374 protein-coding genes, 4 tRNA genes and 14 pseudogenes (1 of these 392 cut by a window edge) are annotated in these 461373 nt (G+C 41.9%); 180 read left to right on the forward strand and 212 right to left on the reverse strand.

The genetic code is table 11. The features are described 5' to 3' along the window. The 4 genes from FD724_RS14085 to FD724_RS14100 all read right to left on the reverse strand — a co-directional run. Positions 1–712: the 5' portion of a hypothetical protein gene (locus tag FD724_RS14085; protein ID WP_179073047.1), read on the reverse strand. Its footprint begins 95 nt before the window's first position; the window shows 712 of its 807 coding nt (coding positions 1–712); it begins with the start codon at positions 710–712; its stop codon lies off the left edge, out of view. A gap of 624 nt (positions 713–1336) precedes the next feature. Continuing rightward, a complete protein-coding gene (locus FD724_RS14090) occupies positions 1337–1996 on the reverse strand; it encodes a KilA-N domain-containing protein (protein WP_179073048.1) in 660 nt (219 codons plus the stop codon). A 91-nt stretch (positions 1997–2087) separates the two neighbouring features. Further along, complete coding sequence (locus FD724_RS14095) at positions 2088–2741, reverse strand: hypothetical protein (protein ID WP_179073049.1); 654 nt, start codon at positions 2739–2741, stop codon at positions 2088–2090. 99 nt (positions 2742–2840) lie between these two features. After that, positions 2841–4388 (reverse strand): hypothetical protein, encoded by a 1548-nt coding sequence (locus FD724_RS14100; protein WP_179073050.1) that lies wholly within the window; start codon positions 4386–4388, stop codon positions 2841–2843. 134 nt (positions 4389–4522) lie between these two features. Between FD724_RS14100 and FD724_RS14105 the strand changes: the two genes are divergently transcribed. The 5 genes and pseudogenes from FD724_RS14105 to FD724_RS14125 all read left to right on the forward strand — a co-directional run. Next, positions 4523–5863, forward strand: a complete 1341-nt coding sequence (locus FD724_RS14105; RefSeq protein WP_179071337.1) for a transposase — start codon at positions 4523–4525, stop codon at positions 5861–5863. Between the two features lie 13 nt (positions 5864–5876). Continuing rightward, a complete protein-coding gene (locus FD724_RS42075; RefSeq protein WP_372726525.1) occupies positions 5877–6227 on the forward strand; it encodes a WD40 repeat domain-containing protein in 351 nt (116 codons plus the stop codon). Between the two features lie 242 nt (positions 6228–6469). Beyond that, positions 6470–7459, forward strand: a complete 990-nt coding sequence (locus FD724_RS14115; protein WP_179073052.1) for a tRNA-dependent cyclodipeptide synthase — start codon at positions 6470–6472, stop codon at positions 7457–7459. A gap of 111 nt (positions 7460–7570) precedes the next feature. Beyond that, complete coding sequence (locus FD724_RS14120; RefSeq protein WP_256874558.1) at positions 7571–8248, forward strand: transposase; 678 nt, start codon at positions 7571–7573, stop codon at positions 8246–8248. 102 nt (positions 8249–8350) lie between these two features. After that, positions 8351–8833: pseudogene (locus FD724_RS14125) on the forward strand (ISAzo13 family transposase); the annotation flags it as partial. 47 nt (positions 8834–8880) lie between these two features. On the opposite strand, the pseudogene FD724_RS14130 reads toward FD724_RS14125, so the two are convergent. Continuing rightward, positions 8881–9633 (reverse strand): annotated as a pseudogene (locus tag FD724_RS14130) (transposase); the annotation flags it as partial. A 679-nt stretch (positions 9634–10312) separates the two neighbouring features. Here FD724_RS14130 and FD724_RS14135 point away from each other — a divergent pair. After that, positions 10313–11040, forward strand: a pseudogene (locus FD724_RS14135) (ISAs1 family transposase). 217 nt (positions 11041–11257) lie between these two features. Here FD724_RS14135 and FD724_RS14140 read toward each other — a convergent pair. The 3 genes from FD724_RS14140 to FD724_RS14150 all read right to left on the reverse strand — a co-directional run bounded on the left by FD724_RS14140 (position 11258) and on the right by FD724_RS14150 (position 14914). Continuing rightward, positions 11258–11881 carry an HD family hydrolase gene (locus tag FD724_RS14140; RefSeq protein WP_179075512.1) on the reverse strand — a complete coding sequence of 208 codons (624 nt, stop codon included), beginning with the start codon at positions 11879–11881 and terminating at the stop codon, positions 11258–11260. Positions 11882–12451: 570 nt separating this feature from the next. After that, positions 12452–13972 carry a bifunctional phosphoribosylaminoimidazolecarboxamide formyltransferase/IMP cyclohydrolase gene (gene purH, locus FD724_RS14145; protein WP_179073054.1) on the reverse strand — a complete coding sequence of 507 codons (1521 nt, stop codon included), beginning with the start codon at positions 13970–13972 and terminating at the stop codon, positions 12452–12454. A gap of 675 nt (positions 13973–14647) precedes the next feature. Beyond that, positions 14648–14914: a hypothetical protein gene (locus tag FD724_RS14150; RefSeq protein ID WP_179073055.1), complete on the reverse strand. Its 267-nt coding sequence runs from the start codon at positions 14912–14914 to the stop codon at positions 14648–14650. Between the two features lie 346 nt (positions 14915–15260). On the opposite strand from FD724_RS14150, the gene rpaB reads away from it, so the two are divergent. The 5 genes and pseudogenes from rpaB to FD724_RS14175 all read left to right on the forward strand — a co-directional run bounded on the left by rpaB (position 15261) and on the right by FD724_RS14175 (position 20909). Beyond that, complete coding sequence (gene rpaB, locus FD724_RS14155) at positions 15261–15986, forward strand: response regulator transcription factor RpaB (RefSeq protein ID WP_012412533.1); 726 nt, start codon at positions 15261–15263, stop codon at positions 15984–15986. A gap of 73 nt (positions 15987–16059) precedes the next feature. Beyond that, positions 16060–16276: pseudogene (locus tag FD724_RS14160) on the forward strand (IS630 family transposase); the annotation flags it as partial. A 540-nt stretch (positions 16277–16816) separates the two neighbouring features. Further along, complete coding sequence (locus FD724_RS14165) at positions 16817–17737, forward strand: bestrophin family protein (protein WP_179073057.1); 921 nt, start codon at positions 16817–16819, stop codon at positions 17735–17737. A gap of 121 nt (positions 17738–17858) precedes the next feature. After that, positions 17859–18695: an alpha/beta fold hydrolase gene (locus FD724_RS14170; protein WP_179075513.1), complete on the forward strand. Its 837-nt coding sequence runs from the start codon at positions 17859–17861 to the stop codon at positions 18693–18695. A gap of 327 nt (positions 18696–19022) precedes the next feature. After that, entirely contained in the window at positions 19023–20909 is a 1887-nt protein-coding gene (locus tag FD724_RS14175) for a serine/threonine-protein kinase (RefSeq protein ID WP_179073058.1), read from the forward strand. Positions 20910–20982: 73 nt separating this feature from the next. Here the strand turns inward: FD724_RS14175 and FD724_RS14180 are convergent, their stop codons facing one another. From FD724_RS14180 to FD724_RS14200, 5 genes are all read right to left on the reverse strand, one after another. Next, positions 20983–21771 (reverse strand): ABC-2 family transporter protein, encoded by a 789-nt coding sequence (locus tag FD724_RS14180; protein ID WP_179073059.1) that lies wholly within the window; start codon positions 21769–21771, stop codon positions 20983–20985. Between the two features lie 47 nt (positions 21772–21818). Then, positions 21819–22799 carry an ATP-binding cassette domain-containing protein gene (locus FD724_RS14185; protein WP_179073060.1) on the reverse strand — a complete coding sequence of 327 codons (981 nt, stop codon included), beginning with the start codon at positions 22797–22799 and terminating at the stop codon, positions 21819–21821. Between the two features lie 482 nt (positions 22800–23281). Further along, the gene (locus tag FD724_RS14190) at positions 23282–24928 is read right to left on the reverse strand and encodes an AarF/ABC1/UbiB kinase family protein (protein ID WP_179073061.1); all 1647 of its coding nucleotides are present in this window, start codon (positions 24926–24928) and stop codon (positions 23282–23284) included. 30 nt (positions 24929–24958) lie between these two features. Further along, complete coding sequence (gene yidD, locus FD724_RS14195) at positions 24959–25246, reverse strand: membrane protein insertion efficiency factor YidD (protein WP_179073062.1); 288 nt, start codon at positions 25244–25246, stop codon at positions 24959–24961. An 82-nt stretch (positions 25247–25328) separates the two neighbouring features. After that, positions 25329–26393, reverse strand: coding sequence for a mannose-1-phosphate guanylyltransferase (locus tag FD724_RS14200; protein WP_179073063.1), 1065 nt, complete (start codon positions 26391–26393; stop codon positions 25329–25331). 115 nt (positions 26394–26508) lie between these two features. Between FD724_RS14200 and FD724_RS14205 the strand changes: the two genes are divergently transcribed. Together FD724_RS14205 and FD724_RS14210 are read left to right on the forward strand one after the other, a co-directional pair. Further along, the gene (locus FD724_RS14205) at positions 26509–28029 is read left to right on the forward strand and encodes an LCP family protein (RefSeq protein ID WP_179073064.1); all 1521 of its coding nucleotides are present in this window, start codon (positions 26509–26511) and stop codon (positions 28027–28029) included. An 85-nt stretch (positions 28030–28114) separates the two neighbouring features. Then, positions 28115–28621 carry a pentapeptide repeat-containing protein gene (locus tag FD724_RS14210; protein ID WP_179073065.1) on the forward strand — a complete coding sequence of 169 codons (507 nt, stop codon included), beginning with the start codon at positions 28115–28117 and terminating at the stop codon, positions 28619–28621. A gap of 73 nt (positions 28622–28694) precedes the next feature. On the opposite strand, the gene FD724_RS14215 is transcribed toward FD724_RS14210, so the two are convergent. After that, positions 28695–31712 (reverse strand): GAF domain-containing protein, encoded by a 3018-nt coding sequence (locus tag FD724_RS14215; protein ID WP_179073066.1) that lies wholly within the window; start codon positions 31710–31712, stop codon positions 28695–28697. A 388-nt stretch (positions 31713–32100) separates the two neighbouring features. Between FD724_RS14215 and murJ the strand changes: the two genes are divergently transcribed. The 3 genes from murJ to FD724_RS14230 all read left to right on the forward strand — a co-directional run bounded on the left by murJ (position 32101) and on the right by FD724_RS14230 (position 35069). Further along, positions 32101–33705, forward strand: a complete 1605-nt coding sequence (gene murJ, locus FD724_RS14220; protein ID WP_179073067.1) for a murein biosynthesis integral membrane protein MurJ — start codon at positions 32101–32103, stop codon at positions 33703–33705. Between the two features lie 356 nt (positions 33706–34061). Beyond that, entirely contained in the window at positions 34062–34574 is a 513-nt protein-coding gene (locus FD724_RS14225) for a hypothetical protein (RefSeq protein WP_179073068.1), read from the forward strand. A gap of 219 nt (positions 34575–34793) precedes the next feature. Further along, on the forward strand, positions 34794–35069 hold the full coding sequence (locus tag FD724_RS14230; RefSeq protein WP_179073069.1) for a hypothetical protein: 276 nt from the start codon (positions 34794–34796) through the stop codon (positions 35067–35069). A gap of 107 nt (positions 35070–35176) precedes the next feature. Here the strand turns inward: FD724_RS14230 and FD724_RS14235 are convergent, their stop codons facing one another. From FD724_RS14235 to FD724_RS14250, 4 genes are all read right to left on the reverse strand, one after another. After that, the gene (locus FD724_RS14235; RefSeq protein ID WP_179073070.1) at positions 35177–38038 is read right to left on the reverse strand and encodes a DUF3769 domain-containing protein; all 2862 of its coding nucleotides are present in this window, start codon (positions 38036–38038) and stop codon (positions 35177–35179) included. Between the two features lie 195 nt (positions 38039–38233). Further along, a complete protein-coding gene (locus FD724_RS14240; RefSeq protein ID WP_041566417.1) occupies positions 38234–38350 on the reverse strand; it encodes a photosystem II reaction center protein I in 117 nt (38 codons plus the stop codon). 485 nt (positions 38351–38835) lie between these two features. Further along, the gene (locus FD724_RS14245) at positions 38836–39537 is read right to left on the reverse strand and encodes a DapH/DapD/GlmU-related protein (protein ID WP_179073071.1); all 702 of its coding nucleotides are present in this window, start codon (positions 39535–39537) and stop codon (positions 38836–38838) included. A 650-nt stretch (positions 39538–40187) separates the two neighbouring features. Next, the gene (locus FD724_RS14250; protein WP_159402498.1) at positions 40188–40352 is read right to left on the reverse strand and encodes a hypothetical protein; all 165 of its coding nucleotides are present in this window, start codon (positions 40350–40352) and stop codon (positions 40188–40190) included. 542 nt (positions 40353–40894) lie between these two features. Between FD724_RS14250 and FD724_RS14255 the strand changes: the two genes are divergently transcribed. Beyond that, positions 40895–41218: a hypothetical protein gene (locus FD724_RS14255; RefSeq protein WP_114083509.1), complete on the forward strand. Its 324-nt coding sequence runs from the start codon at positions 40895–40897 to the stop codon at positions 41216–41218. 570 nt (positions 41219–41788) lie between these two features. After that, positions 41789–44353 (forward strand): alpha-glucan family phosphorylase, encoded by a 2565-nt coding sequence (gene glgP / locus FD724_RS14260; protein ID WP_179073072.1) that lies wholly within the window; start codon positions 41789–41791, stop codon positions 44351–44353. A gap of 68 nt (positions 44354–44421) precedes the next feature. Here glgP and FD724_RS14265 read toward each other — a convergent pair whose 3' ends face one another. The 5 genes from FD724_RS14265 to FD724_RS14280 form a co-directional block, all read right to left on the reverse strand. Beyond that, the gene (locus tag FD724_RS14265; protein ID WP_256874559.1) at positions 44422–44685 is read right to left on the reverse strand and encodes a DUF29 family protein; all 264 of its coding nucleotides are present in this window, start codon (positions 44683–44685) and stop codon (positions 44422–44424) included. Positions 44686–44725: 40 nt separating this feature from the next. Beyond that, on the reverse strand, positions 44726–45265 hold the full coding sequence (locus FD724_RS40870; protein ID WP_256874344.1) for an IS630 family transposase: 540 nt from the start codon (positions 45263–45265) through the stop codon (positions 44726–44728). A 37-nt stretch (positions 45266–45302) separates the two neighbouring features. Further along, positions 45303–45683 (reverse strand): transposase, encoded by a 381-nt coding sequence (locus tag FD724_RS40875; RefSeq protein ID WP_256874500.1) that lies wholly within the window; start codon positions 45681–45683, stop codon positions 45303–45305. Positions 45684–45695: 12 nt separating this feature from the next. Further along, positions 45696–45920 carry a DUF29 family protein gene (locus FD724_RS14275; protein WP_256874560.1) on the reverse strand — a complete coding sequence of 75 codons (225 nt, stop codon included), beginning with the start codon at positions 45918–45920 and terminating at the stop codon, positions 45696–45698. Positions 45921–46098: 178 nt separating this feature from the next. Continuing rightward, positions 46099–46839 (reverse strand): DUF429 domain-containing protein, encoded by a 741-nt coding sequence (locus FD724_RS14280; RefSeq protein WP_179075515.1) that lies wholly within the window; start codon positions 46837–46839, stop codon positions 46099–46101. A 151-nt stretch (positions 46840–46990) separates the two neighbouring features. Between FD724_RS14280 and FD724_RS14285 the strand changes: the two genes are divergently transcribed. Beyond that, a complete protein-coding gene (locus FD724_RS14285; RefSeq protein ID WP_179073073.1) occupies positions 46991–48256 on the forward strand; it encodes a glycosyltransferase family 4 protein in 1266 nt (421 codons plus the stop codon). Between the two features lie 180 nt (positions 48257–48436). Continuing rightward, complete coding sequence (locus FD724_RS14290; protein WP_199346372.1) at positions 48437–49201, forward strand: ABC transporter ATP-binding protein; 765 nt, start codon at positions 48437–48439, stop codon at positions 49199–49201. Positions 49202–49326: 125 nt separating this feature from the next. Here FD724_RS14290 and FD724_RS14295 read toward each other — a convergent pair whose 3' ends face one another. Further along, positions 49327–49857, reverse strand: a complete 531-nt coding sequence (locus FD724_RS14295) for an orange carotenoid protein N-terminal domain-containing protein (RefSeq protein ID WP_012411415.1) — start codon at positions 49855–49857, stop codon at positions 49327–49329. A gap of 222 nt (positions 49858–50079) precedes the next feature. Between FD724_RS14295 and FD724_RS14300 the strand changes: the two genes are divergently transcribed. Further along, positions 50080–50454, forward strand: a complete 375-nt coding sequence (locus FD724_RS14300; protein ID WP_114083544.1) for a hypothetical protein — start codon at positions 50080–50082, stop codon at positions 50452–50454. A gap of 115 nt (positions 50455–50569) precedes the next feature. On the opposite strand, the gene FD724_RS40880 is transcribed toward FD724_RS14300, so the two are convergent. Then, positions 50570–51205, reverse strand: a complete 636-nt coding sequence (locus FD724_RS40880; RefSeq protein ID WP_228058295.1) for an HAD-IA family hydrolase — start codon at positions 51203–51205, stop codon at positions 50570–50572. Further along, a pseudogene (queG, locus tag FD724_RS40885) lies at positions 51180–52177 on the reverse strand (tRNA epoxyqueuosine(34) reductase QueG). The gene FD724_RS40880 and the pseudogene queG overlap by 26 nt, the downstream one beginning before the upstream one ends. 315 nt (positions 52178–52492) lie before the next feature. Here queG and FD724_RS14310 point away from each other — a divergent pair. After that, complete coding sequence (locus tag FD724_RS14310) at positions 52493–52924, forward strand: ketosteroid isomerase family protein (RefSeq protein ID WP_179073075.1); 432 nt, start codon at positions 52493–52495, stop codon at positions 52922–52924. Positions 52925–53008: 84 nt separating this feature from the next. On the opposite strand, the gene FD724_RS14315 is transcribed toward FD724_RS14310, so the two are convergent. The 3 genes from FD724_RS14315 to FD724_RS14325 form a co-directional block, all read right to left on the reverse strand. After that, the gene (locus FD724_RS14315; RefSeq protein WP_012411419.1) at positions 53009–53434 is read right to left on the reverse strand and encodes an anti-sigma regulatory factor; all 426 of its coding nucleotides are present in this window, start codon (positions 53432–53434) and stop codon (positions 53009–53011) included. A 3-nt stretch (positions 53435–53437) separates the two neighbouring features. Continuing rightward, positions 53438–55111, reverse strand: coding sequence for a SpoIIE family protein phosphatase (locus tag FD724_RS14320; RefSeq protein ID WP_179073076.1), 1674 nt, complete (start codon positions 55109–55111; stop codon positions 53438–53440). 164 nt (positions 55112–55275) lie between these two features. Continuing rightward, positions 55276–55995, reverse strand: a complete 720-nt coding sequence (locus FD724_RS14325; RefSeq protein WP_012411421.1) for a response regulator transcription factor — start codon at positions 55993–55995, stop codon at positions 55276–55278. A gap of 347 nt (positions 55996–56342) precedes the next feature. On the opposite strand from FD724_RS14325, the gene FD724_RS14330 reads away from it, so the two are divergent. Together FD724_RS14330 and ftsE are read left to right on the forward strand one after the other, a co-directional pair. Then, entirely contained in the window at positions 56343–57098 is a 756-nt protein-coding gene (locus FD724_RS14330) for a WecB/TagA/CpsF family glycosyltransferase (RefSeq protein ID WP_179073077.1), read from the forward strand. Between the two features lie 317 nt (positions 57099–57415). Then, positions 57416–58162 (forward strand): cell division ATP-binding protein FtsE, encoded by a 747-nt coding sequence (gene ftsE, locus FD724_RS14335; RefSeq protein WP_179073078.1) that lies wholly within the window; start codon positions 57416–57418, stop codon positions 58160–58162. A gap of 49 nt (positions 58163–58211) precedes the next feature. Here the strand turns inward: ftsE and FD724_RS14340 are convergent, their stop codons facing one another. Both FD724_RS14340 and FD724_RS14345 read right to left on the reverse strand, forming a co-directional pair. Further along, positions 58212–59009, reverse strand: coding sequence for an armadillo-type fold-containing protein (locus tag FD724_RS14340; RefSeq protein ID WP_179073079.1), 798 nt, complete (start codon positions 59007–59009; stop codon positions 58212–58214). Positions 59010–59188: 179 nt separating this feature from the next. After that, positions 59189–59773 (reverse strand): hypothetical protein, encoded by a 585-nt coding sequence (locus FD724_RS14345; RefSeq protein WP_179073080.1) that lies wholly within the window; start codon positions 59771–59773, stop codon positions 59189–59191. Positions 59774–60278: 505 nt separating this feature from the next. On the opposite strand from FD724_RS14345, the gene FD724_RS14350 reads away from it, so the two are divergent. Beyond that, positions 60279–61175 carry an alpha/beta fold hydrolase gene (locus FD724_RS14350; protein WP_179073081.1) on the forward strand — a complete coding sequence of 299 codons (897 nt, stop codon included), beginning with the start codon at positions 60279–60281 and terminating at the stop codon, positions 61173–61175. A 531-nt stretch (positions 61176–61706) separates the two neighbouring features. Next, entirely contained in the window at positions 61707–62189 is a 483-nt protein-coding gene (locus FD724_RS14355; RefSeq protein ID WP_179073082.1) for a hypothetical protein, read from the forward strand. A 2-nt stretch (positions 62190–62191) separates the two neighbouring features. Here FD724_RS14355 and FD724_RS14360 read toward each other — a convergent pair whose 3' ends face one another. From FD724_RS14360 to FD724_RS14370, 3 genes are all read right to left on the reverse strand, one after another. Then, a complete protein-coding gene (locus tag FD724_RS14360) occupies positions 62192–62779 on the reverse strand; it encodes a Uma2 family endonuclease (RefSeq protein WP_179073083.1) in 588 nt (195 codons plus the stop codon). Between the two features lie 415 nt (positions 62780–63194). Next, complete coding sequence (locus tag FD724_RS14365; protein ID WP_179073084.1) at positions 63195–63815, reverse strand: pentapeptide repeat-containing protein; 621 nt, start codon at positions 63813–63815, stop codon at positions 63195–63197. A gap of 230 nt (positions 63816–64045) precedes the next feature. Beyond that, entirely contained in the window at positions 64046–65008 is a 963-nt protein-coding gene (locus tag FD724_RS14370; protein ID WP_179073085.1) for an orange carotenoid protein N-terminal domain-containing protein, read from the reverse strand. 627 nt (positions 65009–65635) lie between these two features. Here FD724_RS14370 and FD724_RS14375 point away from each other — a divergent pair. Together FD724_RS14375 and FD724_RS14380 are read left to right on the forward strand one after the other, a co-directional pair. After that, the gene (locus FD724_RS14375) at positions 65636–65848 is read left to right on the forward strand and encodes a high light inducible protein (RefSeq protein ID WP_163929691.1); all 213 of its coding nucleotides are present in this window, start codon (positions 65636–65638) and stop codon (positions 65846–65848) included. Positions 65849–65912: 64 nt separating this feature from the next. After that, a complete protein-coding gene (locus FD724_RS14380; RefSeq protein ID WP_179073086.1) occupies positions 65913–66152 on the forward strand; it encodes a hypothetical protein in 240 nt (79 codons plus the stop codon). Between the two features lie 620 nt (positions 66153–66772). Here FD724_RS14380 and trpE read toward each other — a convergent pair. From trpE to FD724_RS14400, 4 genes are all read right to left on the reverse strand, one after another. Continuing rightward, positions 66773–68299 carry an anthranilate synthase component I gene (trpE, locus tag FD724_RS14385; RefSeq protein WP_179073087.1) on the reverse strand — a complete coding sequence of 509 codons (1527 nt, stop codon included), beginning with the start codon at positions 68297–68299 and terminating at the stop codon, positions 66773–66775. A 152-nt stretch (positions 68300–68451) separates the two neighbouring features. Then, the gene (locus FD724_RS14390; protein ID WP_114081529.1) at positions 68452–68874 is read right to left on the reverse strand and encodes a photosystem I reaction center subunit II PsaD; all 423 of its coding nucleotides are present in this window, start codon (positions 68872–68874) and stop codon (positions 68452–68454) included. A gap of 142 nt (positions 68875–69016) precedes the next feature. Beyond that, positions 69017–69244, reverse strand: coding sequence for a hypothetical protein (locus tag FD724_RS14395; protein ID WP_179073088.1), 228 nt, complete (start codon positions 69242–69244; stop codon positions 69017–69019). A gap of 160 nt (positions 69245–69404) precedes the next feature. Further along, positions 69405–71414, reverse strand: a complete 2010-nt coding sequence (locus FD724_RS14400; protein WP_179073089.1) for a DICT sensory domain-containing protein — start codon at positions 71412–71414, stop codon at positions 69405–69407. An 831-nt stretch (positions 71415–72245) separates the two neighbouring features. Between FD724_RS14400 and FD724_RS14405 the strand changes: the two genes are divergently transcribed. Then, positions 72246–74528 carry an amylo-alpha-1,6-glucosidase gene (locus FD724_RS14405; protein ID WP_179073090.1) on the forward strand — a complete coding sequence of 761 codons (2283 nt, stop codon included), beginning with the start codon at positions 72246–72248 and terminating at the stop codon, positions 74526–74528. 49 nt (positions 74529–74577) lie between these two features. Here FD724_RS14405 and FD724_RS40340 read toward each other — a convergent pair whose 3' ends face one another. The 8 genes and pseudogenes from FD724_RS40340 to FD724_RS14440 all read right to left on the reverse strand — a co-directional run bounded on the left by FD724_RS40340 (position 74578) and on the right by FD724_RS14440 (position 79780). Next, the gene (locus FD724_RS40340) at positions 74578–74721 is read right to left on the reverse strand and encodes a hypothetical protein (RefSeq protein ID WP_218651523.1); all 144 of its coding nucleotides are present in this window, start codon (positions 74719–74721) and stop codon (positions 74578–74580) included. Further along, positions 74700–75110 carry a hypothetical protein gene (locus tag FD724_RS14410; RefSeq protein ID WP_218651524.1) on the reverse strand — a complete coding sequence of 137 codons (411 nt, stop codon included), beginning with the start codon at positions 75108–75110 and terminating at the stop codon, positions 74700–74702. The genes FD724_RS40340 and FD724_RS14410 overlap by 22 nt, the downstream gene beginning before the upstream one ends. 701 nt (positions 75111–75811) lie before the next feature. Then, complete coding sequence (locus FD724_RS14415) at positions 75812–76123, reverse strand: chaperone modulator CbpM (protein ID WP_094352384.1); 312 nt, start codon at positions 76121–76123, stop codon at positions 75812–75814. Continuing rightward, positions 76120–77085, reverse strand: a pseudogene (locus FD724_RS14420) (DnaJ C-terminal domain-containing protein). The gene FD724_RS14415 and the pseudogene FD724_RS14420 overlap by 4 nt, the downstream one beginning before the upstream one ends. A gap of 150 nt (positions 77086–77235) precedes the next feature. After that, complete coding sequence (locus tag FD724_RS14425) at positions 77236–77913, reverse strand: transposase (RefSeq protein ID WP_256874558.1); 678 nt, start codon at positions 77911–77913, stop codon at positions 77236–77238. Positions 77914–78069: 156 nt separating this feature from the next. Next, positions 78070–78576 (reverse strand): hypothetical protein, encoded by a 507-nt coding sequence (locus tag FD724_RS14430; RefSeq protein WP_179073091.1) that lies wholly within the window; start codon positions 78574–78576, stop codon positions 78070–78072. Positions 78577–78604: 28 nt separating this feature from the next. Further along, positions 78605–78943: a hypothetical protein gene (locus FD724_RS14435; RefSeq protein WP_256874561.1), complete on the reverse strand. Its 339-nt coding sequence runs from the start codon at positions 78941–78943 to the stop codon at positions 78605–78607. 87 nt (positions 78944–79030) lie between these two features. Then, the gene (locus FD724_RS14440) at positions 79031–79780 is read right to left on the reverse strand and encodes a DUF6544 family protein (RefSeq protein WP_256874562.1); all 750 of its coding nucleotides are present in this window, start codon (positions 79778–79780) and stop codon (positions 79031–79033) included. A gap of 500 nt (positions 79781–80280) precedes the next feature. Here FD724_RS14440 and FD724_RS14445 point away from each other — a divergent pair. From FD724_RS14445 to FD724_RS14460, 4 genes and pseudogenes are all read left to right on the forward strand, one after another. Continuing rightward, positions 80281–80430 (forward strand): annotated as a pseudogene (locus tag FD724_RS14445) (Uma2 family endonuclease); the annotation flags it as partial. A gap of 76 nt (positions 80431–80506) precedes the next feature. Then, positions 80507–80890, forward strand: a complete 384-nt coding sequence (locus FD724_RS14450; RefSeq protein WP_179073092.1) for a hypothetical protein — start codon at positions 80507–80509, stop codon at positions 80888–80890. Continuing rightward, positions 80887–81348 (forward strand): hypothetical protein, encoded by a 462-nt coding sequence (locus tag FD724_RS14455; protein ID WP_179073093.1) that lies wholly within the window; start codon positions 80887–80889, stop codon positions 81346–81348. Before FD724_RS14450 ends, FD724_RS14455 begins: the two co-directional genes overlap by 4 nt. Before the next feature lie 138 nt (positions 81349–81486). After that, positions 81487–82008, forward strand: coding sequence for a hypothetical protein (locus tag FD724_RS14460; RefSeq protein WP_179073094.1), 522 nt, complete (start codon positions 81487–81489; stop codon positions 82006–82008). A gap of 457 nt (positions 82009–82465) precedes the next feature. Here FD724_RS14460 and FD724_RS14465 read toward each other — a convergent pair whose 3' ends face one another. The 4 genes from FD724_RS14465 to FD724_RS14480 form a co-directional block, all read right to left on the reverse strand. Beyond that, a complete protein-coding gene (locus tag FD724_RS14465; protein ID WP_179073095.1) occupies positions 82466–83599 on the reverse strand; it encodes a ferrochelatase in 1134 nt (377 codons plus the stop codon). Further along, a complete protein-coding gene (locus tag FD724_RS14470) occupies positions 83592–83918 on the reverse strand; it encodes a hypothetical protein (RefSeq protein WP_179073096.1) in 327 nt (108 codons plus the stop codon). The genes FD724_RS14465 and FD724_RS14470 overlap by 8 nt, the downstream gene beginning before the upstream one ends. A gap of 378 nt (positions 83919–84296) precedes the next feature. Then, a complete protein-coding gene (locus tag FD724_RS14475; RefSeq protein ID WP_179073097.1) occupies positions 84297–86942 on the reverse strand; it encodes a cation-translocating P-type ATPase in 2646 nt (881 codons plus the stop codon). A gap of 100 nt (positions 86943–87042) precedes the next feature. Next, positions 87043–87492: a pyridoxamine 5'-phosphate oxidase family protein gene (locus FD724_RS14480; RefSeq protein WP_179073098.1), complete on the reverse strand. Its 450-nt coding sequence runs from the start codon at positions 87490–87492 to the stop codon at positions 87043–87045. Between the two features lie 374 nt (positions 87493–87866). Here FD724_RS14480 and FD724_RS14485 point away from each other — a divergent pair, with 374 nt between their 5' ends. Beyond that, complete coding sequence (locus FD724_RS14485; protein WP_179073099.1) at positions 87867–88067, forward strand: hypothetical protein; 201 nt, start codon at positions 87867–87869, stop codon at positions 88065–88067. A 14-nt stretch (positions 88068–88081) separates the two neighbouring features. Here the strand turns inward: FD724_RS14485 and FD724_RS14490 are convergent, their stop codons facing one another. Further along, a complete protein-coding gene (locus FD724_RS14490; RefSeq protein ID WP_179073100.1) occupies positions 88082–88567 on the reverse strand; it encodes an allophycocyanin in 486 nt (161 codons plus the stop codon). 760 nt (positions 88568–89327) lie between these two features. Here FD724_RS14490 and mgtA point away from each other — a divergent pair. Next, positions 89328–91847, forward strand: a complete 2520-nt coding sequence (gene mgtA, locus FD724_RS14495; protein WP_179073101.1) for a magnesium-translocating P-type ATPase — start codon at positions 89328–89330, stop codon at positions 91845–91847. An 87-nt stretch (positions 91848–91934) separates the two neighbouring features. Here the strand turns inward: mgtA and FD724_RS14500 are convergent. Together FD724_RS14500 and FD724_RS14505 are read right to left on the reverse strand one after the other, a co-directional pair. After that, positions 91935–92007, reverse strand: a tRNA-Arg gene (locus FD724_RS14500). Positions 92008–92186: 179 nt separating this feature from the next. Then, positions 92187–93389 carry a murein hydrolase activator EnvC gene (locus FD724_RS14505; protein WP_179073102.1) on the reverse strand — a complete coding sequence of 401 codons (1203 nt, stop codon included), beginning with the start codon at positions 93387–93389 and terminating at the stop codon, positions 92187–92189. 155 nt (positions 93390–93544) lie between these two features. Here FD724_RS14505 and FD724_RS14510 point away from each other — a divergent pair, with 155 nt between their 5' ends. From FD724_RS14510 to ylqF, 4 genes are all read left to right on the forward strand, one after another. Then, the gene (locus FD724_RS14510) at positions 93545–93886 is read left to right on the forward strand and encodes a hypothetical protein (RefSeq protein ID WP_179073103.1); all 342 of its coding nucleotides are present in this window, start codon (positions 93545–93547) and stop codon (positions 93884–93886) included. A 150-nt stretch (positions 93887–94036) separates the two neighbouring features. Then, the gene (locus tag FD724_RS14515; RefSeq protein WP_372726514.1) at positions 94037–95617 is read left to right on the forward strand and encodes an NAD(P)H-hydrate dehydratase; all 1581 of its coding nucleotides are present in this window, start codon (positions 94037–94039) and stop codon (positions 95615–95617) included. A 71-nt stretch (positions 95618–95688) separates the two neighbouring features. Then, the gene (locus FD724_RS14520; RefSeq protein WP_179073104.1) at positions 95689–96102 is read left to right on the forward strand and encodes a VOC family protein; all 414 of its coding nucleotides are present in this window, start codon (positions 95689–95691) and stop codon (positions 96100–96102) included. 74 nt (positions 96103–96176) lie between these two features. Next, positions 96177–97058 carry a ribosome biogenesis GTPase YlqF gene (gene ylqF, locus FD724_RS14525; RefSeq protein ID WP_114081538.1) on the forward strand — a complete coding sequence of 294 codons (882 nt, stop codon included), beginning with the start codon at positions 96177–96179 and terminating at the stop codon, positions 97056–97058. Positions 97059–97093: 35 nt separating this feature from the next. Here ylqF and FD724_RS14530 read toward each other — a convergent pair whose 3' ends face one another. Next, positions 97094–97339, reverse strand: a complete 246-nt coding sequence (locus tag FD724_RS14530; protein WP_256874563.1) for a hypothetical protein — start codon at positions 97337–97339, stop codon at positions 97094–97096. 49 nt (positions 97340–97388) lie between these two features. Here FD724_RS14530 and FD724_RS14535 point away from each other — a divergent pair, with 49 nt between their 5' ends. After that, complete coding sequence (locus FD724_RS14535; RefSeq protein WP_179073105.1) at positions 97389–98018, forward strand: TenA family protein; 630 nt, start codon at positions 97389–97391, stop codon at positions 98016–98018. Positions 98019–98567: 549 nt separating this feature from the next. Here FD724_RS14535 and FD724_RS14540 read toward each other — a convergent pair. Then, on the reverse strand, positions 98568–98768 hold the full coding sequence (locus FD724_RS14540; RefSeq protein WP_179073106.1) for a hypothetical protein: 201 nt from the start codon (positions 98766–98768) through the stop codon (positions 98568–98570). 56 nt (positions 98769–98824) lie between these two features. On the opposite strand from FD724_RS14540, the gene FD724_RS14545 reads away from it, so the two are divergent. Both FD724_RS14545 and FD724_RS14550 read left to right on the forward strand, forming a co-directional pair. Further along, positions 98825–99736: a S1C family serine protease gene (locus FD724_RS14545; RefSeq protein ID WP_179073107.1), complete on the forward strand. Its 912-nt coding sequence runs from the start codon at positions 98825–98827 to the stop codon at positions 99734–99736. A gap of 281 nt (positions 99737–100017) precedes the next feature. Then, positions 100018–101312: pseudogene (locus FD724_RS14550) on the forward strand (IS4 family transposase); the annotation flags it as partial. A gap of 184 nt (positions 101313–101496) precedes the next feature. Here FD724_RS14550 and FD724_RS14555 read toward each other — a convergent pair. Beyond that, positions 101497–101817, reverse strand: coding sequence for a hypothetical protein (locus tag FD724_RS14555; protein ID WP_179073108.1), 321 nt, complete (start codon positions 101815–101817; stop codon positions 101497–101499). Positions 101818–101894: 77 nt separating this feature from the next. On the opposite strand from FD724_RS14555, the gene FD724_RS14560 reads away from it, so the two are divergent. The 3 genes from FD724_RS14560 (at position 101895) to FD724_RS14570 (ending at position 105228) form a co-directional block, all read left to right on the forward strand. Next, positions 101895–102731, forward strand: a complete 837-nt coding sequence (locus tag FD724_RS14560) for a S1C family serine protease (RefSeq protein ID WP_179073109.1) — start codon at positions 101895–101897, stop codon at positions 102729–102731. Beyond that, complete coding sequence (locus FD724_RS14565) at positions 102728–103360, forward strand: response regulator transcription factor (RefSeq protein WP_179073110.1); 633 nt, start codon at positions 102728–102730, stop codon at positions 103358–103360. Before FD724_RS14560 ends, FD724_RS14565 begins: the two co-directional genes overlap by 4 nt. Positions 103361–103593: 233 nt before the next feature. Then, entirely contained in the window at positions 103594–105228 is a 1635-nt protein-coding gene (locus tag FD724_RS14570) for an alpha-D-glucose phosphate-specific phosphoglucomutase (protein ID WP_179073111.1), read from the forward strand. A 122-nt stretch (positions 105229–105350) separates the two neighbouring features. On the opposite strand, the gene zwf is transcribed toward FD724_RS14570, so the two are convergent. Then, the gene (gene zwf / locus FD724_RS14575; RefSeq protein WP_179073112.1) at positions 105351–106730 is read right to left on the reverse strand and encodes a glucose-6-phosphate dehydrogenase; all 1380 of its coding nucleotides are present in this window, start codon (positions 106728–106730) and stop codon (positions 105351–105353) included. 537 nt (positions 106731–107267) lie between these two features. On the opposite strand from zwf, the gene FD724_RS14580 reads away from it, so the two are divergent. Beyond that, positions 107268–107687: a hypothetical protein gene (locus FD724_RS14580; RefSeq protein ID WP_179073113.1), complete on the forward strand. Its 420-nt coding sequence runs from the start codon at positions 107268–107270 to the stop codon at positions 107685–107687. 323 nt (positions 107688–108010) lie between these two features. Further along, complete coding sequence (locus FD724_RS40890; protein WP_256874564.1) at positions 108011–108145, forward strand: hypothetical protein; 135 nt, start codon at positions 108011–108013, stop codon at positions 108143–108145. Positions 108146–108500: 355 nt separating this feature from the next. Here the strand turns inward: FD724_RS40890 and FD724_RS14585 are convergent, their stop codons facing one another. Next, entirely contained in the window at positions 108501–109076 is a 576-nt protein-coding gene (locus tag FD724_RS14585) for a hypothetical protein (RefSeq protein WP_179073114.1), read from the reverse strand. Positions 109077–109415: 339 nt separating this feature from the next. Here FD724_RS14585 and FD724_RS14590 point away from each other — a divergent pair, with 339 nt between their 5' ends. Beyond that, positions 109416–109568 (forward strand): hypothetical protein, encoded by a 153-nt coding sequence (locus tag FD724_RS14590; RefSeq protein ID WP_179073115.1) that lies wholly within the window; start codon positions 109416–109418, stop codon positions 109566–109568. 176 nt (positions 109569–109744) lie between these two features. Continuing rightward, positions 109745–109978 (forward strand): EF-hand domain-containing protein, encoded by a 234-nt coding sequence (locus tag FD724_RS14595; RefSeq protein WP_179073116.1) that lies wholly within the window; start codon positions 109745–109747, stop codon positions 109976–109978. A 391-nt stretch (positions 109979–110369) separates the two neighbouring features. Here the strand turns inward: FD724_RS14595 and FD724_RS14600 are convergent, their stop codons facing one another. Beyond that, the gene (locus tag FD724_RS14600) at positions 110370–110567 is read right to left on the reverse strand and encodes an NblA/ycf18 family protein (protein ID WP_163929712.1); all 198 of its coding nucleotides are present in this window, start codon (positions 110565–110567) and stop codon (positions 110370–110372) included. A gap of 290 nt (positions 110568–110857) precedes the next feature. Between FD724_RS14600 and FD724_RS40895 the strand changes: the two genes are divergently transcribed. Together FD724_RS40895 and FD724_RS14605 are read left to right on the forward strand one after the other, a co-directional pair. Then, positions 110858–110986, forward strand: a complete 129-nt coding sequence (locus FD724_RS40895) for a hypothetical protein (protein WP_256874565.1) — start codon at positions 110858–110860, stop codon at positions 110984–110986. A 174-nt stretch (positions 110987–111160) separates the two neighbouring features. Next, positions 111161–111667 (forward strand): DUF1993 family protein, encoded by a 507-nt coding sequence (locus FD724_RS14605; protein ID WP_163939579.1) that lies wholly within the window; start codon positions 111161–111163, stop codon positions 111665–111667. Between the two features lie 324 nt (positions 111668–111991). Here FD724_RS14605 and FD724_RS14610 read toward each other — a convergent pair whose 3' ends face one another. The 3 genes from FD724_RS14610 to ilvD form a co-directional block, all read right to left on the reverse strand. Next, complete coding sequence (locus tag FD724_RS14610; protein ID WP_179073117.1) at positions 111992–112984, reverse strand: phosphonate dehydrogenase; 993 nt, start codon at positions 112982–112984, stop codon at positions 111992–111994. A gap of 202 nt (positions 112985–113186) precedes the next feature. After that, positions 113187–113636, reverse strand: a complete 450-nt coding sequence (locus FD724_RS14615; RefSeq protein WP_179073118.1) for a glyoxalase/bleomycin resistance/extradiol dioxygenase family protein — start codon at positions 113634–113636, stop codon at positions 113187–113189. Between the two features lie 98 nt (positions 113637–113734). Next, positions 113735–115423 (reverse strand): dihydroxy-acid dehydratase, encoded by a 1689-nt coding sequence (gene ilvD / locus FD724_RS14620; RefSeq protein ID WP_179073119.1) that lies wholly within the window; start codon positions 115421–115423, stop codon positions 113735–113737. A gap of 105 nt (positions 115424–115528) precedes the next feature. Between ilvD and FD724_RS14625 the strand changes: the two genes are divergently transcribed. Continuing rightward, positions 115529–116446, forward strand: a complete 918-nt coding sequence (locus tag FD724_RS14625; RefSeq protein ID WP_179073120.1) for a LysR family transcriptional regulator — start codon at positions 115529–115531, stop codon at positions 116444–116446. 87 nt (positions 116447–116533) lie between these two features. Here the strand turns inward: FD724_RS14625 and FD724_RS14630 are convergent, their stop codons facing one another. Next, the gene (locus tag FD724_RS14630; protein WP_179073121.1) at positions 116534–116905 is read right to left on the reverse strand and encodes a hypothetical protein; all 372 of its coding nucleotides are present in this window, start codon (positions 116903–116905) and stop codon (positions 116534–116536) included. A 553-nt stretch (positions 116906–117458) separates the two neighbouring features. Between FD724_RS14630 and FD724_RS14635 the strand changes: the two genes are divergently transcribed. The 9 genes from FD724_RS14635 (at position 117459) to FD724_RS14675 (ending at position 127939) form a co-directional block, all read left to right on the forward strand. Further along, positions 117459–118592, forward strand: a complete 1134-nt coding sequence (locus FD724_RS14635) for a substrate-binding domain-containing protein (protein WP_179073122.1) — start codon at positions 117459–117461, stop codon at positions 118590–118592. Between the two features lie 629 nt (positions 118593–119221). Further along, positions 119222–120187, forward strand: coding sequence for a nitrogenase iron protein (gene nifH, locus FD724_RS14640; RefSeq protein ID WP_179073123.1), 966 nt, complete (start codon positions 119222–119224; stop codon positions 120185–120187). Between the two features lie 371 nt (positions 120188–120558). Next, the gene (nifE, locus tag FD724_RS14645; protein ID WP_179073124.1) at positions 120559–121953 is read left to right on the forward strand and encodes a nitrogenase iron-molybdenum cofactor biosynthesis protein NifE; all 1395 of its coding nucleotides are present in this window, start codon (positions 120559–120561) and stop codon (positions 121951–121953) included. After that, the gene (nifN, locus tag FD724_RS14650) at positions 121953–123263 is read left to right on the forward strand and encodes a nitrogenase iron-molybdenum cofactor biosynthesis protein NifN (RefSeq protein ID WP_179073125.1); all 1311 of its coding nucleotides are present in this window, start codon (positions 121953–121955) and stop codon (positions 123261–123263) included. Before nifE ends, nifN begins: the two co-directional genes overlap by 1 nt. A 554-nt stretch (positions 123264–123817) precedes the next feature. Continuing rightward, on the forward strand, positions 123818–124159 hold the full coding sequence (locus FD724_RS14655; RefSeq protein ID WP_114081563.1) for a hypothetical protein: 342 nt from the start codon (positions 123818–123820) through the stop codon (positions 124157–124159). A gap of 143 nt (positions 124160–124302) precedes the next feature. Then, entirely contained in the window at positions 124303–124473 is a 171-nt protein-coding gene (locus FD724_RS14660) for a YetF domain-containing protein (protein ID WP_179073126.1), read from the forward strand. A gap of 209 nt (positions 124474–124682) precedes the next feature. Further along, positions 124683–126572, forward strand: a complete 1890-nt coding sequence (gene dnaK, locus FD724_RS14665) for a molecular chaperone DnaK (protein ID WP_179073127.1) — start codon at positions 124683–124685, stop codon at positions 126570–126572. A gap of 105 nt (positions 126573–126677) precedes the next feature. Next, entirely contained in the window at positions 126678–127643 is a 966-nt protein-coding gene (locus tag FD724_RS14670; protein WP_179073128.1) for a DnaJ C-terminal domain-containing protein, read from the forward strand. Beyond that, a complete protein-coding gene (locus tag FD724_RS14675; RefSeq protein ID WP_114081567.1) occupies positions 127640–127939 on the forward strand; it encodes a chaperone modulator CbpM in 300 nt (99 codons plus the stop codon). Before FD724_RS14670 ends, FD724_RS14675 begins: the two co-directional genes overlap by 4 nt. A 295-nt stretch (positions 127940–128234) precedes the next feature. On the opposite strand, the gene FD724_RS14680 is transcribed toward FD724_RS14675, so the two are convergent. From FD724_RS14680 to FD724_RS14705, 6 genes are all read right to left on the reverse strand, one after another. After that, the gene (locus FD724_RS14680; RefSeq protein ID WP_179073129.1) at positions 128235–129440 is read right to left on the reverse strand and encodes a glutathione S-transferase family protein; all 1206 of its coding nucleotides are present in this window, start codon (positions 129438–129440) and stop codon (positions 128235–128237) included. Positions 129441–129527: 87 nt separating this feature from the next. Next, on the reverse strand, positions 129528–129776 hold the full coding sequence (locus tag FD724_RS14685) for a hypothetical protein (protein ID WP_179073130.1): 249 nt from the start codon (positions 129774–129776) through the stop codon (positions 129528–129530). Further along, complete coding sequence (locus FD724_RS14690) at positions 129751–129927, reverse strand: hypothetical protein (RefSeq protein ID WP_179073131.1); 177 nt, start codon at positions 129925–129927, stop codon at positions 129751–129753. The genes FD724_RS14685 and FD724_RS14690 overlap by 26 nt, the downstream gene beginning before the upstream one ends. Before the next feature lie 83 nt (positions 129928–130010). Beyond that, positions 130011–131207, reverse strand: coding sequence for an acyl-CoA dehydrogenase family protein (locus tag FD724_RS14695; protein WP_179073132.1), 1197 nt, complete (start codon positions 131205–131207; stop codon positions 130011–130013). Positions 131208–131507: 300 nt separating this feature from the next. Beyond that, positions 131508–131581, reverse strand: a tRNA-Val gene (locus FD724_RS14700). Positions 131582–132059: 478 nt separating this feature from the next. Beyond that, complete coding sequence (locus FD724_RS14705; protein WP_179073133.1) at positions 132060–132665, reverse strand: TetR/AcrR family transcriptional regulator; 606 nt, start codon at positions 132663–132665, stop codon at positions 132060–132062. Between the two features lie 122 nt (positions 132666–132787). On the opposite strand from FD724_RS14705, the gene FD724_RS14710 reads away from it, so the two are divergent. Together FD724_RS14710 and FD724_RS14715 are read left to right on the forward strand one after the other, a co-directional pair. Continuing rightward, on the forward strand, positions 132788–133231 hold the full coding sequence (locus FD724_RS14710) for a YdhR family protein (protein ID WP_179073134.1): 444 nt from the start codon (positions 132788–132790) through the stop codon (positions 133229–133231). Positions 133232–133280: 49 nt separating this feature from the next. Further along, positions 133281–133730 carry an SRPBCC family protein gene (locus FD724_RS14715; protein ID WP_179073135.1) on the forward strand — a complete coding sequence of 150 codons (450 nt, stop codon included), beginning with the start codon at positions 133281–133283 and terminating at the stop codon, positions 133728–133730. A 67-nt stretch (positions 133731–133797) separates the two neighbouring features. Here the strand turns inward: FD724_RS14715 and devC (FD724_RS14720) are convergent, their stop codons facing one another. From devC (FD724_RS14720) to FD724_RS14835, 23 genes are all read right to left on the reverse strand, one after another. Then, on the reverse strand, positions 133798–134973 hold the full coding sequence (gene devC / locus FD724_RS14720) for an ABC transporter permease DevC (protein WP_179073136.1): 1176 nt from the start codon (positions 134971–134973) through the stop codon (positions 133798–133800). Positions 134974–135063: 90 nt separating this feature from the next. Further along, complete coding sequence (locus FD724_RS14725) at positions 135064–136380, reverse strand: ABC exporter membrane fusion protein (RefSeq protein WP_179073137.1); 1317 nt, start codon at positions 136378–136380, stop codon at positions 135064–135066. Positions 136381–136490: 110 nt separating this feature from the next. Continuing rightward, positions 136491–137165: an isoprenylcysteine carboxylmethyltransferase family protein gene (locus FD724_RS14730; RefSeq protein WP_256874598.1), complete on the reverse strand. Its 675-nt coding sequence runs from the start codon at positions 137163–137165 to the stop codon at positions 136491–136493. Positions 137166–137303: 138 nt separating this feature from the next. Then, entirely contained in the window at positions 137304–141497 is a 4194-nt protein-coding gene (locus FD724_RS14735; RefSeq protein WP_179073139.1) for a non-ribosomal peptide synthetase, read from the reverse strand. Next, positions 141494–147067 carry a type I polyketide synthase gene (locus FD724_RS14740; protein ID WP_179073140.1) on the reverse strand — a complete coding sequence of 1858 codons (5574 nt, stop codon included), beginning with the start codon at positions 147065–147067 and terminating at the stop codon, positions 141494–141496. The genes FD724_RS14735 and FD724_RS14740 overlap by 4 nt, the downstream gene beginning before the upstream one ends. A 1-nt stretch (position 147068) precedes the next feature. Then, entirely contained in the window at positions 147069–152831 is a 5763-nt protein-coding gene (locus FD724_RS14745; protein ID WP_306297091.1) for a type I polyketide synthase, read from the reverse strand. Positions 152832–152914: 83 nt separating this feature from the next. Next, on the reverse strand, positions 152915–157597 hold the full coding sequence (locus tag FD724_RS14755; RefSeq protein WP_179073141.1) for a type I polyketide synthase: 4683 nt from the start codon (positions 157595–157597) through the stop codon (positions 152915–152917). 38 nt (positions 157598–157635) lie between these two features. Then, entirely contained in the window at positions 157636–165009 is a 7374-nt protein-coding gene (locus FD724_RS14760; protein ID WP_218651525.1) for a type I polyketide synthase, read from the reverse strand. Positions 165010–165022: 13 nt separating this feature from the next. Then, complete coding sequence (locus tag FD724_RS14765; protein ID WP_179073143.1) at positions 165023–166510, reverse strand: type I polyketide synthase; 1488 nt, start codon at positions 166508–166510, stop codon at positions 165023–165025. 263 nt (positions 166511–166773) lie between these two features. Then, a complete protein-coding gene (locus FD724_RS14770; RefSeq protein ID WP_179073144.1) occupies positions 166774–167037 on the reverse strand; it encodes a phosphopantetheine-binding protein in 264 nt (87 codons plus the stop codon). Positions 167038–167096: 59 nt separating this feature from the next. Next, on the reverse strand, positions 167097–167843 hold the full coding sequence (locus FD724_RS14775) for a polyketide synthase (RefSeq protein ID WP_179073145.1): 747 nt from the start codon (positions 167841–167843) through the stop codon (positions 167097–167099). A 192-nt stretch (positions 167844–168035) separates the two neighbouring features. Next, entirely contained in the window at positions 168036–168845 is an 810-nt protein-coding gene (locus tag FD724_RS14780) for an enoyl-CoA hydratase/isomerase family protein (protein ID WP_179073146.1), read from the reverse strand. Next, entirely contained in the window at positions 168836–170062 is a 1227-nt protein-coding gene (locus FD724_RS14785) for a hydroxymethylglutaryl-CoA synthase family protein (RefSeq protein ID WP_179073147.1), read from the reverse strand. Before FD724_RS14785 ends, FD724_RS14780 begins: the two co-directional genes overlap by 10 nt. Further along, positions 170050–177045 carry a type I polyketide synthase gene (locus FD724_RS14790; RefSeq protein WP_179073148.1) on the reverse strand — a complete coding sequence of 2332 codons (6996 nt, stop codon included), beginning with the start codon at positions 177043–177045 and terminating at the stop codon, positions 170050–170052. The genes FD724_RS14785 and FD724_RS14790 overlap by 13 nt, the downstream gene beginning before the upstream one ends. After that, positions 177042–182723 carry a type I polyketide synthase gene (locus FD724_RS14795; protein ID WP_179073149.1) on the reverse strand — a complete coding sequence of 1894 codons (5682 nt, stop codon included), beginning with the start codon at positions 182721–182723 and terminating at the stop codon, positions 177042–177044. The genes FD724_RS14790 and FD724_RS14795 overlap by 4 nt, the downstream gene beginning before the upstream one ends. Positions 182724–182800: 77 nt before the next feature. After that, positions 182801–183904, reverse strand: coding sequence for a 2-oxo acid dehydrogenase subunit E2 (locus FD724_RS14800; protein ID WP_179073150.1), 1104 nt, complete (start codon positions 183902–183904; stop codon positions 182801–182803). Further along, positions 183897–184928 (reverse strand): alpha-ketoacid dehydrogenase subunit beta, encoded by a 1032-nt coding sequence (locus FD724_RS14805; RefSeq protein WP_179073151.1) that lies wholly within the window; start codon positions 184926–184928, stop codon positions 183897–183899. Before FD724_RS14805 ends, FD724_RS14800 begins: the two co-directional genes overlap by 8 nt. After that, on the reverse strand, positions 184913–185848 hold the full coding sequence (locus FD724_RS14810; RefSeq protein WP_179073152.1) for a thiamine pyrophosphate-dependent dehydrogenase E1 component subunit alpha: 936 nt from the start codon (positions 185846–185848) through the stop codon (positions 184913–184915). Before FD724_RS14810 ends, FD724_RS14805 begins: the two co-directional genes overlap by 16 nt. A 50-nt stretch (positions 185849–185898) precedes the next feature. Further along, the gene (locus FD724_RS14815; protein WP_073644287.1) at positions 185899–186129 is read right to left on the reverse strand and encodes an acyl carrier protein; all 231 of its coding nucleotides are present in this window, start codon (positions 186127–186129) and stop codon (positions 185899–185901) included. Positions 186130–186144: 15 nt separating this feature from the next. After that, on the reverse strand, positions 186145–186912 hold the full coding sequence (locus FD724_RS14820) for a thioesterase II family protein (RefSeq protein ID WP_179073153.1): 768 nt from the start codon (positions 186910–186912) through the stop codon (positions 186145–186147). A gap of 222 nt (positions 186913–187134) precedes the next feature. Beyond that, the gene (locus FD724_RS14825; RefSeq protein ID WP_179073154.1) at positions 187135–187386 is read right to left on the reverse strand and encodes a hypothetical protein; all 252 of its coding nucleotides are present in this window, start codon (positions 187384–187386) and stop codon (positions 187135–187137) included. A gap of 19 nt (positions 187387–187405) precedes the next feature. Further along, positions 187406–192088 carry a type I polyketide synthase gene (locus FD724_RS14830; protein WP_179073155.1) on the reverse strand — a complete coding sequence of 1561 codons (4683 nt, stop codon included), beginning with the start codon at positions 192086–192088 and terminating at the stop codon, positions 187406–187408. A 77-nt stretch (positions 192089–192165) separates the two neighbouring features. Further along, entirely contained in the window at positions 192166–193941 is a 1776-nt protein-coding gene (locus tag FD724_RS14835) for a class I SAM-dependent methyltransferase (RefSeq protein WP_179073156.1), read from the reverse strand. A 1025-nt stretch (positions 193942–194966) separates the two neighbouring features. On the opposite strand from FD724_RS14835, the gene FD724_RS14840 reads away from it, so the two are divergent. From FD724_RS14840 to FD724_RS14850, 3 genes are all read left to right on the forward strand, one after another. Then, on the forward strand, positions 194967–196295 hold the full coding sequence (locus FD724_RS14840) for a calcium-binding protein (protein ID WP_179073157.1): 1329 nt from the start codon (positions 194967–194969) through the stop codon (positions 196293–196295). Positions 196296–196441: 146 nt separating this feature from the next. Further along, positions 196442–197146: a DevA family ABC transporter ATP-binding protein gene (locus FD724_RS14845; RefSeq protein WP_179073158.1), complete on the forward strand. Its 705-nt coding sequence runs from the start codon at positions 196442–196444 to the stop codon at positions 197144–197146. A gap of 114 nt (positions 197147–197260) precedes the next feature. Further along, positions 197261–198832: a metallophosphoesterase gene (locus FD724_RS14850; protein WP_179073159.1), complete on the forward strand. Its 1572-nt coding sequence runs from the start codon at positions 197261–197263 to the stop codon at positions 198830–198832. Positions 198833–199138: 306 nt separating this feature from the next. Here the strand turns inward: FD724_RS14850 and FD724_RS14855 are convergent, their stop codons facing one another. Further along, on the reverse strand, positions 199139–200485 hold the full coding sequence (locus tag FD724_RS14855) for an ABC transporter substrate-binding protein (RefSeq protein WP_372726515.1): 1347 nt from the start codon (positions 200483–200485) through the stop codon (positions 199139–199141). Between the two features lie 146 nt (positions 200486–200631). Here FD724_RS14855 and FD724_RS14860 point away from each other — a divergent pair, with 146 nt between their 5' ends. From FD724_RS14860 to FD724_RS14870, 3 genes are all read left to right on the forward strand, one after another. Next, the gene (locus tag FD724_RS14860; protein ID WP_179073161.1) at positions 200632–201390 is read left to right on the forward strand and encodes a YebC/PmpR family DNA-binding transcriptional regulator; all 759 of its coding nucleotides are present in this window, start codon (positions 200632–200634) and stop codon (positions 201388–201390) included. 202 nt (positions 201391–201592) lie between these two features. Further along, positions 201593–201781: a hypothetical protein gene (locus tag FD724_RS14865; protein ID WP_179073162.1), complete on the forward strand. Its 189-nt coding sequence runs from the start codon at positions 201593–201595 to the stop codon at positions 201779–201781. Positions 201782–201971: 190 nt separating this feature from the next. Beyond that, positions 201972–203252 (forward strand): FAD-dependent hydroxylase, encoded by a 1281-nt coding sequence (locus FD724_RS14870; protein WP_179073163.1) that lies wholly within the window; start codon positions 201972–201974, stop codon positions 203250–203252. On the opposite strand, the pseudogene FD724_RS14875 reads toward FD724_RS14870, so the two are convergent. After that, positions 203234–203878: pseudogene (locus tag FD724_RS14875) on the reverse strand (Uma2 family endonuclease). The gene FD724_RS14870 and the pseudogene FD724_RS14875 sit on opposite strands and share 19 nt — an antisense overlap. A gap of 426 nt (positions 203879–204304) precedes the next feature. Between FD724_RS14875 and FD724_RS14880 the strand changes: the two are divergent. After that, complete coding sequence (locus FD724_RS14880) at positions 204305–204439, forward strand: type II toxin-antitoxin system VapB family antitoxin (protein ID WP_256874566.1); 135 nt, start codon at positions 204305–204307, stop codon at positions 204437–204439. Positions 204440–204753: 314 nt separating this feature from the next. Beyond that, positions 204754–206949, forward strand: a complete 2196-nt coding sequence (locus FD724_RS14885; protein WP_179073164.1) for a transglycosylase SLT domain-containing protein — start codon at positions 204754–204756, stop codon at positions 206947–206949. 140 nt (positions 206950–207089) lie between these two features. Here the strand turns inward: FD724_RS14885 and FD724_RS14890 are convergent, their stop codons facing one another. Together FD724_RS14890 and FD724_RS14895 are read right to left on the reverse strand one after the other, a co-directional pair. Further along, positions 207090–207461, reverse strand: a complete 372-nt coding sequence (locus FD724_RS14890) for a hypothetical protein (RefSeq protein WP_179073165.1) — start codon at positions 207459–207461, stop codon at positions 207090–207092. A 90-nt stretch (positions 207462–207551) separates the two neighbouring features. Beyond that, positions 207552–207788, reverse strand: a complete 237-nt coding sequence (locus tag FD724_RS14895) for a hypothetical protein (RefSeq protein WP_179073166.1) — start codon at positions 207786–207788, stop codon at positions 207552–207554. A gap of 577 nt (positions 207789–208365) precedes the next feature. Between FD724_RS14895 and FD724_RS14900 the strand changes: the two genes are divergently transcribed. Beyond that, positions 208366–208650, forward strand: coding sequence for a DUF427 domain-containing protein (locus FD724_RS14900; protein WP_179073167.1), 285 nt, complete (start codon positions 208366–208368; stop codon positions 208648–208650). A 211-nt stretch (positions 208651–208861) separates the two neighbouring features. Here FD724_RS14900 and FD724_RS14905 read toward each other — a convergent pair whose 3' ends face one another. Next, complete coding sequence (locus FD724_RS14905) at positions 208862–209617, reverse strand: PEP-CTERM sorting domain-containing protein (RefSeq protein WP_179073168.1); 756 nt, start codon at positions 209615–209617, stop codon at positions 208862–208864. 155 nt (positions 209618–209772) lie between these two features. Then, positions 209773–211079, reverse strand: a pseudogene (locus FD724_RS14910) (NF041680 family putative transposase). 439 nt (positions 211080–211518) lie between these two features. Between FD724_RS14910 and FD724_RS14915 the strand changes: the two are divergent. Next, positions 211519–211686 (forward strand): hypothetical protein, encoded by a 168-nt coding sequence (locus tag FD724_RS14915; RefSeq protein WP_179073169.1) that lies wholly within the window; start codon positions 211519–211521, stop codon positions 211684–211686. Here the strand turns inward: FD724_RS14915 and FD724_RS14920 are convergent. From FD724_RS14920 to FD724_RS14965, 10 genes are all read right to left on the reverse strand, one after another. Next, positions 211674–212039 carry a type II toxin-antitoxin system RelE/ParE family toxin gene (locus FD724_RS14920; RefSeq protein WP_179073170.1) on the reverse strand — a complete coding sequence of 122 codons (366 nt, stop codon included), beginning with the start codon at positions 212037–212039 and terminating at the stop codon, positions 211674–211676. The two genes, FD724_RS14915 and FD724_RS14920, sit on opposite strands and share 13 nt — an antisense overlap. After that, positions 212029–212268: a hypothetical protein gene (locus tag FD724_RS14925; RefSeq protein WP_179073171.1), complete on the reverse strand. Its 240-nt coding sequence runs from the start codon at positions 212266–212268 to the stop codon at positions 212029–212031. Before FD724_RS14925 ends, FD724_RS14920 begins: the two co-directional genes overlap by 11 nt. 576 nt (positions 212269–212844) lie before the next feature. After that, on the reverse strand, positions 212845–215649 hold the full coding sequence (locus FD724_RS14930) for a HEAT repeat domain-containing protein (RefSeq protein ID WP_256874568.1): 2805 nt from the start codon (positions 215647–215649) through the stop codon (positions 212845–212847). Positions 215650–215721: 72 nt separating this feature from the next. Then, a complete protein-coding gene (locus FD724_RS14935) occupies positions 215722–216168 on the reverse strand; it encodes a hypothetical protein (RefSeq protein WP_179073172.1) in 447 nt (148 codons plus the stop codon). A 266-nt stretch (positions 216169–216434) separates the two neighbouring features. Further along, positions 216435–219479, reverse strand: coding sequence for a hybrid sensor histidine kinase/response regulator (locus FD724_RS14940; RefSeq protein WP_179073173.1), 3045 nt, complete (start codon positions 219477–219479; stop codon positions 216435–216437). A 161-nt stretch (positions 219480–219640) separates the two neighbouring features. Then, positions 219641–222463, reverse strand: a complete 2823-nt coding sequence (locus FD724_RS14945; protein ID WP_179073174.1) for a methyl-accepting chemotaxis protein — start codon at positions 222461–222463, stop codon at positions 219641–219643. Between the two features lie 60 nt (positions 222464–222523). Further along, positions 222524–223021 (reverse strand): chemotaxis protein CheW, encoded by a 498-nt coding sequence (locus tag FD724_RS14950; protein WP_012411884.1) that lies wholly within the window; start codon positions 223019–223021, stop codon positions 222524–222526. A gap of 4 nt (positions 223022–223025) precedes the next feature. Then, complete coding sequence (locus FD724_RS14955) at positions 223026–223403, reverse strand: response regulator transcription factor (RefSeq protein WP_012411883.1); 378 nt, start codon at positions 223401–223403, stop codon at positions 223026–223028. Positions 223404–223463: 60 nt separating this feature from the next. After that, entirely contained in the window at positions 223464–223829 is a 366-nt protein-coding gene (locus tag FD724_RS14960) for a four helix bundle protein (RefSeq protein ID WP_179073175.1), read from the reverse strand. A 46-nt stretch (positions 223830–223875) separates the two neighbouring features. Then, entirely contained in the window at positions 223876–224943 is a 1068-nt protein-coding gene (locus FD724_RS14965; protein ID WP_179073176.1) for a response regulator, read from the reverse strand. Between the two features lie 890 nt (positions 224944–225833). On the opposite strand from FD724_RS14965, the gene FD724_RS14970 reads away from it, so the two are divergent. Beyond that, a complete protein-coding gene (locus FD724_RS14970; RefSeq protein WP_179073177.1) occupies positions 225834–226517 on the forward strand; it encodes an HAD family hydrolase in 684 nt (227 codons plus the stop codon). Between the two features lie 77 nt (positions 226518–226594). Here FD724_RS14970 and FD724_RS14975 read toward each other — a convergent pair whose 3' ends face one another. The 3 genes from FD724_RS14975 to alr form a co-directional block, all read right to left on the reverse strand. Next, positions 226595–226915, reverse strand: coding sequence for a hypothetical protein (locus FD724_RS14975; protein ID WP_179073178.1), 321 nt, complete (start codon positions 226913–226915; stop codon positions 226595–226597). 1159 nt (positions 226916–228074) lie between these two features. Then, positions 228075–228156: transfer RNA gene (locus FD724_RS14980), tRNA-Leu, on the reverse strand. A gap of 179 nt (positions 228157–228335) precedes the next feature. Continuing rightward, positions 228336–229523 (reverse strand): alanine racemase, encoded by a 1188-nt coding sequence (alr, locus tag FD724_RS14985; RefSeq protein WP_114083490.1) that lies wholly within the window; start codon positions 229521–229523, stop codon positions 228336–228338. 393 nt (positions 229524–229916) lie between these two features. Here alr and FD724_RS14990 point away from each other — a divergent pair, with 393 nt between their 5' ends. The 7 genes from FD724_RS14990 to FD724_RS15020 all read left to right on the forward strand — a co-directional run bounded on the left by FD724_RS14990 (position 229917) and on the right by FD724_RS15020 (position 235362). Continuing rightward, positions 229917–230414, forward strand: a complete 498-nt coding sequence (locus tag FD724_RS14990) for an HNH endonuclease (protein WP_069070622.1) — start codon at positions 229917–229919, stop codon at positions 230412–230414. 666 nt (positions 230415–231080) lie between these two features. After that, entirely contained in the window at positions 231081–232367 is a 1287-nt protein-coding gene (locus FD724_RS14995; protein WP_114083488.1) for a bifunctional oligoribonuclease/PAP phosphatase NrnA, read from the forward strand. 175 nt (positions 232368–232542) lie between these two features. Further along, positions 232543–233013: a DUF29 domain-containing protein gene (locus tag FD724_RS15000; protein ID WP_179073179.1), complete on the forward strand. Its 471-nt coding sequence runs from the start codon at positions 232543–232545 to the stop codon at positions 233011–233013. A gap of 100 nt (positions 233014–233113) precedes the next feature. Then, positions 233114–233314, forward strand: coding sequence for a hypothetical protein (locus FD724_RS15005; protein WP_114083486.1), 201 nt, complete (start codon positions 233114–233116; stop codon positions 233312–233314). After that, positions 233311–233571, forward strand: coding sequence for a hypothetical protein (locus FD724_RS15010; RefSeq protein ID WP_114083485.1), 261 nt, complete (start codon positions 233311–233313; stop codon positions 233569–233571). The genes FD724_RS15005 and FD724_RS15010 overlap by 4 nt, the downstream gene beginning before the upstream one ends. A 51-nt stretch (positions 233572–233622) precedes the next feature. Next, complete coding sequence (gene sixA / locus FD724_RS15015; RefSeq protein WP_179073180.1) at positions 233623–234117, forward strand: phosphohistidine phosphatase SixA; 495 nt, start codon at positions 233623–233625, stop codon at positions 234115–234117. Between the two features lie 108 nt (positions 234118–234225). Then, a complete protein-coding gene (locus tag FD724_RS15020; protein WP_114083483.1) occupies positions 234226–235362 on the forward strand; it encodes a citrate synthase in 1137 nt (378 codons plus the stop codon). Positions 235363–235452: 90 nt separating this feature from the next. On the opposite strand, the gene FD724_RS15025 is transcribed toward FD724_RS15020, so the two are convergent. Then, entirely contained in the window at positions 235453–235617 is a 165-nt protein-coding gene (locus FD724_RS15025; protein WP_159402507.1) for a hypothetical protein, read from the reverse strand. 126 nt (positions 235618–235743) lie between these two features. On the opposite strand from FD724_RS15025, the gene nuoH reads away from it, so the two are divergent. The 8 genes from nuoH (at position 235744) to FD724_RS15065 (ending at position 243569) form a co-directional block, all read left to right on the forward strand. After that, positions 235744–236862, forward strand: coding sequence for an NADH-quinone oxidoreductase subunit NuoH (gene nuoH, locus FD724_RS15030; protein WP_114083481.1), 1119 nt, complete (start codon positions 235744–235746; stop codon positions 236860–236862). Positions 236863–236969: 107 nt separating this feature from the next. Continuing rightward, on the forward strand, positions 236970–237554 hold the full coding sequence (gene ndhI, locus FD724_RS15035) for an NAD(P)H-quinone oxidoreductase subunit I (RefSeq protein ID WP_114083496.1): 585 nt from the start codon (positions 236970–236972) through the stop codon (positions 237552–237554). A 139-nt stretch (positions 237555–237693) separates the two neighbouring features. Beyond that, positions 237694–238308, forward strand: coding sequence for an NADH-quinone oxidoreductase subunit J (locus FD724_RS15040; RefSeq protein ID WP_114083480.1), 615 nt, complete (start codon positions 237694–237696; stop codon positions 238306–238308). A 59-nt stretch (positions 238309–238367) separates the two neighbouring features. Next, complete coding sequence (nuoK, locus tag FD724_RS15045; protein WP_006199065.1) at positions 238368–238673, forward strand: NADH-quinone oxidoreductase subunit NuoK; 306 nt, start codon at positions 238368–238370, stop codon at positions 238671–238673. Between the two features lie 6 nt (positions 238674–238679). Continuing rightward, positions 238680–239600 (forward strand): NAD(+) kinase, encoded by a 921-nt coding sequence (locus tag FD724_RS15050; protein ID WP_012411870.1) that lies wholly within the window; start codon positions 238680–238682, stop codon positions 239598–239600. A 400-nt stretch (positions 239601–240000) separates the two neighbouring features. Next, positions 240001–240795, forward strand: a complete 795-nt coding sequence (locus tag FD724_RS15055; RefSeq protein ID WP_179073181.1) for a GNAT family N-acetyltransferase — start codon at positions 240001–240003, stop codon at positions 240793–240795. A 177-nt stretch (positions 240796–240972) separates the two neighbouring features. Next, a complete protein-coding gene (locus FD724_RS15060; RefSeq protein WP_179073182.1) occupies positions 240973–242652 on the forward strand; it encodes a glycosyltransferase family 39 protein in 1680 nt (559 codons plus the stop codon). A 197-nt stretch (positions 242653–242849) separates the two neighbouring features. After that, positions 242850–243569 carry a DUF4079 domain-containing protein gene (locus FD724_RS15065; protein WP_179073183.1) on the forward strand — a complete coding sequence of 240 codons (720 nt, stop codon included), beginning with the start codon at positions 242850–242852 and terminating at the stop codon, positions 243567–243569. 334 nt (positions 243570–243903) lie between these two features. On the opposite strand, the gene FD724_RS15070 is transcribed toward FD724_RS15065, so the two are convergent. Together FD724_RS15070 and cobU are read right to left on the reverse strand one after the other, a co-directional pair. Beyond that, positions 243904–244323 (reverse strand): hypothetical protein, encoded by a 420-nt coding sequence (locus tag FD724_RS15070; protein WP_179073184.1) that lies wholly within the window; start codon positions 244321–244323, stop codon positions 243904–243906. Between the two features lie 45 nt (positions 244324–244368). After that, positions 244369–244944: a bifunctional adenosylcobinamide kinase/adenosylcobinamide-phosphate guanylyltransferase gene (gene cobU, locus FD724_RS15075; protein ID WP_179073185.1), complete on the reverse strand. Its 576-nt coding sequence runs from the start codon at positions 244942–244944 to the stop codon at positions 244369–244371. Positions 244945–245484: 540 nt separating this feature from the next. Between cobU and FD724_RS15080 the strand changes: the two genes are divergently transcribed. The 6 genes from FD724_RS15080 to FD724_RS15105 all read left to right on the forward strand — a co-directional run bounded on the left by FD724_RS15080 (position 245485) and on the right by FD724_RS15105 (position 252792). Further along, positions 245485–246294, forward strand: coding sequence for a hypothetical protein (locus FD724_RS15080; protein ID WP_179073186.1), 810 nt, complete (start codon positions 245485–245487; stop codon positions 246292–246294). A 134-nt stretch (positions 246295–246428) separates the two neighbouring features. Further along, positions 246429–247361, forward strand: a complete 933-nt coding sequence (locus tag FD724_RS15085; protein ID WP_179073187.1) for a glycosyltransferase family 2 protein — start codon at positions 246429–246431, stop codon at positions 247359–247361. 23 nt (positions 247362–247384) lie between these two features. Then, the gene (locus FD724_RS15090; protein ID WP_179073188.1) at positions 247385–248341 is read left to right on the forward strand and encodes a glycosyltransferase family 2 protein; all 957 of its coding nucleotides are present in this window, start codon (positions 247385–247387) and stop codon (positions 248339–248341) included. Positions 248342–248379: 38 nt separating this feature from the next. Continuing rightward, a complete protein-coding gene (hpsU, locus tag FD724_RS15095; protein WP_179073189.1) occupies positions 248380–248961 on the forward strand; it encodes a hormogonium polysaccharide biosynthesis acetyltransferase HpsU in 582 nt (193 codons plus the stop codon). Between the two features lie 861 nt (positions 248962–249822). After that, positions 249823–252216 (forward strand): response regulator, encoded by a 2394-nt coding sequence (locus tag FD724_RS15100; protein ID WP_179073190.1) that lies wholly within the window; start codon positions 249823–249825, stop codon positions 252214–252216. 99 nt (positions 252217–252315) lie between these two features. After that, positions 252316–252792, forward strand: a complete 477-nt coding sequence (locus tag FD724_RS15105; RefSeq protein WP_179073191.1) for a hypothetical protein — start codon at positions 252316–252318, stop codon at positions 252790–252792. A gap of 66 nt (positions 252793–252858) precedes the next feature. Here FD724_RS15105 and FD724_RS15110 read toward each other — a convergent pair whose 3' ends face one another. From FD724_RS15110 to FD724_RS15120, 3 genes are all read right to left on the reverse strand, one after another. Continuing rightward, positions 252859–253257: a nuclear transport factor 2 family protein gene (locus FD724_RS15110; RefSeq protein WP_114083467.1), complete on the reverse strand. Its 399-nt coding sequence runs from the start codon at positions 253255–253257 to the stop codon at positions 252859–252861. A gap of 41 nt (positions 253258–253298) precedes the next feature. After that, positions 253299–254306, reverse strand: coding sequence for a zinc-binding dehydrogenase (locus FD724_RS15115; protein WP_179073192.1), 1008 nt, complete (start codon positions 254304–254306; stop codon positions 253299–253301). A gap of 110 nt (positions 254307–254416) precedes the next feature. Further along, positions 254417–255211, reverse strand: coding sequence for an aspartyl/asparaginyl beta-hydroxylase domain-containing protein (locus FD724_RS15120; RefSeq protein ID WP_179075520.1), 795 nt, complete (start codon positions 255209–255211; stop codon positions 254417–254419). Positions 255212–255330: 119 nt separating this feature from the next. Between FD724_RS15120 and FD724_RS15125 the strand changes: the two genes are divergently transcribed. Continuing rightward, a complete protein-coding gene (locus FD724_RS15125) occupies positions 255331–256806 on the forward strand; it encodes an amidohydrolase family protein (protein WP_179073193.1) in 1476 nt (491 codons plus the stop codon). Between the two features lie 68 nt (positions 256807–256874). Here FD724_RS15125 and FD724_RS15130 read toward each other — a convergent pair whose 3' ends face one another. The 5 genes from FD724_RS15130 to FD724_RS15150 all read right to left on the reverse strand — a co-directional run bounded on the left by FD724_RS15130 (position 256875) and on the right by FD724_RS15150 (position 261270). Continuing rightward, on the reverse strand, positions 256875–257648 hold the full coding sequence (locus FD724_RS15130) for a DUF4437 domain-containing protein (protein ID WP_179073194.1): 774 nt from the start codon (positions 257646–257648) through the stop codon (positions 256875–256877). Positions 257649–257678: 30 nt separating this feature from the next. Then, positions 257679–258503 (reverse strand): alpha/beta fold hydrolase, encoded by an 825-nt coding sequence (locus FD724_RS15135; protein WP_179073195.1) that lies wholly within the window; start codon positions 258501–258503, stop codon positions 257679–257681. An 80-nt stretch (positions 258504–258583) separates the two neighbouring features. Continuing rightward, complete coding sequence (locus FD724_RS15140) at positions 258584–258883, reverse strand: protealysin inhibitor emfourin (RefSeq protein ID WP_179073196.1); 300 nt, start codon at positions 258881–258883, stop codon at positions 258584–258586. Between the two features lie 175 nt (positions 258884–259058). Next, positions 259059–260138, reverse strand: a complete 1080-nt coding sequence (locus tag FD724_RS15145; protein WP_179073197.1) for a M4 family metallopeptidase — start codon at positions 260136–260138, stop codon at positions 259059–259061. A 415-nt stretch (positions 260139–260553) separates the two neighbouring features. Beyond that, positions 260554–261270: a trans-aconitate 2-methyltransferase gene (locus tag FD724_RS15150; RefSeq protein ID WP_179073198.1), complete on the reverse strand. Its 717-nt coding sequence runs from the start codon at positions 261268–261270 to the stop codon at positions 260554–260556. Positions 261271–262196: 926 nt separating this feature from the next. Here FD724_RS15150 and FD724_RS15155 point away from each other — a divergent pair. From FD724_RS15155 to FD724_RS15165, 3 genes are all read left to right on the forward strand, one after another. Further along, complete coding sequence (locus tag FD724_RS15155) at positions 262197–263429, forward strand: sedoheptulose 7-phosphate cyclase (protein ID WP_179073199.1); 1233 nt, start codon at positions 262197–262199, stop codon at positions 263427–263429. A 4-nt stretch (positions 263430–263433) separates the two neighbouring features. Then, positions 263434–264267, forward strand: a complete 834-nt coding sequence (locus FD724_RS15160) for an O-methyltransferase (RefSeq protein WP_179073200.1) — start codon at positions 263434–263436, stop codon at positions 264265–264267. A 123-nt stretch (positions 264268–264390) separates the two neighbouring features. After that, positions 264391–265776 (forward strand): ATP-grasp domain-containing protein, encoded by a 1386-nt coding sequence (locus tag FD724_RS15165; protein WP_179073201.1) that lies wholly within the window; start codon positions 264391–264393, stop codon positions 265774–265776. Positions 265777–265927: 151 nt separating this feature from the next. Here the strand turns inward: FD724_RS15165 and FD724_RS15170 are convergent, their stop codons facing one another. Next, complete coding sequence (locus FD724_RS15170) at positions 265928–266953, reverse strand: D-alanine--D-alanine ligase (RefSeq protein ID WP_179073202.1); 1026 nt, start codon at positions 266951–266953, stop codon at positions 265928–265930. Between the two features lie 685 nt (positions 266954–267638). Here FD724_RS15170 and FD724_RS15175 point away from each other — a divergent pair. After that, positions 267639–268679, forward strand: a complete 1041-nt coding sequence (locus FD724_RS15175) for a hemolysin family protein (protein ID WP_179073203.1) — start codon at positions 267639–267641, stop codon at positions 268677–268679. A gap of 138 nt (positions 268680–268817) precedes the next feature. Here FD724_RS15175 and FD724_RS15180 read toward each other — a convergent pair whose 3' ends face one another. After that, the gene (locus tag FD724_RS15180) at positions 268818–271091 is read right to left on the reverse strand and encodes a bifunctional (p)ppGpp synthetase/guanosine-3',5'-bis(diphosphate) 3'-pyrophosphohydrolase (RefSeq protein WP_179073204.1); all 2274 of its coding nucleotides are present in this window, start codon (positions 271089–271091) and stop codon (positions 268818–268820) included. 218 nt (positions 271092–271309) lie between these two features. Between FD724_RS15180 and patD the strand changes: the two genes are divergently transcribed. Then, positions 271310–271663 carry a heterocyst frequency control protein PatD gene (gene patD, locus FD724_RS15185; RefSeq protein ID WP_114083453.1) on the forward strand — a complete coding sequence of 118 codons (354 nt, stop codon included), beginning with the start codon at positions 271310–271312 and terminating at the stop codon, positions 271661–271663. A 137-nt stretch (positions 271664–271800) separates the two neighbouring features. On the opposite strand, the gene FD724_RS15190 is transcribed toward patD, so the two are convergent. Further along, positions 271801–272406 carry a TetR/AcrR family transcriptional regulator gene (locus tag FD724_RS15190; protein ID WP_179073205.1) on the reverse strand — a complete coding sequence of 202 codons (606 nt, stop codon included), beginning with the start codon at positions 272404–272406 and terminating at the stop codon, positions 271801–271803. A 386-nt stretch (positions 272407–272792) separates the two neighbouring features. Between FD724_RS15190 and FD724_RS15195 the strand changes: the two genes are divergently transcribed. From FD724_RS15195 to trxA, 6 genes are all read left to right on the forward strand, one after another. Beyond that, complete coding sequence (locus tag FD724_RS15195; RefSeq protein ID WP_179073206.1) at positions 272793–274382, forward strand: DHA2 family efflux MFS transporter permease subunit; 1590 nt, start codon at positions 272793–272795, stop codon at positions 274380–274382. Positions 274383–274975: 593 nt separating this feature from the next. After that, entirely contained in the window at positions 274976–275701 is a 726-nt protein-coding gene (gene cysH, locus FD724_RS15200) for a phosphoadenosine phosphosulfate reductase (RefSeq protein WP_174708557.1), read from the forward strand. A 75-nt stretch (positions 275702–275776) separates the two neighbouring features. Next, the gene (sbcD, locus tag FD724_RS15205; protein ID WP_179073207.1) at positions 275777–277030 is read left to right on the forward strand and encodes an exonuclease subunit SbcD; all 1254 of its coding nucleotides are present in this window, start codon (positions 275777–275779) and stop codon (positions 277028–277030) included. Positions 277031–277455: 425 nt separating this feature from the next. Beyond that, entirely contained in the window at positions 277456–277986 is a 531-nt protein-coding gene (locus tag FD724_RS15210) for a YdcF family protein (protein WP_012411838.1), read from the forward strand. A 337-nt stretch (positions 277987–278323) separates the two neighbouring features. Then, entirely contained in the window at positions 278324–279487 is a 1164-nt protein-coding gene (locus FD724_RS15215; RefSeq protein WP_179073208.1) for a GuaB3 family IMP dehydrogenase-related protein, read from the forward strand. A 341-nt stretch (positions 279488–279828) separates the two neighbouring features. After that, complete coding sequence (trxA, locus tag FD724_RS15220) at positions 279829–280152, forward strand: thioredoxin (protein WP_012411836.1); 324 nt, start codon at positions 279829–279831, stop codon at positions 280150–280152. Positions 280153–280450: 298 nt separating this feature from the next. Here the strand turns inward: trxA and FD724_RS15225 are convergent, their stop codons facing one another. After that, positions 280451–281032 carry a MarC family protein gene (locus tag FD724_RS15225; RefSeq protein ID WP_179073209.1) on the reverse strand — a complete coding sequence of 194 codons (582 nt, stop codon included), beginning with the start codon at positions 281030–281032 and terminating at the stop codon, positions 280451–280453. A 211-nt stretch (positions 281033–281243) separates the two neighbouring features. Here FD724_RS15225 and FD724_RS15230 point away from each other — a divergent pair, with 211 nt between their 5' ends. Continuing rightward, on the forward strand, positions 281244–282056 hold the full coding sequence (locus FD724_RS15230; RefSeq protein ID WP_179073210.1) for a carbon-nitrogen hydrolase family protein: 813 nt from the start codon (positions 281244–281246) through the stop codon (positions 282054–282056). Between the two features lie 187 nt (positions 282057–282243). On the opposite strand, the gene FD724_RS15235 is transcribed toward FD724_RS15230, so the two are convergent. Both FD724_RS15235 and fba read right to left on the reverse strand, forming a co-directional pair. Next, positions 282244–283401 (reverse strand): transposase, encoded by a 1158-nt coding sequence (locus FD724_RS15235; protein ID WP_179075521.1) that lies wholly within the window; start codon positions 283399–283401, stop codon positions 282244–282246. 245 nt (positions 283402–283646) lie between these two features. Beyond that, entirely contained in the window at positions 283647–284726 is a 1080-nt protein-coding gene (gene fba / locus FD724_RS15240; protein ID WP_100898838.1) for a class II fructose-bisphosphate aldolase, read from the reverse strand. A gap of 571 nt (positions 284727–285297) precedes the next feature. On the opposite strand from fba, the gene FD724_RS15250 reads away from it, so the two are divergent. After that, positions 285298–285870: a TetR/AcrR family transcriptional regulator gene (locus FD724_RS15250; RefSeq protein ID WP_179073212.1), complete on the forward strand. Its 573-nt coding sequence runs from the start codon at positions 285298–285300 to the stop codon at positions 285868–285870. Between the two features lie 58 nt (positions 285871–285928). Continuing rightward, positions 285929–286864: an SDR family NAD(P)-dependent oxidoreductase gene (locus FD724_RS15255; RefSeq protein ID WP_179073213.1), complete on the forward strand. Its 936-nt coding sequence runs from the start codon at positions 285929–285931 to the stop codon at positions 286862–286864. A gap of 311 nt (positions 286865–287175) precedes the next feature. Here the strand turns inward: FD724_RS15255 and FD724_RS15260 are convergent. The 3 genes from FD724_RS15260 to pdhA all read right to left on the reverse strand — a co-directional run bounded on the left by FD724_RS15260 (position 287176) and on the right by pdhA (position 289313). Then, positions 287176–287247 (reverse strand) — tRNA-Lys (locus tag FD724_RS15260). Positions 287248–287308: 61 nt separating this feature from the next. Beyond that, positions 287309–288178, reverse strand: a complete 870-nt coding sequence (locus FD724_RS15265) for an aldose epimerase (protein WP_179073214.1) — start codon at positions 288176–288178, stop codon at positions 287309–287311. A gap of 100 nt (positions 288179–288278) precedes the next feature. Then, positions 288279–289313, reverse strand: coding sequence for a pyruvate dehydrogenase (acetyl-transferring) E1 component subunit alpha (gene pdhA / locus FD724_RS15270; protein ID WP_114080372.1), 1035 nt, complete (start codon positions 289311–289313; stop codon positions 288279–288281). A 767-nt stretch (positions 289314–290080) separates the two neighbouring features. Here pdhA and FD724_RS15275 point away from each other — a divergent pair. Beyond that, positions 290081–292387, forward strand: coding sequence for an IMS domain-containing protein (locus tag FD724_RS15275; RefSeq protein WP_179073215.1), 2307 nt, complete (start codon positions 290081–290083; stop codon positions 292385–292387). Positions 292388–292974: 587 nt separating this feature from the next. Here the strand turns inward: FD724_RS15275 and FD724_RS15280 are convergent. After that, positions 292975–293184, reverse strand: coding sequence for a hypothetical protein (locus FD724_RS15280; RefSeq protein WP_179073216.1), 210 nt, complete (start codon positions 293182–293184; stop codon positions 292975–292977). A gap of 201 nt (positions 293185–293385) precedes the next feature. On the opposite strand from FD724_RS15280, the gene FD724_RS15285 reads away from it, so the two are divergent. The 4 genes from FD724_RS15285 (at position 293386) to FD724_RS15300 (ending at position 298756) form a co-directional block, all read left to right on the forward strand. Then, entirely contained in the window at positions 293386–294123 is a 738-nt protein-coding gene (locus tag FD724_RS15285) for a phycocyanobilin:ferredoxin oxidoreductase (protein WP_179073217.1), read from the forward strand. Between the two features lie 994 nt (positions 294124–295117). Beyond that, complete coding sequence (locus tag FD724_RS15290; RefSeq protein WP_163934252.1) at positions 295118–296542, forward strand: HlyD family efflux transporter periplasmic adaptor subunit; 1425 nt, start codon at positions 295118–295120, stop codon at positions 296540–296542. Positions 296543–296791: 249 nt separating this feature from the next. Next, positions 296792–297946 carry an ABC transporter permease DevC gene (gene devC / locus FD724_RS15295; protein ID WP_179073218.1) on the forward strand — a complete coding sequence of 385 codons (1155 nt, stop codon included), beginning with the start codon at positions 296792–296794 and terminating at the stop codon, positions 297944–297946. A 105-nt stretch (positions 297947–298051) separates the two neighbouring features. Further along, the gene (locus FD724_RS15300) at positions 298052–298756 is read left to right on the forward strand and encodes a DevA family ABC transporter ATP-binding protein (protein WP_012411823.1); all 705 of its coding nucleotides are present in this window, start codon (positions 298052–298054) and stop codon (positions 298754–298756) included. 38 nt (positions 298757–298794) lie between these two features. Here FD724_RS15300 and FD724_RS15305 read toward each other — a convergent pair whose 3' ends face one another. Further along, a complete protein-coding gene (locus tag FD724_RS15305; RefSeq protein ID WP_179075522.1) occupies positions 298795–299616 on the reverse strand; it encodes a hypothetical protein in 822 nt (273 codons plus the stop codon). 104 nt (positions 299617–299720) lie between these two features. Between FD724_RS15305 and FD724_RS15310 the strand changes: the two genes are divergently transcribed. The 7 genes from FD724_RS15310 (at position 299721) to recG (ending at position 307957) form a co-directional block, all read left to right on the forward strand. Then, entirely contained in the window at positions 299721–300518 is a 798-nt protein-coding gene (locus FD724_RS15310; protein WP_179073219.1) for an HAD-IIB family hydrolase, read from the forward strand. A gap of 50 nt (positions 300519–300568) precedes the next feature. Further along, a complete protein-coding gene (locus FD724_RS15315) occupies positions 300569–301309 on the forward strand; it encodes a Uma2 family endonuclease (RefSeq protein WP_179073220.1) in 741 nt (246 codons plus the stop codon). 585 nt (positions 301310–301894) lie between these two features. Further along, the gene (locus tag FD724_RS15320; RefSeq protein ID WP_179073221.1) at positions 301895–302059 is read left to right on the forward strand and encodes a hypothetical protein; all 165 of its coding nucleotides are present in this window, start codon (positions 301895–301897) and stop codon (positions 302057–302059) included. A gap of 232 nt (positions 302060–302291) precedes the next feature. Then, entirely contained in the window at positions 302292–303086 is a 795-nt protein-coding gene (gene rpsB, locus FD724_RS15325; protein WP_114080498.1) for a 30S ribosomal protein S2, read from the forward strand. 249 nt (positions 303087–303335) lie between these two features. Next, positions 303336–304280 (forward strand): translation elongation factor Ts, encoded by a 945-nt coding sequence (gene tsf / locus FD724_RS15330; protein ID WP_179073222.1) that lies wholly within the window; start codon positions 303336–303338, stop codon positions 304278–304280. A 215-nt stretch (positions 304281–304495) separates the two neighbouring features. Then, positions 304496–305332: a hypothetical protein gene (locus FD724_RS15335; RefSeq protein ID WP_179073223.1), complete on the forward strand. Its 837-nt coding sequence runs from the start codon at positions 304496–304498 to the stop codon at positions 305330–305332. A 102-nt stretch (positions 305333–305434) separates the two neighbouring features. Next, positions 305435–307957, forward strand: coding sequence for an ATP-dependent DNA helicase RecG (gene recG / locus FD724_RS15340; protein ID WP_179073224.1), 2523 nt, complete (start codon positions 305435–305437; stop codon positions 307955–307957). A gap of 37 nt (positions 307958–307994) precedes the next feature. Here the strand turns inward: recG and FD724_RS15345 are convergent, their stop codons facing one another. Then, on the reverse strand, positions 307995–308948 hold the full coding sequence (locus FD724_RS15345) for a glycosyltransferase family 2 protein (RefSeq protein WP_256874569.1): 954 nt from the start codon (positions 308946–308948) through the stop codon (positions 307995–307997). Between the two features lie 451 nt (positions 308949–309399). Between FD724_RS15345 and FD724_RS15350 the strand changes: the two genes are divergently transcribed. Then, a complete protein-coding gene (locus tag FD724_RS15350) occupies positions 309400–311760 on the forward strand; it encodes a PhoX family phosphatase (protein WP_179073225.1) in 2361 nt (786 codons plus the stop codon). Positions 311761–311820: 60 nt separating this feature from the next. On the opposite strand, the gene FD724_RS15355 is transcribed toward FD724_RS15350, so the two are convergent. Then, the gene (locus FD724_RS15355; protein ID WP_179073226.1) at positions 311821–312378 is read right to left on the reverse strand and encodes a PEP-CTERM sorting domain-containing protein; all 558 of its coding nucleotides are present in this window, start codon (positions 312376–312378) and stop codon (positions 311821–311823) included. Between the two features lie 443 nt (positions 312379–312821). Between FD724_RS15355 and FD724_RS15360 the strand changes: the two genes are divergently transcribed. Beyond that, the gene (locus FD724_RS15360) at positions 312822–314024 is read left to right on the forward strand and encodes an argininosuccinate synthase (protein ID WP_179073227.1); all 1203 of its coding nucleotides are present in this window, start codon (positions 312822–312824) and stop codon (positions 314022–314024) included. Between the two features lie 129 nt (positions 314025–314153). On the opposite strand, the gene FD724_RS15365 is transcribed toward FD724_RS15360, so the two are convergent. After that, a complete protein-coding gene (locus FD724_RS15365; protein WP_114080386.1) occupies positions 314154–314786 on the reverse strand; it encodes a DedA family protein in 633 nt (210 codons plus the stop codon). A 488-nt stretch (positions 314787–315274) separates the two neighbouring features. On the opposite strand from FD724_RS15365, the gene FD724_RS15370 reads away from it, so the two are divergent. Then, positions 315275–315607, forward strand: coding sequence for an STAS domain-containing protein (locus FD724_RS15370; protein ID WP_114080387.1), 333 nt, complete (start codon positions 315275–315277; stop codon positions 315605–315607). A gap of 469 nt (positions 315608–316076) precedes the next feature. Here FD724_RS15370 and FD724_RS15375 read toward each other — a convergent pair whose 3' ends face one another. Both FD724_RS15375 and rpsF read right to left on the reverse strand, forming a co-directional pair. Beyond that, the gene (locus FD724_RS15375; protein WP_114080388.1) at positions 316077–316637 is read right to left on the reverse strand and encodes an Npun_F5560 family protein; all 561 of its coding nucleotides are present in this window, start codon (positions 316635–316637) and stop codon (positions 316077–316079) included. A 228-nt stretch (positions 316638–316865) separates the two neighbouring features. Further along, entirely contained in the window at positions 316866–317216 is a 351-nt protein-coding gene (gene rpsF, locus FD724_RS15380) for a 30S ribosomal protein S6 (RefSeq protein WP_114080389.1), read from the reverse strand. Positions 317217–317590: 374 nt separating this feature from the next. On the opposite strand from rpsF, the gene FD724_RS15385 reads away from it, so the two are divergent. After that, positions 317591–318364, forward strand: a complete 774-nt coding sequence (locus FD724_RS15385) for a fumarylacetoacetate hydrolase family protein (RefSeq protein ID WP_114080390.1) — start codon at positions 317591–317593, stop codon at positions 318362–318364. Positions 318365–318367: 3 nt separating this feature from the next. Here the strand turns inward: FD724_RS15385 and FD724_RS15390 are convergent, their stop codons facing one another. Beyond that, complete coding sequence (locus FD724_RS15390; protein ID WP_012411806.1) at positions 318368–318844, reverse strand: Tic20 family protein; 477 nt, start codon at positions 318842–318844, stop codon at positions 318368–318370. An 81-nt stretch (positions 318845–318925) separates the two neighbouring features. Continuing rightward, positions 318926–319123, reverse strand: a complete 198-nt coding sequence (locus tag FD724_RS15395) for a hypothetical protein (protein ID WP_114080391.1) — start codon at positions 319121–319123, stop codon at positions 318926–318928. 89 nt (positions 319124–319212) lie between these two features. On the opposite strand from FD724_RS15395, the gene FD724_RS15400 reads away from it, so the two are divergent. From FD724_RS15400 to FD724_RS15410, 3 genes are all read left to right on the forward strand, one after another. Beyond that, complete coding sequence (locus FD724_RS15400) at positions 319213–319470, forward strand: hypothetical protein (protein ID WP_179073228.1); 258 nt, start codon at positions 319213–319215, stop codon at positions 319468–319470. Between the two features lie 375 nt (positions 319471–319845). Then, positions 319846–322917, forward strand: coding sequence for a hypothetical protein (locus FD724_RS40910; RefSeq protein ID WP_256874570.1), 3072 nt, complete (start codon positions 319846–319848; stop codon positions 322915–322917). 204 nt (positions 322918–323121) lie between these two features. Beyond that, positions 323122–323232, forward strand: a complete 111-nt coding sequence (locus FD724_RS15410; RefSeq protein WP_084227157.1) for a photosystem I reaction center subunit VIII — start codon at positions 323122–323124, stop codon at positions 323230–323232. 185 nt (positions 323233–323417) lie between these two features. On the opposite strand, the gene FD724_RS15415 is transcribed toward FD724_RS15410, so the two are convergent. The 6 genes from FD724_RS15415 to FD724_RS15440 all read right to left on the reverse strand — a co-directional run bounded on the left by FD724_RS15415 (position 323418) and on the right by FD724_RS15440 (position 325913). Then, positions 323418–323537: a photosystem II reaction center protein J gene (locus FD724_RS15415; protein ID WP_012411803.1), complete on the reverse strand. Its 120-nt coding sequence runs from the start codon at positions 323535–323537 to the stop codon at positions 323418–323420. A 70-nt stretch (positions 323538–323607) separates the two neighbouring features. Next, complete coding sequence (locus FD724_RS15420; RefSeq protein WP_012411802.1) at positions 323608–323730, reverse strand: photosystem II reaction center protein L; 123 nt, start codon at positions 323728–323730, stop codon at positions 323608–323610. Between the two features lie 8 nt (positions 323731–323738). Beyond that, positions 323739–323876, reverse strand: coding sequence for a cytochrome b559 subunit beta (gene psbF / locus FD724_RS15425; protein WP_012411801.1), 138 nt, complete (start codon positions 323874–323876; stop codon positions 323739–323741). Between the two features lie 9 nt (positions 323877–323885). Next, on the reverse strand, positions 323886–324134 hold the full coding sequence (psbE, locus tag FD724_RS15430; protein ID WP_012411800.1) for a cytochrome b559 subunit alpha: 249 nt from the start codon (positions 324132–324134) through the stop codon (positions 323886–323888). 191 nt (positions 324135–324325) lie between these two features. After that, complete coding sequence (locus FD724_RS15435; RefSeq protein ID WP_179073229.1) at positions 324326–325345, reverse strand: photosynthesis system II assembly factor Ycf48; 1020 nt, start codon at positions 325343–325345, stop codon at positions 324326–324328. A 232-nt stretch (positions 325346–325577) separates the two neighbouring features. After that, on the reverse strand, positions 325578–325913 hold the full coding sequence (locus tag FD724_RS15440) for a rubredoxin (RefSeq protein ID WP_114080394.1): 336 nt from the start codon (positions 325911–325913) through the stop codon (positions 325578–325580). 305 nt (positions 325914–326218) lie between these two features. Between FD724_RS15440 and ndhC the strand changes: the two genes are divergently transcribed. The 5 genes from ndhC (at position 326219) to FD724_RS15465 (ending at position 330384) form a co-directional block, all read left to right on the forward strand. Next, positions 326219–326581, forward strand: a complete 363-nt coding sequence (ndhC, locus tag FD724_RS15445) for a photosynthetic/respiratory NAD(P)H-quinone oxidoreductase subunit C (RefSeq protein WP_104908259.1) — start codon at positions 326219–326221, stop codon at positions 326579–326581. Continuing rightward, positions 326572–327309 carry a photosynthetic/respiratory NAD(P)H-quinone oxidoreductase subunit K gene (gene ndhK / locus FD724_RS15450; RefSeq protein ID WP_179073230.1) on the forward strand — a complete coding sequence of 246 codons (738 nt, stop codon included), beginning with the start codon at positions 326572–326574 and terminating at the stop codon, positions 327307–327309. The genes ndhC and ndhK overlap by 10 nt, the downstream gene beginning before the upstream one ends. Then, positions 327302–327832: an NAD(P)H-quinone oxidoreductase subunit J gene (locus FD724_RS15455; RefSeq protein WP_179073231.1), complete on the forward strand. Its 531-nt coding sequence runs from the start codon at positions 327302–327304 to the stop codon at positions 327830–327832. The genes ndhK and FD724_RS15455 overlap by 8 nt, the downstream gene beginning before the upstream one ends. A 352-nt stretch (positions 327833–328184) precedes the next feature. Continuing rightward, positions 328185–328580: a hypothetical protein gene (locus FD724_RS15460; RefSeq protein WP_179073232.1), complete on the forward strand. Its 396-nt coding sequence runs from the start codon at positions 328185–328187 to the stop codon at positions 328578–328580. Position 328581: 1 nt separating this feature from the next. Continuing rightward, complete coding sequence (locus tag FD724_RS15465) at positions 328582–330384, forward strand: SUMF1/EgtB/PvdO family nonheme iron enzyme (protein ID WP_179073233.1); 1803 nt, start codon at positions 328582–328584, stop codon at positions 330382–330384. A 172-nt stretch (positions 330385–330556) separates the two neighbouring features. Here the strand turns inward: FD724_RS15465 and FD724_RS15470 are convergent, their stop codons facing one another. From FD724_RS15470 to FD724_RS15475, 3 genes are all read right to left on the reverse strand, one after another. Beyond that, positions 330557–330769: a hypothetical protein gene (locus tag FD724_RS15470; RefSeq protein ID WP_179073234.1), complete on the reverse strand. Its 213-nt coding sequence runs from the start codon at positions 330767–330769 to the stop codon at positions 330557–330559. Beyond that, on the reverse strand, positions 330766–330939 hold the full coding sequence (locus FD724_RS42080; RefSeq protein WP_322705137.1) for a hypothetical protein: 174 nt from the start codon (positions 330937–330939) through the stop codon (positions 330766–330768). The genes FD724_RS15470 and FD724_RS42080 overlap by 4 nt, the downstream gene beginning before the upstream one ends. 147 nt (positions 330940–331086) lie before the next feature. Beyond that, positions 331087–331452 carry a hypothetical protein gene (locus tag FD724_RS15475; protein ID WP_179073235.1) on the reverse strand — a complete coding sequence of 122 codons (366 nt, stop codon included), beginning with the start codon at positions 331450–331452 and terminating at the stop codon, positions 331087–331089. A 177-nt stretch (positions 331453–331629) separates the two neighbouring features. On the opposite strand from FD724_RS15475, the gene FD724_RS15480 reads away from it, so the two are divergent. From FD724_RS15480 to FD724_RS15505, 6 genes and pseudogenes are all read left to right on the forward strand, one after another. Beyond that, the gene (locus FD724_RS15480) at positions 331630–331842 is read left to right on the forward strand and encodes a hypothetical protein (protein WP_179073236.1); all 213 of its coding nucleotides are present in this window, start codon (positions 331630–331632) and stop codon (positions 331840–331842) included. Between the two features lie 123 nt (positions 331843–331965). After that, positions 331966–332834, forward strand: a pseudogene (locus tag FD724_RS15485) (transposase); the annotation flags it as partial. A 754-nt stretch (positions 332835–333588) separates the two neighbouring features. Further along, positions 333589–334881, forward strand: a complete 1293-nt coding sequence (locus FD724_RS15490; protein ID WP_179073237.1) for an ATP-binding protein — start codon at positions 333589–333591, stop codon at positions 334879–334881. After that, a complete protein-coding gene (locus FD724_RS15495) occupies positions 334871–336700 on the forward strand; it encodes a tetratricopeptide repeat protein (RefSeq protein WP_179073238.1) in 1830 nt (609 codons plus the stop codon). Before FD724_RS15490 ends, FD724_RS15495 begins: the two co-directional genes overlap by 11 nt. Before the next feature lie 21 nt (positions 336701–336721). Then, positions 336722–336937 (forward strand): XisH family protein, encoded by a 216-nt coding sequence (locus FD724_RS15500; RefSeq protein WP_245246185.1) that lies wholly within the window; start codon positions 336722–336724, stop codon positions 336935–336937. Further along, positions 336925–337260 (forward strand): XisI protein, encoded by a 336-nt coding sequence (locus FD724_RS15505; protein WP_114080404.1) that lies wholly within the window; start codon positions 336925–336927, stop codon positions 337258–337260. The genes FD724_RS15500 and FD724_RS15505 overlap by 13 nt, the downstream gene beginning before the upstream one ends. 97 nt (positions 337261–337357) lie before the next feature. Here the strand turns inward: FD724_RS15505 and FD724_RS15510 are convergent, their stop codons facing one another. The 5 genes from FD724_RS15510 to FD724_RS15530 all read right to left on the reverse strand — a co-directional run bounded on the left by FD724_RS15510 (position 337358) and on the right by FD724_RS15530 (position 344232). Further along, on the reverse strand, positions 337358–338434 hold the full coding sequence (locus FD724_RS15510) for a PstS family phosphate ABC transporter substrate-binding protein (protein ID WP_114080405.1): 1077 nt from the start codon (positions 338432–338434) through the stop codon (positions 337358–337360). A 254-nt stretch (positions 338435–338688) separates the two neighbouring features. Beyond that, positions 338689–339972, reverse strand: coding sequence for a serine/threonine-protein kinase (locus FD724_RS15515; RefSeq protein WP_242060686.1), 1284 nt, complete (start codon positions 339970–339972; stop codon positions 338689–338691). A gap of 655 nt (positions 339973–340627) precedes the next feature. Beyond that, positions 340628–341254 (reverse strand): heme-copper oxidase subunit III, encoded by a 627-nt coding sequence (locus FD724_RS15520; protein WP_114080407.1) that lies wholly within the window; start codon positions 341252–341254, stop codon positions 340628–340630. Positions 341255–341345: 91 nt separating this feature from the next. Then, complete coding sequence (gene ctaD, locus FD724_RS15525) at positions 341346–343082, reverse strand: cytochrome c oxidase subunit I (RefSeq protein WP_179075524.1); 1737 nt, start codon at positions 343080–343082, stop codon at positions 341346–341348. A 67-nt stretch (positions 343083–343149) separates the two neighbouring features. Next, positions 343150–344232 carry a cytochrome c oxidase subunit II gene (locus tag FD724_RS15530; protein WP_179073240.1) on the reverse strand — a complete coding sequence of 361 codons (1083 nt, stop codon included), beginning with the start codon at positions 344230–344232 and terminating at the stop codon, positions 343150–343152. A gap of 578 nt (positions 344233–344810) precedes the next feature. On the opposite strand from FD724_RS15530, the gene FD724_RS15535 reads away from it, so the two are divergent. Beyond that, positions 344811–345746 carry a heme A synthase gene (locus FD724_RS15535; protein WP_179073241.1) on the forward strand — a complete coding sequence of 312 codons (936 nt, stop codon included), beginning with the start codon at positions 344811–344813 and terminating at the stop codon, positions 345744–345746. A gap of 222 nt (positions 345747–345968) precedes the next feature. Next, the gene (locus FD724_RS15540) at positions 345969–346922 is read left to right on the forward strand and encodes a heme o synthase (protein ID WP_179073242.1); all 954 of its coding nucleotides are present in this window, start codon (positions 345969–345971) and stop codon (positions 346920–346922) included. A gap of 78 nt (positions 346923–347000) precedes the next feature. Here FD724_RS15540 and FD724_RS15545 read toward each other — a convergent pair whose 3' ends face one another. The 6 genes from FD724_RS15545 to FD724_RS15570 form a co-directional block, all read right to left on the reverse strand. After that, on the reverse strand, positions 347001–347144 hold the full coding sequence (locus FD724_RS15545) for a hypothetical protein (RefSeq protein ID WP_179073243.1): 144 nt from the start codon (positions 347142–347144) through the stop codon (positions 347001–347003). After that, entirely contained in the window at positions 347141–348517 is a 1377-nt protein-coding gene (locus FD724_RS15550; RefSeq protein WP_179075525.1) for an AAA family ATPase, read from the reverse strand. Before FD724_RS15550 ends, FD724_RS15545 begins: the two co-directional genes overlap by 4 nt. 728 nt (positions 348518–349245) lie before the next feature. Next, positions 349246–350376, reverse strand: a complete 1131-nt coding sequence (locus tag FD724_RS15555) for a hypothetical protein (RefSeq protein WP_179073244.1) — start codon at positions 350374–350376, stop codon at positions 349246–349248. Beyond that, positions 350373–351329: a MoxR family ATPase gene (locus FD724_RS15560; protein ID WP_179073245.1), complete on the reverse strand. Its 957-nt coding sequence runs from the start codon at positions 351327–351329 to the stop codon at positions 350373–350375. Before FD724_RS15560 ends, FD724_RS15555 begins: the two co-directional genes overlap by 4 nt. Then, positions 351314–352294 (reverse strand): hypothetical protein, encoded by a 981-nt coding sequence (locus FD724_RS15565; RefSeq protein WP_179073246.1) that lies wholly within the window; start codon positions 352292–352294, stop codon positions 351314–351316. The genes FD724_RS15560 and FD724_RS15565 overlap by 16 nt, the downstream gene beginning before the upstream one ends. 40 nt (positions 352295–352334) lie before the next feature. Next, positions 352335–353204, reverse strand: a complete 870-nt coding sequence (locus FD724_RS15570) for a CHAT domain-containing protein (RefSeq protein ID WP_179073247.1) — start codon at positions 353202–353204, stop codon at positions 352335–352337. Positions 353205–353617: 413 nt separating this feature from the next. Between FD724_RS15570 and FD724_RS15575 the strand changes: the two genes are divergently transcribed. After that, the gene (locus FD724_RS15575) at positions 353618–354493 is read left to right on the forward strand and encodes an MBL fold metallo-hydrolase (RefSeq protein WP_179073248.1); all 876 of its coding nucleotides are present in this window, start codon (positions 353618–353620) and stop codon (positions 354491–354493) included. Positions 354494–354591: 98 nt separating this feature from the next. Here the strand turns inward: FD724_RS15575 and FD724_RS15580 are convergent, their stop codons facing one another. Then, positions 354592–354741, reverse strand: coding sequence for a hypothetical protein (locus tag FD724_RS15580; protein ID WP_179071157.1), 150 nt, complete (start codon positions 354739–354741; stop codon positions 354592–354594). Between the two features lie 113 nt (positions 354742–354854). Here FD724_RS15580 and dhaK point away from each other — a divergent pair, with 113 nt between their 5' ends. Both dhaK and dhaL read left to right on the forward strand, forming a co-directional pair. Beyond that, positions 354855–355931: a dihydroxyacetone kinase subunit DhaK gene (gene dhaK / locus FD724_RS15585; protein WP_179073249.1), complete on the forward strand. Its 1077-nt coding sequence runs from the start codon at positions 354855–354857 to the stop codon at positions 355929–355931. A 44-nt stretch (positions 355932–355975) separates the two neighbouring features. Beyond that, entirely contained in the window at positions 355976–356623 is a 648-nt protein-coding gene (gene dhaL / locus FD724_RS15590) for a dihydroxyacetone kinase subunit DhaL (protein ID WP_179075526.1), read from the forward strand. Between the two features lie 22 nt (positions 356624–356645). Here the strand turns inward: dhaL and FD724_RS15595 are convergent, their stop codons facing one another. The 4 genes from FD724_RS15595 to FD724_RS15610 form a co-directional block, all read right to left on the reverse strand. Beyond that, positions 356646–357239, reverse strand: a complete 594-nt coding sequence (locus tag FD724_RS15595; RefSeq protein ID WP_179073250.1) for a nucleoside triphosphate pyrophosphatase — start codon at positions 357237–357239, stop codon at positions 356646–356648. 103 nt (positions 357240–357342) lie between these two features. After that, complete coding sequence (psbP, locus tag FD724_RS15600; protein ID WP_114080420.1) at positions 357343–357888, reverse strand: photosystem II reaction center PsbP; 546 nt, start codon at positions 357886–357888, stop codon at positions 357343–357345. 42 nt (positions 357889–357930) lie between these two features. Next, entirely contained in the window at positions 357931–358143 is a 213-nt protein-coding gene (locus FD724_RS15605; protein WP_147262433.1) for a hypothetical protein, read from the reverse strand. Positions 358144–358277: 134 nt separating this feature from the next. Continuing rightward, the gene (locus FD724_RS15610; protein WP_179073251.1) at positions 358278–359144 is read right to left on the reverse strand and encodes an aldo/keto reductase; all 867 of its coding nucleotides are present in this window, start codon (positions 359142–359144) and stop codon (positions 358278–358280) included. A 159-nt stretch (positions 359145–359303) separates the two neighbouring features. Here FD724_RS15610 and FD724_RS40920 point away from each other — a divergent pair, with 159 nt between their 5' ends. Together FD724_RS40920 and FD724_RS15620 are read left to right on the forward strand one after the other, a co-directional pair. Next, positions 359304–360065 (forward strand): hypothetical protein, encoded by a 762-nt coding sequence (locus tag FD724_RS40920; protein WP_256874571.1) that lies wholly within the window; start codon positions 359304–359306, stop codon positions 360063–360065. 305 nt (positions 360066–360370) lie between these two features. Beyond that, on the forward strand, positions 360371–360640 hold the full coding sequence (locus FD724_RS15620) for a DUF3146 family protein (protein WP_372726526.1): 270 nt from the start codon (positions 360371–360373) through the stop codon (positions 360638–360640). Between the two features lie 104 nt (positions 360641–360744). On the opposite strand, the gene FD724_RS15625 is transcribed toward FD724_RS15620, so the two are convergent. From FD724_RS15625 to ntcA, 3 genes are all read right to left on the reverse strand, one after another. Then, entirely contained in the window at positions 360745–361200 is a 456-nt protein-coding gene (locus FD724_RS15625; RefSeq protein ID WP_179073252.1) for a pre-16S rRNA-processing nuclease YqgF, read from the reverse strand. Between the two features lie 115 nt (positions 361201–361315). Further along, on the reverse strand, positions 361316–362806 hold the full coding sequence (locus FD724_RS15630; RefSeq protein ID WP_179073253.1) for a DUF3084 domain-containing protein: 1491 nt from the start codon (positions 362804–362806) through the stop codon (positions 361316–361318). A 168-nt stretch (positions 362807–362974) separates the two neighbouring features. Then, entirely contained in the window at positions 362975–363646 is a 672-nt protein-coding gene (gene ntcA / locus FD724_RS15635; protein ID WP_010998529.1) for a global nitrogen regulator NtcA, read from the reverse strand. A gap of 379 nt (positions 363647–364025) precedes the next feature. Here ntcA and fabI point away from each other — a divergent pair, with 379 nt between their 5' ends. The 5 genes from fabI to FD724_RS15660 all read left to right on the forward strand — a co-directional run bounded on the left by fabI (position 364026) and on the right by FD724_RS15660 (position 370995). Then, on the forward strand, positions 364026–364802 hold the full coding sequence (gene fabI, locus FD724_RS15640) for an enoyl-ACP reductase FabI (RefSeq protein WP_114080424.1): 777 nt from the start codon (positions 364026–364028) through the stop codon (positions 364800–364802). Positions 364803–364900: 98 nt separating this feature from the next. Next, positions 364901–365536, forward strand: coding sequence for an imidazoleglycerol-phosphate dehydratase HisB (hisB, locus tag FD724_RS15645; protein ID WP_179073254.1), 636 nt, complete (start codon positions 364901–364903; stop codon positions 365534–365536). A gap of 140 nt (positions 365537–365676) precedes the next feature. After that, the gene (locus FD724_RS15650; RefSeq protein WP_179073255.1) at positions 365677–366660 is read left to right on the forward strand and encodes an ABC transporter ATP-binding protein; all 984 of its coding nucleotides are present in this window, start codon (positions 365677–365679) and stop codon (positions 366658–366660) included. A 534-nt stretch (positions 366661–367194) separates the two neighbouring features. Then, the gene (locus FD724_RS15655) at positions 367195–368664 is read left to right on the forward strand and encodes an SLBB domain-containing protein (protein WP_179073256.1); all 1470 of its coding nucleotides are present in this window, start codon (positions 367195–367197) and stop codon (positions 368662–368664) included. A gap of 909 nt (positions 368665–369573) precedes the next feature. After that, complete coding sequence (locus FD724_RS15660; protein ID WP_242060687.1) at positions 369574–370995, forward strand: right-handed parallel beta-helix repeat-containing protein; 1422 nt, start codon at positions 369574–369576, stop codon at positions 370993–370995. A 289-nt stretch (positions 370996–371284) separates the two neighbouring features. Here FD724_RS15660 and FD724_RS15665 read toward each other — a convergent pair whose 3' ends face one another. The 7 genes from FD724_RS15665 to FD724_RS15695 form a co-directional block, all read right to left on the reverse strand. Then, on the reverse strand, positions 371285–373531 hold the full coding sequence (locus tag FD724_RS15665) for a polysaccharide biosynthesis tyrosine autokinase (RefSeq protein WP_179073257.1): 2247 nt from the start codon (positions 373529–373531) through the stop codon (positions 371285–371287). Between the two features lie 159 nt (positions 373532–373690). Further along, entirely contained in the window at positions 373691–374887 is a 1197-nt protein-coding gene (locus FD724_RS15670; RefSeq protein WP_179073258.1) for a glycosyltransferase family 4 protein, read from the reverse strand. 159 nt (positions 374888–375046) lie between these two features. Continuing rightward, positions 375047–376123: a glycosyltransferase family 4 protein gene (locus tag FD724_RS15675; RefSeq protein WP_179073259.1), complete on the reverse strand. Its 1077-nt coding sequence runs from the start codon at positions 376121–376123 to the stop codon at positions 375047–375049. Positions 376124–376266: 143 nt separating this feature from the next. Then, complete coding sequence (locus FD724_RS15680; protein ID WP_179073260.1) at positions 376267–377487, reverse strand: O-antigen ligase; 1221 nt, start codon at positions 377485–377487, stop codon at positions 376267–376269. 307 nt (positions 377488–377794) lie between these two features. After that, the gene (locus FD724_RS15685) at positions 377795–378826 is read right to left on the reverse strand and encodes a glycosyltransferase family 2 protein (protein ID WP_242060726.1); all 1032 of its coding nucleotides are present in this window, start codon (positions 378824–378826) and stop codon (positions 377795–377797) included. Positions 378827–378843: 17 nt separating this feature from the next. Beyond that, the gene (locus tag FD724_RS15690) at positions 378844–380238 is read right to left on the reverse strand and encodes an oligosaccharide flippase family protein (protein ID WP_242060727.1); all 1395 of its coding nucleotides are present in this window, start codon (positions 380236–380238) and stop codon (positions 378844–378846) included. A 512-nt stretch (positions 380239–380750) separates the two neighbouring features. Further along, a complete protein-coding gene (locus FD724_RS15695) occupies positions 380751–382193 on the reverse strand; it encodes a sugar transferase (protein WP_179073262.1) in 1443 nt (480 codons plus the stop codon). Between the two features lie 1696 nt (positions 382194–383889). Here FD724_RS15695 and FD724_RS15700 point away from each other — a divergent pair. Continuing rightward, entirely contained in the window at positions 383890–386508 is a 2619-nt protein-coding gene (locus FD724_RS15700) for an amino acid adenylation domain-containing protein (RefSeq protein ID WP_179075530.1), read from the forward strand. 510 nt (positions 386509–387018) lie between these two features. Then, on the forward strand, positions 387019–388200 hold the full coding sequence (locus FD724_RS15705) for an aldo/keto reductase (RefSeq protein WP_179073263.1): 1182 nt from the start codon (positions 387019–387021) through the stop codon (positions 388198–388200). Positions 388201–388299: 99 nt separating this feature from the next. Here FD724_RS15705 and FD724_RS15710 read toward each other — a convergent pair whose 3' ends face one another. Next, a complete protein-coding gene (locus tag FD724_RS15710) occupies positions 388300–389628 on the reverse strand; it encodes a hemolysin family protein (RefSeq protein WP_179073264.1) in 1329 nt (442 codons plus the stop codon). Positions 389629–389868: 240 nt separating this feature from the next. Here FD724_RS15710 and mfd point away from each other — a divergent pair, with 240 nt between their 5' ends. The 7 genes and pseudogenes from mfd (at position 389869) to FD724_RS15745 (ending at position 395589) form a co-directional block, all read left to right on the forward strand. Continuing rightward, positions 389869–393435: a transcription-repair coupling factor gene (gene mfd / locus FD724_RS15715; RefSeq protein ID WP_179073265.1), complete on the forward strand. Its 3567-nt coding sequence runs from the start codon at positions 389869–389871 to the stop codon at positions 393433–393435. A gap of 123 nt (positions 393436–393558) precedes the next feature. Then, entirely contained in the window at positions 393559–393822 is a 264-nt protein-coding gene (locus FD724_RS15720; protein ID WP_179073266.1) for a hypothetical protein, read from the forward strand. Continuing rightward, the gene (locus FD724_RS15725; protein ID WP_179073267.1) at positions 393806–394144 is read left to right on the forward strand and encodes a type II toxin-antitoxin system RelE/ParE family toxin; all 339 of its coding nucleotides are present in this window, start codon (positions 393806–393808) and stop codon (positions 394142–394144) included. Before FD724_RS15720 ends, FD724_RS15725 begins: the two co-directional genes overlap by 17 nt. An 11-nt stretch (positions 394145–394155) precedes the next feature. Then, a pseudogene (locus FD724_RS42085) lies at positions 394156–394308 on the forward strand (TRCF domain-containing protein); the annotation flags it as partial. Positions 394309–394417: 109 nt separating this feature from the next. Continuing rightward, complete coding sequence (locus FD724_RS15735; RefSeq protein ID WP_218651526.1) at positions 394418–394801, forward strand: hypothetical protein; 384 nt, start codon at positions 394418–394420, stop codon at positions 394799–394801. Between the two features lie 306 nt (positions 394802–395107). Beyond that, positions 395108–395326: a hypothetical protein gene (locus FD724_RS15740; RefSeq protein WP_179073270.1), complete on the forward strand. Its 219-nt coding sequence runs from the start codon at positions 395108–395110 to the stop codon at positions 395324–395326. Then, positions 395323–395589 (forward strand): annotated as a pseudogene (locus FD724_RS15745) (hypothetical protein). The gene FD724_RS15740 and the pseudogene FD724_RS15745 overlap by 4 nt, the downstream one beginning before the upstream one ends. A gap of 75 nt (positions 395590–395664) precedes the next feature. Here FD724_RS15745 and FD724_RS15750 read toward each other — a convergent pair. From FD724_RS15750 to FD724_RS15760, 3 genes are all read right to left on the reverse strand, one after another. Beyond that, positions 395665–396096, reverse strand: coding sequence for an NUDIX hydrolase (locus FD724_RS15750; RefSeq protein WP_179073271.1), 432 nt, complete (start codon positions 396094–396096; stop codon positions 395665–395667). An 8-nt stretch (positions 396097–396104) separates the two neighbouring features. Then, positions 396105–396557: a DUF3531 family protein gene (locus tag FD724_RS15755; protein ID WP_069070833.1), complete on the reverse strand. Its 453-nt coding sequence runs from the start codon at positions 396555–396557 to the stop codon at positions 396105–396107. Positions 396558–396638: 81 nt separating this feature from the next. Then, a complete protein-coding gene (locus FD724_RS15760) occupies positions 396639–397595 on the reverse strand; it encodes a Sll0314/Alr1548 family TPR repeat-containing protein (RefSeq protein WP_114080441.1) in 957 nt (318 codons plus the stop codon). Between the two features lie 435 nt (positions 397596–398030). On the opposite strand from FD724_RS15760, the gene FD724_RS15765 reads away from it, so the two are divergent. Continuing rightward, positions 398031–398705: an ABC transporter ATP-binding protein gene (locus FD724_RS15765; protein ID WP_114080442.1), complete on the forward strand. Its 675-nt coding sequence runs from the start codon at positions 398031–398033 to the stop codon at positions 398703–398705. An 84-nt stretch (positions 398706–398789) separates the two neighbouring features. After that, positions 398790–399524: a 16S rRNA (guanine(527)-N(7))-methyltransferase RsmG gene (gene rsmG, locus FD724_RS15770; RefSeq protein WP_179073272.1), complete on the forward strand. Its 735-nt coding sequence runs from the start codon at positions 398790–398792 to the stop codon at positions 399522–399524. Positions 399525–399618: 94 nt separating this feature from the next. On the opposite strand, the gene FD724_RS15775 is transcribed toward rsmG, so the two are convergent. The 4 genes from FD724_RS15775 to FD724_RS15790 form a co-directional block, all read right to left on the reverse strand. Beyond that, positions 399619–400398 carry a superoxide dismutase gene (locus FD724_RS15775; RefSeq protein WP_199346321.1) on the reverse strand — a complete coding sequence of 260 codons (780 nt, stop codon included), beginning with the start codon at positions 400396–400398 and terminating at the stop codon, positions 399619–399621. 110 nt (positions 400399–400508) lie between these two features. Next, on the reverse strand, positions 400509–401660 hold the full coding sequence (locus tag FD724_RS15780) for an ABC transporter ATP-binding protein (RefSeq protein WP_179073273.1): 1152 nt from the start codon (positions 401658–401660) through the stop codon (positions 400509–400511). A 292-nt stretch (positions 401661–401952) separates the two neighbouring features. Further along, positions 401953–402123 carry a type II toxin-antitoxin system HicB family antitoxin gene (locus FD724_RS15785; RefSeq protein WP_179073274.1) on the reverse strand — a complete coding sequence of 57 codons (171 nt, stop codon included), beginning with the start codon at positions 402121–402123 and terminating at the stop codon, positions 401953–401955. Between the two features lie 25 nt (positions 402124–402148). Further along, the gene (locus FD724_RS15790; RefSeq protein ID WP_114080449.1) at positions 402149–402877 is read right to left on the reverse strand and encodes a GUN4 domain-containing protein; all 729 of its coding nucleotides are present in this window, start codon (positions 402875–402877) and stop codon (positions 402149–402151) included. Between the two features lie 274 nt (positions 402878–403151). On the opposite strand from FD724_RS15790, the gene FD724_RS15795 reads away from it, so the two are divergent. Continuing rightward, the gene (locus FD724_RS15795; protein ID WP_179073275.1) at positions 403152–404573 is read left to right on the forward strand and encodes an NADP-dependent isocitrate dehydrogenase; all 1422 of its coding nucleotides are present in this window, start codon (positions 403152–403154) and stop codon (positions 404571–404573) included. A 216-nt stretch (positions 404574–404789) separates the two neighbouring features. On the opposite strand, the gene mtnA is transcribed toward FD724_RS15795, so the two are convergent. Next, complete coding sequence (mtnA, locus tag FD724_RS15800; RefSeq protein ID WP_179073276.1) at positions 404790–405863, reverse strand: S-methyl-5-thioribose-1-phosphate isomerase; 1074 nt, start codon at positions 405861–405863, stop codon at positions 404790–404792. Between the two features lie 538 nt (positions 405864–406401). Between mtnA and FD724_RS15805 the strand changes: the two genes are divergently transcribed. The 3 genes from FD724_RS15805 (at position 406402) to FD724_RS15815 (ending at position 410385) form a co-directional block, all read left to right on the forward strand. Then, entirely contained in the window at positions 406402–407409 is a 1008-nt protein-coding gene (locus FD724_RS15805) for a DUF2235 domain-containing protein (protein ID WP_179073277.1), read from the forward strand. 78 nt (positions 407410–407487) lie between these two features. Next, a complete protein-coding gene (locus tag FD724_RS15810) occupies positions 407488–409116 on the forward strand; it encodes a peroxidase family protein (RefSeq protein ID WP_179073278.1) in 1629 nt (542 codons plus the stop codon). Between the two features lie 87 nt (positions 409117–409203). After that, on the forward strand, positions 409204–410385 hold the full coding sequence (locus FD724_RS15815) for a catalase (protein WP_179073279.1): 1182 nt from the start codon (positions 409204–409206) through the stop codon (positions 410383–410385). Between the two features lie 131 nt (positions 410386–410516). Here the strand turns inward: FD724_RS15815 and dxs are convergent, their stop codons facing one another. The 8 genes from dxs to FD724_RS15855 form a co-directional block, all read right to left on the reverse strand. After that, positions 410517–412424, reverse strand: coding sequence for a 1-deoxy-D-xylulose-5-phosphate synthase (gene dxs, locus FD724_RS15820; RefSeq protein ID WP_114080455.1), 1908 nt, complete (start codon positions 412422–412424; stop codon positions 410517–410519). Between the two features lie 689 nt (positions 412425–413113). Then, positions 413114–413560 (reverse strand): hypothetical protein, encoded by a 447-nt coding sequence (locus FD724_RS15825; protein WP_114080456.1) that lies wholly within the window; start codon positions 413558–413560, stop codon positions 413114–413116. Between the two features lie 269 nt (positions 413561–413829). Further along, on the reverse strand, positions 413830–414792 hold the full coding sequence (locus FD724_RS15830) for an aldo/keto reductase (RefSeq protein WP_179073280.1): 963 nt from the start codon (positions 414790–414792) through the stop codon (positions 413830–413832). 597 nt (positions 414793–415389) lie between these two features. Further along, a complete protein-coding gene (locus FD724_RS15835) occupies positions 415390–416547 on the reverse strand; it encodes a hypothetical protein (RefSeq protein WP_179073281.1) in 1158 nt (385 codons plus the stop codon). Between the two features lie 217 nt (positions 416548–416764). Further along, complete coding sequence (locus tag FD724_RS15840; RefSeq protein WP_179073282.1) at positions 416765–417070, reverse strand: DUF4090 family protein; 306 nt, start codon at positions 417068–417070, stop codon at positions 416765–416767. A gap of 326 nt (positions 417071–417396) precedes the next feature. Then, positions 417397–417651 (reverse strand): hypothetical protein, encoded by a 255-nt coding sequence (locus FD724_RS15845; protein ID WP_114080459.1) that lies wholly within the window; start codon positions 417649–417651, stop codon positions 417397–417399. 167 nt (positions 417652–417818) lie between these two features. Then, positions 417819–420905 (reverse strand): phosphoenolpyruvate carboxylase, encoded by a 3087-nt coding sequence (ppc, locus tag FD724_RS15850; protein WP_179073283.1) that lies wholly within the window; start codon positions 420903–420905, stop codon positions 417819–417821. Between the two features lie 101 nt (positions 420906–421006). Next, on the reverse strand, positions 421007–421243 hold the full coding sequence (locus FD724_RS15855) for a hypothetical protein (RefSeq protein WP_163933134.1): 237 nt from the start codon (positions 421241–421243) through the stop codon (positions 421007–421009). Positions 421244–421791: 548 nt separating this feature from the next. On the opposite strand from FD724_RS15855, the gene FD724_RS15860 reads away from it, so the two are divergent. From FD724_RS15860 to psbA, 3 genes are all read left to right on the forward strand, one after another. Beyond that, positions 421792–424803: a DUF1574 family protein gene (locus FD724_RS15860; protein WP_179073284.1), complete on the forward strand. Its 3012-nt coding sequence runs from the start codon at positions 421792–421794 to the stop codon at positions 424801–424803. Between the two features lie 95 nt (positions 424804–424898). After that, positions 424899–426398 (forward strand): MBOAT family protein, encoded by a 1500-nt coding sequence (locus FD724_RS15865; RefSeq protein WP_114080463.1) that lies wholly within the window; start codon positions 424899–424901, stop codon positions 426396–426398. A gap of 328 nt (positions 426399–426726) precedes the next feature. Next, positions 426727–427809: a photosystem II q(b) protein gene (psbA, locus tag FD724_RS15870; RefSeq protein WP_012411708.1), complete on the forward strand. Its 1083-nt coding sequence runs from the start codon at positions 426727–426729 to the stop codon at positions 427807–427809. Positions 427810–428173: 364 nt separating this feature from the next. On the opposite strand, the gene FD724_RS15875 is transcribed toward psbA, so the two are convergent. From FD724_RS15875 to sat, 6 genes are all read right to left on the reverse strand, one after another. Then, positions 428174–429097, reverse strand: coding sequence for an ion channel (locus FD724_RS15875; protein WP_179073285.1), 924 nt, complete (start codon positions 429095–429097; stop codon positions 428174–428176). A 126-nt stretch (positions 429098–429223) separates the two neighbouring features. Beyond that, a complete protein-coding gene (locus FD724_RS15880) occupies positions 429224–430120 on the reverse strand; it encodes a YsnF/AvaK domain-containing protein (RefSeq protein WP_242060728.1) in 897 nt (298 codons plus the stop codon). A 173-nt stretch (positions 430121–430293) separates the two neighbouring features. Beyond that, positions 430294–431190, reverse strand: a complete 897-nt coding sequence (locus FD724_RS15885; RefSeq protein ID WP_179073287.1) for a DUF2382 domain-containing protein — start codon at positions 431188–431190, stop codon at positions 430294–430296. Positions 431191–431569: 379 nt separating this feature from the next. Further along, on the reverse strand, positions 431570–432412 hold the full coding sequence (locus FD724_RS15890; RefSeq protein WP_179073288.1) for a DUF2382 domain-containing protein: 843 nt from the start codon (positions 432410–432412) through the stop codon (positions 431570–431572). Between the two features lie 352 nt (positions 432413–432764). After that, positions 432765–434894 carry a caspase family protein gene (locus FD724_RS15895; RefSeq protein WP_179073289.1) on the reverse strand — a complete coding sequence of 710 codons (2130 nt, stop codon included), beginning with the start codon at positions 434892–434894 and terminating at the stop codon, positions 432765–432767. Between the two features lie 148 nt (positions 434895–435042). Then, entirely contained in the window at positions 435043–436221 is a 1179-nt protein-coding gene (gene sat / locus FD724_RS15900) for a sulfate adenylyltransferase (RefSeq protein ID WP_114080470.1), read from the reverse strand. Positions 436222–436417: 196 nt separating this feature from the next. Here sat and FD724_RS15905 point away from each other — a divergent pair, with 196 nt between their 5' ends. Then, positions 436418–437071: a Uma2 family endonuclease gene (locus tag FD724_RS15905; RefSeq protein ID WP_179073290.1), complete on the forward strand. Its 654-nt coding sequence runs from the start codon at positions 436418–436420 to the stop codon at positions 437069–437071. 405 nt (positions 437072–437476) lie between these two features. Here the strand turns inward: FD724_RS15905 and FD724_RS15910 are convergent, their stop codons facing one another. The 4 genes and pseudogenes from FD724_RS15910 to mnmA all read right to left on the reverse strand — a co-directional run bounded on the left by FD724_RS15910 (position 437477) and on the right by mnmA (position 441567). After that, a complete protein-coding gene (locus tag FD724_RS15910) occupies positions 437477–438181 on the reverse strand; it encodes a hemopexin repeat-containing protein (RefSeq protein WP_179073291.1) in 705 nt (234 codons plus the stop codon). A gap of 207 nt (positions 438182–438388) precedes the next feature. Then, positions 438389–439404 (reverse strand): annotated as a pseudogene (locus FD724_RS15915) (transposase). An 87-nt stretch (positions 439405–439491) separates the two neighbouring features. Further along, complete coding sequence (locus FD724_RS15920; protein ID WP_179073292.1) at positions 439492–439833, reverse strand: hypothetical protein; 342 nt, start codon at positions 439831–439833, stop codon at positions 439492–439494. A 678-nt stretch (positions 439834–440511) separates the two neighbouring features. Continuing rightward, complete coding sequence (gene mnmA / locus FD724_RS15925) at positions 440512–441567, reverse strand: tRNA 2-thiouridine(34) synthase MnmA (RefSeq protein ID WP_179073293.1); 1056 nt, start codon at positions 441565–441567, stop codon at positions 440512–440514. A 582-nt stretch (positions 441568–442149) separates the two neighbouring features. On the opposite strand from mnmA, the gene FD724_RS15930 reads away from it, so the two are divergent. Both FD724_RS15930 and FD724_RS15935 read left to right on the forward strand, forming a co-directional pair. Continuing rightward, positions 442150–443439 carry a vanadium-dependent haloperoxidase gene (locus FD724_RS15930; RefSeq protein ID WP_179073294.1) on the forward strand — a complete coding sequence of 430 codons (1290 nt, stop codon included), beginning with the start codon at positions 442150–442152 and terminating at the stop codon, positions 443437–443439. Positions 443440–443864: 425 nt separating this feature from the next. Beyond that, on the forward strand, positions 443865–444764 hold the full coding sequence (locus FD724_RS15935) for a hypothetical protein (protein WP_179073295.1): 900 nt from the start codon (positions 443865–443867) through the stop codon (positions 444762–444764). Positions 444765–444998: 234 nt separating this feature from the next. On the opposite strand, the gene FD724_RS15940 is transcribed toward FD724_RS15935, so the two are convergent. Together FD724_RS15940 and FD724_RS15945 are read right to left on the reverse strand one after the other, a co-directional pair. Then, a complete protein-coding gene (locus FD724_RS15940; protein ID WP_163933087.1) occupies positions 444999–445226 on the reverse strand; it encodes a hypothetical protein in 228 nt (75 codons plus the stop codon). Between the two features lie 111 nt (positions 445227–445337). Continuing rightward, on the reverse strand, positions 445338–445610 hold the full coding sequence (locus tag FD724_RS15945) for a hypothetical protein (RefSeq protein ID WP_179073296.1): 273 nt from the start codon (positions 445608–445610) through the stop codon (positions 445338–445340). A 376-nt stretch (positions 445611–445986) separates the two neighbouring features. Between FD724_RS15945 and FD724_RS40935 the strand changes: the two genes are divergently transcribed. From FD724_RS40935 to FD724_RS15955, 3 genes are all read left to right on the forward strand, one after another. Then, positions 445987–446127: a hypothetical protein gene (locus FD724_RS40935; protein ID WP_256874574.1), complete on the forward strand. Its 141-nt coding sequence runs from the start codon at positions 445987–445989 to the stop codon at positions 446125–446127. A gap of 131 nt (positions 446128–446258) precedes the next feature. Then, positions 446259–448139 (forward strand): tetratricopeptide repeat protein, encoded by a 1881-nt coding sequence (locus FD724_RS15950; RefSeq protein WP_256874575.1) that lies wholly within the window; start codon positions 446259–446261, stop codon positions 448137–448139. Positions 448140–448256: 117 nt separating this feature from the next. Further along, positions 448257–448799: a Uma2 family endonuclease gene (locus FD724_RS15955; RefSeq protein WP_179073297.1), complete on the forward strand. Its 543-nt coding sequence runs from the start codon at positions 448257–448259 to the stop codon at positions 448797–448799. Between the two features lie 46 nt (positions 448800–448845). Here the strand turns inward: FD724_RS15955 and FD724_RS15960 are convergent, their stop codons facing one another. Then, on the reverse strand, positions 448846–449652 hold the full coding sequence (locus FD724_RS15960) for a class I SAM-dependent methyltransferase (protein ID WP_179073298.1): 807 nt from the start codon (positions 449650–449652) through the stop codon (positions 448846–448848). A 254-nt stretch (positions 449653–449906) separates the two neighbouring features. Between FD724_RS15960 and FD724_RS15965 the strand changes: the two genes are divergently transcribed. Continuing rightward, positions 449907–450653, forward strand: coding sequence for a DUF561 domain-containing protein (locus FD724_RS15965; protein ID WP_179073299.1), 747 nt, complete (start codon positions 449907–449909; stop codon positions 450651–450653). Positions 450654–450804: 151 nt separating this feature from the next. Here the strand turns inward: FD724_RS15965 and FD724_RS15970 are convergent, their stop codons facing one another. Continuing rightward, complete coding sequence (locus FD724_RS15970; RefSeq protein ID WP_179073300.1) at positions 450805–451953, reverse strand: DegT/DnrJ/EryC1/StrS aminotransferase family protein; 1149 nt, start codon at positions 451951–451953, stop codon at positions 450805–450807. 328 nt (positions 451954–452281) lie between these two features. Between FD724_RS15970 and fetB the strand changes: the two genes are divergently transcribed. Then, positions 452282–453058 carry an iron export ABC transporter permease subunit FetB gene (fetB, locus tag FD724_RS15975; RefSeq protein ID WP_179073301.1) on the forward strand — a complete coding sequence of 259 codons (777 nt, stop codon included), beginning with the start codon at positions 452282–452284 and terminating at the stop codon, positions 453056–453058. Between the two features lie 457 nt (positions 453059–453515). After that, positions 453516–453956, forward strand: a complete 441-nt coding sequence (locus FD724_RS15980) for a pentapeptide repeat-containing protein (protein WP_179073302.1) — start codon at positions 453516–453518, stop codon at positions 453954–453956. A 70-nt stretch (positions 453957–454026) separates the two neighbouring features. Here the strand turns inward: FD724_RS15980 and FD724_RS15985 are convergent, their stop codons facing one another. The 6 genes from FD724_RS15985 to FD724_RS16010 all read right to left on the reverse strand — a co-directional run bounded on the left by FD724_RS15985 (position 454027) and on the right by FD724_RS16010 (position 460531). Further along, complete coding sequence (locus tag FD724_RS15985) at positions 454027–455367, reverse strand: TldD/PmbA family protein (protein ID WP_179073303.1); 1341 nt, start codon at positions 455365–455367, stop codon at positions 454027–454029. A gap of 255 nt (positions 455368–455622) precedes the next feature. Further along, positions 455623–457095: a TldD/PmbA family protein gene (locus FD724_RS15990; protein ID WP_163936289.1), complete on the reverse strand. Its 1473-nt coding sequence runs from the start codon at positions 457093–457095 to the stop codon at positions 455623–455625. Between the two features lie 390 nt (positions 457096–457485). Continuing rightward, complete coding sequence (locus FD724_RS15995; RefSeq protein ID WP_179073304.1) at positions 457486–458343, reverse strand: glycosyltransferase family 2 protein; 858 nt, start codon at positions 458341–458343, stop codon at positions 457486–457488. Between the two features lie 11 nt (positions 458344–458354). Continuing rightward, positions 458355–459659 (reverse strand): NAD(P)/FAD-dependent oxidoreductase, encoded by a 1305-nt coding sequence (locus FD724_RS16000; RefSeq protein ID WP_179073305.1) that lies wholly within the window; start codon positions 459657–459659, stop codon positions 458355–458357. Between the two features lie 94 nt (positions 459660–459753). Further along, on the reverse strand, positions 459754–460110 hold the full coding sequence (locus tag FD724_RS16005; RefSeq protein ID WP_114080487.1) for an EamA family transporter: 357 nt from the start codon (positions 460108–460110) through the stop codon (positions 459754–459756). Between the two features lie 37 nt (positions 460111–460147). Next, the gene (locus FD724_RS16010) at positions 460148–460531 is read right to left on the reverse strand and encodes an EamA family transporter (protein ID WP_114080488.1); all 384 of its coding nucleotides are present in this window, start codon (positions 460529–460531) and stop codon (positions 460148–460150) included. 163 nt (positions 460532–460694) lie between these two features. Between FD724_RS16010 and FD724_RS16015 the strand changes: the two genes are divergently transcribed. Then, on the forward strand, positions 460695–460913 hold the full coding sequence (locus FD724_RS16015; protein ID WP_179073306.1) for a hypothetical protein: 219 nt from the start codon (positions 460695–460697) through the stop codon (positions 460911–460913). The last annotated feature ends 460 nt before the right edge of the window (positions 460914–461373 follow it).

Below are 461373 nucleotides of genomic sequence, written 5' to 3' on the forward strand. Positions count from 1 at the left end.
GATTGTAGACATCCAAAGTTGTGTTAGGCATCACTAATGATCGCTCGTTAGCTGTCTGATATGCTTCTATAAAAGCTTCTAACACAATCACATTAGAGATCGGTTGATACCGTTGTTTCAATGTCTTTAGATCGTTGCCGTCGTTAATAGCAAGGTGAGAACGACGCTTCAGTGCAAGTAACAAGAGTATGCGATCATCATACGCTTGCAAGACTCTTGTTTTACCCTTACTATCTAGGTAAGTTTCTAGAAAGTTTATCTGTCCGTTATCTACCATGACTTCCATTAATCTAGCTAGCTGATAACGACGTTGTACTGTAGTGTACTCAACTAGATGTCCACCTTTAGGAAACAATAGATTACTATATGTTTCTACTGTCAAACTGAAGTCATACCCTAATGAGTAAACAATAGCGGGAACATAAGTTTCACTAGCAATTTTGATGTATTTACCGTCTGTATTCTTGGTTCTACTTTCAATCTTGCACGGTTGAGTAGTCATAAATGAGAACCGGATCGCTGTTTTCTCATCCGGGTTAACCTCAGTAAAGTACTTACAGCTAACAAACACTCGCTTTTGTCTAGCCTGTCCACTTTTTTTATCAATTGTTCCGTACTCAATGGCAGGAAATGTGATTTGTAAGTCTAACTTGGTTTCTAAAGAATGTCGCTCTGTGGTGTTAATTTGATTAATATCAATGTCAAATTCCATATTTAATTGACGCTAGTACTCATTATTATCAGACTAGCTACTATTACTTATAAAATGCCTGAGTAAAGCTACTTATAATACTTTTAATTGTGAATCCCACTTCCATGACTTTATGTAAAATCAAACACTACACTGTGTAAGTTTGATTCTAGTGTTGTAAGCCTTCTATTAGCTCTGTTATGTAGAGTGTGTACGATTTATAAAATTTAATGTTAGATAGAGTAAGTGGTGACAAGATGAATGAAAGTATTTACTATACATTTACAACAATACTACACCTTCCAGACTATACATTTATATATCAATTCATAGCTCTAGTATTACAATGTTGATACTCTAGGTAAACTTGCATGGTTACAATATATTCAACTAATCACAATTGAAGGTAGAAAAAATAAGTAGGGCGCAATCCAGGGCAAACGCATCTAAAGTATAAGAATCCTTTAATAGCAAGGGTTTTGGCGTTTTTTAATTTAGCCTATTTTTTCATCAAGATCCTTGCCCAGCAAGGGTTTCAGAAATCCCGTGCGTTCGCCCTGGGGCGCAATCAGAGCAACCTGTTATCCAACTACGCAAAATTCACCCAACACCACATAGAAAATAAACAGATATAAAAATAACAAGTCAACAGAATACTTTTGTTGACAAAACTTTACCATCGAACTCACAAATGATGACAATTGTTAGATCGTGAGCGCTGTAGACAAAATCAATTTTTACTACTTGTGGAGATAGAAAAATTAGTTTAACAGGACGATTGTAATGCTTCTGAAGAATGTGGAAGTATTGTTTGTAAGCGATCGTTTTACTGATATCTGATACCGTAACCTTATTTTTCTTCAACTCATACGCGACAACATTACGCGGATTACTTTGAATAAAATCAATCCGTCGCACCTCGTCTTCATTACCAAGAAGCGGTATCTCCATGTTGAAGCGGTTATTGTCTACACACAGATTAACCCAATTGTTGATCCGATATTGCAGGTCTGTTTCGTCAACTGGTGTAGTTGGTAGAAAAAGGGTGGTGCGACCTTTATTCTTGTATGCTGTAAACTTATCAAACTCTTTTTTGCTGACAATAAATTTACCATACAGAGTCAATTGGCGGATTTGATCAGATGCCCACAAAGCAAATCTGGCACTACACCATTGAGCGAATGCAACTGCTATCGTTCTGTGAATGTATGTGCCACGAAACTCATTTTGTCCATCAGTTTTGATGCGGATACAACCCCAGTAATTGTTCTCTTTGGCTAATTTTGTCTTTGCTCTGTTTGACAAATTCCCCCATTCGAGGTCAGACGGAATTCCAGTTGACCCTCTACTTGCTGCATATTCATAATGACACAATAGCAGCTACCGGATCGGGTAACTATGGTGTAACTTCAGTTAATTCATTAGTTTCTACTGTGTGTGCTACTGTGGTTTTTACTTGTGGTGTAACAACGGGTTCTAATGACTTGACAAAGTTTTCTAACGTTTTACGATGGCTTATATTCAGTCGATTACCTATTCTACTAGTATTCAGTAACCAACTACCAATCTCTAACTTTTGTTCTGGCAACAGGTAATTGCTGTTGATAGCATCCATCCAATCTTGTAGACTAGCCTTAACTACTTCGTATTCAGTGGCAGATATTCCCCTAGCGTATACTTTGCTGTAAACCTCAAAAGCTACGTGCAGCCAAGTCAAGCCCAGTGAAGTGTTAATCATGTGAGCATATCTGCTTATTTCACCTAGCAGCAACACTAGGTTGAATTGCAATTTACCATTCTTGTCTTTGGGGTCAAACTTTATTCCGTACTCTAGATCGATCGTTAATTCCTTAAGTAGTTTTTTCTCATTCTTGAAGTGAATGAGATCGCCTGACTTACTAGCGATAAAGTAAAATATCTCTTGTTTTGTATTGTTTTTAGTTGCAGTCTCACGAATGAGGATCGCTATCTCCTGATTGAGCCTTCCTACATTTTGGGCTACAGCGATCGCTTGCTCTGAGGATGGAGCTACAAAGTATGTGCTAGCCATTATATATTTAGTCTCCAAAAGTTTTGTAGGTGTCTGAGTGATTAACTCATTGATAACGGTAGTTCTGCCACCCTCAACCATTAGTTAATTAACGATCACCTATCCGTCAAATTTGCGTAACATGGTAGCAGATGCAGGGAATTTAAATCCCTTTTTGGTGCGGATCTGATACATATCGTGGTCTAATGCTTTGACCACCCAATATTTTGCTTTGTGTTTGGCGCTAGTCACTAACCAAACAGGTTCCCCTGCTGCATAATCTGATTTCTCAAACACAGATACACTGCTGTTTGACCGATGTAGGCGTTCGTAATCACCGGATGTCATATTGACAGGTACGGTGATTTTATCATTGTAGAATCGCAATATAGAGCGACCCTGCTTACTGTATTGCTGCTTGAGGCGTACTGGCGATCGCAGTTGTAACCCTACAAACCCAATAACGTCATTTATACTTTTGAAGAATGGTTCAATGATGTTATAGAAAAGATTTTTACCTAAGTCATCTATTTCGATGAACAGATACGACTTATTATTTTCTACTATCACATTATCTCCCATGTCGAACTCATGGGGATATGCTATATCTAAGATGGCATTGGAAAGCAAAAACGTAGATGGGATCAACCCGCTATCAACGTTGTGCTTGAAATCAGGCACAGCATTGATTTTCAATTGTTCTACTATGGTTTTAACAACTGATTGTTCTTTCCCGTAGCCTACAAATAGCGCATACCAGTTACGCTTGATAACTGATACTAGTTTTGATTCAAGTAACTGCGAAGTATTAATAGTTAACAATTGTGTGTTTTTAGTATTATTTATAACCTCTATCCAAGGGGTTAGCATAATTAATTTAGCTGTATATTGACAAATATTAGCTATATGTTTTGTCGTAATTTTTTGTTTAAATAACTTGTATTGTTTATGCTCGTACAGTTTGTACATACTATAATGCACCAAATACTGTAGCAACTGCAAGCTAGACTTGACACACAAGTAGTCAATCGCTTCCAAAGCTATTTGTTGTTGAAGTAAAGGTTGATCCTCTGTGAGATAAACACAGGATATCTCCATTTCTGTCTGATGAGTTAGAAAATATTCTATACAGTCTTTGCTAACCTTATTAATTGCTTGATTATTGTCACGTTTGATTGAATCAATCCAGTTGTGGAATTCTACATCCTCAACAATCTTTTCTTCCCCAACAGAAATCATACTTATGAAGTGCTGTTGAAATATCTCTAGCCTTTGTCCTCTATCCTGAATGAAACTACTAATTTCTGTTTTGTTACCATAAGATGAAGCTCTCAATTCACATTGTTCCACTTGTTTTGGGTCTGTACCTCGAAAATGAGCAAAATGAGGTTTTCTATACTCACCCTTTTTGAGACGAACAGGCAGGGCGAACGCACGGGATTTCTGAAACCCTTGCTGGGCAAGGATCTTGATGAAAAAATAGGCTAAATTAAAAAACGCCAAAACCCTTGCTATTAAAGGATTCTTATACTTTAGATGCGTTTGCCCTGGACGAACAGGCTCTCCGCATACATAACAACGCAACTTAAGATCGTCGTAGGAAGAAAAATTGCATTCATTTGCATGAATAATTTTGCCACCTAAACGCATTGACTTTGCGATATCCATATCTAATATATGCAGTATTTGATATTAATATCAGTTATCAATACCATTGCCAAAATAAGAGTATGAAGAGGTAGGGCATTTCGTAGTAGATTTATTGTCTCTCACAACGATAAATCAAACACTACAAGCAGCCCATGCCTGATATCTTATCACTGCTACAATGCCTGCTACCGCAGATCAACGCGACAACAATGCGGCAATTTAACCAAATAATCCTGGCTATGTTAACGATGAGCGGGCGAGTCACGATGTTGGGAATCTCGCGTTGGGCAGGCACTGGTGGTAGTTATCGGACGATATTAAGATTCTTTCAGACAGTAATACCTTGGGCGACGTTGTTTTGGCTATTTTTCCGTAAGCATTTATTCCGTGCAAATGAGGTGTATTTGCTTGCAGGAGATGAAGTTGTAGTGAGTAAATCAGGTAAAAAAACTTATGGTTTGGATAGATTCTTTTCCAGCCTAGTAAGTAAACCGATATTAGGACTGTCTTTCTTTACATTATCATTAGTAAGTGTTGAACAAAGGCACTCATTTCCCATTCAAATAGAACAGGTGATTAAGAGCGATGTAGAAAAAAGTAGTTCAACATTAGCCTCAGAAATAAAGCCTAAAGAAAAACGTAAGCGTGGACGACCAAAAGGAAGTAAGAATAAGAATAAAGCCGAGGTGATTTTAACATCTGAATTAGTGCGAATTCAAAAGATGATTAATTCGCTGTTCAAATTATTAGCTGGATTTGTGCCGCTTACTTACTTAGTGCTAGATGGGCATTTTGGTAACAATAATGCTTTGCAGATGGCACGTCTTGTTAACTTACACATAATTTCTAAGTTGCGCCACGATTCTGCATTGTATATCCCATATCAACATCCTGACTCCCATAAACGCTCTCGTCGTAAATACGGTGATAAGATTGACTACCATAACATACCTGATAAGTATTTGCGTAAAAGTAGCATAGAGGATGAAATTCAAACTGATGTTTATCAATGCACTCTCCTTCACAAGGAATTTGCCCAAGCACTAAATGTAGTTATTTTAGTTAAAATTAATCTTAAAACTCATGCTCGTAGTCATGTAATTCTATTTTCTAGTGACCTAAAGTTGTCCTACGAAAAAATAATAGATTACTACAAATTGCGCTTCCAAATCGAGTTTAATTTCCGTGATGCCAAGCAGTTTTGGGGACTGGAAGATTTCATGAACTTAAGCCAAACTGCTGTGACTAATGCTGTTAATTTAGCATTTTTCATGGTCAACTTGTCCCATCATCTTCTCTTGGATTTTCGTCTCCTTAATCCCGACTCTGGCATTATTGACCTGAAGACTCATTATCGTGGTTTTCGATATGTCCGTGAAATCTTAAAAATGCTTCCGGAAATGCCTGAGCCTATTTTATTAACCCAGATTTTTGCCAAGATTACTTCTTTGGGACGGATTCATAACGTTTCTACAGGCGTTGAACCCTCGTAAATTGGCAAAGGTATTGCATGAGGGAGCGGTTTATAGTGTCAGTTTTAGCCCCGATGGGCAAATGCTAGCCACAACTTCTGTAAATGGAACTGTTCGGCTATGGTCAATTGAAAGTTTTGAGCGTCTTTTGGCAAGAGGGTGTAACTCAGGGCAAACGCATCTAAAGTATAAGAATCCTTTAATAGCAAGGGTTTTGGCGTTTTTTAATTTAGCCTATTTTTTCATCAAGATCCTTGCCCAGCAAGGGTTTCAGAAATCCCGTGCGTTCGCCCTGGGGTGTAACTGGCTCAAGGGCTATTTTGCCAATTATTCTCATAATCGAAAAGATTTAAAGGTGTGTGACAACACAGATAGTTCTTCCTAGGTTAAATTTTGTTTTTGTTATATAAGTTGATATTTCAAAATTTATTTTCTTAATCAATCACCCTATTTTATTTATGTCTATTCAGCAACTTCAAGAATGCCTCGACTTTCACCAAATTAAATACAAAACAATTCATTATTCACCTGCTCATACATCGCAAGAACTTACGATATATCAACATAAGTTAGGGATGGATTTAATTGAGGCTCTATTAGTAGAAATTGACGAGAAAAAAAATAGCTGTGATTCTTTTACCAGAGAGTTTACAAGTCAATGTCGGCTCTCTCCAAGCAGCTTTAGATACAAACAAAGTTAGATTAATTAAGCAGGAAGAATTTGAGAATTTATTTCCCTATTGCAAATTTGGTACACTTCCTCCCTTCGGAGAACTTTACAATATGGAGGTTTTTTGGTGGCAAGATTTAGCTAAAAACCAAGAGGTTGCATTTTACGCTTATTCTTATGCTCATTTGGTCAGAATGAAGTACGCTGATTTTGAAAAAATAGTCAATCCTCAAAAGGGAATAATATTTTTGACTAGACCAAAATATCAGGTAGAGATTGCAGCAGTTATCCCACAAGTTGCTAGACATGAACTTGGCAGATATGAACATTGTTTTTTAGGGATAAGTTTAGAAAGTGAAAATTTTTCAATAGCAAAATTAGTAGGAATGACGGATTGGATTAGTAAACATTTTAAAAAATGCACTGTTTTGATTGGTGATAGCATACATAGAATTACTCTACAAATCAATCAAGATTTAAAAGAAAAACAAGCACTTAACAAGGCACTTATTCAAGGAAGACAGTACGTAGACAATGCAAGTTATGTTTTTGATAATTACATCGCCACCTGTATTTTTAATGTAATCTTTTGCTCAGAAATACAACAATCAGAAGATTATCTTAAGTATTATGAACAATTACAGAATCTCATTAGACAAGATGAGAAATTTGCCAATTCAGTTAAATCTTCTGTGAAGGAGTTTGTACTTCGTCATTTTAAACAAAATACTGAAAATTTTGATTTTTATGTAGAATTGTCATCTAGGTATTTACTCGAAGAATTAGCGGTTTTTACCTGTCTTATTAAATACGACTTATCAATAATGATGATTTATCCAGGCTCTTTATTAAAGATTTTTGAAGAAATTGCCGAAGGTCATTATCCTGGTGTTCCCGATAGCCTAAAAAAAATAGTCCATGTTTCTTTACATCTCAAACGTAGATAATGTTGCCAGCATAATAGGTTGACAATACCCGGATTTCTCACGAAGCTGGAGAAAAGAGGAGTTAAAAACTGCCAAAATATCTATTGCACATGAATTTCAGCAGTTTTAAGCATGACCCCTCAGAAAACAGATTGTATACCGGAACAGTTCAAATTTGAACAAGTAAAGTCATGTCCAGTCGTAGTTAATTTCAAGGCTGAGACTGTAACATCAGATGCAGGGTTAACTTTAATTGCGGAGCTAGACCGGAAAAGAGGAATTACATCGCGATTAGCAAGATGTTTCAAAGATTACCGAAATATGAATAGAGTTGATCATTCAGTAAAAAGTCTAATCGGGCAGAGAATATATGGTTTGATAATGGGTTATGAAGACTTAAATGACCACGAGGAACTACGTCACGACCCAATGTTTGCTCTGGCACTAGGAAAAATAGTTGGAAAGAAGAAAGAACTACCAGTTCTTGCAGGAAAAAGTACTTTGAATCGGATCGAACACTGTCCAGAAAATGTATCTTCAAGAGCTGATAGTCGATATCATCGAATTGAACATAATGCAGAGGCTATAGAAACACTATTGGTGGAAATATTTTTAGAATCATATTCTTCACCACCACGACAAATAACTATAGATTTAGATGTAACTGATGATCTGGTGCATGGTCATCAAGAAGAAGTATTATTTAACCCTTATTATCATGGGTACTGTTATGCTCCTCTGTGTTTTTACTTCAGTATTTTTCGTTTTATTTGTCTTTTATTTATCTTTAAAGACTCGGATAATACGTGATTATCTTCGGTTTCTGAATTGAATCCACTGATGTATAAAATATATTTTCCTAAATTTTACTCATCTCAATGATTTTTTCGTACTTGTGAGAAATCCGGGGGTCAACCGGCGATTTCAGTGGATACAAAAAAGAAGGAACTCATTGGTGAGTTTAAAAATCCTGGACAAGAATGGCAACCATCTGAACAACCAGTGGAAGTACGAATACATGATTTCGTTGACCCAAAATTAGGAAAAGCGATTCCTTATGGGATTTACGACCTCACGTTGAATAAAGGTTGGGTGAGTGTTGGCATTGACCACGATACATCTGAATTTGCCGTTGAATCTATCCGTCACTGGTGGTTTAAGATGGGTCAACCTTTGTACCCAGATAGTAAACATCTACTTCTCACCGCCGACTGTGGTGGCTCTAATGGCTATCGTACTAAACTGTGGAAATTGCGATTGCAAGATTTGGCTGATGAAACTGGTTTAACCATTCACGTAAGTCATTTTCCTCCTGGTACCAGCAAGTGGAACAAAATTGAACATCGGATGTTCTGTCACATTACGACCAACTGGCGGGGCAAACCTTTAACTAGCCTCATCAGTGAGAGGTTAGAGTGATTGCACTTTTGTCAAGAGGGTGCGGGAAAAGGCGATAAATCCAGCTTGGAGACTGGTTTTCGCAGGGCTTTAACTACTCCTAAATCTTGATTTTCTTTGGCAGCGAAGTACTGAATTGGGTCATCCGCCTTACCTTTGTCATAGGCGACGCTAAAATGATATAAACCACGAAAAATCATCTCTAAAGAAATGCGGTCAAATGGCAGAGATAATTCGTCTGCAACCGCATCTCCCAAGTCAACCAATACTGCATAAAAGAGCCAAGTTGCCCACACTTGTAACTTCACACCATTAATAGAACCAGTCCATAAATACGAAAGTCCCAATAAACGTTTGACCACATAGAAAGCTTCTTCAATCCTCCATCTTTTCCGATATAAGTCAGCAACAACGTAGGGAGGTAATATTTGCGGGTCTAGGACAGAAGTAATGTAAGAATAGCTAGTTTTACCGACTTTTATTTCAATTAGACGTAAAGTCAGTACTGGTGCGCCACGACGAATAGTACCAAGTTGAATTAATCGGTCTTTAAGCGAATGGTCATAGCTAAAAATCTTTAAGTATTTAATAGATGCTTTAACTTTTAAACGTGTAACAAAATGAACTTCTTGGTTAATAAGTTGTTGCAAAAATTGAAAATGATAAAAACCTCTGTCAAGTAAAATCAGAGTTTTAGCAGGCAGTAAATTTAGTAATGCCGCTTCAAAATTAGTGTCTGATGCTGCGGGATTAGTGTGAAACCAAACTTCGACAGGTAAGCGAGTTACCAAATCAATACAAATATAGGTGGGGGAGGAGGTGAGCGACGCTCACCTCCTCCCCTACCCTCAACACGATTATCATTCTTGTTTAAGATTTTTTGAGTATTTTAACTGATTGACAAAAAACACTTTGTTCTAACCTCTCACGGATGCTGCTAACCGTGATTTAATTTGCAGTTTTCTATCTATTTCAGCAATTAAGCAAAATTGGTGCATCAGATGTTACCTGTCCCCCATTCAAATTAACTACGGCTGGGACTTGACTTTGGCTGTTCAAATCTGAACTGTTTTGATATCGATCACCTTGGTGGTCGATTCATATTTAAAACTGTTGAAATGCTTGCTATATATATATCCTAACGGTTTTTAGCCCCGTTTTTTTTAGAGTTTGTGAGAAATCTCGGTTGTGAGTTCACCTCCGTAACCCAAAATCTATAGATGAAATGGTTGAAGAAACGATTTTAGAACCCATACACTTAGGCTTAGGAAAAAGCTAACAATTCTCAGCGCGAAAATCTTGAGTAATTAGGGCAGCATCCAGGGCAAACGCATCTAAATATAGTACATAGATACTAAAAAGGATAAAGGCAGCGATGCCTACGGCGGGCTTCGCCTACGCATGTGGTATGAAGAATAAGCAATGGGGCATTGATGATAAAGTCATTGTAAAAGTAACAATATTGACCCAGTTTGCGTGAAACTCAAGCCCAAAATTACAATTGCTGACCACTTTGCACAGATGTCAGATCCACGAATAGATCGCACGAAGCGACACAAGTTAATTGATATTTTGACTATTGCCATTTGTGCGGTGATATGTGGGGCGGACAGTTGGGTGGCGATTGAACTGTATGGCTGTACGCAGATTATGTAATCACATTAAAAAAGAACCAAGGTAATCTTTATGACTCAGTTGAAAAACTATTTAAAACAGGGATAAGCACGAGTTTTGAAGGAATTGAGCATAGCACATATAAAACAGAAGAAACAGGGCATGGTCGTCATGAAATTCGCAATTACGTAATGTTAACTGGAATTAGGTCACAACTTGATCCAGATTTAGTCTGGTCAAAATTTAGCAGTGTTGGGATGGTAGAATCCGTCCGTTCATTAAATGGTGAAACAACGGTTGAAATTCATTATTTTATCAGTAGCCTCGAGTCAAATGCTAGACAGTTCGGTAATTCTATTCGCAGTCATTGGGGAATTGAGAATTCATTACATTGGGTATTAGATGTCGCCTTGAGGGAAGATGACTGTCGGATTAGGAAAGATAATGCTCCACAGAATTTTGCAATTCTCAGACATATTGCAGTCAATCTTTTAAATCAAGAGAAGCGTATTAAACGTGGAATTAAAAATAAACAGTTTCTCGCTGCGATGGATAACAATTATTTAGCAAGAGTTTTAGCATTAGCTTAAACTCATATATCAAAAGTGGAATTTGAATTTTTAGGAGAAGTGTCTCTTCTTTGCTGATAAACATAGTTTTATAGACTCGAATTTTGAGCTATTTTAGTAATAATAAATAGCAATTCAGCTTCAGATAAGCTAATTCATGATTTTCTGAAATGCATCATTTGCTTTATTTATCATTTTACAATTATCTATATCATTTTGAAATTCCTCTTAGTTTTTATTAGTAAATAAGGTGCGTTTTCCCTAGGGCAGCATCATCTTTAAGATATCCTGCTGTCACACAATCATCAATCAATTGAAGGACAAAGGGCCACAGTTTTGGCGTACCTGTTTCTACTAGTGCAACCCGTTTCATCACCTGATTGCGGCTAATGCCATGAATACGCCAAGTCCCGCCCTGAGTTTGCTGATTATGCAGCAAAGGCTGTATACGGTCTAAGGCTGCGGCAAATTTGGCGGTGGGTGTTTCTCCTGCTTCAAACTCATCCCAGAGTAAACGCAACTCACTATCTTGGTCTGCTGGCAAAAGTCCGAATAAACGCAATGCTGCTTGTGCTTCTCTTACTGCTTTGCTGTCGTTACCCTGCACATCGTAACAAAAGGTGTCACCTGCATCAATTTCTACCAAATCGTGGATTAGCAGCATTTTGATGGCATGGAATATATCAACACCGTCTGGGGCATAATCTACTAAGGCGATCGCCATTACAGCTAAATGCCAAGAGTGTTCTGCACTATTTTCTCGGCGTGACCCATCCATAAGTAGGGTTTGCCGCATTACCTGCTTCAATCGATCAATTTCGATGATGAATTGAATTTGTTCAGTCAGCCGATTGATTTGCACCTGAATTTCTGATTGGGTGTGAGGTTTACTGGATTTTAGACTGTAGCTGATTATAATTCCAGAGGATCTGCAAGTGCTGGTTTTTACATACCAATTAAAAAACGCCTGGGAGTGTTGCCGTGTTTCCACCCCAGGCGCTCTTTATTTTTAACTTGCTCCTCACACAGCTAAATACTATCACTGGTTCAATGAAAAGGCGATTAAAGTCAGTGACACTTTTAAAACTGTACCAACAATCCAATTTTTATATACAAATTAAAAAATGCCCGGGAGTGTTGCCGTGTTTCCACCCCAGGCATTTTTTATTCTCAACTTGCTCCTCACACACAAATAAACCATATCACTACTTCTATTTAATGGCAAGTATATTGAGTGACATTTTTAAAACTGCACAAGCAATCCAATTTCTGACCAATTAAAAAGCGCTTGGGAGTGTTGCCGTGTTTCCACCCCAAACGCTTTTTATTTTTAACTTGCTCCTCACACACAAGTAAAAGATATCACGAATTCAATTATAAAGAAAGTATATTGTATGACACTTTCTCAACTGCACACCTGGTAAGCAATAATTTAGTGTAAAAAGTGACGTACACCAGTTAAAACCATCAGCAAACCCAGTTCGTTAGCAGCTTTGATTGAATCTTTATCGCGCAGACTTCCCCCTGGTTGAACAATGGCTGTAATTCCTGCGGCTGCGGCTGTTCTCACAGAATCATCGAAGGGGAAGAATCCATCGCTGGCGAGTATTGCACCTTTGGCTTTTTCTCCAGCTTGTTCTAGGGCAATTTTAACTGATCCGACGCGGTTCATTTGACCACCACCTACTCCTATTGTAGTGTGATCGCTAGTTATAACAATGGCATTAGATTTCACGTGTTTGCAAACTTTCCAAGCAAACAGTAATTCGGCTAATTCGCTGTCAGTGGCTTGACGTTCAGTGACTACTTGCCATTGGCTAGTATCAGCAATTACATCATCGCTAGCTTGAACGAGGAAACCACCTGCGATCGCTTTCACTGTATCCTTAGGGCCTCTGCTCAAATCAGCTAGAGTCAAAACCCGCACGTTAGATTTCTTTGCCAAGATTTCTTGGGCTTCCGCATCACAACTTGGTGCAACCACACATTCTAGAAATGTTTTAGTTAACTCGCTAGCCGTAGCCGCATCAATTGAACGGTTAAGTGCGACAATCCCACCAAAAGCAGAAGTAGAATCAGCATTAAAAGCTTTTTGATACGCTTCGAAAATAGTACTTCCCAATGCCGTACCACAGGGATTTGTATGTTTGATAATCGTTGCGGCTGGAGTATCTGTGAATTCAGCAATAATTCGGCGTGCGGCTTCTAAATCAACTAAGTTATTGTAACTAAGTTCTTTGCCTTGGAGTTTTGTCGCAGATGTCCATCCCGTTGGGGTAGTCCCAGTTTGATACCAGGTGGCGGGTTGATGGGGATTCTCACCGTAACGCAGAGATTGCAATTGTGTGCCGCTAAGGGTGTATTGTTGTGCATCTGCGAGATAAGATGCGATCGCTTGATCGTAACTAGCAGTATGCGAAAATCCTTTTAATGCTGCCTTTTGCCGAAACTCTAGGGATGCTACGCCGTTATTTTGGCGCAATTCCTCTAAATACTCGTCATACTGTGCCGGGTCGCATAATACAGCGAGATGGGCGAAGTTTTTCGATGATGCCCGCAGCATAGCAGGGCCACCGATATCAATTTGTTCAACAGCTTCTAATAATGTTACCCCTGGTTTAGCGATCGTTTCCTCAAAGGGATATAGATTCACCACCACTAAATCAATCGGGCGAATTTGGTTATTTTCTAAATCTGTAATATCTTGGGGAACATCTCGCCGTGCCAAAATTCCGCCATGAATCCGGGGATGTAGCGTTTTGACTCGACCACCTAAAATTTCTGGAGAACCTGTGTAATCTGCAACTTTGGTGACAGGGAGTCCTGCATCTTTGAGTGCTTGGGCTGTTCCCCCACTGCTGATTAAATCAAAGTCAAATTCTTCAACCAAGCTACGGGCTAGGTCAATTATACCAGTTTTGTTAGATACACTCAGCAGGGCTAGACGCGCCATTGATCAATTCCTTAAAAGTAGGCTAGAAGCGAAGGATCTCAAGTTTTGCATAAGCCTTGGTTCACTTCAAGACCATGAGGAATAATATTGACTCGTGTAATTTATATGGTTACATTCCTCAGAGTCAGCACTGTCGAAAATGCTGGAAATAAGGAATAAGTAGGCTTAGTCTCTAATATTTGCGATCGCCTAAACTAAAAGTAAGCATCTTTTACCCACATAACTATGGCTATCCTACGAATCTAGCCCCCACAGAAGCATTCATCGATTACGCGTGTATAAGCGGTTAGAAGGAAGTTGTAACGCTAGAGTGAGCTGTCACATCCAATAGTATTGAAAGTCGGGAGACGTATGCAATCCTTTATTTGGAATAGAACAAGTATAGGTATCTCGCCCGTCTTTTAACGGGCAAGATGCCCAAGCCATAATCTGTCTCAAAACAGTATTGAATGGATATTGTAAATAATTGCTAGTTTTGAGTCGGGCGATCCCACCAGAAATACAGTTAACTTGACTAAAAGATGGTTGAAAATTGTAAAACAATAAACCACCTATAGATCCAATCAATCCAAGTCAAAATCAAAGATAAATTCGGAATTACCTTAAAGTCTTGAGGTTGACAAATTACCGATACATTAAAAGCTTTATAGCAGTTTCAACAAGCACAGTTGACAGTTATCCAAAATTACAAAAATCATCTACGCGGATATCCCGCCAAATATCAGAAATTTGCCAGCCAGAATTGCCAACAGATTGGACTATGGGATTATCGCGCAATGGAATGTAGTCAGGTTCTCTCGGCTCTGGAATCGCTACTGGTTGCTCATCAACCACAGGGGGTGAAAAATTGACGGTATCAGCTTGAAGATTTTGGTCTTCAGCGTCTTGGATTTCCATCATTTTCTTCAGGGTCAGCGTTTCAGATTTTTTGATGATCTTCATATTTATTAATTAAAAGTTTTCATTCACTGAATATCAAAGCCATTAGCTGAAAAGTCAGATGACAACAGAGTTGTAAAAAGTCGTGGGTGAAATGAGTGTTAATAATTGCACGGAATAAACAAGATACACTAAATCTATGGAAAATACGAGTCCCCTGCTGAGGAATTTCTTAATCGAGTACAAATCTCTATTTGGGTACAGATGCCTTAGCATAATTTTGCACAAATGCTTTGAGGAATTTACACTACTGCTTTAGAGTAAGTCCAAGGCCGTTTTGTGTTTTAGACTCAATCAAGCCTGATAATAGAGGGTTAAGAGTTCTCGCTGTAAAGGAGCATTGAGAAACTTGTCAGGTCATAAAGGAAAAATCCTGGTAGTAGACGACGAAGCGAGCATACGTCGGATTTTAGAGACGCGTCTTTCCATGATTGGCTATGATGTCGTCACAGCTAGCGATGGTGAAGAAGCTTTGTCAACTTTTCGTGTATCCACTCCTGACTTAATAGTTTTGGATGTGATGATGCCAAAGCTCGATGGCTACGGTGTATGCCAAGAATTACGGAAAGAATCAGATGTACCAATTATTATGCTTACAGCCTTGGGAAACGTAGCCGATAGGATTACTGGGCTAGAATTAGGTGCTGATGACTACATGACAAAGCCTTTCTCTCCCAAGGAGTTAGAAGCTCGGATTGCCTGCATACTAAGGCGATGCTTCCACAAAACTAGTGTCAATACCACTCCTAATTCCACGATAATTCGTGTGGGCAATCTCAAAATTGATACAAATAAGCGGCAAGTCTATAAAAATGAGCAACGCATTCGCCTGACAGGTGTGGAATTTAGCTTGCTAGAGTTATTGGTAAACAATTCTGGAAAAGTTTTTTCCCGATTAGAAATGTTGCAGCTATTGTGGGGTTGCGTACCAGGACTTCATTTAGACACCCGTGTAGTAGATGTGCATATCTCCCGATTGCGGACAAAGGTAGAAGATGACCCCAACTTACCAGAGTTGATTATCACAGCAAGAGGTAGTGGTTATTTTTTCCCACGAATTATTGAATCACAGTAGTAGTCTGTCAATAAATAATTGAGTGATACACGGACAGGGTAATCTATAGATACCCTTTTTCAATTTAGATGTGATGCCGAAGAAAAAATACATAGTATCTCTAACATCTGAAGAGAAAGCATACTTAGAAAGATTGGTCACAACAGGTAAGAATTTTGCGTATAAAATAAATCATGCGCGTGTATTACTGCTGGCAGATACTAACCATGAAGAAGGGGGTTGGATAGATCAGGCGATCGCTTCGGTTTTAAATTATTAGTGTCTCAACAATTGAACGAGTCAGACAGCGACCTCATTGCTACTATGTAGAAGATAGAGACGTGAATACCAGTATCAATATTCTGAAACGTGGATTAACTACGGTGTGCCCCACCGGAAGCTACGCTTGGGGAGATTTGCCCTCTTGGGCGGTTGGCGCAAGCCTGCCCTCTAACGGCGAGTCAGGGAACCAAGAATCCCCGTCTCAATAGAAGCGGGGAGTGTCAAATAATGGTCGCTTAATCGCTGACAAAAACTCTTTACATTAGTCCTAATGATAAATATTTAACCGGACTCGATATTGTATAACAGAAGCTAGAATACAATCATTACAGCGCTTCCGGCTATTATGCAATATAGTTTTCTCCTTGCCCATCTCCTATCATTGCTTTCAGCTTTTAGGATGTACCTCATAGCTGCTAGAAGTGCTGTATCGCCAGCAGATCATGTTCTTTATCAAGATAACTTTTTAAAGTATCCTATTTGCCAATTTTGCTATTTATATAGTTATTATTTTTAAAGTATCGATATTTAATCTATCGATTTGCTAAATATTATCTTAGGGTGACTGCATGACAGCCGAAAAAATTACATGGCTACGTACAACATTGCAATTTAAAGGTTCGGTCATGAAAGCAATCTACAAACATATTTTATTCTGCGGAGCTTTCGGATTTTTGATTTCTCTTCTTTACCATTTTGAACTGCCTGTATCCCAACCGATTTTAGGAAGTGTTATTCCTAGTATTGTTTTAGGTTTATTACTGGTATTTCGCACCAATACTGCTTATGAGCGATTTTGGGAAGGGAGAAAATGCTGGGGTTCTTTAGTAAATAACATCCGAAATCTGGCCCGGCAAATTTGGGTATCTATTGACGAAATAGCTCCAGAAGATAAAGACAATAAAATTACAGCATTAAATTTATTGGTAGCTTTTGCTGTGACAACTAAATTACATTTGCGAGGAGAAGCAGTCAATAGCGAGTTAGAAGATTTAATGCCATCTACTAAGTATAGAAAATTGAAGATTATGAATAATCCCCCCATAGAAGTTGCATTTTGGATAGGAGATTATTTACAAGAGCAGTATCACCGCAATTGCCTTAATAGCTACCAGTTAACATCTATGCAAGAATTATTGAATAATCTTGTAGATAATTTAGGTGCTTGTGAACGGATTTTAAAAACACCTATGCCATTAGCTTACGCCATTCATCTTAAGCAATTATTGTTACTATATTGTTTCCTGCTACCATTTCAAATAGTGGAAAGTCTGGGTTGGTGGACAGGTTTAATTGCGGCTTTAGTTGGTTTTACAGTATTTGGGATTGAAGCAATCGGCTTGGAGATAGAAAACCCCTTTGGTTATGATCCTAACGACTTACCTCTAGATGCGATTTGTGCCACAATGAAACGCAATATAGACGATTTAACTACTCTGACTCCAAATACGCGATCGCATCCAGGAAAATTGACTTATGAAAAAAGTTGAGATTGGGAATAACTTACAAGCCTTGGTTATAGCTGTCAAGTCTCATCTCTCCCTACCCTCCATCATGTTTCGCAGTACTATATAAACGCGAAACTATCTCTTCATTGGTGGATGTGCAATGATGCCTGTACGTCAAACTTTATCAAAGCCTGATATCCAACTTTCTTACTTAGAGTGGAACCAAGGTCAAGAACCCTTGCTGCTGTTACATGGTTTAGGCGACCATGCTTTAGTGTGGTCTAGCTTAGGAGATGACTTAGCAGCAGACTACCACATAGTCGCACCAGATATGCGCGGACATGGCGAAAGTACTAAGCCTGAGAGAGATTATACTTTTGAAAGTGCGATCGCAGACCTCGAAGCACTTATGGATCATCTAGGATGGACATCTGCCCAGATTGTAAGTCATTCGTGGACAGGTAAATTAGCCGCTATCTGGGCAAGGCAAAACCCAAAGCGTTTGCGGAGTATAATTCTCGTCGATCCCATTTTCATCTGGAAAATGCCCAGCCTTCTCAGGCTAACTTTTCCGATGTTGTATCGCTTCTTACCTTTTCTCAAAAGCATGGGCCCCTTTGCCAGTCATGAAGAAGCCGAACAACAAGCACGGCAGTTAAAGCAATATCAAGGATGGAGTTCCTTGCAGCAGCAAGTTTTCCAAGCAGGAATAGAAGAAAAACCCGATGGTAATTGGGGTAGCAAATTTACTATCGCCGCCCGCGACGGGATTTTTGAAGCAGTTATGCAAGTGCCTGGTTTTACAATCCCCCTTGATATCCAAGCGCTCTTTGTCCAACCAGAACAAGGACTTAATCGCCAAGATTGGCAAATCCAGCCCTACAAAACCTATCTCAAAAAACTACGCATCTGCCAAGTTCCTGGCAATCACTGGCCGTTTTTGACACAACCAGAGGCATTTAACCAAACTGTTGCAGCTTTTTTGGCAGAACACAGATAGAAAATATCATTATTATTAGACGGGATTATCATCCGGCAACAGAAGAATGAATAGGAAGGATGTTTAGCGATAAGCGGCTACGCATCTGCGCTCCCCTTAAATCAGTTATTAGTTATCAGTCATCAGCGTTTAGTGATTATTGATAACTAATTAGGACTTACACCAAACTACAATGCTGTAGGGGTAATATCCTGCGGGTAATCCGTTGGAAAACTCGTAGATTAGCCGCTTTGCGTCTACATGAATTGCCCCTAGCTGAAAATAAGGGTTTTGGCTATTGTTTGCGTAAGTCCTGCTGATAACTGTTAAAGTACGGATAAGCCACTCATGAGCCTTTGTATCAATCCCGTTTGCCCTACACCAAATCATCCAAATAATGAACAAAACCGCTTTTGTCAAAGTTGTGGTTCCCATTTGGAATTGCTAGGACGTTATCGGGTGACGTGCCTGTTGAGTGACAAAACAGGGTTTAGTAAAGTTTATGAAGCATACGAACAAGATACTCCTAAAATCCTCAAAATACTCAAAGAGGATTTATCAGGTAACGCCAGAGCAGTAGAACTATTTCAGCAAGAAGTAACTGTGCTGGAACAACTCAACCATCCCGGCATTCCTAAAGAAGATAGTTACTTCCAGTATCAAACCCGACATGGTTTAGTGTTGCATTGCATTGCAATGGAAAAAATCGACGGGTACAACTTAGTACAGTGGCTAGAGCAGCAGCAGAATCGCCCCATTTCCGAAGACCAAGCTGTAGCTTGGCTAAAACAATTAGTGGAAATTTTGGATTTAGTGCATCGTAAACAATACCTGCATCGAGATATTAAGCCATCTAATATCATGATTAGATCCCCCCTTGAGAAGGATTGGGGGGACTTGGTACTGATTGATTTTGGCACAGCCACTGAAATTGACAGAACCGACCCAGACCAACTTAGCAATGGTGACGGGATGACAGCACTTATGTCATCTGGCTACAGCGCTCCAGAACAAATGAATGGTCAAGCAGTACCGCAATCAGATTTCTTTGCTTTGGGGCGCACTTTTATATTTTTGCTAACGGGACACCATCCCCTAGATATGTATGATGTCCAGCAAAATGTATTGCACTGGCAAAATCACGCCATCGATATCTCACCCTTACTATTAAATTTAATTGATTGGCTCACAGCAGCAGATATAAAAAAGCGTCCTGCTAATGCCCAAGAAATTTTGCAGCGCCTAGAACACATTGAAGAAAGCAAAAAGTTCTGCTCAGATGAGGATTCACCCCCACCTGTTGCGCCAGGTTCCCCCAGAGTAGAGGAGCCGCTTGCAGAAGTGGAGGATTCAGAGCCAATCTCGCTGTTGTCGGAGCAGGAACCAGAAAATAGTATTCCTCCTGCCTCTGTTGTTGAAACGCAGCTAACAGAAACTACTCCTGAAAATATTAATTTAGTAATTGATTTGAACACAGAAGAGTTGTCCCCGCCAATTCCTAAAACTTTATCATCCCCACAGAAAGAGCCAGAAGAAGTACCACTACTGAAATTTTTTGCAAGTTTGCTAGTGATATTAGGATTACTTAGTATAGTGGCTTTAGCAATGCGAAACTCAAAATTTCTTGTGAATTCAAATTCTGGGCAATCTCCCGAAAAGAGAGGTAATATTGATTATTTTTCTTATCAAGAAGGTAGAGATAGCCAGGGGAGGAGAGCCGATTTTAATATAGCTGTTTTATCACTAGAATATAAATGGCTTTTAGGTAGCAATTTTCAAATTAAATATAATGATGAAATTATTAGTATAGACCTTTTAAAGTTGAACTTAGAACAAGAAGGGATACAAAAGATAATGGATGAACCCAGGGAAATTATCTCTGTAGGTACAGTTGCTTGTAAGGGTAATATAGCAGTTCAACAGCGAATGGCTCTAGAACGTTCTAAACAAATTCAATTTTTAGTCAAAAAATTATTTATTAATACACTAAGTGTCAAAGGTTATAGAATATTAAATTTAGGACAATTTCAACGGAGTAATTGTCAGGCAAATCAGGATTTAACTACATATCAGAGAAGTATTATAATTATTGGTGTGAAAAATAAATCCGCAGGTGTAATTCTCGATGAAGCACTACGGGATAGGTTAGAAAATAAACCTTTTGCTGATTTTAAATTAGAAGATTATTCCTTGGGGACGGCAGAAAAGTTTAGGACGATACCAAGTAATTTATAAAATATAGCAAAGTATATCAGTGTATAGGTTTGGTCAATCATAATATATCGCCACTTTAGTAATTATGAATCGTTTATGCTCCCATCCCAGAATACCTCTTCAAACCCGCACGCCAAAGGAAGCGATTCAGTCCCAAAAACACTAATATCCAACCAAACATTGACCAAAATCCTCGCCCTATATCCACAGGTAGCCCTACCAAAAGACTCGCAGGAAAATCAATCAAATACGGAAAAGGCGTAAACATTACGATTGTCCGCACAGGCTCTGGAAAAACCTCTAAAGGTGCTATCAAACCAGATAAAAATAGATAAAATAACAACCAAAAATTTTCTAAAGCACTAGCCCGTTCTGTCCAAAAAGCGAACATGGCAAAGGTGTACTGAATTGTAAACCGCAAAGTAAAAGCTAGCACCACCGCCAATGTAAACAGCAAAAATCTACTCAAACTTGGTACCCAAAAAGCTTGGGGATAAAGAATAAAAAATAATGCCACTAATAAAAAAGCAAACGATAGCCTAGCAAATCTTTCAGAAATATGCCCTGCAACATGATGCCATACTGGGTCGAGTGGTTGTAGTAACTTGGGCGAAAGCTTGCCTTCCACGACCTCTTTTTCAAAGTCCCAAATTACCCAAACAACTGTTAATTGTCTAACGATGAAAACCGTGATAAAGTAACGGGCAAAATCTACAGGTGATAGCCCAAACTGCCCGCCTTGTGCTGCCTGTATCCAGATACCCATGAGGATAATCGGCAAAGACCCAGCCAAAACCCATAAAACTAGTTCTGCTCGATACTCAACCATATAGGCGTAGTATACTGACAGCAAAGTTAGGGCTTTTCTAATCATCTTTTTCATTGACAGTGCATTCTCCCCTCGGCAACTCTATATTCTGGCAGCGATCGCTACACAACACCTGCCTGAAAAACTCGTCCAATTACTTCTTCTACAGGCGGTTCAGTAACAGTTAAATCAATTACCTCCAAATCCGTCAAAATCTTAGATACCGTGCGGGTAAGCGCCTCTCTAGATACCATAAAATGCACCGATCGCCCTTCTAAGAGTTGCACATCCCCGTATGTCATAAGTTTTTCCATTGGTAGAGGTTGGGCTAATTCTATATGGACTTCTCGGTAAGGAGCAAAACGTTCTAGTAGTCCATCTAAACTACCGTCATACATCAGGCTTCCTTGGTGAATCAACAGCACTCGTTGACACAAAGCTGTAATATCAGCCATGTAGTGACTCGTCAACAGCACTGTAGCCTGATAACGCTGATTGTAGTCGTGCAAAAAATCGCGTACCGCCACCTGAGCATTTACATCTAGTCCCAAAGTCGGTTCATCTAGGAACAATACATGGGGACGATGCAAAAGTGCTGCTAGCAATTCTGCCTTCATCCGCTCACCCAAAGATAGCTTCCGTACCGGTTGGGTCAGTTTGCCTTCTAGGGAAAGCATCTCTGTTAATTCTCCTACCCGCCTTTGAAACTCTTTATCAGAGATGTTGTATACAGCAGCATTAATTCTCAAAGAATCCAGCGCTGGTAAGTCCCAAATTAGCTGCTGCTTTTGCCCCATCACCAAGGTAATTTTTTGCAAAAATGCTTCTTTACGCTGAAACGGAATTTGTCCAGCTACTGTGACTTTACCGCTAGAGGGATGAATCAGCCCCGTGAGCATTTTTAGTGTGGTGGTTTTTCCAGCACCATTTGGCCCCAAAAAACCCACTACCTCACCAGGGGCGATTTCAAAGGAAACATCCTGCACTGCTTTTATTGAGCGGTAGGTGCGGCGGAAAAGATGGGTGATTGTTCCTTTAATACCTGGGCTTTTAACTGCGACTGGATAAGATTTACTCAGATTTTTAGCAACGATGATTGACATATTTTTTATATTAGAACCACGGATGTATACAGACACACGTAAATCATCGGTGTTTAACTAAACAGAATTCAAGAGTCAGGAGTCAGAATGGACTAAACCCTAGCTATCCGCTAACAGAATTGAATTTTGACCAATAAAGTGGATAGCGAGTGAGAGTTTTTTTGATTCTGACTTCTGGATTCTTCTACTGTGGTTCCAAATAGGAAAGTAGGGATTTTCGGCAGTGACATATCATGATTGACTGTGATGAAGAAAGGGAAAGGGGAAAAGGGGAAAGGGGAAAGGGAACCCCATACTTAAAAGCAGGGGTTTCAAATATAGACACTGCTAAGTTATCGCACTACGTGCCTTAAAAATCTTGTTTTTTTATTCTCCATATTTAAAAATAGGGGCTTCATACCTTTTATTAGTGTATTGCCCTTTCCCCCTTTCCCCTTCCCCTTTTCCCCTTCTTGGTGGGCATTATGCACAACACATAGACTTTACCGCAAACGTCCCGATCGCAATGTACTGATAATTAACCACAAACCCAATAAGCTAGCAACGGCAAACAGGGTGGTGCTTAAAAAAGATAGCTGGCTTGTCTGCGCTCTGGTGGAAATAATTGCTGCACCCATAATCAGCGAACCCACTAGTATGCTAAAAGATAGTCGGTTAGCAGCATCGTCCATAGTGCGCCGCACGCCATCTAAACCCCGCAGCGAGAGATTCCACTGTAAGGTTTCTGAGGTAACTCGGTCTAATAGCAGTTCTATTTGGCGAGGAGATTGGAGAGAGAGACTTTTAATATCTAAGGCTGTCCGTAATAGCGATCGCACTGGATTATCGCCCAATAATTGCCGACGAAACAAGTCTGTAATTAATGGTTTAACTTCATCGAAAAAATTAAGCTCTGGGTTGAATGTCCGCGCTACACCCTCTAAATTTGCTAGGGTTTTGGCATACAAACCCATATTGCTAGGTAATCTAATTTTATTGTTACGCGCAACTTGTAAAACTTCATAAATTATCTGACTGAAGTTGATTTGCGTTAAACTGACATTGTGATACTTTCGCAACATGCGATCGTAATCATTTTCTAACCGCGACAAAATAACTGGTTGAGCAGAATCTGATAGCTGCAAAGTTAACTGAGCGCACCTTTGAGCATCTAAATCAACGATCGCTAATAACATCTCTGTTAATATTTGCTGTGTGCGGGGATCAAGCCTTCCCACCATGCCACAGTCTAAGAGAGCAACCCGCCCATCTGTGAGATAAAACAAGTTTCCTGGATGGGGATCGGCGTGAAAAAAGCCATCAATATATAGTTGCTGAAAAAATACCCGAAATAACAAAGTAGTTATTTCTTTACGCTCTACGGCAGGGTCTTTACCATTATTGTTATTGTTTAAATCTGCCGACAAGAATGGTACTCCATCTAACCATTCCATCACCAGTAATTTTTCTGTAGTCAATTCCCAGTTAATCTCTGCAACCACTATTTGCGTGGGATCAAACCAGCGACTTTTAGATAAGTTGCGCCGCAGTTGGTCTGTAAAACCCGCTTCCCGTGTAAAATCTAACTCGGCTTCTAGGGCTTTGGTGAATTCTTCAGCGATGGATTTGATTTCGTAGGTTTGCCCAAATTCAGTCCGCGCCACTAAATCGGCAATACCTTGAATTAAAGCAATATCTTGGGCAATAGTCAGATCAATTCCCGGACGTTGTACTTTCAAAGCAACTTCTCGACCATCTGCTAATGTAGCGCGATGTGTCTGGGCAATTGATCCCGCCGCTACGGGGATCGGGTTAACTATCTTGAAGGTTTCTGCTAGTGGACGTTTTAATTCTTTGCGAAGGATTATTTCTATTTCTGACCAAGGAACTGGTGGTACTTCGTCTTGTAAGGTTGATAGTTCCTCAATGTAGGAGGCGCTGAGTAAATCTGGACGGGTAGAAAGTAGCTGTCCAAGTTTAACGTAAACTGGCCCCAAGTCTACCAGGATATTTTTTAAAACCGCAGGTGTAGGTAACTGTGGTTCATCAGCTTTGCCACCAGTGAGTAACCTTCGCATATAGTCCCAACCATTGCGAAGGAATACTTCAAGAATTTCTCGTTGACGGGGAACAGTTTGGGTGAGGAACATTTTTGTAAATAACTGCAAAGACGCAGGGAGTTAAAGAGGTAAACAACAGGGGATGACAATACAACGGAAGTTGGCTTTAGCTTTTAAAGTTTTGCTAGCTGCGCCACAGTCTTGGAATCTTTTTATGGATGATTGTACGGCTTCGTGAAATTTCTGTTCACTCAGCATTCGTTTGACGTAATTAGAGCAGGAATCCCCACCGTGTAATAAGCGATGGGAACAACTAAATCCTTTGGAAGGAGAAATATATTTTTGATAGGCTGTAATAGACTCGATTGCCATTGTCTTGGCGAGAGGCTCAAAGCTAATAATGTTCATAACTGTCAGATAAAATAACAGACAGTCAAGTTATAATAGGAAAACAGACTTTTTAGCCTCTGCCAAGGGTTCTAACTTTCTTTTACAGCAGGTCAGTAAATCGAGAATCGCTTTGGAGAATTTTAAGGATCTGCTTAATTTCCTGGGTACGTTCTTTTTTAACAACGAGGGTGACATTGCGATCGCGCACAATCACCACGTCCTCTAAACCAATTGTAACAACTACATCCTCTGGATTTGAGGCATAAATAATCGCCCCCTGCGTATCTAGCCCTACGTGGGTAGCGAGTTCTACATTGGGATTCTCTTCTGTTTTGAGTAACCGCTCGATCGCATTCCAATCTCCTAAATCATCCCAACCAAAATCAACTGGCAAAACGTATGCTAAAGTTGTCTTTTCCATTAGGGCATAGTCTATACTCTTCTTAGGCAACTGGGGATAGATATCAGGACCCTGTTGTTCTAAAGGTTCGATAATTTCTGGAGCATGGGTATGTAGTTCCTTGAGAACAACCCCTGCCCGAAAAACGAACATTCCACTATTCCAGCTAAAACGTCCTGTAGATAAAAAAGTCTCTGCCGTTTCGCGGTTGGGCTTTTCAGTAAAGCGGTTGACGTGATAAGCTGGCAACTCATTAAAGCTACCTATCTTTTCACCTTGTTCGATGTAGCCGTAACCGGTTGATGGAAAAGTAGGCTTGATCCCCAGTGTAACGATCGCTGCTGTGCTTGCTGCCAGTTGCGTAGCCGCGCTTAATGTGTGTGCAAACGCTTCTTCGTTAGCAATCCAGTGGTCAGCAGGGAAAAAGCCAATAACAGCGTCTTCTCCATAGCGCTGTTTGATTTCTAAACTTGTCCAAGCAACGGCTGCGGCTGTGTCTCTGCCTTCCGACTCAATCAGTAAGTTTTCAACTGGTAGATCAGGTAATTGTTGTCGTACCCCTTCAGCTATCTGACTAGAAGTTACGACCCACAAGGAATCCCACCCGCCACCTAGTTTTATCAATCGATCGGCGGTTGCTTGTAATAAACTTCTAGAGCTACCATCAAGACTTAAAAATTGCTTGGGTCGGTCTTGGCGACTCAGGGGCCAAAAACGTTCACCTTTACCACCAGCAAGGATTACGGGGAACAATAAAGTATTCATGTTGTCATACACGCCTACCGAAGAACATTATAAGTTTACAGTGAGCCTTTCCACTGGCAATATCTGTAGCTTGGATTAACATACTTTTAGGGAGTGGTTGAGTGGGGAGATAATTGTGATAAAACAAGTCGAATGGTCGGAAAATCCGGTTACATCTCAGCAAGTAATAGAATTTGAAACTGAGGTGCGATCGCAGCAAATTCAACGCACGGAAAATCAGGTAACGACTGCACCAGTAGCCGACTCAGAGGAGGAGGATGTCGAACTAAACCAGCCAGCCAATCCGAATCGTAGCGTCGTCGAATCTGTGGGCGCGATTCCCAATCAGCTTTACGAGAGACTGGGCTTAACCATGCCTCGTTGGTTGTTGTGGATCATGACGGTTGTCATCGGCATCATCTTATCTGGGCTGCTAGTCTCGACGTTAGCGCTGTGGACTCCTTTGTGGAGCAATCTCGATCGAACAGATGAAGATTTAGGAACCAATATTAAAGACGAGTTAAAAATACCGCTACCAGGGGAGTTGTGGAGCAAACTTTCCCAGTATCAGCTTTCACGACCCATGAATATCTTAATTATGGGGATTGAACCAGTTAACGGTACTGTTGATGGTTCACCAGAAAGCTTTGCTGGCAAAAGCGACTCCATGCTGTTAGTACGGCTTAACCCTGGTGAAAAATCTGTAAGGGTGCTTTCCATTCCCAAAGATACAATGATTGCCATCCCCGAAAAGGGAGAAAAGGGATTAACCAAGGTATCTGATGCCAATGCTAAAGGCGGCCCAGTCTTGGCAGCACGGGTAGTTAGCCGTACCTTAAACAACGCCCCAATCGATCGCTACATCCGTATTTCTACTAGTGGCTTACGGCAGTTAGTCGATCAGTTAGGTGGGGTAGAGGTCTTTGTTCCCGAATCAATGACATATAAAGACTCCAGCAGTCGCCTGTCGATTAATTTAGTCAGTGGCTGGCAAACCCTCAACGGCGAACAAGCAGAACAGTTTGTGCGGTTCCGCGAACCAGGTTTGGGAGATTTGCCAAGAGTGCAACGTCAGCAAGCACTAACAGCAGCATTGCTGCAACGCTTAAATAGTCCTACCATCTTACCGAGGTTGCCTCAATTAACTCGCTTAATGCGAAAATACTTTGATACCAACCTGAAGATGGAAGAAATGATGGCGTTGGTCAACTTTGGCCTCAATCTAGATCGAGATAATTTCCAAATGACGGTGCTGCCTGGTACATTTAGCCGCTTTAGCAAAGATCCTGATAGCTATTGGCTAAATATGACTGGACAACAGAGCCTGTTGAATGATTATGTTGGGGTAAATGTACCTGGTCTAAAGCCAGATATGCGTCAGGTTCCTAACCTCAAAATTGCTATTCAAAATGCCTCCAATCAACCTCAGCTAACTGAAAAAGTTATTGCTTATCTGAAACAGAAAGGCTTTACTAATATTTACAAAGTACCTGATTGGCCAGATACCCAACGTCAAACTCAGATTATTGTCCAAAAAGGCAATCGGCGAGTTGGTGTTGATTTGCAAAAAGTCTTAGGCTTGGGTCAAATTGAGGTGTCAGCGATTGGTGATTTAGAATCTGACCTCACAATTCGGATTGGTAAAGATTGGAAATAGTCATTGGTCATTAGTCATTAGTCATTAGTCATTAGTTAAATGACAAAGGACTAATGACAAAGGACAAAGGACAAATAATAAAGTTATGAAAAAGATTTTACTACGCTTTTTGGGTTGGATTGTAATTTTGATACTAGCATTTTGCTGGATAATACTTAATCCCAAACCGGCTTTTGCTCAACTCAACACAATTAACTACAACAATATAAATTTAGAAAATCGTGACTTTTCTAATGCTGATTTGGCAGGTGTGACTTTTGTAGCAGCAGAAATGCGGGGGACAAATTTCCAAGGAGCGAATTTAACCAACGCAATTCTCACTAAAGGAGTTTTGTTAAAAGCAAATTTGGAAGGCGCGAACTTGAGCGGCGCTTTAGTCGATCGCGTCACTATGGATGGTGCTAACCTAAAAAATGCCATTTTTACAGAAGCAACTTTGACCCGCAGCCGTTTTTTCGATGCCGAAATTACAGGTGCTGATTTTACCGACGCTTTGATTGACCGTTATCAAGTGTCGCTAATGTGTGAAAGAGCTGATGGGGTAAATCCGGTTACGGGTATGTCAACGCGAGATAGTTTGGGTTGTAAGTAAAGAATCTCAGCGTTGAGCATAAAAAAAAGATATTTTACCGATTGACTGAAGAATTGTCAAAAACCAGTCGCCTCTAATTACTGCTAGGAATTTCAATCAAAAACTCTGTTCCTTCTCCCGGCTTAGAAGAACATTTAATTTGACCATGATGTTTTTCAACTACTATTTGATAGCTGATAGACAATCCTAACCCAGTACCTTTACCTGGTGCTTTAGTAGTGAAGAAGGGATCAAATATATGCGATCGCACTTCTTCTGGAATTCCCAGACCATTATCAGCTATTCTAATTACAATCTGGTTATTAATGGTTTGCGTACTAATCCAGATAGTCAAAGGTATTATCGGACACTTTTGAGATAGCTTCAAATACCTTTGCTGTATAGCTTTAAACTTTTCCTCTAATGCATCAATACTGTTACTCAACAGATTCATAAACACTTGATTTAATTGTGAGGGATAGCATTCGAGCAAAGGTAAAGTAGCATATTCTTTAACAATCTCAATAGCTGGGCGTTCATTATTGTTTTTGAGCCGATGCCCTAAAATCAGCAAAGTACTATCTAATCCCTCATGAATATCTACTGCCTTCAATTCAGCTTCATCTGTACGAGAGAAGTTTCGCAGTGATAGTACAATATCATGAATTCGCTCTGTTCCGATTTTCATTGAATCAAGAGTTTTGGGTAAATCTTCGATGATAAAATCCAAATCATTCTTGTCAATTTTTTCTTGAACAGTTGGCGGTAGAGAGGAGTTTTGACGATAAATTTTCACTGTATTCAGTAGTTCTTGAATATATTCATTTAAATGTATAAGATTTCCAAAAATAAAACTCACAGGATTGTTGATTTCATGAGCGACTCCCGCAAGTAGTTGTCCTAAACCTGCCATTTTTTCACCCTGAATTAACCTAGTCTGAGTTTGTTTTAATTCTTGCAGGGCTTGAGTCAGTTCTGAGGTTTGACGTTTGGTTTGTTCGAGTAATTCCGCTTGCTGAATTGCAATTCCAAATTGCACAGCTACTTGAGCTAGTAAATTTATTTCTTCCTCTTTCCAATAGCGCGGTTGCGAATTTTGATAAGCAACCAATAATCCCCATAATTTTTCGCCTTGTCGAATGGGAACAAAAGTTTCGTTGCGCGGCAGTTCATTATCATCGTCTGTACCCTCAAAGGTTTTTAGAATCATTGGTTGGGCTTGTGCAACAGGTTTCCAACCATCTTTAAAGGAATCTGCCACAAATTTACCGCTCCAATCTGCGTTGAAGCGGTAGATTGCAACTCGCTCGACTTCGAGCAATTCTCGCACTGCTTGAGTAGTGGTTCTAAAAATAGTTTTAATATCAAGTGACTGGCGGATTTTATCAATGGTTGCAGCCAGCAATTCTTGTCTTTCCATTGCTTTCTCGCGTTCAGTGGCTTCTGCTAACTGGACAACCTGCATTTGAACTTGCTTTAAATAAGAATCCTGTTTTAATGCGACTCCCAATTGCTCGGCTATTTGACTGGCAAATTCAATTTCAGAGGATTGCCAGTAACGAGAAGCGGTGCATTGATGAATACACAGCAATCCCCAAAGTTCACCTTTTTTCAATAGAGGTGCAACCATATTTGCCCGCACCTGAAATTTTTCTAGGATTTGGACGTAGCAACCTGGAAACTTTGCTTGATAAATATCAGCGATCGCATTTACTCGACCCTGTGTATAAAGGGGTACAAAATTTTCGCCGAAGCAATAATCATAAACTTTTTCTGCTATTACCGAGTTACACTCAGGTACAACATCCTCAGAAATAAATTCTCCTTCCCAATCTTTTTGTGGGTCAAACCGAAAGACTGCCACTCGGTCTGCTTGCAGCATTTTCCGTGCCTCGGTGACAGTTGTTTGGAAGATTGTATCTAAATCTAGGGACTCTCGAATTCGAGTAATCACACTAGTTAATGTCTTTTGTTGCTCTGCTTGGTACTGAGCGTGTTCCAGCAACTTATAGTGTCGCAGTGCCACACCAATTTGTGTGCCGATTTTGGTCAGTGATTCGACTTCATAAGATTGCCACTGTCTAGGTGAGACATTTTGGTAAGCAGCAATGACTCCCCAAAGTTTGTCTCCTTGGAGAATAGGGGCAGTTGCAAAAGCTTTTGCCTGAAATTGCTCCAACAGGGTTACATGACAGTCTGTTAATCCAGCTTGGTAAATGTCATTGACTGTAAATGTCTCGTTGTCAACATAACGTCCGCCTTGTGTCTGTTGTAAATAAGTATCAAAAATTGTTGGCTGAACGCCAACTAAGGGAGTCCATCCTTCAGCAAATGATTCAGCAACAAAGTTACCACTCCAATCGGCATTAAAGCTAAAGATGGCAACTCGGTCAGCTTGCAACAGCTTGCGTATTTCTTGAGTCGTGGTTTTAAAGATGGTTTCAATATCAAGGGGTGAGCGAATTTTATCGACAATCTGAGCAATTACTTGGTCGCGTTGAGCCGCTTGAGCCAATTTTGCAGCTTGTAATTGCACTTCGTGAAGATGCTTTGCTTGTTGAATCGCAACCGTCAGATGGTCAGCAATTTGACAAATAAATTCAATTTCCGATTCTTTCCAGTTACGAGCCTCACTGCACTGATGAATGCAAAGTAATCCCCACAGTTCTTTCTGGCGCGATAAAGGGACAACAAGATTGGCCTTGACCTGAAATTTACTCAAAATTGCGGCATGACAATCACTCAGTCCGGCATTGTAAATATCGGCTACTGCTTGGACTCGACCTTGTTGATAACTGGAAGCAAATTGTTCTCCAAAGCAATGGTCGTAAACTTTTACTTCTAACGCCGAATTCCAACCAGGCGCAACATCTTCAGAAACAAATTCTCCTTCCCAGTCTTTTTCTAGGTCAAACTGGAAGACTGCTACACGGTCAGCATTTAGCAGTAGACGCACTTCTGTAGCGGTAGTTTGAAAAATCGTTTCTAAGTCAAGAGACTCCCGAATTCGCACAATTACACTCGCCAGAGCCTTTTGTTGATCTAGTTGCTCTTGAAGTTGAGCGCTTGACAATAGAAGTTGATTTTCTGTGAAATTTGAATTGGGTTCCATTGCTCTGGATTTTGTTTATACAAGGGTTCCTAATACCAAACTTCATGAGTCCAAAATATGACAAACTGCAAATTTTTACAGTTTTCAACTATTTCCCAGAAGCTGGCTATTGTTATAGTTCCCCTTTCTCGATCTATCCTCGTAATGGGTTAAAAAATAATTTTGGCTTGTATACAACAAAAGACATGAATAATTCAAGGTTTGTAGTCAGTGGCTCTAGCCCTTACTAAGAACTAATTCGATTAATTTCGCTCTGCCCCCCGCAGGCATCGCACTTAAAATGACTATAAACTAATGACTGATTTGCCAAAATTTACCTGACAGACTGCGGAATTTCAGGTTAAATGTTTTAAACTATGCACTCTGTAAGAGTTGTCGGGTATTATTCGTGACACAACAAGACCAAAAACCCTCTCGTTCTTTCGCTGGAATTGCTGGCATTGTTGCCGCAGCCACATTAATTAGTAAAGTCTTCGGTTTAGTGCGGCAGCAAGCGATCGCTGCGGCTTTTGGTGTTGGTGCTGCTGCTACCGCCTATAGCTACGCCTATATTATTCCTGGCTTTCTATTGATCTTACTTGGTGGCGTAAATGGGCCATTACACAGTGCAGTTGTCAGCGTTTTAGCCAAACGACGGCGAGAAGAAGCGGCTCCTTTAGTGGAAACCGTGACAACACTGGTGGCTGGAGTACTGTTGCTGGTGACAGTGGCTCAAGTTTTATTTGCGGATGCGATCGTTGATCTAGTCGGTCATGGTTTGGAAGAGACAACCAGAGCGATCGCCATTCAACAACTCCGCATTATGGCACCAATGGCTTTATTTGCTGGTTTAATTGGCATCGGCTTCGGTACTCTGAATGCAGCCAATCAATATTGGTTGCTCTCAATTAGTCCCTTATTATCAAGTATTACCGTTGTTGCCGGTCTTGGTATCCTGGCGATGCAACTGGGCAAGGATATTATTAAGCCGGAGTACGCTTTAATTGGTGGAATGGTTTTAGCTTGGGGAACTTTGGCAGGAGCCATTCTCCAGTGGTTAGTGCAGCTAATTGTCCAGTGGCGGTTAGGGTTAGGTACATTACGCCTGCGGTTTGATTTTAAATCCCCAGGCGTTCAAGAAGTCATTAGAATCATGACTCCGGCAACAGTTTCCTCTGGAATGATGCCAATTAATGTTGCCACTGACCTTTATTTTGCTAGTCCTATCCCTGGTGCGGCGGCAGGATTTAACTATGCGAATCTATTAGTTCAAACTCCGTTAGGGATTATTTCTAATATCATTTTACTGCCCCTGTTACCGATATTTGCTAAACTTGCCGGCCCCGAAAATTGGCCAGATTTAAAATTACGCATTCGCCAAGGACTGTTACTTACTGCCTTCACCATGCTACCGCTAGGGGCGCTGATGGTGGCATTATCTGTACCTATTGTGCAGGTGGTATATGAACGCGGTGCTTTCAAACCAGAAGCCACAAAGCTAGTTTCATCCTTGCTAGTTGCTTATGGAATTGGGATGTTTGTCTATTTGGGACGTGATGTTTTGGTGCGGGTGTTCTACGCTTTAGGCGATGGACAGACACCATTTCGCATTAGTATTTTTAACATCTTGCTCAATATCTTATTAGATTGGTTTTTCGTTAAACCTTTTGGCGCTCCCGGTTTGGTGTTAGCAACAGTGGGTGTAAATTGTAGCTCAATGTTAATGCTGTTGTGGTTGCTCGATCGCAAACTCAATGGTTTACCTTGGCGTGAGTGGGGTTTGCCGATTTTGGGTTTGGCTGCTGGTAGCGTGGTAGCTGGGGTAGCAAGCTATGGGACATTGGTTGCTTCTCAGCAATTACTAGGTAAAACGGGTTTACTGATTCTGGTATTGCAATTGTGTGTATCTGGCTTTGTGGGGATTGCGGTGTTTACTGCGATCGCTTCCTGGATGAGAATACCAGAGGTGAATAGTTTTATATCTCGCCTACGTCAACGCTTTTTGAAAAAATAACTGTTATTTAAATAGAATTCAGGAGTCAGGAGTCAGAATAGGCTAAACCTTAGCTATCCGCTAACAGCATGAACTTGGAGTCAGAGAAAGCGGATAGCGCAACGTAAAGACAAGAGGGTGGTGGATCTGAATCTTCCACTTTCTTGTTCTGACTCCTAAATTATGACTCCTAAATTCTGAATTCTGAATTCTGACTCCTGAATTCTTCAATTAAATATTTCAGTTAGTACACCCAAGTGGGTGAGAAATAATTCAGCCATTAGGGTGAACCAGGTGTGCGAGGTTACATTTTGTAAAAAAAGAGATTCTAGTACTAGAGAACATTGATTTTACCTAACTCTAGTGAGAAGAATTCTATGAAACTTACAAAATTAGCTGCCTCTTTCCTTGCTGTTGCTTCCATTGTCCTCTCCGCAGGAATTGCTTCTGCTCAAACAGCCGGTACAAACGGTAATTATATTGGTGCTGGTGTTGCAGTTGGCGCAACCAGTGGCGGACAAGGAAACGATGAAGCACAAATTGGCGGTAATATTCAAGGACGTTACGCCGTTCCCAATGCACCTGTTTCACTGCGGGGTTCTGTGCTGTATGGCGGTGATGCTGCTGCAATTATGCCCATCGTGACTTACGATGCGGCGATCGCCAGAAACACTAACGTTTACTTCGGTGGTGGTTATTCTTTTGTAACTGACGAAGGTCAAAAAACCCCATTGGGCAATCAGAATGCACCTGTAGTCACCCTTGGTATTGAATCAGAAGTTAGCAATAATGTCATTGCTTATGGCGATACTAAATGGGGCATTGATGCCTACAGAAACAGTGATGCTGATGCTGTCAGCTTCCAAGCTGGATTAGGCTATCGCTTCTAGTGATTACGAGCTAGGAGACAGCCTATTCACAAGCTAAAGGAATGATGTTTACCAGCCGTAATAGAATTTATTCTGTCATATCTGAGCATCCATACTCAGATATGACATATTTTTAATCATTTTTATTTATGATTTTGATAACCAATTATATTGGCTATTATCAATAGTTTTTCTTAAAGTTAAATGGCCAATTTTAAATATGCATAAAAGATATTACTCATGGAAAACATTAATGCCATTCCAGAAATACTGGGTGAAACAACTGATGTAGAATCTTGGCTAATTCGCGCTGGGCTAAGATTTTCAGACTTAGGTAACGATGCCGCCAGTATTGCCATCCGTAAACAATGGCGAGAATATCAAGCCGCAGTTCAAAGATGCTGTGCAGTCCTACACCAACCACCTTCACGTGTTCAATTAAGTGGCGACTATGCCAACCTGAGAATACCTGGTGGTGCATCAACCTGTGCGATTCCTCATACCGATTCTATGTGAGGCTGCACTTTCAACCCGATACGGATTTATTCTTCCACAAACATAAATTTTAACAACTTGATGATGGTTATTCAGAATTCTGAATTCAGAATTCTGAATCCTTCTTATTAATAACTCTGTTGCACACCATTTACTACTGGCTTAACTTCAGAAAATGGATCAGTGCCGCCACCCCAGTTAAAATCACTAATTCGGATGCTAAAGCCGCCTAATTCCAAGACTGGATTGTAACGCAAGGTGATGCCATAGGTGCGACGGCTATATTCTAAAATATAATCAGTACTGGTTTCTCTACCAGTATCCAAGTTAACAGATGTTTGAAAGCCTAAGCGAAAAGGGCCGTAGATTTGCTGTGATATCCCAGCAGTCAAAACTTTGTTATCAACGGAGCGATCGAACAAAAAGGGTGATAATCCGTTATTTAAGCCTTGAGAGAAACTAATATTAAAGGCGGTATAGTCGAAAAAAGGGCGAGAAAAATGACCAACTTGTCCTTGTAAACCAATTCTCGCAGTTAGGGTGCTTTGGTTATCACCATTGCTGTAATAACTCGTAGTGCCAGTAAGCCCACCGATCGCTTGCAAGTAAGGAACTACAGGGTTAGCCGTGTATCGTAATCCCTCAGTGGCAGTGGGCGGTAATGGTTTTCCCTGCCACAGTAACACCCCAGTACTGAGGTCAGCACTAGCTTGGAAACGACCTAGTGAAATGCGATCGTTTTCCCGTATGGGTTCTAGTAAATCTTGGCGATCGGTATTGGCATCGATATACTGAGCGCTTCCCTGATAGGTGAGGTTGATGCCACTTTTTCCTAAAGGAATCACAGGAGAGGTAATAATGCCCCCAAAACTGCTCTGGACAGTTTGAAAGCCGAGAGTACCGTTGTAGAGGCGATCGCGGTAATTATATTGCACATTCAAGAGATGGGGAAGGGAAGTGCCTATTACCTGACGCAATCCCAAATTTATCCGCAAATTATCTTCCACCTTGTCAAAGTCAAAACTGGTTAACTCCCCAGTTCCTTCAATTACTGCTCGTGGACTCAAAACAGAATTTACCTTTGTCTTGACAGCAAACAATGAGCCTAAGTTACCTATACCTTCTTGCACACCTCTCTGTACTAGTAACTGAGGCGTGATTGTCCAGCTTGTCTTCTCTGTATCGATCACTGGAAAGCCACGCTCAATATACAAACCACCCCGCTTATCTCCATCATAGCCGGGAGAAACTATTGCAGGTGTAACGTCCCGCTCCCGGCGGTCAATCGTCTGCTGATTCACCGGAATTGGTAAGGAGATTCTTTGATCCAATACCAAACGCTGTCGCTGTGTTCTAATGCGGTCTACCAAGGGTGTTTCTCGTGTCAGAGTTACTGTATCTGCACGTAACTCTAGTTCTGGAGGCGAAAAAGGATCATTGGTGATACGGACATCCCTTGCTTGCCAGCCTTGCGGATAGAAGTCAATGTGTTCAGCTTCAAATCTGAGCCGATTGACTACACCTCCTGTTTTCGGGCGTGAGAGGTTGCTAGCATCAGTTTGACCCCCGACTGTAAAATCAATTCCTCCAGGGCTGCTTACACCAGAAAGGGGCTGATTAGCTCTAATGCGATCGCTAGGCGGACGTTTTGTTACTCCACCAGCAGTTGCATCTATGGGTGAGAAAGCAAAATCTGTTTGTGCTGAGGGCACATAAATTTCTCCTCTACCATTTAAGAGTTCTCCATTATCTTGAACAAAGTTATAGGTAAAGCGTTGTCCACGCAGTATCTGATCGCCCCTGGTTAAAGTTACGTTGCCTTCCCCCGCAGCAATTAAGTTGTCTAAATTAACTTGCAAGCGATCGGCATCCACCACCGCCCCATCAAATCGCACAACTACATTTCCAACAGCTGTAATAATTCGCCGTTGCTCGTCATACTCTTGCCGATCTGAAGTGACTTCTACAATTCTCGGTTTGGCTGGCGGTTTGCTAGCTGGTGCTTGTGGCTGATTGGTGGTATTTACTGGTGGTGTAGATGTTGGCGCTTGAGTTTGTTGTTGGACTTGGGAACTGAATTCTACAGTGATGGGCGTTGGGAGTTGCTTTGTCGGATTACGAGACTGGAATTTTATAAAATTTTGTACTGATTGAGAACTTGGTGCAAGATCGGCAGCAGATAGAGAGATATTGTCTTTTTGTGAAGACTGTGGCGCAGTAATGTCACTTAGCTGTTTTTGCTGGCCTAACTTCTTAGCTAAAATTTCCGCCTTGGATTCGACTAACTTATTGCTGGTTGTAACCCTAGGGACAACTGGAATAGAAGGCGGAGATTGGGCGACAAGGGGACTTGGAGAAACCCTATAGTTAAATCGTAGAGAGTCCAAAAAGGTTTGTTTTTCTCTACCAATAGAATTGGGATTTAGCGTAGACGCAAAGCGGCTTGTCGTTAGACCTTGCTCACCGAGTTTTTGAGAAGGTTCAAGTTTTGCATTTAGGGAAGGTTCCGCTCCAACTTTTTTTGGCAATGCAGTGGCTTCTGTTTGCATCTCCCGTTTGCGTAACGCCGCTCTTAGGAGAAGCTCTGAGCGGCGGCCTTCGACGCTCGGATGGCCATTAGAGGTTTTAATATCTTGCGTTGGATAACCAACCAACAGCGATCGCCCCAGCGCAGCACTTCCTGAGTCGGTAATGGGGGAAATCTCTGGTGGAAAAGTTTCTGGTGGATGAGGTACAGAGGAAGTTTCGGCAACTACTGAGTCATCCTGAGTTGAGTTGATGGGAGTTGGCAATGGCGAATTACTTTTGGTGTCACCCGCAATCGACAACTCAGGCAAATCCTTAGACTGCTTGGATTTGTCTGTCTTTTCCTTCATTCCAGTTTCTACAACTGAAAGAAACTTTGTATGACTAGCAGATGAGGTGGGATTTACAGGTTGTAAAGATTCGAGGATAGGAGGCGGATTGGGTGGCAGAACTGGATGAAGCATATTTGAGCAAAATCGGGCTAACAAACAGCCAAATGACGGACGGAAGGATAAACATACATTCTGCCTTCCGACTGTCGCCTTCTGCTACCTACAGCAAGCTACCTGGAGGAAGAAACTTACTAAATTTCGCTTAGTAAGTTTCTGTGGCGTTTAGTATTTTCCGCCTTCCAAAGTCGCGGATGATTTATCGCCCTTTTACTCTAAGTCCCGACGGCCGGGGTTACGAGCAGGATCGTTCGACAAAAATCCGAAGATGAAGATAGTTACGAAGAAGGCAACAACAATATAAACAGCGATTTTTAAAGTCAGCATAGAAATATCTCCAACGGGTAAAACAAAGAAAGCTTTTCTTTGAGGATCTGCCATGCAGAAAAGATAGCTACTTTATATTACCCAAATCTCGTCCCTTTTTTAGAGGACTGTGGGGACATGGGACTGGGCACTTAGAGACTAGGGACTAGCAGTACCTACTCTACAGTTATTGAGAATGGTGCAAAATGTCAGTTGTCTGACTTTTAGATGCCCTTAAAAATAACTCAGAAACTGCTTACTCCAGTTTGTGACGTTAACTGACAGCAAAAGTTTCTTCCCAAAGGCAACATATTAAAGGTTATGGGACAATACGGTTCGGATAAGCATTTTTCACTTTCCTTGTGGTCTGAGGAATAGGGTTGCAGGTATTGGGTAAGGGATGTATTCAAAACCTTTCCCCTTTACCCTTTCCCCTTTAACCAAACCGTATTGGGTTATAGGAAATAGTTACCATGCCCCATGCCCCGTTCCCAATTCCCCATGCCCTATTTCTCAGTTTGAACTTTTACTAGGTCTTTACCAATTCGGTTTTTGACTACTCGTGCAGGTATACCTACAGCAACGGAGAAAGGAGGAATATCTTTATTGACAACTGCTCCCGCACCAATAACACTACCTTTGCCAATGGTAACGCCATCTAATACCGTTACTCCATGACCTAGCCAACAGTCATCTTCAATCACAATTCCCTTGCGAGTAACACCTTGGTATTTAATTAGCTCCATCGGATCGGCAAAATTATGATTATTGGCATATATCCCGGAGTGGGCAGCAATCATGCAGTGTTTACCAATTTTAATGTCTCCTGGCCCCTCAATACACACGTTGGGAGCAATGAAGGTGTCTTCATCAATATGTATACACGTATCTTCTAAACACCCTATATCAACGTTACGCTCAATAGCTACTCTATTGCCTAGATGAATTTTATTATTTTTGTGTCCTCTAGCATCCATGCGTACACCCTTGAAAATATAGACTCCACTGCCTATCTCAATACAAGAAGCACCGTTAAATTCAACACCATTTTGAATATAAACTGGGCTGCCTATTTGGGCAAAAATACTCCGATATCCTAAACTACGCAACTTTGGCCCCAAAATAAGTGTAGGAAGATCCCCTAACACAGTAGTTACTACAAGTTCTTGCACACGCTGCAATTTGGAAAAATCTTGCTCGTTAGGCATGGCTACATATCTCTTCAATTAATTGTTGTTGACAGTATTGAAAGTTTTTTGCCTGTATCCTAATCTTCCTCCATACCAAAAAGCTTTGTATTTCTTAATACATTAAACTTAGTTGGCAGTATTACCGAAATTTACCCATATTTTTAGATGATTTTCCAAATTTTGGAAAACCTCCAGTCTGGCTTTAACTAGGTGAGCAATTCTTGAAATTATGTGTGTTAGAATTACCCACTTAATATGCACAACTACCTTGGATCTCACAGAAGCTTTTGTACCAGTCAAGGCATGTAAAAACTTTGCTTCTTTTTCGCCAGAGCAATTAACAAAAAATCTTAGTGCATTGCAGGGTCAAAACCCAGACTATGAAACTATCTGATGGGTAAAATGGTTGGTTTAGATAGGATACTGTTTTGGTTATCTGGCAAATTTGCAAAGCTTGTTACGCAACTAGGGATTGAGTTGTTTGCCTTGAGGCTACTTCCTAATCAGGCGGTTTTAGTCTTTTAAAACAACTCAGTTCCACAAGCTATGTTGCAACAAAAAATACATTTAACTAGACTATATTCAAAAATTTAGATAAAATTTCTGCCTAGCATAACAATGTAATTATTGTTGGGTCTAATTGGGTATTATTGCCCCAAAAAACCCAATTAGGGTGGATTATCCCCTACATCAGCCATCACATTGAAGTTGACCATCGGTGCAAACAAGTAAGCGCTTCCCCGACTGCTATGACGGCTTTCTTGCAACGAATTTCTAGAGTATGCTGCTCCAATCATGTTGCACACAGATGATTTACAGACTAGCAAATTCATGTTTGTAATTACATGAATCGTTTTTAATAACAGTTGCTTTTAACAATAACACATTTTATTTTTAGTGGAACACTCTTAATAAATAAGTTGATTGGTGATGAGAATATTGTAAATTAGCTAACTTTTTTTATGAAGCTATCGCTACTCTTAAATAATTTTATACACTTAGATAAAATTCATCAAGGACGGTAATTTTAAAAATGATCACGGATGTTAATTGTCTTTTAGTCTATATTTCTACCTTTGCTTGTCCAAGTAATTTTATAATTGGGCGTTAAACTCAGAATGATATCTACTATACTGATGACACCCTCTTCGTTCAAAAGCTCAAAATTTTCTTCTTCCTTATTACTTATATCTAAAAATTTGTAAATCACCCATTCGGGTGAGCCAAGCGGGTGATGCGTGCTTGGTGTTACTCATTATAAATTTTATTGTAAAGAAAGCTAAAACTTAGCTGAGTTTCCAGGAGAAGTCCACAAAACAACATCAAATTGACCACATTGAGGTATCGGTTTTAACTCACACACTTGGTTCAAATTATGGCTTTAATTAAAGAAATTGTCCAAGAAGCTCTAAATAGCGGCTATCTGAGTGTTGTAGCCGAAGAACAATTGCGATCGCAACTTCAAAGTAATTATGACTCAGAAGACCTAGATGCCTGGATCATTTTACAGCGAGCTATTGTAGCGGGTGATGTTAAACAAGAGTCGCGCCGAAAAAAAGCTTCTCTTTCTCCTAAAGCCAAGGACGCTTCATCAAGTATCAAACTTGCTTATCAAATGGCAGCGGAGATTGCTTATGCAGCTGCTGTAGCTTTGTCAATGACAAAAAATACCAAAGACCAGCCTTCACTAGGTTCATAAGATAACACGCTAAGAAGTTATTTTCCTGATTTAGTATCCAAAATTTATACCAAGTAGTTTGCGGCGCTTTCCCTAGTTAACTCCTTGGTATTATTTTTACGCATTCCTTTTTTAAGTGATGTCTACATGGGTTATTTTGTATCACATCTTCTCAAACTAATCCTTAACCTAAGAATCATAGCTGCTTATTTCCCAGCACAATTTTATTAAAAAATAATTAAAAATTTAACCTTTGTGGAAATAGCTACGAGGAAATTTCACCCTCGGCCAAGACAGTAGAACTGATCCCCGGAAGGAATACTAAAATAAATATAAATTATTTGTTCAAAACTAGATTTTTTTAAGTGATACATACCACTCAATGATTAAATCTTAATATACCAAGTATATGGCTGAGAGTAACGCATAGAATTAGAAACACCTTGGTGTAAACTTTAGCAACGATGTTAAAAAGAATTCTCAATGCTTAACAAAGTCATCGCTTCTTCACAAACTACAGTATAAAGAATTGGCAACATTGGTAAAGACAGTAAACAATAACCATAACTAAACTTGGAGTTTTGCCAACCTATGCAGCCAATTCGCACATTTAACGTATCCCCTTCACTACCACCGCGACTCGAACCACTGCGGCGGCTAGCATATAACTTGCACTGGGATTGGAACGTTGAGAGCAAAGATTTATTTCGTCGCTTAGACTCTGACTTGTGGGAGTCTAGCCATCATAACCCAGTGTTGATGCTCGGTACTATCTCTCAATCGCGGCTTTTGGAAGTTGTCGAAGATGAAGGCTTTCTCGCGCAAATGGATCGAGCTGACCGTCAGTTAGACGATTATTTGCAAGAACGCACTTGGTATCAAAAACAACGGGAGCAAAAACCAAAAGAATGCTACGCCTATTTTTCGGCGGAATTTGGACTTGTCGATTGTTTACCCGTCTATTCTGGGGGCTTGGGAGTTCTGGCGGGGGATCACCTCAAATCTGCTAGTGACTTGGGGCTACCGCTTGTCGGTGTAGGTTTGCTGTATCAGCAAGGCTACTTTGCCCAGTATCTGAATGCTGATGGCTGGCAGCAAGAACGCTACTTGCTCAATGATTTTTATAATATGCCCTTGCATCTAGAGCGCAATGCCGATGGTTCAGAACTACGGATTGCGGTAGATTATCCTGGACGCAAGGTATACGCTAGAGTTTGGCGCGTACAGGTGGGAACAGTTCCCTTGTATCTGCTAGACACCAATATTGAACCCAACAACACTTACGACCACGACATTACAGATCAGCTGTATGGTGGCGACATCGATATGCGTATCCACCAGGAAATCATGCTGGGGATCGGTGGTGTGCAAATGCTCAAAGCTTTGGGGCTGAAAGTCACCGCTTACCACATGAATGAAGGCCACGCCGCCTTCTCTGCCCTAGAACGCATCCGCTTGCTGATTCAGGAAGAAGGGCTGAGTTATGCCCAAGCTAAACAGGTGGTGGCTTCCAGTAATATCTTTACTACCCACACGCCAGTACCAGCAGGGATTGACTTATTCGCTCCCGACAAAATGCTGCACTACTTGGGGTACTATGCAGAGATATTTGGGTTGCCCAAAGAGCAATTTTTAGGACTGGGGCGCGAGAATACAGGTGATTTATCTGGGCCTTTCAGTATGGCGGTGCTGGCTTTGAAAATGGCAACATTTTCTAACGGTGTCGCACAACTGCACGGGGTAGTGTCGCGGCAAATGTTCCAGGGCTTGTGGCAGAAAGTACCAGTGGAAGAAGTGCCGATCGCAGCAATTACTAATGGTGTCCATGCTCGGAGTTGTGTGGCGAAATCGACTCAAGAATTGTACGATCGCTACCTCGGGCCAAACTGGTCATCAGCACCACCAGATAGCCCATTGTGGGAGCGGATGGACGCTATACCCGATGAAGAATTGTGGCGCAATCACGAACGCTGCCGCTTGGATATGATTTTGTATGTACGGGAGCATTTGGTCAAGCATTTAACCGATCGCGGCGCTTCTGCTTCCGAAATTACCCAAGCCCAAGAAGTTTTAGATCCTTACGCTTTCACCATTGGCTTTGCCCGTCGCTTTGCCACCTACAAACGGGCTACCCTCTGGATGCGCGATCTGGATCGGATTAAGCGGCTTCTGCTAGCTAACAAAGACCGGAAAGTGCAATTTGTGATTGCTGGTAAGGCACATCCCAAGGATATTCCCGGTAAAGAACTCATCCGCGAGATCAATCACTTTATCCGCGAACAACATTTAGAAAAACAGGTAGTATTTGTTCCCAATTACGACATTCACATCTCCCGGTTGATGGTTGCGGGTTGCGATATCTGGTTAAATACACCGCGTCGTCCACGGGAAGCCTCTGGTACTAGCGGGATGAAAGCGGCAATGAATGGATTGCCGAATTTAAGTGTACTAGATGGCTGGTGGGATGAAGCTGATTACGTCCGCACAGGTTGGGCGATTGGACATGGAGAGAACTACGACGATCCTAACTATCAAGATGAAGTAGAAGCAAATGCTCTCTATGAGTTGTTAGAGAAGGATGTTGTACCGTTATTTTACGATCACCGAGATACTGATGGCTTGCCCCGTCCGTGGGTTGCCAAAATGAAGGATGCAATTCGGTTGAATTGTCCTTTCTTTAACACAGCGCGGATGGTAGGAGAGTATGCACAAAGAGCTTATTTCCCGGCTAGCGATCGCTATCATACCCTGACTGTTGATAACTATGCCCCAGCGAAAGAACTAGCTGCTTGGAAAGAAAAACTGGGCGAACACTGGTTCAACATCAGAATCAAAGATGTTGATGTATCGGCAGCTTCAGACATTGAAGTTAACCAAACTGTTGCTGTCAAAGCCAAAGTTGACTTAGCAACCTTGACCAATGATGATGTGCAGGTGGAGTTATATCAAGGTGCGATCGATGCCAATGGTGAGATTGTCAACGCTGTAACAGTGGTTATGGATTACCAAGGTGAGGATTCACAGCAATTGAGCATTTACACGGGTAATATTACTTATACCGCTTCTGGTTTACAGGGCTTGTCTTTGCGTGTATTGCCAAAAAATCCAAATCTGGCTAATGCTTATGAACCAAGGTTGATTGCTTGGGCAGAGTAAGAGTGCTGAGTAGTTATTAAATACTCAAGAATAGGCGTTGCTAATTTAAGTTAGCAACGTCTTTTATATTACAAGCTTTCAGGTAAGTAATTAATATCTAGTAGCTGTTCTAAGGTATAGGTAGAATATTGAGGTAAGTTATCGAGTTTGCCTTCAGTTTTATCAATTACATATCCTAAAGCATCATTATAAATTGATGCTAATTCTTTTTCTAAAAATTGATATAAATTCGTTGTTAACTGACGTTTTAATTGATTCCTAAAATCTCTAATTTCTGCTTTCCAATGTCCAGAATTATATTGAGATTCCTCTGTCCAGTATTGCAGTAGCAAAAGATGTCTAATAATTTGTTCTAATAAACTATAGCGGTTATCAGTCTTCTGAAGTACAGTAGCAGCAGTGAGTAAACCAGCCGAGTAAATTCTCTATCGTCACTTCTGCAAATGCCGCATCTAATGCCTGGAGTAAATCAGGGTATGTCCTTGCACCGATGCGACGGAGAATGTTCTTAATCTTAGACCAACAATTCTCAATCGGTGAAAAATCGGGAGAGTAGGGGGGGAGATAAATCAGGTGAGCACCAGCAGCGATGATCAAAGCTTCAAGTTCATCACTTTTATGGATCGAGCAATTATCCATGAGCACGACTGCGCCAGGCCAAAGCTGAGGTATGAGTTTTTGAGCGATGAAGGCATCAAAGGTCAAGGCATCGATAGAACCTAAACCACTCCATTGGGTGAGCAATCCTTTCAAGCTAATGGCACCAATTACCGAGACATTTTTTCCTTTGCGGTTGGGCTTTTGAGCATAAGCTCGTTTCCCTGGTAAGGCGCGGGCACATTTGCGGATGAAAGACAGATTGACTCCCGATTCATCTAAGAAAATCAGATTTTCGACGGGTATGCCCCTCAAGAGTTTCCAGTACTCAAATCGGGCTAGTTGGACTTCATCACTGCCTTTTTTGGTGGGGTGGAGACTTTTTTTTGAGGTTTAGGTGAAGTTTCCAACGAACCATCCGATTCACCGTGGCTACCCCAATTAAGACCTCTGTTTTCTCGTAAAGTCGTTCCCGCAATTCGCTTAACGTCGCATCGGGCTGTGCTGTGACGAGCTGGCGCAGAATTTCGAGCTGTTCGGCATTCAACTTTGTTGGTGTCTGCTCAATCCGCACCTTGGGGACTATCGTGCCCAATTCTCGATGGCGTTTGAGTAAATTTTGCACAAAACTTAAGGTGACTCCAAAGTTTTTAGCCAGTTTTCGTTGGGAAATGTCACCGCAGGCATAAACATCAACAATTTTCTGGCGCAAGTCGAGAGAGTAAGCTTTCATCGCCACCAATTATCAGTAGAATTGCTCTCTTCTAGTGTACTGAACTAGACTAATAACCGCTATAGCAACCTTGGCTTTGTCTCTACGACCCAAATTTTCTAGCTCCTCAATTAAATTTTCTAAATCTAATTCTTCTAAATGGTTAGCTTTCAAGAGTTTGATTGTTTCCTCTAACCAGAGATGCTCGTCAATTTCATAAAGTTGTTTCAAACTCGAATTAGAACTAACTCCTTGCATAAAAACTCCTTGAGTTAAATCTTACTAGATTGCAAAGATATGAAACCTGATTTTAGCTAAATGACTCGTCAACTGTAGCAGTCTCAATGCTAAAACCTGTTCCTTTCCTTATAACATGGTCATGGAAGAATGAGACGAGATTTTTCCTTGTTGCCCATCCTAAGAAACAAAGCTAATTTTAAACTAATATTCTTTGAGGGATGATAATGTAGCCAGTGGTGCGATCGCCTAATACTAAGTTGCGTTGTTCTCCCCAATACCACCAGTATGCGGCAACATAGGCGCAAATTAAGCTATCTAGTTTATCTTCGGTTGCTTTGAGGGTTGCGCCTGTGGTGGGAATTTCTAGAGGAAACGAACCGCAGAGGCGCAGAGAGCGCAGAGGTGGAGAAAGGGAGGGGAGGATATCGAGAAGATAATTTTGGAGTTTGATTAGTTCTAAGCGGCGCTCAGCGAGTCTTCCTTTTTTGTATTTGAGGATGCGTTCTAAGTTGAATAGGTTAACGATTGCTGGGTGAGGGAAGACTTCTATTTGATATCTGCTAAGTTTTTGCGGTTCAATGGTAGGTGCGTGGGCAAAACCACGTGATTCTAATTCTAAACCAAAGTTGATGGTGCGATCGGCGAAGGGTAGGTTTTGATTAGCTGGGTAGCAGCCTGCATGATATTTGCCAAAGTACTTGTGGCTGAGTTTGTCGGGGAGGCGGCTTCCGGTGGCGTTGGGTATGAGGGTAGGTGCATCTACGGCGATGATGGCTGGTTCGTCTGGTTGGACGCTGCGATCGATCCAGGTGAAGATGTCTGCAATGGCTTCTTTGCGGTCTAAATCGAGTAATTGCAGTTGTTCATCTATCCATTCTAAACAGCATAGTCCACTTGGTTGCGATCGCCAGCCTAAATCAATGCCAATAAATTTCATTGTCATAACATGAATTTGCGATTATTTTCGCATTTTCAGGCTACCATTTACCTAAATTTACTTGCTAAAAATTGTGAGAAATAATCTTATAATCTGAAATAGCTTGTCTTAATTTATTTTATCTGGCAATAAATTAATCAAGATTATTCCAATGAAAATATTATTTTTACATCCCAATTTTCCCTCACAATTTCGCAACCTAGCGACAGTTTTAGGTAAAGATCCTAATTGCAAAGTCGTCTTTGGAACAAATCGTCGTGAAGGGGAAATACCTGGCGTTTTTAAAGCTATTTACACTCCTTCTCGGGAAGCTGCTTCCCAAACTCACCATTACGTTCGCAACCTAGAAAATGCTGTTCTCACCGCGCAGGCTGTCTATCGCGTGTCCGAAAAATTAAAAGCTGAGGGTTTCTTTCCAGATATAGTTTATGGTCATTCTGGTTGGGGCCCGACTTTATTTATGAAAGATGTTTTTCCCAAAGCAGAATTATTGTGTTATTTCGAGTGGTTTTATCACGCTCACGGTTCGGATGCAGATTTTGATCGCAATGAACCATTGAATGCTGATGATGAATGCCGTATCCGCGTGAAAAATGCACCGATTTTGACTGATTTATATAGCTGCGATCGCGGTCTTTCTCCCACTAATTGGCAGCGTCACCAGTTTCCCAAAGAATATCATAGCAAAATCACTGTACTTCATGATGGTATTGATACCAATTATTTTGTCCCCAAGCCAGACGTAAAGTTAATTTTACCAAGAATAAATCTTGACCTTTCCCATGTCGAAGAGTTGGTAACTTATGTGGGACGGGGAATGGAACCTTATAGAGGATTTCCACAGTTTATGGAAACGGTGGCACTAATTCAACAGCGAAGACCTAACTGTCATGTAGTAGTTGTGGGAGAAGATAGGGTGGCTTATGGGAAGAATCTCCCCGATGGTCAAACTTATAAACAGTTAATGCTAGAAAAATTAAAATCATCTTTAGATTTATCGAGGCTGCACTTTACAGATAGACTACCTTACAATGAGTATCTTCAGGTTTTACAAGCTTCTTCTGCTCATATTTATTTAACCCGTCCTTTTGTTTTATCCTGGTCAATGTTAGAAGTAATGGCAGCAGGATGTTTACTAATCGCTTCTAAGACTCCGCCAGTATTGGAGGTCATCCACGATGGGGTGAATGGATTGTTGGTAGATTTCTTTTCTCCCCAGGATATTGCTAATCGGGTTGAAGAGGCGCTGAATCATCCTCAAGAGATGAAAAAAATTCGTGCCAATGCGCGAGAGACAATTTTAAAGCGTTATGATTTAGCCAAACTGTTACCACAGCATTTGCAATGGATGTTTGCTGGTAAAAATTCTGAGAGTTTAAAAAAGCGCTCAGTTTCTAAGGGATTTGGAAGAAATTAGATGAATATTTGGGGTTAAATTCCTCAAAGTTTAATTGGGGTAAACTAAATTGTTTTGAAAGGATATTTACTATTGTAGCGATCGCTAATTCCTTCCCGACAATTTACCTTGTGAGGATGGTTACTATAGTTACAACTGGGAAAAAAGTAACTTACCAGCCCAAGATTACCTATAATCTTTATGACAAACACTATTTCAATTAACGATTCCCTGGTTCCTAATCCTCTACCGAAACCAGCAATCATTCGACTAGAAAACATTTTCAAGATTTATGGTAGTGGCGAAACAGAGGTACGAGCGCTGAATGATGTCAACCTAATTGTGGAACAGGGCGAATATTGTGCAATCATGGGCCCTTCAGGTTCTGGTAAATCCACAGCCATGAATATTATCGGTTGTTTAGACCGTCCGACAACCGGACATTATTACTTAGATAATCTTGATGTAGCCCAAATGGATGATCGCTCATTGGCGCACATCCGTAATAAAAAACTGGGGTTTGTGTTTCAACAATTCCACCTATTGCCCCAACTAACAGCATTAGAAAATGTGATACTGCCAATGCTGTATGCTGGTGTGAATCCAAAAGAAAGAAGCGATCGCGCCACAATTGCATTGACGCGAGTCGGTTTAGCAAATCGCCTCAACAACAAACCAACTCAACTATCTGGGGGGCAACAACAAAGAGTAGCGATCGCACGAGCCATTGTCAATCGTCCTGTAGTACTCCTAGCCGATGAACCCACAGGCGCACTTGATTCGCGCACAACCCAAGAAGTCTTGGATATCTTTAGCGAACTCAATGCCAGTGGAATCACCGTTGTCATGGTGACACATGAGCCAGAAGTTGCCCGTCAAACCCAGCGTATCGTTTGGTTCCGCGATGGTCAAGTGGTACACTCTAACCTCACCCCAAGCGACTTGAGTCAGTTGGCTGTCTCATAAGTTATTAAAGTCCGCTTTCCTTCTCTAAGAGAGGTTGTCCAACGAAACGCTACTCGTAGCTTGGCACAGCGTAGGAGGAAGCGGACTTTGTTAGTGTAGCCGAGACTTCTAGCTGCCAGTCCCGATTACAAACTCGACGTTTTTCCAGTTTCTGCTTGCGTTGCGATCGGCTTAACATCGGTGTAACCCACTTCACCAGCTATTGTCCGAAACACCGAAATTTGCTCGTCAAAATCTAGTTTTTCAATCTGGGAAACCAGATCGTTAATTGCCTTACTTGGCTCGTAGCTACCTGGTAAGTCAACTACTTGATTCCCCATAGCTACCGCCCAAGCATACCAAACTAACAGCTGGTTGTTTTCTTTTATCGCCCCATAAGCACGGGAATATTCTGTATCTTTGCGGTTAACAATATCCCGCATAATATCTAGTTGTTGCTCATCTGATAATTCAAAAAAGTCTCCTAGCAGAAGTGGTGATAATTCTGGTTCAGCAGCAGCAGGAACAGCTGGCGTAATAGAATCACCCATTTTTTTATAAACCAAATAGAACCAAGCTAATTTTGCATCGGTATCTAAATTGTTAAACGCATCCACCAATTTTTGAGTTTCATTGCTCTGAGCTTGAGAAATAGTTTTATCGTAACTTGCAGTCATAATTTTATTTCCAAAGAAATTTTACACGCTAAACTAAGGCTTACCAAAGTTTGAGCATCAGCTTCTACTATCGAGAGAAAGATTTATGTTAATTGCAAATTTCAGCTTTAATCTATCTTTTAATAGACGTAAAGTCTCTCCCCAGGGAGCATGAAAATAGCTAATTACCTTGTTATGCTTTTTCAAGTAAGCAATAAAAAATTTAACTTAAGGATTTTAATTATGCCTGATGAAGTAAAGCCCAATGTTAATGAAGCTCCCACCCATGATGCTCAATTAGCTGCCGAAAACATCGCTAGTGGTGAAGAAAAAGCGCCAAAAGTTGATTTTGATGCTGACTATGCAGCTGCACAACAATTTAGCGTGAGTGAAGTTGATCGTACTGGTGAAGGTGCAGCAGCAGCCGAAGCAGCCACAGCACCTAAATATCAAACCTCTAAGCCAGAAGAGACAAAAATTGAAGCGCAGTCAACTGGTAATCCTGACGATTATGCAGAGTTAGCAAAGGAAGTTGGGAATTCTAGAACTGAAGGTGTGACTAATGTCAGTGATGAACTAGTACAAAAAGCTTTGGAAAAGGGTCAACCGAAAAAGTAATTTTTGCTAATCCAATATTTAGACATCTGGTGAAAAAATGTAGAGACGTAGCATAGCTATGTCTCTACAATGGTTATGGATAACGCATATTTAATTTATGGAGATGTGTATATAATTAATAACCATTCATCACTTCTAGCAGTTCGCTAGGTTGGTGAATCAAATAATCTGGATTTTGTTTAGCTAATACTTCCGATGAATTAAAGCCCCAAGCTACTGCGATTACTTGGATATTTGCTTTCTTTGATGCTTCTATATCTCTGGTTTCATCACCGACATAAATAACTTCTTGGGGTTTGAGTTGCTTTTGCCTCAATACATTATTGATTATGGTTGTTTTGCCAAAAATTGTAATTCCTGAGTAGATGAAATCAAACAGATGATTTAAATCATTGATTGTGAGAAATTGGGTAACGTTATCTTTAGAATTAGAAGTGATAATACCCAGTTTATATCCTTGATTTTGCAGTTCTATTAATGCTTCTTTAATTCCCGGAATTGGTTTTAATTCGGGAATTTTGTCTTTTAATTCCCCTTTAACTTTTTTAACTAAAAAAGGTATTTTAAATAGAGAAACTCCTGAGTACTTAATAATTTCCCTAGATGTTAAGTTTTTAAGGAGGGCTAATTGCTCTGGGCTGATGTGTCTATAACCAAAGTCTACAGCTAGACGATTGGCAATACTTACAAGGGCATCTACTGTATCAGCAATTGTGCCATCAAAATCAAAAATAATTACTTTCGGGGTCATTATTTGCCTGGATGCGTCAAGATTAGCTAGGGCGTTGCGTCGTAACATTTCTGGCTTAATCCGCCGCAAGGCAGATGCTGGAAATCGTTTATCCCACTCCTGGTCTGAGATTTGGGCTAATTCTAGCAGTTTGGGAGCAATATTCCCAGGATAAGGCTGAAACTCTGCAATATCAGTTGCTTGGGCAAAACGTTGATTCCAAGGACAAACGTCTTGGCAAATATCGCAACCAGCAACCCAGCCTTGTAAATGAGGTGCGATCGCCTCTGGCAGTTTTTCGTCCCGATTTTCAATCGTATGATAAGCGATGCAGCGATTAGCATCCACAACAAAAGGCTGAGTAATTGCACCTGTAGGACAAGCTTGAAGACAACGAGTACAGCTACCGCAGTGTTCTGTATGCGGGCGATCGCTCTCTAGCTCCAAATTGGTCAACACTTCTCCCAAAAATACCCAAGAGCCATATTCTCGTGTAATCACATTACCATTCTTGGCAATCCAACCAATTCCGGCAAGTTGAGCCAATACTTTATCTTGTACTGGGCCAGTGTCTGCATAATAACGAACTCTTACACTTTCATCTAGTGATTCCAGCCATGTAGATAGCTGCTTGAGTTTTTTATGCATTACCTTGTGATAATCCCTTCCCCAACCATAACGGGAAATTTTGGCATATTCCTCGCCTTCTCCTGACGGAGACGCTCCGCGAACGGGACGTTGATGTGGTGTGTAGTAATTTAGCGCCACACACACTAGCGATCGCGCTTCTGGCATCACTAAGCGGATATTTTGACGTTTTGGGTTAGCCATCCATTCCATATCGGCGTGATAACCCAGTTCAATCCATGCTTGTAACCTCTGCGCTTCTGTGGCATCTATGCTATCTACAGCAGCAATTCCAACTTTGTGAAAGCCCAACTCGCTGGCTTTTTCTTTCACCACACTACTGCTTGTTACAGAATACTGACTCATTTTTTTATTTGGATTTTGCCTAAATAAAGGCAAATAAATTATACATTACCTAGTCAATACCTTTAATGAATATTTGTTACTTTTCCTACGTATCAATTTTATCGAGAAAGGAAGAAGGCAAGAGGGTAGTATTCCTCCTGCCTTCTGCCTCCTGCAATTTTTGCAACACCAATGTAGAGACATTCCATTGCAACATCTCAACTTCCATCGTGAGGAAGATTTAGCAATATGTAGCAATCTATCTCAAAAGCAGCTTTCTTTTGAGCGGTTTTTGTATTGAAATGAATATTCAGTTAGCATAATACAGAGAATTTTATGACTTCTGCTGAATTTATATCCCCAGCGCAGTTGAAAGAAGAATTCCAGATTGAGGGAATTACAGAAACAAGCGTACTGCGTTATTTTCAAACCTTAAATGCCGGAGAATTTGAGGCAACTGCTGCCTTATTTGTGGCAGATGGTGTGATGCGTCCACCCTTTGAATCTGATATTGTGGGGACAGATGCGATCGCAGCCTACTTAAAACAAGAAGGCCAAAACGTTAAAGCTTACCCAAACACGGCAATCGCCGAGACTTTAGAAACCGGTGAGATTCAAATTCAGGTAGCAGGCAAAGCCCAAACTTCCTGGTGTAGTGTGAATGTCTTGTGGCTATTTATCCTCAACCAACAACGGCAAATTTTCTATACTAGAATCAAACTTTTAGCTTCTCCCCAAGAGTTACTTTCTTTACGTCGTGAAAAGTAGTAAATAAGTATAATTGTTGAGGAAATGTTTGATATTACCCAAAACAAAATCTAGGCATCAAAAATTCCTATAAATAACTTTTGTCTATTTGACTAATTCGGGTAAAGTAGCTTGTAACTTGAGACAGTTTGCACCATCAATCTGCAACTCATAGTCTACTTTATCCATCAGACGATTCATAATCAGCCAACCATAACCACCTTCTTGTTTTTCCAAAGGGTTGGGAGCGTAGTAGTTAGACATATCAAAGCCTTCGCCGTAGTCCCAAACTTCTAAGGCCAGATCCCGGTCTTTCACTTCCAAACGCAGTAAAATTGGTAAATTTGGTTTGTCCTTGTGGGCATGACGGACTGCATTTGAGTAGGCTTCCACCAAAGCCAGTCTCAAACGACTTGATTGCCGTGACCAATCCACGGATTCTCCTAGCTGAATTTTCAAACATCCCAGCAACCAGTTTTCGACAATATTCAGAAAATTCAAGTCACTTGGTACATGAAGCTCACTTTTCATCACTTATAAAATCTCCAGTGAAAGTATAGTTTGATCGTCTTCTTGAATGTGGTTATCTGCCTGGATGCGAGCTAGTAAATGGTTGAGAGAAAGTGGTTGTTCTTCTTGTTGTAACAGTTGCCAAAGACCATCTTGGTTCAGCATAGAACGGTTCACTGCCTCAGCACTAGACCCGTTTTTTACTGTTAAATCAGAATCATTTGAGATCGTTGCTTCTGTAATACCATCACTGGCGAGTAACAATGTGTCTCCAGTAGCGAGAACCAAACGACCAGACTGTGCCTGCCACTTGGGTAAGATTCCCAAAGGAACACTGCGGACTTTCAGGTAATTAGGATTGTCGCCTAAAGCGTCTTGGCGTGACCATAACAGTGGATAAATATGACCGGCATTCGTGTAGACGAGTTCCTTAGTACTAGTGGTATAACAGGCTAACACAAGAGTAATGAAATAATTGTTGCTAATTAAATCTTCACTCAGAGCATGATTGAGGTTTTGCATAACCACATTCGGCTCGGCTGGTGTTTCTTGAGATAATTCCCGGCGTAAAACTGAAATAATACTAGCCATAAATAAAGCAGCTGGGACACCCTTACCAGAGACATCACCTACTGCTAACCACAAGTCCCCTTTGGGATGAACAAACACTTCAAAGAAATCGCCTCCTACTTCCCGCGCCGGGTAGCAGCAGGCTTGCACTTTTACACCCTTGATATCAGGTAAACTTTGGCGTAGCAAATTGTATTGAATTTGCCGAGCCACCTCCAACTCATTATGAATCTGCTGTTGCTTTTCTTGGAGACGCTGGTAAAGTTTTGCTTGAGAGAGAGCTAAGGCTGCTTGTTCGGCAACACCTGCAATTAGTTGGATGTCTTCGTCTTGCCAAGGGCGATCGCGTCCCCATTGGTGGAGGGCCAGCACAGCCAACAAATGCTGCTGGTAGCTAAGTGGTACAACCAAATGGTGACAGGGGTTGCCCTCGTATATTTCTTGAGTAAGTTGATAATGACGAGTTTCCAGCACTTTTTCAATTAAAATACTGGGGTCGAAGAAGCAATCTAATGCATTGGATTTAGGATCGTAGTATGAAAACTCATCTTGTATCAGGCGATCGCCTTCTACTGGTCTGAGCAAGCAACTGCTAGCGTCAAATGTTTGTCCAATGGTTGCGACAATTTTTTGCAGCATACTGTCGTAGTCTAAAGACTCACGAATTGCGGTTGTTACGGCATTAAACAAAGATTCTCGCCGTAGGGCCCGACGCAACTCTTGGGTGCGCTTCTTGACTACACGATATGTATCAGTCGCTTGCTCAACTAATGCCCTGAGTTTATCTGGATTCCACGGTTTGGTAATATACTTGAATACCTGACCGGAGTTAATGGCATCCACTAAATCTTCGACATCAGTAAAACCAGTTAACAAAATCCGGATCGTGTCAGGAAAGCGCTCTACTGTCCGACTAAAAAATTCGGTTCCATTCATTTCTGGCATTCTTTGGTCAGAAATAATCACCGCCATTTCGCCAAATTGATCCAAGATTTCCAGAGCGCCAAAGGCATGATTGGCTTTATATACTTGAAAATCTCGTCTAAAAGTGCGGTAGAGTAAATCTAGGTTGTCTGGCTCATCATCTACCACCATGAGCTTAAGTTTTTCGACCCCTGTCTCAGCCATATTTGACTTTACTTTTGAGATGTTTGAATGGCGATATAGTGTGATGTTTATCCCACATAATAAATCACAGAAAATCAGAGAAGCCATTCACTTTGAAAATATCACTTTCTCAAAGTTATGAGTTTCCCTTGATCGTTTTCAATTGCTCCACATCAAAATTACCTTTACCCAACTAAACCAGAACGCAGGGCGCGGACTGCTGCTTGGGTACGGTCATCGGCACATAGCTTATTCAAAATATTGCGAACGTGAGTTTTAACAGTCCCAACAGTGATGTAAAGTCTTTCCGCAATTAGTGCATTACTACAACCTTCGACAATCAACTGTAGCACTTCTAATTCCCTTTCTGTCAGGGTGTAAGGTTGAATTCCTTCCAGATTCTCGACATAATCAGGGTTAGAGGCAATAGTCTTAGCATCTACAAAAGCCGATTCCAACTTTTGAGGATTTTGTTGTGCTTGTTGTAATACAATTCGAGCGATCGCTGGATCGATCCAGGCGTTGCCATTGTAAGTTACTCTCACTGCTTCCAGCAAATTATCAAATTTGATATCTTTCATACAGTAAGAGTCTGCACCAGCAGCAAAAGCCGCCAACACAGCTTCTTTGTTATCCCGCAGCGTCAAAATTAACACTTTTGTGGCTAGCTGCTGCCCATTTGCAGTAGATTTTACCTCCCGTGTTAGTTCAATACCATCTTTATCTGGTAAACCAATATCTACGATCGCAATATCAGGTTGTACCATTTTTAACATTTTTAACCCCTCGGCAGCATTGGCAGCTTCACCTACAACTTCAATTTCATCCTTTTGGATGAGCGCTGTCCGAATACCCACGCGAGTGAGGTCATGATCTTCAATTAAAGCAATACGAATTTTACTCATAGCCAACTTCAGCCCGTTACACTACCTTAACCATAAAGTCGAGTTTCGTGACATACTCCCACACTAACTGTAAGCAGTATAGTAGGAGCTTCTGTTCCCGGAACCAGAGTTGCGAGTTGAGCTTTTTTATACTGGGTTAATATTACACTTTCACAATAAAGTTTGCACTGATCCAGCCCAAGTACAAGCGCTCTGAGAAATCCCCACTTTCAAAATCGCAGGCTTGTAGAGCCAATTTTTAAAATGGGCAGTATGTCAAGCTTTCTATGCCTAAGTTCTAATATAAAAAAATTTGATAAACTTAACATTCAAGTAAATCTGGCGTGAGGGTTACTCAAGAATAGGCTATGTCTAAAGGCAATCAAGCATTTTCAGTATTGGGAATACCAGTTCATGTGATGGCTAACTATCCAGGCTGGTTGTTAGAAAGCCTAGAACAAGGCAGAGGGATTCATGTAGTAACGCTCAATGCAGAAATGACTATGCAGGCAGAGCAGAATGAATTACTCGCTCAGATAATTAAAAATGCTGAACTAGTTATTCCAGATGGAGCCGGGGTTGTTCTGTATTTACGGTTATTATTATGGCAAAAAGTTCAGCGTTTTCCGGGAATTGAATTAGCAGAAAAACTTTTGCAAGAACTTGGACAACAGAAGACAGGGGCAAAGGTGTTTTTTTATGGAGCAGCGCCTGGGGTGGCCTCAACTGCGGCAGATTTTTGGCAGCAGCAAATTCCAGACTTGAATATAGTAGGCACTCACTCAGGCTACCATTCCCCAGAAGAAGAAGCGCAATTGCAACAAACTCTTGCTCAATTGCAGCCACAAGTGATTTTTGTCGGTTTGGGAGTGCCACGTCAAGAGTTATGGATTGCCGAAAACCGCCATTTGTGTCCTCAAGCAATTTGGATTGGCGTTGGTGGTAGTTTTGATATTTGGTCGGGAACTAAAACCCGCGCTCCCGCCTGGTTAGCAAATAATAATTTGGAATGGTTGTATCGGCTGTATCAAGAACCTTGGCGTTGGCGGCGAATGTTGGCTTTGCCAGCTTTTGCTGTAAAGGCTTTTATTTATCGTTTGACAGCGAAAGATGCAATTAGTTAAGTCGGTTGGCGCAATTAAAGCTAAGTGGCAAGGACTGTCATTTGTCCTTTGTCATTGGTCATTGGTCATTAGTAAGAACTTTGCTTAACATAACTTTGTTTCTTTCTACAAACTTACTTGGTTAAGAGTTTTGCTAGCAGTAGCGGGGCGTTTAGTCCGTGTTGTTACTTAGTTAATACTGAAGTCTTCAAAAAATTTTAAATTTTCTTTGTTGAATTTTAAATTCCCAAGCAAAACCTGGGAATCCTTATTTTGATAGGCAATGTCACATCTAAGTCGGCAAATTGTTTAGTTGTGGTTATGAGGAAAATTTAACAATGCCAGTATTAACAACTCAAGTTAAAACAGATAAATCCGTTCAGAGAGAGGACTCTGCAACTCAACAGCATGGTAGTAATACTACTGCAAAGGTGACATTGCAATCTGTAAGCAAGACTTATGCTAACGGCACTCACGCCTTATTGAATGCGAACCTTGAGGTAAAAAAGGGAGAATTTCTGTTTATCACTGGGCCAAGTGGTTCTGGTAAATCAACGCTCTTGAAACTGTTGTATGGCCAGGAGTTGCCTACACAGGGAGAAGTAATTGTTGATGAGTGTAATATAGCGGGTTTACGGGGCGATCGCTTGTCATTATTTCGGCGACGGATTGGCATTGTGTTTCAAGACTACAAACTGATTAGCCAACGAACAGTAGCAGAAAATGTGACTTTTGTGCTGCAAGCTCAAGGGTATACCCGTAAAGAAATTCAACGACGTTTAGAACCAACTTTAAAGCTGGTAGGTTTGCTGAGTAAAGCTGATTGCTTCCCAGATCAACTATCTGGGGGAGAGCAACAACGGGTGAGTATTGCTCGTGCGATCGTTGGTACACCACCACTACTGTTAGCAGACGAGCCTACTGGGAATCTCGATCCTGATAATTCCTGGCAAGTAATCCAGATTCTCCAGAAGTTAAATTCCTTTGGAGCTACGGTAATTGTTACCACCCATGATGAACAATTGGTACGGCGGTGCAATCATCCGGTAGTGCAAGTTATTAATGGACAGTTGTCTCGAAAATAGTTATTTGTCATTAGTCATTTGCAAAGGACAAAGGACAAATGACAAATAACTAATAAACGTGATGCTTGACTTTTGCTGATATGGGTACAAAAGGTGCTGCTGTTTTAGGGGGTAGCACTTGTAGGCGATGGCCTCCGACCGGCTGGAGGCGATCGCAAGCTTGTAAACTCTTAAAAGCTGCCTCTCGGATTGCAACTTCTTCCTCTCGACTGAGTAAGAGTTGCAAGCATTCAGCAATTTCTTGCTGTACTGAAGAATCAACTCGCTGACGGCTGATGAATTTAGTTAGTTGACGTAAGGCAATCAACCGTTTCAATGGATCTTTGTCTGTTAAGTTGACCAACAACCGATCAAGGTAGTCTTCTTCTCGATTTTCATAGAAGTTGACAATTTGCCAGACTAATAAAATCAAAGTTAACAGGGTTCCCACGCCTTGGATAATAGCACCGGCTGCAATCCAGGAACTGTGAGAGTCAACCCAAATTGCAGCGGCCATATAAGTGCTGACAGTAGCAAGACCACCACTAATGACCGCTAAGACTAATCGACGATTTGAACTGTTTAAGAATTTACGTATCTTAGACCAGTGCAATTGCCAGTCCCACTTCTGCATTGAGTAAACCAATACCATTACCCCAATGCCCATTAAGAGAGCCAATAGCAGCATCCAGTTCCACAACAACATAGCAACAACGATTGTCAGGAACCCAAGAAAGCCTCCAGGCCCAGAGAAACGCTTAAATGTTTGCTGCTTTGTAGCTCCTTTTGTCTTGAACAATGGATGCGACCAGTTCCAGTTGGGGATCTGGTTGATCAATTGCTGCCAAGAAGACGAAGCCTGTGCCACAGTGTTTACCTACTTGATTACGAAATTACCTATTGTATAAGTTTTACTAGGGAATGAAGAAAAGGTGAAGACCCAAACCACAAGATGCCTGCTTTGCATCGACGGATAGTAGACTAGTACAGCACGGCGGAAATAAAGATACCATTTTAGATGGCTCAGAGCAAGGGCATAAAGGCTTTTTAAAGGCAAAAATGAAAATTGTCAATGGTGAATTGACCATCAAAAGCACAGAAGGTAACGCTATAGATGTTATTCACATTTATAGATAATAAGGTATTGGGGAAAATTGCTGAGTCTGAATTGGCAAGATTAGAGCCTGGTAGTGCAGTTTGACCGAGCAGTTGGCGATCGCGATCGTAAGCAGAAAGTACTAGCCGTTGAGAACTAGTGACAAAGGCACTAACCGAGTTAACCGGACGCAAGAAAGTAGCTTCTACAAATCCACTTTTGGGCGCTCCCATTAAAACTGTTAGCCCTGAATAGGTTGGAAATGCTGGATTTGATGGTTGTATTGCTAGAGAATTGTGAAAAATTACTCCCCAGCGTTCATACTGGCGCTCTACTGGTTCAAAACACTTCAAGTCTTCTAAGTCTAAAAATATACAAGTAGGTACACTAATTCTGGCAGCATCAATGGCTGACTCAACCTGATCCCTGCAAGCTGAAGCTTTAATTTCATTTTGTATATTAAACTTGTCAAGCGCAAATTCAGCGTCTTCAATCGTTGGTAGTTTATTTGATTGAAGAGTAGCCTGCTTTACCATGACATCCCGCCTTACCATTACTTAGATAATAATCAGATTAGTTATACATCAAAAGCAATTTATCTTACATATAGAAGTAGAATAAATAGCCTATTAAAATAAGCGTTTCAACTGTTTTTAACGCTCAAAATTATTTATTAGTTTTTTGATAGATTACCATAAAAACTTATGCTGGATTCAGACTTTAGTGATACTCGCTACCATAAAAAACCTTGTAAGACAGTAATTTCAAGGTTAATTTCCTTTTTGTTGTGGAAAAAAATCACCAAATCTTTACAAGTAATCCAGTAATTTTACATCTGCTTAATCTGACGGTGGTGAGAAGTCTTAGAGCAATTGATTCGCTGATAATAACAATGAGTGGAAGTTTGAACTAAACACGTAAGCATCCAGTGTAACTAAAGGACATGAGTACGCAAAGGCAGGATCAAAATCCTCTCTGCGTGTACCCGCATCACTACTTTCACTTCTGCCAACGAATGACTACAGTCAACAAAAAATACTTATGTTTCAACCACAAGGATTTGACCAACGCTCTATAAATACCTCACTAGGTAGAATGGTGTATTATTCTGCTGATGGAGCGCCTTGGCAGAATAATGTAACTGCTAGAGATGATCGGGAAACTTTAGTGTTCTTGCATGGCTTTGGTGGTGGATCTTCTGCTTATGAGTGGTCGAAGGTTTATCCGGCTTTTGCCGCCGAATATCGGGTCATTGCACCCGATTTGATCGGTTGGGGTCGGTCTGAGCATCCGGCACGGAATTATAATATTGAGGATTATTTGACCACGATTCGGGAGTTTATACAGCAGACTTGTACTGGTCCTGTAACTGCGATCGCTTCTTCTTTGACCGCAGCATTTACAATCCGAGTTGCAGCAGCTAATCCTGATTTATTCAAGGCTTTAATTCTCACCACCCCCGCAGGACTTTCCGACTTTGGCGAAGACTACTCACGTAGTTTTTTTGCTCAGTTAATCAGTGTTCCTGTTGTTGACCGTTTAATTTACAGCACAGGGGTAGCCACCAGTGGGGGTATTCGCAGTTTCTTAGAGCAACGGCAATTTGCTAAGTCTAATCGAGTGTACCAAGAAATTGTAGATGCTTATTTGCAATCAGCCCAGCAGCCTAATGCTGAATATGCAGCACTATCCTTTGTCCGTGGCGATTTATGCTTTGATTTATCCCTTTACATTCAAGAATTAACAACTCCCACCGCCATTATTTGGGGGCAAAAGTCAGAATTTACAGGGCCTTCAATTGGTCGCCGCCTTGCCGAAATTAATCCCCAAGCAATCCGATTTTTTCAAGAATTGGAAGATGTGGGGTTAACACCACAGTTGGAATTGCCAGCAGTCACAATTGGGTTAATTCGCCAATTTTTGCCTTTGCTTAATTAGTGGTTTTTCATTAGTCCTAGCCCTGTCGTATGCAGATTTCGTTTGTGTAGTAGCCTTTGCGTCAGCGTGTCAGAGGCTCTATTCTATAAGGCTGTTGGTCAATTCACGATGGGTTAAAATACCAGCCCTAAAACCTTGGTGAGAGTGTTGCTTTCCCATTTTGCAATACATTGCGGGCTAATAGCTAAAGTGTGTTGAAACGCACTGAAATTAATTACATTAATTCGCCAACAGTCTTATTCTATTCGCTCAGTCTTTTACATCAACATGAAGGGTTCATTATAGTATTCAAAATCACGATCCTATTCCACCTGAATTGATAAATTGCTAATTATATAAACAAAATAAGGTATAGCAAATTTATACCAATGGTAGCAAGATATTGGGTCTTGGGGAACCTGGACAGCTAAATATACTAAACAGTGGTTATTAGAGAAATATATTCCAAAAGTTATTAACTATTACTCACAAAAGTCTCAAATATCTGAAGCTGAATTTCTAGCAAAAATAACAAATTATACAAATGGTCGTGTGCTGATTCAAGAAATTGATAATATCAGAGATTTAGCACCTCATCTTCACGACATCCAATCTTGGCTAAATATATATGTAGAAAATATTGCTGCCTCTCTGTTGAAACCATATTACCAAGCTTATACAAATTTGGTACGTAACACTGATTCTTCTATAACAGGCATAGACTATATTATAGGAAATTTGTGTAGGATCGAGTGGAAAAATACGCAAGAAGGAATTTATAACGATCGCACAGACTGGAAAAACTTGACTTTTAAATATGCTATTGATTGCTTAGATAAGCAAGTAGCAAGAATAAATAATTGTGAATACGAGAATAGTTTAAAGGCAGATTTAATAACTCGGATATTTATTTGGATTATAGAAAATGGGAGAATATCTTTTTCGCAAGCTCAATTAAATGCTGCTAAACAGGCTTTGCTACCACTTTGGGAACAAAGTCGCTTTGAAATGCGTTATGTGTATCCTAATCGATAAGACTACATAATTTGCTGTAAATTTAACACAAATCCGGGTAGGATATTTTCTCCTGATAAACTAGCAGGATTATCTAATATCTCTACATCTTTACCTGGACGATAAATTTCTACTCGCTTGTTTTTCCGGTCAATTAACCAGCCTAATTGAGCGCCATTTTCTATATATTCTTGCATTTTCTCCTGTAAGTCTTTCAACGAATCAGTACGAGAACGCAACTCTACTACAAAATCAGGACAAATTGGGGCAAATTTTTCTTGTTGTTCTGGGGCTAAAGCATTCCACCGCTCAATTTTTACCCAAGAAAGATCAGGAGAACGTTCTGAACCATTAGGTAAGGTGAAACCAGTTGAAGAGTCAAAACCTTTGCCTAATTTAGTCTGTTTATTCCAGATTCCTAATTCAACAACCATATCAAAATTACGGTTGCCAGTATCACTACCTGTAGGTGGCATAATTAATAATTCCCCTGATGCTGTACGCTCAAATCGATAATCGCGGTTTCTCTGACACATCTCGAAAAATTGATCGTCAGTTAAGTCGATTTTCAACTTGACTGTAGAAGGTAAAGTGGTTGTAAGAGCATTCATAAGCTATCCTGAGCATCTTACTTTCTAGTTTAGTGCTGTGTGGGGTTGTGTGGGGTGCGATCGCATCAACATAAATCGGCTTAGTATATATGCAAAAATTGCTAGTATAAATTTTTACTAATTCAGGCTATTCAGGAGCGATCGCTAAACTTTATCTTCAGGATTCAGCTTCAAAAATATTAAACTGAGCGAGTTTTGATTCCAGCTTTTCTAAGTCTTCATTCTCAACAATCAAACTTTCTAGCAATGCTCGTTCTGTTGCAGGGGTTGTCATTACTAATGAATTTTTCCTGGGACGACAGTTGTATTGTTCCCATAAATTCAGCAATAATTACTCTTGTAGGAGAAAATAAGACAGAAACAAGGATTTTCGCAAGAGCAGAATTTTAAATTTTTAATTAGACGACAGCAACACTTAACCCGCTTCAATTAAGCTTCGTTCAGGTAGCGTGACTCCGTTAAATAAGCAGTGGTGTAGATTGACCCCAGTCAGGTCTACTTCAGTTAAATCAATGTCAATTAAATCCGTTTTACACAAAATAGCTTTGGTGAGACTGGCATGACTCAGGTCTGTGTTGCTCAACTTTGTGCCAGTCAGGTTTGCACCACTGAGATTTGCTCCAGCCAAGTTGACACCACTGAGGTTAGCATAGCGCAAGTCTGCTCCAGCCAAGTTTGCATTACTGAGGTCAGCATCATGCAAGTCTGCTAAACGCAGGTCTGCTTTTATAAGGGAAGCCTTATGCAAGTCCACCTTCCTAAGAGTTGCCCGAATCAGATTAGCAGTCTTGAGGTTTGCTAAAATCAGATTTGAGCCACTTAAATCGGTTCTCCATAAGGTCGCCGCAGTCAAATTTGTTTCAATTAAGTTTGCTCCGCGCAGGTTAGTCTGTGATAAAGTCGCGTTAGCCAAGTTAGATCGATTCAAGTTGATTCCAGCTAAACACACCTCGCTGAGGTTAACTAAGTGCAGGCTTACTTGAGTGAAATTTCTCTCTCCTGCACAATAGCGTTTGAGAAGTTCATTAGTATCCATACAGCCTGCCTTCCAAATGTCCATTTTTCACCTGAAAATTACAGTATCTAATCAATAATTGCTGAAAATACTTCTTATTAAGAGGCTTTTAAAACTTCGTACCAAGATTAAAATTATTTAACAATCTTTTACAATATTGCCGATGAGACTGGTTGCTTTCCAATACTTAAGCGTGGTGAGGTGGCTTGCTCTTTCGCTCATCCACGCTTAAGCAGAGACTAATCTAGCTTTTACTTACGTACTAGGTTCAGCAGTTCTTTAGGAGAAGCAAGCAAGTCAATCGCTACGAAGAAAATTTTGCCTTGAGGATCGAGCAAAAACCGCCATGCAATATTCATACCCACACTTGCACCGAACCAAGGGGTTTGGACTTTGCCGGTGACTTTAACTTGGGTATAGCCATCTTCTACTGGCTCGGATATACCACGCTCTGGTATCATTTTTAATCCCTGGCATTCTTCACGCATATAAGCGCGGATTGCATCTTGACCAATAATCGGTCTTTCAAAGGGAGGTTGCAAACCACCTTCAGAGGTAAACAGAGCAACAGCAGCATCAAAGTCATTGGCATTCATGTTGTTGATATAGCCAAGCACTGTAGGGTTGTTGATACCCTCAATGGTGACTTTAGTTCGAAATGCTGGTGCTGTGGGTGGAGCCACAGGTTCTGTGACTTTTTTGTAACTACCGGGAGCGTTCGGGTCAAATCCCATGCTCACTACGGTATTGCGGAGAATTGTGATTTGTTGACCTGAATCAGCATTTCTGATTGCTTCTAACACATCAGCAGCCTTGGGAGAAAGCTTGTAGCCTTCTGGAATAGGAGCAACGATTCCCTGAGCCATCCATTCTCCTAACTGATACCAAAAGCCCAACTTGATGTTTACAGTGAAGGATGCATAAGAACGGCAGAGGGGAGTGTCAGCACGGTTAGCTAAATCATACATGACTCGTGTTTGAGCCTCGAAAGGCATCTGCTTAATTTGTTCAAGTAAGCCTTGTGCGAGTACCATATTGGCTGCTCCGGGAGCGGCAACCGTAATACTTCTACCCATCTCGGTATAAGCAAACCAGAGTAATGCTAGTTGATCTTCAGCATTGAGTTGAGAGAATGATTCGACAACAGTTGGAACAACGTCAGCAACTAGCGTGCCGGGAAAAATACTTTGAGCCGACTTGATGGTAAAAGACATAGCAGATGTTCCCTAAAAAAATTACGGTTCTATCGAATGTGAAAAAACGGAGGGTAAATGCGTTTAGGTGTTACTAAAGGAACTAAGCAGTCTGACCATAGGCCACCTTAGACATTATTTACCAAAGGCATAATGATAGTGTTGCCATTGAGTTGTGATACTCGGCAAAGCACATCGTAGGCTTAACTGCATAGTTATTTAGAAAACCTTGACCAACAGTGCTTTAACGCATTTATGTTGTTTATGTTTCTATATGTAAAGAAACATAACAAGTTCGTTACAAATAAGCAATACTTCCTCAGCCATACTTTGATAATTTCTCTTTATGTAAATGATAAGTTTTACTGAAGTCAGACTAAAGGTAATTAATGCCTTTGTGTGTATTCACTTTTAAGAGCGTAGGCGTATCACATCGTAGAGATCGCATATCTCTCTTGTATCGAATTTTTACAACCAATCCTTTGCTCAACTATTGTGTCTACACATCCCTTACCTTCTCGCATGAAGCCAAAATACCCTATCTGGTTAGTACGGTTCTTACTACCTTTTTTATTGTGTCAAGTACTTGCAAAAAATATTTACAATAAGTTACATTCATTTACAGAACACAACAATAAAAAGTAAAAGATGACAAATAAAGGCTTTACTATTAACGAACGCGGTCAACTCAACAGATTTGCGATTGAACCCAAAATTTATATTGATGAAACCCCACGGACAGGCTTCACCGAATATGCCGAAAAACTCAATGGTCGTTTGGCAATGATTGGTTTTATCTCACTCATCGCGTTGGAAGTTTTCACCGGACACGGTTTGATTGGATGGCTAACTAGTTTTTAGAAAAGACACTCCAGATTTACGAATTTTCTCCAGTTGACAAATAAAACAATTTAGAGGCAAACTTATGAAAACTGATTTTGATTACCCTAGAAAAGATTTGATTGGAACAGTCGTTTTTAGACCTGATTTCAACAATTTTGAGACCATCAATGCAAATCAAGCGTGGTCATTGTTTTTTACTGGCGGTCAAGATGACAAGGGACTGGGACAAGAAATTGAATTCGGCAGATTTTTCACTAATCTCTTAATCGCTATTGGAGTAACTGGAATGCTTTGGGCGATTTATTTCACTCAATTAGGATGAGCAAGTTTGTTCATTTTTTTAGTAACTTCAATGGAGGTCTTGGATTTGGATACCAAGACTTATTTTTGATTTTCAATAAGTCTAAAAAAGTCTCTTTAGCTTTGGGAAAATTTCGATGTTGATTGGATTTATAAAGCTTCCTAATTTGTCACGGTATTGTGGATACATGGGCTTAGAAGTAGCAGAAATTGTTTCCAAACATCTTGCAGTTCAAAGCAAAACCTATGTAATTCAAAATAGAAGAATATTGATCAATCAACTGTTAAAGTCTGGTCTAGATTCTCATACAGCAAATCGAACTGTTACTGTACTTGTATCAAGTCCGGTTTTACAACTAACCAATAAAAACCAGTTGGCTATTAATTGTAGGCGATAGTAACTATAAAGCCATTACATAACGATATAATTTTTATTTGAATTCGTAGTGTAGCATATTCGTGCTACACTACGAATTCTATTGCATTTCTTTCAGATGACTAAATAAGAATTTTAGTTACAGCGTATTTTAGGTAAATGAAGTACGCTGTATCTTGAACACTTGAGCGGACTTTAATTATGAGCCTCAGAACTTTAATTACCTGTTAAAGCTAGGTAAACTTCCGTTACTACTAGCCCCCAGTTCAACGCAAACAACGAATTGCTTCTAATAAACCTCTAGCTTTATTCAACGTCTCTTCGTATTCTTTTTCTGGCTCAGAATCAGCCACTAAACCTGCGCCAGCTTGTACGCTAACCGTCTTGTCATGTACTACCATTGTGCGAATTGCGATCGCAGTATTTAATTGTCCTTCAAAATCGTAATATCCATATACACCGGAATAAACACCCCTACGACTAGACTCTAACTCGTGGATAATTTCCATTGCCCGAATCTTGGGTGCGCCACTTACCGTACCTGCTGGGAAGCAAGCTTTCAATAAATCCCATGCTGTTTTATCGAGTGCTAATTTACCCACAACATTGCTGACAATGTGCATTACATGGGAGTAGCGCTCAACTACCATTAATTCATCAACTTTGACGCTACCATTTTGACAAACACGCCCCAAATCATTCCGCCCTAAATCTACAAGCATCACGTGTTCGGCAACTTCCTTGGGATCTTCGAGTAAATCTTGAGCGAATGCTGCATCTTGTTGGGTAGTTTTACCGCGTGGACGTGTCCCCGCAATGGGGCGTACCGTTGCTATAACTCCCCCATCTGGAGCAGTTTCGGCTTTCACCATCACTTCAGGACTGGAACCGATGATTTGCCAATCTTGGAAGTTAAAGTAAGCCATGTAAGGCGAAGGATTTATCTGACGTAGGGAGCGGTAAAGGGCAAAGGGGTCGCCTGTGTATGGTGTTGATAGTCGCTGAGAAATTACTACTTGAAAGATATCGCCTGCTTTGATGTAGTCTTTGGCTTTTTGGACGCTAGCGCAAAAATCAGGACGGGTGAAATTACTGTTGTATTCATCTGTTTCGCCGCTCTGCTCTTCTGCTTTCCTACTTCCTGGTGGTTTCCATTCCAACCGAGTTTTTTCTGGGGATAGGGGGAAAGATAGCTTTTCGAGCATTTGGGTGACGCGATCGCACGCTTGTTGATAGGCTGCGTGTAAATCTACATTGGGGTCACGTAAATCAGCATAAGCGATCGCCCAAATTTTTCGCTTCACCTGGTCAAAAATCAACAGCTGGTCTACCTGCATCCACAAGCCATCAGGAATATTTCGCTCATCTGGCGGATAGATTGGCACGCGCGGCTCAATCCAGTTAATCAATTCATAGCCCCAAAACCCAAATAAACCGCCAATCCCTGGCGGTAGCTGTGGTAACTTGACTGGGTGATAAGGTGCTAAACATTCGGCTAAAGTTGCAAAAGGGTCGCCTGCAAAAACGACCTGCGAACCATCGCGGTTTAATTGGGTGGTGCGATCGCCCCTTGCTTCCAAAACCCAAAGCGGATCACAACCCACTAAACTATAGCGTCCTAGTTTTTCCCCACCTTCTATCGATTCCAACAAAAAGCTATAGGGCTGACCTGCACAGACTTTATACCAAGCAGATACGGGCGTATCTAAGTCCGCTACCCATTCTTGATATACCGGAACAAAGTTGCCTTGTAAAGCTAGCTGAGAAAATTCAGAGAAATCGGGGAATACCATAAATAGCTAAGAGGTTGGGCATGGGGGGCATTGGGCATTGGGCATGGGGCATTGAAAAGACGCAGAGGGGCAGGGTGCAGGGGGTAAAGGAAAAAACTCTTCTCCGTTGCTCCCTGCTCCCTGCTTCATGCATCTTCCCCAGTCCCTAGTCCCTATGCGTCGTAGGTAGCTTTACCACTGAATTTGAGTTGTGATGGATTGGGGTTTTGCCCAATGCTGCGTGGGACATAACGCACTTTTTCACGACCTTCATTCACTTTTTCGGGGAAGACACCATCAGCTGGGTGCAGTAAAGTAGTTTCTCCGTTGGGTAAAATCCGGTAAACTTTGTAGTCTGTGATTTTGAGTTTACGAAGTTGCTGACCGCCCAAAGCGATGCCATATTCTTTCCGAGCTATATACAGCAGGTTTTCGCCTTTCCGCATAGTAGCAGCACCACCTGTAGGCAGTTCAAATACTTGCTCCTTCGGGCTAGTCCAAGTGATAGCGTACTTTTCTTCCACTTCTGCTTTCTTTAGCAAGCCACCAGTGCTGCCAGCAAATAGTGGGGTTTGTCCAGAGAGTGTTTCTGCCATAAAGATGATTCTCTCAACGTTTTTAGGGAATCCTAACACCGCAACAAGGATCATATTGCGATCGCGTTATAGACTGTAACAGTTTTTAGTCATTTGTCCTTTGTTCTTTGTCATTTGTTAAAAACCAATGCCCCATACTTCTCTACCCCGGATTTCTCACGCATAGTGTAGGCAGAGGGATAAAGAGGAGTGTGGGGAGTGTGGGGAGTGTGGGGGGTAAGACTTCTTCCCCCACACTCCCCACACTTCCCACACCTCCCACACTTCCCACACCTCCCACACTTCCCACACTTCCCACACCTCCCACACTTCCCACACCTCCCACACTTCCCACACTTCCCACACCTCCCACACCCCTTGGATTTCTCACTTGTGAGAAATAGTCTACGAGAGGCTCCGCCCTAAGCGTAGCTATGCCGCAGGCTTTACGGCTTCTCTACGAGACGCTACGCGTTAGCGAAGCTTTCGCTTTAGCGATACGCTCAGTACAAGTGCCCAATGACTAATGACTAATGACAAAGGACTAATACCTATTTACTCTTGACTTTTGCCCGCTTTTCCTCGTGGCTAGTCTGAACAATGGGGATTGTGAAGTGAAACTGGCTACCCTGGTCTTTGCCAGTTGACTCTGCCCAAATTTCTCCGCCCCAGCCATTCACAATTTGACGGCAAATTGCTAAACCAAGTCCTGTTCCGCCAGTGGTGCGGCGTAGCGCTCCCTCTTCTTGATAGAAGCGGTCAAAAACTACTTCTAAGCGATTTGGTTCAATGCCGCGTCCAGTGTCAGCCACAGTCACCTCGACCATTTGATGGCTGTTGGAAATCGCTTTAATGGTGATTTCTCCTTGGGGTGGCGTAAATTTACAAGCGTTGTCCATGAGTTTTGCCAGTACCTCTACTAGCCAATCACCATCAGCCCTTACTAGAGGTAGATTTTCGGCAATTTGAGTTTTGACTTGGGGCGGCTTTTCCGTTGAAGAACGCGTGCGATTGCGGCTGAGTGCTAAATCCACACACTCTTGTAAAGTCAGGGATTCTGGATGCCATTGCACTCGCCCGCTTTCCAAGTTGGAAAGTGTGAGGAAATCTTGTACCAATTTTCGCATCCGTTCTGAGTCGGAAAGAGCCGTGTTGAGCATAATTTGCTGCAACTCCAAGGGCATATCCGGCTCACTAGCAAGACTTTCTAGACACACTTGAATGGTGGATAGGGGAGTACGCAGTTCGTGTCCAGTGATGGCTATAAGGTTGCTGCGGGTGCGGTCTAGGGCTTCTAGCTGCTGGTTAAGTTCTTCTAGGTTGGCATAGGCTTCCGCTTGAATTAGGGCTGCTCCGACTTGGGTGGCGATCGCTTCTACCAAATCCAACTCCCCAGGTTGGCACTCGTGCGGTGGCATTCCACAGTAATGCAACTCTACGATGCCCAACAACCGCCCCTGATAAAATACTGGTTCCATCAGCCAAGAACGAATGGCAAACTTTTTGGCAATTAAGGAAAGCCCTGGCGAATTGTTAACACGAGGGTCATTCAGCGTATCGCTAATACAAACACCTTCGCCTTGTTGCACGATGTCCTGAAATAGGGAATTTTTCTCTAATTCCCAAGTTTGCCCACGAACCGATAAAATACCGGGATTCAAAAACTCGTGTTCAATTATGGCTTGGTTATCTGTAGCTTGAGCGCGGTAAATTAGACAGCGACAAGCTTCTAGGTGTTGCCCTAATTCTTGTGCTGCCACCTGGAGAACTTCATGAGGGTCGAGCGATCGCCGAATAGCTGTGCTAATTGAGTTGACTAATCGTTCTTTTCGTGCTTGGGCAGCAATGGAACGGTAGGCTTTGTGCAATTTGTACTGACTAGCTTGCAAGTAAGTTACTAAGCGTTGCACAAAGGGATCTGTATCGATGTCACAAGCATATTCGTTGATCTGTTCTGCTCCAGAGTGGCTTCGCGGCTCTCCTATGCTAAACCTCTGACGTGCCTCGTTTATTTTACTTGCCAGTTCTGGTCTGTAAACCAAAATCCTGTCTAACAGCAATTCAGCTGCTTTGAGGCTAACTCCCCTTTCCGATGTCCAAACTCCTTCAAATCTTCGCGCTGTGTCTATATCCAGATTAGGGCTTAGTTCTGGTAGTTGCTTATTTTTGGCAATAGAACCAAGACTTTCCCGGCAAACCAGACAAGTAGCATAATTGTCAGCAATCACTACCAAATGCCACTCTTGACTTAAGCCATCCGTTGGCTCAAAAGCAATCTTTTCGTAGTGTTCCGAACTATTGGCGAAATCCGTTTCTGGAGCAGCTAATACGTATATTTGGTTACTCCGCAAGGCAAGTCGCAGGTAGCGATGAGCTTCTTGGCGGTAGAATCGCTCTCGCTGGAAACTAGCAATTACAAGGGGTTGTGCTAAAGTCGCAGCCAAAACTTGATCTTCCATCGCATGGGAGAGCGCTGTTAGTGAAGCCTTAAAATATAGCTGGGGCCGCAAGTATGGTAGGGACTTTAGCAGATCACTCAGCACAGAAGTCGAAATGCTCATGAATTATTGTTAAACGCTCAACCTCGACAAGATCCACGTCACAGCTGCATTGTACAAATTCCAAGGCACTCTCAAGTTAAATAGAGAGTTGCAATATGTAAAGAACGCTAAAATGCACTTTTCGCCAAAGCAGGCGCAACATTTTGTTACCAAATTGTATTTATTGATTGACAACCTACTACGCCCAATATACATTCTTGACTAACTTTGAAATATGCTTGCACAGCTAAAATCTTTCATTACTAAGTACCAGCCACATAATTTTTGTATTGTTTTAACCGTTAAATTCACTAATCTTTACTCAGCATTGATTGATAGTCCACGCCTTGGCGTAGCCCGTCATAATATTTACACTCACTAAATAGAATTTTCTTACCCAAAAACCATTACTGCTACATACCACATAATTTACTCAGTCAATGATTGATTAAAATTAATCAATCAATTGAATATCGGAAATTTGTCTAATCTAACGCCAAAGATATTTAAAACAAAATCGTATAATAGTTTAGTCAATAAATGCTAGCTTTACCCAGTAGAACTGGGAACTTCGCATTTTTGCTGAGTATACTATATATCTTGTATCTTGAGAAAGTTTGACAACTAAGCACTTATCTAAAAATTCTGAGTTTTCAGTCTTGAGTTTAGACTCATACAATACTTATATAGATTTGGACACTGCTACTTTGTCAACGGTACGTAAAAATAATTTTGGCTAGAATAGCTCAAACAAGTTTTACAAAGAGTCTTTTTTCTACAAGTTGTGAGGGGTAAAGACCTCTACTCTGAATACCACAAACAATCTACGACCTGTACACGGAACTTTGGCTAATGACACCGGATACGCTAATGACCCCGGAAAAAATTTTCCTGGATGGAAAAACTTTTATTCCTGCTGAACAATTACCTATCCCGGAGTGGCCTTGTGTTGTGAGTGAAAGACCACAACCGACACTGACGGTTAAAGATGATGATTTATTTTTCGTGACAGATACTATCGGGAATATTTCTGGCTGTTCCCTCAGTGAGGGTAATCCCAGCATGGGGCTGTTTTGCTGTGATACGAGATTTCTCAATCGCTTAGAGTTGCAAATTGAAGGGCGATCGCCTGTACTTCTCAGTAGTACTGCCGGAAAAGGGTTTTCACTCTCGGTTTTGTGTACTAACCCCAGAATTGACGAACGCCTAAGAGCCGAAACTATCGGGATTCGGCGAGAAATAGTACTCAATGGCGCTCTATTTGAAGAAATAGAAGTATCTAACTACAGCACAACAACTGTCAATTTTGAACTAAGTATCAGCTTCGATGCAGATTTTGCTGATTTATTTGAAGTCCGGGGTTATGACAGAGAAAAACGCGGTAGGCTTTTACGTCTACTAGAACCCACGACTGGAGAAGGAATCGTCGATGGCGTTTCACCAGTAACTAAAGACCCATCAACTTTTAGGGAAGAATCCTTAACACTCGCCTATCAAGGTTTGGATGGTTCGGTGATGGAATCTCGGATTTTATTCCAGCATCGTCAACCAGACTCTTTCAAAGGCTACACTGCGGTTTGGCAGCTAGAGTTGGCTTCTCACGAAACCCAAAAGCTGGGTTATCGGGTGAATATGTTGAAAAACAACCAATCTAGTTCAACCGTAAGCGCCGCCATTACTTTAGGACAGGCGAAAGCTGCTGAGTTGATGGAGGAGCAACACTGGGTACAGCAAATTACTCGCATTAGCTCAGATAAAAGCACTTTCAATCGAGTGATTGAGCGGGCCGAGCAAGATATGTATTTGTTGCGCCAGTCTTTTGGAAAGCATAAGACAGTTTCGGCTGGAGTACCGTGGTTTTCTACACTATTTGGGCGGGATTCGCTGATTACAGCTTCCCAAACCCTGATGTTAAACTCACAAATTGCCAAAGAAACCCTAATATTACTGGCGAAATACCAAGGCAAAATCGACGACGAATGGCGCGAAGAAGAACCGGGTAAGATTTTGCACGAGTTACGTTTGGGAGAAATGGCTCGTTGTCAAGAAATTCCTCACACGCCATACTACGGTACAGTTGATGCGACTCCCCTGTGGCTAATGCTGTATGCCGAACATTATGCTTGGACTCACGACCAAGAACTCCTAGAGTTACTTTGGCCAAATGCTTTAGCAGCAATGGACTGGATCGATCGCAATACCAAACAAACCAGTTACCTCAGCTACTTCCGTAAATCTAAACGCGGTCTTGCTAACCAAGGTTGGAAAGACTCTGGCGACTGCATTGTCAACCATAAGGGAGAATTAGCTAACGGCCCAATTGCCCTTTGTGAGGTGCAAGCTTATGTCTATGCTGCAAAAATGCGCCTAGCAGAAATAGCGAAGATGAAAAAGCGCCTTGATTTGGCAGATCGTTGGCTAGAAGAGGCTAGAAGTCTCAAGCTTCGTTTTAATCGAGATTTTTGGGTAGAAGACCAGGATTTCTGCGCCTTGGCTTTAGATGGAGATGGTAAACCTGTAGACAGTATTACCTCAAACCCTGGTCATTGTCTGCATTTGGGTCTTTTCACCCACGAAAGAGCCTACAGTGTAGCAGAACGGTTGCGGGCACCAGATATGTTTAATGGTTGGGGCATTCGTACCCTGAGTAGTTTATCACCCGCTTACAATCCAATGGGTTATCACATTGGTTCGGTTTGGCCCCATGATAACGCTCTGATCGCAATGGGATTACGATCGCTGGGTCTAATCGATCAAGCCTTAGAACTTTTCCAAGGTTTATTCGATATGACCAGTCAGCAGCCTTATGAACGTCCTCCAGAACTCTTCTGCGGCTACGAACGGAATGGTGATAATGCCCCTGTGCAGTATCCAGTTGCTTGCACTCCCCAAGCTTGGGCGACTGGTAGTATCTTCCAACTGCTGCAAATGATGGTCAACTTGGTGCCTGATGCTCAGAATAACTGCTTGCGAATAATCGACCCTGCTTTGCCAGAATCGATTAATCGCCTGTCATTTCACAATTTGCGAGTCGGCCCCACCATTCTCGATTTAGAATTCGAGCGTTCTGGTACTACGACTGCTTGCCGTGTTGCGAAAAAACGGGGCAATTTGCGGGTAGTTATTGAAGCATAGAGCGAGTAGGGAGTGGTAAACGATCTACTCCCTATTTTATGATTGGTGCCTAGGCATAGCCCGTCGTAGACATCGCTCGTTGAACTTCACGTTTTCCAGTATGAACGACTACTGCGATCGCCGTTCCACTAATTACATTAGTTCCCAGATAGAGGGAATTGGTACGTTGGCTCAGTCCAGTTTCAGCTGGCACAATACGCCACTGAGCTTGTCAACTGGATAGGTTTTTCCTGTCAGTGCTGCTTCATTCACCGATAGGTCTTTTGACTCTAAAACTAGACAGTCGCCCGGAATATTTTTACCTGCACTCAGCAACACAATGTCACCCCTGACCACTTCCTCATTGGGAATTTCTTGAGATTGACCATCTCTTAAAACAGTTGCTTTAACTTGCACTAATGCGAATAATTTTTCGACAGCATTCGAGGCTCCTTGCTCTTGCCAAAATCCTAATAGCCCACTGATGAAGATGATCGTCAAAATGATTATGGCATCTGCCGCATCTTTGAGAAAAATCGATAGCACCGCCGCCAAAATCAGAATCAAGATAATCGGACTCTTGAACTGATTGAGCAACAGCATCCATGCGCTCGATTTGTGTTTTTGTTTGAGGCTGTTTGCGCCGAACTCGCTTAGAGGTTGTTTGAAAAGTGGCTGGCTGTGATTTTAGGTACTTATTGATCCCCCCTAACCCCCCTTAAAAAGCAGGGTGGATTAATTGTCTAGAGAGAAAAATTAAAACCCTCATTCTTGCGTTCATAAATCCAGTTCCCCTGTTAGCAGGCTGACGAGGTTACGGGGATTACAAATTTTCTCTCCGCACAATTAATCCACCCTGCCTAACCCCCCTTAAAAAGGGGGGAATCGGAATCAAAGTTCCCCTTTTTAACGTGAGTTCGATGAACCTCTCCCTCCCAGCCTCCCTCTCCGAAACGGAAAGGGAGGAGCAAGAAAAATTCCGCTTTTTGCTCCCCTGTACGCGTCGGAGAGGGGCTGGGGGAGAGGTCAAATAAGACTTGTCGAACACACGTCTTTTTAAGGGGGATTTAGAGGGATCTAGAACTTTTCACTACCGAGAAGAAAACTTTTCAAACATGCTCTTAGGCGTTGTTTGGCGTCTTGACGGCTTAACCCTGCGGTTGTGGAGTGCATCTGCTGAAGCACCTGATCCGTAGACAAGCTCCAAAATGTGGACTGTGGATTCATTATTTTCTACTTTTTATTAGTTATCTGAAGTGATTCATAAGTACCTTTATCAGGTGAATGGCCTTACCCCAGATAGCTCATAACAAGTTCGATGAATGAGACTGATACACTTTTAACTGTGCCCGTAATTGGGCAATTTCAGTCGTCATATCTAGCACCATTGCCGCTCCGACTAAGTTTAGCCCCAAATCTCTACGCAAGCGTTGAATCTGAGCAATTCGCGCAATCTCGCGGGAATGCAGTAAATCACCGATGGGTTCGATTACGCCTAACTCAACGTAAAACTTCACCAGCGTAATCGAAGTCTTAGTGATTAATGCAGCATATTCAAAGCTGTAGAGTTGCTCACCTTCGAGGGAAACCACGGTTTTAGAAAGGCTGAAGGTCATAATTTTATCTCCTCTAACTGGATACGTGGGTTAAAGCTAGTGTTTGCCTGGATTTTTTCGTAGTATTCTTGCTCGATTGCACTCAGGTCTTGCGGCGTGACAATCTGAAGTTTGGCAAATAAGTCACCTCGTCCCCCTTTTGGCAATGTCCAGCCTTTGCCGCGCAGTCTCAGCGATTGCCCCGATCGCACCCCTTTGGGAACTTTCATTGTCACGCTACCATCGGGGGTTGGTACGCTGATTTCTGCCCCTAAAACCGCTTCATCAGGGCGAATGGGAATGTCACAAAGGAGGTTATCGCCCTCAAATCGATAGAAGGGATGGGTTAACACTTCAATAGTTAAATACAAATCGCCGCGCTGTTGAGAGAACGGACTAGGACGACCTTTACCCTTGAGCCGAATTCGACTGCCTGGTTTTGCACCTGCGGGAATACGGACGTTGATCGTTTCCTCGTCGAGTTGCAAACGCTTCTGGACACCGTGAAATGCTTCGGAAAATGTAAGGGCGATGCCTGCGGCGGGCTACGCCTACGCAGCTTCAGTGTCCGATGCAGGAGCTTGAGAACGAAATCCACCATTAAAATCATCAAAGCCACCAGAGGAGGTTTTACGTCTTGTTCGACCCAGCAGATCGTTGATAAACGAATCAAAATCGCCGTACTGATCGAAGTCGGTCGTACCAATATTAGTGGAACTGGGTGGCGGCGCTTCAGTGTAACCAGGGTGATTCCAGTGCTGACCAAAGCGATCGTACTTCTGCCGCTTCTCTGGATCGGAAAGTACTTCATTCGCTTCATTCAGTTCTTTGAACTTTGTTTCTGCGTCTTTGTCTCCAGGATTCAGGTCAGGATGATATTTGCGGGCAAGCTTGCGGTAAACCCGTTTGATTTTTTCTGGGGTTGCAGTTTTGCTTACTCCCAAAATGGCATAGTAGTCTTTAAAATCTGTTGTAGTTGGCATCAGTTACCTCTTGTTCGCGTAGCGGCAATTTAGGAGAATTGCAGGTTTTTTCCCGGATTTCTCACAAGTACGAAAAAATCATTGAGATGAGTAAAATTTAGGAAAATATATTTTATACATCAGTGGATTCAATTCAGAAACCGAAGATAATCACGTATTATCCGAGTCTTTAAAGATAAATAAAAGACAAATAAAACGAAAAATACTGAAGTAAAAACACAGAGGAGCATAACAGTACCCATGATAATAAGGGTTAAATAATACTTCTTCTTGATGACCATGCACCAGATCATCAGTTACATCTAAATCTATAGTTATTTGTCGTGGTGGTGAAGAATATGATTCTAAAAATATTTCCACCAATAGTGTTTCTATAGCCTCTGCATTATGTTCAATTCGATGATATCGACTATCAGCTCTTGAAGATACATTTTCTGGACAGTGTTCGATCCGATTCAAAGTACTTTTTCCTGCAAGAACTGGTAGTTCTTTCTTCTTTCCAACTATTTTTCCTAGTGCCAGAGCAAACATTGGGTCGTGACGTAGTTCCTCGTGGTCATTTAAGTCTTCATAACCCATTATCAAACCATATATTCTCTGCCCGATTAGACTTTTTACTGAATGATCAACTCTATTCATATTTCGGTAATCTTTGAAACATCTTGCTAATCGCGATGTAATTCCTCTTTTCCGGTCTAGCTCCGCAATTAAAGTTAACCCTGCATCTGATGTTACAGTCTCAGCCTTGAAATTAACTACGACTGGACATGACTTTACTTGTTCAAATTTGAACTGTTCCGGTATACAATCTGTTTTCTGAGGGGTCATGCTTAAAACTGCTGAAATTCATGTGCAATAGATATTTTGGCAGTTTTTAACTCCTCTTTTCTCCAGCTTCGTGAGAAATCCGGGTTTTGCGGTGGGTGTATTTTCAGTTAGAGATAAGTTCCAATTCGATCATGCTAATAATTGCTCTCACGAAGTCTAGCGAGGCTTCACACTTTTTCTTTCAAGGCGATGACTATGTTTCCAATAAGCAAAGCCACTAGCAATAATCATCACAAAGGCAGGAGCCGCAAGCCATAACCAGAAACCAGAAAGTAACTTGATTAATAGAAGCTGACTATCAGGATTACTACCATTAGGTAACGCAAACCAATATGTTGATATTGTCCCTGTAAAGCCTACAATAATTGAAGTCAAAGCAGAAGCTATTGAGAACTTGTATTTCTTCTGGACAAAAAATTTACAGGAATACCAATAAAGTGGATTAGCCAACCAGCCAATAGCCGGCGCTTGAAGAAATAACAATCCAAGTATTCCCCCAATCGTAACTTCAACGCTCTTCATGATATAAATCGAACCTGTGTGTATTGTCTTGTGTTCGACTATCTGAAAAGTTAGTGCTGGCAAGCTAAGTGCCATTATATAAATAAATAAAGATATTCCTAATAAAAACAAGGGTTGTGTTAAGAAAGATGCTTTTTTCATCAGGTGGATTCTATACAGAGTTACTTGGCTATTCAAGATAAGATGAGAACAACATTGAAAGTGCAAAACTCCCGATAAACGTCAACGTAGATAAGTTTGTATCTTGAGTTTGATGGGCTTCCGGTAGAATTTCTTCAACGATCGCCACCATCAAAGTGCCTGTTGTAAATGCAAGTACAATTAACTTGGGTAGATCAGTTTGTCCGCGCAACCCCCAATAGCCCAGCGTCGCGCCCAGCCAAACAGGGATAAGAAACGCCGTAAGTAACCAAAATCTCTGTGTTCGCGGCATATTTTGACTTTTAAACTCTGCGTTGGTGACAAATCCTTCGGTAATGTGAGCCACAACTCTCCCCGATGTCAGCATCACCCCTAGATGAGGTGCGATCGTTAATATGGTTTATCGCATCTTCATACAGAATTGGTAAAAAATACTCTTTGATGCTTGATCGTTCTACCGATAGATTGCATCATCGATTGTGGCTCGGAAAAATTCGCCCTCTGACTCAAACCGCTCAGTGCCAAAGTACCATCCAATTCGCAGACGAGTCGGAATAGTGTAGCCAGAGAATGTGCGTTCTTCCTCCATAATTCCACCGAAGTCAATATAATGAAACTCAGAACCATCAAGGTTATTCCAGCGCGGTAGCTTGAAGGTTTTCAGCCGACCCGTTTGATCGATGGTGAAATCTAGTTCGGCTCTCTCACCTTGTACTAAAAAACTAGAATGAAGATGCGATGAATCGGTTGTTGTCCATGAAACATCATCACCACACAGCGCAGATGGCAAGCACACTGACTCAGACTGAAGACGACCAACCGCAGACCGCGTAATATCGGAACCATTCGCGGTCATGACAGGGAACAATCCTAGAAGTTTCCATTGCATTGCACCTACACCGTCTATAATCCGATCCGATCCCACAATTGGCAAACCGTTCATCCATGCCGTAGCACTCCAAATCAGTCCATGCTCCCAGCAAATCACCTGCTCTGCTTTGAATGGAATCCAACTTTTTAATTTGATTTCGCCGTGCATCTGCAATCGAACCGCAGATGCAATTTTGGTTCCAGGAGCGATCGCGTGTTCGAGATATCGTCTTGCTGCTTCTGGCAAGTGAGCAAATTCGTCTGAATCAAATACACGATCCTTAGATGTCGCAGAATTCCATAGTGTATTGAGAGAAATCTGTTTAGTCATCATTGCCTCAATTATTTTTAATTCAGAATTTGATAGATTGTGATGATAAGAATAATTGCGAAAATAGCTGTATAGATCGATTTAGTATATTTGGCTAGCCAATTGGGAAGATAAATAGAAAAATTGTCTTTTGTAGAATTTGAATATTTACGGGCGATCAGAGTTAATGGGCAGACGTTTTGAAAAGTTAGCAGGGTTATACCTTCTAGAAATACCAATCCATAACCAATCCAGAGCCAGAGATCGAGTTTATTTGCGATTGCGGCATAAAACATATAGAAAATCACAAAGTTGAAGAATACCCATATCAACGTATGAATGACTTTAATTAGCGTCAATTTTGTTTCATTTTCCATATTGGTTTTAGTGTGATGGATGGTTGTTCTATTTCCTGAATGAATTGATTGAATACGATATAAAACGTAACGGTCGATTTTGTAAAGAATGCCAAAAATTGATCGCAGGTATAATAACAGAGATAGCGAGGAACCAGATTTAAAGTTATGCGATCGCCGATTCCCGTTTTCTCGGTTGCCGAATATTTAGAAGCAGAAAGTAAAAGCGAACTCCGCCATGAGTATTTGGGTGGTCAAATTTTTGCGATGGCGGGGGGTAGTAAGGCGCACAATATCATTACCTTAAATATTGCCAGTACAGCGATTTAAAGGATATTTTAGATATTATACTAATACTATAGATGTTCAACTAATTCATTTTTAACTTGAAAAAATGCTTGCAAGATTCTCGTCATACAAAGTAAATCCTAGACATAGAGCATCTAAGCCTTCGGAAAAAACCAGTGTTTGGAAAGTTCCAGAATGGAATGAGGTTCAGTTATTCGGTATAGCCAGTACTAAAAATTGGTATAAGGATGGAATATTCTGGGCTGTAATGAGAAAAGACTCAAAAATATCAAAGATCGGGGAAGATTTAGAAAATGATCTTTATATAGCTAAGTATCGGTGTGATCCTAATTCTGAGTGGCATGGATATCCTGTACATCCTAAAGATGATGATATTCCCCCTGATGTAGTGCTTGATCTGTGGCGTGAAGAGAAATTAATTGATAAAACAGATAAGCGTAGAATTCAAGGAGGGAAGTTTTCTGTATGAGCCGTAAATATATTTCTATAAAAATCGAAGGCGACTTCATTGATTCATTTATCTACTCTGGAATACTATTTTTAGTTAGTGCAAATTCACAAATATCAATCTATAACTGGGAGGGTTTACTGTCTAATATTTCAGACAAGCGGCCTTTATATAATTTCTTGAAAGATTGCCGCAACGGTTTAAATTTAGTCGGGGATGAGTATCAGGAAATATACATTCAAAAAGAACAGCTTACAGAGCATAAGTTGGGAGAAACTCTACCACTGAAGGCTTGGTCAACTGACATTAATGTATACAGTAACTGCCTTTACATTGCTGATGAAAATGGTGTTGATAGAGTGAATCTTGACTTTGATTCTAAGAGGCTTGCTCAAGATACACGATTTCAATTGTGGGGTAAATATGCGTATAAAATATCTCCAAATGATAATTTCAGAATTGCTATTGCCGCAGGATAAAATGGTATAATTACTGCCTTTACACGACGCGATAGAACTATTAATGAAAGTGAAGATATTAAGACTATTGAAATTAATTCATATGACTGTGAATGGATTGGGAATAATCTGATTACTAACTCTAAAGACGGATCTTACGTGTTAGTTTTTGCCGAACTTCCAGAAAAACCTCTAGAACCTAATAATATACCTAAGAGCTTCTATATCAATCTAAATAGACTAAAAAGACAAACGCCTGAAACTATAAAAATTGATAATTATAGCCAAGCTTCCATTATTTATTCTTGGATGGCAGGGAGAAAACTATTCTCACTTTTAAAAAATGGTGAAGTAATAGAAAAAAATATTAATGTATTACAAGATATAAAAACTCAGAAAACTACGATTCTTCAGTTACAAATTTCCTCTCGTGTTTTAGCAGTTAGATCTGCTTTGTTTGGTGCAGTAATCGAAATTGGAGATAATTTATTCTCTTTGACAGAAAGTGGAGTTGATTCTATATCACATCGACCAGTTAGTTGGCGTGTGTTTCCTAGATCAAAGAACTATCTAAACCATTTACATATTGTCGAAAATGATCATCTTGCAATCCGTGCATATTTTGTAGGTAGTGAAGATGATTCAGATGATTATGGTATTAGTTTTAATGAGGTTATTTAGAAATAATATCTTTTCTAAAAACCTGACTATGGCATGTGTATCAAGTATATATTTCATGTTGATAGATTCATGTCTAACTCAGAGCCTCGTCAGCATCGCTATGAAACTCAGCATCTTTGAAATCAGACTCAGTGGATTGCTGAGAACCTGAGGGTAAACCACGCAAGAGTAGTAAGCGATCCGTGGGGAATACTGCACTAAAGACTGCGCCAACAACGACGATCGCAGCAGTGATGACACCGAATACAGAGAAAGAGACGACAAATGGTAATGGCGCGAAGACTTTGCTAAAGTAAGGAAATTAGTTGATCGGTGCGATCGTCCGGCTCTTTTCTAGCCAAGCGATCGCCATAAACAATGCCATGTCTGCTATTGCAAATCTAATGAGTGCGATCGCACTCATTAGATTTGCATAGAAAGTTTTTGGCGCTAACTGAACCGTATTAAATTATAAAGTTCAGTCGAAATCAAGTCTTCTAGTTTCAATATGCTCATGGTGTTGTGGCACTGACAGCATTACTTCAATGTGAGGATTTGCCCATTCTGTGGCTATTTTCAGAAAATCAGGATCGTCATTGACACAATCAAGCCGTGTGTAACTCACCGTTGGATACTGACGCTGCAAAGATTGAATCGCATCTTCGACATCAAGAATAGTTTCATAATTATCTGTCACCCAGCCGAGGGGTTTAAATAGAATGGTTTGTGCCCCTGCTGTAATCAAGCTTTTGGCCGCTTGTTTCAAATTGGGTTGTGACCAATTGATGAAAGGTGTGTCATGATTCACCCAACCGATGGAGACTAGAGGATATTGATGTTGCAACTGTGCTTCCACGCCATCATAAAGGGCTTGTCCATCAATCACCCCAGTTAACAGTCCTTGCGCTTTTTCTGGGCCACCGTGAACCGTTAATACAATGCCAATCTGAGACTCAAAAAAGCGACCAGCGCATAGCTGATTCAGAGTTTCCTTAATTCGACGCGCCATCAAATTAATGTAGGCAGGTTCAGTTGCAAAGGCTGGAATATATCGAATTGCTTTGAATGGCGAATTTTGAGGCTCATTTACAGATGCAGTTGCGGCAATAACTTCATTGACTTGCTCGACAGCTATTTTGCCCGTGAATGCAGAATCGACCACAAGCATTGGATAAATTAGCAAATTTTGAAACCCTTGCTCAATGATATCTGCTACAACTTCTTGCACAAAGGGCTTACAGAAATAAAATCCTTTGAAGACTTGCACCCGATTTCCCCATTGGTGTTGTAACTGTTTTTCGATACCAAGATGTTGTTTTTCAAAAATTTCATTTTCGGGTGATATGAAATGATCGTGCTTGACTCCAAAATTGTACAAATCTTGAAGTGCAAGAAACCAACCAGCAAGAGGATATAGCCATTCTGGAATCGGCACAAACTGAGATGCAATGTACTTAGTTGCAGCTTGATTGTAAACACTCAGAGCGCGGTAAGATTGCACTTCACCATACCCTGCAAGCAAAACTGCTACGCGATCGCGCAGCGTCGGCTCTGCCGAATCACTATTTTGGGTTTTGACGGGCTGTGTTGCTTGAAGTTCATGACTAATCATTGCTTTGAGCCTCAGTAAATTGCTTGTGAGAAGTATGCCGCAGCTGAAGCCACATAGAAATTCCCGTAAAAAGTAAGATGAACAAGCCGAGAGCATTCAGGAAGGGATAAATGACTTCTAGATTAAGTGCGCCAAAATCTCCCTTGTGCCAATGTAATAACCAGTGAAACTGATCTTTTTTACCTGCCAAATCAACGATCTGATAAACCGTTCCTGTAATGGTTGTCAGCAATAGAGGTAACAACATAATTGGTGCAAGTGTGCTGTGAAGATGATTAATATCTTGAAAATAGTGGCTATGATTTTTGGAGGTTGTCATAAAATAATTCACTTGATATGTAGGTTGAAGCCCAGTTCAATTAAGCATTTTCACCAGATGTCTAAAATTTAAAGCACGTCGTTGTCCTGAATGCAGAGTGAGCATCCAAACCCCATCGAATAAGAAATTGGTTTCAATGAAAATGTCAATCAGCGCTAAACGGAAAGTTGCAACTCACTTAAACGCTTTGACTAAAGCCTTAAACTCAACTTGTAGTGACTTATCATGAGGCGAGATAGGTGGGATCTGGCGATCGATACTTAGGAATTTGTAGACCGCTATCTGAGTAGCTCGCACTGAATAATCAACACCAAAGTATTAATTCTGAATCCTGTTAGCGCATCGGGGTGTAGCCCATTCTGACTTCTGAATTCTTCTTCAAAGATTTTCTTGCATAGGTTTTCTTGATTTAGATTGAACAACTCGTTGGGGTCGATTGAGAAACTTTAACTGTTCAAACCAAAGCAGAGCGATCGCTCCACCCCCTAAACAAATTGCTAGATCGATGGGATGTAAAAAAGAAAAGCTAAACAATTGACGCAAGAACGGAACATACAGCACGAACGCCAGAAAGACCAGTCCCCCACCAACCACCCACCACAGAGCCTTATTGGGAGATTTCAGGATTTTTAGACTGAGGCGTGATGAAGAACTTTCGCTCAAAATTAGGAATAAATTTGCCAAAATCAACGCTGTAAACGTTAAAGCACGGGCATCAAGTTCGCCTTGTTTGCGATATAACGCCACCACAAAGATGGCGAGAACAATTACCAAAATTCCCACCCCTTGTAGCACTGCCAAACCCAAAGTTTTCCTGCCAAATAAGGGTTCTTTGGGGTTGCGGGGAGGACGCTGCATCACCGTTGCTTCTGCGGGTTCGGCTTCTAAAACGATGGAGCAAGCTGGATCAATAATCAAATGGAGAAAGGCAACGTGAACGGGAAGCAAGACTAATGGCAACTTAAACAACACCGGAATCAAAGACATGCCAGCGATCGGAATGTGAATCGCTAGCAAATATGCCATTGCTTTGCGGAGATTATCAAAAATTCGCCGTCCCAGTTTCACCGCTTGCACAATGGACGAAAAATCATCATCCAATAACACTAACGCCGCCGACTCACGGGCAACATCTGTGCCTCGCTGTCCCATCGCAATCCCGATTTGGGCAGATTTGAGAGCCGGAGCATCATTCACGCCGTCCCCAGTCATGGCGACGACTTCACCCTTGGCTTTCAAAGCATTAACTAACCGCAATTTTTGTTCGGGAACGGCTCGTGCAAAGATATTCGTACTTTGAATACGTTGTTCGAGTTCAACTTCACTCATCAGATCCAATTCCGCTCCCGTCAGAATGGCTCCCATTTGCATCAATCCAATCTGACGGGCAATAGTTTGAGCCGTTCCGGGATAATCACCTGTAATCATGACTACTCGAATACCTGCGGTATAACATTCTTGAATTGCCGCCGCAACATTTGGACGCACTGGATCAGACAGTCCTACCAATCCGAGAAATTGAAAAGGAAAGTCATGTTGCTCATCGGGTAAATGATCGGGATTGAGGGACGGATGAGGTGGCAAAAATGGCGGTGGCGCATCAAAAAGAGACGCTTTGGCAACGCCTAACACACGCAAGCCTTGATTGGCCATTTCACTGATTTGGGCTGCCAGAATTTTCTGCTGTTGGGGCGTGAAATGACAGAGATCCGCGATCGCTTCCGGCGCTCCTTTCGCTGCAATTTCATACTGCTTACCATCGGCGGACTGCCAAACGTGAGACATTGCCAATAGATGGGGTGAGAGGGGATATTCTCGTAACAGTATCCAATCGTCATGCAGATGTTCCGTATGTGCGAGATAGCGATCGCCCAATTCCTTAAACGCTTTCTCCATTGGATCAAAAGGATCTCTTTGGCTCGCCAGAATGCAAAACTCGACTAATTTATGAACTGTTTCGGGGAGCGACTCTCGTGAATGTAATTCTAAATTATATGGGTGAGAGTTTTCTGCATGGTTGTATGCAAATAGCTGTTGTACTGCCATCTGATTCAGGGTCAGTGTTCCGGTTTTATCCACACACAGAACGGTTGCGGAACCCAAGGTTTCAACGGCGGAGGCGCGACGAGCTAAGACGTGTTTCTGAGAAATTCGCCATGCTCCCAATGCTAAGAAAATCGTCACGACAACCGGAAATTCGTTTGGCAAAATTGCCATCGCTAGGGTAATACCTGCGAGAAATCCTTTGAGCCAATCTCCTCGCGTCAGTCCATAAATGACAACAATCGCCACACACAACAATAAAGCGATGCCAAATAAACGGCTTACCAACCGAGTCATTTCTTGTTGTAGCGGAGTCGGTTCCGGCTTCACTTTTTGCAAAGCGTTGCCAATCTTACCCATCTCTGTTTGAGCGCCCACTGCTTGGACTTGAGCAATTCCCTGTCCCTGAACTACCAAGGTTCCAGAATATACAAAGGGCAACTCATCTCCCCCCGGACGCGCCATCTCCACAGTACCGGCGGCGGCAACTTTGCGAACAGGTAGTGATTCCCCGGTTAATAACGATTCATCAGTTGAGAGATTTGTACAGGAGAGTATGATTGCATCAGCAGGCACGCGATCGCCTTCTGCTAGCACTAAGATATCTCCCCGAACGACTTCTCGCCCCGCAATCCTTTTTTGCTGTCCATCCCGAATTACCAAGGCGCGAGGACTGGAGAGATCACGCAAGGCTTCTAGGGCGTGTTCGGTTTTTCCTTCCTGGTAAAGGCTGATTCCTGTGATGAAAAAGACGAAACCCAGCAAAATCAGGGCTTCTTGTAGGTCGCCTAAAATCCAATAAATGATCCCACCGCCGACCAGCAAGAGAAAGATCGGATCTTGAACGGTTTCCCAAGCGAAGGATAAAATACTGCGAGAGCGAGCCGAGGAAAGTTCATTGTAGCCATCCTGTTTGAGCAGAGCGATCGCTTCAAGCTCAGATAAGCCAGCCACGGTATTCAGATCGACGGTCGAAACCATAATTCTGCTTTTTCCTATGAGATATAAAAAACAGATCAATCCACTTGATGTTAAATGCCAAATTTGAGGAAGTCGTGAAGTAACATACACGGTGCAAAAGTTACCGACTGCTAACTCCATCTGTGGTTCGCCCGGTCATCTCAGTAGGATGGATACAGTAGAGCGCCATCACCTCTGCACGACCCCACGCATCAATCCAGGTTCGATTAATCGCGGGCGAAAGCGTTGGATTGTTGGTTTTGACAAATTGCATCACGCGATCAATGTCTTGCCCAAGAGTGATGTGTTCGGCAATACCTGTCACAGTAACGCTGCGCCAATGCTTGAGATTGTGGACATCTTCAACTTGCAAACAGACTTCAGGATTCGCATCCATATACTTGGTCTTCATCCCAACCGTAGTAAAGATGTAGATATTTGGCTCTTCAAAATAATAGCGCATAGGTACAACATAAGGATGTCCTTCAATAGCACAACCTAAGTGCCCATATCCTACTTTATGCAAGAGTTCATGTATCTCTTGTTTGCCCATTTCATCTATATCTAACATGGTCATTCTCCAGAATAAATATTTAATTGATTAATCGAGTTACAAATGTCTTATTAACATTTTTCTGCTTAGTTTTCTCGTTAGCATTCAGGGGAATGTAATCATCAAAAAATATTCATTTTTAAAATCTACATAACCCAATTAAATGAGTTATTTGATAGTTTTTTAAAATGGCAATACTAAAACATGCCGCAAATAACTGCTTTTCACGACTTAGTTCTTTATTTCTAGGGACTTGACCGAATGGCACTAAGTTAATCGCAAAGCCCTGATATAACTTGCTTTTTGAGTGTGGGGAGTGTGGGGAGAGGGGGAAGGGTGGGAAGTGTGGGAGGTGTGGGGAGAAAGAGGAGAAATTGAATAACTGCACATCAATGAACGCTGCATTGCCTCCCACACCCCCCACCCTTCCCTGTCCTCCCACACCTCCCACACCCTGCCCTGACGAGGTTTCAGCTTTTCAAGCGTGCCATTCGGGACTTGACCCAAAATCCGTTGAGCGATCGCAATCGCAGATGATGACTGTTGCACGCAAAACAGGCAATTCAGCTTTGGTGATAGCGATCGCTCTCTAAGTGATTTCTGCGTTCTACTGGAGGGCACTAATTAGGTAGTCAAAGTAAGTGTTAACAACAGTTGCATCTTCCCCAGACAACATTGAGGTAGTGATGTTCTTCATAGCACGGACACTTTCAGCAACGCCATCAATTGGAGTACCGAGGGATTTGTACATTTGGCGAACACCAACGACTCCGATCTCCTCAATTGGCGTTGTATCTCCAGCAGCAACACTGTAAGTGATCAAGCGCAGGTAGTAATCCATATCCCGCAGACAAGTAGCAGTCATCTCTTTGCCGTAAGCATTGCCACCTGGAGAAACAAGGCTTGGACGCTTCTGGAACAGTTCGTTTCCAGCTTCTTTAATAATGCGATCGCGGCTTAGAGTTAAAGCTTGCACAAGGCGTAGACGGCGCTCACCACTGCTAATAAAGTTCTTGATCTGATCCAGTTCTCCAGGACTGAGATAGCGAACCTCGGCATCTGCATTCACAATCATCTTCGTGATAATACTCATTAACAAACTCCTGAAATTAAATTAGGTCTATATGAAACGGTTAAATTATTGACAGCTTGAACCAAAAAAGAGCAGCTTGGACAATTTATCATCCTCAATTGCTTCTCTTTTAGAGATTGAGTACGTGTCTCGATTGAGCTTAAGCTTTTTTTCTAAAACAGCTTTTTATGGCATAGTCAATATTCCAGATTTTATGAAGGTAAAAAATTACTCAGTTGTGTAGATGAAGCATTAATCTTTTTCTACAATAGGGCAAACAATACTTTGTTAAGAGGTTTATTTTCTACACCATGACATAGTGTTGTTTGATTTATCGGGTTATTTGTTTGATTACAATATAAAAATTAAGAAAAATTTCAGAAATGAAGTACTTTTTTTTGTAGAGCAATGAATTTTAAAGAGCGTATTATATCAAAATAATGAGATTTTATGGGATAATTGCTTAGGAAAATTACGTTGACCAAATTAGTGAGAGGAATAGCCAATTTTTTGAGGTTAAAACTTTCGTAAAGACTTTTGTTGCATTTTCGGGCTTTTGATTACAATTTATATCGTAATCAATTAATTCACGCAGTAAATCAAACGGTAGTAAGCAGGTTGGCGCAATTAAAGCTAACTTGCAAGGGCTGTCATTGGTCATTAATAAGGACTTTAGGACTATTTACGTTTCGTAACATAATTTGGTTTATTTCTACCAACTTACTTATTAGAGAAGCAAGGTTATCTATTTAGGATTTAAAAAAATTGGATACTGACATCTATGCCTCAAGTCATCCCCTCATTTTGGAGTCTGCCTGCCGAACAGGTATTAGATCAACTTAAGAGTAGTCCCCAGGGTTTGAGTCGCCAAGAGGCGCAGCAACGGCTCACTCAATATGGTGCAAACAGTCTGAAGCAAAAGCGACAGTCATCCACACTACTCCTGTTGCTGAACCAGTTTAAGAGTCCGATTATTTTGATTTTAATGGCAGCTGCTATTCTCTCCAGTTTTCTTGGAGATGTCATTGATACTATTATTATTCTGACGATCGTACTAATTAGTGGGCTATTAGGATTTTGGCAAGAGCGAGGAGCTAGAGATGCCGTAACGAAGCTACTGGCTTTAGTGCAAGTAAAAGCCACAGTTTTGAGAGATGGTCAATCTCAAGAAATCTCTAATGAGGAGGTGGTTCCAGGTGACATTGTGTTGCTTGCTGCTGGTGATAGTATCCCTGGTGACTGCCTGATTTTAGAGTCGAAGGATCTGTCAGTGAATGAAGCAGCACTGACGGGAGAAACCTATCCTGCTGACAAACTAAGTGGCGTATTGCCGAATGAAGTCGGACTCAGCCAGCGAACAAACACCCTTTATATGGGCACTAACGCAATCAGTGGTACAGCGAAAGCGGTTGTGGTGCAGACTGGAAAGCAGACTGAATTTGGCAAGGTATCAGAACGCCTGAAACTCAGGCCGCCGGAAACCGAATTTGAAAGGGGACTGGGCAAGTTTGGCTATTTTCTCATGGAAGTGACGTTGATTTTGGTTGTTCTAATTTTTGTCGCCAACGTCTACTTGCAACGCCCTGTTCTACAATCTTTTCTATTCTCCCTAGCGCTTGCAGTCGGTCTGACTCCTCAATTGTTGCCCGCGATCGTTAGCGTTAACTTGGCTCGCGGTGCTAAACAAATGGCGAAAAAGCAGGTAATCGTGAAACGACTGTCCGCAATTGAAAATTTTGGCAGCATGAACGTGTTTTGTACAGATAAAACGGGCACGCTGACGGAAGGGGAAGTGAAAATTCACGCTGCGGTTGATGTGGAGGGGAAAGAGAGCGATCGCGTTTTGCTTTACGCCTATTTGAATGCTGCATCTGAATCAGGTTATGTAAATCCTATCGATGCCGCAATTCGTCAGCACAAGCAATTTGACATTTCTGCTTATCAGAAACTAGATGAAGTACCTTATGATTTCAACCGTAAACGCCTCAGCATTCTGTTGAAGAAAGATAATAAGAATCTGATTGTCAGCAAAGGTGCGCTAAAGGCAATTCTTGATGTTTGCTCAACCGTCGAAACTGGTGACGGAAAGACAATTGATATTGCTATACAGCAGGACAAGATTCAACAACGGGCAGAGGAACTTGGTAGTGAAGGGTTTCGGGTCTTAGGGGTGGCTTACCGCAACTACGATCGCAATTCCTTCACCAAAGACGATGAAACAAACATGACGTTTTTGGGTTATCTTGCTCTTTTCGATCCACCAAAAGCAGATATTGCTGATACGCTCAAAGATTTGGGACTACTTGGAGTTACCACAAAAATGATCACGGGCGATAGTCGAGCGGTTGCCATCAGTATCATTGAACAAGTGGGATTACCAAAACCAAAGGTTTTAACTGGTGGCGAATTGCAAGAGCTTTCTGATGAAGCCCTAATGCATCGTGTTGGCAAAATAAATGTCTTTGCTGAGGTTGAGCCAAATCAAAAAGAGCGGATCATCATTGCGCTGAAAAAAACCGGAAATGTAGTTGGTTATCTTGGCGATGGCATTAACGATGCCTCAGCGCTTCATGCTGCCGATGTGGGTATTTCTGTTGAGAGTGCGGTTGACGTAGCCAAAGAAGCCGCAGACATCGTGTTGATGCAAAAAGACCTAAATGTTTTGGTCGAAGGCGTGAAAGAAGGACGGGTAACGTTTGCCAATACGCTCAAATACGTGTTTATGGCAACAAGTGCTAATTTCGGCAATATGTTTAGCATGGCAGGTATTTCTCTGGTTCTACCCTTCTTACCCTTGCTACCCAGCCAAATTTTGCTCACAAACCTGTTGACCGATTTCCCAGAAATGACGATCGCAACCGATCGCGTAGACCGGGAAATGGTCAACAAACCCCGGCGGATGAACATCACATTTATCCGTAACTTTATGGTGGTGTTTGGGCTGCTGAGTTCAGTCTTTGATTACCTCACCTTTGCGGCACTCCTATTGCTGCTGCACGCCAACTCAGCGCAATTTAGAACCGGTTGGTTTATGGAATCAGTGATTTCTGCATCTATGATTGTGCTGGTAATTCGGACAAGGCAATCTATTCTCACGAGCAAGCCAGGAAAGTACTTATTGACGGCAACGATCGCGATCGCTATTGTCACCCTCCTGATTCCTTATACTCCAGTTGCAGGTTTATTAGGGTTCCAACCTTTACCCATTGAATTCCTTTTGGTGCTGGCAGCAATTGTTGGACTTTATATCATCTGTGCAGAAAACGTTAAAAGGATTTTCTATCAACACGTCCAGTCTTAACCAAAGAAAGTGTAGCTGTGGCAGAATCAGCCTATCTGCTTGAGTAGATATAGCCGAGACAATAATTGTCAATCGAAAAATAAAAAACGAGCGCGGAGGGATTTGAACCCCCGACCCACAGAACCGGAATCTGTTGCTCTATCCACTGAGCTACGCGCCCTTAATCTCACCCATTATAGCACGTCTATGATAAAGTTCTCAGCCTAGAAAAACTTGGTTTATTAAGGGACTTCCAAGAAATAAATTATCCAAATAAACGAACCACAGAGACACAGAGAACACAGAGGAATAAGGAGGAGAGAGTTTTTTGAGTATTTCTTTATTTGGAAGTCCCTAAGTTTACAGATAATTAGCTGGGTCTACTGGTGTACCATTCCGACGGACTTCAAAGTGGAGGTGGGGCCCAGTTGAGAAACCTGTGGAACCCACAGCACCGATCGCTTGTCCGCGTTCAACGGCTTGTCCTTCAGAAACATACAACTCGCTGGTATGTCCATAGAGTGTAGTAAGACCATTGCCGTGGTCAATAATTACCGCTCTGCCATAACCACCATACCACCCAGCAAAAATCACTCTGCCTGAATCGGCTGCCCGAATTTTACTACCATAGCTAGCGGCAAAATCTAACCCGGCATGAAAGCGACGATAGCCAAGGATTGGGTGTATCCGCCAGCCGAAGGGACTACTAGTAGAAGCGTCGCTAGGATATGCCATTACACCGGTTCCTCGAACGATCGCAGTCCGGCTGTTGGTTTTTGTTTGTGCCTCTTCTGTTGCTCTGGCTTCTCCTACCTTTCGTTGAATCAAGGCTTCCAGATTTTTGGATTCCCTCTCTAGCTGGTTTTGCGCTGCTTCCAAGGCTAGGCGATCGCTATTGAGGCGTTGAATCAATTCTGATTGTGATTCCGCCTGAGTTTGATAACCGACTTTTTGTGCCAGTAATTGCTCACGAATCAAGGCAATTTCGTTTTTTTGTTGTTCTATGCCCGTTTTTTGTTGATTTATCAGGTTTGCTTGGGCGTTGAGTTTTACCAAAATTTGCTCATCTGCCTGATACACTAACTTCAACTGATGACGACGACTGATAAAATCGCTGATATTTTCACTTTGGAGCAAAACTGCCCAGCCAACAGATGCAGGCGATCGCTGGAGATAACGTAATCGTGCTACTGTTGCTATTTGTCGCTCCTCGTAGGAGCGTTGTGCTACAGCTAAATCAGTTTCCAACTGCTGGAGGCGTTGGGTGGCGAGTTGTAATCGAGATTCGCTCTCTTGAATATAGCTATCTGTAGTTTGCAGATTTTGCTTTAAACCAGTGAGGTGTTTTTGGGCCTCTTGTTGGAGATTTGTTAAGCGATTGCGATCGCTAACCACACTCTGACGCTGCCGATTCATTTGTTGCTGCTGTTGTCGCAGAGTATCAATAGACCCTGCGGAAGTTGCGTGTACTGGAATTAATGGCGAACAAATCCACAAAATACAGCAAAATACAAGACATAAATAGCCAAAAATCAGATTTTTACGTAGAAATCGCGCTCTCATAGCGTGAGCCTAACTAAAACGATGCCTTCAAACACTATGAGGATTATTCCCAAAATTTGATTCACCCACTCCATGTATCAAATTGATCTGCCAAGTTGTAACACAAAGATTCTTGCTATGTCAGCATTGAACAGGTATATGGGGGAGTAAAGTGGATGAACACACGCAAAGCAATTCTCTTAATTACTTTGGTTTTTCCTGGGTTGGCAGTGGTGGGAGTATCGCTTTATTGGTTTAACCTGGATTATGCAGCACTGATCAAAGCTGAAAACTATGTGACTAACCTAGTAGAAGTGGGAAAAGTTAATGATAGGCAGTTAAAGTATGCTTACCATCGCACCTACATTCATCGCATCAATGTATTTGCTGATGGGACTTGGGGATTACTGGGAGGAGTAATCACAGCGCTAGGGATACATGGATTAGTCACGGTTAGGGATTGTCCAAGAAATGAATTAACCGCAGAGGCGCAGAGAACACAGAGTGAGGAGAAATAGAGAAGATTTTGGCGTTAGTTTTGAGATATTTTTTGATTGGGAAGTCCTTTAGAGATAATTGTGTGAAATCTGCTTAATTTTCAATTAACCTAAAACTCATAACTTAGCACGGGCTAAATACCCAGCGATCGCTAACAGGACTTAGGGCTGATGCAAAGGCAAGAAAAAATTTCACAAGTAATAGTGACTGCTGGGCAGATGCGCGATATTGAAGATCGGATCTTTGCAGCAGGAATGCCTGTAGTAGCTTTAATGGAAAAGGTGGCGGGATTAGTTGCCCGTCGGATTCAAGAGATCCCCCCAATTCCTCGTAAAAAGGGGTTGCCCCAAGCGGTGGGATCTCGTGTTGGAATTCTTGTCGGCCCTGGTCATAATGGTGGGGATGCTTTAGTAGTAGCCCGTGAATTACACTTTCGCGGGTATGAGGTTTGGATTTATGCTCCTTTTTCTAAGTTTAAGGAATTAACTTCGCACCACTTGCGGTATGCTCAGAGTCTGGGCATTCCAATTTATCAAACAATTGAGCAACTGCCAGATTCTGATTTGTTGATTGATGGCTTGTTTGGGTATGGTTTAGAAAGAAACCTGACTGATCCTATTGCCTCTGCAATTAATCAGCTAAATAAATTGTCTGTGCCGATTTATAGTATTGATTTACCTTCAGGTTTACATACCGATACTGGCGTTGTATTAGGAACTGCCATTCGCGCCACTCACACTTTTTGCTTGGGTTTATGGAAACTAGCTTTCTTCCAATATCGGGCGCTGGAATATCTTGGCAAAGCTGAGTTAATCGATTTTGATATTCCTTTAGCTGATGTAGAAGCTGTTATCAAAGATGCACCCAGCATTAAACGGATTACACCAACAACAGCACTCGCTACTTTACCCTTACCTCGCCCACCAGTTACCCACAAATATAAAGAAGGACATTTACTCCTGATTTGCGGTTCGCGGCGCTATGCCGGTGGAGCAATTTTAACTGGTTTGGGTGCTAGGGCTAGTGGTGTGGGGATGCTTTCTATTGCTGTACCCGAATCGCTAAAATCTCTTTTGGTGTCGCACTTGCCAGAAGCGCTAATCGTCGGTTGTCCAGAGACGGAAAGTGGAGCGATCGCTCAATTGCAATTACCCGAAAAAACCGATCTGACTTCCTTTAATGCGATCGCTTGTGGCCCCGGTTTAACACGAGATGCTGCTCCCATTGTGCAAGAGGTGATAGAAAGCGAACGCCCTTTGATTCTCGATGCCGATGGTTTAAATATTTTGGCACAAATGGGAGCGATCGCCACTTTAAAAAAACGTCTTGCTATAACCGTACTCACACCCCATACTGGCGAATTCCAGCGATTGTTTCCTGATGTCGCCGATGCTAAACATGACACAGTGAAAGCAGCACAGGAAGCAGCCTTACAAAGTGGGGCGGTGGTGTTGTTGAAAGGGGCGAGAACTGCGATCGCAAACCCTCAAGGTGGCATTTGGATGATTACTGAAAGCACACCCGCTCTGGCACGTGGAGGTAGTGGTGACGTATTAACTGGGCTACTAGGTGGATTGTTGGCACAAGCCGCAACTAAACAGATTTCTGTAGAAGATATTGTGGCAACTGCCGCTTGGTGGCATTCACAAGCTGGGATTTTAGCAGCCCAAGAGCGGACTGAATTGGGTGTAGATGCGTTTACATTGACACAATATTTACTAAAAGTTCTCAGTTTAGCTACCATACCTTAGCCAAAATAAGATGTTGGGATAAGGTAATAGGTGATAGGTGATAGGTGATAGGTGATAGGTGATAGGCAAATATGGTTTTCGAGTACACTAACGCATTTGTCACTATAGGATCGGTTAATTTTGATAAATTAGTAGATTTTTATACTAATTTTCTGGAGCAAAAAGCAGTTAGTTTGATTCCGAATGTCTATGCTGAGTTTAATTTGGTTGGTATGCGATTAGGTATTTTTAAACCCAAGAAGACAAACGAATCGGAATTTGAAGCGATGTCTAACGACAGCTCACTTTGTGTCTACGCCAAAAATAAGATAAGTTTGTGTTTAGAAGTGAGTAACTTAGAAGATGCGATCGCTCACCTAACAGCTTTAGGCTATCCTCCACCAGGAAATGTTTCCACTGCTTCCCACGGCAGAGAAATTTATGCCTATGACCCTGATGGCAATCGTCTGATTTTGCATCAAGCTGCTACAACAGAGAGTCATTAGTTATTAGTCATTGGTTTTGGACAAATGACAAATGACTAATGACAAAGGACAAATAACAAAGGACAAATAAAAAAATGGCTATAACTCAAAACTATAGATTAAACGTAATTCAATGGTATCCAGGTCACATTGCGAAAGCGGAAAAGAAGCTCAAAGAACAGCTTAAGCGCGTAGATGTGGTATTTGAGGTACGAGATGCCCGAATTCCCTTAGCGACTCATCATCCCCAAATAGGTGAGTGGGTAGAGGGTAAGACACGGGTATTGATACTTAACCGAGTAGATATGATTACGCCGCAAATGCGATCGCTGTGGATAGATTGGTTTAAACGTCAAGGGGAAGTCCCTTATTTTACCAACGCTCAACATGGTAAAGGTATAGCAGAAGTGGCGCGGGCAGCGCAAGCGGCCGGAGTAGAACTCAATCAAAGAAGAAGCGATCGCGGAATGTTACCTCGTCCAGTCCGGGCTGTGGTAATTGGTTTTCCCAATGTTGGTAAATCAGCTTTAATTAACCGCCTTTTAGGACGGCGAGTAGTGGAAAGTGCAGCCCGTCCTGGGGTAACTCGCCAATTGCGCTGGGTGCGAATTTCTGAACATTTGGAATTGTTAGATGCTCCTGGTGTCATCCCTCTAAGGTTAGAAGACCAAGACGCAGCATTGAAATTAGCCATTTGTGATGATATCGGCGAAGCATCTTACGATAATCAGCTAGTAGCAGCAGCCTTAGTGGATTTATTCAACTACTTGGAAGCTGTAACTACAGATTTGTTACCGAGAAAACCATTACAGTCCCGCTACCAACTCGATTCGACCTCAGACACCGGGGATACTTATCTACATGCTTTAGCAGAGCATCGTTACAAAGGTGATGTAGAGCGTGCTGCAAGGCAACTTTTAACAGATTTTCGTAAGGGGTTATTAGGTGAAATGAGTTTAGAATTGCCACCCAACTAGATTACAACGATTTTTAGCCCATTTTTGAGTAGCAGTTAAAAATCTGGACATTCAGCCTTGGTGACATCTGGGTGACAGTAGTACCGCAAAACTGTTTGGACGTTATCGCCGATCCAGTAGGCTACCTTTTCCGGCGATGCCCCAAATGCGATCGCGCAAGTAGCGAAGGTATGCCGAGTGCTATAAGCCTTTAGGTAGGGAACAACTTTCAGAAGATCAAAACAGGACAGAGCCACCGCCAAGCAAATATAGCTACGCCAAGCTGCGCGAACAGAAATCAAACCGGACTCTTATACCATTAAATAACAGTTGACAAATGACTTTTAACAAATGGCTTTATCTAACGAATTATGGGCAGCAAATCAAGACTTAGCCCAAGCTTGCCTAGAGCATCCTTTCGTTCAAGGCATTGGCAATGGTATTCTTGAGCAGGTAAAATTTGCCTACTACGTGGGGCAAGATGTTTTTTTCTTAGAAGCTTTTGCGCGGACGTACAGTATCGCCGCAGCTAAAGCACCAGACTGGTTAGGTTTTACCACATTTCATAACTTAGCGAGTTCAGTTTTAGAAGAACTACGGCTGCATAGTAGCTATGCTTCCCAGTGGGGAGTGAATTTACATTCTGTGGAAGCTGGCTATGCTACCCGCCGCTATACTGATTTTTTGTTAGCAACTGCTTGGGGTGGAGATGTGGGTTTGACTGCTGCGGCGATGTCTCCTTGTATGCGTTTGTATGGTTTCTTGGGAAAACAGTTGGCTCTTCATGGTATTCCTAATCATCAATATGCAGACTGGATTCGTACTTACAGTAGCATAGACTTTCAATCACTAATAAAACAATTAGAAACTTTAGTTGAGAATTATGCTACTAACAATGCTGTAGTGAATTCAACCTACCGTTATGCGATGTTTTGTGAGCATGAATTTTTTCAAGCTGCGTGGATTTCTGCTAATAAATAAGTAATTATATAGGACTCATATTTGATTTTTGAAAAAACTCCGTATAACTCAAAAAGAGTATAAGAGGATGTTTTAAAAGTCCTCTTCTCGGTAGTGAAAAGTTCTAGATCCCCCTAAATCCCCCTTAAAAAGACGTGTGTTCGACAAGTCTTATTTGACCTCTCCCCCAGCCCCTCTCCGACGCGGAGAGGGGAGCAAAAAGCGGAATTTTTCTTGCTCCACCCTTTCCGTTTCGGAGAGGGAGGCTGGGAGGGAGAGGTTCATTGAACTCACGTTAAAAAGGGGAACTTTGATTCCGATTCCCCCCTTTTTAAGGGGGCTTAGTAGGGGGGATCAATAAGTACCTAACATCACAGCCAACCACTTTTCAAACATCCTCTAAGGGAACTCCAATCAATAATTGAATATTTTTTTATTCCCCAAGCATTATTAGAGAATAAGCAGCCTATAGTGCAATACAGTACTTGTAGAGACGGCGATTTATCGCGTCTCAAAACCCACGATTTTGTACAAATAGCGCTTAACCCAAGCGTATTGGTCTATAGCGCTTTAACCTACGTAACTAGGATTGACGTATGTGTGTAGCCCGCACTTCTCTACGAGACGCTGCGCGTAGCTTGCTTCCACGTTCGCGTAGTGTCCCGTAGGGAAGTAACCCGCCGCAGGCATTGCTCTTTGGGAAAAAACTTTTTGGTTTACCGATCCTAGCCATTTTTCTAGGATGAGTTCTCCCCATTTTTCCGATGTCATCTGTGTTGAGAAAAGGACACGATATGAATATCTAAGAATGTTTTTGGAAAAATCTTATGTCTTCATTAATGGCTTTGTCCAACAGTTTAGCTGACACGGTAGAACAAGCTGGAATTGCTGTAGTTGCTGTGAATGGGGGTACTCGTGTTTCCCCAAGTGGCATTCACTGGCGTAATGGCATCATTGTTACCTCTGATGAGTCTCTCCAGCGCTATGACGACATCATCATCACTCTATCAAATGGTAGTACTGTACCAGTAACACTTGTTGGGCATGACTCTAGCACCGATATAGCTGTTTTTAAGCTAGAAAATCTAGAAATTCCTGTGGCAAAAGTTGGCGATGCCAAAACGCTCAAAGTTGGTCATCTGGTGTTAGGACTGGCAAGAGGTAGCGAAGGTGACTTAAGGGCGGCGATGGGTGCGGTGAGTGTAGTTAGCGGTGCATGGCGCAGTATGAATGGCGGAAATATTGACCAATTTATCCGCCCAGACATCACCCTTTTTTCTGGTTTTGCAGGTGGGCCGCTCGTAGATGCTGCTGGTTTTGTGGTAGGTATGAATACATCGGGGCGGCGTGGTACTGCTCTGACTATTCCCAGTGCTACAGTTGATCGCGTGGTTGACCAATTGGTAGCAAAAGGACGCATTTCAAAAGGCTACTTGGGTGTAGGAATGCAACCTGTACGTTTACCAAATAACCTGAAAACTGCTCTCAATTTAACTTCTGCAACTGGGGTAATTGTCGTTAATGTTGAGTCTTCTGGGCCTGCTGATAATGCAGGTATGTTGCTTGGCGATGTTTTAGTAACGTTCGATGGCGTAACTGTGGGCGATACAGGTGATGTTTTGGCGTTGCTCAATAGTAGCGATCGCATTGGTAAAACCGTCAACCTGCAAGTTGTCCGGGGTGGAGTGTTAATTGAGTTAGCGATCGCAGTTGGCGAACGACCTAATAAGGAGGAATAAGTGTGAGCAGGGGCATCCGTGAGAGGTTAGAACAAAGTGTTTTTTGTCAATCAGTTAAAATACTCAAAAAATCTTAAACAAGAATGATAATCGTGTTGAGGGTAGGGGAGGAGGTGAGCGACGCTCACCTCCTCCCCACCTATATTTGATTATCATTATCTTTAAAATGTTTAACTGCTTTTATAGGAGATGAAAAAGTATTGTAACGACGTAAAAAGTGGGCAGCATTGTTAGGTAAATTCAATTATCAAATGAGGGAATGAAAAGTTTGGTCTACCATTATGCCCAAGCGACAAAAACAAAACTCTGACCACGCGCACAAACATAATACTCCTACTATAGATAATGAGGCGATTTCTCAACACTTAGAAGCTTTATTAACACCAGCAGTTTTTGCTCAACAAAAATATTACAAGCAATTAGGATTACGAGATAGAATTCTGAATTTATCCTTAATGGTGGCAGCAGTATTAACACTGTTGTGGCGACAAGTTCCTGGCATTCAAGAGTTGAATCGTCTGTTAGCACGAGAAGGTTTATTATGGTGTCCTGTTACTAAAGTTGCCCAACAATCTCTTTCTGAAAGATTTTTAGTATTTCCATCTGAATTATTTGAGCGAGTATTTAAAGATCTGCTCCCTCAATTGCAATTTAATTGGCAGCAACGGCTCAGGCGCCACTACCAGATAGTGTTAAGTTTACACTGCGTAATTTTGAACGAATTTGGATTGCTGATGGGTCAACTCTAGAAGCTTTATTTCGGAAGTTAAAAAGCCTGGAAGACTTGAAAGCAGGGCAACTAGCAGGTAAGATTTGTACAATTATTGATTTGGTAACTCGCTTACCTGTCGAAGTTTGGTTTCACACTAATCCCGCAGCATCAGACACTAATTTTGAAGCGGCATTACTAAATTTACTGCCTGCTAAAACTCTGATTTTACTTGACAGAGGTTTTTATCATTTTCAATTTTTGCAACAACTTATTAACCAAGAAGTTCATTTTGTTACACGTTTAAAAGTTAAAGCATCTATTAAATACTTAAAGATTTTTAGCTATGACCATTCGCTTAAAGACCGATTAATTCAACTTGGTACTATTCGTCGTGGCGCACCAGTACTGACTTTACGTCTAATTGAAATAAAAGTCGGTAAAACTAGCTATTCTTACATTACTTCTGTCCTAGACCCGCAAATATTACCTCCCTACGTTGTTGCTGACTTATATCGGAAAAGATGGAGGATTGAAGAAGCTTTCTATGTGGTCAAACGTTTATTGGGACTTTCGTATTTATGGACTGGTTCTATTAATGGTGTGAAGTTACAAGTGTGGGCAACTTGGCTCTTTTATGCAGTATTGGTTGACTTGGGAGATGCGGTTGCAGACGAATTATCTCTGCCATTTGACCGCATTTCTTTAGAGATGATTTTTCGTGGTTTATATCATTTTAGCGTCGCCTATGACAAAGGTAAGGCGGATGACCCAATTCAGTACTTCGCTGCCAAAGAAAATCAAGATTTAGGAGTAGTTAAAGCCCTGCGAAAACCAGTCTCCAAGCTGGATTTATCGCCTTTTCCCGCACCCTCTTGACAAAAGTGCAATCACTCTAACCTCTCACTGATGGAGCAGGGGAGGCAGGGGAGCAGGGGAGCAGGGGAGCAGGGGGGAAGAATCCGATCGTCATCTAAAAATTGGATCATTTAATTTCTGGAAATCCCTTAACTAGCTCTGTCAAGAAGATTTATCTAGATTTTCTATTCATTCAAGCCTCTAAACTCGGAACTTCGACCTTTTTACTCGAACGTTGAGCTTCTGAACTCGGAACTTCAACCTTTTTGCTCGGACGTTGAGCCTTTGAACTCGGAACTTCAACCTTTTTGCTCGAACGTTGAGCCTCTGAACTCGGAACTTTGACCTTTTTACTCGAATGTTGAGCCTCTGAACTCGGAACTTCAACCTTTTTACTCGAACGTTGAGCCTCTGAACTCGGAACTTCGACCTTTTTGCTCGAACGTTGAGCTTCTAAACTCGGAACTGTCAAAATTTGCTTTCCAAAGTTGGGTTGACTGATATCTTGCAGCATTCTCAATTATCCCAACTCGACTAAAAACTATTGTCAGCCAACAGATTCTACTTTGACATGGGGAAAAATTGTATAACATGGCAAACACAACATTAACTAATATTGCTGCTGAATTGACAGAGGTAGCTACTAAACTACGCCTACGCACTGTCAAAGTGAAAAGTGGTTCTCTAGGAATCGGTTCCGGTGTAATTTGGCAATCTGACGGGCTAATTATCACTAATGCTCATGTGGCAACCAGCAACCGTGCAACTGTGGAATTGGCAGATGGAAGAGTATTTGATGCGGTGCGTACACAGTTTGATCCACAGCAGGATTTAGCAGCGCTGAAAATTGTCGCCACTGATTTAACTGCTGCAAGCATAGGCAATTCTGAGGCGCTACGAGTAGGTGAATTAGTCTTGGCGGTGGGTAATCCCTTTGCTGACAGTGGTGCTGTGACAACTGGAATTATCTATGCAAATAATTCGCGGGCTGTTATGGCTGATTTGCAACTATATCCTGGAAACTCTGGGGGGCCACTTGCTAACTGTCTCGGTCAAGTCGTGGGAATTAACACCATGATTGTTAATGGTTTGGCTGTGGCAGTTCCCAGCAACACCGTTGAGCGTTTTTTACAGGGAAATAGTCGTCTGCAACTGGGAGTCACGCTGCAACCTGTGCTTTTAGCTAGGCGTAGCTTGGGTTTATTGGTGTTGTCAATTTTACCTAGTAGTGCAGCAGAAATTGCTGGTGTACAAATCGGCGATATTTTAATTGGAGTTTCGGGACGATTATTCACTAGCGTGAATGATTTAACTAAATATCTCCATGACAGTAAAGGATCTGTGCCCCTACAACTCCTACGCGGTGGGCAGCAATTAGTGATTTATGTTGCAGTGCAGTCTGGAAAAACTGCTGTGGAGGCGACGTGATTCGGGTAATGGTAGTTGCCACTTCCCCTGTTGTGCGGGCAGGGTTATCAGCTGTGGTGACTACCAATCCTCGGCTGACGGTTGTGGGGAGTGCATCCGATTTGGATGAATTGGCAAGGGAAGTTGGGCAATTACAACCAGATGTGGTGCTGGTAGATTTGAGTAGTAACCTTCAACAATCGGTGTGGGAAAAATTACTGCTTATTCAAGAACAGCAATACCCATTAGGAACGATCGCCATTATTGAGGAACTCGACAGCATCGACTTAGAGACGGCGTTACGTTCTGGTATCCGGGGGATATTACCCAGCACTAGCACAGAGTTAGAAATTGTCGCTGCTGTAGAGGCGATCGCTTTTGGTTTAGTGGTGCTGCACCCGGATGCTATAGAATTACTGTCTATTCGAGAAAAAGTGGTGGCAAATCCTGTACAAACATTGACACCACGCGAGATAGAAGTTTTAGGTATGCTTGGTTCAGGGTTGGGGAATAAAGCAATCGCTAAACGGTTGCAGATTTCTGAGCATACCGTCAAATTTCATCTCTCATCTATTTTTCAAAAGCTCAGTGTCTCCAGCCGTACTGAGGCTGTTGCTGTGGGTGTGCGACTGGGTTTGATTATGCTGTGATTACAATACTTGTAGGTTAAAGGGAAAAGGAGTGGAAGGCTTGATATATAAAGTTTTTTCCTCTTTAACATGAGTCCCTTTCCCCCAAAACCTGACAAGTATTGTAACCCCACCCCTAAAAAGTGATATTAGGGATTTACGCCTGCCATTTGGTACATGATACGTGGCAATTTTTTGTAACAAACTTATGTAAAGCTGTAAAAAGAAAATGCCTTGTTAAATAAACAGTATCTATGAACATACGTAAAGTCTCTACTACTCCCTTAAGCGACCAAAAGCCCGGTACTTCTGGGCTGCGGAAATCAGTTAAGGTTTTTCAGCAGCCCCACTACCTGGAAAATTTTATCCAATCCATCTTCGATTCTGTGGGGGACTTGCACTCTCAAACTTTAGTCTTGGGTGGTGATGGTCGTTATTACAATCGCCAAGCTATTCAAATCATTTTGAAAATGGCTGCGGCCAATGGTATCGGGCGGATTAAAGTTGGTCAATGGGGAATTTTGTCTACTCCTGCGACTTCCGCGATTATTCGCAAGTATCAGGCTATTGGTGGCATCATCTTGTCTGCTAGCCATAATCCGGGCGGGCCAAATGGTGACTTTGGGGTGAAATATAATATTAGCAATGGTGGCCCAGCACCGGAAAAGGTGACAGAGGCGATTTACGATCGCAGTAAAGTCATTGATAGCTACCAAATTCTGGAAGCACCAGATGTAGATTTAGAAACTTTAGGTGAGTCACATTTGGGAGAGACGGTAGTTGAGGTGATTGACTCCGTACAGGATTATCAAGAGTTAATGGAGTCTCTGTTTGATTTTGAGCGGATTCAGCAACTATTGACAAGAGGAAATTTTCGGTTCAGCATTGATGCCTTACACGCCGTAGCTGGCCCTTATGCCCATGCCATTTTTGAGCAACGTTTGGGCGCACCAGTGGGAACTGTGCAAAATGGTACACCCCTGGAAGACTTTGGGGGCGGACATCCTGACCCAAATCTTGTTTATGCTCATGATTTGGTAGATATTTTGTACGGAGAGAATGCGCCAGATTTTGGAGCAGCTTTTGATGGAGATGGCGATCGCAATATGATCTTAGGGCGTAAGTTCTTTGTCACCCCTAGCGATAGTCTTGCAGTGTTAGCCGCAAACGCCAAGCTAGTCCCTGGTTATAGTGAGGGTTTAGCCGGGGTAGCGCGATCGATGCCTACTAGCCAAGCAGTAGATCGAGTTGCTGCTCAGATTGGGATTAAATCTTACGAAACACCCACTGGTTGGAAGTTTTTCGGCAATCTCTTAGACGCGGGTAAAGCAACTCTCTGCGGTGAAGAAAGTTTTGGTACCGGTTCTAACCATATCCGCGAAAAAGATGGGCTATGGGCTGTGCTGTTTTGGCTGAATATCCTCGCAGTCCGGCAACAATCTGTTGAGCAGATTGTACGGGAACACTGGCAGACTTATGGACGCAATTATTACTCCCGCCATGACTATGAAGAGATACAGACAGAGCAAGGCAACACTTTAATAGAAAGACTGCGTTCTTTATTGCCAAATCTTAAAGGCAAGCAATTCGGTAACTATCAAGTTGAATACAGTGATGACTTTAGTTATACCGACCCTGTTGATGGCAGCATTAGCGAGCAACAAGGTGTTCGCATTGGCTTTACCGATGGCTCCCGTATTGTAGTGCGACTTTCTGGTACGGGGACTCAAGGTGCAACCCTAAGAGTTTATCTAGAAAGCTACGAGCCAGATCCCGCCAAACATGACCTCGATCCACAGCAAGCACTTGCTTCTTTAATCACTATTATCCAAGATATCGCCCAGATCCGCGAACTGACAGGACGGGAACAGCCAACTGTAATTACCTAGTACTTTGCTCCCGCTAATTTTGAGGTTTGTAGTAAGGACTAAAGTTCTTACTACGAACTTGCTTACCATTGCCATTAATTGGTGAAGCCCCAATATTTTGCCAAGTCTATGAGCAATATATCCTACTCTCTAGATAAGGGATTGTACCAATCATCCATTGGCGAGAGCAGTTTATCTGACTCAGGTGGACCCCATGTATTTGGCTCATACTCGTAAATGGGTGTGACGTTATCGAGAATTGGCTGAACAATCCGCCATTCCTCTTCAACCGTATCTTCCCGTACAAACAAGGTAGGATCGCCCCGCATGGCATCACCCAATAGACGCTCATAGGGTTCCATCTCGTCGCCACCTCCGTAAAAGGCCAGGAGTTCAACCGCAGAACCGCTCATATCTTCTCCAGGGATTTTAGTGCGAGCGCCCAATCCCACAATTACCTCTGGATCTAGTAAAAAACGAACATAATTAGCGTTTTCTTTTCTTTCCTCCTGGAACACATTCAAAGGTGGACACTTGAGCTTGACCATCACCTCAGTAGTTTTAACAGGTAATTTTTTCCCAGCCCGGATGTAGATGGGAACTCCTGACCACCGCCACGTATTAATAAATAACCGCACGGCAACAAACGTTTCTACTTGAGAGTCAGCAGAAACACCTTCTTCGTTGCGGTAATCAGAAAATTGACCGCGAATAATATCATCGGGTTGCAGTGAAGGTATAGCTTTGAGAATACGTTCTTTTTCATCTCGAATGGAATCGGCCGCCGTACTAGCGGGAGCATCCATGCACACTGAAGCCAATACTTGCAGCATGTGGTTTTCCACCACATCCCGAATTGCACCAGTCTCTTCATAGAAGCGTCCCCTTCCTTGAATGCCAAAGTCCTCTGCCATCACAATCTGGATGCTTTCAACATAGTTGCGATTCCAGATAGGTTCAAGAAAAGAGTTGCCAAACCGAAAATAGAGTAAATTCAGCAGTGGTTCTTTGCCCAGGTAATGATCGATGCGATAGATGGATGATTCGGGAAAAACCGATGCCAGAATTTGATTTAACTCACGTGCCGATTTCAAATCCCGTCCAAATGGTTTTTCAATTACCACCCGCGCATTTTTAGCACAGCCTGATTTACCCAATCCTGATACTACTTGTGCAAACAGGCTCGGTGGAATTGCCAAATAGTAGAGGGGATGAGTGGCATCACCAAGGGCTTGACGTAATTTTTCGTAAGTTTCTGGTTTGTTGTAGTCACCAGCAACGTACTGGAGTTGACCAGAAAGTTTCTCAAATGCGGCTTGATCTATACCACCATTATGTTCTAGGCTATCACGTGCCCTTTCCCTAAGTTGATCCGTTGTCCAAGGTCGTCCGGCAACCCCAATTACTGGGACATTAAGATTGCCCCGCCGTACCATTGCCTGAAGGCTGGGGAAGATTTTCTTGTAGGCCAAGTCACCTGTTGCCCCAAAAAATACCAGTGCGTCTGAATCAGGAGTTTCCATGACTAACCTCTCTAAGAATTAGCTTTTTAAAGTTGTGACTTCTGAATTCTTGCTTGTGGATTCTTTTGCAATTGGTATCAGAAAGCGCGACACTGATCAGAATTATACTCAGGGATTTCCGAAAAATAAATCATACCAATTTGGGATTTTAAATTAAAAATCCTTGCAAATTCTTAAAAATCTTAAAAATAACACTCCGGTAGATATAGGAATCCGGTTTGATTACTGAAATCATTTGCGTAGGTAGGCAATAGGCAAGAGGATTTCAGAAGACTACGCTCCACCTAAACGAAGCGATCGCTCTTTGAGGAAAAACTTTTTGGTTTACTGTTTTTTAGTTAATGTGTCAGTTTAATTATTGTCCACTCAGTAAATACAACAGGCTTTGGGCTAAAATTACGTTTTAGTGTGTGTAATTATCCAAATATCCTTATTTTAGATAACATTGCTGTTGTCTAAAAATTAGAGATATGAGGATTAGCGATCGCACTGAAATTTGATTGTTCACCAATCGTAAGATTTTTAGAGGGTACTACCATGCAATATCTGCTAAAACGCGCATTCCTACCTGGCTTGATGGCTGCTACTTTAGCTGGTACTAGCTTAATCCCGATTCAACCTGCTTCTGCTGATGACCGAGTTATTAATAATGCAGCCATTGGAGCCGGGGCAGGTGTATTAAGTGGAGTTGTAACAAATTGTGGTTCCGTATTAGACAATGCTTTTAAAGGTGCTGCTGCTGGTGCTGCTGTTAATGCTGCCAATGGTGCAAGAAGCAACAGAGCCAGAAGAAGAAACGGACGTTTACCTGTTCAAGATATCGGTGTAGGTGCTGGTGCTGGTGTATTGGCAGGTGCAATTTCTGGTGGTTGTAGAACTACCTGGAAAAATGGTGTCAATGGTGCTGCTGCTGGTGCTGCGGTTAATTTATTAGATAGAAGACCCAGAAGAAGATAAGAAGATCAGCAACAACCAGAAGATTAATGAGAGTTCGTTTCCTCCATGTCCTGTTCTCCCTATGGAGGAAATTGGTCAGAGGGCTGTTGTTGTATTTCACCCGCAATTCATATCACATCTCACCCGGAGGGGAGTGTGATATGAATTGCGGTTTCAGCTAAATATTCAAGCGACCCTGGAGTAAACATTAGATACGTTTGCCCTACTACGGATAGAGAGATCGCTGCTACTGTTTTTGATTCTTTCTGATAGGCGCAGAAACTGACCCCGTTTTTAATTGGAGTAGGCGCTGAGTCAGGTCGGATTGAGTCAGCAAATGTAATATGGCTGGAGTACAACAAGGACAAAACAATGGTTCAAGGGGAAGCATGACTATTACTGTCTCAGATTTGTATATTGAGTTAGGCATTCATGGTGTATGTACTAACGACACCAGTATATGTGACGAACTAATTTAAGGGACTCTTATCAATCTTCTCGTTTTTCATGATGAGTTTAACGATTAGAAAAACTCACTTCCGGTGCGATCGTTTGTACCACAACCGCTATCACAGGCGTTCTGGGTACTATTCAATTCAGAGGTGAATGGCACTAAGTTAATCGCAAAGCCCTGATATAACTTGCTTTTTGAGTGTGGAGAGTGTGGGAAGGGTGGGGAGTATCGGAGGTGTGGGGAGGGTGGGGAGAAAGAGGAGAAATTGAATAACTGCACATCAATGAACGCTGCATTGCCTCCCACACCCCCCACACCTCCCACCCTTCCCTGTCCTCCCACCCCTCCCACCCCTCCCACACCCTGCCAGCAAGGAGGTTTCAGCTTTTCTTAGTGCCATTCAATTCAGAAGTAGTAGTTGCACCGACTGCCATTACTTGAGACCATTCACTGACGCGGTTGTTATCTAAGACGGCTCGCACTCGATAACCAAGCTGAATTTTATGCATTAGCAAGATCAAATCACGGTTGAGTAATCCTTGTGATTTTTCGTTTTCATTAGATGCAGCTTGTATACGAAAGCAGCGATCGCTTTGTCGTTTTAATTTGGGAGACTTGCCTTCCATCAGTACCGTTTGCAGTTCGTATGCTTCAGCTTCAGGATATGCTTCCCAGCAAAGTTGCCAGTAAGTCGACCAGCGAATTAACTGGGCTGGTAATTCCTCGACTTCATCCGACAATGTAGACACAAGTCGGGTGACTGAAGGTTGTACCACTTGAGGCTGACTGGAGGTGATATCAGCAGTTACAGGGTTTATAAATCCTGGTTGCCCAACCTTCTGTGCAGCTATAGATGAACCATCATCAACAATTAGTATCAGCCCGAATATCAAAGTTAACAGCAGCATCAATCGTAGGCATTGTAATTGCACTAACGACAAGATTTTCAGATTCATAATTATGCAAAAGTTAATTGCTTAGGCACAAGCTAAGAAAAAAGATACCAGCCGTCATAAAAGAGATCCACGCTACACAACGAGCAGCTAAGAACACGGCTGGTATAGGAGTGAAAGCAATCTCCCCTTACCACTCCACAGGTAGAATAATGCTGCCGTTGTCGGCATAGATTGTTCGAGAACGGATCTCTGTTCTGGGAGCTAATGTAGAATTGAAGACTGCGCTTCTTTGCCCAAGTGCTGAGTCGTTGCCGATCCTGCCCAAACATTAGATCAGTGGTTGACTGCACAATCGATTGATCTTTTTGCCTGCAAGTTGTTCGTCAGCAATCCTATGGAATGTATACTGCTGACCCGCAGGCAATTGGAGTTGGTTTCTTTGCTTTCTGGCGATCGCCTACGGCGGGCGCTTGCGCCATCGCAGTCTGCGAATTCAAGGGTGGAGTGGATGGCGTAAATCATCTGTTGATTGCCGTGTTTGGCAGACATTAAATCTTTTGTTACTCAACGGTCAATACGGTGTAACCCCTGTAACCCACAGCGTACACCTGATCTAAGCCCCAGCGATAGCCGTTTCTACGTCTAAAGATACAAGTTTATTTAATTTTGAGAGATTGATCAGAGATTAATGAGATATTAAGTTGAAAAACTAATTCAGATAGAAACTTATGACAACCGAGCAAGAGCTTCAATCTCTTTTTAATACCTTAGATAGCGATCAAGACGGTAAAGTATCCATTAATGATCTTTTTTTAAGTCCTGGCTTAAGTGCAATCGTCTCATCCGAAACAAATACCACTAGTCCCCAGGAATTACTAGTAAATTATGATTCAGACGAAGACGGTAGTATTACCTTTGAAGAGTTAAAGGAAGCAGTTGAGAAAGCACATAATTTAACCTAGCAACCTAATTCCTAACACCCAATACCCAAAAATCCTGAAGCTGAAATTGCAGCAAGGTTTGCACAGCGCTGGTCAGTTCTACCAACAGCTAGTCTCCACAATAGGCTCGGCTGTTGGCATTGCTGATGGTGAGCCTTACTGGAACGCATACCTGGGGTAGTGGCTCCTTTGGGTTAACTTTGGGAGCAGGTGTACGTCTGTGGTGTGCGATTGGCTCTTTGCTGTGTAGGTCAAAGTAGTTCACTGTTCCATCAAAACTGTTACTGTGAGTCGGTTATTGTACAGTTTCCTCTTTTGGAAGCAAATAATCTCTATTGCCTTGCCCTTGAAAAAGACAATTTTGTGTTCGTTATCTTGTCCGTCGCTTAAAGTAACGGGAGCAAGGTTTGTTTTAGCCCAAGATTGAACCTGAACCAACTTCCCACTGATGTTTGAGCAATTCTTGGTAAGTCTTTTCCCTTATCATCATCTGCTGATACAGCATCAGCAAAAACTCTTGAGCTTGTTCACGGGACATCTGCTGCACTTGATCAGAGAAAGTTCTAAGGCTAAATTCTTGTTCTAAAGATAATTCAATGGGTTGATTCATCGCTTTTATTACCTACTCTTTTATTTGAGTTTGCTTATGTAAGCAAATATTGCTTTATATAAATAAATATTACGATGGCTTTACAAAAATCAAAGGGGTGTAAACCGTACCGGCGTAGGCTAGAAATGCCGTATCTGCTGCTGAAAACCTTTATATCACTCCATTGTGGCAACCCAAGTAAAACCTAAGTTCTAAATTTTCTCACTTTGAGGTTTTAAAAGTATTTTTAGCCTCTGCTTGCGGCTGGCGATCGCCTACGGCGGGCGCTTGCGCCATCGCTGTTGGAGAAGATGGGCAATACTTTGGGCAAGAGTGGTGAGTGTCGCAGCGTGATGCTGAAGTTTGAGAATGTGAATATGACAAATTTGCTCAACTGGTTACAGATGCGCCACAGTGGAATGAATGGATGGATGGCGTGAGAAAGGGGCGATGAAAGATCGTCCAGAGTTGTATGAGTTCGTTCAAAACATTCAGTATCTTTGGATCTGTGACTAAATTTGGTTCCATATTCTTTGACACAACATCACAGTCAATACCCCCTAATATTAGATGGGCGGCTCAAAGTCGTTTGAACTTTTTCTGGAGAAATTTCAATGACCATTTCAATGTACCAAGCTTTAATACCCGTGTCTATTCGCACACTGAATAACCTTACAAACATTCTTGAAAAAGGTGCTGCTTATGCTGAAACTAAAAAAATAGATCCTTCTGTGTTGATTAATAGTCGTCTATCCCCAGATATGTTTCCATTATCAAAACAAGTGCAAATTGCCTCTGACATAGTAAATAGAGGTGCCGCACGGCTAGCTCTTATAGAACCACCTAAATTCGAGGACAATGAAACTACATTTCCTCAACTTATTGACCGCATTCAAAAAACTATCTCTCATTTAAATACGTTTAAACCTGAACAAATTGACGGTTCAGAAGAAAGAGAAATTACCCTACAAATGCGTGACAATACTCTCTCTTTTGAAGGAATGCCATATCTGTTCTATTTTGTTTTACCAAATCTTTATTTCCATGTCACAACAGCATATAACATTCTCAGACACTGCGGTGTCGAACTTGGCAAACAGGACTTCCTTGGTCAGCCTTAATTAGAGCAATATCTAACGCAATTTTTTCGAGAATTTCCGATCTTGCTTGGGTTAGTAAAAAATAGACTTCTTGACTTCTTGGCATTGTGGGTAAAAGTTTTTTCTTCAACATTTCCCTTCTCTCTTTCTCGATAATTACACTGGCTTGAATCTCGCCGATTAATTAGTAAAATCTAATACTATAGGATTAGCCCTTTCAAGGTGTGTTAATGTTCTGTGTTTTCTGGCCTAAAATCTTAGCAGTTGAGACATGGGGTTTGTTCTTAATATAAGTTCGTTTTGGTTGAGCAATCTTTGGGCCTCTTGGATGGCGGCGAAAAGCTCTCAGCTTGGACAATTGATTGCTCCTTGAGGACAATGACCTTGTAAAGCTTGTAAAATATTTTGAGATGCTTCTATAGCAATGTCATATCGTAAATCATCCACCGCAGATCCTAAATGGGGAGTAAAAAAAGTTTGGTCTTGTTTCTCTAACAGAGATGGAGGAATTTTCGACGGGCGATCGCTACGCGCCCAATCTTCTAGTTCAAACACATCAGCTGCATAACCCGCTAAATATCCAGAGCCTAAAGCATCGCTCACCGCTTGTTCATCAACTACTGAGCCGCGACACGGATTGATTAAGAAACTCCCTGGTTTCATCCGTGCTAAAGATGTCTCATTTATCAAATGAAACGTTTCTGGTTGCAGAGGAACCATCAGCACAACAAAATCACTGGTTGCCAATAGCGTATCTAGAGAAACTTGTGACAAACACCAAGCTGCTGCTTTTTCCTTGGGTAAAGGCATCGCATCGCTGTAAATTAAGTTCATTTCAAAACTGGAAAGCCGTTGAGCAAGAGCTTGCCCCAGACTCCCCATACCAACAATTCCCAGTGTTCGGTTTGCTAATCCCACGCCGTATAGATGGGGCCGCCAACCTGCAAACTTGCCTTGACGAATTAAGCGATCGCCTGGCAACATCTGACGGGCTAACCCGATGATCAGTCCAATGGTCAACTCAGCTGTTGGCACAGCCAATAAGCTAGGCACGATGGTGAACCAAACACTTTGACGAGTGCAGGCATCAACATCAAAGTTATCGTAACCTTTCAATGCTCCGGCGATAATCTTCAATTTTGGACAAGCTTTCAGAAACGCCTCATCGATTTGATCTGGCATAAAAACCATCAAAGCTTCAGCGTCCTGCGCCAACTTGAGAATTTCTTCACGCGGTAAAGTCTCTCTAGTTGGATTTGCAACTACCTCACAATATTCACTTAAGTTTGTAATAATTTCTGGATGAACCCAGTGGGTAATTACAACTTTAGGTTTCATCAGCAACCTCCTAGTCACCGTAAGGCGGAATTAAAAATTAAAAATTAAAAACGTTTTTTACTCACTGTATCAAAGCCAATGTGTTGACGATTAAGGCTTGATTGAACTAAGGAGTCTCTTAATTCTGTTGTGATTTGAACAAGAAAGAGAGAGGTTGTCCACTTTCTTGTTCAAGTCATACTTACCTAGTTGGGATGCCAAGTTAGACTTCTTCTTTGCTGTCAAACAAGACTTTAATTCGTTGTTCGATCTCTTCGGATGAAACATCCTCTTGATGAGTCGCAATCCACCAATAATTTCCGTTTAGGTCTTTCACAGCCGCATGGCGATCGCCCCAAAATTCATCATTTGGCTGCATCATTGAGATAGCACCTGCTTTGAGAGCATTGTCATAAGTTGTGTCCGTATTCTCAACATATAGGTAAATAGAACTTGGCATCGGCTTAAATTCACACCTTGCTTCACTCACCATTATTACTGAGTCGCCAATTTTGACTTCAGCATTCATGATGCTACCTTCTGGATGTAGGGTACGACGAATTTCCTTGGCTGCAAATCCCTGTTTGAGAAACTCGATTAGGGTTGCTGCTCCTTCGACAAAAAGATACGGTGTAACAGTATGATAACCGGATGGAATAGGTTTAACTGCCATAATTGTTGCAGAGATAAGCTAGTACAAATGTATTGTAGTTTAGGCTAACTACATTTTCTGCAATCTTAAAACTCTGTATCAATTACCCGATCTATATATCATTTGAACAAATCCAAATCTGTTACAGCCCCAAGACTGCTAGAAGATACCAGTTTGGCATATTTCGCCAACACGCCTTTGGTGTAACGTGGAGCGGGGGGTTGCCAATTAGCACGACGACGGGCCAATTCTTCTTCGGAGATATTCAACTGCAATGAACGAGCAGGTGCATCAATCGTAATACTATCGCCTTCTTCTACAAGAGCGATCGCACCACCCACTGCGGCTTCTGGAGCAACATGACCAACCACCATCCCGTAAGTACCGCCAGAAAAGCGCCCATCGGTAATTAATCCCACCGCATCACCCAAACCAGCCCCGATAATTGCGGAGGTGGGAGCCAACATTTCTCGCATTCCAGGGCCACCCTTAGGCCCTTCGTAGCGGATAACCAAAATATCACCAGCTTGAATTTTACCCGCCAAAATTGCATCTAAAGAAGCTTCTTCCGACTCAAACACCCGTGCAGGCCCAGTAATTACTGGTTTTTTCACGCCAGTAATTTTGGCAACAGCCCCTTCCGTTGCCAGATTACCTCTGAGGATGGCTAAGTGTCCTTGAGCATACATTGGGTTACTCCAAGTCCGAATCACATCTTGATTGGCGGATGGTTCTTCGGGGATGTCTGCTAATATCTCTGCAATGGTTTGCCCGCTAATGGTCAGGCTATCACCATGCAATAAGCCATGCACGAGTAGCATCTTCATGACTTGGGGAATGCCACCAGCTTTGTGCAAGTCTGTAGCGACATATTTACCACTTGGTTTTAAATCACACAAAACAGGAACACGGGCGCGGATTGTTTCAAAGTCATCCAGGGTTAACTCTACATTAGCGGCGCGAGCGATCGCTAAAAAATGCAATACGGCATTGGTCGAACCACCCACCGCCATAATCACAGAAATGGCATTCTCTATAGATTTGCGGGTGATAATTTGGCGAGGTAAGATTTGTTTTTTGATGGCTTCGACTAACACAAAGGCTGATTTTTCGGTGCTGTCGGCTTTTTCGGCATCTTCGGCTGCCATTGTGGAAGAATAGGGCAAACTCATTCCCATTGCTTCAAATGCTGAAGACATGGTGTTAGCTGTGAACATTCCCCCACAGGAACCAGCGCCAGGACAAGCGCGACTTTCGACTTCTAATAATTCTTTGTCGTCAATTTTTCCAGCGCTGTATTGACCAACAGCTTCAAAAGAACTGACAACGGTTAAATCGCGTCCGTTGTAGTGACCGGGTTTAATTGTGCCACCGTAAACGAATATTGCAGGGATATTCATCCGGGCGATCGCTAGCATTGCCCCTGGCATATTCTTATCACAACCCCCAATGGCTAGTACACCATCCATACTTTGTCCAGTACAGGCGGTTTCAATGGAATCGGCGATGACTTCCCGCGACACGAGGGAATATTTCATCCCTTCTGTTCCCATCGAAATCCCATCGCTGATGGTAATTGTGCCAAACATTTGTGGCATCGCTCCGGCGGTTTTAATCCCCACCTCTGCCCTTTGCGCCAGTTGATTTATCCCCATATTGCAGGGAGTGATGGTGCTGTAACCGTTGGCTATACCGACAATGGCTTTGTTGAAATCTTCATCTTTAAAACCAACTGCACGCAGCATGGCTCGATTTGGCGATCGCTGCACTCCTTGCGTTACAACTTGGCTTCTCAAATTCTCCGACATAGTTACATCATCCTCTAACTTGCATGTATGAGTATCATAGATAGCAACTTTTGAGATGTCCAATATATATTTATGAATATTTGAGACTTATAAAATATCAAAACTATGGAACTGCGACACCTGCGCTACTTCATTGCTGTAGCTGAAGAACTGCACTTTAGTAGAGCCGCAGAGCGACTTCACATTGCTCAACCGCCCTTAAGCCAGCAAATTCAGCAGCTAGAAGCAGAATTAGGGGTGGAACTTTTTCAACGCAAAACCAAACGACAGGTGCAGCTAACGGAAGCCGGACAAGTATTTTTGCAAGAAGCTTATCAGTTGTTCGCTCAACTATCCAAGGCAATTGATCTGACTCAACGGACAGGTAGGGGTGAGAAAGGACTACTACGAGTAGGTTTCACGAGCTTGGTAACTTACGATTTGCTGCCTGTGATTTTGCGGCGGTTTCGAGAACATTTTCTAGAGGTGGAGTTAGTATTACAGGAATTAACGACAACTCAGCAAGAACAAGCGCTATTCAATCGCCGCATCCATGTAGGTTTTGCCCATCCACCTTTAGAAGACAACACTTTTAATCAAGAATGTATTCAGCAAGAAGGACTAATTTTAGCTTTGCTAGAAACTCATTTCTTAGCCAGACAAGAAAATATTTCAGTGCGATCGCTAAAAGACGAAAATTTTATTATGTTCCCCCGCCATTTGGGCCCCGGACTTTACGATCAAATCCTGAGTCTTTGCCAGCAAGGAAATTTTAGCCCAAAAGTGACTCAAGAAGCAATTCAAATGCAGACAATTATCGGGCTAGTGTCAGCAGGAATGGGGATTGCGATCGTACCGTCTTCTTTGCAAAATCTTCAAAGGGCTGGTGTAGTTTATCGCACTTTAGAAGAAAAAACACCATTAGTAGAAACGGCTGTAGTGTGGCGACAAGAGGATATGACACCTGTTTTACGAGAGTTTCTACAAATTGTCAGAAGTGTCTGTGGTGAATTAATCAGTGAAAAAGGCGATCGCCTCCATTAGATTGCTTTGATGTAACAAAGCTGCGGTGAAGATTGGTAATTACGGTTTTTCCAGATAGAAGATTGCACAAAAATCTGTCGATAATAGCTAGAGTTCTTGTTCTTGAGTGACAATCCACAACAAGTCTAACCACAACTGGGGATAAGCTTGCTTGAGATTTGAGAGTGGATCGCGCATCAAGTTATTGGCATTCAAGCAAACAACCTCAACTAGACCCAAATATTCTGCTACTTCTCTAATGAGATTTTTTTGTTCTACGACAGCACTAATTAGTCTATCAGGGCAGTAAATTCCAATGTATTTTGCATGACGGATACACGTTTTTATATTCACTCTTGTTAAGTGAGGATGAGGATTTATCACCTTCACATAACATTGGCTTAACAGTTTCCATACCTGTGGGTGAGTGTGTTCAATAATTACGTTAAATTGCTGGGTTAAGTCTTCTTCAGTAATCATTGCTTTCTTCCTAAGAATAGTAATCTCATGTCATCTATCATCTGTTGCATACTTTGGTAAATACCTAATTGTGCAACCAATTAAAACAGCAATTCTTTGCTGATGCTATGTGCATATTCACTCTAGTCAAATTGGTAATTTTTAGTCAGGGTAAAATTCATCCCCAAGTACGAAATTGATTGGTATGTTTTCTACGGCTTTTATTACTCGTCTATCAAGCATCAAAGCTGAAAATAATCTCTAAAACTGTATCAAACGCTACTTCTACCAATAAAATTGGTAAATTTCTCTTACTAGACAAATGCTGTGTTTATAGGAATTTGGGGCTTTTGAGCGATAATAGCAGCTAAAAAACAACCAATTGCAAAAATAATTTGCGCTTCGCAAGCAAACTTGCAATTTCTGTGATAGTCTTTTTGTATAGGGAATCAAGATAGCGAAAGCACAAAAAGTCGTCAGAGAGAAATGATATAAACTCAAAGACCAGACTTTCGCCTTGGCAGATGCAATGTTTAAATCCGCTACGGCTTTTTGAAACTAAGAGACAAAGCCAATGAAGCAGGATAGTGATCTCCGTAATAACTTGAAGTCGATTAGAACTCGCTTAGGTATGAGCCAACAAGATTTGGCTAACATCGCTAGTGTGACTCGTCAGACTATTAGTGGTGTAGAGTCGGGATTATATGCTCCCTCAGTTGCCATAACACTTCGCTTGGCCAAAGCGCTTGGCTGTCAAGTTGAGGATCTATTCTGGTTAGAGCGTGATTTACCTGAAATCGAAGCCGTCCTTGCCAAACCTGCTCCTAACGGTCAGCAACTACGAGTTAGCGTGGCTCGTGTAGGAGGACAATGGATAGCTTATCCCTTGATTGGTAAGGATGCTTTTCGTCAAGATATGATTCCGGCTGATGGAGAAGGTACTAGCCAAATAGGTACAAGTAAAGTTCGAGTCAGGCTACTAGACGATAATCTCGACACACTTCACAACACCGTTGTGATTGCTGGTTGTGCCCCTGTGATTTCACTATGGGCAAGAGCCACCGAACGCTGGCATCCCCAACTGCGAGTCCAATATAACTTCGCCAATAGCATGGCTGCATTGCACAGTCTATGCAGAGGTGAGGCGCACATCGCTGGGATGCATTTGTACGATCCTGAAACTGGTGAGTATAATACTCCCTTTGTTCGAGATGTTCTGGCTGGGAGGGAAGCAGTTCTGATTACCCTTGGTGTTTGGGAAGAGGGACTTTTGTTGAAGCCTGGAAACCCTATGGGAATTAGAACAGTGACTGACTTAGTTGCTGGGGGAGCGACTATTGTTAACCGTGAAATCGGTTCTGGTAGTCGGATGCTTTTGGAACAAACACTCCACAAAGAACAGATACCATTCGATGCTGTTCAGGGCTTTGACAATGTATTCAAAAGTCACCAGGACGTTGCCCAAGTTGTAGGATTAGGAATTGCTGATGCTGGTATGAGTACGGCATCTGTAGCTACCGCTTTTGGGCTGGGATTTATCCCTTTACATCAGTCACGATATGATTTGGTGATTCTCAAGGAATATTTAGAAGAAGCACCTGTACAGCAATTGCTCAGTACTTTGGGACATCGGATGGTTCACTCACAATTTGAAATTCTCGGCGGTTACGATATCAGCAAAATCGGGGAAGTTGTAGCGACTGTTTAGAGTGGATTGCAATGGTTGGTTGTGTGCTTAAAGGAATACTTGGCGTAAATTGAAATTCCTGCTGCAACCACTCTTTAGGTATGAGCAACCTTCAGAGAATTACAACAACTGATAATGCTGAATTCGTAATTTTTCCAGCTTGGAATATGTAGCTTTCTTTTTTCCAATTGGTACTACTACCGCTAAAGAAATCATTTGAGTGAGCGGATGGTAATACTTGCAATATTCCTCGAGTGATGTCTTATTGCTCTAGCCATTAGTCAGAAAAAACAATGACTAATGGCCAACGAAAACTTACCAAAACTTGAATATGTTCTGGATTCGGGCCAGGGCGAACGCACGGGATTTCTGAAACCCTTGCTGGGCAAGGATCTTGATGAAAAAATAGGCTAAATTAAAAAACGCCAAAACCCTTGCTATTAAAGGATTCTTATACTTTAGATGCGTTTGCCCTGGGATTCGGGCTCTTTTTGCTGTAGAACGAGCGCCTCCAACAACGTTCTACATAAAGCCAGTGCTGTAATTTTACAATGCGAGTACCTCCGGCACAAAGTGCGTAGTTTACCGCCGTAGGCATCGCTTCATGAATCGACAGACCCACTAAACAAACAATTGCAGGATAAATTATCATGTCCGACGAAAAAATTAGACAGATTGCTTTTTACGGTAAAGGTGGTATTGGTAAATCTACCACTTCCCAAAATACCCTAGCTGCGATGGCAGAAGTGGGTAAACGCATCTTGATTGTCGGATGTGACCCCAAAGCTGACTCTACCCGATTGATTTTGCACTGTAAAGCCCAAACCACAGTATTGCACTTAGCTGCTGAACGGGGCGCTGTGGAAGATATTGAACTCGAAGAAGTGGTAATAACTGGCTTCCGAAATATCAGATGTGTAGAATCAGGTGGGCCAGAACCTGGTGTTGGTTGCGCCGGTCGGGGTATCATCACTGCTATCAACTTCCTTGAAGAAAACGGCGCTTACTCAGATGTAGATTTCGTATCCTACGACGTGTTGGGCGACGTTGTGTGTGGTGGTTTCGCTATGCCAATTCGTGAAGGTAAAGCCCAAGAAATCTACATCGTTACCTCCGGTGAAATGATGGCGATGTTTGCAGCTAACAACATTGCTCGTGGCGTTCTCAAATATGCTCACACTGGTGGGGTACGTTTGGGTGGGCTAATTTGTAACAGCCGCAAAACTGACCGGGAAGATGAACTGATTAGCACCCTTGCAGCCAGATTAAGTACCCAGATGATTCACTTTGTCCCCCGTGACAATATCGTGCAACACGCCGAATTGCGGCGGATGACAGTGAACGAGTATGCACCCGACAGCAAGCAAGCTCATGAATACCGTACATTAGCAGACAAGATTATCAACAATACAAATCTCGCCGTTCCCACACCCATCGAGATGGATGAGCTAGAAGATTTGTTGATTGAATTCGGTATCCTTGAAAGTGAAGAAAATGCTGCGAAACTAATTAGCCAAGTAGACGCAGCTAAAAAACAAGAAGATGTTGAAGGTGAAGCACTAGAAGCACTCAAAAAAGGAAACGTAGAAATAGTTTCCGGTAGCGAGAAGAAGTAAGCTTATTCTTCAGAATCAGGTGCTAAATACAAAGTAAATATTAGGTGGGCTATTCTCGCCCACCTTCTCACCAATCATTTAAAATGGAGGTAGTCGAATAGCTAATCTTAACTCTGCGCGTTTCTTTTTCACCGTGTTAACACTAATCAACTAACGTGTACAGGACAACATTAATAATTTAATAGTCTAGTTCATGTTTTTGTTTTCTCCTTCTCTAACCTAGATGATGTTTATGTTTTAGGGGATGGTAAATTCTCTTTCTCTTTCCCTTTTATCCATCTTTAGATACCACGGTGAATAAATGAAAATCCTCCTCAGCCTTTGGGAATTCAGCTAATATCTAAAAATTTCTACCTATTGTCACCAAACAAATGAATCCCACGCCAGGAAAAACCAACGATTCACTCAGTGACTCTAATTCTGAAGATGCTCGTCAGCAGCAGATACAAAAGAAAAAAAAGTCTTCCACACAATTACCCCAACCTGGAACTACTCAAGGGAGTTGCGCTTTTGATAGTGCAATGATTACTCTTGTACCAATCACTGATGCTGCTCATGTAGTCCACGGGCCAAGTGGCTGTGCTGCCAGTATTTGGGGAAGTTACAGCAGTCTCTCATCTGGTTCGATGCTGTACAAGATACGCTTTAGCAGTGACATCGATGAGAACGATATCATCTTCGGTGGAGCCAAAAAGCTGTACAAAGGCATTTTAGAATTACAAAGACGCTACAAACCTGCGGCGGTATTTGTTTATTCCACTTGCATCACCGCTTTGATTGGGGATGACATCGAGGGAGTTTGCAAAGATGCCACCGAGAAAACAGGAATACCCACTATCCCTGTACATTGCCCTGGATTCATTGGGAACCAAAATTTGGGCAACCGTGTTGCTGGTGAAGCAATGCTTTTACACGTTATTGGAACAGATGAACCAGATACAACTACACCTTATGATATCAACCTAATTGGTGAATACAATATTGCAGGTGCAATATGGAATGTTCTACCGTTGTTGGAGAAATTAGGTATTAGAGTTTTGGCAAAAATTACAGGCGATGCTATCTACAAAGAAGTTTGCTATGCCCATCGCGCCAAACTTAACGTGCTACTCTCCTCCAAAGCACTAATCAATATGGCTAAAAGGATGGAAAAACAATATGGCATTCCTTATATTGAAGAGTCTATTTACGGGATAGAGCAAATCAATCAATGTCTAAGAAATATTGCTGACAAGTTGGGTAATTATAGTTTACAAGAACGTACAGAAAAGCTAATTGCAGCAGTCTCTTCTGCAATAGATGAAAAACTCGCTCTTTATATCACCCAATTACAAGGTAAGCGGGTTCTCCTTTCTGTTGGAAGTTTCAAGAGCTGGTTGATTATCTTTGCTGCTAGGAAATTGGGAATGGAAGTTATTGCTATTAGTACTAATAATAATACTGAGGAGGATAGAATTAGAGTCAAAACTTTGCTGGATCAAGATGGCATAATTCTAGAGCAAAATAGTCCTCAAGAAATTTTACAGATAATTAACGCAAATCAAGCTGATATGTTAATTGCTGATAAACACCATCAAGACACCTCTCTTACTGCTAGGATTCCATTCCTAGACGTTAATCAAGAACGCAACCATGCCTATGCAGGCTATATGGGAATTTTAGAGGTAGCACGAGAACTCTATGCTGCTTTTTACACCCCTGTGTGGGAGCAAGTATCTCAACCAGCCCCGTGGGAAACAGGAAATTCTCCAGAGGAGAACATCTAATGGCGATTATTAGCGTTACGAGTACATCTGTTGCAGTTAATCCCCTCAAGCAAAGCCAGACTGTAGGTGCAGTTTTAGCCTTTTTGGGGTTAAAGGGAATAATGCCTTTGTTACACGGTTCACAAGGCTGTACTGCTTTGACGAAGGCAGTATTAGTACAGCATTTCCGTCAGACGATTCCCCTTTCCAGTACGGCAATGACAGAAGTTGCAACCATTTTGGGTGGCGAGGAAAGGGTTGAACAAGCAATCTTGACTTTGGTGCAGAGATCCAAGCCAGAAATTATCGGTCTTTGTAGTACTGGACTCGTGGAAACCAGAGGCGATGATATGGGGCGCTTTGTTAAAGAGATTCGCCACCGTCACCCAGAACTGGATTATTTACCAATTGTGCTTGTCTCTACACCTGATTTCAAAGGTACATTACAGGATGGCTTTGCTGGCGCAGTCGAAAGTATAGTCAGGGAAATTCCCCAAAAAAGCTCCAAGCAAGATGCTTGTCCTACACAAATCACCATTTTAGCGAGTTCTGCTTTCACACCAGGGGATGTACAGGAAATCAAAGAGATTGTCACCTCTTTTGGACTTGAACCTATTGTTGTACCTGACCTTTCTGGTGTACTAGATAGTCATATAGAAGATTCTTCTAGTGCCATTAGCTGTAATGGCACTACATTGGCACAATTGCGCTCAATTGGCACTTCTGTATTCACTTTGGCACTAGGTGAGAGTATGCGAGGTGCAGCGCAAATTTTGGATCGGAGATTCAATATACCCTATGAAGTATTTAGTGAACTGACGGGACTACTAGCAGTAGATAAATTCTTGCAAGCATTGGCAGATATCAGTGGTGTCAGCGTACCGGAGAAATACCGCCGTCAACGCCGTCAGCTAAAACATGTGATGTTGGAGAATCACTTTTACTTTGGCTGCAAGCGAGTTGCTTTGGCGCTGGAACCGGATTTACTTTGGTCAACAGTTTCTTTTTTGCGATCGCTAGGAGTTCAGATTCACGCAGCAGTAACAACAACACGCTTTCCTCTGTTAGAAAAACTGCCGATTCCTAGCGTCACTATTGGCGATTTGGAAGACTTTGAACAACTGGCGGTTGGATCTGATTTGCTGATTACCAACTCTCATGGAGTAGCGATCGCTCAACGCTTAAAAATTCCTCTCTACCGTCAAGGGATTCCTATTTGTGACCGCTTAGATCACAGTCAATTTACCAAAGTTGGCTATCGAGGTACTATGCAGTTTTTGTTTGATATTGGCAATCTGTTTTTAGAGGCTGAAGCAAAGATTAAGCACTAAACAGATTAGCAGTTATTGTCTCGATTCATCCAAGCAAAGGTTATCGGCGAATCCAGTATTACTCTCAACAGAGACTGAAGCTTTTTTACACTACAGCCCTAATTATTGCTTACCAAAATCAGGCATAAGTCCATATATTAACCTTGGAATGGCAAGAGTTTTTACCCTAGCACACAATCAATCGTGAGGATTTTGCTTCCAAGGGCGCAACTGAACTAGAGGTGCTGATTCAGGGAATTTTTGACAAACGCCGTTTCCTAGAGCAAGTATTGCACTTGATAGTGTTAAGACTTACGCACGAGTAACGAAAAACGTAGACACAAAGTGGCTTGCCGCAGGCTACCGCAGAGGTCACTGAGGAATGAGAGTTTTAAAGGGTTTTTGCGTAAGTCCTAAGTGTTTAAAAAATGGAGGTAGCATTAGTAAAAAATTGCTTCGCCAACCTTTTTTTACTACACAATACTCCAAAAAATCTTCGTGCTAAGTAAGGCTGGTAAATCCTGAGTTATCAGTGATTAATAGAAAAACTAATTCACAATGCCTAATTTCGTGTTATGAATAAATCCCTTCTTCCCGCAGATGATCTGCCTCCAACTGGAGCAACTATACTTAACGAGTTATTTTACAGGCAACTAGAAGAAGCTACTTGTAGGCGATTTTATCAAGCCTGTTCCCCACTTATGCGAGTTTTACTATCAAATTGTCACTGGTATTTCAAAATAAATACTAGTCCTCTGATGTTAATCATTATCTGCTATGACATAGAAAGCTATCTGCATATTGTTGATGCTATTCCACAGTTCATCAAACAGTTGAAGCAATTTTCTAACAAGTCCAAAATTCAGCTTTTTACACCAGATAATAAAGGAGAACCTTGGGAAATAGAGATTGAATAAATATCAGATGAATCAACAGTTGGGGGACAATATCAACTGGCTATTAGTACTACCTCCAGCTCTCTGTTGAGCCGTGCAATTAATGGCTCGACACGATTTTTGGGAACCATAGGTGTAAGTTTTGTGCTGGTGGGTATTTTGGTTTGATTAGCGATCGCTCCCACAGTTTCCGTCAAATCATCACTGGTAACTCGCTAATTCTAATTCAAGATGGCGAAATTCAATTAAATAACCTGAAAAAAGCCCATGTTAGCCAAACTGATTTGATCGCATCTTTACGCAGCAACGCTCACTTGTCCGATCCGAATGTATAACTCACAACGTTAATGCCAAAAATATATATACTGGATACTTTTTTGTCTTTCTATCGGTTGATGCACAGAAAATTTCTGAATAGTTTCCTTAAAGAAGAACAAGACAATCTGTCGGAGAACTATTAGTTACAAGTTGAGCTTTTAATACTACTGAAGTTTCTTATAACTACAATCAGCAGCTCAAAATCTGATGAGAGGAATCGAAAGTTATGGCAAAAGTTGTTGGAATTGATTTAGGGACAACTAACTCTTGTATTGCAGTCATCGAAGGCGGACAACCACTCGTGATTGCGAATGCAGAAGGACAACGCATCACTCCCTCTGTAGTTGCATATACAAAAACAGGCGAACGTTTGGTTGGTCAAATTGCTCGACGACAGGCGGTAATGAATCCAGAGAACACGTTCTACTCGGTCAAACGGTTTATCGGACGCAAACACGATGAAATCACCCACGAAGCGAGTGAGGTTTCTTACAAAGTCGTTCGTGATAGCAATGGCAACGTCAAACTCGATTGTCCGGCGCTCAAAAAACAATTTGCACCTGAAGAAATTTCCGCTCAAGTTTTGCGAAAACTTACAGATGATGCCAGCAAATATCTAGGAGAACCCATTACGCAAGCAGTCATTACTGTGCCTGCTTACTTCAATGATTCGCAACGACAAGCAACCAAAGATGCAGGCAAAATTGCCGGGCTAGAAGTACTCCGCATCATTAACGAACCTACGGCGGCGGCACTTGCTTATGGTTTAGACAAAAAGGGCAATGAAACAATCTTAGTCTTTGACTTAGGGGGCGGCACGTTCGACGTTTCGATTCTAGAAGTTGGAGAAGGTGTGTTTGAAGTCAAAGCCACGAGTGGGGATACCCATTTAGGCGGTGACGACTTTGATAAAAAGATTGTTGATTATGTTGCAAATGATTTTCAGCGCCACGAAGGTATTGATTTACGCAAAGATAAGCAAGCCCTGCAACGGTTAACTGAAGCCGCAGAAAAAGCCAAAATTGAACTCTCCAGCGCTACCCAAACAACGATTAATCTCCCCTTCATCACGGCAACTCAAGAGGGGCCAAAGCATTTGGATATAACCTTAACTAGGGCGGAGTTTGAGAAACTCTGCGCTGACTTGCTCGATCGCTGCCGCATTCCAGTTGAGCAAGCTCTCAACGATGCCAATCTGAACAATGCCAATCTTGATGAAGTTGTCCTAGTAGGCGGTTCCACCCGAATTCCCGCTGTGCAACAACTCGTTAGACGCATCACAGGCAAAGATCCAAATCAGGGAGTGAACCCGGATGAAGTAGTTGCTGTGGGTGCAGCAATTCAGGGTGGAGTACTGGCGGGAGAAGTGAAGGATGTGCTGCTGCTAGATGTAACACCGCTTTCTTTAGGGGTGGAAACGATGGGCGGGGTGATGACAAAAATTATTCCCCGTAACACGACGATTCCGGTGAAGAAATCCGAGACGTTTTCAACCGCCGCCGATGGCCAGTCGAATGTCGAAATTCATGTTCTGCAAGGAGAACGGGAACTTGTGGCAGACAATAAGAGTTTAGGTACGTTTCGGCTCGATGGCATTCCTCCAGCTCCGCGTGGAGTACCTCAAATTGAAGTGACATTCGACCTCGATGCAAATGGGTTACTATCGGTAACTGCTAAAGATCGTGCCACTGGTAAAGAACAATCGATTACAATATCAGGCGCTTCAACGCTGGATAAACGCGATGTGGAACGCATGGTACGAGATGCAGAAACTCATGCCCAAGAAGATCGCCAACGCCGCGAGCAAATCGACACCAAAAATAATGCGGACTCGCTGGTTTATCAGGCAGAAAAACAACTGCAAGACTTGAATGGTCGAGTTTCTCAAGCAGATAAAAGTCGGGCGCAACAATTGATTGACGAGTTGCGATCGGCAATTGAGCGAGAAGACTACGAGCAAATGCGATCGCTCACTACCAATCTTCAACAAGCACTCATGCAAATCGGTAGCGCCGTTTACGCCCAAGCTAACGCAGCAACTAGCAATCCTAATCCAAGAAATCAGCCAACAGGACAAAACAATGACGATGTGATTGATGCCGATTTTGTTAGCTAAAGCCTGCATTACAACCACTGGAGACTACCGACTTTCAACAACTCAACAATGACACTGACAAAAGACGTTCCGAGTGCAGAATAGTCGGATTATAAGTATCGAATCATGCCAACTGCAAGTGATTTCAAAGATTATTACAACATTTTGGGAGTTAGCAAAACTGCAACTTCTGACGAAATTAAGCGAGCTTACCGCAAACTTGCCCGCAAATATCATCCTGATGTGAATCCCGGCAATCCAGAAGCCGAGGAAAAATTCAAAGACATCAATGAAGCCAACGAAGTTTTATCAAACCCAGAAAAGCGCGAAAAATATGACTCTTTTGGGCAGTACTGGAAGCAAGCGGAGGTTAGCGGTACTTCTCCTAGAGGAACTAGCACCTATGCAGATAATTTTGGCCAATATAGCAACTTTGATGACTTTATCAATGATTTGCTGGGTGGTTTAGGGGATAGGACAAGAACAAAACAAACTTATTACCGCACCTCGACTAGGCAGCCTGATGACTTTGGCTCATTTCGCAGCCAAGCACCAGCACCCGATACCGAAGCTGCGATCGCACTTTCCTTCTCGGAAGCGTTTCATGGCGTTCAAAAGCGGTTGCAGTTGGATGATGAAACCATTAACGTTCGGATTCCCGCAGGTGCTAAACCGGGTAGTCGAATTCGCATTAAAGGTAAAGGTCGCTCTAGCCCTTTTTCTCAACAGCGAGGTGATTTGTATCTCACAATCGAGGTGCTTCCCCATCCGTTTTTTCAGTTTTCGGGTGACAACTTAACCTGCGAAGTTCCTATTCGTCCAGATGAAGCGGTCTTAGGCGCTCAAATTCAAGTACCAACACCAGAGGGTAGCGTCACATTGAGCGTTCCGAAAGGCGTGCGTTCCGGTCAATCGCTGCGGTTGCGAGGAAAAGGCTGGACGCAACCAAAAGGCGGGCGAACTGACCTAATTGTGAAACTTCAGATCGTGTCTCCGAAAGAGTTAAGCAAAATTGAGCGGGATTGCTATGAAAAGATTCAGGCTAATAGCAGCTTTAATCCACGTACTGCATTACAAGGAGTAACGTTATGAGCGAGTTTAGCCTCTCCAGTACAGTTGTTTCCCATGAAGGCGATCGCCTTTATACGTTTGAGTATGCAGCCTCTGTTACCCAAACTTCAACGATTGTAATTGAGCAATTTGTGCAACTCGGATTGATCGAACCGAAAGGCTCAATGCTACACTCACGAGAAATTGCGCGAATTGCTCAAATCCAACGCTTGCGTCAAGATTTGGGGCTAAATCTCGTAGGCGCAGCAATGGTCATGGATATGGCTCAAGAAATTGCCCAGTTACGGGCACAGCTAAAAGCGTTGCAGCCTTCTTGAAAAACATCACCCAATACTCAGAGGTGAAAAAGTTGGCGCGATCAAAATCTTAACAAGTTACTCAAGATTGGCTCATTTTTGAGAGCTACGGTGTACACACATCTTTCTAGAAAACTAAAATCGTCGTAGATCCCCCTAAATCCCCCTTAAAAAGGGGGACTTTGAGAGCTTTTTGCTCTGCCTTAAAAAGGGGGGTGGGGGGATCAAAAGCCTGTGGCGCAACACTTAAAGACTTGTGTGTACACCGTAGTTTTTAAGAGAAAGGAGCGCGATCTGGCAGGATGAGTGCTGAATCTTACTTGATGACAAAGTTAGACGGGTCTTGATCTCGTCGATGCTTAGTGGGAATGGGGTCTGGCTGCCCATCACCTGCAAGGGCTGCGGTTTTTTCCAGGGATTCCCTCAATCGCTTGGCTGCGTAGATGGACATATCTCGCGGTACATTAATGCGATCGCGCAAATATCGGAGAGCGACATCAGCTCCCGATGGAGGTACACAGTCTTCACCTGTCATCATGTGTGTTAAAGCACAACGTAGCGCTTGATCAAACAATTTATCATCTAAGGGGTTGACTCGGATAATATTGATGCGATGCTCGATGGTTCGCTTAAGAGCTTCCATGCGGGAGTTTTCGGGTTCTGGATAAGCAACATCTGGTAGCCCAAACCAGGGGCCATTATCCACCTGTGCTTTATTGAGAAGCATCTGGGTTTCGCCGTTTTCCCAACAGCCCCCCATTTGGGGCGGCAAATCATGTGCGTGGGTGTGAAAGTCACTCTGGGTACCGCAGTAGGTCGGTCGGGTTTCCATTGCCGCAAACCATGCGCTCAAGTGGGAGTTTTGCGATCGCAGGGAGTAGCCCTTGTAGTAGTAAAGGCTCGCATTCATCCGTTCGAGATATGGCGTAAAAATGACATCGACGATGCCAAAGCTATCTAGAAAGTAAGGGCTTGGGGTGCGGCCCAGAGCCTCCTCGACCATAGCCACCACTGCGATAAATTGTTCTCGGTTGCGTTGTTCTTGTTGAGAGGAACCGGCTTTAGAGCATAGCCAAGCGCACCAGGCTCTAAATAATAGTCGTTCTAATTGACGTAGAGGAAGCACCATGCGGTCTTCCATCCCTTGGTTCAATGGAGCAAAAACCTTTTCCAAAGCGATCAAAATGTCATCGCTTTCCTTAATAATCCGTCCATCTAGCTCGATCACAGGGAGCATTCCTGACGGTACCTTACGTTTGTACCAACTTTCTTTCTCCCCGTAGCAGAACATTGTCACTTTTTCGATGCGGTAGGGGATCTGTTTTTCCTCTAACCATAACCAAACTTTTTGACAGTAAGGACACCAGGCATGGTTATCACGGTACAGCGTTACCCGCACATCAGATTCTGGCTTCCCAAACAAGCGCAACCGGGCTTTAGCATTGGTGAGACCATTAACGGTATCTATTTGATAGTCCGTAAGGGCTTCTAGTTCTTCCCAGCTTAAGGGTGCGGTAGTCATAGGGTGAGTTGGGTAGGAAAATACTTAGGGCAATTCTATACTCTACAATATTTTCAATTACACCAAGGCTTAATTTAACCGACAGGTTCACCCATCAATTCTTTCCACTTCTTCTTGAAGAAAAAGTTGAAGTGAAGATGCCACGTTCAAAAGTTCTGGCAATTTGGCATAACTTTTCTCTGAATTGCCGTTTAAATGAGATATCAACAGAACAGACAAATCGCCAGTTGTTGACCCAACGCTGTAGAAGAACTCAGCAGCCAACCCACAGCGCTCGGTCATCGCTTCACCACAACTGGCTAGTAATGTACTAGAAAATACATAGGAAATGTTCAAGGGCGATACCCGAACACTTGTGTACAATGCCTGCAACGCCGGGTAATTTTATGGCGATCGCTACTCCATCGTTTCTGATGCCCCCATATACTAAAGAATTAGAACTTTTGTAGATTTTGTCTTGGATGGCAATACCAGGTAGAGCAACCATAGAGCTTTTCTGGAGAGTATGATCTGGTATATCTCAAACTCTACAGCAATTCTCATTATGAGAATTGTTGCCCCACTCCTCCACTACTTGACTTTCAGTGCCGACTTCCCTAATGACTGACAAATAACATCGTTTTGTGGTGTATGGATGCGGCTGCACAGAACGTCACGGTAGTGTCGCTCTAAAGGATTTCTTTTTAACATACCAGGATTACCAGTTAGTTCCAAGGCAATCTCCACAGCACGAATTGAGTTAGTTGTAGTAAGGTATTTAACAGCTTGTGCCTGTAATCCGACGTTAGGATCGTAATCGCCCCGATCAATATCTTGAGCCAAACTATAAATTAATCTATTGTTAGCAAATAGCAGTGCTTCTATTTCACCTACGGCAGTTTGGAAGCGTGGTAGAGTTGCTAGCGGTTCTTTGAGATTAGAAGGCGATCGCTCCCAAAGATATTTAACCAGCCAGTCTCGCGCACTGGTAACCACACCGAGATATAAAGCGCTCACTGTCAAACTGCCCCAAGTGGAAATCAGTGGATCAAGTGATGGCGCAGCAGATATGGGACTGATATTCAGGGCGTACTCTAAGGGAATTAATACATTCTCCAAAATCAGATCGTGGCTGCCTGTAGCTCTCATCCCCAAGTGATCCCAGGTTTCGACAATTTGCAAACCGGGCAAATCGCGCGGAACCAAAAAATTGCCAACTTGTGGTTCATCTTCAGTTGTCCGCGCCCAAACTACAAAGTAACTGAGGATGGGACTACCCGTAGTGTATTGCTTGTGGCCTGTTAAACGCCAACCCTCTGTTGTCCGTTCGGCAATTGTGGCAGGTAATCCGCCTCTAGCTGGGGTTCCTAACTCTGGTTCAACACGGGCGGCATTGATCAGGGCAATGCCTTCAATGGATTCACGACACAACTTTTTATATACTTCTGGATGCCAGCGACGGCTACGGGCTGCATTGGCATGTTGGAGATAGTGCATCGTCAGTACTAGCGCAGTTGAAGCATCGCCACGTGCTATCCCTTCAATGACTCGGCAGATAGTTGATAGCCCTAAACCCTCACCACCTAATTCACGGGGAATGGTGAGGCTGAGTAATTTTGCCTCAGACAAAGCTGTAAAATTCTCGAAGGGAAAGGAACCCTCTTTATCGTGTGCGCCTGCACGGGTGGCAAAGTCTTTAGCTAGAGCCTCAACCTGGTCGAAAATATTGGGGATTTCTAAGCTTTTGGTTACAAAGGTGTCTGGCAGTGCTTGCTCCAACTGTGACATAAATACTCCTTTAAAGCTCACTTTACTCTCATCCCACAAAAAATTGATGTTCCTGCAAACTTATATAGGACTTATTTTAACCCTCTCTCTAGTTACCAAGAATTGGGAGCGATGCCTGCGACGGGCTTCTCTACAAGACGCTACGCGTAGCTTACTTCCACGAAGTGGTACGCCTACGCATCTGTGGTAAAATATAGGTGCTGGCTAGCTACAAATGTTTCCACTTGCTGGGATTGCAATACACCATGAACCAATTTGGTTTTGTTGTACATTCAACAATTCGTGAATGTATAACAAAAATGGACGTAACTGGATTCGAACCAGTGACCTCTACGATGTCAACGTAGCGCTCTAACCAACTGAGCTATACGTCCTTAACCACACGAGTATTGATAGTAGCATATACTTTTACGATCGCACAAGATAAAGACCCAAGCTTTTTTAAGGGGGTTTTAGATTTTGAGTGCGTAATACCAATTCTCTATGAAGATGCATAGAATAAAGCTTCATGGATGAAATCATAACTTGTCAAACAGGAGATTAACTCGCAAGGCATTTGAGCTAACTCATTTTGAACCCGTAAATTGATATCTTTTTTCGCCGATTTACTCACCCTCAATTGTTTAATTCCAAATTTTAGAGATACTTGCACCATCTCTGAAACTAGCTTTTTCTCTCATTTTTTCTCGTAATAAATACGCGAACAGTTTCTTCTTTACCTCACCCCCTATTTTCTCTTAACCGAGCAGTATTGGAACGAGTCTCACCTCAATTTATGATCAAAGTCACAATTGCGTAACATAACTGTTCTTATTGGCAATAGACTCTTCATGAGAAGAGCGGTTGGTTACTTCATCTGGCTAATCCATTCAGCAACAGCGTCACAAATGTGGATACTACCTCTTGTGCTGATTTTTTTTCTGGAAGTATAATCTTTGATTCATAAGCAATAGAAATCGCTGCTACGCCATGTACCAATGCCCAAATTGTTTTGGTTATTTCGTGAGGATTGCCCGCAATCAGCGTTCCGTCTTTCTGTCCTGCTTGGACAATTTTAAATAATTGATCTAGGGATGTCTGTGAAACCTCGATCAAACTCGGATATTTCTCTGGATTGTAGTAACAGAACATTACTTGTAAATGATTTGAATGCTCTAAGGCGAAGTTGACGTATGCACTGCTAGCAGCAATCAACTGTTGCTTGGTATCTTTATTAACTTCCTTTATTGCTGTTTCTACTTGCGCTGACAGCAACCGAAAACCTTCTTCTGCGATCGCTGCTAAAACCGCCTCTTTATCTGCAAAGTGCATATACGGAGCGTTATGGCTGACTCCTGCTCTTTGAGAAATCTTCCGCAAACTCAAACTATGAGCGCCTTCTTCTGACAGAAGTTCTGTTGCAATTGCAATTAATTTGTTACGTAAATTACCGTGATGATATTTATCTTTTGGTTTCATAGGTCATATTGACAGTGACAATATTTAATGTCATATTGGCAATGTCAATATAGTACTTTTTCACGACAGTTTTGTCCTTCGTGTCTCAAATGTTGCCAAATCTCGATCAAAAGGCAAAAAATATGCTAGGGAGATTGCTTCGCTTGATGTTTGTGGTTGGTACAGTTGGGCTAGCAGGATCTTTTGCTGGTGCGACGAGTGTCACTTCGCAAAATTTATTGGCTGAAAATCAGACAAATCCATCAACTTCTAGTCGTATCCTTCAGATTAATTTCAAATACAACAACTCCACGTCTGACTTTAGAAAGCAGATGAAGGATGTTGCGCCTCGTATCGCCAAAGCACCAGGACTACGCTGGAAAATTTGGTCAATTGATGAAGGTAACAAAGAAGCTAGTGGGTTTTATCTGTTTGAAGATGAAAAATCTCTGAACAACTATGTCGAAAATATTTTCAATGTTGGAATGAGAAATAACTCAGCAATTAGTAATATCGTAGTCAAAAAGTTCAATATTCTTGAAGATCCTACGATCGTTACACGAGGCCCTATCAGTCAGCTTAAATAATCTCAAAAACTTGCATACTGCATTGTATCTAACCAGATGAGAGAGTCATATGAAGTTTAGCAATACTGTCACAACGTTTGCCACACCTGAAAAAATTTGGGCGATTTGGACTGATGTAGATAATTGGTCAGTATGGGATACCGAACTGTGTGATTCATATCTTGAGAGTCCTTTTAAGCTTGGTGCGATAGGTAAATTAACACCGAAAACGGGTACAACTTCTAAATTTACAATTTCGCAGTTTAGCCCAGGTAAGAGTTATACATTCACAATTCAGTTACCATTTTGCAAGTTAAATGTACATCGCTACTTGAGTATCTATGCAGATAGTACATCATTTACTCATGAAGTGTCATTTAAAGGAGCTTTGGCATTTTTATTTGGTTGGCTTCTCGGCAAAAAGTTTAAAAAAGTTTTACCGAGAGTGATGGAGAATATCAGGGAAATAGCTGAAGCTAAAAGTATTGGACAAGGTTACTTAGAAAAAACAGCAGACTAATCTATTTCACATTAATCACAATGCGTATAAATCCTGTAGAGATGTTGCATTGCAACATCTCTACTAACTAAAAAATATCAGCCGGATCTGCTTGTTTGAGTTTTCTCACAGCTGTTGCACCCGAAACAAAACACATAATAACAGTTGCTATCAGCACAAAACCAGCTCTATCTATTGTCATTACAATAGGTAGAAGTGTTGCCTTTTTAGCAAATTCATACTGAATTATAGAAATTAAAAACCCCGGTATGTAGCCTAAAATTGCAATTAATAATGCTTGCTGTAAAACTATAGATAAAAGGTATCTTTGTTGATAACCAATTGCTTTTAAAGTGGCATACTGGGGTAAATGTTCAGAAACATTGGTATAGAGAATTTGATATACGACTACAATACCGACAACAATTCCCAATCCTACCCCTAAGTTAAAAATAAATCCAATAGCTGTACTAGTTTGCCAGTAATTTTTTTCAAAAGCAATCAATTGTTCTTTTGATAATACTTTTACATCTTTAGGTAAAAAGGTTTTTAACTTTTTTGTAAACTCTTGGGCATCATATCCTGGCTTTAATTTGATTAAACCAATATCAATTAATCCTTTATAACGAGAGCTAAAAATCCTTAAGAAGTTAAGATGACTGGTGACTAAATTTCCATCAGAACCAAAAGATGTACCTAGATTAAATAGGCCAGCTACTTTAACCCGGCGATTTGAAGAACGGTTACCAATTTCTGTTTCTACATTACCTTTTTGCTCAAAATCTGCAACCACAGGCCCGAATTCAGCGCGAGAACTGCGGTCAAATAAAACCACATTTGGAATTTTTAGTTTGTTGATATTTTCCTCAACTCCAGCAAAATCTACGACCTGATAGCGAATATCAAAACCAATCACAAAAATATTTCGCCAATAGTCTTTAGTTTCGGGATTTTTCCATTGACCAAAGCCTAAATATATCGGTGCAACATAATTAACTTCTGGAAATGCTAGAGACTGAGATAAACGTCGTTCTGGAAAACTTTCCATAGCAATTAAAGCTGTAGAACGAGGACTAATCAAAAAACAATCCCCTTGCAAGCCTTGGTGCAAACGAACAGCACTGTCAAATAAAGCATCTCGGATGCCTAGTTGGACGAAGACAATTACTACAGCAAAAACCACTCCTAATAAAGCAATAATTAATCTGGCTTTCTGATATCTAAGTTGCAACCAAGCTACTGGTATTTTTTTGCGAAGTATCATATTTATATTTCCAATTTAGAACAGGGTAAAAAATAGCTAATAATGAGATTTTTATTAGTTGGATATTGAGAGATAAAAGTTTTGTCAATTTTATGGTGATTCAGTATTAATCATGACGTTGACTTCTAAATTAGTGAGGTTAGCAACTTTTTGGCTATCTTGTGGAGACAGACGAATTTTAACTTCGACAACTCTAGTATCTGCATCCGCAACAGGATCGGTTCCTAAAGCATTTAAAACGCCAACTTTTAAACCAACTTCATCGACATTGCCTTTCAGTTCTTCGATTAATCCACCACTGGTAACAGTTGCTTGTTGACCAAGACGAACTTTACTAATATCGGTTTCATAAACTTCTGCGATCGCGTACATTTGTTCTGTCTGTCCTAACTCGATAATTCCATCTTTGCCAATAACTTCACCAGCCCATGTGTGAATTTTTAAAACTTGTCCATTTTTGGGCGATCGCACATAAGCCAAATTTAAATCTGCTTGAGATTTTTTCACAGCAGCCTGGGCATTTCCTAGCTCTGATTCTGCCACACTGACATCTACAGGGCGGACTTCTGCTGTGGCATTTAGAGTTGCTTTGGCTTCTTCAACTTCGTTTTTTAAGGTTGCTAATGTGCGATTGAAATTAGCTTGTGCTTCTTTGACTTGTTCTGTTCTAGTACTAATAATTTTCTGTAAATTAGATTCGGCTTCTGCAAGTTGTTCTTGAGTAGTATTGTTTTGTAGACAAGTGCTATCTCTTTGAGAAGCTGAAACTACTCCTTTTTGATACAAAGAATTATAGCGATCGCATTCAGTTTGAGCATATCGCAATTCAGCTTGAATCCTCTTAATGCTTGCGGCTTGAGAATTCTTTTCTCCTTGTAACTGAGCTGCTAAATTAGCAATAGTTGCTCTTTGAATTGTGAGTTGACCTTCTAATTCTGCTCTTGTTTGTTGATATTTTGCCGTTTGAGCATTAATATCTCCTGTTTTCGCACCTGCTTTAGTTTGCTCTAGTTTGGCTTGAGCAACATTAACTTCAGTTTTTGCCTGTTCAAAAGCTGCTTGCAGACGTTCTTGGTTATCCAGAATTGCCACTACTTGACCTGTTTTTACCTTGTCTCCTTGTTTGACAAGTAGCTTTGCAACTCGTACACCTTCACCTTGTATAGAAGTAGGAGCAGATAGCTTAATTACTTCTCCTTTAGGCTCTAGATATCCTCTAGCAGCAACCGCACTGGGATTTGCTTGAATTTTATTATTAGCTGCAATAGCCTGTTGCGATCGCTTTTGATTTTCTAGTTGATTATTTAAAACTAAATAAAACGAAGTAGCACAAGTAGCTAAAGCCGCAGCGCCTAAAATTACAACAAATCTCCAGCCTACAGGTTTGGCAAAAAACTGATATTTCATAATTTAAGTTAAATCTCTAAAATTTACTTTTACAAAAGTGGCAATTTAGGTAAGAGATATATTTGTAAAAAATAGCTTTTACAAGTATATCTCTATATTTTTACGTTCGATTAATACACCCAAGGCAATAAACGACGAGTGCGTTTTTTATATGCCTCGTATGTATTATTAAAAGCTTGCAGCAAGATTTTTTCTTCAACCCGGCAGCGAAAATCATGAGCTAAAAAATTAGCAATTACTTGCAGTAAAAATCCTAGTTTTGGAACAATTAGAAACGAGCCAAAAAACAGAAGTTGAAAAGCGAAGTAAAGTGGATGTCTGACAAAACTATAAGGCCCTTTGGTCACAAGTTGATGACCGGGATCGATGTGGGGAAATAACCGCCAACTGCGAAAAACCCAAAAAGACCATACTTTCACAATCAATGCCAAACCAAGAATAGCAATTCCTAGAGCTTGAATCGGAAAAGTCGGTTGAAATACAAAAAATCCTAGCGCATCGGGATTTGCCCACCAAATTGCTAGCAAAATGTAAAAAATACCGTAGGTAGCACTGGTGAGAAATAGTGCTGGCGGACCTTGAGGAGTGATGGATGACTCACTAGCAACTGGTTCTTTTGTGGAGTTGTCAACAAATGACTCTGGGTTATTGAGTTTGCGCCGTCTAATGATGGATGCATTGACAATCAATAGCCAATACAGTGAATGAACCAAGCAAAGAATGGCTTTGACATCTACTTGTGGTAGTTGTTCTGGGAAAGCCACTGCAAACTGAAATTGTGTCATTAGTTCCACAAGTTAACTCCTAAAGTAACGTGAGTTCTGTCAAATAACTTTCTAGTCTCTGGGTTCTCCGTGCCTCTGTGGTTAAAAAAAGAGTTTTTCAACCACAGAGACGCAGAGGACACAGAGAAATTGATAGGGTTAGTTGTATCTTCCTGGCTGCCAGTTGTTCATAACTGCCAGACAAGCCCTCAATTGGGTTGCCAATGTTTGCACATCTGGTTCTCTGACCATCGTGTAGTGGTTGCCTGGAATCCAACGCACTTCCAAATTGGTGAGTAATTTGTGCCAATCTAAAGCTGGGTCAGTGGGATTTTCTGGTGGTTGGTTTTCTGCCCGTAGCAGTGTTGCTAGCCCCTCGTAGGAACGCGGTGTGTAGGATTCGATCGCTCGCATATTGCATTTGAACACCTCGAACAAGTAGTTGACTTGTTCAACTCCGGCATCTGGGGGAACTAAGTGCAGTAGTCTGGCTTGTTCTAGGATGTAGTTCAATTGTTGTGCGGTATCTAGCTGCTGCAACTGCTGCAATCTAGTAGCATCAACATCAAATCGACCTTCTAAATCTTGGATAAACCAAGCTGCTAAGGTGGCTTCGTCCAAATCTTCGCTAGATAAGGGTGCGGGACAGTCGATAAGTACCAGCATATTGACTTCTTCACCTTGCTGGCGCAATTGCTGGGCAATTTCTAAGGCTGCAATTCCCCCAAAAGACCAGCCACCGATAGAGTATGGACCTTGTGGTTGAACGGTGCGGATGGCTGCAATATAATAAGCCGCCATATCTTCGATAGTGGTAAATGGTGGTTGTTCTCCATCCATCCCCACAGCCTGGAGACCGTAGAACGGCTGATCTGCACCCAAGCGACGGGAGAGATCCATATAGCAAAGCACATTACCGCCAGCCGGATGAACGCAGAAGAAAGGCGGCTGAGAACCAGAGGGCTGGATACTGACTAAAGACGACCAAGGCACTGAACTATCTGACGATTCCCGCAGAGTCAGCGCTAAATGCTCAACAGTCCCGCCTTGGAACAACGTAGACAAGGGCAAATTCTGAGCAAAGAGTTTGTGAATTTGCGTCATCAAGCGCACAGCTTGAATAGAAGTTCCACCCAGTTCAAAGAAATTATTAGTAATACCTACCTCCGGCAATTTCAAGATTTCTTGCCAAATTTGTACAAGTTGTAACTCTAAGCTGTCTCTGGGTGCGACAATTGCCCCTAAATCTGCTTGATTTTGTTCTGGGTCAGGTAAAGCACGGCGATCTACTTTACCGTTGGATGATAAGGGCAAGCTGTCCATAAACATGAACATTGAGGGAATCATGTATTCTGGTAACTTCTGCTGGAGGTAGCTACGCAATTCTAATGAAGTAATTGATTGTTCCTGCTCAAAAACGATATAAGCTACCAGTTGCTTCTCATCCCGTTGTTTGCCAACGGCTGAAACAGCAACAGAACGAATGGCTGGGTTTTGCTGCAAGACAGTTTCAATTTCGCCTATTTCTATCCGATAACCGCGAATTTTAACCTGAAAATCAATTCTTCCTAAAAACTCGATGTTACCATCCGGCAGATAGCGCCCCAAGTCTCCCGTGCGGTAAAGACGCTCTCCCGTGCGGGGATGCTGAATAAAGCTGGCTTGGGTTTTGGCTGCATCTCGCCAATATCCCTGAGCTAAACCGATACCACCGATGTAAATTTGTCCCGGAACCCAATCAGGACGGGGTTGCAAGGCTTCATCAAGGATGTGGAAGCTTTGGTTACTCAAGGGTTTACCGTAGGGGATGCTAGTCCAGCTAGGGTCAATAGTTTCGATAGGATAGAAAATTGACCAGATGGAAGCTTCCGTGGCTCCTCCCAAACTGATTACTTGGACATCGTTACCCAAGGAGTGAATTTGCTCCGGTAGAGTTACCGGAATCCAATCGCCACTCATCATCACCAACCGGAGGGAAGATGGTAAGCGATCGCAGCGATCGCCTGCATATTCGACTAACAATTTCATTAACGCTGGTGCAGAGTTCCAGACTGTCACCTGCTCCCGTTGGAGAACATCCAGCCAATGCGCCGGATCGCGGCTGCCTTGAGCATCGGGCATGATAATTGTACCACCAGCTGCGAGCGTTCCGAAGATGTCATATACTGACAAGTCAAAACTTAAGGAGGAAATAGCAAATACCCGATCCTCTGCTGTCACGCCAAACCGTTGATTAATATCGAGGATGGTGTTAGCTGCACCTCGATGGTCAATAGTGACACCTTTGGGTGTGCCGGTTGAGCCGGAGGTGTAGATGACGTAGGCTAAATCTTCTGGGGTTTGGATAGATGGTAAAGGTAGCTTGGTAGAGGCTTGTACCAGGGTTGAGTCATCAATTGTTAGCCATTTGACTTGAGTCGCGAAGCTGAGATTTGCTTCTAGCTGAGGTTGGGTAAAGGCGATCGCGACTTCAGCGTTATCCAGCAGCCAGCTAAGACGTTCTTGGGGTAGGCTGGGGTCGATTGGTAGGTAAGCTGCACCTGATTTGAGAATTCCTAAAATAGCTACTAACTGTTCCCAACCTTTTTCCATCACCACGGCTACCAACTGATTGGGACGTGCGCCTAAGTCTCGCAGTTGTCTACCGATGTAGTTAGATAGGCGATCGAGTTCGGCGTAAGTCAAAGTCAATTGAGAAGCAGCGATCGCTAATTTTTGTGGGTGTTGAGTCGCCTGTTCAACAAACAACTCATGCAACAACTGGGTGGGAATAGTAGTGTTGGTAGCATTGACGGCTGCTCGTTGTTGTAGCTGTGCTTTGGGTATCAACCATTCTGTGGTAGTTTGCCAAGTATTGTCTGACTCAGCCAAACGATGCAGTAGCAGTTGGTAAGCATCAAACATTTGGGCCATTAAACCAGAGGGAAAGGCTTCTTCTACAGCATCCCAATTCAGGAGCAAAGCGCCGTTTTCTTCAACAATTTGGTGGTCGAGGAGGACGAAAGGCGTTTGCAACAAGCCATTACAAATTACCTTCCAATCCTGCTCACCCGCAGCATTAGTTTGAGTGTCGCGGTTTCCCAAACCCAAAGCACTGGCAAAGGTACAAGGCATTGCGGCTCTAGCAGTTCCCCCTTGCATCCGATTGAGTTCGCCCAATACTTCCACACCAGTCACCGCCGTATGTTCCAAATCACTCCACAACTGCTCTTGTAAGCGTTTGGCTTGGGCGGCGAAGCTTTCGCTTTGGGTGTGGTCAACTGTCAATAATAGGGTGGAGCTACAGTTACCTAAAACCTGATACACCTGTGGATGCAGTGGTTCGCGGTTAAAGTAGAGGATGTTAACTGTGAGTTTTTGGTTTTTGCTCCAAGTGGTGAGGATGGTGGCATAAGCAGCACAAATCGCAGCCGCCGGTGTTAGTCCCAGCTGACTGACTCGTGTTTTGAATTGCTGCCAAACTGCTGGTGCTAGTTGTCCTTGCCAACGGGTAAAAGTGGGTTTCTCAATAGCACTCGGACTTTTGGCTAGGGGCAATTCCGGGGCTGGGGGAATTTCAGATAACCTTGGCCACCAGTAATCACGGGCTTTTTGGTAGGCTGCTGTTTGACGGCGTTGATTCAGCGTCAGGATGTAATCTCGGAAAGAGAGATTCAGGACTGGTAACTGTGCTTGGGGGTTGAGGTAAAACTGATACAAATCTTGGAAGACAAACCCACCACTTAAAGCATCGCAGATTAATAAACTAATGCTGATGTGGAGTTGCGCTCGCTCCTCATCCAATAACTGTACCCGCACCTCAAATAAAGGATATTTATCGAGTGACGGGCCATTATCCTTCATTTGCTGGCGCATCGCTGCTATTTGCTCCTCCACCTCTTTTTGACCGCGTAAGTCGATGACTTCCACAGCAAAGGGAGGCACAGTTTCGAGAATCTGCTGTTGGGCATCAGGTAAAATCACCGCCCGCAGCATCTCATGACGCTCAATTAAACGTTGCCAAGCTAAATTCAATCGCTCAATATCTAGATTAGTGACGGCAAACTCTACGTAGAAATGAGCAGATACATTACCCAAATCGAAAAAATTGCTACCACCCAAAGCATAAGCTTGTTGTAAGTCAGTGAGCGGGAATGGCTGATAACGTTCCTCTGGAGCATGAACTAGGGTAAATTCTGCCCTTGAAATGGACGTTTGCAAAATTGCCAGCAATTCTAGCTTGTGAGCAGTCAAGCGATCGCGCAGTTCTTCCGTTAACACACCTTTAGGGGCCCGAAAACGCAATTTGTCGCCTTCAACCCACAAATACACTCCATTTTGCGTCAAATCATCCAAAAGTTGACTCGCGCTCATAGTTCGCCATCCTCCCATTCTTGATTACTGGTGGCTAATTCAACAGGTCTAGCAGAATTACTCCTCAGATGAGGAGGAGATACAAGGACAGATGACACTGACGACATTTTTTGTGTAATTTCAGTGAGTACTTGTGCCGATAACTGGGCGATACTAGGGCCTTGAATAAAGCGAATCATCGGTAAATCAACGCCCAAGTCGTTTTTGAGTTTGTTCTTTAACTCCACCGCCACTAATGAATCTAGTCCTTGGCTGTTGAGGGGCTGATGGCGATCGAGTTTCGAGGCTGGCATTCGCAGCACCCTAGCCACTTGTTCGTGGAAGTAGGTTTCTAAAAGTAGCTGACGCTCATCTGATGGAGTTGCTAAAAGTGCTTGACGGGAAAGGAAATTTGTGCTTTTGTCAGTCTCGATTTCTCCAGAGTTAGCAAAGACCTCCGTCAGCAATTGAAACAAAGGCATCTTGATAACGGCTGGATTAGCACGTAAGACTTTTGCCCAATTGATGGGAATCACACCTAATTGTGCAGTTTTATCCGTTAGCAGGTGTCCTAAAATCTCTAAACCTTGCTGTGGAGGAATGCTACTAAAACCTAGAGATGCCATGCGATCGCCCCGATTTGCCTGGGCTGCTGCTAAACCTACTTCTGCCCACGCACCCCAGTTGATACTGAGTGCAGGCAGATTTTGACTTTGCCGATAATGAGCTAACCCATCTAAAAAGGCATTGGCCGCCGCATAGTTTCCTTGTCCGGCAGAACCCAGTAGTGAAGCAGCTGAAGAAAACAGCACAAAGAAATCTAGGGATTTATTGAGGGTGTGTGTATGGAGATTCCATGCCCCTTCTATCTTGGGTTGCATGACTTTGTGCAACCGTTCCGGTGTTAATTGTAAGAGAATGCCGTCATCCAAAACAGCAGCGCTGTGAATTACACCCCGTAATGGTGGCATATCTTGGTCTAATTGAGCGATCGCTCTAGCTACTTCCTCAGCCTGACTGATATCCGCCTGAAGCACCTTAATTTTTGCTCCAGCAGTTTCCAGAGTTTGTAAAACTTCTAAGGCTGCGGGTGTTGGCTGACTTCTCGCCATCAGTGCCAAATATCTAGCTCCCCTCTCCACCATCCAAGTAGCTACTTGTAAACCCAGACCCCGCAGACCTCCAGCAATGAGATAAGTTGCTTGGGGGTCGAAGTTTGGTAGTTCTGAATAACTGGGTAAATATCGCTTCAGTCTAGCAACGTAGGACACATCCCCACGCAAAGCGATTTGATTTTCTACATCGTCTGCTTGTAGTAGCTGCAAAAGTGATGCAATTTCTGATGGTTTAGGCACTGGTGCTAAATCCACCATTGAGCAACGCCAGTCTGGATGTTCTTGAGCAATGACGCGTCCCAGTCCCCACAGAGGCGATTGGGCAATACTAGGACTCGAATCTACAGGCTGTACGCCACGGGTAACTAGCCAGAGACGGGGTGTATTTTGCCAACCTGTTTCCGCCAGTGCTTGGACTAAATGGAGAGTGCTAATACATCCCAAATTGCGATCGCTAAGTGGACGATCTCCCATATTGTCACCAGCTAGTGAAGCTAGGGTAGTCAATTCTGCTGGAGTGATATCTAAACTCCACAGATGCACTACTCCCAAGCATTCACTAGAAACAGTTTGTAGAAGTTGCTTGAAGTCATCTAAACAATTTGGCTGAATTTGATAATGCTGTGAATCCTGTTTTTGATAAGTTTCACCTGCAAAAGCCAAGATGCAATTTTCGCCTTGCTGCTGCAATTGTTGGCTGAGATTTTCCCCAATTCCCTGCCTGTCTGCCAATATCAGCCAATAGCCTTGGTTTTGTTCGCTGCGTCTTGGCGCTGTGTCCTTGGGTTCTAAAAGCCGTTCCCAGCTAATCTCATAGAACCAATCGCTAGAATTATTTTGACCTTGACTATCAAATTTCTGAATACGCAAGCATTCAGCATCTAATATTCTTTGTCCTTGGTCGTTGAACAGAACTAACTCAGCAGCAAAGGCATCTGTTTCTACTACAGGTTTTAACTGCAAATGTGCCCATAAACCTGTAGCATCTGGTTGCTGATAAAGTTTGAGTTTGTCTAGGCGTACTGGCAAATAAGCTCCTTCTGCCTCAGCATCGGGGTTAGCTAAGGGAGTCGCCAAAGCTATGACTTGGAAACAGGCATCCAAAAGAACGGGATGAATTTGGTAGTTGGCGATTTCTGCGTGTAAAGATGCTGGTAAATGGATGCGTCCGAGGGCTTCCCCTTCCCGTCGCCAGATTTGCTCTACGCCTTGAAAGCTGGCTCCATAAAGCAAACCTTGTTCCGCCATTTGTTGATAGTGCTGTGTGCCAGAAATAACTTCCTGACAACGGGCTTGAATTTCTGCCACCGTTGCGGGAATGGTGGGTGTAATTTCCTCATCGCCTCGGCGCACTGTACCACTGGCATGATGCCGCCATCTCGTCTCTGGGTTTATACCAGGGCGGCTGTAACAATCAAAGTTGAAAGTATCTGGTGTCTTTCCTGGTTGTAAGCAAATTTGTAGAGTCTGAGTTTCTGCTTCAGGAATGAATAGACCTTGTTGAAAGTGCAAAACTTCTAGGGTATGTTTACCTGCGCCAAATATCTCAGTCACAGCAGCTAATACCATTTCTACATAACCTGACCCCGGTAACACCATCACACCTTGTACCCGATGGTCATTGAGGTAAGGAAGCGATCGCAAATCCAATTGTGTTTGCCAAATCCGCATTTCTGGCAGGTGCGCCAGACTGGGCAAAGCTTCCCCCAATAACGGCTGTTGTGATGTTCTTCTTGGTGGTAAAGAATTGCTACCTTCTAACCAGTAGCGTTGATGTTGCCAGGGATAAGTCGGTAGTAAAACGCACCTTCTATTTTCTGGATAGAAAGCCTGCCATCGTGGTTGATAGCCCAAGGTGTAGAGCCGACCTAGTTCACTGAGTAAAAAATAACGCTCTTGTCGCTCTCTGTGCATAGAGGCGAGGACAATTCCAGCTTTGCCTTTGTGCTGCAAACATTCTTGAATATTCTGGGATAAGACGGGGTGAGGGCTGACCTCAAGAAAACAGGTATATCCTTCATATACCGAGTTTTCAATTGCCTGACTGAATTGGACAGGCGATCGCATATTCCGCCCCCAATAAGCAGCATCCCAATCTCGTCCTTGGCTGCTGGTTCCGGTAACTGTGGAGAAGAGGGGTAATTGGGCAACTTGCGGTTGCAGTCCTGCCAAAAGGTTAACCAGTTCCTCGCTGTAAGGCTGCATCTGTGGACAGTGAAAGGCATAATTGACCCGCAACAATCGACAGAATATTTCCTGGGCTTGTAGTATTTGACACAAACTTTCTAAGGCAGTCGCATCACCAGCAATGACGGTAGAAGTGGGGCTGTTGATAGCTGCGATCGCTAAACCAGGAAATTCCTCTAGCCACGGTTTGAGTTCTTGCCAAGGCATCCCTATCGCCGCCATTTTGCCTTTGCCTGTAGCTTGCTGCATCAAGGATGCTCGTTGCACAACAATCCGCAAAGCTGTTTCTAAAGTAAAGACACCTGCTACATAAGCAGCAGTGATTTCACCGAGACTATGACCCACAACTGCCGCAGGCTCAATGCCCCAAGAACGCCATAAGGCAGTTAGGGCAACTTGGATCGCTAAAATGGCAGGTTGGGCAACTTCAGTATCTTGCAGGCGAGAAATACCCTCTGGTGCTGCTAGTTCTTGGAGTAGCGACCAATGAGTGAGAGATTTTAAGATGCGATCGCACTCTTGCATAGTCTCTCGAAACACAGGCTCCTGTGCCAAAAGTTGCCGTCCCATCCCAATCCATTGCGCCCCCTGTCCAGAAAACACGAAAACCAAGCCAGATAAATCATCTGAATGTGGGTCACTGGGTACTAAGTTGGGGTGAGATTCACCTTCTACAAAAGCGTCAAGTGCTGCTGTCAGTTGCTCGATAGACTGCCCTACCAAAGCGATGCGATGCTTATGATGAGGACGGCGCAGACTAGTAGTATAGGCAATATCCAGCAAGTTAGTTTTACCTGAAAGAAAAGCTCGGTAAGCTTGCGCCATATCCAAGAGTGCGGCGGGATTTTTAGCAGATAGAGGTAAAAGATAATCTTTTACTGATACCAAAGCTGGCTCTGTGGGCAAAAGCGGTGCTTCTTCGAGTATCACATGAGCATTTGTACCGCTAAAGCCAAAGGAACTCACCCCAGCAATGCGTCGTTCTGTGCCACTATTCCAGGGGGTAAGTTCTGTGGGAATTGAAATCGGCAGATTTCCCCAAGAAATGTAAGGATTCAATTTTTGGAAGTGGAGGTGGGGCGGAATCTGCTGATGCTGCATTGCCAGGACAACTTTGATTAAACCTGCCACACCAGCTGCTGATTCTAAATGCCCAATATTGGTTTTCACTGAACCCAAAACTAAAGGATGATTTGGCGATCGCCCTTCACCCAAAACAGCCGCTAGGGAACTCACCTCAATCGGGTCTCCCAAAGGCGTACCTGTACCATGAGCTTCCACATAACTGACTTGATGCGGCTTCACCCCGGCGTTGGCTAAAGCTTCTCGTAAAACTGCCTGTTGAGCCGGGCCATTGGGAGCAGTCAAACCGTTGCTGCGTCCATCTTGATTAACGGCAGAACCGCGAATCACTGCCAAAATGGGGTTGCCATCTGCGATCGCATCTGATAAACGTTTGAGAGCGATCGTACCGCATCCTTCACCACGCGCGAAGCCGTCAGCATCAGCATCAAAGGTTTTACAACGCCCCGTAGGCGATAAAGCGCGGGTGCGACATAGGGTAATGTTGTTGTCGGGAATCAACATCAAACTCACTCCACCCGCCAAAGCCAAGTTACATTCACCGGAGTGCAAACTTTGACAAGCTAGATGTACAGCTACTAATGAAGAAGAACAAGCTGTATCCAAAGTGACACTCGGCCCTTGCAAACCCAGCAGGTAAGAAACCCGTCCTGATACCACACTCATACTATTGCCAGTACTACTGTAGGCATCAATTACAGTACCCTGTAACCGCGAGTAATCGGCGTACATCACACCGACAAATACACCTGTACGACTACCTGATAGTTGGTCTGGTCGTTCTCCTGACTGCTCTAGGGCTTCCCAACATACCTCTAAAAACAAGCGCTGCTGCGGGTCAATAAATGCGGCTTCCCTGGGAGAAATATTGAAAAAGCCAGCATCAAATTTATCAACGTCATCAACAAAAGCACCGTGACGAGTGTACATCTTGCCAGCAGCATCAGCATCGGCATTGTAGTATGTTTCCAAATCCCAGCGATCGCCAGGAATTTCTTGCATTGCATCCACACCATCGCGCAAGCACTGCCAAAAAGTCTGGGGATTATTAACACCGCCAGGAAAACGGCATCCCATCCCAATGATCGCAATTGGTTCTGTCTTTTTCGATTCCAGGCGGTTCAGCTTGCCTTGTATTGTTTCTAATGCCAGTAAAGCTCGTTTTAAAGGGGATAATTCCTCAATTCGCTCGTTGCTTTTGCTCATCTCAGTTACCATCTATCAGTTCTAGTTTTTTCAGGAGTAGCAATTCTGTTTCTGCTTCCGACATCCTGGTTAAATCCTCCAGGGAGATTAATGGTTCACTCTCGAATGACAATGGTGCAGGTGATGAGTCCTCTAACTTGGATAACGACAGCACATCTTGGATTAAATGATTCACTAAAGTTTGCAGACTCGGATAATCAAATAACAATGTGGCTGGTAACGAACAAGCCAAACTATTTTCGAGAACGTTTCGTAACTCCAGCGCCATGAGTGAGTCAAGACCCATTTCAATTAAGGGTTTGTCGGCATCGAGGTTTTGCCAAGAGTTGAGTCGCAACACTTTCGCAGCCAGTTTGCGGACGTGGGTTAGCAGCAAAGACTGTCGTTTGTCGTCAGAAACTTGTTGCAGTTTTTCCAGAATTGTGCTTTGGGTAGTTTCTGATTTCTCTTCGGGTTGGGTATACTCAACAAAATCTTGGAGCAGTGGTGGTACTTCACCAAGGCGATACTGTTTGAGGAAGGTTTGCCAATTCACAGGAATCACACCCACTTGTGCCATATCGGCTCGACTCAGCAACGACTCTAATACCTGTAATCCCTGTTGAAGTCCAATACGTTCCACTCCTACAGACTGACTGCGGTCTAAGGTTGCTGCCATCCCTACTTCTGCCCAAGCTCCCCAGTTGATACTGAGTGCAGGTAATCCTTGAGAATGGCGGTAGTGGGCAAAGGCATCTAAAAAGGCATTTGCAGCTGCATAGTTCCCCTGTGCGGCTGCACCCAACAAAGAGGCCGCTGAGGAAAACATCACAAAGAAATCCAGCGATACATCCTCAGTTAAATGGTGTAAATTCCAGGCTCCCTGAATTTTGGGAGCCATTACTTGAGTAAAACTTTCCCAGGTTTGCTGTAAGATAATGCGATCGCTCAACACTCCAGCTGCATGGATAATGCCGCGTAGTTGAGATTTACAGGGTTCCAGTAGTTGTTTAACTTGGTTGAAATCGGTAATATCTGCCTGTATTACCTGCACCTGAACCCCTGCCTGTTCCATCTCTTGAATAGCATCTAGCGCAGTTACAGAAGGCGGACGACGACCGACTAAAACTAAATTTTGTACCCCCTGCTGTATCATCCAACGAGCAACTTCTAGCCCCAGTGCGCCTAATCCCCCAGTAATTAGGTAAGTAGCATCGGCAGAAAATGTTACAGGTTGTGTTGATACTTGAGGCTTTGCCCGAACTAAACGAGCCACATAACGTTCATGGTTGCGATAAGCCAGATGATCTTCTGACTCTGGTTGTAAGATATCCCTTAGTACCAACTCTGCTGTCTGTTCTAGAGAATTATTAGTATCAATATCTACCAAGCCGCCCCAAATTGCTGGATACTCAATGGCAATTACTCGCCCAAGTCCCCACAGAGGCGCTTGAGTCAGACTATTTATTGTCAATTCATCACCAACAGGTTGACTATCTTGGGTAAACAACCACAATCGTGCTTGGCAGTTTGATAATTTGGATAAGGCTTGCAACAGGTAGATAGTACTACCGCAACTCGTTAGATAGTTTGTTTGTTCTGTTTCCAGTAGACTCCAGAGATGAATAATACCGTGCAATGGTGCATTCTCTGACCCCACATCTTGCAAGAGTTGATGGAAATGTTGCGGTTGACTGGGGTCGATTTGAAACTGACTTTCACCAATTTGTTGATAGATTTCACCAACAGAAACAAGGATGCAAACTTTGCCTTGATGTTCTAATTTTTGTGCCAATGCTCTACCAATACCATTAGCATCGGTGAAAATTAGCCACCGACCGGGAATAGCAGGTAATTGTTCTGGTAATCTCGATTTTGGTTGCCACTGAATTTGATACAGCCATTCCTGAGTCGGTGCTTGGTTGGCTCTGAGCAAAGCTTGACGCGGTGCTTGCTTTAAGCAAAGTCCCTCAATGTAGGCTACTAGTTCTCCCGCTTCATTCAACAGCCAGATATCACCTGTGAACATTCCTGCTGTTGAACTTGTTTGAGAATTTAGCTTTCCGTAACACCACAAACGGCTGTTACAATCTGGCGACTGGCAAAAATAAAAGTGATTTATGCTAAAGGGTACGTAAACTTGGTTATCTCGTCGTTCTTGGGGTAAAGCAAAGCCTAAAAACTGAAAACAAGAATCGATTAATCCCGGATATAGAAGGTAGGTGTTAATTTCATCTGCAAATTCTTTAGGAAATTGCATTTGGCACAATGCTTCACCATCACACCGCCACATAGATTCCACCCATTGAAAACGCTGACCAAGTTGCAATCCTTGTTCTCTAACTTGGGCGTAGAAATCTGAACCAGCCAGCATTTGGGAGCAACGTGTCTGTAACTCAGCCCAAGATAAAGGTTTTTCAATATCGCCTGCATCTTGGCTGAGTCGTCCTGTAGCGTGTACCAACCAGTTATCTATTTGTTTATTAAAACTAAATAGTTCAAATTTATATTTACCTGCGGCTTCAGGTTGCAAAATAAGTTGTACATTGATAGTCTCGCGATCGCCAACCGTCAGCGCTTCCCTAAATGTAATGTTACTCAGCGAAATTGCCCCTGTCCCCAGAATTTCTTGACCTGCAAGCAACAACATAGAAATATGCGAAGCTCCCGGTACTACCACCGTGTCATAAATTCGATGGTCATCGAGGAAAGGTAAACTAGCTGTGTTCAAATGAGTTTCAAAAACAATATCCTTGAGAGATGGCGATCGCAATTGATAACCCAATAAAGGATGCAGCAGGTTTTCGCTGATTTGTCTAACTACTGGCTTGCTGGTAGCAGTAGGCAACCAATAGCGTTGACGCTGCCAAGGATAATTCGGTAAAACCACCTTATGACGCGGGTAATCAGCCTCAAAACTTTGCCAATCAATTTCTACCCCAGCCACATACAACTGCGCCACTGAATCTAATAACTGCTGCCAATCTTCTTTTCCTTTTCGCAGCGAAGCCAGCCATAACCCCTGCTCGTCCAACACTTCTGGACACTCGCGCCGTGCCATCCCCAACAATGTCGGATGTGACCCAACCTCGACAAACACCTCATATCCTGCTTGATACAATGCCTGCATACTAGCGGCAAATTGCACACTTGCTCGGATATGTTCTACCCAGTAAGCCGCATTTGACATTTCCTCATGTCTGACAATCTTGCCTGTGACATTGGAGACAATATCTAGTTGGGGCTGTTGATATTTCACAGTTGCTGCCACTTGCTCAAACTTAGCCAACATTGGCTGCATTAAGGGCGAGTGGAAAGCATGAGATACTTGCAATTTTCTAGTTTCAATACCTTGGCTTTCTAGTTTTTGCAGTACTGAATTGAGTATCTCTAATTCCCCAGATAAGACAATACTTTGTTCGCCATTAATCGCTGCAATACTCAATTGTTCGGAATAGTCAGCAATTAACGGTGTAACTCGTTCTACCGTGGTGAATACTGCTGCCATCCCTCCACTTTGGGGTAAGGCTTGCATCAAAGAAGCACGTTGCATAATTAATTTCAGTGCATCTTCTAAAGAGAAAATACCAGCGATACAAGCGGCGACATATTCCCCGACACTGTGACCTAAAACTGCTGTGGGACGAATACCCCAAGATAGCCATAGTTGAGCTAGGGCATATTCTAGAACAAATAATCCAACTTGGGTGTAGGCGGTTTGGTCAAGGCGAGTATCTTCTGGGTTTTCCGAGAATATAACTTCAAGAATTGATTCACCCAACAGTGGTTGCAGTAGGGTGTCGCAGTTGTCTAGAGTTTGGCGGAAACTGGGCTGAGTTTGATACAGTTGCCGACCCATATTGCGATATTGTGACCCTTGTCCGGTGAAAAGGAAGGCGATTTTTTTGGTTTGCTGGCTGCTATGTCCGTGATGAATACCGATGATTTCACTGTTGTCTAGATAGGCTTGCAACTGTTGTTGCATTTGCTGATGCTCAGGGGCGATGACTGCGAGGCGATGACTAAAGTGTGTTCTACCAATTTGTGAAGTGTGAGTGATATCACCAAGGGGAATTTCTGCGTGGGATGAGAGGTACTTGATGTAATTTTGAGCGAGTTGCTGTAAGGCTTGAGGATGTTTGGCTGACAGAGTTAATAGATGTAAAGGACGCTCTGTAATTTCTTCTCCCCTGCTCCCCTGCTCCTCTGCTCCCCTGCCCCCCTGCTCCTCTGCTCCCCTGCCCCCCTGCTCCTCTGCTCCCCTGCCCCCCTGCTCCTCTGCTCCCCTGCCCCCCTGCTCCTCTGCTCCCCTGCCCCCCTGCTCCTCTGCTCCCCTGCCCCCCTGCCCCCCTGCTCCCCTGCTCCCCTGCTCCCCTGCTCCCCCTGCCTTCTCCAAAGGTGCTTCTTCTAATATGGCATGGGCATTTGTACCGCTAAATCCAAAGGAACTTACCGCAGCAATTCGCGTTTCACCGTTGGTTTGCCAAGGTGTCAGAGTTTTGGGAATTGTTAAAGGCAGTTCTGACCAAGGAATCAGCGGGTTAGGTTTGTTTAGATGTAGATGAGGTGGAATTTGTTGATGTTGTAGTGCCAACACCACCTTCATCAAACCTGCAACGCCAGCAGCCGATTCCAAATGACCGATGTTGGTTTTGACAGAACCGATCGCCAAAGGTCGATCTGTAGTATGCTCTTTTGCTAAAGTAGCAGCGATCGCTTCTACTTCTATCGGATCTCCTAATGATGTCCCTGTACCGTGGGCTTCAACGTAGCTTACTTGCTGTGGTTGTACTTTAGCATTAGCGATCGCTTGCCGAATCAAGTTTTCTTGGGCGATGCCGTTTGGTACAGTTAACCCACTGCTGCGACCATCTTGATTGACCGCTGAACCGCGAATTACCGCTAGGATTTTATCTCCTTGGGCTTGTGCTTGAGAAAGGCGTTTGAGTACGACCATGCCACAACCTTCTCCTCGCACGTAACCGTTAGCTGCGGCATCAAAGGTTTTACAACGTCCATCTGCTGCCATCATTCTCGCCTTGGAGAACATAATGTTGGCTTCTGGTGTGAGAATCAGGTTGACTCCCCCGGCTAAAGCTAACTCGCACTCGCCGTTGCGGAGGCTTTGACAAGCCAGATGAACGGAAACCAAAGAAGAAGAACAAGCAGTATCCAGTGCTACACAAGGCCCTTGCAAACCCAAAACAAAGGAAAGACGACCAACCATCGCACTAAAAGCGCTACCTGTTCCCTGATAGGCATCAATTCCCTGTTCCCCCGCCTGAGCATAAAAGCGGGTGTAATCATTGGTAGTAACACCGACAAACACCCCCGTAGAACTACCCATAAGTTCAGAAGGAGGTTGACAAGCATTTTCTAAAGCTTCCCAACTGACTTCTAATAACAAACGCTGTTGAGGGTCGATGCTAATTGCTTCCCGTGGCGAAATCCCAAAAAACTCGGCATCGAATCGATCTACTTGCTTTAAAAAGCCACCGTAGCGACTAGACATTTTACCAGGGCTATCTGGGTTGGGGTCATAATAAGCATCGATATCCCAGCGATCGCTTGGCACTTCTACAATGGCATCAGTACCGTCCCGTAATATCTGCCAAAATGTTTCTGGATCATCAGCGCCACCCGGAAACCGACATGCCATACCAACAATTGCGATCGGTTCAGTTTTCGCCCGTTCCATTGCATCAATCTTGGCACGTAGTTCTTTCAACGCCAAAAGGGCGCGTTGGGATGGTGATAGCTGGTCGATACTTTCCATTTGGCTCATTTTGGTTTACAGAACAGAAGAGAGGAGAGAAGAACTAAGGACAAATCACCAATGACTAATGACTAATGACCAATGACCAATGACTAATGACTAAATTCCATGAGGGAAGCTAATTCTTCATCAATCATGGATTCGACCTGTTCCTCTGAGAGTTGTTTGATTTGTGTCACCGTCATAGATTGGCTGGGATTAACTAATGTCGGTTTGGTTTCAGGTGGCATATTTTGGTTATCTAGGGTATTGACAAAATAACTTGCTAATGCATCGATGTTGGGATAATTGAATGTCAGTGTTGAAGGCAACGATTTACCTAAACTTTTTTGTAGGCGATTCCGAAATTCCACTGACGTGAGTGAATCCATGCCCATCGTCGCAAATCCTTGTAGGGGGTCGAGGGTTTGGGATGGGATCAAGCCTAAGATGCTGGTAAGTTCATCGCTAATGTGAGCAACTAACAGAGATTTCCATTCGTTAACAGGTGTTGCTTGTAGGCGTTGTTGTAGTTCGGATGGCTGGTTTTCTTGCTGTTGTCCATCCGAAAACAATTCCTGAAAGTAAGCAGGTTGTTGTTGCCCTGTAGGAAAGCGTTGTAAAAACTTCGTCCAGTTGATGGGGAGTACAGTTACCTGACAAACTCTCTGTTGCAGGAAATGTCTGAGTAACTGTAAGGCTTGGTTTGGTGGAATCAAATCAATGCCCTCTGCCGCTAACCTTTGACCGAATGATGCTGCCATCCCGACCTCTGCCCACGGCCCCCAGTTGATACTGGTAGCGACTAATCCTTGTTTTTGGCGGTAATGTGCTAAAGCATCTAAAAAGGCATTGGCAGCAGCATAGTTGCTTTGACCGGGCGCACCGAGTATGCAAGCTGTTGATGAAAATAGTACAAAGAAATCTAGGGGTTGATCCAGTGTCAGGGTGTGCAGATTCCACGCACCTTGGATTTTAGGAGCCATCACCCTAGCGAACCGTTCCCAGTTTTGTTGTAGCAGCATCCCATCATCTAGAACACCTGCTGCATGGATAATACCCCGCAATGGTGGTGTTTGCAGTGCCGTCAGTGCTGGCTGCAACTGTTCGGCTTGGGCAATATCAGCCTGTACTACTGTTATTTGCGTACCTGTTTGTTCTAACTCTCGAATTGTTGCTTGGGCACTTTCACTTGGAGAACTTCGACCGAGTAATACTAAATGTCTTGCACCCTGTTCTACACACCAACGGGCAATTTGCAGACCCAAAGCACCAAGTCCGCCAGCAATTAAGTATGTTCCCTCTGGAGTGAATTTGAGGGATTTGGCGGCTACTGGTGAAATTTGACTACGCACCAAACGCGCAGTATGCCACTGTTGATGTCGCCAAGCAATGCGATCGCCTAAAATCATTGTTGGCAGTTTTGCCAGTAATAAAGCCGCAGCATCAGCTGGTGAACTGCTGGGGTCGAGATCCACCAAACCTCCCCAGATTTCGGGGTATTCCATTGCAATCACTCCACCCAATCCCCATAATGGTGCAGCAGCGATCGCAATTTCCCCAGAATGTTCTCCAATTACCTGTGTCCCTTGTGTTACCAACCACAAACGCGCCGATATCGACTGCTGGCGACTGGCTAGTGCTTGGATGAGATGCAACACAGCCGATGCATAGTTTTGAATATTTGTCAATATTAAATCTGCCTCTTTAGTATCATCCAAACTCCACAGATGTAAAATCTGCAATGGTGACTGAGTTGGGATACCGTCTAGCAGTTGCTCAAAGTGAGTGCAATCGCCTGAGAAAACTAAAGTATAAGTATGACCCTGTTTTGCTAACAGTTGCGCCAATTTATCAGCAACGCCTGTGCGATCGCTTAAAATCAACCAGTGAGCAGGTGCGATCGCAGTATTTTTATCTGATAAGGTTTGTGGTTGCCATTGCACCTCATAGAGCCAATCTTGTAGTTCTGCTGGAAGAGAAGTTGTCGTCGCAGTAGGTAGCCAATAACGTTGACGCTGCCAAGGATAATTGGGCAAAATTACCTTATTACGAGCATAATCACTCTCAAATTCCTGCCAATCAATCTCCACCCCAGTTACATACAACTGCGCCACCGAATCTAACAACTGCTGCCAATCTTCTTTTCCTTTTCGCAGTGAAGCCAGCCATAACCCCTGCTCATCCAATACTTCTGGACACTCACGCCGTGCCATCCCCAACAATGTCGGATGAGGGCCAATTTCCACAAACACCTCATATCCTGCTTGATACAATACCTGCATACTGGCAGCAAATTGCACACTCGCTCGGATATGTTCTACCCAGTAAGCCGCATTTGACATTTCCTCATGTCTGACAATCTTACCTGTGACATTGGAGACAATATCTAATTTCGGCTGTTGATATTTTACTGTTGCTGCCACTTGCTCAAACTTCGCTAACATCGGCTGCATCAAGGGTGAGTGAAAGGCATGAGATACTTGCAATTTTCTAGTTTCAATACCTTGGCTCTCCAATTTTTGCAGTACTAAATTTAATACCTGCAATTCACCAGATAAGACAATACTTTCTTCGCCATTAATCGCTGCAATACTCAATTGTTCGCAATAGTCAGCAATTAACGGTGTAACTCGTTCTACAGTGGTGAATACTGCTGCCATCCCTCCACCTTGGGGTAAAGCTTGCATCAAAGAAGCACGTTGGACAATTAATTTCAGTGCATCTTCTAAAGAGAAAATACCAGCGATACAAGCAGCGACATATTCCCCGACACTGTGACCTACAACTGCTGTGGGATGGATACCCCAGGATAGCCACAGTTGAGCAAGTCCGTATTCTATGACGAATAACGCAACTTGGGTGTATACGGTTTGGTTGAGGCGATCGCCTTCTGAGTTGTCACAGAAGATTACCGATAAAATTGACTCGCCTAGTAGAGGTCGCAGTAAGGTGTCACACTTGTCAAGAGTTAGGCGGAAACTTGGTTGAGTTTCATACAGTTGCCGACCCATGCAGCGATACTGTGAACCTTGTCCAGTGAACAGGAAAGCAATTTTTTTGGTTTGCTGGCTGTTGTGTCCGTGATGGATACCGAAATCATCGGTATCACTCAAATAGGCTTGCAACTGTTGTTGCATTTGTTGGTGGTCGGCGGCGATAATGGCGAGGCGATGTGAGAAATGAGTTCTGCCAACTTGAGATGTAAAGGTGATGTTACCAAGGGCTATATCTGGATGGGATGAGAGGTACTTGATGTAATTTTGAGCGAGTTGCTGTAAGGCTTGAGGATGTTTCGCTGACAGAGTTAATAGATGTAAAGGACGCTCTGTAATTTCTTCTCCCCTGCTCCCCTGCTCCCTTGCTCCCCTGCTCCCCTGCTCCCCTGCTCCCCCTGCTTCCCCCAAAGGTGCTGCTTCTATCACCACATGGGCATTTGTACCACTCAAGCCAAAAGAACTCACTCCAGCAATTCGAGTATTGTTTTCAGAATGCCACGGTTTAGCTGTGGTAGGAATAGCCAGTGGTAGTTCTTGCCAAGGAATATGGGGGTTAGGTTGCTTGAGGTGGAGATGAGGTGGAATTTTTTGGTGTTGTAGCGATAATATTACCTTGATTACACCTGCAACTCCCGCAGCTGCTTCTAAGTGACCAATGTTGGTTTTTACAGAACCAACAACCAAAGGCTGCTCAAAAGAGCGTTGTTCGCACAAAACAGAAGCTAAAGCGTTAATTTCAATGGGATCGCCCAAGGGAGTCCCCGTACCATGCGCTTCGATGTAACTTACTTGCTGTGGTGCAACCCTACTGTTAGCTAGAGCCTGACGCAGTAGTTTTTGTTGTGCAGGGCCGCTAGGTACTGTTAGTCCACCACTAGGGCCGTCGTGATTGACTGCTGAACCTTTAATCAATGCGAGTATAGAGTCACCAGCCGCCACAGCATCCGACAAACGTTTAAGTACCAATACTCCACAACCTTCGCCTCTGGTATAGCCATCAGCTGAGGCATCAAAGGATTTGCAGCGTCCATCGGGTGCAACTGCACGCATTTTGGAGAGAAAAATATTCGTGTCTGGTGACAATATCAGGTTAACTCCACCTGCTAGAGCTTGGTCGCATTCCCCAGAACGCAGACTTTGGCAGGCTAAATGTAACGATACTAGAGATGATGAACAAGCGGTATCTACAACTAAGCTCGGCCCTTGTAAACCCAGAATATAGGAAAGGCGACCGGAAATAAAACTAAAACTGTTGCCTGTACCAAAGTAAGTGTCAATACTATTAGAGTTACCAGAATATAGGCGTGAGTAATCGTTGTTCATCACCCCAATAAATACACCTGTTTGAGTTTGCGACAGCCTTTCAATACACTGTCCGGCATTTTCTAGAGCTTCCCAACTTACTTCTAGTAGTAAGCGTTGTTGTGGGTCTGTACTAACGGCTTCTCTGGGAGAGATTTCAAAGAAGTTGGCATCAAATAAATCGATATCTTTTAAAAAACCACCATAGCGAATGTATGATTTTCCTTCAGCATCGGGATTTGGGCTGTAATAAGCTTCCGTATCCCAACGTTCTTGGGGAATTTCCTGAATGGTATCTACACCATGCTGAAGAATTTGCCAAAAAGCATCCGGGTTATCGGCTCCCCCAGGAAAGCGACACGCCATCCCAATCACAGCGATGGGTTCTGTTTTAGCACGCTCGATCGCCTCCAACTTACCACGCATTTCTTTTAATGCCAGCAATGCGCGTTGTAGTTGATTGATGTTGTTTTGCTCTGTGTCGATTTTAGTCATGCTATGAACCCTGTCGCTAAACATCCTGTTGGTTGGGATTAGATTTTTTTCATTAATTCATCAATGCTGGCTAATTCTGCCGCTAGCGATCGCTCTAGTTCTGTTTGCGAAAGCTGTTGAATATCGCTGATTTCGGTGTCGGAGCGATCGCTTTTTCGCGGTGGAGATGCAGTTTTCACATCCAAGACATCGTTAGTGAGATATTTAGTTAAGGTTTCTAAGGTGGGATAATCAAATAACAAAGTGGTTGGCAGAGAAGACTCCAGACTGGATTGCAGGCGATTTCTCAACTCGATTGCCATGAGTGAATCTAAGCCCACTTCAAATAAACGCTGACGCGGTTGCAGTTCCTCAGATGAATTGAGCCGTAAGATTTTCGCTACTTCGTCACGGATGTAATTAAATAAAATTTGCTGAATATCTGCGGGGTGAGCCTCCTGGAGTTGTCGTAAAATATCTGGTTTCGCTGCTAAAACTGGCTGTGCAGTCTCTTGGTTTTGCCTTGAATCAACAAACTCACTCAGCAAAGGCGGTACTTTCTGGGTGTAGTAGTGGGTGATAAATTTTGACCAGCGCACTGGTAAAACCGCAACTTGTCCAGTATTGGCTTGATGCGTCAATGCTGCCAAGATTTGTAATCCTTGTTGGGGTAAAATTTGCTCTACTCCCACTGGAGAACCTGTAGAGGTTGCAGCCATTCCCACTTCCGCCCACGCCCCCCAGTTGATACTCAATCCCGCCAGCCCTTGGGAGCGACGATAATCGGCTAACCCATCAAGAAAGGCGTTTGCTGCTGCGTAGTTTGCTTGTCCTCTAGTTCCCAACACTGAAGCAACGGAGGAGAACAACACAAATAATTCCAAAGGTTTATCTTGAGTCAGGATATGTAGATTCCAAGCACCCTGTACTTTCGGAGCCATCACTCTAGTAAATCGCTCCCAGTTTTGTTGGAGTAAAATGCCATCGTCTAGAATTCCGGCTGCATGGATAACACCTCGTAAGGGAAACTGAGGTTCAATGCTGTCGAGTAGGGTTTGTACTTGTTCAAGTTGTGTAATATCTGTTTGGGCTACTGTAACTTGTACGCCAGCATTTTCCCAAGAAGCGATCGCACTTTTAGCTTTATCAGATGGCGATCGCCTACCCACTAATACTAAATGTTGCACACCTCGCTCAACCAACCAATTCGCTACTGTTAACCCCAGTCCTCCTAGTCCGCCTGTAATCAGGTAAGTCCCAAAGGAAGGGTTAAAGGAAGCAGAGAAATCTATGGTGTTGGGAACGCGTTGCAAACGGGAAACATAGCGCTGATTTCCCCGTAAGGCGACTTGTTCGCCCAATTCTGGATGAGAAAGTTCTGCCCACAACTGAGTTGCAGCTTCTACAGTTGAACTTTGGGGATCTAAATCAATTAGCCCTGCAAAAACTTCGCTATATTCTGTTGCTATAACTCGCCCCAATCCCCAGAGAGGTGTTTGAGATAGGGCGATTTCAGATTGTAGATTAATTGACTGGCTACCCCTAGAAATCAACCACAGCCTAGCAGTCTGCCAACCCAAAAATGCTGCGTGATGGCTGGGGAAAGGGGAAGGGGTAAGGGGTAAGGGATTTGAAACCTTTCCCCCTTCCCCTTTACCCTTTACCCCGCCAAGTTCACTTGGCGAACTACTAGCTAGTGGGGAATTTATCCGAGCTAAGGCTTGAGTTAAATGTAAAACACTACCACAGACACGAATTTGTGTAGAATCTAGCAAATCTCCAGTAGCTAAACTCCACAAATGTACAATGTGGAGAGCTATTCCTGGTTTAATTGAGACTTCTTGAAGCAGTTGGTCGAAATGCTGGGGTTCGGCTGGATTAATGTAAATTTTACCTTCTTTCAAAGATTGGTAAGTAGAACCAGGGATGACTGCCACACAGGATTTACCTTCTGCCTGCAACAATTTCACTAATTCTGCGCCTACACCATCTTCATCAATTAGAAGTATCCAATATTGCTGTTGTGCTACTAAAGATGACTGCGTAATTGTTCGTTCTTGGAGTTGCCAAGTGATTTGATAAAGCCAGTCTTGGAGATTTGGCTGCTTGAGTAATGCTTGCTGTGGCGATCGCTTTAAACAGAGTTCGGAGAATTGAGCGATCGCTTGTCCAGATTCATCTAATAACTGTACATCTCCTACTATCACCTCTGGATTATTGGTTTGCAGGCGGGCGTGACACCATAAGGGCTGACTCAAGTCCAGATTTTGCCAGAGATGAAAGCCACTTAAACTAATCGGTACATAAACATCAGCATCTCGAATCTCTGCTGGTAAAGTACCTCCCAACAGTCGCAAACAAGAATCTATCAGCCCCGGATGTAATGGATATAACTTAGTCTCTGTTTCACAACCCGGTGGTAATTGCATCTGACAGATGGCTTCCCCATCTCGTCGCCAGAAATCACCAATCCACTGAAAACTTACACCCAAATCTAGCCCAGCATCTCCGACATCCTGATAAAATACCTGCGAACCAGTGGATTTTTCAGGACAACGCGCCTTTATTTCTCCCCAAGACCAAGTTTCTCTAGTAGCAGACAAGGTAGATAACTCACCAGTTGCATGGAGACACCACTGCTCATTACCCTCTAAGCTGAATAGTTCAAAACTATAATCCTGATTTTTGCCCAGCTGCAAAATCAATTGCACTTTGACGCTGCTATCTTCAGCTATGATTAGCGGTTCTCGAAACGTAATCTGTTGAAGAGACACTGCATTAGTTCCGAAAATCTGCTTACCTGCTAGGGTCAACATAGCAATATAAGATGCTCCTGGTGCAACTATCGAGCCGTAGATACGGTGGTCGGCTAGAAAGGATAAGTTATCTGTGTGGAATTCGCTCTCAAATACTAGACTCTTGAAGAGTGGAGAATGTAAGCGTTGACCTAACAGGGGATGCAATTGTGAGTGTACTGCTAGTTTTTTGGGAGTGGTTTCAAACCAGTAGCGTTGGTGCTGCCAAGGATAGTTGGGTAATATTACTTTATTTCGTGTATAGCCGTTCTCGAATCGGAGCCAATCAATTTCTACTCCCTGGAGATATAACTGGCTCAAACTTTCTAAAATTTGTTGCCAATCTTCCTTGCCTTTGCGTAGCGAAGCTAGCCATAAACACTCATTATCCAACTCTTCTGGACAATCCCGGCGTGCCATGCCGATTAAAGTGGGATGAGAACCGACTTCTAAAAATACTTTGTATCCTGCGGTATAAAGTGCTGACATCCCTTGAGCAAAATAGACACTGGCTTGGATATGCTCAACCCAATAGCTGGCACTAGACATCTCTGCATTAGTTATCAAGTTTCCACTAACATTAGAAACGATTTCCAGTTTGGGGGAATGATAGGTGATTTGCTGGGCAACTTGCTCAAACTCTGCCAACATTGATGCCATTAACGGCGAGTGGAAGGCATGAGATACTTGCAAAATTCGCGTTTCGATGCCTTGACTTTCTAGTTTTTGCAAAACTGCTGTTAATGCCTGTATCTCGCCTGAGATAACTAAATTTTGCTGTCCGTTATAGGCAGCAATGCTCAGTTGTTGAGGATAGAGGGCAATCAAGGGTTCTACAACTTCTACGCCAGCGAAAACCGCAGCCATCCCTCCTGTTTGCGGTAATGCTTGCATCAAACGGGCGCGGTGGGCAATCAATTTTAATCCGTCCTCAAGGGAGAAAATACCAGCCACACAAGCAGCCACATATTCCCCGACACTATGACCAAGCACCGCAGAGGGACGGATACCCCAAGAAATCCACAGTTGCGCCAAGGCGTATTCTAGGGCAAATAAGGCTGGTTGAGTGTAGGCGGTTTGGTCGAGGAGTGGATTTTCTGTGATGTCAGCAAAGATGACTGATAGGATGGATTTGTTTAGGAAAGGTTGGAGAATGCGATCGCATTCATCCAACATCCAACGAAAACCAGGTTGGGTTTCATACAGTTGTCTTCCCATCCCTACATACTGCGACCCTTGCCCAGTAAATAAAAAGGCGCATCTAGTGAAATTACCACTATCTAATTGATAGTCATAATCTGCTTCCTCCAGCTTTGCTTGCATCTCGGCATGAGATGAGGCAACAACAGCCAAACGATGAGAAAAATGAGAACGTCCAATTAGGGCAGTGTGGGTAATATTAGCCAAAGAAATATCGCCATGCTTACCCAAATACTCGATATATTGTTCAGCTAATTGCCGCAGAGAATTGGGATGTTTAGCAGAAAGGCAGAGTAAGTGTAAAGGACGCTCAATTGTAATTTCTTCTCCCCTGCTCCCCCGCTCCCCCGCTCCCCTGCTCCCCTGCTCCCCTGCTCCCCCGCTCCCCTGCTCCCCTGCTCCCCTGCTCCCCCGCTCCCCTGCTCCCCCTGCTTTCTCCAAAGGTGCTTCTTGTACAATCACATGAGCATTAGTACCACTCATCCCGAAAGAACTCACCCCACCAATCCGCGCCGAGTCCTTAACTACCCAAGATTGCCCAGATGTAGGGATACTCAATGGCAATTGCTCCCAAGCAATCATCGGATTAGGTTGTTGCAAGTGCAGGTGTGGCGGAATTTCTTGATGCTGTAGAGCCAAAACAACCTTCATCAAACCTGCTACTCCAGCAGCCGCTTCTAAATGACCAATGTTAGTTTTAACAGAACTAATTACTAGTGGCTGTTCAAAAGAACGTCCTGCACAGAGTACAGATGCTAATGCACCAACCTCAATCGGATCTCCCAAGGATGTGCCAGTCCCATGAGCTTCGATATAACTCACCTGCTGGGCTTCTACATTGGCGTTAGCTAATGCTTGATGTAACAATTCTTGTTGCGCTGTTGTACTGGGGACGGTAAAACCACTGCTACGTCCATCATGATTCACTGCTGAACCCCGAATTACTGCCAAGATTGGGTCATTATCAGCTAAAGCTTCAGAGAGTCGTTTCAGGACAACTACACCACATCCCTCTCCTCGAACAAAGCCATTAGCTGAAGCATCAAAGGTTTTACAGCGTCCATCGGCAGCTACAGCCTTGGATTTTGATAAGAAAATATTCGTCTCCGGTAGAAGTATCAAGTTTACGCCACCCGCCAATGCTAAATTGCACTCTCCACGCCGCAGGCTTTGAACTGCTAAATGAATGCTAACCAGCGAGGACGAACAAGCAGTATCCACTACCAAGCTAGGCCCGCGCAGCCCTAAGCTATGAGATATCCTTCCAGCCGCCGCACTACCAATACCGCCTGTACCGTAATAAGCATCAATTGTTTCTGGGTCTTTGTGCTGAATTTGCAGTTGCATATACTCGTTGGAAATCAGCCCAATGAACACACCTGTCTGAGTTCCTACAAGATTCTGTGGTGCAACAGCCGCATTTTCTAAAGCTTCCCAACTTACTTCTAACAATATGCGTTGTTGTGGGTCGAGGCTGATGGCTTCACGGGGACTGATACCGAAAAACTGCGCGTCAAATTGGTCAATGTCTGTAATAAATCCCCCGTGACGGGTGTACATTTTACCTGGTGTTTCTGGTTCTGAGTCAAAGTAATTATCTAAGTTCCAGCGTTGCGAGGGAATTTCTGTAATAGCATCGATACTTTTTTGGAGGATTTGCCAGAACTGTTCGGGATTATTTGCACCTCCAGGAAAGCGACAACCCATACCAATAATGGCGATATCTTCAGTAGAGACGCGATTAATCGCGTCTTTACAAGAGTGCGGGAGGTTTTCATGGTTGGTGGAGGGAGAATCTAAACCCAAGACTTCCCTACCCAAATATTCTGTGAGCGTGGCAATTGTGGGATAATCAAATGCCAAGGTAGCGGCTAGGGAATAAGAATGTCCTAGTTGCGTTTGAATGCGGTTTTTTAACTCAATTGCCATCAGAGATTTCATCCCCAAGGTAGCAAATCCCTCGTTTGGGTTGAGTTTCTCTGTTGGTTCCAGTCCCAGAACAGTTGCTACCTCCGTTTGCACGTAGGCTTGCAGTTTTTCCCAACGCTGACTAGCTGACATCTCCTCTAAATTCAAGTTTTCCCACAGTGGAGATGCTGAATTTTGCGTCTCTACAAAATTTATCTCCGGTGTTTGCGTTCCCGCGTCTATCCAATGGCGCTTTCTTTGGAAAGGGTAAGTTGGTAGTTCTAGGCGCTGGTGTTGGTAATAGCGGTCAAATCCTGCCCAGTTAACATCTGCCCCCTGTACATACAATGCACTCAGTGTTGATAATACCTGCTGCCAATCCTCAAATCCTTCTTTCAGGGAAGATAACCAAATCTCCTCGCTTTGGGGTTGATATCGCTTACCTGCTTCCGCTAAGGTCGAACTCGGCCCTAATTCCAGAAGCAGGTTACAACCTTGAGCAATTAAGGTATCAACTGCCGTTGAAAATTGTAATGTATCTCGTAGATGATTGCGCCAATGTTGGGGTGCGATCGCCTCGACTAATTTTCCAGTCACACTAGAAACCCAATTTATCTGCGGTGGGTTGTAGGTGAATGTGGCGGCCAGTTCCTCCATTGCATCCAATATTGGCTCCACGACTGGAGAGTGAAAAGCTTGATTTATCTTCAGCTTGAGAAAAGCTATGCCCTCACTTTTCAACTGTTGTAAAATTTGCTGCACAGCCTGACTTTCACCAGCAATCAAGATTTCTTCTTGGCCGTGGATGGCAGCGATACTAACCTGATGCTGATAGGCTAAGAGTACTTCTGTTACCTTATTTAATGAGGTATATACCCAAGCCATAGCCCCAGTTTGCGGTAACTGCTGCATCAATTGTCCCCGCTTTGCCACGAAAATTAAGGCATCTTCCAAGCTGAGAACACCCGCAACACAAGCAGCGACATATTCACCTAAGCTGTAGCCCATGACACAATGCGGCTTGATTCCCCAGGAACGCCACATTTCTGCTAAGGCGAACTCTAGAGCAAACAAAGCAGGTTGGGTGTAAGCGGTTTCGTGTAGTAATAGTTTGCTACCAGATTCAGGATAGAGTATTGATAATAAAGACTTATTTAAATGAGGGGTGAGTAGGCGATCGCAACGTTCTAGCACCTCACGAAATACAGGTTGTGTATCGTAGAGTTGACGACCCATATCAACGTATTGCGTTCCCTGTCCTGTAAACAAGAATCCAACTTTAGTAGAGTTCTGTTGACCATAAAACCATTCTCCCGCTTCTTGTCCACTGGCGAAGGCTGATAATTCTTGTTGCAAGCCTTCCAATGTATCCGCCGGAATAGCCAAGCGGTGTTTCAAAGCTGCTCTACCTACATTCGCTGAATAGCAAATATCCGGCAGAGAAATATTGACAGATTTAGCAATATGTGTATCGTAAAGACTAGCTAATTCTCGTAATGCCTTTTCACAGTTAGCTGATAGCGTCAACAAATGTAACGGACGCTCAATTGTATTTTCTCCTCCTCTGCCCCCCTGCCCCCCTGCTCCCCTGCCCCCTGCTCCCCTGCTCCCCTGCCCCCCTGCTCCCCTGCTCCCCTGCCCCCCTGCTCCCCTGCTCCCCTGCCCCCCTGCCCCCCTGCTCCCCTGCTCCCCTGCCCCCTGCTCTCTCCAATGGTGGTTCTTCTAAAACAAGATGGGCATTAGTTCCCCCCAAACCAAAGGAATTGATTCCAGCCAAACGAGGTGTATCGTTCAATTCCCAAGGACTTGCTGTGGTGGGAATGATAAAGGGAAAATCATCCCCAATATCTGGATTTAGGGTTTGAAAATGCAGGTGTGGTGGAATTTCTTGGTGTTGGAAACACAATAAAACTTTAATTAAAGCAGCAATTCCCGCAGCCGGTTCTAAATGTCCAATGTTGGTTTTGACGGAACTGAGAAAACACGGTAGAGTATCCCCCTCTGGCCGCAAAACTGCTTTGAGGGCGCTGGCTTCTGTCACATCAGCCAAGGGTGTGCCGACTCCGTGGGCTTCAATATAGCTAATTTGTTGTGGTTCAACTCCAGCATTTGCCAACGCCTGACTGATGACTGACTGCTGTGCTAGTTGATTGGGTGCGGTCAAGTTTTTCCCAAAGCCATTTTGATTAACGGCTGAACCCCGGATAATTCCTAAAATCTGGTCTTTGTCCCTAATTGCATCTTCTAAACGCTTGAGCAAAACTAAACCGCAACCTTCACCCCGCACGTAACCATCAGCAGCCGCATCAAAACTTTTGCAACAATTATCTGATGTCATCATCCAAGCTTGGGATAATGCGATGTTAGCTTTGGGTGACAAAATCAGGTTGACAGCCCCTACCAAAGCTTGGTCAATTTCTCTTGTTTGCAGACTTTGACAGGCAAGATGGATGGCAACCAAGGATGAAGAACAGCCAGTGTCTAATGCTAGACTCGGCCCTTGCCAACCAAAGAAGTAAGACAGGCGATTTACTGTTGTACAGAGGGCATTGCCTGTCACATAATAAGCATTTAGTTGAGTCAAATCCTCAAAGCAAACATTGGCATAATCGTTGCTACCAATGCCTATGTATACTCCTGTTTGACTTCCTGAAACTTGTTGCGGATTTAAACCAGCATTTTCTAAAGTCTCCCAAGCTACCTCTAGTAACAAACGCTGCTGCGGGTCTGTACTTGCGGCTTCACCGGGAGAAATGCCGAAGAATTTAGCATCAAACTGGTCTACATTTTCCAGAAACCCTCCCCAACGGCTATTCATCGTTCCAGGGGTCGCCAAATCGGGGTCGTAGAGGTCATCCACTGACCAACGATTGGCGGGAACTTGTGTAATAGCATTCATCCCATCCCGCAGCATTTGCCAGAATGCAGCAGGATTTTTCGCCCCAGGAAATCGGCATCCCATACCAATAACAGCGATGCCTACGGCGGGCAAAGCCAACGCTTCCTTTTTTTGTTGTTTAATGTTGTTCATAACAGGGGGAACTGGGAATTGGGGACTGGGGACTAGTATTTTGACTCAGCACTCTTAGGGATTTCCAAGAAATAAATTATCGAACCACAGAGGCACAGAGAACACAGAGAGAGGGGAAATACAGAGGGTTTTTGCGTCAGTTTTGGCATATTTTTTTATTTGGAAGTCCCTAACCAAAAAATGTACAAATAATTTGGGATAATTTATTTTCTGGAAGTCCCTTAACTCTTGTACAGACGCGATTAATCGCGTCTTAGCACTTTTCACCCTTGCTGTATCTTGATTTCAGCAAGTAAGTCTACAAGTTCTTGAATGTTCTTAACACTGCCGAGTTTGGTTCTAGGAACTTTCACTTTTAACTCTCTCATCGAAGCTGAGGCAATCTCTACTGCATCTAAACTGGTAGCACCCAAATCGCGCATTGATTTTGTTGGGTCGATGTTTGCGTTTTCCAAACCTTCGATGTTCAAGCGCATGTGTTTGGTAACTACATTCAGGACTTGTTGCTCAATTGTTTGTTGCACCATGATTTTTCTCCTAATCTCCAAAAAGAATAATTAAACGCCGATAAAATCTACTGTTATTGTTAGGAAATATACATATCTTTGACAATAGATTGGGTATCTGGATGATTAAAACATACAGTATGCATTAGATGTTCGCGGGACATAGCCTCTTGTAAAGCACGTTGGCGGGGAAGTGCTAAAGTATCCTTGAGCATTTCTAATACGTGCTTGGGTTTTTCGGCAATGTTGCGGGCAATATCCATCGCTGCTTCCATTACTCTTTGTTTGGGAACGACATCATTAAATAGTCTTCTCCCGTGTAGTTCTCTACCTTTGTAAAGTTTGGCAGTGAGGATCATTTCATGGGCAAATAATGGCCCAACTAATAATGAAAGTAAAGATGTTGTTCCCATTCCAGGGGTAAATCCTAATCCAGCAAAATTCACACCATAGCGACTTTCTTCTGCTGCTACAATTACATCGCAACATAAGGCAATTAATAATCCGCCTCCTACCGCGTGTCCTTCCATTGCTGCAATTATGGGAACGGGAAAGCGTAATAGTTGTGCTGGTAGTAAGAGGTCTTTAACTTCTGTGTCACCACTCAGTAATTTTTGCAGTACATCTAAGCTAGCACCACCACAAAAAACATTAGGAAGACCTGTTAGTAATAGTACCTTTAAATGAGGAGTTTTGGAGCATTCTACTAATGTTTTTAATAAATTATCAACTAACTCATCTGTGAGTCGATTATCGTTTTTTGGGTCGTTTAAGTTGATTTGACAAATTCCATCTTCTAAACATGAAAGAGTTACAATTTCAGACATAATACTAATTCGTAGTTCGTAATTAAGAGAGTCAGAATCCAATACGCTTGGGTTAAGGCTAGTACTCTTTGTTGAAGTCATTTTTTTAACGAACCACAGAGGCGCAGAGGACACAGAGAAAAGAGAGAAAGAGATGGAAAAAATGCTTAAATGAACTGTATTGAGTCAGAATCTAGCTTTATATTTGTAGGCTTATTTTGGATAATTAGTGGTATTCCTCCTATATTTTTGAAACCAGGGTGGTGAATAGCCTTCACTAAACTGATGGATGGCTGTGGTAATTTTGGGTTGTTCTAACCATTTCTGTAGGCGTTGCATGGCGAATTCGGTTTGGTGTCGCAAATCTTGACCGATAAATGTGTCAAAATATTGTTTGCTTTCAGCGATCGCTTCCGGTGAAGAATAAAATAAACGTTGAATCTGGCGGTTGAGTGTATCGTTCATCCCATCACTAGCTATTTCGTCCACCAGTCCCCAATTTTTGGCTTCGTTTCCATCAATACCTCTAGAACTAAGGGTGAGATATTTCACCTGGGAGGAGGAAAGACGACACAATAAAAAGGGCGTAATTACAGCAGGAATCATCCCCACCAAGACTTCTGACAGCATGAATAGGACATTTTCCTCGGCGAGTACGATGTCGGAGGCGGCGACTATACCCACACCACCACCTGTAACATTACCTGTCACACAGGTGATGACTGGTTTAGGAGAACTATAAATTAGTAACAGGCAATCACGAAAGGCTTGCAGTGGCCCTAAATTAGGACGGGAACCATTGGCAAAGATGGCGTTAAAGTCCATGCCTGTACAAAAGTCAGCACCTATACTAGAAATTACAATAACTCGACAAGTTGCATCAGCGATCGCATTTTGCAAAGCTTGATAAAACTGTGCCAACATCTCGCCGTTTAAGGCATTACCAGCTTCTGGCGCTGATAATGTGATGTGAGCGACTCCTGAATCTATTTGATACTCAATTGCTTTTAACTTTAGCTCCATTCGTATTGCCTGTAGTAATTTTTTACCTGTTTTAATACCAGTAGTTCCTGTCCGGCGTAGAGTTTGTCATAAGCGTTTTGGAAACTGTCTCTTTTGGGCTGATAATCAGGCGCATCAATATATTTTTCTCGTGCATATTCTAAAAGTTCGTATTCCATCAAAGATAATGGCAAACGTTCTTGCAAATGACGGTCAATATCCAAAGAACGGATGTATTCAATTGCTCCCGGACTAACAGTGCCGCGATAAAATTCACCTTGACAACCAGAACCATAGGCAAAAATCGAAATGCGATCGCCTGCGTGTAAATCCTGGGCATGATGTAACAAACTCAGCAAACACAAGAAAGTAGATGAACCATAAGTACTACCTACCTGCTGGGCGAAGTAAATACCTTCCTGTACCTTTTTTTGATAATTCTCCTCATAGATTTTCGAGTCGTTAACGTCAAATAAACTCAGCAAAGTCCGATGCGCTTGCAAGGGCATTCCCGGAAAAGGTGTGTGATAAATATGTTTTTGGAAATCTTTGTCATAATCTACTCCCCCCACAAGTTTTTCGTAGTGGGTGTAAGAGGCTTCCAAAGCGTCTAGGTAAGAATAAAGACTGGTTTGATTGTCGCCAATTTCAACTCTCGCAGTCGGACGGAAGGTATCAGAAATTTCATCAGTCCAAAAGCCTGCGGGATGCAAGTCAATTTCAAATACCTTGGGGTCGGTACTAATTAGCATGGCAATAGCCGCACCACCGCCAATAAAATTATCACGGTCATCAAGGTGGGGACGGCTATAGTCACAGCCGATAACTAATGCCTTTTTACCAGGGGTGAGTCCTCCTTGCAGCCACATTGCTGCGGTTTTGACGGCTGCTGTCAACCCGTAGCAGGCGTGTTTGAGTTCAAAGCTGCGGCAATGGGCAGGTAAATTACAATACCGATGCACCCAAGTAGATACAGGTTTGCCAAAATCCACAGCCGATTCTGTCGCCACAATCAACAATTCGATATCCCGCGCATCTTCTGGGGAAAGGAGCCGTTTGGCTGCATTCACCGATAAGGTAACTGTATCCTCGTAGGCAGGAATTACAGAACGTGTCTTTACTTTTACTTGTTTAGACACGTAATCCAAATCTTTACCTTGTAAATTAGCTAATTCCAGGGCATCAGCACAGAAACGCCCAGCGTATAAATTAATTTTCTCGATTCCTATTCGTTGCATAAATTTTCCTCCTTTTTGCTAAAGGATCTGATAACTGCCGGATCGAGCCAGTACCGCTTCCGTTCAAAGGGATAAGTCGGCAAGACCACACGACGGTGCTGATATTCTTGTTCAAATCCTTGCCAATCGATTGCTACACCATTGATATAAAGTGCAATCACGCTATGTAACAATACTGACCAGTCATCAATTGATTGTAACCAAGTGCCTTGCTGCTGGATCTCCGATAATTGGGGATCAGAGCCAATTTCTAAGAATAAATTGCACCCTTTTTGTGTAAGGGCTAACATTGCTCCTTTAAATAACGCTGGTGCTTGCCAGCATCGTCTCCAGTGGTCAATGTCTGGGATATAGTCAGCAGCTAACAGTTGCCCATAGAAGGTTGACACCATTGGAATTTGAGGCACTTGAAATCTCACCAGCTTGGCAATCGGCTCGAATTCTGCCCACGATTCCTGCTGAGTAATTAACCGCAAACCATCTTCCAGACTGAACACGCCAGCCACACAAGCGGCGGTATACTCGCCAACTCCGCTACCCATGACTACACTAGGCTGTACGCCCCAACTGCGCCAAAGTTGGGCTAAGGCGTATCCCAAGGCGAATACAGCAGGACGAGCGTAACGGGGTTGTGTTAACAGTGATTCATCTTCGAGGATTGCAAGTAGGGATTGTTGAAGATGAGGTTGTAGGAGGCGATCGCAATCTTCTATAATTTGGCGAAACTGCGGCTGGGTTTCATAAAGCTGCTTACCCATACCAACATACTGCGAACCTTCACCAGCAAAAATAAAGGCGACTTTTGGCTGACGTTGAGTATCAAGCTTACCGTACAGTACATCAACAATTTTTTCTCCTGTATTGAAAGCAGCAAGCGTATCTCGTAACTGCGCCTGGGAATTGACCACAAATGCCAGACGATGAGCAAAATGGCTGCGTCCCACATTAGCGGTATAGCAGATATCAGCCAAGCGATCGCCTGTATTTTCCTGTAAATATTGGTGGTAACGCTCAATCAAGTTTTGCAAAGCTGATTCACTTTTTGCTGACAGCGTGAGTATATGCAAAGGACGCTCTGTAATTTCTTCTCCCCTGCTCCCCTGCTCCTCTGCTCCCCTGCTCCTCTTCTCCCCTGCTCCTCTGCTCCTCTGCTCCCCTGCCCCCCCTCCTTTCTCCAAGGGTGCTTCTTCCACAATTGCATGAACATTAGTCCCACCAAAACCAAAAGAACTAATCCCTGCCAATCGCGGCTGCTCTCCTCGTTTCCACAGTTGTAAGGAGGTGGGAATTTGTAGCTGGGTTTGCTCCAAATTCAACACGGGATTGATAGTTTGCAAGTTGAGGTGAGGAGGAATCTGTTCTCGATGCAACAACAGCACTAGTTTAATGAAACCAGCTATCCCTGCGGCTGCTTCTAAGTGACCGATATTAGTTTTCACAGAACTAATCCGGCAAGGCTGATTGTCAGTACGACCTTCCTTGAGTACTGTCCACAGGGATTCTACTTCAATGGCATCACCCAAAGCTGTGCCTGTACCGTGGGCTTCAACATAACCAATGCGGTCGGGAGTGACGGCAGCATTTTGTAAGGCTTGGCGAATTACAGCTTGTTGGGCTAAACCATTGGGGGCTGTTAAACCATTGCTGCGTCCATCTTGATTGACAGCAGAACCACGCACCAGAGCCAGAATATGGTCGCCATCTTTGAGAGCATCGGATAAACGTTTGAGTACAACTACGCCACAGCCTTCTCCTCGGACATAACCATCAGCTCGGTGGTCAAATGTTTTGCAGTGTCCATCAGCAGCCATCATCCCAGCTTGGGAGCAGGCAACGGTAGTCAGTGGTGAGAGGATGATATTTACACCCCCTGCTAATGCCATATCACATTTACCGTTTCGCAAACTTTGGCAGGCTAAATCAACCGCTACCAAGGAAGAAGAACAAGCGGTATCAACTGCCATGCTGGGCCCGCGCAAATCTAAAAGATACGAAAGACGGTTTGCTGCAATACTCAAAGCCATCCCCGTACCGCCCCTTGGAGGTGGCTCTAGTTGTAGTGTGAAGTAATCCCAAGTGCTGATACCTGTGAATACTCCTGTTTGACTACCCGCCAGATGGTCAGAACTATAGCCTGCGTGTTCCAAAGCTTCCCAGGAAACTTCTAAGAGTAGGCGTTGCTGGGGGTCCATGCTGCGGGCTTCGCTGGCAGAAATACCAAAAAATTGGGGGTCAAAATGGTCTACATGATTGATGAAGCCGCCCCAGCGAGTATTCATCGTACCAGGGAAAGACAAGTCTGGATCGTAAAATTCATCTACATCCCAGCGATCGCCCGGTACTTCTCGAATTGCATCTGTGCTATTACACAAGAGTTGCCAGAAACTTTCTAAATCATCTGCCCCAGGGAATCTACAACTCATCCCCACAACAGCGATCGCTTCTGTAGATGATAATTCCCGACTCTCCACAGTCGGCGGTAATGCAGTTGTCGCAAATATCCCCAGTTCTTTACCTAAATACTCTGTCAAATTTGAGATGCTGGGATAGTCAAAAATCAAAGCTGCCGGTAAAGTTTTTCCTACCAACTTTCCGAGAGCATTTCGCAATTCTACCGCCATCAGGGAATCCATACCCATTTCTTGCAAGGGGCGTTCCGAGTCGATGGGGCGGCTATTATCTAACCTCAGCACTCTCACCACTTGGGCTTGTACGGCTGACATCAACAATTCCCGGCGATCGCTCACTGGTGTAGATTCCAATTGCCGTAGCAAGAAGGGCTGAGATGGTGATTGACTCACCTTGGTAGTAAATTGCTGCAACAATGGTAATTGTATAGCTGTAGAGAATTTATCCCAGGCGATCGGCACGACTCCAGCTTGAGTTTTCCCTTGTTTGAGCAGTTCTTCTAAGGCTCGCAATCCCTGTTCTGGAGTAATGTAACTAACTCCGTTCTCAGTACTCCACAGGTTGCGATTATTTAATTGGGCTGCCATACCTGCATCTGACCAAGGGCCCCAATTGATACTCAAAGCAGGTAAGCCTTGATATCGTCGATAGTGAGCCAGTGTATCTAAATACATATTGGCGGCAGCGTAGTTCCCTTGACCTGGGGAGCCTACTAAAGAAGCCACGGAAGAAAACATGACGAAGAAATCTAGGGGACAGTCACGGCTGAGAAGATGCAAATTCCAAGCCCCATCGATTTTGGGAGCTAAGACTTTGGCGAACCGTTCCCAAGTTTGTCGCAGTAGTATGCCATCGTCTAATACTCCTGCTGCATGGATAATGCCGCGTAAAGGATAATTCAGGTTTAGTAGGATGGTGCTAAGTTCAGCTTGATTGGTGACATCTGCTAAGGCAACCTGAATATGTGCGCCGTCCTGTTCCATCTCCTGAATAGCTGCTTGCGCTTGTTCTCCAGGAGAACGACGGCTGAGTAACAACAGATGACGCGCCCCCTTTTCTAGCAGCCAACGGGCTACCTGTAATCCCAAAGCACCCAATCCACCTGTGATTAAGTAAATGCCATCGGTTTGGAGGCTCAAAGGTGAGGTGGATACACTTGCAACTGTCCGCGTCAGTCGAGCCACGTAACGTTGCTGTTGGCGAAAAGCTAGTTGATTTTCTTGGCTCTTTGATTGAGATAGTTCGGCGGCCAATAGGTTAGCCGCTTCCTCTGGAGTGCTTGCTGGGTCTATATCTATAATGCCTCCCCAGATTTCAGCAGACTCCATTGCTATGACTCGACTCATACCCCAAAGCGGTGCTGCGGCGATCGCCAATTCTTTGCTAATTTCCCCTACAGGCTGCGCGCCTTGGGTTACTAGCCATAGTTTGACTGCTGGTAATTCTACTTGTGCCAAGGTTTGTAGTAAGTCTAGTACGCTACCACAATTAACTAACTGTTCAGTGTTATCCAAACTCCACAGATGGACAATCTGTAAGTTGGAGACTTTAGAGACGCGATGAATCGCGTCTGTACAAGACGCATCTGTACAGTAAAGTAGGGTGGTGGTGTGTCCTTGGGCTTGTAGTATGCGTTCTAGGGTTTCACCGATGCCGGAGCGATCGCTAAAAATTAACCAATGGGTAGGAGCAATGGTCTGTTGTTTGGTTAATAATGGTTGCGGTTGCCATTGGATTTCGTACAGCCAATCTGATAATTCTGAAGCGGTGGTGGAAATAACATTGGGCTGTATTGGCTCAATCCAATAGCGTTTACGTTGCCAAGGATAAGTCGGTAACTGTACAAATTTGCCACTGTTGGGATACAAGTTATCCCAGTTAACTTTATGTCCTAAAGTGTAGAGTTTGGCTAATGACCTGAAGCTGACTGTAGAATCTCCTCGCTGCATCGTTGGTAAAACTGTTCCCTGCTGCTGAGTCTGACTGAGGCACTCCAGCATATCTTTGGCGAGGACAGAATGAGGGGCAACCTCTACAAACAGGTCGTATCCAGCTTGGATTAGACTATCCATTGCCTCGGCAAACCGTACAGATTGCCGCATATTCCGCCCCCAATAGGCAGCGTTAAAAAGAGGCAGGGGGGCAGAGGAGCGGAGGGGGGGAGGGGAATCTTCTGGTTGACAGCTAACGGTGGAGAAAATCTGTAAATATGGCGATTTTGGCTGGATATCTTGGAGAATTTTCTCTAATTCTCGACTGTAGTCGTCCATCTGCGGGCAGTGAAAAGCGTAATTCACTGGTAAGCGGCGGTAGAATACTCCTTGCTGTTCGACTTTTTCTAGGATAATTTCAATTGCCTCGGTTGCACCGGAGATGACTGTTGAGGAAGGACTGTTGATGGCAGCGATCGCTATTTTGTCTTGATAAGGTTCAATCAGTTCTGCCACTGCTTTGTGTGGTAAATGCAGCATTGCCATTTTGCCGTGGCCTGTTGCTTGCTGCATCAGTTTGGCACGTTGTACCACAATCCACAAAGCATCTTTCAAAGTCAACACACCCGCCACGTGAGCAGCTGTAATTTCCCCAACGCTATGACCTACAACTGCACTCGGTTCCACACCCCAAGCCCGCCACAGCGCCACTAGTGCCACTTGCAGAGATAAAATTGCAGGTTGAGCAATTTCCGTTTCATCCAAACGGGATTTCTCTGGCAGTGCCGACAGTTCGGCAATTAGCGACCAAGATGTATGAGATTGAATGATGCGATCGCACTCCTCCAAAGCCTCCCGGAATATAGGCTCCTGTGTCAATAGTTCTTGCCCCATACCCAGCCATTGGGAACCCTGTCCAGAAAACACAAAGGCAATTTGCTGGCGACGGCTAGAACCTTGATATCCGCAATTAACATCAGAATTGGGAATATCTTCTAGAAAATCATGAAGTTGATTAGCTAATTCTTCCGCCGAATTTCCCACCAACCCCAAACGATATTCGTAATGAACGCGCCGCAAACTAGCTGTATAACAAATATCCTCAATATGTAGTGAATTTCCTGATAACAATTCTCGGTATGCTTTAGCTATTTCTTTGAGAGCCTCTGGGCTTCTAGCAGACAAGGGTAGAAAATAAACGCGATCGCTTTCATCATTCCCCCCGTCCCCTTGTCCCTTTGTCCCCTTGTCCTCTTCAACCGGTGCTGCTTCCAAAACCACATGAGCATTAGTCCCACTCATCCCAAAGGAGCTAACCCCAGCCAGCAGTCGGTCTGAAGTCCAGGGAGTAAGCTGAGTCGGAATAACTAACGGTAATTCCTGCCAATCGATATGCGGATTTGCTTGTTTGAAATGTAAATGTGGTGGAATTTGTCGATGCTGTAAAGCCAGAACTACTTTCATAATTCCGGCAATTCCGGCAGCAGCTTCTAAATGCCCGATGTTGGTCTTGACAGAACCAACAATTAATGAATTATCTTGACTCCTGCCAGCACAAAGTACCGATGCTAAGGCGCGAATCTCTATGGGGTCGCCTAAGACGGTTCCCGTACCGTGGGCTTCCACATAACCAATTTCCTGGGGTTGTACTGCCGCCGCCGCTAGTGCTTGGCGAATCACTGCTTGTTGAGCCGAGCCATTGGGGGCAGTCATACCGTTGCTGCGTCCGTCTTGATTAACGGCGGAACCACGAATCAAACCAAGGATGCGATCGCCATCTGTTAAAGCATCCCGCAAACGCTTGAGTACGACAACACCACAGCCTTCTCCTCGTCCGTAGCCATCGGCAGCAGCATCAAAGGTTTTGCAACGACCGTCTGCTGCTAAGGCTTTCACCTGACAAAAATAAATCGTGGTTTCTGGAGCCAGCATCAAGTTAACACCACCAGCCAAAGCCAAATTAGACTCGCGTTTGCGTAAGCTTTCACAAGCTAGGTGAATGGCTGTGAGGGAAGATGAACAAGCTGTATCTATGGTGATACTTGGCCCCTGTAACCCAAAAACGTAAGACAAACGACCAGAAACTACGCTGGGAGTGCAACCAATAAATGAGTAAGCATCAATGCGATTGGGGTCGCCGCTATTGATGTGGAAGCGGGCGTAGTCGTTGGTGGAAATGCCAATAAATACGCCAGTGGCACTACCTTCTAATTTCTCTGTGCTTTGTCCGGCATTTTCTAAGGCTTCCCAGGCAACTTCCAGCAACAATCGCTGTTGCGGGTCTATACTGACTGCTTCTCGCGGCGCAATCCCAAAGAAATCGGCATCAAAGCCATCAACTTGGTCGATAAAGCTACCCCGACGGGTGTACATTTTACCAGGAGTGTCAGGATGAGGCGTATAGTAACTATCGACCGACCAGCGATCGCTAGGAATTTCCCGGCTAGCATCAATACCTTGGCTCAATAATTGCCAATAGGTTTCGAGGTTGTTAACTCCTCCGGGAAATCGGCATCCCATACCGACAATGGCGATAACTTCTTGCCGATCCTGTTCAATGGCATCAAGCTTGGTGCGGAGTTCCTTTAGGGCGACTAATGCCCGCCGTAGCTGGTCAGTACGTTCTGGGGTGTTCATCTTCATGACTCATTAAGAGTTGCCAGTTCTTGAGCTAGTAAGGCTTCTAGCTCATCTTCGGAAAACTGTTCCATTTGCTCTACAGCCAAGTTAATCTTGCTAAGAGCAGTGGGTAGTTCCTTAGTTGCGGACGATGGGGTTTTGGGAATCACTAACTCAGCTAAATACTCAGACAAGCTTTCTAGGCTGGGATACTCAAAGACGAGGGTTGCAGGTAATGTTACTTTCAACAATTCCATGAGGGCGTTTCGCAGTTCCACTGCTGTCAGAGAATCCATACCCATTGTGTTAAAAGGCTTTTTCCCATCTACCTGGGCTGATTTCATCCGCAAGACTTTGGCAACCTCCCCTTGTACGGCTTCAAATATTAAGTCTTTGCGTCTGCTGGGGGGAGCGTTTTCTAAACGTTCGTATAACTGGGATGCTGGCGAAGATTTCGGTTGAGAAGAAAGCAGAGATTCTGGGTAGAGGAGCAGAGCAGAAAAAATATTTTCGTTACCAGCCCCTCCCCTTGTGGGCGGAAGTCCATTTTCTTTCCCCTCTGCTCCCCATCCCCTCTGCCCCTCTGCCTCTTTTTTCCCTCTAGGAAAGGCTTGAGTAAACTTGCTCCACTGCACTGGTATGACGGCAACTTGCGCGACATTATCAGTTAGTAGTTGTTCTAAAATTTTTAAACTTTGTTGCCAATCAATTGTATCTACGCCCCAAGTTGCCCAGCGTCGGACAATAGGATTATCTTGATGCGCCCAAGGTGCCCAGTTAACACTCAGAGCAGGTAAACCCAGAGATTGACGATAGTGGGCTAAAGCATCAACAAAAGCGTTAGCCGCAGCGTAATTACCTTGTCCAGGCGAACCTAGTAAGCATAATGCTGAGGAAAACATTACAAAGAAATCCAAGGGTATTTCCTTAGTAATCGTATGAAGATTCCAGGCTCCCGTTACCTTGGGTGCGAGGACTCTGGCAAAGCTCTCTCGTGTTTGGTGCAAGAGAAGGCTGTCTTGATGAATACCTTCGGCATGGATGATACCAGATAAATTTGGCAGTTTGTCTTCAATGTATTGCAGTACATTTGCGACTTGTTCTGACTTGGAGCTACTGAAGTTAAATAATACTACAGTTGGATTAATTGCGTGCATTTGCTTGAGGCGATCGCAAATTTCTGGTGCAGGTTCTCCTTCACCCATTAACACGAGGTGTTCAGCGCCTTTTTCAATTAGCCAACTGGCAAGATTCACGTGAATATCATCAAAACAACCCGTAATTAAATACGTAGCATTAGATTTAATTTTTATAGGTTCTACTGAGAATGATGGTTGATAGCGCAACAACCGAGGTACATAGCGTTGTCCAGCCCGAAAAGCGACTTGTTCTTCAGTTGGATGGTTAATTTCAGTCCACAAACTAGATGCTTGCTCGACTAAGCTAGTTCCTGGATCTAAATCGATTAATCCTCCCCACAAATCCGGGTGTTCTACAGCTAGGGTTCTTCCCAATCCCCAAAGAGGAGTTTGGGCAATACTCAATTCTCCTGGTTTTAACTCCACGGGTACACAACCCCGTGTTACTAACCATAACTTGGGTTGCTGAGATAATTCTGCGGCGACTAAAGCTTGAAGCAGAGCGGGGAAACTGGCAGAAGTTTTATCTGTTAAAGTCGAATCTATTCCCCACAGATAAATTACACCACGCCATTCTCGGTCTTCTGCACAATTTTCGAACAGTTGTTCAAAGTCTTGACGATGGTATTCCTGACTGGCAAAGACTAACTTGCAAGTTTGCCCAGATTGTTCTATGAACTCGGCTAATTCTACTGCGATCGCACTGTGGTCAGCTAGGATCAGCCAATGCCCTGTCGCATTAGCTTGGATAGACGACTGTAGGACTTTTGGTTGCCATTTAATTTCATACAGCCAATCATGTAAACTCTTCTGGGCAATGCGCTGTAAAGCTTTTCTGGGCGCACGTTTGAGGTGCATTTTCTCAACTTGGGCTACCACCTCACCAGCCGGATTTACAATACAGGCATCCACATCAAAGGTTTCTGGGTTGGGTGTATTACCAATGTGCAGACGCATATATGACCACAACTCAGTCGTGGGTTGCCCGTAAAAGCACAACTTATCTAAACCAATGGGGATGAACACATTATCTTCACTGGGTAAGTCAGCCAAAAACAACTGCAAGCAAGCATCAAATTGGGCTGGGTGCATATTATAATCACCCGCCTCTGCCATGATGGATACTGGCATTTGAATTTTTGCTAATACTTCGTCCTGGAGTTTCCAGAGTGTTTCTATACCCAAAAAGCTAGAGCCAAATTCTAGTCCGCGTTTGTGTAAGCAAGGATAGAACACTCCACCGGATATTTCTTGCAGACTGCGTTCTTGTAGTGCTGTGGGTGAGAAATCTGCAATGATTTGGTGTTCTGGTATAGGCTCAACTCGCAGCTTACCAGATGCGTGGAGATTCCAAGCTGTTCCGTCTTCTTTTTCCGGGGATGCCAAGCTGAAGATTTGGAAAGTATATCCTCTCTCATCTGGTGTGAGAAGTAATTGTGTAGTGCGGGTTTCACCCTCTGCCAGTACGAATGCCTCGCGGATAGCAACTTGTTCTAAAACACAAACACCCTTACCAAGGACTTCTGTAGCTGCTGCCCAAGCCATTTCTAAGTAGGCAACTGTGGGCACTACTACCATACCGTAGATACGGTGATCGTCAATAAAGGGTACATCGGCTATGCTGAGTTGTCTCTCAAAGATAATTGTGTCAGCTAAGGGCGATCGCAATCGTTGACCGAGTAAGGGATGTAATAGTTTTTGCAGGGGCGATCGCTTTTTCTTGCCATCACTCACCCAATAACGCTCTCTTTGCCAAGGATAATTCGGCAAAATCACCTGAGAGCGCGGATAATCAGTTTCAAACCCTCGCCAATCAACCTCTACCCCTGCAACATAGAGCTGTGCTACAGAATCTAACAACTGCTGCCAATCTTCTCTACCTTTACGCAGCGAAGCCAGCCATAATCCTTCCATATCCAAGTGTTCGGGACACTCGCGCCGTGCCATTCCCAATAATGTCGGATGGGAACCGACTTCTATAAATACCTCATATCGTGCCTGATACAACGTCTGCATACTGGCAGCAAATTGCACACTTGCGAGGATATGCTCTAACCAATAAGTTGCATTTGACATTTCCTCATGTCTGACAATCTTACCTGTGACATTGGAGATAATATCTAATTGCGGCTGTTGATATTTTACTGATGCTGCTACTTTGGCAAAGTCTATCAGCATTGGCTGCATTAAGGGCGAGTGGAAAGCATGGGATACTTGCAATCTTCTGGTTTCAATACCCTGGCTTTCTAATTTTTGCAGCACTGTTGTGAGTATCTCTAATTCCCCAGATAAAACAATACTGTGTTCGCCATTGATGGCGGCAATACTCAACTGTTGTGGATAGTCAATAATTAACGGTGTAACTTGCTCTAATGTGGTGAATACTGCTGCCATCCCTCCACCTTGAGGTAGTGCTTGCATTAAAGCAGCACGTTGCACAATTAATTTCAGTGCGTCTTCTAGGGAAAAGATGCCAGCAATGCAAGCAGCGACATACTCACCGACACTGTGACCTAAAACTGCTGTGGGACGGATACCCCAAGATAACCAAAGTTGAGCAAGAGCGTATTCTATAACGAATAATGCAACTTGGGTGTAGGCGGTTTGATCGAGGCGAGTATCTTCTAAATTGTCAGAGAATATCACCTGTAAAATTGATTCGCCTAACAAAGGTTGCAGTAAGGTATCGCATTGGTCGAGTGTTTGGCGGAAACTGGGCTGAGTTTGGTAAAGTTGCCGACCCATGTGGCAATACTGTGACCCTTGTCCAGTAAAGAGAAAAGCAATTTTTTTAGTTTGCTGGCTAGTCTGTCCGTGATGGATACCGATGACTTCGGTGGTGTCGAGGTAGGCTTGCAACTGTTGTTGCATTTGTGCGTTGTCTGCGGCGATGATTGCAAGGCGATGTGAGAAATGAGTTCTGCCAACTTGTGAGGTGTGGGTGATGTTGCCAAGAACTATATCTGGGTGAGATGAAAAGTATTTGATGTAGCGTTGTGCTAGTTCACTCAGAGCTTGGGGATGTTTGGCTGACAGTGTTAATAGATGTAAAGGACGCTCTGTAATTTCTTCTCCTCTACTCCCCTGCTCCCCTGCTCCCCTGCTCCCCTGCTCCCCTGCTCCCCTGCTCCCCTGCTCCCCTACCTCCCCTGCTCCCCCTACTTTCTTCACAGGTGCTTCTTCCAATACTACATGAGCATTTGTCCCGCTTGCGCCAAAGGAACTTACCCCAGCAATGCGGCGTTGTTCGTGTGGTAGCCAAGGTGTAAGCTCAGTCGGAACTGCAACTGGTAAATCCTGCCAAGCAATGTGAGGGTTGGGTGTTTTAAAATGCAGATGTGGTGGAATTTCTTGATGCTGTAGCGCTAAAGCTACTTTAATGATGCCAGCTACACCTGCTGCTGCTTCTGTATGACCAATATTGGTTTTGACAGACCCTAACATTAGGGGTTGATTAGCTGTTTTTTCTTTACCAAACACTGCACCCAAGGCATTTACCTCAATGGGATCTCCCAAAGATGTGCCAGTACCGTGGGTTTCGATGTAGCTAACTTGATGGGGTTCCAGTCCGGCGTTGGCTAATGCTTGCCGTACTACTGCTTGTTGTGCTAATCCGTTGGGTACGGTCAGACCACTGCTAGAACCATCTTGATTGACTGCCGAACCGCGAATCAAAGCTACGATGTTGTTACCGTCGGCTAATGCTTGGGAAAGGCGTTTCAGTACCAAAACACCACAACCTTCGGAACGTCCAAAACCATCCGCACTGCTATCAAAGGTTTTACAACGTCCGTCAGTGGCAATCATCTTGGCTTTACACAGCCTGACGTTCATCTCTGGTATGACAATTAGGTTAACACCAGCTGCGATCGCCAAATCACTTTCTTGATTACGCAGACTTTGACAAGCTAAATGAACTGCTACTAAAGATGACGAACAGGCGGTTTCTACAGCTAAACTCGGCCCCTGTAATCCTAAAAAATAAGATAATCTACCAGCTGCAAAATTAATTGCTCCACCAGAATTTGTATAAGCATTTATCAGTTCATCATCTGCAAGACCAGTTTGCAATTGCAGATAATCTGTGGTGGTAATACCAACAAAAACGCCTGTTTTACTTCTGTGCAATTGATTCAGAGGAATCCCAGCATTTTCCAGCGCTTCCCAGCTGACTTCTAACATTAACCTCTGCTGGGGATCGAGACTCTGCGCTTCCCGTGGCGAGATACCGAAAAATTCTGGCTCGAATTTGTCGATTTGACCAATAAAACCACCATATCGAGAATACATTTTGCCTGGTGCATCAGGATTAGGGTCATAATATGCGTCTGTGTCCCAACGGTCTGGCGGAATTTCGCTAATAGCGTCAACTCCGTTACGAAGATTCTGCCAAAATGCTTCGGGGTTATCACTTCCACCAGGAAATCGGCAACCCATACCAATAATCGCAATCGGTTCGGCGTTTAACAGTTCGATTCCATCAGTTTTGGCACGCATTTGTTGTACCAAGAGCGCTAGTTTAGTAGCTGAAAGATTCGTGATGCGCTCTGGAAGTTTACCCATAATTATTTCCCCTAGTTTTTACCCTGATGCTGGGATGAAGAATTAAATTAACGACCTATGGACGCAGATGATGATACTTATATACTTGGTTGTTCAATTTTAGTCTTAATTTTAGTTAAAAACTGAGCAGCTTCTCGACCATTAATAACTCTGTGGTCATAAGCAAGTCCTAAATTTATATAGCTACGATTATTGACATTTTGTTCAGAATCTAAATAAACTTCTTCTTGGATTCCTCCAAGAGATAACATACAACTTTGAGAAGGCAAAATGATCGGAATTGTTACCAGAGAATCTTTATCCATATTAATAGAAAGAGAAATATTTCCCTGATTCAATTCTTCTTCATTAAACTGACCGCGCATCGCTTTCAATCTGAAGTCCATCAATTTATTGGCAATATCTGCTAGAGATATTTCACCGACATTTTTAATTACAGGAATAAATAAACCTTTGCCTAAGTCAAGGGTAACTCCGATATTAGCCACTTCTCCAGGCATGAATCTATTGTCATCAATTAAGCTACCAAAGAAAAACGGAAATTCTGATAGTAAAGTAGCTGTGATTTTAATTAATAGTTCTGGTAAGCCGATAATAATATCATGTTTTTTCCCATAGTAACTTAACATTTGAGTTGCAGCATCGCTGTAGATTTTCATCAACAAAAATGCTTTGGGAATTTGTGTATGCGATTGGGTGACTACGCGGGCGATCGCCATTTGTTGGCGAGATATTTCTAAACCTTTAACTTTATCTCGACTCTGTTCGTTAATTAACTTTTCAATATCTGGCCTTTTAATAATATTCTTACCTAATTTTCTGATATTTTCTTCAGAAATACCATGTTTATCAATTAATTCTTGAGCAACCTTGGTAATAGTTAAAGATTTATCATCCGTTGTCTTTGCTTTCTTTCCTGAGTTTTTGAGAAAATCTTGTCTTTCTACTTCAGTTTCAAATAAATATCCAATGACATCTCCAGGTTTGCATTCATCACCAGCTTCAGGTAAGGTATGCAAAATACCCTCTGCTTCACTCTCTAAATCAAAAGCTGCTTTGGACGTTTCAAATACTGCGATCGCTTCTTCTTTATTTACTGGCTTACCTATATCAGACAACCAGTATAACAATGTATAACTCTCATCATTATTATTAAATTTTGGCAGAATTATCTCATACATATAATACGGCTTCCTTGACAGAATTGCAAATATCTTCCTTCTGCACAATCACCTGCTTCTCTAAATGAGCAGAAGAAGGAATAATACTATTTTTCGAGTGAACCAATTTGACAGGGTTTTTTAATTTACCCCAAAGCCTACTGTAGATTTGATGAGCAACTTCACTCCCCCACGTACCGCCAGCTACACTATCTTCCACAATAAAGATATGAGTGCTATCTGCTAATAAATCTATGATGGTTTCTAATTCAAAAGGATATAGTTGACTAGGAACAATAATCTGAGTTTCAATTTCCCAATCAATAAATAATTCCCGCGCCGCAGCTAAACATCTTGGTACTAATCCCCCTGGTGAAATTAGCAAGCAGTTATTTTCTTCAAAACTATCGGCATAAATTCTAGCGAAATTCTTGGTAGAATCTAAAAATTCATAACTAAACAGATCGTCAATCAATCCATCAGCATAAATTCTTTGAGTATAGAGTACCTTATCTTCAAAAAAGATGCAGGGATAAGTTAAATTAACCAACTTTTCAAACACTGCAATATTATCATGCAATGGCGATAATTCAAATAAATATAAATTGGGAATACCAACAAAATGCTTTTGCAAACTTTGGCTATGAGTCGGGCCATATCCTCTGTTACCACCCACTGCACAGCGAACAATCATATTTAAGTCTAATTTTGTGCCATACATTGATACAGATTTGGAAGCAAAATTTAAAATCTGATCGAATGCCAAAGCAATGAAATCACCAAACATGATTTCGACAATTGGTTTATTACCACACAAAGCCAAACCACCACCTATCCCCACAATTGCTTCTTCGCTAATTGGTGTAGTTAAAACTCTATCTGGGTAATTAGAAGATAATCCCTTTGCAACTTTGAATGCTCCTCCATAAGGGTCGAGGATATCTTCACCAATTAAAAAAACTTGAGGATCTACAGCAAATATATGATGTAGGGCACGATTTAAATTCTCAACAACTCGCTCAGTTCTCTTTAGAGTAGTTTCCATTGTACTAATTCTCTAGATTCAACATCTCTAACCAAACTACTTATTTCAGTTTTAACTTTTAGTTCTATCCGCTCAAATTGCTCTGGATATTGCTGCTGATAAACTGAATACCAATCCCATTTTTGAATTCTTTCTAGTTCTTGAATGTCTCGTGTATCGTCACCTTTACTATGGGGACCGACTCGATTAGTATCAAATTCAATTACTAAGGGCAAAGATTTAGTTCTAGCGGCTTGAATGTGAGGGCTAATCAGTGTCCTAATCTCGTTAATATCTATTGAGTCTACTTTTAAATAATTAATTCCAAAACCTTGAACACGACCTGCAATTGTGCCTGCCATTTGCAGTTGAGTAGGAGTAGACTGAGCTATTTTGTTATTTTCTACAATTACTAAAACAGGTAAACTCCATAATTGGGCAATGTTTAAGGCTTCGTAAACTCCTCCTTCACCCCAAGTACCATCGCCAATGTGAACTACAGCCATCCCGAAGTTACCTTGGCGACGTAAATGCAAGGCTATCCCAGCAGCTACAGGCAAACTTTCGCCTTGAATTCCTGTCGATAAATAATTTTTTCTGTAGATGTGCTGACTTCCACCTACACCATGACAAACTGCACCTTCTTTGCCCATAATTTCTGCTAACAAGCCTTCAGGATCTTCAAATCTTGCGAGGTAATGGCCGTGTCCGCGATGATTGCTGAGGATGAAGTCACTATCAGTTAAAACTGTTTTTAGTGCTACAGGGATGTATTCTTGACCGAGGCAAGTATGGGTTGTACCGTTTAATTTGCCACTAGAAAATAGCTCTAAAAGTGATAATTCAAAGTGACGAATCATCAGTATGATTGCTAAGTCATCATCTGAAATTGGAGTCAGTTTTTGAGTTTCTTGGATTGGGGGGAGGGTATCAAGTTTCATGGCGGATGCTGGGGTGTAGAAAAAGCTCACGCAGAAGGTAATTTTAGAGGTTAAGATTCGACTCCTTTTTGAAGTAGAATTTGGCGAGCGTCTGCGAAGGATTTTACAGATTTCACATCGTCAACTGTGAAGACTATATCGTAGGCTTCTTCTATAGCCATTACTAGCTTCATGTGCGCCATACTGTTCCAATTTTTGAGAGTATTGGGGCTGAGTTGATCTGTGATTTCTAAAGGGGAGATGTTTAATACATCTGAGAAAATTTCTGTTAAAGTTTCCAAAGCTACCTCCGGGAATTAAATTGTTAATGTTTGTACTAGTTGTTCAGATATAGCTTTCAGTATTTCTGGTTTCTTATGATTGATGAAAAAATGCTCTCCCTCAATCATCTGCAAGGTAAATTTTCCAGATGTTTGGTCTTGCCATGCAGCAATATCTTCTATATTTACCATTTCATCTTGCAGTCCACCAAAGGCGGAAATGGAACAATTTAATGGTAAGTCAGGAGTATATTCATAAGTTTCAATAATTGAAAAGTCTGCTTTCAGAACTGGCAAAAATAACTGCATGATTTCTTGGTTATTTAAAATCTCCTTGGGGATGGCTTTGTAGCGCTTGTTGATTTCATCGATAAATAAGTTATCTGGTAAATGATGTGTGGGTTTTAGAAAACATGGAGTTTGTGGAGCGCGGCTACCAGAAACAAATAAATGTTTGGGTTCTAAATTATGTTGTTTTCTAAGGCGACGAGCTGCTTCAAAACACAGCAATGCTCCCATGCTATGACCATAAAAAACAAATGGCATATCCAGGTAGGGTAATAAACTTGGAACCATTGTTTCTATTAAGGTAATGAGATGGGAAAATGGCTTTTCTTTGATGCGAGTATCGTGTCCTGGAAGCAGAACTTGGCATACTTCTACATCTGAAGGTAAGCCATTAACCCAATCTCGAAATAATGAAGTACCACCCCCAGCATAAGGAAAGCAAAAGAAGCGAAGTTTAGCTTTTGTATTTAGTTTTGGTGAAAAAATCCAGGTGTTAAGTTCTTTGGTAGCAGTCATCGCTTTTCTTATTTTTACTTAGCTGGAGTTGGAAAGATAATTTTTGGGCGAGTATTTAATTTTTAGATAATTTTATATTTTGGATTTAAAATTCCAAAATTAAAATCTCAAAATTCTGAAGCAAGCACCAACATATCCTGCGGAAACGCTGCACAAACAGGTATCATCTCAATTTAAAATTCAAAATTGTTTGATGCAGAAAGATTTATGAGCTTTTTCTATTTAGACTTTGACTGCATTCATTCGCTTTTCCATTTTTCTCATTTCTTTTCGCTCAAGAAAAGAATCGCGAGGCATCAAAATAAAATAAATTGACATGATGGAAATTAAGCCTACTTCATTATACGTTCTAAAGAGCAAATATAAACCTGTAATCAAAATTGACACAATAAAAAATGTGCTGAGAATCGCTAGTATTTTTTTGATTCCTGACATTTGAGAAATGTTATCTAAAACGGTGTAGATGATGGACATTGCTTTTTCTCCTGAAAAACTATTTCAAAAATAACTGTGTTACTGCGTCTTCGGAAAGCGATTCTATTTGCAAGAAAAGCTCATCTAAGCTATTGCTTTGATTTTGTGATGTTGGCTGTGTAGATATATCTTGGGTTGTTTTAAGATGTTGATGGAAAATTGGAGCTAGCACTTCTTGTGTTAGATAGTTAGTTAGCATTTCGATGTTGGGATAATCAAAAGCTAGGGTTGAAGGTAGGGGATGGTTTAAACTTGCTTCTAGCCGATTTTTTAGTTGGATAGACATGAGAGAATCCATACCCATTTGGAAAAATCCTTGCTGGTTTTCGGGAGGATTTTCTGGGTCGAGATCCAAAATCTCACTCACTATCATTTGCAGATGAGTGATGAGTAAGTTGTGGCGATCGCCTGCTAAACTCTTCTCTAGCTGCAACAATAGCTCTGACTTGATTACAGCGCTATTTTCTTGTTTTTCCTGCGGTTGTCCCAACTCTTCTAGTAGCGGTCTATGTCGTCTGACTTCATAAGTGGGTTTAAAGATACTCCAGTCAACATCTGCGACTATTTTTTGTACTACACCTGATTGCAAACATAACTTCAACGCTTCTAGAGTTTGTGTGATAGCCATCGGTTTTAACCCGACACGCGACCACAGGCTTTGGACTTCAGCTGCAACAACGTTTATCTCATCCCAACTACCCCAGTTAACACTCAATGCTGGTAAGTTGTTTCCTTGGCGATAATGAGCCAAAATATCCAAGAAGTGGTTTGCTGACGCATAAGGCGCAAGTCCGCTAGAACCCCAGATGGCGGCGGCTGAGGAAAACAAAATCAAAAAGTCTAGTTGGAGATTTTGAGTCAACTGATGCAATATCCAAGTACCGCTAACTTTGGCTGCTAATACATTTTGATATGTGCTTAAACTCATCTCTGCCAAGTTTTGAGGGATGGAAATCCCAGCCGCATGGATGATGCCGCGCCAGTGAGTATTGCTGGCAAATACAGCTTGCATCTGGCTAAAGTTGCTGACATCCGCTTGCACAACGTTGACTGTTGCACCTTGAGCTTCTAATGTTTGAATGGCTGTAATTGCCTTTTTGTGCTTGTCATCTGGTGGTAAGGTATTCCATAAAGAACGCTCTGGGAGTCCTTGTCTACCTGTGAGAACTAGGTGTCTTGCACCTTTGGCGACTAACCAAGCTGCCAGCTTTAAACCTAGTCCTCCTAAACCACCTGTGATTAAGTAAGTACCATCGGCATTAAATTCTGTTAACGGCTTCAATGCCTTTGGCACGGTACTGGTGACGAGACGTGCAACATATCTTTGACCATTACGCCAAGCAATTTGATCCTCTCCGTCGGCTGTTTGGATTTCTGCCAACAGCATGGCTGCTTGGTCTGGGGTGGTTTTATCAAGGTCAATTAAACCACCCCACAGTTCTGGGTGTTCCAGTGCTATCACCCTTCCCAGTCCCCATAAAAGTGATTGGGGTAGCGCCTGAGAATTGACGGAAGATTTCACTGGTTGGGTATTTTGCGTGACTAACCATAAATGCGGCCAGTCTGACGGGGGATTTTTCACCAAGGCTTGAACCAAGTGCAGCACGCTACCGCAGAGTAATTTTTCGGCATCTTGCAAGGATGTTTCGGTGACTTGTGCTGAAGCAATATCCAGGCTCCACAAATGCACGATTCCCCGCAGAGGTAGCTGACTGTTCGCCTTTACATCTTTGATTAGTTGCTGCAAATCTTCGCGATCGCTAGGATTGATTGTGAAATATCCTGGTGAAGATTGGCTATAACTATTTCCAGGAATTACAAAGTAACAAGTTGCACCTTGCGCCTGTAATTGGGATGCTAAGGCAGTTCCTAAGCCTTGACGATCGCCAAAGATTAACCACAAACTATCTTGGCTATTTTTACTAGTGAAATTTTGTTGTGGTTTTAACCGCCAAGTTAGATCATAGAACAAATCGGTGCATTCTTCTGATATTGCAGATTTATTCGTTTCTTCTGGAAGTGGCGTTTTGCGGGCAATTTTTCTATCTAACCAGTATCGCTGACGTTGCCAGGGATAAGTGGGTAGTTGAATGTGGTTGCCACCGTTGGGATAGAGTTTGCGCCAATTTACAGGATATCCCGCAGTATACACCGCACCAAGGGAATTGAGCATCACAGCTAATTCATCTTCGTTGCGTTTGAGGGAAGGAAGTACAACACCTTGGCGATCGCTATACTGTAGTCCTTGCTCAATGGCTGTGGTTAAAATTGGATGGGGGCTAATTTCGAGAAAAACTTCATGTCCTTCACCTATCAAGCTTTGAATAGCCGTCGAGAACAATACAGGCTCCCGCAAATTCTTTACCCAATAGGTTGTATCTAAATCCAAACCATCAATTAATTTACCTGTGACTGTGGAATAGATGGGGATAGTTGCTGCTTGGGGTTGAATTCCTTGTAAAAGTTGCCGCAGTTCCTCTTGTAAAGGTTCCATTTGCGGACTGTGGGAAGCGACATCTACTTTCACTAAGCGGCAAAAAATATTTTTGGCTTGTAAATTCGCCAGAATAGTTTCTATCGCCTTGGGATCGCCTGATAAAACAGTGGATGTCGGGCCATTGCTCACGGCTACAGATACGCAGTCTTCATAGCCAACTATCACCTTTTGGGCTTGTTCCAAAGACAAACCAACCACAGCCATTGCACCCTGACCGCTAACCCGTTTAATTATTTGGCTGCGCTTACAGATAATCTTGGCGGCATCGTCTAAGTTTAAGATACCTGCAATATAAGCTGCTGCTACTTCACCCATGCTGTGACCGACGACAGCCGCAGGTTTAATCCCCCATGATTGCCAAAGCGTTGCCAAGCCTATCTCAACGGCAAATAAGGTTGGTTGGATAACATCAATTTCTGTCAAACGTGAATCAGCTTCATCAAGTATCAATTGTTCAAGTAATGACCAATTTGTATACTGACTGATAGCTTCGTCACACTGAACTATAGCAGCCTTAAATACAGGTTCTTGCTGTAATAACTTGCGCCCCATACCTAACCACTGAGAACCTTGTCCAGGGAAGATAAAAATCGGTAGATGCTGACGATCTGGAGTTTGGATACCCGTTGTAATCTGGGAATGTAGTTCTCCCTGGAGATATGTTTCTAGTAACTGCGATAGTTCATTGGGGGAACGAGCTAACAAGCTCAGGCGGTGACTATGATGACTACGGCGGACGCTGGCGGTGTAGCAAATGTCTCGTAGAGTTTCTCCTTGAGTGCTAAGAAAGTCTTGATAGGACTTTGCTAAACACTTTAAAGCTTCTGAACTCCTGGCTGAAATAGGTAGTAAATAATACCCATTTCCCCCATCTCCCACCCTATCCCCCGTTGGCGCTTCCTCAAGAATCGCATGGGCATTAGTCCCCCCTAGTCCAAGGGCTGTAACTCCAGCGCGGCGGGGGATTTGATTGGTTTGCCAAGGCGAGAGTTTTGTATTGACGTAAAAGGGACTACTGGCAAAATCAATGCGGGGATTTGGTTGGTTAAAGTTAATACTTGGTGGTATCTGCTGGTGTTTCAAAGCCAGAATCAGTTTGATTAGTCCAGCTATACCCGATGCTACATCCAAATGACCGATATTTGGCTTGACTGAACCAATCGCACAAAATCCCTGTTTTTGAGTTTGTGTGTGAAATGCCTGGGTTAAGGCATCGATTTCGATGGGGTCGCCAATGGGAGTCCCAGTGCCGTGAGCTTCGATGTATGAGATGGTTTCAGGACTAATCCCAGCTTTGGATAAAGCATCAATGATGGCGTTTTTCTGTCCGATTACCCCTGGTGCAGTGTAACTAGTTTTGAGGGCACCATCATTGTTAATTACTGTCGCCCGAATGATAGCGTGAATGCGATCGCCATCTGCTAAAGCATTTGCTAACTTCTTCAAAACGACAATCCCACCACCGCTACCAAAAACAGTCCCCCCAGCCTCGGCATCAAAGGCGCGGCAATGTCCATCAGGAGAAACAATACCACCACCGCGATAGTAATAACCAGCACGATGAGGGACTCTGACGGAAATTGCCCCAGCCAAAGCCATATCGCAGTCGCCATTCAACAAGCCTTGACAAGCTAAATGTACTGCAACTAAGGAAGTGGAACAAGCCGTTTGGACTGTGACGCTAGGCCCTCTCAAATTTAATCTGTAAGATACGCGACTGGTGAGAAAGTCTTTGTCACTACCAACGAAGGTTTCCAGGAAGCTTTCAAAATCAAGTTTAGGACGCAAGCGATCGCCTAAAATACAATCCAGTATGTAAGTATTGATACTCGCGCCTGCATAAAAACCGATGGGATGTTCATAGTTTTCAGGGTCGCACCCAGCATCTTCTAAAGCTTCCCAAGCACACTCTAGAAATACACGATGTTGAGGATCAATGAGTTTGGCTTCTCTGGGTGAATAGCCAAAGAATCCGGCATCGAAGTATTCCACATTGTCAATCATCGGACTGGCTTTGACATACTTGGGATCGTTGAGGGTAGAAGCATCTACACCTTCCGCCGCTAGTTCCTCATCGCTCAGAAATGAGATACATTCAACCCCATTTTTGAGATTTTGCCAGTATTCATCCAGGTTGTTTGCTTTGGGGAAACGTCCCGACATCCCGATAATGGCGATCGCTTTTTCGTTAAAGTTATTAGACAACTCTAATCCACCTACTTGATTTTGCAGTATGACCTGATGAACTATTCGTATCCTTTGGAGTTCGTATTTCCAACAATCTAGTCAGAACGTAACTCACCACTCTCCACTTCCATAGGGACAAATAAATTGAGACTAACTGTAGCCAAATCATTGGGTGGAAACTTGGCTTGGTAGCGGAGATCGGGAGTTAATCCAGCTAATTTTGCCGCAGCGATGAATTGATTCATTTCAATCGGATATTGATCTGTATAACCATGAGTCGCATCATAAGCTGTGGCTAAGGTATACCCAATATTCGCTGCTGCTAGGGCTGGCGGAATTGTATGTAAGTCTAGGACTAACAAACCAAATCGCCCGATATGCGGTTTCCAACGCTGTAAATGCTCTAATAAATTTTGTAAGAGTTCATTTGCTGTAATCATTCGACCCCTACAAACAAAAGCTCCTGTAGAACTCAATTCACAGCCCATATTTCCCAGTCTGGGAGTGATAAAAGGACGGTTGTGATCTAAAAACGATCTGACATGGAGAAACTCGTCAGATGGTATTCCATATTTGGCGAGTATTGCTTTTGCCAAGTCGTCTGGGTCGTTAATATCACCAAAGATGACGCTTATCGGCGACTGCAAATCCTTGAGTCTTTTATAAGTAGCTTCACGAGAGGCTTGATTATAGTCAGCACAGACCATAATCAAGGGATTCTCATTGAGAAATTTCCCTCTGACGGTCTGATTTTGAATGACGTGATAGATATGCTCCATGAATGTACCATCCCCACAACCCATATCTACAATTCCTTTGGGTTGTTCGTCAATCGGACGGTTAAAGATATCTCTGATAATCGCGTCAACTTTCTGGAAGTAGGTTTGATGAGCTAGTCCGCTACCCCAAATATTTACTCGACGATTCACATGGGTTTCATGTCCATCAGTATCTCGTCCCGATAAAATAGCGGGATTGCCAAATAACAGTTCCGGAACCTTCTCAAATGTTGGTAAATAAGAAACCGTGACTCCGTAAGCGTAGGCTCTAGAAATCGCATATAAGCCTGTACCGATGAACTGAACTTGACGACCTTGAATTACAACCCAGCCCTGTAAAGCCAGGATTTCAAAAGCTTCAAGTAAATGTTTTTGATTACCTGTTAACTGCTCAATATCAAGTGTGTGTGTTTTGGGATCGATTTGCTCAAACACATTAGCCATTGCTAAAGATACCATCGTTGGACCTACCAATAAGCCATTGAGATGGTGCAATATCTGACAACACACATACTGATAATCTTCATCTGTACTTTCTACCAAGTCCCACTGTCTTTTAGCTCTTGCTAGCAGAGAGGAGAAATTCATGCCGTCAGCTAATTTAGACTGTAACGACAAAGTTAAATCTCCAAAAAGATAGTCATTGATATTAATCAGGGTAGGTAAAAAAGCAACAAACTCTTTATAAATTGATGACAGTCCTAACGCTATGCTGCCTCTGCGAGTCAAGGTGTAAAAGATTTCTCCCTCAATTTCTTGATGCTTCATCCATCCTTGCGACACCATTAGCCGCAAAGCAACATTCAAATAGCCTATATTTCCCGGAAAATATTTCAGAACTAGATTCAGGGGTACGACTTTTCCTTCTTCAAACAAGAAGAAGACTCCTCTTTCCTGTAGAGCATTTGTAGTTGGGCCTATGGCAATCCCATCCAGATGTAGAAAGATTGTTCGCCGAACTGAGAGACGTTCTTTTCTTTCTTCGCTGTCTCCATCTGACAAATCAGGAATATTTTTCGGTCTAAACAATTTGTCGAGGATATCGCTTCTGGTATAAACTGCACAGCCAAAAATCTTGTCTCTTAATTGCATAAGTCTTTATACACCTAAAAGCAACTATGCGTAACTGACCTTGCCTAAATCCAACAATAGTTCTAGGTATTTTAACTAATTTAATGGCTAACTAAATTAGCTAAAACCTAAATCCAAAAGCATTTCTGCAATAGAACATAATGGTTGAAGTTCCTTGCAGTTTTCGGCGCTATTACTCAGACTATGCACAGAAACATACGTGTGAACAAAGTTCACAAGCGATATGATTTGGCTAATCAAAAATTTCAATTTTGAAGGTTACTGAAATACAGACCTTATGCTCGGTTAATTAAAGGAGTCTAACCCTATAGCTTATCCTAAATATATTGAGTTCAATACCTTTGCTTAAAGCACATTTTAGTTTTGAATGACTTTTCCCAAGCGGTTTTCATGAATTCCCTTGATAGATAAGCTAACTTAGTTTACCTACATCTTGCAGGTATTTTTAGACTGAGAATGAATTGCTGTTGCTGACTACATCAAGTCGATTCTTGATGCAATTTTTATGGTTAGCTGTGGAACTTATCCACTTTATCCAAGCAAGTTACACCATTCGTAAAAATTATACACACATAATGATAGAGGAATTTTATATTTTTTATAATTTTATCTATATATAAGAAAATTTAATCATGTTTTAATTCTAAGCTCTATATTTTAATAGTATTCAAAATTAATGATTACATAAACAAAATTTAATCCTTTTTTATCAAGATTTCATCTATGCAAATAAATCAACAATTATTTAATGAAGATTAACCTGTTGATAAACAAGTTTTAATTTTTTATAAATACATTTATCTATATGATTCTGAGAAGAATCTTAAAAACGTTGCACTTCATGCAAAAACTTTTCTGAGATTCGTGTAACTATATCAGTTGCAAAATTTGACCAGATATTTTCCATATACAGCCCAGCTAAAGCTTACCAACTGAGTTTTTCATAACTTGTTGAGTTTTAGCTATAAGGACTATTGCTGCTTTTTCATAGTTTATAAAACTCTCAGAAATACCTAACCAAAAATATGTCAAGACCATTGCCTCATCTTTTTGATTCCAACATCCTTGGTGGTCAAGATAGTCTGCTCAATATTTATTATCAAGTCACAGGATTGCACATCCCAAGTTCAGTACTTGTAGGTACGGCGAGTAATGACCTACTCAATGGTAGTAATGGCAATGATCTAATAGTCGGTGGACTGGGTAATGATTTTATTGTTGGTTCTTTAGGTAAAGATGTTCTCTTTGGCGGAGCCGGTAATGATTTCTTTTTACGTTTACCTAACGATGAAGACGATTTCGTATCTGGGGGTAGTGGTAATGACCTTGTAGGTGGGGGTGGGGGTAACGACACCCTGTTGGGTGGATCGGGTAATGATGGTCTATTTGGTGCAGCTGACGACGATCTGCTCTATGGTGGTGCTGGTAACGACGTACTTTTTGGTGCAGAAGGACGCGATCGCTTTGTAGCTAAAGCAGGTGAGGGGGTAGACTCTTTTGTTGACTTTAACCCCACCGATGACTTCATTGCCTTAGCTGGTGGTTTATCATTCAATCAGATCAAGATAGAGGCGGTTGGCCCTAGCTCCTTGATTTCTGTGGCTGCAACAGGTGAGTTATTGGCACTTGTAGCTTTTGTTAGTCCCGATCAGTTCACATCAGCTAATTTTGTACAAGTTAGCAATGCCGAACTGTACTCTCAACACGAATCACCACTTTCACAAGATATTCCTAGCGTTGGCGTTGCAAACCCGCAAACCGTTGGTACAGATGGTAGCGATTTTCTCAACGGAGGTTTTGGTAACGATATTATCCAAGGCGGACTGAGCAATGATGTGATCAACGGTGGAACAGGTAGCGATCGCTTATTTGGTGACGAAGGCGGTGACTTTATTAATGGCGATCTCGGTAACGATTATGTAAATGGTGGTGTTGGGGGTGATTTCCTCAATGGTGGTTGGGGTAACGATACTATTGTTGGAGATGCCGGTGATGACCTTCTCAATGGTGGTCTTGGCAATGACCAACTGTTTGCAGGTGCAGATAACGATGTTCTCAACGGCGATGAAGGTAATGATTTACTCGATGGTGGTTTAGGTTTCAACCTGCTTAGTGGAGGATCTGGACACGATACTTTTGTCTTAGGTAGAGGTGCTAGATTTGACCAAATCTTTGACTTCCAGAAAGGAGTAGATCACATTAAGTTACCCGATCAAATTAGCTTCGGACAACTGTCTTTGATCCAAACTGGTGGTAACGTTTTAATTGCGATCGCTGGTAGCAGTGAACCACCTTTAGCAGTTGTTGATCGTATTCAAGCTAGTAGTCTGACAGCAACAGATTTTATTGCATAGTTGATCTATCTTTTTACACTAATCAGGTACTGTATTATCTGTTGGTGTTAACGTAACCTCCAAAGAATCATTCAGATGTATCGCTAGAACATTAACCAATATGTTCTATCGATACATCATTTATACTAAATATTGTCAGATTTATAATGAGACAAGAAGCTGTAATTATAATTCAAAATCTGAATCATTACTATGGGAAAAATGCGCTGAGAAAACAAATTTTATTTGATATCAACCTAAAAGTTTATTCTGGTGAAATTGTAATTATGACTGGGCCATCAGGTTCAGGAAAAACAACGTTACTGAGCTTGATTGGTGGTTTACGGTCTGTACAAGAAGGAAGTTTGAAATTTTTAGGTGAAGAACTGTCTGGTGTTAGTCAGAACAAACTGGTGCAGATGCGACGTAACATCGGTTATATTTTTCAATCTCACAATTTGTTGAGGTTTTTGACTGCCAAGCAAAACGTACAAATGGCATTAGAATTAAACGATTGCATTTCTCAAACAGAAGCAGTAGCTAAATCAGAAATGATGCTGCAAGCTGTTGGTTTAGAAGAAAGAATTAATTATTATCCAGACAATCTTTCTGGCGGTCAAAAACAAAGAATTGCGATCGCCCGCGCCTTAGTAAATTGTCCTCCCTTAGTGCTAGCAGACGAACCAACGGCTGCATTAGATAAACAATCAGGACGCGATATCGTAAAAATAATGCAGAGCCTAGCTAAAAATCAGGGAACTACTATCTTGTTAGTCACACATGACAACCGCATTTTAGACATAGCTGATCGCATCATAGAAATGGAAGATGGCCTATTAACGAGAGTTCAACTAGGGCAAACGTATGTGTGACTAGTCTGATGGGGAGATAAAATAAGACATCTCCGAAAATTATCAAAGCTTTGCTGTGGCTAGCTTATTTCGTTACAATCAGCTTGTGCGTTAAGCATTCAAGAGTTATCAGCCATGAAATTGATTTCCGATCCACCGATTCCTGTAAAAATTCAAAAAATGAAGGAACGGGTGCGGTGGATGCATCCAAGTTTTGTGCAACGGGGAATTGACCAAACCAGCATGGTTATTGACGATCGCAGGGAAGATAGTCCAGAATTTTCCTTTATGGTTATTGGTGATTCCGGTACCAAATCCCATTCTTGCCATCACCCCCAACGAAAAGTTGCCGAATTGATGCTGACTCACCGGGATGATTGCAGTTTTGTGTTGCACACAGGTGATGTAATCTATGTGGTTGGTTCCCAAGAGTATTATTCAACAAACTTTATTGAGCCTTACCGGGAATTTATTGTAGGTGGTGACAAGCCGAAAAGCATTCCTTATGACCGCATGGTGTTTAATATACCATTCTTGCCAGTACCAGGTAATCATGATTATTACGATGTGCCGTTGATGTACCGTTTAATTACTGGCACAACATCTTCATTACGTCGCCTGTTCCGCTACAAAGATATCGAGATTGGCTGGCATGGATCGTATCAAGGGAATGCTTATGCACGGGCATTTATGGACTATACCCAAGCGATCGCTTCCCCGCAAGAATTAGAACGTCATTTAGATCGACATTATACTGCTAAGACCGATACAGGACGGTGTTTGCGTTACGAACCCGGACAGTTTACCCGCTTACCCAATCGTTATTACACCTTTCGTTATGGCGGGATTGACTTTTTCGCGCTGGATTCTAATACCTTTAATACACCATCACCTTTACCTGCAACTGAAGAGGGGGAAATTTACCGCCGGGAATTGCAAAAGCGTCGCCAGGAAATAGATCGAGAAGAATTGCAGATTTTGGGAATATGCGATCGCCTCAACCCAGATAAACCTGCCGAGGCTGAACAACTTGATGAACTTACCGCCAAATTAGACCAAATAAACGAGATCAAAATCGATATTGAAAAACAGTTGGCATCTCATAAAATGCCTGCGATTGACTTTGAACAACTTGAATGGTTACGAAGCAGACTAATCGAATCTTGGAACACCTCCGAAGTGCGCGGACGTGTAATCTTTTTCCACCATCCGCCGTTCGTTACAGAAGCTACTAAGTGGAATCAAGCACAAACCTTGGCGGTTCGTCACCGTTTGCGCTGGGTGTTTGAACAAGTGGCAGAAAATCTTGGTTCTCTAATTAAAGAACGTCCCATAGTCGATTTGATTTTAAATGGTCACGCCCACTGTTTGGAGCATCTTCGCACAACTGATACCGGATTTGCTGACTCTCACATTAACTGCATTATCTCTGGTGGTAGTGGTCATCGTCCCCGCTATCAAAGGCGAAAGGGGACTGAATTGATGGAGACTTTTACGGAAATTGCAGGTAAACCCACTCGGAAAGTTGCCGATTCAACGCTTTTTGTGGGTCGTCATGATGACAATTTACAGAACCGCCTACCTTACTCATGTGTGCGGATTGATGTTTTGGATGGTAGCCCACCCAAGTTTATCATCAGACCGTTGGTTACTGAACGGATTGAAGATGAGTGGTACAACCGCGAACTTGAACCATTTGTAATTTAAACGGCAATACAGTTCAGTTAAGCATTTCTTCCTTCTCTTCCTTCTCTTCCTTCTCTTCCTTCTCTTCCTTTGCGTTCTTTGCGTCCTTTGCGGTTCGTTAAAAAAATTGACTTTGACAAAGAGTTAATACCAATTCTGTATGAATATATGAGGAACGAACCGCAAAGGGCGCATTCGCGCAGCGTCTCGTCAGAGAAGGACACAAAGAAAGAAAATTTGGCGCAGCCTCACAAAGCAATTATATTAACCCAAGCGTATTTATTTAAACGGGATGCGATGCCTATGGCGGTAAACTACGCGCCTTAATCACTTGAAAATCAAATCTAGGCGTTGCTGTGTTGCTTTGAGTGAGTCTGCTGGCGAACTTTTACCTAACAATACAGATTCAATCGCCCGACCTACACTGTCAGAAATCCGATTGTAACCAGGAAATATCGGACGCGATCGCCCATATTTTGCTTGGTCTAAAAATACCTTCACCTGTGGTATTTTTTTGATAAAATCCTGATATTTTGGACTTTCACGAGACTTCAAATTCACTGGCAAATAACCAGTTCCCAATGCTAATTCTGTCTGAAATTCTTCACTCAAAGCATATTCGACAAACTTAAAAGCTGCTCTTTCACGTTTCGGTGTAGTTTTGAAAAAGAAGAGATTCTCACCACCAATAACAGTAGCAGGTTTTTGCTCAACAGGAATTGGAAAAACATCAAAATCGACACCAGTCTCTTGGAATTGCCCCAGAGTCCAAGGGCCATTTAATTGCATTGCAACTTTACCACTGAGTAAGTCATCTGTCTCATAACCCCGTTCTGGGCCAGATAAAATAGCGGAACCATCCGTAATTAAATCACGCCAGAATTGCAAAGCTGCGATCGCGCCTTGATTATTTTGCAAATTTACTGCTGCTGCATTCTGTGAATCACCACTCACCAACTCACCACCACCACTCCACATAAACGGCAACCAGGTGAACACTGTAAATTCTCCCTTTCCTAGAGGTAGAAACATCCCATATTGATCGGTTCGCCCATCACCATTGGTATCACGAGTTAATTTCTTGGCAACTTGTGCAAACTCCTGCCAAGTCCGGGGTAATTCAGTAATCCCTGCCGCCTTAAACAAACTTGGACGGTAAAAAATACCAACATTATTTGTAGCAAAGGGCACAGACCAAATTTGACCGTTGTATTTCATTGATCCATACAAAGCGGGGTCAATTTCGGCTTTGATTGGAGATTTTTCGAGCATTTCATCCAAAGGTAAAAGCGCGTCGAGTTCTACCAATTGACCTGCGATCGTCGGATTGTACCACAATAAATCTGGGGGTGCATTTCCTACTACTGCTGCTAAAATCTTGGGCGTTTGCTGATCCTGTTGCCCAACATAAAGCGACTCTACCTGAATATCTGGGTGGGATTGATTGAATTTGTCTACCAGCTTTTGCAGTACATCCCGATTTGGCGGCGGATTTACACCTTGCCACAGGGTTAAATGAATTACTTTATCTTCCTTAATAACAGGTAGAATACTTTGACATCCAACTAAAGCTATTATGCCTACGAATAATACAAGCAGTAATCTCCTAAGATAATTTGACACTTTCTTTCTTTTTCGCTTGGCATAGCGAGGAGGCGAAAAAAAATTGTGCATAATGTTGATTAAAATGATTGATCGATTCTCGTAGCTGCTTCAACATAACTTTGCCACTTTGATTAGAGTTGCACAATTATCTTAAGTCATGGTTTTTGCAAGCGTTTATATCCTAATCTTGAATAGAGTTTTGATAATTTCAGGTTATGGCAGGACACAGTAAATGGGCAAATATTAAGCGCCAAAAAGCGGTAGTAGATGCAAAAAAGGGGAAAACCTTCACTCAGTTATCGCGGGCGATTATTGTGGCGGCTAGAAGCGGCGTACCAGATCCGGCGCTGAATTTTCAACTTCGCACGGCAATTGACAAGGCAAAGGCAGCGAGTATCCCCAATGATAATATTGAACGAGCGATCGCTAAAGGAGCAGGCACTTTTGGCGGTGATAACGCTATCTTTGAGGCAATTCGCTACGAAGGCTATGGCCCTGGTGGTGTAGCGATTTTAATCGAAGCCTTCACAGATAATCGCAATCGCACTGCTGCTGACTTACGTGTAGCTTTTAGTAAAAATGGTGGCAATCTTGGTGAAACAGGTTGCGTTAGCTGGATGTTCGATCAAAAAGGCGTTTGTGTCGTGCAGGGTGTGATTGACGAAGAACAGCTTTTAGAAGCATCCCTCGAAGGCGGTGCTGAATCTTATGAGATGACTGAAGATGAGATGGCTGAGGTTTTTACTGATATTGGCAATTTAGAAACCCTTAGTCAGACGCTCAAAAATCAAGGCTTTAAGGTAACTGATGCCGAATTTCGCTGGATTCCTAGTAATAGTGTAGAAGTTACCGATCCAGATCAGGCGCGATCGCTTTTCAAGTTAATTGATACTCTAGAAGGCTTGGATGACGTGCAAAATGTCACAGCTAACTTCGACATAACAGAAGAATTGATGGATCTCAGCATTTCGTAATCAAAATTTGCACAGAGCAAAATGTTACATCTAACTTGGAAATACCAGCAACTCTGATTAGCCAAGTATTCTCTATAATTCCGATATTTTTCCGATATTTTACGGTTGTAAAAATAGACATGAAAGATTCATATCAATTACAAACTCATGACATATACCTATTGGATAGTTAGATTGTTGATTAGTTGATGAGGAATTTCAAGTGAATAAGTTCGCTAAAGCTTTACTTTTGGCTTTAATCTTTGCTGCGCCTGTAACCGCTTTTGCATCTCAAGCTCAAGCTGAATCTATCCACCATGTTGCTACTACAAAATCTAGTAAAATTAAACACGTGAAACACCACAAACATCACAAACATCATGCTAAAAATATAGCTCCTAAAACTCATTAATAGTTACTATTATGTGCAGCAGTTTCTAGTAGCTCTGTAATAAAGTTTAGTATTGGTTTCTCTGAAAAAATAACTGCATTATTTAACCCCGTTGAAATCCCTACCAATCAACGGGTTTTTTCATTAACTTGCTCAAGGAGGCGCGATCGCGTCAAAATAAGAGTAAAAGACGCTGTAACCTAACTTAACAATGGCCCTAACGCAGCTTGAGCAACCTCTCTCCCCTCAACCAACACCGCCAGACTTGCGGGGATATGAATATGATTTGGTAATTGTCGGCGGTGGGATTATTGGGTTAACTCTAGCCTCTGCTTTAAAAGATTCTGGCTTGAGTATCTTGCTGATTGAGGCGAAAGTCGCATCAGCGGCCGTAGCGAAAGGACAAGCTTATGCAGTTCATCAGCTTTCAGCGCTAATTTACCAAGGAATTGGAGTTTGGGACAAAATATTGCCTCAAATTGCCAAATATTGCCGAGTTCGTCTTTCTGATGCCGATTATCCCAATGTGGTGGAATTTACCACAGATGATATACATACAGCAGAGTTGGGTTATGTGGCAGAACATCAAGCGCTGTTGCAGCCTTTGCAGGAGTTTGTCCAAGATTGTGCAAATGTGACATATCTGTGTCCGGCTGAAGTGGTAAATACTAATTACCAGCAAGATATAGTAGCGATAGATATTAAAATTGCCGATCAGTTATACTCAGTTCGCAGCAAATTACTGATAGCAGCAGATGGGGCGCGATCGCCAATTCGTCAAGCTGCTGGTATTAAAACCTCTGGCTGGAAATATTGGCAGTCTTGCATCGTGGCATTTGTCAAACCAGAAAAACCGCACAATAACACCGCTTACGAAAGATTTTGGTCTAGCGGGCCCTTTGCGATTTTACCTTTACCAGGGAACCGTTGCCGCATTGTGTGGACAGCCCCTCACGAAGAAGCAAAGGCTTTGTGTGCCTTAGATGATGAGCAATTTTTAGCAGAACTCACCCGTCGCTATGGCGATCAGATGGGGAACTTGGAATTACTAGGCGAGCGCTTTGTATTCCAGGTACAACTCATGCAAAGCGATCGCTATGTTCTCCCCCGACTGGCATTAATTGGTGATGCGGCGCACAATTGCCATCCTGTGGGTGGACAAGGTTTAAATCTGGGAATTCGGGATGCAGCAGCTTTGGCACAAGTAATCCAAGCAGCGCACCAAGCGGGTAAAGATATTGGCGACATTCAAATTCTGAAAGGTTATGAACGCTGGCGTAAGTTGGAAAACCTGACTATTTTAGGTTTCACCGATTTGTTAGATCGGATGTTTTCTAATAACTTCTTACCTGTAGTGGTGGTTCGTCGCTTGGGTTTATGGTTTTTGCAACGAGTTCCTGTATTAAAGGTGTTTATGCTGAAGTTGATGATTGGCTTGAAAGGACGAACTCCAGAATTGGCAAAACATAAACGCTATACCACAGCAGCTTGAAAAATCTGGTTTGGGGTGAGATTCAATTCGGGAAAGGTTTGGGAGATAATGCGTTCCCCGAAGGGGTTGCCGCAGGCATCGTTATCTCGAAACTTACTTATTTGATATTCCTCATCAACCAAGTTACAAACGATGATTGTCGGTTATTTAGGATTGCCGATAAAATTGCGTCCACCCAAAGCAGCATAATCGACAATCCAGTATTCTGGGATACCCATCTCTTCATAATCAGCGTATTTTAAGTAGTAATCGTCCCGCCAGTTGGTTGATACAACCTCAATTGCCAAAGGTATTGATGCACCCAAACTAACGATAGATTCTTTTTTCCATGATTTTTCGTTTTCCAGATTTGCACGATTTAGCACCAACACATCAGGGATGTAACCAGAATCTTTTTCAGGAGGTCTAACTATAACTTGGTTAGGTATGAAGTAGGGCAGTCCTAGACGTTGGATTTCAACAGAAATTTTGATACCTAGAAATCCTTTAACTTCTTCATGTTCTCCTACTGGTTGTGCCATCTCAACAATTTCTCTGTTATGCAGTTCATAGCGGACTCGTCGATTTTCGGGTAGCCAATCGACAAATTCCTCAAAGGTTACTAGCTTGGGTATGGCTTGAGTCATAGATGATAGAGAATTACTGAATCATAGAAATATTATCTCTAATCTATTGGACTGCCGACAGCTTTTACACCACGCCTGAGTAAATACGTATAAATAAATACATTTAAGTTATTTGCTTCTACTATTGCAGCGATCGCACTAGTAGTCTGTCAATAAAGAATTGATGGATAAATTCTCTCTAGAGACGGCGATTCATCGCGTCTTTAATCGTCAAAATGAATTTGACAGACTACTAGAATTGAGTAACCAGTGCGATCCACTGTTGTTTTGGCAGAGCTATTGAAAAGGCATTGTGCCAAAGATAAGTAGCTTAAGGCTTCAGCACAGACGCAGCTAACAAACATTTGCCCTGAACTGGGTCGGTTGTCTATTGGGTTAATAAGACAAAGAGAATAATTGTCCCTGCTTCAATCCATATTCAATCCTATGCAAATTACCCTTAACCTTGATGAAGCCCTTCCCAACGAAGCCTTCCAACTAACCAAGCTCACAACCCAAAAAGAACTAATGAATCTTGCTCTGCAAGAATTCGTTCGATTGCGTCGCAAAAAACCTTCTTGACGTTGCGGGACAAATTCAATTTGCCCCATGTTTAGTGGCGTTTGGGGCGTGAGGGGAGTGTTACAGATGGTGAGTACGCTATTGTTAATGGCGGAAATAGATTCTGGAGTTAAAGATTACTGCCGAAAAAATTGTACTAAAGATAGATGTAATAGTATTTAATATGTGCTAATTACTCAGTACTATCAACCGTAGGATTGAAAATTAGTATTTTTGTACATAAAATTAAAAATCTAAAATTAAAAATTGGTAATACTAATGGTTAGGAGTGTTAAAGTTTCAGGAAATTCATCGGAACTTTTCAGCGGGTATTCATGCTGAAGAAACTACAGAAAAAGCAAATTTCCATAATTGCGGGTGCGGCACTGTTTGCCTTTTTAGCTGGGGCAATGGTATCAGCACCTGAGATTGGTAAAACCGTTGGGCAATGGCTCAAACTGGGTAAGAATCAGGCAGAGCAAACATCTGATGCTAGTATTGCCCAATCAGCCGTCTTCCCACTGATATCACAATCTCTGCCAGAACGGGCGGCAAAACTAGCAGAGATTGCAGGGCAGTCGCGATCGCCAGACCGAAATCGCGCTCGTTATCTTTTGGCGAGTGATTACATTGAAAGAACCCAAGCCCAAAAAGCCCTGGCTTTACTCCAAGGATTAGACAAAGACTATCCTATCCTCGCACCCTATATTTTGCTGAAACAAGCCCAGGCAGAGGATATGCTGGGCGAAGATGGCAAAGCCTCGGATCTTAGGCAAAGTGTGCTGAAACAGTATCCCAAAGAAGCGGCTTCGGTGAAAGCACTATATCTGATTGCCCAACCGAAGCAACAAGAAATAGCGATCGCTCAATTTCCTTCCAATCCTCTAACTTGGGAAATTATTCGTAAACGCTTGCAAGAAAACCCCAACCAGCCAAAATTACAATTGATTTTGGCTACTTATGCTTACGATCAACCAGGCATAGTGGGCGTTTTAGATCAGTTAGTCAAACAGACCACCCTCAAACCCGAAGATTGGGAACTAATTGGCACAAGCTATTGGGAAAATAGTCAATTTTTGAAAGCGGCGAATACTTATGCCAAAGCACCCAAAACATCGCGCAACCTCTACCGGACTGCACGAGGGTTACAGATTGGAGGCAAAGACAAAGAAATAGCGATCGCCACTTATAAACAATTGGTACAGCAATTTCCCACTACCGAGGAAGCTGGGACTGCACTACTACGGTTAGCAGAAACAGCAAAAACAGGTAAAGACGGCTTACCTTATCTTGACCAGGTAATTAGTAAATTTCCTAAACAAGCTGGTACTGCACTAGTACAAAAAGCCAAAACTCTCGAAACCCTCAAGGATCAAAAGTCAGCTAGCGCGGCGTGGCAATTACTGATAGCCAAATACGGCAATTCTGATGAAGCCGCAGAGTATCGCTGGAAAATCGCCCAAGATAAAGCCAAAGCCAAAGATTATGTCGGTGCTTGGCAATGGGCAGAGCCAATTGTTACTAACAATCCCAACAGTATTTTGGCTCCAAGAGCAGGCTTTTGGGTAGGTAAATGGGCAGCTTCGCTAGGAAAACAGCAGGAATCTCAAACTGCTTATGACTATGTAATTAGTCAGTTTCCCTACTCTTACTATGCTTGGCGAGCAGCGAATATGCGGGGGCTTAATGTCGGCAACTTCGACAACGTGCGCGTCATGAACCCCGAAGTAATTGCACCCCAGCGTTCATTACCACCGGCTGGTTCTGAGACTTTCAAAGAATTGTATTTGCTGGGTCAAGACCGCGATGCCTGGTTACAATGGGAAACGGAATTTCAGAATAAAATTCAGCCAACGGTAGCAGAGCAATTTACTGAAGGGTTGATGCGGCAGGCCAGGGGAGAAAATCTCATTGGAATTGACAAAATCTCTAAGTTGGAAGACCGGGAAACACCAGCAGAACTTGCCCAATATCAAACTCTAAGCAAACAGATCGCTTACTGGCAAGCGCGTTATCCATTTCCCTATCTCCGAGAGACTGAAAAATGGTCTCTTGAGCGTAAACTCAATCCCCTGCTAGTAACTGCTTTGATGCGTCAAGAGTCAAGGTTTGAGCCAAAAATCAAATCCGTCGCTGATGCTACTGGCTTGATGCAAGTGTTGCCGAGTACAGCTAAATGGATCGCCCCACAAATTAAGGTGGATTTCAAAACAATAAGCCTAGAAAATCCCAACGATAATATTATGCTGGGTACATGGTATTTGGATCATACCCATCAGCAATATAACAATAACTCGTTGTTAGCGATCGCCAGTTACAATGCCGGGCCTGGTAATGTCTCCAAATGGCTGCAAACTCTAACTACACAAGACCCAGATGAGTTTGTTGAACAAATTCCCTTTGATGAAACCAAAAATTATGTGCGTCAAGTATTTGGCAACTACTGGAATTATTTGAGACTTTACAACCCTGAGATTTCTGAAATCGTAGGAAAGTACTCAACTACACATCCAAAATTGCCAGCGCAGTGATTCATGCCCAATCGGATGAGCAAGTAGGGACAGGTAAGTTTGATTTCACAAGAGGCGGGGCGCATTAAAAAGAGACACAGGAGAAAGAACTTGTTCAATAATTCTCCCTTGTCTCCCTACTCTCTGCCCCCTGCTCATCTTTAGCTACCTATGTCATTACCATTGATCATTGATGTCACCTGCGATTCGACCGCATTAACATAACCTCGATCGTTCAAAACTTGCGTTGGTAATTTATTAGCCTTGATAGCAGCTTGCACTATATCTTTCGCTGTCAGGTTTCCTATTTGGAATTCAGATAGCAAAGTACCCGCACTGGGAATACCCTGTTCTCTGAAAGCACCTTGATAAGCTAGAAAAGCAACATTGAAAGGTTGAAGATAGCTGGCATTTTGCGAATCTCTGTTGATTTGTCTGCCACTATTATTAACTGTTTGAGCGTCAACAATTCCAGGTACAAAAGCAATACATGCAACGACAATTGCAGAATTTATCAAATTCGTCAGTTTCATAATTTTTCCCTAAATTGTGCTAGATTCATTAGTTTCATTTATTAACAAAATCCTGCTTTTTAGCAATCATAGATGTTTGAAATTTATTCTCTATCTTCTTTCATCAAAATTACTCAGTCCCATCATTTGATATGCAAGAAAAGCAGTATCAAATGATTTGAGAGAATTTACATTCTTGGAATAGCTAGATAAAACGTCAGAGTTAACGGCTGTGTTCATTGATGCGCCACTTTGTTTATTGTTGGCTGTATGAACATTAGTGATTTTAGGCATAGAATTAATCCAAGCAACAAGATGTGCAGAATTTATCAAGTTTGGAATTTTCATACAGTTATCCTTAATTAAAACGAAGTACACCAGTCAGTATTATTGAGTTGCAAGTCTGCTTTTTTATAAATCTCAACATTTTTTACTCAGTTTATTTGATAGCTTGATTTGTTAATTACACCAAATAGCTGAGTAAAATTAACCCCACTCCTAGGAGTTGAAAAATTGTAAAAAATTTAGTAAGTAAAAACTTAGAAAATGCAAAAGTGCGCCAACTTAAATATCTTGTTTGCTAGCCATTCTCAAAGGTGCGATCGCTCATATATATGTAATAACAATTTTCCCTTCTAGAGATTTTTTACTTTTGGCTATAAACTGAAATCCAACTTTTTTTAGCTACTTAAGTTTCCATATCAATATGCTAGGAAATCTTTCCGATAGAAGCAAATACTTTTAATTTTTAATTTGATAAACAAAAGTGATGGTAATTAATACTGGCATTGCAAAATTTTCTCTAAACCTTATTGATTATTGATTTGAGGTTGGATGGACTCTGGTGTAAGGTAGACGTTCGGGAGGATAAAATAAGCCGATCGTGTCAAAATGTTAAGTGTATAGTTTATTTACAAACTCACTTATGCCGAAAGCAATTTGGAATGGCTCAGTTTTAGCCGAAAGCGATAATACCGTAGTTGTGGAAAACAACCATTACTTCCCTGCTGACTCCATTAACAAGGAGTACTTCACAGACAGTAATACCCACAGTACTTGCCCTTGGAAAGGTGTCGCTAGCTACTACAGTATTGAGGTTGATGGACAAACCAATAAAGATGCTGCTTGGTACTATCCCAGCACCAAGGAGAAGGCTAAGAATATTGAGGGTTATATAGCCTTCTGGAAGGGTGTAAAAGTAGAGGCTTAATAAAGGTTGCTGGGAGTATTTTAGTTTCAGAAAATTGATTTAGTATTTACAGCAATCATCAAACAAGATTTTGTGGAGGTTGACACAAGTTAATCTCCACATTCTTAAACTATTTGCTGATTTATAATTAACTGCTGCTACTTACTGAAGCGATCGCAGTTTTTCAATTACAGACTAAGAAGTATACCCTGATAGTCATTTAGGGTAAATCTCATTCAGAGCCTTTGCTAATAAATACTTGCTTTCTCTTCACTAACCAAGCTAAACCACTAGCAAGTATAACACCAGCGATCGCACTTGGTTCGGGTACTTGTATCAGAGTAAGGTTAGGGCTTGTAATAGTGATCGTGCCTGCTCCTATTGAAATATTGCCACCGCTACTGCTTTGCCCAGAATTGCCGCCGCCGATTGGGTTACTTGGAACTGTTGTTATATTACTATCATTAATCAGCGTCAGTGTATTAGCATTAATCTGCACACTATTGACGTTGATAGTGCTATTGATAAAAGTTACGTTACCAGTACTGTTATCTATTTTCACGTTGTCGTTAACAGTAGTATTGAAAAATGTTACGTTACTAGAATTGTAACCATTGATATCACCAGCGATCGCTAACCCAGAAAGTGTAACATCGGCGGCGCTAATGTTAAACACGGGGAATTGATTATTACCACTAATGGTAAGTAAATTAGCACCTGGGCCATTGATAGTAAGATTCTTTGCGATCGCAAGTGCCCCACTCGTCAGGGTAATTGTACTAGGATTACTACCCAATAAGAACTCTACCACGTCATTGCTACTTGCAATGTTGATAGCATCTCGCAACGAGCCAACGCCACTGTCATCAAGATTGTTAACCGTCAAAGTCGCAGCTTGGGCTGATTCCACTTGCATTATCACCCAACCCAAGGCGAAGGCTGTGAAAATAGCTTGAACAACAGCCTTTTTTCTCTTGTTTTTTGTCACCTAAAACTCCTGGTATTAATTTTTAAAGGAATAAAAAAATTACTTGTACAATTACATAGATACATCATAACTGGAGTTTAGACTAAGCTATGCAAAACGACCCAGCAGGGCTGAGTTAATTAGAGACTTAGCGAAATTATAAATAATCTTTAGTATTAAACCGCAACTGATGGCTCTTTACGTGGTCGTGTTACGATTTTTTTAACAATCGGGCATCGGTTTTTACGGTGACGCTTTTTTCCGGCTTCCCAACCAGGGGACTTTCCGCGAGGTTTGGGTGGAAGGGCTGGAGTACCAATGGCGGCGAAAACTCCACCCATAGCTTGAGCAACTCTTCCAGGGGTCAAATTACCCTGAGATTTCTGCCAAGGTAGAGGATTGTCAGCAACGATATCACGGGCTAACCACAACTCCCAAGTCATAAAAGGCATTAAGTCGCTCCACCGCTCGGATTGTTTAGGAGTGCCTAGCTTGGGAACAGTCCAATGTAGACGTTGTTTTAAAAAGCGATACCAATGGTCAATTGTAAAACGACGCAAATAAAGTCGCCAAACTTCCTCCACAGGTGGCATTTCTTCTCCTACCCAAGCCAACCACAAAGGTCTTAACACTCTCAAGTTACCTTGTGCATTGAGACGTTCAACCCGCAGGAGTAGCATCGGACACGCTGCCGCTTTACGGAAATGTAAATTTTTCCAGAGGCTAACTCTTACCCGTTGTAGTTTCGGATCATCCAATTCTAAAACAGATTCTGCATCACTCCATGTCGCGGGTTCACTAAGTTTGAATTTAGACCCGTGTTTTTTGGGTCGTCCTTTACCCGAATAAGCTTCAGGTTCACCCCATAAACAAAGATTTGAGCGCAATCTTACCAGAATATCTGCGGGAATACTGGCAGTTTTCAACACAAAAGGCGCACACCCATATTCACTGTCCCAAACTGAAATTGGTCTAACGGCTAAATGTTTACACACCTGTTTAAGTTGCCAAACCGCTTTCTGAATTGGGCTTTCGCCACTTGTGATCCGTTCATGTCTCAAGGGTAGTTTCCAACTACCTGATTTTTCTGGTATCCAGGCAATTGTGCTATATCCTTGACCAATGCTAATCGGTTTATTTTCTGCTATGGATGTGCCACTATGCTCATAAGTCCTCTCTTGCAGCGTTACTGCATCAGGGCGAGCCAGTTTGTGTGGTCGCCTGCTAACAAGGGTCGTCCCTCTACTGGTATCTGTTTGATGTATAACTGCATCAATTTCTGTCGCTGCGGTCTGCTATCTTGTAGCGCTTCATAAATACTTGACCACTTGCGTCTGAATACGGGTGATAAAGATAAGTCTGCTAATGAATAAACATTGCGAGTCAGTAATATGGCATCTGTTAATTCAAAGGTCGCGTCTTTGGCTCTACCTAAATATTTGTAGGCTACTTGACGAAACTCTTCAAGTCTGGCATTTTTCATGTTGGCAGGTGAGTAATGGTAGTTCTTTTCTCACTTTCTGCCAAAAGGGGGACTGTATTCAATCAGACACCCCTTTTTTTCTTAATCATTCCCCATCTAATCTCTATCTGATAATGATAATCGAATAGGGAGGGGGTGGGAGAGAAACGAGCGTCGCTCGTTTCTCTCCCACCATTTTCATGATTATCATTATTGTATTATTCTCTCTGCAAACATACTACACAATAATTGTTCAAGGTCGCGGATGTTTTGAGGCTGACAAGATAATATTTTTAACCTCTAATTCCATTTGGTTTGCGTTCTCTCATATCGCTTTTAGTCTAAACTCCAGTCATAATGTTTAAAATTAATTTGCCAAGCGGGTTTTGATAACGCAGAGATTCAAAATCTAATTGAATAATTTTCAGAAGGCTGTGAAATCTTGCCTTTATTGGTATAAATGGTTCAATATGCAGCAAAATTGCACGTAGGCGTAGCCCGCACTTCTCTACCAGATGCTCCGCGTAGCTTGTTTCCACGAAGCGGTACGGCAAGCTCAGTGTCCATCGTAGACATCGCTATTTGCTATCCTAAAAGACAGCAAATAGCGATCGCCTATTCTTCTTGATGTTGCTGCTTAAAGTCAGTTAATATTTGTTGAATTTCTTCTGCTGAGATGTCTTCTTGTTCAGATTTTGAGTATATGGTTACTAAAATAATATTTGTATCTGTTTTTAAATAATAAATTACTCGATACCCACCACTTTTACCTTTTTGAACATCACTATTTTTGACCCGTAGCTTAAAAATTGTATATCCAACTCCGGGTATTTTGTCTCCTGGTAATTCTCCTGATTGCAGTTGTTCTATTATTGGTTGAATATCATTACTAATATTCCGGTACTTTTTGGCTAAGATACGCAGATTACGTTTAAATTTAGCAGTGGCTTCGACTTGAATCAAAGGTGGTTCACTCTGCATCAATACCTTCCCACAGTTGAGATACAGGTATAGTATTTCCAGTCATCGCATCGTACCAACCTTGACGGAAACTTTCACCGGCAGACTCGACAAGCTCATCATCCTCTTCATTCTCTTCCGTGATTAAAACAATGACTCGGACACGACTGTGTTTTGCTATAGTCAACGGCTTGTCTAAAGAAATTTGACCCAATGCGTTCACGGTTCCCTTGACTTCAATTGCTTTCATTGTCGTGAATCTAAGTTGTGCTGTTAATAGTATAGGACTTGGTTCAAGGCAGGGAGAGGTTTGTTGAACTCATGAACCTACACTTACTGAATCATGGCGATCGCTTGGTGTACGGTTTACTGCCACTCATATAACTTTATAATTAGAGCTAACACGCAAAAGGCGTGACCTAAACAAAACAAGCAGAGCCATTTGTGACGATAACTTCTGTATTGATAAGCTTTGCTTAAGCATAAGCAACAAACATATAATCATTTGCTAGAAATGCTTCTATATTGATAAGCTTTGTTTAAGTATTTGCAACAAACATATAATCATTTGCTAGAAATGCTTCTATATTGATAAGCTTTGTTTAAGCATTTGCAACAAAGGTATAATCATTTGCTAGAAATGTTTCTATATTGATAAGTTTTGTTTAAGCATTTGCAACAAAGGTATAAACATTTGCTAGAAATGAATAAACAATTGTTACTAACGTTCAAGCATTTGTAACAACGGCTTCTATTTTTGTAACGCATGGACAAGCTGTAGTTACTTACTGCACGACATATTGCAACGTCGCTGCTGCAAAAGTACTTAAATTATTCTTGTGAAGAGGATTTTCTTTAAGCTTTGCATGGCACGAGTAACAAAATTATGCTGATGCCAAGCTTGATAGAAATCGGGGTAAGGCATATTCTGGGCGCAATTCCAGACAACATCGTATTCTACATCACCCAATAGCAAAGAACTGCTTAAAGTTTTGACTACTGCAAATCGAGAGTTATTGTCTCGTAAGATTCGCCCCAAGCTTTCTGCCGTAATTATACGCTTGCCCTCATCGACATCTGTTGATTGCAGCAATTGAACCAATGTAGTGATTGCTTGTAGATTACCACTATCGATTTGCCCTAAGTCATACGCTACTAGTCTACGGGTTTCCTCATTTATATCTGTTGATTGCAGCAGTTGCGACAATGTAGTAATTGCTTGTGAATTACCAGGATCGATTTGCCCTAAGTTATATGCTACTAGTCTACGGGTTTCCTCATTTATATCTGTTGATTGCAGCAGTTGCGACAATGTAGTAATTGCTTGTGAATTACCAGGATCGATTTGCCCTAAGTTATATGCTACTAGTTTACGGGTTTCCTCATTTATATCTGTTGATTGCAGCAGTTGCGACAAGGCGGCGATTTTATTTTTATTGCTAGTGTTGATTTCCCATAACCAATGTGCAGCCAACCCATGAATTTCTTGATCCACATCTGTTGATTGGAGCAGTTGTGTCAAGGCGACTATTACATTTTGATTGCCAGTGACGATTTCCTGTAAGATATATGATACTAGCCTACGACTGTCTTCATCCAGATTTGTTGATTGGAGCAGTTGTGTCAAGGTGATGATTATATTTTTATCACTAGTGCCAATTTCCCATAAGCTATAGCCTGCGCGCCGACGGGTGTCCGCATCCAGATTTGTTGATTGCAGAAGTTGCACTAAGGCAGCGATCGCATTTTTATTGCCAGGATCGATTTGAACTAAGCTTGTTGCAGCTTGTATATATATTTCCTGATGCAAATCACTTGATTGCAGCAGTTGCACCAAAGCAGCAATGGCCTTTTCGTCGCCAATACCGATTTTCCCTAAGCTTTTTGCTGCCAGCCAACGGATAATCTCATAATACTCATCAGTTGAATGAAGCTGTTGTAGCAAAGTGGTGATCGCATTTTTATTACCAGGGTCGATTTGCCCTAACTTTTCTGCCGCCTGAATACGATTGACTTCTAAGGCATCTGTTGATTGCAACAGTTGCAGCAAGAGGGCGATCGCTTTTGTACGGTCTGTCTGTTTCAGTGCTGACTTAGCTTCTTCTTGAATTGAACTTAGACCACCAATTGTCCAATTGACAATTTGCTCTACTATTTTATCCGCTCTGAAACAGTCGCTAAACTCAGCAATTCCTATGGCAGCTAAAAAGTAAGCTTGATATTCATAAAAACCTTTGCCTGTAAATACTTTATATTTGCCACATCCATCTTCAAAATTCACCAGAGAATAGATAAACTGTTGCTTTTGCTGTTTGAGGTTTTCTTCTGGTCGCCCTAACCAAAGTAATATTGTTTGCTTCCATTGGGGTTCAAAGATCCGATAAATTCCTTGACTGGGATTTTTGGGAACATGGTTGAGAAAGAAATGCCAGTCATCAATTGCTATAGCAGCAAAGTACTCTTGAAATGAGGCATGAAAAAAAGCGTAAACAGGTTTTCTATTTGTATCTATCCCTACACAGTTCAGCCAGCCGCGATTTAGTGCCAATTTCAGCAGAGAATTTTCATCATCAATATATCCTAAAAATTGATTAACAAAATCCTGCCGCAAGCGAAAACGGGTTGCTTCTTTGTCTATTGCTGCTTTAGCTAATTCTCCCAATTTGACATTAAGTTGCTGACGCTGGTCAGGGTTTGTAGTAAATTCCTCTTTTTTCCACTTGTAGAAGTCATCAACAAATTGCTGATAGAGTCCCGCTTGAGTATCCGGTAACTTGCCATCTCCTGATTGCCAATTCAAGCACAGCAGCGTCAACCGCAGAGGATTTTTCACTAAATCTCGAATCCGTTCTTTACCTGATTCTTTCAACACAGTACATAAGTGCTTTCCAGTTTCGGGAATAGCAACAAACCATTTATAAATAAATCTCTCTACCTGTTGTGGATAAGAAAAATTTAAAGTGCGATAGGTATCAAAATCATCAAGTGCATTAATACCGGCATCCCACAGATTAACTCGACAAGTTAGCACAATTCGCGCTTGAGAAATTAATCTTGCTTCACGCAACTGTCGGGCAATTTCTGTTAGAGGATTAGAACCCGACATTTCATCTAATCCATCTAGCAATAGCCAGACATTATTTTGATTAAACAGAGCAACAAAATCATCCTTGAGTTGCTTAGTGGCTTCAGCTTTACCTGTTTTCTCAGCTACCTGAGTCAACCAAGTTTCAAACAGATAAGATTTTAGTTCCTTATCTCGCAAATCTGCTAAAGATACCCAAATTACAATCGACTGGTGAATCTTACGAGATACCCAATCAGCAATCTGCTGTAACAGTGTTGTCTTTCCTGCTCCTGGTTCGCCAATAATTGCAATTCGCTTACCTTGACTTTTAGGCGTGTTCTTCTGTTTGAGAACTTGTTTAAGAAAAGCACAATACTCAAACGTTTTGGTGATTTCTGTCTCCTTGTACAGTTCTGAACCCTGTTCTGGAGAAATATCACCTTGACGCTTAGATTGTTTTTTACGCTCAATTAATCCCAATGGTACGTAAACATCATCAACTTGCAGCGCTACCCCTTCAGTCGATGTCAGAGGATTTGTAGTCAGCTTTCGCCGTTCTGCCAACAATTCACGGCAGATTTTACGCCAGTCATCGGGGGTTAACTTTGTCCCATCCTCCCCTTGAGACGACTGTGGTCAGTTGTTATATGTCCCAATATTGATTGATTGACCAGCTATTCCACCTTCCTTTACAGTAAGGTTATCTGCTAACTTCGCAAAGTTGTTGACAATTGACGACTGAGACTGGATTTCTGCTGCTTTCTTTTTAATTTCTTTAGCAATCTCAGACTGGTCATTGTTGACTGCTACTTCCACATCCATAACAGCTTGAGCAATTTCTGGGTCTTGTGCTGCTGCTTGAAGTTCCAGCACTGCTTGACCATAATCTAATCGTTGCGGTTCATTTGCTTCTACAGCACTAGTGAGAGATGGTGCTTGATCCTTCTGGCGAAGTAATCCGATTAACTTTCCACCTAGCGTCCATGTAGCATCACCAATGTTTTCGCCGATTTTCTCTTGTGCTTTAGTCCAAAGTGTAGTTGCGATCGCAGTAGCAACAGCCGTCAGTGTTACAGTTACCATAAATTCACTACAAACTGAGTTGATGTAGAGATTATTTCAATTGACACAAATAGTATCACGAAAAAGCTAGGCGATTATTAGTGATATCAATAAATACAGTTCAGATAAAACCAAAACAATTGTAGAGACGGCGATTTATCGCGTCTCAAAAACCCAAATTTTTGCCAGTAGCCTTTATTGTGCAACACATCCTTGGGTAAAGACGCGATGAATCGCGTCTCTACAAATTGTCTTTTTGTCGCATTCTTGTTTCAAGTTATGAATTATCAATTAGACGCTGCCTTTTCTCCCATATTACGGATGATTTCTTCCAGCGTTTGAAGTAATTCTTGCTCGTTATAAGGTTTAGAAAAGTAAGCTCGCGCCCCCAATTGCATAGCCAGTTGCCGATGTTTACTGCTGCTACGAGAAGTCAGCATCGCAACTGGAATATTTTTTGTGTCAACGTCTGAATTTACCTTACCTAAAAAGCCATAACCATCAAGACGAGGCATTTCAATATCACAAATTACTGCTTCAACTCTCAATCCACTATGGAGTTTTTCTAAGGCATCTTGACCATCTTTAGCTTGCTCTACTTGATACCCTCCCTTTTCAAGGGTCAAGGCTAAAAATCGGCGAACATTAATCGAGTCATCTACAATTAAAATTGTGCCTTTCTGCTTAACGGATGCTGCTGATATTTTGTTTTCATCAAATATTAAGAACGGTGTCTTTAACCTTGCTGATGGTAATTGAATACCTTTAGGAGTCCGGCGATTTGTAGCAATCCAATACAGCAATTCATTCACATTAACTAGTGGCACTACTCGACCATCACCGAGAATTGTGCAGTTGCTGAAGCCTTCCGGTAAAGGTATATTTCCCTCAACTTGGCGAATAGCAACTTCTTGTTCACCCCAACAACGGTCTATTTGGATTGCTACTGGCTGATTATTCCCTTTTACTACTAATACACTGTTAGCATTAATTGCTGCCGGAGTCTCTAATTCTGAAGTATCGTAGCGCAGACAATTAAACTCTAAATAAGGAGTCAGGCGAATCAGTGGCAGCATGGTTCCTTGCCAATTTAGAACTTCACTACCTGCCATTTGGAAAACTCGCTCGTGTTGGAGTAAGAATATTTCTGAAATGACATCTGTGGGAAATGCCAACAGCATTTTGTTGATTTCTACCAGCAGAACTCGTGCAACGGAAAGTGTAAATGGTACTGATAGGGTGAAGGTAGTACCAACTCCTGGTTCCGTATCAACTTTCACATCTCCTCGAATTAGTTTGAGATTGTTACGAACTACATCCATGCCGACACCTCGACCAGATAATGCTGTAACTTGCTCGGAGGTGGTAAAACCTGGTTCAAAAATTAGTGATAATAGTTCTTCATCACTAGCATTAGCGAGTAGAGAAGCATCCAATCCCATCGCTAAAGCGCGGGTGCGAATTTTCTCCAAAGAAATACCCCAACCATCATCTCGGATGGTAATCAGGGTGCGATTACTGCGGTGACTAGCTGTAATTTCAATCAATCCTTGTTCTGGTTTACCTAAAAGGCGACGAGTGCCAGAGTCTTCAATACCATGATCGAAAGCATTCCTTAAGAGATGCATTAAAGGTTCGTTTAATGTTTCTAAAATGCTACGTTCAATTAAAGTGTTGCCACCTTCAATTTTTAACTGAACATTTTTCCCATACTCTACATTTAAATCACGCAAGGCTCTAGGAAAACGTTCGGTCAAATCGGACAGTGGCCGCATTCTGATGTGATTTAACTTTGTCTGTAACTGTTTGGATGTTTTGTTGATTTTACGAGCGATTTGATCTGTATCATCTACACTGAGTTGCACATCAGTTGTAACTTCCTGTACCTGAACAATGGTTTCCATAACTTCCTGCGATCGCAGGTTTAAATCGTTATAGCGATCCATTTCTAAGGCATCAAATTCTCTGTCTGTACCTTGTGTTTGCTGTCCATTTTCAGCTTGTACCCGTAGTCCAGCAGCTTGAGTAGAAATTTTGTCATAAGCTATACGCAAATCCTGGTTTTCTCGGTCGAGAACTTGTACTCGCTGGTTCAGGTTTCGGACGAGTTTGCGTAATCTTTCTAATTGCGAGTTTAAGCCATTTCGCTGAACAATCAGTTCACCAAATAAATCATTAATTTGCTCTAGTTGTTTACTGGGGACTCGGACGCTATTTTCATGAATTTCCCGATCTTTAACAACGCCATTTGACTCTCCTTTTCCTTCGCTAGATTTAGCATCGGCAGGATTATTTTCTCTAGCAAATATAGGATTTTGTTCTGTAACATTGATAGAATTAACATCATCTGCAAATTCTGCATCTACAAATGTAAAATTAGCAGCGATACCTGCGCTAGGCTGCGCCAACGCTTCATCATTAGTCCAATTTTCTCTAGTATTTTCTGGCTGCCAAACAGGTGTTGGCACTGCTTCTGGCTCAACAATATTTATGTGTGCGATGGGAAGCTGTGGTATTACTTCTGCTGCTGGTAATAGTAGCGGTGATTGCGTAGAACTAGCAAAATCAAGTTCTGTAGGTAAGTTATCTAGTTGATTTGTCAGCACCAAAGCTTGCGATCGCCGCCATGCTTGCAATGCTAATTGGGCAATTTCGGGAATGCGTGAACTGATAACGGTTTCTAATTGCTGCGTTACTGACTCACAAAGCTTGCTAAAAGCTGCCAACTGAAGCATTTCACCCAAACCGCCCAATTCAGCTGCCATGATCACAATTTCTTCATGCAATCCGGGCTGTTCGCTATCTGCCAATATAGATTCCAAACGCTGCAAACACTCTTCTACTTCTGTGGCAAATAGCAAGGGGATAACGTCTTGTCCATCCTCTGGGGATAGCATGGATGAGGCATCCTCCGGGGTAGGGTCGCCCAAGCGATCGTGCAATTCATCAAAAACCGGGTAACAAAAGGTTGCTAACCACGCATCTTCAACAACATTTCCTTCTGCCAACAATTCGACAATCTGACGCAGCCAATCAACTCCAGATAGCAATAAACTTTGTAACTGGGTGTCAATTTCTAAAGAATTTTTTTTCGTTTTTAAAACTTTAAAGGAATCTTCCAAACGATGGGATAAATGACTTAGCGATTTAAATCCCATCATCCCCGCGCCACCTTTAATAGAATGAGCGGCCCGGAGTGCCGCATTGATTTTCTCTAAATCAATGCGGTTAGTAGTATCAATTTCCAGCAATACCCCTTCTAAGGTATTTAAGTAATCAGTTGCTTCTTCCAGAAACTGCATCTGGATTTCTAATTCTTTATCTTGTAACATGGTTTTTGTCCTTAGTTATTGGTCATTGGTCATTGGTCATTAGTCATTGGTCATTGGTCATTGGTCATTGGTCATTGGTCATTGGTCATTACTAAAATGACAACGGACAAATGACAACGGACAAATGACAACGGACAACGGACAACGGACAAATGACAAACTTAACTAACTTTGAAAGCCTCGACAGTCTCTTGTAACTGTTGAGAAATCTCCACCGTTTGTTGTAGAGATTCGGAAACTTGACGAGAAGAATCACTGGTACGTTGTGATATAGCAGCAATATCTTTCATCAATTGGCTAACACTTTGTGATGTTTCAACTTGAGATGCCGTTGCAGTGGAAATCGACTGTACTAAGGAGTCAATTTGACGCGATACATCCAAAATTTCACTCAGGCTTTGTTTAGCCTCCTCCACAATTAGAGTTCCTTCTACCACTTGGGTAGTGCCTATTTCCATCGCCTGAACCACTTCACTGGTTTCTCGTTGAATATTTTCAACAATTTGTTCAATTTCTTGAGTTGCTGCGGCACTCCTGACTGCTAATTCGCCGACTTCTTCAGCAACTACGGCAAAACCTTGACCTTCTTCACCTGCACGCGCTGCTTCAATGCCGGCGTTAATGGCTAGTAAGTTAGTTTGGATGGCGATTTGGTTAATCAAGGAAACTACACGGGAAATTTGTTGCGAAGATTCTCCCAAACGTTTCACTTTCTTAGCAGTTTCACCCACGGTTTCCCTTAAAGACAGGATATTTTGTACTGTTAAATCCATTGCGTGTCCACTCTTGGTAGCAGTGTTAGCCGCATGATTGGCAACGAAAGCAGCTTTTTCGGCGCTTTCGGCTACGGCTTTCATGGATTGGGTCATTTGGTCAACAGCATCTAGGGTGCGGTTGATTTCGGCAGCTTGCGTAAGTGCTTCTTCTGCTAGGTGGCGCATCGCTCCTTCGTTAGAGCCAATGGCAGTATTAACATGGGTGGCAGCTTTTTGAACTTGGGTAACAATATCGCGGAGACTTTCGACAATTGAGTTGAAAAAGTCGGCAACAGTGCCGATTTCTCCAGTCGTCACGTCTGCACGTACTGTCAAGTCCCCTCTGGCTGCACCTTCTACGTCGTTTAGTAGTTCTAAAAGTTGTTGTTGCAGTGTTTCTTTTTGATGCCGTTCATCGTCAGAATCGGTGATTCCAATATTCCTAACTTGTTCTATCTCCTCTAATAACTTGGCTTGTTCTAAGGCATAGCCGACTTGAGTTGCTATCTGTTGAAATAAGTCAATTTCCGGCTGTTGCCAAATATGAACAGTTTCGCAATGATGAGCAATTAATAAGCCTAAAAGTTTTTCTTGAGCAAGAATTGGTACGACCAAATTACCTTTGACGGCAAATTTTTCTAATAGTTGAATGTAACTATTGGCATTTTTCAAGCTTTGGTCTTGATTAATATTTGCAACTGCTTGTACCTGTCCATCACGCTCGATTTCTATATAACGTTCCCGAAAATAAGGATCGTCGATTTTCACTCCGAGCATTTCCGGCCAATTACCAGTTACCGATTCCGCAACAACAACGCCATCCCGATTATCTGGATTCAGGCTATAAATTATTACTCGGTCTGTTTTTAGCACTTGCTGAACTTCTTTCACTGCTGCGTGATAAATATCTTCAGTTTTCAGACTTCTCCGAATTCGTAAGGTAATTTCTGCTAATAATTTTGCCCCTTCAACGTCTACTTCCTGTTCTTTAACTAAAACCTGCAATTGTTCAGCCATCAGGTTGATATTTGCACTCAATACCCCTAATTCGTCTTCTCTCTCGATTTCCACACGGGTATTGAATTTACCTTGACCAAGCTTTGTTAATGCCGCAGTTGCAGTGAGAATTGGCAGTGTAGTAAGTTTAGCTAACCAAGATGCGATCGCACCTACAATCAATGCTGTCAGTGCTGTACCCACAGCTATAGTCCACAACAATTGTCTTTGCGGCTCAAATACAGTTGCAGTGTCGGTGGACAAAAGTACTTGCCAGTTTAAATCAGGTAAGCCATCTAGCTTGGTGGCTGGTACGTAGCTGACTAATTTTTGTTTTTTGTCAGTTTTGGGAACATCTATAAAACTATCTACCTTGTTTGCTACCAACAGTTTAGATAAATTAGCATACTCTCCCTTTGCTTCTTTCCCCAATAATCCCTTTTGGGGACTCAAGAAAACTGTTCCTGAAGCATCAAGCAACTGGTATTGTTGTCCATTGGCGACGTAGTTTTTGATGACTTCTTCTAAGGATGTTACAGGCAGCCGCGCTCTTACCACGCCAATGGTTTGGCCCGTCCTTTTCTCTTTCACAGGTGCAGCTATATAAATACTCACTACACCAGTATTTCTTGCTGCTTCCGGTTTACTGATGATAGGAGTATCTTTTTGTAAAGCGTCTTGAAAGTAGGTAAAGTCTTTTTGATTATCTAGAGGTTCGCCTGTGGATTGGACAATCAAGTTACCTTGACGATCAAAAACAGCCACACTGTCATAAGCTTTGTAGGCTTCGACAATTCGATCTAAAACTGCTTGTTTTTGTGAATTGCTGGTACTACCTTGGGAACTTGTCAAAAAAGGTAAACTTGAGATTACCTGAATATCTCCGTATCGTCCCAGCATGAAGCGGTTAATTTTATCACTTAAACCAGTTGCTTCAGCTTGTTGAGACTGGGTAATTTGCTTAGTAATGGACTTGTTGGCAAAAGTAAAAGCGATCGCACCAATGCCCAAGACTGGTATTGTACCGATTGCTATCGCTAAAATAGTCGCCTTCTTAGCCAATCCGAGTTTTGTAAAAAAGGCAAAAGCCTGATTTAGCGAAGAATTATTAGCAGTTCCGCTAGTATTCTTAGTTGGTAGTTTTATGACACCACTAGTTATTTTTTGAGATGAAATTAGCGATGCTCTATTTTGAGCGCTGTTACCTTGATTTGTGTTGGTTTTATTAAACATAAAAATAGTTCTCCTAACTATGTGAATAACAACACTAAAAATCCTTTTTAGTAGTACATTTTAATCACTGCGGAGAATAGAAGACTGCCCAATTGCCTGTGCATCTAATACCAGCAAGATTTCTTCTTGTTGGACAACGCAGCCACATAAATAAGGAACTAAACTGGATGCCACTTGTCCTATAGGAGAATGAATCTCATCAGCAATGAACTTAGTTGTACCTTTGATTTCTTGCACAACTAAACCTAGCACTAATGATTCAACTTGGATAACGATCGTACTGTATTGCCGCAGTCGATAATCGAGAGATTCTAAATTGAGCATTCTTGGTAAATCAACTACCCAAATTATCCGACTCCGCCAATTCATTAATCCTAATATGCAGGTGGGCATATTAGGCATTGAAGTTACAGATTCAATAGGTACAAGAATTGCTTCTTGCGTATGCTTCATTGATAAAACAGCAGCAGTCTGTTGATTTAGCTGAAACTTTAGATAACTGTCTGCTAAATTATTTTGATTTGGTTTTAAAGGAAGTGTAATGTTTGTACTAGTCATTGATTCAAATTACCACTGATTTAATAGTACGTAGGAGATGTTCGCGGGTGTAAGGTTTAGTTATGTAGGCATCTGCACCTTGTCTCATTGCCCATAAACGGTCAATTTCTTGATTTTTAGAACTACAAATCACAATCGGCACTTTTGCAGTAATCGGATTTCTTCTCAGAGAACGACACAATTCAAATCCGCTCATCTCTGGCATTACCACATCAGTAACGATCGCATCTGGTTTTTCTAACACAGCTTTTTCTAAACCCTCTTTTGCACCACTTGCTTTAATTACGTTGTAACCACTTTCTTTGAGATAATGACTCATTAATTCCAATTCGCTGGGAGAATCTTCTACAATCAGAATTGTGCCAAGTAAAGTCAGACTCACTATATAAATCTCCTAAAAAATAAATTAAATATATTAGCATTTTTTATTAGAATTCAGGAGTCAGAATTCAGAATTCAGAATTGAATTAGCATAGCTTGTTAGTAGCTTACTAACTTCCTCAAGCTTAAGTTTTAATTCCGAAGTCTCACCATATTCCAAATCATTTGAAAGAATTAGATAATAACGGCATTCTTCTAAAGAACCTTGTGCAATATTTAAAAAACGTCCTTTATCTGCTAATCCTTTTTTCTTAAATCCCTCCGCTATATTTGCTGGTATAGAAATTGCTGCTCGTCTAAATTGAGAGGTAAGCCCATATATTTCTGATTTAGGAAAGTGAGCAGTAAATGGGTACACTAATAAAATAAATTGATGTGCTTTCTGCCAAACTATCAAATCTTGAAATGTCTTCGCTGGCTGTCTCATTTCTTCTAACTCCTGAATTCTAACTCCTAAATTCTGACTACTAAAATTAACCAAGATGTTTAAAAACCATTTTTAGCAATTCTGATTGTGTAAAAGGCTTAGTCAAATATCCTGAAGACCTAACCATTTTTGCTTTTGCCCTGTCGATAAATCCTGTTCTACCAGTCACCATAATGATAGGTGTATGTTTAAAAGCTGAATGTTTTCGTAATAAGGAACATAACTCATAACCATCTAAGCTCGGCATTTCAACATCTAATAAAATTAGATCGGGCTTACTCCGCAGAATTTGCATTAAAGCCTTCACCGGATCGTTTATCATCACAACAGAAAATGTATTTTCATCTAAAAAGTGTTTAATAGAATTTAAAACTGTTTGGCTATCATCAATGCAGGCAATTGTATATAGTTTTTTGGCAGCAGGTAGTTGATTAGTTTTATTATTTTCAGGAATATCAAAGTTGATTGATATTGGCAACTTTTGCCCCAGTTTTATTTGTAGCGGTGGCTGAATTTGAGATGGTTGTATTTTAGATAAAACTTGGGAACCTGCACCAGACGGAATTGATGACTGGATATTTTGCCGATTTCTTAACTGTCTTTGACAGTGTTCAACAAGTAACCGCAAATCCAGGCGACAGAACTTTGGTAGTTCATCCAAAGAGCTTTCCGGGCTGAATTCATAGCTACCTTCTTTTAAACACAGAAATGATTCCAGTACTTCTTTTGCCAATTCGTCTATCAGGCTTGCTGCTTGCACAGCAGTAATATAATCCTGATTGACTAACCAACAAATAGCTTGGTAATCCGCATTGGGTATTGATTGATGTTCATTCTTCGTCTCAAACATCAGCCGCATTTGCACGCGAGTGGCACTGTTGAGAGTAGGAATCTGCTGGCTTAAGCGTCGTAAGTGACTGTCAAGCCGCTCAAACAGTTTATCTGAATAGGAGGCATAAGTAAGTTTACCGTCCTCTAGATAAATTGACCAAGAAACTATTCCAGTAAATATGCTTAAGCACCCTGTAGCACGCCGACTGGTTAATTGTGCCAACAGAGATAGCGGATGTAGTTTCTGGAACAACCTGTAGCTACCTATAGGAGTTGTGCTCATTTTGCTTTTACTTCAGCTAAATTCGATACGTGTAAGCTAAATTCGTATAGAGTTATTTCACAATTTAAATCAAGTAAAAAGCATCAAACTTTTGTATTTTAAAGTACATCAGTTTATATTTAGTGCTTGTGGTGAAACTCAACGAAAACAGCGTTATTTTCAAACGATCAAATCTCAGCAAATTCGTAAATTATTATTAATTTACTTCCTCTTACTGAGATTTACAGACATTTTTGGAGAATAAGGCATAAAAATGTCAAGACTAGATGAAGCCACTTTCCATTGAGTAACCCCAATCTGACCACAGGAATAATACTGATTTTATGAAAATAATATATTTGAACTTCTGTATTTACACTTAAGCAAAATCGAGTTTATAAGCATATAAGTACTAAATAAAGTCACTTTCAATTAAATAGCTCTGTTATGCCTACAGGGATAATACTGATTTTATTTGACAAAAATAAAACATAATTTACAACATTTAATGACTAGACCAGAAAAAGATATGAAATTAATCAAGTCTCCAGATGAATTTTTCTGTTTGTCCAAAAAGATTTGCGCGATCGCTAGTTTATTCGTACTGTGGATGTTAAGCGCATAGGCGTAGCACTTCTCTACGAGACACTGCGCGTAGCTTGCTTTCCCGGAGGGGTACGACAAGCTCAGTGACCATCGTAGACATCGCCACATCTCTAGATTAGGCATTAGATGTATAATTTCTGAATGCTTTGTGTATTTATTTACTGGTAAAAAACTATTAAATGTTTATATTTACACTAAAGGAAATTGTATTAATTGCTCCAATTGTAGAACCATTGGCAGCTAGTGCAGGCATTCCTCACAATGGGAAAAGTTTCGTTTAACAGTCAAAAAAATTGAGTAACATTATGCGTTATTCTGTATTAGCCACTGACTACGACGGTACACTAGCAACTGACAATCATGTAAATGAAAAGACTTTGGCAGCACTTTCACGTCTGCGGAGTTCTGGTTACAAACTTATCTTGGTGACAGGCAGACAGCTAGATGAATTGCTGCAAGTTTTTGTACAAGTAGATTTATTTGATTATGTAGTGGCAGAAAACGGCGCTTTGCTGTACTCACCAGCTACCCGTCAGGAGAAATTATTAGGTTCGCAACCATCAGCAGAATTTATTAACGCATTGCGCTCACGCCAAGTTAAGTCTCTGTCAGTTGGTTGTGTAATTGTTGCCACTTGGCATCCCCAAGAAAGCATAGTTTTAGAAACTATTCGCGATATGGGATTAGAATTACAAGTCATATTGAATAAAGGTGCAGTGATGGTGCTACCCTCAGGAATTAACAAAGCCACAGGTTTAGCCGCAGCTTTGGCTGAGATGCAGTTATCACCTGAAAATGTAATCGGCATTGGTGATGCAGAAAATGACCATGATTTCCTCAATTTTTGTGGTTGTTCAGTAGCAGTTGCTAATGCTTGGCCAGCGCTCAAAGAGCGTGTGGATTTTGTGACTAATGGTAGCCGGGGAGATGGTGTTATAAAATTAATTGAAAAACTCATCACCTCAAATTTAGCTGAATTTGGCCATTAATTTGAGTAGGTTTATGCAAAAAAAGGAGAGTGTTGCTACTCTCCTAACGTAATATGAGTGAGTTAAAATTTATTTTCTTAGTGATGAAGTCTCGCTTGACGTTCACGCAGTTCGCGAGCGTGTTGTTCACGAGCTTGGCGCTCACGCAATTCACGAGCGCGTTGTTCACGAGCTTGACGTTCACGCAATTCACGAGCTTGGCGCTCACGTAATTCACGAGCGCGTTGTTCACGGACTTGACGTTCGTGTTGGAATTTACTGTTATTAAAAGCTACAGTATTACCATTAAAACGATCGCGATCGGATTTAAATTCAGCAGCATTAGCATTTTGAGAAATAGCAGCAATTGAAGCCGCTGCTAATAAGCCCCCAAGAAGAATAGATTTAAAGCGGTTCATATATCCTTTAATCTGCCTTGCGTTACTTGATTTGTACATCCTCAATGTAATCGGAATAATCAGTTATACGCCTGTATACAAAGTCATGTTGAAATAGTTACAAAAGTAACTAATATTAGGATGCATATTTGATTTTTTAAAATTTATAACGTTCAAAACCTTACCTGAAATGGGTTATGCCCTAGTGGTCTGTCCCATTAAATTTGAGAGATAACCCGGATTTCTCACGATACTGTAGGGAGGGGAGTGTGGGGAGTGTGGGGAGTGTGGGGAGTGTGGGGGTAAGACTTCTTCCCCATCCTCCCACACCTCCCACACTCCTAGATTTCTCACAAGTGAGAAATCTAGGATAAGTAGGCCGGCGCAATTAAGGCTAACTGGCTAAGGCTGTCATTTGTCATTAGTGAATGGCACTAAGAAAAGCTGAAACCTCCTCAGTGCATGGTATGGGAGGTGTGGAAGGATGGGGAGGCAATGCAGTATTTGTTGATATGCAGTTATTCAATTTCTCCTCTTTATCCCCACACTTCCCCCACTCCCCACACTCCCCACACTCAAAAAGCAAGTTATATCAGGGCTTTGCGATTAACAAGCGTGCCATTCGGTCATTAGTAAAGATTTTAAGCCTATTTACGTTTCGTAATATACTTGAGTTTTTTCGCGCCAATTTACTTAAGAGAACGAACCGCGTTCGCGCAGAGAAGGAAGAAGGAAAGAAGAGAAATTGAAGAATTTATCTACTCGTCAAAATTAATGACATGAACCACTAGTATGCCTAGCAAGACTCAAGCCGGATTGCTATATTTAGAGAGGATTATTCAAAACCTTATATAACTGAAAATCTCAAGAGACTCCCTGTACAGGACATTTTTCTCCCTTGAAGTTAGTGTTTAGCCTTGTGGCAAATGCGAGCGCCTACCTGCTTGAAAGCAAACCAGCGCTCATAGTGCAGTGCTACATAAGACGACAAAGCACAGCCACAGCCGGAAATTTTCTCTACAAAAGGTAGAAGGTGCGATCGCAAAGTTAAAAAATGCAGACAATAATTTCGTTACAACAGCAAAGTTCAGCTCTACTGACTCTCATGCTTGCAGTTGAGGAGCAATTAATTTATTTGCTGCCTAGCCTATTAGCTCATGCAGTTTTGGAAAATTAAAAATGCGGATAAAAGGACTTGAACCTTCACTCCTTTCGGAACTAGAACCTAAATCTAGCGCGTCTGCCAATTTCGCCATATCCGCATCAGTTTACTATCATACCATAAGAAATTATTTTTGGGAATAGGGAATTAGGGGGACAAGGTGACAAGGGGACAAAAGTTTAGAACTTACAACAAGTCTTTCCCCTTGTCCCCAATTCTCCTTGTCCCCAAGTCCTCTTTCCCATGCCCAATTCCCAATGCCCCATACCCCATACCCAATTACATAACCGCAACACGAGGCAAACGATGCTTGAACCCGCAGAGAATTTCCCATGAAATAGTATTTAGTTGTTCTGCCCAATCGTCTGCGGAAATTTGTTCTTTTCCCTGTTCCCCTAGCAAAGTAACTACTTCTCCTTCTTGGATATTGGGTATAGCACTTACATCCAGCATCAACTGATCCATTGTAATTGTGCCGATTTGCGACACTCTCTGACCACGAATTAACACCTGCATTTTGTTAGAAAGACTACGAGGAACGCCGTCAGCATAGCCAATTCCCACAACAGCGAGGCGAAGTTCACGCGGGGCAATAAATTTATGCCCGTAGCTAACAGCAGTTCCTGCGGCAATTGTTTTAACTTGGGTGACTCGTGCCTTAAGTTGCAAAACGGGCTTGAGGTCGATCGCATTTTGTAAATGCGGTGCTGGGTAAAGTCCATAAACGGCTAAACCTACTCGCACAATATCGTAGTGCAATGCCGGATTTGTGAGTGCAGCTGCTGAGTTTGCCAAGTGCAAGCAAGGCACTTCAATTCCCATAGCTTTGATTTGAGCGATCGCTTCCTCAAATCGTCTATGCTGTTCTTCCATTGCCGTTGTATCAGGATCGTCTGCTGTTGCCAAATGAGAATAAATACTGGCAATCGATAGATGTGGTAAGCGCTGCACTAATTGCACAAATTCACCAGCTTGCTGCCAATTAGTTCCTAATCTAGACATACCCGTGTCTAATTTGATGTGTACGGGCACTGGCGAACCATGATTCATGGATTCCAGGATATTGGAAAATACCAAAGCTTGTTTAGGGCTACAGAGTGTGGGCTGAAGTTTCCATTGTGCGATCGCATGAATCTGCTCTGGTGTATGAGTTGCTCCTAAAATCAAAATGGGCGCTTCAATCCCGCCTTCTCGCAATTGAATAGCTTCTGGAACTGTAGCGACTCCCAGCCAACTAGCTCCCGATTGAATTACAGTTTGGGCAACTGTCACCGCACCATGTCCATAAGCATCAGCTTTTACTACTGCCATCAACTGGGTACGCGGTGATAAAAACTGCACCAATTGCTGTACGTTGTACGACAACGCCCCCAAATCAATTTCTACCCAAGCTCGTTGCGAAAACCACGCGTAGGTGTCGCACTGCTGATTAGGAACTACACCAGGGATTTGTTTGCGACTTAACATTTGTACTGACTCCTATCCCACCACGGCTAAACTTTCAAGTTATCTATCTATACACGCTCCTAAAAGCGAGATCAGATTAAATAGGAAGTTTAACCTTCATATTGGAAGTGATACAAGATGTTGCAGTAGTAAACTAAAAGTTAAGATTTATGAGTAGGGAGTTAAAGGTAAATCTTATGGCTCGGTTTTTTGCTGTGTTATTTGCATTAACCTACGTAAAATCCTTGGTGTGACGTTAGAAGTTTTACTTCCAAACTCCTAACTCTTCACTCATAACTCTTAAGTCATAAATTAATTGCCGAATTCTGCCGAAAGTATAATTTATTCTCATCTCCCTAGCAGGGTGTATTTGTGTTAACATTTATGTAAAGCTAATACCCTGAGCGCAGATAAATGGGGAAGGTTTTAGTCTTAAACGCATCTTACGAACCTCTCAATATAACGAGTTGGCGGCGTGCTGTGGTTCTGTTAATCAAGGGCAAAGCAGAACGCGTAGAACACAACGGTAAGTTTTTGTACTCGGATTTTCCGTTGCCGACCGTAATCCGGTTACGTCATTACGTGCGTGTTCCTTATAAAGAAATTCCTCTAACTCGCCGAAATATATTGCACCGTGATGGTCATGCCTGTCAATACTGTGGTTACACAGGAGATGAGTTGACTCTAGACCATGTAATACCGCGATCGCGCGGCGGGGGCGATACCTGGGAGAACATTGTGACAGCTTGTGTCCGTTGCAATGTAAAAAAAGGCAGTCGGACTCCCCATGAAGCTCACATGCCTTTACGCCATCCTCCTCGCCAACCTTATAGCAGCCTCTATTTCGAAGTCAGCAAACATCTTAAGAGTGGACTGCATACAGAGTGGCAAAAGTATGTTATAGGTCTTTGAGCAAAAACGCAGAGGAGCAGAGGATAAAAAAGAAATACCTTATTGCTTTGGGAGCAACCCAACAGCTTTAGTAATGGAGTGTTGAAAAATTGGCGGCTATATGGCTCGTCACAAAGGTGATCGCGTCTCGTAGATTGGCGCAATGGTCAATGCTCAAGCCTATACACTTATGTATGTGGTTCAACTTTTGCTAGGCATCCTCTCTGATTTCTGAGACTTTTCAAAGGGGATACAAACAGGCGTTGTTAATTAAAAGTAATTGTTAATTGCTCAATAGTCATAATAATGAGATTATTGAGCATAAGAATATTTGAAATATCAAGGACTAACCCTAAAGTATAAGATAGAAAGTATACCCTAAGTCAGATAAAAAATTCAGATAAAAATCCTGCTGATTCAATTTAAGGAAGAGAAAAAAGCTCCTCAAACAGATTTATGCTGCCAGATACAGCCGAATATACAAAACTTGCTTGTTTTCAGCACTCATATACCCTCTAGTGGAATTTAATTGATATCAAGCGCTGTTACTGACAAAAAATATACTTAGATGTATAGTGCAATGTCTTGATATTTTTGCGAAGATCAAAATAATGTGGCTAAATTCAGTGAATTGCTGATCTTAGTATTTCTGAATTAAAGGAGCCTCACACTTTAAAAAAGTTCCCTATGTACTTGAATTCTCCCGTTACTCAGTTTGAGAGTTTGTCATTGACCACAGCAGAGCCAAACCCAGAGGAACCTGAAATCGAGAAAGCGCCAGTGGAAGTTGCATTTAAAAGTCCATCATTACCGCCATCGGTAGGTGACGGAGCTATATTTCTTAGTCACCGTGGTAATTCTCTGGCACAACAAAAGTCCGAAGAACTGCAAAAAACCCTCTTGGCACATCGACACGATCGCCAACTGGTAATTTTGCAAGATTTTCCTGACCCTGATGCCCTTTCTTGTGCATGGGCTTATCAGTTAATTGCCCAGCAATATGATATCAAATGCGAAATCATTTATGCTGGCGCATTGAGCCATCAAGAAAATATTGCCTTGGTAAGGCTGACTAACTTACCTATCCAACGCTGGACACCGCAAACCTTGAAAACTAAAGATTTGTCATCTTATCAAGGTTTTGTATTAATTGATAACCAGGGAACTACTTCACAGCTACTATCAGCAGTGCAGCAGGCTAAGATTCCCTTAGTGGTACTCGTTGACCATCATAGTATCCAAGGCGATCTGCAATCAGAGTTTGAGGATATCCGCCCTTATGTAAGAGCGACAGCAACAATTTTTACGCAGTATCTCCAAACGGGATTACTAGCATTAGATAGCAGCATAAATCAACACGTTAAATGTGCCACTGCCTTGATGCACGGCTTGCGATCGGATACAAATCGGTTAATGCAAGCGCAAGAAGAAGACTTTATGGCAGCTGCGTATTTAAGCCGATTTTATGATGCCCAATTGCTAAACGCCATTTTACAGGCGAACCGTTCCAAGCGGGTAATGGATGTGATCGAGCGATCGCTAAAAAATCGCATTGTTCAAAATAACTTTTCCATTGCTGGTGTTGGTTACTTACGCTACGATGACCGCGATGCCATCCCCCAAGCGGCTGATTTTCTCGTCACCGAAGAAAACGTTCACACTGCTGTAGTTTACGGCATTGTTCACGATGAAGACGATGAACTGGAAATAGTCATCGGTTCCCTGAGAACTAGCAAACTTACCCTTGACCCTGATGAATTCATCAAAGAAGCCTTTGGACAAGATAGCGCCGGGCGGTTTTTTGGCGGTGGAAGGACAAGCGCAGGCGGCTTTGAAATTCCAATGGGCTTCTTATCTGGCAGCAACGAAAATTCCGCTTATGCGAAAATGAAATGGGAAGTATTTGATGCTCAAATTAAGCAAAAACTGCTGAGGTTGGTTAATCCTAGAGATAACCCGATTCAGTCGGAGTAGAGGGAACTCAAGGAGACGTGGAGAACTCCTAACTAATGCAGCAGTCAAAGTGTTTGTTCATATAGCATCCCTTCCCGATTTTTGATAAAAGTCGGGAATTTGGGTTTTATGACGAAGGCTGAACTAAATCAAAGTTAACTTGCACCTACTTATTTATTTGTGAAGAAGGAGCGCCATGAAGTCTATAAAACTCCAAATCTTACAAACTCTGTATGAGCAAGATTTTTATGCTTGGGTAGAGCAGACAGCAGAGCTTTTGCGATCGCATCAATGGGACACGCTGGATTTAGAACACTTAATTGAGGAAGTGGTGGACTTGGGTAAGAGTCAACAGCGAGCGTTGCAAAGTGCGTTGCGGTTAGTCTTATCGCATTTGTTGAAATGGAAGTATCAACCAGAACATCGTAGTCGCAGTTGGAAAGTGACCATTACCCGTGAGCGACTGAATATAGATGAATTGCTGGAAGAAAGTCCCAGCTTGCGGCGTTTTTTAAATGATGCCGAGTGGATAAATACTACCTATCAAAGAGCGCGGCGAGAGGCAATAGTGGAAACAAGTTTATCAGAAGATAACTTTGCGATCGCTTGTCCGTTTTCTGTTGATGAGATTTTAGATTTAGACTTTTATCCTAACGCTGACGAATAACCGTGATCTTGTCTTGTGAGCGATCACTGAAAAATCGCATTGTGCAAAACGCTCATTGTATATTTAATTTAAAGAATGACAAGCTTTGCTTACCTAGATTATGAGTACCCTAAATGAAGTAGAACTCGCTGTTAGTCAACTTTCACCAGAGGATTTAGCTGCTTTTCGTGCTTGGTTTGCGGAATTCGATGCAGCAGCCTGGGATAAACAGATTGAAAAAGATGTGGCTGCTGGTCGGTTAGATGAATTGGCAGAGAAAGCACTCAAACATCTCCGAGAAGGTCGTTGTACTGACCTGTGAAACATCAAGCAACCCCAGATTTTTGGTATTACTATCGCCAGTTACCAATTGATATCCAAGAGCTTGCTGATCGATGTTATGAGTTTCTTCGGGAAGATCCCAAATATCCATCATTGCATTTCAAAAAAGTTGGTCAGTTTTGGTCAGTGCGTATTGGTGTATATTATCGGGCGCTTGCTGTAAAAGAAGATGAAAATTTTGTATGGTTTTGGATTGGGTCACATCCAGAGTATGACAAATTGCTAAGTGGTAAATAGCGTTTTAAGATTGCCTAAGAGCAGCCTAACCGATCACTCATAATACAAAGTATGGAACTATACTTAATTCGTCATGGCATCGCCGAAGACAAGGGATTAGGCATCAAGGATGAGGAACGCAGCCTTACCAAAGAAGGAAGGCAAAAAACTGAGAAAGTAGCCCAGAAACTTGTTAAATTGGGTTTAAGCTTTGATTTGATTCTCACCAGCCCCTTAGTGCGGGCCCGCCAAACAGCTGAAATCCTGATAGCAGAAAAACTAAGCTCTCAGTTAGAGGAATCTAGCCACCTCGCCCACGATGGTCAAATTTCTAATTGGCTCAAAGACTGGTTAGAACCGAGAAATTATTCCCAAAATACCCAACTGGCGCTGGTTGGGCACGAACCTGATTTGACCAATTGGGCAGAAATTCTCCTGTGGGGAGAAGTCAAAGAAAGCTTAGTCTTGAAAAAAGCAGGTATGATTGGGATAAAACTACCAGAAACAGGTTCTCCTGTGGGTCGGAGTCAGATGTTTTGGTTGACACCACCCAAGTACCTGCTATAACAGTTTTCCAACATTTTCGATTGTTGTTAGAACGGCTACTGTTATGGCGACAATAAATTTCTGGTAAGTTAGCTTGATCAGATATTTCAAAAAGCAAATGGTGGTGCCATGATGGTGTGCGAATACAAGCCTGGTTTAGAAGGCATTCCCGCCGCTCAATCAAGTATCAGCTATGTTGATGGGCAAAAAGGAATACTAGAATATCGTGGCATCCGGATTGAAGAACTAGCAGAAAAAAGTACATTCCTAGAAACTGCTTATCTCTTAATCTGGGGTGAACTGCCAAGCAAGGAAGAACTGGAAGGATTTGAGCATGAAGTTCGTTACCACCGGCGGATAAAATACCGCATTCGGGACATGATGAAATGCTTTCCAGAAAGCGGCCACCCAATGGATGCCCTACAAGCCTCTGCTGCTGCTTTAGGTTTGTTTTATTCACTCCGGGATTTACATAATCCTGCCTACATTCGAGATTCCGTGGTGCGCCTGATAGCAACCATTCCGACGATGGTGGCGGCGTTCCAACTGATGCGAAAAGGCAATGACCCGGTACGTCCCCGTGATGACTTAGACTATTCGTCCAACTTTCTATACATGCTCGATGAGAAAGAACCCGATCCTTTAATGGCGCGGATTTTTGATATCTGCTTGATACTTCAAGTCGAGCATACAATGAATGCTTCTACCTTCAGTGCCAGGGTTACAGCTTCTACCTTAACTGATCCTTACGCTGTGGTTGCTAGTGCTGTGGGAACATTGGGTGGACCCCTGCATGGTGGAGCCAATGAAGAAGTAATTCAGATGTTGGAAAAAATTGGCTCTGTAGAAAATGTCCGTCCTTACATAGATCATTGTCTAGAAACTAAATCTAAGATTATGGGCTTTGGACATCGTGTGTATAAAGTAAAAGACCCACGAGCCATAATTTTACAAGGTCTAGCAGAGCAACTGTTTGAGAAGTTTGGCTATGACAAATTCTATGACATTGCTCAAGAAATGGAACGAGTGGTAGAGGAAAAACTCGGTAGCAAAGGGATTTATCCCAATATTGACTTTTACTCAGGTTTGGTGTATAGGAAGATGGGGATTCCTACAGACTTGTTTACACCAATATTTGCGATCGCTCGCGTTGCCGGTTGGCTAGCCCACTGGAAAGAACAACTAGCAGAAAACCGGATTTTCCGTCCTACCCAGGTTTACAACGGTTTGCACGAAGTTACTTATACTCCCATTGACAAACGGTAACTTGGGGATTGGGCATGGGGCATTGGGCGTTGGGCATGGGCAAGAGGACAAGGGGACAAGGAGAATTGGGGACAAGGGGAAAGACTTGTTTCAAATTCTCACCTCTTGTCCCCTTGTCCCCTTGTCTCCCCTGCCCCCTGCTCCCATTCCCTCTGCCCCTTTTGTCCCTTGAATAGCCAATCCCAATGCCAACCATAAGTAGAAGTTCTCATATCGCTTCAGAGGGCTAAAACCATCCAAGGATATACTAGGCATGGGAATTAGCGACAAATCTTCAATCAAGCATCATCTGGGCAAAAATTAAAAATGGGTGAATTTACAGGTATTAATTTAACTAATAGTTGTAACTCACCATGACTCGATGTCTTAAAGAGCGGAAACATGAACTCAGGAATTGACCTCCAAGGAACTTTTATTGAATCCCTCCGGGATTTAGGTATACCAGCAGGAACAGCCAAAGCGATTTGGATGCCCCTGCCAATGATACTGATGCTGATTGGGGCAACAGTGGGGGTATTAGTTGCTACTTGGCTAGAACGGAAAATTTCCGCCTCCGCACAGCAGCGAATTGGGCCAGAATACCAGGGGCCTTTTGGTTTGCTGGTACCTGTAGCTGATGGTTTGAAGCTGGTATTTAAAGAAGATATAGTACCAGCCAAGTCTGACCCCTGGCTGTTTACCCTCGGCCCCATTATTGTTGTAATTCCGGTTTTTCTGTCGTTCCTGATCGTTCCCTTTGGGCAGAATATCGTTATTAGCAATGTGGGCATGGGCGTATTCTTGTGGATTGCCTTGTCAAGCATTCAACCCATTGGCTTGCTGATGGCTGGCTACGCATCTAATAACAAATACTCCCTCTTAGGGGGCTTGCGGGCAGCAGCGCAATCTATTAGCTATGAAATTCCTTTGGCGCTGGCGGTGTTAGCGATCGCTATGATGTCTAACAGCCTCAGTACCGTTGATATTGTCAATCAACAATCTGGCTACGGTATTCTGGGCTGGAACATTTGGCGACAACCAATCGGTTTTCTGATCTTTTGGATAGCCGCTCTAGCTGAATGCGAACGATTACCCTTTGACTTACCTGAAGCGGAAGAAGAAATCGTCGCAGGTTATCAGACTGAATACTCAGGCATGAAATTCGGTTTGTTCTACCTGGGTTCCTACGTTAACTTGATCCTTTCTTCCTTACTAGTAGCAATTCTCTACCTGGGCGGTTGGGACTTTCCTATTCCCCTCAACCTCATCGCTGGTTGGCTGGGAGTCAGTGAATTAAATCCCGTGTTCCAAATAGTAACTGCTTCTTTGGGAATCACGATGACCGTCTTCAAAGCCTATTTACTAGTGTTTGTCGCCATCCTGTTGCGCTGGACAGTGCCACGGGTACGGATTGACCAACTGTTAGATTTAGGATGGAAGTTTTTGTTACCAGTTGGTTTGGTTAATCTTCTATTAACCGCCGCTCTGAAACTAGCCTTTCCCTTCGCTTTTGGTGGTTAGTCATTTAGTCATTAGTTATTAGTCATTTCTACAAATGACTAATGACCAAGGGCAAAAGACAAGGGATAAATAACGCTGATAGCTTAAAAAGAGAGAGTGAACCAAAAATGCTCAAGTTCCTAAAACAAGTTGGTGATTACGCCAAAGAAACGGTACAAGCTGCACGTTACATTGGTCAGGGGCTTTCTGTCACATTCGACCACATGCGGCGGCGACCGATTACCGTACAGTATCCTTACGAGAAACTAATTCCTGGCGAACGGTTTCGCGGTAGGATTCACTTTGAATTTGATAAGTGCATCGCCTGCGAAGTTTGCGTTCGCGTTTGTCCAATTAACCTACCTGTAGTCGATTGGGAATACGACAAAGCCAGCAAAAAGAAAAAACTCAACCACTACAGCATCGACTTTGGAGTTTGTATCTTTTGCGGTAACTGTGTGGAATTTTGCCCTACTAACTGTCTATCCATGACAGAAGAGTATGAGCTTGCCACTTATGATCGCCATGAATTGAATTATGACAACGTAGCCCTAGGTCGTCTGCCTTATAAAGTAACAGATGACCCAATGGTTACACCACTGCGCGAACTAGTTTACCTACCCAAGGGTGTTCTCGAACCCCACGGACTGCCCGCAGATGCGCCACGTGCAGGTGCGCGTCCAGAAGACCTGGTAGAACAAGCAGAAAAATAAATGTCATTTGCAATTTGTCCATTGTCATTTGTCAATCGTCCTTTGTTATTTAACCAATGACTAATGACCAATGACCAATGACTAATGACCAATGACCAATGACTAATGACCAATGACAATTGACTAAGGACAAAAAACAGTGAATCTAGCAGAAGGAGTACAGTTAGTATCACTTGGCATACTGGGCGTGATGATGATTGGGGCAGCCATTGGTGTGGTGCTGTTCTCTAACATTGTCTATTCCGCCTTTATGCTGGGGGGTGTGTTTATCAGTATGGCGGGAATCTACCTATTGCTAAATGGTGATTTTGTTGCAGCTGCACAAATCCTAATTTATGTTGGGGCGGTTAACGTGCTGATTTTGTTTGCCATTATGTTGGTGAACAAGCGTCAAGATTTTGTCGCATTTCCCAACTCTTGGGTGCGTAAATTACTTACTGGTCTAGTCAGCGTAGGATTGTTTGGTCTTTTAAGTACAATGGTGCTGGCTACTCCTTGGGCTTACTCAACTACTCCTGTAGTAGGTGGTGAAAGCTCAATAGTTGTAATTGGAGAGCATTTTTTCACTGACTTTTTACTACCTTTTGAACTGGCTTCCATTTTGCTGCTAATAGCGATGGTAGGAGCAATTATTTTGGCACGTCGTGAGTATTTGCCAGACCAATTGACACGATCCAATGTGGGGCAAACTGTTTTGACTTTACAAGAACGCCCCAGAGAACTAGTATCAACAACCAGCGAAACAAAAGAGTAATATTTGCGACCTGAATCGCAGATAAACAGCCAGTTTTTTCAGGAGGGATACCCAGATTCATGCAACTCCAGTACTTTTTATTACTAGCAGCAGCTTTATTCTGCATCGGCATCTACGGTTTAATTACTAGCCGCAACGCTGTGCGGGTGCTGATGTCAATTGAATTACTGCTCAATGCTGTTAATCTGAATTTAATGGCATTTTCCAACTTCCTCGACTCAACATTAATTAAGGGTCAGGTTTTCACAGTATTTGTGATTACCGTGGCCGCGGCCGAGGCGGCGGTGGGTTTAGCGATCGTGCTTGCCATTTATCGCAACCGCGATACCGTCGATATGGAGCAGTTCAATCTCCTGAAGTGGTAACTGTGCGTGCAACTCAAGCAGGTAATCATTGCTTATAAAGCGCGGGATGCCCGGAGTAAACAATGGGCAGAAATCTGTGCTAAACAACTAGAAAGCCGCGAGTGCCAGGTGTTGATGGGGCCGAGCGGGCCAAAAGACAACCCTTATCCAGTCTTTTTGGCTTCGGCGGCTCAACCAATCGATCTCGCCTTGGTACTTGGTGGCGATGGTACTGTTTTAACTGGTGCCAGACATTTAGCCCCAGCTGGTATCCCTATTCTGGGAGTGAATGTGGGAGGTCATCTGGGGTTTTTAACTGAGTCAGTGGAAGAGTTTCAGGATACAGAGAAAGTTTGGGATCGGCTGTTTGAGGATCGCTATGCTATCCAACGACGGATGATGTTACAAGCTGCGGTGTATGAGGGTCACGGGTCTAATTTAGAACCAGTGAGTGAGCGTTACCTGGCTTTGAATGAATTTTGTGTCAAACCCGCCTCTGCTGACCGAATGATAACCTCAATTCTAGAAATGGAAATCGATGGTGAGGTAGTCGATCAGTATGTCGGGGATGGGTTGATTATTTCGACTCCCACAGGTTCTACTGGTTACACCGTTTCTGCTAATGGGCCGATTATGCACGATGGTATGGAGGCGCTTACCATCACTCCCATTTGTGCAATGAGCCTTTCTAGTCGCCCCCTCGTTTTACCCCCTGGTTCTGTGGTGAGTATTTGGCCTTTGGGGGATTACGATTTGAGTACCAAACTCTGGACAGATGGGGTGTTAGGGACTTCTATTTGGCCTGGACACCGCGTTGATGTGCGGATGGCAGAATGTCGGGCTAAATTTATTATTTTGCGCGAGAACAATTCCTACTATCAGACGCTACGGGAGAAGTTGCTTTGGGCTGGTACAAGGGTTCACTACAACAATAATCACCGTAATTAATTAAGTATTTTAGAGTGCATCTACCGCAGATTGCGATCGCAGACCCGCCCACTTTATAGCGATCGCAACCAAAACCATCCAAGCCCCTAGATTCATCTAGGGGCTTTCCCCATTCTGCTGAGACTTATGGTAAAAGCCTATCTCTTTGTCCTTTTATTTGACTTGTATTTATAGCCTATATCAAAGGAAAATTTTGTATCTTATTGCCAGATTTTTTAGTAATTAATGTCCATAATAAAAGCACTATACCTCTAATCCACAAGAGTAAGAAAGCTCTCTAGAGGTTATTTTATCGAAAACTGTCTCAATCACGCTTCGACACATTAACGCATAATGTGAGCTATTTGTATAGTGCCTAAATCATAGTAGGATATTTTCGCAAATCTAGGTAGGAAGATAGATGGAAGTTTCTGGATGCAACATCAATTACTCAGTGAATCCTCTTCCCTCTTTTGAAGATTTTCCCATACTTCAAACTGAAAAATATACCCTACGACTGGCTTCAACCAAAGAAGAATTAGAATCAATCTTTCGGTTACGCTTTGAAGTTTTTAATCTAGAACTAGGCTTGGGATTTTCTGCTTCTAACTTTACGCAGATGGATATAGATAAGTTTGATGCAGTTTGCCATCATTTAATCATGATTTCCAAACAAACCGGTAAAACCATTGGAACTTATCGGATGCAAACCTATACAATGGCTTCTCAAAGACTAGGCTTTGATGCTGCCGATATATTTAATCTTAATGCAATTCCTAATTCTGTGCTTCAGGCATCAGTTGAAGTTGGGCGTGCATGTATAGCTAAAGAATACCGCAACAGTCAGGCACTTTTACTATTATGGAAAGGGCTAGCAAATTATCTGATCTGGAGTAAAAATCAATACTTCTTTGGCTGTGCATCATTACTAACGCAATCTCCCTCGCAAGCTATTTGCACTTATAATTATTTTCAGAACAATGGCTTGATGCATCCAAGTATTTTGGTTTATCCAAATTCACAATCTTGTCTAGAACTGCCTCAAAATTGTCCAGACTCGTATAATGTGGAAATTCCTAAAATTTTGCAGGCATACTTGAATATTGGAGCTAAAATATGCAGTATTCCCGCTATCGATAGGCACTTTAAAACTATTGATTTTTTAACCATCTCTAATACCAAAGACTTTGCTAGATGGCGTTATCAAATATTGTAAAAATTATCTTTAGTCCTAACGTCCCTTGGGATGTGTAATGAACAGACTTAGATATAAATCGTAATTAATAATTACGGATTACGAATTACGAATTATGATGATGGGCGTAGCTGCGACACTTCATCTAGTAGTACGCCTGACTAAATTATTTTAGAAAAAATATTGGGAAAACTACTTATGCGCCACCTCAAATTTGTTCCGAGTTGGTTGCGATTTTTAATTATTTTCTTATTGACGATGGGTATATTGTTTCGCTTTTTTAACCTTGATACCAAGGTTTACTCCCATGATGAAACCTATACCTCATTGCGAATTTCTGGTTATACAAGAACTGAAGCACAAAATAAACTGTTTAATGGTAGTGTCATTGGCAAAGAAAGTTTTGCTCAGTTTCAAGGGGTAAATCAAAAAAGCTTAAATGACACAATCATGACTTTGGCTAAAGAAGATTCTTTGCATCCACCGCTTTATTACATAATAGCCAGATTGTGGTTGGAAGTTTTTGGTAATTCGGTGACGGCGATCAGAAGTTTATCTGCTTTGATCAGTTTGCTGGTTTTCCCTGGTGTTTATTGGCTATGTCGAGAATTATTTAATGTGCCGCTATTAGTTCCTGGTGTAGCGATGCCTGCGGCGGGCGTAGCCATCGCACTTATGGCAATTTCTCCAATTCAACTAGTATACGCTCAAGAAGCACAAGAATATATTCTCTGGTTAGTCACCATATTACTATCTAGCGCTTCTTTGCTGCGAGCAATACGCCTGGAATCACAAGATCAAGATCAGCTAGCAAAACAACGACAACAGCCAGAAATATTTACTATCTGGAGTATTTATGCAGTAACTTTGGCAATCAGTCTTTATACATTTCTTTGGAGTGCATTTGTCGCAGTTGCTCACGGAATTTATGTTATTACTACTGCCAGATTCCAGTTCTCTTCAACTGTCAGAACTTATCTTCTATCATCATTAATAGGTTTTTTAGCCTTCATGCCTTGGTTCGTGGTTGTGATAGGTGATTTTTTCCAATTTCTGATTTCAGCAGATAAGGCAACACCACAGTCATCTTTGATGCCTAAATTTGAATTTTTGTTGATGCAATTAAGCCGAATATTTTTTGATATAGACCTGAGTGCAGATAATCAATTTAACTATTTAATTACATTAATTTGTTTCATCTTTGTAGGATATTCAATTTATTTCCTTTGCCAAACAACTAATTATAAAGTTTGGTTATTTCTCATTATATTAATTGTCGTGCCAGCACTGCCTCTAATACTGCCAGATTTAATGCTTGAGGGTATACAATCATCTGAACTATATTTCATGCCATCTTATTTAGGGATTCAAGTAGCTGTTGCTTACTTACTAGGTACAAAAATATATAATGAGAGCGTGTCACGCCAGAATATTTGGTATGCGATCGTCGGATTGGTAATTATTTGTGGTTTAATTTCTTGTAAGGTTAATTTTCAAGCAGAAACTTGGTGGAATAAGGGTATAAGCTATGGCAATCCCCAAGTTGCCCAAATCATCAATCTGACCACTCGCCCACTTTTGATTAGTGATGCTTTGGGTAATAATTATGGAAATGTCTTTTCTCTAAGCTATCTTTTGGAGCCAAAGGTACAATTTTTGTTGGTTCAAAATCAAAAAATCCCTAAAATTCCTGATAGGTTTGCTGATGTTTTTTTATTCAATCCTTCAGACAGTTGGCGCGAAACGATAGAAAAAAAATATAATTTGAAGACAGACATTGTTTATAGTGACAAATATTATTCGGTTTGGAAATTAGCTAAACCTCGCAGTGTACGGCAACGTGATATTCTCCCCAAGACGAAATTATTCAATCGTTGACTATCAGGTTATTAGACAATTTTAGTTTTTAGATAATTATTGTTCGAAAGGCATTTAAATTTTTACTTACTTAAAATTAGCTAAAAATAACAAAAATAAATATTCAACAGATTCTTATCTTAAATTAATTTAAGTGGTACTACGATGCTTTAAATTGTCATTTGAGATTAATTTGATGATTAATTTAAAGGTGTTGTATGGAAATAGCAGATTTTCTTGGTCTTTTACATCCAGCGATCGCAATCATATTCGTGTTTCCACTCATTGGGACAGTGATTAATTTTGCTTGGCAAACACGCCAACGCAGATTGCAAATTTTAGCCGGCAGTAAGAGTAAAATTCCTCCAGTAGTGGGTGTAGAACATAAGCAATTAGGCGAAAGAGTAACAAGTGCGGTTGTCGGATTAACTTTAATCGGATTAAGCTACCCTATTGGTAAAAATATTATTAAAAATCAATTATGGAATAAAGCACCTTTTCAAGTTGTTTTTATCCTATTAATATTAGCTGCTACTATCGCCTCTTTAGTATTTCTTTATCGAGCAAAGCAGCGAGTGTGGAGGGCGGTTTTTGCTACTTTAACTGGTGCAGGTTTAGTCATACTTGGCTGTCAAGATGGAGTATTTCGCCGTACCAATGAGTGGTATTGGTCACATTATTATATTGGTATTACCGCAGCACTGCTAATGATTTTTTCATTAGCTATTGTTCAAGATATTTATCAAGACAAATCCAATCGCTGGCGAATCGTCCATACGATTTTAAACTGCATTGCTTTGTTGCTATTTATTGGACAAGGTATGACAGGAACGCGAGATTTATTAGAAATTCCCTTAAGTTGGCAAGAACCTTATATTTATCAGTGTGATTTTGCTAATAAAACTTGTCCAACGCCAAATTCTCTACCACCAAAGTAAACTAAGGGATTTCCAATAAATAAATTATCCAATTCCTCAATATCTAAGATTTCGCAGTCTACAATTAGTTGCGGGTTTGAATCTCCCACTCAAAGATTGCTGGATTCTGGATTCTTCTTCAACGAAGAGGCAGGGAGAATGAGACATTGGGAATTGAGCATAAAGAAGGACAGGGAAGATGGAGAAGACTTGTCCCCCTTGTCCCAATACTTTTCGGGGAAAGGGGAAAGGGAAAGGGTTTAAATTTCCCTTTCCCCATTGCCCTTTAACCTTTCCCCAGACCAAAAGAGAGATTATTGGGTTTAACCGAAAAGTATTGCCCCTTGCTTCTTTTTTAAGCAATATTATCTACAAGCCGATCGCGAATTGTTTTAAGTTGGTCTTGAGTCTTAATTGGCTCTCGTGGTGCTGGCAGTTCTGTATTAGGCCAGTTAGGCAAACTATTACAGGGACATAACAATGCCGGCATCCCGACGTTTCGCGCGGCTACTGGCATACTGCAACGACCACAAGGAACCATATCCCATGCTGGTGTCAACAATTCAGCAATGGTTTCTTGCGTACCCTCTAAATGACAATCACCTGATTCAGGCGCAATAATTTTCTGCCAGCACTCTTCAAATTCTTCACTATAGCGATCGCCATTTAGCACCGATTTGGGCAAAATGCTTGCCTTCCCGTTGCCCGTAATCACTTTCTTACCCAACTGAAACCAGTAGGCAAGGTATCCTCTAACTTCTTGTTTGGTTGCCATAAGACAATTTTAGATTTTAGATTTTGGATTAATTTGAATCAATAGTTAAGAATTTCGACTTCTGAATACTCCAGCATCCTCTCTGGTTGGCAATGGCGAACCAAGGACACTGAGATTGAGAACATGACCACCAGTTACTAAATAAACAGTTTCACTAAGGGCAGCTAATTGGCGTACTAAAGAACCCAAGCGATCGCGGAACATCCTCCCAAGGGGATAAGCTGGTACTACACCCCAACCCACCTCTTCTGCTACAAACAGCACATCAGCAGCAACTAGCTCCACTGTCTCTAATAACTCTACAACGATATTTTCCCAGCTAGATTCGTCCTCCTCTAAGAGATTAGCAACCCAAGTTCCTAAAGAATCCACTAAAAGGCAGGTATAGGGTTTGGCATCGGCGAGGGTAGCAGATAGTTCTATAGGTACGGATAGAGTTACCCAGTCTTGGGGACGGCGTTGTTGGTGTTCTAAAATGCGTTGATGCCATTCTTGGTCATCTGTGTTATCGGTCGCTGTTGCTACGTAAACAACTGCTTTCCCTGACTCCATAGCCAGGGTTTCCGCCCATTCACTTTTACCAGATCGTGCTGGCCCTGTTACCAAGATGATTTTGCCCAAAGTTGTTTTCTGAGTATTGTAACAAAACGAGAATTCAGAAATCAGGAGCCAGAATAATACCTCCAGTAAGCTCCGCAAACAGGATTGAATTCTGTGTTATGGGGCTGAATCCCCAACTTTCTTGTTCTGAATTCTGAATTCTGTATTTTGCCTTCTTCAACAAGAATATGCTTACGGTTGCAATTTATCACCACATTTTTTACTTCATCGGCGAGATTTTTGGTTTCAAATAACTTTTAAGGGATAAAATTAGCACCAACATCATTGATGTCACAACTGGCAAAAGCCGAAAATCCCAACAACCCCATTCTTAATGATTCAACAAGAGGCAGGGGGCAGGGGGAAAAGGAGCAAGGGGAAATGATCCCTGCTCTCTGCTGTGGAGCGAAGCAGAACATGGGTCTGATTCCCCCACAACAACCAAGTGTGGTTCTAGTTCTATTGGGTCGAATCCCCATGTGAATTATCCCCCCTGCTCCCTGCCCCCCTGCCTCTTCTTCAACACCATTGGGGACAGCAAAATTTAGGATGTCTTTCTTTATGAACGCAGGCTTAAAACGCATAGAAGCAACTCTACACGATTTAGGGAATCGCGGTACTGCCTCTGCCGCCGAAGCAACTGATTCGACGACAAAACGGCCTTTTTCTTTTAGAATCAGTGTCGGAGCCAACGAATCCACAGATAGTACACAAACTCCATCATCTCAGGAAGAACAAACAGTTGAATTGGGTGTAGATACTGAGAGTGATTATCCCCATGAACAGAATTTCTTTCCTCACCATGACTCTGTGCAGACCTTTCAAACACAAGAGAATGGGGGCAAAACACCCAGCTTACCCAAGTTGAAAACTCCAAGTTTTAGTAACCATCGCCACGGAGCAAATCCAGCATTGGCGATGAATCTATTACAAGAAATTCAGGAAACTGTTGCTGGTTGGCAAATAGAACTGCAAAATATTTTGAACCAAATTCAGGATATTTACTTAGAAGGGCCAATTGTCAATGGCTGGTTAGAATCCAACCCCAGCGAACCAGAACCTGGAGGAACCGCAACACTGCGCCATGCAGAAGTTGACCGCCTGATGAACTATGTAGAAGAAATTTGCGCCACTGGTGGGAAAGTATCTTATAAATCATCCATTACTGGCTACCGCCTCTGTGGTGTAGACGATGCTGGTAAAGTCTGGTCACGCCCATGTCCAGCAGATCAGGTTGCTAATGTTAGTATGGCGATCGCACGTTACCAAAAGTTACGTCAACTTTTGGGGCGCAAGCAATCTTTAGAAACCCGCCTGAGTCAACTGGCCCAAACACTTGTAGTTTTACACAGTCATATTCAACAAACGTGAAGTTTTAAAGATTATTTCCGAAGAAACTCGGTTGGTGGGTCGGTAATTTTTGGTTTAGATTAACTCTCAGCAGGTATGCGTTGGATTTAAGATTTTTATCTAAAATCCCAAATCTCAAATCCAAAATAAAATCTATGCCAGACACCCAAATCTCTGCCATTATCTGTACCCACAATCGAGATACCTATTTAGGGGCTGCAATTGATAGTCTTTTAGCGCAGAATTTTGCTGCTGACTTTGAAATTGTGGTAGTTGATAATGGATCTAGCGATCGCACCCGTGAGGTTGTAGAACAAAGGGCCCACAATCCGCGCCTGAAGTATGTATTTGAACCCACTATCGGTTTATCTGTCGCCCGCAACACAGGCGCAAAAGTAGCTAGTGGCGACATTCTGGCTTATCTGGATGATGATGCTGTTGCTAGCCCTGGGTGGCTACAAGTTTTATATTCTGCCTATTACAATAATTCTAAATTAGCGATCGCAGGTGGAAAAGTCACTCTCTTATGGCCCCCAGGAATCGAACAACCACGATGGCTATCTCCAGGGTTGGCGGCAAATCTGGGTGCATACGACTTGGGTGACAGTAACATCTACATCGAGCAACCTGGCTTAACACCCAGAGGCTTAAATTACTCTATCCGCCGCAGTTTCCTAGAAGAAATTGGCGGTTTTGATCCTCATCTCGGCCGAGTGGGGAAAAATCTATTATCAAATGAAGAACTGCAAATGACCGAATTTGCCCTACAGCGTGGTTGGCAAGTTGCTTATCTTCCTGAAGCACTGGTTGCTCACAATGTTGCCCCAGAACGCCTACAACGCACTTGGTTTTTAAATCGAGGCTGGTGGCAGGGTATCAGTGAATGCTATCGAGAACAACTTGCTGGTAAAGCTGGAATCGCTCAATTGCAGCGAGGTAGCGAACGGTTTGTGCGGGGCTTGTATAAAGCATTGCAATATTTTTCTGATCCAGCAGAACGGTTTGACAAACTTGTATATGCTTACGGTCAGATTGGTTACTTAAATGCTGCTATTCAAGGTCTTTTATTTACATCAAATAAGAAATAACCGATAACATAATTTATACTGATATGTCATCTAAAATACCAGTTTCTGTATTAATTCCGGCAAAAAACGAACAAGCAAACTTGCCAGCCTGCCTTGCGAGCCTCAGCAGGGCAGATGAAATATTTGTAGTAGATTCTCAAAGTACAGATAACAGCATTGAAATTGCGAAAAGCCACGGTGTTAATGTTGTGCAATTCAACTTCAATGGAGGCTGGCCCAAAAAGAAAAATTGGTCTTTAGATAATTTACCTTTCCGTAACGAATGGGTGCTAATTGTAGATTGCGATGAGCGCATCACCACCGAACTGTGGGAAGAAATTGACCAAGCAATTCAAAATCAAGAATATACAGGTTATTACCTCAACCGCCGCGTCTTTTTCTTAGGAAAATGGATTCGTTACGGTGGGAAATATCCCGATTGGAATCTTCGTTTATTTCAGCATAAAAAAGGTCGCTACGAAAACCTAAATACAGAAGATATTCCTAATACTGGTGACAACGAAGTTCACGAACATGTGATTTTGCAGGGCAAAGTTGGGTATCTCAAAAATGATATGCTCCACGAGGACTTCCGCGACCTTTATCACTGGCTAGAACGGCACAATCGTTATTCCAATTGGGAAGCCAGCGTTTATTTTAATATTCTCACAGGTAAAGATGATAGCGGCACTATCGGCGCGAATCTATTTGGTGATGCAGTGCAACGTAAGCGCTTTTTGAAAAAAGTGTGGGTACACCTGCCATTTAAACCCATTTTACGGTTTGTTTTATTTTATATAATTCAACGCGGTTTTTTGGATGGCAAAGCTGGATATATTTATGCACGCTTGCTGAGTCAATATGAATATCAAATTGGCGTTAAACTTTACGAATTACGTAATTGTGGTGGCCACTTAAATACTGCAACTACCCCAAAGGCAGAAGCAGGGGAGCAGGAGAGCAGAGGAGCAGAGGTAAAGCTATTGACTATTGACTCATAACTAATAACTAATAACTAATGACAAATGACCAATGACCAATGACAAATGACCAACCTTTTGTAGATTTACGCAAATATGACCAATCTTGGTTTGATCGGGGACGGCCAAGTTGGTATGTATTGTTGTGGTGGCTTGTACAAGCGATCGCATTTCCCCTTACTCCTCAACCGTTAAATATTCTGCGTTGTGCTTTGCTACGACTATTTGGCGCTCGTATCGGCAAAGGTGTATTAATTCGGCCCACCGCCCGCTTCACCTATCCTTGGAAAGTTACCATTGGCAACTACAGTTGGATTGGAGATAACGTAGTTTTTTACAGCCTCGATCAGATCCACATCGGTGAACACTGCGTAGTTTCCCAAAAAAGTTACCTCTGTACTGGTAGTCACGATCTCCAAGATCCTGCTTTTGGGTTAAAAACAGCGAGTATTACTATTAACAATGGTGCATGGGTAGCAGCAGATTGTTTCGTTGGGCCGGGAGTGCAAATCGGCGCTAATGCTGTGATTGGCGCTCGTAGTACTGTTTTGACGAATATGCCTTCTGGACAGATTTGTTGGGGAAGCCCCTGTCGTCCTAAGACCAGTCGCATAAAACTTGATACCCCTACAACCCCATGATTTTATAGATAAACATATTAAGGTAGGCCAGCTAGCTGGCCTACCTTAAATTTTCTACATATTTTATTTATAGCGGTTCTCAATTGCATAGAATATAGACCAATAAGGTTCAGTTAAGGGTAAAGCTCTGGCGTTAGCGTAGCGGTAGCGATAGCGCAGCGTTAGCGTTTGTGCAGCGTCTCGTAGAGAGGAACGAGCGTCATCCGTAGGGCTTACCGTAGGCTACCGCCATCGTGCAGTGTCTCGCAGAGAAGGAGACCAAAGATGCCAAGAGAAAGAAGAAATACTTAACTGAACTGTATTGACCTATAAGCTCTGCTTTATATAGGCATTTCCTGGAGATAGTTTGCTTTTAATTAAATCTTTTTGCTTTCTAGTCCAAAATTCGTGCATATCTAAAAAATCTGGCAGAAGATGTGATGCACCAAATCAGCCAAGTGATAGCCTAATTAGCAAAATTTTTTCTCATTCCCACAAGTGAGAGTCACCCAAATGTGTAAAAGTATAAGCTGTTATTGCGATCGCCTTTGGCGTTCTCGCAGGGTACCTAATAAAGCGTGAGTTCGACGAACCTCTCCCTCCCAGCCTCCCTCTCCGAAACGGAAAGGGAGGAGCAACGAAAAATTCAGCTTTTTACTCCCCTCTCCGACATGGAGAGGGGCTGGGGGAGCGTTCACTTAGCATCTTGTAGACAATCAATCGTAATTACAATATATCATCTTGGTCAATTTGCTTGCATTGGAATGCTCCCGAAGAATTAGGTGATGAAGTGCCCTTTGCCAACCATGTTTGTCAACTTGCCAAAGATTTGAAATATCAACAAATTCGATAAATTTAAAACAAATTTAATAGGAGGCAAGTATGAATTTTAACAAAGATGAAAGAAATGTCATTTTAATAGTTGATGATGCCCCTATTAATTTAGAGATATTATTTAAGCTTTTAGAATATTACGGCTTGAAGGTTTTAGTATCTGAAGATGGAATGAATGCCATTGAAATTGCAGAGAATGCCTTACCTGACTTAATCTTATTGGATGTATTAATGCCAGGAATTGACGGCTTTGAAACTTGTAGACTTTTGAAAAAAAATCCAGCTACTCAAGATATTCCAGTAATATTTCTAACTGCTATAACCGATAAGATAGATCAAATCAAAGGTTTGAACCTTGGGGCAGTAGATTACATAACTAAACCTCTAGAAAATAAAGAGGTTTTAGCTAGGGTAAATATCCATTTACGTTTACGAAACCTCACAAAAAAACTCACAGAGCAAAATAAACGTTTAGAAATAGAAATCTTTGAGCGCCAGCGAGTAGAAGAAGAACTGCGATGTCATTCAGCTGCATTAGATGAGTGGAACAATCGCTACCAAGCACTAATTCAAGCGAGTGGTCAAATTCTCTACGACTGGTACTTGGATACCAACGATATTAAATATGGTGGCAATGTAGAGCAAATATTAGGTTACTCTATGCCTGAGATGTTAGGAGGTTTGAAGCGTTGGTTAGAGTTAGTTCATCCTGATGATAGAAAATTATTCAATGAAGAGATTAACCGCATTTTATCCGCAAAAGAGCGATTCCACCTTGAGTTTCGCGTCGTTCGCAAAGATGGCACTTACATCACAGTTGAAAATAATGGTTATATCTTTTTAGACTCTACAGGCAAAGTTGCTCGGATGGCGGGCTTTGTAATTGATATTACCGAACAGCAAGCTGCGGTACGTGAACGCAAAAATGCAGAACAAAAAATTCGTGAGCAAGCAGCTTGGCTCGATATCACCACAGACGCAATTATCGTTCAAGATTTGGTTAACAAAATTCAATTTTGGAATAAAGGGGCTGAACATCTGTACGGTTGGATGGCAGAAGAAGCATTGAGCAAGAATGCCAATCAGTTTTTGTATCAAAAGCAAAGTTTTGGCCAACTAAAAAACATCCAGAAAACTTTAGTTGAACATGGTTCGTGGCAAGGTGAGTTATATCAAGTTACCAAACAAGGCCAAGAGATTATCGTTGCTAGCCGATGGACACTGGTAAATGATAATGAGGGACAAGCTAAATCCGTCCTAATTGTCAACTCCGACATTACAGAGAAAAAACAACTTGAAGCGCAGTTTCTCCGCGCCCAGCGAATGGAGAGCCTTGGCACTCTAGCAAGTGGTATCGCCCACGATCTTAACAATGCACTAACACCTATGTTGATGACAGTGCAACTTTTAGAGGCACAGCTTCCAGATGAAAAAAGTCAGCAATGGCTAACAATTATGGAAACAAATGTTAAACGCACCGCAGATTTAGTTAAACAAGTGTTATGGTTTTCACGCGGCTCTGTAGGTAACTTTCAAACCTTACAGGTACGGTATTTGATTTCAGAAATTGAAAATATTATTAAGCAAACATTTTCCAGAGCTATTGAAATCCGTATTGATGTTTCTGAGCAAAACTTATGGAATATCTTTGGCGATGCTACTCAGTTACACCAAGTGCTAATGAATCTATGTATCAATGCTCATGATGCCATGCCTAATGGCGGTATCCTAAAGATTTCTGCGAAGAATTTTTGGGTTGATAGTCACTACGCCAAAATGAATATTGATGCTAAGGTAGGTTCTTATGTAATGATTAGCATCTCTGATACAGGCATAGGAATTAAGAGAGAAATAGTAGATAGAATTTTTGAGCCATTTTTCACAACAAAAGAAGTCGGAAAAGGCACAGGGCTTGGTCTTTCAACAGTGCTTGGGATTATAAAAAGCCACTTCGGTTTTGTGAATGTAGTGACTGAAGTGGGCAAAGGCACAGAGTTTCAAGTTTGCTTACCCGTCACGCAAACAATGGAGACAGATAGTAAATTAGCTGGAGATGAATTACCACCGGGGCATGGAGAATTGATTCTCGTGGTTGATGATGAAGATTCAATTCGAGAGGTTACTCAAACCTGGTTAGAAAAAAATGCCTATAAAGTTATAGTAGCTAGTGATGGTATTGATGCGATCGCACTATATACAGAATATCAACAAGAAATTAGTGTAGTCTTGATTGATATGATGATGCCAAACATGGATGGGCCAACAACCATCAATGTGTTGAAAAAAATTAATCCAGAGATCAAAATTATTGGTGTTAGTGGATTAGCTTCCAATCATGAAATGATTAAAATCCTTGGTAATAGTGTCAAAACCCTTTTGTCCAAGCCCTACACCTCAAGCGACTTGTTAAGAAATTTACAGATGGTGATTAATACAAAGTAGATTTTGTCATTTGTCATTTGTCATTGATTATTTCTACCTCATTTCCCAGTGCCCATGAGTGGTAATATATTCTCATGGCTGCTCTAATCCTTGCTATTGATGAACAAACTACTGGATGAAACGCTGTCAATCACAACTGCTGAACGCATAAACAGCAGAGCTAGCACTCCGTTTGATAATGCTTACAAAGCAGCATTGTCTACTGAGGGAGCAAGATATGTCCAAGGATTTTTAACTTTTGTGGGAAAGCCATACAGGCCGATTGAACACAGTTGGATTGAACTAGGCGATGCCTCTGAGGTACGCATTATCGATCCCACATTACCGCACCTGAACAAAAATCCCCAAGAACTCTGGTATTTTGCAGCACAAAGGCTAACGGTTAAAAAATTGAAAGCCATCATTGAAGAATCGAAAGAAGATTATCCAGAAGATGAACCATTACCAATCTATGGTGAGCCACCCTATGAATATTATGGTGATGTGATGTTGGGTGGTCAAGACTATTTGGCAGCATATCAAGCCGCAGAAGCTAAGTGCAAAGAAATTAACCAACTCAACCCAGAGAGAAACTAAATGATTCGTAATGACGCTCGCGGACTCGCTAACGCTGCGCTAACGTAATTCGTAATTACGAATTATTTAATAGGATTTACCATCGCTGCCAAAGTATTCCCTATAGCCACAAATTTTGTCTCCACGTACATCAAAAGAAACCGCTACCCGATTTTTGTAAAGCTGTCCAAACAAAAGTCCCTCATCTCGAAACTCAAAAACAGCCGTTGTTTCATTGCTAGTAACACGGTCTAAACCAGTCAGGTTCAAACCAGGACTGAAGGCTTCAAAAACGTACTCGAAAAATTCTCTAGCTCTCTGTTTACCGACATTCAAGCCGTGGAATTTACCCATTGGAAACCAAAGGGTAAAATCTTCTGTGAGCATATCTAACAATGCTTCCCACTCTCCAGTTGCCATACCATACGTAAGATGCTCAAATGCTTGTCGAGCAACTTTTAAAGTATTTTCTGAGTCTTGTGTCATTCTCCCCCGCGCTAACTAGATATAGACTAATGTTGTGTGACTTAAAACCTCACAACTACTTTGCCACAATTCTGACCACTGAAGAGATATTCTACAGCTTCGGATATTGATTCTATGCCTTGAAACCGTGTTGAGTCAACGGAAACTTTGAGTTTGTCTGTGTAGAACAGGTTTAATAGGCGATCGCGTGCCTCAGCCATATATTCTTTATAATGAGGCATGAGAAAGCCTCTCACAGAAGCAGCTTTCCAAAATAGCTGATGATAGATGCGTGCCTGTGTAATTTGTTCTACATCTTTTGCGTATTCGGAGATGAAACCAACTACAATTAAGCGTCCCCGCACTGCCAAGTTTTCAACGCAGGTATCAAATACGGTTTTACCTACACAGTCAAAAATTAAATTAATCCCATTGGGGTATTCTTGCTTGAGGATGTGATTGAGATTTTCTGTGCGATAGTTGATAATGCGATCGCACCCTAATTCTCTCAGTAACTTTGCCTTCGCCTCAGAACTACAAGTACCAATGACATGATTCCCGGCTAACTTTGCCAATTGCACTGCAATATGACCTGTTCCCCCGGCGGCGGCTGTCACTAAAACCACTTCATTACTTTTCATCTCCCCTACTTGTTCCAATGCAACCAAAGCTGATACACCTGTAGGCATTAGTGTTAGCAACTCTGGCGTTGCTTCCCGCACCTTCACTGCTAAGTTTGCATCGATAACCTGATATTCTCGATAACCGCCGCCACGTGCCGTAGTTATGACAGCATCACCAATTTGAAAATCTTTGACATTTTCACCCATAGCGATAACTTTCCCCACAGCTTCCACACCCAAATCAAAGGGAGGAATTAAGTTAATATATGGAACATCACCACGGCAAAGTAAGGTGTCAAAGCCACCGTTAACGCCAGCAAATTTATTTTGAATTAAAAGTTCGCTAGCAGCAGGTTGAGAGATAGGAATTTCAACAATTTTAATTGCAGATTTAAAATCTTGATTCAGTTTATTTGCTATTAACTTTTTGTAGATTTGTATATTCATTGATACAACTAATTCGGTGCAAATATTAAAAGCTATGTTGAGAAATTTAAACTTAGGGTTCGTTATTGAGCTAACGCACTATCAACAATCTAAGGTGCATTACACTATGCTTATAAAGCTTTATCCCACTCTAACTGATGAGCTAAACCATACTTGATAAAATCTTCTTCTTTAGCTTTATCGCTTTTACCAAAAACACCTAAGCTGTAAGGATTATCTTGCATTCGTTGTGTGACTTGCTCTTTCTCAAATCGGATCACTTCATCTCTAGGCTTATCCGGTTTAAAAAAGTCTACAACCAAAACAGTTCTATCATAATTGGTGTAATTATGTGGACAATGGGGATAGCTATGATCTAAAACCAGGAATTTTCCTTCATGCCAATAAAGTTGATCATGACATATTTTCATAGCCACATCTCCCTCTGGAATTATTAATCCCAAATACCCACGATTTGTATGAGGGTTATAGTTTACATGCAGCTTAATATCCAAGCCTGGATGGAATGTACCATAATAGACATTTCTGATGATATCATCATCAATAAAGTTCACATTTTTTATCAAATTAGCTAAATTTGGAAAATACTTCTCTCTTAATAAAAGTGCTTTTTTTGATGCCTCATCTGGCCTATAATCAGGATATTGTATTTGATAAGTTTGAATATATTGTTCAATAAAAAGACCTTGAAATAAAATACCAAAAGCGCTGTATTTTGCATCACCCTTGGTTTTAATTGTTTTACTTTTAGGCCCCAGAATATCGTAAGTTAACTTTAGCTCTTCATCAGATGCCTGGTTAATAAAGCGTTTAAATTCCTCTCTAATCACTTGCCAGTTATCTTCAAATATTTTGAGAAAAGTAAATTGATTTGGGTCTATATTATATTCATTAAAGCTTTCCATTGTTTTTTCTCCTGAAGATGATTTCATAAAAAACCGTTATATATAATGATAGGATTTGGTCTTTGTCCCGATTCGATGTTGGAATTCCTGACTAAACTCATTTTAGTGTGAGGTCTACTGTGTCTGAAACTCCCCTATTAGATCAAATTATCAAAAATGTGCGGGTAGTTCGTCCCCATCAGGATGCAATCGAACTACTTGATTTAGGCATTAAGGATGGAAAATTTGCTCAGATTGCCTCTAATATTAGCCCAGACACAGGCAAACAGGTATTTGATGGCAAAAACCTGCTAGGCTTTCCTGGAGTCGTAGATGCCCACATGCACGTAGGTATTTATCAACCCCTTGATAAAGATGCTCTGACTGAAAGCAAAGCAGCCGCAATGGGAGGCGTAACTACCAGCTTAAATTACATCCGTACAGGGCAGTATTATCTTAACAAAGGCGGCTCCTACCGCGATTTTTTTCCAGAGGTTTTGGCATTATCCGCAGGTAATTTTTTTGTAGATTACGCCTATCACATTGCACCTATAGCTAGCCAGCATATCGACGAAATACCTTTATTGTTTGAGGAATACGGTATATCTTCGTTTAAAATCTTTATGTTTTATGGCGGCTATGGGTTGCATGGTTTATCAGACCAGCAAAACCTCTTTTTGATGATTAATAAAGAGGAACGGTACGATTTCGCCCATTTTGAATTTATTATGCGAGGTCTAACTCGCTTGATGGAAAAACATCCAGAAGCGCGAGATAGCATCAGCTTGAGTTTGCATTGCGAAGTTGCAGAAATTCTCAACGCCTATACCAAAATAGTTGAAAATGATTCTAGTCTGAGCGGATTACACGCTTACAGTGCAGCGCGTCCTCCTCATTCAGAAGGTTTAGCAATTTTCATTGCTTCTTATTTGGCCAATGAAACTAACTGTGCAAATATCAATTTGTTGCACCTGAGTTCGCGTAAAGCAATGGAAGCAGCTTTGACTATGCAAACTGCTTTTCCCCATATCAATTTTCGGCGAGAAGTTACTGTTGGACATTTGCTATTAGATGTCGATACTCCTAATGGTATTTGGGCAAAAGTCAACCCTCCTATCCGTCCTCGCGCTGATGTGGAATACTTGTGGCAAGCAGTACTAAACAATCAAGTAGATTGGATAGTTAGCGACCATGCTTGCTGTTCTGCTGAACAAAAAAGAAGTGCTAAAGACCCAAATAATATTTGGTTAGCAAAGTCTGGTTTTGGCGGTACAGAATATTTACTTTCTGGTGTATTTAGTGAAGGTAGCAAGCGGGGGATGTCTTACAACCAGATGGCTGAGTCGCTATCTTGGAACCCATCGCGGCGGTTTGGGTTGTTAGAAAAAGGCGATATTGCTGTTGGCTATGATGCTGATTTGGTGCTAGTAGACCCAAATGAAACCTTTGTGGTACGTGCGGCTGAGTCTGAGTCACAACAAGGTTATACACCATTTGAAGGTGTAGAGTTAACTGGAAGGATAAAAAGTACTTTTTTACGTGGAAATCTGATTTACAACAATGGGCAAGTTTTAGGTTCACCCACCGGGCGGTATTTGAAACGCTCCCAGTCTTGAATAATTTCCTCTACATGAAAGTATTTGCAGGTTTAAAGTAGAGACAAGATTACTCTATAATTTGGCATCTATTTATTCCAATCCCAAGGATAGTATGTATGTAATGGCGGTTCCCAGGCATGGTAAGAAAGATGGGGGTTGCCTCCTCGCACTAAAGCAAAGTATCCGGTTTCTGTGTATGCTGGGGCGTGTGAAATCAATGGCGGTCGCCAAAAGTAACAACCTGGAGTCATGTGACCAGCCTGTGTTGTGAGGCTACCTTGGAGGACAAATTCCTCTTCGGGAATGGGATGATACTCTGCAAAAGGTTCGACGAACTGTGGTAAACAGCCTAAAAGCCAAGTGCTTCTTCCACCCTCTACCCCCTTGCGTAAAGTTTTTCTCATTGCTCCTGGGGGAAAGCCAGGGGTGATAGTAGCAGACCAAGGAATCAGTTCTGAACTATACGAGGGTATATATAATTCTCTTTTTGCTTTTGGTACATCATTCAGTGATTTCGTAAAGCTAGGATGGCGCTCAGGCATCCACAAAGCTTTAGTATTTTCGCTAATATTCCATGCTTCAATACAGACACCTTCAGGAATAAAGGCATAAGTGTAGCGTCCGAGGCGAAGTTGCCCAATTCGTATTTCTCCACTGAGGACAAAGATTTCCACATCGCAATTGAAATAACCTGAATTACTCTCCCAATTTTGTGTCCACTCAATTAATTCTGTAGACGCACCAGTTTCAGTATCAAAACTCAAGATACGTGTCAGTCCACCTTCCAGCAAACCATCTACAAGCCAAGTTTTTTGGATGACATTTGCTGATTGAATAAACTCAATATGATCTCTTGCCATAATCTTTTTGTCAAACACCTATCTAAAATTTTAAATACTTGAATTTTCTAGAAAATCTATGACTATCTGCGATATTTCTTCAGGCATTTGATTCATCATACAGATAGTTCCGCCTTCAATCTCAACCACCTTGCTATGAGGAATTGCTTTAGAAACAAAATATCTATTTTCTACTTTGGCTAAACCTAGCTTGTCAAAGGTTTTCATATCCTCAGTTCCCCATAAAATCAAGGTAGGAGACTTGATTAATTTAAATCTTGTTGGCGCGTTCAAACAGTAATCTTGTACAGCCCAAATCGCATATAAAGGATAGCCAAAGCTTTTTAAATCGTCTAAAACCCAACGTTGATTTAATTCGGGAGAGCCTACATATTGGGCGCGGGCTGACCATCTTTCCATGAGGTGGGAGCCATCTGCTTTTATTTTGAAACCGTCATTAAATCTTTTTAATAAAGCTGTTTTTCCTTCTTCATCGAAGCCAAAAGCATTACATAATATAAGTTTATCTACTTTTTCAGGATATGCTGCCGCCACTTCTCCTGCCACAAAAGCACCCGTATGGTTTCCCAGGATGCTTATACTGGAAATACCTAATTCTTCCAAAAGGGCAATAACAGTTTTTGCGTAGTCTTCGGTGGAGTAAAGTCTTGGAGGTTTATCAGAATCACCTAGTCCTAAAAAGTCCATAGCAATGACACGTCTTGTCTGAGCAAAGATAGACATTAGCTCACGAAATTCATCACTGCTTCTGGGATTTTGATGCAATAATAATAAAGGTTCTCCTTCGCCACCAATACGGTAAAGAATTTGTCCATCTTCGGTGTCTAAAAAAGCTCGCTTGATTGGTTTATTCATTCATCACACCACAATCCATTTAGAATTTATTTTTGACTTTTGAATTGTTAAGTCAGTCTTAATTTAAGTTTTTCAGCAAATTACCTTTTTTGTGATACGCTTTGCAGCCATTCAATCAGGGGTCTTAAGGTTCCTGGCAATGCTGCTTCACTGACAGTCACTGTATGCTGCTTACCGTTATCTTCGACTGTTAACTTATACTGAAAGCGATCGCTCTGGGGATTTGGCGAGGTAATTAGTTCAGGTAGCCTAAATAAATCTGCAACTTCCACCAGGCGGGGAAGTGTCGCAGCTTCATCTGGCGGGAGAGTGTCTGTATCAACGGTTGTCTTCTTGCTGATTCCAGCAAAGCCACCTGTGCGTTCAAAGGATATCCGCATTTTTTGCTCTCCGTTGTGTTATTTAGTTGGGATAAATACTTAAAATGGGAGACCATAGTTCTCACATCCCACTTTAGCAACAATACACAACAGATTTATCAGTCCTGAGTGTTGAGTGAGGGAGTGGAAGGTATTGACTATTTATTCCTGACTCCTCACTCCTCACTCATAACTTCTAGATAACTCCTACCTTTTGCCAAGCATCCTGTACAGCTTTTTGCTCATCACTACCATTACCGTAGAGTTCGCCAGCAATTTGAATGGTGACGTTGGCAGCTTTTTTAAAATCTGCTTTGGCTTTCAAGCGATCGCGTAAAGCTATGTACCAGATTTTGCCTGTTTTTTCCCAAGCATAGCCACCAATGCTAACAGCCGCTAAATAAAACGCATGGTTAGGAATTCCTGAGTTGATATGCACGCCACCGTTATCATCAGTACCAGTGTATTTATCTTTTACATGGGCTGGTTGAGGATCTTTACCCAATACTGGATCATCATAAGCTGTTCCCGGTGCTTTCATCGATCGCAGGGCAACACCTTTGACAGTTGCTACTAACAGACCTTCGCCAATGAGCCAATCTGCCTCTTGTACGGTCTGATTATTGATCTTCTGTTTCACCAGGGAACCGAAGACATCAGAAAACGATTCATTTAGTGCCCCTGGTTCGCCATAGTACTGTAAACCCGCTTCATACTGGGTTATACCATGAGTTAGCTCATGCCCAATTACATCAATTGACTTGGTGAAGCGTTGAAACAGTTCTCCGTCGCCATCGCCATAAACCATCTGGTCGCCGTTCCAAAAGGCATTGTCATATTTAACGCCATAATGCACGGTGGAGTCTAAACGTAGCCCTTTATCGTCAATGGAATTGCGATCGAATATCTCATAAAACAAATCATAAGTAGCACCAGCACCATCATAGGCTTCATTCACTGCTACATCACTGCTCGGAGGATCGCCTTCACCGCGCACTAATGTACCAGGAAGTTGCTGACCATATTTTGCATCGTAGATGGTACGGCGCTTTTCACCCGGAGAAGGTGCAAATGAGACAGTACCTATGACATCTCTCCGTCCGCGAAACTGTGCCGAAACATTTAATGTACGAAAAGCCCAATTACGCTGTTGAGGATTGCCATTTACAACGACATGTTCCAGTATATGGGGCGGGATAATACAACAAATCGGGCATCTAGACACAAGTGGATGCTCATACTTAAACCCGGCTGATTTCTTTTTATTTCGAGCCATCCAAGATATTCTCCTTTTAAAACTAAGTGATGGCAAACAGTGGCTTTAACCCCACTGGAGATAGGCGCAGAAAAACGAATCCAAATTGCGTGTCCCTGGTTTCTTTATCTAAAGAAAATTTTCTACTCTGTATTTTCGGTTAGGTCTGTAGAGGATTGATAGTACCCTCATGGGTACTTCTGATGTGGGAATATTGCATCAAAACACAAGGACGGCTTAGATACCGTAAGTCTCAGCCAAAATCTTTGCGTGAGTTAGCAAGACCTCCTTTACAGACCTAAAGCGTCTATATATTAGTTCTAATCAAGAGAAATAATGTTATTTATTACTGTTTTGTTACCATAAGTCTGCTAATCCGATAAATATCGATTAGGGACAGGTAAATTCCCAATCCAGTATCCAAAAACCAAAATTTTCATAGCCAGCCACCTAACACCGCCAGACCATAATATTTCCAAGGTACTGCAACTGTTTTAAATCCAGCTTTGCTCAACATCTGTAAATGAGCATCTAAGCTAGCTAGCTGGTCTTGACTAGAGTAACCTTGAGTGCTGCTCGCACCAAGCTTTGCACGAATCTCTGTTAAATTGGTTCCCTGTTCAACTGACCATTCTTCTCGTGCAGCCTGATAAACTTCTGCTAAGGTTGATGATTCTGGTAAAATTGGGTCTCCATTCCAAAAACAGCCATCTTGAGTGAGGCTAGCAGCAATTCGGCTAAATAACTTTAATTTCATCTCATCCTGGAGATGATGGATTGCTAAGGATGAGACACAAGCATCAAATTTGCTACCAATATCTAATTTTTCTGGATTATTTGCCCAATCACCAAAGTCTGCTTGTGTACTAACCCAACGTTTTTGATATCCAGATGCTGTGATTTTATCTTGGGCAAATTGTAACATTCGAGGTGAGTAATCTAAAGCAATTACTTGGGCATTTGGAAAACGTTTGAGTATTTTGAGACTAAGTTCGCCTGTACCACAACCTAATTCTAATATCCGCAGACTTGTGGAAGGTAGACAACGGCTAATTACCTCCAACATCTCATCGTATCTGGGTATCAGTTGGCGAATACCAATGTCAAAATCAGCAGTGCTGGCGAATACCTCTCCGGGAAATAACTGTTGCATAGGGATTAGAACGAATATACACACTCATTAATATTAATCATCCATCATTACTGAGGTATATACTACATCGGTAGAATCAACTTTTAGTATAAAAAAATATTCACTTCATATACTTTTGGCAGAATACACATATCACTTTTTATGTTATTAACCAGAAAATCATCTCTTAATTTAAGCTGAAATCCTATAATTTTGAACGAAAAAGCCAATTTAACTCTTTTTTAAGATTTGTAAATATAAAATGACTCATGTCTTGAGTTAAACTGATATGTGTAATTAGTAACTCTGATTAATTAAAATTTTGGGTTTTCAAAAGTTACTGACGTTGGTATATTAAATACTGAACAGAAAGTTAACTAAAATAAACTAGAAGTCCACTGGCACTCTGAGTAAAACAGAGTGTAGCAAGTTTAGCGATAAAAGGTTCGAGACTAATGCTAAAAAACAGCGAACTGAAGGTTAATCAGGGCTGTAATCTTAAATGGAAGCCTGGAGATAAACTATTTATCCAGTTTTCTCTCTTAGAAATTTTGCGAATTAAAACAGTTGTCAAACCTCTATATCTATAGATAGATATAGCAGAGTTAATAGTAAAGTTAATCTAAATTTAAGGTTAACTTGCCGAATTCAGGTCAACAATCCCAAAAGAGCGCAAGCGTTATGACGATAAATTCTTAATGGGACTAGTTGATTAGTCTTGGGGCAACCTTAAATTAGAGGTTAGCTTACAGAATTTAGATCAATAACGGTGCTATTTAGTGGCATCGCTCGGTAATAATAATAAGCTTTTCTAGTAAAAGCTGGCTTTAGAATGCCTAAAAGTTTTGGCATTCATGAGCATAATTTGTTATTGCCATACATCAGGGTAAATCTCAAATATTGCCTGAATTTTCACAAATTTTTCAGTTCTATCAAGGTGAATAATAATGAGTAATGTTCAAGCATCGTTTGAAGCAACGGAAGCTGAATTTCGCGTGGAAGGTTACGAAAAAATTGAGTTTAGTCTTGTCTATGTCAATGGTGCATTTGATATCAGTAACAGAGAAATTGCAGACAGCTATGAGAAGTTTGGCCGTTGTCTGACTGTAATTGATGCCAATGTCAACAGATTATATGGCAAGCAAATCAAGTCATATTTTAGACACTATGGTATTGATCTGACCGTAGTTCCCATTGTGATTACTGAGCCTACTAAAACCCTTGCAACCTTTGAGAAAATTGTTGATGCTTTTTCTGACTTTGGTTTAATCCGCAAGGAACCAGTATTAGTAGTGGGTGGTGGTTTAACCACTGATGTAGCTGGGTTTGCGTGCGCTGCTTACCGCCGCAAGAGTAACTACATTCGGGTTCCGACAACGCTGATTGGTTTGATTGATGCAGGTGTGGCAATTAAGGTTGCAGTCAACCATCGCAAGTTAAAAAATCGCTTGGGTGCATATCATGCTCCTTTGAAAGTTATCCTCGATTTCTCCTTCTTGCAAACATTACCAACGGCTCAAGTTCGTAATGGGATGGCAGAGTTGGTCAAAATTGCTGTTGTGGCGAACTCTGAAGTCTTTGAATTGTTGTATGAGTATGGCGAAGAGTTGCTTTCCACTCACTTTGGATATGTGAATGGCACAAAGGAACTGAAAGCGATCGCACATAAACTCAATTACGAGGCAATAAAAACTATGCTGGAGTTGGAAACTCCAAACTTGCATGAGTTAGACCTCGATCGCGTCATTGCCTATGGTCATACTTGGAGTCCGACCTTAGAATTAGCTCCGATGATACCGTTGTTTCACGGTCATGCCGTCAATATAGATATGGCTTTGTCTGCAACTATTGCGGCAAGACGTGGCTACATTACATCAGGAGAACGCGATCGCATTTTGAGCTTGATGAGTCGTATAGGTTTATCAATCGATCATCCTCTACTAGATGGCGATTTGCTCTGGTATGCTACCCAATCTATTAGTTTGACGCGAGACGGGAAACAACGTGCAGCTATGCCTAAACCCATTGGTGAGTGCTTCTTTGTCAACGATTTCACCCGTGAAGAACTAGATGCAGCTTTAGCTGAACATAAACGTCTGTGTGCTACATACCCTCGTAGCGGAGATGGCATTGACGCTTATATAGAAGCTCAAGAAGAATCCAAACTATTGGGAGTGTGAAAACATGACCAGTATTTTAGGACGAGATACCGCAAGACCAATAACGCCACATAGCATTCTGGTAGCACAGCTACAAAAAACCCTCAGAATGGCAGAGGAAAGTAAGATTCCTTCAGAGATACTGACTTCTCTGCGCCAAGGGTTGCAATTAGCAGCAGGTTTAGATCCTTATCTGGATGATTGCACTACCCCTGAATCGACCGCATTGACAGCACTAGCGCAGAAGACAAGCATTGAAGACTGGAGTAAACGCTTCAGTGATGGTGAAACAGTGCGTCAATTAGAGCAAGAAATGCTCTCAGGACATCTTGAAGGACAAACACTAAAGATGTTTGTGCATATCACTAAGGCTAAAAGCATCCTAGAAGTGGGAATGTTCACAGGATATTCAGCTTTGGCAATGGCAGAGGCGTTACCAGATGATGGGCGACTGATTGCTTGTGAAGTAGACTCATACGTGGCCGAGTTTGCTCAAACTTGCTTTCAAGAGTCTCCCCACGGCCACAAGATTGTTGTAGAAGTAGCACCTGCACTAGAGACGCTGCACAAGCTGGCGGCTAAAAAAGAATCCTTTGATCTGATCTTCATTGATGCGGATAAAAAGGAGTATGTAGAATACTTCCAAATTATCTTGGATAGCCATTTACTAGCTCCCGACGGATTAATCTGTGTAGATAATACTTTGTTGCAAGGACAAGTCTACCTGCCATCAGAACAGCGTACAGCCAATGGTGAAGCGATCGCTCAATTCAACCGCATTGTCGCCGCAGATCCTCGTGTAGAGCAAGTTCTGTTACCCATACGAGATGGTATAACCCTGATTAGACGCTTGGTATAGCATGCGCTTCTCAATTCAAGGCATCTGATGTTATAGCAGTTCTCATTTGGATGCAATATCCGGTAGGGACGCACATCTGTGCGTCCCTATAAAAGAACCGCATTCCACGTCAAGGAAAAATTTATGGCACAATCAATCTCTTTATCTCTTCCTCAATCCACAACGCCATCAAAGGGTGTGAGGATAAAAATAGCAGCTCTATTCAAGACTATCGGGACTCTAACACTGCTGCTGATAGCCTTGCCGCTTAATGCTTTGATAGTATTGATATCTCTGATGTGGGGGCCGTTTACAAAAAAACCTGCTGTAGCCGCCCATCCCCAGAATATCTTGGTCAGTGGCGGCAAAATGACCAAAGCATTACAACTTGCCCGCTCCTTCCATGCAGCCGGACACAGAGTTATTCTGATTGAAGGTCATAAATACTGGTTATCAGGGCATAGATTCTCAAATGCTGTGAGTCGTTTTTATACAGTTCCTGCACCACAAGACGACCCAGAAGGCTATACTCAGGCGCTATTGGCAATTGTCAAACGAGAGAAGATTGACGTTTATGTACCCGTATGCAGCCCTGTAGCTAGTTATTACGACTCTTTGGCAAAGTCTGCACTCTCAGAATATTGTGAGGTTTTCCACTTCGATGCTGATATAACCAAGATGCTGGATGATAAATTTGCCTTTACCGATCAGGCGCGATCGCTTGGTTTATCAGTCCCTAAATCATTTAAAATCACCGATCCTGAACAAGTTATCAACTTCGATTTTAGTAAAGAAACGCGCAAATATATTCTTAAGAGTATTTCTTACGACTCAGTTCGCCGCTTAAATTTAACCAAACTTCCTTGTGATACTCCAGAAGAGACAGCAGCGTTTGTCAAGAGTTTACCCATCAGCCCAGAAAAACCTTGGATTATGCAAGAATTTATTCCTGGGAAAGAATTATGCACCCATAGCACAGTCCGAGACGGCGAATTAAGGTTGCATTGCTGTTCAAATTCTTCAGCGTTTCAGATTAACTATGAAAATGTCGAAAATCCCCAAATTCAAGAATGGGTACAACATTTCGTCAAAAGTTTACGGCTGACTGGACAAATATCTCTTGACTTTATCCAAGCTGAAGATGGTACAGCTTATGCCATTGAATGTAATCCTCGCACCCATTCGGCGATCACAATGTTCTACAATCACCCAGGTGTTGCAGAAGCCTATCTTGGTAAAACTCCTCTAGCTGCACCCTTGGAACCTCTTGCAGATAGCAAGCCCACTTACTGGATATATCACGAAATCTGGCGATTGACTGGGATTCGCTCTGGGCAACAATTGCAAACTTGGTTTGGGAGATTAGTCAGAGGTACAGATGCTATTTATCGCCTGGATGATCCGATACCATTTTTAACTTTGCACCATTGGCAGATTACTTTACTTTTGCTACAAAATCTGCAACAACTCAAAGGTTGGGTAAAAATCGATTTTAATATCGGTAAACTCGTGGAATTAGGGGGCGACTAAGTGATTCGTAATTGGTAATTCGTAATTATGATGTCTGCCGAATCAACCATAATAAATAGTTTGTAGTGGGGACTTCAGTCCCCAAAGACAGGACTAAAGTCCTTATTACGAACAAGCTCATTTTGACTAATGAATTTCGAATTCTGTTGTATTACTTGCCCAACGTTTCATTTATAGCGGTTATTAATAAATCATTTAGAGGGATTCCGGCTGCTTTCGCCATAGAAGAAATCACACTTTTGGGGGAAAAAGAACAATATAATCCGGCTTCTAAGAACCAAGGTTGTCCCTTTGGATCTATCCGGAAGTCAAATAAACTGTAGTGGCGACAACCCAAAGCCTGATGACACCTTTTAGCCACTTGCTGAACCTTTTGGGTGATTGGATCGTTAGGTTCTAAAATCCAAGCCTTGATATTATCTTTAGCAGTCAAATGCAAGTCGCCATCGTCAGTTTGTTGAAGTTTATCAGCATAGTTGCGGATGGGTTTATCGTGGGGATCTACCAGATATTCTTCAAGGGGTAAACCTATTAGTTCACCGTCTTTTACAATGATGCCGCATCTGACTTCTCGACCAAGTTCGATGAATGCTTCTACAATGACCTCATCTGCATATTCAAATGCCTTCTTTAAGGCAGCATCATATTCAGTCACATCTTTAACTAAAACTACTCCTAAAGAGTTGTCAGAACTTACGGGTTTGACGACTGCTGGAGGTGTAATTGTCGGAACATCTCCTTGGCGAAGCAATTCTCCACGAGGCACTTTTACCCCTGCTGCTTCGACAATTGCTTTGGCTCTGGCTTTGTGGGCCGCGATCGCCATAATATCTGGGGTATTCCCTACATAAGGGATCTTCAGCAGATCGAATAGGGCACGATACTGAGTCATTCCAGGAATACAAAACATTTGTGGTAACATCATGTCAATGTTTTGACCTGTTAGAAATTGTATGGCATCAAACAGAGGAATCGGTTTGGTGAGAGAAATATCTTCTCGACTGAGAGAGTCAGGAAATCGCCATTGCCGATCAGGTGTGATATATGCAATTTGAAAGTTATAAAGCGATGGATCTGCTGTTGCAGCTAAACAGTCTTGGGCGTAAAGACGTGATAAATCACAGTAAAAATTATTGTGTGCAGACCCAACTAAATGAAGGATATTAAGTACTAGCATAATTCATCTTTTTATCTACTATTATAGCTGGAGTTTAATGATTAATAAAGTTGTAACACAATGCTTTTTCTAAAAATTTCTCTAGCCTATTAAATCGTGAGATAATTTAAACTTATATTATAGCAGAAACTTAAATGTTATCACTCTTGCATTCAAATATATAATATTAGTATATATAAGGTAAATTATGATATTTTTTAGAGTAGCTTTCCAGAAATTTTGTCTTTAGGCAAGGAAATTTAAACGACTCACGAGAGTAATTAACCAAAGCTTCAGTTAATAGTTAGTTTAATCGAAGTCGATGATAAAAATAAACCGATTTGCCTTGATAAATTAATTATTGAAGAGTAAGTTTGAATACTTATTCAATACTGAGTTGGGAATCCAATAAACACAAAATAACGGAAAATTATAAGCTTGATAAGGCATCCTCGCTCCTCGTTCTCATGACCCAAAGAAAGAAACCAAGAAGAAAACAGAAGCCAAGGAAATTTGGTGCAGCCTTACAAATAGATGGTATAAATACTTACAAACTTAAAATCTAGTGCTATAGGAATAAAGCAATTAAGCCTTCCTGTGCGATGAGCTTAAAATAAGAAAACGGTAAACTTAGAAGATAACAAGATAGTAACCCATTTCGCTATCAGTTAAGCTCAACTTTCGCTTCCCATATTTGGGAAACTATATGCTACAGCTTCTCATCATTGTGTTTGTTATCCTTTTAGGTTCAGCAATTTGTTCTAGTGTAGAAACAGCCCTGTTTTCTGTTTCAACCCTGAGAGTCAGACAATTAGCGCAATCCAATAGTCCATCCGCAGTAAGACTTTTAGCGATTCGTGAAAATATGAATCGACCGATTGCGGCTCTTGTAATCCTCAATAATACTTTCAATATCATTGGTAGTATTCTTACAGGTAGTATTGCTGTTCAGGTTTTAGGAGACAAATGGCTTGGTGTATTTTCAGGAATATTGACATTCTTGATAATCATCTTTGGTGAAATCATCCCAAAGACAATTGGAGAGCGTTATTCTGAGCAACTCGCCATACTTGCGGCTTTACCTGTAGCTGGACTTGCTATTGCTTTCACACCCTTAGTTTGGATTCTAGAAAATGTGACTGCACCCTTTGCCAAAGGGAAAAAAAGACCAACCACGAATGAGGCTGAAATCAAGCTGTTAGCGAAGATTGGGCATCAAGAGGGAATTATCGAAAGCGATGAAGCAGAAATGATTCAGCGAGTGTTTAGATTAAATGATGTGACAGCATCTGACTTAATGACACCCCGAATCATGCTGACATATATTTATGGAAATATGACTCTTGCTGAGGCGAAAGCAAATATTATTGCGTCTCAACATACTCGGATTATTGTAATAAATGAATCTCTGGATGAAATTATTGGATATGCTCTCAAACAGAATTTACTGACAGCGATGGTTGAAGGAAGTAACAATCAAAAAATCGCTAGTCTGGCTCGAAAAGTCAACTTTGTTCCTGAGATAATTCGGGCAGATAAACTGTTAAAAAACTTTATAGAAGCTCGTGAACATCTTGCAGTAGTGGTAGACGAATATGGAAGCATCGCTGGTGTCGTCACTTTGGAAGATGTGCTTGAGGTGATAACTGGTGAAATTGTAGATGAGACTGATAGAACTGTTGATTTGCAAGAAATTGCCCGCAAGAAACGAGAAAAAATGTTGCAATCTATTACCAGTATTAATTAATGCAATCACTTAGATAATCACACGGCACATTTATTTCCTCCTCTCTTTTCTCTGCGTCCTCAGCGCCTCTGCGGTTCGATTCCTAAAAACGATCGCCATCTGGTGCGTCAAACCCCGTTAACGCACCCCACCAATCATCTATTCGTCAATTTGACCAACGCGGCGGATATTCAAAATGTCGCTCATTTTCTTAATTTGGACGAACACTTGCTCTAATTGAGAGCGATCGCGTATATCTATTCCTAAATCCATCAATGCAGGTTGACCAACAGAGGTTTTCACCTGAGCATGGCGGACATTGATTCCTTGGTCACTCAACCGTGACAAAATATCTTTTAGCACCCCTACACGGTCAAGGGCTTCAATTTGAACATCTACTGGATACGTGTGCGGACGACCACTATTTTCGGCGCTTGGGTTCCACCTAACTGGTACTAAGCGCTCATATTCCACAGTCTCTAGATTATGACAGCCTTGGCGATGAATTGAAATCCCCCTACCTCGCGTCACTACACCAATAATCGGTTCGCCAGGAATCGGGGTACAACACCCAGCTAAATAATATACCAACCCCTCTACCCCAACAATAGGCGAATCACTGGCGCGGGAAGTAGTTGGAGGCGCATCTCGCAAAGCTTTTGATGTAGTAGGTGGTTCTTTGGGGATAAATGGCGGCACTGTGGAAACTGGTTGTTGTCCCTTCGCCACTTCTCGCCAACGATTTAGCACCAAGTTCAACGTAACTTCACCATAACCCAAACCGGCAAGTAAATCGTCCACACTGTGGTAGTTACATTTTTCGGCAACAATCTGCATTGCATCAGACTTTAGCAAACTATCAAAACCAGTTTTACCTAGTTCCTTTTCTAACAATTCCCGTCCACGGGCAACATTTTCTTCGCGGCGCGATCGCTTGTACCATTGTTTGATCCGATATTTCGCCGCCGAACTTCTGACAAAGTTCAACCAATCCAAACTCGGATGGCAGTTCTTTTGGGTAAGAACCTCTACAATATCGCCATTTTGCAGTCGGGTTGACAGAGACACCATTCGCCCATTCACCCGCGCCCCTGAACAGTGGTTTCCAACTTCCGTATGAATGCGATAAGCAAAATCTACAGTGGTAGAACCGGGGCTTAAAGGAACAACATCCCCCTTAGGGGTGAAGACATAGACATCATCTTCAAATAGATTATCCTTGATACTATCAAGATATTCTTGTGCGTCCTTGAGATCAGTTTGCCATTCTAGCAGCTGCCGCAACCAAGTAAACTTGTCATCTGTCCCTGTCAAATGGCTAATACTAGAACCTCCAGTTTCTTTGTATTTCCAATGGGCGGCAATCCCATACTCGGCGATATGATGCATTTCGATTGTCCGAATTTGCACCTCTAAAGGACGGCCAGTTAGTCCAATCACCCCAGTATGCAACGACTGGTAACGGTTAGGCTTTGGCAGCCCAATGTAATCTTTAAATCTCCCAGGAATTGGGCGAAAAGCATCATGAACCACCGCCAACGCCCGATAGCATTCCTCATTGCTTTGAACAATAATCCGCAGCGCTGCCAAATCGTAAATTTCATGAAATTCCTTTTGCTGGCGGTGCATTTTTTGGTAAATGCTATAAAGGTGCTTGGGACGACCGCTAATATCCTGAAAACGGATTCCGGCTTGCTGCAAACGCTCTTGCAACATATTCGTAGCTCTAGCCAGTTTCTCTTCTCGCGCCGTCCGTTTTTCAGAAACAAGCTCTTGCATTTGGCGAAAAGCTTCTGGTTCCAAATACTTAAAAGCCAAATCTTCCAGTTCCCATTTAATTCGCCAAATCCCTAAGCGATTGGCTAAAGGCGCGAATATATCTCGCGTTTCTTGGGCACTGCGGCGGCGGCTGGCCTCTGACATATATTGTAAAGTTCGCATATTATGCAAACGATCTGCCAATTTCACCACAATGACCCGAATATCTTGCGCCATTGCCAAAAACATCCGCCGGAAGTTTTCGGCTTGGCTTTCGGTTTTGCTGGTGAAATTGATTTTAGAAAGCTTTGTTACACCTTCAACCAATTGCCGCACTTCTGCGCCAAAGCGTTCTTCAATTTCTTGACTTGTAACTTCTGTATCTTCAACAACATCATGGAGAAATCCAGCTGCTATCATAGCAGCACTACCTCCCAAGTCATGCAGCAAGTCGGCTACAGCAATGGGATGAGCAATGTATGGTTCTCCAGATTTGCGGTATTGACCTTGATGCAGTTGGTAAGCAAATTCAAATGCGCGACCAATTAAAACTGCATCACTATGCCTTCGGTCATCTTCTACTTCGCCGTTACTTGTCGATGACTCCTTCAAACATTTTTTTAACCATTCCGGAATGGCTAGATCAACTGATGAATTTATAGCTAGACTGCTCATACAAGTGGGTTTGGATAGGATCGGTAGATAAGTGAATGATAAATAAAAGTGGCAGCATCACCTTAAGAAAATGCTGTCGCCTATTAACCTTGAAAATCCATTGATGGCAAACAAAGCCTCAAATCCTGATTTGAGGCTTTTAGTGCTGATAGGCCTTTAAGAAAGTTTATTGTAAAAGAAAAATTACTTGACACTAATACTATCTTAACTAGCACTGGATGTCTTTAAACCCTGAGAAATATTTGGCACTCGTAACCTTGCTAGAGCAATTACGCTCCGATGCCACAACGACCCAAATTGCTGCGCCTGAACTGCGAGTGCGTGTAGCCTCGTTGCAGCAATTTTTCGGACAGCAGATTGTGCCTTTGGCTGATGAAAACTGGCGAGTGCAGTCTTATCAAACGGAAATGAGCAAGCAATTGCGTTTGTTGGCAATAGATGTGATGTTTTTGCAAGGAGCGCGGCAGGCATCGACTGCACAGACGAGACTTCAGGCGATTAGCGATCGCTTGACAACCCTCATTCAGTACTGTAATGCTATTCTGCAACCAGAAGCGGAAGGAGAAAAATAACAATTGTTTACCTTTTTCTCTAATTAACCCATCATCTCATTTACGACCGTTCGTGAAAAGTTATTTTGCTAACAAGTTAAAGGTGGGGAATTGGGAATTGGGAATTGGGCATACGTTATTCTTTCCCCTTGTCCCCCTTATCCCCCTTGCCCCCTGCCCCCTACTCCCTTTATAAGAAGATTCATAGTGCGGCGCATATATGCTTCTACTGGCTCGGTTGTGGGTTTAAAGATCAGTGCATAATATAATGATCCGCTCACTAGGTCGATAATTAAATCTACGTCTGCATCCTTGTGTATTTCACCTCTAGACTGGGCACGCTCAAGTACTTTAGAGAATGCTTCACGTCGAAGTTTTGTATATTTTGTCCAGTAAACCTCTGCAAACTGAGGATTGCTAGACGCTGTACTAATTATCAAAGCGAGTGTCTGACGACCAAGGGGACTATCTATCTTTTTGGCGGCATTCTTGATCAAAATATCCATATCTCCCCAAAAGCTGCTAGTATCGGGGATCGCTAAATCATCTCTCAAACTTTCTATCGCGTCTGCAACTAGTTCTTCTTTGGAAGTGTAACGCCGATAGATGGTCGTTTTGCCAACTCCAGCACGAGAAGCGATCGCTTCTATACTCATGCTCTGATATCCTACCTCTGCAAGCAAATCTAAGGTCGCTTGTAGAATCGCTTGGTCAGCGTGGATGCTACGTGGTCGTCCTGAAGGACTGTTGATTTGGTTACTCATAAAAATATCATCCCCAAGAAATATCTTCTTGGCAATTTGCTTCTACCTTTGGGCATAGAACGTACCATCTGGGAAACGAAGAAGCCCTACTACCCTGTTACGCAAATAAGATTGCACATCAACTGGTGAGGTTGTCCTTTGTCAATTGTCCTTTGTCCTTGGTAAACACTTTTGACTAATGACGGTCTACACGGAAAATATTGCAATATGTAGGCGCGTTAGCTTACCCAGTTTTCATGCACGAGAACAGCAAAAGTGACTATCCATCTTTAGCATAAGTATTTCTGCCGCTTTTCGTTGAAGTCTCCCTTGACCATTTTTATATGATACGTTACCGTAGCGTATATATAAGATATTTAATTTTTGCTTTGGGAATCGCTCTGACAATGGCTACCAACATTAAACGTTCTAGTTTTGATCAATTTGGTTATGTCCACGGGCCATTGAAGTGGGCGATCGCTTTAACAGCTTCTCTTGGTGCAATTTTAGAAGTAATTGATACTAGTATTGTTAACGTTGCTCTGACGGATATGCAAGCTAGTTTGGGTGCAACTGTCAGTGAGGTAGGTTGGGTAGTAACTGGATATGCGATCGCAAATGTCGTCTTAATTCCCTTATCTGCATGGCTGGGAGATTACTTTGGACGCAAAACCTATTTTATCTTTTCGTTGATTGGCTTTACCATTGCCTCGGTTTTATGCGGGTTGGCATTCAATTTACCGATGCTGGTTCTTTCCCGAATTCTTCAAGGTTTATGTGGTGGCGGGTTACTAGCTAAAGCCCAAGCAATTTTGTTTGAGACTTTTCCACCTGCCGAACAGGGTTTAGCACAGGCAGTTTTTGGAGTAGGTGTAATTGCTGGCCCAGCTATCGGCCCGACTTTAGGAGGATTCTTGGTAGATGGTTTGGGCTGGCGGTGGATTTTCTTTGTTAATATTCCCTTCGGGATCGTTGCAGTGGCGATGTCCTTCATGTTTTTGCCCAAAGACAAAGACAAAAGCGAGACACAAAGCCAATCCGTCGATTGGTTCGGCATTGGGTTTTTGATTATTGCGATCGGCTGTCTGCAAACTTTGTTAGAAGAAGGAGAGAAAGAAGACTGGTTTTCCTCCGGTTTTATCACCACCTTAGCGATCGCCAGTATTATCGGATTAGGGCTATTTATTTGGTACGAGTTGAAAATAGCGCATCCTGCCGTTGATTTGAGAGTTTTGCGTCACCGTTCTTTAGCTGCGGGAAGCGTTCTCTCAGCAGTGGTGGGTATGGGGCTTTATGGCACACTCTTTGCTGTGCCGATATTTGCTCAGAGTGTACTGCACTTTACGGCAACGCAGACAGGACTATTGTTAGCGCCTGGTGCTTTAGCCTCTGCGATCGTTATGGTTCTATTAGGCAAGCTGTCCAGTAAAATTGATGCCCGATTTTTAATTGCAATGGGCGCTGTCGGATCATCTGGAGTTATGTTTCAACTAGCAGCAATTACCCCACAAACTGGCACAGATGATTTATTTTGGCCATTGGTATGGCGTGGGGCTTTTACTGTGTTGATGTTTCTGCCTTTGAGTTTGGCAGTTTTAGGCCCGCTACCCAAACAAGATGTTTCTGCTGGGTCTGGTTTCTATAACCTGACTCGACAACTAGGTGGCAGTATCGGCATTGCCCTACTTACCACTCTGCTTGACCGAAGACAAACTTTTCATCGAGCTATCTTGTTAGCAAAACTTAGCCCTTATGACCCAGAAACCAATCAACGTCTAGATTTGCTCAATGGGGCACTTCAAAGCCAAGGCATGGATGCGGCAACAGCACAACAACAAGCACTAGCTTTATTAAGTCAAACAGTAAATACTCAAGCTGCTGTTTTATCTTACGCAGATTGCTTTCGAGTGGTAGGGATCGGGTTCCTTTGCTCATTACCCCTATTACTATTCTTGGGTAAAGGCGGTGCCGGAGCGAAAGCACCAATCAGTCATTAGACGGATACCAATTTTAAGCTCTCTCATGTAAAACTATGTAAAAACACGGCTTAAAAATCCTTCTGAGCCGAAAATCACAGAAAAAAAATTAATATACACTGATAAATTTAGATAAAAAATAAAAATCCCACTCAGTTTTGAGCAGGACTATGTGAAGTCTTATTGCTAAAATTAGAAATTTCAATCTTAGAAAAAGTTCATTATTGTAATAACGCCAACACTGGTTAACATCATTAAAGCGCCCATGATTATTGATTGGCCTAATGGATTGCTGAATTTTGAATCGTTCATTTAAGTAAAAATCCTTTTTTAATAGTTCCTTAACCATATCAAAATCAGTATAAATATCTATAAAAGCGCTGTAAAACTTAAATTGCCGTAAACTTTCTTAACAAAAAAATCATTTACAAATTTAAGTATCGGTTTTTACTTATGAGGGGTTAGTCTTCTAGTCTCCCCCACTTCTTATTCTCCAGTTCAAAAATGTAGTAATTTCCGAACAGAATAAATACCTGAACTCCGAGCGGAATATGCGCCTTTGTGGGGTAAAATAAATCTTAATCAAGGTAAAAATATTTGAATAGAAGATTATCATGACAGTCTCTACTGCATCTAGAAACCAAGCGATCGCTTTCGACTTAGAAAAATTAAATCAGCAATTTGAAACTGCCACTCCTAAAGAGATACTGGCATGGTCTATAGAAAATATCCCAACGGGATTGGTGCAAACCAGCGCCTTTAACGTGGATGACATGATAATTACCCATATTCTTTACAGTGAACTGAAGCATCCCGTTCCTGTAATCTTTCTCGACACCTTGCACCACTTTCCTGAAAGCCTAGAATTAGTTGCCAAAGCTAAAGAAATTTACAACCTGGACTTGCAAACTTTCAAAACTCCAGATGTAGAAACCCGTGAAGCCTTTGAAGCCAAATACGGCGACAAACTTTGGGATACGGATATTGCTAAATTCCACCACATTACAAAAATTGAACCACTATTACGGGGTCTAGACGAACTCAACAGCGTCGCTTGGATTACCGGTCGCCGTCGTGACCAAGCAGTAACCCGTGCGAATATGCCCATATTTGAATTTGATGGTAAAGGTCGGCTGAAAGTAAATCCCATTGCTACCTGGACACGCCAAGATAGCTGGGTTTACGTGGCTGAACACGGAGTCATCTACAACCCACTCCATGACAAAGGTTATCCCAGCATCGGCGACCAACCTATCACTACCAAAGTAGGCGAAGGTGAAGACGAACGTGCCGGCCGTTGGCGGGGAAGTGATAAAACAGAATGTGGAATTCATATTTAGTTATTAGTCATTGGTCATTTGTCATTTGTCATTAGTATTAGACAAAGGATAAATGACTAAGGACGAAAGACAAATATGATTAAAATCCTCCATCTTTCCGACATCCACATGGGAAGCGGCTTCTCCCACGGACGAATTAATCCTGCGACTGGATTAAACACACGATTGGAGGATTTTGTCAATACCTTATCTATATGTATTGACCGAGCGCTGACAGATGCTGTTGATATGGTGATATTTGGTGGCGATGCTTTCCCGGATGCTACACCCCCGCCTTATGTACAACAAGCTTTTGCCAGCCAATTTCGCCGTCTTATGGATGCCAATATTCCAACAGTATTGTTGGTAGGCAACCACGACCAACATTCCCAAGGACAGGGAGGAGCGAGTTTAAATATTTACCGCACTTTGGGAGTGCCAGGGTTTGTTGTTGGTGATACATTAACTACTCACTGCATCGAAACCCGCAATGGCAAAGTGCAAGTAATTACTCTCCCTTGGTTGACTCGTTCTACCCTGATGACTCGCCAAGAGACTGAAGGTTCGTCTTTGGCGGAAGTCAACGAACTGTTAACGGAACGTCTGCGAGTTGTTATGGAAGGGGAAATTCGCCGTCTTGACCCCGATGTGCCAACAGTGCTTTTAGCTCATTTGATGGCTGACAATGCTAGCTTGGGGGCAGAACGCTTTTTGGCAGTAGGTAAAGGCTTTACTCTACCCTTATCTTTGCTAACGCGACCTTGTTTTGATTATGTAGCGTTGGGACACGTCCACCGCCACCAGAACCTCAATAAATCCAACAACCCGCCGGTGATTTATCCGGGAAGTATTGAGCGGGTTGATTTTAGTGAAGAAAAAGAAGACAAAGGCTATGTAATGCTGGAACTTGAGCGGGGGAGCGCTGAATGGGAATTTTGCCCCTTAACAGTTCGGACTTTCCGCACCATTGAGGTGGATATCTCGAAAGCAGATGAGCCGCAAGCAGTGTTAATGAAAGCGATCGCTAAGTATGATATTCAAGATGCTGTAGTACGGCTAATTTACAAACTCCGCTCCGAACAGATGGATTTAATTGACAGTTCCTCTCTACATACTGCTTTAAGTCCGGCTCATACCTACACCATTCAAGCAGAATTAGTAAGTCAACTAGCCAGACCCCGCATTCCTGAATTGAGCGCAAGTAGCAGCATCGACCCAATGGAAGCCTTGAAAACTTACTTGAACAACCGCGAAGACCTCAAAGACATAGCAACATCAATGCTAGATGCTGCACAGAAGTTGCTAGCGGATGATGTGGAAATCTGGCTAGAAGCAGCAACTAGCGAGTAGGATAGATGCCAACTATATTAAATACAGTTTGTAGAGACGGGAAATTTAGGGTCATCTGGAAAACCCACGAAAAAACTAACTCCCTTTCCGACACGGGAAGGGGGAAATTTCAAAGTATCTCCTTAAAGGAAAGAGATTTTCCAGATAACCTAAATGGGGTTCTTCTACAAGGTGCTAGAACCCTTTGATGAATTTTCCCATACAGGTTAGGATAATCCATCAATTAAAGGAAAAACTTCAAACCCGCTTAATCGCGCTGTAACACGAAAGTCACCCAAATTTATATTTTTGGGCAGATTATTGAGGAGTTTGCTACTCTACTATCAACTATTGTTTTTCTTCTAGCTAGAGGAAATTTTTGACTTAGTAAAAAAAGTTATCGAGCCTTGAATAAGCTACTCTTTACAGGTAAATCTTTTCGTTTTATGGCTTTTGTCTTACCACTAATTATCTGGTGGGGATACAAAGAAGTACAAAACCAATTTGTACAGCCGCAAGCAGTTGTAGTGTTGGGTGGTTCAACGAGACGTTTAGAGCGAGAGAAGTTTACGGCCGAATTTGTTCGCCAGCATCCAAATATACCAATTTGGATTACTGGAGGTAGTCCACCTAGATTCACCCAACGAGTCTTTACCAAAGCTGGTGTTGATCCCAAGCGTTTACACCTGGATTATGAAGCCGTAGATACAGTTACTAATTTTACTACGTTGGTAGATGATTTGCAAGCTCGTGGTATCAAGAGCGTTTATTTGATTACTTCAGACTTCCACATGCGCCGGGCTTGTGTCATCGGCGAAATTATTTTGGGTAGTCGAGGTATTTATTTAAAACCAGTGCCAGTCCCTTCAGAAAAACCCCCTGAATCTATCGAAAAATCTATCCGCGATGGAGCCAGAGCCATACTTTGGATAGCAACTGGTTACACTGGTGTGGATGCAGCTAAAAATAAACGGTAAATCATCAGTGATAATTTGCATCATCTTGATGTAACTCAAGATAGGTAAATTAAGAGCATTAATACCAATAATCGTGATAATAACTAAGTAATAATAGACACATGAAACCACAGCGATCGCAAAACTAGCGCAACATTAACCCTCAAACAACACAATAGAAAAACCAATTAACTGTTTTTGCTCATTTGGTTGCTTAGTTAATACTTTGCGTCCATCAAAGTTTTGAGTGGTAACTTGCGTAAATGGAATTTATCTGTGTAGCTCAGGGAAAAAAACGCCCCAACTTATCTCACAATTTGATACCCTAGCTTAAACAGATTTGAATAAAAGTTAAAGCGTGGAAATTCAACTTGGGCGGGGAAAAACAGCTCGCAGAGCTTACGGAATAGATGAAATTGCTCTAGTTCCTGGTAACAGAACACTAGATCCCAGTTTGGCAGATACTAAGTGGCGTATTGGCAATATTGAGCGAGAAATTCCGATAATTGCCAGTGCTATGGATGGTGTAGTAGATGTTCGCATGGCTGTACGTTTGTCACAGTTGGGAGCATTAGGTGTCCTCAATTTAGAGGGGATTCACACTCGCTATGTTGACCCAGAGCCAATATTAGATCGGATTGCCTCTGTAGGGAAAGATGAATTTGTTGCCCTGATGCAAGAACTCTATGCCGAACCAATAAAGCCGGAATTAATTGAAAAACGTATTCAGGAAATTAAAGAACAAGGTGGCATTGCGGCGGTAAGCGCAACTCCAGCCGGTGCAAGTAAATACGGTGAGGCGGTAGCAAAAGCTGGGGCCGATTTATTTTTTGTTCAAGCTACAGTAGTCTCTACTGCACATCTGTCACCAGAGTCTATAATACCACTTGATTTAGCAGAATTTTGCCGTTCTATGCCCATCCCTGTGGTGTTAGGGAATTGCGTGACTTACGATGTGACGTTGAATTTATTGAAAGCTGGGGCGGCTGCCGTACTAGTGGGAATTGGTCCTGGTGCTGCTTGTACATCCCGTGGGGTATTGGGTGTGGGTGTGCCACAGGCAACTGCGATCGCAGATTGTGCAGCAGCACGAGATGATTACTACAAGGAAACTGGCAACTATATTCCCATTATCGCTGATGGCGGTTTAATCACCGGTGGCGACATTTGTAAATGCATCGCCTGCGGTGCTGATGGTGTGATGATTGGTTCACCCTTTGCCAGAGCCGCAGAAGCCCCAGGACGGGGTTATCATTGGGGTATGGCAACTCCCAGCCCAGTTTTGCCTCGTGGCACCCGCATTCGCGTTGCCACCACTGGTAGCCTAGAGCAAATACTCATTGGCCCAGCCGGACTAGATGATGGCACTCACAACCTTTTAGGAGCCTTAAAGACGAGCATGGGCACTTTAGGAGCCAAAAATATTAAAGAAATGCAGCAAGTGGAAGTTGTGATTGCGCCTTCTCTATTAACCGAGGGTAAAGTTTACCAAAAAGCTCAACAATTAGGTATGGGTAAGTGAAGGGTACAGGTTATAGGGTACAGGGTACATATAGGGTACAGATTATTCTCTGTCACCTGTCACCTGTCACCTAATCCCAATTCTTCAATAAATTTTTCCAGCCCCCTAAACAATTGCTGGAAAAATTCGATATGTCGCCTACAATAGAGATAGCGGAGACAAATGTTTCCGTTCACTCCTCACACCACACTCCGCCCGGACTACTGTTCGGGCGGTTCCTTATGTTTGTAAATAAATTCGAGAGCTTCTTTGCAAATGTACATCCTTAGACTCCCAAGCTGATGTTTTTGCTATGGTAGAATTTTCACCAAGTTCAGATATTATTGGCGAAGGTTTTAGGCATGTCAACAGCCGCACAAGTTACCGATTCTAGTTTCAAGCAAGAAGTACTCGACAGCGATGTACCCGTTTTAGTTGACTTTTGGGCACCCTGGTGCGGACCATGCCGTATGGTAGCTCCTGTTGTCGATGAAATCTCCGAACAGTACAAAGGTCAAATCAAGGTCGTCAAAGTCAACACGGATGAAAATCCTCAAGTTGCTAGTCAGTACGGCATCCGCAGTATTCCTACATTAATGATTTTTAAAGATGGACAAAAAGTAGATATGGTGGTAGGTGCTGTACCTAAAAGTACATTAGCTTCCACTCTAGAAAAGTATCTTTGAAACTCAATTGGTAACAAAGTCCCTTTGAGTTATCAATGTTTTTGTAGCTTTAGGTTAATTTTTACAAACAAGTTTGAGAGGCGCGAATTTCTCGTTTTTCAAACTTGTTTACATTTGTATACAATCTAAGAATATTTTTAAGAGTTTTCTAGCTCAAAAATAATTCTCTAATTCCTGTACTACCAATTTCCACTGCTAGCGCCGCCAACAGAAAGCCCAAAAGCTGAGTTACAATACAGGGCAAACGCATCTAAAGTATAAGAATCCTTTAATAGCAAGGGTTTTGGCGTTTTTTAATTTAGCCTATTTTTTCATCAAGATCCTTGCCCAGCAAGGGTTTCAGAAATCCCGTGCGTTCGCCCTGAGTTACAATAACTCCACCTTCTGCACCAATCCACTGGTCAATCAGATTTGCTAAACGCAAAATCAACCAAGTGATAAACATCGCCCCTAAGATACCCACCGCCACAGCAATATGTGGACTTTGTGATTTCGACATCAGTAACATCACCGTTGTCAAAGTTCCCGGCCCCGCTAACAGTGGTAAAGCTAGTGGAGTAATTGCGACATCGCGTCCTTCTTCAATAATTGGCTGATCTAATTCTCCCCGCAGCATTTGCAAAGCAATTAACAGCAACAATATACCTCCTGCTACTCGCAAAGAGCCGATACTAATTTCCAAATAATTTAAAATTACTTGCCCAGCAAAAGCAAATAGCAAAAGAACTGCGATCGCAACGATAATTGCTTTATCTATAACTTTGTTTCTTTGGTCTGGCATCATGCCCTTGGTCAAAACTAAAACAATTGGTATGTTGCCCACAGCATCTGCTAGGACAAACACAGCGATAAATGTTTGAACGAGAATAGAAATATCCACAGCAGGTAACTTTATATCAGGGTTCGATCATAAATTAATGCCAATCTTACTCAGTTTGCCAGAACCTAGAGGAAGATTAAAATCAGCAATAAAATAAGTCTGTTAAAGAAAATCTTGGCTGAAGTATTTCTAATTAAGTTCCATATATGTTGAAGTAGCGATATATTTTGATAATCTATCTTCCATAAATCAACTGTTCGTTGTTGAATCTATGAAGTCTTATTTAGCCGCCGCTATTCAATTGACAAGTGTGCCCGATCTACACAAAAATTTGGCTCAGGCAGAAGAATTAATAGAGCTTGCCGTGCGTCAAGGCGCTGAATTGGTTGGCTTGCCAGAAAACTTTTCCTATATGGGCGAAGAAAAAGATAAACTCGCGCAAGGCGATGCGATCGCTCTTGAAAGTGAAAAATTTCTCAAAAAAATGGCTCAACGCTTTCAAATTACGATCTTGGGCGGCAGCTTTCCACTTCCTGTAGACAATACAGGCAAAGTTTATAACACCACTCTACTTATCGACCCAAGCGGTCAAGAACTTTCCCGCTACTACAAAGTACACCTATTCGATGTTGATGTTCCCGACGGCAACACCTATCGGGAATCCAGCACTGTTGTGGCTGGTACGCAATTACCCCCCGTCCATTTTTCAGAAAAACTCGGTAATCTAGGACTTTCTATTTGTTATGATGTCCGGTTCCCTGAACTGTATCGTCATTTGGCAGAGAAGGGAGCCGATGTTATCTTTATTCCCGCCGCCTTTACTGCCTTTACTGGCAAAGATCACTGGCAAGTACTACTACAAGCCAGAGCCATCGAAAATACCGCCTACGTCATTGCTCCTGCCCAAACGGGGAATAACTACGGTCGCCGTCTAACCCACGGCCACGCCGTTATTATCGACCCTTGGGGTGTAATTTTAGCCGATGCTGGGGAAAAACCGGGAATTGCGATCGCAGAAATCAAGCCAACTAGGTTAGAACAAGTCCGTCGTCAAATGCCTTCTTTGCAACATCGGGTGTTTTAGGGACTGGGGACACGGAGAGCAATACCGCCCTTATGAATGAATATAGGGCTTCTCGAATGGAAGCAATATACTTTGACCTCTCTCCTAAAAGGAGAGAGGCTTTGAATTTTGCTCCCCTTCCCTGCAAGGGAAGGGGCTGGGGGTTAGGTCTGTATTCCCTTAGTGGTGCAGAAAACTTTCCGAAGTCTCAAGTTGAGAACACAGTGACACGGGAGAACTCAATTTGTTGCTCTATCTGCGTTCGTTTTTTAAGTGAAGCAGTGGCAGATGGGGGACTCTTCCGAGGTAAGGTAGCTAATAGAGGAATTGGGAGGCGTTGATAACACAACCGTTCAATTTCGCGTAATCCTAATTGTAAGAAACTCAATCCCCTCTGGCTGTGCCAATCCAGCATTTTGCGCCGACCTTCACCGACCACCACCACCGCAACAGCAATAGCAATTAAGGTGGCAGGCGCTAGCAACATCAACAAACAATTCAGCGCTTGAGGGTCGCGCAAGTGGGAGCGGATGAGTTCAAAAGCGGCGGACTTATAATCCTTAAAATGTGGCTCAATGCCGCCAAATCGCTGACCATAAACCTCAAAAGTCTGCAAGGACGGCGGCACATCGGAGAGGACAGCCCAAGCCTCACTTGCCAGAGCTAAATGAGCGGTGGCGAGATGACACTCAATGTCCTGCAAAACTTTGACTTTTCGAAACAGATAAGCTTCGCCCTCTTGGGGAAGCAAGTTTGCAACCGCAGCCGTTTGACCATTGGAGAGGGTAATGTTCAAGTCCGATTTCGCCCGAATAGACCACGACCATTGATGCTCCCGTAACCACCGGATCAACGCACCATGTTCAAATCCTCGATCCGCTAACAACGTCACATGACATTCTGTAGGCAGCAGCCTTAACGTCGTTTCTAACACGGGGCAGTAGTCCTCAAAGCCCACGGTGGCACTGCCATGCTCCAATACCGTTTGACCAAGTGGAATAGAGCGTCCACCCCAAACTAAACAGATCTCAATTAAGCAATATTGATCCCATAACATACTGGTATCAAGTGTTAGTGTCATCGCCATGCCCTCCCAGGAGTTCAAGAACTGCTGCAACATAGGAAAATAGAAGGTTTCGGCAGTGATTTTGGGATTATGGACAAAGTAGTTTAAGCGCTCCATGTGGCTGCGAGCTTTGCACTCCCTATGACTCAGATAGGGCAACCAGTGGCTCAGACAGGCGCTTTGAGCTTGCAAAATGGCGGCGACATTCTCACAAAAGACTTGCAGATGTCGTTGATCTTGGGGACAAATCCATTGACTTAGTTGAACTTGCAGTTGACGATAAAGATGGGGGACTGACATGGAGTAGTTTTTGTGTGGAAACTTGAGCATCCCATGTCTTCCCCCTCTCTGTCACCCTTGTCTTAGTAAAATTCCCCATATATCAAGCCTTCAGGACTTTTCTGCACCACTAAGCTGTATTCCATGCAATAGAGAACTGCTACAAAATAAAAAACCGGGTAAATACCCGGTTTATGTCAATAATTAAAATCTTCAATTTTTTAGGAGCATAGCACTACTATGCACCTATTTATTGGTTGTCAGAATTAAACTTTAGCAGCAGCTTTGGTAACAACATTGAGTTCACCTTTAGCATACTTAGCAGCAAAATCTTCCAAAGAAATTTGCTTAATCTTACTTGCATTGCCAGCTGTGCCAAATTGTTGATAGCGTTCAGCACAAACTTTTTGCATGTATGTAATAGAAGGCTTGAGGAAGTGACGGGGGTCAAACTCCTCTGGCTTTTTAGCCAAAGCTTCACGTACAGCAGCAGTGATTGCCAAACGGTTGTCGGTGTCGATGTTTACTTTACGTACACCACTCTTAATACCTTTTTGGATTTCTTCTACAGGTACACCGTAGGTTTCAGGAATTGCACCACCATACTGGTTAATCAGTGCAAGTAAATCTTCAGGTACAGAGGATGAACCGTGCATTACCAAGTGGGTGTTAGGCAGACGGCGGTGAATTTCTTCAATGCGGCTGATGGCCAAAATTTCACCAGTCGGCTTGCGGGTAAACTTGTAAGCACCGTGGCTTGTGCCAATGGCAACAGCCAATGCATCTACTTGGGTTGCTTCAACGAAGTCAACAGCTTCATCGGGGTCGGTTAGCAGTTGTGAGTGGTCGAGTGTACCTTCAAACCCGTGACCATCTTCAGCTTCACCAGCACCAGTTTCTAGAGAACCCAAACAACCGAGTTCACCTTCAACGCTGACACCCAAAGCATGAGCTACATTTACAACTTCGCGGGTAACATTGACGTTGTACTCGAAGCTAGCAGGAGTTTTAGCATCAGCTTCTAAAGAACCATCCATCATCACGCTGGTGAAGTTGTTCTTAATTGCTGAGTAGCAGGTAGCAGGAGCATTCCCATGATCTTGGTGCATGACAATGGGAATGTGAGGATAGGTTTCTACCGCTGCCAAAATCAGGTGGCGGAGGAAGTTTTCGCCAGCATAATTACGAGCGCCGCGTGAAGCTTGTAAAATTACGGGGCTATCTGTCTCTACAGCAGCCTTCAGGATTGCCTGAATCTGCTCCAAATTGTTAACGTTGAAAGCTGGGATGCCGTAACCGTTTTCAGCTGCGTGATCCAACAGCAGCCGCAGTGGTACAAGCGCCATAGATAGTCCTCCTAATGTGGTTGTCAGCTAGTCGGTCTGAGAGAAGCGTATTTATTACGCTAAATCTTAAGAGTTTTTTCAACTTATAGGAAATTATAACTAGTGTCGTGTATCTATGTTGAAAAAGTTTATGCCATCGTTACTATAACTATGTTCTATACTCCTGTACTATGAACCATCGTTGCTCTGTATCGCTGTAGATTTAGTTACCCTACAGCTAGTAGCTCTGGTAGCCTAGTATCCCAAATGGTCATCTCGAAGCGATCGCTTCAACTTAAACACACTAACTTCTGACAAATGCTATCAGGGTGTTTTTCCCTGACTATTGCATTTGGGATCAAACTATGCGTAGTTTACATAAATTAACATGAGTCTCCAAGGGACACTCACATTCAATATAGCGTAGCTTGCTTCCGCGTTCGCGTAGCGTCCCGTAGAGAAGCTGTACTTCGACTACGGTTCCATCGAGCGAAGTCGAGATGCTCAGTACAAGTCTGTTTCCACCGCAGGTATCGCTATCATCAAAATTATTCACTAGACGATAACCGAATGTTCGTTTATTATAGAATTTATGAGGCACAAAGACGACAAAAAAAATCAAGCAATCTGTGATGCGGCAATCGAACTGATTACTGCAAATGGTTTTGCTGATACTTCGATGTCGAAAATTGCAAAAACCGCGAATGTTTCGCCCGCGACAATATATGTCTATTTTGAAAACAAGGAAAATCTTCTCAATAAAATATATTTATTCGTGAAGCAGGAAATGAGTGCAGAAATTTTGAAAGGTGTCAACCAGCACCTATCGGTGGAGAAAGCCTTTAAAATTGTCTGGAATAATTATTATCAATATGCAATTAAAAATCCGGTCAGATTTGCTTTTACGGAGCAATTTGCTAATTCCCCGATGGTTGAACGCATTTGCAAAGATGAAAGTTCGAGTTATTTCCAGCCAATGTTAGATTTGTTCAATCGCGGTAAAGAGGAGAAAGTTTTTAAGGATATTTCTCTGGAAATTTTTACCGCTTTTACCTTTGCGCCTCTGACTGGATTGATAAAAGAGCATTTTAGTGGTGTTTTGATTTTGGATGAAAAAATGTTAGAAACCGCCTATAAAATTGCGTGGGATGCAGTAACGAATTAATTCTTTTTTTGAGAGTTAATTAAACGAACGTTCGATTAATTAAGCCGGAGTAAATAAAATGAAAAATGAAAAATGGAACGCGGAAAATATTCTGAGTCAAAAAGGAAGAGTAGCGATTGTAACGGGTTCGAGCAGCGGCATCGGTTATGAGACGGCGCGGGTTTTAGCTAATAAACAAGCGTCTGTAATCATTGCGGTTCGCAATTTGGACAAAGGAAACAAGGCATTGGCAAAAATTCTTCAACAGAATCAAGATGCCGATGTCAAGGTGATGGAACTTGATTTGGCGAATTTAGCATCAGTTAAAAATTTTGCTGAAAACTTTCAGAAAAATTATGTGCGTCTGGATTTGCTGATTAATAATGCGGGTGTGATGATTCCGCCATATTCAAAAACTACGGACGGTTTTGAATTGCAGTTCGGCACTAATCATCTTGGACATTTTGCTTTGACAGGACAGCTTTTGGAACGTTTGATCGACACCGAAGGCTCACGAATTGTCAATGTTTCGAGCGGCGCACATAGTATAGGCAAAATAGATTTCGATGATTTGAATTGGGAAAAGAGAAGTTATGCCAAATGGAAAGCTTACGGCGACAGCAAACTTGCCAACATCTTTTTTACCTACGAACTCGACCGAAAACTAAAAGATAACGGTATCGACACACTTGTAACCGCCTCGCATCCGGGCTGGACAGCAACCGAATTGCAGAGAACTGCGGGTGGCGTTGTGAAATATCTCAACGGCATCCTTGCTCAAGACATCACGATGGGCGCATTACCAACTCTGCGGGCAGCAATCGAAGCAGGCTTAAAAGGCGCGGAATATTTCGGCCCCAATGGGTTTATGGAGATACGCGGCTATCCAATAAAAGTCGAATCAAACGAGTTATCCAAAGACCAAGCGATCGCTAAAAAACTATGGGAAGTATCAGAAAAACTCACCGATGTGAAATTTGAATTTAATAAAAAGCCCCAAAGCGCGGGCAAATGACCAAATTCACACATCTGCTAACTAACAGATTTTATAATGGGCGATCGCACTTCCTTCGGTAAGATAGCGATCGCTTAACCGAAAATTTTTGTTCTCTAGAGCGATCGGATTCGCAAATAGGACTTATGCAAAACCAAACGTTGTAGGGGCAATTCATGTAGACACAAAGCGGCTTCCCGCAGGGTATTGCCATAACTTAAAATTAGGGTTTCGGCTATTATTTGCGTTAGTCCTAACAAATTTCCTAATAATAAAACTCGCCTCTGCTTTTTATATCAAAAGCAAAGGCGAGTGTTACTTAAACCCTTATATGGGTCGCCCGGGATTCGAACCCGGAACTAATCGGTTAAAAGCCGAGTACTCTACCGTTGAGTTAGCGACCCTTTCGCTGCATTTCGCAACTTTGCAATCATAGCATATACATCTGTAGATTTGTAAAGGGGTTTAGAAAAAATTAGCCGTCAACCTTACAGATGCTGTGTGGCTAGCTCCTGGTGCTAACACAGTCAGGTTATCACCAGTATTGAGAGAGTTACGGGTGGCACTCCACGGTTCTAGACAGTAGAATTCTTTGCCCTTGACTGTCCAAAATACCAGCCAGGTAGAGAAATCATCATAATCCAAGGTGAGTTTTAACTTCCGGCTACGATCTATCGCAGTGGCTGATTTACTTGTTAGCTGTCCAAAGGCAAAATCAATTTCGTCACGGCTAAAGTCAAAATTGCCATCAAAAGAGTGAAATTCCTTAGTTTGATTGTCTTGATACTGCTTTGAAGGAATTTCAACCTCTAGCTGAGTTTTATCACCACATAAAAAGTAGGGATGGAAACCAGCCGAAAAGGGCATTGGTGTGGATGATAAGTTTTTATACTGCTGGCGGACTTCTAGGGTATTACCTTGAAGTTCGTAGGTGAAAGCCAGTTGAAAATCAAAAGGATAAACTGCCTTAGTTTGCTCATTGCTATCAAGAACAACAGTGAGACTAGCTTTATCTCCAGTTTCCTGTTCTGTTACTTTCCACGGCAATTCACGGGCAAAACCGTGTTGTTTGAGAGTATATTTTTGCCAGTTGTGGATGTAAGTATTATCTGGGAGATTGCCACAAATAGGAAACAAAATTGGGTTCCCACCTCTGACACTCAAATCAGGATGAGTAAAGCGTTCAGTGTCTAAGTAGAAAATTTCTTGTCCTTGAATGCGCCAACGAGTGATGATACCACCGCGTTCAGGTACGACTTCCAATTGAGAACCAGCGGCTTCATCAGAAAGAATGTACGTCTTGTACTGTTGCTGTTGAACTGCAATGCTAAACACAAATTTTAGTCCTGAGTAAGGTGTAGTACTGAGTACATAGTGCTGAGTCCTGAGCAAAATAAAAAGTACTCAGCACTCAGCACTCATAACTCAGCACTGTTTATTCGTCTTCTGCAAACACGAAACGATATAACTCGCTGGGGTCTGGTTCGGGGCTGTTTTCGGCGAATTTAACTGCCTCGTCGATTACATCCTGAATTTTACGATCAATAGCTTTGATTTCTGCCTCATTCGCTAGATTTTGCTCCAACAAATAAGCAGCCAGCTTCTTAATTGGGTCACGGGCAAACCAAAATTCTTTCTCAGCTTTGCTCCTCATTTCATCTGGGTCAGCCAAGGAGTGACCACGGAAGCGGTAGGTAAGCGCCTCAATTAATGTTGGGCCTTCACCTGCACGGGCACGGGCGACGGCTTCTTGAGCGACGGCTCGGACTGCTAGAACATCCATGCCATCTACTTCCACGCCCACCATGTTAAATGCACTAGCTTTTTTATAAATCTCTGGCTGAGAAGTGGCTCGTTCGTGAGACATCCCAATGGCCCACTTATTATTTTCGACTACAAAAAGAATTGGCAGTTTCCATAGGGCTGCCATATTTAGCGTCTCGAAAAACTGACCATTGTTAGCTGCACCGTCGCCAAAAAAGCAAGCTGTCACTTGGTCAGCATTTTTATCTCCTAGTACTTCGCGGCGGTATTTGCTTTGAAAAGCCGCTCCAGCTGCTACAGGAATTCCCTCAGCCACAAAAGCATAGCCACCCAGCAAACGATGTTCGGCAGAAAACATGTGCATTGAACCACCGCGCCCTTTGCTGCAACCTGTGGCTTTGCCAAATAATTCTGCCATTACCTCTCTTGCTGGTACTCCCGCACTCAGAGCATGAACGTGGTCGCGGTAAGTACTACAAACGTAATCTTCACCCGGTCGCATTGACTGTACAACACCTGTACAAACAGCTTCTTGACCGTTGTACAAATGGACAAAACCAAACATTTTGCCCCTGTAATACATTTCAGCGCACTTGTCTTCAAACAAGCGCCCTAAAACCATATCCTCATACAACCATAACCCTTCTTCTTTAGTAATTTGCGTAGTAGCAGGATTAAATGTGGGTAAAGTACGCTCTTGAACCATTATTTTTGAGTATCCCTGTTGTACAACTTAAAGTTACGGTCTTAAATAAGTTGGTCTGATAACACCTCGGCTTTTAACAGGCTAGCGTTTGTCAGACTCAACAATCAAACTTTATTTATGCACCAAAAAAGGGTCTTAGGGAATAGCTGAATTTTTAATTTTTGATTTTTAACTTTTCAGCCTATACCCCGTGAGGATTTAACTCTAACGACAATATATATCGCTTTGGGTTTTTCTCTCTCACTATTCCCCTTCATAGACTAGCAATCAAGATAGACCGCTTTCTGCATATCCATTAACAATTTAGAAAAAATGAAGCAAAAGTCCATATACCCAAATAGGTAATTGTAATTAAAAGTTAATTATGATATTATCTTTGTTCTCCTGTTATCAGGGTCAATCCCCAATAGTAGTATTTTTGTTACTTCCATACTGGGAAAGTCCCAAAAAATCAATTATCAATAGATTCTTGCAACCACAACATTTATGCCGTGATTAAAAGCGGTAGTTGTGGTTTGTGGTATCGAAGGCTGATAATAGTCGTGTTAAACAAAAATACTAAGAATTAAGACAAACAATTGAGGCTTTCTAGGCGAAAGCAAAAAATTAGTACTAGAATGTGACTCAAAATTTCGGGAAGTTACAAAATGAGTTGTTGCAATATACACTTGTAGAGTAAATTCTATACGGCATTTTTATGGCACGGTTTTACAGGCCTGGAAAGCTCTAGGTGAATTATGTTGATCACGGTGCAGGGGAAGTAGGCTGTGCGAATTCCGCTAGATTACTACCGAATTTTAGGACTACCGTTAGCGGCAAGTGAAGAACAATTGCGACAGGCATACAGCGATCGCATTGTACAATTGCCACGACGTGAGTATTCTCAGGCAGCAATTTCTTCTCGTAAACAACTCATAGAAGAAGCTTACGTGGTTTTATCAGATCCAAAACAACGCAGTACCTACGATCAGCTTTATCTTGCCCACGCCTATGATCCTGATAACCTTGCTGCTGCCGCAGTAGCACAGGAAAATCGTACAGAAAGCACCAAAAGGGGTAGTGATACCCAGAGTCTTGGTATCGAAATTACCCAAGACGAATTAGTTGGCGCTTTATTAATTTTGCAAGAGTTGGGGGAATACGAACTTGTACTGAAACTAGGTCGTCCGTACCTGGTAAATAAAAATAGTGCTACAAGTGCAAGAAAGAGCAATAACTTAGCAGACGAAGAAATTTATGAAAGTGCTGAACACCCAGATGTTGTTCTCACTGTTGCTCTTGCCTGCCTAGAATTAGGTCGGGAACAGTGGCAGCAAGGTCACTACGAAAATGCCGCTATATCCCTAGAAACTGGTCAAGAACTGCTAGTACGGGAAGGTTTGTTCTCTAGTATTCAGGCAGAAATTCAGGCTGATCTTTACAAATTGCGGCCATATCGAATTTTGGAGTTGCTCGCATTACCTCAAGAAAAAACTGCCGAACGCAGCCAAGGCTTGGAATTATTGCAAAATCTCTTAGAAGATCGTGGCGGCATTGATGGCACGAATAATGATGACTCTGGTTTAAACATAGATGACTTTCTACGATTTATTCAGCAGTTACGCAACCACTTAACAGTCGCAGAACAGCACAAGTTATTTGAAGCCCAAAGCAAACGCAATTCTGCTGTTGCCACTTACTTAGCTGTTTATGCCTTGATAGCGCGAGGATTTGCCCAACGGCAACCTGCTTTAATTCGTCAAGCAAGACAAATGCTTGTGCGTCTGGGCAAGCGCCAAGATGTACATTTAGAACAGTCGCTATGTGCCTTACTATTGGGACAAACTGAAGAAGCAACTCGGGTTTTAGAACTTAGTCAGGAGTACGAAGCTTTAGCTTTTATTCGGGAAAAATCTCAGGACTCTCCAGATTTGTTACCAGGGCTTTGTCTATATGCAGAACAGTGGCTACAACACGAAGTCTTTCCCCATTTTCGAGATTTAGCAAACCAGCAAGCTTTTTTAAAAGATTATTTTGCTAACCAACAGGTACAAGCTTATTTAGAAGCACTGCCAACTGATGCCGAAACAACTAATGAATGGGCTGTAATTAACCCCCAGTATTTTCCCCAAGCCAAGGCAAAGAATACTCATTTTCATAACAATTCAACTAAGACTTCAGCACAATTTAATCACAGCAAAATACCTAACCCCGATTTACCAGAAACACCAACAAAAGAAACACCCGAATATCCAAACTTCTCACCACCTATGTGGAGTTCATCGGGAAGTGTAAAATCAGACGTTCCTGCTGCTGAACGGATGAGTAGAGGCACTAATCAGCATTTGAACGGTTCAGGTAAGAGTGCTGTATCTGGTCATAACCAAAAGCGTAGGCGGAGAAAACCCACTCCATCTGCTATCCGAGAGCGTGTACCAGATAATCGTCCTCATTCTCGTCGTCCCCGACGGCGGCGAACTTTTGCGAACACCATAGAAGGGAAAACACGGCTGGTATGGAGAGTGTTTATTTCTTTGGTGAGCATATTAGTTTTTTGGGTATTAGCCACAACAACTTTTGGATGGTTAAAAAATCTGTTTTTTCCTCAACCTCCTCAGCGTGATCTACAGTTGTTTGTACAAATAAACCAACCACCGGTAACTATTCCCGATCCAAATAGACAACCAGAATTAGCAGAAGGCCTTTTAACAAATGCAGAGGCAGAACAAGTTATTAACACTTGGTTATCTACCAAAGCCACAGCTTTAGGTCCAAATCATGAGATTAATAATTTAGAGCAAATTTTAACTGGTTCAGCTTTATCTCAATGGCGGTTGATTGCTCAACAGAATAGGTTAGACAATCGCTACCGCAAGTTCGACCATAGTTTGAAGATAGAATCGGTTGAGAAAATTGGTTTATTTGCAGATCGGGCCGCAGTAGAAGCTACGGTCAATGAAGTGACGCAGTTATATGAAAATGGTCAGTTTAAAAACTCTTCTAACGATAAATTGAGAGTTCGGTATGACTTGATTAGAGAACGAGGTAAATGGCGTATTCAGAGTACATCTGTTGTAAATCAATTCACCAGATAAGTTGGAATTTTTCGGCAATTATCTGTACCAAGCTGTATCATTCGATTTAATTAGGAAAGGTTTTTCACATAGTTATCACTGAGATAATCCTAATAGGAATCCGATTTGATTCATGAAAAAAATGAGGTATTGTAGTGGCGTGGCAAGACTAAAATAGTGTATTAGACGTAGTAGCGCGGCAAGCTTAATTTATTGGGTTGAGTAATTCTGTTAATGATTAGATTTTGATTTTTGTGAGTTTTTTAAACCCAACATTTTAAGCATGTCACGCTAGTAGTGGGCTATCGCATTAATTTTGCTAGGTTTGTAGTGAGCGATTTATCGCTCAAATCAAGGACTAAAGTCCTTACTACGAACTTTTATAACCCTTCAGAATTAATGAGACAGACCAGTAGGTTGGGTGAAATGGAGCGCAACCCAACATATATCAGAATGTTGGGTTACGCAAAGCCTCCAACGCCACTTGCTACAACGCGGGAAACCCGCGCAACGCAGTGGCTCCCCAACCTACAATTTTTTTGCAACATTTTAGCCTTGCCGCTCCAGTATATTTTCAAACATCAAAGTAATAAACCTGTATAAAATACTTAGTAGCAAAAATGTCTGATATTCAGTATCGCCTCCCCATGATCTGGAATCCAGGCTAGCCACTCATCTGCTGAAACCGGACATAATAAAAGTGCTTCGTCAAAACTAAAGGGGTTAGGAAGTTGCAAAAGTTTTACCCAATTTAAATCCTCCAGATTCTGCCTTCTTGGTTGCACAGCAAAATCTGGTCTATGAGAATCTAGTTTCATAGCTTTCTATTAGCCTTCACAAATGGGCTAATCTAAAATTATTTCTGTAACCTAGACTACAAAATAAATAATCTTTGTGAAAAGCATCTGTCGTATAACTTTACGTTGGCTGTGGGGAACTGTTTGCTTATATTGCAGACCACACAGGTGTGGCACGACAGGTTGTAGACTGGGCATTAGATTCGCATTCCCAACTAGCTTATGTCATTTACTTCTATGCCCTCGCTGCGTGAGCAACAACATCCCCTAATTCGTCAGCTAGCTGATTGTATTGAGGCAGCTTGGCATCAGCACCTGGATCTATCGCCCTACCATTTGCCTGATGAGTTGGGGTATGTGGAAGGTAGACTAGAAGGCGAAAAACTGACGATTGAAAATCGCTGCTATCAAACGCCCCAGTTTCGCAAAATGCACTTGGAACTGGCAAAAATCGGAAATATGCTGGATATTTTGCACTGCGTCATGTTTCCCCGTCCAGAATACAACCTGCCGATGTTTGGTTGCGATTTAGTTGGGGGTAGAGGTCAAATTAGTGCAGCGATCGCAGACCTTTCCCCTATCCAATTAGAGCGCACCTTACCCGAATCTTATACTATTGCACTGGCACAGCTACCAGTGCTTAACTTTTCCCAACCCCGTGAATTACCAGAATGGGGAAATATTTTTTCGGATTTTTGCATCTTTGTGCGCCCCGGTTCCCCAGAAGAAGAAGCAATGTTTCTGTCGCGTGTGCGAGAATTTTTAGACATTCATTGTATGCAAGCGATCGCCTCACATCCTGTTTCAGTCGAACAAGTCACACAAAACCTTGCCGGACAACACAACTACTGCACCAAACAGCAGCAAAACGATAAAACCCGCCGTGTACTAGAAAAAGCCTTTGGTCCAGTTTGGGCAGAAAATTATATGACCACAGTTTTATTCGACCTTCCAACTTAATCATTCCCTCATCTCCTCATCTGTAGGCTCTGTTACGTTTTCACGTCACAGATAAATGTAGAATTCATTCAACGAGAGTTTAATGGAGTCCCAAAACGCCAACAGGGAGAGTAGTCAGGTCTTTGAAGCAAATATCACAAAATGGTTGGTTGTCTTGGCAGGTGCAAGCAACTAGAGACAGCTAACTCATTGACCAGAAAGTTAAGGAAACTCTGATGTTAGGAATGCTCAAGTTGATAGATATTTTTTAGTTAGTTAATCATTCATTCACTTAAGGAAGACTAACTTTTGTAGCAAGATTGTATCCAAACAAGGCAACAGTCTATTTTTGTCAATTTTGGGACAAATGTAGCCGTAGTTGATGTAGCAGTACAGTATCGCATCATACCATTTTGGGATTTTGTGTAGAGACATGATATATCGCGTCTCTATATCTAGATTTGATTCTGCTAATTTCCATTACACTCATGTCTCAATAATACTCAGAGTTATTGAATAGCCAGCTACTATAGCGCTTCTCGGTTTCAATACAGACCTAACCCCAAGTAAGCAAGCTTCCATTCTTCTCTCCTAAAAGGCAAGAAGAATGGAAGTGAGGTCAATGTATTGCATACATAGACGCATAGCGGCTACCCCTAGCAATACTGCTTCGTTAAGGGGAAAAGGAGTGGAAGGCTCGATATATAAAGTCCCTTTCCCCCAAAGCCCGACAAGTATTGCTACCCGTAGGGTACAAGCGTAGACGCATTAGCGAAGCGGTAGCGACGTTCGCGTAGCGTCTCGCAGAGAAGGAGCGTCAGCGTCTTGTCGTCAGACATCGCTATTAGAAAACACCATTTTGCAAAACCATAGTGTTGAGCGTTCATCACGCAATGGATTTTAAGCCATACCCAGCTTTAAAGCACTGTTGTTTGTCCTAAGCAGCTGGCTGTTGATTAAAAACCCTTTTATTTTTACTTCCATCAGCACAATTCAGGTAAACGGGCAACATACTATGTCAAGGGTGACTGAAAAGCCAAAGCCAAGTGAGCAGGCACTTAATCAAGAACAACCTAAGATTTGGTGGGGTATCGCTGTAGCTGTGCCAATAGTAATCGCGGCTGGGATACTAGGTACAGCTAAAATCGAGCAGCTGAGAAAACTCACTACATCTGTACCCGTAATGCCATCTACCAATAGCATTAGTGCTGTAGGGCGTTTGGAACCGCGAGGCGAGGTTGTTAAATTGTCCGCCCCATCATCAGGATTATCGCCATCGTCACGAATTCAGCAACTTCTTGTGAGAGAGGGTGAACAAGTAAAGCAAGGCCAAATTTTGGCAATTTTGGACAACCGCGATACCCAAATAGCCGGACTAGAAGAGGCTAAAGCCAAAGTGCAAGAAGCCCGTGCGAATTTAGCGCAAGTTAGGGCTGGATCTCCAAGAGATATTCAAGCTCAAAGAGCAGTTGTTGCTCGCCTACAAGCGCAGTTTGTTGGGGAAAGGGATGCTCAACAAGCAACGATCGCCCGGATTGCAGCTCAGTTAAGTGGGGATAAACTTGTTCAGCAAGCAACTGTGAATCGTTTAGAAGCTGAACTCAGTGGGCAAAGAGAAGCTCTCAGAGCAACGCTTACACGTATCCGAGCCGAACAGCGCAATGCCCAAGTCGATGCCGGACGCTATGATTTTTTATACCGAGAAGGTGCGATTTCTCAGCAAGAGCGCGATCGCAGACGCTTGAGTGCAGTAACTTCTAATCAACAGGTGGCCGAAAGCCAAGCTACCCTAAAGCAGACGTTAGCAACCATACGACAGCAACTTGCCGAGGCTAGAGCTAACCAAATACAAAATTTAGCAACATTGCAACAGCAGCTAATCGAAGCGAAAGTTAATCGTGACAAAACTTTAGCAACTTTGCAAAGACAAATTGAGGAAGAAAAGGCCAAACTAAGCAGAATTTTAGATGTTAGTCCTACCGATGTGCAAGTAGCGCAAGCTCAAGTTAGTAATGCGATCGCAAATGTCAGAAAAGCCGAAGCACAACTAAGGTTAAGCTACGTTCAAGCACCAATTGCTGGAGAGATTTTAAAAGTTTATACCAAATCAGGCGAAGCCATTGGTGCAAATGGTATTGCTGAAATTGGCCAAACTAGCCAAATGTATGTGATTGCTGAAGTAGCCGAAGACAGCATTGGTAAAGTGCAAATTGGTCAAAATGCCACTATCAGCAGCGATAATGGAGCATTTAGCGGTGAATTGAAGGGAACTGTCACTGAAATTGGCAGAAAAATTGGTAAAAAGGACGTGCTAAATACAGATCCAGCAGCAGATGTGGATGCCAGAGTTGTAGAAGTTAAAATTGCTTTGCCTCCAGAAGATAGTCAAAAAGTTTCTGGTTTAACTTACGCTAAAGTGGTTGTTGAAATTAATAACTAGTTAAGTTATGGATGAGCAGTAATCCCAATTTCTGATTTGATACTTTGAATTGGAGATGTTCTTAGCTAGGCTGTTTTATCAACTTTAAACATTCTATAAACAATGCCTGATAAATTACAGCAGTTTGTAATTAAGTCAGGTAAATAACCTAAACTTCAAAGCCAGGTATTAAAACTTGCTACATCTGGTTTCTGACTACTAAATTCTGAATTCTGCTGTAAATAATAGCTGTGCTTGGATACCTATAAAATGAATCAAAAAATACCTCTGTCGTGGCTACAACTGACAAGGGAAAAAACTCGCCTAGCTGTGGCTTTAGCAGGAATTTCTTTTGCTGATATTTTAATGTTTATGCAACTCGGCTTCCGAGATGCCTTATATTATAGTAACGTTCGATTTCATAACAGCTTGCAAGGCGATATTGTCTTAATTAATAGTCAATCTAGCGCTGTTTTGGCGATGAGGAGCTTTTCTCAAAGACGTTTATATAAAGCTTTAGAGTTACCCGCAGTACAATCAGTACATCCTATATATTTGGACTTTACAATCTGGAAAAATCCTATAACAGGTCGTCCTCGTAGTATTCTAATTTTTGGAATGAACCCAGAAACTAATATAGTTAACTTACCTGGGGTTCAGGAGAACTTAGAGAAACTTAAACTCCCGGATGTAGTTTTATTTGACCGTTCTTCTCGGATAGAGTATGGGCCTATTGCTGCTAATTTTAGCCAAGGAAAGACTGTAACAGCAGAGGTACGAAGGCGGCGAATTAAAGTAGAGGGACTATTTACATTAGGTGCATCATTCGGTGCAGATGGTAATTTAATTACGAGTGATATTAATTTTCTACGAATATTTAGTAATCGTCAAAAAGGATTAATTGATATTGGGTTGATTAGATTAAAACCGGGAGCAGATGCTCAAGTTGTTGCTCAAGAACTACGACAATATTTACCTAAAGAGGTAAATGTTTTAACCAAGCAGGAATTTATTGATTTTGAGCGGAATTATTGGGCAAACAGTACAGCTATTGGATTTATTTTTACATTAGGGACTGTCATGGGTTTCATTGTAGGAACTGTGATTGTTTATCAGATTCTTTATACCGAAGTTGCAGATCACTTAGCTGAATACGCTACTCTCAAAGCAATAGGCTATACACAAAACTATTTATTAACCGTAATTCTTCAAGAGGCTTTGCTATTAGCCGTTTTAGGATACTTCCCTGGAATAGTTTTTTCTTTATTTATGTATCAGAGTGCTAGAGATGCAACACTTTTACCAGTTTTTATGAGTTTTGATCGTGCCGTAATGGTATTAATTTTGACTATGCTGATGTGCATTATTTCCGGTGCGATCGCAGTCCGAAAATTACGTTCCGCAGATCCAGCAGATATCTTTTAATTAATTTAATATTAGTTTAAATTAATAATTAATAGATAGAGCTTATAAAATTGAGAATTAAGAAAACTTAATTTTTGAAAACCCCAACTTACAGCTAATAAAAACATGATCGAAAAAGAACCTGTAATTGCCATTAAGAATCTCAATCATTACTATGGCAAAGGCGCATTAAGAAAACAGATATTATTTGATATCAACCTAGAAATTTATCCTGGTGAAATTGTAATTATGACCGGTCCATCAGGTTCCGGTAAAACCACATTACTGAGCTTAATTGGTGGCTTGCGGTCTGTACAAGAGGGAAGTTTAAAATTTTTAGGTGAAGAACTAGTTGGTGTTAGTCAAAACAAACTGGTACAAATGCGACGCAACATCGGTTATATTTTTCAAGCTCACAATTTACTAGGGTTCTTGACTGCGAAGCAAAATGTGCAGATGGCGGTAGAGTTGAATGATAATATTTCTCAAACAGAAGCAATGGCTAAATCAAAAGCCATGCTGGGGTCTGTTGGTTTAGAAGAACGAGTTGATTACTACCCAGATAATCTTTCTGGTGGACAGAAACAAAGAATTGCGATCGCTCGCGCCTTAGTGAATCGTCCCCCACTGGTGCTAGCAGACGAACCAACAGCAGCATTAGACAAACAATCAGGACGCGATGTTGTGGAAATAATGCAGAGTCTGGCCAAAAATCAGGGAACTACTATCTTATTAGTGACACACGACAACCGCATTTTAGACATAGCCGATCGCATTGTAGAAATGGAAGATGGTCTTTTAACCCGTAATTCCTCAAATGCACCCATTTAGCCATTTGCCCTTTCTAAATGACCAATGACAGCCAGAATTTATTGTCTAGCCGAGCCTGATTTTTTCATTCCAGGTTGGTTTGGCGGAGTTGGGGCATTTGGTTGGCGACTAGTACGGAAAGTCACATTCACACCTTCATTCGATTGCTCCAGAACCAGCAGAGGCGTGGGTTTAGCCTTTTGATCCCAATGCATAGTAGCAATCCGACCTTGAATTGTTGGTTGCCAACTATCTTCATCTTCTATGGGACTTAGGTAAGTTTCTATACAGTCAATAATTTGACTAATAGTTGCAGAAGTTGCTTGCGTTGGTAACTTCATTAACCGGACTTGAATACGGAACAGCACTCGTTTAGCAGAATTTCCTGGACTACCAGTTTCATACTCTACATCAAAAATTTCATCTACTTGCCGTCCAGCGCTATTAGCAATTCCGACAGATCCTTGTTGCGCTTGATTTGGCCGCAGGGCTTGAGTAACTTTTTCTTTGATCTGAATCTTCACTTGATTAAGGATTGCAAAATGAAACACCTCCTCTGACATCCGCATTCGCAGATAATCTAGGTTAAAATCCCGTGAGTTGACCAAATCGGGATTAGTTTCCATTTTGCGAATCGTTTCCAGCGCCAGCTTAAACTTTTTCTCTAATTCTCGCGCCCGGAATTGTTCAAACTTAATTTTTTTCTCCAGCTTATCCATCTGGAGTTTACTATATACAATCAAAGCAATCACCACTAAAGCCAGTCCTCCAGAAGTTACCAACAATAACGTTGGTATTTGAGGATTACTTGCTGGCACTTCCTGGGATGCCTTTTTAGGCTTTGATCCTGAGGATTGGGCAAGATACATCGAAGTGGGCATGGTTGGAAACTGAAAAACTTGACTCCTGATGTTTAGGATGCCCAAATCTTCAATGCCATCTTGCTGTATCATTAATATTTTTAACAGTTTTTACAAAACCGCGTATGTCCAGACACCAGAATGTCCCTGCCCTGTCTGACGTTTCATCTACAAGCTTTAGCAATATTCGTCTGATAGCCACAGACATGGATGGCACGCTAACTAGACGAGGAAAATTTACTACCCCACTGCTACAAGCTTTAGAGGATTTAGCGGCAGTTGACATTAAGGTGATGATTGTTACAGGGCGTTCTGCTGGGTGGGTGAGTGGATTGAGTAGCCTGATGCCGGTTGCAGGTGCGATCGCAGAAAATGGTGGTTTGTACTTTCCATCTGGGAATCACAAACCAGTAGTATTAACACCTATTTCCGATTTAGCCAAACATCGCCAGCACTTGGCTACGACTTTTGAAAATTTACAAACTAAATTTCCTCAAATCCAAGAATCTGCTGATAATCGCTTTCGTGTCACTGACTGGACTTTTGATGTAGCTGGTTTGAGTCAAGATGAACTACAAACCCTAGACAGTCTTTGTCAACAAATGGGTTGGGGATTTACCTATAGCAACGTGCAGTGTCACATTAAACCCCAAGGGCAAGATAAAGCTGTGGGATTGTTGCAGGTATTGCGCGAATATTTGCCCCATTACTCGCCAGAACAAATTGTCACTGTTGGCGATAGTCCCAATGATGAAAGTTTATTTGATCGGCGTTATTTTCCTGTTTCTGTAGGCGTGGCAAACGTTTTGGAATATGTGAATCAGTTGAAATATCACCCTGCTTATATTACCAATGCTGCCGAAGGTGAAGGATTTTGCGAGTTATCTAGTTATATTTTGAAAAGCTTGCACATCTCAAGTTAGGGAGAAGTAAAGTTGTTCTACAATAATCTCGTAGCACTGATTTTACAACTATGACGGCTACTCTACCTGTTAGTGTCGAATCAGAAATCTTCTACCCCAGTGCTGATGGTCAACCAGTGGCAGAAACTTACGACCACCTTTATGCCTTGCTAACTACCTTAGAAGTCCTGCAACAGTATTTGGCAAATAGTCAGGCAACAGTATTGGGAAATCAATTTCTTTACTATGCACAAGGCTTTCCTAAGTTGCGGGTAGCCCCAGATGTGATGGTGATTTTTGATGTTGCACCCGGTGGTCGGGACAACTATAAAATCTGGGAAGAGGGTCAAGTACCCACAGTTATTTTTGAAATGACATCCTTTGGGACTAAGGGACAAGACGAAATCTTTAAAAAGACTCTCTATGAGCAGTTAGGTGTCAAGGAATACTGGCTATTTGACCCTAAAGGCGAGTGGGTGGAACAACAGCTACGTGGCTATCGCCTGCGGGGAGAAATTTACGAACCTATACAAGATGGGCGCAGTGAACCGTTACAACTACGCTTGGTGGTTGAGGGAAGGCTAATTGGATTTTATCGAGAGGATACAGGGGAAAAATTACTGATTCCAAATGAACTGTTAGAAGCTTTACGACAAGAAGTTTTAGCAAGACAGCAGGCAGAAGAACTAGTAGAACAAGAACGTCAACGAGCAGAACAGGAACGTCAACGAGCAGAACAAGCAGAATTGCAGATAGAACAGTTAAAGGCGAGGTTGCGATCGCTTAATGTAGACCCTGATACTATTCAGTAACATACAGGCTGTAAGTCCAGAAGTTGCTGTAGCTATATCCGTCGTAGATATTGCATCCATTTTACTGGGTAATAATAGTTTCATGGTAGTACCCTCAAACCTCATCGTCTTTGAGACATAAATCACTAGACATCAGGAAATCTAATGATAAAGACGTGAATATTTAGCGATCTCTTTTCAAGTGGTTATGAAACTAAGATACGTGTAATTTACTGCAATACGGTTTGAAAAACTTTACCCTGTCTGGGTTTGGTAATTTGCTATATCTGAATTTTTCACCCGTTAATTTACAACAGAAAATTAAGCCGTTCGAGATCATCTACCAAGTTTTGTTTCTATCTCAGCCCAATCCCAAGTAAACAATTTGTTACCTATGTCTTTGCTATATTTATTACCTTAGACAGAATACAATATATGGGGTATACCACGTTTCAATCTCAGAAATCTCAACAGTACTAATTTGATTGAGGAAACTGTTTTATACAGTGATTTTCAGAGGTTAGCGTTTTATTTACAACTTCCAATAGAAATTCCAAGACCAATGTAAAGTCAAGAATTTACCTTTAAATACCGAGGTATTAAATTATGCAGGAAATTGAAAGATTCTTTAGCAACTTCTTCAGTGGCATAATCAACCGTTTTAAGTATTCTGCGATGGACGCTGCCGATCGCAAAATGAGAGAAACTATCGACGAGCAGGTAGAACAAAGACGACAAAAACCCAAGCCCAAGGATGAGGAAGAACGCTAGTAGATAGGTTTTTTGGGCTAGTTTAACTAATTGGTAATTTCTGAGTTAAATAAAAGCATAGCGCTTCCTATTGTTGAGTGGGCAGCGCTTTTTATCGCCCTTACCAAACACTCTAGCGAATGTGCTAACCTAGTATGGTTAACTAATCTCGCACATCTGAGAATTCGGGTGTTTCCCAGGTTGGGAAATACACTTGGATGGAGGTTTAACCCGAATCGGAGTTGAAAAATATATGCCAGTAGTTTCATTGGCTCAAATGATGGAGTCAGGGGTTCACTTTGGGCATCAGACCCGGCGTTGGAACCCAAAAATGTCTCCTTACATTTATACTTCCCGCAATGGTGTGCATATTATCGACTTGGTGCAAACTGCCCAGTTGATGGATAATGCTTACAATTACATGCGATCGCACGCAGAACAAGGGAAGAAATTTCTTTTTGTCGGCACCAAGCGCCAAGCAGCTGGAATTATTGCCCAAGAAGCTAGTCGTTGTGGTTCCCACTACATTAACCAACGCTGGTTGGGCGGAATGTTGACCAACTGGGCAACCATCAAAACACGGGTTGACCGTTTGAAAGATTTAGAACGCCGTGAAGAAACTGGCGCACTAGATTTATTACCGAAAAAAGAAGCCTCAATGCTACGTCGGGAAATGACGAAGCTTCAGAAATATTTAGGCGGCATTAAAACAATGCGGAAAGTGCCCGATATCGTGGTAATCGTAGACCAACGACGGGAATATAACGCAGTTCAAGAATGCCAAAAGCTGAATATTCCCATTGTCTCCATGTTGGATACAAACTGCGATCCAGATGTAGTAGATATCCCCATCCCAGCAAACGACGATGCTATCAGATCAATTAAACTGATAGTCGGAAAATTGGCAGATGCCATTTATGAAGGTCGTCACGGTCAGCTAGATGCTGAAGATGATTACGAAGATTACGACGGTAGTGAGTATGACGATGACTACGAAGAAACCGAATATACTGATGCCGTAATTCCCGAAGAGGAACCAGAAGAATAGTGCTGTTAGGGGAACACTAAGGTTTAGCCCGTTAAGAGTGCTGTTAGCGGATAGCTAAGGTTTAGCCCGTGCTGAGTAAGATAGAAAGACTCAGCAAATTTAATAGTGCTGAGTCTTGATTTTTGAAGTTGTTAAGTTGTGATTTGTCAATGAAGAATAAAATTGATGACTGAACACTCAAAACTCAGCACTCAGCACTAAATTAGGTGAGTGATTACAACTCGAGGTCAAGTTAGGAATTGAGGCAAAATGGCGGAAATATCTGCAAAACTCGTCCAAGAGCTACGCCAAAAAACTGGTGCCGGCATGATGGACTGCAAAAAGGCGCTGATAGAGACTGAAGGCAACGTAGAAGAAGCCGCAGACTGGCTACGCAAAAAGGGCATCTCTAAAGCGGGGGCAAAAAGCGATCGCATTGCGGCAGAAGGTCTAGTAGACACTTACATTCAGCCAGGTGGTCGAGTGGGTGTACTCATTGAAGTCAACTGCCAAACCGACTTTGTTGCTCGTAACGAGGCTTTTAAAGCTTTAGTTAAGAATCTGGCAAAGCAAGCAGCGACTGCTGATAGTGTTGAGTCTTTATTGGCTCAACAGTATGCTGATAGTACAAGCGGAACTGTAGAAGAATTCATCAAGCAAACGATTGCTACGCTCGGTGAAAACATTCAAGTGCGCCGCTTTGTTAATTTTGCAATAGCAGAAGGCACACAAGGCGTAGTAGACAGCTACATTCACACTGGCGGTCGAGTTGGTGTATTAGTAGAACTGGGTTCCCAAACTGAGTCAGTAGCTGCTAATTCAGAGTTTCAAAACTTGGCACGAAACACTGCAATGCAAGTTGCGGCTTGTCCAAATGTCGAGTATGTGAGCGTAGACCAAATCCCCGCCGAAGTCGCCCAAAAAGAAAAAAATATTGAAATGGGCAAGGATGATTTGGCAAATAAGCCAGAGAATATCAAAGAAAAGATTGTTCAGGGACGGATTGAAAAACGCCTGAAAGAATTGACTTTGATCGATCAGCCTTACATCCGCGATCAGAGTATTTCCGTGGAAGACCTCTTTAAGCAATCGAAGGCGCAATTAGGCGAAGATATTCAAGTGACTCGCTTTGTCCGCTATATATTGGGCGAAGGCATTGAGAAGCAAGAAATTAGCTTTGCTGATGAAGTCGCTGCACAAATGGGCGGTAAGTAATATTATTGGTCATTGGTCATTGGTCATTCACAAATGACAAAGGACAAATGACTCTTTACCAAACAGGTCAAGCAAATAGCCTGACCTGTGTTTTTTTAATAGAGACGCGAAATATCGCACTTAATTTAAAATCTAAACTTCTTTGGGAAGTTATTATAAAATAAATTCGTACATTTGTACTATGTAATAGTTCACATGGACAAGAACGAAAAGATATGGCAAGAGCAATCGAGCGAATTGAACGGGATATTGCAGCATTAAAAGAAGCGATTCGGGCGATCGCAGTAGAACTACAAACCGCTTATGCTAGTTATCTAAACACCTTGGGGCTAGCTGTACGAAAACAGTTGATTCTGGCGAGTTATCACCTTTGTACACAGGGGTATCCCGAAAACTTTCTGCATTTGTCATTGAATCAGCGCCAGCAATTGCAACAAGCCATCCGCAAGTTGGGGCAAGTGGCAGCCGAACAATTGCTCACTTCTATTAAGAGTGAGGAAGTTGGGTTAGATAAAGGAGATGAAGATGAGGAGAATCAGGAAGTAACATCTTCTGAACTTCTGGACACCTCGAATTCTCAGTCTTTCACCGCCGACACCTCTAATCCTATAGAACTAGTAAAATGGCAACAGAACTTAGAAGAAGTAACGCAAGATATACTGAAAAAAGTATCGCATGATGCTAATGTTTTAATACAAAAATCTGGAGTATTACCTAAAAAATTACCAGAACCGATTTTAGCAGCTGCGGCCGCGGCTGCATCAGAAGCATCGGCTGAGGTCATGCCAGGGCCACCCAACTTATTAAACTTAGTAATTGAAATTGAAAATGAGCAGCAGTCAGAAGATTCTGGGCTGACGCAAATCATGGCTATTAACTTGCGGCTAGGAGAAATTGAATTTGCTGATGTGACACTCTCATCTGAGCGCAGGCAAATCCGCAGTATTTTAGTCCAGCTAAACAAGCTAGGACGAGAGTATCAAAAGAAACATCGTGAAAGAGCGATCGCTGAAGCTGAAGCTGCATGGCGTGCTAGTTGGTTTGAGGATTAGTCATTTGTCCTTTGTCCTTTGTCCTTTGTCCAGAGTCAAATGACCAATGACTAATGACCAATGACTAATGACCAATGACTAATGACTAATGACTAATGACCAATGACTAATGAAAAACCAGATTGGATACGATTGCACAAAGCCTTGGCAATAGAAGCCGAACGGGGCTTTACAGACTTGATGGGCAGAGAATATCGCTTCAGTGAATTTTTAAGCTTGACTTTGGGCAAATTCCCAACAGGCTTACCCCAAACTGAACGCCGCCGTTGGCAAGGATTAGCAGTGCAATTTGCTAGTTATCCACATCTAGCACTGGAAGAAAGACAACATTTAATAGCAGAAACTCGTAGGTATCTATCACAACTCCAGCAAAATGAGCAGGGGGAGGAAGGGAAGCAGGGGAGCAGGGGAGCAGGGGAGCAGGGGAGAATTAATCAATTAAAAATTCAAGTTGCGCTTCCAGCGCACCAAAGGCGCGACCCAAAATCTCCCATTGTTAGTGAGGTGAGTCGGAGGCTTGCACCGAAAATTGACCAAAAACTCAGTGATTTACCAGAAATAGGTTTCAAAAAAGCTGATAATTTGGCACGGCTTGGTTTACACACCGTCCGCGACTTGCTTTTCTATTATCCTCGTGACCACATTGATTATGCGCGTCAGGTGAATATCCGCGAGTTACAGGCAGGTGAGACGGTGACAATAGTGGCTACAGTGAAGCGTTGTAACTGCTTTAGTAGCCCTAAAAATCAGAAATTATCAATTTTAGAACTGGTCGTAAAAGATAATAGCGGTCAAATCAAAATTGGTCGTTTTTACGCAGGTACGCGCTTTAGTAGTCGCGCTTGGCAAGAAAGTTTAAAACGTCGTTATCCAGTGGGTAGTATTTTAGCCGCGTGTGGGTTGGTGAAAGAAAGTAAATACGGCTTGACGCTTGATAATCCAGAACTAGAGGTTTTGGCAAATCCAGGAGATTCGATTGAGTCGCTAAATATTGGGCGAGTAGTGCCAATTTATGGATTGACTGAAGGCGTGGTGGCGAATACAGTCCGACAGGCGGTAATTACTGCTTTACCTGCTGCGGCTAACCTGAAAGACCCTTTACCAAGTGGTTTGCGGCAGAAATATGGTTTGATGGAATTGAAAGATGCGATCGCTAATATCCATTTTCCCAGCGATAGCGCCGCCCTACAAGTTGCCCGTCGCCGCCTAGTTTTTGATGAATTTTTCTACCTACAACTTGGGTTACTGCAACGTCAGCAGCAAGCAAGAGCAATTCAAACTAGCGCCATCCTTGTCCCGCGAGGTCAACTTGTAGAAAAATTCCACGAAATACTGCCTTTTAAACTCACTGGCGCACAGCAACGAGTCCTTAACGACATTCTCAACGACTTACAAAAACCTGTGCCAATGAATCGTTTGGTGCAAGGCGATGTCGGTTCGGGTAAAACGGTCGTCGCTGTGCTAGCTATCCTTGCAGCAATTCAATCTGGCTACCAAGCCGCGTTAATGGCTCCCACAGAAGTTTTGGCAGAACAACATTATCGCAAGTTAGTTAGCTGGTTTAATCTCTTGCATTTACCAGTGGAATTACTGACAGGTTCTACTAAAACTGCTAAACGAAGACAAATACATTCTCAGTTAGGAACTGGTGAATTACCTCTGTTAGTGGGAACTCATGCCTTAATTCAAGACTCTGTAAACTTCCAGCAACTAGGGTTAGTGGTGATAGATGAACAGCATCGCTTTGGAGTAGAACAACGGGCGCGTTTGCAGCAAAAAGGCGAGCAACCCCATGTGTTAACTATGACAGCTACCCCGATTCCTCGAACGTTGGCACTGACGATACATGGGGATTTGGATGTCAGCCAAATTGATGAGCTACCACCAGGACGACAAAAGATTCAGACAACAGTATTATCAGGTCAGCAACGCAACCATGCTTACGACCTGATCCGTCGAGAAATAGCCCAAGGTAGACAAGTTTATGTGGTTTTGCCATTAGTGGAAGAATCAGAAAAACTGGATTTACGATCGGCTGTTGATGAGCATCAAAAGTTACAAGAAAGTATTTTTCCCGATTTTCAGGTGGGATTACTGCACGGTCGTATGAGTTCAGCCGAAAAGGACGAATCTATTACCAAATTCCGTGATAACCAAACGCAGGTTTTGGTTTCTACTACCGTTGTCGAGGTTGGTGTAGACGTACCTAATGCTACAGTCATGCTCATTGAAAATGCAGAGCGATTTGGTTTATCGCAACTCCACCAATTGCGGGGGCGTGTCGGTCGTGGTGCGGCTCAATCTTACTGTCTGTTGATGAGCAGTTCCAGAAGTCCTGATGCTCAACAACGGTTGAAGGTGTTAGAACAATCTCAGGATGGTTTTTTCATTTCTGAGATGGATATGCGTTTTCGGGGCCCAGGGCAAGTACTGGGAACTCGTCAATCGGGAGTGCCAGATTTTACCTTAGCAAGTTTGGTTGAAGATGAAGAAGTTTTACTTTTAGCGCGGCAAGCAGCAGAAAAAATAATAGAGATGGATGTTACTCTAGAGCGCTGGTATTTGATGAAAGAAGAGTTGAAGTATCGATATGAACGGTTAATGGGTGGAGCGATTTTGACGTAATGTGACCGGATAAAATACCAATCTCATAGCTATTTAATCACAATGCTTGCTGCATTTCGGCATAGGCTTCATAAACACCATTCACGTTATACCAGTTGAGAAAGATTCGAGCAATTTCTAAAGCTAATTGCGGTTTACCTAAATTAATTAGCCATTGCAATAACGGAGCCATTGTCCGTTCATTTAGCGCCCCGTTAAGTGACAAAATTCCCCAAAGTAAGCGATGCAGCCAAGTCATTTGAATCATCATTCGCACTTCCCATGTGGGATGCTTTTGATAAAACAAAACTCCCATACGTCCGCGTTGAATTTCTTGGTCAATTAATCGGGGAATTTGCTCTAAGTTAAATGCTGGATGCCAGTGATATCCTACGGCTTCTGGACATTTAATTAGTGTCAAACCTAGTTTTTTCAGCCGCACTCCTAATTCTAAATCTTCCCAGCCATAGAGTTGAAAGCTCGTGTCAAAAAGTCCGGCTTTGTCTAACCAATGTTTTGGAATTGCTACATTTCCGGTAGCAAAAAAAGCTGCTGAAAAATCTGTGACTTTGTAGGGTTCAGCCGTTGGATTGTTGAAATTACAAGTATTGATAACTGCGCCGTAAGTGAAAAAGCGATCGCTCCCCAATTTCTCTTTCCCCTGCACTAACGCGTCAGCATGAGCTTGCAGGAAATTCTTCAGCACTACTAGATCGCTATCAATAAAGATAATTGTGTCTCCCTGCGCCTGTTCTACCCCCAAATTCCGAGCCGCAGCTGGACCAGCATGATCTTGTTGAAACCATCGCACATGGCGAAACTCTTCTTTGTGTTCTGCCAACCACTCCAATGTGCCATCAGTAGAACCATCATCCACCAAGACAATCTCGTAATCAGTAACCGAACTTGGCTGGCTTAACTCTTGCACCTCCAAGGCACGGAGGCACTTTTCTAAGATCGGTTGGCGATTATAAGTCGGTATCACAACGCTGAAAAACACGGTCTCACCCACAACATTATTTATCCATCTCCAGGATAGGACAGATGGAGCGCTGACACTGTTCCTTAGCTGATTCTGGTTAAGAAAATGTCAAAGGAAATAATTTTTATAGGTATTCCCCGACCATCTGTAATTGGTATCCGTCCGAAAAATTCTCAAATTAAGTTTATTTAACAAGGCAGAATTCAGAATGAATTCTGACTCCTGACTGCTGAATTCTGTTTGATAAATCTCCATTAATCAAGATATAACCTGATGTTAATTTTTGGTCATTAGATTATATGACAAACTTAAAATTTTTTGTCTAGTTATTTAACCTAAATAGCAAACAACATTTTGTTAATAACAGGTTACTTACTGTTCAAAATCTGTGGCATTTCACGTAAATAATTGATGGCTTTTTCTGCCATCAATCAAGATTTGCCTCTACTAAATTTTTTATGTCACAACAGAGGAGAATTTAATGTCTCAATTAAGTCGCAGACAAATTTTAGTATTTTTTGCTGGCAGTGCTGGTGCTGCTGTATTGGGAGACACAATTCTAGATGGTGTTTCTAGTATTGCAGGAGCAAATAACAGGACACTAAGCTTTACACCAGTGCGCTTACCCCATCCTTTGCCCGTTTATAAACAGCAAAAAAGTTTCTTGCCAACTGCAATTGGTCAGGGACAGGTAATCAATCCATCTGCAAATGCGAAGTTAAACAGCTACAACGTAGTTGATGATGTTGTAGTGCCACCAGAGTATGAACGTTATGTAATTATCAGCTGGGGCGATCGCGTTTTTCCTAACAAAGATGAATATTTCGGTTACAACAACGATTATACGGGTTTTATTCCTCTGGGCAGAACCAACGATATCGGCTATTTGTGGGTCAATCACGAATATGTGAGTTTTCCATTTTCCGATCTAGCACCAGAAGCTCCTGCTGATGTTAAAGGATTGCCTACCACCTTTGAATCAGTGATTGGTTGGGCTTTACCTTCCACTAGAAATATTGAATTTGACGGCGAAGCACTATATAACTTAGGTGGATCAATCGTCCGCATCTCCCGACGTAATTCCAGTAACCGTTATGCTGTGGTTAAAGCTGATGCGAGAAATCGCCGCCTTCATGGTCTTTCTGGATTGGTAATTAATAGCCAAAGGAGTGATGAATATAAAAATGTCACTTCTTGGGGAAGTCGTAGCTACCAAAAAGGCGATCAAAACTATCTCATCGCAACTGGCCCAGCTGCAACCCAAGTATTTAACCTCTCCTCCGATGGACTAGGTAACAAAATTATTGGCACTGGCTATAACTGTTCTGGCGGTACAACTCCTTGGGGAACTATTTTAAGTGCTGAAGAAAACTTTCAAGGAAGTGTAGGATCTTTTGTTGGTGTCACAGAATCAGTTAACCCTAATGGTACTCAAACAGGTTACATCGATGGCACCACTGGTAAGACCTTCGGTTTAGTTGGTGAAAAATACGGTTGGATTGTCGAAATTGATCCCGTTAATCCAAATTTCCGCCCTCGCAAACATACTTCGTTGGGTCGTTTCCGCCATGAAAACGTTGCTATCCGTGCTGAAGCTAAGAAACCATTAATCGCCTACATGGGTGATGACAGACGTGGCGGACACACCTGGAAATTTGTCAGTGCAGGTGTTATTTCTTCACCAACCAGCAAAGCCAACAGCAATTTGTGGGATAGTGGTACATTGTATGTCGCCCGCTACAATCCAAATGGTACGGGTCAATGGATACCGTTACGTTTAACTACTCCCACCAATCCCATTTCGCCATCGGTAATTTCTTCTGTGGAGTTTGCTGCTTTGGGTTCGGCTCAAAGAAATGGTCTTTTACCTCTACCAAAACGTAATGGTATTGCAGGTCAAACTACAGATGGTGGTGCCCTCGCAGTCGATCGCACCAATGAAGCTGATAGACTACCTGGTTATCAAGGTAAGAAGCTATCTGACTTCTACACTTCCCAAGGTGCTATTCTCGTTGATGCTTTCTTAGCAGCAAATTTGGCTGGCGGAACTCCCACAGCACGTCCAGAAGATATAGAAGTGCATCCGACTACCAAAGAAGTCTTCATTGCCTATACTGATGGTGCGCCGGGAAGTGACGGTTATCCAGATTCGCGCATTTTCCAGGTTGCCAAGTTGAGTACAGATGTTAACGCAACGCAGCAATCAGGGGGACTGTACAAGATTATTGAAGATAGTGCCGATGGTACAGGTCTAACCTTCCGTTGGAAGAGATTTGCTCAAGGTGGAGAAGCCGGATCAGTTTCTGGTGCTGGTTTTGCCAATGTAGATAACTTAGTGTTCGACAATAAAGCAAATGTTTGGGGTGTGACAGATATGTCTACCACCACTCACAATGGTTTTAATGTTGGTGCTGCCGGTACTGTAACTACCATCGACCACGCTGCCAGTGGTAATGTTTCTAACTTCACAGGAGTTTTCGGTAATAACTGGTTATTCTACATTCCTACTACTGGTGCTAATGCGGGAGAGGTAATACCATTTGCTCATGGGCCGGTGCGTTGTGAGATGACAGGGCCAACTTTTGTAGGAGATACGCTGATTATTTCGGTACAGCATCCCGGCGAAGATAGCCCAATTAACGATGGCACAATTCTGAGTCGTGATATTGAATTACTGGATTTGAGTGGTGTTACATTCAATCAGGCTCGGACTGTGGCTCGTGGTAGTAGTTGGCCAAGTAACATCCCAACTGCTGACGGTGGTAAAGGTCAACCTAGAAGCTTTCCTAAACCATCTGTAATTGGCATCAAACGTAAGAATCCTACTGGTAATTTTACTTAGGATTACGAATGTAGAGACGTTATTTATAATGTCTCTACATTGATTTGCAAGGTAGCGCTACTAATTCACTCCAGATAGTTTTTTCTTGCGTTTCATCCCCAACGCCATAGCACCTGCGATCGCTATACCAATAATAGTCATCGGTTCTGGTACTGGTGTACTCTTAGAGTAGCTTACTGTACCCACCTCTGTTGTAGAGAATAAGTCAGCACTCAGAATGCTATAAAATTTTGTTCCTCCTGTATTTGGCTTACCTGGATCATTCCCAATGAAAAACTGATCTTCAACCAAATAGCTCAGTCCTGACAGGTTGCCATCTGTAAAGCTGACTACAGGAGATGATGGGTAATCAAAATCATTTGCCTCTGTATATTGAGTACCCAAGTAGTTAAACGCAATAGATAATCCATTGCTAATGCCTAGGGTTTCCTCACCTATGCCGGTTAAGGTCGAATCATTATATTGAAAAGAGCCGAAATATTGACCGGGATTATCGCCCGATATTGCATTCACGGTGAAACCATAATTCACCAAGGCAGCTTGCGTCGGTTTAGCAATAGTAGCAACCGAGATAGCAACAGCAAAAGCAGCAATGCTAATATCTTTAGCTAATTTCATCAGACAATGCTCCGAAGCTAAAAAATGAATAATTCTGTAATTTCACTTAAATAAACTTTCAACCTATGTATATAGGTTAAGAAATAATAAACAAAAGATGATCGTGGTTAAATCTTCAAGTTTGTCAGCTATATATAAAATTTGTGTAAACTTATTCCATATTTACAGCAAGCTATGTTTATATTTGAAGCTGATTATCAACATTTCTTGAAAACAAAAAATATTTTCGACTAATCTCATTAAGAATATTCAGACGTTCAAAACTGGCTTAAAAATATTTATATACAAGCGATCGCTTTATAAGTAAACTTCCACGAGAGTGAACCGTAATTCTGACTCCAAACTTCTAAATCCTTCTATAGGTTGTTGCATGAATAAAATATACCTGGGTTAGTTCAGATATAATAATGACTCATTCTTTGTTGTCCTAAGTGGAGAAATTAATGGGTCGCGCCAAAAAGGTTGTCCTGGCATATTCTGGTGGAGTGGATACTTCCGTTTGCATCCCTTACCTCAAACAGGAGTGGGGTGTGGAAGAGGTGATTACCCTAGCAGCAGATTTAGGTCAGGGAGATGAATTAGAGCCAATTCGAGAAAAAGCCCTGAAATCGGGTGCAAGTGAATCACTCGTGGCGGATGTCAAAGACAGCTTCGTTAAAGATTACGCTTTTGGAGCGATTCAAGCCAACGCACTTTATGAAAATCGTTATCCTCTAGGAACTGCTCTTGCCCGCCCACTGATCGCTAAAATATTAGTAGAAACGGCTGAAAAATATGGTGCTGATGCGATCGCTCACGGTTGCACCGGCAAAGGTAACGATCAGGTTCGTTTTGATGTCTCTGTAACCGCGCTGAACCCCAACCTAAAAATCCTCGCACCAGCCAGAGAATGGGGTATGAGCCGTGAGGAAACCATCGCTTATGGTGAGAAGTTTGGTATCCCCTCACCTGTCAAAAAGTCTTCTCCCTACAGCATTGACAAAAATTTGCTCGGTCGTAGCATTGAAGCTGGTTTACTCGAAGATCCGTCATTTGAGCCACCAGAAGAAATTTATGAGATGACCAAAGCTATCTCTGACACTCCCAACGAGCCAGAGTACATCGAAATTGGTTTCCATGGTGGTATTCCCACAACCATCAACGGCATAGCTAAAAAGCCAGTTGAACTAATTGAAGAACTCAATCACCTTGTAGGAAATCACGGCGTTGGACGGATAGATATGATTGAAAACCGTCTGGTTGGCATCAAATCGCGGGAAATCTACGAATCACCCGCGATGTTAGTGCTAATCCAGGCACATAGAGATTTAGAAAGCTTGACTTTAACGGCAGATGTCACCCATTACAAGCGTGGCATTGAAGAAACTTATAGCCAAATCGTTTACAACGGTTTGTGGTATAGTCCACTCAAAGTTGCACTAGATGCCTTTATTCAAAAGACACAAGAGCGAGTCTCTGGAACTGTGCGAGTGAAGTTATTCAAGGGTAACTCCACAATAGTTGGGCGTTCGAGCGATAATTCCCTCTATACTCCTGATTTGGCAACCTACGGAGCCGATGACCAATTTGATCATAAAGCTGCTGAAGGTTTTATCTATGTTTGGGGACTACCAACTCGCATTTGGTCGCGGCAAATAAAAAGTTAGGATTCCATTCAATTTTAGATTTTGGATTGAAGGAGAAATCTAAAATCGGCAGAGTTAGGAGTTAAAATGCAAAATACAAAAGTAAAAATTCCAAAAATAACTTTTTACTTTACTCCTAACTCCTCAGCTTTACTCTTCACTACTCGCTTCTTTAACTTGGCGAGACTCTAGCCACAGGGGTACAACAATTAAGGCAGTGATGATTAGTAAAGCTGCGATCGCAAATTGACCTACCCAAGCAACCAATTGTTCTAAAGAGACAATTTTGCCAGCAAAAAAAGCTAATGTCACCATCAAACTAGCCCAAGCAACTGCTCCTAAAAAATTGTATAAAAAGAATTTTCCAAAAGGCATTTCGGCTATACCAGCTAGTGGTGCCGCAAAAACTCGCAATAATGCTAAAAAACGTCCGAAAAATACAGCTTTAGCAGAATTTTGACTAAATTGATCTTTAATAGTCAGCAACCGCACTTCAGAAATCCGAAATATGCTACCAACTTTTACCAGAAAAGGCCAACCGCTAACTCTACCAATCCAATAGCCACAAGTGCCGCCAATTACCGCACCCATAATTGCGTCACCGAGAACCAGCCAGTAATTTAGTTCATCGCTGCCAGCTAAAAACCCGCCCACAAGGGTCACGGTTTCACCAGGAAGGGGAATGCCTAAATTTTCTAGCAAAATTCCCAAAAAAATTGCCCAATACCCGTAATTATGGGCCAATTCCTGGATATTTTCTAGTGAAATCAGCTCTAAAGACATTCCGCACCGCCGTCTTTACAAATTTTTACTTTTACTATATCTTTGCTTGTTTTTGGGCGGGGTGTCAATCAAACCGCTACATTGACTTATTTGGTCATTAGTTTAATTCTGAGTAATCCATAGTTCATAGTTCTATGAAAACTATTAATTTTTGAGTATTAGCTGTATAAATCTTAGCATTTCCTACCACAAGTTAATTTTATTTAAAAATAAATAAAAAGAAATTACAAAAACTTTATATATATCTAGTTAAATTATAAAAATTTCGTAAAAGATACGGTTGATACCGAAATTATAAAGTCATTATGCCTATATTTATGAAAGTTATCACAAATTATACGACATGAATACTGAAATAATTACTTTCAATTGCAAGGCTGCAATCCCCTAAATATCTAGGGAAAACAGTCATTTTGCCGTTGAAAGAGAAGAGGTATTTATGTCATTTTTCGATTTTTAGTCAAGTGTTCAATTACCCTGTTTAATTTATGATTCTCACACAAGAACTTCAAGTTATTTTGTTTAAGCCCCAAGGAAGCATAGATTTAGAAGGCGGAAAGGCTTTGAGTGAACAGATGGCTGGAGTAGTGCCTCAAGCTCATCAACTCTGGGTTATTGACTTAGCAAAGGTTAATTTCATGGACAGTTCTGGGTTAGTCCCTTTAGTCAAAGGGTTGAAAGCTGCACGTCAGAGCGGTTGCCGTTTAGTTCTATGCAACGTGCAAACTCCTGTACGGCTAATTTTGGAACTTACCCAGCTAGATACAGTATTTGAAATTTTTCCCACTTACGAAGACATTTTTACTGGCGAAGATATTTAGTCTGGTGCTAGCAGGCTTAGATAATAAATCTACCTATAGATGGATGGTAGAGTCAATCAATATTTGCATTTTTTCACATTTCCCCAAATATTCTCACATCGTCAAAGATAACAGTCTGGTGCTAGCAGGCTGATTTTTTATATTATCTAGATAATGAAATGTTAAGGAAAACTCATGCCTTTAATCTAGGTAGTCTTAACGACATCTAAAAGCGGAAAATTACTAAAATCAGTCAAAGAAAATGCAATTCTTTGCATTCTTCCCTAGCACCATTAAATTACTCGAAGCTAATTGCTCTAAATCCGACGCAACTAACGCAAGGAAGCAAGAGGTAAGAAAGGTTAGAATATTAGCCTTTGCGTTATTTCTAACTCTATAGTGATTTTTACCTTAATGTATTACCTGGATGTCTCCAAGATGCTTTGCTATGACAATTTCTTACCTCTTAGATTCCACCATAATGGTAACTTTAGGCATTCTGGGGAGTTGAAAGATTAGTTTGTTCCGACGCTGGGCGGGGAAAATTTGGCAAATCAATTCCACTGTGACTAGCATTGCGAGTTTTCAGTGCTAAACGGTAACTCACACTTTGCAGTTCTGCTTGCAGTTTGCGATTTTCCCGTTGTAGCATTGCTACCTTTTCTCTCACTGGTGTCATCCGCTCCTCAAACTTTCGACGGTAAATTTGAGGCAACTCTTGTACTACTTGCTCTAACATCCGAGTGCGATCTGTAAGTTCTTGGACTGACTGTCGCAATTGATAAATTTCGGAGTCACGAGTTGTAATTTGCTCTTGGTAGAACGCCACCTGCTGCTCAACAGCTTGGAGTTGTTCTTGCAATGCCTGTAACTGGCTCAGATCGCGCTCAAGATCCGGCTGCTGGGGCATAAAACTAGTATTACCCTTTACTAGCCGGAAGAGTTCTTGAGATAGTTGTTGCACTAATTGATCGCGGAGTTGCAACTCTTGGCGTAGCTGCGAAACTTCCGTAGAGAGAACTTGAATATTTGGTGTATCAGATTGGCTCACAGTAGCTTACAGCTCCCATTCAGAATCTTGTCCACTCTTAGGTATAACTGCGGGAGTACTACCTTTGGCAAGTATTTGTTAATTTAGCATTCCCAATTAAGTTACGAAAAAAGAAGAAGACAAAATTTTACTGAATGGAAATTGGGAATTGAGAAAAGGACAAGGGGAAAGACTTGTTTCAAGTTCTCACTTCTTGTCCCCTGCTCCCTGCTACCTGCTCCCTAATCTTTAGACAGGTGCAGCTACTTTAGTGGGCTTTTCCTTTTCCTCTTTAGGGGGTTTTTCCTCGGCGATATCCTGCTTAATTGTCAAATAGCGAATCACTTCTTCACTCAAGCGCATAGCGCGTTCAAAAGGAGCGATCGCAGTTGCAGGCGCACTGTAGTTTAACTGGATATAGATCCCATCGCGGTGTTTTTTGATTTCATAAGCTAGACGACGCTTACCACGATTTTGAATTTGGATATCCTCAGCGCCTTGATCGCGAAGCAAATTCTGATATTTAGTAATTGCTTGCTCTGCCTGTTCGTCTCCTAGGTCGGGACGGAGGATGTACATTGTTTCGTAATTTGTAGTCATATTTTCCAGTTTCCTTATGGACAAAAAGGTTGCTGACATTAATTTATACTTGATTTAAATTTAAAATACTAGTATTAATCAACATCGGAAGCAACAAGGAACTATAATCTTACCAGTTTTCAATTTGAATCATTAGCCAAATCGCCGAAGTTTGTATATTTTGGATGTCCCTAATGAAAACTAGGTCGTAAGGCTACCTACAGAGCCTCTTACTGACCCGCAAGGGGAGTGAGGAGACGACAATATCTTTCTGTAAGGACATCTTCTATAGCAGCTTTCAGGCTCAACGCTAAATCGGTTTGCTAAAAAGCTAACTCAGAATTGCTACCCGCTCGAAGTTTCTAATCGCAGAAAAAAGGATATTCATCAAGGTTATGGCACAGCGCTACGTGCGGATTCAAAATCAAGAAGGACAGATTTACTATGGGATACTACAACTATCCCTCAATGTACAGGTGCTAGATGCTCCGCCCTGGTTACAAGGACAACCAACTGATTTAATTTTGACACCAGAAAATTATCAAATTCTGGCTCCTTGCGCTCCCTCAAAAATTGTGGCGGTGGGTAAGAATTATGCAGAACATGCTGCCGAAATGGGAACTCCAGTACCTTCTGAACCACTAATTTTTCTCAAGCCACCCACGACTATCATTCCATCTGAGAGGGAAATTAAGTATCCTCCCCAGTCACAAAGAGTTGACTACGAAGGAGAGTTAGCATTAGTGATTGGCGATTACGCTTTTGAATGTACACCAGAGGTAGCCCAAACAAAAATTTGGGGCTACACCATTGCCAATGACGTAACAGCGCGGGATTTACAAAAACTGGATGCTCAATGGACGCGAGCCAAAGGTTTTGATACTTTCTGTCCTTTGGGCCCTTGGATTGTACGAGAGTTAAATCCAGGAGCGAGATTGCAGACTTTTGTGAATGACGATATTAACCCAGTTCAATCTGCCTGTATCGATCAGATGGTATTTTCCCCTGATGTTTTAGTTTCTTACATTAGCCAGGTGATGACGCTACTACCCGGTGATTTGATACTTACAGGTACACCAGAGGGTGTAAGTCAATTACATCCAGGCGATCGCGTCCGCGTCGAAATTGAAGGTATTGGTCGCCTGGAAAACACCGTAGTGGCTCGTTAACGATTAGCGTACTTGCATGTACACTGCATCCGAAATCGCTGGGATTTCTGCATAACGCCCGCTTACAGACTGGATTACTGAATATGCAACTGCTCCCACTATGCCAATAAAAATGGTTGTGGATAGAGTTTGGATTGCAAAACCACCAACGGGAACTAGTCCCACAACATCAGTGAGGATGTTAAACAAAAAGATAATGATATCCAAAAGGATTGCTTGCATGGTGTTGAAACGAATAAAGTGACTAATTTTTTCGTTTCTGACTACTAGCAAAAATAAAGCAAAGAAAATAATCATTCCTGCATAACGCACGCCGTAGTATATTCTCAACAATGGCAGAAGCGGCAGAAACAGTAGTTGTAGCGGTGGAAAATCTGATAGTAAATATCTACCAAATACAAAAACCTCAATTAGAGGAAGCAAATAAGGCAAACAAGCAAAAATTCTATCTGAAACCGTTGTAGACCCGCGCCAAGACATTATGCGTTCTCCTGTGGTTAAATTTATATAGTTACTTGAGCTTAGGATAACGCAGTTACTTGGTCTTGCTGGTAAATTAAACTATTCTATATGGGCAACGCGAAAGCCCATCATGCACTCATACTGGTCTGGCTGCTGTTGAGTAAGTTTGCGAATGGCTTGACCACAGCGTAGTTCACCTCCACGCCAACGGGGTTGACCGCTCCTGTCAGCGAGTAAACAAGACTGGCAAACTTGCTCAGGGGCAAGGATTTGCTCGTCCATTAAAATGACTAGCATCGAATCCCTCCTGTAAATCCTTATTGTCACCTACATTTCACTCAGGTGAGGATACTTCTTTGAACCGCTTCAGCCTGGATTTCTCACTTGTGAGAAATCCAAGGGGTGTGGGAGGTGTGGGAGGTGTGGGAGGTGTGGGAGGATTGGGAAGAAGTCTTACCCCCCACACTCCCCACACTCCCCACACTCCTCTTCTCCCTCTGCCTACACTATGCGTGAGAAATCCGGGTTCAGGTAAGTTAGGTGCGTGCTACGCGATTAACTGTGGATTTGCGATGACGCTTTGCATCTGCCGGAGGCGATCGCAAATCACACTTAAGAGCCACATCCTACTTTCCTTTTTGTAGCAAAAAAGTGGATAACCACAATTCAAGAACAATTGTCAAGTGAATCTTAATTTTTATTGTATGTTGTGTTTATTGCAAATTTGACATTTCTAGTAAAAAATGATACAAAAATATTCCTATTAATTTTGATCGTAGACAGCCAACGGTGTTCATTGTATTCCTGTTAATTTAGCCGTGAAGAGTGCCAAAGTTAATATTCAGGAAACAACAAAAGCTTTACACACAAGCAACACGGCGATCCATTGAATTTTCCGGTAAAACGGAGTTAACTTGATAGCTATTTAAGGGGTACATTTACAAAATACTGGGGTAAACTTGCAAGCAAGTTAATACACAATATTACTCAGAGGCTCGTCGGTCTGGGCATCACTCACAATGGAACACTGGCAATTTCTGATACAGAAACAAGGCGCTCGCTCGTGGCATATCCTAGAATCGCCAAATTTGGAAATTTTGGAAGGGCAGTATAGAGTTTTGGCTCGTTCTAGCTTTTCGAATACAGACGTGGAAGTGCGGGTAACTCACTCTTCAACTCAGGAAATTCAACCAACGCGGCGAATTTTCAAGCGATCGCGTCGCACTAATTCAGAAGGCTTAATGGCGGTAATTCCCTTTACTTACTTTGATGCGGGAGTTTGGGAGTTGCGCTGTAACGGCGATTTGATGTCGGATTTACTCGGTAAATCTTGGCAATACAGTGTCCAAATTAAAGTATTGTCCGAGGAAGAAGAGGCAGAGCAAAGGAAAAATCTAGAGTCAAATTTACTTAATCAGGCTGATACTGTTTCTGAAAACTTGGATACTGCCCCCGAAGAACGTGCAATTACTCTAGATGAAGCGATCGCAGTTTCGGCAGAATTGCCTACCACAGTTGTTCCAGATGAAGAGAATTTGGATACTGACCCAGAAGAACCTGCAATTACTTTAGATGAAGCGATCGCAGTTTCGGCAGAATTGACTACCACAGTTGTTCCCAATGAAGAGAATTTGGATACTGCCCCAGAAGAACCTGCAATTACTTTAGATGAAGCGATCGCAGTTTCGGCAGAATTGACTACCACAGTTGTTCCCAATGAAGAGAATTTGGATACTGCCCCAGAAGAACCTGTAATTACTTTAGATGAAGCGATCGCAGTTTCGGCAGAATTGCCTACCACAGTTGTTCCAGATGAAGAGAATTTGGATACTGACCCAGAAGAACCTGCAATTACTCTAGATGAAGCGATCGCAGTTGCGGCAGAACTGGCTACCACAGTTGTTCCAGATGAAACGGGAAAAGATATAGTTATCGATGATCCTGTGAGTCCTGTATGGCTCAAAGGTGAGACGGCAGAGCAAATTTTACAAAATTTAATAGATTTAGCTTTACCCGATTCTGAACTGCTTCTGAATGATGAAGAGGTTACAGATTCGCCAGCAGCAGAACCACCCTTATTGTTAACTTTAGATCAAGATAGTTATATTGCTCGTTGGGGACAAGCTCTTACAATCAATGGGCGCATAGAACTTAGAGAGAAGATAAATCTAGAGCAGACTGAAACATTATCTCCACAAAGCTTGCAGGCGCTTGAACTAGGGATTGAACTGCGATCGCCCCTAGAGTCGGAAATCTTGACTCAGATACGGCACTTACCAGACCAGGAGTTGCCCTTCACCATCAATACCTCAATTGATATTCCTGCTGACTTTGAATCGAAGTTAATTTTGGCAGATATCAGTTTGTATGGTCGATTCACCGATGTTGATGAAATCATCAGGTTAGCTAGCCAGTCCTTCACCATTACAGCAGATGTAACAGAATTACTGGCAATAACAGCCGCAGCAAAACCTAGTACATCTTTAAATGACCCTATAGCCCCATCGGACTCGCCTGATGCTTCCACAGAGCCAGAGACCGCCGTGAGGATCGATTTAAAACTATTCAATCTGGTCAAGATTTCAAAAACAGATCAGTCCCAAATACTCAATCCATCTCCAAATACAGCCCTACCGCCGCAAATTAACCTGCAAGTTCTGCGAGAAACCACTCTGCGGAAATCTAAAAATTCAGGCAATTCGCCTCAATTGCCGAAATTGCCACCTCTTCAAATCGATGCCAACCCTCACACAGATGTTATTGCAGAATCTCCTACACAAGAGGAAGTTCTAGAAAAGGATACTACTATAGCTGCTATCAACTTGGAGCAGTTAGTTATCAAGCAACGTCGAATGTCAATACTCGATACGACTTTTCCATACTTGAGACGGGTACAAGCTTTACCAGGTGATGCAGAAGAAGAAGTAAATAATGTCCCTCCAGATACATTGGAAGTTGAAGCGGCTGAAGACTTCCCACAATTAAACGCAATTGTAGCTGAGGATGAAAATATACCGGAATTAGTGTTAGATGATGCACATTTTCAGGAAGAATCTGTTGCTGAGGTAGAAACCCAGCCAAATGCACAATTTCAGGAAGAATCTGTTGCTGAGCTAGAAACCCAGTCAAATGAACGATTTCAGGAAGAATCCGTTGCTGAGGTAAAAACCCAGCCAAATGCACAATTCATTACAACAGGCAATCTCTACTCATCTCCCTTACTGAGGAAGTGGATGCAGAGCCAAGGATACTCTTTGCCTGAATCCATCAATGAACTGGAATCTCAAAACTACGATCGCAATGTTCCAGCCCAGCAGACCCAGCTTTTTCTGAGTGCTGGAACTCCCGATGTTGATGTCGACTTGCCATTAAGCCTGGATGATGCCATAGAGACGTGGGAAGAAAGCCAAGAGTCGGTTTTTGATCTTGATAACTTTGGGGAAGATGCAGACACAGCAAATAAAGCTGATCTAGAGACAGTGGAAGATCCGGTGGTAGAAAAAGTATCTGAACCAACACTTTCAATGGCTTTGGTAAGACAACTACCGCCTCCCCCTCCTCCCATAAAAGTAAATATAGCGTCAGCTTGGTTGGCGCAAGAAATCGTTGTAGATGATACAGATAGTGAACTAGAAGCCGATGCAACGAATAATTACTTGTTAGAAGAAGATAAGCAACCATTGTTAGCTTTATCCCCTTCTCTATCCATAACTGCGGGAGCCATTGATCCTTTGCCAATTCCGCAACTGCATGTACCAGAAGGCGAACTAATTGCCGACAAGCTGATCATAGTGCGCGTAGTACTGCCTGAAGTACCTCCCCAAGTGGTTGTGAAGTTATGGGTTGAAGATTATCAAACTCGCTGGTTACTAGATGGGCCCCATTTATTGACAAATTTACTGCCTAGTGTATTGGGAGGCTTGGAAGTAATGACACAATTAAAGATTCCTTTTGGCTGTTTAGAAATTCGCATAGAAGCGATCGCACTTGATTTGACAACCCAACAAGAGAGCCATAAAGTCACAACAGTACGGACTGTAATTCCTCCAGACTTGCCAAACTTGCAGCTAGATGAACTACTGGGTATGTAACTCAGGGATGAAGGGGAATTGGGGATTGGGCAAAACAGTTCCGAGTGCTGAGTGCTGCGTAAAGAGTTAGGAGTTACGAATTCTCCCTCTGCTCCCTTGTCTCCCAAGATGGGCTGTGTTAAAAATCTTTAGAATTTTAAAAATCTGGCAGAATTTGCAGTAAGCTCATTTTGAATTGTAGTGTTATTTAGCAGGAACTTTACTATGGCAGCTTCCTTTTTGCCTTCTATCTTCGTTCCCATCATTGGTTGGGTTTTGCCAGCTATAACCTTCGCATTTCTGTTTTTATACATTGAAAGCGACGATATCAGCTGATTTAGTCATGAGTCATTAGTCATTAATCATTTGCGAAAAACAAATGACAAAGGATAAAGGACAAATGACTATTGACCAAAATTAATACCGCCTATCTCATAGAGACAGGCGGTTTTTTTAAGGTTGATTTCTCAACAAATGCTAGAAAATCCTAACTTATAGTGTTCGGTTCAAACTAACTAATGTTAAATCGAAGAACCGAGTCCGGCGTAGGCACCATAAAAGAAAATGCCCAAGACTGTAATTATACCTAAACCTGCGATCGTAGCGACGACCCACAGGGGAATTCTCCCACTTCCAGACACAGCTTCTCTCCTCCCTTAACAACAAATCAACACACGCTCAACAAACAAAAATTAAAAAGAGTAGTTCCAGTTAGTTAAAGAAGTAACTAGAAAACAGAATCCCCAGAACGAAAACTAGTAGTAGTCCCAGGTATAGCGAAGTCCGGTTTAGTTCAACCGGCTGATTATTGGGATTGGGCGATCTTTCTACCATAATTGCTCCTAACGGTGAATAAATTGCATTGCGGCGATCGCGCCTAAAAAGAATACAGTGGGTACACCTAAAGTGTGTACTGCCAGCCATCTAACGGTAAAAATTGGATAGGTAACTGGTTGATTGATGTTATTGCCGCTAGTCATGATCTCAAACTACTTTCCAATAAATTGTTCAACTTGTTTTTTAGCTTCAAAACGGTTCTTCACAATTGGCACTTCTTGCCGTGCTGGTGTGAAATACTCATTGGGGCGAGGTGTGCCAAAAGCATCATAGGCCAGCCCTGTGCTGACAAATAGCCAACCAGCAATAAACAATGCTGGGATGGTGATGCTGTGAATTACCCAGTAACGAACGCTAGTAATGATGTCCGAAAACGGACGTTCTCCAGTGGTACCTGACATTTAGATCCCTACCTTATACATAGAGTGTTATTGAGTTTATTATCCTACAAAGTTAAGAAAGAGTTACAAGTTGCAAAGTTCTTCTCAGAAATTAGGTAATGGGATTAGGGGAGAGGTTATAGGTGACAGGGGAGAGGGAATAATCTGTAACCTCTAACCTGTAACCTATTCCCTTCTTCACTCCCCACTCACTAAGCTGCTTCTTGAGAAGTTGTTTCAGGGTTTGGTAAATATTTGAGCAAAACGCCGCGATCGCCAATTATAAATCCCCGTTCTGGCTCTAAGAACACAATCTTATACAAATTAGCGGCAACTTCTTCGACCTCACGGTCTTTTTCCCAGGTTTTGCCACCGTCGCCACTGCGTAGCAAATTACCGCTACCGCCACCTACCCAAATTTCATCGGGTGTACGATATGCCAAATCCAGTAAACCCCAACTGGTGGATAACTCTGGATATTTTGCCTCTTCCCATTCTTCAGGTTTAGTTGGGTCACTAAACTGAACTTGACCTCCTCTAGCTAGCAACCACAATTGCCCATTTTCAGTAAAACCCATGTTTTCTAACCGCCGAGAATTATTGCGGTTATGAGGTACCCAAGCATCTTGCCCTGGTTCCCAAGTCGAGTAGAAACTACCCTTAGCGGAAACTGCAATATATTTACCATCAGCAGAACGTTCCAAGTTACGCACTACACCGACGGCTGATTCTACCTGGGCTTTCCAGTTTTTGCCGCCGTCTGTAGTTTTATATATGGCTCCAACATCAGTAGCCATTTCAGCTGTATTGTCTGCTAATGCCTTAACTGCGATCGGGCTACCTGGTAGCTTTTCGCTCAGGGGAATACGCGACCAAGAAGCACCTTCATCCGTAGTATGCAGCAACAGTCCAGGCTCTCCAGCAATCCAGCCTTCTTTACCTGCAAAACTTACTGAGTCAAAACGATACTTTTGCTCATCCAGTTGCAGTGTTATTGGTTTCCAGGTATTACCACCGTCATTGGTTTCCAATAGGGTGGCATTGCTACCTACTAAGTAGCCATGCTCAGGGTTATTAGTAAAAGCAATATCCAGTAGATTCGAGTCTGTTGGCACAGAAATGACTTTCCAAGGGTTGTAGCTAACAGAAGGAACTTTGCTACAACCGATGCACATGATGACTACTATTAACAAGGCAGCTATTCGTTGCCAACCTTTCACAATTGAATGCATTAGTATTTCTTAAGTTGTTTCTAAATTTCTGTAGGTGTTCTCTAAAAGGTTTACCTTATACCAGTTTCGGATTTTGGATTTTAGATTTGGAATTAAAAAACTTTCCAAAAATCCCAAAAAATCTTATCCCAATATGGTATTGAGGGTCATCGCCGCTCTACGGAACTGGTAAGACGACAGACTTATGTAATTTTAATTACACAATAACTCCCTGTTTCCCAAATAACGGCCGTCATTGTAAGCCGTAGAGACTGATAAAAAACAAAAAGCCAAGGGCCAAAGCGCCAAAAATTAAGATGTTCTTTTGGGTTGGTGTTAGGTTATTCACACCCAAACCGTAACCGAGATTTTCTTTGAAACCGGATGCAGTACCCGCAGGGCCAATGTTGGCAAAAGCAGTTTTCTTGGCACTACAAACTGGACAGCGCCAATTTATAGGCAGTTCTGCAAAGAGTATCCCTGAAGGAATATCATGCTTGTCGTCTCCCTTTTCAGGTTCGTAAACATAACCGCAGGCGCGACACTCGTAGCGGTCTAACACCGGAGTCTCAACAGCTGGTTCGCTCATGGCTAGGGCCTCGCAGAGGAGAATTCTTAAATATACGTTAAAAATTATGACATAATTGTCAGGCTTTTCTATCACTATCAAAAGCTAATTAAATACTTGAAGTGTATCTATTTCCCAGATTTCAGAAAAACCAAACAGATATAATGTAAAAGAAAGTTACGCAGTTAAGGGATTGGGCATTGGGCATTGGGCATTGGGTATGGAGCATTAGTTATTAATTCTTCTCTCCTATGCTTCCCCTGTTCCCTCATTCCTCTACTCCCCACTCCTCACTTAAAATACTCCATAAGCGGTAGATACTCATTGTGTTTGTCCTCAGCGGTTACGAGTACCTTCTAGGCTTCTTCATAATCTGTAGCCTAGTACCTGCCTTAGCGCTCTCAGCTTCCAAGCTCCTACGACCCAGTAGTTACAGCCCAGAACGTCGCACTACTTATGAATCTGGTATGGAACCCATCGGGGGAGCCTGGATTCAGTTCAACATCCGCTACTACATGTTTGCTCTAGTCTTTGTCGTCTTTGATGTGGAGACTGTTTTCTTGTATCCTTGGGCGGTAGCTTTCCACCGTTTGGGGCTATTGGCTTTTATTGAAGCGCTAGTCTTTATTGCAATTCTTGTAGTCGCTTTAGTTTACGCGTGGCGTAAAGGAGCTTTGGAATGGTCTTGAATTCTAATTTAACAACTCAGGACAAACAGCGAATCATCAACCCCATTGAGCGGACTACAATCACTCAAGACCTTTCAGAAAACGTCATTTTGACGACGGTTGATGACCTCTACGACTGGGCGCGGCTTTCTAGTCTGTGGCCGTTGCTGTTTGGTACTGCTTGCTGCTTTATTGAGTTTGCAGCTTTAATTGGTTCCCGATTTGACTTTGACCGTTTTGGACTAATTCCCCGTTCTAGCCCCCGCCAAGCCGATTTAATTATTACGGCAGGGACTATCACGATGAAAATGGCTCCTCAACTGGTACGTCTTTATGAACAAATGCCAGAGCCGAAGTATGTAATTGCGATGGGAGCTTGCACAATTACCGGCGGGATGTTCAGCGTTGATTCCCCCACAGCAGTGCGCGGAGTCGATAAACTGATTCCTGTGGATGTGTACTTGCCTGGTTGTCCTCCCCGTCCAGAAGCAATTATCGACGCAATCATTAAGCTGCGGAAGAAAATCTCCAATGAATCGATGCAAGAGCGGGATAAAATTAAGCAAACTCACCGCTACTACAGCACGACTCATAACCTGAAGCCAGTAGAGGAAATCTTAACTGGTAAGTATTTGCAGTCAGAAACTCGCTATGCACCACCGAAGGAATTGACAGAAGCGATTGGTATGCCAATACCACCTGCACTACTGACAGCAAAGGCACAAAAGGAGGAACAAACCCGTGGCTGAAGAAGAATCTAAACCAGTACCAGCAGAGAAAGAAGAGTCATTGGTACAAGCGGGTAAGGTTTCCCAGTGGTTGACGGAAAATGGCTTTGACCATGAGTTTTTAGCACCAGATAAGAATGGTGTAGAGATAATTAAGGTGCCGGCAGATTTCTTGCTTCCCACCGCTACAGCCCTTTATGCTTATGGGTTTAATTATCTCCAGTGTCAAGGTGGTATTGACCTTGGCCCAGGACAAGAATTGGTGAGTATGTATCACTTGATTAAAGTCGGTGATAATAGCGATCGCCCCGAAGAAGTTCGAGTTAAGGTATTCTTACCACGGGAAAACCCTGTAGTGCCTTCTGTGTACTGGATTTGGAAAACCGCAGATTGGCAAGAGCGCGAGTCTTACGATATGTACGGCATTATCTACGAAGGACACCCAAATCTCAAGCGGATTTTGATGCCGGAAGATTGGGTAGGTTGGCCTTTGCGGAAAGATTACATCTCGCCTGATTTCTACGAGTTGCAAGACGCTTATTAGAGATTGCTGAATAGAGACGGGATGAATCGCGTCTGTACAATATAGTTTCGGCAGTGATTAACCCCTTTCCGGTGGCGGAGAGGGGTTATGTTTTTGGTGTTTCATGTCAAGTTAGTTGACAAATTAGCTGTAATTGGAGGCAATACGGTTCGGTTAAGGTTTTTTGATGAAAATTCTAGATTGCTAAAGATGCGATAATTCATCACCAAGACGCGATGAATCGCGTCTCTTGTCTAGGGAAACGCGGAGGTTCGCAAGAGATGCTCAGTAAAATTTCTTAGTAATAGGAATCGCTATCTCCACCGTTGTATCTATATTTATGGGAAGATTTAATGTAAATATTTAAAGTAATATGTCAGAAACACCCCAAAACGACGGCATTTGGATTGTAACGGATGAAATGCCGCAAATATCGATTCCTGATGGTGCTAAAGGCGGGAGTACTAATACACGCAGTTGGGGAGACGAAACTATCAGGGAAAGCACTGGTAGCAAAGGGGTCGGAGATGCCGTTAAGGTTAGCGCTCAAACATTAGAGCAAAATATGACTCACTTTCTCAAACTCGTGGGAAGTTTGTTTAGTCAAGCTGAACAGCAAGCAAAAGTTAACTCCAAGATGCAGCTAGATGAAATCGAGCTATCGGTAGAAATTAGTGCAGATGGGGAAGTTAAATTAATTGGCAGTGGTGTCAAAGCTGGGAGTAAAGGAGCGATTAAGCTGAAGTTTAAGCGCCAAGAACCAGGGTGAGATGGCAAAAAATTGGGCGATCGCGATCGGAATTAACCAGTATGATTATCTGCAACCGCTAAACTATGCCAAGCGGGATGCACTCTTAATGCAAGAGTTTCTGGGCAATGAAGCCGGATTTGAGCGGATATTCTTCTTCTCTGATGACTCTCCTCCTGTTGACGGAAAATCTACTCGCCCAACTCGCACTAACTTGCTGCGAGTCTTGCGGCAGTTATTTGACAATCCTTTTATGGGAGCAGGGGATAATTTCTGGTTTTTCTTCAGTGGGCATGGGATAAGATACGCTGACCGTGATTATCTCATGCCCTGTGATGGCGATCCAGAGGATGTTGAAAGTACGGCAATTGCAATTAACGTTGTGACTGAACGCCTACGTCGCTGTGGTGCTGATAATGTTGTCCTCATTCTGGATGCTTGTCGTAGTCTAGGTACTCGTGCTGGCGAAGGCATTGGGCGACAAACCGCAGAAGAAGCACGTCAACAAGGAGTTATCAGCATATTTTCCTGTAGTCCAGAGGAGTATTCTTATGAAATTGAGGCTTTACAACAAGGTGCTTTTACTACTGCATTACTAGAAGGGTTAGGAATTCAAGGTAAATGCGCTACTGTTGAACGATTGGATCAGTATCTCAAGTTTCGTGTGCCTGAATTGGTTCGCCAGCATAAGAATACAAAGCAAACGCCTTATGTGATTGCTGAACCTTTGGATAAATCCCACCTAATACTTGTGCCACGATATGCAACTCAAAAAGATATCGCCACGTTGAAAAATGATGCTTACCAAGCGGAAGCCGACAGGAATTTAGATTTAGCAGAGCAATTATGGATTCGGGTATTAGCTGCGGCTTCAGGGCAAGATATGGTTGCAATCAAAGCAATTCAAAGAATTGAAAGGTTGCGGTGGGAACGTCAAGAACCATCTTCACCACAACCTCGTCCTATTATTGAAAATTCCATTAAGGGAATATCTATAGTTGAAAAAAATCCTTTAAAAACTTTTCAATTTCAAGTGGTTACGGTAAATGCAAAAGGAAATATCACCAACCGCCGTAATGAGGAAGCGAAATATTTTGAAGAAAATTTAGGCAATGGTGTCACCTTGGAAATGGTGCAGATACCAGAGGGAACCTTTATGATGGGTTCGTCGGAAGGGGAAGCAGAGAGACTTGAAAGTGAAAATCCACAGCATCAGGTAAAAGTGCCTGGGTTCTTCATGGGGAAATATGCAGTTACCCAGGCACAGTATCAAACAATTATGGGGATAAATCCTTCTAATTTCGAAGGTGAGAAAAAACCTGTAGAACAAGTTACTTGGGATGAAGCGGTAGAGTTTTGTAAAAAGTTGAGCCAGAAGACAGGAAAGACCTATCGATTACCTAGTGAAGCAGAATGGGAATATGCTTGTCGTGCGGGAACAACTACACCGTTTTATTTTGGTGAAACGATTACCACTGAGTTAGTTAACTATGATGGTAACAATCCTTACGGCTCTGCACCAAATGGCGAATATCGTAGACAAACAATAGATGTAGGAAATTTTCCGCCTAACTCTTTCGGTTTATACGATATGCCTGGTAATGTATGGGAATGGTGTTTAGATATATATAATACTGATTACCAGGATGCCCCAAAAGATGGTACTGCGTGGTTAACTGGTAAACATAATGACATAAAGCCTCTGCGTGGCGGTAGTTGGTTCACCGATGCTTGGCATTGCCGTTCTGCCGATCGCAGTTGGGGCGCGCGCGCGGATCGTGACGACGTTGTTGGTTTTCGCGTGGTGGCGGTGGCTGTGGCGTGAGTACTTCCCAAAGTCAGAGTTGATAAGTGGGAATTTATCGAGCGTACATCAGGGAGTCCAGGCCTGAACCAGCGAGGAAGGCGACAACCTCCGAATAAGCTTGGTAGGTTGCAAAACCGAACAGTTGTTCGACTCAACTAATTTTGCGACTTTTAAAAGAAACTTCTAAAATTTAGCTCATTTTTAATTGTTCTAATTTTTGTCTAATCAAAATTTCCACTTCTTCAATCTCAGCATTCGATTTTGGGATGTCAAAAGTCTCTGGAGATGCTTCGGATGTAAAGCGGTCAACAAAAGCACGAAACGCTGCTTTGTTGTCGGGGTGAGCAATGACGAAGGCTCTTAACTCGGTTTTGCTCATGCTGCTAAATTCTGGCTCAATCACAAGAACCTCCAAAAACCATTGCGATAGATTTCTATCTCTATGTTATCTCCTGCCAAAATAAACACATTACCTGTTTGTTCATCGAGGCGGATAATGTAAATAGGAGTGAATGTATTGGTCAAAGATTGACATAGTATGACACACCTGATGCCTTGTTCAGCAGTTGGCAAGATTTGTATACCTCATAACCGCATAGCTTGGAAGCAGAATAGTAGGTAAGGGGAAAATATCAAATCATCTATAGCAATCCTAAATGAGTTGTGAAAATCAAGAGACTCAGATCCCCGACTTTTCAAAGAAGTCGGGGATCTTATTGTTCACGACTGATTTAAGACTGTTTGTTTTACTACTGGGCGTGGTTTCTTGCGGTCTGACCTGCGCGTTCCACCAGCCATCCCATATTCATCACTATTTTTACCATAGCGAGATGCAACATTCAACAGCATTTGCTCAGAATAAGTATTCAACTCTCGTTCTGCTTCTATTAATGCATTGTGTGTCTTATCTACTATTATTTGTGCTTGATTATAAGCGGCTAGCTTTTCTCGTAATTCAATTACTTTAGTGTTGTAAGTAGCAATTGAAAACCCATTACTAAAGTCTAACTGAGGCTCAATTGTCTGCATTCCTTCAATCCGTCGTTCAGCTTTAGTCAGTGAGATGGAGTTTCGTTTCCGTTGCATATAGTTTTCCTATTTGGATTTATTTATAAATAACCCTAACTTTATACACTGAGTTATTTATATATCATTAAGATACGCAACAAGCAGATGCACCAGCTACAGTGAAGTTACAGAATTATAAAAGCATTGGATGGCATTAGCCAATTAGATAGATGCGGGTATATTTGCTGAAATTTGTTGAGAAAAGCTGGTTTTGATGTCGCAAATGCAGGTTTTGATGTCGCAAAAGCTAGTTTTGATGTCACAAAAGCTGGTTTTGATGTCGCAAAAGCTGGTTTTAATGTCACAAAAGCTAGTTTTGATGTCACAAAAGCTGGTTTTAATGTCACAAAAGCTGGTTTTGAAGTTACAAAAGCTGGTTTGATGAAAGTTATTCAAATAATTCCATAACGCTTAATTCTTAGTGGTGCAGAAAAGTCCTGAAGGCTTGATATATGGGGAATTTTACTAAGACAAGGGTGACAGAGAGGGGGAAGACATGGGATGCTCAAGTTTCCACACAAAAACTACTCCATGTCAGTCCCCCATCTTTATCGTCAACTGCAAGTTCAACTAAGTCAATGGATTTGTCCCCAAGATCAACGACATCTGCAAGTCTTTTGTGAGAATGTCGCCGCCATTTTGCAAGCTCAAAGCGCCTGTCTGAGCCACTGGTTGCCCTATCTGAGTCATAGGGAGTGCAAAGCTCGCAGCCACATGGAGCGCTTAAACTACTTTGTCCATAATCCCAAAATCACTGCCGAAACCTTCTATTTTCCTATGTTGCAGCAGTTCTTGAACTCCTGGGAGGGCATGGCGATGACACTAACACTTGATACCAGTATGTTATGGGATCAATATTGCTTAATTGAGATCTGTTTAGTTTGGGGTGGACGCTCTATTCCACTTGGTCAAACGGTATTGGAGCATGGCAGTGCCACCGTGGGCTTTGAGGACTACTGCCCCGTGTTAGAAACGACGTTAAGGCTGCTGCTTAGGCAGAATGTCATGTGACGTTGTTAGCGGATCGAGGATTTGAACATGGTGCGTTGATCCGGTGGTTACGGGAGCATCAATGGTCGTGGTCTATTCGGGCGAAATCGGACTTGAACATTACCCTCTCCAATGGTCAAACGGCTGCGGTTGCAAACTTGCTTCCCCAAGAGGGCGAAGCTTATCTGTTTCGAAAAGTCAAAGTTTTGCAGGACATTGAGTGTCATCTCGCCACCGCTCATTTAGCTCTGGCAAGTGAGGCTTGGGCTGTCCTCTCCGATGTGCCGCCGTCCTTGCAGACTTTTGAGGTTTATGGTCAGCGATTTGGCGGCATTGAGCCACATTTTAAGGATTATAAGTCCGCCGCTTTTGAACTCATCCGCTCCCACTTGCGCGACCCTCAAGCGCTGAATAGTCCCCCATCTGCCACTGCTTCACTTAAAAAACGAACGCAGATAGAGCAACAAATTGAGTTCTCCCGTGTCACTGTGTTCTCAACTTGAGACTTCGGAAAGTTTTCTGCACCACTAAGCGCTTAATTAGCTAATTACCCCCCTTAATCCCCCCTTGTAAAGGGGGGAAACAAGAAATCCAGTTCCCTCCCCTTTACAAGGGGAGGGTTAGGGTGAGGTAAAACCGCACAGCGTAAGCGTAAATTAAGCAACTATTTCAAATCATTTAAAAGCTTATCTTTTAAGCTTTTTGACTTTTGATTTCCGCCTAGCTGTACTAGGTATATTTGCAAAAGAGAGATACCCGCCTAGTAAACCAATAGTAACAACAGATACTCATCGCATCAGCTAAAGGGGCATGAGACGAAGTACACTAAAAATTTATTTTTATAACTGAAAATTTTATTTTATTTATATGTTAAGTACCTTTCAGGATGTTATTTGTATAATCTATCATTCAGTTTAAATTATCGAATGTATCATCTATCATTCAGTCTTATTGATTATTGACCTCTGTTACTCATTGATAGGTTGAAATTTGGGAATTAGGGTATCTCTTTTTAAGACATAACATACTACTCACCTAGTAGTTATTTATTAACGGAATTAGAGAAATTATGTAGGCATACTCTATCCTAGACATTGCCTGAACTTGTGCTTCAAAAATCATGAGCCATTATATGAATAGTTAGCACGTTTACGGCACTATCCAATGTCTGAAGACTTATTAAACTCCTTTCAAGAAGCATACAGCAATCTCGAACTGTTTCCGTTGATGGAACGGAACGAAATGGAAAGATTTAGAGTCGAATATGGTGATGATTTGATTGCAGACCTGAACCAATTAGTGGAAGATAGTCCTAATGGAGATGGCAAAATTGTCTTTACAGGACATCGAGGATGTGGTAAGTCTACTTTGTTAGCTGAATTTAGCAGACAAATTCAAGATAAATATTTTGTAGTTCTCTTTTCTATTGCTGACAAAATTGAAATGTCGGCTGTTAATCATATTAATATACTGTTTGCGATCGCAGTTAATTTAATGACAGAGGCAGAAGCCCGCAAAGTTGATATTCCGCAATCTACTAAAGAAGCTCTTTATAAGTGGTTTGCTACCCGCACTCGCACTGAAGAATCAAATTTGCAAGCAGAAGTTAGTATAGGTTTTGACCTCCTAAAATTGATTAGCTCTAAATTAAAAGCTGATGCTAGCGTTCGGGATGAAATTAAGCAAGAATTTGAACGCAAGTTATCAGATTTGGTCGCCAGAATTAATGAAATAGCTGCTTTAATTCAAGCTGCAACTAAACAAAATGTTTTGGTAATTATTGATGATTTAGATAAGCTTGACTTAGGCAGAGTTAACGAAATTTATCGAGATAACATTAAAGCTCTGTGTCAACCTAACTTTCAAATTATTTACACCATCCCCATTGCAGTCCTTAGAGAAACATTTATCAGCACAATAATTGCCACTGAAACCAACGATCAAGTTGTGGCAATGCCTGTCTTAAAAATATTTGATAAAGGTAAAAATCGCTTCCCTAATGCTCTACCTCGCCCGGAAGCAACAAAGATTCTCGGTGAAGTTTTACAAAAGCGGATTCCTAGTGAATTAATTGCGGCAGAAACGGCTGAAAAAATCGTAATTTACAGTGGTGGTGTATTGCGAGAGTTAATTCGGATTTCTAAGGAATGTTGCCGCATTTGTTTGCGGATGATCCGGCGAAATCCCTCAGCCAAAGTTATTATTGATGATAAAATTCTTCTTCAAGCAATCAATAAAATTCGCAATGATTTTTCTATTCGCTTAGGAAAAACTGATATCGATATTTTGCAGAGTGTTTATGAACAATTTATGCCCAATGATCCCAAACAAGCAGAGTTTTTGGATTTACTACATGGGCTGTATGTTCTAGAATATCGTACTGATGAAACTTGGTACGATGTTCATCCAATTATTATCGAAAGCTTGAAAAGACAGGGAGCTATTAATGTTGAATGAAGAATTATTAGATGATGAAGGAGAAAATCAAGATGCGTATGATGATTTAATTGTTTCTATTGAAGCTCAAAAACGGGGATTAAATTTACTGATTGCAGTTTGCGATGATGCTAGCTTTCGTGATGAGATTATTGCTCAATATGAAGCCGAACTACAACCCGCCTTCCGTCCATATCGAGTAACTTTAGCACGTCAGGAACCAAGCCTCAAAGCTGCTCTTAACCAACTGGTACAACAAGAAGAATATCTTCGTCAGCAAAACCTGGCAGTGATTACTGTCACGGGTGCTGAACAATTGTATTTTCTCAGGTTGGGAAATGAGCAATCGGAACAGGAGAAATTTTTTGGTTACTTACAGTGGACTAGGGAAGGATTGCGCGAATTTCCATTTGCGATCGTGCTTTGGGTAACTAACCAAATTTTAGTTAACCTAATTAAAAAAGCGCCTGATTTTTGGAGTTGGCGTAATGGTGTATTTCGGTTTGAATCTCAAAAGACAAATGCTATTCCTGGTAAAGAATTAGAAAATATCCGCTTTGTTTTTAGAGACACAGAATTAGCTAGTACAGATACTAATGAAACTAATCGCTTTTTCTTACCAATTCAAGATTTACAAAGGTTAATCGAGAAAATAGAACAAGAACGGGGAACTAAAGACCCCACCTTGGCTACTTTATACTCAAGATTGGGCGATATTTACTACAGCAGATTAGATCGGGGTGAATCTCAAAATTATCAAGGAGAACAGGAATTAGCAATTAAATATTGGCGACAGGCGAGTGAGTTACAAAATGAATTAGGTTTGCAGATAGATTTAGCTAATAGCCTCAACAATTTAGCAGGAATATATCGTGCAACAGGACAGTACAGCGAAGCCGAACCCTTATATAAACAAGCTTTAGAACTGAGAAAACGCCTGCTAGGAGACAATCATCCTTCTTTTGCTACTAGCCTGAATAATTTGGCGGGACTTTACAAATCTACTGGACAATATGCTAAAGCGGAACTCCTATATCAACAAGCTTTGGAACTGAGGAAACGTCTGTGGGGAGAAAACCATGCGGATGTCGCCGTCAGTCTGAACAATTTGGCATTACTATATGATGAGCAAGGACGTTATGACGAAGCAGAACCTTTGTATCTGCAATCATTAGAACTTGAAAAACGTTTGGTTGGTGAAAATCATCTTTCTTTCGCTCTTATACTGAATAATTTAGCCCTACTTTATTATCATCAAGGACGTTACAGTGAAGCTGAACCGTTGTCACAACAAGCAATAGAATTAGATAAGCGATTTTTGGGAGAAGAGAATCCTGATGTTGCAACAGATTTGCACAATTTAGGATTGATATACCGCGCTCAAGGACGCTACGATCAAGCGGAATCTTTGTTTTTAGAATCCTTGGAACTGAAGCAGCGTCTATTGCAAAAGGCGCATCCACTGTTAGCAGATACTATCTATGCTCTTGGTTATATGTACAGGGAGCAAGGACGCTACAATGAAGCGGAATCTTTATGTATAAAAGCCTTAGAACTTGATAAGCACCTATTGGGAGAAAATCATCCCAATGTTGCCGAAAGTCTCAATAATTTGGCAGAAATTTATCGTGCAACTGGACGTTATGCTGAGGCAGAACCGCTTTATTTGCAAGCTTTAGATATTTGTGAGCGAGTTTGGGGTGTAAATCATCACCGTAGTGTCTCTATTCGTCAAAATCTAGAAAAACTTGCTACAGCAATGGAGAATAATGGAGAGTGTGATGTCTTGTCTACGACACGCTGCGCGAACGACAACCCCTTTGGGGAACCCATTGCATAGAGCTTTATTGCAGATTCAGATATCAGTGAATTTCATACTGCACTAGGACAATATCTAAATTACTGCCAAGCTATTGAAGAACAAGAAGTAGACAGAGCGCTTTACCTAGCAGTTCCTATTGAAACATATCAAGACTTTTTTCAACTTTCTTTTGTCCAACGCGCTCTTCATCGTTACCAAGTTAAGTTGATAGTTTACGACCCAAGATGTGAGGAAATTCGACTATGGATAAAATAGAACGCTATCGACAACTTATCAAACAAGTATTAAGCGAACATCAACAAATAGCATCTAATACCGATACAGTAAATTCACAATTAATTTTAGACAATGAAAATGACCATTATCAACTAGCTTATGTTGGCTGGCAAGGAGATAAGCGGGTGTTTGGCCCGGTCATGCATTTTGATATTCAAAATGAGAAAATATGGATTCAGTATAATGGTACAGAAGAGTCTGTTGCTGAACGATTGGTTGAGTTAGGTGTACCCCGTTCTGATATTGTGATTGGGTTTCATTCTCCTTTTAAACGCCAATTTACTTCTTATGCTGTCGAGTGAATGTGAATATTTTCAACTCAGAGCTTCTATAAGAAACCCGACTTCTTTAATAAGTCGGGTTTCTTGGGAAAGGGGGCTTAATTGTCATCCAAATCTACTAGTCAACACTGACGAAACCAGCTTGCTCAATTGCTCTTTGTCCCTGGTCAGTTAATAAAAGTTTGGTGTATGCATCCCCAATTTGTTGTTCCCGACCTTTATTCTGTTTAATAATCACAAACAAATTAGCAATTATGGGATAGCTACCATTTTTGATAGCTTCAGTATTTAGCTGATTGCGCTGACGCGGACATTGCTCAGGCGACACCATCGGTTCCCGATAGGGGGGAATTAATTGACCAGCAGTCTGACCCAATGGCAAAGCCTTCACACTACATTGAGGCACTACCGAACGGGCAGAACCGTAATACACACCACCAGGGATTTTACTGAGTTGGCGCACTGCTTCTGTAGTAGAGTAGACATATTGCACATTGGAGCCAAGTATTTGCCCTTTCAAGTCGCTATTGCTAGGAAATATTACTGTATCTGCGTCCTCTGGTCGTTGAGATAAAGGTGTGATGGGTAGGTTTGGCCCACCTACTTGATTCCAGTTAGTAATTTTCCCCAAATAAATCTGCTGCAATTGGTCAACAGTTAAACCTGACACTTTCAGGGATGGGTTGACTACCACTGCTATTCCATCCATACCTATCTGACGTTGCTCAAGGGTGAAGCCTCGCGCTTTTGCCATAGCTTGTTCTTCATCTGTAAGGGGACGAGAAGACTGAGCAAAATCTAGTTTTCCATCAAGTAACATCCGAATGCCTGAGCTAGAACCAGGGCTAGCATTAACAGGGTCTACATAACGTAATTGTAGTTCCGGGCGATCGCTCTGGATCTGAGAATCTACCAATTGCCGAATAGATGCCCAAGCTGTACTTCCTCCGTAGTTAAATGAGGCAGTGGGAACATCTGCAACTGTCTGAAAACTGGATGCGGTATTAGAGACGGTCTTAAAATTTTGATTAGAAGAAGAGTTAACGCTGTTACGGGACAATAAATTCGGCTTTAGTAACCACCAAAGCAGCCCACCAATAACCATAAGTGTCAGCACTTTACCAATAATCAAACCTCTAAGAAAGAGGGAGATTTCGCTGTTAATTAAAGCTTTTTTTTGATTTGTATTGTCCATATTTTTAAATTTTGTTTATTATATTGATCTTACAGGAATCTCTAAGTAATTATCCTAGAATAATTTTTAGAATATTTAGATTTAAATTAAATACGTAATAGCTAGTTAATAGGTATTTTTATGATTGCTGCTAGATTATTAACTTTTTCTAATGTATGGACTCATATTTGAATTTTGTGAAGCTAGACCTATCGCGCTTGCTCTGCGCGCACCACACAAATAAATCTGGCTACACCACGCTGCACGAACAGAAATTAAAGTGGAATGCTATCATGAGATTCAATTTGATTTTTAGTAGTTTTTGCAACGCTGCAATTGTTTTTACAGACTCCTTTTTTAGCTGCTGATTTGGCTATTAGGCTATTCACATTGGCATTAGTAAATCGTTGCTCAACAAATTTTTCTATAAAATTATTTAATTGAGTAGGTTGGTTTGGAGACGATGCACCTGTATTAATAAATGTATAGATTAAAATTAATACTATAAAACTAGTGGTAGCGCCAAGTCCTATTCCTAGAAGCAAAAGAAAGTTTCTATAATTTAGCAAATAAGTATCATCAGCATTTTGGTTGATGCCAGCAGATTCTGATGACTGTGGCAACATTAGAGCAGAATTAAGTGCTTGTAAAGCTTCTGCGGCAGACTGATAACGTTGGTTGTAGCGATCGCGAACCATTGTATCTAAAATATTTGCAAGAGCATCACTTACCTGTACCTGATCGCGCCAGAGAACTTCTCCAGTATTAGGATCTTCTTTTATTTGCTCAGGAATTAAACCTGTCAAAGCTTGAATGCCTATCATCCCGACTGCGTAGATATCGCTGCAAAGTTTTGGCTTTCCTTTAGCCTGTTCGCTTGGCATATAACCAGGAGTTCCAACAGCAATTGTTAAACCTGCTCCCAAAGCACCAATTTTCTTAATACTCCCAAAGTCAATTAGCACAATTTTTTGATCGGAGTGCCGCCGCATTAAATTTTGGGGCTTAATATCGCGATGAATAATGTTATTTTGGTGAACGAATGCCAATACTTCCAGGATGTCTTTTAATAAACTTAAGACTGCACTCTCGCTCAGACGCTGACCTGATACAATTTCTTGGGTTAACGCATGACCATCAATAAATTCTTGGACTAAATAGAAATCTCCATCTTCATCAAAATGGGCAAACAGTCTAGGAATTTGATCGTGGTCGTTGCCTAGCTGGTATAAAACTTCCGCTTCTCGATCAAATAACTTTTTAGCGATGGGTAGAACAGCAGGATTAGAATCTTTTGGTTGGAAATGTTTTACCACACAATGGGGTTGTCCTGGTAAATCTAGGTCTACGGCTAAGTATGTATCACCAGAGCCTCCGCTTCCTAAGTGTTTGATAATTTCAAACCGATTACGAAGTGTTTTTCTGGGGAGAGAATATTGATCCCTGTTACCTCTAGCACCTGCTAACAAGTAAGTATTACCAGAACCTCCGCTTTCCAGCAGTTTGACAGTCTCAAAGCGACTCCGAAGTTTTTTTCTAACTAGAGGGTTCTGGCTCATGTGGCGTATACTACTTGTCAATTTACTGACCATTCAGAGCTTGGGTGAGGTATGAATACCTGCCGCTAGATTTGTTACTATTTGAGGAAGTTAGCTTTTCAGGCAAACCATACTTTGGAGCATTTTCATGGTTAGCTCCTTAACTTGGTTAATTTGATACCTTTACAGATATCTTAATATAAATATAAAATTTATTTTTGGAATAATTCAATAATTTTATCACTTAAGTAAATTTAATACTAGCCTCCAGTATTTATAACTGTAGACAGAAGACAACATTCAGTAGTTAGAAGATTTATTTAAAAAACATCCGACTTTTCCGACTTTTCCCACCTTTTAGTTTCGTCTATAGTAATCCGCTATGATTTTTGTTCGCGCAGCGTGGCGTAGCCCTACTTACTTGGATGAGTAGGCAATAGGAAAGAAGGCTTTTTGAGTTGTACGAAGTTCTCTTCAAAAATAAAATATGAGTACTATATATCACTTGCAATAAGTCAGTTACATTTAAAAAAGTAATAGTGTGAGTAGTTTAAGCTTGTTTTAGTATATTTTCTATAAACTTTGCTAAGTGAAAAATAAAATATTAATTAAAAAAGCCCCCTATTGGGGGCCTATTAAGTTGTTTGCGTGGAGTAAACAACTAAATAATTAATACTCACAGGAGATAGAGTAATCCGAACAAAATAATCCAAATCACGTCAACGAAGTGCCAGTAGATTTCGGCTGCTTCAATACCAAAGTGCTTTTCGTCACTATAGTGACCCGGAAGGCGCGATCGCCACAACACAGCAACAATAGCCAAAACGCCAATGGTAACGTGCAATCCGTGGAAACCAGTCAAAACATAAAATGCACTAGCAAATAAATTGGTAGTTAAACCAAATTCTAAATGGGTATATTCATATACTTGACCCACTAAGAAAGTAGCGCCCATCACGGCGGTAATTGCTAACCAGATTCGCGCACCTCGCGTATCGTTCTTTTTGATAGCAGTGTCAGCATTGTGCATGACAAAACTACTAGAAATTAGATTGATGGTGTTGACTCCAGGTAACAATAATTCTAATTCTGGAGTACCTGCTGGCGGCCACACAGGTAAGGTAGCACGGAAAGCTAAGTAGGCTCCGAACAGACCCATAAAAATCATCCCTTCAGCAATCAGGAAGACATATAGCCCAAACAGACGATGGTCTGGATGTTCTTCGTGATGGCCAACGGACGCTTCCACCGCGTGGTGATGATTAAGTTCGGTTTTAGCTGGGTCAATGATTTGACTTTGCATGAATTTTGATGAGTGGGGAGTGGGGAATGGGGAATGGGGAATGGGGAGCAGAGGAGAAGAAATTCCTAGTCCCCAGTCCACAGTCGCAAGTTTATTTGCGGTCTTCGGGATTGGCAGCAACGGCTGGATCGGGTTCTGCTCTTAATACTGAGTTTGGCCCACCAGACAAGATTGGATTGGGATCGTATAAGGGTACATCTTCATTAGCCCTTTCCAAACCGTAGTCGTAGGGGCCTGTAGCCAGCACTGGGGTTTGATCAAAATTTTCGATCGCAGGTGGTGAAGTTGTCATCCATTCTAAGGTAAGTGCCCTCCAAGGATTATTAGCAGCTTTCTCACCGTACAACCAACTCCAAACCGCATTGATGATGAAGGGGAATGTCGAAATTGCCAGTATGTAAGAACCATACGTACAAATTTCGTTCAATGTGGTGAATTTGGGATCGTATTGGGCAATGCGGCGATTCATGCCCATTAAACCCAGTTTGTGCATAGGTAAGAAGGTCATGTTTAGACCGACAATAGTCAAGGCAAAATGAACCTTACCCCAAAATTCGTTGATCATCCGTCCCGTCATTTTTGGGAACCAGTGGTAAATGGCGGCAAAAATCCCTAGCACGCTACCACCAAATAGCACATAGTGCAAGTGGGCTACCACAAAATAGGTGTCGTGAACGTGAATGTCAAAGGGCACTGATGCCAACATCACGCCACTGATCCCACCGATTACAAAAGTGCCGACAAAGCCGATAGCGAACAACATCGCACTGTTAAGCTGGATTTTTCCACCCCACATGGTTGCTAACCAGCTAAATATTTTAATCCCCGTGGGTACAGCGATGATCATGGTGGTGATCATAAAGAACATCCGTAACCAACCGGGGATACCACTGGTAAACATGTGGTGCGCCCAGACGATTAGCCCCAAAAAGCTGATTGCTAGAGATGAATAAGCGATCGCTTTATAGCCAAAAATCGGCTTGCGGGAATGCACGGGGATAATTTCTGAAATTGCTCCAAAGAAGGGCAAAATCATGATGTAAACGGCTGGGTGGGAGTAAAACCAGAACATGTGCTGGTATACAACCGGGTCGCCACCGCCAGTTGGGTTAAAAAATGTTGTCCCGGCAATTAAGTCAAAAGAAAGCAGAATCAGACCGGCTGCAAGAACTGGGGTGGATACTAAAACTAGCGCCGAAGTTGCAAACATTGCCCAGCAGAACAAGGGCATTTTGTGTATGTCCATGCTGGGGATACGCATTTTTAGCAATGTCACCAGGAAATTTATCGACCCCAAAATTGAGGACGTACCCAGCAGCAGGACACTCATAATCCAAATGCCTTGCCCCACTTGTCCTGTTACCAAACTCAGGGGAGGGTAGGAAGTCCAACCCGCATCCGGTGCATCGCCTACCGCTAAACTGGCGATCAGCAATATACCCGCAGGGGGGATCATCCAAAAGGCAACAGCATTCAGCCGAGGAAATGCCATATCTTTTGCCCCAATCATCAGGGGAATTAGATAGTTAGCAAACCCTGCCCCGGTTGGCACGATCCACAAGAAAATCATGATCGTGGCGTGCAGCGTAAACAGACTGTTGTAGACTTCTGGGGTAACAAAATCTACCTCTGGGGTTCGTAGTTCAGTACGAACCAAGTCAGCCATTACGCCGCCAATGCAGTAGAAAATAAACGAAGTGACTAGGTATTGAATCCCAATCACCTTATGGTCGGTTTGAAAGCCAAAGAAGTCTTGCCATTTTCTGATCCCTGGTTCCTCAAGAAGGGCAGGGATATTGGCAGTTTCTTGCAACTGAGCTTGTGTCATAGTCATTAGTCATTAGTCATTAGTCATTGGTCATTAGTCACTGGATTTTGACTAAATAACATATTGACTAATGGTGAACTTGATGAAGGATTTCTGGCTTAATTCCCATTTCCTTGGTGTAAGGAGCAAGAAAATCATTTGGGGATAAATTCGCTGGGTTAACAGCAACGGCTTGATTTAGTGTTTCTTTGCTGGCAACTAGCTGTTCTTGCATCCATTTGGCAAATGCTTCTTCTGACTCAACAACTACTGGCGCTCTCATTGCACCGTGGTAGGGGCCACAAAGTTCGGCACAGATTAGGACATAATCTCCTGCTGTTTTGGGGGTGAAGCGAATCTCGCTTTGTCTACCAGGGATCGCATCTTGTTTCAGGCGGAACTCTGGCACCCAGAAAGCATGGATGACATCGTTGGCTGTCATATTGATTTCCACTTCTCGCCCGATGGGAACGTGCATTTCACCTGTAGTTATACCAGTTTCAGGATAGGTGAAAATCCAGGCATATTGTAGACCTGTGACGTTGACCTGTAATTGTGCTGGTTTGCCTGCTTTATCAGGACTTCCCCCAATTGTTGGAGCAACACTACCGACACCTGGGGCATTCCGCAGTTGGGGAATTTGGTCAGCATTGCGGACTTCTGCGGTAGCTGGGTCTTGCATTGCCTCATCAGATTTTTCTTGATTGAGGTTAGGTTCGGTGCTGGGAGGAGTATCGCTTAAAGTTGCGGCCATCGCACTTCCAGGCATTGCCATAGACTCCTGATTCATCGGCGCTTGATGGATGGCATGGGGATCAAAGCCACCGATTTCGTTGTAGACATCAAAGCTGTAAACAGAAATACCGATAACGATAATTGCTGGGATCGCCGTCCAGAGAATTTCTAGAGGTATATTGCCCTCAACTGGTGGGCCGTCTTCATTGTCACCTGCACGCCGACGGTATTTAAATGCGGAGTAAATCAAAATACCTTCAACTAACAGGAATATACCTGTAGAAACGATCATCATCGCGTTGAACAGACCATCCACCAAGACGGCTTCATCCGTGGCTGCTGCTGGCAACAGACCGTGATTTTGACCGTACCAAAGGCTGGCTAGCGTTAGCACGATGCCAATGAGTAATGTCCAGATTGAACTTGGAATCTTCACGGCTTACTTAATTGAATTTACTACGTTATCTTAAAGCTGCCCACTTACTAAGGTAGTCTAGGCTGGAAGGCATAGAGTCCAAAGGTCTGAAATTTTTATTAATTTTTTTAACTATTTTACTAATGTTGGGTACAAGGTGACTATCAGGAGGCAGAAGGCAGGATAGCGAAGCGTTAGCGAGTCCGCGAGCGTCGGCAGGGGGCAGGAGGTAGAGGGGAGGAGTAACCCAGATGCATTTAAAAGCATGGGTATTGAACCACTGGGTTTTATACTCAAAACTGAAGTTTTCATTCATAATTATTTCCTTCTGCCTCCTACCCCCTAACTTCTGCCTTCTCCTAAAATCAGTGGGAAAATTTAAGGAAAAATTTAGAATGTTTAAATTAATTGTGATTAATCAATTTTTCACATCTTGAAAAATACCTAAAGCTTCAGACAGAACCTTCCTAGAGTGATTCAAAGTATAAGTGAGTGCTAATCTATAAACCCTTAGCCTATACGCTAGGGTGAAGATGGGACACTAAAAGAAAATTGAAAATTTTAAGAGAGCCACCAAGAGCGGGCAGAAGGTATCATTCATGAGCGAATTTGTCCTACAACAACAAAATGAAGCGGCAGTTGAGCAGCAAAAGCCCAAGGAAATGATTCGGCGCTTGGTGTGGAAAATGTGCATAGCCACCTTAATTTTGATGGCAATAGGCAGTGCCACCCGCGTGATGAATGCTGGACTTGCTTGCCCAGACTGGCCCTTATGCTATGGCGAACTTGTGCCAGCCAAGCAAATGAATCTCCAGGTGTTCCTAGAGTGGTTTCACAGATTGGATGCAGCTTTAATTGGTTTAAGCGCGATCGCACTTTTTGGTTTGTCCTGGTGGCATCGTCGTTTATTACCCAGATGGCTGCCTTGGGCATCCACATTCGCCCTATTTTTAATCGTCTTCCAAGGCATCTTGGGAGGACTCACCGTTACCGAACTGTTGCGGTTTGATATTGTTACTGCTCATTTAGGAACGGCGCTGTTATTTTTTTGCACCCTTTTGATTATCGGCACGGCACTCACTCCCTATCAGGGGACTGGAACCGTTGGGAAATTGCCTTGGGTAGGTTTAACTGCTGCTATTCTGGTTTACCTGCAAAGTCTGCTAGGTGCTTTGGTAGGCTCTCGCTGGGCGCTACACCAATGCTTCGGTGGTTCTCAACTTTGTACTGTAATGTACAGCCATATTGCTGGTTTGGTGCCGCCAACAGTGACAACCTTGGCAATGGTATTTATCTGTTGGCGTACACCAGCACTACATCCAGCCTTGCGGCGACTGGCAAATATAGCTGGTGGTTTGTTGACCTTACAAATTTTGTTGGGATTCGCCACTTTCAAATTACATCTCCAAGTCGAGCCTCTCACCGTCTCTCACCAAGCTATAGGAGCAGCTTTGTTAGGTACTTTGGTGGCTTTCACAGTTCTCGCACAGCGTGACTCAGTTAGTGCTGATTCACGTGTCCTGAGTGTTGAGTAGGGAATAGGGCATTGGGAATGGGGCATTGGGCATTGGGCATTGGTTCTTCTCCCTAATCTCCCCTGCTCCCTGCTCCCCACTCCCCACTCAACGATGAAGGACGCAACGGCGAGTATTGCGACCCAACTAGGGACAGGAAATCTGTGTTTTTATTTGCCTGAAAGAGCCAGCTTGAGCGTGGGCTGCATATAAGTTGTTGAAAAATAAGGAACCAGAGCCAAAATGATTGAGACTAATGTCTCTCGCCACCACGAAACATTTTTCCAGGTAGTTCAAAGTTATTACCAGCTAACAAAGCCTCGGATTATTCCGTTGCTTTTGATTACGACGGCTGGGAGTATGTGGATTGCTGCTAAGGGAGAAGTAGACCCATTGCTGTTGCTAGTAACTCTCACTGGTGGCACTTTGGCTGCTGCAAGCGCCCAGACGATTAACTGTATCTACGATCGCGATATTGATTATGATATGGAGCGGACGCGCCATCGTCCGATGCCTTCCGGTAAGGTGCAACCGCGCGATGCTCTAATTTTTGCGATCGCACTGGCGACGATTTCCTTTACACTTTTGGCAGTATTTGCCAACCTGTTAGCCGCCTTGCTAGCCTTCTCTGGCATCGTCTTTTATATTTTGGTCTATACCCACTGGCTAAAACGCCACACCACCCAAAATATTGTTGTTGGTGGCGCGGCTGGGGCAATTCCGGCGTTAGTGGGTTGGGCTGCTGTCACGGGCACATTAAGCTGGTCAGCATGGTTAATTTTTGGCATCGTCTTTCTGTGGACACCACCCCATTTCTGGGCTTTAGCTCTGATGATTCGGGACGATTACGCAAAGGTGGGGATACCAATGCTACCTGTGATTGAAGGTGATACGGCAACAGTGCGGCAAATCTGGTATTACACCCTGCTTACCGTAGTTGCAACCGTGTTATTAGTTTATCCCTTGGGCGCAAGTGGAATTCTTTATGCCGCGATCGCTGTAAGTCTGGGAGGATTATTTATCCACAAGTCTTGGCGGTTGTTGCAAAATCCAGAGGATCGCGCTGTAGCTAAAGAGTTGTTTCTCTTTTCCATCTCCTACATGATGCTGTTGTGTCTGGGGATGGTAGTTGATAGTCTTCCCGTTACCCATAATCTAATTAGTGCGGTGATTAATCATCTGCATTTTATTGGATAGGGGATGGAAAATTTAGCGATCGCGTTTGGTAAAGGGGCGCGATCGCATTTCAGAAGATTTAAGACCTTCTTATGAAAATTAGTTACGTAAACGAACTCTTTGGCGCACATGAAGATACATATTCCGCAATAATAAGCAATCCTGATTTCCGCGTAAGTTTTGATAAGCTTCTTCGGGTTCAGGTTGTAAATCATCATCCCAATCACTTAAATTTGGGTTCATAAAAGTTTTGCTACAGCTTCCTTAAATTCTGGAATTTCTTGAATCAATGGATGAATATCAAACCAACGTTGCATCTCTCCATCATCATCCAAATAGCGGTATTCTAAAAGACATCGGTTATACAACAAACTCCAATACAAGTCATCATTAATAATGCGCTTTGAAAGTGATACTTCCGCTAACAAACTCCATTGATGATTTTCCACAGCGCGGCGATAAGTATCTCTGGCTTGAGTAATTGCTCGTCGCACCGCCTTTTCTGAAATAGGTAACTCTTCAGTGCGCCCAATGGCATCTTGAGTTAACAATAGCAAATTCCTCACATGACCTCCACTCATCAAACAAAGTCTGTCTAAGGTTTGGGAACTATCAAAAATTTCCTTCTCTAGTGATAGTTCGGGGGCAATTTGCCGCACTCGCTTGTTAATTACTTCTTTAACTTTCTTGAGTCCTGGCTGATAAACTTCGCCCTTGAGAGTGTTTACCATAATCATCGGCAAAATTTGGGGGTCGCCGTAGATATCTCTGAGGTCTGTTGCCCTGGTAGAATAAACCATTGAAATGGGGACAGTGTAAATCAAATGGCAATCTAAAGCTTGGAGTTGTTCGCTGCGGTCTAAAAAAACTTCCTCATAGTTGGTGCGTTCTCCGTCTTTGACTAACACCATCCGGTCTAAGTTATCGACAATTACTGCCAGTTTATTGTAGCCATTAGGTAAGTTCTGTTTTGCATCCACCAGGAATTCATTTAACACCTGAATTAAAGTGACAGTGTAAATATCAACTTTTTGGCGAATATTCTGGCGTAATTCAGGAACAGCCCTTAAATTTGCGGTCAATTTGGCGAATTGAGTTAGCTGGGTTTCTACTCCCAGACTCTCAAATTCTATAGGAGTCTGCGCCAAATCTTTCAAATCTTCCCAACGACCTTTCAACCACTCAAGTATAGGGCGAGGGCTGGCAATTTCTTTTAAATCTTTGAGCAAATGGCGGGTACAGGCGAGGAGTATATCTGTATATTGGGCATCTTCAAAAACGATATCCTCTTCATCAGCCGCAAAATACACAACATAAAATTCCCGATTTTCTAAATATTTCTTTAACCTAAGTAATTCTGTAGACTTCCCCGCACCCCGATGACCAGAATACAATTGACAAGTATTTGTATTTGCCAATCGCATCCGATTTCCCAACTCTTGTTCAATATCCGCATCTCCGCGCACATCCTGACAATCTACATATTTTGGATCGCCTGCGGGTAAGGGTTCAAAGGGGTTAAAAGCACTATAGAGTTTTACGAGTAAATTAGGGTCGAATGTGCGATCGCTTTTTTCAGAAGGGGATTGTTTATTTGTTTCTCTTGTTTGCGCCAAGATTGGACTAGGAATCGGCAGGTTTACTCCAGCAACACGTATTTGAGGCTCTTGATTTGCTAGTAAACTTGTCATCTCGGCTATTGCACGTTCTTGGTTCCCACGGACAAATTTTGCCATCCCGCGAGCATAAATTAGTAGCGGCTGGAATTCTACTAATGGCTCTGCAAAAGTTTCCACCAGCGATGCCATACGAATCCACTCTGCCTTTTCCTCTAACTTCAACCTTGCAAGAACTGATGCTAAATCTCTCGCTGCCTCACTTGGTCGCGTATAGGCTAACGCTGTCCACTTCTGAGCCTGAGCAAAATCACGAATATCCGGGTCGTAGCTCTCAAGTTGCTGCCGCACATAGGTAAGTAAAAAATCAGATAATTCATTAATCCGCTTTTCACCAAAACGAGGATTCTCTCTCAACTTTCTCAACAGGTCATTTCGCACTGCTGTATCCATCTCATAGAGTTCATGTCCCACCTCATTGCAAAGGCTAGAAAGTAGTAAATCAGCCACAGCCATCCAAGGGATACTTAGTACTTCACGATTAATATCTCGTTGAAAATTCGCCCACAGGCGGTAGAGTAAATCTGGGGTGAGGGCTAACGGAAAAGCAGCATGGTAAGCCAGATAGAGGTGCGCTTCCCCGAAGCGTTGACCAAAAGACTCAATTCGACGACTAGTGACTTCTGCTTTCATGCTTTCTACCCTTAAAATACTCCCAGTTAGATTTATTACAGCCCGTACCTTAATTGTGTATTGATTCCCCGACCACGCAAAACATCGATCGCACCATCAAAACCCTGTCGGCTAACTTCAAACATCGGCACTAAACAGGCTATTTCTCCCGATGTTGTGCCAAACCAGCGCTCTGTTGCCATTGGATTCAGCCATGCAATATAACGCGATCGCTGTTTCAACTGGTCTAAAAATTTTTGGGTTAACTCTAGCCGTTCCAGACTAAAACCGCCCCGTGCTGCTCCCCCATCACTAAAAATTAATACAGCAGAACGCTCTGGGCGCAACTGAGCTAGAAAATCTGTGACAGCTTCGGCTTTTTGGCGCGTCTGGTCATGGTAAAGATACTTAGTTGGGCAATTGTGAAAGTAGTAAATACTAGCTTTTCCTAAGCGTCCGCCTCGTAATGCTGTCTGGGCTAATCGCTGGGATAGTGCGTGAAAGGGAACCATCGATCCCTTATGATCAATCAGCAACAGCAGTTCAGTTCTATTCACCCGACTGGGCATCAGTACAGGCTCTAGCAAAACCCCCTGCCGTACCACTTGCTCAATAGTTGCCTCTATGTCTAACTCTGTGTGCAAGCCTTGGCGTACCATTCGGCGTAAATGCCGCCAGCTTTGTTTCATCTGCCGCCGCGTCACTGGAAAATACTCATCGGTTTCGGTAAAGCGATTAACAGTAATTTCCTCATTTTTTTGAGTAGTAATCTGTACTGCTTCAGCCACTTGCATCTCATCCTGTACTTCCATCAATTCCGATGAAACGGGTACAGTGGCAGGTGTTGTATTGGGTGACTCAGGCGAATAATTATCGTCACTTTCTACCGCTTCTTGCATTCTGGAAGACGTTTTCTCTTCTTCCTTCCTGACAAAAGGTTTTACAGGATAAGGTTCTGTTATTACCTGTTGAAAATGATAGTTGAACAGGTGTTCTTCATCCTGGGATTTTACCCACAAGGTACGGCACATTTCTGCTAACGCTTCTTGATCAGTCGTGCCAAAGCCTTTCTGTAAAGCTGTCAAAACAAGACGGTATTCATCGATACCCAAGGGCAAACCTGCCTCGCGCAGTTGTGTAAAAAGCTCAAGCAGTGGTAGTTCTTCGTGGTGAGCTTTTATCTTCATGCTTCTGGTTGCGATCGCATCTGTTCACCATAACGGCGATAATCATCCCAACTCTTTAGTAACACCCCAGGATACAGAAGTTCTGTTTTTAACTTGTTGAGAATTTGATCATCTTGATGATGACTAAGAATCCGCACCCAATCCATCAGTTCGCTGGTACTGACCTTTTTGCCTGCTTCGCCCTTGTCCCGCCGCATCTCTTCGCGCAGTTCTAAAAAGCGGTCAATAATTGCGTCCACTAATTCCAACGGTGAAACCGAAAACCGAGTTTTAACAATCTCGATTAACTGCTGACGTTCAGGGAATTTGACATAGTGAAATAGACAACGACGTAAGAAGGCATCAGGCAAGTCTTTCTCATCATTACTAGTTATAAAAACAATTGGTGTTGCCTTTGCCTGGATTTTCTTGAGCAGACTGTTTTGTTTTACTTCCGTGACTTCAAACCTTTGCTCATCAAGCTCTAACAGCAGATCGTTAGGAAAGTCAATGTCAGCTTTATCTATTTCATCAATCAAAACTACAGTTGGCTGCTCGTTGCGAAAGGCACGTCCTAACGGGCCCCACTCTACGTAGGCATCAGCATTTTTTGCTTTGACTGCGGCTTCTTCATCTATTTTGGAGGCAGCAAGTTGAGCATCCCGCAATCTGCCAACGGCATCATAAGTATAAAGACCATCCCGCGCTCGACTAGTAGATTTGATGTACCAAGCTTCATAAGGTAAACCCAACTCATAAGCCACAGCACGAGCCAATTTTGTTTTGCCGCATCCTGGTTCTCCCTTCAATAGTAAGGGGCGTTCGAGAGCGATCGCTAAATTCACAGCCTCTACCAATTTCTCACTAGGCAGGTAGGGATACAAGATTTGCCCCGTCTCAGGGTCTTGTTCTCCTGGCTGGGGTTGAACCTCACCTATGTATTTCAGCCGCTTGCCGTCTAAAGTTCTAACCACCGGGTTTCTTCCTCCTGCCAGTTACAGCCACACAAACCAAAAATTTCAGCAAACACACGCTCTGGAATGCCTTCACTCTTCTCTAGAATCACCTGAACTGTATAGTCAATTTTTTTAGTCATCTGGATTGGTAGAACATCAATTGCATTTTCCATCCAGTTAACCAAGACTTCCTCAGATAAGGGATCAATCATCGGTAGCCTAATGGGAATATGGGGTTTCCATACCAGATCGAGCTGATCTGCAAACTCAAGATTCCAAGTGTTGACACAACCATCTTGGTCAAGCAAAAACATCAGTAGAAAAAATTCGTTGCTTGAGCAAATTGTCTGTGGGGTTGAATTTACCAGGGGCAACCAAAAATCACGGATTAATGCGTACAGATAGGTTTCATCGATGCAATCGAGATCGTGAAAAACTAGGATGATGTGTTGAGTTTTCAATTGAGCTACTACATTCCTGGCAATCTCCTCATGGGATGAAAAATCTTGTACTCCAATCCGACGACCCAACTCTCTCCATAGGGCTGCAATATCAGTCCTAAGTGCCCGGCGTGAGAGATAAAATGTGATTGGGGGAGTCACCGTACTTTCAGGAATTTTCTGTAACAAACGCTTTAGTAACCAGATTTGACCATATTCTGGTGAACCATGAACTAAGAAAGCTCCTATACGTTTTTCTGTAATAAATTCTCTGAATAACTGTACCTGTGCAATGTAGTTGAGGCGAAACAGTTCACTGTGTATTGGCTCACTCTTGCAAGACCTCTCAATAATCTGAATCTGCTTCAGGAGGCGATCGCGTTCTTTCTCAACCCGCTCAATTTCCTTGTCAAGCTGAAAAGCTACTAAAGTCCCTGCTTGGATAGCGGAATCAATCCGCAAGCGACTTATCTTTTCGCTGAGGAGATCGTATTGTTGTTGAAGTTCTTCCCGTCTTTGCTGTAAGTGCCTAATTAAGGACATCAGTGAGTTTTAATACCCAACTATTGAGATATTACTATTTTTATTGCAGGCTATTTTCTAGCTGCTCAATCCGTTGAGTAAGTTGTGTTCTTTCAGCTTCAGCATTTTCAATCTGCTTTTCTAACTGAAACTTGACGACAGTGCCGGATTCTATCACTAAATCCAACCGTAGGCGGCTCAATTTCTGACTTAATAAATCATACTGTTGCTGGAGGCTTTCGATTTCCTGTAAAATTCGCTGCCTTTGCCCCAGATTTAAACTAGTTGACTGTGCATTTGGTACTCCACCTGATTTGTTCGAGTCTATCTGCTGTACCTCTAAGAGCGGAGACACTGAGTTTTGTTTGGTGTACAGAACTGGAGTCAAATGTTCTGCAATGCCTTGCAATCTAATTTCGACACAACCGAACTTGTAAGCTTGATCTATCGTCCGCCTTGCTGCCAATGCTTTGTAAAAACCAACAGCAAAAGCGATCGCGGCTTGATCTCCAATTTCTTTATTCATGCCAATGACAAAAGAAATATGTTGTGCGATCGCTTTTGCTTGAGCTTCGGAATAGCACGCATTCAACACCACACAATTTATTTGATCGGCTACTAGTTCAAATAACGCCGCTAGAGCATCGGGTTGTACAGGTTGGTACTTTCCCAGTAAATCTTCAAAACAAAGCTCACCTGTACTGGTTCCATGTCCAGAAAAATGCACAATCTGCGGCTCAACATCGAATATTGCTTGGCTAATATCTCCCGGACGTACAGATTCACGCGAGTCTAGAATAAATCTGTCTCGCTCTTTTGCTAGTTGCAGTTTTTCATGAATATCACGCAACTCTTGCCCCAAGCGTAATCGTGTAGCATTACTGGGATCTGCTGCCAGAAACAGAATTTTGATTTGACCATTACTGCTCATTTAGATGATCAACCCAGAGTATGATTTTTGACTAAGTTCATTTTCACATAAGTAAAGACCATAATTGTTGCACCTTTACCGCTGTTCTTGTTAAAAACATAAAAATCTTGCATTTAAATTGAGAACTACTCAGAAAACAATCGAATCATTAATCTAGTTCCCAGGAGATAAACAATTTGTTATTAGAGTTAAAGGGATTTGAACAACTGGAATTAGAACAGTAAAGCATATTTGGGAATAAGCAGATGGTGTCTATTAAGTTTTCCCATTTTCTGTTTACTAGGTTTCACGAGTCTTTATATTTTTGAGCAGATTTACTTCTCGTGGCGGCTACAGTCTCAAGTTACTTTTGCTAGCTTATTGATATAGAGTTTATCGCTCCCCAGTAAGCGCCTGGAAGCAAAAGGATTAATATGGCTCATTTAAATCAGCGTCGTCCCCAAAATGTCAACGGCGATTTTTATGTAGATACTACCTGTATTGATTGTGATACCTGTCGCTGGATGACTCCTGAAGTGTTTTCTCGTGTTGATGAACAGTCGGCGGTTTATCATCAACCAACGAATGAAGCAGAAAGATTAGCAGCCCTGGAAGCACTTTTAGCTTGTCCTACTAGTTCTATTGGGACTGTTGAGAAACCAAAAGATATCAAAGATGCTCAACAAAAATTTCCAATATTAGTGGCGGAAAATGTTTACCACTGCGGCTATCATTCTGAAAAATCTTATGGTGCTGCTAGCTATTTAATTCAACTTCCAGAAGGTAACATTTTGGTGGATTCTCCCCGTTTTACGCCGCCTTTAGTCAAGCGTTTAGAAGAACTGGGGCCGATTCGTTATATGTACCTAACTCATAAGGATGATGTGGCAGATCATCAAAAGTTTGCGGAGCATTTTCAGTGCGATCGCATCCTCCACGTTGATGATATTACTGCGGATACTCGCAATGTGGAAATACAGCTAACTGGTTCTGAACCATCTACCTTGACACCAGATTTATTAATTATCCCAGTTCCCGGTCACACCAAAGGACAAACAGTCCTACTCTACAAAAATAAGTTCCTATTCACTGGCGACCATCTCGCTTGGTCAGAAAACTTCCATCAACTGGCTGCATTCCACGATTTCTGCTGGTATTCTTGGTCAGAACAGACTAAATCAATGCGTAACTTGGCTAATTACTCTTTTGAATGGGTACTACCAGGTCATGGACGAAGGTTTCATGCTGATAGGGAAACCATGCGCCAGCAGATGCACAAGTGTATTGAGTTCATGGAATCTTTGGATTGACATTACAGCTATTTTGCAGGTAGACAGACCACGCGGTAGGGGCGCAAGGCCTTGCGCCCCTGTTGATACGGTATACACAAAAGTCTTCTAAAGCTGCCCTACATCTTGACCTGCAATGCTAATGCATCAACCTGCAATGCCAATGTATCGACCTCTAATGCCAATGCATCGACCTGCAATGCTAATGCATCAACCTGCAATGCTAATGTATCAACCTGCAATGCCAATGCATCGACCTCTAATGCCAATGCAACACCAAAGCTTTCTAGAAGAGAGATTTAGACAGAGGTCAGACTCTATTGCATACAAACCAGAAGCGCTATAACCTGGGTTTTAGAACCCTTTTAAGCAAACACGGATTATGAAAAAGCTGATCAACAAGCCGGAAGACTTTGTGCGGGAAAGTCTAGAAGGTATGGCGGCGGCTCATTCCGATTTAATTAAAGTAAACTATGATCCCACTATTGTTTATCGAGCCGATGCGCCGATACAGGGTAAAGTAGCAATTATTTCTGGTGGTGGCAGTGGACATGAACCAATGCACGCTGGCTTTGTGGGCAAAGGAATGCTTGATGCAGCTTGTCCTGGCGAAGTTTTCACTTCACCTACTCCTGACCAAATGCTAGAAGCCGCAAAGCTTTTAGATGGAGGCTCTGGTATCCTTTACATCGTCAAAAACTACAGTGGCGATGTGATGAACTTTGAAATGGCAACAGAGTTAGCCCGTAGTGAAGGCATTCGATCGCTAAATATTTTGATTGATGATGATGTAGCAGTGAAAGATAGCCTCTATACCCAAGGACGGCGGGGTGTGGGAACAACAATATTGGCGGAAAAAATTTGTGGCGCGGCGGCTGAGGCTGGGTATGATTTGCCACAAATAGCAAATTTATGTCGCCGAGTAAATTTGAATGGGCGGAGTATGGGTATTGCTCTAACATCTTGTACAGTCCCCGCCAATGGAACGCCGACATTTGAATTGAGCGATCGCGAAATCGAATTAGGTATCGGTATCCACGGTGAGCCAGGAATAGAACGTACAGTTATCAAAGCAGCAGATGAGATTACCGAAGTTCTAACGCGATCGCTCCTTGAGGATGCACCATACAGCCGCAAACTGCGCGAGTGGGATGAAGACAAAGGAGAATGGGTAGATGTAGAGCTAACAAGTCTACCATTTGCCAAAGGCGATCGGTTATTAGCTTTCGTCAATAGTATGGGTGGAACTCCGGTTTCCGAACTATATATTGTTTACCGCAAACTCGCCCAAATCTGCGAACAGCAAGGATTGCAAATTGTGCGAAACTTAATCGGCCCTTACATCACATCTCTAGAGATGCAAGGTTGCTCCATTACCTTGCTGAAATTAGATGACGAGATGATCCGATTATGGGATGCACCAGTCAAAACACCAAGTTGGCACTGGGGAATTTCATAATTACGAATTACGTTAGCGAAGCGGGGCGTAGCCCATTACGAATTATGTTGAGTCAGGCGCAGATATTACAATGGTTGCAGGCTTATGCAACCGAGATAGAGCAGAATAAAGCATATTTGACAGAATTAGATGCTGCGATCGGAGATGCTGACCACGGTATCAATATGGATCGCGGTTTTAAAAAGGTAAGTACTCAGTTACTAACTCTTAGAGACAAGGACATCAGCAACATTCTCAAAGCTGTAAGTATGACCTTGATTTCTTCCATTGGCGGTGCTAGTGGCCCTCTTTATGGAACCTGGTTTTTACGAGCTAGTACAGCAGTAGTAGATAAGCAAGAATTAACAGAACAAGATGTGTTAGGGCTATTACAGGCAGGTTTAGACGGCGTGCTGCAACGTGGCAAAGCGCAACTAGGAGACAAAACAATGGTGGATGTGCTATCTCCGGCTGTAGTCGCTTTTGGGCAAGCTGTAGGAGAAAGTAAGGGAACGCTGGAAGCGATGCAACAGGCTGTAGCAACAGCCCAAAAGGGGTTACAAGAAACTATACCTATGCAGGCCAAAAAGGGACGGGCTAGCTATCTGGGGGAAAGAAGTATCGGACATCAAGATCCAGGAGGGACTTCTGCTTATTTAATGTTGAAAAGTTTGTTAGAGGTGCTGGAAAGTGGCCAAACAACTGACCATTGAAAATTAACAATCGGCGCAATAACTATTGCCAGAAATCAGTGACATCGTATCCTAGTTCCGCTAATATCTGCCGGAGCAGGGGTAAACTGAGTCCTATTACATTGCTGTGACAGCCTTCAATTTTTTCAACAAAGAAACTACCAAAACCTTCAATGGCAAAGGCTCCAGCACACTTGAGTGGTTCACCTGTGGCAACATAAGCAAGAATTGCGCGATCGCTCATTTGAGCAAAGTAAACTCTTGTAACTTGAGACTTGACTATAATGCGGTTTTGCTCAAGGTCAATTAAAGCGTGACCTGTATACAAGTCGCCAAAGCTACCTTGCATTATCTGCCAACGAGCGATCGCTTCAGAAGTGTCTGCTGGTTTGCCGTAAATTTCACCATTCATGGACAAAACTGAATCACAACCCATAATCAAAGCTGATTCAAACTGCGGGGCTACAGTTTCCGCCTTATATTGGGCAAGAGTTTTGACCAATTCTGCTGGTTCACTTAATTGGATTTGCGACTCGTCAAAGTCACTAGCTCGAACTATTGGTTCAATACCAACAGTTTGCAGCAAGCGGCGACGAGCCGGGGAAGCTGAGGCAAGTACAAAGGGTGGAATTTTCATGAGATTTATAAAAAACTTGTTAATTGGGTATGGGGCATGGGGGATTGGTGATTAAATTTCTTCTCTATCCCCCATTCCCTATTCCCTATTCCCTATTTCCCAATTAATAGACAGTAAATGAATTTACAACCTCATCAATCATTCCTTTAACTCTCTGCCAGCGTTTTTCAGGAATTGAGGCGTTGAGGGTAAAAAGTTTGCCACGGCTAACAGCTACGCTGGCGATGTTATGCCGTTGCTGTTTATTGGGAAGTTTAACCTCATACTCTAAAAGGTAGTACGTTTTACCGTCTACTTCTCGCTCTGCGGCATTGACTAATTCAGCCGAACGACCAGAGTCAGGAGGCGCAAGAGCAGCTTTTCCCAACTTATATCCTACTTCTGTTGGGGTTCCCAATTCTGATAAAGTTTTGCCTTCTGGAACTGGGCTAATCACAACCGAAACGTTTTCAGACACCTCAATCAAATCGTGGAAAACCACATCTGGCCCGTTGGCAACTTTAACTTGCAGCCAGCCGTTAGGATATGAAAACTGATAGCCATCACTAGTGTCTACAAAGCTTTTAAGTCCAGCCGCAGCCGCTATATCAGAATTACTCAGGCTGAAACTCAACACCAATAGCAAAATTAATACAATTCTTTTCCACATTTATACGAGTTCCTTTGGGCTGGGGAGAACACCAGGCTTGCATCATTTATCGTTTTTATTCTCCCACCAAGCGGGACGCTTCGGATGATGCGTTTCGGGGTTGCTTAAGCGATCGTCTGTTTTTGGAAAGACTGTTTCTTTACATATCCCTGATTTCATCAAATACCCGAATAGTAAGTTATTGCGCTGTCTTAAGCTAACTAAAAGTGAGCGTAAATCTTTGACAACTTTTACTAAATCTAAGTAAGTTGGCACAATAAAACCAAACTATGTAAAGAGAAATGAACTAGGCTAAAATCCTTATACCTATTGCCTATTGCCTGTTGTCTATTGCCTTATCTCAACGACAATTATTTACGCTCACTTACTTAAGTTAGCTAGTGAAATGATTAAGTTGCGCGATCAATTTTTTGCACTTCTTCTTCAGATAGTTTCACATTGATAGCTTGTGCTGAGTCTTCAATGCTAGAAACCTTGCTAGCACCAGGAATTGGCAAAATAGCGGGCGATTTGGAGCGTAACCACGCTAGAACGATACTATATACCGACACGCCTTTTTCTTTCGCTAACTTAGCGATCGCCGGAATATCTTGTAAATCCTGATGGCGACGTTTACCACCAAAGGGACTCCAAGGCAAAAATGTCAATTCTTGTTGTTCGCAATACTTCAACACGCCGTCCTTTTCTGGCTGTCGTTGCCAAGGGCTGTATTGATTCTGCACAGAGACAATATCTACTACATCTTGCGCCCGCTTAATTTGTTCAACCGAAAAGTTAGAAACTCCCACAAACCTAATCAAACCTGCCTCCACTGCTTCTTTCACTGGCGCAAGGGATTCTTCAATGGTGTACTTACTATCGGGAGAATGGTATTGCCAAACATCGATGGGTTTAGCACCACCTAACGCCTCAAAACTGACTCGAATTGTTTCGCGCAAATGTTCTGGGTTGCCGTTGCTTGTCCAGTTGCCATCGGGACGCATCAAACCGCCCTTAGTTGCCACAATTACTTGGCTAACATCGCCTTTGTAACTAGTAAGCGCCTTATTAATTAGTCGCTCGTTGTGGTGTTTTTCTGACTCATCTTTGCAGTAAGAGTCGGCAGTGTCAATAAATGTAATACCCAAATCCAAAGCCCGATGAATAACTTCGATTGATTGCGATTCAGGAGGGCGATTAGAGATTGACATGGGCATACCACCCAAACCGATCGCACTCACAAATACACCAGTTTTTCCTAGCTGTTTGGTTTCCATGCTTCTAGCTATAGCTTTCTGACCCAATTATCCCAGCTAGTCAAAGCTTTTTGAGCGATTTATCATAAATCCTCCCTAGTACTTAGATTTAGTGATAAGTGAATGGGCTACTAAGGGAATACTCTACTCAGTGGTTAAGTATTCTATACACAAGCACCGATGAAAATTATCGAGGAAACCCGTACCAGATTGCAGCTAAAGCATCAACCACTCAGATATTGGTTCATCGGGTGGTGCATTTTTACTGTTTGTTTAAGCTTCTTGATTTACTGCTTATTTTTTGAGTCTGCTTCAGTGAGTCTCAATTGCGATCGCCTCTCGCCAAGCAAAATTAATTGTGAATTGAGACGGTTTAATTTGCTGGGAAGGATGGAGAAACTCAGAATGTTTGATCCCAGTGAAGCATACATTCTCACAAAGACTGGCAGCAAAGGGTCGAAAAGCTATCAGGTTATAATTGTGACTCCATTTAAAGATTTTCCTCTTTTATCCCATCTTAGCTATGAACAAAATCAAGAATTTACCTTGAAAACCAATGATTTTATCAACTCTAGTAAAACTTCTCTATTAGTACAGCAAAATCAGCGAAATTATCTATTTTTCTTAAGTTTATCTATATTAATTATCATGGCGGTCGCTGCTTTTTTTGCAACATCACCTGTAACTACCTGCACCTTCTATAAGAGTATCGATAAGGTCTTTATCGAACGCAAAAGTCTTCGTGGCAATCAAGTTATTGAACATCCACTAGAAAATATTCTGCGTTTTGACATCCAAGAAAAGCAATATAAATACTCTAAGCTTTATCGGTCTGTAATTGTGCTGAAATCTTTCAAAGAAATCCCAATCAATCCACAATACACTGATGAAAGAAGCGTTAGATATACAGTTTCTAGGATACTCTCATTTCTAAAAATTTAACAAAAACTATCCCCACTACTTACCACTGTGGCCATAAACTGAAGTCAGAGATTGCTGACTTAACTAGGAAGCTGGGGATATTGTCTATCAAAAATGATTTAGGATTTGCTATATAGACACGAAAGGCTTAGATTAAGGAAGTTTGAGTCACTTTCAACTGAAATTTCACATCCAGCATTCTCCATTAGTACCATTCTGACTCAACTAAAAATACTCACTTTGTCAGTTTGTCTATTTAGACTATGTTTGGTACATAAAATAAGAAGCCTACATGATTGGCTGTTATTCTACACTTGACATAAAGCATTGTGAGTGCTAAAAGACGACTGCCAGAAACTATTGCCCATGTCAGAATCACCCGCCAATCTTGGCAACACGGCTTCCTTGAGGGTGAAGTGAGTGCAGGTGAGTTTGAGTGGCATTTCCAGTGGCATTTTCGCCGGGGAGAACTTGCCGTCAAGCCTTCCCAAGGCCGCGCTTTAATCAAAGAACCCCTTGGTCGATTTTTGGAGCAACAAGATTATCAGCTAGAGCCTGGAGGAGATTATGCTTTTACTATTCGGGCGGAACTTTAAAAGTTAGGAGTTAGGAGAGACGCGACGAGCCGCTACAACGGGGGGAAACCCACAACGCGCTGGCCCATTAATCGCGTCTGTACAGGAGTTAAGGATGTCATTCCTCACTCTTGACTGCTAAGTGTTGATTCTGTGAGGCGGTTTAAGTATCTTTCGATTAAGAGAATGGCAACAATGTCATCTATCGGTCTTGGAGGCTGTCGCAGACCTGGTGGCAATAGCTTTGTTAGCCCTTTGGGTGGGAACATTTGCCAATAGCGATCGCGTGCTTCTAAGGTTGTATATCGCTCATCCACTAAAATAATACTCAGAGGTTCTGTCAATTCCTGATATAATTTTTGTCTCCACTGCTTGGCTGTAGTTTGGTCGCCCATGACCATCAAGGAGATCGGAAACTTTTGACGCAGTGTTTCAATGGTAGCGATCGCCTCTTTTGCTAGCACAACCTGATGATAATACAATTGCCGATCCAGTCCCATCACCGCTAAACCACACTTATCTCGACCTGGATCAAACCCCAATATGACTGGTTGCGTTGGCGAAAATTCGCGTAAAGTCATAAGAAATTAAAAATAAAAATTAAGAATTAGAAATCAATAAATGCAATCACAGCAACTATTTTGACTGCTGTTGAATATGTTTAAATCTTACTAATAACAGTGTGCAAATAATGTTTTAAGTACTAAAAATAATTTTTCCGTTGACTATTGCTACTAATTTTACTCTCAATGGCCCGGCTGTATAAGTGTCCTCTGCTGCGATCGCTTTGATTTCTAAGGGTTGATTATACTGTCTTAATTGGGCAACAAAGCGCAAGAAAGTCCCCTCTACTTGCACATCCTCGACAATTCCGGCATTACGAGCGCGAAATTGGGAAGCAGAAATTAGTATTTCCAAGCGCTGCTGTAACTGATAGGATGTCATGGTTTTGGAATCGGCACTAGTTGTAGCTAGGACTGCGCCTCCCGAAAAAACCAATTGATTTCGCGCTGTATCGGCGAAAAACTCTATCTGCTTTTCTCCCCTGACGTAATTACCAGCCGAGAAAATTCGCACCACATATTCTTGACCATCGCTAATCTGCTTGCTCAATTGGTCAATTCTATCCTGAGTCACGCGCAGTAGCTCTACATTGGCAGGATTTGCCCCAGGCTCACTTAATTCGAGGTTGGCGTTGCGATTGGCTTCTTGTAAAAGTTGTACCACTGCCCGACGAGCCGCAGCAGGTTGGGTAACACGAATTACAGCAGCAGACAAAACTTGACCGCGAACTAAGGCCAACTTACCTAGACGCAGGTCACGGTAAGACTGATAATATTTTTCCAGCCTGGCAACTTCTAGTTCTAGTTGCTCTTGTTGTGCTTCCAGTTCTTTGAGGCGCGATTCCCGTTTGGCAATCACTTCCTCTCGTGCTGCAACTTCTACATTACGCTTTTGAATCAATTGATCGAGTTGGCCGATTTTTTGATCGCGTTGTTCTATGGCTTCTTGACGGTTAGCGAGTTCGCGATCGCGTTTTTCAATAGCTGTTTTGGCTTCGTCGATGGCTTTTTTCGCTTCAGCGTACAGTCGTTGTCGTTCTGTCTTCAGTAGTTCAACTGCCGCCTGTAGCTCTTTCCTCTGATTAGAAACGCTTTGCAACTCAGCTATGGCCTTTTGGTACTGAGTTACAACTTGTCCTAGCTGACCTTGAGTGCGTTGGAGTTGAGTTTGAGTTTGAGCTTGTTGACTAATGGTGCGGTTCAACTGAGCTTGTGTTTGGAGTTGTTTGGCATTTGCTGCCTGTAAAGACTGATTAATTGCCTGTAAGTCTTGTTGTGCTTTTGCTTGGGCAATTCTTGCTTGATTTAGCTCACTTTCTACCTGACTTTTCTGAGTTTCTGCGGTTTTTAGCTGTTCCCGCTTCTGTCTGAGGTCTGTTTGAATATCTTCTAATTCAAAAACTCCCTTTCGCAAACCTTCATCGGCAGCGAATAAAATTCCTAATGTTGATGCTGAAATCAAACCGCCCGTAAAAATAGTTACCACTACAGCAGTATTTTTCGGACGAAGCTTAAAAAGTGAGAGGCGGGCTTTGCCAACTCGTGTGCCGATGCGATCGCCCACGGTGGCAATTACGCCTCCCAGAATTAAAATTGCTGCGATGAGGATGTATCCGGTGGTCATCTTTAGCTACCGAAATCCTTCCAGATACAGCCTACTACTTTTAAGCATTGTCTGCGGAGAAGTGGAAGTTGGCAATAGCTGAAATTATTCAATTTTAGATTTACCTCTAGCTATTAGTGTCATCTTTCAAAATAGAACACGCGCCGATTCCCCTTTCTCCGATTGATTTTATGTGAATTGCCTACTTAAGGTAACAGGTTTATGCACAGTAATCTTCTTTTTGTGGATAGAAATCATCTTTTTCTCACGCAAATCCCCTAGTAGCCTAGTAACGGTAACACGAGTTGAACCAATTGCTTCTGCGATCGCCTGATGAGATAACTTCAGATCAATAGTGATCCCATCAGCACAAGGAACGCCAAAATCCCGACAAAGAATTAACAAAAAACTCACCAACCTAGAACCCATATCTCGGTGAGCGAGAGTTTCAATCATCATCTCTGTCTGTAAAATGCGCGAAGAAAGACCCCGCAGCATTAACATTGATAATTCTGGATTTTCCTTGAGTGCTTGCTCTACTTGTTCAATTGGGGCTGACAGTAATTCCACAGGGGTAAATGCAACCGCATGGTAAAACCTATCCGACTTATTTCCTGTCAGCAATGACAAAACACCAAAAACACTATTTTCCCGAAGCAATGCTACTGTTATTTCCTCTCCTGCCTCGTACACCCTAGAAAGTTTAACAGCACCTTTCAAAAGAAAATAAACTCGTTCGGCAGGATCGCCAGGAAAAAAGATCGTTTTATTGCGTTCAAACGTTTCCACAACTGGCGGAAACGCCCCGGTCGCCATCTGACGAAATACATTTGCTAGGGCTTTATCTTGTGTCACGATCATCTCCCTTCCCCTACCCAATGCCGGAAAAACAAAAACTGATTACCTAAGAATACACCCGAAAAATGAATAAAGCACCGTCAACCTTTCTGTACTTTCCTATACTCAAACTAATCGCTTCATAACTGTTTGTTTATAATGATACATAATTGTTGATCCTTTCAGCTACTAATTGTTGATAAGTAGTTCCAATAACTGTATTAAAAAGGGTTTTTTAAAGAACAAATAAAGATATCTTGAGAAAATCTTTAGGAAAAATCAAGATTTTTGTCATAGCAAACACCCTTCTCAATATTCATTTTTGCAAATCCTGTATAAAACAAAGACAAACGTGCCTCAGATTCTAGTATGCTCCTAATGATCGATCGCATTAACAATTTCTATGCTGAATCTGACTGGAAAAAATGCTCTTGTTACAGGTATTGCCAATAACCGCTCGATCGCCTGGGGCATCGCCCAACAGCTGCATAAAGCCGGAGCAAACCTGGGTATTACCTACCTGCCGGATGAACGCGGCAAAATGGAGAAAAAAGTTGCGGAGTTGGTAGAACCCCTCAACCCAAGCTTATTTCTTCCTTGTAATGTCCAAGATGAAGAACAGATTCAATCTACCTTTGAGACAATTCGTGAGCAATGGGGGAAGCTAGACATTCTCATCCATTGTCTGGCCTTTGCCAGTAAAGACGATTTAAGTGGAGACTTTAGCCAAACCTCTCGTTCTGGCTTCAACACTGCCTTAGAAATCAGTACCTACTCGCTGGTGCAGTTAAGTGGTGCAGCGAAACCTTTGATGACTGAGGGAGGTAGTATCGTCACGCTGACATATTTAGGCGGTGTTAGAGCAATTCCTAACTACAACGTTATGGGAGTTGCGAAAGCAGGATTAGAAATGAGCGTGCGTTACCTAGCTGCTGAACTAGGGCCGCAAAATATCCGCGTCAATGCCATCTCCGCAGGCCCCATCCGCACCTTAGCATCTTCAGCAGTTGGTGGAATTTTGGATATGATCCATCATGTCGAAGAAGTAGCTCCCCTGCGTCGTACTGTCACTCAGCTAGAAGTGGGTAATACTGCCGCTTTCTTATGTAGTGATTTGTCCAGTGGTATTACCGGACAAGTTCTATATGTAGATGCAGGATATGAAATTATGGGAATGTAAGATAATTTGGGCATAGGGCATTAGGCATTGGGCATTGAGTATTAGTAAAATTCTTGCCCATTAGTCATTCCCTCCCCATTCCCCATTCCCCATTCCCAATGCAAATTAGCAAAGTTAATTCAAACTACGACCAGTCAACTAAAACCCCTCGGATTGCCACTGTTCACCGTACTACTGGTGAAACTGATGTACAAGTTACCATCAATCTCGATGGTAGAGGAACTTGTACGGCAGCAACAGGCATTCCGTTTTTAGATCACATGTTGCATCAAATTGCCTCCCACGGGCTGATTGATATAGATGTCCAAGCCAAAGGAGACTGGGAAATTGATGACCATCACACCAACGAAGATGTAGGCATTACTTTAGGCCAAGCTTTCAACCAAGCACTAGGCGACAGAAAAGGTATTGTCCGTTTTGGTAATTTTCTTGCGCCATTGGATGAAGCTTTAGTTCAGGTAGCGCTAGACTTTTCGGGACGGCCTCACCTCAGCTACGGCTTGCAAATTCCTACCCAGCGCGTAGGAACCTATGACACCCAACTCGTGCGCGAATTCTTTGTAGCATTGGTGAACCATAGCCAAATGACACTCCACATTCGGCAACTGGATGGCATTAATTCCCATCACATCATAGAGGCGACATTTAAAGCCTTTGCAAGAGCAACACGCCTAGCAGTGGAGATTGACTCTCGTCGTGCTGGTCTAATTCCCAGTTCTAAAGGCGTTCTCTGAAAGTAGTCAAATGGGGCATTAATTATTTCCCCTCTAGTTTCCAATCCCCAATAATTGACACACGGCTTGGTGATGGTTATTATCAGCCTACTAGGTAACTTGTAATTAATACCAAGCTGGTAATTAGCAGTTGAACCAAGATGAAGTCTGTTGCAGATGACCCTGATTCTCAACTTAATACGGCAGACACTCCGCCAGTAGTCCTAACTTCTGAGTTGCGAAAAGTCTATCGCACTGGTTTTTGGCTAAATCAAAAAGTCGTATCTCTCAAAAACTGTTCTCTAACGGTTTACAAAGGCGAAACCTTTGGGTTGCTGGGGCCAAACGGTGCTGGTAAAACCACCCTTTTAAAATTGTTGCTGGGAATTATTCATCCCACTTCTGGACAGGGATTGTTATTGGATAAGCCTATAGGCGATCGCAATGTTAAGCAACATATCGGCTATTTGCCAGAAAATCCCTATTTGTATGACTATCTCACTGGCTGGGAATTTTTGCAGCTAGCTGCTGGACTATTCCAAATTCCCCAAAGTGTCCAACGCCAACGCATTCCCCAACTGCTGGAATTAGTGGGTTTATCCCAAGCTGATGCTCGTAAAAAGCTTTTACGCCGCTATTCAAAAGGAATGCTACAGCGTGTTGGTATGGCACAGGCGCTAATTAACGAGCCAGATTTAGTTTTTCTGGATGAACCGATGTCTGGTCTCGACCCGGTGGGACGTTACCAAATGCGGGAAATTATCTTGGCGCTAAAAGCTGCTGGGAAGACGATTTTTTTCAATAGCCACGTTCTCAGTGAAGTAGAACAGATTTGCGATCGCATTGCCATCCTTGCTCAAGGTGAACTAATTTGCTCTGGTTCCCTTAATGAACTGTTAGGCGTAGACAACACATATCATGTAAAAGGTCAAGGTGGTGACTGGGAAATTCTCAAAAAATGGATACCCACTCTCAGATTTGAACCTGATGGTTCCTGGCAAGGTACACTACAAAACGATTACTATGATTTCCTCGCTAGTGTTCGTCTGATGGAAGGTAAAATTATTGCCATGAACTTGTCGCGTTACTCCCTAGAAGAGTTTTTTATTCAACAAATTCAAAGAAAAAATAACTCAGTTAATTAATTTCGTTGCCAAATACTCAATTCTAGATTTGTTTGAACAACGTATACACGTAGTATCTTTTTACAGAAGAACATTAAATTCCCGCCTTTTTGAGTTTTTTTGCTCAATCTAACTCACAAAAAACTAAATTCCAAACTTTTTTCAAGGTTATTTGTAGTTAATCGATAATGGAGTTCATAATTTTTGCAAAAATTACTACTAATAGAATATTTAGAATCACAGTTTAAGTGTAATTTAATTGACTTTGGTAGAAATGCATTATTCGTAAGTACCTCTTTACATAACAGACAATTTTTTATATAAACTGCGTTTATCTGCGTAAGTCACATATTTTTTGAGAATCCCCATATTCAAGTTTGCTCAACTTTAAATTAACTTCACTAAAAATTCAAATTCAATAAACAAATTTCCTCCGGAAAATTACACTTTTCGGGGAAAATAAGAGTGTTGGGGAACTTGAATACTTAGGTATAGTCAAAATAAAAATGTTTAGACAGTACTTTATTAATCGTAGTTTCAGAATCTCAGGTAAATATGCTTAACACAAGTTTGTTTAAATTCCTAACTCAGCCAGTTGTGGGTGTGGCTTTGTTAAGTGCTGTCAATGTCGCTGTGCCATTTGCGAGTCTAGCTCAGGGACAACCATTACCACCAACTACACAAACACCAAGCACACAAACACAATTAGATACTAATTATTCATTAGGAGGCGGCGATCGCATCCGGGTAAATGTATTTGAAGTACCTGAATATACAGGAGAATACCAAGTTCCCCCAGGTGGAGCAATCAACCTACCTTTAATTGGCAGTGTGTCAGTCCTCGGTCTAACAACTGAACAGGCTGCTGACGAAATTGCTAGAAGATATGCTCGCTTCCTCAAACGTCCCTTAATCTCAGTCAATCTGTTATCGCCTCGTCCTATCAATGTTTTTGTTGCTGGAGAAGTGACACGTCCAGGAGCTTACACTCTTAGCTTGAGCGGAGGCGCGGGAGACAATCCAGGCGTACAGTACCCCACTGTATTAGCCGCATTGACAACAGCACAGGGCGTAACCTTGGCTGCGGATGTGAGTCAAATTCAATTAAGGCGTAAAATAGGACGTTCTTCAGAGCAAGCCGTTAGCGTCAATTTGAAGGAACTTATCCAAACAGGTAGGTTATCACAGGATATTACCTTGCGTGATGGAGACACCATAGTTGTACCAACAGCAACCAACTTCAACGTGGCAGAATCTCGTAATATATTTGCATCTAACTTTGCTGCCAGCCAAACCACGCCTCGCACGGTAACAATTATCGGTGAAGTTAACCGTCCCGGTTCGTATCTTGTCACCCCAGCCAGCACAGATGCTCAGGGGGGCGCAGCAACTAACAGTGGCACTGCTAATCCCAATGGTCTACCAAATGTGACACGGGTTATTCAACTAGCTGGAGGAATTACAGCACAGGCTGATGTTCGTAATCTCAGGCTACGTCGACTTACAAGAACTGGCTCAGAACAAGCTATAGATATTAACCTTTGGCAACTATTGCAGAGTGGCGATGCTAGTCAAGACATCATCGTGCAAGACGGAGATACGATTGTTATTCCGACGGCAACTGAGATTAACCCCGCAGAAGCTACTCAATTAGCTACCACTACTTTGTCTCCTACACGCATTCAAGTTGGCGTGGTAGGTGAAGTTAAAAAACCAGGGTTAACAGATGTTCAGCCGAATAGCTCTTTAAATCAAGCTATACTGGCAGCTGGCGGATTTAATGATGCCAGAGCTAGCAGCAGTGCAGTTGATTTGATTCGCCTCAACCCTAACGGTTCTGTCACTAAACGCATAGTAAAAGTGGATTTTTCTGCTGGCATTAATGAGCAAACTAATCCCATACTCCGCAATAATGATGTTGTGGTAGTTAACCGATCGGGTTCCGCTAAGACTGGCGATACCATAAACACTATAACTGGTCCTCTCGGTGTTATCTTTAATCTTCTGAACTTGTTCGGACTCTAGTTTTAGACACAGATGCAAATTGGGGGCGTTGGTTAAACTTCTCCGTCCCCAAAATTACAATATATATATAGTCAAAAAGATTGCTCTTGGTGTATTCCCTTGCGAGAGATCAATATTCATCTCTCTTGAACTGTCCTTCACAATAACCACCTCTTTTATTAACTGAACTTACGCACTCAAAACCAGAAAGCTCGATCCCTCTTAAAAAAAAGCGAGTCTCTCTTACGCGTAAGTATTAGTTAAATTACAGCAGTTGCCAGTAAATGAAATACACTTCTCCCCAACGCTTTCCATATACTCTTATTTGACCATAGGATAAGACAATACTAGAGTACATAATAAATTCTTTATATTTTATACTAAATTTTATAAAAGTCTAAGCCTTATTACTGAGCTTCAAATTCCGTAAACCGAAAGCTATCACTGAAGTTTCTGAATTTGTCATTGATATACCCTTTAAAACTTTGTTTTAGTTACTCTGATTTTTTATGATAATGAGAATACTTTAGAAGGTAAAGATTGTATAATCTACTCCCTGCAAGACTTGGTTCCTCGATCTAATTATCATTATCATAAGAATTATTTAAGTAAAATAACTGTTTAATGACAGATATACTATCTTAACTACAGATACCGCGTATACACAGTAGAATGATGTCCAATTGGAAATGATGTCATTTGTACGGTTGGTTAGTGTCCATTAATGGGATGACTCTGCATACTGAAAAGTTTTCAGTAATTTTACCAGATGGCTGCCTTTTTTTTAACACTACTTAGAAAGACATTTCAGCAATTTTTGCGTGGAAATGCTCAGGTGTAAACCTGATAAACCGTTTATAAACTTACAAATGGCAGTTACACGACCGTATCCAATACTGACTTACTGACCAAGGCTAGAGTTACTGACCGTTGACGATTCAGTTTTTGCAATATACCCTATTTTTCCCTATGATGATTCATGGTTTAGGCTTTCTCAGTTTAAGTGCATCTCTTGTACTCCCCTGGGCGTTAACAGGTCTGGTTCAAGGACAGAGAATAACAGAGTCTTTAGTTAAAGACGTTCGTCAGTTATCCACCGATCAAAGCACACCACTACCAAGTCGCAAGCTGATCAGCCAGGTTACAACTACAACATACTATGTTAGTGGTAACGGAAGTGACAAAAATAGCGGACTCACTCCGTCATCTGCCTTTAGGACAATTCAAAGAGCAGCAGACCTAACTAGTCCTGGCACTACAGTACTGATCATGGACGGAGTATACAAGAATAGTAACCCCAATGGCTCAGTACTAGTAATTAAACGCTCTGGAACGGCAAATTCATGGATTACCTATAAGGCATATCCTGGAGATAAGCCAAAAATCCAGCACAATGGATGGAATGGAATTTCCATTGAGAATGGAACCTCATATATTGAGATAAATGGTCTGGAGGTTGCAGGGAACAATACCAATATAACCCTGAGTTATGCGTTGAGTCAGAAGTATAATACATCTAACCCACTGACGAGTGGAAACTGCATAAACACAGATGGACGAAAAAATGGTCGTTCCCACCACATACGTATTCTCAACAACAAGGTACATGATTGTGGCGGTGCCGGTATTTCAGTTATTGAATCGGACTATGTAACAGTGGACAACAACGAGGTATATAATAATGCCTGGTACTCACCATACGGGGCTAGTGGCATTTCACTGCTCAACAATTGGAATTATGATAATAACCAGAACTATAGGATGTATGTTACCAGAAACAAAGTCTACAACAATCAAATGTTTGTTCCCTGGTATTACAATGGAAAGTTCCAAGACGGTAATGGTATTATTGTTGATAAGTCACGAGATAATGGGTATCAAGGACGTACTTTGATTGCCAACAATATCTCATATAAAAATGGTGGTACGGGCATTCATACTTTTTCAAGCGACCATGTGGATATTGTCCACAACACAGTTTATCTGAATAACCAGACTAAGGAAATTACTCACGGGCAAATCATGAGTAATTATTCAGGTGATGTCAAGGTTATCAATAACATCATTTATGCTGCGCCTAACAAAACAATAAGTACGAATAATAAAAGTACCAACACTACTTTTAACTACAACCTCTACAACAACAATGGTTCTCGTGCAGTTTCTGTGGGACCTAACGATATTATGGCAGATCCACAATTTGTAAATGCCTCAGGTGGTGACTTTAGAATAAAGGGGACTAGTCGGGCCATCAATAATGGTTTTAAGTGGAATAATTTGAAAAATGATTATTTTGGTAAACCTCGTCCTGTTGGTGCTGGATATGATATTGGGGCACACGAATATCAGTAACCGTAATATTGTGTCCTGAAATCTACACCCAACAATCTACAACACATAGTTCTGTCAGGCTGAAGTCTAGAGTTATACAAAACAATAAGCCTACCTGTGAAAGTAGGCTTATTGTTTTTTGGCTAAATAATTAAACAGATATGATACAAGTATCCCAACAGAATTAATTATTGATGTTTTACTAGGCAAGAATTTCAGCCAAGTTATGTGTAATTAATCCTCTACTATTATTTACCAGTTATGGTATTAAATAACTGGTAAGACAAAATCCTAATTTATTTAACTTAATTTATACAGAAGTTTTGTCTGGAATACGTTTTTTTAGCTTTGTCTCTTTTGCCAAATCTTGATGATTAAAGTATTGTTTAACATGGTTGAAATAACTACTAGATTCATTTTTATCAATGATACCATTCACAACTAAACCTAATACGTTGTGACTGGATCTCTCTAGCATTTCTTGAGCGGCAGATGCACTGTTAGAATCAATTACCCCAGGTCGAGCGACTAACAAAATCCCATCAGTCATTTGGTTTATAGTCAAAGCATCGGCTGCCAAAAGCAAGGGAGGAGCATCAATAATTACAAAATCATATTTATATTGAGATGAAAAACTTTCAATTAGCGATGCCATTCGCTTTGAGTCAAGCAAAGCAAGTGGATTGGGAGGTCTAGAGCCAGCAGTTAAGACATCAAGATTATCCATTACTTTAGATAAAGCAACATCAAATTCAGTCTGACCTATAAGAACTTCACTCAAGCCATCTGCATTACTTACTTCCCACAGATGATGCTGAGAAGGAACTCGCATATCTGCATCTATTAGTAAAACTCGACGTCCTAATTGAGCGATCGCTGTTGCCAAATTAGCTGAAACTGTAGACTTGCCTTCTTTAGGAACTGCGCTAGTTACCACAATAGTTTTCAGCACTTTATCTGAACTCAGGAATTTCAGATTCGCTTGAATCATTCTGTACATTTCGCTAGTTAAAGAGTAAGGCGTATCTCTGACAGCAATTGTTTGATTTATTGATTCTGCGTTTGAATAACGGGAGCGAATCTTTTTAACAGACAAAGGCACAACGCCTAACAAAGTATATCTAAATATATCTCTGATTTCTTGAAGGGTTTTCAGAGATCTATCTCTCATACCTAGAACAAGAACTGTTGTAGTAGCCAAGAATAAACCGAACATTACTCCTAGCACTAAAACAATAATTTTTTTGCTTTCTACCGGCTTATCTGGCACTATAGCCTGAGCAATAATCCGCGAGCTGGCTGTATTTGTATTCTCAACTAACTGTAATTCTTGAACCTTTTTTAACAGAGTTTGATATGTTGATTCTGCAACTTCAACTTTTCGTTCTAACTCCCTCTGATTTTGTGCTAGTTGGGGTATGAGTTTAACGCGCTTTTCGTATATAGAACGGGAGTTATATAAAGAGGAGAGTCTTTTTGCTAAACCAATGCGCTGTATTTCTGACTGCAGAAAATTTTGGATCAGGTTTTGTCTTAGTTCTCCAATCTGTAATAGGTTCTGTGAAACTTCTGTTTTATTGCCAACAGTCTGACCAATTTGCTGTTGTAAAAGGGATTTTAAGCTAGATTTTTTTGCTTCTAAGTTAATAATAACAGGATTGTCATCTAGGAAACGGCTACGCTCAATTGCTAGCTGTCGGTCAGTTTCTTGAAGTTGTGCAAGAACTCCCTGCACTGCCGGTGACTGACTAAGGGCACTCACAGCGATCGCTTCCTGAGAATTTAGCTCTACTTTCTGGCGCAGTTCATTGGTTTGGGCGTTTATCTCATCCAGCTGAGCCTTAACATTATTCATCTCATTGTCTAGATTTCCAATAGTTGAAACAGCTGACTTTGTCTCCTCTGACAGGTCTGCTATCTGATACTTCTGTTTAAATATACGTAGTGCTACTTCTGTATTATTAACAACCTCTTGAGTTTTAGGAAGCTGCCTGGCAATAAATTGACGAGTTGCTGCCGCCTCAGAGCGATTTGTCAGAATATCATTATCCAAATAAAGACTCATAATTGTGTTGACCACTGCTGCTGATTGCTCGGGGTCAGGGCTGGTATAGCTAATTCGCAATACATCTGTTGCACTAACAATTTTCAGGGTCAAAGATTTTCGGAGCTTTTCTACTTCTAAAGGTTTTCCTTCTTGGTCTTTTAGTTGTAGCTTATCTATTGTCTTTTGCAATAAAGCAGGGGAAGAAATAACTTCTATCTGAGTGTTTATAGGATTTTGAGTTGCTAGCAGCGATTTTAAATCCCCTGCATCTCCTCCTTCTGTATTACTAGGCAAAAGACTAGATCCTACTACTTTAAAAGAAGGAATTCTAAATAATAGTTTCCCTTCGGCTTCATAGGATGGCTTCATAAATTGTGTAGCTATAGCACTGAGGATAACTGTAGCTGTAAATATCGCAGTAGCAGGTAGCCACCATCGTTTCAATATGAATAGGTAACGACTGAGGTCTAAATCAATAGATTCTCTAGATTCCGTAGATTTTTCTGACATAAATCTTCCCAAATACAGATATTAAGTAAGAAACTAAAAAAGACTTAGAGAATGCACAAACCACTGCAATTGACAAGAATGATGCGATTTGACAATATGACAATAGTATAGACTATCTAAGTTATAAATTTAGTTGGCATTGTCGCACAACAATGCCAACTAGCTTTGCCAAATCTTATCATAAGCTTCTAACAATTTTGGAGCTTGATATTGCCATTCAAGAATCTTCTCCATTCTCAGTCGTCCCTCGGCTCCTATCTTTTCTCTTAGTTCAGGAGAATCTAGAAGCTCTAGAATTTTCTCAGCAAATTCAACCTCATCATTAGGCTTGGCATAAAGAGATGCTTCCTGTGCAGAACGTCTTCCCTCTCGCAAATCAAACTGGACAATTGCTTTTCCCATCGCCATGTATTCGAGGATTTTATTCATGGTGCAGTTTTCGTTATAAGCAGATGTTGGGGAGGGTTCTACACAAACGTCACAACTGGAAAGCCTTTCTAAAAGTTCCTCCCCTTGCTTAAATCCGGTAAATTCTACAAACTCACTCACTTCTAACTCTTTGGATAAAACTTTAAGTTTTTCGGCTGCTGGACCACTACCAATCAACATAAAGTGAATATCTTGGCGATTTTTTTTATGGGTAATATAATATACTATTCTCAGAAGATAATCAATTCCCTCTGGTTCACCCATGACACCCATATATCCTATCAAGTGCTTCTTACCTCTACGATAATTCGGATTTGGGGGCATTCGGTGAAAACGGGAAAGATCGGGCGCACTACGAACTACAAAGACCTTCTCCGGTTTCTTGTGCCCACGGGTAAGAGCTACCTCTCGGTGCGACTCGTTCGTTGAAATTACTATGTCTGCTGTGGCATAGGTCAAACGTTCAGCCCAGCATAATCCATGATAAAAAATATCCCGCCGTTGATACTTAGCTTCATACATCTCCGGACTGAGGTCATGATGATCAAAGATAACCCAGATGCGACGAAATAATTTAAACCATACCGCTACTAAAAAAAGTAAATCCGGCGGATTACAAATATGGATAACATCAAAACCCCGCTCTCGCCATACCCGTTGAGCTAGACGGAATTGCCAATTAATCGCCCAACTATACTCTCGAAGATAACCAAGAACAGAACTTTCTTCTGGTGGTAGAGGATGACGGTAAATGTGAATTTTCTCAATAATCTCGTAAGATTTCTCAAACCCATTACCTGTTGGTGAAATTACGCTAACTTCATACCCAGCTTTTTGCAAAGTAGTTGCTTCCATCCATACCCGCCGATCAAAGGGAACTGGCAGATTTTCAACGATAATTAGTACTTTTTTAGGTAATGCCATCATAATCTCAACTCTTAATCAGTTTAGTAAAACACTGACTTGTCAATTCTAAAATCTGCCTTTTTTGGGTAAATTTTAGTCATTCCTTGTGAAACTGGGCTGAATCAAGTGGAGGTCTGCATTTTTATAGCTTTCCGTTTTGCAGTTGCTAGATTTATTTTTTCAACTTAACACTGAACGATATAAATCAAGAAAAGAAATCCAGTGATTTTTGATATCAAGATGAAAAACACTTTTTCTCGCTTTAGATCCTAGAGAGAGCCTCAAATCCTCATTTTCAATCAAAGACCTAATAGCATCTGATAGCTGCTCAACACTTCCTGGATTAACAATTAATCCATTTTCAGATTGAGTAACTATCTCAGGTATGCCTCCTACTGGTGTAACTATGACTGGTAACTCCCAAGCCATTGCTTCCAGCATTGCTAGTGGGAGACCTTCGTTATAAGAGGGCAACACAAAAACATCTGCCTTACTTAAAAGAATATCACGTTCATTTGACCCTATCCAGCCAGGCAATTGTATATAGTTTTGTAAGTTTAAAGTCGTAATTAAATTGCGTGCCTCTTCTATGTCTCCATCTCCTGCCATAATCAGACTTGATCTATTTTTATATTCAGTAGGCAAAAAAGAAAAAGCTTTGATCAAATCAAATGCTCCTTTCCGTTGACCAATTCGTCCTAAAAAAAGTAAGTTCACTTTTACAGAAGCTGAACGGTATGGAACTTCATAAGGAAATTTTACTGGATTGTACAAAACTACAACTTGTTCAGGTTTAAGACCAAGATTTTCTATATAGAAGCTTTTCCAACTTTCAGATAATACAATTAAGCGTCGACACTTGCAAATAACCCAACTTAGCAATTTCTGTGCCCATTTTGGAAGTCCAGCATAGAAAAGATGAAATTGACTACCATGAGCATGTAAAATTATTGGCTTGTGAAATACCCAAGCTAAAAGTGCCATAGTTGCTTGCCGTAAAACACTGCCGCGCTGTGAAATTTGAATTTGAACAATATCAACTTCTTCCCTTATTAACATCCATATAAATTCACATATAGCTTTCAAAAACACTGTGATTTTGAGTGCGATAGCTCCTTCCTCGTGAGTAATGATATGAGAGACTTGGACTTCAGAAGGAGCATACTCCAAAAAAAGTTTCTCATAACCGGAAATACCACCTTGCTGGAGTAAGCAAGGGCCTAGCATAATAACCTTGAAAGTATTAGTTTGATACATAACCTGTAACTTGTAAATAATTGGTCTATATTCTAGCTAATATATCAATGAAAGAATTAAAATTATCGTTTGATTTAGTTTTACGAAATTCCAGGGGCTGCATAATTATCTCATTAAACCGAGGAATTATATTGATTCTATTTTTAGAGATTTGTTCGTGTAGGAACTTTGCTTGATAATATTGCTGATACATAAAGTATCCATTCAAGACTATTTTGCTCTAATAAGGAGGTTTCAGTTATATTTGAAAGGATAATAAAGGTAAGATAAACTAACAGCCATAAATTTTCAGATGTTTGCTCCCGCCGAATTAAATATATGGCTCTTAATAAATTAACAACAAACCCAATTGCAAAAACCAAGATTCCTAGTAGACCCAACGCTACCCAGAGATCGAGAAAACCATTGTGAGCATTAGGAGCATTCCATTGTATCGTTTCTATAACACTAGCAGAATAACCATTCTGCTCAATCCAGAATGCGCCATACCCATATCCCAGCCACGGTTTTTTGGCAATCATCTCCAAGACAGCAGTCCATAATTCTGAACGCCCAGTGAGTGTTGTATCTTTACCTACTGAACCTAGAACTGTATCAGCTTGTGAGATAAACCAGATATAAAAAGTTATGCCAATGGTAGATAGTAATGTTAAAATAGGTATCATTAATTTATACTTTAAAGTTAAAATTCGATAATATATAAAAAAAGCAAATGTAATAATTATAAAATTACCTATAGATGTTGTTGATTTTGATAAAAATACAAGTAATCCAGAAGTAACATAGCCAAGCCATAAAACCCAGTGATTTTCTCGATTAGTCATGGCAAGAAAGAAAAATACTGCGCCACTAAGTACAAATGTCTTACCGAGAACATTTTTCTGCGGGTATATTCCTCGCCAACTATTAAATGCAGGATCGATCCCAAATTGTGGTATGAAGAAAACAAATAAGAAACACAGTACTGCTGAGATGCCAAGCATATATGCACATAACTTGAGCTGTTGTTTTAAGGTGTAGCGTGAAGCTAAATAAAGCCCAAACAGCATTGTTCCTGTAAGTCCAAAAACACGACGTATAGTAGTATCTGAGTCTATAGACCAAAAACTAGAAAGTACACAAACTAAGAGTAATATCCAAATAAATTTATCTCTACTAAAGACGTAAGTAACCTTCTTCCAACGCAGAGTAATTAAGCAAAGGGTAACTATATAAGTAAAAGTGAAAAGCAACCTAAATATGATTCTATCATCTTGTTTGACGGTAAAGCCTTCCGTTAGAAGCGCATCTATTGGGCTGCCTGAATAGATCATTAAACAAGTAGCTGTAATTAATTGTTCAGCAAAAATAAAAAATTTCCTCATTGCTTATAAAATACCAGTATTATTGTATATATTAAACAAATTATCAAAGTTTTGATTAGCAGTATCAGTTAATTTTGAAAAATACTTTACTATCTGTTTCTATTTTAGTCACCTTTGATGAAGTGGCTATATTTTTGGGAAACAAGTTAGGCTTAAAAACCTATAATTTTAGAAAATATGTTTTGCGTCTCGCGCTATAGTTATAGCCACAATTTCCTTTTTTAGTGGTTTTGAAATTCACGCTTCAAGTTTTTTTTTGTAATTCTTGTTATCTTCTACCTTCTGCCTTTCTATTTTGAAGAGCCTCTTATGTTTTGAAATTCTTGGTAAAAACAGAGCGAACTTTCTGTCTTAATTGTTGAGGGAAAAACCACATAGTTAAGTACAGGAATATATCAATTGGTCGGAGCTTGCCCCAGCGTATAGCTTCCCACAACAAAGGAAAGAAGGCTTTCCAATCGCCTACGGAGGAGGCAGAAGGAGTTGTAATTGTTACAATAAAACCTGAGTAAGCCTTTGGGGTTACTAAATTGCGGGTGGAACGAATCCAATCCAACGAATATTGCCAGTCATTTATGTTGCTTAAGCGCTCGATTCCCAAGTCTGAATGCCAGATTGACATAGCCTCAGGTACAAACTCTACTCCTACACCTTCCATAGCACTAACCCTAAGCAACCACTCCCAATCCTCATGTCTATAAAATTTTTCTTCTAAAGGCATTTTTTGCACTAACTCTTTTTTCACGAAAATAGTTGAGGTTTGTATAGAGCCTTCTCCTTTAAAAAAGGAGTTACGCGCAAAAAGATATTCACTTAAAGGTTCAGAGAGGTTAGGTAGCCTTCTAGGACAAATAAACTCACCTTTTTGAGTCTGGGAAATGAAACGACTGGCAACAAGTGGAAAATCATACTGGGAATTATTTGCTACTTCAAGTTGACGCTCCAGTTTTTCTGGAAGCCATTCATCATCATCATCTAAAAAAGCGATCCAAGTGCCCTTAGCTTCTCTCACACCAGCATTTCTAGCACCAGATGGTCCAACATTTTTCGGTAGTTCTATCACTCTCAATCTTGCATCGGCTATCTCAGATAGTACATTGGCTGTTTCCTGATCTGGTCCGTCTATTATCACAATCACTTCAATTGATTGCAGCGTTTGAGTTAATGCGGTTATGACACCTCTAGTAACAATTTTTGGTCTATTGCGTGTAGGAATCACCACGCTGACTATCGTTTGGTTGCTTTCATTTATCATTGTTAATTTTTTGTTTGTTGCTTGAAGACATTCAATATTCATTGCTATATTTATAATTTGGAAATTTTCCTCTTTTATAAACATTGCTCGCCATTTAGATTTTATCCCTTCCTTAAAAGTTTTTCTTTTATAATATTAATTCCACCTAAAGCATGAAAACTTATAAAAATTATAAATAAAATATAAGAGCAAGTCGCAATAATTAGAGTTGATAAAAATTCTAAGTTAAGTCCTTTTAAAATTAAGAATACAACTATCATTAAACTGCTGATCGTAAGAGGACGGCGAATAATTATCCATAAATTTAATGGGAATAAGAGGGTATAGGTGAAGTAAACATACTGACTAAATCCAAGAATAGTCATTAGCAATGACATTATAGCTGCACCTAGTAACTGATATTGCGAAACTAATGCTATACCTGCCAAACTTCCTAATATAGTTGTGATAACCACTTCACGCAGGTTAACTATCTCAAAATGGTTGGCTACAAGTAGATAGCAGAGCGTCCGTATGAAAGGCAAGAAAAGTAGTGATATGGCAGTTATACTCAGCGCTAGACTTCCTTGAGCAAAGCTAGAATCATAAACAAAAACCAGTAAATCTTTGCCAAAAAATAACAATCCAAGGAACAACGGTAATCCCATAGCTAGTAGAATTTCGATAAAGCTTTCAGCTATCTGCTGCTGCTTTTTCCATCCTTTATCTACTACTTGGGATAGTCTCGGAAACATTGCTACAATTATACTATTGGCAATAATCAAAAATGGTTGCAGCAGTTGTGCAATTCCACCAAAAAGACCTACTAAAAACTCATTTCCTAGCAATGAAAGAATTAAGATTTGAATTCTGCTACTTATTACAGCTATTGCTTCAATAGCAAAAAATGTCCGTGCAGTTTTAATTGTATTCCATACAAAATCACCATCAATCTGCCATTTGATTCTGACAAAGCGTGTTATAATAATCCATTCAATTACCAGAATTAGTGTTTCCGAAAAAAATAGTATCGCTCCCAAATATTCAATTCCATACTTCAATTGTATTGCCCAGATCATTATTAGTAGGCGTAGGACATACACTGGAACTGTAGCAATGGCAATCAAATGCATCTTTTCTATGGCTTGAAAAATTGCCTCCGTGATATTGGAAAGTGCAAAGGGAATTATCGTCAAGCCCATGATATAGCAAACTGTGGAGGTTTTTGAGCTATATGGAAGTAAAAAGACTACAACCACTAGTGCCCCATAACTGAAGAAACTAAATATTAACTGTAGCCACGTACCACTCATTAAATAAACTGGTGTTTTTTCTGGCTCACGGGCTAGTTCTCTTGTAAATAATATCTTTAGCCCCTGTGAAGCTATGCCTACAAATATAAAGTAGTAGCTATACGCTAATAGATACTGACCTAAAGCCTCAGCTCCTAAAGTGCGAGCGATAGCAGCGGTCAATACAAAGGCCGTAATGCTTTGTGCTAACCGATTTACTATCATTGAAAGGGAATTACTTATAAGTTTATACTTTTCTAGCATTCTTAAAATTATTAATTCAGCTTAATTCGTTTTAAATCACTAAATACCCATGTATTTTATAAACTGATCTTTTTGGATATGTATGGATATATCTTCAGAAGTTTTTATACTTGATTCCATGCATAAATATTTAATTTGTACTTTCAGACTGTTACAAAACTAGAAAAAGCTCACTTTAATCCGCAAGAAATTACACTGCAAGTTGCAATAATCATACATATCAACACGTAACCATTATAGTTCTTACTGTCTTTTCTAATTTTGTTTTTTTGTTTGACCTTAGCTCAACCTTATCGAAAATTAGTAACCAGGTTTTCTTGATCCGACAAAAAACCTAGCTTAGTAGCAAAAACTTTTTCCATGTTAATGCTTATCATTGAATTTGATTAAAATAAAACTGCCGGATCACTAAGGTTTTACGATGAATATTGATGCCTTCAAGAAAAATTGAGAAAGTCGATCAAATTTAAAGCTTAGTAGGCACCTTCTTTTTTCAAAACCACCATAACTGTTTTGAGTAAAATTTCAAAGTCCAACCCAAGAGACCAATTTTCAATATAGTTCAGATCAAGATTTATCACTTGTTCAAAATCTACAATGTCTGAGCGACCGGAGACTTGCCAAAGACCTGTAATACCAGGTAAAACTTCATGTCTAATAAAATGATGTTCAGAAAACTTGTCTACATCTCTAGTAGGTAACGGACGGGGGCCTACTATACTCATTTCTCCAAAGATAACGTTAAAAAGTTGAGGTAATTCGTCTAAACTATAACGCCGAAGAAATTTTCCAATGCGAGTAATACGAGGGTCATCTTTTATTTTAAAGATAATCCCATCTTTCGTTTCATTTAAAGCTTCTAATTCTTTCTGTAATTTTTCTGCATCAGACCTCATAGTTCTGAATTTCCATACTTTGAATTGTTGCCCATGTAGACCTATACGGGTTTGCCTGTAAAATACTGTTCCAGGAGAGTCCAGTTTTATAGCTATAGCTATAGCTATATAAATCGGAAATGATAACATTACAAATAAAGTTGCAAAACAGAAATCACAAGTACGTTTTATCCAAAAATCCTTACCTGTAATTATCGGACAATCCAAACTCAGACAAGGCATTCCACCTATTTTATTAAATTCTATGTTTTTATAAATTGGTTTTAATTCCATCGGTAAAATATGTACTTGAATACCAGATGCTTGAAATAACCAGCATAAAAACATTCTATTTTTTAGAGCATCCCAAGATATAAAAACCTCTGTTACACCTAATTCATTGAGTTGATTCAATGTTTTTTGACGCTGATATCTGTCTAATGAATTAGCATGAGCAGTTCCGGATACAATATAGTGCTTTTCTTTTTTAATAAAGCTAGCAATCTGATCATGGTCTTGAGGATCACAAATAATGAAGACAGAAGAACGAACTATTTTTTTCTGCTTACGGAGATATTCCAAAGTAATATTTACACCATATCTTCCAGTACAAATAAATAATATACTTAGAAGCCAAGATAACAATATTAATTTTGGGCGTGTAATATCAACAACCGGTTGATACAAAAAACAAGCAAATATTATTAGTCCATGAGCAAAACTTAGCGATTTAATAATGTTCAAATAGTCATAGCGTTTTTGACCTTCCCTATAAATACCTTCTATAGCTAGCGATCCTATTTGAATACCAATAGTTATTAAAATCGGTAAGTAATGACTAGGTATATCCCAAGAAAAATTACCATAAAAAGATTTGTATCCAGCAAAAATCCAAGCTAAGGATAAAAGAGTATAGTCTACCAGAAACAATGTTATTAATCTCAACCACCATGAACCTTTGCGTACCCTTACAGATGCAGATGCACGTAAATCCAAAGGTACTTCACTGAATTTATTTGTTGTAATGCTTTGATTACTCATACTGAGGAACACTTGGTATATGTAAAATTTGATGAAATTTGCTCAAAACTTAATATTAAGACAAATGAGATATCACACATTTTTATTTCAAAGAAACCTGTTCTTTGTAGCCTAAATATTACTAACTATTTTGTTCGGAGTAACTTGAATTTCTCTATCAAAAGCATATTCCAGGATCGGTTTGAGGAAATTTACTACCCAGATATTTAGCTTTTGTTGCAGGTCAAGATTCAGTTTAGTCTGGATATTTTGAGCTTTGAGCGTAAGAAAATGATTTTTTGGTAAGTTAACTTCTTATAGTTTAATAAAATTCCTGACATGACATTAATAATTAAATAGGTCAGGCAAAAATATTAGGCTTTTGAAAGGGCGTAACAGTTGAACTGAGTTATTACAGTTCCATTGCAGAGTTTTACTTCTATGAGACAATTATGTTCCTTCGGGAACTACTGTAGCATATCTAGCTAAATGAATTTAGCTTTGCTTAGAAGTTCTCTGTTTTTTACGCATAATTACTTAATTAGCAATACTTACATACATAACATATAACTAAACGCATCAAAAGTTTGAATATTGTTACAAAACTTTACAAAAATTATTTCTTGCTTGAACTTGTGTCAAGTCTCATGGTTATCTTTAGAGAATTTTGTAACAGATTAACGGCAATAAATTCTAATAAATGAACAAAATCTATCTGTGAGTCTTGTTATATCTGCATTTATAGATAGTTTCACCTTCTAAGCCTTTTTTCCTACATTATCTTTATGCCAATGATATGTTTTTATGGAGACCTGATTTGAGGATGGTAGCATCAAGTAAAAAATATTACGCCACTTTGTATGAAGGAAATCGCTAAAATAGCTTAAAACATGTACTTTTAATCTCCTTATTTTCTTACATTTCAACTCGGATTGCTATAGTCCTGAGTCGCCAGTTCCTCTCTGATGTGTTTTTAGTATATGCAGCTAATGACCCCTACTTAATTATTTAAACAAATCATAATCATGACTTCACACTATTTTTACATATAAAGAAACACAATGAAGATTCGGTAATAATTATTTTTCACTCTAACAAATTCCTATAAAAAAAAGATAAACTTTTGTCAGTACTAATTTCCGTAAGTTTATATCTTGTAAAGCAAAAAAGTTTAATTTGTTAACTAAAATAAAAGGTGTAAAAAGTGCCGATCTATTGCTATACCTAAAAAAATGAATAATGATATTTTTACTTTGATTGGTATTTAAAAGTTACCGCTTTGAATTAAATATTTGTTAAAAATGGCGATCGTTATGTTAAGTACAAATCGATTATCTACAGATTTAAATACAAATTATATTTGAAAATTTATATGATTTGCCTGTGTACGAAAACCTAGAAACTTTTGGCCCAGCGTCTCACCTCCGAAGCGAAGCTAGGTTGTGTTTATGCAATTTCGGACTTCTATGCTGAAATACTTAATGTATAGCCTCGTATAGGATTTGATATAAACGCATATACAATAAAGAATAAATAAATTAAAACAATGGCATCTCCTTATGGAGTTGGTACATAGAAAATGCAGATAAATAGCCAAATTTCAGAATATAAGCAAAATATTCCCTTAAACACCTTAACTAATATCCTCGATACTCAAGTTATACAGGAATGGAATGATACTGAAGTAGATCATCATCAGGATTTGTGCATCCATCAAATGTTTGAGATGCAAGTTGAGCGATCGCCCCAGTCCATTGCTGTAATGTTTGAAAATACACAACTTACTTATTGGCAGCTAAATCAGCAGGCTAATCAACTAGCACATCACCTACGTGCTTTAGGCGTTGGTCCTGAAGTACTTGTGGGCATTTGCCTAGAGCGCTCCTTGGAGATGATAGTAGGACTACTGGGAATTCTCAAAGCTGGAGGTGCTTACGTACCTTTAGATCCGGCATATCCCTCAGAGCGTTTAGCCTTCATATTGAAAGACACTCAGACACCAGTATTGTTAACCCAAGAAAAATTGCTCAAGAACTTGCCACCGCATGAAGCACAGGTGGTTTGTCTCGATTCAAATTGGCAAGGAAATATTCAAAACAGTCAAGAAAATCCTGTAAATAAAACGACAGATGATAATCTTATCTACGTAATTTACACATCTGGTTCTACAGGACAGCCCAAGGGTGTTATGATCCCTCACCGTGGTATCCGCAACCAACTCTACTGGCGGCAAACAACCTTTAGATTAACTCAGGCAGATAAGGTTTTACTGACTATTTCTTTTAGCTTCGATCCCTCAGTGTGGCAGATATTCTGGCCATTGTGCTTCGGAGGGCAATTGATCATGGCTCGCCCTGGTGGACATCAAGACACTGCATACCTTGTAAAGGTCATTACTGAGCAGCAAATCACTGTCTTGGCCTTAGTACCTTCTATACTGCGTGTCTTACTAGAAGAAAAGGAAATTGAGAATTGCTCATTTCTGAGGCATATTACCTGTGGTGGTGAAGCTTTGCCTGGCGAACTCATAGAACGCTTTTTTGCCAAACTGGATTTGGACAATGTTCTCCATAATTGCTATGGCCCGACAGAAGCCTCTATTGATACCACTTTCTGGACTTGTCAGCGCGGCACTAATTCTACCATTGCTCCCATAGGTCGCCCCGTGGCCAATGCAGAGATTCACATCCTTGATGAAAATTTGCAGCCTGTGCCTGTTGGTGAATCAGGTGAACTGCACATTGGCGGTATTGGTTTGGCGCGAGGCTATCTTAACCGTCCAGAATTGACCATAGATAAGTTTATTTTCAATCCTTTTAGCTCTGAACCTGGGGCACGTCTTTACAAAACTGGGGACTTGGCACGTTACTTAAGCGATGGGAATATCGAGTTTATTGGTCGCATTGACTACCAAGTCAAGATTCGTGGCTTCCGAATTGAATTGGGAGAAATTGAAGCCATATTAGACCAACATCCTGCACTGACACAGACTCTCGTCATTGCTAGAGAGGATATTAATGGTGACAAACAACTTGTGGCTTATGTTGTTGCCAATGCAGAGCAAATTCCTAGTCGAGTTGAATTACGTCGCTTCTTGCAAAGTCAGCTACCTGAATATATGGTGCCTGCTTACTTTGTATTTTTGGACACCTTACCATTAAACCCTAATGGTAAAATAGACCGCCATGCTTTACCTGCACCCGATTTATCAAGACAAGAATCGGAAGTTACCTTTGTTGCTCCTCGTAATGAAGTGGAGCGCAAGATAACACAGATTTGGGAACAGATTTTAGGTGTCCAACCCATTGGCGTAAAGGATAACTTCTTTGAGATAGGAGGAAACTCCATCTTGGCAGTAAAACTATTTTGGCAAATTGAGAAGATATTTAGTAAAAATCTTCCTCTTGCTATTCTCTTTCAGTCTGGGACTGTAGAGGCTCTAGCCAAAATAATCTGTCAAGAAGAAGATTTAGCAATAAACTTGGCTTCAGTAAATACCTTAGACAAATCAAAATCTAGCTGGTCATCCCTGGTAGAAATTCAACCCTATGGTTCCAAGCCACCTTTTTTCTGTATTCACGGACTCGGTGGAGAAGTCTTGTGTTTCCGTGAATTAGTATTGCATTTGGGGTTAGACCAACCATTCTATGGACTACAGCCACAAGGACTAGATGGAAAACAGCCCTTGTATACGCGGATAGAAGACATGGCAACTCATTACATTCAAGAAATCCAGACCATTCAACCCAATGGACCTTATTTTCTGGGAGGTTATTCTTTTGGGGGTGTAGTTGCTTTTGAGATGGCTAGGCAACTCCAGGAGCAAGGTCAACAAGTTGGTATTTTAGTTATGCTTGATAGTTGCCGTCCAGGTTATAGTTGGCGGGCACCATTTATGAAGCGAGTTTTTTTGCATTTAAATAATATAGCTCAACAAGGACCTGTCTACTTTTGGCAAAGACTTGTGAAATGGATTTATTGGAGTACGCAGCGTCTCGAAAAGACATATCAGCGTTACTTGCAAGGGATAATTGATTTCCCTGCAAATGACAACCACTTAAAGATTATGGATGCTAACACTCAAGCCATCAGTGAATATATCTTTTCACCTTACCTTGGTCGAGCTGTTCTCTTGCGAACAGACGATCAGAGTCGGGACGATACTATAGGGACACAATACGATCCTCAATTCGGCTGGGGCGACCTAGTTGCTGGAGGATTAGATATCCATTACATTTCTGGATCTCACCATAATCTATTTAATGAACCGCATGTACAGGTGTTAGCCGAAACATTGAGAAATTGCTTAATCCAAGCGCAGTCTCCAAATAATTAATTTGACAACCTACTACCTTTGCAAGAGAAGTCAAGTAATTTTGGATTTTGGACTGGGGTCAAATAAAGCATTATAAAATCAAAGAAACAAGTGCCAAAATCGGCTTAACTCTTCGACTTATAGAGCAAATTTCACGTTTGTGAGATACAAAAATACTCCACTGCTGCGATCGCTCACCTTCACACCACTTGCTTCTTGGCAATTGAGAACCGCTATATCTAGATTTTGGGAGTCTCAACTCAGTAATGCTGGGTAATTTTGTCGTTTTTTAGTCTAAACACAAATTGGGAGAATAACGGAAAAATTGCTTGTTAGTGGTAACTAGGATGAGATAATTATTCTGTGGAACGGGAATACTGGTCGCAGTCCAATAACCAAAAGACCTGACCAATTTAATATGCGATGAATCTTGCTAGTGCCACTGATTGAACAGAGGTATTTATTGTGGCACTGTAGGCTTGGATGACTGTCGTTTTTTATTTATGTTGGTAAACAATCCACAATCTACTGATGCTATATAGACGGTTTGGACGCACAGAATTACAGATGCCAGTGTTTTCCTGCGGTGGCATGAGATATCAGTTTAAGTGGCAGGATGTCCACGATAATGAAATTCCTGCTGATAACCAGGCAAATCTGGAAGCGACGATTAGAAGGGCGGTGGAGGTTGGGATTAATCATATTGAAACTGCTCGTGGTTATGGCACTTCCGAAATGCAATTGGGAAGAGTTCTACCCCAGCTTCCCCGTGAAAAGTTGATTGTTCAAACCAAAATCAGTCCCAAGGAAGATGCGAAAGAATTCCGCGAGACATTTGAACAATCCTTGAAAAATCTTCAGCTAGATTATGTCGATCTACTGGGATTGCACGGTATCAACCATACTGAGTCATTAGACTATAGCATCCGTCCCGGTGGTTGCTTGGAAGTAGCACAGCAGTTGCAAGCAGAAGGAAAAGTTAGATTTATTGGTTTTTCCACACACGGATCAACAGATATAATTGTGCAGACAATTAATACCAATCTATTTGATTACGTGAACCTGCACTGGTACTACATTAATCAATGGAATTGGGCGGCAATTGAAGCAGCTAAACGCCACGATATGGGGGTGTTTATCATTAGTCCATCTAATAAAGGAGGTTTGTTGTATGAACCTCCACAAAAATTAGTGAATCTTTGCGCTCCTTTGAGTCCAATGGTGTTTAATGATTTGTTTTGTTTGAGTCATCAAGAGGTGCATACTCTGAGTGTGGGAGCAGCAAAACCACAAGATTTTGATGAACACCTGAAGACTTTAGAATTAGTAGATCGGGCATCAGAAATTTTGCCGCCCATCTTAGCAAGGTTGGAAGAAGAAGCGATCGCTACTTTGGGAGAAGATTGGGTAAAATCCTGGGAAACAAATCTACCAACTTACGAGCAAACCCCTGGTGAGGTCAACATTCGGGTGATTTTGTGGCTGCGGAATTTAGCGATCGCCTACGACCTGGTAGATTATGGCAAAATGCGCTACAACCTACTTGGTGATGGCGGTCACTGGTTTCCTGGTAATAAAGCGGATCGGTTAGAGGAATTAAACTTGCAGCAATGTCTTGCCCGCAATCCTCATGCCGATAAAATCCCCCAATTTCTGGAGCAAGCGCATCAGATGTTGGCGGGTAAAGCGGTCAAACGTCTATCTAAGACTTGATGAATTGGGCCTTGGGCATTGGGAATTGGCGAGAAATAAAATAACTCCTAACTCCTGTACAGACGCGATTAATCGCGTCTCCTAACTCCACAACGATCGCTAGTCAGATTTTTTTGTATCTGGTGATTTAGTTGCTTTCGGTACCACTAGCACTTTGTCAACGCGGTTCCCATCCATATCCATCACTTCAATTCGCATACTTTGCCATTCAAAATGATCGGCTGCGGCAGGAATACGACCTAAATGGGTGATGACAAAACCGCCCAAGGTTTGATAACTGCCGCGTTCCTCGGATTCCCACTCTTCCATGCCAAAAAGTTCTAAAAACTCCTCTACAGGTAACATCCCATCCAAAAGCCAGGAACCATCTTCGCGTTGCACAGCTTGGGGTTGATCCTGCCCATCTGTTGAAGGAACATCACCGACGATTTCGCTCATGATGTCGTTGAGAGTAACTAATCCTTGAATTACGCCGTATTCATCCACTACTAATGCCATGTGAGTAATGGTTTGCTTGAACAATTCCAAAACTTTCAATCCACGGGTACTTTCTGGCACGAATACGGGCTGTCGCAAGCCCACTGTTAAGTCTAGCGCTTCTCCTCGGAAACTCCTGGCTAATAAGTCGGTGACAGGTATTACACCCAGCACGTTGTCAAGTCCCGCCTGACACACTGGATAGCGAGAATAGGCACTCTCAACCATTTTTTGGCGATTTTCTTCGGCAGTGTCTTCTAAGTCTAACCAGACGATATCGGGACGGGGTGTCATTAAGTAGCTGACGGGGCGATCGCCTAAACGAAAAACTCGCTCTACCATATCCTGTTCGGCTTCCTCAAAAGTTCCCGCCTCAGTGCCTTGCTCAATTAAGATTTTTATTTCTTCTTCGGTGACTTGCGGCTCGGTAGAAGCTGTTATTCCCAGCACTCGCAGGATTAAATCTGTAGAAGCACTTAATAGAAAGACTACTGGAGAAGCGATCGCTGCCAAGGCTTGCATCGGAATCGCTACAATCGAGGCAATCCTTTCTGGATTATTTAATGCCAGACGCTTTGGTACCAATTCGCCAACAATCAGCGACAAATAGGTAATGATCAAAACGACTATTCCAAAAGATATCGGTTCGCTATAAGGTGCTAACAAAGGCACAAGTTTTACATAGACTGCCAGTCGGTTGGCAATTGTTGCTCCTCCAAAAGCACCAGTCAGGATACCGATTAGGGAAATACCTACTTGAACGGTTGACAGGAAATGATTTGGAGATTCAGCGAGTGTCAATGCTACCCTAGCCTTGGCATCTCCTTGATTGGCAAGCTGTTGTAGCCTGACTTTCCGCGCTGAGACAATTGCCATCTCAGACATAGAAAACACGCCATTGGCAATAATTAGCACCAAAATGATTAAAATTTCAAAAGTGATGGGAGACATGTTTAAAATTGCCGCTTATCAGAGCGAATGTAGCTCAATACCTAGTATCTAGTATTAAAGGTGCTTCTATAAATGCTTTTACTGTACACAAAGTAATAGTTATAGTTCTTAAGTCTATTAGTTGCTGTGCATTATTCTTCCACCGAAAGAATAAGAAGGCTGTCAACACTTTTAAAATAGTTGACATAAACTGCCTCAAAATTTTCTGACTCACAAAGACTCCCACCGCTAGTTGTACTTATGTCATTTTCTTCTATTGTGCGTGCCTTAGCGCGATCGCCGCTCACCACTGAATTTATTTCTAAGCTAAACCGACAACAAGAATTGCGGTTAAATGGCATTTCTCGATTGCCCAAGGGTTTGGTTGCTTCGGCATTGGCGCAGTCTCAGGGTAAGAATTTGTTCGTAGTTTGCGCCACACTGGAAGAAGCTGGACGAGTTTATGCACAACTGGAGGCAATGGGATGGCAAACAGTACATTTTTATCCCACCTCCGAGGCTTCTCCCTACGAACCTTTTGACCCGGAAACTGAGATGAGTTGGGGGCAAATGCAGGTATTGGCAGATTTAAGTATGGGGAATGGGGAATGGGGAATGGGGAGTGGGGAAGAAAACCAGATCCCAATTCCTAATTCTCAGTTACCCAAGATGGCAATTGTGGCTACTCAAGGGGCACTGCAACCACATTTGCCACCACCAGAAGCTTTTGGGGAATTCTGTCTTACCTTGAAGCGGGGGATGGAATTAGACTTAAATGCCTTCAGTGAGAAAATCACGATTCTGGGGTATGAACGAGTACCTCTGGTGGAAATGGAAGGACAATGGAGCCGACGGGGTGATATTGTTGATGTTTTCCCAGTTTCATCTGAGTTTCCAGTCAGGTTGGAATGGTTTGGCGATGAAATCGAGCAAATGCGGGAATTTGACCCTGCAACTCAACGTTCGGCACTCGATAAAGTTGATCGGTTAATTCTTACCCCTACTAGCTTTGCTCCTATCGTCATGGCGGCACTGAAGAGTGCTGAGTTCCGAGTGGTGAGTGCTGAGTTAAATTCTGACTCTGAACTTAGCACTGAAAACTCATCATTGTTGGAGGGTAGTCGTCGCTTTTTGGGGTTGGCTTTTGAGCAACCAGCATCTCTGCTAAATTACCTATCAGAAAATACATTGATTGCTATTGATGAGCCAGAACAGTGCCATGCTCATAGCGATCGCTGGGTCGAAAATGCTGAGGAACAATGGGGAGTAGGGAATAGGGAACTGGGAATAGGGAATGGGGAGGAATCTACCCCCACTCCCCTAACATTGCCGAAAATTCACCGATCGTTTGATGAGTGTTTGGCTGACATTGCCAAATTTAAAACACTATATTTATCGGAACTGTCAGAGGAAAATAGTGGGATCAATCTTTCAAGCCGATCGCTTCCAGTCACACCGCACCAGTTTGCTAAACTAGCTGAAACCATCCGTCAAGAACGCGATCGCAATTTCTCAATCTGGCTGCTTTCTGCTCAACCTTCGCGTTCTGTATCGCTGTTGCAAGAACATGATTGTCCAGCCCAGTTTATCCCCAATCCCCGCGACTACCAAGCGATAGATAAGCTGCAAATTAACCATATTCCCATAGCCCTAAAATATTCTGGTCTTGCGGAACTCGAAGGTTTTATTCTGCCGACATACCGAATAGTAATCGTTACAGATCGAGAATTTTTTGGGCAGCATTCCTTGGCGACTCCCGGCTATATCCGCAAGCGCCACAAAGCTACTTCTAAGCAAGTTGATCCCAATAAGCTGCGTCCAGGTGATTATGTAGTTCACAGAAATCATGGTGTTGGCAAATTTGTCAAGCTGGAAAGTTTGACGATTAATAACGAAACCCGTGATTATTTGGCGGTGCAGTATGCTGATGGGTTATTAAGAGTTGCCGCCGATCAAGTGGGTGCTTTATCTCGGTTTCGCGCCGGAGGTGATAAAGCACCGGAACTCAACAGGATGACCGGTAAAGCTTGGGAAAATACCAAGAATAAAGTCCGCAAAGCCATCAGAAAATTGGCGGTGGACTTGTTAAAACTGTATGCAGCGCGATCGCAACAACAAGGTTTTAGCTTTCCAGGTGATATGCCTTGGCAGGAAGAGTTGGAAGATTCTTTCCCCTACCAACCCACAACGGATCAACTCAAAGCTGTACAAGATGTGAAACGCGACATGGAAAGCGATCGCCCAATGGATCGCTTAGTTTGTGGCGATGTCGGTTTTGGAAAGACGGAAGTGGCGATTCGTGCTATTTTCAAAGCAGTCACCGCCGGTAAACAAGTGGCACTCCTTGCGCCAACGACAATTTTAACACAGCAGCATTACCATACACTCAAGGAACGTTTTGCACCTTACCCCGTGAATGTCGGTTTGCTCAACCGTTTTCGTTCGGCTGAAGAACGCCGCGATATTCAAAAGCGATTGGCAACTGGTGAATTAGATGTAGTTGTTGGTACACAGCAACTTTTGGGTAAAGGTGTGATGTTCCGGGATTTAGGACTGTTGGTGGTGGATGAAGAACAGAGGTTTGGGGTAAACCAGAAAGAAAAAATTAAAAGCCTGAAAACTCAAGTGGACGTGCTTACGCTCTCCGCCACACCCATTCCCCGGACTTTGTATATGTCCTTGTCGGGAATTCGGGAAATGAGTTTAATTACTACACCACCCCCAACTAGACGAGCGATTAAAACCCATCTGTCACCGATAAATTCTGAAAGTATCCGCAGTGCAATTCGTCAAGAATTAGATAGAGGTGGACAGGTTTTTTATGTAGTTCCGCGAGTGGACGGGATTGAAGAAACCACAGCCAATTTACGAGAAGTGATACCGGGAGCTAGATTTGCGATCGCTCACGGTCAAATGGATGAAAGCGAGTTAGAATCAACCATGCTCACTTTCAGTAATGGTGATGCAGACATCCTTGTTTGTACAACAATTATTGAATCTGGCTTAGATATTCCGCGAGTCAACACCATTTTGATTGAAGATGCTCACCGCTTTGGTTTGGCACAACTGTATCAATTACGCGGTCGTGTGGGACGTGCAGGTATCCAAGCTCATGCTTGGTTATTTTATCCCAAGCAACGGCAATTATCTGATGCAGCACGGCAACGATTACGAGCAATTCAAGAATTTACTCAGCTAGGTTCTGGATATCAGCTAGCGATGCGCGACATGGAAATCAGAGGTGTAGGTAACTTGTTAGGTGCAGAACAATCCGGTCAAATGGATGCCATCGGCTTTGATTTATACATGGAAATGCTAGAAGAAGCAATTCGGGAAATCCGAGGACAAGAAATTCCGAAAGTGGAGGATACTCAGATTGACCTCAACCTGACGGCATTTATCCCAGCAGATTACATTACCGACTTGGATCAAAAGATGAGTGCATATCGGGCGGTGGCCACAGCTAAATCGAAATCAGAATTAAACCAGATTGCAGCCGAGTGGAGCGATCGCTATGGTACTTTACCAGTGCCTGCAAATCAACTTTTGCGAGTCATGGAACTCAAACAGCTAGCGAAAAAACTCGGATTTAGCCGCATTAAACCAGAACAAAAGCAGCACGTTGTTTTAGAAACGCCGATGGAGGAACCCGCTTGGAATTTGTTGGCGGCGAATTTACCAGACAATCTCAAGACGCGCTTTGTGTATTCTCCAGGTAAAGTCACGGTGCGCGGGTTAGGAGTTTTTAAAGCAGATCAACAATTGCAGAATTTGATTGATGCTTTCGGGAGAATGCAAGGTGCGATTCCAGAGGCGGCTGTTATTTGATTGGGAGAAAAAGATTATTAATCAAATGAAAACCTATGTCATTTTTAGCAGGCGGGAATTCTAGATCCGGCCCTTTGAGTATAGTTAGTAGAATTAAAGGAAATACCAACCCAACTTCAACTCATGATAAAAACTGTCGAAGGCATTTATCAGGATGGACAAATTCACCTCACCCAGCTACCGCAAGATATTAGCGATCGCTCTCAAGTCCTCGTCACCTTTCTAGATACTGGCAAAATCGACCCTACCAAATTACGTCAACTGATTGATCAATTGGAGACAATTGCTGGAATTGGACAAGGTTTTGAGGAACTTAACGCTGGTCAAACTCGGCCCATTGGAGATTTCGTCCAAGAAATGCAGCAAAAGTATGGCATTTCAGGTTGATATTACCCCAATCGCAGAAACTCAGATTGAGCAAGCTTATCGCTGGTATCGAGAGCGGAATCCTGAATTTGCTGATCGTTGGTTTCGAGGATTGATGAATGCTATTGCTAGCCTACAAGAGAAGCCCCAACGTTGTGCTTTAGCAGTCGAACATGAAATTTTTCCAGAAGAAGTACGTCAACTTCTTTATGGAAAAGCCAAAAATGTATCCCGAGTAATTTTTACGATTCGAGGTACTACAGTTAATGTATTGTATGTGCGCCACAGTGGCCAAGCACCACTGACTGTAGATGACCTAGAGGAGTTAGAAGGTGGAGTTTAGGATTTCAAGGCGATCGCTATAGTAGTTTACCAGTCTCTGCAAATCAACTTTTGCGAGTCATAGAACTCAAACAGTTAGCGAAAAAACTTGGATTTAGCCGCATTAAACCAGAAAACAAGCAGCACGTCGTTTTAGAAACGCCGATGGAGGAACCAGCTTGGAATTGATTGGCGGCGAATTTATCATCGCTGTTATCTGTGTAATTTCGGTGGTGAGTTAGTTTTGTCTGTGAGAGATTAGGCATCTAAGTTTCCATAGCGCAGACAACCAACGATGGAAAAAGAAAAGTTTCACATTGTCCCAATATACCTTCGTATTGAGGGTATTTTTGATAGTACCGATATGTACGGAAATCAAATTAAACGTCCTGATTCTTGGGAGGATGAGGTAGAAGTTGTTGTGTGGGGATATCGAATATCTGGTTCAGCAGTTTCTTTTTATTCTCAGATTGACTACTTTCCAAAAAATCGACTAGAGTATGTAGATATATGTCAGTTTGTTTGCGATCGTATGGCAGACTTACTTGATGAATGCATTCAGAGGATCAAACAACATAATAATTTAGAAGATTCATCTGTATATCTAGCAGATTATGGATTTAGAATTTATCATTATTGCGAATATTTTTTGGAGAACAAGAAGAGACTTTATCTCTGAAGTTAAACCATCTTTCTAAAAGCGGGAAATTAAAGCAGGTAAACCGTAAAGGTGGGCTGTCTGAAAAAGTTACTCAAATTGGGGAAATTGATTTCTAACTCAGTGCTGGTTCGATAACTTTGATGAGAAAAATTAACAGCGAGAAAAAAGGATTTGTTAGAGATGTTGAGCAACACAATCTCAAAACGTATCAAGAATATTTAGATTTAAAAAAAGTGAGAATAAATGACTATAATTTGCTGGACATACTTGAAATTTAAAGAGCAGAGATAATTTATAGTATGACTTTCGTAACGATTAACAGCTATGACTGAGCTACTTGAACAAGCGATCGCTAAACTAAAAAATTTACCTGCCAATGAACAAGATGTGATCGCAGCGATGATTTTGGCAGAACTAGAAGATGAACGCCGTTGGGATGAAGCTTTTGCCCGTTCTCCAGATATGCTTGCCAAACTTGCAGCCGAGGCAATGGCTGAATACCGTGTAGGTAAAACCCAAGAGTTAGATCCAGATAAATTGTGAAGTCACGTATAACTGCTCAGTTTCGTCAAGGGTTTGCTGATCTACCTGGGCAAGTTCAAGAGCAAACCCGTGAAGCATATCGCCTTTTCAAACAAGATCCGAGCCATCCAAGCTTGCGCTTCAAAAAAGTTCAACAGAATTACCGATTTATTCAGCACGGATTAGCAAAAATTATCGAGCGGTTGGACAGTTAGATGGAGACTGTTATTTGGTTTTGGCTTGGTTCACACGCAGAGTATGACAAGTTGCTCTCTCAGTTGTAGCGACGCAGCGCGATCGCATACTCCATTTGGATCAAAAGATGAGCGCTTACCATGAAGTTGAAATTTTCAAATGATTTATAAATATTCAAAAAATACTTCAGGTACTAATCGTAATTCACCAGATTTAAAGCGAGAGATATCTATCCATAACGCTTTATGTTTATGATGTTGTGATTCTGAAAAAACTAGACTTTCCAGTTGATAAAATTTTGAATCAACAAAGTCACATTGATAAAGCTGAATGATTTCATGACCTTGCCTACCATTAAATGTAAACAGGTTCTCTATACAACCTAGATATTTAATATTCGTTAAGTCTGCCTGAATTTCCTCTTGAAACTCTCGTTCTAAGGCGGCGTGGCTGGCTTCGCCAAAATCAACACCACCGCCTAAAGCCCGATAAAATGTTTCTTGCTCTACGGGATCATAGCCTTCAGAAACAAATATGCGTTCGCCATCCCGAATTAGCCCCAAGGCTATTACCCTAATTTCACCTGCTTTATTCATTTTTATAACTAATTATCATAAATAGACTGAGGACGACTTTCGCTATCCTCAATAGGCCAATCTGGATTTTCGCCACCGATGTACAATTCTTCAATGGTGACGTATTCCTGACTTAGCTGGGTGAGAGCGTTGATTAAGATATCTAATGCGATCGCATCACTGGTTCCTAAGTCAAACCAACAACGTCCCCACTGTCCCTCATATTCAAACTCACCAATGTTGTGCATCAGTGCTAGCAAGCTTTTGTCATACCCTTGCTCATCATAATTCATGTAGCTGATATCGAGTCCAGTGTCCTGCACCTGAAGATTCTCTGCGTTAAATGCGCCCAATTTACCTAGATAAAACCAGGAATTGAAAACTTCTTCTACATACTGTTTTTCACGTGCAGAAGGATTTGTACTGAATTTCAGCCAAATCCACATATCAAAAGGATTAATCTCGCGGAACTGAATTTCCATTTTGGTCTAATATCTCAATTACTGTTCTGCAAATAAGCATATCAAAGTAGGGTATGGGGAATGGGGAATTGGGAATTGGGGCTAAGGATTGTTAAGGCTAGCAGCATTTTTGCGTTCACTCTCAATTTGTTTGACTAAATCGCTTGGGAGTTGGGATTTTTTAGTTAATGCTTTGTCAAAATTAGTGATCGCTTCCCGAATCATCTGCTGGCTTTTTTCTTTTTGCCCCAGTTCTTTCAGGATTTGGGCTTTGAGATAATAAATTTCTGGATTATCGGATGTGGTTTTGATCGCGCGGTTGACATATTCTAGTGCCTGCGGATACCTTTTTAAATCCCGGTAAGCAAGAGCAATACCGCGATCAACGAGATACCCAGGAGCGGCATTTTTTTCTAAGCGTCCAATTGACTGATCGGGACTAGCAAAAGGCAAATTAACCGCCAACAACAAATCCATATAACCCTTGATTAAATTCAGTTCTGGATCGTTGGCAGAAATTGCTTCGGCTTTATCTAAATATTCATAAACTTGCCGCAGCCTACTAAAAGCTTGCGGCACACCGTTGACTGTACCCTCACGGGTGATAATTATTGCTCCTTCTAAAAAATGACCAACAGCAGTGTATAAATTACCACGCAATGGATCGTTGGGAACCAGTTTTTGTCCGGTTTCTAGAGTTTTCTGACTGTAGGTGGCAAGTTTAGCCCAATCCTTATTTCCGTATGCCAAAGATGCCTTCATCGCATAAGCTAGAGGTTCATTTGGTTCTTTAGATATTGCTTGTTCTAAATAACGCTCTGCTGCTGGATAGTTACCCTGCTGGAAAATCGCTTTAAAAGCTGCTTCTGTTTGGTCGCCAATTTGATGAGGTTCGTTATTGCGAAACGGATCGCCAGCCAGAGAGGGATTTACCCACAGATTAAGTGCGATTGCCCAAGGGACAACGCCAAAGGCGAACGCAGCACCAAAAGCAGTCTGAGCAAAAGCATTAAGTCTGGTTGGCACTAGTAATCGAGGCGAAGAAAACCTTTTAGTCATTTTAACCCTCAGAATAATTGCGGTTGAAATAGTTGTATGTGTTACTTAGAATGCAAAAAATGATTAATTTTTACACTGAGCGACTTGCCTTGACTTGTGCCGAGCGGCTTGCCCTGAGCGCAGTCGTTGGCGCAGCCTCTCGTAGAGAAGGGAGCCGAGGTAGCTCAGTCAAAAGGAGTCGAAGTGTTAACTTGCTTCTGCCTCAACCAAAATTTTCTTATATAAAGATTGACTTTGGTAATTTTTCCATGTTTCCAGGCTCGTCATAACCAAAGTTTTCAGGGTGAGTCTGCCACAATGGAGAAAAATTGGATGATTCTTGCTGCTAGATTAAGCTGTTAATCCAGGTAATGCATTATAAATTTTTCCAGAATTTTCCAGGTACTCTCAGTGTAGCTAATCAGTAATTTGCTGACTTTTTGGTAATCTTAACAAATGCTCTATCTCCGAAATGTAAATTATCACCCCACAGCGTGTCCAACAGCGATTCTTAAATCGATCAACTTGGAATTAGCACCCCAGCAGCTAGGTCTGATTATCGGCCCCAGTGGTTCTGGAAAAAGTACTTTATTAGAAATTTTGTCAGGATTAGCCGAACCCACTACTGGCGCACTCTTCTGGCGGGAACAAGAACTTGTAGCCGAACAGCTACAACAATTAGCTGGGTTGGTATTTCAGTTTCCAGAACGGCACTTTTGTGGTGGTTCGATTTTAGAAGAATTGCGTTTAGGACATCCTGAGTTAGGGTCAGAACGAGTTAGACAGGCCCTGACTGAGGTGGGATTAGAGCATTTATCGCTTTCTGCTGCTCCCCATGCTTTGAGTGGTGGTCAACAGAGGCGTTTAGCTTTAGCAGTGCAATTGATTCGCCAGCCAAATTTACTCTTATTGGATGAACCCACTGCTGGGTTAGATTGGTCAATGCGTCGGCAACTGGTAAATTTATTAGCGAAGCTGAAACAAGATTGGACGCTATTGGTAGTAACACACGATGCTGGGGATCTGTTAGCGATCGCAGATCGTTGCTGGACACTCAACCACGGCGAACTACAATCAGTAGACCCAAAGACACTAGAATCCAAAGTCAAAGAACCTCTACCATCGGTATGAAAGGCGACTGGGGACTGGGGACTGGAGAAAAAAGAATACCCAATGCCCTATCCAAAATGACAAATGACAAATGACAAATGACAAATGACAAACTTATTGCCTGAAATGGCAGAAATCTGGCAGCAAACTCTGAATTGGCAACCAACTGTCCAACAGCAAGCGCAATTCCAAAGGCTTTATGAGTTAATTCTAGAAGGTAATCGTCAACTAAATTTAACTCGCATTACTGACCCCCAAGAGTTTTGGGAAAAACATCTCTGGGATTCTCTACGAGGAATTCTACCCGTATTATCAGGAAATTTACCCTCAGCTTCTCCCACTATCATCGATATTGGTACAGGTGCAGGTTTTCCAGGTGTTCCAGTGGCAATGACAGTACCTAATTGCACAATTACTCTTCTCGATTCCACTCAGAAAAAAATTACTTTTCTCGACAATATATTAACTGAACTTGCCCTTACTAATGCTAAAACTCTTGTTGGTAGGGCTGAGGAAATCGGTCAGTACTATAAGCATCGAATGGCTTATGATATTGCACTGATACGCGCTGTAGGGGCGGTTTCTGTTTGTGCAGAGTATACCCTACCACTGCTCAAACAGGGAGGTTTAGCCATAATTTATCGCGGTAATTGGACAAAGGATGAAACAACAGCTTTGCAGAATGCTGTGAAGCTGTTGGGTGGCGTTATTGAATCAATCGAACAATTTACAACACCCTTGAGTCACAGCATCCGGCACTGTGTGTATTTGCGTAAGGTAGCCACCACACCAGTTCAGTTTCCCCGTCCTATTGGTGTACCTACTCAAAAGCCTCTTTGACTAATTCGTAATTCGTAATTAGAAAGAGTGCAAGTTTCCACTGGTTAAAATTATGAATTAATTTGATAGGAGTGGAATATCAATATCCCAATGTTTAAGCAAGTTTACTGGCTGCTGCAAAACGCTTGTTAATCTCATCCCAATTAACCACATTCCACCAAGCATCTAAATAATCGGCGCGGCGATTCTGGTAATTGAGATAATATGCGTGTTCCCATACGTCATTACCTAAAATGGGATATTTACCTGTACTTAAGGGACTATCTTGGTTAGCTGTAGTTGTCACTTCTAACTTGCCACCTTTATTACGCACTAGCCAAACCCAACCACTACCAAAACGGCTAGCACCAGCTTCATTAAACTGTTTTTTGAAAGCTGCAAAACTACCAAAACTTTGATTAATTGCAGAGGCTATATTTCCTGTTGGTTCTCCCCCGCCTTTTGGCTTCATAATTTCCCAGAACATTGAGTGGTTTACATGACCACCGCCATTATTGCGTACTGTTCTGCGAATATCTTGTGGTACAGTGTCAAGTTTCTGCAACAGTTCTTCAATAGTTTTGCCTTTGAGTTCTGGGTGTTTATCTAACGCTGCATTCAAGTTTTTTACATAAGTTGCATGGTGTTTATCATGGTGAAACTGCATCGTTTTAGCATCGATGTGTGGTTCAAGTGCTTCGTAGGCGTAAGCTAAAGGCGGTAGTTGGATAGCACCTGTTTTATCGGATGTTTTATTTAGTGGAGTATTTGGTGTTGTTTCAGGAGTTGCAGTATTTCCATTTGGAGATTTCTCTGCTGATGCACAAGCATCTAATGCAAAAGCACCCGTACCGGCTGTAAGTAAAAACAAGAAATTGCGTCGATTAATAGCCATATAACTTTTTGCAGCTAATCAATTAAGTCTCTATTGCAGTTTTTATTTTCTTAGATTTTGGCTACAAAAAATTGGGAATTGTGATTATTTCTGGCAGTTTAAGAAACTATTTATAAAATTCTGTCGCCAGTTTTGGGATCAAATACAAACAAGTGATTTAAATCAAGTTGTAGAGAAAGGCGATCGCCTGGACGGGGACGCACATCCGCGCCTACCTGAATATTCAACACCACCGCCGAACCAGGTAAACCAGCACGAATCAAAGTTTCTCTTCCCAAAGGTTCCACCACCTTAACTTCTACAATCAGGTGACTCTCATTTTCTTCTTGGCGACTTGGTGAATCAGCGCTGTAGGCGGGTTTCCCGCCGTAGGCGACTGTGAACCCGGAGGGCGGTTCGTTAATAAAAATATGCTCTGGACGAATCCCCAAATCATAACTGTGTTCCTGACGCAACTGTAATTTTTCTTTTACAACTGCTGGAATCGTTAATAACTGTCCACTGACATCAAAACCGTTATTGTGATAGATTGCAGGCAAAATATTCATTGGCGGACTGCCTAAAAAACTTGCCACCATCTGATTAGCAGGACTTGCATAAATAGTTTGGGGATCGCCGATTTGTTGAATTCGCCCGCGATTTAGCACGACTATTTTATCAGCCAAAGTCATTGCTTCAACTTGATCGTGGGTGACGTAAATTGTGGTAATTCCTAATTCTTGATGTAACTGTTTTAATTCTGCCCTTGTATCGTCGCGTAATTGGGCATCTAAGTTAGATAAAGGTTCATCAAGTAAAAAAACTTGGGGTTCACGAGCGATCGCTCTTCCTAATGCTACCCGTTGTTGCTGTCCCCCAGAAAGTTGTTTGGGTTTACGATCCAGCAAGTGATCCAGAGAAAGCGATCGCGCCACATTCATCACCCGTTCTTGAATGATTTTTCGATCAACCTTCCGCATTTCCAAGCCAAAGCCGATGTTTTGGGCCACGCTCATGTGAGGATAGAGGGCGTAGTTTTGGAATACCATCGCCACATCTCGCTGTCTGGCTGGGATATTATTCACCAAGCGATCGCCAATAAAGAGTTTGCCTGATGTAGCGGTTTCTAAACCAGCGATCGTTCGCAAAATTGTAGACTTACCACAACCCGATGGCCCAACTAAAACCCAAAACTCGCCATCAGGAATTTCAAAGGTAATGTCCTCGATCGCGGTGACATTATTGAATCTACGCTTAATATCTTCTAGACGAACATTTGCCATTATCTGATTTGATATTTTCAGTTTAGGATCATGCGGCACTTCCAACTAAGTACTAAGAGGTTTGATCCGCACCCTCCGAGGAATTGTGAGGCTGCTTTACAAATGTAGAACTCTAATCAGAAATCTTAGAGCCTCATTCACAGCATCGGCATTAGGAAAAACCTCTGCAACATCAGGTTCTAAACGAATTGTTGTCTTACTAAAGCTCTTTCGTTCAGAACCAAATTTTCTGATTTTTAGGCTCTTTAAGTCATACTCTGATCGCAGACGACAGCATGATATTTTTGACTTTTCACACATCCTCTAAACAAAGTTCAATTACTTCTTTCATATTAGCCATCAACTCATCAATTTTTTCTCCTTGACTGTAACAGGCTTGTAGCTGAGGTACTTCTCCGACATAGTAGCCATCTTCATCCCGTTCAATGATGACGTAGAATTCTCGGTTGGTGGGATTGATCATAATCTATTTGTACGTAGACTCAAAATCATTTTTCTGGATTCTTCGACCAAGCAGGGTGAGAGAGTAAAGAAGCAAAGACTCTTACCCCCCGCAGCTGATTAGAGAGGGGTAAGTGACCTCTAGGCGCACTCAAATCCCAGGTAAAGCTGTTGGGGTATCGCGTCCAGTTATTACCTTCTTTCCAGCCAATTTTCGGCCAGAAATTCTCCCAATTTTTACCCAAACTCAACCAGATCTCTCGCTGCACTGAAAAGCCAAATTTACCTTCGGAGTGGACTAACCAGAGGTTGTTAATAGTTTGCAAGTCAACAGCCGAGGTATTTTCTACCTCAGTAAAATACAACCATTTTCGTTGTACAGCCGTTGGCCCTGATAATTCACACATTTTTTCGATGGTGACGCGATCGGCTGCTTGAAAGTCTTGAGCAGCAAGTAGCTGTTGCAAAGAATTGTAGTTAATCCCGCACTCTGATTTTAGAGGTACAATTCCTTCAGGAAAACAGGAGCGCAAAAATTCTTTGGCTTGAGGTGCATCAGAGCTGTAAAGGACTTGGTAAGCTTTGCCATCAATCCAAGTCGCTGGGTTCTCACGTCGTTTCAGTAAAAATTCCATCAACACGTCTAATCCCTCATTACCCAACTCAGCTAACTGTGGGATTATCTGTTGTTGGACTTTTTCAGACCCGGCGATTAATGGTTGTCGGAGAGAGTCAATGTCATTTGCAGGGCCTGATAAAATCATTGGGTCTGTCATGCCATTCTTGTGTTAACGGTCAGTGAAAGAGCGGTAAGCTATCGGGCTTCACCTTGGAAAAGTATTGATAGCGAAAAGTAGTTTACTATTTTTAATCGTACAAAATTGCGATCGCTTCACTGAAATCCCACACTTAATCCCCAAATAATGTACAAGGGGAATAGGGGGAAAATCTGTGCCTTATGGCTTGGTGAACAAAAGACATAGCAAAATATACAAGCCTGCCACATAAGATTTTTTGAATAGCAGCGTATCGATTAGGAGTGTGTGAACGATGTACGAAAAGATTACCCCCCCCGTAGCCGGAGCAAAAATCACCTTCAAAAATGGTGAACCAATCGTACCGGACAATCCAATTATCCCCTTTATTCGTGGCGACGGCACAGGTATCGACATCTGGCCTGCTACCCAAAAAGTCCTCGATGCTGCGGTAGCCAAAGCATATAAGGGTCAGCGTCAAATTAGTTGGTTTAAGGTTTACGCTGGGGACGAAGCTTGCGATTTATACGGAACTTACCAGTATTTACCTCAAGACACTCTCACGGCAATTGAAGAGTATGGTGTAGCTATTAAAGGGCCTTTGACTACTCCCATTGGGGGAGGAATTCGTTCTTTAAATGTGGCACTAAGGCAAATTTTTGACTTATATGCCTGTGTACGTCCTTGCCGTTACTATGCGGGTACGCCCTCACCCCACAAAAACCCCGAAAAGCTGGATGTAATTGTTTATCGGGAAAATACAGAAGATATTTATTTAGGCATTGAGTGGCGACAAGGTAGCGAAATCGGCGATCGCTTAATTAAGATTCTTAACGAAGAACTAATCCCCGCCACCCCAGAACATGGAAAAAAACGCATTCCTCTTGATTCTGGTATTGGCATCAAACCCATCAGCAAAACTGGTTCTCAGCGCCTAGTCAGACGTGCCATCAAACACGCTTTGCTATTGCCTAAAAACAAGCAACAGGTGACTTTGGTGCATAAGGGCAACATCATGAAATACACCGAAGGCGCTTTCCGCGATTGGGGTTATGAACTAGCAACCAGCGAATTTCGCCAAGAAACTGTCACTGAACAAGAATCTTGGATTTTGAGTAACAAGGAAAAAAATCCGAATATTTCCTTGGAAGAAAACGCCCGCCAGATTGAGCCTGGGTTTGATAATCTTACCCCAGACAAGAAAGCGCAAGTTGTCAAGGAAGTTGAAACTGTTCTTAACACAATTTGGGCAACCCACGGCGATGGCAAATGGAAAGAAAAAGTTTTGGTGAATGACCGGATTGCTGACAGTATTTTTCAACAAATCCAAACCAGACCGGATGAGTATTCGATTTTGGCGACAATGAACTTGAACGGCGATTATTTGTCTGATGCGGCTGCTGCCATTGTTGGTGGTTTGGGAATGGGACCAGGGGCAAATATTGGTGATTCTAGTGCCATATTTGAAGCTACTCACGGTACTGCACCCAAACATGCCGGCTTGGATCGGATTAATCCGGGTTCAGTGATTTTGTCTGGTGTGATGATGCTGGAATTTATGGGTTGGCAAGAAGCGGCAGACCTAATTAAGAAAGGTTTAAGCGATGCGATCGCAAATAGTAAAGTCACCTACGATTTAGCCCGCTTGCTAGAACCGCCTGTTGAACCCTTAAAATGTTCTGAATTTGCCGACGCAATTATTCAGCATTTTGGTTAAGTTTACTAGGGTTAATTAGTCGAATAAAAAGACCTCTCCCTGGTTTTACTACGCAAAACCTGTCCCTCTCCGAGTTGGAGAGGGAAAGAGTTAAACTTTAACTCCAAAAATCTCTTTTTTCTCTCTGCGTTCTCTGTGCCTCTGCGGTTTAAAAGCAATTTTTATAACCACAGAGGCGCAGAGAACACAGAGGTAAAAGAGCTAGCCCTGGCATCATTAATTTCTGGAGATGTCTACTTGCTTTAGCTGTGATTTCGCTAATTTATCAGGTGCGATCGCTCCATTCTCTGTAATGATGGCTGTAATCAACTCAGCCGGAGTCACATCAAAAGCTGGGTTGTAAAAATCGACACCTTCAGGTGTGAGAATAGTATCTCCCACCTGATAGATTTCTGTTGGATCGCGTTCTTCAATAGGAATTTGGCTGCCATCAGCTAATTCAAAATCAACGGTGGAAAGGGGCGCAGCCACAAAGAAGGGGATATTATGTGCCTTAGCTGCGATCGCAACACTATATGTACCAATTTTATTAGCAGTGTCGCCATTAGCAGCAATTCGGTCAGCACCCACAACTACAGCATGAATCAAACCCTGTTTCATGCAATGGGCTGCCATATTATCAGTAATTAATGTCACAGGAATACCTTCTTGCACACATTCCCAAGCGGTGAGTTTTGCACCTTGTAAACGGGGACGGGTTTCGTCGGCAAATAAACGTTCTAAACGTCCTTCTCTCCAAGCGGAACGCACAACACCTAAAGCAGTGCCATAACCAGCCGTAGCTAGCGCCCCAGCGTTGCAGTGAGTAAGTAACGTCAGCTTTTCTGGAGTAGTGGGCAAAACTGCCAAACCATTGTCGCCGATCGCTTGACAGGTTTGCAAATCTTCAACGTTGATTGCTTGAGCTGTTTGGAAAAGGGTTTGCTTAATGTCTTCAACAGTTCCCAACGTTTCCTTGGCAACTTTCATCATCCGACTAATTGCCCAAAATAAATTTACCGCCGTCGGACGAGTAGAACCTAACAACTGGGCTACTTTATCTAAGTTTTGCAAAAATTCGTGGCGATCGCTAGTTTCAATTTCCCTTGCGCCAAGATACATTCCATAAGCCGCAGCCACACCAATTGCAGGCGCACCCCGGACAATCATAGTCTTAATCGCCCGCGCCATATCTTCACTGCGGTGGATTTCCACAAATGTATATTCGTTGGGTAAGCGCGTTTGGTCAATTAGTGACACCGATTCATTGTGCCAAATAACGGGATAAACGTGGTTTGTAGAAAGTGTCATAGAAAAACGTAGTTAGTGGATAAGTAAGTCGGCGCTAATATTTCAAGCTATGTTAAGAAATTTAACTGTAGGGTGTGTTGTCGCGCAGCGCAACGCATCGTCAAGAATTTAAGATGGCATAACACGACGCTAGTTTGCTCAAGTCGGGAGAACCTGCCCACGCAACTGTCTCGCCTACAGACAATTTATATTTATTCATATACATTGAATTTTCTCGCCGACTTAACTTAAGCAATATTTTTTACTTTAATGTACCTTGATGATTTCATTTTAAAAACTAAAATTCAATTAAATATTTTTTAGTTTTTTGATGATTTTGCGGCACAGATAATTACTTAATATTTATTTAATTAATTTCTTCCTTAACTGTCTTAACTGTCCTTGCATTCTCATTACAAAAGTGAGAACATATTTCGCTAAAGCATTTAAAAAACTAAATATATAGTTAATATCAAAAATGCTTTTGCCCTAACTCTATGCAAAGATCACATCTTAATAAAAAGTTGATCTAATTCCTTAAAAGATTTGAAATAAAAATATGAAACGTCTTGTTATATGCTGTGATGGAACCTGGCAACAATTAACAAGTGCTTACCCTAGCAATGTGGTTAAGTTAGCTCAATCGGTAAAACCGATGGCTAGTGACGGGGTTGCACAAATCGTATTTTATGACGAGGGGGTTGGAGCTGAGGGTCAAAAGGTTTTAGGGGGAGCTACCGGACTAGGAATCGATAGAAATATAGAAGATGGCTACCGATTTCTGAGCCTCAATTATGTTTCTGGTGACGAAATCTATCTGTTCGGTTTCAGTCGTGGTGCTTACACAGTTAGAAGTTTAGCGGGGATGATCTATTGCTCCGGTCTTTTAGACCGTCCCCATGTCACCAAAGCCCATGAAGCTTATGAGCTTTACCGTAAACGAGGTGTTAAACCAAAAGATCAGGAAGCTGTGGAATACCGTCAAGCTTACGGCGATCGCGTCCCTATAACCTTGCTGGGTTGCTTTGATACCGTTGGGGCCCTTGGTATTCCTGGGATACCCGCCTTCAGCAAGTTGAGCGAGCAGCTGAATAAGCGTTACAGATTCCATGACACTACTTTAAACAAATGTGTTCAGAATGCCTTGCACGCGGTGGCGATCGACGAAATCCGTGAAGTCTTTGATGTCACTCCCATGACAAAGCATCCTGATGCTGAAAACCAGCGAGTGATTCAAAAGTGGTTCCCTGGCGCACATGGCTGCGTTGGTGGTGGAACTAAAGAACATAGTGGGTTATCAGATGCCGCCTTACAGTGGATGATTGATTCCATCGGTGAGATGCAATTGGGACTTGACTTCGATACAAGTGTGATTCCTACAGGTATTAACCCCAATTATGAATGCGATTTTAAGAACGATGCTGGATTCTTTAAATTGGCAGGAATCAAGTTTCGTGAGGTTAGTGATGTCATTGAAGACCTTCATGAAAGCACAATTAACCGTTTGAAAAGTCGCAAAGACTATCGACCTAAAAATCTACAAAAGATTATTTCCAAACTGAAATAAGTTGAATGAATTTAGGTAATCGAAGTAGAGAAATTTCTGGTGCATTGAATCCAAAAGTGAAAAAAGGTAAAAATAATTATGGCTGGGAAAAGAGATACATCCAAAGACGGGTTGGGTAACAAACTTCAAACATTAGTTTTAACAAACTTTAAGCCTATTTGGAAACTTCTCCAAAGTAACAAATCTATTGCACGTAAAGTTAATAAAACTCTGCTTAACAGTCTCATCTATAAAATTCCGACTCGTCCTAATCCTTATAGTATGATGACTTTAGATGAGCATATTCCTGATACTAACATTCCTAAGAAAACTGATACTTATACTTCCTGGGAATCACTCAACGATCGCACTTATACAGGAAGGCATCTACCACCCGATCCCAAGTTAAACGCTGAGGGTAATCTACCCAAAGTTGAAGACCTAGCTATTTTATTCCGTAAAAGAGACGGTAAAACTATTTATTCTGGCAAATCAACCATGCTGTTTCCCTATTGGGTGCAGTGGTTTACAGATAGCTTTCTTCGCCTTAATCACTACAATAAACTAAAAAATACTTCCAACCACGAAATTGATTTGTGTAATGTTTATGGTTTAACCAGAAAACAAACACATCTTTTAAGAAGTTTTCAGGGAGGTAAATTAAAGACTCAGAAACTCAAACGCCAAGATGGTGTAGAAGAAGAATATCCTTTGTTTTATTATGCCGATCCAGCGCAGGATAAAATTAAACCTGAATTTGAAGGTCTTTATGAACCTTTGAATGATGAAAAAAGACAGTCTGTAGATAAAAAGCAATATATGTTTGCAATGGGAGTAGAACGAGCAAACGTACAAATTGGCTATGTAATGCTCAACACTCTATGTCTCCGTGAACATAATCGTCTTTGTGATGAATTAGCACGCAATTATCCAGATTGGGATGATGAACGCCTTTTCCAAACATCGAGAAATATTCTCATGGCGATTATTTTAAAAATCATTATGGAAGAGTACATTAACCACATCACTCCTTATCACTTTAAATTGTTTGCCGACCCAGAAGCTTTTACAAAGGAAAGTTGGCATCGTCCCAACTATATGGCAATTGAGTTTGACTTTGTTTATCGCTGGCATAGTGCGATTCCAGAAACATTTAACTATAACGGTAAACCAACTCATATTGCTGCATCCCTCTGGAACAATAAGATGTTTATTGACCAAGGTTTAGGGGCATTGATGGAGGAAACTTGCTCTCAACCAGGTACAAAAATTGGTTTATTTAACACCCCTGATATATTGGTGGAGTTAACCGAGCTACCTTCAATCAGACTGGGAAGGCAGCTGCAATTGGCAAGCTATAATGATTATCGGGAATTATGCGGTTTTCCCAGAGTGACAAGATTTGAGCAAGTTACTGGCAATGAATTTGCTCAACAAAAACTCAAAGAATTATATGGTCATGTTGATAATATTGAGTTCTTTGTGGGGCTTTACGCCGAAGATGGGCGCGAGAATTCAACTATCCCTGCTTTAGTAGCACGCTTAATTGGGATTGATGCCTTTTCTCAGGCGCTAACCAATCCTTTACTATCACCTAATATCTTCAATAAAGAAACTTTTTCTCCTGTGGGTTGGGAAATTCTTCAGAATACCAACACAGTCTCAGATTTAGTGAATCGTAATGTTCCTCCATCAGGTAAGAAGTACAAAGTTACTTTTGACCTTTAAGAGATTGTAAGATTCTACATCAGCTTTGAGTGCGATCGCTTTCATAAACCAGCGATCGCCAAATTATTAAATCTACCTGTAAAAAAAATGAAACTTTTTACTGAATATCCAGAAAAAGACGAACTCAAATATTGCGATCTCATGAGTGAGTTAGTCAAAAAGAACATGGAAAATCTTTATGGAGGTAAGAAGAAAAAAACTGCAAAAAGAGATACCCATTCTAAAACCCATGCTGCTGTTCAAGGAACTCTAGAAATTTTTGACTTTGATGAAGCCGCAATTAAGAAGGAATTGAGCAAACGCACCTCATTATCTGAAGCTGAACTTTCTGCCATTTCTCTCAAACAAGGTTTATTTGCCACACCGAAACAATATCCAGTTTGGTTACGATTTGCCAATGGTGCGTTTTCAGTAAAAAATGACTATGAAGGAGATACGCGCTCCATGGCCGTAAAAGTGATCGGCGTAGAAGGAGAACGACTATCGCAAAGTCACGAGTTAAAAACTCAAGATATTATTACCCACAATACCGAATTCTTTTTTGTTAGAACCATCAAAGACTTCCACAGCTTTTTTTTGACGGTTTATCGAGCAGGGCTGTTTCCGCTTTTTAAGCTGTTGGTGCTTTTTTGGCTAAAGTTGCATCCCTACGAATCCACTCTTTTACAAACTAGTTTCAAACGTTTTCCCAAGAGTTTACTTAAAGAACGCTATTGGAGTGCTTCAGCATTTTCTGTGGGACTCAAATCTGGTTTTGATCCATCTCAACCAGGTCGAGTTCCTGTAGAATATCCAGCTGTGATTAAATATGGATTTACTCCGGTTTCGAGTCAAATACCTCATCAACAACTTCCTGTTGAGTCAAGGTCAGAAAGTGAGCTTAAGCTTGCTAAAGCATCACGTTCAGAGGACAACTACTACCGAGAAGATATTATTCAAGCTTTAGCAAAGTCTGATGCTGAGTACTACTGGGACTTTCAAATTCAATTTCAAACCAGCCCAGAAATGTCTATTGATGATACAACCATTGTTTGGAATGAAGAGGAATCACCTTTTTTTACAGTTGGTCGCCTAACAATTAAGCATCAAAGGGTTAATTCTCCCCAAGAAAATGACTTTGGAGAAAATCTCAGTTTTTCTCCTGGGAATGGTCTAGCAGTGCATCGTCCTGTCGGTGCAATCAATCGCTTACGCAGCATTGTTTATCCTATTGTTGCTAATGACCGTCATCAAAAACGAGGGGTTAAATACCAGGAACCAACTGTCTGAGTTTTCACAGGAATTATTAACTATAAGAATCCTTGCTCACATACTTTATTTTTTGTCATTTCCTACAGTTGATCTAGCGATCGCCCACACTTGTGACTCAAGTGTGGGCGATTCATTCTACAAAGAATTAACTAAACAACAGCAGATACTTGCTGCTTAAAGAAAGCTTGCAAAACTCTTTCTGCTATTTGATGACTAGTTAAACCTAGTTCTGTTTTAGATTCATTGGGTTCAGCATGATCTACTAACACATCTGGTACACCGAATCGCTTGACGGGAACTAGAATATCTGCATCCATTAAAGCTTCTGCGATCGCAGAACCAAAGCCACCCATCACACACCCTTCTTCTAAGGTGATGACACGGCCGATTTTCTTAGCTAAAGGCAAAATCAACTCGGTATCCAAAGGCTTAACGAAACGGGCATTGATCACAGTTGCCTCAATCCCATGTTCGCTGAGAATTTCGGCAGCTTGCATCCCTGGATAAACCATTGTGCCATAAGCAACGATTAACACGTCATCGCCAGTGCGGAGAATTTCGCCTTTGCCGATTTCCAAAGGTTCCCAACCTTCCTCCATCAGGGGAACGCCGTAGCCATTGCCACGAGGGTAGCGCATAGCGATGGGGCCACTGGTATGGTCAACACCAGTTACTACCATGCGTTGCAGTTCTGCTTCATCTTTGGGTGCCATGATGACGATATTGGGGATGCAACGCAGATAAGCGATGTCATACATACCTTGGTGGGTGGGGCCATCAGATCCAACAATTCCTGCCCTATCTAAGCAGAAGAATACTGGCAGGTTTTGGATGCAGACATCGTGAATTATCTGGTCATAAGCGCGTTGCAGGAAAGTAGAATAAATGGCGGCTACGGGGCGCATTCCTTGAGTTGCAAGCCCTGCTGCTAAAGTGATTGCATGTTGTTCAGCAATGCCGACATCAACATATTGATTGGGCAGTTTGGCTTGAAGTTTATCTAAGCCTGTTCCCGTTGCCATAGCCGCAGTAATCCCAACGATTTTGGGGTTTTGTTCGGCAAGTTTCACTAGAGTGTGAGAAAAGACTTTAGCATAAGCTGGGGGTTTGGGTTTATTAGAAGGAATAGCTTTGCCAGTTGCAACGTTAAAGGGGCTTTGGGCGTGGTAGCCAACTTGGTCTAGTTCAGCAATTTCATAGCCTTTGCCTTTAACTGTTGCCACATGTACTAAAACAGGGCCTTGTATCTGATGTGCCTGTTGGAAGGTGGCAATCAATTCTTCAAGATTATGCCCATCTACTGGCCCAATGTAGGTAAAACCGAGTTCTTCAAACACTGCCCCTACCTTGGGAACAGCCAAACGTTTCATACCTTCTTTGATGCGTGCGAGTTCGGGAGACAGAGATTCACCCACGAAGGGAATTTGCTTAAATTGTTCCTCAAGATTATCTTTGATAAATTGCACCGGCTGGCTGAGGCGCATTTTGTTCAGATAGCGGGGAATCGCGCCGACATTGCGAGATATGGACATGTCGTTGTCGTTGAGAACAACCAACAGGTTAGTTTTCGGCATGTGTCCCGCATGGTTAATGGCTTCTAATGCCATACCTCCAGTCAGTGCCCCATCCCCAATAACAGCGACGGCTTTAAATTTTTCGCCTTTCAAGTCTCGCGCTAAAGCCATACCTAATGCTGCTGAAATACTTGTAGAAGCATGTCCAGCCCCAAAGTGATCAAATTTGTTTTCACAGAGTTTGAGATAACCTGCAACTCCGTCCTTTTGTCTGAGGGTGTGGAAGCGATCGTAACGTCCTGTAAGAAGTTTGTGGGGATAAGCTTGGTGTCCTACATCCCAAATCACTTTATCCCGATCTAAATCCAGTGTCTGGTAAAGTCCTAGTGTTAATTCTACAACACCCAACCCTGGCCCCAAGTGTCCACCATTAACTGCTACGGTTTGGAGATGCTTATCTCGAATCTGACGGGCAATCTGTTGCAGTTGGCGAACAGATAAACCGTGCAACTGATTAGGATGGGTGATTTCGCTCAGGTGCATATTATAGTGTTTTCCTCTCTAATTTCACTTTTTCAGTATTTTGATTTTCCCACGGTCGGGTTGTCCACATAATCACACTCTTACATTGTTACTAAGTTGTAGTGGAAAGTATAACTTCGTAATTAATAATGGTAGAAAATTTGTTAACCATTAACAAATTGTCAAAATTAGGTTGTAATTACATAAAGTCACAGCACATTTGTCAATAAGTAATACCACTTAAATAGATTGTGTAGCTTGTATAGAAAGTCAACATTTAAAAAGCATCTTGCGGAAATTCCTTAACTTGTTCGCTTGCTTTTGCCTTTTTAAGCGATTAAAGAAGAAAGTTAAATATCTTGTTTCCAGATATACGATCAGTCTAATTGCTAGCAATTATTTAACAATTATTTTTTCTCTTGTTCAGTGATATAGTAATCCGCGTGGCGTAGCCATACTTACTTGCGTGGGCAGGCAATAGGTAAAGAAGGCTTTTTAAGTTGTACGGAGTTTTTTCAAAAATCAAATATGAGTTCTATAGCAGCTAGTTTTATCTGCGATCGCTAGTTCATCTAGGTGCAACAAATATGTATTTAAAAATACTTAACTATTTTAAATACATTCAGTATTTACTCAACAACAAGATCCCCGATTTCTCAAAGAAATCGGGGATCTAAGCCTTTTGATTTGAACGAAATCAAATTAGATTGCTATTTACCAAAAGCATCCTTGATATTATCAACAGTACGCTCAACAACATTCTTTGTGTTGTCTACTGCTTCTTTAGTCCGAGATGCATCTTCGTTTGCTCTTTTCTGAATTGTAGCCGCATCTCTCTTGGCTTTGCGTTCAGCAAAACTGCCACCGTCTGTTGCTTGGTCAACTTTACTGGCATTACTCTTGGCAGCATCCTTAACTTTATCTGCCGTATCGTCGATAAAATTTTTGGCTCGTCCAGCATCTTTACTGGTTTTTTCTTGAACTTTATCGCCTGCGTCTTTTGATGCGATCAAGGTTGCAGTTGGTTCAGCCATTGCTGAGGTGTTCGAGAAAAATGCACCTTGCCAAACGAAAGCGATCGCTAACATACAAAACAGTGTGGTAGCCATCCAGCGTTTTACGGTGGAAAGCTGTTTTGTAAAATAATTCGATTTCATACAATACAATCTCATGTGATTTAGTATACTAAATCTACTTTATTTAGCTGATTCACCATATCGATCCCTAGATAGAAGTTCTTACATCATTAGTTATGAAAAGAATTCACTATTTTGATAGATTGAATTTTTAGGAAAGATTTTTTTGCTGCAAATCAAAAACAGATTTTAGATATGGACGGGCGATACCTACGGTGAGCTATGCTAACGCACTTGGGTAAAAGTTAGCGATCGCAATTACAGTCTAAGGAGTTCTAAAAAAGCAAGCATCACGCTGACATCAATTGCTGGAGGCGCTGTGGTTCCTCTCCTAGCCAATCTGGATTTTGGGCAGTGCTATCAAAAATTGATGAAGTTTTGAAAGGCTCAAACTCGCCACGCGATCCTGCTTCTGCTGTTTTTGCTAAGAGCGATTGCACTTGCTCGTCGTTCATTGGCTGGAAAGTCCGCACTGCTTCAAAAGCTTGCTCTAGAATCTCCATACTGTCAATTCCGGTAATCACAACCGATGTGGGCAGATTCAAAGCATAGTGTAAACACTCAATTGGCGTTACAGTATTTGACCGTAAAAGAATACCGTTTGCCATGCTTTTCATTCCCAGAACGCCAATGTTGTGTTTAACCAGTTCTGGCACAACCAGCTTCGCAAAGCTCCGGTAGTGGGCATCCATTACATTGAGCGGCATTTGCACTGTATCAAATTTAAACCCGTAGGTGGCTGCAACTTCTAGCGTATGTAAATGAACATGGGGATCTTTGTGTCCAGTGAAACCAATGTATCGGAGTTTGCCGGCTTTTTTTGCCTCAATCAAAGCAGCATTTGCCCCTTCTTCGTCAAAAACTCGATGCGGGTCTTCGTACCGAATAATTTCGTGGTGCTGAACGAGATCGATGCAATCCACTTGCAGGCGTTGAAGTGATTCGTCTAGCTGTCTTGCTGCTTCTTTTTTAGAGCGACCATCGATTTTCGTCATCAGGAAAACTTTATCGCGGTAGCGATCGCGCAGCGCTTTTCCCATGCGAATCTCGCTGACTCCACCGTTGTAATCCCAACTGTTATCCATAAAGGTGATGCCGCGATCGATCGCTGTTCTCACTATTCGGATACCCAGTTGCTCATCAACGTGTTTCAAGCCGATGTGCCAACCACCCAATCCAATCGCAGAAACTTTCTCTCCTGTACTGCCGAGAACTCGATATAACATTTCTGAATTTGGCGTAGTTCCTGACATGTGTTCTCCAAGTGTTTCAGCTGTTACTTAAGTACATATAACTGTGTGCCAATTCAAACGCAAGGGAAAATTGACAATATCTTGCTGAAGATACACTTTTTGACATATTAGGAAAATATTGAAGAAGCCAAAATATCGATGGCAATTTGGGATGTGTGAGGTATGGATAGGGCTTACGCAAAACTACACGCAGTATAGGCAATTCATAAATTGCCCATACCGGAAAATCAAGGTTTGGGTTATGCCATGAAAACTCAAAATTGTAGTTTTGGGCTTTTATCGAACAGAATTCAGGAGTCAGGAGTCAGAATGGGCTAAACGCCCCGCTACCGCTAACAGAATGAATTCTGTGCGAGTGGCGGATAGCGCAGCGTAAAGCCTTCTCTACGAGAGGCTGCGCCAACGGCATGGCTTCGCTTAAAGCGAGTCCACGAGCGTCTGAATAGCCGGGTTTTAGACCCCCACTAAATCTACGATTTGGTGGTCTTTAATCAGTCGCGGGTCTGAATCCCCGACTGATTTATTCTGACTCCTGAATTCTGACTTCTGAATTCTTCTTCAAGTTTGCATTTCCCAACAATTAGAAACTGCTTGGCGTTAAGGAGACGGAACCGCTACTCGATTACCGGGAACAATCTGTGGCTGATACGAAAACACTTCTCGGCTACGGGGATTTACGGTTACTTTCACCCAATTCACATCGTTGGTGCCGTTCGCCGCATTGTCGCCAAATGTCTCGACACGAGTAAAGTTCTCGATGCGTCTGCCTTGAGCATCTAGAAGTGGCTTGTCAATACGGTAGTAGTGTGAGTCACCATCCACGTAGGCAATCGGTTTACGGAAAGCGATCGCTTCATCGCGGAACGCTAATAAAAAGTCCTTGAAGCCATCAGGCTGTCCATCGGTCTCGGTGAGCGTTTTCGGATCGCGCAAAGGCGCTCTGGTTCCGTCGGTCAGATCCCACCCTGGATTGCCTTGGGAGATAAACATGACCGCAGCCGAATTGCGTCTCTTTGCCACTTGAAAAGTTTCTCTCATCCATGCAATATTAGCTGTGTTTCGCGCTTCGTACTCTTGCGGGTCAGGCGCAGTGTCACACAGGTTGTTGCACGAACCCTGGATATTGAGTGTTGCATAAGTAACCCTACCAACCGTCCATCGGCGGTTCTCCACACAGGGTACTGCACCGGTTGCACCAAGACACAGTGGTGTTGTCTGCACCTCCTGAACTAGCCGCCGCTGCCCAAGGGAAAATTTATTGCCGAAGAATACCTGACGCTGGTAGTCGAGGCGTTCGCGTGAGTTAAATCCACCGTTTGAGGGGCGATCGCAATCAGTCCAATCATTGTCGCCTGGGGTAAAGGCTGCTGGTGCCTTCAGGGAGTTGAAGTAGCCGAGCGCCTGAGTGTAGAGTTCATTACTGCATGTGGTTGGCGTGACCGAGCCGGGCGTAGAGTTGCCTGCCTTCAGGTCGCCATCATGGACAGTGAAGGCCAGGTTTTGGGCGTTCATATCAGCAATGAGGTTCGGGACTCCCGTTGTCGCCTGGAGATCCGAGTAGGGCATATCGCCCCAAAGTCCGATAGCGTATGTCTCGTTCTCACCTTCGTACTCGTACTCCTTCTCGTTGGCAGTTGCCAAACCGATTGCGGAACTTGCTAGGAACGGCACAGTCAGCGCCAGTAAGCATATTTTACGCAGCAAACGCGCAGTGGTGACGCGTTGAAACACTGAGTAACCAACCTTTGTCATCATCTCTATCCTTGATTATTCTTTGGGATCGTGAGCGCATTTTGGAGAATTAGCTCCTTGCCCACGCCCTTTCGGTGAGAAATTTAGATTACCGGATTGTCGATGACGGATAGGTTATGGATGGGTTAATAGTTCGTTTATTTACAGTAATTTCACGGCTATTTTACTTGTTTGTGTAGCCGTGAATTATATAGTCCCTGACTGTGCTGTGCTGCTATATTTATTTACCGCTATAAAAAAAGGCAATTTCTTTTTCTTTTAGAGGTGCGAAACCAGCATCTACAAGTAATTGCTCAAGTTCTGCTTGGGGAATATGTTTTGCACCAATTCGCACAATACGCGATCGCATAGTATTAGATACGCCACTGCGCTGTCTATTGCCTTCTAGCGCCATGACTTTACCATAAAGTTCTAATTTGGCAGGCGGAATGGGAGAACCATCAAAATCAATTCCCTGTGCGATCGCTTCATCAATAGCATCAGCACCCGTGGTAGTTTGATTCCCTGGGTTAGTTTCGGTAGGCATAGTGATTTGATTTGCTCTTCTTTGCTATGGGTAGATTTTACCAGCCTTGCTGACACCTTTCTCCTGCTGAGGGTTAATTGCAATTGTCTGAATCAAAAAACCTCTCCCTGGTTCAATACTTTTCGGTTAAGGGGAAAAGGGTTTGAATTTACCTTTACCCAACCCCAGTAACCTTTCCCCAGATCAAAAGAGAGATTGTTGAGTTTATCCAAAAAGTATTGCTCCCTGGTTTTACTAGGCAAAACCTTCCCTCTCCGATTCGGAGAGGGAAGACTTAAACTTTAGTTCAAGGCAGGGAGAGGTTCGTCTAACTCACGTTTAACAGATTAATCACGAGCTTGTCGCGTCACCAAACCCCCAACAAACGCCCCTAAAATAGTTCCTGTCCATAATCCTGTTGTGCTACCTTGCCATATTGCTCCTGGTGTCATCCAAGCGTTGCACATCACCTGGAAACCCCAAGATTGGTTTTGACACTTTTGCCTATGCAGCATTATGGTGATTTGCCCACTAGTGTAAGCACCAAAAAAACCTGATGATAGCGCCAAAAAAGTGCAAATGAAAATTCTATTTTTTGTCATTTGTCATTTGTCATTTGTCATTTGTCATTTGTCATTGGGCATGGGCAAGAGGACTTGGGAACAAGGAGAATTGGGGACAAGGGGAAAGACTTGTTTCAAGTTCTCACCTCTTGTCCCCTTGTCCCCCTGCTTCCCCTGCCTCCTCATCCCCAATTCCCCATTCGCAATCAACCCGTATTTCTCATCCCGGCTGCAATCCCATTAATAGTTAACAATGCACCTCGCAGTAATTCGCCTTTGCTGTAACGAGAATGGATGACTCCAGAAGTGGCATTAGTATTCATAGACTGGCGTAGGCGCTTGAGCAGGGAAACTTGGATAAATCCCAAGGGGACAATTGTGCCATTGCGTAACTGCACAGATCGTTGCAAGACAGGATCGCCATCTAACAGTTGATTGTGATCAGTGATTTTTAACACCAAATCTCTTGTGAGATAGAACTCGCTGGCAATTTGGTCAAAAACCTTGGCAAAACGAAGTTTATCTTCTGGTTTTGACAATTCCTGAACGTAGTGATGTGCCATTTGCATATCTACTTTCGCCAAAGTCATCTCGGCTTTAGAAATCACCATCTTGAAAAAGGGCCACTTAACGTAAAAGTAGCGCATTAATTTCAAGTGTTCTTCTGGTTCTGCGTTCAAAAACTCTTGTAACGCTGTGCCAACACCGTACCAGGAAGGAAGCAAAAAGCGGGTTTGCGTCCAGCTAAATACCCAAGGAATAGCTCTTAGACTGCTTAAATCTTTCTTACCAGATGGGCGACGGGCTGGACGAGAACTAATTTGTAGCTGGCTAATTTCTTCAATGGGGGTTACTTGGTGGAAAAAGTCAACAAAATCAGGCTGTTCGTAAATTAAAGCCCGATAATGCTGCCGCGATCGCGCTGCTAATTCTTCCATAATCTCATTCCAGGGTTCAATATCATCAAACCCTGTTCGCAGTAGGCTAGCTTGAATCACAGCAGTGGTGATGGTTTCCATGTGGTACAAAGCCAAGTCCAACAAGGAGTATTTGGAAGCCAAAACTTCTCCTTGTTCGGTAATCTTGATTCGCCCATTAATACTATGACCTGGTTGAGCTAAAATCGCCTCGTAAGCAGGGCCACCTCCCCGCCCTACAGAACCGCCGCGTCCGTGGAAAATCCGCAAATTTATATCGTAGCCTTCTGCTATTTGTTGCAGTGATTTTTGGGCTTTATGAATTTCCCAATTGCTGCTTAAAAAACCAGAGTCTTTGTTGCTGTCAGAATACCCCAGCATCACTTCTTGCAAGTTAGGGGTGAGGGGGGAGTGGGAGGAGGGAGAGGTAGGGGGGGCAAGGGAGGATGAATTTTCATCGGTTTCTTCTGCTTTTGCCTGTTCGTAGCCGCCGGCTAGCAAAGCGCGATATAACGGGAGTTCAAACAGTTTCCGCATAACGCTTCTGGAGCGTTGTAAGTCTTCTACTGTTTCAAATAAGGGGACAACTTGAATGGTTCCCACGGCTATGGCGGGGTCAAAAAGTCTGGCTTCTTTGGCTAACAGTAATACTTCTAGCACGTCGCTCACGTCGCGGCACATGCTGATAATGTAAGTTTGGCAGATATTTAGACCAAATTCTTGTTGCAGCGATCGCACGACGCGAAAGGTTTCAATTACATCGTTAGTTTTTTCAGAAAATGGCAATTCTGCTGGAATTAATGGCCGGCGGGTTTGCAGTTCTCCTGTGAGCCAAGCAACTTTTTGCTCTTCAGATAGTTCGTTGTAAGGTTGAGGTAATATTTGCAGGTATTGTAGAATCTCATCCAGCGCATCAGCATGGCGGGATGATTCTTGACGGATATCTAGCTGTGTCAAGTTAAAACCAAAAATTTCTACCTGACAGATGAGATTTTCTAAATCTCGACAGCTTAAACCTGTTTCTGTCAAGTTACGCTGAATCATCCGCAGTTCTGCTAAAAAATCGTCTCCCGAACGATACAGGGGACTATCTTGATTTTTTGGCGTTTCCCGATTGTACAAAGCTAGATTGCGATCGCGAGTATTTTCTAGCCGTTTCAGTACATAAGCGAGTTTCAGCCGATAGGGTTCTTGCCGATAACGCAGCGCCAGTGCATCATATACCTCACTCAACTGGGACTGATCTAACTCTAGAGATTCCAGCAAATCTGGTAAGACATCACTCCAGTGCATCGACACACTCAACAATTCAATCAGATTTTTCACTGACTGAATATATCTCCCCAGCACCATTTTGCGCTGATAGCAAGCTGTTTGCCAGGTGATTTCTGGTGTAACTGATGGGTTCCCATCTCTATCTGAGCCGACCCAAGAGCCAAAAGAACAAAAGTTTTTACTTGGTGGTTCTAGCCAAGGAAAGGTATTGGATAGTGTATGTTTGAAACGTTTATAAAGTTGAGGAATGCCATCAAATAAAACTTCTTGGAAGTAGTGTAGGGCATAATCTACTTCATCTAGCACAGTGGGTTTGAACTGGTGAAGTTCGTCCGTGCGCCACCAGAGGCGAATTTCCTCGAGCAATTGTTCGCGGACATCTGCTGCTTCCCAAGCATATCCGCCACCTGTACCACCAGCATGGTTTTCTAAGGTATCCAGTTTTTGTAAGAGTTGTACCACCTGTCGCTGCTTATCTCGGATGGTATGACGAACAATTTCCGTCGGGTGTGCTGTGAAAACTAAGCGCACATCCAGATGAGCAATGAGACGTTGAATCTGCTGGGGTGGTACATTCTGTTTGAATAAATAGGGAAACAAAGCAGCGAAAGTCCCTTTTGGTTTGACTTGCGCTTTTTCTAGATAATTCTTTGCCAGCAATTCTGCTGCTATTCCCTTGCTAACAGGCGCATCATCTTCTCTTTGATTGGACGAGTAATTGACATTAGATGCTCTTTCTGCGTCTGTAGGCTCTGTTTCTGCCTCATAGCGGCTCAATTGCTGCCTTTGCTCGTATTCCTGCTCTATGATGTTAATCAGCTGAAAATACAGAGCGAAAGCACGAGCCGCGCGGATTGCTTCGTTGATATTTAGTTGTTCAATTAATTTGACGGCTGAGGATGCTTGGTCATTTGTTGCCTGTCCTTCTGGCGAACACAAATCGCGCAACTGCCGCAACAAGTCTACCATGTTTTGACCGCATTCTTGCCGGAGAACAGACTCCCACAATTCTTCCACTACCTGGAGACGATGACGCAAAAATAATTCCGACACCGGGTATATATCCGCAGTTTGAGACGAAGAGTATAAAAGGGAACCCATATTCTCTATCTTGTAAAGCTAATAACTGTTTACGCTTCTAGGTTTTCTACTGAATGCTCATCGGGTTATTCCTGAGCAAATAATTATTCGGTGTATATTTTCTAAGTTTGATTAGTTTCGCGCTCCTCTGGGAAGTCAAGAATGGGTAGGCGATCGCCTCGAAACAATTCTTCACTGGCTTCCCCTATGCTTTCTAGTGCCCTTACGGTGGTTTTTCCGGTAATGAGCAGCAGTAATATAGACGCTGTACCTATTTGTAAAAGGAACGATTGGGGAATGGTAAATAAATCGAGATGGGATGGCGGGTTAGTTGAGGGTTCTTGGTTGGCAGGAGGCATTGCTAATTTTTGGTTATGGGAATTGATTTAGGAGTCATTTGTCATTGGTCATTGGTAAGGGCTTTAAACCTATTTACGTTTCGTAATATACTTGGTTTTTTTGCGCCAACTTACTTAGGAATTAGGATGAATCCAACAATCGAGGGATGGAGTTGAAATGAGATAAGCTTGTTGGTTATTTCACCTATTAGGGGCGTTAGCGCCATGAAACGCAAGTCTAGCTTTAAAGGACAAGTCATTAGCCAGTCATATAGAATTATTCTGACTCCTGGCTTCTGTACAGACGCGAAATCGTGTCTCTCTTGTACAAACGCGATTAATCGCGTTTCTCCTAACTTCTGATTTATGACTCCCTATTAGTAAAATAAACGCAAAACTCAATATTAGTCAGACTTACAACCTGTACAAGACTATCTTGGCCGATTTTGTAAGCTACGAAGGTAACAAAATTGTTAAAAAAAAACGTCAGAGTGTGATAGACCTATGGTTCTAGTTTACAAGTGCAGGCACTATCCCCCAACCATCGCTTCCTGTAAAGTTAACTTCCCATGAAAACAGTATTACCAGATCGCCAGCAATCCTTAGTGCAATGGGTGAGCCAAGCCACAGGGATTAACACTTTCGGGGTGAAAGTCCGGTTACGGGGAAATGACCTTCATATTCTTTGTGAAGGTACTGAATGTCCGCAGCGTTGGCGTACTTTGTCTGATTTGCTGCAAGCATTACAGCAAACAAACTTAGATATTCTCACAAGCAGCGAACAAACCTCAATATATCAAGTATTTGTCTATGGCCGAAGAAAAGGGGAACAGCGCCCCAAATGGTGCCATCGGGTTTACTTAAATCAAATAGATAAGCATCTTGAGCAAGTGGAGCAAGCCTTGCTAGCAGATGCGGAAAAATCAAAACAGTCGGGTGGGGCGCTAATTGTCTCTAACGAAAGTTTGGCACGCCAAGGGAACCCAGAGGCGATCGCTAGATATCTCAGCGAAACTCTGAGTACGTTAGGTGTATCGGTACAGGCAAAGATTAAGCCATATCAGCCAAAGAACTCTCAGCCGGAAGAAAACCGCCTGTGGATATTTTGCCAGTCAAGCTATAGCCCTGATGCCTCATTGCTTGCAGAACCCATAGCAGAGAAGTTGCGTTATCTCAAGCTTTCTGGCTACCAAGATGCCGTAATTGTTTCTCAGGTGAGCGGCGAAACTGCCCCTGATTGGTTGCTGCGTGTCGATTTGACACCATCAGAGGTAATGCTCAAAGAATGGGCGCGTTGGGGTGATATCCAAGCGATCGCTCGGCTATTAACTGAGGTATTGTCAGGATTAAAAGTTGCTGTCCAAGCTTCTCTGAAAGAATCAACTCTACACATCTTTTGTACGCCAGCTTTTGATCCTTTAGGAACTGCGCCAATCCCAGACAAAGCAGTGTGCTTAGAGGCGATTGTACCCCAGTTAGAAGCGATCGCACCTCAAGGCATTCTCGCCGCCACCATCTACGGGCAAAAAGCAGGCGACAAGCAACCCACTTGGATTGATTGGCTAGCTTTACCCGCCACAACCTATCCCGCCTTTGCCACATCACCGCTAGATTTGGCTAATACTGGCGATGAACCAGCCATCACATTTTTACTGGAGCGTTTACTCAATCCTGACCTAGATTGGCGTTTATTGACAGGTGGAATTCGTGTCCTCTTACTGAACAAAAATGATTTACTGCACATTATGTGTGATGCACCTGTTTGTCCAGGTCGTCAACAAGTAGCAAGTAAAATTACGCAGTTTATCCGCCATTTGAAAATTCCCGGTATTATGGGGATACGTATATACGGTCGCCGGGCTGGGAATAAAGAACCTTTTTGGCACTATGGCGTTGATCTTGAACATCGCCAACGTTTAGTACCAGAAGCAACACCAGAATTTGCTGCCACTTCTAAATACGTTGATGATTTGATACCCTCTGAGACTAGTGAACCAATTTTGCGCCCAGACTTAACAACAGAAGAAGTTCAAAGTTTTGTAACAGAAGTAGCGCGAGATTGGATAGCAACGGCGAGTGCAACCGCGAAAAAGTTCCTGTTAAAAAGCCAGCTATTTACCGAAAGCCACCAGTTAGCAGAAGAAAATCCTGACGATCAAGGACTTAAGATTGCTCTAGTTTGGGGAACATTGGGATTATTACTCACTCTCCAAACTGATTGGGTATTGGGTCGAATTACTGCACAAACTAAACCGAGTTTGCCAAAAGTTGCCAGTGTTTTACCTTCATCATCTGGACAAAAGGCATCTTTAACATCTGAAAAAACTCAGAGTGAAAAAACGGTATTTTTTAGCAGCAGTTCTAAAACAAAATCTCCTGCAAATCAGAGTTCTGTATTTAATGCTTCTGAGTTTACTCAAAGTGATGATACTTCGACAAAGAATTTGGCAGCCGCACCACTGAAAGAAAAAGCAACCGCAACAGCTATTCTTTTAGCAGCGCGATCGCAAATGCCAAGTTTCAATGTCAGGCAGTTAGATGAGCAGCTAGCACTGTATAAACAGCGTTTAGCGAGAACTGGTACACCGCCCGATGTGTTGATTATTGGCTCCTCCCGCGCCCTCAGAGGAGTAGATCCAGCAGAACTCTCTAAAGCTTTAGCGACTCAGGGCTATCCCAATATTGACGTGTTTAACTTTGGGATCAACGGTGCTACGGCACAAGTTGTAGACTTTGTGCTTCGTCACGTACTGGAACCATCAGAACTGCCTAAAATAATTCTCTGGGCGGATGGGGCCCGTGCTTTCAATGGTGGACGCGAAGACATTACCTTTAAATCCATCGCTGCATCAGCTGGTTATAAGCAAGCATTACAAAAGAACCCAAAAATCGCAAATAGCAGCGAATCGCCCGAAAATCAGGAAAGTTCGCCAGAAGAGAAGGTAAAAGAAGAAAAACAGGAGATTAGCACATATCAAGCTGTCAATGATTCGTTAAATCAGGGTCTAGCATCTCTTTCTGCTAGCTATCAAAACCGCGACCAAATTAAAGGCTTATTGCAAAAACAATTGCTTATATTTGGTAGTAATCAGACAGTTGCATCACAAAAACAGCTAACAGATGGAACTTCAGATGAGAGTATTTCCCAGCAAGCAGTTGATTTTGATGGCTTTCTACCTTTGTCTATTCGCTTCAATCCTGCTAGATACTATCAAAAACATTCTAGAGTTACCGGAAATTACGACAACGACTATAAATCTTTCCAAGTAGAAGGACAGCAAGATGCTGCTCTTCAAGAAGTGCTTCAGTTTACCCAGTCTCAGAAAATTTCCTTAGTGTTTGTCAATATGCCTCTCACGGCAGATTATTTAGATCCAGTGCGTAGACAATATGAGCAACAATTTCAGCAATATATGTTGCGTCTAGCTACTAATCCCAACTTTATTTATCGGGATCTGAGCCAAAAGTGGCCCAAAGCACATGACTACTTCTCCGATCCCAGCCACCTCAACCGCTTTGGAGCATACGAAGTCTCCAAAAAGCTGGCTAATGACCCGATGATTCCTTGGCCAGTGAAGTAGGGAGCAGGGGAATGGGGAGTGGAGGATGAGGGGCAGGGGAGGCAGGGGAAGAAGAACTATTTAATGACAAATGACAAATAGCAAATGACTAAAAAATGAACTTCATATCAATTTTCTATGGTCTTTTCTTGTTGAGTGTTTTAGGAATTTACTGGTCTTTAGCACAACAGAAATTACGATTATGGACGCTGCTAATTGCTAGTTTGGTTTTCTACGCATCTTTGCATATCCAGTACATACCATTGCTATTAGCATTGACATTTATCAATTTTCGTTTGGGGCTAGAGATTGGGAAAAATACATCACCAGGAAAACATTCTCTTGACTGGCAAATTTCTAATGAAGAGTGGCAATTTGCCCAAGGTGATTGGAACCGTCGTCGTCTAAAAGTTTTGTGGCTGGGTATAGCTCTAAATGTCTTACTATTATTAGCTTTTAAGTATCTAACCCCTCTATTTAAGTTTGTTTTCAATATCCAAACAAACTCACCAGATAGCTCTTTTAAATTGATTGCACCTTTGGGAATTTCATTTTTCACCTTTGAGTGTATTGCCTATTTAATAGATGTCTATCGTGGTGCGCCTGCTACCGATCAGTTTCTTAAGTTTGCTACTTATAAATTATTCTTCGCCAAACTGATTTCCGGCCCGATTACGCGATACCACAACTTAGCAAATCAATTCAATACGCTAGACTTTCCCAGTGCCGATAGAGTAGCAGAGGCGCTGTGGTTAATTGCTAGAGGTGCAGTCAAAAAAGGTATTTTTGCAGATCACCTGGGAATTTTTGTCGATTTATGTTTTGGTAACTTACAACGAGCCGGTAGTACCGATCTCTGGTTAGCAACATTCGCCTACGGTTTGCAGTTATATCTAGATTTCAACGGTTACGTAGATATTGCCCGTGGGAGTGCCTTACTTTTCGGCTTGGTTCTACCTGAAAATTTTGACTTTCCCTACTTCAGCACCAGTATTGGAGAATTTTGGCGGCGCTGGCATATCACTCTCGGAGATTGGCTACGTAACTATGTCTACTTTCCTTTGGGTGGCTCGCGTCGGGGTTTAGTCCGCACCTGCTGGAATTTATTTACTGTGATGCTAATCGCTGGTATCTGGCACGGTGCTGCTTTGGGTTATGTAGTTTGGGGCATATTCCACGGGTTAGCCTTGGTGGTTCATCGACTTACAGATGCTATGAGCGATCGCTTTGAAAATCTAGAGCAATTCTGGCAAAATCCTCTAGGTATCTTCGTCGCTTGGTTTTTGACCCAACTGATGGTTTTTACCTCTTGGATTTGGTTCCGTCTACCGAATATCGCAGACTCTTCTTTAGTAATTCGACACCTTTGGCGTTATCCTGCTGATGCCCAGTTTGCTCAAAAGGTCTATGTAGATGCTTTAAATATTAGCCAATACCAACTCACTTGGGTGCTGCTAACTTTGGCTGCTCTGATGGCTTTAGTCTATGCCTTTAACCGAATGCTGAAGTTAGAGTTTAACTGGCCCATTAAGCTTGTCTTTGTCCCTCTATGTTTCTACGCTGTTTGGTTATTAGCTCCTGAAGGCAGTTTGCCCTATATCTACTTTGATTTTTAAGTTTCTAGAAACAATGAACTGCAACATAAGACAATTTACAACTTATTATTTCGTTACAATTTATCCTGGCTATTTGTAACGGAATGTAAAGAGAATAAACTAGGCGATCGGTTTAATTTTGCAATAGCTTAGAAAGCTTTAATCGCTTACTTTTATCACTATTATTTATAGTAGAAAAACTTTACATTTCGACGATCTTGTTAAAGAATTCTATTACAGAATATTAAGCCAAAGATCGCGTCCAAGTAATTTCATGTAGACTGTAATTCAACAGGCAAAACAAAATCTGCTTGTTCCATTTTTAACAAAAAATAGCACTTATAAAACAATGACCACAACCTTACAACGGCGCTCTGGCGCTAACGTTTGGGATCGCTTTTGCGAGTGGATTACCAGCACCGACAACCGTATATATGTTGGTTGGTTTGGTGTACTGATGATCCCAACCCTACTAGCAGCTACTGCTTGCTTTGTAATTGCCTTCATCGCAGCACCTCCAGTAGACATTGATGGTATCCGTGAACCAGTCGCAGGTTCTTTGATCTACGGAAACAACATCATCTCTGGTGCAGTTGTTCCTTCTTCAAACGCTATCGGCTTGCACTTCTACCCAATCTGGGAAGCTGCTTCCTTAGATGAGTGGTTGTACAACGGTGGTCCTTACCAATTGGTAGTTTTCCACTTCTTGATCGGTTGCGCTTGCTACCTGGGTCGTCAGTGGGAACTTTCTTACCGCTTAGGTATGCGTCCTTGGATCTGCGTAGCTTACAGCGCACCTTTGGCTTCTGCTACCGCAGTATTCTTGATCTACCCAATCGGTCAAGGTTCTTTCTCAGATGGTATGCCTTTGGGTATCTCTGGAACCTTCAACTTCATGATTGTGTTCCAAGCAGAACACAACATCTTGATGCACCCCTTCCACATGTTAGGTGTGGCTGGTGTATTCGGCGGTTCCTTGTTCTCTGCAATGCACGGTTCTCTAGTAACTTCTTCCTTGGTGCGTGAAACCACCGAAACCGAGTCTCTTAACTACGGTTACAAATTCGGTCAAGAAGAAGAAACCTACAACATCGTTGCAGCCCACGGTTACTTCGGTCGTTTGATCTTCCAATACGCTTCCTTCAACAACAGCCGTTCACTGCACTTCTTCTTAGCAGCTTGGCCCGTCGTCGGTATCTGGTTCACCGCTTTGGGTATCAGCACGATGGCGTTCAACCTGAACGGTTTCAACTTCAACCAATCAATCATTGACTCTCAAGGTCGCGTTATCAGCACCTGGGCAGACGTAATCAACCGCGCTAACTTGGGTATGGAAGTAATGCACGAGCGTAACGCTCACAACTTCCCCCTAGACTTAGCTGCTGGTGAAATTACTCCTGTAGCAATGACTGCTCCTGCTATCAACGGTTAATTCTGAAGATTAGCTAAATAAAAAGCGCTCTCCATCAATGGGGGGCGCTTTTTTGTTGGAACTATATTTAATTGATTTAATCAACAGATGGGTAGCAAATTTTTCAGCCAAACATCATCAGTAGCGCGATAATAGATATAGAGATCAAAATACTTTATATGTCCTTTTCCCCCTCCGCCTGTTGTATTGTCGTCCTCAACCAACAACAGGAGCAAAATATCTCCCACCAGAACCAGTGTAAGGATGTAAAAGTTAACCACAGCAAAAGTATGGTTAAAAATTGCACTGTAGTTGAAAATGGTCGGGTCGTCGTTAAAGCCTTACAATCCTCAGACAATCAGAATTCCGAGTAAGTTTCAGGCATTTAAAGCATTTCATCTAAAGGTGAAACATCGTGAAAGCGGTTGTAATCAATGTAGCGATGTCCATCAGGTGCGTGGTAGAAGATATCGGCAAATTGATTATTCCACAAAATTTCATTAGCAGCATAAGTATGACGGGCATGGACTACCTGTGCAACCGTTTCATCAATGCCACTCAAAGAGACAATCAAGATAGTATTTGTCTGGATTAAGGATTCTGCTGTCATCCCATATAGAGGACTAAACTCATCAATGACATGCATCACTGACCAGCTTAAGGTGAAGCTAGGTGTTTGGTTCCTTAAGAGTTTGAGATCGTAGAACCGACGCATAAATTGCCCTTCTAGAGTTATTTCGTCGCGCATTAAGTAGACTCGCATCTGCGCCTCTAGAATCATATTGCGACGCTGATTAGCGGTGCGAAATATGAGAGTTGGCATTGCATCATGAGGTGTAATTACAGCAACACGACTAAAAAGCACCCTAGCTGTAGGTCGGGAAAATCGAGCAAAGGCTAGCCCCGTCATCACGGCAATTCCCACCAAACCGATCATTGCTTCAATGGTGACAATAATGTTGGCGTAAGTTGTTTTGGGATACATCGCCCCATAGCCAATGGATGCTAGGGTTTGCACGCTGAAGAAAAAGACATCTAAAAAAGAGCCTGGCCGGGCGTTGGCAATACAATCTCCTCCTATCAAGTAAGCTAGGGCAAATAGAGCATTGATAGTTATATAGAAAGTACAAATCAGCAGTAGAAAGCCAGCCCAGGGAATCGTTAACAGCAAATGGTAGGGATCGCGCCAGTAAGAATGCCATACACCCATACCCATAATCTCAAATTTTCCGTCTCGAACTTGAATCTGAATAGGTAAAATCAGACGCTGTTGTTTCTTCCGTGAAAGTCTCTTCAGTCGAAATTTCATTGCAAGTAGCCAATAGAACGGCAACTGCTTAGTATTTTGACATTCTCTGAGGTGAAGTGATTAAATCAGCAAAAAAATAGGATGAGCAATGCCCATCCTACTAATTTATCTGCTAGAAACTTATTTTTACAGCTTGGGTGATTGATCTTTCGAACAGCGATCAAACCACTCCTGGTATTTATTCTTGTGTGACTCATCTTCAACAGCAATGGTAACACGCACCCGATTACAGCCGTGATTTTGCTCTAGTGCGATCGCATTCAACAATAAACTAGCAGTTTTCGGCGAGTTAAATTCACCGCTTATTGTTAAACCGCTTTCAAAATATGTACCTTCGAGTCTTTCTACTCCGGTCAAGCCAACATTAGCAATTTCCTCTTGGCCTAAATCAATTTCTGCGAGTTGTTTGTGTTCTGGGCTAATTTGTTCCACAATCAGCTTTTCACGCCGGACAGGAACTTGGATCATCTGGGTTTCGATGACTTTGCGAACAATCACCTCACCAACTTTTCGCTTACTGCTTTCAACAACTAGTCGTTCTTCTAGTAGACGAATAATTTGTTCTTCGCTGACCTCCTCTAAATCCACTGGCTCAACTGCGCTATTTTGAGTTTGATTGTTAACCAATTGCTCAGTTGGGTTGTCTAGGCGTAGCCCCTCGTAGACATCGCCGATTTTTTCTGCTTCTGAATATTCAGGCATATATTCGATTTCTGATTTGTTGAAGTCTATGAAAACAGATTTAGTCGGCTTGTCAATTTTTTTTATTCTCTGGCTCTGCAATCGAAAAAAAGAAGGATGTTTATCGACTAACTGCTCGCCATATTCTAGAGTTTGTTGATTGACCTGGTTTGATATAACTAGGTTTAGCCGCCTATTAGTATCCACAATTAAATCATGAACTACTCCTACTAGCTGACCTTGGTTATCGAACACAGCAAAATTCTTCACCCTCTTTTTCAAATCTGCTATTGAGGTGTTAGTGCCAGAATTACCATTTGCCTGTCCAATGTTTTTTGTCATCGGTTGGCTATTCATAATATGCAAAGTTTATGAACTGCTTTTTACTTAGCTAAATTAAATGTATTGCTCATTTTAAGCTATTGGAAGCACAGGTAAAGCTAATTTAACAGCTTTACCTGTACTGTGTCGAATTAATTATTAGCCATTAGCGATTAACTAATGACTATATTTGGTTAGTGTTCTTCGATGGGAAGATTACCAGAATTCACATCTAGCTCTTCACGACGCACAGTTTCTTGCGTTTCAACTGTGTCTTGATCTACCACCTTTCTAACTCTGACTTCTTCACGCAAAAATGCTTCTTTACGAACATCAGGAGTTTCTTCGTGAATTTCTAGACGAGCAACTTCGCCTTCACGGAAATTTGCTTCGCGTCCAGAAACGGCAGTACCTGCATCTGCTGGAGTTACACGTTCAATCACAACTCGCTCTCTTTCTACTGGCACTGCAACCCGTGCTGTATCAGTTTCAACACGCTTGCCAATGGATACTTCTCCAGTTTTTTGGCGATGTTTACTGGCAATCAGCCGTTCTTCATACAATCTCAGAGTTTGATGATCTTGCTCATTTAACCCAAATAAAGAAGGCTCATGTTCGTAATTGTAGCTATCACGATTATAAATTGGTGTAGTCGTCGCTGGTTGATAGGTTGTATCTACAGGTATTGATGCTTCTACAGGTGCTGATGCATCTAAAGTATTGGTGGAATTTGCTGGTTGACGATATACGCCACGCACCCGTTCTTCGTAATCGTAATCAAGCGCTTGACGTTCATTAAACTCAGGTAAATCTTCTGCTTGCTCTCTAGTCAAGCCAATTGTGTAGACACGATCAACGTTATAGTCGATACGGGCACGACCAATTGGTAGTAATACTTTTTTACCAAAAATCCAGAAGCCTAAGTCAACAACTAGATAGCGAAAATGACCTTCTTCGTCAACTAAAACATCGCTGACAGTGCCAATTTTTTCATCAGTTCCTTGTGTATAAACCCCAAGTCCGCTAATATCGTGGCCTTCAAATGCATCACGATAGTTAGGCTCAAAATCTTCTAATTTGTAAAGTACCATTATTATTTAACCTCAATATTTTTCTTTTCAATTCATAGCAATTATGATAAAAATTTCTTTACTTCTTTACATCCTTCTGTCGAATGAATTATTTCAATAGTTAAATAACCAAAAGTTATAGTTATTTTTCTTGATGGCAGATAAAAGCAGTCCTAAATGAATGATAATTTAAAATTTATATCCCCAACTTTTTAAAGAAGTCGGGGATATAAACACCACGAATTTTCACCAAACAAATTTAAGAAATTAGGAATTTTGGTTGTAATTAAAATACTGTAGAGATGGTAAATTGACCTGGGCTTCTCTACGAGACGTTATCGGAAATGCTTCGCTACGCTAACATCCCCCGTCTCTACAACTTTTAAAAAATCCAATCCCCTTAAATCGCTTCATGTGTAGTACTGCCATGTTCATTCACATGTAAATTACCCGCAGTATCAACATCTAACTCTTCTCGACGAATGGTGTCTTGTGCTTCCACTATATCCCTTTCTACGACTTTCTTGACTCGGACTTCTTCACGCACAAAGGCTTCTTTACGTATATCAGGCGTTTCTTCGTACACTTCTATGCGTGCAACTTCACCTTCTTGAAACTTAAGTTCATTGGTATCTACAACGTTTCCTGCTTCTGTTGGCACAACTCGCTCAATTACAACTCGTTCTTTTTGAATAGGTACTGTAACACTTGCAGTATCTGTTTCAATGTGTTTACCAACCGTTACTTCCCCGGTTTTGATGCGCTGTTTATTTGCAATCAACCGTTCTTCATAGAGTTTGAAAGTTTGATGAGATTGCTCATTCAGTCCGTATAAAGCTGGTTCTGTCTGGTAATTATATGTATTGCGATCGTAAGTTACACCGCTAGTTGGAGAACGAAATCCACTACGTACTTTTTCTTCGTAATCGTGATCAAAGATTGTATCTTCTTTGTACTCAACTAAACCTTCTACTTGTTGTCTGCTTAACCCATCAACATAGACACGTTTGGCAGGATAATCAATCCGGGAAAGACCAATTGGTAATAAGATTTTTTTACCAGAAAAATCTCCGCTTGTGTCAATAACTAAATATCGAAAACGACCATCATCATCAACTAAAACATCAGCTACTGAGCCAACTCTGTCTCCTCCCTCAGTATAAAGAATCAGTGATTTAACGTCGTCTCCACCAAAAGTTTCTCGATAGTTTGGATCAAAATGTTCAAGTTTATGAAGAGGCATACTATGTTGTTTCCAGGTTGTTTATAACATTTAGTGTAAAAAATATTGTGCTGAGTCTCATCCTGCTGGCGACTGAATTCAGTTGAGATATTTTATGAGTGAAACACTCAGTTTTAACACTCAGCGTAATCAATAGGAGTATAACTAAAGTCATAAGAACTTTTAGCCGATGCTGGTTTGAAAAAGAATTCAGAAGTCAGAATGGGCTACGCCCCACTTTGCTAACAAGAACCAGAATCAAGACCCTCATAAGAGTTGCTATACATCGTAGAGAAGGCTTTACGCTGTGCTATTATCCGCTTTTTCAGTTAGAATTCAGAATCAATTCTGTTTCGATAAAAAATTTTCCAAGTCACACAACTTGAAAACTAAAGCTAAGACTTGCCCAATTATTCACATCCCAGATATATGAGTCGGTTGTTGTGCTGTTCATCTCAGTTTTGAGGGCGCTGGCGTTATGCAAGTCTTGCAGCAAGGCTTGTGCAACGTCTAAGGGATTCAACAATGGGCCAATCGTTCGTTGTTCGACTGTGGAATACTTAGCAGTACTCAAGGCGGCTAGAGTTTCCCTAAAGGGGACAGGACTAAAAATAAGTTGTTGTTCGCACTCAGAAGCTGGCCCTGAAATCACCCATTGGGAAGCAGCATTAGTTTGGGGTAGGGTGAGGCTTTCACCAGGGGCGATGACGACTTCTTGGACGATAGGCTTGATGTCGGTAGTATTTGGTTCTTGGGGAGTTTCCCAAGAGTAGAAGGCAACTGCTGTATGATTATTGTTTAATCCCAGTAAGATTAAATATACTGGGCGATCGCTCTGGTTTTCCACTCGATATTGCATTCGACTACCGATAGGCACAATAGGAGTGGGGAGAGACGCGATTAATCGCGTCTGTACTGATTTTTTAATCGAAGTTTCACTTTTGAAGGTTCTGACTGTTTCGCGCTGCATGACGACACGAGGCGATATATTATTAATTATTTCTAAGGTTGCCTTGAGAGCCAAGCGAGAAGAACCTCCATTTTCTGTAAGTCGCCATAACTTGGCTGCTAGTAAGGTTGATAATTTTGGCGCTAACCTTTGCACTGTTAATTTTATTGCTTCTCCTACTTCCCCCGTGGTATTGGGAATTGGCTCGCCCCCAAGAGAAAATAGACCATAACGACTGGGAGTTTCCTGTAGCTTGGCAAATACATAATCAGCTGGTTTTTCTCCTAGGACTACGGTAGATATATGGGAAAATCCCGCAAAGGCACTTGTAGCGTCTACCCGCTCAATTCTTTCTAATCCAGTATCAAAAGCTATTGTTAAATTGATATTTCGGGGTAATACCCGGACTGCTTCTTGGACGAGTTGCCCTATTTGTAGGGGATTTGCACCTTCAATTTTGGAAATTTGCGCTTTTGCTGTTAACCCAGTGCGCGATCGCAATACTAATTGCTGTTTTGTCTGTAGTGTAAATCTAGAATTCACTCCGTAGTATAGCAGCACTTGTGGGGGTAATCCTGCTAACCACAGTTGTACGGTTTTACCATCTTCTTCAATCTCACTCACCGCGCCTTCTGCACCAATGATACCGTCTGGCTGTAGAGACGTTATATCTGGATTTTTCTGACTACTCAATAACGCTGGTTGCTGTTTACTACCTGATTTATATAGAGAGTTTTCCACGTGGTAAAGGGCGACTTGAATTTTGGTGGCTGGCGTGAATTCCCATAAATACTGCGTCAAGGCGTAGGTGAATAACCCAGCACTAAAACCAGAAAAAAGACCTTCTCTTGCTGGCTGCTTTAGTTCTGAGGTAGCTGCTAAAACAATCGGAGTATTGGATAACTTCTGAGTTTTAAGTTGTTTGAGAAAGTCGAGTTCTTCAGTTGCTAGCTGTCCTACCGACTCCTGAAGGGCACGAGTTTTTAATCCTATTACTGTGTTAGGAGCATCATAGCTAGTATCCAATACTGCTGTTACTTTGTCTGTGGAGAGCGATCGCAATAATAGCAGTAGAGTTTCTTCTAATATATGATTGAGTATTTTGTCATCTTGTAAGTCAAGAGCTACATTAGCTGTCACCAGAGCATTTTGGATTGTATCTGGCGATGTTTCCAATTTGACACGAGTGCCATAACCGCTAAAGTGGAAAAAAGTTATATCACCAGGTTTAGCTTGTTTGCCCAGATGATCCGAAAAAGCCGCCTCAATGAATTCCCTGCTGGCTTGTTCCTCAGTTAAGGTTAGAATATCTGATCCTTGAAAACCAAAGCGGTTAATCAAAAGTTCTCTTTGCAGTTCTACATCTGTCAGACAACCACTGAGGTTTGAGATTTTGGAGTATTGGTTAATACCTATTAACAATGCCAACTTGCGCGAGTTGGGTTGTGCCAAAGCCTGATAATAGCGATTTCCTAAAGTCAACCACTCAGCTTCCGTTACTCCCAATACCGCGAGTATTGAGCCAATTTTATGTAAAAACGTGCGGCGTTTCATAATTAGCTATCAGCCCTAAGCCCATTAGCTAGCAGCTTACAGGGCTGAACTCTGTATTGTAAAGTTACAAAAGTTTGGGGAGTGGGGAGATGAGGGAGCAGGGGAAGAATAACTATTAATTATTTACCAATGCCCAATTCCCAATTCCCTAAACAGGTACTTCTATCCGCATTGCCCGCGCTAACTCAGCCGCCACCTCTGGACGAGAAAATTCTGGTGGAGGTAATTCACCACGCCGCAGCATTTCTCGGACTTTTGTCCCTGATAGGTGAATGCGTTCTTCTGGCTTGCTGGGACTGGTTTTAGATGTTGCCATCTGCTTAGTGCGCGTGCAGTAGAAAGCGTGTTCAAATTTCATCGGCACAATGCCCAATTCGCCTGGGGCAAATTCATCAAAGATATATTGTGCATCGTAAGTACCGTAATAGTCACCAACGCCAGCATGATCCCGTCCGACGATAAAGTGAGTACAGCCGTAGTTTTTGCGGACTAAAGCATGGAATATGGCTTCACGAGGCCCGGCATAACGCATTGCAGCTGGATTAATTGCCAAAGTTACCCGGTCTAAGGGGTAGTAATGTTCCAGCAAAATTTCATAGCAGCGCATCCGCACATCGGCGGCAATATCATCTTCTTTTGTCGCCCCGACTAATGGGTGCAAAAATAGACCATCAACAATTTCTAAAGCGCACTTTTGAATATATTCATGGGCGCGGTGGATAGGGTTGCGAGTTTGGAAACCAACGATTGTTTTCCAACCCTTATCTTTAAATAATTGCCGTGAGGCAGCGGGATCGATTTGGTAAGTGGGAAACTGGGGATGAGGTTCGCGCTGCAACAGCCAAATATCACCCGCCAGATGTACAGTACCTTGGTTATAGAGTACCTGCACGCCTGGATGTTTGACATCATCAGTGCGGTAGACATTAATGGCTTCGCGGGTTTTGTCGTAGTTATATTTTTGCGTGAGTTGCAAAACTGCAATAAATTCACCTCTGGAGTTATCCAGACGAATTAAGCCACCTTCTTGCAAGGGGGAAGCTACTTCTTCGCTGACCGATAGTGTAATCGGGATTGACCACACAAGACCATTAGCTAGTCGCATTTCTGTAACAGTGCGATCGTAGTCTTCTTGGTTCATAAAACCCGTGAGTGGACTAAAAGCACCGATCGCAATCATTTCTACATCCGAAACGGCGCGATCGTCTAGTTGCACTCGCGGCAAAAAGTCAGCTTTTGAGAGAAACTCTGCTCTTTGTTCTGGTGTGGCTATACGGTTAACCAACTGTCCACCGTGGGGGGCTATGGCATCTGGATTGTGACTCAACGTAATCCCCTCTTTGTATTAACTGTTATTGTTTCAGATTATGTACTAACTTATCAAAATGCTGGTACTGAGAAAAAAAAGAGTTTAAAGAATGGAGGAAAATTGTTGCAACTAGCCTCTAAGCGATCTGATTAAGTTACGCTAAAGCTAATCCAGCCTTAAGTTTCAGGATAGTTCCTTTATAAGGAAAATGCTTATGACTGCTGTATCTCCCGTTGTTAAACCTGTTAGCCAAATGCGGCTAGCACCTGGTAGTACAGTGTCTATTCAAAATGTAAGCTGGAAGGAATTTGAGTCTATCTTGCAAGAACTGGGGGAAAAGCGATCGCGACGAGTTGCTTACAGCAAGTCTACGTTAGAAATTATGGTTCCTCTACCCGAACACGAAAAATCAAAGGACTTAATTTCGGATATTGTCAAAATCTTGCTGAAGATCGCCGGGAAAAGTTATGAACCCTTCTGTTCAACTACCTTCAAACGGGAAAATATAGCGGGGGTAGAACCAGATGCTTGCTTCTACATCCAAAATTACCAAAGAATGATTGGTCGTCGCAAACTAGAACCAAATGATCCGCCTCCTGATTTGGCAATTGAAACAGATGTAACATCAAAAACAACTCTTGATGCATACGTTGCGATCGCAGTTCCAGAACTATGGATTTACGATAGTAAAAAGTTGAGAATTTATTTACTCAGGGATGGACATTACATCGAATCTGATCACAGTCCTAACTTTCCAAATATCCCTCTCACTCAAATTATTGCCGCTACAATTGAACGAGCTTGGCAAGTAGGAACCGTACAAGCTTTGAAAGAGTTTGAAGGAACATTAGATAAAAGTAGTTTTTGATAGAGAGTCCTTCCTTTCTTACCCATCAACGTTCAATGGCACACAGCAAAGGGCATAATAATGCTCAAAGCCCGTTTGGGTTATATCAAATTCCGAGCAATAACCATATCCGAGATTTACTTAATGATATAAAACCAACCCTTGTTTTTCCAATGTTTACCTTGATTTTCAAAGTATTAGAGAACGGTAAAAATTATCAGAATTTCGCTCTTTTAAAATAATTTGCTGATAGCTCTAGATGGGACATAATATTTTTGATTTATAAATAACCCCCGCTTTAAATATAAAGGTGGGGGTAAAGAATCGTTGTTTAGTTTTCTCAAAAAATGTAAATTCATATTCCGATTCAGGAACGCCGAAAATCGATGTTTTTGAAGATTTTGAGCTTCTGGCTAAAATCGTTGGCTAAAACGCAGTCGCACCATCGATTCCATCGGCGAAGGCATCTAGTCCAGTCCAATTGCCTTTAATCGGTTTTGGATAACCTTCATCGGCTTTGTCGGCAGCAATATCGTAGCGAATAAACTCAGATCCTTTGAATAAATAAACTTTACCATTACCTAGATTCAGGGCGGCATCAATAGACCCAAAACTAACTCCAGGCAAATAATCTGAAGATGAAATGTTATAGCTAGTACTGTCGGCTCGCTCGGCAGCAATATCATAGCGAGTATAATAATGGCCTTTGAAGAAATAAACTTGGCCCTTGCCTAGATTGACGGCAGCATCAATCTCGTTAGTGAAGTCATCCATTCCAGCCCAATTGCCTTTAATCGGTTTTGGATAACCACTATCAATTTGAGCGGTAGGCGCATCGTAGCTAATATACTCAGAGCCTTTGAACACATAAATCTTCTCATTGTCCCAATGGACGGCAGCATCGAACCCGTCAGCGAAGGCATCTAATCCCGGCCAATTGCCTTTAATCGGTTTTGGATAACCCTCATCGGCTCGATCATTAGCAATATCAAACTGGATATACTGGTTCCCTTTGAAAAAATAAGCTTTTTTGAAAGGATTTGGGATAGGGCGATCGCGGGGTTCGAGGAGACTAGAAGGAATGTCTGTGATATTAAAAGTGAGTGCTTCACTCTCATTAGTCGTTTTCACGATATAGAAAAAATTGTCGCAAGCATCATTTTTGTACTTGTTCCCTTTTTTGAACCAATATTTAGTTCCATTTTGATTAGTCCATAATTTCACGGTAGATCCGTTATCACTGAAATCACCAGCTAAATAATCGTACTTGGATGTAACCAGGACTTACGCAACTGTCACAAGCAATGGCGCGGTGTAGCCGCGCCGTGCGCCAAACAACTAGGCAATAAACATGGGAACATTCGGACGTTTTAGTTGCTGAACTAAATAATTTGATAACAATCCATGCTTAATTTGATAGATTGTTTGACCAGTTTTATAAGCTAAATTTTTGAGCCTAAGCCAAACTAAAATAGCGCAGGCAATATGATTTCTTTGAATACGACCCTTACGACATTGGCATGATTCAATACCAGTCAATTGTTTTAATTCTCTATGAAACTCCTCAACCTTCCATCGTACCTTACACACTTTTTGTACAACGTCCGTAGAATCTTGAGATAAATCGTTTGTAGCGATAAAATCCGTTTTGTCGGTGGAGACAATTACCCGGAACAGTTTCACTTTTTTCGCTTGAGGAAACTTTTTTTATTTTAACTATTTTACCTGATTTCAACTCCTCTTCATTCCAAGATAACAATTCAACTTTTTGATAATCTTCTTCACCTGCTGTATCATCAACAAGTCGATTACGTTTTAGAGGACAATAATAATATTTTCCTAATCCATCAATATATAACATCAATTTATTTGTCGCATACCAAGTGTCCATCAAGACAGCTTGAAATGGTAAAACCTTATTATACACAAGGTTTTGCAGCATCTCCATCACATGGTCTATCTTTGTTTTTCTTTTCTCGTTCTGGGTCATAAATGCGATAGTCAACTACCCAAAACTTTCCGAGTTCATGATTTACATATACACAATTTACTAGCCCAATCCCTTGAATTACACCATGCTCATTGCCACTATATTGGCGTTTACTTGGCTCTATTTCAATAGCATATCGTTTATCAATTACTGTGTCATCAAAAACCAAGTAGGCGTTCTCATTTATTTCTATTAAATCTTTCACGTTATCCCAAAGAATCCGAGGTGTTAATTTTTCGTTCTTTAAATAACGGTTGATTTTATCATGACTGATCTGCTCTAAATGCTCTGCCAAATTTGTCAGCGTATAATTAATCTGACTACTTAACAAGTACTGGCAATAGTTAAGTTTAGTAAATCTCATAAAGCTACAGGATTTATTTTATGCCTCCTCAGCTAATCTTCTCATGATTTGATGAATACTTAATACAGCCGATTACTGTTACTAATTTCAGCAATGTTCTCTGAGTACACCACCACCTTCTAGTACATAACTACTATAAAAATGCGATCGCACTGTGCCAGTTGCGTAAGTCCTGGTAACGTAGAGATAGCCACCGTCGTAGTGTATCCATCGGTCTTTATAGGGGCCATCATAAAACTTGAAGGAACATCGATCAGTATCGAAAATCTCCATCGTAAAATAGGCAACATAGGCATCATCAGTAGATAAGCACGGATACTTGCTGTACGATTCTGTACAGGTCGATGTCAAAAAGTGTTTGTATTCGTATTTAACTCCTAAAAGCTCGTGGCCCACAGATAACTTGACATATCTTTTTTGATTTTCCATTTTAATTCTCCATTGAAGTTGAATGTAATTTGCAGACCGAGCATTTCCTTATTGAGGAAAAAACTTTTGTAGCTCGTAGTACGGGTGTGACTTTAGGATTTTTCACAACCGTTATTAGCTAATTTAAGCTTTCGATACTCGTCAACTTATAAAACGATTAAAGATATATTCACTCTTCAAAGCACAAAAGACAAGGACACATAAGACAGATAAGAAACAGTTTTGTAAATATATATGAAGCAGATGTTCTATGGAGTGTCCTAACAATTGAACAATATTTATCTTGGTCAATTCTTACTCATTTAACTTATTCAATAAATGCTTGTTGTAGGGTAAATGAAAAAATAAATGCTTCAACCTTCAGTAAAAACTCTTGAAAGTACAAGCATGAAAAAATTTTGGGAAAATACCCGCGATCTGACTGAATACGGTTTCAATATAATGTTATTGGAAATAAGACTAAAGTTAGAGAGCGGTGGCAGCAGCAACTTAATCTAGTTAAAAAATTCAATTTTATCCGACTCTGCTACTGAATTAGAGTTTTGAGGAGTAGCTCTTTTTCTGGCATTATTATCCAATTTGAACACAAAAATACCCCTCCAAAACTCAGGGCAGCTTTTGCCTATCTGAAGGTCACAGGAGGGGCAGTTTTGACTTCTACCGAAACCTGGGTAAGATTCAACTAAACTGTTCAATTATTCCGCCACCTAAGACTTTTTCCCCGTCGTACCACACCGCCGCTTGCCCGGGGGTGATACTGATTTGGGGTTCATCAAATACCAAACGCACACGGGAGTTTTCCAACGGAATCACCATCGCTGCTGTAGGCGTTGAACGATAGCGAATTTGCACTTCGGCATGAATTGGGGTGGATGGTTCAGCAATAGAAACCCAATTTACCCGATTTACAGTGCATTCTGGCTGAGTTACCTTAGTGCGATCGCCTACTACTACTTTATTATTTTCCGCATCTAATTCAATCACATACAATGGTTCGGCAGCAGCAATCCCCAAGCCTTTGCGCTGGCCAATGGTGTAATGATGCACACCATCATGCTGTCCCAAAATTTTGCCTGTAGTATCGACAATATCGCCTGTTTTAGGAGCTAAATATTTATCCAAAAATGCCCGCATGGAACCGTTACTTTCCACTAAGCACAAGTCTTGACTTTCGGGCTTATCAGCAGTTTTCAGTCCGTATTCAGTTGCAATCCGCCGCGTGTCAGTTTTTTCTAGTTCGCCGAGAGGAAAGATAGTTGCTGCAAGTAAATCTTGAGACAAATCATAGAGGAAGTATGACTGGTCTTTGTTGCGGTCAATAGCCCTTAATAACTGGTAACGTCCAGTTGCTTCGTCATAGCTAATTCGGGCATAATGACCGGTGGCGATGCGATCGCACCCCAATTCTTCACGAGCATACTGCACCATTGGCCCAAACTTCACCGTTTTATTGCATTGAGAGCAAGGCAAAGGTGTGATTCCAGCACTGTAGCCAGTCACCAGGTAATCGACAATATGGGTTTGAAAGAGATCCCGAATATCTACAATTTGATGGGGAACGCCCAGTTGTTCACAGAGATCAGCCGCGTCGATCATACCTTCAGAGCAACATTGACCTTTGCCTTTCATTAGCCAAAGAGTCAAACCAATCACTTCATAGCCCTGATGGTGCAGGATAGCTGCGGCGGTGGAACTGTCAACGCCACCAGAAAGACCAACGACGACTTTTTTCATACAAAGCACGACACGATAGCTGCGTGGTTGTCCAATTGTAGCACACACTCTTCCAAAGCCTTGCTACCAAAGCACTTCGGTTTTAAAGGAAGGAAATCGAGGCGATCGTAGTAAAAGTGAAAGCAGTTTATGCACGCATTGGAAATAGTACCCCAGAGGGTACTATTAAGCATTCAGAAATACTTCTATATTCGGAATACAAACCCTGGTAGAGTCTAGTGCAAAAAGTAAAAAGTAAGCTATTTGATTGGGTGGTGTTGGCGAATCATTGAGTATTGCCCGAATGTCGACGGGGAAGCATCAAGCTAGGCAGAGTTTAGGGAAGATTAGAAGGTAAGAAAGCTTGTAAAGTAAACTTTTAAGCCTTACTAAATTGGATAGTTATTTCCGCCACCTGCCTAGTAGAGGCTGGCGTAAATAAGCCACTCTTATCAAATATCTAAAACCCCTACGCAACAGTAATTACGAATTAAGAATTATGCGTTCGTGTAGCGTCTCATAGAGAAGGGGTATTAGTTTACTTCTGACTTGAAAATTAGATCCGCAACCAGGGTAAAGGCAAAATTAAGCAAAGGAATATTTATGACAGACCAAGTTATTAATTGGAACAATGTATATTTACAAACAATTCGTATGAACGGTGGCGCACCTGGGCCAATCTCCCGTACTGGTGCTATATTACATGCTGCAATATACGATGCTGTCAATTCCATTGATCAAGACTACAAACCGTATTTAGAAATTCTTCCGGTAAAATTAGGAGCTTCTAAAGAAGCAGCAGCAGTTTATGCTGCATTTACTGTATTAAGTAGCGACACCGTTTATCCTAATGCCAATTTTCCCAAGTCCAAAAATAAAAACCAGAGCTTTTTTGATGCAGAACGAGAGAAAGCCATCCATGAAATTAAAAGCAGTGGTGTGTCGCAACAGAGCATTGATGATGGTAAAGAACTTGGAATCGCCGCAGCTAAAGCAATCCTCAAAAATCGAGAAGGGGACGGCTTTGATGACAAGACCGATTACAAATCAGGACATCAGCCTGGTGATTGGCGACCAACTGGTTCTGGCCCTGCAACTACCCCCAATTGGGGCAAAGTAAAACCTTTTTCGCCAACCTTAATTAAGAAGTTTCGTCCGACTAAACCGGCAGGCTTCAGCAGTAAACAGGATCTACTGGCCAGTGTTGAATATGCTGCTCAAGTAAATGAAGTAAAACGGCTTGGTGCTGCTAACTCTACTGAACGGACTCAAGAACAAACCGATATTGCTCTTTTCTGGGCAAATGATCTTGATGGAACATATAAGCCACCTGGACAACTTTATACCATAACCCAGATTGTCTCTAAATTGAGATGTCTGAGCTTTTCCGAAAATGCACGGTTGTTTGCTTTGGTGGGTTTAGGTTTAGGCGATGCGGCAATCTTGGCATGGGATGCGAAGTACGACACCGATTTGGATTTGTGGAGACCAGAAACGGCAATTCAAAGGGCATTTGAAGACAACAACCCTGGAACAACTGCTGATCCCACTTGGAGACCTCTATCACCCAGTGCTGATGGCACTAGATTTTCTCCTTCATTTCCAGCCTATATCTCTGGTCATGCCACTTTCGGAGCAGTCCATGCTGGTATTTTGCGGAACTTCTTTGGCACCGACAATGTTACTTTTACGGCAACATCTGAAGATCCAAGTGCGAGGGGCAATAATGGCATTAGAATCACACGGACATTTAATAGTTTCTCTTCCGCAGCTTTAGAGAATGGGCGCAGTCGTGTTTATCTTGGTGTCCATTTTCAATGGGATGCAGACGCAGCTTATGTGTCTGGCACCAAATTGGCAGACTTTCTGTTTGAAAGCTTACTGACACAATAATTGTAGTTAAGTAGCACAGCGCTAATATTTTCCTCATTCCTAGTCGTATAGGAGTGTATTCATTTGGGCTTTTAACTCAATTTCTGATTGGATAAGGGACTTCCAGCGAAAAAACATCCCATCGTAGGGGCGCACAGCTAGCTGTGTGCCCCTACAAATGTATCTAAAGAGCCTCTAATTAGCCATTCATTAGCAGAGCAGATGAACCAGTTTTGGGGCGGTCAAAAATGAATGCAGATGGCTATCTAAGAATGGTTACAGATGTATTTTTTGCCACGCAGATGAGCTAATTTTACGTTAACGCTATATAGTGGTTGCTACAACGGTGAACTAATTAGTTCCTCATGGAAATTGCTTAAAAATACTTTGACTACTTTCTAAGTACTATGTCGAGAGGAATACCAAGTAAATTTACCCCTTTTCAGATGCTGCGCCGAAGTTCTGAGGGTTGGAAGCCCACTATCCGATTTCTCCCCCTGTTAGTAGGAGGATGGTTAGTGCTGATTCCTGACTATGCCCCAGCACAAGCAGAAATCCACAACAGTATGCTACTGGCTCAACAAGGAGGTGAAGCTTTACCACCACCGCCAATTCCCTTTGGTCAACAGCCATCACCGCAGTTACAACCAGCAGAACTAGTGGAGGATAATCAATCGGATCTAAACTTTCAACCCCCGCAACCATTACAAAATAATCAATCGGATCTGAACTTTCAACCCCCGCAACCATTACAAAATAATCAATCCGGTCAGAACTTTCAGCCCCCCCAACCTACACAGTTTAGTCAATATAACCAGAACTTTGAGCGCTACTTAGTTTACGTAGATAGTAGTGATTTCCAGACGTTACAAGCAATCCGCCAGATTGAACCCAGTGCTTACATTCGCGAGTACCAAGGAAGGAATGTTATTCAGTCAGGTGTTTTTAACAGAGTATCTAACGCCCAACAACGGGTGAATGAGTTACAGTCACGGGGAATATATAGCGCTCGGATTATCAGCTTTGGTAATGGACAGGAAATAGATGTAGGTAATAGAGGCATAGGGGAACGCAGCAATATAAATCCTCCCAAGCAAGCCTCTAGATATTATGTCGTTATTCCGACTACTCAAGAACAGTTATCTGCGATCGCAGAACAAATTAGGCAGAATCTAGCCCGATTTAGTCAAGATTTAGGACGATCTGGCGCAGTCCTCGAAAGGACGCAACCACGAGGGCCACACGTAGCAGTAGGGCCTTTCGCCGATCGATTCCAAGCTGAGGAATGGAATAAGTATCTGCGAAATATAGGATACCGAAATGCCAGGGTTTTCTACGGTAAATGAAGAAGTTTGGAGTCCATCCAATACTTTTCGGGTTTTGGGGAAAAGGGGAAAGGGAAAGGGTTTGAATTTCCCTTTCCCCATTGCCTTTTAACCTTTCCCCAGACCAAAAGAGAGATTATTGGGTTTATCCGAAAAGTATTGGGAGTCCATCCATTTGAGATTTTGAATTTTGAATTGAAGAACAAATCTAAAATTTAAAATCCAAAATTGATAGACTCTCCACTTCCACAATTCTTAACGCAGGGATTCAATAATTACCGCTATTGTAATTAAACACAAAAGGATAATTCCCACAGGAAGCAAAAACTGTTGTAACAGGTACAGCAGTATAGGTATGATTTGTAAGATACCTAAACCACTGGATAGGACGTAAGCGATCGCAATCCCAAACAGCACTAACAAGAAATATTTCAAAGACTTAGAAGCAAAGCGAAAGAGAAGTGTATCTTGATTGGTGTCCATAATTTTACTCACGAAAGTAGCTGATTTTTAGCAGTGAATATTTTCTTTGATTTCCAATTTCTCATTTAAAAAATCAGAAATGGGAAATCATACCCAGTACGAAGATTAGTTTTACACGTGGATATTTCCCTGATAGGGTAAATTATTCAAAGACTGTTGTTGCCTTTGTGGATTGCTTTGCTTTTCGTAATTAACTAATAGTTGGAACGAAATAAACAAGCCCAACAACAGCAGCAAAAACGAGCCGAAACTAGAAGAATAGTTATTTATTTCTCGCTCAACACCACATTTGAGGCAAACATATCTATTGGGATTACGTGTATCTTGGGCAAAAGGGCACTGATTTTGATTGCAATCATGATGACAATCTCTGTCTAACATCATTGAACCTCCTGTAGGATAAAGACTTACATACTTGGTTGTAAATACGCTCTACAGAATCTAGTTAGTTAATACCCACTGCTGTTTAGTAGACCCCACTTTCATGAGTCATTGATCTAGGACGGTAACAAATAACATCTGTGATTTACTAAGGTTGCAGTAGTAGCGCTGGTAAAATCTATCCTCAACCACCTTATTATTGGCGCTTAACTTAACTTCGCCTGTATTACTTACAAGAGTAATACAGTCCATAATGCTTTTCAGTCGGATAAAGTAAGCTTCCTACCGAGTAGGAAAAAGTATTTTGTAGTATGGTGGGTAGGAAGAAGTAGTAAAAATATCGTTATAATGAATTACAAATGATACATCAAGTTAGCAAATGGGTGTAGAAGAGGCCTTAGAGTTTGTAGATAACTTGGTTTTTCTCCAGACGGGAGAACATCTAGATAAAACTCAAAGGATTATCTTGCGTAATTTGTGGGAGGATGAAAAGCGGACTTACCAGCATATCGCCAAATAGCCGAACTCCACACCTTATTCAATCGGGGAGAAAAAGTTATCCTCATCCAGGGTGAAGGTGGTGTTGGCAAAACAAGATTAGCACGCAAATATTTTAAAAGTCAAAAATTTAATTTTGTCCTAGAACTGTGGATGGCCACAGAAATCCAAAACCTGACTCCTGTAGAGAGTGTAGTTGAAGAATGGCTACGACGATACTTTAACGAAGAACCGGGAGGCGATTTTGGTATCAGCCTAGAACGACTACGGCGCAAACTCCGAGAACAAACTTCTAAAATTGGGGTATTTATCGATAATCTAGAAACTGCTCTCGATAAAAATGGTAAGTTCCTAGAATATCGTCGCCCTTATGTTGAGCTATTGAGAGTATTAGCAGACTCAGATGTGCATTCAGTTACTTTAGTCACAAGTCGTGAGCGTTTACGGGAGTCTAGTCTAGAGGTTTATCTCTACCCACTTGAAGGTTTAGATGATGAAGCATGGCGAGAATTTTTCAGCAGTTGCCACATCAATTGTGATTGTACTATTCTCAGCGAAATGTGCAGTGCTTATGGAGGTAACGCCAAAGCAATGCAAATTCTCCGAGGAGCAATATTGACGGATTTTTCTGGTGATATCCATTCATATTGGCAGGAAAACTCTACAGATTTATTAATAGAAAGAGAATTAAAAGATTTAGTCGCCAGTCAATTTACCCGTCTCCAACAAATTGACTTAGAAGCTTATCGTCTCCTTTGTCGTTTAGGATGCTATCGTTATCAAGATATTCCTTCACTACCTATCGAGGGAGTTTTATGTTTGCTTTGGGATGTACCAGCCCAAAAACGTCGAGGTGTAATTAAAGCTCTACAAGATTTGTCTTTGATAGAAGCGAAAAAAGGACAATACTGGTTACATCCTGTAATTCGTGATGAAGCGATTAGTAGATTAAGATTAATCAGTGAAGAATGGGAATTAGTAAACCGAAAAGCCGCAGAATGTTGGACACAGAGAGTTGTATCTATTACAAATATAAATGATGCTTTAACTGCTTTAGAAGCTTATTATCATTATGTAGAAATTAGTGATTTTGAGAAAGCTGGTGATGTAATCTTACAAGGAAGAGGTAAAAAATGGGGTACAGGTTTACCTTTAGGTTCCTCTTTTTACCAATTGGGACTACTTCAGAAAAATTTCTCTGTAATTCAACGAATAATAGACGATATAAAATCGCCAGAAATATTAATTAGACTTTACAATATACTTGGCTATACATATCGAATAATCGGTTGCATTAGAGAAGCGATAGAATGCTATGAGAAATCAGGAAAAGTCTTAGGCACATTAGATGCCAAACAAACAGAAATTTCTATTTTGTTTAATACAGGGCTTTGCAAACTTGAATTATGGGAAATAGAAGCAGCCGAAGATTGTTTCAATTCTGTTTGTATACTTGCTGAACAAAATAGCAATCTTGATGATTACATGACTTATGCTCAATGCTGTCTAGCTATGATAAAATCACGCTTTGGTAGCAGAGAAGATGCCTTTAATCTTGCTGAAGTTGCCTTTTCTAGCATCTCAACATCAACTAGAGTAACTTTGTGGGGAATAGGGCATAGTTTAGTAACTCTCTGCTTAACTTATAAAAATTTAGGTAATCTGAAAAAATCCTTTGAGTTGTGCCAACGAGCTATATTTCATTCTGAAGAAAACAACTTTACTCAGATTAAGGCTAAAGCTATAAGTTGTCTTGCGGAACTTTTTCGAGAACAGGGAGAATTTGCAAGAGCAATTTTTCATCATTCAGAAGCCATAGAAATTCTTGATAAAATTGGTGCTAAATCAGACTTAGCTGAGGCTTATTATCAGTTGGCATTGACTCATAAGAAAATGGGTGAAATTGATCAAAATAGAGAAAGTTTTGTGCAAGCAATGTCTGCGACGGGCTACGCCTACGCACTCTTTAACGAAATGCAAGCACCAAGGCAAGTTGAGAAGGTTCAAATAGCAATGGAGTGTTTTGAAAAGTAAGCGATCATATTCAGCTTTACTGCTTATTTCTGTTTTCTCATTTAGATATGAAGTCTTTTGAGTGAGAGGTCTGTTGTCTCCATAATAGATACAGAGCGTGTAATCAGTAGAGGTTTTATGTCCCTAACGCTTGAAGACTTGGAAAAAATGCAGCAACAGTATCCTGACTATCGTATGGAACTAGTTAAGGATAATATTATTGTTTCAAGTCCATCAGGATACGAATCAGATGAAGTCGCAGCTGCAATGATTGCCGAGTTACGTAACTGGGTTAGACCGCGAAAACTGGGACGAACAGCAGCTTCTAGCGCTGGTTTCAGATTGCCAAATTCAGATTTACGCGCACCGGATGCTTCATTTGTTTTAGCCGAACGCTTGCGTCGCAGTCCCAAGTCTTTTGCTCAATTGGCTCCCGATTTGACTGTCGAGGTGAAGTCCCCTAGTGATAATTTAGAGGATTTGAGAGCCAAAATTCAAGAATTTCTGAGTTTGGGAACTAAGGTAGGAATTTTACTCAATCCAGATGAGCGGATTGTTGAAGTTTACAACCCTGGACAAGAAGCAATAATACTTCGTGATGGGGATATTTTAACAGTTCCCGATTTGCTACCAGGATGGGAAGTACCAATTGCCGATTTGTGGCCTTTAGAGTTTGACTAGGATAGTGGTAAAAGATCCTACAGATGTAGATGGATAGAACTAAATGTTATGGATTGCTATGTAATCCTTTAACCTTCAGAAGTTTAAAAACTACCGAATAGGGACGTGTTTTGGAATTGAAAAGCTTTCGGTCATTTTCTGCAAGATGATATCGCTCTGGGGTAATTCTTGGTTCTTCAAATTCGTCTACAGAAAAACCTGCTGCCTTGAAGACTTTCCAGTAATCGGAAAGAGGGCGGTGAAACCAGATAAATGGTGTTGTAAAATGATTCCAAGGTTCGTCGTTGTGTTGTGTCCTTTCAAAGTATGAAGAGGCCCAACTATAAGAAACTATCCCATCCTCATTTACAGTTGTTGAGTTTCCTTGGGGAAAGCAAGGATGTGAGAACACAAGGATTGCAATACCAGTAGGCTTAAGAACACGATTGAATGCTCTTATTGCTCCTTCGAGATCGAGCAAATCCATGAGAACATAATTTGAGACGATCATATCAAATTGCTCATCTGGAAGCGACTTTAGTTCAGTGCATGAATCCAAATGAAAATCTATATCTAGATTATTTTGGCTAGCTCTGAATTTGGCAATTTCTATCATCTGAGCTGAAAAATCTACACCAGTCACACTGGCCCCTTTAAGGCAAAGGTGGCGTGCTAGATATCCTGTACCACAACCAGCATCGAGAACAGACAATCCCGCAACGTTACCAGCGAAACTCCATATTACTGGATCTGAGTTCAAAATTCGATTGCTGTCACCATCATCCCCAACTTGAATATCCCAGTCTTTAGCTCTATGATCCCAAAGTTCAAGTATTTCTTGCTCGTCAAATTTTGCCATGCTTTCTTCAGTCATGTCCTCCTCCTGAAAAGAATTACTTAACAGAACTAAATTATTTTCACATAGATATCTGCTGAACTTTATGCTTCATGGTAGTGTTGTACAGCATTTAACACCTAGGTGAATTGGGAGAGCAAAATTTTGGTTAGTGGCGGTAAAGGATAAAACTATCAAAATTTGGCAACTGCCATAGTGATTTAGTTCCTCATCAACTGAGTAACGGTAGAATATACCTAATTTATAATCTTCATAGCTTCAAAAGCCTAACCATGACGATGCATCCTACACTCCAACGTGCATTTACTAACCGCCGCGTTCTGAAAGTGATTAGCGGCTTGAATAACTTCGACGCTGCTAGCGTTGCTGCTACTGTCAAAGCAGCTGAATTTGGCGGTGCTACTTTTGTTGATATTGCCGCCGATCGCGCTTTGGTACAGTTAGCTAGAACTTTGACAAAATTACCAATTTGTGTATCAGCAGTAGATCCAGAAAAGTTTGTGCAAGCTGTAGCGGCTGGTGCTGATTTAATTGAAATCGGGAATTTCGATTCCTTCTATGCTCAAGGTCGCCGCTTTGAGGCTCCAGAAGTGCTAGCGCTGACTAAGCAAACCCGCGCTCTACTCCCAGAAATCACCTTATCTGTCACCGTTCCTCACATTTTGGAACTAGATCAACAGGTGCAATTAGCAGAAGAACTGGTGAAAGCTGGAGCAGATATTATCCAAACCGAAGGCGGTACTAGCAGTAACCCAGTTCACGCTGGAACTTTAGGATTAATTGAAAAAGCTGCTCCCACCTTGGCAGCAGCTTTTGAGATTTCCCGTGTGGTGTCAGTGCCAGTATTGTGTGCTTCAGGTATTTCTAACGTTACAGCACCATTAGCGATCGCAGCTGGTGCAGCTGGTGTTGGTGTTGGTTCCGCCATAAACCAACTCAATAGCGAAATAGCAATGATTGCTGCTGTACGTGGCTTAGTAGAAGCTTTGGCGACAGCAAGAGTGCTAACTCAGAAGTAAGAAATAGGGAGGGGGCATTGGGCATTGGGAATTGGGCATAGAGAAGAGACAAGGAAGAGGGGGAAGACAAGGGAGAGACTTGTTCAATAATTCCCCCTTGTCCCCTTGCCCCCTGCTCCCCTGCCCCCTTTCCCCCTCTCCTCCACTCCCTTCACCCCAAACAATCCTTCAACGCATAAATAACTTGGTCTTGCTGGTGCTGTGTCAATTCAGGGAACATGGGCAAAGCTATGACTTCATGACAAGCTTGCTCTGCTATTGGTAAGTCCCCAATTTGATAGCCCAGATTTTGATAAACTGGCTGCAAATGTAAAGGGTAGGGGTAATAAATCATTGAACTTACGCCCTGTTCTTGCAATTGATTACGCACCCAATCTCGATATTTGGCACTAGAACCATTTCGCCCTTCACCTGAGATGCGAACAGTGTATTGATTCCATACCCCAATACCCCCAGGTAATTCTTGAGGCGGGATGATTCCCGGAATTTGGCTAAGGAACTGATAGTAATAATTGGCGATATCTCGGCGGCGATCGTTCCAAGTATCTAAATAACGCAGTTTAATTTGCAATATGGCTGCTTGGAGAGCATCCAAGCGGCTATTTACACCGATTTCCTCGTGTAAATATCTAACTTTACTACCATGCTCCCGGAGTATTCGCAGTTTAGTAGCGATCGCAGGATCATTAGTCGTTATTGCCCCGCCATCGCCGCAACCACCAAGATTTTTGGTAGGGTAGAAACTAAAGCAACCAATATGTCCAATACTTCCTACTTTTTCATTGGCCCACATTGCGCCTGTAGACTGAGCGCAATCTTCAATTATTGACAAATTGTGAGATTGAGCGATCGCCATTAGTGATGTCATATCCACAGGTTGTCCAAATAGGTGAACCGGGATAATCGCTTTAGTTTTAGGTGTAATCGCTGCTGCTACTTGCTCCACATCCAAATTAAAGGTAGTAGCGTCAATGTCAACGAAAACAGGTTTTGCACCTACGGCGCTAATTACTTCAGATGTAGCAATAAAGGTGAAAGGCGTTGTAATCACTTCATCGCCTGCACCAATTTCCAAGACTCGTAACGCTAAGTAGAGCGCATCAGTACCAGAATTACAAGCCACACATTGAGTAACAGTATTATAAGCAGCAAAGTGTTGCTCAAAGCTTTCAACTAGGGGGCCGCCAATATAGCGGCCAGAAGCCAGAACCTCTAAAACGGCTGCACTTACTTCTGCTTCGATGGTGGTGTATTGCTGCTTGATATCAAAGGCAGGGATGGGATTTACACTTTGGATCATGAGTTCTCATTTTATCGGGAGATACAAAGGATGCACTTCGAGAGTCAATTTTTGCTGATTGAATTGTTAATCAAAAAGGAGCAACTAAGAGACTATCGCCTAAGATACGCATCTATTAGGGTTTTTACTTAAATTGTGGCGCGGTAGACTACCGCACATTTAATTTACAGATAGTAGACATACTAGGAGTTTGCCATGTTAAGGTTGTACCATTTTTTAATTTTGAATTGATGAAGGTGATATATATCAACCAAGATCCAACACATCGGATCAAAGTTCCAGGTGTGTAAGCTGCTTTGAGAAGAAAATACTAGGAGATATAAAACCCATGCAGGATATGATCAAGCTGGATTTCGTGGATTTAGCTATTGCTGTGGGATTGATGGCGATCGCCATTGGTTTATCTGCCTGGGAAAAATTAGGATTAGAGTTGAACCTAGCCCTTGCTACTGGGAGAACCATCTTACAACTTCTTGTATTGGGATACATTTTAGATTTCTTCTTGGCTTTAGACAATGCTTGGGCAGTTTTGGCGCTATTAGCAATAATGCTGACAATTACGGCGATTGTCGCACGAAATCGCATCAGCCAAAAAATTCCTCATTTGTTGCCTTTGGTGTGGGGTGCAATTTTAATTAGTACCGTCCTGACAGTGTTTTACACTAACTTCTTGATTATTCAACCAGACAGATGGTATGAACCACAGTATATAATTCCCTTAGTAGGAATAGTCTTAGGCAATGCTACCAATGCAGCTGCGATCGCAGGCGATCGTCTTGTCAGCACCATTAATTCCAGCCATCTCGAAATAGAAACCCACTTGAGTTTAGGCGCAACGCCCCAGCAAGCAGTTAGCCAGTATCGCAAAGATGCCATCAGAGCCGGATTGATCCCCACTCTCAATCAAATGATTCTGATCGGGATGGTCGCAATACCAGGAATCACCACCGGACAGTTACTAGCTGGTGTGAAACCTCTCGATGCTGTATCTTACGAAATTTTAATTATCTTTATGGTTGCTTTCGCTAACTTGTTAACAACGATTTTGCTTACTAGGGGGTTGTGTCGTCAGTTTTTCAATTCCGCCGCGCAGTTAGTTAGTTAAACAAGTTTTCAACTACGAGCCTAGGAAGCTGATACCCAAATCAATAATGGGACTAGTGGTCTATCGCATTAATTTTGCTAGGTTTGATTTGAGCGATAAATCGCTCAAATCAAGGACTAAAGTCCTTACTACGAACTTTTATAACCCTTCAGAATTAATGAGACAGACTACTAGCCCTTTCAAGGTGGCTGGTAAAATCTCTTTTTTCTCTCTGCGCTCTCTGCGCCTCTGCGGTTTAACAATGATTTTTCGGCGTTGCTTGCGGTGTCCAAGCACTTGTAATATCTACTAAAAAACTTTTAATTTTAATCCCATCGGACTAATTTACAGAAGAATATCTAATCTGATAGAAATTACATATTCCTCCGATCGCATGAGTACAGAATTCTGTAATCTTGGCACACTGGTATCGTAGAAGTTAAAAATTTAATAACTTCTAGAAGTGTCGGAGGTAAATATGAAAAGAATTTTTTTGACGGCAGCAGCCTTACTCAGCACGCTATCTTTAGCTGCGCCTATTCCCGTCAAAGCAGAAAACTCCGCCCCTGTCCGGCGCTTGCTGGAAACTAGAGAATGTTTGGGATGTAATTTAGCAGGAGCAAACCTCAAAGGCGCTCATTTGATAGGTGTTGACTTGAGAAATGCAAATTTAAAAGGAGCTAATCTCGAAGGTGCTAATTTAGAAGGTGCTGATTTAACTGGTGCCAATTTGAAGTCTGCTAATCTCACAGAAGCATTCGTCAGCGATACCATCTTAAATAATGCCAATCTCACCAACGTTAATTTGAGTAATTCCCGTTTATATAATACTGACGTAAATGGCGCTGTTTTAGCTAATATTGATTTAAGCGGTGCAGACGTATTCAATACTGCCATCAGCGTTGGTGGTGAATACTAATGATCAGCCATGATTTCAAAGTTAGGAGTTAAGAGTTAAATTCAACTCCTAACTCTGCACTTACTAAATTTTATTCACCGGTAATTGACAGTTCATTAACCCAGATTTTCGGGCAAACTCCCCCTGGTGTTAACTCTGCCTCTTTTTCTACATAAATAATTGACTTTAAGAGTTCCAAGAAATCGCCAGCAACTGTTGCTGACTCAATACTTGTCCTAACACCCTTATTAACTAGCCAACCATCAAATGGTAGAGAAAAGGAACCTTGCAAAGATTTAACTCCTGCATGGAGAGCTTGTAAATCATCAATCAAAATAACATTTTCAGCAGTGTCTAAACTTAGCTCTTCTTCAGGAGTTGCTGTTGTAAAAACATGATAAAAATTGGGGCTAACGCTGACTTTTGCACCAATACTGGCATTACCTGTTGGCTGGGTATTCAACCTTTTAGCCGTGCCTGCACTGTGGAGAAAGCTTGTTAAAACGCCATTTTCAATTAGCGAAATCTGCCGAGTCGGAGTTCCTTCACCATCAAAAGTTTCTGCTCCTACGTTAGCTGGGTGCAATGCATCGTCAAAAACTGAAAGTAGAGGAGAAGCAATTTGCTTACCTAAATCATCAGGAGTAGATAAGCTTTGATTATCCAAAATGCTTTGAGCGTTGAACAAGTTAGAAAAAGCACCCAACAGACTTAAGAAAGCTTCTGCTGAGAAAACAACTCGATATTTACCAGTCTTGATTTTTTCATAGTTCAAGTGGCTGATAGTTTTATCGGCAGTTTCTTGTATGCAACCATTGATGTCTAGATTATCTAAACTTTGGTTGATTCTAAAAGCACCTGCACTGCGAGGTTTTTTTCCTTCTTCTTCAGTTTTGCTATAAAGATAAACTGATGCTAAAGAATGAGATTCAGTTCTGACTGCGCCATCGCTATTTAGATAAAATCTGTCAATATCTCTTTGTGATAAACCGTTATAAGGCACACCTTTAATTGCTGGATGAGCTGCTAGTAATTCTTTTTCAGCTACCAACAATCTTTCTATGAGTGCAGCAACGGGTGCTTGGGGTGTCTTATCTTGGGCTTTATTTGGAATAGGAACAGTAGCTTCGGGGCTAAAATCAGGAACATTTTCTTTAACACCAAAGAAACTAGCTTCATAAGCAGTTTTCAAAGCTAATTCCAGTCCCTTGGAATCTACATCTGTGGTGCTGGTGACACCCATTGTATTCTCTTCATTCCAGACACGAACAGTAACACCAGAGCGATTTGAAGCTTTAACTTGTTTTGGCTCACCTTGGTCTACTTGCACGCTGGTATCATCTACTGTTGACCCATAAATGTCAAATTTTTTAATACCAAGCTTTTCGGCATTGTCCTTGGCAGAGTTTGCAATCTCATTGATATTTGGCATAGTCAATTTTGAATTTTAGATTTTAGATTTTGGATTGGCAGCGATGCTATTTTTAAGATTAGATTTTGGATGTTATTGCTTATATTTCTCTCGAATAATTCTGACTGAAGTAACAGTCAAACAGTTTGTTCTTTTAGATTTTAGATTGAACCTACGGAATTATCCGAGAGCTTGAGCATTTTGGATTTTGAATATTACAATCCAAAATCCAAAATCGTTCGACTGAGCAAAGTCGAAGTCCAAAATCTAAAATTCTTATCGTCCACCGACGGTAATAGAATCAACCTTGATGTGGGGTTGTCCGACTGTGGTGTAAATGCTGCCACTGACAGAGCCACAAAAACCTGGTGCAATTTCCAAATCTTGGGAACACATAGAAATTTTATTCATAATTTCCTTGGCTTCACCAATTAAAATTGCTCCCTTTAGCGGTTTAGTGATTTTGCCATTTTCAATCAAATAAGCTTCATCAACACTAAAGTTAAATTGACCTGTAGCACCAACACTGCCACCACCCATCTTCTTACAGTAAATACCTTTATCAACCGAGGCAAATAAATCATCAGTGCTATATTCGCCAGAATCAATATAAGTATTACGCATCCGGCTAGCAGCAGCAAAGGTATAATTTTGGCGGCGGCCACTTCCAGTTCTGGGGTGTCCGGTGCGTGCAGAACCTGTTCTATCTGCTAAGAAGTTTTTGAGAACGCCTTTTTCAATTAATAAGGTTCTTTGAGCAGGCATACCTTCGTCATCCATGTCAATTGTCCCGAAGGCATTTTCAGAGCGCCCTTCGTCCCAGGCTGTCAAACTTTCGTGGGCAATTTTTTCGCCTTTTTTGTCAGCAAAGGGAGTGGTATTGCGTTCAATTTGAGTGGTTTCGAGTAAGTGTCCGCAGGCTTCGTGGAAGATTACGCCGCCAAAGTGATTGGCCATAATAATCGGGTAAGTACCAGATTCGACGTAATCGGCGTAGAGCATTTTGCCGGCAGATTCTGCTATTTTTTCGGCGGCTTGTTGAGAATCCCAAGTTCTCAAGAAATTGGCATCGCTAGTATTACCCGCGCGATCGCCAATTGAGGTACGATTAGCACCATCAGCACACAATAGGTTGAATCCTACCGACTGGGTGAGGCGAATATCACGTGCAAAAGTTCCGTCACTGGCGGCGATTAAAACTTCTTGCCAATCCCGAAAATAGGTAGCACGGCGTGATTGAACGTGGCTAGCTTTTTGCTTCAGGTGAGCAGTTCCATCAAGGAGGACTTCTCCCATTTCGCGGATAGAGCTACACACTGGTAGCCATGCATCTTTACCTCTTTTGGTGGCGTAATCTCTCAGTAGTTCCAGGTTAATTTCGGGGATGAAAGCTTTAGGAGCAGGTAATTGCAATCCCAGGATAGACAGACCTTTTTCTAAAGCTGCTTTCAAACCAGAAAACGAAAGGTCATTAGTGCTGACGTAGCAATCGGCTTTGCCACGAAATACTCTGACTCCCGCACCTGTAGACAGACTTGGTGAAATACTAGTGATGGAATCCTCTTCTGCAAGACAACTAATATAGTTGCGACGTTCTAAAAATAATTCGATGAAGTCAGCGCCTGCGGCGCGTCCTAATCCCAGGAGGGTAGCCAGGGGGGCTTCCCAGGTTTCATCGAAACGCTCTGGTGTAGAGGAATATTGTAAGGTGGGAAGTTGATTCGAGAGAAGTAGCGTACTTGTAAGCATGGGTAGCCTCGTCTGCTGGCGTAATTCAGAGATTTGACTGAAAAATCCTGGTGTGTTCACTCTAGCAAATTTACTCAACTAGCATCTTGACCAATTCTTTGAAAAGTAGTGTGGATTTCCCTAACTCTCCTTCAAAAGGGTTGTCAATAAAAAAGCCCGCAAAGGCGGGCTGAGATTTTGAAAATTCCCACCATTGAGGGTAGTGGCAGAAAATGAGATACACCTAATATTATGTATTTACTTAGTACTCTTCTCAATGAAGAGATTCAGGAGCTAGAGATGCTCTAACTCTGCTAAAAATAAAGAAATTTCCTGACGAATAACTCCTACTAAATATGTAATCTTATTTCCTACAAAGGCTTAATTTAATCCAGACTATCACTCTTAGCTTTATTTACGATTTCCCATTTTCAGTGGAATTCTTGCTGTTTGTCGCTCATTGAAAGTCTGACTTAAGTTAGAACTTTGTCCTGTAGATAATAGATTCTTAAATAAGAGCTTCAGTGTGCGAGTAATAGTTTTCAAAATTTTCATCTTGCTTGCAGTTGGCTTTTGGTCATATCTCAAAACCATTGGAATTTCTGCTATTTTTGGTCTGAGTACTTTGGCTTTCAATAGTAAATCTATCATGCAAGCAAATCCACTTTCAGTAAATAGATTGTCACCATAATACATATCTAATTTACTAACAAAATTACGGTTATATAGCCTATAACCACAAGTATAGTCTCTTACACCGGGTACACGGGCTGCAATTCTAAACAGCCAGCTAGCTCCATAACTCATTATCTCTCTAAACTTTGATAAACCTATGACTTTAGAGCCTTTTCGGTATCTAGATGCGATCGCAATATCATAGCTACCAGCTATCATAGTGTCATACATCTTTATTAAGAGTTCTGGCGGTTGAGTGTTGTCGCAATCCATCGCGGCTAAAAAATCGCCTTCTTGAGAAATTTCTAAGAAAGTCCTAAAACCTGTTTTAATTGCTTCACCTAAACCAGCATTCTTTGGATGTTGGACTAAATTAAGTAATACCCCCAGTGATTGAGATTCTTCTAAAGCAGTCTGAGCAGTTGCATCATTACTACCATCATCAACAAGAATCAGTTTTATCTCCATATTAGAGATTTGCTGCAATGTCTGAAATCTTTTGAATAAGGGGTGAATTGATTCTTGCTCGTTGTATGCGGGTAAAAGAACAAAAAGACTCATAAAGACTCCTGTAATTTTTAAAATAAAATCCAATTAATCAAATTTCAAGAATTCAGCAATGTTGATTTCTTGAGAAATTCATCAACCTGTCGCACAACTGCATTGTTGTTGACGCTATCATTGACCAACTGTGAGGTATTGACGACGAAAAAATCTTCGTTTTCGGTACTCACTTTTGGAACAAGGCTGGAATAATCTAAAACTTGTAGTGGCTGCACTTTAATAGCTCGATTTATATGTGCTGCTACAATGTCATCTGCTTTGAGTTCTGGGAACATCAAACGTATACCCTGAAAAAATACTTGGCGCAATTCATCATCGGGCTGTTTTAGTAACGGGTCAGTGGAAAGGATATATTTTGGTAGAAATGTCATGTGATATCCTGCTGTTTCTTGCAAAGAAACTAAGTTGCTCATACCGATGACTCCGGTAAAAGGAATAGTTCTATCGGCGATATTTACGACGTAATAAGGAACTAAAGCTTTGCGAGTAATCAATACCATGCAGATTACACCCAGGTATTCTACTGTTTCACCAGTGTCGGAAACTTTTATCAGTTCATCAGCAGCAACTTGTTGCAAAATATTAACTGGGCCAGTAAAAATTACCTTATCAAAATGTTCCTTTTTACCCTGAAATTCTACCCACATTCCACCGCCTGGATGAGACGCGATATATTCTACTGCAACCCCTGTGTGAATACGACCTCCAGCCGCATAAATTAACTTTTCTATATGGTCAAAAACAGTTTTGTAACCGCCTGAGACATAACCAAGTTGTTCTTTATTTAATGAAGAATCACGCGCTGAAAATAGTCGTTTGATATAAGCCCAAATAAAAACTGCTGATATTCTCTTATAGTTCTCTCCTAATTTGGATAGAAGTAAAGGTTTCCAAAGCTTTTCGTATGTGCTTTTACCACCGAGTTTTAATAGCCAATCTTCCACTAAAATCTTCTCTAAGCGCCGCCAGTTATTCAGACGTGAACCATATAGGAGAGTAAAGGCTAATCTGATTTTACCTATAAGTCCAAATAGAGGAAAGCGAAGAAATTCTATAGTGTTACTGATAGAATAGAATTTCTTATTGTCATAAAATCCTGTTAAACTTCTATGCCAACGCAGTTTATCTCCCAGACCAATATCTCTGAGAAAATTTATTAGATGAGTATCAGAAGGTAGGATAACGTGATAAAAGCGATCCCAAGTAAACAATCCATAATCATGATAAGTGGTCAGTCCACCAAGCTGTTTGTTGCTATCGAAGACAGTTACTATATGTCCTTGATGTGCAAGACGTTGGGCTAATACTAGACCAGTTATGCCTCCGCCAATAATACCTATATTCATAAATTTAATTTATATTTTTGTAGCTATGTTTTTGAGATTTATCTTCAAAGGCTGTTAATAACATTAATAGCCTCAGTATTCGGCTCTTTAGCTATCAGTTTACAACAAGAACTACACCAGTTATGATAATAGATATTCCTAACCACTGGCTAAATACAACTCGCTCTTTTAAAAGATAGTGAGAAGCAATTGGGATCAGTGCATACATTAGTCCTAAAACTGGAAATGCTTGACTTAGAGGAATTGTCCGCAATACATAAAGCCACAATACAGTCATAAATGTATAGCAGATAAACCAAATCCAAAAATAACGAGACAATAAAAGATTTAAAATAGATGTGCTAGCTCCCTTAGTAGGGCTAGAAATATGAAGTCCATATTTTAGTGATATGTTAGCTGTGGTTCCGAATAAAACTACAACTATTAAAAGTAGCCAGGTAATAATGTTCATGTTCTAATAGGTTTTGTAGGATTTACTATAGAGAAATTTATATAGGCTTTTTCAAAGGAATAACTACTAAAAGAATACCTAGAAAAATAGTGATTACTCCTGCAATTCTAGTTAGTGTAATCACCTCATTAAAAAAGTAGTAGGAGCCAAAAAGTATACCGACATAATTTAAACTAGTCAGTGGATAAGCAATACTCAATTTTACCGATCGCAAAGCCAGTATCCAATTGACTATTCCTAAGCAATAAACACTAACAGCTAATGCTAATTTTTGAAGAAATACCCAATCCAATAGTCCCTCATCTGTATGACTCATGGTATATTTCATGAGCAATTGCCCAGAAATACTAAATAAAATACTGACAAACAAGATAATATAGGGAATTATTTTAACGTTTGAAATTTCCAATATAGATTTCATCGTACATTTCCCTCAATCGAGATAGTAGGTATGAACCGGCCAGGAAACAGCCTATTGTTTTGGGCGTTTCTGATTTCGGTGATACTTTCTGTGCAATTCGACTTCCACTTCCTAAAATAGACAACAACATTAAGAAGGCTATTTTGAAGGGACTGATATCAAAATGACCACCAAAAGCTGTGCTCAAGAGTTAGCAACTAAATACTATACAGCTTGTAAAACGGTTGCTATATTATTGCAGCATCCGGTATTGTCGGAGTCAAGTGCTTATAGTTGTATTTTCAGTTTGGCTTTACCCAACTGTGAATTGCAGAAGGCTTCCGTATCAGCTAGCTATGTTTCCAGAGTACTTTGTAGTGCGATCGCAACATCTATGTCATAGTTGATGCAGATATGCGACAAGTTAGGGCTTTGTCAGTTTCCAAGCTTACATACATATCTGTAACCTCGGCTGGTAACTAAGCCGACTAATAAAAACTTGTACTCAGCTTAAGTGTGCATACTTAGTCTTTTTGGACACAAGAACACAATGAGTGATAGAAGTCTGCTTGGCTACGGAAAGTAGAGAGATGAATCAGTCTCAAGTAATGCGCTTTACAGGTCTGTGGGGGTTTTACTTAATGTCCAAAGGGAGTTTTTCACGAGACTAACGGCTAATGTAAACTAGCGTTTGGCGATTAACTCACAGCTTACGTTAATTTAAGCAGATTTGAGATGTTTTACATTTAGTCTTAGGCTTGTTTAGATTGTTCTTAATTATATGTAATTTTAACTAGAGGTTTACTCAAAATTTATTGTTACATATAATCACTTACTAGAATACCACGAGAAAAGGGTGTTGC

This window comes from Nostoc sp. C057 (assembly GCF_013393925.1).
Lineage (GTDB): Bacteria > Cyanobacteriota > Cyanobacteriia > Cyanobacteriales > Nostocaceae > Nostoc > Nostoc muscorum_A.

Coding starts and splice junctions, on each gene's coding strand:
- FD724_RS15845 (WP_114080459.1), bottom strand. CDS start 417,651: ATGACAAAAAATAGAATTTTCATTTGCACTTTTTTGGCGCTATCATCA.
- FD724_RS15140 (WP_179073196.1), bottom strand. CDS start 258,883: ATGCGGATATCCTTTGAACGCACAGGTGGCTTTGCTGGAATCAGCAAG.
- FD724_RS14560 (WP_179073109.1), top strand. CDS start 101,895: ATGGCAAACACAACATTAACTAATATTGCTGCTGAATTGACAGAGGTA.
- FD724_RS14190 (WP_179073061.1), bottom strand. CDS start 24,928: ATGTTCCTCACCCAAACTGTTCCCCGTCAACGAGAAATTCTTGAAGTA.
- FD724_RS14245 (WP_179073071.1), bottom strand. CDS start 39,537: ATGCCTAACGAGCAAGATTTTTCCAAATTGCAGCGTGTGCAAGAACTT.
- FD724_RS15090 (WP_179073188.1), top strand. CDS start 247,385: ATGTCATCTAAAATACCAGTTTCTGTATTAATTCCGGCAAAAAACGAA.
- FD724_RS14890 (WP_179073165.1), bottom strand. CDS start 207,461: ATGAAACTGACGAATTTGATAAATTCTGCAATTGTCGTTGCATGTATT.
- FD724_RS14410 (WP_218651524.1), bottom strand. CDS start 75,110: ATGCTGTTGCTCAATCAGTTCAAGAGTCCGATTATCTTGATTCTGATT.
- FD724_RS14505 (WP_179073102.1), bottom strand. CDS start 93,389: ATGAGAGCGCGATTTCTACGTAAAAATCTGATTTTTGGCTATTTATGT.
- FD724_RS14570 (WP_179073111.1), top strand. CDS start 103,594: ATGAACATACGTAAAGTCTCTACTACTCCCTTAAGCGACCAAAAGCCC.
- FD724_RS15835 (WP_179073281.1), bottom strand. CDS start 416,547: ATGATGACAAAGGTTGGTTACTCAGTGTTTCAACGCGTCACCACTGCG.
- FD724_RS14595 (WP_179073116.1), top strand. CDS start 109,745: ATGACAACCGAGCAAGAGCTTCAATCTCTTTTTAATACCTTAGATAGC.
- FD724_RS14485 (WP_179073099.1), top strand. CDS start 87,867: ATGAACGCTGCATTGCCTCCCACACCCCCCACCCTTCCCTGTCCTCCC.
- FD724_RS15060 (WP_179073182.1), top strand. CDS start 240,973: ATGCGCCACCTCAAATTTGTTCCGAGTTGGTTGCGATTTTTAATTATT.
- FD724_RS15130 (WP_179073194.1), bottom strand. CDS start 257,648: ATGGCAAGAGATCATATTGAGTTTATTCAATCAGCAAATGTCATCCAA.
- FD724_RS14995 (WP_114083488.1), top strand. CDS start 231,081: ATGTACTTGAATTCTCCCGTTACTCAGTTTGAGAGTTTGTCATTGACC.
- FD724_RS14555 (WP_179073108.1), bottom strand. CDS start 101,817: ATGCTGCAAGATATCAGTCAACCCAACTTTGGAAAGCAAATTTTGACA.
- ylqF (WP_114081538.1), top strand. CDS start 96,177: ATGGCTATAACTCAAAACTATAGATTAAACGTAATTCAATGGTATCCA.
- FD724_RS15695 (WP_179073262.1), bottom strand. CDS start 382,193: ATGAGTAATCAAAGCATTACAACAAATAAATTCAGTGAAGTACCTTTG.
- FD724_RS15020 (WP_114083483.1), top strand. CDS start 234,226: ATGATGGTGTGCGAATACAAGCCTGGTTTAGAAGGCATTCCCGCCGCT.
- FD724_RS15190 (WP_179073205.1), bottom strand. CDS start 272,406: ATGAGTAACCAAATCAACAGTCCTTCAGGACGACCACGTAGCATCCAC.
- FD724_RS14785 (WP_179073147.1), bottom strand. CDS start 170,062: ATGCAACGAATAGGAATCGAGAAAATTAATTTATACGCTGGGCGTTTC.
- FD724_RS14400 (WP_179073089.1), bottom strand. CDS start 71,414: ATGAGCATTTCGACTTCTGTGCTGAGTGATCTGCTAAAGTCCCTACCA.
- FD724_RS15210 (WP_012411838.1), top strand. CDS start 277,456: ATGGCTTTTGTCTTACCACTAATTATCTGGTGGGGATACAAAGAAGTA.
- FD724_RS14515 (WP_372726514.1), top strand. CDS start 94,037: ATGCAAAGGCAAGAAAAAATTTCACAAGTAATAGTGACTGCTGGGCAG.
- recG (WP_179073224.1), top strand. CDS start 305,435: ATGACTAATGAAAAACCAGATTGGATACGATTGCACAAAGCCTTGGCA.
- FD724_RS14365 (WP_179073084.1), bottom strand. CDS start 63,815: ATGGATACTAATGAACTTCTCAAACGCTATTGTGCAGGAGAGAGAAAT.
- FD724_RS15885 (WP_179073287.1), bottom strand. CDS start 431,190: ATGGTACTTTACAAATTAGAAGATTTTGAGCCTAACTATCGTGATGCA.
- FD724_RS14775 (WP_179073145.1), bottom strand. CDS start 167,843: ATGTCTGAAATTGTAACTCTTTCATGTTTAGAAGATGGAATTTGTCAA.
- FD724_RS14810 (WP_179073152.1), bottom strand. CDS start 185,848: ATGAAACTTGATACCCTCCCCCCAATCCAAGAAACTCAAAAACTGACT.
- FD724_RS14285 (WP_179073073.1), top strand. CDS start 46,991: ATGAAAATATTATTTTTACATCCCAATTTTCCCTCACAATTTCGCAAC.
- FD724_RS14100 (WP_179073050.1), bottom strand. CDS start 4,388: ATGGATATCGCAAAGTCAATGCGTTTAGGTGGCAAAATTATTCATGCA.
- FD724_RS14280 (WP_179075515.1), bottom strand. CDS start 46,839: ATGAAATTTATTGGCATTGATTTAGGCTGGCGATCGCAACCAAGTGGA.
- FD724_RS15365 (WP_114080386.1), bottom strand. CDS start 314,786: ATGTCTTTAGAGCTGATTTCACTAGAAAATATCCAGGAATTGGCCCAT.
- dnaK (WP_179073127.1), top strand. CDS start 124,683: ATGGCAAAAGTTGTTGGAATTGATTTAGGGACAACTAACTCTTGTATT.
- FD724_RS14960 (WP_179073175.1), bottom strand. CDS start 223,829: ATGAGACAGCCAGCGAAGACATTTCAAGATTTGATAGTTTGGCAGAAA.
- FD724_RS14605 (WP_163939579.1), top strand. CDS start 111,161: ATGACCATTTCAATGTACCAAGCTTTAATACCCGTGTCTATTCGCACA.
- FD724_RS15080 (WP_179073186.1), top strand. CDS start 245,485: ATGAACGCAGGCTTAAAACGCATAGAAGCAACTCTACACGATTTAGGG.
- FD724_RS15465 (WP_179073233.1), top strand. CDS start 328,582: ATGGCAAAAAATTGGGCGATCGCGATCGGAATTAACCAGTATGATTAT.
- FD724_RS14430 (WP_179073091.1), bottom strand. CDS start 78,576: ATGAAAAAAGCATCTTTCTTAACACAACCCTTGTTTTTATTAGGAATA.
- patD (WP_114083453.1), top strand. CDS start 271,310: ATGTCTTTAAACCCTGAGAAATATTTGGCACTCGTAACCTTGCTAGAG.
- FD724_RS15705 (WP_179073263.1), top strand. CDS start 387,019: ATGCTATATAGACGGTTTGGACGCACAGAATTACAGATGCCAGTGTTT.
- FD724_RS15855 (WP_163933134.1), bottom strand. CDS start 421,243: ATGCCTCCTGCCAACCAAGAACCCTCAACTAACCCGCCATCCCATCTC.
- FD724_RS14670 (WP_179073128.1), top strand. CDS start 126,678: ATGCCAACTGCAAGTGATTTCAAAGATTATTACAACATTTTGGGAGTT.
- FD724_RS15065 (WP_179073183.1), top strand. CDS start 242,850: ATGGAAATAGCAGATTTTCTTGGTCTTTTACATCCAGCGATCGCAATC.
- FD724_RS15230 (WP_179073210.1), top strand. CDS start 281,244: ATGAAGTCTTATTTAGCCGCCGCTATTCAATTGACAAGTGTGCCCGAT.
- FD724_RS15165 (WP_179073201.1), top strand. CDS start 264,391: ATGGCACAATCAATCTCTTTATCTCTTCCTCAATCCACAACGCCATCA.
- FD724_RS14920 (WP_179073170.1), bottom strand. CDS start 212,039: ATGCAGAGTGAACCACCTTTGATTCAAGTCGAAGCCACTGCTAAATTT.
- FD724_RS14630 (WP_179073121.1), bottom strand. CDS start 116,905: ATGATTACTGAAGAAGACTTAACCCAGCAATTTAACGTAATTATTGAA.
- FD724_RS15315 (WP_179073220.1), top strand. CDS start 300,569: ATGACGGCTACTCTACCTGTTAGTGTCGAATCAGAAATCTTCTACCCC.
- FD724_RS15385 (WP_114080390.1), top strand. CDS start 317,591: ATGGCACAGCGCTACGTGCGGATTCAAAATCAAGAAGGACAGATTTAC.
- FD724_RS15720 (WP_179073266.1), top strand. CDS start 393,559: ATGATAAAAACTGTCGAAGGCATTTATCAGGATGGACAAATTCACCTC.
- FD724_RS40920 (WP_256874571.1), top strand. CDS start 359,304: ATGAAAATTATCGAGGAAACCCGTACCAGATTGCAGCTAAAGCATCAA.
- FD724_RS14880 (WP_256874566.1), top strand. CDS start 204,305: ATGCAAATTACCCTTAACCTTGATGAAGCCCTTCCCAACGAAGCCTTC.
- fetB (WP_179073301.1), top strand. CDS start 452,282: ATGCAGGATATGATCAAGCTGGATTTCGTGGATTTAGCTATTGCTGTG.
- FD724_RS15825 (WP_114080456.1), bottom strand. CDS start 413,560: ATGAAATCGAATTATTTTACAAAACAGCTTTCCACCGTAAAACGCTGG.
- FD724_RS14765 (WP_179073143.1), bottom strand. CDS start 166,510: ATGAACAACATTAAACAACAAAAAAAGGAAGCGTTGGCTTTGCCCGCC.
- FD724_RS15310 (WP_179073219.1), top strand. CDS start 299,721: ATGTCCAGACACCAGAATGTCCCTGCCCTGTCTGACGTTTCATCTACA.
- FD724_RS15495 (WP_179073238.1), top strand. CDS start 334,871: ATGTTGAATGAAGAATTATTAGATGATGAAGGAGAAAATCAAGATGCG.
- ilvD (WP_179073119.1), bottom strand. CDS start 115,423: ATGTCGGAGAATTTGAGAAGCCAAGTTGTAACGCAAGGAGTGCAGCGA.
- FD724_RS14675 (WP_114081567.1), top strand. CDS start 127,640: ATGAGCGAGTTTAGCCTCTCCAGTACAGTTGTTTCCCATGAAGGCGAT.
- FD724_RS15320 (WP_179073221.1), top strand. CDS start 301,895: ATGCAGGAAATTGAAAGATTCTTTAGCAACTTCTTCAGTGGCATAATC.
- FD724_RS14210 (WP_179073065.1), top strand. CDS start 28,115: ATGAAAAAGATTTTACTACGCTTTTTGGGTTGGATTGTAATTTTGATA.
- FD724_RS15920 (WP_179073292.1), bottom strand. CDS start 439,833: ATGGAAAATCAAAAAAGATATGTCAAGTTATCTGTGGGCCACGAGCTT.
- FD724_RS16015 (WP_179073306.1), top strand. CDS start 460,695: ATGACCACCAAAAGCTGTGCTCAAGAGTTAGCAACTAAATACTATACA.
- FD724_RS15865 (WP_114080463.1), top strand. CDS start 424,899: ATGAACTTCATATCAATTTTCTATGGTCTTTTCTTGTTGAGTGTTTTA.
- FD724_RS15655 (WP_179073256.1), top strand. CDS start 367,195: ATGCTTAACACAAGTTTGTTTAAATTCCTAACTCAGCCAGTTGTGGGT.
- FD724_RS15685 (WP_242060726.1), bottom strand. CDS start 378,826: ATGTTTATAAAAGAGGAAAATTTCCAAATTATAAATATAGCAATGAAT.
- FD724_RS14925 (WP_179073171.1), bottom strand. CDS start 212,268: ATGAAAGCAATTGAAGTCAAGGGAACCGTGAACGCATTGGGTCAAATT.
- FD724_RS14935 (WP_179073172.1), bottom strand. CDS start 216,168: ATGGTAACTGTAACACTGACGGCTGTTGCTACTGCGATCGCAACTACA.
- FD724_RS15630 (WP_179073253.1), bottom strand. CDS start 362,806: ATGACCACCGGATACATCCTCATCGCAGCAATTTTAATTCTGGGAGGC.
- FD724_RS14745 (WP_306297091.1), bottom strand. CDS start 152,831: ATGAGCCAAATGGAAAGTATCGACCAGCTATCACCATCCCAACGCGCC.
- FD724_RS14915 (WP_179073169.1), top strand. CDS start 211,519: ATGGTTCAATATGCAGCAAAATTGCACGTAGGCGTAGCCCGCACTTCT.
- ndhI (WP_114083496.1), top strand. CDS start 236,970: ATGCTCAAGTTCCTAAAACAAGTTGGTGATTACGCCAAAGAAACGGTA.
- mfd (WP_179073265.1), top strand. CDS start 389,869: ATGTCATTTTCTTCTATTGTGCGTGCCTTAGCGCGATCGCCGCTCACC.
- psbP (WP_114080420.1), bottom strand. CDS start 357,888: ATGTGGAAAAGAATTGTATTAATTTTGCTATTGGTGTTGAGTTTCAGC.
- FD724_RS15895 (WP_179073289.1), bottom strand. CDS start 434,894: ATGAAACGCCGCACGTTTTTACATAAAATTGGCTCAATACTCGCGGTA.
- FD724_RS14705 (WP_179073133.1), bottom strand. CDS start 132,665: ATGAAACCAAAAGATAAATATCATCACGGTAATTTACGTAACAAATTA.
- FD724_RS14320 (WP_179073076.1), bottom strand. CDS start 55,111: ATGGCTGAGACAGGGGTCGAAAAACTTAAGCTCATGGTGGTAGATGAT.
- mnmA (WP_179073293.1), bottom strand. CDS start 441,567: ATGAAAAAAGTCGTCGTTGGTCTTTCTGGTGGCGTTGACAGTTCCACC.
- purH (WP_179073054.1), bottom strand. CDS start 13,972: ATGGCGCGTCTAGCCCTGCTGAGTGTATCTAACAAAACTGGTATAATT.
- FD724_RS15815 (WP_179073279.1), top strand. CDS start 409,204: ATGAAACTTTTTACTGAATATCCAGAAAAAGACGAACTCAAATATTGC.
- FD724_RS14990 (WP_069070622.1), top strand. CDS start 229,917: ATGGGGAAGGTTTTAGTCTTAAACGCATCTTACGAACCTCTCAATATA.
- FD724_RS14180 (WP_179073059.1), bottom strand. CDS start 21,771: ATGAAAAAGATGATTAGAAAAGCCCTAACTTTGCTGTCAGTATACTAC.
- FD724_RS15115 (WP_179073192.1), bottom strand. CDS start 254,306: ATGAATATACAAATCTACAAAAAGTTAATAGCAAATAAACTGAATCAA.
- FD724_RS14870 (WP_179073163.1), top strand. CDS start 201,972: ATGGCCCTAACGCAGCTTGAGCAACCTCTCTCCCCTCAACCAACACCG.
- FD724_RS14230 (WP_179073069.1), top strand. CDS start 34,794: ATGGAAAACATTAATGCCATTCCAGAAATACTGGGTGAAACAACTGAT.
- FD724_RS14770 (WP_179073144.1), bottom strand. CDS start 167,037: ATGGTGCAACAAACAATTGAGCAACAAGTCCTGAATGTAGTTACCAAA.
- FD724_RS15435 (WP_179073229.1), bottom strand. CDS start 325,345: ATGCATTCAATTGTGAAAGGTTGGCAACGAATAGCTGCCTTGTTAATA.
- FD724_RS14590 (WP_179073115.1), top strand. CDS start 109,416: ATGTATACTGCTGACCCGCAGGCAATTGGAGTTGGTTTCTTTGCTTTC.
- FD724_RS14440 (WP_256874562.1), bottom strand. CDS start 79,780: ATGATGACTAAACAGATTTCTCTCAATACACTATGGAATTCTGCGACA.
- FD724_RS14885 (WP_179073164.1), top strand. CDS start 204,754: ATGCTGAAGAAACTACAGAAAAAGCAAATTTCCATAATTGCGGGTGCG.
- FD724_RS15510 (WP_114080405.1), bottom strand. CDS start 338,434: ATGGACAATACAAATCAAAAAAAAGCTTTAATTAACAGCGAAATCTCC.
- FD724_RS14680 (WP_179073129.1), bottom strand. CDS start 129,440: ATGACTACCGCACCCTTAAGCTGGGAAGAACTAGAAGCCCTTACGGAC.
- FD724_RS15070 (WP_179073184.1), bottom strand. CDS start 244,323: ATGGCAACCAAACAAGAAGTTAGAGGATACCTTGCCTACTGGTTTCAG.
- FD724_RS15710 (WP_179073264.1), bottom strand. CDS start 389,628: ATGTCTCCCATCACTTTTGAAATTTTAATCATTTTGGTGCTAATTATT.
- rsmG (WP_179073272.1), top strand. CDS start 398,790: ATGACAAACTTATTGCCTGAAATGGCAGAAATCTGGCAGCAAACTCTG.
- FD724_RS14895 (WP_179073166.1), bottom strand. CDS start 207,788: ATGAAAATTCCAAACTTGATAAATTCTGCACATCTTGTTGCTTGGATT.
- FD724_RS15000 (WP_179073179.1), top strand. CDS start 232,543: ATGAAGTCTATAAAACTCCAAATCTTACAAACTCTGTATGAGCAAGAT.
- FD724_RS15235 (WP_179075521.1), bottom strand. CDS start 283,401: ATGTCAGTCCCCCATCTTTATCGTCAACTGCAAGTTCAACTAAGTCAA.
- FD724_RS14800 (WP_179073150.1), bottom strand. CDS start 183,904: ATGTATGAGATAATTCTGCCAAAATTTAATAATAATGATGAGAGTTAT.
- FD724_RS14945 (WP_179073174.1), bottom strand. CDS start 222,463: ATGTTTAATAAAACCAACACAAATCAAGGTAACAGCGCTCAAAATAGA.
- FD724_RS15735 (WP_218651526.1), top strand. CDS start 394,418: ATGGAAAAAGAAAAGTTTCACATTGTCCCAATATACCTTCGTATTGAG.
- FD724_RS15650 (WP_179073255.1), top strand. CDS start 365,677: ATGAAGTCTGTTGCAGATGACCCTGATTCTCAACTTAATACGGCAGAC.
- FD724_RS14730 (WP_256874598.1), bottom strand. CDS start 137,165: ATGACACAATTTCAGTTTGCAGTGGCTTTCCCAGAACAACTACCACAA.
- FD724_RS15690 (WP_242060727.1), bottom strand. CDS start 380,238: ATGATAGTAAATCGGTTAGCACAAAGCATTACGGCCTTTGTATTGACC.
- cysH (WP_174708557.1), top strand. CDS start 274,976: ATGACAGTCTCTACTGCATCTAGAAACCAAGCGATCGCTTTCGACTTA.
- FD724_RS15255 (WP_179073213.1), top strand. CDS start 285,929: ATGAAAAATGAAAAATGGAACGCGGAAAATATTCTGAGTCAAAAAGGA.
- nifH (WP_179073123.1), top strand. CDS start 119,222: ATGTCCGACGAAAAAATTAGACAGATTGCTTTTTACGGTAAAGGTGGT.
- FD724_RS15155 (WP_179073199.1), top strand. CDS start 262,197: ATGAGTAATGTTCAAGCATCGTTTGAAGCAACGGAAGCTGAATTTCGC.
- FD724_RS14845 (WP_179073158.1), top strand. CDS start 196,442: ATGAGACAAGAAGCTGTAATTATAATTCAAAATCTGAATCATTACTAT.
- FD724_RS15410 (WP_084227157.1), top strand. CDS start 323,122: ATGGCAGCTTCCTTTTTGCCTTCTATCTTCGTTCCCATCATTGGTTGG.
- FD724_RS14950 (WP_012411884.1), bottom strand. CDS start 223,021: ATGACTAGTACAAACATTACACTTCCTTTAAAACCAAATCAAAATAAT.
- FD724_RS15810 (WP_179073278.1), top strand. CDS start 407,488: ATGGCTGGGAAAAGAGATACATCCAAAGACGGGTTGGGTAACAAACTT.
- FD724_RS14790 (WP_179073148.1), bottom strand. CDS start 177,045: ATGAAGATGAACACCCCAGAACGTACTGACCAGCTACGGCGGGCATTA.
- nuoK (WP_006199065.1), top strand. CDS start 238,368: ATGCAACTCCAGTACTTTTTATTACTAGCAGCAGCTTTATTCTGCATC.
- FD724_RS14510 (WP_179073103.1), top strand. CDS start 93,545: ATGAACACACGCAAAGCAATTCTCTTAATTACTTTGGTTTTTCCTGGG.
- FD724_RS15880 (WP_242060728.1), bottom strand. CDS start 430,120: ATGACAAAAAACATTGGACAGGCAAATGGTAATTCTGGCACTAACACC.
- FD724_RS15760 (WP_114080441.1), bottom strand. CDS start 397,595: ATGACTAAAAGGTTTTCTTCGCCTCGATTACTAGTGCCAACCAGACTT.
- FD724_RS15005 (WP_114083486.1), top strand. CDS start 233,114: ATGAGTACCCTAAATGAAGTAGAACTCGCTGTTAGTCAACTTTCACCA.
- FD724_RS14360 (WP_179073083.1), bottom strand. CDS start 62,779: ATGAATGCTCTTACAACCACTTTACCTTCTACAGTCAAGTTGAAAATC.
- FD724_RS15180 (WP_179073204.1), bottom strand. CDS start 271,091: ATGAGCAGTCTAGCTATAAATTCATCAGTTGATCTAGCCATTCCGGAA.
- FD724_RS15555 (WP_179073244.1), bottom strand. CDS start 350,376: ATGAAGATAAAAGCTCACCACGAAGAACTACCACTGCTTGAGCTTTTT.
- FD724_RS15360 (WP_179073227.1), top strand. CDS start 312,822: ATGGGTCGCGCCAAAAAGGTTGTCCTGGCATATTCTGGTGGAGTGGAT.
- FD724_RS14580 (WP_179073113.1), top strand. CDS start 107,268: ATGCAATATCTGCTAAAACGCGCATTCCTACCTGGCTTGATGGCTGCT.
- FD724_RS14425 (WP_256874558.1), bottom strand. CDS start 77,913: ATGACCCCTCAGAAAACAGATTGTATACCGGAACAGTTCAAATTTGAA.
- FD724_RS15475 (WP_179073235.1), bottom strand. CDS start 331,452: ATGCAACGGAAACGAAACTCCATCTCACTGACTAAAGCTGAACGACGG.
- FD724_RS15055 (WP_179073181.1), top strand. CDS start 240,001: ATGGAAGTTTCTGGATGCAACATCAATTACTCAGTGAATCCTCTTCCC.
- FD724_RS14350 (WP_179073081.1), top strand. CDS start 60,279: ATGTTTCAACCACAAGGATTTGACCAACGCTCTATAAATACCTCACTA.
- FD724_RS14480 (WP_179073098.1), bottom strand. CDS start 87,492: ATGTTAGATATAGATGAAATGGGCAAACAAGAGATACATGAACTCTTG.
- FD724_RS15085 (WP_179073187.1), top strand. CDS start 246,429: ATGCCAGACACCCAAATCTCTGCCATTATCTGTACCCACAATCGAGAT.
- FD724_RS14450 (WP_179073092.1), top strand. CDS start 80,507: ATGCTTGCAAGATTCTCGTCATACAAAGTAAATCCTAGACATAGAGCA.
- FD724_RS14740 (WP_179073140.1), bottom strand. CDS start 147,067: ATGAGCAAAAGCAACGAGCGAATTGAGGAATTATCCCCTTTAAAACGA.
- FD724_RS14900 (WP_179073167.1), top strand. CDS start 208,366: ATGCCGAAAGCAATTTGGAATGGCTCAGTTTTAGCCGAAAGCGATAAT.
- FD724_RS15940 (WP_163933087.1), bottom strand. CDS start 445,226: ATGGACACCAATCAAGATACACTTCTCTTTCGCTTTGCTTCTAAGTCT.
- rpsF (WP_114080389.1), bottom strand. CDS start 317,216: ATGACTACAAATTACGAAACAATGTACATCCTCCGTCCCGACCTAGGA.
- FD724_RS14215 (WP_179073066.1), bottom strand. CDS start 31,712: ATGGAACCCAATTCAAATTTCACAGAAAATCAACTTCTATTGTCAAGC.
- alr (WP_114083490.1), bottom strand. CDS start 229,523: ATGTTAAGTCGCAAACAAATCCCTGGTGTAGTTCCTAATCAGCAGTGC.
- FD724_RS14690 (WP_179073131.1), bottom strand. CDS start 129,927: ATGGTTGCTCTACCTGGTATTGCCATCCAAGACAAAATCTACAAAAGT.
- FD724_RS15610 (WP_179073251.1), bottom strand. CDS start 359,144: ATGGAAACCAAACAGCTAGGAAAAACTGGTGTATTTGTGAGTGCGATC.
- devC (WP_179073136.1), bottom strand. CDS start 134,973: ATGATACTTCGCAAAAAAATACCAGTAGCTTGGTTGCAACTTAGATAT.
- FD724_RS15540 (WP_179073242.1), top strand. CDS start 345,969: ATGATTGAGACTAATGTCTCTCGCCACCACGAAACATTTTTCCAGGTA.
- FD724_RS14780 (WP_179073146.1), bottom strand. CDS start 168,845: ATGGAGCTAAAGTTAAAAGCAATTGAGTATCAAATAGATTCAGGAGTC.
- FD724_RS15805 (WP_179073277.1), top strand. CDS start 406,402: ATGAAACGTCTTGTTATATGCTGTGATGGAACCTGGCAACAATTAACA.
- FD724_RS15990 (WP_163936289.1), bottom strand. CDS start 457,095: ATGCTTACAAGTACGCTACTTCTCTCGAATCAACTTCCCACCTTACAA.
- FD724_RS15290 (WP_163934252.1), top strand. CDS start 295,118: ATGTCAAGGGTGACTGAAAAGCCAAAGCCAAGTGAGCAGGCACTTAAT.
- FD724_RS15670 (WP_179073258.1), bottom strand. CDS start 374,887: ATGATGGCATTACCTAAAAAAGTACTAATTATCGTTGAAAATCTGCCA.
- FD724_RS15535 (WP_179073241.1), top strand. CDS start 344,811: ATGAGCGAATTTGTCCTACAACAACAAAATGAAGCGGCAGTTGAGCAG.
- hisB (WP_179073254.1), top strand. CDS start 364,901: ATGCAAATTAGCAAAGTTAATTCAAACTACGACCAGTCAACTAAAACC.
- FD724_RS14710 (WP_179073134.1), top strand. CDS start 132,788: ATGCTAGGGAGATTGCTTCGCTTGATGTTTGTGGTTGGTACAGTTGGG.
- FD724_RS14585 (WP_179073114.1), bottom strand. CDS start 109,076: ATGAATCTGAAAATCTTGTCGTTAGTGCAATTACAATGCCTACGATTG.
- FD724_RS15150 (WP_179073198.1), bottom strand. CDS start 261,270: ATGCAACAGTTATTTCCCGGAGAGGTATTCGCCAGCACTGCTGATTTT.
- ftsE (WP_179073078.1), top strand. CDS start 57,416: ATGCCAGTATTAACAACTCAAGTTAAAACAGATAAATCCGTTCAGAGA.
- dhaK (WP_179073249.1), top strand. CDS start 354,855: ATGAAAAAGCTGATCAACAAGCCGGAAGACTTTGTGCGGGAAAGTCTA.
- FD724_RS14240 (WP_041566417.1), bottom strand. CDS start 38,350: ATGCTGACTTTAAAAATCGCTGTTTATATTGTTGTTGCCTTCTTCGTA.
- FD724_RS14435 (WP_256874561.1), bottom strand. CDS start 78,943: ATGCTGACATCGGGGAGAGTTGTGGCTCACATTACCGAAGGATTTGTC.
- FD724_RS15520 (WP_114080407.1), bottom strand. CDS start 341,254: ATGCAAAGTCAAATCATTGACCCAGCTAAAACCGAACTTAATCATCAC.
- FD724_RS14535 (WP_179073105.1), top strand. CDS start 97,389: ATGGCTTTATCTAACGAATTATGGGCAGCAAATCAAGACTTAGCCCAA.
- FD724_RS15935 (WP_179073295.1), top strand. CDS start 443,865: ATGCTGCGCCGAAGTTCTGAGGGTTGGAAGCCCACTATCCGATTTCTC.
- FD724_RS15170 (WP_179073202.1), bottom strand. CDS start 266,953: ATGCTAGTACTTAATATCCTTCATTTAGTTGGGTCTGCACACAATAAT.
- FD724_RS15135 (WP_179073195.1), bottom strand. CDS start 258,503: ATGAATAAACCAATCAAGCGAGCTTTTTTAGACACCGAAGATGGACAA.
- FD724_RS15300 (WP_012411823.1), top strand. CDS start 298,052: ATGATCGAAAAAGAACCTGTAATTGCCATTAAGAATCTCAATCATTAC.
- rpsB (WP_114080498.1), top strand. CDS start 302,292: ATGCCAGTAGTTTCATTGGCTCAAATGATGGAGTCAGGGGTTCACTTT.
- FD724_RS14835 (WP_179073156.1), bottom strand. CDS start 193,941: ATGCAATTAAGAGACAAGATTTTTGGCTGTGCAGTTTATACCAGAAGC.
- FD724_RS14970 (WP_179073177.1), top strand. CDS start 225,834: ATGCGTTATTCTGTATTAGCCACTGACTACGACGGTACACTAGCAACT.
- FD724_RS15490 (WP_179073237.1), top strand. CDS start 333,589: ATGTCTGAAGACTTATTAAACTCCTTTCAAGAAGCATACAGCAATCTC.
- FD724_RS15025 (WP_159402507.1), bottom strand. CDS start 235,617: ATGCCTAGTATATCCTTGGATGGTTTTAGCCCTCTGAAGCGATATGAG.
- FD724_RS15250 (WP_179073212.1), top strand. CDS start 285,298: ATGAGGCACAAAGACGACAAAAAAAATCAAGCAATCTGTGATGCGGCA.
- psbF (WP_012411801.1), bottom strand. CDS start 323,876: ATGACTAGCGGCAATAACATCAATCAACCAGTTACCTATCCAATTTTT.
- trpE (WP_179073087.1), bottom strand. CDS start 68,299: ATGGTATTCCCCGATTTCTCTGAATTTTCTCAGCTAGCTTTACAAGGC.
- FD724_RS14805 (WP_179073151.1), bottom strand. CDS start 184,928: ATGGAAACTACTCTAAAGAGAACTGAGCGAGTTGTTGAGAATTTAAAT.
- FD724_RS15675 (WP_179073259.1), bottom strand. CDS start 376,123: ATGTATCAAACTAATACTTTCAAGGTTATTATGCTAGGCCCTTGCTTA.
- dxs (WP_114080455.1), bottom strand. CDS start 412,424: ATGCACCTGAGCGAAATCACCCATCCTAATCAGTTGCACGGTTTATCT.
- FD724_RS14095 (WP_179073049.1), bottom strand. CDS start 2,741: ATGGCTAGCACATACTTTGTAGCTCCATCCTCAGAGCAAGCGATCGCT.
- FD724_RS14315 (WP_012411419.1), bottom strand. CDS start 53,434: ATGAAAAGTGAGCTTCATGTACCAAGTGACTTGAATTTTCTGAATATT.
- FD724_RS14310 (WP_179073075.1), top strand. CDS start 52,493: ATGACTTCTGCTGAATTTATATCCCCAGCGCAGTTGAAAGAAGAATTC.
- FD724_RS15460 (WP_179073232.1), top strand. CDS start 328,185: ATGTCAGAAACACCCCAAAACGACGGCATTTGGATTGTAACGGATGAA.
- FD724_RS14635 (WP_179073122.1), top strand. CDS start 117,459: ATGAAGCAGGATAGTGATCTCCGTAATAACTTGAAGTCGATTAGAACT.
- glgP (WP_179073072.1), top strand. CDS start 41,789: ATGCAGCCAATTCGCACATTTAACGTATCCCCTTCACTACCACCGCGA.
- FD724_RS15755 (WP_069070833.1), bottom strand. CDS start 396,557: ATGGAAATTCAGTTCCGCGAGATTAATCCTTTTGATATGTGGATTTGG.
- FD724_RS14455 (WP_179073093.1), top strand. CDS start 80,887: ATGAGCCGTAAATATATTTCTATAAAAATCGAAGGCGACTTCATTGAT.
- FD724_RS14275 (WP_256874560.1), bottom strand. CDS start 45,920: ATGCAAGGAGTTAGTTCTAATTCGAGTTTGAAACAACTTTATGAAATT.
- nifN (WP_179073125.1), top strand. CDS start 121,953: ATGGCGATTATTAGCGTTACGAGTACATCTGTTGCAGTTAATCCCCTC.
- FD724_RS15420 (WP_012411802.1), bottom strand. CDS start 323,730: ATGGTAGAAAGATCGCCCAATCCCAATAATCAGCCGGTTGAACTAAAC.
- FD724_RS15860 (WP_179073284.1), top strand. CDS start 421,792: ATGAAAACAGTATTACCAGATCGCCAGCAATCCTTAGTGCAATGGGTG.
- FD724_RS14325 (WP_012411421.1), bottom strand. CDS start 55,995: ATGAGTAAAATTCGTATTGCTTTAATTGAAGATCATGACCTCACTCGC.
- FD724_RS15790 (WP_114080449.1), bottom strand. CDS start 402,877: ATGACAGACCCAATGATTTTATCAGGCCCTGCAAATGACATTGACTCT.
- FD724_RS15145 (WP_179073197.1), bottom strand. CDS start 260,138: ATGGCTCGAAATAAAAAGAAATCAGCCGGGTTTAAGTATGAGCATCCA.
- FD724_RS15105 (WP_179073191.1), top strand. CDS start 252,316: ATGAACAAACTACTGGATGAAACGCTGTCAATCACAACTGCTGAACGC.
- FD724_RS15725 (WP_179073267.1), top strand. CDS start 393,806: ATGGCATTTCAGGTTGATATTACCCCAATCGCAGAAACTCAGATTGAG.
- FD724_RS15440 (WP_114080394.1), bottom strand. CDS start 325,913: ATGAGCGAACCAGCTGTTGAGACTCCGGTGTTAGACCGCTACGAGTGT.
- FD724_RS40880 (WP_228058295.1), bottom strand. CDS start 51,205: ATGACCCCGAAAGTAATTATTTTTGATTTTGATGGCACAATTGCTGAT.
- FD724_RS14625 (WP_179073120.1), top strand. CDS start 115,529: ATGGAACTGCGACACCTGCGCTACTTCATTGCTGTAGCTGAAGAACTG.
- FD724_RS14610 (WP_179073117.1), bottom strand. CDS start 112,984: ATGAAACCTAAAGTTGTAATTACCCACTGGGTTCATCCAGAAATTATT.
- FD724_RS14165 (WP_179073057.1), top strand. CDS start 16,817: ATGACAGCCGAAAAAATTACATGGCTACGTACAACATTGCAATTTAAA.
- mtnA (WP_179073276.1), bottom strand. CDS start 405,863: ATGACACTTTCTACAAACCACGTTTATCCCGTTATTTGGCACAATGAA.
- FD724_RS14490 (WP_179073100.1), bottom strand. CDS start 88,567: ATGAGTATTATCACGAAGATGATTGTGAATGCAGATGCCGAGGTTCGC.
- FD724_RS14965 (WP_179073176.1), bottom strand. CDS start 224,943: ATGAGCACAACTCCTATAGGTAGCTACAGGTTGTTCCAGAAACTACAT.
- FD724_RS14300 (WP_114083544.1), top strand. CDS start 50,080: ATGCCTGATGAAGTAAAGCCCAATGTTAATGAAGCTCCCACCCATGAT.
- FD724_RS40875 (WP_256874500.1), bottom strand. CDS start 45,683: ATGAAAGCTTACTCTCTCGACTTGCGCCAGAAAATTGTTGATGTTTAT.
- FD724_RS14615 (WP_179073118.1), bottom strand. CDS start 113,636: ATGGCAGTTAAACCTATTCCATCCGGTTATCATACTGTTACACCGTAT.
- FD724_RS40895 (WP_256874565.1), top strand. CDS start 110,858: ATGGGCAATACTTTGGGCAAGAGTGGTGAGTGTCGCAGCGTGATGCTG.
- psbA (WP_012411708.1), top strand. CDS start 426,727: ATGACCACAACCTTACAACGGCGCTCTGGCGCTAACGTTTGGGATCGC.
- FD724_RS15570 (WP_179073247.1), bottom strand. CDS start 353,204: ATGAGCAGTAATGGTCAAATCAAAATTCTGTTTCTGGCAGCAGATCCC.
- FD724_RS14855 (WP_372726515.1), bottom strand. CDS start 200,485: ATGCACAATTTTTTTTCGCCTCCTCGCTATGCCAAGCGAAAAAGAAAG.
- FD724_RS14255 (WP_114083509.1), top strand. CDS start 40,895: ATGGCTTTAATTAAAGAAATTGTCCAAGAAGCTCTAAATAGCGGCTAT.
- FD724_RS40935 (WP_256874574.1), top strand. CDS start 445,987: ATGGGTGTAGAAGAGGCCTTAGAGTTTGTAGATAACTTGGTTTTTCTC.
- FD724_RS14975 (WP_179073178.1), bottom strand. CDS start 226,915: ATGAACCGCTTTAAATCTATTCTTCTTGGGGGCTTATTAGCAGCGGCT.
- FD724_RS15280 (WP_179073216.1), bottom strand. CDS start 293,184: ATGAAACTAGATTCTCATAGACCAGATTTTGCTGTGCAACCAAGAAGG.
- FD724_RS14735 (WP_179073139.1), bottom strand. CDS start 141,497: ATGAGCGCGAGTCAACTTTTGGATGATTTGACGCAAAATGGAGTGTAT.
- FD724_RS15875 (WP_179073285.1), bottom strand. CDS start 429,097: ATGAAATTTCGACTGAAGAGACTTTCACGGAAGAAACAACAGCGTCTG.
- FD724_RS16000 (WP_179073305.1), bottom strand. CDS start 459,659: ATGAATATAGGTATTATTGGCGGAGGCATAACTGGTCTAGTATTAGCC.
- FD724_RS14540 (WP_179073106.1), bottom strand. CDS start 98,768: ATGACATCGGAAAAATGGGGAGAACTCATCCTAGAAAAATGGCTAGGA.
- FD724_RS14200 (WP_179073063.1), bottom strand. CDS start 26,393: ATGAATACTTTATTGTTCCCCGTAATCCTTGCTGGTGGTAAAGGTGAA.
- FD724_RS40890 (WP_256874564.1), top strand. CDS start 108,011: ATGGCTGGAGTACAACAAGGACAAAACAATGGTTCAAGGGGAAGCATG.
- FD724_RS14295 (WP_012411415.1), bottom strand. CDS start 49,857: ATGACTGCAAGTTACGATAAAACTATTTCTCAAGCTCAGAGCAATGAA.
- mgtA (WP_179073101.1), top strand. CDS start 89,328: ATGCCTCAAGTCATCCCCTCATTTTGGAGTCTGCCTGCCGAACAGGTA.
- FD724_RS14235 (WP_179073070.1), bottom strand. CDS start 38,038: ATGCTTCATCCAGTTCTGCCACCCAATCCGCCTCCTATCCTCGAATCT.
- FD724_RS14825 (WP_179073154.1), bottom strand. CDS start 187,386: ATGTCCATCATCTACACCGTTTTAGATAACATTTCTCAAATGTCAGGA.
- FD724_RS15775 (WP_199346321.1), bottom strand. CDS start 400,398: ATGGCTATTAATCGACGCAATTTCTTGTTTTTACTTACAGCCGGTACG.
- FD724_RS14840 (WP_179073157.1), top strand. CDS start 194,967: ATGTCAAGACCATTGCCTCATCTTTTTGATTCCAACATCCTTGGTGGT.
- FD724_RS15100 (WP_179073190.1), top strand. CDS start 249,823: ATGAATTTTAACAAAGATGAAAGAAATGTCATTTTAATAGTTGATGAT.
- FD724_RS15120 (WP_179075520.1), bottom strand. CDS start 255,211: ATGGAAAGCTTTAATGAATATAATATAGACCCAAATCAATTTACTTTT.
- FD724_RS14170 (WP_179075513.1), top strand. CDS start 17,859: ATGCCTGTACGTCAAACTTTATCAAAGCCTGATATCCAACTTTCTTAC.
- FD724_RS15575 (WP_179073248.1), top strand. CDS start 353,618: ATGGCTCATTTAAATCAGCGTCGTCCCCAAAATGTCAACGGCGATTTT.
- FD724_RS15965 (WP_179073299.1), top strand. CDS start 449,907: ATGACGATGCATCCTACACTCCAACGTGCATTTACTAACCGCCGCGTT.
- FD724_RS14940 (WP_179073173.1), bottom strand. CDS start 219,479: ATGTTACAAGATAAAGAATTAGAAATCCAGATGCAGTTTCTGGAAGAA.
- FD724_RS14545 (WP_179073107.1), top strand. CDS start 98,825: ATGTCTTCATTAATGGCTTTGTCCAACAGTTTAGCTGACACGGTAGAA.
- ppc (WP_179073283.1), bottom strand. CDS start 420,905: ATGGGTTCCCTTTTATACTCTTCGTCTCAAACTGCGGATATATACCCG.
- FD724_RS14415 (WP_094352384.1), bottom strand. CDS start 76,123: ATGACCTTCAGCCTTTCTAAAACCGTGGTTTCCCTCGAAGGTGAGCAA.
- FD724_RS14470 (WP_179073096.1), bottom strand. CDS start 83,918: ATGACAACCTCCAAAAATCATAGCCACTATTTTCAAGATATTAATCAT.
- trxA (WP_012411836.1), top strand. CDS start 279,829: ATGTCAACAGCCGCACAAGTTACCGATTCTAGTTTCAAGCAAGAAGTA.
- devC (WP_179073218.1), top strand. CDS start 296,792: ATGAATCAAAAAATACCTCTGTCGTGGCTACAACTGACAAGGGAAAAA.
- FD724_RS14655 (WP_114081563.1), top strand. CDS start 123,818: ATGAATAAATCCCTTCTTCCCGCAGATGATCTGCCTCCAACTGGAGCA.
- FD724_RS15175 (WP_179073203.1), top strand. CDS start 267,639: ATGCTACAGCTTCTCATCATTGTGTTTGTTATCCTTTTAGGTTCAGCA.
- ndhK (WP_179073230.1), top strand. CDS start 326,572: ATGGTCTTGAATTCTAATTTAACAACTCAGGACAAACAGCGAATCATC.
- FD724_RS14345 (WP_179073080.1), bottom strand. CDS start 59,773: ATGGTAAAGCAGGCTACTCTTCAATCAAATAAACTACCAACGATTGAA.
- nifE (WP_179073124.1), top strand. CDS start 120,559: ATGAATCCCACGCCAGGAAAAACCAACGATTCACTCAGTGACTCTAAT.
- FD724_RS15890 (WP_179073288.1), bottom strand. CDS start 432,412: ATGCCTCTTCATAAACTTGAACATTTTGATCCAAACTATCGAGAAACT.
- FD724_RS15195 (WP_179073206.1), top strand. CDS start 272,793: ATGGCTACCAACATTAAACGTTCTAGTTTTGATCAATTTGGTTATGTC.
- FD724_RS15110 (WP_114083467.1), bottom strand. CDS start 253,257: ATGACACAAGACTCAGAAAATACTTTAAAAGTTGCTCGACAAGCATTT.
- FD724_RS15625 (WP_179073252.1), bottom strand. CDS start 361,200: ATGACTTTACGCGAATTTTCGCCAACGCAACCAGTCATATTGGGGTTT.
- hpsU (WP_179073189.1), top strand. CDS start 248,380: ATGACAAATGACCAACCTTTTGTAGATTTACGCAAATATGACCAATCT.
- psbE (WP_012411800.1), bottom strand. CDS start 324,134: ATGTCAGGTACCACTGGAGAACGTCCGTTTTCGGACATCATTACTAGC.
- FD724_RS14475 (WP_179073097.1), bottom strand. CDS start 86,942: ATGGTTTCGACCGTCGATCTGAATACCGTGGCTGGCTTATCTGAGCTT.
- FD724_RS14520 (WP_179073104.1), top strand. CDS start 95,689: ATGGTTTTCGAGTACACTAACGCATTTGTCACTATAGGATCGGTTAAT.
- pdhA (WP_114080372.1), bottom strand. CDS start 289,313: ATGGTTCAAGAGCGTACTTTACCCACATTTAATCCTGCTACTACGCAA.
- FD724_RS15765 (WP_114080442.1), top strand. CDS start 398,031: ATGCTCTATCTCCGAAATGTAAATTATCACCCCACAGCGTGTCCAACA.
- FD724_RS14390 (WP_114081529.1), bottom strand. CDS start 68,874: ATGGCAGAAACACTCTCTGGACAAACCCCACTATTTGCTGGCAGCACT.
- ctaD (WP_179075524.1), bottom strand. CDS start 343,082: ATGACACAAGCTCAGTTGCAAGAAACTGCCAATATCCCTGCCCTTCTT.
- FD724_RS15985 (WP_179073303.1), bottom strand. CDS start 455,367: ATGCCAAATATCAATGAGATTGCAAACTCTGCCAAGGACAATGCCGAA.
- FD724_RS15795 (WP_179073275.1), top strand. CDS start 403,152: ATGTACGAAAAGATTACCCCCCCCGTAGCCGGAGCAAAAATCACCTTC.
- FD724_RS14290 (WP_199346372.1), top strand. CDS start 48,437: ATGACAAACACTATTTCAATTAACGATTCCCTGGTTCCTAATCCTCTA.
- FD724_RS15335 (WP_179073223.1), top strand. CDS start 304,496: ATGGCAAGAGCAATCGAGCGAATTGAACGGGATATTGCAGCATTAAAA.
- FD724_RS15780 (WP_179073273.1), bottom strand. CDS start 401,660: ATGGCAAATGTTCGTCTAGAAGATATTAAGCGTAGATTCAATAATGTC.
- FD724_RS15305 (WP_179075522.1), bottom strand. CDS start 299,616: ATGCCCACTTCGATGTATCTTGCCCAATCCTCAGGATCAAAGCCTAAA.
- FD724_RS14405 (WP_179073090.1), top strand. CDS start 72,246: ATGACACCGGATACGCTAATGACCCCGGAAAAAATTTTCCTGGATGGA.
- FD724_RS14725 (WP_179073137.1), bottom strand. CDS start 136,380: ATGAAATATCAGTTTTTTGCCAAACCTGTAGGCTGGAGATTTGTTGTA.
- FD724_RS14330 (WP_179073077.1), top strand. CDS start 56,343: ATGTCTAAAGGCAATCAAGCATTTTCAGTATTGGGAATACCAGTTCAT.
- FD724_RS14695 (WP_179073132.1), bottom strand. CDS start 131,207: ATGTCACAGTTGGAGCAAGCACTGCCAGACACCTTTGTAACCAAAAGC.
- ntcA (WP_010998529.1), bottom strand. CDS start 363,646: ATGATCGTGACACAAGATAAAGCCCTAGCAAATGTATTTCGTCAGATG.
- FD724_RS14370 (WP_179073085.1), bottom strand. CDS start 65,008: ATGTCTTTTACCATCAAGTCGGCTCAAAGTATTTTTCCCGGCACGCTA.
- FD724_RS15970 (WP_179073300.1), bottom strand. CDS start 451,953: ATGATCCAAAGTGTAAATCCCATCCCTGCCTTTGATATCAAGCAGCAA.
- FD724_RS15390 (WP_012411806.1), bottom strand. CDS start 318,844: ATGTCTTGGCGCGGGTCTACAACGGTTTCAGATAGAATTTTTGCTTGT.
- FD724_RS14850 (WP_179073159.1), top strand. CDS start 197,261: ATGAAATTGATTTCCGATCCACCGATTCCTGTAAAAATTCAAAAAATG.
- tsf (WP_179073222.1), top strand. CDS start 303,336: ATGGCGGAAATATCTGCAAAACTCGTCCAAGAGCTACGCCAAAAAACT.
- FD724_RS15700 (WP_179075530.1), top strand. CDS start 383,890: ATGTTTGAGATGCAAGTTGAGCGATCGCCCCAGTCCATTGCTGTAATG.
- FD724_RS15750 (WP_179073271.1), bottom strand. CDS start 396,096: ATGAATAAAGCAGGTGAAATTAGGGTAATAGCCTTGGGGCTAATTCGG.
- FD724_RS15350 (WP_179073225.1), top strand. CDS start 309,400: ATGTCTCAATTAAGTCGCAGACAAATTTTAGTATTTTTTGCTGGCAGT.
- FD724_RS15285 (WP_179073217.1), top strand. CDS start 293,386: ATGTCATTTACTTCTATGCCCTCGCTGCGTGAGCAACAACATCCCCTA.
- FD724_RS14175 (WP_179073058.1), top strand. CDS start 19,023: ATGAGCCTTTGTATCAATCCCGTTTGCCCTACACCAAATCATCCAAAT.
- FD724_RS15980 (WP_179073302.1), top strand. CDS start 453,516: ATGAAAAGAATTTTTTTGACGGCAGCAGCCTTACTCAGCACGCTATCT.
- FD724_RS15665 (WP_179073257.1), bottom strand. CDS start 373,531: ATGTCAGAAAAATCTACGGAATCTAGAGAATCTATTGATTTAGACCTC.
- FD724_RS14185 (WP_179073060.1), bottom strand. CDS start 22,799: ATGTCAATCATCGTTGCTAAAAATCTGAGTAAATCTTATCCAGTCGCA.
- FD724_RS15370 (WP_114080387.1), top strand. CDS start 315,275: ATGATTCTCACACAAGAACTTCAAGTTATTTTGTTTAAGCCCCAAGGA.
- FD724_RS40910 (WP_256874570.1), top strand. CDS start 319,846: ATGGAACACTGGCAATTTCTGATACAGAAACAAGGCGCTCGCTCGTGG.
- FD724_RS15355 (WP_179073226.1), bottom strand. CDS start 312,378: ATGAAATTAGCTAAAGATATTAGCATTGCTGCTTTTGCTGTTGCTATC.
- FD724_RS14150 (WP_179073055.1), bottom strand. CDS start 14,914: ATGAAGATCATCAAAAAATCTGAAACGCTGACCCTGAAGAAAATGATG.
- FD724_RS15945 (WP_179073296.1), bottom strand. CDS start 445,610: ATGATGTTAGACAGAGATTGTCATCATGATTGCAATCAAAATCAGTGC.
- FD724_RS15960 (WP_179073298.1), bottom strand. CDS start 449,652: ATGACTGAAGAAAGCATGGCAAAATTTGACGAGCAAGAAATACTTGAA.
- FD724_RS16010 (WP_114080488.1), bottom strand. CDS start 460,531: ATGAAATCTATATTGGAAATTTCAAACGTTAAAATAATTCCCTATATT.
- FD724_RS15840 (WP_179073282.1), bottom strand. CDS start 417,070: ATGCCTACCGAAACTAACCCAGGGAATCAAACTACCACGGGTGCTGAT.
- FD724_RS15740 (WP_179073270.1), top strand. CDS start 395,108: ATGACTGAGCTACTTGAACAAGCGATCGCTAAACTAAAAAATTTACCT.
- FD724_RS15905 (WP_179073290.1), top strand. CDS start 436,418: ATGACTGCTGTATCTCCCGTTGTTAAACCTGTTAGCCAAATGCGGCTA.
- FD724_RS16005 (WP_114080487.1), bottom strand. CDS start 460,110: ATGAACATTATTACCTGGCTACTTTTAATAGTTGTAGTTTTATTCGGA.
- sbcD (WP_179073207.1), top strand. CDS start 275,777: ATGATTAAAATCCTCCATCTTTCCGACATCCACATGGGAAGCGGCTTC.
- FD724_RS15505 (WP_114080404.1), top strand. CDS start 336,925: ATGGATAAAATAGAACGCTATCGACAACTTATCAAACAAGTATTAAGC.
- FD724_RS15545 (WP_179073243.1), bottom strand. CDS start 347,144: ATGAACCCAAATTTAAGTGATTGGGATGATGATTTACAACCTGAACCC.
- zwf (WP_179073112.1), bottom strand. CDS start 106,730: ATGGAAACTCCTGATTCAGACGCACTGGTATTTTTTGGGGCAACAGGT.
- FD724_RS15680 (WP_179073260.1), bottom strand. CDS start 377,487: ATGAGGAAATTTTTTATTTTTGCTGAACAATTAATTACAGCTACTTGT.
- FD724_RS14600 (WP_163929712.1), bottom strand. CDS start 110,567: ATGAATCAACCCATTGAATTATCTTTAGAACAAGAATTTAGCCTTAGA.
- FD724_RS15785 (WP_179073274.1), bottom strand. CDS start 402,123: ATGATCAATCCCACCAACCGAGAATTCTACGTCATCATTGAACGGGAT.
- FD724_RS14755 (WP_179073141.1), bottom strand. CDS start 157,597: ATGACTAAAATCGACACAGAGCAAAACAACATCAATCAACTACAACGC.
- FD724_RS14375 (WP_163929691.1), top strand. CDS start 65,636: ATGACAAATAAAGGCTTTACTATTAACGAACGCGGTCAACTCAACAGA.
- FD724_RS15930 (WP_179073294.1), top strand. CDS start 442,150: ATGACAGACCAAGTTATTAATTGGAACAATGTATATTTACAAACAATT.
- FD724_RS14380 (WP_179073086.1), top strand. CDS start 65,913: ATGAAAACTGATTTTGATTACCCTAGAAAAGATTTGATTGGAACAGTC.
- FD724_RS14860 (WP_179073161.1), top strand. CDS start 200,632: ATGGCAGGACACAGTAAATGGGCAAATATTAAGCGCCAAAAAGCGGTA.
- FD724_RS15160 (WP_179073200.1), top strand. CDS start 263,434: ATGACCAGTATTTTAGGACGAGATACCGCAAGACCAATAACGCCACAT.
- nuoH (WP_114083481.1), top strand. CDS start 235,744: ATGAACTCAGGAATTGACCTCCAAGGAACTTTTATTGAATCCCTCCGG.
- FD724_RS15395 (WP_114080391.1), bottom strand. CDS start 319,123: ATGCTAGTCATTTTAATGGACGAGCAAATCCTTGCCCCTGAGCAAGTT.
- FD724_RS14795 (WP_179073149.1), bottom strand. CDS start 182,723: ATGGGTAAACTTCCAGAGCGCATCACGAATCTTTCAGCTACTAAACTA.
- FD724_RS15515 (WP_242060686.1), bottom strand. CDS start 339,972: ATGAGCCAGAACCCTCTAGTTAGAAAAAAACTTCGGAGTCGCTTTGAG.
- FD724_RS14715 (WP_179073135.1), top strand. CDS start 133,281: ATGAAGTTTAGCAATACTGTCACAACGTTTGCCACACCTGAAAAAATT.
- sixA (WP_179073180.1), top strand. CDS start 233,623: ATGGAACTATACTTAATTCGTCATGGCATCGCCGAAGACAAGGGATTA.
- FD724_RS15950 (WP_256874575.1), top strand. CDS start 446,259: ATGGCCACAGAAATCCAAAACCTGACTCCTGTAGAGAGTGTAGTTGAA.
- FD724_RS14250 (WP_159402498.1), bottom strand. CDS start 40,352: ATGAATTTGCTAGTCTGTAAATCATCTGTGTGCAACATGATTGGAGCA.
- yidD (WP_179073062.1), bottom strand. CDS start 25,246: ATGAACATTATTAGCTTTGAGCCTCTCGCCAAGACAATGGCAATCGAG.
- fba (WP_100898838.1), bottom strand. CDS start 284,726: ATGGCGCTTGTACCACTGCGGCTGCTGTTGGATCACGCAGCTGAAAAC.
- FD724_RS15830 (WP_179073280.1), bottom strand. CDS start 414,792: ATGTCAGGAACTACGCCAAATTCAGAAATGTTATATCGAGTTCTCGGC.
- FD724_RS14225 (WP_179073068.1), top strand. CDS start 34,062: ATGAAACTTACAAAATTAGCTGCCTCTTTCCTTGCTGTTGCTTCCATT.
- fabI (WP_114080424.1), top strand. CDS start 364,026: ATGCTGAATCTGACTGGAAAAAATGCTCTTGTTACAGGTATTGCCAAT.
- FD724_RS15955 (WP_179073297.1), top strand. CDS start 448,257: ATGTCCCTAACGCTTGAAGACTTGGAAAAAATGCAGCAACAGTATCCT.
- FD724_RS15565 (WP_179073246.1), bottom strand. CDS start 352,294: ATGTCCTTAATTAGGCACTTACAGCAAAGACGGGAAGAACTTCAACAA.
- FD724_RS14465 (WP_179073095.1), bottom strand. CDS start 83,599: ATGATTAGTCATGAACTTCAAGCAACACAGCCCGTCAAAACCCAAAAT.
- FD724_RS14105 (WP_179071337.1), top strand. CDS start 4,523: ATGCCTGATATCTTATCACTGCTACAATGCCTGCTACCGCAGATCAAC.
- FD724_RS14820 (WP_179073153.1), bottom strand. CDS start 186,912: ATGACTGCTACCAAAGAACTTAACACCTGGATTTTTTCACCAAAACTA.
- FD724_RS14120 (WP_256874558.1), top strand. CDS start 7,571: ATGACCCCTCAGAAAACAGATTGTATACCGGAACAGTTCAAATTTGAA.
- FD724_RS15595 (WP_179073250.1), bottom strand. CDS start 357,239: ATGAAAATTCCACCCTTTGTACTTGCCTCAGCTTCCCCGGCTCGTCGC.
- dhaL (WP_179075526.1), top strand. CDS start 355,976: ATGTTGAGTCAGGCGCAGATATTACAATGGTTGCAGGCTTATGCAACC.